At 70.3% G+C, this 461373-nt stretch carries 391 protein-coding genes and 11 pseudogenes (2 of these 402 running past the window's edge); 205 read left to right on the forward strand and 197 right to left on the reverse strand.

Translation table 11 applies throughout. From position 1 onward, the window contains the following. The 5 genes from ACZ60E_RS03215 to ACZ60E_RS03235 form a co-directional block, all read right to left on the reverse strand. Positions 1-3439 carry the beginning of an amino acid adenylation domain-containing protein gene (locus ACZ60E_RS03215; RefSeq protein ID WP_469437500.1) on the reverse strand. 5969 nt of this gene lie to the left of the window's left edge, so only the first 3439 of its 9408 coding nucleotides appear in the window; the start codon lies at positions 3437-3439; its stop codon lies beyond the left edge, outside the window. Beyond that, positions 3439-7512, reverse strand: a complete 4074-nt coding sequence (locus ACZ60E_RS03220) for a non-ribosomal peptide synthetase (protein WP_469437502.1) — start codon at positions 7510-7512, stop codon at positions 3439-3441. The genes ACZ60E_RS03215 and ACZ60E_RS03220 overlap by 1 nt, the downstream gene beginning before the upstream one ends. Before the next feature lie 738 nt (positions 7513-8250). Next, the gene (locus tag ACZ60E_RS03225) at positions 8251-11811 is read right to left on the reverse strand and encodes a substrate-binding domain-containing protein (protein ID WP_469437504.1); all 3561 of its coding nucleotides are present in this window, start codon (positions 11809-11811) and stop codon (positions 8251-8253) included. 168 nt (positions 11812-11979) lie between these two features. After that, entirely contained in the window at positions 11980-12951 is a 972-nt protein-coding gene (locus ACZ60E_RS03230; RefSeq protein ID WP_384797337.1) for a pectate lyase family protein, read from the reverse strand. Positions 12952-13156: 205 nt separating this feature from the next. Next, the gene (locus ACZ60E_RS03235; protein ID WP_469437506.1) at positions 13157-13681 is read right to left on the reverse strand and encodes an NUDIX domain-containing protein; all 525 of its coding nucleotides are present in this window, start codon (positions 13679-13681) and stop codon (positions 13157-13159) included. 271 nt (positions 13682-13952) lie between these two features. On the opposite strand from ACZ60E_RS03235, the gene ACZ60E_RS03240 reads away from it, so the two are divergent. Both ACZ60E_RS03240 and ACZ60E_RS03245 read left to right on the forward strand, forming a co-directional pair. Beyond that, positions 13953-14315, forward strand: coding sequence for a PRC-barrel domain-containing protein (locus ACZ60E_RS03240; protein WP_384797346.1), 363 nt, complete (start codon positions 13953-13955; stop codon positions 14313-14315). A gap of 27 nt (positions 14316-14342) precedes the next feature. Then, entirely contained in the window at positions 14343-14513 is a 171-nt protein-coding gene (locus ACZ60E_RS03245; protein WP_384797349.1) for a hypothetical protein, read from the forward strand. Between the two features lie 43 nt (positions 14514-14556). Here ACZ60E_RS03245 and ACZ60E_RS03250 read toward each other — a convergent pair whose 3' ends face one another. The 4 genes from ACZ60E_RS03250 to ACZ60E_RS03265 form a co-directional block, all read right to left on the reverse strand. Beyond that, complete coding sequence (locus ACZ60E_RS03250; protein ID WP_469437509.1) at positions 14557-15354, reverse strand: bestrophin-like domain; 798 nt, start codon at positions 15352-15354, stop codon at positions 14557-14559. Between the two features lie 257 nt (positions 15355-15611). Continuing rightward, entirely contained in the window at positions 15612-16061 is a 450-nt protein-coding gene (locus tag ACZ60E_RS03255) for a spore-associated protein (protein WP_384797355.1), read from the reverse strand. Positions 16062-16414: 353 nt separating this feature from the next. Further along, positions 16415-17101, reverse strand: a complete 687-nt coding sequence (locus ACZ60E_RS03260; protein WP_469437511.1) for an SDR family NAD(P)-dependent oxidoreductase — start codon at positions 17099-17101, stop codon at positions 16415-16417. 84 nt (positions 17102-17185) lie between these two features. Continuing rightward, on the reverse strand, positions 17186-17578 hold the full coding sequence (locus ACZ60E_RS03265) for an ester cyclase (protein WP_469437513.1): 393 nt from the start codon (positions 17576-17578) through the stop codon (positions 17186-17188). 426 nt (positions 17579-18004) lie between these two features. Between ACZ60E_RS03265 and ACZ60E_RS03270 the strand changes: the two genes are divergently transcribed. Then, positions 18005-18613, forward strand: coding sequence for a TetR/AcrR family transcriptional regulator (locus tag ACZ60E_RS03270; protein ID WP_469438323.1), 609 nt, complete (start codon positions 18005-18007; stop codon positions 18611-18613). A gap of 24 nt (positions 18614-18637) precedes the next feature. Here the strand turns inward: ACZ60E_RS03270 and ACZ60E_RS03275 are convergent, their stop codons facing one another. Continuing rightward, positions 18638-19867, reverse strand: coding sequence for a cytochrome P450 (locus tag ACZ60E_RS03275; protein ID WP_469437516.1), 1230 nt, complete (start codon positions 19865-19867; stop codon positions 18638-18640). Between the two features lie 185 nt (positions 19868-20052). On the opposite strand from ACZ60E_RS03275, the gene ACZ60E_RS03280 reads away from it, so the two are divergent. From ACZ60E_RS03280 to ACZ60E_RS03290, 3 genes are all read left to right on the forward strand, one after another. Then, positions 20053-20379: a helix-turn-helix domain-containing protein gene (locus ACZ60E_RS03280; protein WP_469437519.1), complete on the forward strand. Its 327-nt coding sequence runs from the start codon at positions 20053-20055 to the stop codon at positions 20377-20379. A 31-nt stretch (positions 20380-20410) separates the two neighbouring features. After that, entirely contained in the window at positions 20411-21172 is a 762-nt protein-coding gene (locus ACZ60E_RS03285) for an SDR family NAD(P)-dependent oxidoreductase (RefSeq protein ID WP_469437523.1), read from the forward strand. Positions 21173-21234: 62 nt separating this feature from the next. Next, positions 21235-21510: a hypothetical protein gene (locus ACZ60E_RS03290; RefSeq protein WP_384797370.1), complete on the forward strand. Its 276-nt coding sequence runs from the start codon at positions 21235-21237 to the stop codon at positions 21508-21510. A gap of 51 nt (positions 21511-21561) precedes the next feature. Here the strand turns inward: ACZ60E_RS03290 and ACZ60E_RS03295 are convergent, their stop codons facing one another. Further along, a complete protein-coding gene (locus ACZ60E_RS03295; RefSeq protein ID WP_384797373.1) occupies positions 21562-21771 on the reverse strand; it encodes a 4-oxalocrotonate tautomerase family protein in 210 nt (69 codons plus the stop codon). A 149-nt stretch (positions 21772-21920) separates the two neighbouring features. Here ACZ60E_RS03295 and ACZ60E_RS03300 point away from each other — a divergent pair, with 149 nt between their 5' ends. After that, complete coding sequence (locus ACZ60E_RS03300; RefSeq protein ID WP_469437528.1) at positions 21921-22784, forward strand: helix-turn-helix transcriptional regulator; 864 nt, start codon at positions 21921-21923, stop codon at positions 22782-22784. On the opposite strand, the gene ACZ60E_RS03305 is transcribed toward ACZ60E_RS03300, so the two are convergent. After that, positions 22754-23803: a lysostaphin resistance A-like protein gene (locus ACZ60E_RS03305; RefSeq protein ID WP_469437531.1), complete on the reverse strand. Its 1050-nt coding sequence runs from the start codon at positions 23801-23803 to the stop codon at positions 22754-22756. The genes ACZ60E_RS03300 and ACZ60E_RS03305 overlap by 31 nt on opposite strands. A 211-nt stretch (positions 23804-24014) precedes the next feature. Here ACZ60E_RS03305 and ACZ60E_RS03310 point away from each other — a divergent pair, with 211 nt between their 5' ends. After that, the gene (locus ACZ60E_RS03310; protein ID WP_469437534.1) at positions 24015-25238 is read left to right on the forward strand and encodes a sensor histidine kinase; all 1224 of its coding nucleotides are present in this window, start codon (positions 24015-24017) and stop codon (positions 25236-25238) included. Between the two features lie 142 nt (positions 25239-25380). Here ACZ60E_RS03310 and ACZ60E_RS03315 read toward each other — a convergent pair whose 3' ends face one another. The 10 genes from ACZ60E_RS03315 to ACZ60E_RS03360 all read right to left on the reverse strand — a co-directional run bounded on the left by ACZ60E_RS03315 (position 25381) and on the right by ACZ60E_RS03360 (position 32456). After that, complete coding sequence (locus tag ACZ60E_RS03315) at positions 25381-25509, reverse strand: LPFR motif small protein (RefSeq protein WP_384797388.1); 129 nt, start codon at positions 25507-25509, stop codon at positions 25381-25383. 510 nt (positions 25510-26019) lie between these two features. Next, entirely contained in the window at positions 26020-26328 is a 309-nt protein-coding gene (locus tag ACZ60E_RS03320; protein WP_384797391.1) for a hypothetical protein, read from the reverse strand. Between the two features lie 137 nt (positions 26329-26465). Continuing rightward, positions 26466-27245 carry a DUF1963 domain-containing protein gene (locus tag ACZ60E_RS03325; RefSeq protein WP_469437537.1) on the reverse strand — a complete coding sequence of 260 codons (780 nt, stop codon included), beginning with the start codon at positions 27243-27245 and terminating at the stop codon, positions 26466-26468. A gap of 122 nt (positions 27246-27367) precedes the next feature. After that, positions 27368-28333, reverse strand: coding sequence for a bile acid:sodium symporter family protein (locus tag ACZ60E_RS03330; RefSeq protein WP_384797397.1), 966 nt, complete (start codon positions 28331-28333; stop codon positions 27368-27370). A gap of 112 nt (positions 28334-28445) precedes the next feature. Next, a complete protein-coding gene (locus ACZ60E_RS03335) occupies positions 28446-28940 on the reverse strand; it encodes a lamin tail domain-containing protein (protein WP_384797400.1) in 495 nt (164 codons plus the stop codon). Positions 28941-29048: 108 nt separating this feature from the next. Continuing rightward, positions 29049-29402 (reverse strand): hypothetical protein, encoded by a 354-nt coding sequence (locus ACZ60E_RS03340; protein ID WP_469437541.1) that lies wholly within the window; start codon positions 29400-29402, stop codon positions 29049-29051. A 36-nt stretch (positions 29403-29438) separates the two neighbouring features. Beyond that, a complete protein-coding gene (locus ACZ60E_RS03345; RefSeq protein WP_469437543.1) occupies positions 29439-29900 on the reverse strand; it encodes a DUF4184 family protein in 462 nt (153 codons plus the stop codon). A gap of 141 nt (positions 29901-30041) precedes the next feature. Beyond that, positions 30042-30932 carry a hypothetical protein gene (locus tag ACZ60E_RS03350; RefSeq protein ID WP_469437547.1) on the reverse strand — a complete coding sequence of 297 codons (891 nt, stop codon included), beginning with the start codon at positions 30930-30932 and terminating at the stop codon, positions 30042-30044. 8 nt (positions 30933-30940) lie between these two features. Then, positions 30941-31282, reverse strand: coding sequence for a PadR family transcriptional regulator (locus tag ACZ60E_RS03355; protein ID WP_469437551.1), 342 nt, complete (start codon positions 31280-31282; stop codon positions 30941-30943). 313 nt (positions 31283-31595) lie between these two features. After that, positions 31596-32456, reverse strand: a complete 861-nt coding sequence (locus ACZ60E_RS03360) for a helix-turn-helix transcriptional regulator (protein WP_469437553.1) — start codon at positions 32454-32456, stop codon at positions 31596-31598. 179 nt (positions 32457-32635) lie between these two features. Here ACZ60E_RS03360 and ACZ60E_RS03365 point away from each other — a divergent pair, with 179 nt between their 5' ends. Further along, a complete protein-coding gene (locus tag ACZ60E_RS03365; RefSeq protein ID WP_469438325.1) occupies positions 32636-33631 on the forward strand; it encodes an aldo/keto reductase in 996 nt (331 codons plus the stop codon). 257 nt (positions 33632-33888) lie between these two features. Next, a complete protein-coding gene (locus ACZ60E_RS03370) occupies positions 33889-34092 on the forward strand; it encodes a cold-shock protein (RefSeq protein ID WP_107014587.1) in 204 nt (67 codons plus the stop codon). A gap of 101 nt (positions 34093-34193) precedes the next feature. Here the strand turns inward: ACZ60E_RS03370 and ACZ60E_RS03375 are convergent, their stop codons facing one another. Both ACZ60E_RS03375 and ACZ60E_RS03380 read right to left on the reverse strand, forming a co-directional pair. Continuing rightward, a complete protein-coding gene (locus tag ACZ60E_RS03375) occupies positions 34194-35168 on the reverse strand; it encodes an aldo/keto reductase (RefSeq protein ID WP_469437556.1) in 975 nt (324 codons plus the stop codon). A gap of 100 nt (positions 35169-35268) precedes the next feature. After that, positions 35269-36210, reverse strand: a complete 942-nt coding sequence (locus ACZ60E_RS03380; protein WP_469437560.1) for an aldo/keto reductase — start codon at positions 36208-36210, stop codon at positions 35269-35271. A 46-nt stretch (positions 36211-36256) separates the two neighbouring features. Here ACZ60E_RS03380 and pdxR point away from each other — a divergent pair, with 46 nt between their 5' ends. After that, positions 36257-37708 (forward strand): MocR-like pyridoxine biosynthesis transcription factor PdxR, encoded by a 1452-nt coding sequence (gene pdxR, locus ACZ60E_RS03385; protein ID WP_469437562.1) that lies wholly within the window; start codon positions 36257-36259, stop codon positions 37706-37708. On the opposite strand, the gene ACZ60E_RS03390 is transcribed toward pdxR, so the two are convergent. The 3 genes from ACZ60E_RS03390 to ACZ60E_RS03400 all read right to left on the reverse strand — a co-directional run bounded on the left by ACZ60E_RS03390 (position 37677) and on the right by ACZ60E_RS03400 (position 40466). Continuing rightward, positions 37677-38354, reverse strand: a complete 678-nt coding sequence (locus ACZ60E_RS03390; RefSeq protein WP_469437564.1) for a 2-phosphosulfolactate phosphatase — start codon at positions 38352-38354, stop codon at positions 37677-37679. The genes pdxR and ACZ60E_RS03390 overlap by 32 nt on opposite strands. A gap of 166 nt (positions 38355-38520) precedes the next feature. Beyond that, a complete protein-coding gene (locus ACZ60E_RS03395) occupies positions 38521-39750 on the reverse strand; it encodes an MFS transporter (protein ID WP_384797429.1) in 1230 nt (409 codons plus the stop codon). A 281-nt stretch (positions 39751-40031) separates the two neighbouring features. After that, a complete protein-coding gene (locus ACZ60E_RS03400; RefSeq protein WP_469437567.1) occupies positions 40032-40466 on the reverse strand; it encodes a hypothetical protein in 435 nt (144 codons plus the stop codon). 331 nt (positions 40467-40797) lie between these two features. Here ACZ60E_RS03400 and ACZ60E_RS03405 point away from each other — a divergent pair, with 331 nt between their 5' ends. Together ACZ60E_RS03405 and ACZ60E_RS03410 are read left to right on the forward strand one after the other, a co-directional pair. After that, positions 40798-42792: a serine/threonine-protein kinase gene (locus tag ACZ60E_RS03405; protein WP_469437571.1), complete on the forward strand. Its 1995-nt coding sequence runs from the start codon at positions 40798-40800 to the stop codon at positions 42790-42792. Positions 42793-42963: 171 nt separating this feature from the next. Then, a complete protein-coding gene (locus tag ACZ60E_RS03410) occupies positions 42964-44949 on the forward strand; it encodes an FHA domain-containing protein (protein ID WP_469437573.1) in 1986 nt (661 codons plus the stop codon). A gap of 76 nt (positions 44950-45025) precedes the next feature. Here ACZ60E_RS03410 and ACZ60E_RS03415 read toward each other — a convergent pair whose 3' ends face one another. Continuing rightward, on the reverse strand, positions 45026-46150 hold the full coding sequence (locus ACZ60E_RS03415; protein ID WP_469437575.1) for a P1 family peptidase: 1125 nt from the start codon (positions 46148-46150) through the stop codon (positions 45026-45028). A 323-nt stretch (positions 46151-46473) separates the two neighbouring features. Between ACZ60E_RS03415 and ACZ60E_RS03420 the strand changes: the two genes are divergently transcribed. Both ACZ60E_RS03420 and ACZ60E_RS03425 read left to right on the forward strand, forming a co-directional pair. Further along, positions 46474-47388 carry an oxygenase MpaB family protein gene (locus ACZ60E_RS03420; RefSeq protein ID WP_469437577.1) on the forward strand — a complete coding sequence of 305 codons (915 nt, stop codon included), beginning with the start codon at positions 46474-46476 and terminating at the stop codon, positions 47386-47388. Between the two features lie 258 nt (positions 47389-47646). Beyond that, positions 47647-49674 (forward strand): ATP-binding protein, encoded by a 2028-nt coding sequence (locus ACZ60E_RS03425; protein ID WP_469437579.1) that lies wholly within the window; start codon positions 47647-47649, stop codon positions 49672-49674. Positions 49675-49784: 110 nt separating this feature from the next. Here ACZ60E_RS03425 and ACZ60E_RS03430 read toward each other — a convergent pair whose 3' ends face one another. Next, on the reverse strand, positions 49785-51059 hold the full coding sequence (locus ACZ60E_RS03430) for an NAD(P)/FAD-dependent oxidoreductase (RefSeq protein ID WP_469437581.1): 1275 nt from the start codon (positions 51057-51059) through the stop codon (positions 49785-49787). 380 nt (positions 51060-51439) lie between these two features. Between ACZ60E_RS03430 and ACZ60E_RS03435 the strand changes: the two genes are divergently transcribed. Beyond that, entirely contained in the window at positions 51440-51910 is a 471-nt protein-coding gene (locus ACZ60E_RS03435) for an MSMEG_6728 family protein (protein WP_469437583.1), read from the forward strand. Positions 51911-51926: 16 nt separating this feature from the next. Here ACZ60E_RS03435 and ACZ60E_RS03440 read toward each other — a convergent pair whose 3' ends face one another. Then, positions 51927-52487, reverse strand: coding sequence for a TetR/AcrR family transcriptional regulator (locus ACZ60E_RS03440; RefSeq protein ID WP_469437586.1), 561 nt, complete (start codon positions 52485-52487; stop codon positions 51927-51929). Positions 52488-52596: 109 nt separating this feature from the next. Here ACZ60E_RS03440 and ACZ60E_RS03445 point away from each other — a divergent pair, with 109 nt between their 5' ends. After that, positions 52597-53205, forward strand: a complete 609-nt coding sequence (locus ACZ60E_RS03445; RefSeq protein ID WP_469437587.1) for a TetR/AcrR family transcriptional regulator — start codon at positions 52597-52599, stop codon at positions 53203-53205. Between the two features lie 4 nt (positions 53206-53209). Here the strand turns inward: ACZ60E_RS03445 and ACZ60E_RS03450 are convergent, their stop codons facing one another. After that, entirely contained in the window at positions 53210-53956 is a 747-nt protein-coding gene (locus ACZ60E_RS03450; RefSeq protein WP_469437589.1) for a VOC family protein, read from the reverse strand. Positions 53957-54063: 107 nt separating this feature from the next. Here ACZ60E_RS03450 and ACZ60E_RS03455 point away from each other — a divergent pair, with 107 nt between their 5' ends. Next, positions 54064-56526 carry an NACHT domain-containing protein gene (locus ACZ60E_RS03455; protein WP_469437591.1) on the forward strand — a complete coding sequence of 821 codons (2463 nt, stop codon included), beginning with the start codon at positions 54064-54066 and terminating at the stop codon, positions 56524-56526. A 71-nt stretch (positions 56527-56597) separates the two neighbouring features. Here ACZ60E_RS03455 and ACZ60E_RS03460 read toward each other — a convergent pair whose 3' ends face one another. Beyond that, positions 56598-57107 carry a beta-class carbonic anhydrase gene (locus ACZ60E_RS03460; RefSeq protein WP_384797467.1) on the reverse strand — a complete coding sequence of 170 codons (510 nt, stop codon included), beginning with the start codon at positions 57105-57107 and terminating at the stop codon, positions 56598-56600. 198 nt (positions 57108-57305) lie between these two features. Between ACZ60E_RS03460 and ACZ60E_RS03465 the strand changes: the two genes are divergently transcribed. Both ACZ60E_RS03465 and ACZ60E_RS03470 read left to right on the forward strand, forming a co-directional pair. Next, positions 57306-58013 (forward strand): alpha/beta fold hydrolase, encoded by a 708-nt coding sequence (locus ACZ60E_RS03465; protein WP_469437594.1) that lies wholly within the window; start codon positions 57306-57308, stop codon positions 58011-58013. A gap of 179 nt (positions 58014-58192) precedes the next feature. Then, positions 58193-58585 (forward strand): hypothetical protein, encoded by a 393-nt coding sequence (locus tag ACZ60E_RS03470; protein WP_469437596.1) that lies wholly within the window; start codon positions 58193-58195, stop codon positions 58583-58585. A 35-nt stretch (positions 58586-58620) separates the two neighbouring features. Here ACZ60E_RS03470 and ACZ60E_RS03475 read toward each other — a convergent pair whose 3' ends face one another. Continuing rightward, complete coding sequence (locus tag ACZ60E_RS03475) at positions 58621-58776, reverse strand: hypothetical protein (protein WP_469437598.1); 156 nt, start codon at positions 58774-58776, stop codon at positions 58621-58623. On the opposite strand from ACZ60E_RS03475, the gene ACZ60E_RS03480 reads away from it, so the two are divergent. The 7 genes from ACZ60E_RS03480 (at position 58775) to ACZ60E_RS03510 (ending at position 104099) form a co-directional block, all read left to right on the forward strand. Further along, complete coding sequence (locus ACZ60E_RS03480; RefSeq protein ID WP_469437601.1) at positions 58775-59839, forward strand: aldo/keto reductase; 1065 nt, start codon at positions 58775-58777, stop codon at positions 59837-59839. The genes ACZ60E_RS03475 and ACZ60E_RS03480 overlap by 2 nt on opposite strands. A 965-nt stretch (positions 59840-60804) precedes the next feature. Beyond that, entirely contained in the window at positions 60805-62013 is a 1209-nt protein-coding gene (locus tag ACZ60E_RS03485; protein WP_469437604.1) for a cytochrome P450, read from the forward strand. Positions 62014-62321: 308 nt separating this feature from the next. Then, on the forward strand, positions 62322-63668 hold the full coding sequence (locus tag ACZ60E_RS03490; RefSeq protein WP_469437606.1) for a serine hydrolase domain-containing protein: 1347 nt from the start codon (positions 62322-62324) through the stop codon (positions 63666-63668). Positions 63669-63833: 165 nt separating this feature from the next. Continuing rightward, positions 63834-82775 (forward strand): non-ribosomal peptide synthetase, encoded by an 18942-nt coding sequence (locus ACZ60E_RS03495; RefSeq protein WP_469437608.1) that lies wholly within the window; start codon positions 63834-63836, stop codon positions 82773-82775. 13 nt (positions 82776-82788) lie between these two features. Next, positions 82789-103233, forward strand: a complete 20445-nt coding sequence (locus tag ACZ60E_RS03500) for a non-ribosomal peptide synthase/polyketide synthase (RefSeq protein WP_469437611.1) — start codon at positions 82789-82791, stop codon at positions 103231-103233. 72 nt (positions 103234-103305) lie between these two features. Continuing rightward, the gene (locus ACZ60E_RS03505; RefSeq protein WP_384797493.1) at positions 103306-103509 is read left to right on the forward strand and encodes an MbtH family protein; all 204 of its coding nucleotides are present in this window, start codon (positions 103306-103308) and stop codon (positions 103507-103509) included. An 80-nt stretch (positions 103510-103589) separates the two neighbouring features. Then, entirely contained in the window at positions 103590-104099 is a 510-nt protein-coding gene (locus ACZ60E_RS03510) for a GNAT family N-acetyltransferase (RefSeq protein ID WP_384797496.1), read from the forward strand. Positions 104100-104165: 66 nt separating this feature from the next. On the opposite strand, the gene ACZ60E_RS03515 is transcribed toward ACZ60E_RS03510, so the two are convergent. The 5 genes from ACZ60E_RS03515 to ACZ60E_RS03535 all read right to left on the reverse strand — a co-directional run bounded on the left by ACZ60E_RS03515 (position 104166) and on the right by ACZ60E_RS03535 (position 113214). Further along, positions 104166-106481, reverse strand: coding sequence for an FdhF/YdeP family oxidoreductase (locus tag ACZ60E_RS03515; RefSeq protein ID WP_469437614.1), 2316 nt, complete (start codon positions 106479-106481; stop codon positions 104166-104168). A 39-nt stretch (positions 106482-106520) separates the two neighbouring features. Further along, the gene (locus ACZ60E_RS03520; protein WP_469437615.1) at positions 106521-107111 is read right to left on the reverse strand and encodes an SRPBCC family protein; all 591 of its coding nucleotides are present in this window, start codon (positions 107109-107111) and stop codon (positions 106521-106523) included. 286 nt (positions 107112-107397) lie between these two features. After that, on the reverse strand, positions 107398-108018 hold the full coding sequence (locus ACZ60E_RS03525) for a hypothetical protein (RefSeq protein ID WP_469437618.1): 621 nt from the start codon (positions 108016-108018) through the stop codon (positions 107398-107400). A gap of 172 nt (positions 108019-108190) precedes the next feature. Then, entirely contained in the window at positions 108191-111475 is a 3285-nt protein-coding gene (locus ACZ60E_RS03530) for a GH92 family glycosyl hydrolase (RefSeq protein WP_469437620.1), read from the reverse strand. A gap of 452 nt (positions 111476-111927) precedes the next feature. After that, a complete protein-coding gene (locus ACZ60E_RS03535) occupies positions 111928-113214 on the reverse strand; it encodes an MFS transporter (protein WP_469437624.1) in 1287 nt (428 codons plus the stop codon). Between the two features lie 75 nt (positions 113215-113289). On the opposite strand from ACZ60E_RS03535, the gene ACZ60E_RS03540 reads away from it, so the two are divergent. From ACZ60E_RS03540 to ACZ60E_RS03550, 3 genes are all read left to right on the forward strand, one after another. Continuing rightward, a complete protein-coding gene (locus ACZ60E_RS03540; protein ID WP_469437628.1) occupies positions 113290-113859 on the forward strand; it encodes a TetR/AcrR family transcriptional regulator in 570 nt (189 codons plus the stop codon). A 400-nt stretch (positions 113860-114259) separates the two neighbouring features. Then, entirely contained in the window at positions 114260-114631 is a 372-nt protein-coding gene (locus ACZ60E_RS03545) for a DUF2255 family protein (RefSeq protein ID WP_469437630.1), read from the forward strand. Positions 114632-114783: 152 nt separating this feature from the next. Further along, positions 114784-115761, forward strand: a complete 978-nt coding sequence (locus ACZ60E_RS03550; protein WP_469437632.1) for an aldo/keto reductase — start codon at positions 114784-114786, stop codon at positions 115759-115761. A gap of 72 nt (positions 115762-115833) precedes the next feature. Here the strand turns inward: ACZ60E_RS03550 and ACZ60E_RS03555 are convergent. After that, a pseudogene (locus ACZ60E_RS03555) lies at positions 115834-116684 on the reverse strand (aldo/keto reductase). A 318-nt stretch (positions 116685-117002) separates the two neighbouring features. Here ACZ60E_RS03555 and ACZ60E_RS03560 point away from each other — a divergent pair. Then, complete coding sequence (locus tag ACZ60E_RS03560; protein ID WP_384797522.1) at positions 117003-117932, forward strand: helix-turn-helix transcriptional regulator; 930 nt, start codon at positions 117003-117005, stop codon at positions 117930-117932. 61 nt (positions 117933-117993) lie between these two features. Here the strand turns inward: ACZ60E_RS03560 and ACZ60E_RS03565 are convergent, their stop codons facing one another. Next, positions 117994-118908 carry a helix-turn-helix transcriptional regulator gene (locus tag ACZ60E_RS03565; protein ID WP_469438327.1) on the reverse strand — a complete coding sequence of 305 codons (915 nt, stop codon included), beginning with the start codon at positions 118906-118908 and terminating at the stop codon, positions 117994-117996. 246 nt (positions 118909-119154) lie between these two features. Continuing rightward, complete coding sequence (locus ACZ60E_RS03570) at positions 119155-120192, reverse strand: LacI family DNA-binding transcriptional regulator (protein ID WP_469437634.1); 1038 nt, start codon at positions 120190-120192, stop codon at positions 119155-119157. A gap of 331 nt (positions 120193-120523) precedes the next feature. Between ACZ60E_RS03570 and ACZ60E_RS03575 the strand changes: the two genes are divergently transcribed. The 7 genes from ACZ60E_RS03575 to ACZ60E_RS03605 all read left to right on the forward strand — a co-directional run bounded on the left by ACZ60E_RS03575 (position 120524) and on the right by ACZ60E_RS03605 (position 129653). Beyond that, a complete protein-coding gene (locus ACZ60E_RS03575; protein WP_469437636.1) occupies positions 120524-121474 on the forward strand; it encodes a carbohydrate ABC transporter permease in 951 nt (316 codons plus the stop codon). Then, complete coding sequence (locus ACZ60E_RS03580) at positions 121471-122292, forward strand: carbohydrate ABC transporter permease (protein WP_469437638.1); 822 nt, start codon at positions 121471-121473, stop codon at positions 122290-122292. Before ACZ60E_RS03575 ends, ACZ60E_RS03580 begins: the two co-directional genes overlap by 4 nt. A gap of 98 nt (positions 122293-122390) precedes the next feature. Continuing rightward, entirely contained in the window at positions 122391-123647 is a 1257-nt protein-coding gene (locus ACZ60E_RS03585) for an ABC transporter substrate-binding protein (protein WP_469437640.1), read from the forward strand. Positions 123648-123755: 108 nt separating this feature from the next. Beyond that, a complete protein-coding gene (locus tag ACZ60E_RS03590) occupies positions 123756-126962 on the forward strand; it encodes a family 78 glycoside hydrolase catalytic domain (protein ID WP_469437642.1) in 3207 nt (1068 codons plus the stop codon). Positions 126963-127361: 399 nt separating this feature from the next. After that, positions 127362-127991 carry a DoxX family protein gene (locus tag ACZ60E_RS03595; protein ID WP_469438329.1) on the forward strand — a complete coding sequence of 210 codons (630 nt, stop codon included), beginning with the start codon at positions 127362-127364 and terminating at the stop codon, positions 127989-127991. A gap of 147 nt (positions 127992-128138) precedes the next feature. Further along, the gene (locus tag ACZ60E_RS03600; RefSeq protein WP_469437644.1) at positions 128139-129044 is read left to right on the forward strand and encodes a universal stress protein; all 906 of its coding nucleotides are present in this window, start codon (positions 128139-128141) and stop codon (positions 129042-129044) included. 132 nt (positions 129045-129176) lie between these two features. Further along, entirely contained in the window at positions 129177-129653 is a 477-nt protein-coding gene (locus tag ACZ60E_RS03605) for an ATP-binding protein (RefSeq protein ID WP_453793344.1), read from the forward strand. Between the two features lie 43 nt (positions 129654-129696). Here the strand turns inward: ACZ60E_RS03605 and ppk2 are convergent. Continuing rightward, positions 129697-130500 (reverse strand): annotated as a pseudogene (ppk2, locus tag ACZ60E_RS03610) (polyphosphate kinase 2). Positions 130501-130751: 251 nt separating this feature from the next. Between ppk2 and ACZ60E_RS03615 the strand changes: the two are divergent. The 4 genes from ACZ60E_RS03615 (at position 130752) to ACZ60E_RS03630 (ending at position 136100) form a co-directional block, all read left to right on the forward strand. Further along, a complete protein-coding gene (locus ACZ60E_RS03615) occupies positions 130752-133484 on the forward strand; it encodes a bifunctional acetate--CoA ligase family protein/GNAT family N-acetyltransferase (protein WP_469437646.1) in 2733 nt (910 codons plus the stop codon). 13 nt (positions 133485-133497) lie between these two features. Beyond that, positions 133498-134229 carry a CBS domain-containing protein gene (locus tag ACZ60E_RS03620; protein ID WP_469437648.1) on the forward strand — a complete coding sequence of 244 codons (732 nt, stop codon included), beginning with the start codon at positions 133498-133500 and terminating at the stop codon, positions 134227-134229. 49 nt (positions 134230-134278) lie between these two features. Further along, positions 134279-134803: a flavodoxin domain-containing protein gene (locus ACZ60E_RS03625; RefSeq protein WP_469437650.1), complete on the forward strand. Its 525-nt coding sequence runs from the start codon at positions 134279-134281 to the stop codon at positions 134801-134803. Positions 134804-135137: 334 nt separating this feature from the next. Then, positions 135138-136100, forward strand: a complete 963-nt coding sequence (locus ACZ60E_RS03630; protein ID WP_469437653.1) for a universal stress protein — start codon at positions 135138-135140, stop codon at positions 136098-136100. On the opposite strand, the gene ACZ60E_RS03635 is transcribed toward ACZ60E_RS03630, so the two are convergent. Next, complete coding sequence (locus tag ACZ60E_RS03635; RefSeq protein ID WP_469437655.1) at positions 136054-137112, reverse strand: Acg family FMN-binding oxidoreductase; 1059 nt, start codon at positions 137110-137112, stop codon at positions 136054-136056. The two genes, ACZ60E_RS03630 and ACZ60E_RS03635, sit on opposite strands and share 47 nt — an antisense overlap. Before the next feature lie 235 nt (positions 137113-137347). On the opposite strand from ACZ60E_RS03635, the gene ACZ60E_RS03640 reads away from it, so the two are divergent. Beyond that, positions 137348-137947 carry an Rv1733c family protein gene (locus ACZ60E_RS03640; RefSeq protein ID WP_469437657.1) on the forward strand — a complete coding sequence of 200 codons (600 nt, stop codon included), beginning with the start codon at positions 137348-137350 and terminating at the stop codon, positions 137945-137947. A 45-nt stretch (positions 137948-137992) separates the two neighbouring features. Here ACZ60E_RS03640 and ACZ60E_RS03645 read toward each other — a convergent pair whose 3' ends face one another. Genes ACZ60E_RS03645 through ACZ60E_RS03655 form a run of 3 tightly spaced genes read right to left on the reverse strand, consistent with a single transcriptional unit; the run spans position 137993 to position 139591 of the window. After that, positions 137993-138421, reverse strand: a complete 429-nt coding sequence (locus ACZ60E_RS03645; protein ID WP_469437659.1) for an arsenate reductase ArsC — start codon at positions 138419-138421, stop codon at positions 137993-137995. Positions 138422-138446: 25 nt separating this feature from the next. Continuing rightward, the gene (locus ACZ60E_RS03650; protein ID WP_469437661.1) at positions 138447-139184 is read right to left on the reverse strand and encodes an aquaporin; all 738 of its coding nucleotides are present in this window, start codon (positions 139182-139184) and stop codon (positions 138447-138449) included. Beyond that, positions 139181-139591 (reverse strand): ArsR/SmtB family transcription factor, encoded by a 411-nt coding sequence (locus ACZ60E_RS03655; RefSeq protein ID WP_469437663.1) that lies wholly within the window; start codon positions 139589-139591, stop codon positions 139181-139183. The genes ACZ60E_RS03650 and ACZ60E_RS03655 overlap by 4 nt, the downstream gene beginning before the upstream one ends. A gap of 81 nt (positions 139592-139672) precedes the next feature. Between ACZ60E_RS03655 and arsM the strand changes: the two genes are divergently transcribed. Beyond that, a complete protein-coding gene (arsM, locus tag ACZ60E_RS03660; protein ID WP_469437665.1) occupies positions 139673-140548 on the forward strand; it encodes an arsenite methyltransferase in 876 nt (291 codons plus the stop codon). Here arsM and ACZ60E_RS03665 read toward each other — a convergent pair. Both ACZ60E_RS03665 and ACZ60E_RS03670 read right to left on the reverse strand, forming a co-directional pair. Then, on the reverse strand, positions 140543-141199 hold the full coding sequence (locus ACZ60E_RS03665; RefSeq protein WP_469437667.1) for a CBS domain-containing protein: 657 nt from the start codon (positions 141197-141199) through the stop codon (positions 140543-140545). The two genes, arsM and ACZ60E_RS03665, sit on opposite strands and share 6 nt — an antisense overlap. A gap of 34 nt (positions 141200-141233) precedes the next feature. Continuing rightward, a complete protein-coding gene (locus ACZ60E_RS03670) occupies positions 141234-141698 on the reverse strand; it encodes a cyclic nucleotide-binding domain-containing protein (protein ID WP_469437670.1) in 465 nt (154 codons plus the stop codon). A gap of 198 nt (positions 141699-141896) precedes the next feature. Between ACZ60E_RS03670 and ACZ60E_RS03675 the strand changes: the two genes are divergently transcribed. The 3 genes and pseudogenes from ACZ60E_RS03675 to ACZ60E_RS03685 all read left to right on the forward strand — a co-directional run bounded on the left by ACZ60E_RS03675 (position 141897) and on the right by ACZ60E_RS03685 (position 143948). After that, positions 141897-142820, forward strand: coding sequence for a universal stress protein (locus ACZ60E_RS03675; RefSeq protein ID WP_469437672.1), 924 nt, complete (start codon positions 141897-141899; stop codon positions 142818-142820). Between the two features lie 260 nt (positions 142821-143080). Beyond that, positions 143081-143233, forward strand: a pseudogene (locus tag ACZ60E_RS03680) (pyruvate formate-lyase-activating protein); the annotation flags it as partial. A 52-nt stretch (positions 143234-143285) separates the two neighbouring features. Further along, entirely contained in the window at positions 143286-143948 is a 663-nt protein-coding gene (locus tag ACZ60E_RS03685) for a universal stress protein (protein WP_469437675.1), read from the forward strand. Between the two features lie 51 nt (positions 143949-143999). On the opposite strand, the gene ACZ60E_RS03690 is transcribed toward ACZ60E_RS03685, so the two are convergent. The 3 genes and pseudogenes from ACZ60E_RS03690 to ppdK all read right to left on the reverse strand — a co-directional run bounded on the left by ACZ60E_RS03690 (position 144000) and on the right by ppdK (position 147742). Then, positions 144000-144464, reverse strand: coding sequence for a pyridoxamine 5'-phosphate oxidase family protein (locus ACZ60E_RS03690; RefSeq protein WP_469437677.1), 465 nt, complete (start codon positions 144462-144464; stop codon positions 144000-144002). Positions 144465-144536: 72 nt separating this feature from the next. Next, positions 144537-144811: pseudogene (locus ACZ60E_RS03695) on the reverse strand (bifunctional acetaldehyde-CoA/alcohol dehydrogenase); the annotation flags it as partial. 234 nt (positions 144812-145045) lie between these two features. After that, positions 145046-147742 carry a pyruvate, phosphate dikinase gene (gene ppdK, locus ACZ60E_RS03700; protein ID WP_469437678.1) on the reverse strand — a complete coding sequence of 899 codons (2697 nt, stop codon included), beginning with the start codon at positions 147740-147742 and terminating at the stop codon, positions 145046-145048. Positions 147743-148009: 267 nt separating this feature from the next. On the opposite strand from ppdK, the gene ACZ60E_RS03705 reads away from it, so the two are divergent. From ACZ60E_RS03705 to ACZ60E_RS03720, 4 genes are all read left to right on the forward strand, one after another. Beyond that, positions 148010-148714: a response regulator gene (locus ACZ60E_RS03705; protein ID WP_384797597.1), complete on the forward strand. Its 705-nt coding sequence runs from the start codon at positions 148010-148012 to the stop codon at positions 148712-148714. 189 nt (positions 148715-148903) lie between these two features. Next, positions 148904-149932 (forward strand): type I glyceraldehyde-3-phosphate dehydrogenase, encoded by a 1029-nt coding sequence (gene gap, locus ACZ60E_RS03710; RefSeq protein WP_469437682.1) that lies wholly within the window; start codon positions 148904-148906, stop codon positions 149930-149932. Between the two features lie 148 nt (positions 149933-150080). Beyond that, positions 150081-151805 (forward strand): sensor histidine kinase, encoded by a 1725-nt coding sequence (locus ACZ60E_RS03715; protein WP_469437683.1) that lies wholly within the window; start codon positions 150081-150083, stop codon positions 151803-151805. Positions 151806-152031: 226 nt separating this feature from the next. Then, complete coding sequence (locus ACZ60E_RS03720; protein WP_469438331.1) at positions 152032-152907, forward strand: universal stress protein; 876 nt, start codon at positions 152032-152034, stop codon at positions 152905-152907. Between the two features lie 21 nt (positions 152908-152928). Here ACZ60E_RS03720 and ACZ60E_RS03725 read toward each other — a convergent pair whose 3' ends face one another. Then, positions 152929-154572, reverse strand: a complete 1644-nt coding sequence (locus tag ACZ60E_RS03725; RefSeq protein WP_469437684.1) for a peptidoglycan-binding protein — start codon at positions 154570-154572, stop codon at positions 152929-152931. A gap of 224 nt (positions 154573-154796) precedes the next feature. Further along, a complete protein-coding gene (locus tag ACZ60E_RS03730) occupies positions 154797-155243 on the reverse strand; it encodes a peptidoglycan-binding domain-containing protein (RefSeq protein ID WP_384797608.1) in 447 nt (148 codons plus the stop codon). Between the two features lie 266 nt (positions 155244-155509). Between ACZ60E_RS03730 and ACZ60E_RS03735 the strand changes: the two genes are divergently transcribed. Beyond that, positions 155510-156400, forward strand: a complete 891-nt coding sequence (locus ACZ60E_RS03735) for a peptidoglycan-binding protein (RefSeq protein ID WP_469437685.1) — start codon at positions 155510-155512, stop codon at positions 156398-156400. Continuing rightward, a complete protein-coding gene (locus ACZ60E_RS03740; protein ID WP_469437686.1) occupies positions 156397-157374 on the forward strand; it encodes a helix-turn-helix domain-containing protein in 978 nt (325 codons plus the stop codon). Before ACZ60E_RS03735 ends, ACZ60E_RS03740 begins: the two co-directional genes overlap by 4 nt. 48 nt (positions 157375-157422) lie before the next feature. Here the strand turns inward: ACZ60E_RS03740 and ACZ60E_RS03745 are convergent, their stop codons facing one another. Then, on the reverse strand, positions 157423-158028 hold the full coding sequence (locus ACZ60E_RS03745; protein WP_469437687.1) for a TetR/AcrR family transcriptional regulator: 606 nt from the start codon (positions 158026-158028) through the stop codon (positions 157423-157425). Between the two features lie 133 nt (positions 158029-158161). Here ACZ60E_RS03745 and ACZ60E_RS03750 point away from each other — a divergent pair, with 133 nt between their 5' ends. The 5 genes from ACZ60E_RS03750 (at position 158162) to ACZ60E_RS03770 (ending at position 162892) form a co-directional block, all read left to right on the forward strand. Then, positions 158162-158896 (forward strand): SDR family NAD(P)-dependent oxidoreductase, encoded by a 735-nt coding sequence (locus tag ACZ60E_RS03750; protein WP_469437688.1) that lies wholly within the window; start codon positions 158162-158164, stop codon positions 158894-158896. 170 nt (positions 158897-159066) lie between these two features. Next, complete coding sequence (locus ACZ60E_RS03755) at positions 159067-159684, forward strand: NADPH-dependent F420 reductase (protein WP_469437690.1); 618 nt, start codon at positions 159067-159069, stop codon at positions 159682-159684. A 117-nt stretch (positions 159685-159801) separates the two neighbouring features. Continuing rightward, complete coding sequence (locus ACZ60E_RS03760; RefSeq protein WP_469437691.1) at positions 159802-160287, forward strand: MarR family winged helix-turn-helix transcriptional regulator; 486 nt, start codon at positions 159802-159804, stop codon at positions 160285-160287. 25 nt (positions 160288-160312) lie between these two features. After that, the gene (locus tag ACZ60E_RS03765; RefSeq protein ID WP_469437693.1) at positions 160313-160786 is read left to right on the forward strand and encodes a MarR family transcriptional regulator; all 474 of its coding nucleotides are present in this window, start codon (positions 160313-160315) and stop codon (positions 160784-160786) included. Positions 160787-161389: 603 nt separating this feature from the next. Beyond that, positions 161390-162892, forward strand: a complete 1503-nt coding sequence (locus ACZ60E_RS03770; protein WP_469437695.1) for a glycoside hydrolase family 43 protein — start codon at positions 161390-161392, stop codon at positions 162890-162892. An 87-nt stretch (positions 162893-162979) separates the two neighbouring features. On the opposite strand, the gene ACZ60E_RS03775 is transcribed toward ACZ60E_RS03770, so the two are convergent. The 5 genes from ACZ60E_RS03775 to ACZ60E_RS03795 form a co-directional block, all read right to left on the reverse strand. Beyond that, complete coding sequence (locus tag ACZ60E_RS03775) at positions 162980-165253, reverse strand: 2-dehydropantoate 2-reductase (protein WP_469437697.1); 2274 nt, start codon at positions 165251-165253, stop codon at positions 162980-162982. Continuing rightward, positions 165250-166080 carry an SDR family NAD(P)-dependent oxidoreductase gene (locus ACZ60E_RS03780; RefSeq protein ID WP_469437699.1) on the reverse strand — a complete coding sequence of 277 codons (831 nt, stop codon included), beginning with the start codon at positions 166078-166080 and terminating at the stop codon, positions 165250-165252. Before ACZ60E_RS03780 ends, ACZ60E_RS03775 begins: the two co-directional genes overlap by 4 nt. Beyond that, positions 166080-167411 (reverse strand): MFS transporter, encoded by a 1332-nt coding sequence (locus ACZ60E_RS03785; RefSeq protein ID WP_453793313.1) that lies wholly within the window; start codon positions 167409-167411, stop codon positions 166080-166082. The genes ACZ60E_RS03780 and ACZ60E_RS03785 overlap by 1 nt, the downstream gene beginning before the upstream one ends. Further along, positions 167408-168385, reverse strand: a complete 978-nt coding sequence (locus ACZ60E_RS03790; RefSeq protein ID WP_469437701.1) for a polysaccharide deacetylase family protein — start codon at positions 168383-168385, stop codon at positions 167408-167410. The genes ACZ60E_RS03785 and ACZ60E_RS03790 overlap by 4 nt, the downstream gene beginning before the upstream one ends. 89 nt (positions 168386-168474) lie before the next feature. Continuing rightward, positions 168475-169485 (reverse strand): Lrp/AsnC family transcriptional regulator, encoded by a 1011-nt coding sequence (locus ACZ60E_RS03795; RefSeq protein ID WP_469437704.1) that lies wholly within the window; start codon positions 169483-169485, stop codon positions 168475-168477. Positions 169486-169864: 379 nt separating this feature from the next. Between ACZ60E_RS03795 and ACZ60E_RS03800 the strand changes: the two are divergent. Further along, positions 169865-170774, forward strand: a pseudogene (locus tag ACZ60E_RS03800) (NAD-dependent protein deacetylase). 109 nt (positions 170775-170883) lie between these two features. Here the strand turns inward: ACZ60E_RS03800 and ACZ60E_RS03805 are convergent. After that, positions 170884-171786, reverse strand: coding sequence for a TIGR03619 family F420-dependent LLM class oxidoreductase (locus ACZ60E_RS03805; RefSeq protein WP_469437706.1), 903 nt, complete (start codon positions 171784-171786; stop codon positions 170884-170886). 252 nt (positions 171787-172038) lie between these two features. Between ACZ60E_RS03805 and ACZ60E_RS03810 the strand changes: the two genes are divergently transcribed. From ACZ60E_RS03810 to ACZ60E_RS03820, 3 genes are all read left to right on the forward strand, one after another. Then, positions 172039-172587 (forward strand): DUF4262 domain-containing protein, encoded by a 549-nt coding sequence (locus tag ACZ60E_RS03810; RefSeq protein ID WP_469437709.1) that lies wholly within the window; start codon positions 172039-172041, stop codon positions 172585-172587. 262 nt (positions 172588-172849) lie between these two features. Continuing rightward, positions 172850-173284, forward strand: a complete 435-nt coding sequence (locus ACZ60E_RS03815) for a peptidoglycan-binding domain-containing protein (protein ID WP_469437712.1) — start codon at positions 172850-172852, stop codon at positions 173282-173284. Between the two features lie 145 nt (positions 173285-173429). After that, positions 173430-173861 carry a peptidoglycan-binding domain-containing protein gene (locus ACZ60E_RS03820; RefSeq protein ID WP_469437714.1) on the forward strand — a complete coding sequence of 144 codons (432 nt, stop codon included), beginning with the start codon at positions 173430-173432 and terminating at the stop codon, positions 173859-173861. 937 nt (positions 173862-174798) lie between these two features. Here the strand turns inward: ACZ60E_RS03820 and ACZ60E_RS03825 are convergent. Continuing rightward, positions 174799-175722, reverse strand: a complete 924-nt coding sequence (locus ACZ60E_RS03825) for an alpha/beta hydrolase (RefSeq protein ID WP_469437717.1) — start codon at positions 175720-175722, stop codon at positions 174799-174801. Positions 175723-175915: 193 nt separating this feature from the next. Between ACZ60E_RS03825 and ACZ60E_RS03830 the strand changes: the two genes are divergently transcribed. Continuing rightward, positions 175916-176794, forward strand: a complete 879-nt coding sequence (locus tag ACZ60E_RS03830) for a helix-turn-helix domain-containing protein (protein ID WP_469437720.1) — start codon at positions 175916-175918, stop codon at positions 176792-176794. A 173-nt stretch (positions 176795-176967) separates the two neighbouring features. Here ACZ60E_RS03830 and ACZ60E_RS03835 read toward each other — a convergent pair whose 3' ends face one another. The 5 genes from ACZ60E_RS03835 to ACZ60E_RS03855 form a co-directional block, all read right to left on the reverse strand. Then, entirely contained in the window at positions 176968-177189 is a 222-nt protein-coding gene (locus ACZ60E_RS03835; protein ID WP_469437722.1) for a hypothetical protein, read from the reverse strand. A 107-nt stretch (positions 177190-177296) separates the two neighbouring features. Further along, the gene (locus ACZ60E_RS03840) at positions 177297-177728 is read right to left on the reverse strand and encodes a hypothetical protein (RefSeq protein ID WP_469437724.1); all 432 of its coding nucleotides are present in this window, start codon (positions 177726-177728) and stop codon (positions 177297-177299) included. 82 nt (positions 177729-177810) lie between these two features. After that, positions 177811-179727, reverse strand: coding sequence for a hypothetical protein (locus ACZ60E_RS03845; protein WP_469437726.1), 1917 nt, complete (start codon positions 179725-179727; stop codon positions 177811-177813). Positions 179728-180054: 327 nt separating this feature from the next. Continuing rightward, positions 180055-180729 carry a DUF305 domain-containing protein gene (locus ACZ60E_RS03850; RefSeq protein WP_469437730.1) on the reverse strand — a complete coding sequence of 225 codons (675 nt, stop codon included), beginning with the start codon at positions 180727-180729 and terminating at the stop codon, positions 180055-180057. 143 nt (positions 180730-180872) lie between these two features. Beyond that, positions 180873-181268, reverse strand: a complete 396-nt coding sequence (locus ACZ60E_RS03855; RefSeq protein ID WP_469437733.1) for a DUF6153 family protein — start codon at positions 181266-181268, stop codon at positions 180873-180875. Positions 181269-181559: 291 nt separating this feature from the next. Between ACZ60E_RS03855 and ACZ60E_RS03860 the strand changes: the two genes are divergently transcribed. After that, entirely contained in the window at positions 181560-182219 is a 660-nt protein-coding gene (locus tag ACZ60E_RS03860) for a HEAT repeat domain-containing protein (protein WP_469437735.1), read from the forward strand. A 52-nt stretch (positions 182220-182271) separates the two neighbouring features. Here the strand turns inward: ACZ60E_RS03860 and ACZ60E_RS03865 are convergent, their stop codons facing one another. From ACZ60E_RS03865 to ACZ60E_RS03875, 3 genes are read right to left on the reverse strand one after another with little or no spacing between them, the layout of a single operon-like run. Then, a complete protein-coding gene (locus ACZ60E_RS03865; protein ID WP_469437738.1) occupies positions 182272-183069 on the reverse strand; it encodes a thioesterase family protein in 798 nt (265 codons plus the stop codon). Positions 183070-183127: 58 nt separating this feature from the next. Continuing rightward, entirely contained in the window at positions 183128-183454 is a 327-nt protein-coding gene (locus tag ACZ60E_RS03870) for a branched-chain amino acid transporter permease (protein ID WP_469437740.1), read from the reverse strand. Beyond that, on the reverse strand, positions 183447-184196 hold the full coding sequence (locus ACZ60E_RS03875; RefSeq protein WP_469437742.1) for an AzlC family ABC transporter permease: 750 nt from the start codon (positions 184194-184196) through the stop codon (positions 183447-183449). The genes ACZ60E_RS03870 and ACZ60E_RS03875 overlap by 8 nt, the downstream gene beginning before the upstream one ends. 62 nt (positions 184197-184258) lie before the next feature. Between ACZ60E_RS03875 and ACZ60E_RS03880 the strand changes: the two genes are divergently transcribed. From ACZ60E_RS03880 to ACZ60E_RS03910, 7 genes are all read left to right on the forward strand, one after another. Beyond that, positions 184259-184717, forward strand: coding sequence for an Lrp/AsnC family transcriptional regulator (locus tag ACZ60E_RS03880; protein ID WP_469437744.1), 459 nt, complete (start codon positions 184259-184261; stop codon positions 184715-184717). Positions 184718-184755: 38 nt separating this feature from the next. Next, positions 184756-185070 (forward strand): response regulator transcription factor, encoded by a 315-nt coding sequence (locus ACZ60E_RS03885; RefSeq protein WP_469437746.1) that lies wholly within the window; start codon positions 184756-184758, stop codon positions 185068-185070. A gap of 220 nt (positions 185071-185290) precedes the next feature. Further along, complete coding sequence (locus tag ACZ60E_RS03890; protein ID WP_469437749.1) at positions 185291-185497, forward strand: hypothetical protein; 207 nt, start codon at positions 185291-185293, stop codon at positions 185495-185497. Continuing rightward, positions 185494-186000 (forward strand): SDR family NAD(P)-dependent oxidoreductase, encoded by a 507-nt coding sequence (locus ACZ60E_RS03895; protein ID WP_469437751.1) that lies wholly within the window; start codon positions 185494-185496, stop codon positions 185998-186000. The genes ACZ60E_RS03890 and ACZ60E_RS03895 overlap by 4 nt, the downstream gene beginning before the upstream one ends. After that, positions 185997-187223: a lycopene cyclase family protein gene (locus ACZ60E_RS03900; protein WP_469437753.1), complete on the forward strand. Its 1227-nt coding sequence runs from the start codon at positions 185997-185999 to the stop codon at positions 187221-187223. Before ACZ60E_RS03895 ends, ACZ60E_RS03900 begins: the two co-directional genes overlap by 4 nt. Beyond that, positions 187220-187951, forward strand: a complete 732-nt coding sequence (locus tag ACZ60E_RS03905) for a class I SAM-dependent methyltransferase (protein WP_469437756.1) — start codon at positions 187220-187222, stop codon at positions 187949-187951. The genes ACZ60E_RS03900 and ACZ60E_RS03905 overlap by 4 nt, the downstream gene beginning before the upstream one ends. Positions 187952-188004: 53 nt before the next feature. Further along, a complete protein-coding gene (locus tag ACZ60E_RS03910; RefSeq protein ID WP_469438333.1) occupies positions 188005-189507 on the forward strand; it encodes an FAD-dependent oxidoreductase in 1503 nt (500 codons plus the stop codon). Between the two features lie 146 nt (positions 189508-189653). Here the strand turns inward: ACZ60E_RS03910 and ACZ60E_RS03915 are convergent, their stop codons facing one another. From ACZ60E_RS03915 to ACZ60E_RS03930, 4 genes are read right to left on the reverse strand one after another with little or no spacing between them, the layout of a single operon-like run. Continuing rightward, positions 189654-190661, reverse strand: a complete 1008-nt coding sequence (locus tag ACZ60E_RS03915) for a DUF5914 domain-containing protein (RefSeq protein WP_469437758.1) — start codon at positions 190659-190661, stop codon at positions 189654-189656. Next, the gene (locus tag ACZ60E_RS03920; protein ID WP_469437761.1) at positions 190658-191761 is read right to left on the reverse strand and encodes a phytoene/squalene synthase family protein; all 1104 of its coding nucleotides are present in this window, start codon (positions 191759-191761) and stop codon (positions 190658-190660) included. Before ACZ60E_RS03920 ends, ACZ60E_RS03915 begins: the two co-directional genes overlap by 4 nt. After that, the gene (crtI, locus tag ACZ60E_RS03925) at positions 191748-193331 is read right to left on the reverse strand and encodes a phytoene desaturase family protein (protein ID WP_469437764.1); all 1584 of its coding nucleotides are present in this window, start codon (positions 193329-193331) and stop codon (positions 191748-191750) included. The genes ACZ60E_RS03920 and crtI overlap by 14 nt, the downstream gene beginning before the upstream one ends. Further along, positions 193328-194479, reverse strand: coding sequence for a polyprenyl synthetase family protein (locus tag ACZ60E_RS03930; RefSeq protein WP_453790700.1), 1152 nt, complete (start codon positions 194477-194479; stop codon positions 193328-193330). Before ACZ60E_RS03930 ends, crtI begins: the two co-directional genes overlap by 4 nt. A 682-nt stretch (positions 194480-195161) precedes the next feature. On the opposite strand from ACZ60E_RS03930, the pseudogene ACZ60E_RS03935 reads away from it, so the two are divergent. Beyond that, a pseudogene (locus ACZ60E_RS03935) lies at positions 195162-195515 on the forward strand (aminoglycoside phosphotransferase family protein); the annotation flags it as partial. 71 nt (positions 195516-195586) lie between these two features. Here ACZ60E_RS03935 and ACZ60E_RS03940 read toward each other — a convergent pair. Continuing rightward, on the reverse strand, positions 195587-195955 hold the full coding sequence (locus ACZ60E_RS03940; protein WP_385831323.1) for a VOC family protein: 369 nt from the start codon (positions 195953-195955) through the stop codon (positions 195587-195589). Positions 195956-196017: 62 nt separating this feature from the next. Here ACZ60E_RS03940 and ACZ60E_RS03945 point away from each other — a divergent pair, with 62 nt between their 5' ends. After that, the gene (locus ACZ60E_RS03945; protein ID WP_469437768.1) at positions 196018-196494 is read left to right on the forward strand and encodes a MarR family winged helix-turn-helix transcriptional regulator; all 477 of its coding nucleotides are present in this window, start codon (positions 196018-196020) and stop codon (positions 196492-196494) included. 191 nt (positions 196495-196685) lie between these two features. Here ACZ60E_RS03945 and ACZ60E_RS03950 read toward each other — a convergent pair whose 3' ends face one another. From ACZ60E_RS03950 to ACZ60E_RS03960, 3 genes are all read right to left on the reverse strand, one after another. Continuing rightward, positions 196686-197357: an NADPH-dependent F420 reductase gene (locus ACZ60E_RS03950; protein ID WP_469437770.1), complete on the reverse strand. Its 672-nt coding sequence runs from the start codon at positions 197355-197357 to the stop codon at positions 196686-196688. Positions 197358-197443: 86 nt separating this feature from the next. Continuing rightward, positions 197444-198379, reverse strand: coding sequence for an SDR family oxidoreductase (locus ACZ60E_RS03955; RefSeq protein WP_469437772.1), 936 nt, complete (start codon positions 198377-198379; stop codon positions 197444-197446). Between the two features lie 55 nt (positions 198380-198434). Then, a complete protein-coding gene (locus ACZ60E_RS03960; RefSeq protein ID WP_469437774.1) occupies positions 198435-199067 on the reverse strand; it encodes an NADPH-dependent F420 reductase in 633 nt (210 codons plus the stop codon). A 242-nt stretch (positions 199068-199309) separates the two neighbouring features. Here ACZ60E_RS03960 and ACZ60E_RS03965 point away from each other — a divergent pair, with 242 nt between their 5' ends. Together ACZ60E_RS03965 and ACZ60E_RS03970 are read left to right on the forward strand one after the other, a co-directional pair. Next, on the forward strand, positions 199310-200221 hold the full coding sequence (locus ACZ60E_RS03965) for a LysR family transcriptional regulator (protein ID WP_469437776.1): 912 nt from the start codon (positions 199310-199312) through the stop codon (positions 200219-200221). A gap of 159 nt (positions 200222-200380) precedes the next feature. Next, positions 200381-200929 (forward strand): YrhB domain-containing protein, encoded by a 549-nt coding sequence (locus ACZ60E_RS03970; RefSeq protein ID WP_469437779.1) that lies wholly within the window; start codon positions 200381-200383, stop codon positions 200927-200929. Positions 200930-201073: 144 nt separating this feature from the next. Here ACZ60E_RS03970 and ACZ60E_RS03975 read toward each other — a convergent pair whose 3' ends face one another. Continuing rightward, positions 201074-201394: a hypothetical protein gene (locus ACZ60E_RS03975; protein WP_469437781.1), complete on the reverse strand. Its 321-nt coding sequence runs from the start codon at positions 201392-201394 to the stop codon at positions 201074-201076. A 209-nt stretch (positions 201395-201603) separates the two neighbouring features. On the opposite strand from ACZ60E_RS03975, the gene ACZ60E_RS03980 reads away from it, so the two are divergent. The 3 genes from ACZ60E_RS03980 to ACZ60E_RS03990 all read left to right on the forward strand — a co-directional run bounded on the left by ACZ60E_RS03980 (position 201604) and on the right by ACZ60E_RS03990 (position 202811). Next, complete coding sequence (locus ACZ60E_RS03980) at positions 201604-201927, forward strand: hypothetical protein (protein WP_469437783.1); 324 nt, start codon at positions 201604-201606, stop codon at positions 201925-201927. A 193-nt stretch (positions 201928-202120) separates the two neighbouring features. Further along, on the forward strand, positions 202121-202345 hold the full coding sequence (locus tag ACZ60E_RS03985) for a hypothetical protein (protein WP_469437785.1): 225 nt from the start codon (positions 202121-202123) through the stop codon (positions 202343-202345). A gap of 304 nt (positions 202346-202649) precedes the next feature. Next, a complete protein-coding gene (locus ACZ60E_RS03990; RefSeq protein WP_469437787.1) occupies positions 202650-202811 on the forward strand; it encodes a hypothetical protein in 162 nt (53 codons plus the stop codon). 82 nt (positions 202812-202893) lie between these two features. Here ACZ60E_RS03990 and ACZ60E_RS03995 read toward each other — a convergent pair whose 3' ends face one another. From ACZ60E_RS03995 to ACZ60E_RS04005, 3 genes are all read right to left on the reverse strand, one after another. Beyond that, positions 202894-203889, reverse strand: a complete 996-nt coding sequence (locus ACZ60E_RS03995) for a patatin-like phospholipase family protein (protein ID WP_469437790.1) — start codon at positions 203887-203889, stop codon at positions 202894-202896. A gap of 49 nt (positions 203890-203938) precedes the next feature. Further along, complete coding sequence (locus tag ACZ60E_RS04000) at positions 203939-205648, reverse strand: thiamine pyrophosphate-binding protein (RefSeq protein WP_469437793.1); 1710 nt, start codon at positions 205646-205648, stop codon at positions 203939-203941. Positions 205649-205917: 269 nt separating this feature from the next. Beyond that, the gene (locus tag ACZ60E_RS04005) at positions 205918-206340 is read right to left on the reverse strand and encodes a hypothetical protein (RefSeq protein WP_469437795.1); all 423 of its coding nucleotides are present in this window, start codon (positions 206338-206340) and stop codon (positions 205918-205920) included. 321 nt (positions 206341-206661) lie between these two features. Between ACZ60E_RS04005 and ACZ60E_RS04010 the strand changes: the two genes are divergently transcribed. The 5 genes from ACZ60E_RS04010 to ACZ60E_RS04030 all read left to right on the forward strand — a co-directional run bounded on the left by ACZ60E_RS04010 (position 206662) and on the right by ACZ60E_RS04030 (position 213239). Next, positions 206662-209520: a helix-turn-helix transcriptional regulator gene (locus tag ACZ60E_RS04010; protein WP_469437797.1), complete on the forward strand. Its 2859-nt coding sequence runs from the start codon at positions 206662-206664 to the stop codon at positions 209518-209520. A 31-nt stretch (positions 209521-209551) separates the two neighbouring features. Further along, positions 209552-210529 (forward strand): alpha/beta hydrolase, encoded by a 978-nt coding sequence (locus ACZ60E_RS04015; RefSeq protein ID WP_469437799.1) that lies wholly within the window; start codon positions 209552-209554, stop codon positions 210527-210529. Positions 210530-210605: 76 nt separating this feature from the next. After that, positions 210606-211640, forward strand: coding sequence for an AraC-like ligand-binding domain-containing protein (locus ACZ60E_RS04020; protein WP_469437800.1), 1035 nt, complete (start codon positions 210606-210608; stop codon positions 211638-211640). Beyond that, a complete protein-coding gene (locus tag ACZ60E_RS04025; RefSeq protein WP_469437803.1) occupies positions 211616-212608 on the forward strand; it encodes a helix-turn-helix domain-containing protein in 993 nt (330 codons plus the stop codon). Before ACZ60E_RS04020 ends, ACZ60E_RS04025 begins: the two co-directional genes overlap by 25 nt. Positions 212609-212774: 166 nt before the next feature. After that, positions 212775-213239, forward strand: a complete 465-nt coding sequence (locus ACZ60E_RS04030) for a DUF5709 domain-containing protein (protein WP_384797774.1) — start codon at positions 212775-212777, stop codon at positions 213237-213239. On the opposite strand, the gene ACZ60E_RS04035 is transcribed toward ACZ60E_RS04030, so the two are convergent. Then, positions 213214-214887 (reverse strand): MFS transporter, encoded by a 1674-nt coding sequence (locus ACZ60E_RS04035; RefSeq protein WP_469437805.1) that lies wholly within the window; start codon positions 214885-214887, stop codon positions 213214-213216. The genes ACZ60E_RS04030 and ACZ60E_RS04035 overlap by 26 nt on opposite strands. Before the next feature lie 285 nt (positions 214888-215172). Here ACZ60E_RS04035 and ACZ60E_RS04040 point away from each other — a divergent pair, with 285 nt between their 5' ends. Next, positions 215173-216144, forward strand: a complete 972-nt coding sequence (locus ACZ60E_RS04040; protein ID WP_469437807.1) for an alpha/beta hydrolase — start codon at positions 215173-215175, stop codon at positions 216142-216144. A gap of 153 nt (positions 216145-216297) precedes the next feature. Beyond that, positions 216298-217020 (forward strand): alpha/beta fold hydrolase, encoded by a 723-nt coding sequence (locus ACZ60E_RS04045; RefSeq protein WP_385831350.1) that lies wholly within the window; start codon positions 216298-216300, stop codon positions 217018-217020. Positions 217021-217208: 188 nt separating this feature from the next. Here the strand turns inward: ACZ60E_RS04045 and ACZ60E_RS04050 are convergent, their stop codons facing one another. The 7 genes from ACZ60E_RS04050 to ACZ60E_RS04080 form a co-directional block, all read right to left on the reverse strand. Next, positions 217209-218060, reverse strand: coding sequence for an SCO6745 family protein (locus ACZ60E_RS04050; RefSeq protein ID WP_469437811.1), 852 nt, complete (start codon positions 218058-218060; stop codon positions 217209-217211). Between the two features lie 216 nt (positions 218061-218276). Beyond that, positions 218277-219494, reverse strand: coding sequence for an ATP-binding protein (locus ACZ60E_RS04055; RefSeq protein WP_469438335.1), 1218 nt, complete (start codon positions 219492-219494; stop codon positions 218277-218279). Further along, positions 219491-219904, reverse strand: a complete 414-nt coding sequence (locus ACZ60E_RS04060) for an ATP-binding protein (RefSeq protein WP_469437813.1) — start codon at positions 219902-219904, stop codon at positions 219491-219493. The genes ACZ60E_RS04055 and ACZ60E_RS04060 overlap by 4 nt, the downstream gene beginning before the upstream one ends. Further along, positions 219901-220317 carry an STAS domain-containing protein gene (locus ACZ60E_RS04065; RefSeq protein ID WP_384797791.1) on the reverse strand — a complete coding sequence of 139 codons (417 nt, stop codon included), beginning with the start codon at positions 220315-220317 and terminating at the stop codon, positions 219901-219903. The genes ACZ60E_RS04060 and ACZ60E_RS04065 overlap by 4 nt, the downstream gene beginning before the upstream one ends. Further along, on the reverse strand, positions 220314-221165 hold the full coding sequence (locus ACZ60E_RS04070; RefSeq protein ID WP_384797794.1) for an STAS domain-containing protein: 852 nt from the start codon (positions 221163-221165) through the stop codon (positions 220314-220316). Before ACZ60E_RS04070 ends, ACZ60E_RS04065 begins: the two co-directional genes overlap by 4 nt. A gap of 133 nt (positions 221166-221298) precedes the next feature. Next, positions 221299-221499, reverse strand: a complete 201-nt coding sequence (locus ACZ60E_RS04075; RefSeq protein ID WP_469437817.1) for a hypothetical protein — start codon at positions 221497-221499, stop codon at positions 221299-221301. 212 nt (positions 221500-221711) lie between these two features. Beyond that, the gene (locus ACZ60E_RS04080; protein WP_469437819.1) at positions 221712-222122 is read right to left on the reverse strand and encodes a DUF4190 domain-containing protein; all 411 of its coding nucleotides are present in this window, start codon (positions 222120-222122) and stop codon (positions 221712-221714) included. 189 nt (positions 222123-222311) lie between these two features. Here ACZ60E_RS04080 and ACZ60E_RS04085 point away from each other — a divergent pair, with 189 nt between their 5' ends. Then, positions 222312-222857 carry a 2'-5' RNA ligase family protein gene (locus ACZ60E_RS04085; RefSeq protein ID WP_469437822.1) on the forward strand — a complete coding sequence of 182 codons (546 nt, stop codon included), beginning with the start codon at positions 222312-222314 and terminating at the stop codon, positions 222855-222857. Positions 222858-222962: 105 nt separating this feature from the next. Here the strand turns inward: ACZ60E_RS04085 and ACZ60E_RS04090 are convergent, their stop codons facing one another. Both ACZ60E_RS04090 and ACZ60E_RS04095 read right to left on the reverse strand, forming a co-directional pair. Beyond that, positions 222963-223349 (reverse strand): peptidase inhibitor family I36 protein, encoded by a 387-nt coding sequence (locus ACZ60E_RS04090; RefSeq protein ID WP_469437824.1) that lies wholly within the window; start codon positions 223347-223349, stop codon positions 222963-222965. Between the two features lie 32 nt (positions 223350-223381). Beyond that, positions 223382-223732 (reverse strand): helix-turn-helix domain-containing protein, encoded by a 351-nt coding sequence (locus tag ACZ60E_RS04095; protein WP_469438337.1) that lies wholly within the window; start codon positions 223730-223732, stop codon positions 223382-223384. A 222-nt stretch (positions 223733-223954) separates the two neighbouring features. On the opposite strand from ACZ60E_RS04095, the gene ACZ60E_RS04100 reads away from it, so the two are divergent. Continuing rightward, positions 223955-224578, forward strand: coding sequence for an SMI1/KNR4 family protein (locus tag ACZ60E_RS04100; protein ID WP_469437826.1), 624 nt, complete (start codon positions 223955-223957; stop codon positions 224576-224578). A gap of 139 nt (positions 224579-224717) precedes the next feature. Further along, complete coding sequence (locus ACZ60E_RS04105) at positions 224718-225533, forward strand: phosphotransferase (RefSeq protein ID WP_469437828.1); 816 nt, start codon at positions 224718-224720, stop codon at positions 225531-225533. 43 nt (positions 225534-225576) lie between these two features. On the opposite strand, the gene ACZ60E_RS04110 is transcribed toward ACZ60E_RS04105, so the two are convergent. Next, the gene (locus ACZ60E_RS04110) at positions 225577-225756 is read right to left on the reverse strand and encodes a DUF6480 family protein (RefSeq protein WP_384797804.1); all 180 of its coding nucleotides are present in this window, start codon (positions 225754-225756) and stop codon (positions 225577-225579) included. A 101-nt stretch (positions 225757-225857) separates the two neighbouring features. Then, positions 225858-226310, reverse strand: coding sequence for an NUDIX hydrolase (locus ACZ60E_RS04115; protein ID WP_469437830.1), 453 nt, complete (start codon positions 226308-226310; stop codon positions 225858-225860). Positions 226311-226561: 251 nt separating this feature from the next. On the opposite strand from ACZ60E_RS04115, the gene ACZ60E_RS04120 reads away from it, so the two are divergent. The 6 genes from ACZ60E_RS04120 to ACZ60E_RS04145 all read left to right on the forward strand — a co-directional run bounded on the left by ACZ60E_RS04120 (position 226562) and on the right by ACZ60E_RS04145 (position 232061). Next, entirely contained in the window at positions 226562-226864 is a 303-nt protein-coding gene (locus tag ACZ60E_RS04120; RefSeq protein ID WP_469438340.1) for a helix-turn-helix domain-containing protein, read from the forward strand. Continuing rightward, the gene (locus tag ACZ60E_RS04125) at positions 226864-228438 is read left to right on the forward strand and encodes a helix-turn-helix domain-containing protein (protein WP_469437832.1); all 1575 of its coding nucleotides are present in this window, start codon (positions 226864-226866) and stop codon (positions 228436-228438) included. Before ACZ60E_RS04120 ends, ACZ60E_RS04125 begins: the two co-directional genes overlap by 1 nt. A gap of 98 nt (positions 228439-228536) precedes the next feature. Then, a complete protein-coding gene (locus ACZ60E_RS04130; RefSeq protein WP_469437835.1) occupies positions 228537-229109 on the forward strand; it encodes a transcriptional regulator in 573 nt (190 codons plus the stop codon). Positions 229110-229640: 531 nt separating this feature from the next. Further along, positions 229641-230489 (forward strand): hypothetical protein, encoded by an 849-nt coding sequence (locus tag ACZ60E_RS04135; protein WP_469437838.1) that lies wholly within the window; start codon positions 229641-229643, stop codon positions 230487-230489. A gap of 159 nt (positions 230490-230648) precedes the next feature. Beyond that, entirely contained in the window at positions 230649-231038 is a 390-nt protein-coding gene (locus tag ACZ60E_RS04140) for a hypothetical protein (RefSeq protein WP_469437840.1), read from the forward strand. A 366-nt stretch (positions 231039-231404) separates the two neighbouring features. Continuing rightward, positions 231405-232061: a S1 family peptidase gene (locus ACZ60E_RS04145; protein ID WP_469437842.1), complete on the forward strand. Its 657-nt coding sequence runs from the start codon at positions 231405-231407 to the stop codon at positions 232059-232061. Between the two features lie 371 nt (positions 232062-232432). Here ACZ60E_RS04145 and ACZ60E_RS04150 read toward each other — a convergent pair whose 3' ends face one another. The 3 genes from ACZ60E_RS04150 to ACZ60E_RS04160 form a co-directional block, all read right to left on the reverse strand. Continuing rightward, on the reverse strand, positions 232433-233878 hold the full coding sequence (locus tag ACZ60E_RS04150; RefSeq protein WP_469437844.1) for an FG-GAP and VCBS repeat-containing protein: 1446 nt from the start codon (positions 233876-233878) through the stop codon (positions 232433-232435). Between the two features lie 317 nt (positions 233879-234195). Next, complete coding sequence (locus tag ACZ60E_RS04155) at positions 234196-235452, reverse strand: cytochrome P450 family protein (protein WP_469437846.1); 1257 nt, start codon at positions 235450-235452, stop codon at positions 234196-234198. Between the two features lie 259 nt (positions 235453-235711). Further along, on the reverse strand, positions 235712-237055 hold the full coding sequence (locus tag ACZ60E_RS04160) for an aspartate aminotransferase family protein (RefSeq protein WP_469437848.1): 1344 nt from the start codon (positions 237053-237055) through the stop codon (positions 235712-235714). 91 nt (positions 237056-237146) lie between these two features. Here ACZ60E_RS04160 and ACZ60E_RS04165 point away from each other — a divergent pair, with 91 nt between their 5' ends. Next, complete coding sequence (locus tag ACZ60E_RS04165; RefSeq protein ID WP_469437850.1) at positions 237147-238091, forward strand: LysR family transcriptional regulator; 945 nt, start codon at positions 237147-237149, stop codon at positions 238089-238091. Positions 238092-238152: 61 nt separating this feature from the next. On the opposite strand, the gene ACZ60E_RS04170 is transcribed toward ACZ60E_RS04165, so the two are convergent. Then, positions 238153-238893 (reverse strand): vWA domain-containing protein, encoded by a 741-nt coding sequence (locus tag ACZ60E_RS04170; protein WP_469437852.1) that lies wholly within the window; start codon positions 238891-238893, stop codon positions 238153-238155. Between the two features lie 214 nt (positions 238894-239107). Between ACZ60E_RS04170 and ACZ60E_RS04175 the strand changes: the two genes are divergently transcribed. From ACZ60E_RS04175 to ACZ60E_RS04205, 7 genes are all read left to right on the forward strand, one after another. Further along, on the forward strand, positions 239108-239668 hold the full coding sequence (locus tag ACZ60E_RS04175) for an RNA polymerase sigma factor (protein WP_469437856.1): 561 nt from the start codon (positions 239108-239110) through the stop codon (positions 239666-239668). Beyond that, positions 239665-240492 carry a zf-HC2 domain-containing protein gene (locus ACZ60E_RS04180; protein ID WP_469437858.1) on the forward strand — a complete coding sequence of 276 codons (828 nt, stop codon included), beginning with the start codon at positions 239665-239667 and terminating at the stop codon, positions 240490-240492. The genes ACZ60E_RS04175 and ACZ60E_RS04180 overlap by 4 nt, the downstream gene beginning before the upstream one ends. 109 nt (positions 240493-240601) lie before the next feature. Beyond that, complete coding sequence (locus ACZ60E_RS04185; protein WP_384797845.1) at positions 240602-241411, forward strand: ABC transporter ATP-binding protein; 810 nt, start codon at positions 240602-240604, stop codon at positions 241409-241411. Continuing rightward, complete coding sequence (locus ACZ60E_RS04190; protein ID WP_469437861.1) at positions 241408-242799, forward strand: hypothetical protein; 1392 nt, start codon at positions 241408-241410, stop codon at positions 242797-242799. The genes ACZ60E_RS04185 and ACZ60E_RS04190 overlap by 4 nt, the downstream gene beginning before the upstream one ends. Before the next feature lie 14 nt (positions 242800-242813). Continuing rightward, a complete protein-coding gene (locus ACZ60E_RS04195) occupies positions 242814-243395 on the forward strand; it encodes a hypothetical protein (RefSeq protein WP_469438342.1) in 582 nt (193 codons plus the stop codon). A 178-nt stretch (positions 243396-243573) separates the two neighbouring features. Further along, on the forward strand, positions 243574-244215 hold the full coding sequence (locus tag ACZ60E_RS04200) for a hypothetical protein (RefSeq protein ID WP_469437865.1): 642 nt from the start codon (positions 243574-243576) through the stop codon (positions 244213-244215). 21 nt (positions 244216-244236) lie between these two features. Beyond that, on the forward strand, positions 244237-245526 hold the full coding sequence (locus ACZ60E_RS04205) for an alpha/beta hydrolase family protein (RefSeq protein ID WP_469437870.1): 1290 nt from the start codon (positions 244237-244239) through the stop codon (positions 245524-245526). 11 nt (positions 245527-245537) lie between these two features. Here ACZ60E_RS04205 and ACZ60E_RS04210 read toward each other — a convergent pair whose 3' ends face one another. Continuing rightward, entirely contained in the window at positions 245538-245948 is a 411-nt protein-coding gene (locus tag ACZ60E_RS04210; RefSeq protein WP_469437872.1) for a MerR family transcriptional regulator, read from the reverse strand. A 409-nt stretch (positions 245949-246357) separates the two neighbouring features. On the opposite strand from ACZ60E_RS04210, the gene ACZ60E_RS04215 reads away from it, so the two are divergent. Then, positions 246358-247863, forward strand: coding sequence for a SulP family inorganic anion transporter (locus ACZ60E_RS04215; protein ID WP_469437874.1), 1506 nt, complete (start codon positions 246358-246360; stop codon positions 247861-247863). A 116-nt stretch (positions 247864-247979) separates the two neighbouring features. Beyond that, complete coding sequence (locus ACZ60E_RS04220) at positions 247980-248204, forward strand: hypothetical protein (RefSeq protein WP_469437876.1); 225 nt, start codon at positions 247980-247982, stop codon at positions 248202-248204. A 266-nt stretch (positions 248205-248470) separates the two neighbouring features. Here ACZ60E_RS04220 and ACZ60E_RS04225 read toward each other — a convergent pair whose 3' ends face one another. Continuing rightward, positions 248471-249517 (reverse strand): aldo/keto reductase, encoded by a 1047-nt coding sequence (locus ACZ60E_RS04225; RefSeq protein WP_469437879.1) that lies wholly within the window; start codon positions 249515-249517, stop codon positions 248471-248473. A 74-nt stretch (positions 249518-249591) separates the two neighbouring features. On the opposite strand from ACZ60E_RS04225, the gene ACZ60E_RS04230 reads away from it, so the two are divergent. Continuing rightward, entirely contained in the window at positions 249592-250128 is a 537-nt protein-coding gene (locus tag ACZ60E_RS04230; protein WP_469437881.1) for a TetR/AcrR family transcriptional regulator, read from the forward strand. A 242-nt stretch (positions 250129-250370) separates the two neighbouring features. Here ACZ60E_RS04230 and ACZ60E_RS04235 read toward each other — a convergent pair whose 3' ends face one another. From ACZ60E_RS04235 to ACZ60E_RS04245, 3 genes are all read right to left on the reverse strand, one after another. Next, on the reverse strand, positions 250371-250637 hold the full coding sequence (locus ACZ60E_RS04235) for a hypothetical protein (protein ID WP_469437884.1): 267 nt from the start codon (positions 250635-250637) through the stop codon (positions 250371-250373). 247 nt (positions 250638-250884) lie between these two features. Then, a complete protein-coding gene (locus tag ACZ60E_RS04240) occupies positions 250885-251316 on the reverse strand; it encodes a cupin domain-containing protein (protein ID WP_384797873.1) in 432 nt (143 codons plus the stop codon). 73 nt (positions 251317-251389) lie between these two features. Next, positions 251390-252331: a hypothetical protein gene (locus ACZ60E_RS04245; protein WP_469437886.1), complete on the reverse strand. Its 942-nt coding sequence runs from the start codon at positions 252329-252331 to the stop codon at positions 251390-251392. Positions 252332-252620: 289 nt separating this feature from the next. On the opposite strand from ACZ60E_RS04245, the gene ACZ60E_RS04250 reads away from it, so the two are divergent. Then, positions 252621-252896 (forward strand): hypothetical protein, encoded by a 276-nt coding sequence (locus tag ACZ60E_RS04250; RefSeq protein ID WP_469437888.1) that lies wholly within the window; start codon positions 252621-252623, stop codon positions 252894-252896. A gap of 221 nt (positions 252897-253117) precedes the next feature. Here ACZ60E_RS04250 and ACZ60E_RS04255 read toward each other — a convergent pair whose 3' ends face one another. Both ACZ60E_RS04255 and ACZ60E_RS04260 read right to left on the reverse strand, forming a co-directional pair. Further along, on the reverse strand, positions 253118-253765 hold the full coding sequence (locus ACZ60E_RS04255; RefSeq protein WP_469437891.1) for a dihydrofolate reductase family protein: 648 nt from the start codon (positions 253763-253765) through the stop codon (positions 253118-253120). A 205-nt stretch (positions 253766-253970) separates the two neighbouring features. Further along, on the reverse strand, positions 253971-255353 hold the full coding sequence (locus ACZ60E_RS04260) for an FG-GAP repeat domain-containing protein (RefSeq protein ID WP_469437893.1): 1383 nt from the start codon (positions 255351-255353) through the stop codon (positions 253971-253973). Positions 255354-255734: 381 nt separating this feature from the next. On the opposite strand from ACZ60E_RS04260, the gene ACZ60E_RS04265 reads away from it, so the two are divergent. Further along, the gene (locus ACZ60E_RS04265) at positions 255735-256943 is read left to right on the forward strand and encodes an oxygenase MpaB family protein (RefSeq protein WP_384797888.1); all 1209 of its coding nucleotides are present in this window, start codon (positions 255735-255737) and stop codon (positions 256941-256943) included. Between the two features lie 22 nt (positions 256944-256965). On the opposite strand, the gene ACZ60E_RS04270 is transcribed toward ACZ60E_RS04265, so the two are convergent. From ACZ60E_RS04270 to ACZ60E_RS04280, 3 genes are all read right to left on the reverse strand, one after another. After that, positions 256966-258162: a TetR/AcrR family transcriptional regulator gene (locus ACZ60E_RS04270; RefSeq protein WP_469437896.1), complete on the reverse strand. Its 1197-nt coding sequence runs from the start codon at positions 258160-258162 to the stop codon at positions 256966-256968. 164 nt (positions 258163-258326) lie between these two features. Beyond that, positions 258327-259418 (reverse strand): NAD(P)-dependent alcohol dehydrogenase, encoded by a 1092-nt coding sequence (locus tag ACZ60E_RS04275; protein ID WP_469437898.1) that lies wholly within the window; start codon positions 259416-259418, stop codon positions 258327-258329. Then, a complete protein-coding gene (locus ACZ60E_RS04280; protein WP_469437901.1) occupies positions 259415-259924 on the reverse strand; it encodes a DUF4334 domain-containing protein in 510 nt (169 codons plus the stop codon). The genes ACZ60E_RS04275 and ACZ60E_RS04280 overlap by 4 nt, the downstream gene beginning before the upstream one ends. A gap of 409 nt (positions 259925-260333) precedes the next feature. Between ACZ60E_RS04280 and ACZ60E_RS04285 the strand changes: the two genes are divergently transcribed. After that, a complete protein-coding gene (locus ACZ60E_RS04285) occupies positions 260334-260798 on the forward strand; it encodes a hypothetical protein (RefSeq protein WP_469437903.1) in 465 nt (154 codons plus the stop codon). Here ACZ60E_RS04285 and ACZ60E_RS04290 read toward each other — a convergent pair. From ACZ60E_RS04290 to aztB, 5 genes are all read right to left on the reverse strand, one after another. Further along, positions 260795-261613 carry a transglutaminase-like domain-containing protein gene (locus tag ACZ60E_RS04290; protein WP_469437905.1) on the reverse strand — a complete coding sequence of 273 codons (819 nt, stop codon included), beginning with the start codon at positions 261611-261613 and terminating at the stop codon, positions 260795-260797. The two genes, ACZ60E_RS04285 and ACZ60E_RS04290, sit on opposite strands and share 4 nt — an antisense overlap. Before the next feature lie 133 nt (positions 261614-261746). After that, positions 261747-262949, reverse strand: coding sequence for a zinc metallochaperone AztD (aztD, locus tag ACZ60E_RS04295; RefSeq protein WP_469437908.1), 1203 nt, complete (start codon positions 262947-262949; stop codon positions 261747-261749). Between the two features lie 238 nt (positions 262950-263187). After that, positions 263188-264174: a zinc ABC transporter substrate-binding protein AztC gene (gene aztC / locus ACZ60E_RS04300; protein WP_469437910.1), complete on the reverse strand. Its 987-nt coding sequence runs from the start codon at positions 264172-264174 to the stop codon at positions 263188-263190. Next, positions 264171-265406 (reverse strand): hypothetical protein, encoded by a 1236-nt coding sequence (locus ACZ60E_RS04305; protein ID WP_469437913.1) that lies wholly within the window; start codon positions 265404-265406, stop codon positions 264171-264173. Before ACZ60E_RS04305 ends, aztC begins: the two co-directional genes overlap by 4 nt. A 20-nt stretch (positions 265407-265426) precedes the next feature. Then, positions 265427-266281 carry a zinc ABC transporter permease AztB gene (gene aztB / locus ACZ60E_RS04310; RefSeq protein ID WP_469437915.1) on the reverse strand — a complete coding sequence of 285 codons (855 nt, stop codon included), beginning with the start codon at positions 266279-266281 and terminating at the stop codon, positions 265427-265429. A gap of 14 nt (positions 266282-266295) precedes the next feature. Between aztB and aztA the strand changes: the two genes are divergently transcribed. Together aztA and ACZ60E_RS04320 are read left to right on the forward strand one after the other, a co-directional pair. Further along, the gene (gene aztA, locus ACZ60E_RS04315) at positions 266296-267039 is read left to right on the forward strand and encodes a zinc ABC transporter ATP-binding protein AztA (protein ID WP_469437917.1); all 744 of its coding nucleotides are present in this window, start codon (positions 266296-266298) and stop codon (positions 267037-267039) included. A gap of 210 nt (positions 267040-267249) precedes the next feature. Further along, complete coding sequence (locus tag ACZ60E_RS04320) at positions 267250-268044, forward strand: leucine-rich repeat domain-containing protein (RefSeq protein ID WP_469437919.1); 795 nt, start codon at positions 267250-267252, stop codon at positions 268042-268044. Between the two features lie 45 nt (positions 268045-268089). On the opposite strand, the gene ACZ60E_RS04325 is transcribed toward ACZ60E_RS04320, so the two are convergent. Further along, positions 268090-268719, reverse strand: coding sequence for a TetR/AcrR family transcriptional regulator (locus ACZ60E_RS04325; protein WP_469437922.1), 630 nt, complete (start codon positions 268717-268719; stop codon positions 268090-268092). A gap of 70 nt (positions 268720-268789) precedes the next feature. Here ACZ60E_RS04325 and ACZ60E_RS04330 point away from each other — a divergent pair, with 70 nt between their 5' ends. From ACZ60E_RS04330 to ACZ60E_RS04345, 4 genes are all read left to right on the forward strand, one after another. Further along, a complete protein-coding gene (locus ACZ60E_RS04330; RefSeq protein ID WP_469437924.1) occupies positions 268790-269662 on the forward strand; it encodes a ketopantoate reductase family protein in 873 nt (290 codons plus the stop codon). A gap of 116 nt (positions 269663-269778) precedes the next feature. Next, entirely contained in the window at positions 269779-270105 is a 327-nt protein-coding gene (locus ACZ60E_RS04335) for a hypothetical protein (RefSeq protein ID WP_469437926.1), read from the forward strand. Positions 270106-270315: 210 nt separating this feature from the next. Then, positions 270316-270891 carry a hypothetical protein gene (locus ACZ60E_RS04340; RefSeq protein ID WP_469437928.1) on the forward strand — a complete coding sequence of 192 codons (576 nt, stop codon included), beginning with the start codon at positions 270316-270318 and terminating at the stop codon, positions 270889-270891. Between the two features lie 65 nt (positions 270892-270956). Then, on the forward strand, positions 270957-271763 hold the full coding sequence (locus ACZ60E_RS04345; protein ID WP_469437932.1) for a HEAT repeat domain-containing protein: 807 nt from the start codon (positions 270957-270959) through the stop codon (positions 271761-271763). Positions 271764-272051: 288 nt separating this feature from the next. On the opposite strand, the gene ACZ60E_RS04350 is transcribed toward ACZ60E_RS04345, so the two are convergent. Further along, positions 272052-272957, reverse strand: a complete 906-nt coding sequence (locus ACZ60E_RS04350; RefSeq protein ID WP_469437935.1) for an NADP-dependent oxidoreductase — start codon at positions 272955-272957, stop codon at positions 272052-272054. A 308-nt stretch (positions 272958-273265) separates the two neighbouring features. Here ACZ60E_RS04350 and ACZ60E_RS04355 point away from each other — a divergent pair, with 308 nt between their 5' ends. Both ACZ60E_RS04355 and ACZ60E_RS04360 read left to right on the forward strand, forming a co-directional pair. Continuing rightward, positions 273266-273643, forward strand: a complete 378-nt coding sequence (locus ACZ60E_RS04355; protein WP_384797942.1) for a winged helix-turn-helix transcriptional regulator — start codon at positions 273266-273268, stop codon at positions 273641-273643. Between the two features lie 386 nt (positions 273644-274029). Next, positions 274030-274899 carry a hypothetical protein gene (locus tag ACZ60E_RS04360; protein ID WP_469437938.1) on the forward strand — a complete coding sequence of 290 codons (870 nt, stop codon included), beginning with the start codon at positions 274030-274032 and terminating at the stop codon, positions 274897-274899. Between the two features lie 429 nt (positions 274900-275328). Here the strand turns inward: ACZ60E_RS04360 and ACZ60E_RS04365 are convergent, their stop codons facing one another. From ACZ60E_RS04365 to ACZ60E_RS04385, 5 genes are all read right to left on the reverse strand, one after another. Next, complete coding sequence (locus ACZ60E_RS04365; RefSeq protein ID WP_469437940.1) at positions 275329-276324, reverse strand: ornithine cyclodeaminase family protein; 996 nt, start codon at positions 276322-276324, stop codon at positions 275329-275331. A 72-nt stretch (positions 276325-276396) separates the two neighbouring features. Next, the gene (locus ACZ60E_RS04370; protein WP_384797951.1) at positions 276397-277320 is read right to left on the reverse strand and encodes an ABC transporter permease; all 924 of its coding nucleotides are present in this window, start codon (positions 277318-277320) and stop codon (positions 276397-276399) included. Then, positions 277317-278396: an ABC transporter permease gene (locus ACZ60E_RS04375; protein ID WP_469437944.1), complete on the reverse strand. Its 1080-nt coding sequence runs from the start codon at positions 278394-278396 to the stop codon at positions 277317-277319. Before ACZ60E_RS04375 ends, ACZ60E_RS04370 begins: the two co-directional genes overlap by 4 nt. 51 nt (positions 278397-278447) lie before the next feature. Then, positions 278448-280277, reverse strand: a complete 1830-nt coding sequence (locus ACZ60E_RS04380) for an ABC transporter ATP-binding protein (protein WP_469437946.1) — start codon at positions 280275-280277, stop codon at positions 278448-278450. Further along, complete coding sequence (locus ACZ60E_RS04385) at positions 280274-281326, reverse strand: BMP family protein (RefSeq protein WP_469437949.1); 1053 nt, start codon at positions 281324-281326, stop codon at positions 280274-280276. Before ACZ60E_RS04385 ends, ACZ60E_RS04380 begins: the two co-directional genes overlap by 4 nt. Positions 281327-281491: 165 nt before the next feature. Here ACZ60E_RS04385 and ACZ60E_RS04390 point away from each other — a divergent pair, with 165 nt between their 5' ends. After that, positions 281492-282211 (forward strand): GntR family transcriptional regulator, encoded by a 720-nt coding sequence (locus ACZ60E_RS04390; RefSeq protein ID WP_469437951.1) that lies wholly within the window; start codon positions 281492-281494, stop codon positions 282209-282211. A gap of 75 nt (positions 282212-282286) precedes the next feature. On the opposite strand, the gene ACZ60E_RS04395 is transcribed toward ACZ60E_RS04390, so the two are convergent. After that, positions 282287-282754: a MarR family winged helix-turn-helix transcriptional regulator gene (locus ACZ60E_RS04395; protein WP_385831420.1), complete on the reverse strand. Its 468-nt coding sequence runs from the start codon at positions 282752-282754 to the stop codon at positions 282287-282289. A 102-nt stretch (positions 282755-282856) separates the two neighbouring features. Between ACZ60E_RS04395 and ACZ60E_RS04400 the strand changes: the two genes are divergently transcribed. Then, entirely contained in the window at positions 282857-284071 is a 1215-nt protein-coding gene (locus ACZ60E_RS04400; RefSeq protein ID WP_469438344.1) for an amidohydrolase family protein, read from the forward strand. 162 nt (positions 284072-284233) lie between these two features. Here ACZ60E_RS04400 and ACZ60E_RS04405 read toward each other — a convergent pair whose 3' ends face one another. After that, positions 284234-284704, reverse strand: a complete 471-nt coding sequence (locus ACZ60E_RS04405; RefSeq protein WP_469437955.1) for a GNAT family N-acetyltransferase — start codon at positions 284702-284704, stop codon at positions 284234-284236. A 231-nt stretch (positions 284705-284935) separates the two neighbouring features. Between ACZ60E_RS04405 and ACZ60E_RS04410 the strand changes: the two are divergent. Further along, positions 284936-285181, forward strand: a pseudogene (locus tag ACZ60E_RS04410) (hypothetical protein); the annotation flags it as partial. Positions 285182-285570: 389 nt separating this feature from the next. Here the strand turns inward: ACZ60E_RS04410 and ACZ60E_RS04415 are convergent. Further along, positions 285571-286752: a serine hydrolase domain-containing protein gene (locus ACZ60E_RS04415; RefSeq protein WP_469437957.1), complete on the reverse strand. Its 1182-nt coding sequence runs from the start codon at positions 286750-286752 to the stop codon at positions 285571-285573. Between the two features lie 130 nt (positions 286753-286882). On the opposite strand from ACZ60E_RS04415, the gene ACZ60E_RS04420 reads away from it, so the two are divergent. Next, positions 286883-287389, forward strand: a complete 507-nt coding sequence (locus ACZ60E_RS04420) for a hypothetical protein (protein WP_469437959.1) — start codon at positions 286883-286885, stop codon at positions 287387-287389. 127 nt (positions 287390-287516) lie between these two features. On the opposite strand, the gene ACZ60E_RS04425 is transcribed toward ACZ60E_RS04420, so the two are convergent. Next, positions 287517-287888: a winged helix-turn-helix transcriptional regulator gene (locus tag ACZ60E_RS04425; RefSeq protein WP_385831428.1), complete on the reverse strand. Its 372-nt coding sequence runs from the start codon at positions 287886-287888 to the stop codon at positions 287517-287519. 77 nt (positions 287889-287965) lie between these two features. On the opposite strand from ACZ60E_RS04425, the gene ACZ60E_RS04430 reads away from it, so the two are divergent. The 3 genes from ACZ60E_RS04430 to ACZ60E_RS04440 all read left to right on the forward strand — a co-directional run bounded on the left by ACZ60E_RS04430 (position 287966) and on the right by ACZ60E_RS04440 (position 290363). Continuing rightward, complete coding sequence (locus tag ACZ60E_RS04430) at positions 287966-288376, forward strand: RidA family protein (RefSeq protein WP_453790620.1); 411 nt, start codon at positions 287966-287968, stop codon at positions 288374-288376. A 139-nt stretch (positions 288377-288515) separates the two neighbouring features. Beyond that, entirely contained in the window at positions 288516-289337 is an 822-nt protein-coding gene (locus ACZ60E_RS04435; protein WP_469437962.1) for an APH(3'') family aminoglycoside O-phosphotransferase, read from the forward strand. Positions 289338-289670: 333 nt separating this feature from the next. Then, positions 289671-290363, forward strand: coding sequence for a hypothetical protein (locus ACZ60E_RS04440; protein WP_469438346.1), 693 nt, complete (start codon positions 289671-289673; stop codon positions 290361-290363). A gap of 95 nt (positions 290364-290458) precedes the next feature. Here ACZ60E_RS04440 and ACZ60E_RS04445 read toward each other — a convergent pair whose 3' ends face one another. The 13 genes from ACZ60E_RS04445 to ACZ60E_RS04505 form a co-directional block, all read right to left on the reverse strand. Then, complete coding sequence (locus tag ACZ60E_RS04445) at positions 290459-292069, reverse strand: nucleoside hydrolase-like domain-containing protein (protein WP_469437964.1); 1611 nt, start codon at positions 292067-292069, stop codon at positions 290459-290461. Positions 292070-292322: 253 nt separating this feature from the next. Continuing rightward, positions 292323-293291 carry a sugar-binding transcriptional regulator gene (locus tag ACZ60E_RS04450; RefSeq protein ID WP_384797995.1) on the reverse strand — a complete coding sequence of 323 codons (969 nt, stop codon included), beginning with the start codon at positions 293289-293291 and terminating at the stop codon, positions 292323-292325. 115 nt (positions 293292-293406) lie between these two features. Beyond that, positions 293407-294399 (reverse strand): D-ribose ABC transporter substrate-binding protein, encoded by a 993-nt coding sequence (locus ACZ60E_RS04455; protein WP_453790617.1) that lies wholly within the window; start codon positions 294397-294399, stop codon positions 293407-293409. A gap of 98 nt (positions 294400-294497) precedes the next feature. Then, complete coding sequence (locus ACZ60E_RS04460; protein WP_469437968.1) at positions 294498-295724, reverse strand: ABC transporter permease; 1227 nt, start codon at positions 295722-295724, stop codon at positions 294498-294500. Continuing rightward, complete coding sequence (locus tag ACZ60E_RS04465) at positions 295717-297276, reverse strand: sugar ABC transporter ATP-binding protein (protein WP_469437970.1); 1560 nt, start codon at positions 297274-297276, stop codon at positions 295717-295719. Before ACZ60E_RS04465 ends, ACZ60E_RS04460 begins: the two co-directional genes overlap by 8 nt. Then, a complete protein-coding gene (locus ACZ60E_RS04470; RefSeq protein WP_469437972.1) occupies positions 297273-297947 on the reverse strand; it encodes a DUF2291 family protein in 675 nt (224 codons plus the stop codon). The genes ACZ60E_RS04465 and ACZ60E_RS04470 overlap by 4 nt, the downstream gene beginning before the upstream one ends. Beyond that, positions 297944-299413 carry an FGGY family carbohydrate kinase gene (locus ACZ60E_RS04475; protein ID WP_469437975.1) on the reverse strand — a complete coding sequence of 490 codons (1470 nt, stop codon included), beginning with the start codon at positions 299411-299413 and terminating at the stop codon, positions 297944-297946. Before ACZ60E_RS04475 ends, ACZ60E_RS04470 begins: the two co-directional genes overlap by 4 nt. Continuing rightward, positions 299413-300366: a transketolase family protein gene (locus tag ACZ60E_RS04480; protein ID WP_385831444.1), complete on the reverse strand. Its 954-nt coding sequence runs from the start codon at positions 300364-300366 to the stop codon at positions 299413-299415. Before ACZ60E_RS04480 ends, ACZ60E_RS04475 begins: the two co-directional genes overlap by 1 nt. Beyond that, the gene (locus ACZ60E_RS04485) at positions 300363-301271 is read right to left on the reverse strand and encodes a transketolase (protein ID WP_469437978.1); all 909 of its coding nucleotides are present in this window, start codon (positions 301269-301271) and stop codon (positions 300363-300365) included. The genes ACZ60E_RS04480 and ACZ60E_RS04485 overlap by 4 nt, the downstream gene beginning before the upstream one ends. Next, the gene (locus ACZ60E_RS04490) at positions 301268-302305 is read right to left on the reverse strand and encodes a sugar phosphate isomerase/epimerase family protein (protein ID WP_469437980.1); all 1038 of its coding nucleotides are present in this window, start codon (positions 302303-302305) and stop codon (positions 301268-301270) included. The genes ACZ60E_RS04485 and ACZ60E_RS04490 overlap by 4 nt, the downstream gene beginning before the upstream one ends. A gap of 162 nt (positions 302306-302467) precedes the next feature. After that, positions 302468-302662 carry a hypothetical protein gene (locus tag ACZ60E_RS04495; protein WP_469437982.1) on the reverse strand — a complete coding sequence of 65 codons (195 nt, stop codon included), beginning with the start codon at positions 302660-302662 and terminating at the stop codon, positions 302468-302470. A 9-nt stretch (positions 302663-302671) separates the two neighbouring features. Then, positions 302672-303331 carry a hypothetical protein gene (locus ACZ60E_RS04500; RefSeq protein WP_469437984.1) on the reverse strand — a complete coding sequence of 220 codons (660 nt, stop codon included), beginning with the start codon at positions 303329-303331 and terminating at the stop codon, positions 302672-302674. A 14-nt stretch (positions 303332-303345) separates the two neighbouring features. Continuing rightward, complete coding sequence (locus ACZ60E_RS04505; RefSeq protein WP_469437986.1) at positions 303346-304887, reverse strand: alpha/beta hydrolase; 1542 nt, start codon at positions 304885-304887, stop codon at positions 303346-303348. A gap of 221 nt (positions 304888-305108) precedes the next feature. Here ACZ60E_RS04505 and ACZ60E_RS04510 point away from each other — a divergent pair, with 221 nt between their 5' ends. The 9 genes from ACZ60E_RS04510 (at position 305109) to ACZ60E_RS04550 (ending at position 316168) form a co-directional block, all read left to right on the forward strand. After that, positions 305109-306287: a sensor histidine kinase gene (locus ACZ60E_RS04510; protein WP_469438348.1), complete on the forward strand. Its 1179-nt coding sequence runs from the start codon at positions 305109-305111 to the stop codon at positions 306285-306287. Next, positions 306284-306985 carry a response regulator transcription factor gene (locus ACZ60E_RS04515; protein WP_469437988.1) on the forward strand — a complete coding sequence of 234 codons (702 nt, stop codon included), beginning with the start codon at positions 306284-306286 and terminating at the stop codon, positions 306983-306985. Before ACZ60E_RS04510 ends, ACZ60E_RS04515 begins: the two co-directional genes overlap by 4 nt. A 920-nt stretch (positions 306986-307905) precedes the next feature. After that, on the forward strand, positions 307906-309174 hold the full coding sequence (locus ACZ60E_RS04520; protein ID WP_469437990.1) for an aminotransferase class I/II-fold pyridoxal phosphate-dependent enzyme: 1269 nt from the start codon (positions 307906-307908) through the stop codon (positions 309172-309174). Then, positions 309171-310595 (forward strand): FAD-dependent oxidoreductase, encoded by a 1425-nt coding sequence (locus tag ACZ60E_RS04525; protein ID WP_469437992.1) that lies wholly within the window; start codon positions 309171-309173, stop codon positions 310593-310595. Before ACZ60E_RS04520 ends, ACZ60E_RS04525 begins: the two co-directional genes overlap by 4 nt. A 96-nt stretch (positions 310596-310691) precedes the next feature. Then, positions 310692-311429: an SDR family NAD(P)-dependent oxidoreductase gene (locus ACZ60E_RS04530; protein WP_469437994.1), complete on the forward strand. Its 738-nt coding sequence runs from the start codon at positions 310692-310694 to the stop codon at positions 311427-311429. Positions 311430-311481: 52 nt separating this feature from the next. Continuing rightward, on the forward strand, positions 311482-312480 hold the full coding sequence (locus ACZ60E_RS04535; protein ID WP_469437997.1) for a UDP-glucuronic acid decarboxylase family protein: 999 nt from the start codon (positions 311482-311484) through the stop codon (positions 312478-312480). Continuing rightward, positions 312477-313721: a pyridoxal phosphate-dependent aminotransferase gene (locus tag ACZ60E_RS04540; protein ID WP_469437999.1), complete on the forward strand. Its 1245-nt coding sequence runs from the start codon at positions 312477-312479 to the stop codon at positions 313719-313721. Before ACZ60E_RS04535 ends, ACZ60E_RS04540 begins: the two co-directional genes overlap by 4 nt. 20 nt (positions 313722-313741) lie before the next feature. After that, the gene (gene rarD / locus ACZ60E_RS04545) at positions 313742-314671 is read left to right on the forward strand and encodes an EamA family transporter RarD (protein ID WP_469438001.1); all 930 of its coding nucleotides are present in this window, start codon (positions 313742-313744) and stop codon (positions 314669-314671) included. Positions 314672-314851: 180 nt separating this feature from the next. After that, positions 314852-316168, forward strand: coding sequence for a UDP-glucose dehydrogenase family protein (locus ACZ60E_RS04550; RefSeq protein WP_469438003.1), 1317 nt, complete (start codon positions 314852-314854; stop codon positions 316166-316168). Positions 316169-316388: 220 nt separating this feature from the next. Here the strand turns inward: ACZ60E_RS04550 and ACZ60E_RS04555 are convergent, their stop codons facing one another. Then, on the reverse strand, positions 316389-317543 hold the full coding sequence (locus tag ACZ60E_RS04555) for a Gfo/Idh/MocA family oxidoreductase (protein ID WP_469438004.1): 1155 nt from the start codon (positions 317541-317543) through the stop codon (positions 316389-316391). A 107-nt stretch (positions 317544-317650) separates the two neighbouring features. Here ACZ60E_RS04555 and ACZ60E_RS04560 point away from each other — a divergent pair, with 107 nt between their 5' ends. Continuing rightward, entirely contained in the window at positions 317651-317989 is a 339-nt protein-coding gene (locus ACZ60E_RS04560) for an ArsR/SmtB family transcription factor (RefSeq protein WP_469438006.1), read from the forward strand. Between the two features lie 95 nt (positions 317990-318084). On the opposite strand, the gene ACZ60E_RS04565 is transcribed toward ACZ60E_RS04560, so the two are convergent. The 4 genes from ACZ60E_RS04565 to ACZ60E_RS04580 all read right to left on the reverse strand — a co-directional run bounded on the left by ACZ60E_RS04565 (position 318085) and on the right by ACZ60E_RS04580 (position 320837). Further along, positions 318085-319035 carry an RNA-binding protein gene (locus tag ACZ60E_RS04565; protein WP_469438008.1) on the reverse strand — a complete coding sequence of 317 codons (951 nt, stop codon included), beginning with the start codon at positions 319033-319035 and terminating at the stop codon, positions 318085-318087. A 71-nt stretch (positions 319036-319106) separates the two neighbouring features. Next, positions 319107-319454, reverse strand: a complete 348-nt coding sequence (locus ACZ60E_RS04570; protein WP_469438350.1) for a cupin domain-containing protein — start codon at positions 319452-319454, stop codon at positions 319107-319109. A 127-nt stretch (positions 319455-319581) separates the two neighbouring features. After that, complete coding sequence (gene ku / locus ACZ60E_RS04575; RefSeq protein ID WP_469438012.1) at positions 319582-320508, reverse strand: non-homologous end joining protein Ku; 927 nt, start codon at positions 320506-320508, stop codon at positions 319582-319584. Positions 320509-320624: 116 nt separating this feature from the next. Next, the gene (locus ACZ60E_RS04580) at positions 320625-320837 is read right to left on the reverse strand and encodes a hypothetical protein (protein ID WP_453790597.1); all 213 of its coding nucleotides are present in this window, start codon (positions 320835-320837) and stop codon (positions 320625-320627) included. A 205-nt stretch (positions 320838-321042) separates the two neighbouring features. Between ACZ60E_RS04580 and ACZ60E_RS04585 the strand changes: the two genes are divergently transcribed. The 6 genes from ACZ60E_RS04585 (at position 321043) to ACZ60E_RS04610 (ending at position 326068) form a co-directional block, all read left to right on the forward strand. Beyond that, entirely contained in the window at positions 321043-322050 is a 1008-nt protein-coding gene (locus ACZ60E_RS04585; protein WP_469438016.1) for a DNA polymerase Y family protein, read from the forward strand. A 192-nt stretch (positions 322051-322242) separates the two neighbouring features. Beyond that, the gene (locus ACZ60E_RS04590) at positions 322243-323256 is read left to right on the forward strand and encodes an STM4015 family protein (protein WP_469438017.1); all 1014 of its coding nucleotides are present in this window, start codon (positions 322243-322245) and stop codon (positions 323254-323256) included. 152 nt (positions 323257-323408) lie between these two features. Continuing rightward, complete coding sequence (locus tag ACZ60E_RS04595) at positions 323409-323804, forward strand: GNAT family N-acetyltransferase (RefSeq protein WP_469438019.1); 396 nt, start codon at positions 323409-323411, stop codon at positions 323802-323804. Positions 323805-323909: 105 nt separating this feature from the next. Further along, positions 323910-324575: a nitroreductase gene (locus tag ACZ60E_RS04600; RefSeq protein ID WP_469438021.1), complete on the forward strand. Its 666-nt coding sequence runs from the start codon at positions 323910-323912 to the stop codon at positions 324573-324575. 331 nt (positions 324576-324906) lie between these two features. Beyond that, positions 324907-325590, forward strand: a complete 684-nt coding sequence (locus ACZ60E_RS04605; RefSeq protein ID WP_469438023.1) for a hypothetical protein — start codon at positions 324907-324909, stop codon at positions 325588-325590. A gap of 244 nt (positions 325591-325834) precedes the next feature. Beyond that, on the forward strand, positions 325835-326068 hold the full coding sequence (locus ACZ60E_RS04610; RefSeq protein WP_469438025.1) for a hypothetical protein: 234 nt from the start codon (positions 325835-325837) through the stop codon (positions 326066-326068). Positions 326069-326547: 479 nt separating this feature from the next. Here ACZ60E_RS04610 and ACZ60E_RS04615 read toward each other — a convergent pair whose 3' ends face one another. Both ACZ60E_RS04615 and ACZ60E_RS04620 read right to left on the reverse strand, forming a co-directional pair. Further along, the gene (locus ACZ60E_RS04615; protein WP_453790591.1) at positions 326548-326913 is read right to left on the reverse strand and encodes a hypothetical protein; all 366 of its coding nucleotides are present in this window, start codon (positions 326911-326913) and stop codon (positions 326548-326550) included. Continuing rightward, a complete protein-coding gene (locus ACZ60E_RS04620; protein ID WP_469438027.1) occupies positions 326910-327173 on the reverse strand; it encodes a hypothetical protein in 264 nt (87 codons plus the stop codon). Before ACZ60E_RS04620 ends, ACZ60E_RS04615 begins: the two co-directional genes overlap by 4 nt. Before the next feature lie 193 nt (positions 327174-327366). On the opposite strand from ACZ60E_RS04620, the gene ACZ60E_RS04625 reads away from it, so the two are divergent. After that, the gene (locus ACZ60E_RS04625) at positions 327367-327978 is read left to right on the forward strand and encodes a class I SAM-dependent methyltransferase (RefSeq protein WP_469438029.1); all 612 of its coding nucleotides are present in this window, start codon (positions 327367-327369) and stop codon (positions 327976-327978) included. A gap of 607 nt (positions 327979-328585) precedes the next feature. On the opposite strand, the gene ACZ60E_RS04630 is transcribed toward ACZ60E_RS04625, so the two are convergent. The 3 genes from ACZ60E_RS04630 to ACZ60E_RS04640 form a co-directional block, all read right to left on the reverse strand. Next, on the reverse strand, positions 328586-330043 hold the full coding sequence (locus ACZ60E_RS04630) for an MFS transporter (protein WP_469438031.1): 1458 nt from the start codon (positions 330041-330043) through the stop codon (positions 328586-328588). Positions 330044-330366: 323 nt separating this feature from the next. Then, positions 330367-331137 (reverse strand): SDR family NAD(P)-dependent oxidoreductase, encoded by a 771-nt coding sequence (locus tag ACZ60E_RS04635; RefSeq protein WP_469438033.1) that lies wholly within the window; start codon positions 331135-331137, stop codon positions 330367-330369. Next, the gene (locus tag ACZ60E_RS04640; protein WP_469438036.1) at positions 331134-332672 is read right to left on the reverse strand and encodes an acyl-CoA synthetase; all 1539 of its coding nucleotides are present in this window, start codon (positions 332670-332672) and stop codon (positions 331134-331136) included. The genes ACZ60E_RS04635 and ACZ60E_RS04640 overlap by 4 nt, the downstream gene beginning before the upstream one ends. 230 nt (positions 332673-332902) lie before the next feature. Here ACZ60E_RS04640 and ACZ60E_RS04645 point away from each other — a divergent pair. The 3 genes and pseudogenes from ACZ60E_RS04645 to ACZ60E_RS04655 all read left to right on the forward strand — a co-directional run. After that, positions 332903-333604 (forward strand): annotated as a pseudogene (locus tag ACZ60E_RS04645) (enoyl-CoA hydratase/isomerase family protein); the annotation flags it as partial. 134 nt (positions 333605-333738) lie between these two features. Continuing rightward, positions 333739-334797 (forward strand): alcohol dehydrogenase catalytic domain-containing protein, encoded by a 1059-nt coding sequence (locus ACZ60E_RS04650; protein WP_469438038.1) that lies wholly within the window; start codon positions 333739-333741, stop codon positions 334795-334797. Position 334798: 1 nt separating this feature from the next. After that, positions 334799-335953 (forward strand): acyl-CoA dehydrogenase family protein, encoded by a 1155-nt coding sequence (locus ACZ60E_RS04655; RefSeq protein WP_469438040.1) that lies wholly within the window; start codon positions 334799-334801, stop codon positions 335951-335953. A gap of 46 nt (positions 335954-335999) precedes the next feature. Here the strand turns inward: ACZ60E_RS04655 and ACZ60E_RS04660 are convergent, their stop codons facing one another. After that, the gene (locus ACZ60E_RS04660) at positions 336000-336707 is read right to left on the reverse strand and encodes a TetR/AcrR family transcriptional regulator (RefSeq protein WP_469438043.1); all 708 of its coding nucleotides are present in this window, start codon (positions 336705-336707) and stop codon (positions 336000-336002) included. 165 nt (positions 336708-336872) lie between these two features. On the opposite strand from ACZ60E_RS04660, the gene ACZ60E_RS04665 reads away from it, so the two are divergent. Together ACZ60E_RS04665 and ACZ60E_RS04670 are read left to right on the forward strand one after the other, a co-directional pair. Continuing rightward, a complete protein-coding gene (locus ACZ60E_RS04665; protein WP_469438045.1) occupies positions 336873-338798 on the forward strand; it encodes an alpha-ketoacid dehydrogenase subunit alpha/beta in 1926 nt (641 codons plus the stop codon). 90 nt (positions 338799-338888) lie between these two features. Continuing rightward, complete coding sequence (locus ACZ60E_RS04670) at positions 338889-339587, forward strand: TetR/AcrR family transcriptional regulator (protein WP_469438047.1); 699 nt, start codon at positions 338889-338891, stop codon at positions 339585-339587. A 94-nt stretch (positions 339588-339681) separates the two neighbouring features. Here ACZ60E_RS04670 and ACZ60E_RS04675 read toward each other — a convergent pair whose 3' ends face one another. Further along, complete coding sequence (locus ACZ60E_RS04675; RefSeq protein ID WP_469438049.1) at positions 339682-340728, reverse strand: cyclase family protein; 1047 nt, start codon at positions 340726-340728, stop codon at positions 339682-339684. A 192-nt stretch (positions 340729-340920) separates the two neighbouring features. Between ACZ60E_RS04675 and ACZ60E_RS04680 the strand changes: the two genes are divergently transcribed. Then, positions 340921-341319: a nuclear transport factor 2 family protein gene (locus ACZ60E_RS04680; RefSeq protein ID WP_469438051.1), complete on the forward strand. Its 399-nt coding sequence runs from the start codon at positions 340921-340923 to the stop codon at positions 341317-341319. A gap of 67 nt (positions 341320-341386) precedes the next feature. Continuing rightward, positions 341387-341785 (forward strand): nuclear transport factor 2 family protein, encoded by a 399-nt coding sequence (locus tag ACZ60E_RS04685; protein ID WP_453790576.1) that lies wholly within the window; start codon positions 341387-341389, stop codon positions 341783-341785. Positions 341786-341867: 82 nt separating this feature from the next. On the opposite strand, the gene ACZ60E_RS04690 is transcribed toward ACZ60E_RS04685, so the two are convergent. After that, positions 341868-343526, reverse strand: coding sequence for a flavin-containing monooxygenase (locus ACZ60E_RS04690; protein WP_469438053.1), 1659 nt, complete (start codon positions 343524-343526; stop codon positions 341868-341870). Positions 343527-343815: 289 nt separating this feature from the next. Between ACZ60E_RS04690 and ACZ60E_RS04695 the strand changes: the two genes are divergently transcribed. From ACZ60E_RS04695 to ACZ60E_RS04720, 6 genes are all read left to right on the forward strand, one after another. After that, positions 343816-344208, forward strand: a complete 393-nt coding sequence (locus ACZ60E_RS04695) for a carboxymuconolactone decarboxylase family protein (protein WP_384798138.1) — start codon at positions 343816-343818, stop codon at positions 344206-344208. A gap of 131 nt (positions 344209-344339) precedes the next feature. Beyond that, a complete protein-coding gene (locus ACZ60E_RS04700) occupies positions 344340-345080 on the forward strand; it encodes an SDR family NAD(P)-dependent oxidoreductase (RefSeq protein ID WP_384798141.1) in 741 nt (246 codons plus the stop codon). Between the two features lie 145 nt (positions 345081-345225). Further along, positions 345226-346413, forward strand: a complete 1188-nt coding sequence (locus tag ACZ60E_RS04705; RefSeq protein WP_469438057.1) for an NAD(P)/FAD-dependent oxidoreductase — start codon at positions 345226-345228, stop codon at positions 346411-346413. Positions 346414-346448: 35 nt separating this feature from the next. After that, positions 346449-346643: a ferredoxin gene (locus ACZ60E_RS04710; RefSeq protein WP_384798146.1), complete on the forward strand. Its 195-nt coding sequence runs from the start codon at positions 346449-346451 to the stop codon at positions 346641-346643. Between the two features lie 132 nt (positions 346644-346775). After that, positions 346776-347717 carry an SDR family NAD(P)-dependent oxidoreductase gene (locus ACZ60E_RS04715; RefSeq protein ID WP_469438059.1) on the forward strand — a complete coding sequence of 314 codons (942 nt, stop codon included), beginning with the start codon at positions 346776-346778 and terminating at the stop codon, positions 347715-347717. A 312-nt stretch (positions 347718-348029) separates the two neighbouring features. Continuing rightward, the gene (locus ACZ60E_RS04720) at positions 348030-349271 is read left to right on the forward strand and encodes a cytochrome P450 (protein WP_469438061.1); all 1242 of its coding nucleotides are present in this window, start codon (positions 348030-348032) and stop codon (positions 349269-349271) included. A 141-nt stretch (positions 349272-349412) separates the two neighbouring features. Here the strand turns inward: ACZ60E_RS04720 and ACZ60E_RS04725 are convergent, their stop codons facing one another. Continuing rightward, positions 349413-350264: a class I SAM-dependent methyltransferase gene (locus tag ACZ60E_RS04725; RefSeq protein WP_469438063.1), complete on the reverse strand. Its 852-nt coding sequence runs from the start codon at positions 350262-350264 to the stop codon at positions 349413-349415. A 355-nt stretch (positions 350265-350619) separates the two neighbouring features. Here ACZ60E_RS04725 and ACZ60E_RS04730 point away from each other — a divergent pair, with 355 nt between their 5' ends. Further along, on the forward strand, positions 350620-352845 hold the full coding sequence (locus tag ACZ60E_RS04730) for an MMPL family transporter (RefSeq protein ID WP_469438065.1): 2226 nt from the start codon (positions 350620-350622) through the stop codon (positions 352843-352845). Between the two features lie 163 nt (positions 352846-353008). Beyond that, on the forward strand, positions 353009-353548 hold the full coding sequence (locus ACZ60E_RS04735; RefSeq protein WP_469438067.1) for a hypothetical protein: 540 nt from the start codon (positions 353009-353011) through the stop codon (positions 353546-353548). A gap of 92 nt (positions 353549-353640) precedes the next feature. Here ACZ60E_RS04735 and ACZ60E_RS04740 read toward each other — a convergent pair whose 3' ends face one another. Further along, positions 353641-354519, reverse strand: a complete 879-nt coding sequence (locus tag ACZ60E_RS04740) for an IS5 family transposase (RefSeq protein ID WP_469438071.1) — start codon at positions 354517-354519, stop codon at positions 353641-353643. 124 nt (positions 354520-354643) lie between these two features. On the opposite strand from ACZ60E_RS04740, the gene ACZ60E_RS04745 reads away from it, so the two are divergent. Then, positions 354644-355612 (forward strand): tetratricopeptide repeat protein, encoded by a 969-nt coding sequence (locus ACZ60E_RS04745; protein WP_469438353.1) that lies wholly within the window; start codon positions 354644-354646, stop codon positions 355610-355612. Positions 355613-355686: 74 nt separating this feature from the next. On the opposite strand, the gene ACZ60E_RS04750 is transcribed toward ACZ60E_RS04745, so the two are convergent. Together ACZ60E_RS04750 and ACZ60E_RS04755 are read right to left on the reverse strand one after the other, a co-directional pair. Beyond that, positions 355687-356337: a response regulator transcription factor gene (locus tag ACZ60E_RS04750; protein ID WP_469438074.1), complete on the reverse strand. Its 651-nt coding sequence runs from the start codon at positions 356335-356337 to the stop codon at positions 355687-355689. Then, the gene (locus ACZ60E_RS04755) at positions 356325-357479 is read right to left on the reverse strand and encodes a sensor histidine kinase (RefSeq protein ID WP_469438076.1); all 1155 of its coding nucleotides are present in this window, start codon (positions 357477-357479) and stop codon (positions 356325-356327) included. Before ACZ60E_RS04755 ends, ACZ60E_RS04750 begins: the two co-directional genes overlap by 13 nt. Before the next feature lie 365 nt (positions 357480-357844). Here ACZ60E_RS04755 and ACZ60E_RS04760 point away from each other — a divergent pair, with 365 nt between their 5' ends. From ACZ60E_RS04760 to ACZ60E_RS04770, 3 genes are all read left to right on the forward strand, one after another. Then, positions 357845-358402, forward strand: a complete 558-nt coding sequence (locus ACZ60E_RS04760; RefSeq protein WP_469438078.1) for a TetR/AcrR family transcriptional regulator — start codon at positions 357845-357847, stop codon at positions 358400-358402. Between the two features lie 15 nt (positions 358403-358417). Then, entirely contained in the window at positions 358418-359323 is a 906-nt protein-coding gene (locus ACZ60E_RS04765; protein WP_469438081.1) for a pyridoxamine 5'-phosphate oxidase family protein, read from the forward strand. 321 nt (positions 359324-359644) lie between these two features. Beyond that, positions 359645-360781, forward strand: a complete 1137-nt coding sequence (locus tag ACZ60E_RS04770) for a PQQ-dependent sugar dehydrogenase (protein ID WP_469438083.1) — start codon at positions 359645-359647, stop codon at positions 360779-360781. A gap of 103 nt (positions 360782-360884) precedes the next feature. Here ACZ60E_RS04770 and ACZ60E_RS04775 read toward each other — a convergent pair whose 3' ends face one another. After that, complete coding sequence (locus ACZ60E_RS04775; protein WP_469438085.1) at positions 360885-361460, reverse strand: TetR/AcrR family transcriptional regulator; 576 nt, start codon at positions 361458-361460, stop codon at positions 360885-360887. A gap of 183 nt (positions 361461-361643) precedes the next feature. On the opposite strand from ACZ60E_RS04775, the gene ACZ60E_RS04780 reads away from it, so the two are divergent. Further along, positions 361644-362687, forward strand: coding sequence for a saccharopine dehydrogenase family protein (locus ACZ60E_RS04780; RefSeq protein ID WP_469438087.1), 1044 nt, complete (start codon positions 361644-361646; stop codon positions 362685-362687). Between the two features lie 128 nt (positions 362688-362815). Here ACZ60E_RS04780 and ACZ60E_RS04785 read toward each other — a convergent pair whose 3' ends face one another. Then, complete coding sequence (locus ACZ60E_RS04785; RefSeq protein WP_469438089.1) at positions 362816-363058, reverse strand: hypothetical protein; 243 nt, start codon at positions 363056-363058, stop codon at positions 362816-362818. An 87-nt stretch (positions 363059-363145) separates the two neighbouring features. Here ACZ60E_RS04785 and ACZ60E_RS04790 point away from each other — a divergent pair, with 87 nt between their 5' ends. From ACZ60E_RS04790 to ACZ60E_RS04820, 7 genes are all read left to right on the forward strand, one after another. Beyond that, positions 363146-364009 (forward strand): helix-turn-helix domain-containing protein, encoded by an 864-nt coding sequence (locus ACZ60E_RS04790; RefSeq protein ID WP_469438091.1) that lies wholly within the window; start codon positions 363146-363148, stop codon positions 364007-364009. 155 nt (positions 364010-364164) lie between these two features. After that, the gene (locus ACZ60E_RS04795) at positions 364165-365238 is read left to right on the forward strand and encodes an ABC transporter substrate-binding protein (protein ID WP_469438093.1); all 1074 of its coding nucleotides are present in this window, start codon (positions 364165-364167) and stop codon (positions 365236-365238) included. 42 nt (positions 365239-365280) lie between these two features. After that, a complete protein-coding gene (locus tag ACZ60E_RS04800) occupies positions 365281-366369 on the forward strand; it encodes a FecCD family ABC transporter permease (RefSeq protein ID WP_469438095.1) in 1089 nt (362 codons plus the stop codon). Between the two features lie 71 nt (positions 366370-366440). Continuing rightward, entirely contained in the window at positions 366441-367433 is a 993-nt protein-coding gene (locus ACZ60E_RS04805; RefSeq protein ID WP_469438355.1) for a FecCD family ABC transporter permease, read from the forward strand. A gap of 2 nt (positions 367434-367435) precedes the next feature. Continuing rightward, entirely contained in the window at positions 367436-369220 is a 1785-nt protein-coding gene (locus ACZ60E_RS04810; RefSeq protein WP_469438097.1) for an ABC transporter transmembrane domain-containing protein, read from the forward strand. Then, on the forward strand, positions 369217-371052 hold the full coding sequence (locus tag ACZ60E_RS04815; protein WP_469438099.1) for an ABC transporter ATP-binding protein: 1836 nt from the start codon (positions 369217-369219) through the stop codon (positions 371050-371052). Before ACZ60E_RS04810 ends, ACZ60E_RS04815 begins: the two co-directional genes overlap by 4 nt. Next, positions 371049-371942, forward strand: a complete 894-nt coding sequence (locus ACZ60E_RS04820; RefSeq protein WP_469438102.1) for a siderophore-interacting protein — start codon at positions 371049-371051, stop codon at positions 371940-371942. The genes ACZ60E_RS04815 and ACZ60E_RS04820 overlap by 4 nt, the downstream gene beginning before the upstream one ends. Positions 371943-372064: 122 nt before the next feature. Here ACZ60E_RS04820 and ACZ60E_RS04825 read toward each other — a convergent pair whose 3' ends face one another. From ACZ60E_RS04825 to ACZ60E_RS04845, 5 genes are all read right to left on the reverse strand, one after another. After that, positions 372065-373513 (reverse strand): lamin tail domain-containing protein, encoded by a 1449-nt coding sequence (locus tag ACZ60E_RS04825; RefSeq protein WP_469438104.1) that lies wholly within the window; start codon positions 373511-373513, stop codon positions 372065-372067. A gap of 236 nt (positions 373514-373749) precedes the next feature. Next, the gene (locus tag ACZ60E_RS04830) at positions 373750-373941 is read right to left on the reverse strand and encodes a ferredoxin (RefSeq protein ID WP_453790554.1); all 192 of its coding nucleotides are present in this window, start codon (positions 373939-373941) and stop codon (positions 373750-373752) included. Further along, entirely contained in the window at positions 373938-375155 is a 1218-nt protein-coding gene (locus tag ACZ60E_RS04835) for a cytochrome P450 (RefSeq protein WP_469438106.1), read from the reverse strand. The genes ACZ60E_RS04830 and ACZ60E_RS04835 overlap by 4 nt, the downstream gene beginning before the upstream one ends. Before the next feature lie 4 nt (positions 375156-375159). After that, positions 375160-376413 carry a cytochrome P450 gene (locus ACZ60E_RS04840; RefSeq protein ID WP_469438108.1) on the reverse strand — a complete coding sequence of 418 codons (1254 nt, stop codon included), beginning with the start codon at positions 376411-376413 and terminating at the stop codon, positions 375160-375162. Positions 376414-376447: 34 nt separating this feature from the next. Next, positions 376448-377647 (reverse strand): epoxide hydrolase family protein, encoded by a 1200-nt coding sequence (locus ACZ60E_RS04845; protein ID WP_469438110.1) that lies wholly within the window; start codon positions 377645-377647, stop codon positions 376448-376450. A gap of 181 nt (positions 377648-377828) precedes the next feature. Here ACZ60E_RS04845 and ACZ60E_RS04850 point away from each other — a divergent pair, with 181 nt between their 5' ends. Further along, complete coding sequence (locus ACZ60E_RS04850) at positions 377829-378698, forward strand: enoyl-CoA hydratase (protein WP_469438112.1); 870 nt, start codon at positions 377829-377831, stop codon at positions 378696-378698. A 127-nt stretch (positions 378699-378825) separates the two neighbouring features. Here the strand turns inward: ACZ60E_RS04850 and ACZ60E_RS04855 are convergent, their stop codons facing one another. Continuing rightward, positions 378826-380469, reverse strand: a complete 1644-nt coding sequence (locus tag ACZ60E_RS04855; protein ID WP_469438114.1) for a hypothetical protein — start codon at positions 380467-380469, stop codon at positions 378826-378828. A 229-nt stretch (positions 380470-380698) separates the two neighbouring features. Between ACZ60E_RS04855 and ACZ60E_RS04860 the strand changes: the two genes are divergently transcribed. After that, entirely contained in the window at positions 380699-381307 is a 609-nt protein-coding gene (locus ACZ60E_RS04860; protein ID WP_469438116.1) for a hypothetical protein, read from the forward strand. Between the two features lie 72 nt (positions 381308-381379). Here the strand turns inward: ACZ60E_RS04860 and ACZ60E_RS04865 are convergent, their stop codons facing one another. After that, complete coding sequence (locus ACZ60E_RS04865) at positions 381380-383845, reverse strand: CaiB/BaiF CoA transferase family protein (protein WP_469438118.1); 2466 nt, start codon at positions 383843-383845, stop codon at positions 381380-381382. 183 nt (positions 383846-384028) lie between these two features. Here ACZ60E_RS04865 and ACZ60E_RS04870 point away from each other — a divergent pair, with 183 nt between their 5' ends. From ACZ60E_RS04870 to ACZ60E_RS04885, 4 genes are read left to right on the forward strand one after another with little or no spacing between them, the layout of a single operon-like run. After that, on the forward strand, positions 384029-386587 hold the full coding sequence (locus tag ACZ60E_RS04870) for a CaiB/BaiF CoA-transferase family protein (protein WP_469438120.1): 2559 nt from the start codon (positions 384029-384031) through the stop codon (positions 386585-386587). 12 nt (positions 386588-386599) lie between these two features. Next, positions 386600-387748 (forward strand): thiolase family protein, encoded by a 1149-nt coding sequence (locus tag ACZ60E_RS04875; RefSeq protein ID WP_384812680.1) that lies wholly within the window; start codon positions 386600-386602, stop codon positions 387746-387748. Between the two features lies 1 nt (position 387749). After that, positions 387750-388169 (forward strand): Zn-ribbon domain-containing OB-fold protein, encoded by a 420-nt coding sequence (locus tag ACZ60E_RS04880; protein ID WP_469438123.1) that lies wholly within the window; start codon positions 387750-387752, stop codon positions 388167-388169. Beyond that, the gene (locus ACZ60E_RS04885; RefSeq protein WP_384812675.1) at positions 388166-388681 is read left to right on the forward strand and encodes a nuclear transport factor 2 family protein; all 516 of its coding nucleotides are present in this window, start codon (positions 388166-388168) and stop codon (positions 388679-388681) included. The genes ACZ60E_RS04880 and ACZ60E_RS04885 overlap by 4 nt, the downstream gene beginning before the upstream one ends. 125 nt (positions 388682-388806) lie before the next feature. Here ACZ60E_RS04885 and ACZ60E_RS04890 read toward each other — a convergent pair whose 3' ends face one another. Continuing rightward, positions 388807-390198, reverse strand: coding sequence for an NAD-dependent succinate-semialdehyde dehydrogenase (locus ACZ60E_RS04890; RefSeq protein WP_469438125.1), 1392 nt, complete (start codon positions 390196-390198; stop codon positions 388807-388809). Positions 390199-390251: 53 nt separating this feature from the next. After that, entirely contained in the window at positions 390252-390536 is a 285-nt protein-coding gene (locus ACZ60E_RS04895; protein WP_384812669.1) for a hypothetical protein, read from the reverse strand. A 253-nt stretch (positions 390537-390789) separates the two neighbouring features. Between ACZ60E_RS04895 and ACZ60E_RS04900 the strand changes: the two genes are divergently transcribed. From ACZ60E_RS04900 to ACZ60E_RS04910, 3 genes are all read left to right on the forward strand, one after another. After that, positions 390790-391338: a hypothetical protein gene (locus ACZ60E_RS04900; RefSeq protein ID WP_469438128.1), complete on the forward strand. Its 549-nt coding sequence runs from the start codon at positions 390790-390792 to the stop codon at positions 391336-391338. Positions 391339-391507: 169 nt separating this feature from the next. Next, the gene (locus ACZ60E_RS04905) at positions 391508-393001 is read left to right on the forward strand and encodes a flavin-containing monooxygenase (protein WP_469438130.1); all 1494 of its coding nucleotides are present in this window, start codon (positions 391508-391510) and stop codon (positions 392999-393001) included. After that, complete coding sequence (locus ACZ60E_RS04910; RefSeq protein WP_453790542.1) at positions 392998-393819, forward strand: amidohydrolase family protein; 822 nt, start codon at positions 392998-393000, stop codon at positions 393817-393819. The genes ACZ60E_RS04905 and ACZ60E_RS04910 overlap by 4 nt, the downstream gene beginning before the upstream one ends. A gap of 91 nt (positions 393820-393910) precedes the next feature. On the opposite strand, the gene ACZ60E_RS04915 is transcribed toward ACZ60E_RS04910, so the two are convergent. Genes ACZ60E_RS04915 through ACZ60E_RS04930 form a run of 4 tightly spaced genes read right to left on the reverse strand, consistent with a single transcriptional unit; the run spans position 393911 to position 397384 of the window. Further along, the gene (locus ACZ60E_RS04915) at positions 393911-394366 is read right to left on the reverse strand and encodes a nuclear transport factor 2 family protein (RefSeq protein WP_469438133.1); all 456 of its coding nucleotides are present in this window, start codon (positions 394364-394366) and stop codon (positions 393911-393913) included. After that, entirely contained in the window at positions 394359-394934 is a 576-nt protein-coding gene (locus ACZ60E_RS04920) for an HtaA domain-containing protein (protein ID WP_469438136.1), read from the reverse strand. The genes ACZ60E_RS04915 and ACZ60E_RS04920 overlap by 8 nt, the downstream gene beginning before the upstream one ends. Before the next feature lie 14 nt (positions 394935-394948). Continuing rightward, positions 394949-396088, reverse strand: coding sequence for an acyl-CoA dehydrogenase family protein (locus ACZ60E_RS04925; RefSeq protein ID WP_469438139.1), 1140 nt, complete (start codon positions 396086-396088; stop codon positions 394949-394951). Between the two features lie 36 nt (positions 396089-396124). Beyond that, positions 396125-397384: an acyl-CoA dehydrogenase family protein gene (locus ACZ60E_RS04930; RefSeq protein ID WP_469438143.1), complete on the reverse strand. Its 1260-nt coding sequence runs from the start codon at positions 397382-397384 to the stop codon at positions 396125-396127. A 12-nt stretch (positions 397385-397396) separates the two neighbouring features. Here ACZ60E_RS04930 and ACZ60E_RS04935 point away from each other — a divergent pair, with 12 nt between their 5' ends. The 4 genes from ACZ60E_RS04935 (at position 397397) to ACZ60E_RS04950 (ending at position 402645) form a co-directional block, all read left to right on the forward strand. Further along, complete coding sequence (locus ACZ60E_RS04935; protein WP_469438145.1) at positions 397397-398407, forward strand: cyclase family protein; 1011 nt, start codon at positions 397397-397399, stop codon at positions 398405-398407. Positions 398408-398418: 11 nt separating this feature from the next. Then, positions 398419-399231, forward strand: coding sequence for an SDR family NAD(P)-dependent oxidoreductase (locus ACZ60E_RS04940; protein ID WP_453790536.1), 813 nt, complete (start codon positions 398419-398421; stop codon positions 399229-399231). A gap of 118 nt (positions 399232-399349) precedes the next feature. Next, positions 399350-400996 carry a GMC family oxidoreductase gene (locus ACZ60E_RS04945; protein ID WP_469438147.1) on the forward strand — a complete coding sequence of 549 codons (1647 nt, stop codon included), beginning with the start codon at positions 399350-399352 and terminating at the stop codon, positions 400994-400996. Positions 400997-401031: 35 nt separating this feature from the next. Next, the gene (locus ACZ60E_RS04950) at positions 401032-402645 is read left to right on the forward strand and encodes a flavin-containing monooxygenase (RefSeq protein WP_469438149.1); all 1614 of its coding nucleotides are present in this window, start codon (positions 401032-401034) and stop codon (positions 402643-402645) included. A gap of 91 nt (positions 402646-402736) precedes the next feature. Here the strand turns inward: ACZ60E_RS04950 and ACZ60E_RS04955 are convergent, their stop codons facing one another. Both ACZ60E_RS04955 and ACZ60E_RS04960 read right to left on the reverse strand, forming a co-directional pair. Then, positions 402737-404368 carry a flavin-containing monooxygenase gene (locus ACZ60E_RS04955; RefSeq protein WP_469438151.1) on the reverse strand — a complete coding sequence of 544 codons (1632 nt, stop codon included), beginning with the start codon at positions 404366-404368 and terminating at the stop codon, positions 402737-402739. A 42-nt stretch (positions 404369-404410) separates the two neighbouring features. Further along, positions 404411-406159 carry a class I adenylate-forming enzyme family protein gene (locus tag ACZ60E_RS04960; RefSeq protein ID WP_469438153.1) on the reverse strand — a complete coding sequence of 583 codons (1749 nt, stop codon included), beginning with the start codon at positions 406157-406159 and terminating at the stop codon, positions 404411-404413. Between the two features lie 79 nt (positions 406160-406238). Here ACZ60E_RS04960 and ACZ60E_RS04965 point away from each other — a divergent pair, with 79 nt between their 5' ends. Beyond that, positions 406239-407708 carry a carboxylesterase/lipase family protein gene (locus tag ACZ60E_RS04965; RefSeq protein ID WP_469438155.1) on the forward strand — a complete coding sequence of 490 codons (1470 nt, stop codon included), beginning with the start codon at positions 406239-406241 and terminating at the stop codon, positions 407706-407708. An 89-nt stretch (positions 407709-407797) separates the two neighbouring features. Here ACZ60E_RS04965 and ACZ60E_RS04970 read toward each other — a convergent pair whose 3' ends face one another. Both ACZ60E_RS04970 and ACZ60E_RS04975 read right to left on the reverse strand, forming a co-directional pair. Continuing rightward, positions 407798-408034, reverse strand: coding sequence for a ferredoxin (locus tag ACZ60E_RS04970; protein ID WP_453790530.1), 237 nt, complete (start codon positions 408032-408034; stop codon positions 407798-407800). 52 nt (positions 408035-408086) lie between these two features. Beyond that, a complete protein-coding gene (locus tag ACZ60E_RS04975; RefSeq protein ID WP_469438158.1) occupies positions 408087-409283 on the reverse strand; it encodes a cytochrome P450 family protein in 1197 nt (398 codons plus the stop codon). A 193-nt stretch (positions 409284-409476) separates the two neighbouring features. Between ACZ60E_RS04975 and ACZ60E_RS04980 the strand changes: the two genes are divergently transcribed. Then, positions 409477-410577 carry a Zn-dependent alcohol dehydrogenase gene (locus tag ACZ60E_RS04980; RefSeq protein WP_469438161.1) on the forward strand — a complete coding sequence of 367 codons (1101 nt, stop codon included), beginning with the start codon at positions 409477-409479 and terminating at the stop codon, positions 410575-410577. 8 nt (positions 410578-410585) lie between these two features. Here the strand turns inward: ACZ60E_RS04980 and ACZ60E_RS04985 are convergent, their stop codons facing one another. From ACZ60E_RS04985 to ACZ60E_RS04995, 3 genes are all read right to left on the reverse strand, one after another. Further along, positions 410586-411779 (reverse strand): NAD(P)/FAD-dependent oxidoreductase, encoded by a 1194-nt coding sequence (locus tag ACZ60E_RS04985; RefSeq protein WP_469438163.1) that lies wholly within the window; start codon positions 411777-411779, stop codon positions 410586-410588. Further along, positions 411776-413389, reverse strand: a complete 1614-nt coding sequence (locus ACZ60E_RS04990; RefSeq protein WP_469438165.1) for an FAD-dependent oxidoreductase — start codon at positions 413387-413389, stop codon at positions 411776-411778. Before ACZ60E_RS04990 ends, ACZ60E_RS04985 begins: the two co-directional genes overlap by 4 nt. A 109-nt stretch (positions 413390-413498) precedes the next feature. Further along, complete coding sequence (locus tag ACZ60E_RS04995; RefSeq protein WP_469438168.1) at positions 413499-414107, reverse strand: acyl-CoA-like ligand-binding transcription factor; 609 nt, start codon at positions 414105-414107, stop codon at positions 413499-413501. Between the two features lie 105 nt (positions 414108-414212). On the opposite strand from ACZ60E_RS04995, the gene ACZ60E_RS05000 reads away from it, so the two are divergent. The 5 genes from ACZ60E_RS05000 to ACZ60E_RS05020 all read left to right on the forward strand — a co-directional run bounded on the left by ACZ60E_RS05000 (position 414213) and on the right by ACZ60E_RS05020 (position 421241). Further along, a complete protein-coding gene (locus ACZ60E_RS05000) occupies positions 414213-415037 on the forward strand; it encodes an SDR family oxidoreductase (protein ID WP_469438170.1) in 825 nt (274 codons plus the stop codon). Between the two features lie 290 nt (positions 415038-415327). Next, complete coding sequence (locus ACZ60E_RS05005; RefSeq protein ID WP_469438172.1) at positions 415328-418060, forward strand: ABC transporter permease subunit; 2733 nt, start codon at positions 415328-415330, stop codon at positions 418058-418060. Next, positions 418057-418806 (forward strand): ABC transporter ATP-binding protein, encoded by a 750-nt coding sequence (locus ACZ60E_RS05010; RefSeq protein WP_384800519.1) that lies wholly within the window; start codon positions 418057-418059, stop codon positions 418804-418806. Before ACZ60E_RS05005 ends, ACZ60E_RS05010 begins: the two co-directional genes overlap by 4 nt. A gap of 46 nt (positions 418807-418852) precedes the next feature. Continuing rightward, positions 418853-419755: an alpha/beta fold hydrolase gene (locus tag ACZ60E_RS05015; protein WP_469438175.1), complete on the forward strand. Its 903-nt coding sequence runs from the start codon at positions 418853-418855 to the stop codon at positions 419753-419755. Between the two features lie 229 nt (positions 419756-419984). Further along, on the forward strand, positions 419985-421241 hold the full coding sequence (locus tag ACZ60E_RS05020; protein ID WP_469438177.1) for an ABC transporter substrate-binding protein: 1257 nt from the start codon (positions 419985-419987) through the stop codon (positions 421239-421241). An 87-nt stretch (positions 421242-421328) separates the two neighbouring features. Here ACZ60E_RS05020 and ACZ60E_RS05025 read toward each other — a convergent pair whose 3' ends face one another. From ACZ60E_RS05025 to ACZ60E_RS05035, 3 genes are all read right to left on the reverse strand, one after another. Then, a complete protein-coding gene (locus ACZ60E_RS05025) occupies positions 421329-422156 on the reverse strand; it encodes an HpcH/HpaI aldolase/citrate lyase family protein (RefSeq protein WP_469438179.1) in 828 nt (275 codons plus the stop codon). Next, a complete protein-coding gene (locus tag ACZ60E_RS05030) occupies positions 422153-423076 on the reverse strand; it encodes an HTD2 family dehydratase (RefSeq protein ID WP_469438181.1) in 924 nt (307 codons plus the stop codon). The genes ACZ60E_RS05025 and ACZ60E_RS05030 overlap by 4 nt, the downstream gene beginning before the upstream one ends. A 194-nt stretch (positions 423077-423270) precedes the next feature. Beyond that, on the reverse strand, positions 423271-424242 hold the full coding sequence (locus ACZ60E_RS05035) for a LysR family transcriptional regulator (RefSeq protein WP_469438183.1): 972 nt from the start codon (positions 424240-424242) through the stop codon (positions 423271-423273). A gap of 119 nt (positions 424243-424361) precedes the next feature. On the opposite strand from ACZ60E_RS05035, the gene ACZ60E_RS05040 reads away from it, so the two are divergent. After that, positions 424362-425561: a CaiB/BaiF CoA transferase family protein gene (locus ACZ60E_RS05040; protein ID WP_469438185.1), complete on the forward strand. Its 1200-nt coding sequence runs from the start codon at positions 424362-424364 to the stop codon at positions 425559-425561. A 58-nt stretch (positions 425562-425619) separates the two neighbouring features. Beyond that, on the forward strand, positions 425620-426792 hold the full coding sequence (locus tag ACZ60E_RS05045; protein WP_469438187.1) for an acyl-CoA dehydrogenase family protein: 1173 nt from the start codon (positions 425620-425622) through the stop codon (positions 426790-426792). A gap of 109 nt (positions 426793-426901) precedes the next feature. Here the strand turns inward: ACZ60E_RS05045 and ACZ60E_RS05050 are convergent, their stop codons facing one another. Beyond that, positions 426902-429235: an MMPL family transporter gene (locus tag ACZ60E_RS05050; RefSeq protein ID WP_469438189.1), complete on the reverse strand. Its 2334-nt coding sequence runs from the start codon at positions 429233-429235 to the stop codon at positions 426902-426904. Between the two features lie 155 nt (positions 429236-429390). On the opposite strand from ACZ60E_RS05050, the gene ACZ60E_RS05055 reads away from it, so the two are divergent. Further along, positions 429391-430029, forward strand: a complete 639-nt coding sequence (locus ACZ60E_RS05055) for a TetR/AcrR family transcriptional regulator (RefSeq protein WP_469438192.1) — start codon at positions 429391-429393, stop codon at positions 430027-430029. A 242-nt stretch (positions 430030-430271) separates the two neighbouring features. On the opposite strand, the gene ACZ60E_RS05060 is transcribed toward ACZ60E_RS05055, so the two are convergent. After that, positions 430272-431264 carry a LacI family DNA-binding transcriptional regulator gene (locus tag ACZ60E_RS05060; protein WP_469438194.1) on the reverse strand — a complete coding sequence of 331 codons (993 nt, stop codon included), beginning with the start codon at positions 431262-431264 and terminating at the stop codon, positions 430272-430274. A gap of 328 nt (positions 431265-431592) precedes the next feature. On the opposite strand from ACZ60E_RS05060, the gene ACZ60E_RS05065 reads away from it, so the two are divergent. The 3 genes from ACZ60E_RS05065 to ACZ60E_RS05075 all read left to right on the forward strand — a co-directional run bounded on the left by ACZ60E_RS05065 (position 431593) and on the right by ACZ60E_RS05075 (position 435438). Beyond that, positions 431593-433311 (forward strand): discoidin domain-containing protein, encoded by a 1719-nt coding sequence (locus ACZ60E_RS05065; protein WP_469438196.1) that lies wholly within the window; start codon positions 431593-431595, stop codon positions 433309-433311. A gap of 166 nt (positions 433312-433477) precedes the next feature. Continuing rightward, the gene (locus ACZ60E_RS05070) at positions 433478-434812 is read left to right on the forward strand and encodes a DUF1996 domain-containing protein (protein ID WP_469438198.1); all 1335 of its coding nucleotides are present in this window, start codon (positions 433478-433480) and stop codon (positions 434810-434812) included. Further along, positions 434788-435438: a DUF305 domain-containing protein gene (locus tag ACZ60E_RS05075; RefSeq protein ID WP_469438201.1), complete on the forward strand. Its 651-nt coding sequence runs from the start codon at positions 434788-434790 to the stop codon at positions 435436-435438. The genes ACZ60E_RS05070 and ACZ60E_RS05075 overlap by 25 nt, the downstream gene beginning before the upstream one ends. A gap of 102 nt (positions 435439-435540) precedes the next feature. Here the strand turns inward: ACZ60E_RS05075 and ACZ60E_RS05080 are convergent, their stop codons facing one another. Then, positions 435541-436659 carry a fatty acid desaturase family protein gene (locus ACZ60E_RS05080; protein ID WP_453790512.1) on the reverse strand — a complete coding sequence of 373 codons (1119 nt, stop codon included), beginning with the start codon at positions 436657-436659 and terminating at the stop codon, positions 435541-435543. Between the two features lie 7 nt (positions 436660-436666). Beyond that, complete coding sequence (locus ACZ60E_RS05085; protein WP_453790511.1) at positions 436667-437722, reverse strand: ferredoxin reductase; 1056 nt, start codon at positions 437720-437722, stop codon at positions 436667-436669. An 86-nt stretch (positions 437723-437808) separates the two neighbouring features. Between ACZ60E_RS05085 and ACZ60E_RS05090 the strand changes: the two genes are divergently transcribed. Both ACZ60E_RS05090 and ACZ60E_RS05095 read left to right on the forward strand, forming a co-directional pair. Beyond that, positions 437809-438948 carry a PucR-like N-terminal domain-containing protein gene (locus ACZ60E_RS05090; RefSeq protein WP_384800575.1) on the forward strand — a complete coding sequence of 380 codons (1140 nt, stop codon included), beginning with the start codon at positions 437809-437811 and terminating at the stop codon, positions 438946-438948. 212 nt (positions 438949-439160) lie between these two features. Then, on the forward strand, positions 439161-439499 hold the full coding sequence (locus tag ACZ60E_RS05095) for a thioredoxin family protein (RefSeq protein ID WP_469438204.1): 339 nt from the start codon (positions 439161-439163) through the stop codon (positions 439497-439499). Between the two features lie 55 nt (positions 439500-439554). On the opposite strand, the gene ACZ60E_RS05100 is transcribed toward ACZ60E_RS05095, so the two are convergent. Beyond that, entirely contained in the window at positions 439555-440436 is an 882-nt protein-coding gene (locus ACZ60E_RS05100) for a LysR family transcriptional regulator (protein WP_469438207.1), read from the reverse strand. Positions 440437-440519: 83 nt separating this feature from the next. Here ACZ60E_RS05100 and ACZ60E_RS05105 point away from each other — a divergent pair, with 83 nt between their 5' ends. After that, positions 440520-441482 (forward strand): PhzF family phenazine biosynthesis isomerase, encoded by a 963-nt coding sequence (locus ACZ60E_RS05105; RefSeq protein WP_469438209.1) that lies wholly within the window; start codon positions 440520-440522, stop codon positions 441480-441482. 237 nt (positions 441483-441719) lie between these two features. Here the strand turns inward: ACZ60E_RS05105 and ACZ60E_RS05110 are convergent, their stop codons facing one another. Next, entirely contained in the window at positions 441720-441896 is a 177-nt protein-coding gene (locus tag ACZ60E_RS05110; RefSeq protein WP_384800590.1) for a hypothetical protein, read from the reverse strand. 227 nt (positions 441897-442123) lie between these two features. Between ACZ60E_RS05110 and ACZ60E_RS05115 the strand changes: the two genes are divergently transcribed. Then, complete coding sequence (locus ACZ60E_RS05115) at positions 442124-442483, forward strand: VOC family protein (RefSeq protein ID WP_469438212.1); 360 nt, start codon at positions 442124-442126, stop codon at positions 442481-442483. Positions 442484-442553: 70 nt separating this feature from the next. On the opposite strand, the gene ACZ60E_RS05120 is transcribed toward ACZ60E_RS05115, so the two are convergent. Beyond that, positions 442554-443189, reverse strand: coding sequence for a TetR/AcrR family transcriptional regulator (locus tag ACZ60E_RS05120; protein ID WP_384800598.1), 636 nt, complete (start codon positions 443187-443189; stop codon positions 442554-442556). A gap of 153 nt (positions 443190-443342) precedes the next feature. Here ACZ60E_RS05120 and ACZ60E_RS05125 point away from each other — a divergent pair, with 153 nt between their 5' ends. The 4 genes from ACZ60E_RS05125 to ACZ60E_RS05140 are packed head-to-tail and all read left to right on the forward strand — an operon-like array spanning position 443343 to position 447434. Next, complete coding sequence (locus tag ACZ60E_RS05125; protein ID WP_469438215.1) at positions 443343-444149, forward strand: sugar phosphate isomerase/epimerase family protein; 807 nt, start codon at positions 443343-443345, stop codon at positions 444147-444149. After that, the gene (locus ACZ60E_RS05130; RefSeq protein ID WP_469438217.1) at positions 444149-445267 is read left to right on the forward strand and encodes a Gfo/Idh/MocA family protein; all 1119 of its coding nucleotides are present in this window, start codon (positions 444149-444151) and stop codon (positions 445265-445267) included. Before ACZ60E_RS05125 ends, ACZ60E_RS05130 begins: the two co-directional genes overlap by 1 nt. Next, positions 445264-446424, forward strand: a complete 1161-nt coding sequence (locus ACZ60E_RS05135; RefSeq protein WP_469438218.1) for a Gfo/Idh/MocA family protein — start codon at positions 445264-445266, stop codon at positions 446422-446424. The genes ACZ60E_RS05130 and ACZ60E_RS05135 overlap by 4 nt, the downstream gene beginning before the upstream one ends. Then, entirely contained in the window at positions 446421-447434 is a 1014-nt protein-coding gene (locus ACZ60E_RS05140) for a sugar phosphate isomerase/epimerase family protein (protein WP_469438220.1), read from the forward strand. Before ACZ60E_RS05135 ends, ACZ60E_RS05140 begins: the two co-directional genes overlap by 4 nt. A 119-nt stretch (positions 447435-447553) precedes the next feature. On the opposite strand, the gene ACZ60E_RS05145 is transcribed toward ACZ60E_RS05140, so the two are convergent. Continuing rightward, positions 447554-447973 carry a winged helix-turn-helix transcriptional regulator gene (locus ACZ60E_RS05145; RefSeq protein WP_384800614.1) on the reverse strand — a complete coding sequence of 140 codons (420 nt, stop codon included), beginning with the start codon at positions 447971-447973 and terminating at the stop codon, positions 447554-447556. An 87-nt stretch (positions 447974-448060) separates the two neighbouring features. Between ACZ60E_RS05145 and ACZ60E_RS05150 the strand changes: the two genes are divergently transcribed. Continuing rightward, a complete protein-coding gene (locus tag ACZ60E_RS05150) occupies positions 448061-448882 on the forward strand; it encodes an NAD(P)H-binding protein (protein ID WP_469438222.1) in 822 nt (273 codons plus the stop codon). A gap of 30 nt (positions 448883-448912) precedes the next feature. Here ACZ60E_RS05150 and ACZ60E_RS05155 read toward each other — a convergent pair. Further along, positions 448913-449029, reverse strand: a pseudogene (locus tag ACZ60E_RS05155) (glycoside hydrolase family 6 protein); the annotation flags it as partial. Positions 449030-449118: 89 nt separating this feature from the next. Between ACZ60E_RS05155 and ACZ60E_RS05160 the strand changes: the two are divergent. Next, positions 449119-449697, forward strand: coding sequence for a helix-turn-helix domain-containing protein (locus tag ACZ60E_RS05160; RefSeq protein ID WP_469438225.1), 579 nt, complete (start codon positions 449119-449121; stop codon positions 449695-449697). A 385-nt stretch (positions 449698-450082) separates the two neighbouring features. Here the strand turns inward: ACZ60E_RS05160 and ACZ60E_RS05165 are convergent, their stop codons facing one another. The 5 genes from ACZ60E_RS05165 to ACZ60E_RS05185 form a co-directional block, all read right to left on the reverse strand. Beyond that, entirely contained in the window at positions 450083-450295 is a 213-nt protein-coding gene (locus ACZ60E_RS05165) for a hypothetical protein (RefSeq protein WP_469438227.1), read from the reverse strand. A gap of 170 nt (positions 450296-450465) precedes the next feature. Continuing rightward, positions 450466-450711, reverse strand: coding sequence for a hypothetical protein (locus tag ACZ60E_RS05170; RefSeq protein WP_469438229.1), 246 nt, complete (start codon positions 450709-450711; stop codon positions 450466-450468). A 391-nt stretch (positions 450712-451102) separates the two neighbouring features. Next, complete coding sequence (locus tag ACZ60E_RS05175; RefSeq protein ID WP_469438232.1) at positions 451103-452479, reverse strand: MFS transporter; 1377 nt, start codon at positions 452477-452479, stop codon at positions 451103-451105. Positions 452480-452750: 271 nt separating this feature from the next. Beyond that, positions 452751-453206, reverse strand: a complete 456-nt coding sequence (locus tag ACZ60E_RS05180; protein WP_469438234.1) for an RpiB/LacA/LacB family sugar-phosphate isomerase — start codon at positions 453204-453206, stop codon at positions 452751-452753. 278 nt (positions 453207-453484) lie between these two features. Further along, a complete protein-coding gene (locus ACZ60E_RS05185) occupies positions 453485-454480 on the reverse strand; it encodes a LacI family DNA-binding transcriptional regulator (RefSeq protein ID WP_469438236.1) in 996 nt (331 codons plus the stop codon). Positions 454481-454860: 380 nt separating this feature from the next. On the opposite strand from ACZ60E_RS05185, the gene ACZ60E_RS05190 reads away from it, so the two are divergent. Beyond that, positions 454861-455295 (forward strand): VOC family protein, encoded by a 435-nt coding sequence (locus tag ACZ60E_RS05190; RefSeq protein WP_469438239.1) that lies wholly within the window; start codon positions 454861-454863, stop codon positions 455293-455295. Positions 455296-455410: 115 nt separating this feature from the next. On the opposite strand, the pseudogene ACZ60E_RS05195 reads toward ACZ60E_RS05190, so the two are convergent. Together ACZ60E_RS05195 and ACZ60E_RS05200 are read right to left on the reverse strand one after the other, a co-directional pair. Further along, positions 455411-455500: pseudogene (locus tag ACZ60E_RS05195) on the reverse strand (IS5/IS1182 family transposase); the annotation flags it as partial. A gap of 28 nt (positions 455501-455528) precedes the next feature. Next, a pseudogene (locus ACZ60E_RS05200) lies at positions 455529-455933 on the reverse strand (SDR family NAD(P)-dependent oxidoreductase); the annotation flags it as partial. An 84-nt stretch (positions 455934-456017) separates the two neighbouring features. On the opposite strand from ACZ60E_RS05200, the gene ACZ60E_RS05205 reads away from it, so the two are divergent. After that, complete coding sequence (locus tag ACZ60E_RS05205) at positions 456018-456941, forward strand: AraC family transcriptional regulator (RefSeq protein WP_469438241.1); 924 nt, start codon at positions 456018-456020, stop codon at positions 456939-456941. A 238-nt stretch (positions 456942-457179) separates the two neighbouring features. Here the strand turns inward: ACZ60E_RS05205 and ACZ60E_RS05210 are convergent, their stop codons facing one another. From ACZ60E_RS05210 to ACZ60E_RS05220, 3 genes are all read right to left on the reverse strand, one after another. Next, complete coding sequence (locus ACZ60E_RS05210; protein WP_469438244.1) at positions 457180-459720, reverse strand: ABC transporter permease; 2541 nt, start codon at positions 459718-459720, stop codon at positions 457180-457182. A gap of 134 nt (positions 459721-459854) precedes the next feature. Continuing rightward, the gene (locus ACZ60E_RS05215; RefSeq protein WP_384800650.1) at positions 459855-460637 is read right to left on the reverse strand and encodes an ABC transporter ATP-binding protein; all 783 of its coding nucleotides are present in this window, start codon (positions 460635-460637) and stop codon (positions 459855-459857) included. Positions 460638-461188: 551 nt separating this feature from the next. Continuing rightward, positions 461189-461373, reverse strand: the end of a protein-coding gene (locus ACZ60E_RS05220; RefSeq protein WP_469438246.1) for an IlvD/Edd family dehydratase. The gene runs 1552 nt beyond the window's last position; 185 of the gene's 1737 nt are visible here — the last part of the coding sequence; the start codon falls outside the window, past its right edge; its stop codon occupies positions 461189-461191.

The following is a 461373-nucleotide window of genomic DNA, read 5'->3' on the forward strand; positions in this document are numbered from 1 at the left end:
CGGGCGCCCCGGGATCGGACGGCAGCGGAAGCAGCGCCGTCAACTCGGCTGCCAACGCCCTTGCGTGCGCGTCCAGTTGCGCGTACGTGAGCGTACGGTCGCCCGTCGTCAGGGCCGGTGCGTGCGGAGTCCGTCGTACCTGCGCGGCGAAGCCCTCCGCCACGGTGGTGAAGGCGGGTGTGCTCCGTGCCCCTTGGCCGGGATCGGGGAGCGTACGCCGGTAGGGCGCGACGAGGGCCGCCAATGTGGGCTCGCCCTGACCCTGGCTCCAGTCCTCGTCCTCGTCCGCGGCGGTGAGCAGGTCGATCGCCCGTACGAACAGTCGATGGGCCGACGCCACCACCTCGGCGTCGAAGCGCCCGGCCGCGTACTCCCACAGGCAGTCGAACCCGAAGTCCTGCTCGACGACGGACAGCGTGAGCGCGCACTTGGTGTCGACGGGTTGCGGCCAGGCGGGGCGTACCCGGCAGTCCGGCAGCGACAGCGCGCCGAAGTCGGTGTTCTCCAGGACGAACATGAAGTCGAAGAGCGGGCCGCCGCCGAAGTCGTGGTCGGTCAGTACGTCGGCGAGCGTCACGTCCTGCCGGTCCAGGATCTGCTGGACCTCGGTGGCCTGCCGGCCGAGCTGCCGGCGCAAGCCGTCGCCCGGCTGGAGCTTCAGCGGCAGCAGCACGGTGTTGGCGAACATGCCGACGGTGGAGGCGAATTCGCCGACCGGCCGGCCCGAGGCAGGGCTCGCCACCAGTGGACGGGCCTGGCCCGTCACGCCGTACAGGCTCCAGGAGAAGGCGGCCAGCAGGAGCTGGAAACGGGTGAGCCCGAGTTCCGCCCCGAGCCGGTCGAGCCGGGAGCGCTGGACGAGGTCGAGGGACGCGGTGAACAGCCGGGCACCGGAGTCGGCGGTGGTCGTGACGGCGGGCGGGGGCGGGGAAGGTTCCAGGGCCGCGTAGTGGCGGCGCAGGCCCGACCGCTGCTCTTCGTAGGAGGACTCCAGATGCCAACGCGCCTGCCACAGCGCGAAATCGAGCGGCGTGTGCCGGGACCCCTCCTCCTCTGCTTCGAGACCGACTGCTTCGAGTCCGGCGCCTACGAGTCCGGCTGCTTCGAGGCCGGCCGCTTGGGCGGTGAAGGCGGTGAGGTCACGGAAGAGGACGTTGAGGGACCAGCCGTCGACGGCGATGTGGTGCAGATGAAGCAGGAGGACCGGGCCGTCGAACGTGCGCAGCAGGCCCGCCCGCAGCATCCGCGCCTCGGCGAGATCGAAGGGTGTGGCGAAGAACCGCCGCGCCGCCGGCTCCCAGCCCTCACCGTCGAGGACGTCGGCCGGCTCCCAGGGGTCGAACGGGTCGCCGATCTCCTGGAGCAGCCCTTCCGGGGTGGCCCGGAAAGCCGTACGCAGAGCGGGGTGTTCGGCGACGAGACGGGTGAGTGCGGCGCGCAGGGCGTCCTCGTCGACGGTGCCCTGCAGGTGGAAGGCGAGCGGAACGTCGTAGGCGCGGTTGTGCGGGTCGCTCCGGTCGAGGAGCCACAGGCGCTGCTGCTCGGAGGTGGCCGGCGCGGAACGGCGTCCGCCCGGCTCCGGCACCGCCGGGTGCGGTGGCGCCGACTGCCCTGGGGCGGAGGAGCCGGAGGAGCCAGGAGTCCCGGAGGCGGCTCCGGACGTGATGGCCTCTGTCAGCGCGGCGAAGTCCTCCCGCAGGACGACCGACTGCGGCACCTCGACGTTCCAGCGGCGCCGGATCCGGAACCGCAGACGCAAGGCCTTGAGCGAGTCACCGCCGTTGGCGATCCAGCCGTCGTCCGGCCGAAGCCCCGGTACCCCCAGCACGCTCCCGGCCATCTCCAGCACCTCGCGCTGCGCGTCCGTCACCTCGACGGCCGCGCCGGAGGTACGACGCCACGCCGGCGTGGTGGAGTCCAGCAGGGCGGCGTCGTCGACCTTGCCGTTGGCGTTGCGCGGCAGGGCGTCCACGAGATGGGTGCGGTGCGGGCGCATGTACGGAGGCAGGGTGGCCGCCAGATGGCGTTCGTACTCCTCGTACGTCAGCTCGGCACCCAGTACCAGGTACGCCAGCAGCTCATGGGCGCCGTCCACGTCGTGCCGGGTGCAGACCCGGGCCTGCCGGACGGCGGGGTGTGCGCCGAGCTGTTGCTCGATCTCTCCGGGCTCGATGCGGAAGCCGCGTACCTTCACCTGGCGGTCCGCCCGCCCGACGAAGGTGAGCAGCCCTGTGGCGTCACGGCGCGCGAGGTCGCCGGTGCGGTACCAGACGGCGCGGCCCATGTCGTGCCACGGCAGTGGGGCGAAGCGGTGGGCCGTCTCCTCGGGCAGGTTGCGGTAGCCGGTCGCCAACCCGGCGCCGGACAGCCACAGTTCACCGACCTCGTCGGTCCCGGCGGCCCGTGAGCCGTCGGCAACCAGCAGTGCTTCCGTGGCGGGCACGGGCCGGCCCACGGGAACGGTGTCGCCGGCGAAGTCACGGGGCACCGGGTGGTGCAGGGCGAAGGTCGAGGACTCGGTGGGCCCGTAGGCGTTGACCAGGCACGTCCTGGTGCCGGGGTTGTCCTGGTACCAGCGCTTCACGCGGGTGGCGTTGAGCTGTTCGCCGCCGATCAGGACCTGGCCGACGGAGTCGAAGCAGTGGGGCACGCTGTCGGTGACGGCGTTGAACAGGGCAGCGGTGACGAAGAGGGCGTCGATCCGCTCGTGCCGCAGGGTCTCGGCGAGCAGACGCGGGTTCTGCACCTGTTCGTCGCTCAGGACGACACAGGTCCCGCCCGTCAGCAGCGGTACCCAGACCTCGTAACTCAGGGCGTCGAAGGCCGGGTTGGAGATGCTCGCGTACCGCGCGCCCGCGGTCGGGGAGAGGAAGCCGGGGTCGGCCAGACGCATGATTCCGGCGTCCTTGACCTCGACCCCCTTGGGGCGGCCCGTGGTGCCCGAGGTGTAGAAGAGGAACGAGGTGGCCGCGTCCGTGACAGGGGTGACCTCGTCGAGGGGCCCCGCGTCCTCTCCGGGGAGATCGCCGAGGAGGTCGTCGACGGCCAACAGGACATCGGGGCCTTCCCCGAACGCCCCGCTCGTCGCCCCGCCCGTGCCGTCGTGCACCAGGGCCACGGCGGCCGAGTCGTCGAGGATGTGCCGACGGCGTTCGGCGGGGCTCTGCCCGTCGAGCGGGACCACGGTGGCTCCGGCGCGGCGGATGCCGAGCATCACGCACACCAGCTGCCAGGACCGCGGCAGGCGGACCGCGACGGCCTGCCCCGCACGGACTCCACGGGCGCGCAGGCCGCGCGCCACACGCAGGGAGGCCTGGTCGAGGCCCGCGTAGTCGAGGCGGTGGTCCCCGTCGGCCACGGCGAGGGCGTCGGGGGTCAGACGGGCCTGATCGAGTACGGCGTCGGCCAGCAGCGGACCGGACGCGGCGGAACCGGACATCAGGCCTCCTCGATGACGGCGGGCCCGGCGGCGGACGCGGCGGTGGGCGGGACCGAGAGCGCGGCCAGTTCGGCGCCGAGCACGGCCGCCACCTGCGGCGAGGTACCGCTCTCCAGCACCTCCCAGTGGCTGCAGTCCAGTGGTTCGACGCGGAAGCCGTTCTCCGCGCGACGCCGCCAGAAGTCGCGCACCTCGGGCAGGGGCGCCGGGCCGGGGGTCGTGCCGCCGACGGCCTGCATCAGGACGAGACGGGCCGCCGAGGACGCCGGGAGGTGGTCGCGGGCCGTCTCGCGATTGTGGTTGTAGATCCGGTAGTACCGGTCGATCTGCTCGTCGTCGATCCCCGGATACATGCCGTTGAACTTCACGAGCTTGTCCCGGAACTCGGCCAGGTCCACGGGCGCGGCCACGGTGGCGCGTACCTCGGGGTCCTCGGTGGCCTGGGTGTCCAGCAGCACCACGCTCACGTCGGTGCGGCCGGCGTCCGCCAGCCGCCGACCCATCTCGTGCGCGATCACGCCGCCGTAGGAGAGCCCGGTGAGGACGAGAGGGCCGTCGTCGAAGGGTTCGACGAGTCGCAGATACGCCTCCGCCATGGCCTCGACGTCGGGGAGGAAGGCCTCGCCGGGATTCACTCCGGGGGACTGGATCCCGTACAGGCCGACGTCCGTGGGCAGTGTCCTGGCCAGGGGGAGGTAGCAGAACGCGGTGCCGCCTGCGGGGTGGACGCACACGACGTTGCCGCCGGTGCTGCCTTTCCGGAACTCGATGAGGTTGCTCGGTGGTGTCCCCGAACGGCCCCTGCGGATGAGACCGCCGAGGCCTTCGATCGTCGGATGGAGCATGAGGTCGCGGACGGGAATCGTGGTGCCGAGCGTCTCGCGGATGCCGTGGGCCATCTTGATGGCCGACAGACTTGTGCCTCCGATGTCGAAGAAGCTGTCGCGTATGCCGAAGTCCGGGCCGAGAAGAATGCCCCGCCATATATGAAGGAGCGTCAGTTCGATCTGATCGCGCGGGCTTTGGGTGTTGACCTGGCCGGTGCGCGATCCGGCCGCCTCGCGCAGCAGGGCCGTGCGGTCCAGTTTCCCGTTGCGGCTCAGCGGCAGGACGGGCAGTTCCAGGACCACCGCGGGGATCATGTAGTCGGGCAGCCGGTCCGCCAGGGCCGCGCGCCACGCGTGCGAAGGCCGGGCGGGCACCTCGCCGACAGCCACCGCCGCCACCAGCCGGGGTTCGGCACCGGTGTCCCGGTCGACCACCACGGCCGCCTCGCGCACCTCCGGCAGGGCGAGCAGCGCGGCCTCGATCTCGGCCGGTTCGATACGGAAGCCGCGCAGTTTCACCTGGTCGTCGACGCGCCCCACGTAGACGGCGTTGCCGTCGGGCAGATACCTGGCGAGGTCCCCCGTACGGTAGACGCGTTCGCCGGGGACGAACGGGTCCGGCAGGAAACGCTCGTCGGTCAGGTCGGGGCGGTGCAGATAGCCGGCCGCGAGACTCGCGCCGCCGAGGTGCACCTCCCCGGCGACACCGACCGGGACCGGCTCCATGTGCTCGTCGAGGAGGTACATCCGCGTTCCCGCGAGGGGCCGTCCGATGGGGCACTGCCGGTCGAGGGGCTGCGGGTCGTAGTACGCCGTGCTGTACAGCGTGGTCTCGGTCGGCCCGTAGCCGAAGCACACCTTGAGGCCCGCGAGGTGCTCCCGCATGCGGTACAGCGCGGACTCCGGCAAGGACTCCACACCGGTGAGCAAGTGGCGCAGCGCGAGCCCGTCGAGCCGTGTGCCGGGATCCTCGTCGATCCACCGGATGTAGGAGGGCGGCAGGAACGCCTGCACGATGCGGTGCTGCCGCATCCACTCCATCAGTTCATCGGGGTCACCACGCAACTCCTCGGGTACGAGGTGCAGTTCGGCGCCGGTCGTCAGCGGCAGCAGCAACTCGTGGACGGAGGCGTCGAAGCCGATGCTCGACCAGGCGGAGGTGGCCTCTCCCGGTGTCGTGCCCATGCGGGTGGCCCAGTTGTCGAACAGGTTCAGGACGCTGCGCCGGGTGACGGCCACCCCCTTGGGGCGGCCGGTCGAACCGGACGTGTAGAGGACGTAGGCCACCTGCTCGTCGTCCGGGACCGGCGCGGGCGGGACATCGCTGTCCGCCGACGCCTCGACCGTCGGCAGGTAGCGCCACGCGGTCGGCCGCCGCGCGCCGGGGAGGTCGCTCAGCACCAGGACGGGGGCCGCGTCCTCGACCATCGCGGCGAGCCGGGCGGGCGGCTGGGCCGGGTCGAGCGGCAGATGGGCGGCACCTGACTTCAGGATGCCCAGGACGCCGACGACCAGTTCGACGGAGCGTCCGGTGTGCAGCCCGACGATGTCGCCGGGGCCCACACCTTGATCGGCGAGGGCACGGGCGAGGCGATCGGCCCGCCCGGCGAGAGTGGCGTAGTCGAGCCGTTCGCCGCCGCACACGAGCGCGGTCTGCGTGGGGCGGGCCGCGACCTGCTCGTCGAACCGCTCCACCAGCCCGCCGGCGCGGGAGCCGGGACGAGCCTCCGAGCGGGACTCCGTTCCGCTCGCCGTGCCGGACGAGGGCTCGGCCGTGAGCGGCCGGCCGTTCGCGAACTCCGTGAGCAGCAGCCGCCGTTCCTGCTCGTCCATCAGCTTGAGCGTGCCGACGGGCGCCTCGGGCCGGGCCGCCATGTCGGTGAGCAGATGCTCCAGCTGGCGTACGTACCGCCGCGCGGTGTCCTCGTCGAACAGCGCCGACGCGTAGTCCAGGTGGCCGACGACACGGCCCTGGGACTCGGTCAGCGACAGCGCCAGCTCGAACTTCGCGGGAGCGTCCGGGATGTCGAGCGGAGTGACGTCCAGGCCCGACAGTTCGAGCAGTCCGTCCCGCTCGGGAACCCAGGCGACCATCGTCTGGAACAGCGGTGTGTAAGCGGCGCTGCGGACCGGGTTGACGAGCTCCACGATGTGCTCGAAGGGCAGGTTCTGGTGGCCGAGCGCGTCACGCAGCACACCTCCCACGTGCGCGAGGGCGTCGCCGGCCGTCGCCGTACGGGAGAAGTCGGCGCGCAGGGGCAGCGTGTTCACGAAGAAGCCCATGACGTCCGACAGGTCCTCGTTGTGCCGCCGCCCCGCCGTGGGAGTGCCCACGACCACGTCGGTACGGCCGCTGAGCCGGGACATCAGCAGCGACCAGCCGGTCAGGACGGAGCCGAACAGCGTGCGTCCGCGCTCTCGTGCCAAGGCCCGCAGGGCAGAGGTGAGTTCGGCGTCCAGGGCGAACTCCACCCGGCCGCCCCGCAGATCCTGCTGGGCGGGACGCGGGCGGTCGGTGGGCGGCCCGGACAGCGGCGGGGCGTCGGCCAGTTGCCGCTGCCAGAAGTCGGCGTGCTCGGCGAGCCCGCCCGCGAGGACCAGCTCCCGCTGGGCGCGGGCATGGTCGGTGTACTGCAGCGGGAGCGGCGCCAGCGGCGAAGGCCGTCCGTCCAGCAAGGACGCGTACAGGGTGCCCAGTTCACTCATCATCACGGTCATGGAACGCCCGTCGAAGACACTGTGATGGACCGTCAGCAGCAGGACGTGGTGGTCCTCCGCCAGCGTGAGGAGACGGCCGCGGCAGAGGGGACCGCGTGCCAGGTCGAACGGGGCCGAGGCTTCCTGGAGACGCAGTTCGTCGAGGCGCGCCGCGGAGTCGGGCAGCCCGGCGAGATCGTCCGCCGCGAGGGCGAATCCGGTCTCCGGCGGATCGATGTGCTGGTACACCTCGCCGTCGACGGCCACGAGCCTGGTGCGCAGTGCCTGCTGCCGGACGACGAGCGCGTCGAGCGCGCGGCGCAGGACGGCCGTGTCGAGAGGGCCCCGGAGGGTGAAGGTGACGGGTTCGTTGTACGCCTCGTTCCCGCCCGGGAGCTGGGCGAGGAACCACAGCCGCTGCTGGGCGAAGGAGGCCGGAGCGAGGGTGGTGGGGGCCGAGGGCTCACGCCGTGGGGAGTCGGCGGGGTGCTGTCGGGGAGACGGAACCTGGGGGGCGTACGGAGCCTGGGGGGTGTCATGCACGGACAAGGCTGGGTCTTCCCGTCGTCAGGGTTACTGGTTCCGAGAGTCACGCTGGGGGTACGGCCGCCCGTGCGGCGGGCCGCCGAGGCTGCTCTACGCCCGGTTGCCGGGCGGAGCTGCGGAGTCGGGGCGGGCGGCGGATCGGTGTCTCATGGAGGTGGGGGGGGGCGGTACGACGGCGGGGAGCGCGGAGCACGAGAACAATGGGGGGACTCCGTGAGATCCGGCGAATCGGCAATTCAGTGCGACAACGTTGCCAGCCGATAACGACGGCGAGTTCATGCCTTCGTCGTACGGCATTCTGCCCACCAGCTTTCTTGCTCACGGCGCCCCACGGGTGCGGAGACGTCGTCCGACTGGTGTACCGATTGGGAACACCTGGACGCACGGCGATAATTGATCAGCGGACCAGAGCCTGTCAACGGTCTCCGGGCGGGTGGAGCCGAACGCCCGGAAACATACCCATGCGACCGGTTTTTCGGGAAGTGGGGGCGTTCTGAGATGCAAAGATCGCCCGGTTTCGGCAGGTGTTCAGGGTGCGCACCCCGAGGTCGGCGAGAAGTCGACAACTGTCCCGACGGACTGGAAACGTCCGCCGCCGCATAAACAAGCAAGCCTCATTCTTTAATGAGACTTGACGGACTGTGAGCGCTTGCTTCCGCAATATCCGCTGCGGATTCGACGGCGTTCCAGTGCCGTTTCAGCACCGGTCGGGCGCGAGCCGAGAGGGTGGTGAACGCCGGTTCAGCGGCGGGCCGGGCCGGCGGACACGTCCCGTACTCCCTCTCCGGAGGCGGTCTTTTCCCGGTAGTGGTGCGGGGCCGCCCCCGTGACCCTGCGGAACACCCGGCTGAAATACGCGCGATCACGGAAACCCACGGCCCGGGCGACGCTCTGCACGCTGTCGTTGCTCGACCGCAGACGCTCCGCCGCCCGCCGGATCCGCAGCCGGGTCAGGTACTCCCACACCGTCAGGCCGTACCGCTGCTGGAAGAGCTTGCCGAGGTGGTCGGGGCTGACACCGGCGGCCTGCGCGACCTGCCAGCGGGAGATCGGCCGTCGCCAGTGCTCGTAGAGGAACACCAGGGCCTCGTCGAGGACGTCCCTGGTGCGCGGCGGCAACCGGGAGCCGTGGGCGGCCAGTTCGCGGACGAGCGCGGCGGCCTCCTGCGGCGCGAACACGTCCATGTCCAGCATGAGCAGCGCCGGGTGCTGACGGCCGCGCCGGGCGTCCGCCGCCGTCATGCCCTCGTGGTCGGCGATCACGACAGGACACAGGGCCCGGCCCGAGCCGTCGTGCAGCCGGTCCACCACGTCCAGCGCCTGCAGATCGGGCAGCGCCCGCTCCAGCACCACCAGCCGTGGCGTCTCCTCCGCGACCAGCGCCAGCAGCGTCGTCGCGTCGGTGGAGACCCGCGCCGGATGGTCCGGCAGCGCCGACTCCGCCAGCCGCCGCAACGCCTCCCGGGACTCCTGCGAGCCGCCCGCGACGATCACCGGCTCGGCGAACCCGTTGGGCCGCAGCGCACGCAGCGCCTGCGGCAGATCGGTCCCGTCGGCCCCGAACAGCACGAACGGCGTGTGCCGCAGCGCCGGATGGTCGTGCAGCCGCTGCACCGCCCGCCACTCCTGGGGCCGGTCCGGCTGCGCGTCCCACACGACGGCGCCGGGCGTGCGCCGCGCCACCGACGGCATGGGGTCGTGCGCGGTGTCGGGCCGGAACACCTCCAGACCGTGGCGGGCGGCGTGCGCGCTGATGTCCGCGCCGAGTTCGCCGGGAGTGACGACCAGCAGCGGGGCGTCGCCCGCGGCGGCCAGATGCGCCTGCCCGTCGGGAGAGGGCAGGGCCAGCTCCAGTACGTACTGGGCCCGGTCCGTCGCGTCGGAGACGGTCAGCGCCCCGCCGTGCATCATGGCCAGCCGCCGGGCCGTGGTCACCCCCACGTCCAGGAGCTGGCCGGGCTGCGCGATCGGCGTACGGGCGTCCGGGACGTCGACTGTGATCCGCACGCCCGCCGGGCCGAGGGCCGCCGCCACCCGGGGCGGTGCGTCCTTCGCGCGGGCCGCCGCAGAGATCAGCACGTTGTGCAGGATCTGCTGGAACCGCGTCTCGTCCACCCACACCGAGGGCAGCCGCTCGGGCAGGTCGAGCCGCCACCCGGGGCCCGCGGGCAGCGCGGAGGCCGCCGCCGCGCACGCCCGCGCGAGGACGGGCAGCGGATCCATGAGCCGCCGGGTCAGCAGGAGGTCACCGGCCTCCGACCGCGCCAGGTCCAGGAGGTTCTCCATGAGGTGCAGCACGCGCGCGGCGTCCCGCCGGACCTCCAGGAGGGCCGCCGCGGGGTCACCGGACCGGTGCAGCATCGCCTCCACCGGAGTACGCAACTCGTCGCCGACATGGGTCAGCAGCCGCGTCTGGAACCTGCTCGCCTGCTCCGCGGCGTCCCGAGCGCGCCGCACCTCGTCGAAGAGCCCGATGCCCTTCAGCGCGGCACTGATCTGATCGCCCAGTTCCCGGTACAGGGCTCCGTCGGCCCCGTCGTGGTACGCCGCTCGCGCGGACGTGGCTTCGAACACGGCCACGCCCAGATGCTCCTCGCCGATGTGCAGCGGTTCGAGCACCAGCGTGAAGCGGTCCTCGCCGGGCAGCAGGGAGTCGGGAAGCAGCAGGGCGGGGGAGAAGGCGGGGCTGCCGAGCGGGCCGGTGGGACCGGACTCCCGGCCTGTCTCCCGGGCCGCCTCCGCACGGGCGAGCAGGGGACGGGCCATGCCCAGCGCCGCCGGACCGGAGGCGTCGGCGTCGCGCTCGTACAGGACGATCCGGCAGTGCGGGACGCCCGACTGGCCCAGATGGCGTTCCAGTACGTCGGAGAGCCCCTCCAGGTCCACGACCGTGGTGAGCGCGGTCCCGAACTCCCGCAGTCTGCGCGCGCGTTGGGTCCCCGACCAGCGCTCGTACTCAAGGAGGGCACGAGACCGTTCCGCCACGACGAGTCTGGCCTGGCCGAACAGGACCTCGCCGGCCCGGCGCAGCGGGTCCGGCAGCGTGTCGACGACACCGCGGCGGGCGCTCTCCAACGCCTGGTGCCAGCGGTCGACTTCGGCCTGCGTACGCGCGTTGCTGTGCAACAGCCGCTCGACGAGAGAGAGGAAACTCCCGGGCCGGGCACCGCCGTTCACCGTGTCCTGGCTGCCGCCACCGGTGCTCACCGGCGGGTACGGATCGCTGTCGGCGCGGGCGAGTTCGGCGCGGAAGGCCGCGGCCAGGCGGGCACCACCGGACGGCAGTACGCCGTCCACCGCGTCCCAGCCCGCCGGGTGCCGCGCGGCGGCCGGTGCCGGGGCGACGAGCGGGGGCTGGTACGACGTCGGATAGGGGCAGCCGCAGGAGCGGCGCGGCACCAGCGTGGCCGGGATGGTGGTGCGATCGGGCGGGCGGGTGCCGCGCAGGCGGGCGACGAGGGTGTCCACGGCGAGCGCGCCCAACTCCTCGAAGGGCAGGGCCACGGAGGTCAGCGGCGGGTCGCCGAGACGGGCTTCGGGGGAGTCGTTGAAGCCGACCACGGCCACGTCCTCCGGTACCCGGATGCCGCGTTCGGTGAGATGGCGCAGCGCCCCGGCGGCGAGGACGTCGCTGCACGCGAGCACCACGTCGAAGTCGACGCCGGGTGTCAGTCCGCGGGCCTCCAGCAGTACCTGCATCGCCGAGGCGCCGGCCGACGCGGCGAAGTCGACGGCCGCGCCCACGTGTTCGTTGCGGATACCGTGGTGGCGCAGCGCGTCGACACACGCGCGGTAACGCTCCTCGGAGACCGGGTTGGCGAGCGGCCCGTGGATGCAGGCCGGCCGTCTGCGGCCGTGCTGGACGAGATGCCCGACCAGTTTGCGCATGCCCGCGTGGGAGTCGATCGACAGCACGTCGGTCTGGTCGCTGAGCGGCTGATTGAGACTGATGAGCGGCAGATGGGCGAGCCGGCGCAGCAGCCGGCGGGCCCGGGGTCCGGCCGAGGGCAGCCCCAGGGTCGAACTCCAGCAGACGACGCCGTCGAGCCGGGCCGGGCCGACCAGTTCGTACAACTCGCTGCGGGCCACGTCACCGTGACGCAGGTTCCCGCCCGGGAAGCAGATCAGATTGACGTCGTTGCGCTCGGCGGCGGCGCGGGCCCCGGACCAGAGCGTCGCCCCCACCCCCAGATGGATGTTGGCGGTGAGCAGCCCGACGGTCAGCGGCCGGTTCGCCCCGGGCGACGTACCGCCCACGGCGTACGGACCGGCGTACGGCCCGGTGTACGGCCCCGGGTCCATCGGCGCCCCCTCGCTCGGCCTCCGTCAGAAGCCCTGTAGGCCCGCTGGGTCCTGGGCAACGTAGGGGAGGCGGCAGCGCGGGGCAAGACCGGTGACGCGTCGGTCACCGGTCCTGCCCCGCGCCGTGTGGTGCTGTGCGGAGGTAGTGATGCGGTGCGGAAGCCGGGATCAGATCTTGCCGACACCCGCACCGGCGGTCACGGTCGCCTTGACGCCGGAGGCCGACTGGGCGGTGTAGCTGTACGGGATCGAGGCCACGGAGCCGCCGGTCTGACCGGAGCCCGAGTTCACGAAGTAGTTGTTCTTGGCCACGAGCGAGCCCGCGTCGGAGGAACCCTCACCGAGGTGGTAGGGGTCGTCGGTGTTCTCGAAGTAGTTGCCCTCCACGAGGACGCCCGCGTTCTCGGTGGACGCCACACCGTACGAGCCGACGTTGCTGAAGTAGTTGTTCAGCACGTGGACCGGGTTGCCGAACCGGACGCGCGGGTTGCGCTGGTTGGTGCCGTCGAACCAGTTGTGGTCGTACGTCACCTTCAGCTTGCCGGTGTCCTCACTGGAGTTGTCGTCCGAGTGACCGAGCAGCATGTTCTTGTCCTGGCTGTGGGTGCGGTTCCAGGACACCGAGATGTTCGTCGAGGAGCGCTTGATGTCGACGGCCCCGTCGTACGCGCCGGAGATGTCGTTGTGGTCGATGTGGACCTTCGTCGAGTACTGGACGTTGATGGCGTCGTCGTTGGACCCGGTGAACGTGAGGTTCTGGATGATCACGTTGCTCACGCTCGCGATGTTCAGCCCGCTGCCGGTGATCTTCCCTGCCGTGCCGACGCCGACGACGGTCTTGTTCGATGCGACCTTCGTCATCTCCGTCAGCGCGATGGTGCCGTTGACGCGGACGATCTGGGTCGCGCTGCTCTGCACAGCAGTCTTGAAGGCGGAGGCGGTGGTGACGGTCACCGTGCTGCCGCCGGCACCACCGGTGGTGCCGGCTCCGAAGCCGATGGGCGCGGCGGCAGCGGCGACCGCCGGCTCCAGCTGGGATGCGGTGGAACTGCTCGCCGTATTGGCTCCGATGACAGCCAGTGCGACGGCACTCGCGGCCGCGGCTCCGGTCAGGGTGAACCGTGCGCTCGTCCTGCGCATGTGGATCTCCGTCCGTGGGGTTTTGGAGAAGTGACGTGCCAGTGCGGGTGCTGTGCCGGGGCCGCGCGGTCGGCTCGCTGTGAGACTAGAGCGACGCATGTGGACAATGACGTGCCGTGTGTGGACTATTGCGTGCCGCGCCGTGGAGCGGCGGGGCGGGCCAGGAGCCAGACCCGAGCACGAGCTGTCGCCCGCTTTCCGGTCGTCAGGGACCGGGCCGGAGAGCGCTCAGCCGGAGGGCACACTGCTGCATGCGCGGACGATCGTCGGCGAACCACCCCTGCCACGGCTCGTCGAGCCGGTGCCAGCCGACCGGCTGATCCCCTTCGGCCGCCAACGGCGTCCGCCGATCGACGACCGCCACGTAGGAGATGCCCACGGTGGCCGGCCAGTCGTGACGATACGACCGGACCTCGGCGGCCCCGGGCACGGCCTGCAGTTCCGCCTGTACGCCGGTCTCCTCGAACAGTTCCCGACGAGCGGCTTCCCGTGGTGTCTCCCCGGGATCCACCCTGCCGCCCGGCGGCACCCACCCGCGCCAACGGTGCCGTACCAGCAGCACCTGGCTCAGAGCGCGGTCGAACACCCACACGTCGGCCCCGAGCGGACTTCCCAGGGCCGCCTCGGGCCGGACCAGCCACTCCAACGCACCCTCGCACCCGTCCGGAACCAGCCGCGCATCGCACACGGCAGCCGCGAGAACGCGCGCCTCGATAGGTTGTCCTGTCACCCAGCGGAGAATATGGCGAGCCACTGACAGCCGTGGTGCGGCAGGAGATCGAAGTGGACGGATGGGTTTACTTCGACGCGGCCGTAGAACCGGCACCAGCACCGGCGCCCGCGCCAGCCCCGTCACTCTCCGTGTAAGCGCCGCACGCCCTCCGAGACCGTTGCAGAGCCGCCAACGGCCGCCGAAGCCCTCGTATCCCGGCCGTGCGGCTGTGGTGTCAGGGGCGGCAGCGGGGGAACTCGTCGCAGATGAGTGGCTCAGGAGGCGCAACATGAGCAAGATCCAAGCGGCCGATGTGCGTGAGTGGCGCAATCGCGATGTCGTCGACCTCAAGGGGCACAAGATCGGCGTGCTCGAATCGATCTATGTGAACACCGCTACCGACGAGTCGGCCATGGCGACGGTCCGTATCGGCTTGCCCACTCGGCAGCGACTGGCTTTCGTCCCGCTCGACGATGCGGTCCTCGGACCCGACTACGTGAGGGTTGCCTACGCCAAGGCTCTGGTGAAGAAAGCACCCTCCGTGGGCATGGACGACATCCTCCCCGCCGAGGAAGAGGAAGCGATCTTCCAGCACTACGACCTGGCTTATCAGACGGGCGCGAACGGAGAGAGGCAACTCGCGCGTCGCTGATCCCCTACTCGGTCTGAAGGTACTGCCATGGCTCTCTTCCTGTTTCTCGTCCTTGTCGCCGTCGTGCTCGGAATCATCGGGGTGGCCGCGAAGGGGCTGGGCTATCTGCTGGTGATCGGCATCGTGGTCTTCGTGGCGGCCCTTGCCCTCACGGCTGTGCGCTGGTCCAGGCGCTCCAGCCGCCGCCCCATCCGCTGACGGCTCGGTCCGTCCCGCCGTCCCTCCCGCCCTTGGTGGTGCCTCACGCGGCGCGTCGGTCGCCCTTCTTGTCGCAGGGCAGATCGGCGGCCTCATGGTTGGCGAGGAAGTCGCGGGTGGCCTGCCGTTCGATCTCCGTGATGGCGGTGGGGTCGACGTCGATGATGCCGCCGAAGGGCCGGTCGACGTCGCGGATGATGCACAGTGTCGTCGTCAGGAGCGCGGTGATGACCGTGAGGACGACGAGCTGACCGCGGTTGTTCCTGCGGGGTACGCACACGGCGAGGGTCACGATGGTGAGCGTCAGGGTGGCCAGCAGGAACCAGAAGATGGCGCTGGGGATGCTGGGAGTGGCCTGGGTGAGGCGCTCCGCACGTTCGTCGGAGCGCTTGTTGTCGGCGCCGATCAGCATGCCGAAGACCGGCTTGCCCTCCAGGTCACGAAACGAACGGCGCAGGTCGGTCGACCACAGGCTGGGCTCGGCGGCCCCTTTGCCGTCGGCCATGGCGGGCCATTCGTACACGCGGACGGCACGGGCGTAGCAGACGGTGTCCGCCTGGATCCGTTCCCGCTCCGCCCTCGGCGTGTAATCGGCGATCTCGGTGAGCTGGTCCAGTGCGCGGGCCTCGCCCCGGGCGGCGACTTCGGCCTTGCCGTGCGATCCGGAGGCGGTGACCAGCACGAAGGCCAGCAGCAGGACGGTCAGCGTCAGGAGCGGGCCGACGAGGTCCTTGACGGCCATGCCGGCGTCGTCATCGCTCATCAGGCGGGGCCGTAGGTAGCGGTTCGCCGCGAGCCCCGCGATGAGGGCCACTGCGGCGACGACGATGACGAGAATCATGGCAACTCCTGAGCAGGCCGAAGACTCTCACCGTCGCGAGAACCGCGGTGATCATGACCTGGCCAGGTATCGCCCAAAAGCGCGGAAACGTGCGTCCTCCTCGAACGAGCGAACCACTTGCACCACAAAGCCCCGCCACCGCCCCGGCAGAACTCGGTGAGTCTGCCGGGGCGGTGGCGGGGCGGGGTGTGGCGGGCCGGACCGGTGCGGGTCCCCGCGGATTCCCACGGAGCACGCGGTGGTCGGGGAGCGGTGGGTCAGCGGACCGAGGTGACCCGGTGCTCCTTGAGCGCGGCACAGTTGGAGCCCGTCACCTGCACGTACACGTTGCTGATGTGGCCGCCCCAGTCCACACAATGGCCCTTGCCGTACACGTACGCCGGTCCCGCGTACGACGTGTACAGGCCGTAGTCCTCGGCGCCCTCGTCGGTGTCGGGGATGTACGCCCAGGTGGACATCTCCACGGCCGTGCCCGGGTTCTTGCGGATGGTCGCGACGCAGTTCTTGCCGTTCGACGCGTTGTACGTCAGATACACGGTGCCCAGCGAACCGACAGGAGCCGAGTTCACGGTCTTGTAGGCGCTCCCGCAGACCTTCTGCGGCGTGGTGTTGGGTGCGGCGGAGGCGGGCGCCGCCAGGGCGGCCGTGGCCCCCACGGACAGGGCGCCGATTGCGAAGACAGACAGGACGGAACGGTGGAATCCCATATTTCCCCCTTGTGGATCTTTGCGGTCTGTTGCTCCTGCCTGATGTGACACGCGAGGTATAGGAAGGGTTGTGCGTCACTTGCAAAAGATGTGCGGCGCGAGCGGCGCCGGTGGTCGGCGGAGCGGTGGGGCGCCCGCTCGGTCCGGTACGCGAGAACGACCGGAGCGGACGGCGCTGGAGGCGCAAGGTTCCCTGCGAAACGCCGACCGCTCCGGCCGCACCGGTACTCCTTCCCCGCAAAAACGCCCTTATTGGTCCACTGTGGATTCCTCTGCACACGCATCGCGCGGATATGCGGGTATACGGATATGTCGAAGGGCCCCGCCGACTAAACGGCTACGCCGCGACGCGGTCACCAAGGCAGCTCCCCGTTCTCGTCCTGGAAGGTTCCGGTCGGGCCGTCGGCGCCGAGAGTCGCCAGCCGTACGACGACGCCGGCGCTCTCCTCCGGCGACCTTCCGATTCCGAACGCCGCCGTCATGTCGGTCGCGGTCGTGCCGGGCTCGACCGCGTTGAACTTGATGTCCGGCTGAGACTTGGCGTACTGGACGGTGAGCATCGTGGCCGCGGACTTCGAGGCGGAGTAGAGCGCCAACGGCAGGCCGAATTCCGGTCGGTCCGGATTGGTCACCGCCCGGAACGATCCTGCGCTGCTCGAAACGTTGACCACGGTCGGGTTCGAGGAATGACGCAGGAGAGGCAGCGCGGCCTCCGTGACGCGCACGATCCCGACCGCATTGGTGTCGAAGGCGCGCAGGGCCGTGGGCCCGTCGACGATTCCGTCCCCGAGGATGCCCGCATTGTTCACCAGGACGTCGAGTCGGCCCTCGGCGGAGTCGATCGTCGCCAGCGCGCGGCTCACCGACGCGTCGTCGGTCACGTCGAGCTGCACGAATCGTGCGCCGATTTCAGCGGCGGCCTTCTCGCCCCGCTCGATGTCACGCGCACCGATATAGACGACGTGACCCAACGCGATGAGCTGTCGGGCTGTTTCGAAACCGATGCCCTTGTTGGCCCCGGTGATCAGTGTGACGGTCATTGCGTATCCTCGCGATTCATAAGGCCCAGGTGGGGCATTGGTGAAGTGGTGAAATTTTCTGCGATCGGCCAGTCAGTCGGCCAGTCAGCCGGTCAGCTGCCGGAGAAGTTCACCGGCGTCGTGCAGGGCGGTCATGTGCACGAACCGTCCGTCGCGCACCTGGTAGGTGGCGTACTCGACGATCTCGAAAGAGGCGCCTGTGGGGGCAACGCCCAGCCATTCCTTCACTGGAGTGCCGGTGTTGACCAGACGGGCGGCCAGTCGGTCACCGTCGAAGAGCAGTTCCTTGAGTTCCCAGTGAAGGTCAGGAACGGCATCCACGTCATGCTTCTGAACGGCGAGAAGATCGTCCCGGGTGGCCGGCTCCCCGTTCAAGGTGGTGCGGTCATCGATGAACTCATCCATACCGTCGAACTCGTGGGCGTTGAGCGCCGCGATATAGCGCAGATAGAAAGCACGCAAATAACTCTCGGACATCAGCTGACCTTTCCTACGCGAAGCGAAAATCCGTAAAAGTGGACTCACACCAGACCCCATCCCCCAGCCCCACTTCCAGCCCAGCGCCCCGCTTTCAAAGGGCGCGGGGAACGGCGCGGCGCACCCCCACGCGGCCGCACAGGACACCGACCTCGCTTTTAAGGGGCGCGAGGAACTGCGCGGCCCACCCCCACAAGGCCGCACAGGCGTCCGAACCCGCGGCCCCGCTTGCCAGGGGCGCGGGGAACTGCGCGGCCAGCCCCCACGCAGCCGCACAGAACACCCAACCCGCACCAAGCCCCCGCTCTGGACGGTGAGCGCCCCCACGCGACCCCCCTCTCCGCCTTCCGCAACGATCGCTGCAGAACTCCGACGGTAGCACTTCCGTAGCGATCGCTACAGAAGCAGTACAGTGGGGGAGTGGACGTGGAGAGAAAACAGACCGGCCCGATCGGCCGACCGCGAGGATTCGACACAGACGAGGCTCTGGAGCGCGCCATGCTGGTCTTCTGGAGGCACGGTTACGAGGGAGCCAGCACCGCCAACCTGACGACCGCGATGGGCATCTCCACCACCAGCATGTACGCGGCCTTCGGTAACAAGGAGAAGCTGTTCCGCAAGGTGCTGGAGCGTTACACCGAGGGCCCGAGCGCATACATGGCCCGAGCCCTGAAGGAGCCGACAGCCCTGGGCACGGCCACCGCGATCCTGGCCGGCACCGTGCGCACCACCACCCGCCCGGCCAACCCCCACGGTTGCCTGGGCGTCCAGAGCGCCCTGACCGTCAGCGACGCCGGGGAGGAGGTCCGCGAGCTCCTCGTCGCCTGGCGCAACGACGGCCACTCCTGCCTCCGGGAGCGGTTCCAGCGGGCCGTGGACGAGGGCGACCTGCCCGCGGACGCCGATCCGGGGCTGCTGGCCCGCTACATCACCACCTTCGGCTACGGCATCGCCGTACAGGCCGCGAGCGGTGTCGGCCGGGACGAACTGCAGGAGATGGCCGACGCGGCCCTGCGCAACTGGCCACCCCTTTGAGCCCGCCCGCGTTCGGCACGGCGTCTACCAGCTGACGGGAAGGCGCGAAACGCAGCAGACCCGGCTTCCGCTGATCCACGTGAGTTCCTGCGCGCCGCCGACGAGCCCGAGGTCGGGGAACTCGCGGATCACCGACCCGATGGCGACCTGCAGCTCGACGCGCGCGAGATTGGCGCCCAGGCAGAAATGGGGGCCGTGCCCGAAGGTGATGTGCTTGTTGTCGGCACGCCGCACATCGAACGTCTCCGGGTCCGGAAAGTGCTCGGGATCGTAGTTCGCGGCCACGACAGGAGCGAGCACCCCCTGCCCCCGGCCGACTGCGCCTCCCGACGGAAGCGAGAGCGGGTCGGTGGCCACGCGCAGCAGCCCTCCGTGCCCGGGAACCTCCGTACGGAGGATCTCCTCGACGGCGCTGGGCACGAGCGCCGGATCCTCACGCAGCGCGGCGAACTGGTCCGGGTGCCGCAGGAGGGCGAGGACGCCACGGCCGATGACGTTGCCGGTGGTCTCGTGTCCCGCGATGATCAGTCCCCGGACGATACGGGCCAACTCGACCTCGCTGAGCCGGTCGGCCTCGTCATGAGCGCTGATCAATTCGTCGAGCAGGTCCTCGCCGGGCGCGCTCCGACGGGCGGCGACGAGGTCGTCGACGTACGCGGCGAACTCCGCGCCGGCCTTGGCGCGTTCCGGTGCCGCGGCGGTACTCGTGGACAGGAACATGTCCGACCACCCTCGGAACAGAGGACTGTCCCGAGTCGGCACACCGAGCAGGTCGCAGATGATGTCGATCGGTAACGGGAAGGCGAAGGCGGTCATCAGATCTGCCGGAGGCCCGCCCGCCCGCATCTCCGCGAGCAGCTCGTCCGCGACGGCCTGGATACGAGTCCGCCGGCTCTCGGCCCGCCGGGGCGTGAAGGCCGCCTGGACGATCCGCCGCAGCCGCGTGTGTTCGGGCGGGTCCATGTTGACCAGCGCGTGCGGATCGTCGGAGAAGTCGGCGGCGGGCAGCATGCGCGGGGCGCCCGCGTAGCGAAGGTTGCGACTGAAGCGCTGATCCCCGAGGACCGCGCGCACGTCGTCGTAGGCGGTGGCCAGCAGCACTTCGTCACCGCTGGGCAGGACCACCGGGGCCAGAGGGCAGGCACTTCGCCGGTCGGCGTACGCGTCGGGCGGCCCGCCGTGAGGCCCCGGCGGAAAGGGGAACGTCATCGCATCGCCGACCGTCTCGTCATGGGACATCGCATCCTCCGACACTCTCGGACTCCTCCCTTACGGGCAGCGAGCAGCGAGCACGACCCGCGCCGCGGCCTCGCACTCACCTGATGGACCATCACCTCCCTTCGAGGCTCCTCAGACGCACGACGCCCGTCAAGACCGCGGCTTCCCAGCACGCGGCGACCCACCCTCGGCCCCGGTGGGACCCGCCGGGAGCAGGGACGATGGAGAACATGCCCTGCAACGTCGACCTCAGCCAGTTCCTCCACCGCTGCCGTACCCGGATCGGCCCGCAGCCCACGGGGCTGCCCGAGCCCGGCGCGTACCGGCGTGTGCCGGTCCCGCGCAGGGAGGAGGCCGCGCAGCCGGCCGGGGTGAGCACGAGCTACTGCACCCGGTTGGAGCAGGGACACGACATCACTCCGTCGGACGGCGTCCTGCCGACGAGCGACGAGCCGCTGCGCCTGGACGACGTGGCACACGGACCGGACCACCGCCACCCCACCTTCGAGGCCACCCCTTCCCCCTCCACGAAACGGAGCACCCCGTGAACAGCCCCGCCGCCCCCGACCCCTCGCCCTGGTGACCGGAGCCTCCTCCGGCATCGGGTACGAACTGGCCTTCCTGTTCGCCCTCAACGGCTACGACCTGGTGGCCACCGGACGCAGTGAGAAGACCGAAACGGCAGCCACCGAGCTGGCCCGGCACGGCACGGACGTCATTCCCGTACGCGCCGACCTCGCCCGGGCCGACGGCGTCGAGGCCGTCTGGCGTGCGGTGGAGCAGACCGGCCGGCCGCTGGACGCCGCGGTTCTGAACGCCGGGCGCAGCATCGGCGGAGCCTTCCTCGACACCGACCTCGACGACGAACTCAGCCTGATCGAGCTCAACGTCACCTCCGTCGTGCACCTGGCCAAGCACGTCGCCCGGCACATGGCCGCCAACGGCAAGGGCCGCATCCTGATCACCTCGTCGCTGTCCGCCACGCTGCCCACGCCCTACGAGACGGTCTACGGGCCCTCCCGCGCCTTCACCCGCATGTTCGCGCTCGGCCTGCGCGAAGAACTCAAGGAGCACGGCGTCAGCGTCACCACCCTCATGCCCGGCGCCACCGACAGCGACTTCCACGCGCGTGCCGGTATGAACAACACGGACTTCGGCCCCGGCATGAAGAAGAACAGCCGCATGAACGTCGCCCGCCAGGGCTTCCTCGCCATGATGGGCGGAAAGGCCGAGGTCGTCGGAGGCGACGCCGCCACCCGCCGTACCGCCCTCAGCCACCGCTTCCTGCCCGAGTCGTTCAAGGCCGCCCGCCACGCCCGTGCGGCCAAACCGCGTCCCTGACAGACGCACCCTGCGCCGCAGGTGGGACCCCATTGTCAGTGGCGGGTGGAAAGCTGAATGTCGTGAATGGCGACGAGCAACTGCTGCGCGGCCGGATATACGGCCACGACCACGACGACCCCGATCCGGGCCCCCGCCCGGGCCGCTCCTACGTCGCCCTGGTCGGCGGCCCCCTGGACGGCCTGCTCCTGGACGTCACCGACTGGACGCCGGACCAGATCGCCGAGGGCGCCGCCCTGTCCACCGAACTCGGCCACTTCGGCCCCGGCGGCCGAGCCCTGTACGACCCCCGCCCGACCGCGCCGAACCACTTCGACTGGTCGGGCGACAGCCCCTGACAGGGTCGTCCTGTAACGCCGGAGGGGCCGATAGACCCAGGGGTACGGGAGTCAGGCGTCGCCGTTCACCATCGCGGCGGTCAGGACGTTGCCGCCGACGCCCCAGCCGCCGTCGGCGACCTCGTCGATGAGTACGACCGTGGTGGCGCGGGCCCGCTCACCGTAGATCTCCGCGTACAGGTCGGTGGTGCGTTCCACGATCTTCTTCTTGTCCTCGGCGCTGATGGTCCCGGCGAGGAGCTTGAAGTTGGCGAAAGGCATGGTGTGTCTCCTCGGATGTTTCGTGTTGCGGTGTCCTGAAGTCTTGGCCGGTTCGTGGCCACGTCCTCAACCATGGGCGACTCCGGCCGGCGCAACCAGGGGATGTCATCCCCTGGGTCCATGACCCGGCCGGGCACACACTGGATGACATGGGTTCTGCGAAGTACACCGAGCTAGGGGCCTTCCTGCGGTCGCGGCGCGACCGCATCCGGCCGACCGACGTCGGGTTCCCCTCCGGACCCCGGCGCCGGGTGCCGGGGCTTCGCCGCGACGAGGTCGCCCAGCTCGCGGGAGCATCCGTGGACTACTACAACGAGCTCGAACGGGGAGCGGGATCCCAGCCGTCCGAGCAGATGCTCGCCGCACTGGCCAGGGCTCTGCGCCTGACCGCCGACGAGCGCGACTACCTCTACCGGCTGGCGGGCCGGCCGGTGCCCGTGTCCGGGGGACCCGCCTCGCACGTCCATCCCGGCATGCTCGACCTGCTGAACCGTCTGACATCGACCCCCGCCCAGGTCATCACCGACCTGCATGTCACCCTCGTACAGAATCCGCTCGCCGTGGCTCTGCTCGGTGACCACTCAGGTTTTCGCGGTGCCCGGGCCAGCCTCGTCCGCCGGTGGTTCTCCGAGCCCGACACCCGGCGGCTGTACCCCGAAGCCGACCACGAGGCCCAGTCCCGTGCCTTCGTCGCCGATCTGCGGGCAGCTGCCGCCCGGCGGGAGAAGAAGGACCTCGAAGCCCGTTCGCTGATCAGCTTCCTGCTCGACACCTCCGCCGAATTCGCCGCGCTGTGGGCCGTTCACGACGTGGCGTTCCGGCGGGACGACCGCAAACGGCTCAACCACCGCACGCTGGGCCTCATCGAGGTCAACTGCCTCAACCTGTTCAGCGAGGACGGCCGGCAGCGGCTGCTCTGGTTCACCCCCGCGGTCGGCACCGACAGCGCCGACCTGCTCGACCTGCTCGCGGTCATCGGCACTCAGGAAGTCGTCGAACCCACGACACGCTGAGCGCGCTGCGACGCACCGGCACCTTCACGGACGTCTTCAGGGACGTCTTCAGGGTCGCCTTCAGGGACGGAGTACGCGTCCGGGGCGCCGAGGGAACGGGCACGGCGACGGTCGAGCCACAGCACCACCGCCGTGAAGACGACGATCACCGTGATGTCGATGGCCGCCAGTTCCCACGGCAGGTCGGCCGCGGTCTCGTCGGAGTCGAGTCCGCCGACGAAGGCCGCGGACAGCGCGAACGACATCAGGTTGTTCACGGCGTGCAGCGCGATGGCCGCTTCGAGGCCGCCGGTACGCACCGTCAGCCAACCGGCCAGGACGCCGAAGACGACCAGGTCGGCGAACCCCTCCGGAGTGCCCCACCCGTGGGCCGCCGCGAAGAGCACCGCCTGCGGCAGCACCGCGATCCACGGCGACCGGAAGAAGCCGCCCACCGCCTGCAGCAGCCAGCCCCGAAAGGCGTACTCCTCTGCGGCTGCCTGGAGCGGCACCAGAACGATGAGCATGGCGAGCGCGGGCAGATACCGGTCCAGGCCGACCCAGACCTCACTGCTCGTGCCCGTCACCTCACCATCGACCGGTACGAGCAACATGGCGCCCATGCCCGCCGCCACGAGGGGCAGCACGAGCAGTACGTACTGGCCCAGTCGGCGCTTGCGCAGCCGACCCTGGACGGAGGAGACCGTCCCTGCCGGGCGGCGCCCCACCCATCGCACCACCAGCAGCACCACGGGAATGAGCAGAGCCAGGTAGGTGAGGTCCAGGGCGGTGTTCAGCGTGGGGCCGAAGTCGATGGCTTCATCGGAGTCCTCGGGGTATCCCTTGGCGGTGCCCACCCCGTAGGACACGAAATACACCACCATGAACAGCAGAAGCCACATGCCGATAACCGTCAGCGTCCCGATCAGCGGGCGCCACCAGCGGTGTCTTCCGGTCACATGGGCCAGGCGGTGGTAGGGCAGGGGGTGGCCGGTGCTGAGAACTCCGGTGGGGACGGGAGGGGTTGTCGAGAAGCTCATGGCACAAGTCTCCCTTCGGCCCACCGCCCGGGCGTCGGCCTGAGGCAGGAACGGGGACTCTGTCTCGGGATAGAGACGGCCCGCGCACGGCGTAAAACGGGGCCCGTATCGGGCGGGACAGTGGCTTCACGGGCCGGCACCGGACTGTCACCCGAGGATGTAAGCCCGCAGGCCGATGCTCCGGCACCACGAGCGCCCCTATGCTCGCGCCATGTCAGCGCATCCAGGTCGACCGCCGCTGCTCAAGCGCCTGTCGCCCGGTCACTGGACGGCGGTCGTCTGGGGCGGGGCCATGGGTTTCGCGTGCGTCGACGAGTTCTTCGTCCTGCCGGGCGACTACGTCCGCGACGGCCAGATCGTCCCCGGCTTCGACCTGACGTATGTGAGCGCCCCGATCCTGCTGGGCGCCGCCGCCCTCGTGCTGACCGCCTGCCGGCTCCTGCGCGGTCGCCCGCTCGTGGCCTACGGCCTCCTGCTGCTGGGCTCGGCCCTCGGAGCGGCGCTGCTCGGCCAGGCCGACGAGTTTCCGCTGGTGCAGTTCCTTGCGCCGGACGTCGCCCTGTACTTCGTCGCGGCCTCCACCGCGCGACGCACCTCGGCCTGCGCGGCAGGGATGGCACTCACGGTACTGATGATCCCGCTGGCGGTACGGCTGTCCGGGGGCGGCAGCATCAACACCTCGGCGCAACTGGCCGTGGCCCTCACGGTGTTCGTGGCCTGGCTCCTCGGCAACTCCGCCCGGCAGTCCCGGCTCCATGCCGAGCAGTCCAGGGCCCAGGCCGCCGTCCAGGCCACCACCGCCGAACGTCTGCGCATAGCGCGGGAGTTGCACGACGTCGTCGCGCACACCATCGGCATCGTCGCCCTCCAGGCGGGTGCCGCCCGCCGCGTCATCGACACGCAACCGGCCCGGGCCAGGGAAGCACTCGGCGAGGTCGAGAACGCGAGCCGGGAGACGCTGTCCGGACTGCGCAGGATGCTCGGCGCGCTGCGTCAGGCGGACACCGCGGGCGCTTCACCGAGCCTGTCGGACATCGACGGGCTGGCCGCGGCCACCACGGCGGCGGGGGTGCGCGTCGTCGTGCAGTGGCACGGTCGGCGACGGCCTCTGCCTCCGGACATCGACCTGTCCGCGTACCGCATCGTCCAGGAGTCGGTCACCAACGTGGTCCGACACGCGGGCGCCCACTCGTGCCTGGTCCGTGTCGACCACCGGGACACGGAGTTGACCCTGGAGATCACCGACACCGGCCGCGGACCGGGCAACGACGCAGCCCACGCCGGCTACGGCCTCGCCGGCATGCGCGAGCGAGTCGCCCTGCTACAGGGCCAGTTCACCGCGGGCACGCGCCCGGAAGGCGGCTTCAGGGTGATGGCCCGACTACCACTGCCACGGCCCACACCCCACGAGAGACCTACACCGATCGCGTCGTGACCAGCTGGCTGCTGGACATGGTTTCCGGGCCGAACGGCGCCCGCTGCCGCAACCCTCGCATGCCCGGCTGGACGGGGGTTCCAGCCGGGCATGCGTGATGGGGGAGGGGCGGCGCGTCACTGCGCGCTCGGGGCCTCGTTCATCAGTGGTGTCCGTGGGCGGAGCTCGATGCGCCGCCGAACAGGCGTGCCACGGCACGGAAAGGCAGGGTGACGACGGTGGCGATGGCTCCGCCGATGGAGCGAATGACATCTGCGATGGCCTTCAACACGGTGGTCCTCCGTACTTCTGGGCGCAGTGCGCCGGGTCTGGCTTGCCGCTGTACGGCCGATCATCCGACGGGTGCCCGGTGATCGGTTGAGGAAACCGGCCCAGCTTGCGGGCACATAGCCATGCGTAGGCGTCGGCGTTGGTGTCTGACGAGGCGTGGGGCCGTGGTCCATGCCACGGGCTTTTGGGCCCCGGGCAGTAGTCGGCCGTCGAGGCCGGCCGGAGCCGCATCGCCGACTACGCGGCTCCGGCCTTCGTCCTCCAGGCGCGCCCAGAGAGGCAACTCCCGCCATCTCGCACCGCCGGGAGGGCGCCTCGCGCGAGGTCCGAGCCGGGGGAGATCTTCGGTCCCTCGCGCCTTCCGGCCGTTGCCGCGCACCCGCGCGTCAGCGGCCGGCCACGACCAGCGTCCCACCCTGGGCGCGACATGTCCGCACACCGAACCGGCGCATTCGTCCGCCGAGCGCTCACCACGGCTTTCCCGTGAAAATAGCTGCCCGTGGACACCCGCCTATCGGTCGCTGCCGTCCGGCGCGGAGATCGCGTCGGCGAGCACGAGCAGGTCGCCGTCGGCCGCTGGTTCGGCGACGCTGTGTCCGAGCCGTAGGAGCAGCCCTGACACGGCGACCTTCACGATCACCCTTATGCTGTCGTCGCTCGAAGCGCAGCCGCTCCGTTCACGGGCCAGCGAGGCGAATTCGTCCGAGGCCGTCCAGCTGACCAGGGCGCCGGCCGACACCTCGGTCACCCGCAATCCGGGAACACCGAGCTCCGTGTCGCTCAGTACCTGGAAGCCGGCCTGAACCAGAGCAAACCTCACCTGTGCAACGAGCTCCGTAGATACATAGGGCACCGGACTCGGGTGCCCCCGAGCACGGAGATCATGCCTACGCATACGCCACTAAATCTGCATGCGCCCACACCGAACAGGTCAGAGCGGGCGCTGTCTGTTCGAGGTCAGCACTGTTGCTCGTACTGGAGGTTGGCGTACCGCCGGGCGGCGATGTCCTCGCGGGTGCCCACGATCAGGTTCATCGTGTAGACGTTGTAGTCGATCGCCTGCCCTGCCATCTGTGCGAAGAGTACGAGGTCGCCCTCGTCCGGTGCGACGTCCCACGAGTTGGAGAAGCCGCCGATCTGTACGCAGACGCCTGGGCGGTTTCCGCCGGAGGCCGCGTCGAGGACGGCCTCCTCGAAACTGTCCAGCGCGTCACCCTTTCCGCCGTCCTCCAGGAAGGCGCGGGTGGCCGGAGAGTCCCGCCAGTCCTCGTCGAGGGTGAGTCCGGCCAGGGGGTAGAGGGTTTGTGGTTCGTAGACCGTCACCTGCATGGGCTCACCGTCGAACTCGTACGTCGCGGCGCGCTCGGTGGTGGGCGTTCCGGCCGGAACGTGCACCACCACGGACGACTCCGGCGGGTACTCGATCTCGGTGAAGAGCAACAGGTGTCCGTCGGCGGGCAGTTCGATGTCCAGAGCGCCGTGGGGCAGGGCCTCGCAGTCGATGCTGAGCACCAACGGCCCTTTCCCGTCGGGCCAGTCCACCCCGTCCGGCAGGGAGGGGAGCCCGCCCGTTCGCGCGGCCGGGCGGGCGTTCTCCTGCTGGGACGTGGGAAGTTCCTCGTACGGCACCAGATAGAGGCACGGCCGGGATCGGGCCCTCAACTCCTGTGCCACGGGGCCGGGAACGCCGTACTCGGCGGCTGTCTCGCGAACGAACTGCTCGTCGATCGATGTCATGCCCGCGATCGTGCCACCAGCCACTGACAAGCCGCGGACCACCGGCCCCTTCGGCCTCGGGCCGCAGAGCCCGCCGCCGCGCCATCCCGTCGCCGGATCCGAATCCGAATCCGGTGGGACGGTCAGGGTCGGCGGCGTGACAGCCAGGCGGCGGCCAGGGCGCCGGAGATGTTGTGCCAGACGGAGAAGACGGCGGCGGGCAGCGCGGCCAGCGGGCTGAAGTGGGCGGTGGCCAGCGAAGCCGCCAGCCCCGAGTTCTGCATGCCGACCTCGAAGGCCATGGCGCGGCTCGCCGGCTCGCCCATCCTGGTGAGCCGTCCCGCGCCGTAGCCGAGTGCCAGCCCGAGACCGTTGTGGAGCACGACGGCGACGAACACCAGCAGGGCCGCCGACTTGATGGCGTCGGCGCTGCCCGCCACCACCACGGTCACGATCACCCCGATGGTCACGGCGGACAGCCAGGGCAGCACCGGCAGGGCGCGTTGCACATAGCGGCTCGCCAGCAGCCGGACGGCGAGCCCCGCGAGGACCGGCAGCAGCACGGTCTTGAGGATGTCGACGACCATCGAGCCGGCGTCGACGGGCAGATACTCGCCTGCCAGCAGCAGCGTCAGCGGCGGAGTGACGAGCGGGGCGACGAGGGTGGAGACGGTGGCCACGGAGACCGACAGCGCCACGTCACCGCGTGCCAGATACGTCACCACGTTGGAAGCGGTGCCGCTGGGGGCGCAGCCGACGAGGATGACGCCTGCCGCGAGCTGCGGCGGGAGCTGCAGCAGGTGGGCGATGAGCCAGCCGAGTCCCGGCATGATGACGTAGTGCGCGACCAGTCCGAGGGCCACCGCCCAGGGCCGTCTGGCGACACCGCGGAAGTCCTGCGGGGTCATCGTGACGCCCATGCAGAACATCACCACACCCAGCAGGTACGGCACCGACTCGCCCCAGCCGGCGAAGCTGCCCGGGAGCAGCAGCCCCGTGGCGCCCGCGGCGAGAACGAGGACGGGGAAGAGGGTGACGGCGCGGCGCGCGGAACGGTCGCCTGCGGTGTCGTTGTCGGTCGCGTGCTGTTCGGGTCGTTCGGTACTCACCGTGAGAGACAACGCCTGGTCAGGGCCTTGATGCAAGCCTGTCTCGCGATGTGATCACGGGCCCGGGCGCCCTCCCGCGGGAAGTCCGGCAGGAGGGCGTCCGGGCTGTGCGTCAGCCGTGGTACGTGATGTAACCGTTGCCGTCGCGGTCGTTCGCGCGCTTGGTGTACGAGTGGACGTCCGCCCTGGCGCCGCTGGGCTTGTACAGGTAGATGGTGTCCTTGTCGTTGTTCCAGATGAAATTGCAGTTCTGGCGGTACACGACATTGCCGGCGTCGGAGTCGGTGCCGCGCCCGCCGCGCAGCTTCACGTAGTCGCCGGGCTCCAGCTTGTGGCTGGCCGTGAAAGTGAACTTGTTCCCGGTGGCGTCCTTGACGACGTAACCCTTGAGGTTGACCGTCGCGGTGCGGGAGTAGTTCTTGATGGTCAGGTACTCGTCCTTCGTGTTCCCCCCGGAACAGCGGTTCGAGTCGGTGCCGGGTGCGTCGTACTGGACGCCCTTGACCTTCAGCGCGGACGAGTACTCGGCCGCCTGGGCGGTACCGGTGGAGAGCGCGGCAAAGGTGCCGATGGTGACAACTGCGGTCAGCGCAGAGCGTATGCGCATGAGAAGACCCCCCTCAGTGGTGCGGATGAAGCTGTTGGAGCATACCTAATGTGAACTTAAAGCGTTCATTGTGTGTGAAATGTGGAGACGGATGCTTCAACTTGCGCTTCACTGAGGGATTCTCCTTGTGGGGCGGGTGGCATCCACTGCCCGTCGGGGCGATGTGACGGTGTGCCAGATCCACCATCCGGCCATGTAGAGGACCCCGAAGCCGATGAGGGCGACGCCCGAGCCCTTCGCCGCGTCGGACAGCACTCCTTCGATCACGTCGCCGAGCGGCAGTCCGGTCGGCGTCGCCTGCGTGGCGGCGCGCCACCAGGCGTGGGCGACCGCTCCGACGAGCGTGAGCGCGGCGACGGCGAGGACGGTGAGACCCCGCGTCGAGTTGCTGGGGCCGGTGCGGACCTTGTCGGTGAGGAGGTGGGCGCGCCTGCGCCACACGTACACCGTGGTGGCGGCCAAGCCCCCGACCGTGCTGGCATGTTGCAGCGCTCGCGCTCAGGTGAGGCTGCCCGCCAGTGGGGAGCTGAGCCAGGGCGCATGGGTGACGAAGAAGCCGTCGTGATGGGTGAAGGCGTCCCAAGCCAGGTGCGTGGCGATGCCGACCAGGGCGGACACGACGATCCACCCGGCCCGACGGCTCAGCGCGCCGGCCGTCCGGGGTGGTGGCCCGGGGGCGGGTATCGGCAGCAGGGATGCCAACGGGCGATGGCCGGCGCGGAGCAGGATCCAGAGTGCGAGGGCGTACGGCAGGGAGACGGTGACGGCGCCGAGAGCGGTGTGCGAGGTGGTGGCGTTGGCGAAGGGTTCGTACCAGGACTGCGCGCTGACGGGCAGGCCCGTGGTGACCACGAAGTAGGGCATGTCCGGTGCGAGGGTGCCGGCGATCAGCGCGGTCCGGCCGAAGGGTCGTCGCAGCAGCGGCAGTACGGCCGCGGGGTGGGACAGGGTGAACGGCATGAGCGTCCTCTCGCGCGGACCCGACAGATAGTCCGTCGAACGGAATGCTACGTCAAACGGAGTATCCGGCATCGCTCGGTCGCGACAGGACGTTCGGATCGGCAAGAAGGCCTGGGTGAGTAGGCCGTACAGAGCCTTCGTTCAGGGGGCGGTGCGTCCGGTTCGTGCCGAGCGGCCGACCAGCGGGGCGATCACCGCTGCTGCCGCGAGTACGGCCGCAAGCCCCAGGACGGCAGTCGTCTCGCCCCACGCCGTGGTGTAGACGTGGGCGAGCAGGGCCGGGGACACCAGAGCCATCACTCCCAGCTCAAGGCCGCCTCGCGTTCCGCTGCGCCAGGTCAGTGCGACACCGGTCGCGGCGAGCACGAGCAGCGGCCAGCACCCGTAGTCGGTACTGACCCACGGCACCGCGTGAGCGTCGACGGCCGCGCACGGCACGACGACGAGCGCGATCACGGCGCCGGCCGAACCCGCCCGGCCCTCCTCGGTCACCTCCGGGCGTCGGTCCGGCGGGCATGCGAGCACCACGGCCGCCGTCAGGGCGAACGCGGTCGGGGTGACGACCGGGTCACCGTACGCCGGTCCGCTGACCACCACGGCCGCCGCGAAGGAGAGCAGCCCGGCCACCGTGAGGGGCACCCCCGTGCGCCACCGGCCGGTCAGCGCCGCCGCCGCTCCCACGCATCCGATCAGCGACGAGACGAGCAGCGCACCCCACGCCCCGGACAGGTCCCCTCGAAGCTGCACCCAGAACGGGGTGGGGGAGGAGACCAGAGCGGCGTACCAGCGCAGAAGGTGCAGGCCGCACGCGGTGGCGGAGACGGCCAGGGCGAAGGGGTACGCCAGAGCGAGCACCCGCGCGGCAGGAGCGGTCGGCCCCAGACCCAGTCGCATCCTCATCGCGTGCGCCGCCAGGCCCGCGCCCTCGCGCAGCCGCGAGCCCAGCGGCTCGCCCTCCGTCAACTCGCGGTAGGTCGCGGCGATCTCCCCGCCATGGGCGCGCCGGTAGGCGGCGGGATACAGCCGCAGCACGTGCTCGATCAACTGGTGGCGGCCGACGGCCGGGTCACGGACAGCCGGCGCGTGGCTTCCTTCGCGGTCGCGGCCAGGCGCTCGGCCTCGGCCGTCAGCCGATCCCGTCCCGACACGGACAAGGTGAAGATCCGCCGGGCCCGGCCGTCGGCGACCTCCTCGCGTTCGATGTCGATCAGGCCGTCGGCCAGCAGGCGGTCCAGGGCCCCGTACAGGGCACCCGTACGCAGCACGACACGACCGCCGGTCATCGCCTTGACCTCCTGCGCGATCGCGTATCCATGTCGCGGTGCGTCCGCGAGGGCGGTCAGCACCATCAAGGTCGGCTCTTGCATCACACGCTCACTCACCCCTCGACGATAGTCACTCCGCCGGACTGTCTCAATGCGGTACGGCATCCGAAGCGGAGGGGTGCCTTGGGGGAGGGGTGCCTTGCGCGCTTGTTTCCACGGGTGCGGCCGACGAAGACGGTGGCGGCGAGCCGGCGGTGGGCGGGAGCGTCGGTGCGGACGTGGACGTCACCGAATCCAGGTAGCCAGGTAGCCAGGTAGTCGGGCAGGTGTCAGCTGAGCTGCTGGGCCGGTGTATGCCCGGCCTGCTGTGATGCGATGCGGGAAGGGATGGGACGGGGCGACTCGAATCGGCGGCCCGTGGGCGGCCGATTTACCGTACGGGCGGGCCGGTGGCTCCCGTGGGGAACTCCTGGACGCCGAGCACCCGCAGCAGGTCCAGCCGTTCGCGGGCCTCGGCGTCCGCCGGAGTGAGCACCAGCAGCTGCTGGCCCTGATCCGGGGTGACCAGGGTCTCGCAGTCCATCGTCAGCCGGCCGACCTTCGGGTGCAGGAAGGTCTTGCGGTCGGTGCGCCGGACCGCCACCTCGTGCTCGGTCCAGAGCAGGCGGAAGTCGGCGCTCGCGGCCTGCAACCGTTCGACGAGACCGGCGACCGCGGCGTCGCCCGATCGGCGGCCGACCGCCGCGCGCAGGTCCGCCACGAGCCGGCGGCCGTGATTCTCCTGCTCCTCGGGCGGGCAGACGGCACGGGCGGCGGGATCGGTGAACCAGCGGTACACGACATAGCGCCGGTCGCCGGAGATGTCGGTGAGGTCGCCCGTGAGCAGCAGGGCGGTCCGGTTCTGGGCGAGGATCTCGCCCAGGTCGGACAGCACCAGGGCCGGGGTGTCACCGAGCAGATCGAGCATACGGATCAGGCCCGCACGGGCCAGCCGGGCCACCCCCTCGGCGGGCGGGGGCCGATGCCCTGCCAGGTGGAAGAGGTGGTCGCGCTCGTCGTCGGAGAGACGCAATGCCCGGGCCAACGCGCCCAGGAGCTGCGTCGACGGCTGACTGCTGCGGCCCTGTTCGAGGCGTACGACGTAGTCCACCGACATACCGGCGAGCATGGCCACCTCTTCCCGGCGCAGACCGGCGGTGCGGCGGCGCGGACCGTCGGTGATGCCGACCTCGGCGGGGCGGATCGACTCCCGTCGGCGGCGCAGGAAGTCCGCGAGCTGATCACGTTCCATGCAGCCATGGTCCCTCGCGCGGGCGGACGGAGCCAGGGAGCGGCGCTCCCATGATGAACGCTCCGCTCCCGTACGCGGCTGCGCGGACCCACAGTGGGTGGCGACCGACGACGAAGGAGAACGTGATGACGACAGAAGATGTGACGACGACAGAAGACGTGACGACGACGGAGAACATGATGACGACACGGACCCTGGGCAGCACCGGCCCGGCCGTCTCCGCGCTGGGCCTGGGCGCGATGGGGATGTCGGGGGCCTACGGTGCCGCCGACCGCGCCGAGAGCATCGCCACCGTGCATGCCGCGCTGGAGGCCGGAGTCACGCTGTTCGACACCGCCGACTTCTACGCGATGGGCCACAACGAGCTGCTGCTCGCCGAGGCGCTGCGCGGGCGGGACCGGGACAGTTACCAGCTGAGCGTCAAGTTCGGCATGTTGCGGGGACCCGGCCCCGGGTTCGGCGGGCACGACGGCCGCCCGGAGGCGGTGAAGAACTTCCTGGCCTACTCACTGACTCGGCTGGGCACCGACCACATCGACATCTACCGGCCGGCCCGGCTGGACCCTGACGTGCCGATCGAGGAGACGGTCGGCGCGATCAAGGACATGATCGATGCCGGATACGTACGGCACCTCGGTCTCTCGGAGGTCGACGCCGCGACGGTCCGCCGGGCGCACGCCGTGCATCCGGTCGCGGACCTGCAGATCGAGTACTCGCTGATCTCCCGCGCGGTGGAGGCGGACGTCCTGCCCACGCTGCGGGAACTCGGTATCGGCCTGACCGCGTACGGCGTGCTCAGCCGCGGTCTCATCTCCGGGCACTGGTCCGCGGAGCGTGCCGCGGGCCCCGGTGACGGCCGCAGCTTCAGTCCGCGGTTCTCCGACGGCAATGTGGAGCACAACCTCACCCTCGTGGAGGCCCTGCGCCGGGTCGCCGAGGCGAAGGGGTGCACCGTCGCCCAGCTGGCCATCGCCTGGGTGGCCGCACAGGGCGAGGACATCGTGCCGCTGGTCGGCGCCCGCACCCGGGAACGGCTGGCCGAGGCACTGCCCGCGCTGGCCGTGGACCTCACCGCGGACGACCTGGCCGAAATCGAGAAGGCGGTGCCGCCGGGCTCGGCACGAGGCGACCGATACCCGTCGGCATTCATGTCCGGCCTCGGCGTGGGGAACTGACTCCGCGCAACTGCCTGCCGGGCGGCTGACATGGTGTCACCTACAGGGGCGTCGGGCAGGTCGTGCGACGCGGTTCGGATCTTGGGTCTTGGTCCCTGGTGGTGGGCGGTTCTGCCGTGTAGCGTCATCGTCAGATGTCGTGGTTCGCAGTACCTGCCCGCGCTCCGGTGCGGGCATTTTGCTGTGCAGTGCAGGACCAGGGCGATCACCTCCGGGCTCACGTGGTGTGGGTCCGATATCGACTGGAAGGCACCAGCATGGCCAAGGGAACTGTCAAGTGGTTCAACGCCGAGAAGGGCTTCGGCTTCATCGAGCAGGAGGGTGGCGGCCCCGACGTCTTCGCCCACTACTCGAACATCAACGCCTCCGGCTTCCGTGAGCTCCAGGAAGGCCAGGTCGTGAACTTCGACGTCACGCAGGGCCAGAAGGGCCCGCAGGCGGAGAACATCACCCCCGCCTGATCTCACAGCCAGACGTCGGTGGCCCCCGGAACACATGTTCCGGGGGCCACCGTGTTTGCCTGACACCTCATGACGCTGCCTGCTACCTATGACTGCAGGTGTCAGCGTTCCATGATGCGCATCTGGGCCTCGGTGTGGGTGTCACCGGCGGCCGGCGGAAGGCTGCTGAGCAGGGCCAGTTGCTCGTCCGTGAGGCTGACGGCGTCGGCGGCGGTGTTCTCCTCGACGCGGGCCACCCGCCGGGTGCCGGGGATGGGCGCGATGTCGTCGCCCTGGGCCAGCAGCCAGGCGAGGGCGACCTGGGCCGGGGTGACCCCGATCTGGACGGCGACGGCGGCGACCTGGTCGGCCAGACGCAGGTTGTGCTGGAAGTTCTCGTCGGTGAACCGGGGGTTGTCCGCACGGAAGTCGGTGGAGTCGAACTGCTCGGTGGAGCGGATCGCACCGGTCAGGAATCCGCGCCCCAGCGGGGAGAAGGGGACGAAGCCGATGTTCAGTTCGCGCAGTACGGGCAGCACGCGGGCCTCGGGGTCGCGGGTGAACAGTGAGTACTCGGACTGGACAGCGGTGACCGGGTGCACGGCGTGGGCGCGGCGGATGGTGTCGGGGCCGGCCTCGGAGAGACCGATGTGCCCGATCTTGCCCTCGGTGACGAGTTCGGCCAGGCACCCCACGGTGTCCTCGATCGGGGTGCCGGCGTCGACGCGGTGCTGGTAGTACAGGTCGATGTGATCGGTGCCCAGGCGCTTGAGCGAGCCCTCGACGGCGGCGCGGACGTTCTCCGGGCTGCTGTCCGTGGGGCCTGAGCGGCCGGTGTGGGAGATCAGGCCGAACTTGGTCGCCAGCACGACCTGGTCCCGGCGTCCTTTCAGGGCGCGGCCGACCAGTTCCTCGTTGATGTAGGGCCCGTAGACCTCGGCGGTGTCGATGAAGGTGACGCCCAGTTCCACCGCGCGGTGGATGGTACGGACGGACTCCGCGTCGTCGGCTCCGGCGCCGGTGTAGCCGTGGGACATGCCCATCGCACCCAGACCGATACGGGCAACGTCCAGGTCCCGCAGTTTGATGTGCTGCATTGCTGTTCCTCTTTTCGTGGTCCGCCGACGCGCCGACGTCCATTCTCCGGCAGGCAGCCACGACGTGCCCCCGCGGCCTGCGCCGGCCGGCCGTCCCGGGTCACACCGCGGCGTCCAGCCGTTCGCGCTGGTCGGCGGTCAGGTCCAGTGACACCCCCGCGAACGCCTCGTCCAGTTGCTCGACCGTGCTGACACCGGCGATCGGTGTGACAGCCGGGTTCCCTCCGGTCAGCCATGCCAGCACGACCCGGTTGCGGTCCGTGCCGGTCTCGGCGGCGATCTCGTCCAGCACCGTGAGCCGTGTGGTGGTGCCCGGGTGGTCGTACTCCGCGGGCAGGGGCTTGTCCGTGCGGGTGTAGCCGCCGCCCAGCAGCGGCGTGTACGCCCACAGGGCCATGTCCGGGTGCTGCTCCAGGTAGTGGAGCACCTCATCGGTGACCGCGCCGAACCGGTGCACCACGGAGGGCCGGGTCGCGGGGCGCGGTTGCAGATACGTGTGCTGCAGCTGCACCGCGGTGAAGCCGGAACCGCCGTTCGCCCGTGCGAGCTGACGGGCCCGTTCGACCTGCCAGACAGGGTAGTTGGAGCAGCCGAGCCGACCGACCGTACCCGCGGACACGAGCTCGTCGAAGGCGGCCACCGTCTCGTCCAGCGGGGTGGCCGGGTCGGGCTTGTGGGCCCAGTACAGCTCCACGTGATCCGTGCCCAGGCGTCGGAGACTGCCCTCGATCCCGCTCTTGACGGCCCCGGCCGACAGGCCTTCGGCCGTCTCCGGGAACCGTCCGGCCACGGTCGGCTCGCAGCCCACCTTGGTGCTGATCCGGACGCGGTCACGAACACCCGGGCGGCGGGCCAGCCAGCGGCCGAGCAGCGACTCGCTCTGGCCGCCGAATCCGCTCGGATCCGCCCAGAACGAATAGCAGTTGGCGGTGTCGATCCAGACGCCTCCGGCGTCCACGAAACGGTCGAGGAGAGCGAACGACCGCCGCTCGTCCGTGGTGGTGCCGAACAGCATGGCCCCGAGGACCAGGTTCTTCATCATGTCCCCGACGCTAGGCGGATTCGGATCGGCGGTACGCTCCAATCCCGTGACCATTTCCCAGACCAATCTCGCGTGGGCGACCCTGCTGGACATCGGATCTGAGGGCGTGGGACCTGCGGGCGGCGGGCGCCGCCGGCTGCACGATCGCCTGGCCCGCGCGCTGCGCACCGCGATCCGGGACGGCCGACTGGCGGAGGGCGCCGCCGTGCCCCCGAGCCGCGCCCTCGCGGAGGAACTGGGCTGCTCGCGCTGGGTCGTGACGGAGGCGTACGGGCAACTCGTCGCGGAGGGATACCTCTGCGCCCGGGTGGGCTCCGCCACGCGTGTCTCGTGGTCGCCCGACACCGCGCCGCCGCGTTCCCGCCCGCCGCGCGCACCGGCACGGCCACCGATCCGGTACGACCTCGCGCCCGGCCTGCCCGACCTGCGGGCGTTTCCCCGCCGCCGCTGGGCGGACGCCGTCCGGGGGGTCACCGGCTCGGCCGTCCACTACGACCTGGGCCTGCCCGACCCCGCCGGGCACGCGGAGCTGCGTACCACCCTCGCGCAGTACCTGCGGCGCTCGCGCGGCGCGGACGCACACGACGGGTCCGTGTCGGTGTGCGCGAGCGTCACCGACGGTCTGGTACGCACCTGCCGGGCCCTGCGCGCCGAGGGGATCGCCGATCTGGCCGTGGAGGACCCGGGCTGGGGGCGGCTGCGGGACGCCGCCACCGGCGCCGGTCTGCGCGTACACCCCGTGCCCGTGGACGACGACGGCCTGCGTGTCGACGACCTCGCGCGTACGCCGGCCCGGGCCGTCGTCGTCGGCGCGGCGCACCAGTTCCCCACGGGAACGGTGCTGTCCCCGGCGCGCCGGGGACGTCTGGTGCGCTGGGCCCGCGAGATGAACGGGTTCGTCATCGAGGACGACTACGACGCCGAGTTCCGCTACGACCGCCATCCGGTCGCCGTCATGCAGGGGATGGATCCGAGCCGGGTCTTCCTCCTCGGCTCGGTCAGCAAGACGCTGTCGCCGGCGCTCGGCCTGGGCTGGATGGTGGCGCCCGCCGCGATGGCGCCTGTACTCCGGGCGGCGAACCTCGTCGCCGCCGCGCCACCCGTGCTCGACCAGCTCGCGCTCGCCACCTTCATCGACCGCGGGTGGTACGACGCCCATCTGCGCGCGGGGCGGCGGCGGTTCCGGACCCGACGCGATCTGCTGGTACGGACGCTCGGTGAGCAGGTGCCGCAGGGGCGGGTCGCCGGCACCGCTGCCGGGCTGCACATCCTGCTGCACCTGCCGGACGACACCGACACGCGCGGGGCGGTCCGGGCGGCCGCCGCCGTGGGCCTGCGTCTCGCGGATCTCGACGACTACCGCACGAACCCGCCCGCGGAACGGGCGCTCGTCCTCGGCTACGGCAACATCGGCGACACGGAGATCCCGGCGGCCGTCACGCTCCTGCGCGAAGCGCTGCGTAGTCCTACGGCATCGGGTGGGGGCGCAGGACCATGAGTGAGTCCTCCGCGGTGGCCACCATGGCGAAGGGGAACCGGTCGAGTTCGAGGCAGAGCGCGACGTCATCGGGATGGGCTCCCTGACGTCTGCCCTCCGCCAGTTCTACGGCGGCGCGTGAGGCGGCGGCACGGCGGAGGAACTCCGTGGCGTCCGTCCCGGCCCCGGTGGCCCGCCGGGCGATGTACTGCGCACACGCCAGGTCCTCCTCGGCCCGCCCGTCCTCGCCGGTGACCACGAACGTGACACTGGCGGTGTCGTGCGTCCGCAGGAACTGAGCGGTTGCCTCCGCCACCACGAAGCCGGCGCACAGCACCAGCTGCGCTCCCTTGACCGCCAAGGCGCCGACCGTCCCTGCCGTGGTCTTCTGCACGACCGTCCGGCCGGTGAGGTCGACGGACCGCAACAGCCCCGGCGAGTTGACGGCGTCGAACCCGGGCGCGGGCTGGCCGTCCTTGAGCGCCACCCAGTCCGGGTGACGGGCCTTGAGCGCCAGGGCCTCGTCCAGCGACTCAGCGAGAACGATCTTTTCCGCCCCCTGGGCGAAGGCCCAGGCGGCCACGGTGTAGGCACGCATGACGTCGATGACGACCGCGACGGACGGGGTCTCGACCAGGTCCGCGATGCCGGAGAAACGAGTGTCCATGCGGAGCATGATGGTGCACGCCCGCCCCGGGGCCCCGGGGCCCTTGAGTCGGGGAGCCCCGGAGCCCCAGAGCCCCGGAGCCCTTGAGTTGGGGAGCCCGGCGCGTGAGAGGCGTCACATCGGCAGTCCGGGGCGGGAATTGATGTTGCCGGGTACGCGGTTCGCGCTAGGTGCGCTGGTGCTCCGTACCCTCTCCCGCTGTCGAGGTCCCGGCCGCCGGTCCCGCGGACTTCGTGATCGTCTCGGAGCGGGGGCCGCCCCGGTCCATGCGACCTCCGGCGAAGGCGAGGCCCAGGCCCGCCACGGCGAGGGCCGCGCCGACGAGGTTGGGCGCGGCCCAGCCCCAGCCCGCCGAGATGACCAGGCCGCCGAGCCAGGCGCCGCCCGCGTTGGCCAGGTTGAAAGCGGAGTGGTTGGAGGCCGCCGCCATGGTCGGAGCGTTCTTCGCCTTGGCCATGAGGAGCATCTGGACGGGTGTGGTGATGAGGGAGCCCATCGCACCGATGAAGGTGATCGTGATCAGGGCGGGCACGGTGCTGTGGACGGTGAAGTAGAACGTCACCAGCCCCGCGGCGAGGAGAGCGAGTCCCCCGTACAGCGTCGGCCGTAGTGCGCGGTCGGTGAGCGGGCCCGCGAGCAGGGTGCCGCCGGTCATGCCGACGCCGTAGAGCGCGAGGACGAGCGTGGTCGACGTGTCCGAGATGCCCGTCAGGTGCGTGAGCATCGGCACCAGATAGCTGTAGACGGCGAAGAACCCGCCGAATCCGACGACCGCCGTGGCCAGGCCGATCACGACCTGCCGGTTGCCCATGGCCCGCAGCTCGTGCCGGATGCCGGACAGCTGCCCGCGTGGCTGGTGGGGGACGAAGAGTGCCAGCGCGACCAGGGCTATGAGGCCGATGACGGCGACCGTCCAGTAGGCGGAGCGCCAGCCCAGCTGCTGCCCGAGCGCCGTGCTGGCCGGTACGCCGACGATGTTCGCGACGGTCAGCCCGAGGAACATCTTCGAGACGGCGCGGGCCGCCCGGTCGGGAGCGACGAGCCGTGAGGCGACGACTGCTCCCACGCCGAACAGCGCACCGTGCGGCAGCCCCGACAGGAAGCGTGCGGCGAAGAGCAGGCCGAAGTTGGGGGCGAGCGCGGACGCGGCGTTGCCGATCACGAACAGCCCGGTGAGGAGCAGCAGCAGGCGTTTGTGGGGGACGCGCGCACCGATGCCCGTGAGGACGGGGGCGCCTACGACGACTCCGAGCGCGTAGGCGGAGACGAGATTGCCCGCCTGCGGCACGGACACGCCGACCCCGTCGGCGATCTGGGGCAGCAACCCCATGGTGGCGAACTCGGTGGTGCCGATGCCGAACGCGACGACGGCAAGGGCCAGCAGGGCCAGGGGCATGGTGCGGGAGACCTTTCACAGACAGGGTCCGGTGATGGGAGGCGAGGTAGGGCCCGGAAACGTTCCCGGTTCCCGTGGCCCGTCGCGCTGAGCACCATTGCCCGGCAGCCCCAGAACGGGGCAAGCCTATAAGAAGGTAATAGGGCACCTGATCTAGGCGTTCGGTGCGCTGGGCCGCGCCCGCGACCCCGCCGTGACGCACTGTTTCCAGCTGTCACGCGCTGTGTCCCGCCGTGGCTGCTCGCGACCGGACGTCACCGGCTGTGATCTACGAGCGACCGTCAACGCCCCTGCCGCATCATGCGGCGAGCCGCACCGAGAACCCGCTTGCCGGCGCTGGGCGCGGCCCTGAAGCGGGCCAGGAGGGCTTGGGCCTGCGGTGTGTCCGGGTCGAAGAACTGCGTGCGCAGCGCGGTCGGCACGGCCGGCCCGTGCATGCGGACCTCGTGGCAGCTGAAGCAGAAGGCCGCCTCGAACAGTGCCGGACCGAGGGAGTCCGCGTACGCCCGGATGCTCCAGCCCGGCGAGAAGCCGCAGCGGTGCTGTGCGCTGTCCGGCAGCTCGCCGATCAGGGCCAGGGTGTCGATGGCATCGCCGTCGATCCAATGGGCGACCGTCGTGCCGGGGTACGGCGCGTCGCGCTCCGTCGGCAGGGTGGAGATCCTGACGACCTCGATCAGCGCGGTGGCGGTAACGGCTTCGGCGGGGAGTCGCATGTGCGTAGTCTGCCTGCCGTGTCTTCGGCGGGTTGCGGCGCCGCTGACATGGTGATTCGTCGCGTGGGCGCCCGGTGGGGGAGTCCATCGGGCGGCTTCCCGTCTCAAAGCGCAATCCGAAGCGTCAACTGGTGCGCACAGAACAGATACGGACAAGATACGACTGGCGTTGTCCGAACGCGACCGGCGTCAGGGCTAGACTGCAGCAACCGAACGGCCCCTGTCCTGCGTGTAGTTGATAGCTGAGAGCACCTGGGTGGTGCGAGGTGCCGATCGGACAGAACATGTCCGGGCGCTCATTCATGCCTAAAGACAAGGGAGATTGGCCCCGATGCACCACGAGGACGCAGTGTCTCCGGACGCGAGTCCGGAGCGGCTGATCGCTGACCGCTACCGCCTGTTGTCCACCCTCGGCGAGGGCGGCATGGGAACCGTGTGGCGCGCTCGCGACGAGGTGCTGCGCCGCGAGGTCGCGATCAAGGAGGTGCGCGCCCCCTCCGGGCAGTCCGCCGAGAAGATCCAGCGCATGTACACCCGGCTGGAGCGGGAGGCGTGGGCCGCGGCGCGTATCACCGCCCCCAACGTGATCACCGTCCACGACGTGGTCACCGACGGTGACCGCCCGTGGATCGTGATGGAGTTGGTCCGTGGCCGCTCGCTCGCGGAACTGATCGGAACGCAGGGCGCGTTGACCCCGCAGGAGACCGCGCGGATCGGCGTCCAGGTACTGAGCGCGCTGCGTGCCGCACACGCCGCCGATGTGCTGCACCGCGACGTGAAACCGGCCAATGTCCTGCTGGCCGAGGACGACCGGGTGGTCCTCACAGACTTCGGTATCGCCATGGTGGTCGGCGACACCGCGCTCACCATGACCGGCGAGGTCGTCGGTTCACCCGAGTACCTCGCACCGGAACAGGCCCTGGGCCGCGCCCTCGGCCCCGCCACGGACCTGTGGTCCCTCGGTGTCCTGCTCCACACCGCCGTGCAGGGCCGTTCGCCCTTCCGGCAGGACAGCGCCCTGGGCACCCTGCGCGCCGTCGTCGACGACGAGCCGCCGTCCCCGCACCGGGCCGGCCCCCTGGCCCCGGTCATCGAGGGTCTTCTGCGCAAGGACCCCGCCGAGCGGGCCTCCGCCGAACAGACGGCGCGGGACCTGCGGCTCATAGCGGCCGGCGGCACGCCCGGGGCGGACGTCACGTCGACGGAATCCACGCCCACGGTGACCGCCGCCGCGCAGTCCTCCTCGTCCGACATGACCTCGGACGTGACCCTCGACGCGCCCACCGAGGATCCGCGCATCGCGACGCGGGTGACGTCCTCGGACGTCACGGCGACGCAGACCGCCGCCACGGAAGCCGCAGCGACGCAAACCCCCGCCACGGCAGCACAGACCGCCGCCACGGAAGCCGCGGCGGCACGGACCGCCGTGACGCACGCCGCGGCGGCGCAGACCGCGGCGACCGAAGCCACGTCGGCGGCGACCGCCGACGCGCAGACCGGGGGCGTACGCCCCGAGGCGCAGCCCGCCTCCGCGGGCAACACGTCGGAGACCGTCGTCGACGCACCCGCCGGGCAGGCGCACAACGCGCCGCAGGTCTCACCCTTCGGTGCGACGGCGACGAGCACCACCAGCAACAGCACCGGCCCCACCAGCCCGACCGGCACCTTCGGACCCGCTCAGCCTGCGGCGTCGCTCACCCCGCCGCAGACCCAGCCGGCGTACTCGCTGCCGACGGCGAGCAGCCCGGTCACCGCGGAGACGCCCGCCCCGGCCCAGCCGCGGAGCAAGCGCAAGGGCTACCTGGTGGTGGCGCTGGCGACCGTGTCCGCCCTGCTCCTGGGCGGGCTGGGCTACGCCCTGACGCGTGACGACGATGACCGGGCGGACGGCAAGAGCCCCGGCGCGGAGACGAGTTCCTCCGCACAGCAGGCACAGAACGGCTCCCCCTCCGAGGGCGCCGACGGCAACGGCTCGGGCGCCGCGGGGCAGCCCCCGGTGACGGTGGCGGTCACGGGGACGAACACCACGTACAAGGGAGCCTGCCCGCCGCCGCAGGGGGAGGCTCCCGCGTTCACGGCGACCTTCGAAGTGACGGAACTGCCCGTGCGGTTCACCTACCGATGGGTCTCGGCGGAAGGGTCGGTGGTCGACAAGACGTGGCGGGCGCTGACCTTCTCGGAAGGCGGGCCCCGCACCCACCAGGAGACGATACGTGTGACGACGTACGCGCAGGAGGGGACGTTGGCGAGTGCGATGGGCGTGGAGATCAAGTCGTCGCAGCAGAACATCTCCGACACGGTGCCGTTCACGCTGACATGCGAGTGACGGTCCGGGCGGCGGCCGTGCACCCTCTGCGTACCGCCGCCCGCTGACCGGCCCGGTGCGGCCCGACCGCACCCGGGTTCCCTGCTTGTGATGGTCCAGTTGGCCCTCGTGCCGGATCGGCCGCCCGGTGCGGTCCCGCCCGGCACCGGGGCATGTCTGACAGGAGTTTGAGTGTCGTCGGTCATCGTGGGACGCACGGGTCCCTTCAGCGGTCAGAGCGTGGTGCTGGGCACCGCTGCCCTGCGGTTCGGTCGCAAGAGCGACAACGATGTGATCATTGTCAGCACCAGCGCTTCCCGGCTGCACGCCGAGATCGTCGTGGAGGACGACGCGTTCGTCCTCCACGACCGCAACAGCAGGAACGGCACCTACGTCAACGAACGGCGCATCACCCGGCACCCATTGGCCCCGGGTGACGTCATCCGGATCGGCGACGAGACCTTCCTGTTCGAGACGCAGGAGGCGCTGGAGACGGTCATGGACCTCTCCCAGCTCGACGTGCCGCGCCCCACGGCCCTGGCGAACCCCAGCGCGCTCCGCGTCACGATCGCCGGCGGGGGCCCGGTCGGCCTCGCGTTCGCCCTCATGCTCGAAAACGCCCTGCAGGGACGGGTGTTCATCACCGTCTACGAGGGACGCTGGGTCAAGAACGGTACGACGGTGACCTGGAAGGACGAGACGCTGGGCAACGTCCGCCGCCAGCAGGTCGTCACCATCCAGAGCCGCCAGTACCTCGCGCTGACCGAGGAGATGCAGTCCGCGCTGTTCGACGAGGGGCGGCACTTCTCCGAGATGTGGCCCGTGGGTCCCGACTCCATCGAGGGCCGGCCGCCCCGCAACATCCGGATCGCGTACGTCGAGGACCAGTTGCTGGCGCTGGCCAACAGCAAGTCGGCGATCCGTCTCGTGCCCAAGCGCTTCGACCCCTCGGAGCACGAGCACCGCGTCGCCAACGACCATGTCCTGGCGATCTGCGACGGCGGACGGTCCCGCACCCGCGAGCACTACGCCGACCGCTTCGGCGCGGCCGACGCGTCGATCTACTCCCTCGACGGCGAACACCTCCAGGACGTGGTGCTGGGGCTGCGCGTCAAGTCGCCGCTCACGGACCAGATGAGCGTCCTGCTGACCGTGTCGCAGAACCGGTTCCTGCTCAACTCGCTGCGCGGCGAGGGCTTCTTGAACATGAGGCTCACCCGCGAGGAGACCAAGGCCGTGATCGGCATCGATCCCGTCCGGCAGGTCTTCGAGGAGTGCATCGCCGCCCGCCCCTGCGTCATGAGCCGCCACGAGGACAACGAGTTCGTCTGTCCCACCCACGGCACCCTCTTCCTGCCCGCCCTGCTGCGCGGCTCGCACCTGTGGAAGCGGATCCGGGAGGGCCTCAAGCTGTTCGGTGTGGCCGAGGACGACCTCAGCGCCATCACCTCGTTCCGGCTGGACATGGTGCAGCGCCCCAGGTTCACCGCGCAGCTGACCCGCTCCACCGCGACGACCCCGGGAACGTACGGATTCCTGCTGGGCGACGCCGCCAACGCCATCCACTTCTGGCCGGGGCGCGGTCTCAACAGCGGTCTCGCCTCAGCCGTTTCGCTGGCCCGCTCGCTCAGCCGCACCTGGCAGGGCAGGCCGCTGCGCGACGCCGACTTCATCCGGCACGAGGCCGCGATGTCCATGCTGCAGTACCGGCACAAGAGCCGCGCGTGGAACGCCATGGTCACCACGGACGAGCAGGGCGCCACCCGCGCGATCAAGGACATCATCGCCCGCAGCATGGAGCAGGCCGATTCCCCGGTCGCCGCCATGGTGCAGGCCGGTGGGCCCGCGGACGCCGGGTCCGAGGCCAAGGTGGAGCAGCCCGACCTGGACGCGCTGCTTGAGCGCATGCGGGCGATACGTGACCGGTTGGAGACCCGCCTTCCCGGCATGCCCTCCGACGAGGAACTGCGCGAACACCTCGCCTCGCTCGCGCCGTCGACCCTGCGGACGCTCCAGGAGAGCGGTGCGTGGGACACCCTGATCGTCGGCGGTGAGGAGGCCGACATCGACCTCTTCTACCAGGCCGACGCTCCGATCTACGCCCCCCGCCCCGCGGACCCACGCGTGACGGGACCCGACGCGGGACCTCCGGGGCCCGTAGCCCTCGACCGAGCATGAGAAAGGGCCTGCCAGGGCCTGAGGAAGGGCCTGGCAGGGCTGCCCGGACGGCCGGCAGGAAGGCCCGCGCCCGAGTTCAGGGAGAACGCGTACCGCTGCGACCTCCCGCGGCGCGCGGGTCCTCTCGGCCCAGCAGGGCGAGGAGCGGTGCCGCGGGCAGGGGGTGGCGGGTGTGGCCGTACGGCCCCGTGGTCGTCGTGGCGGAGAGCAGGGAGTTGAGGACGGCCTCCTCGACGGCGTCGAGAACGGCGACGAAGAGGGGGTCCAGCCGGTCGTCGGGCACCACGGCGGGCCCGGCGGGCGTGCCCAGGGGACGCGTGCCGAAGGCGAGGCCGTAGTCGCCGCTGCCGTGTCCGTACGCGGCGCCGACCCTGGCGAGTCCGTAGACGGCGCGCCGGGCGAGGCGGGTCAACTGCCGGGCGTCCAGCGGCGCGTCGGTGGCGACCACGACCATGCAGGAACCGGCCTCGGGCGCGGCGCTCGTGGGGGAGCCCGGGTCCGTGGTCGGTACGCCGACGTCGGCGGGCGTGACCGCACGGCCCGACACCCGTAGCGTGCCGCCGAAGTTGGCCTGGACGAGCACGCCGAGTGTGACGTCCCGGCCGGCCAGCGGTACGCGTCGCGACGAGGTGCCGATACCGGCCTTGAACCCCAGCGCGGTCATCCCGGTGCCCGCGCCGACGCTGCCCTCGGCCACCGGCCCGTCGCACGCGGTGTCGAGCGCGGCCCGGACGTGTTCCTCACGGACCGGACGCGAGCGGATGTCCGACAGCAGCCCGTCGTTGCATTCGCCCACGACCGGGTTCAGGCTCCGCGCGGCGGCCCCCTCGGGCCGCTCCAGGACCCAGCCGACCAGGGCGTCCGCGACCCTGAACGCGGACAGCGTCGAGGTGAGCAGGACCGGTGTCTCCAGCGCGCCGAGTTCGGCGAGCTGCGTGGTCCCGAGGAGCTTGCCGTAGCCGTTGCCCGCGAACACCCCGGCGGGCAGCGGGCTGCCGGGGCCCACCCCGTCCGGCACGATCGCGGTGACACCGCTGTGCACCCGCGGCGGCCGGACGAGCGTGGTGTGCCCGACGCGGACCCCGGGCACATCGGTCAGGGCGTTGTGCGGCCCCGTGGGCAGGTCACCGACGGAGATCCCCAGCTCACGGGCTCGACGGGCAGTGACGGACGGGGCCGGATCGGACAGTGACTCGCTCATGTCGGCACGCTACCGGGACGGCGTACGACCCGGACCACTCGGCCTCCCGGATCACCGGGCGTCCCGGACCACGCGTCCCCGCCGGGCGCCGCGTCTCCCCGGGCGGGCCGGCGCCCGGTCCACGCCCCGGCGCGCCGCCCGCGCGGATTTCGCGGACCGGTGGTGCGTCCGAACGCCTCCGGAGTCCGGAATCAAGGGTGGGGAGTGCGCCCGACAGCCGCCGGACCGGACCGGCGGGGTGCGGGTGCCGACCCGCACCGGGCGCGGGTGGCGTGTGCGACGCGCGCCCGTGAGCAACCGCCCCACAGGAGAGCACGGCACCGATGAAACCGAACAGAGCCTCCCGCGTCGACGGACTGCGCCAACGCCTGGGCAGCGGGCTCTTCGCCCGGGTGGCAGGACCCGAGGGCCCCCGCAACCGCGCCCGCATCCACGACACGCCGGGCCCGCGCTGGTTCGGCCCGGAGCGCCCCGTCCGCCGGGTGCACGGGGACGCGTCGATGTTCATCGGTGGGCTCTCGGCCCTGCTCCTGCAGTCGCTCCACCCGCTCGCCATGGCCGCGGTGGCCGCCCACTCCGGCTTCCGCGGCGACCCGTGGGGCAGGCTCCAGCGCACCAGTACGTTCCTGGCGACGACGACGTACGGCACCGCCGAGAGCGCCGAGCAGGCCTGTGCGCTGGTGCGCTCGGTCCACGAACGGGTGACCGGGACGACCCCCGAGGGCATGCCCTACCGTGCGAGCGACCCGCATCTGCTGGGCTGGGTCCACGTCGCCGAGGCCGACAGCTTTCTGCGCGCCCACCAGCGCTACGGCCGCCGCCCGCTGACGGCCGCGGAGTGCGACGGGTACGTCGCGGACATGGCGCGCGTCGCCGCCGCGCTGGGCGTCGTCGATCCGCCGCGCGACCGGGCGGAACTGGCCGAACGGCTCGACGCGTACCGCCCGGAACTGCGGGCGACCGCACAGGCCCGCGACGCCGCGCGCTTCCTGCTGCTGAATCCGCCGCTGCCGCTGCCCGCCCGGCTCCCCTACGGGGTGCTGGCCGCGAACGCGGTGTCCCTGCTGCCCGCCTGGGCCACCACGGAACTCGGGCTGCCGCGGCTGGCGGTGGCCGAGAACCTGTGCGTACGGCCGCTCGGCTCGGCCATGACATCGGCCGTGCGGTGGGCCATGACACCGCCGCCGGCCGCGGCCGCGGCCACGGCTCCGGCCGCGACCGTGACCGCGACGGACTGAGGGGACCGATCCGAGATGCCGTGCCGACGCCGGCCCAGACGCATCCCGCGAACCAGGCGCGTGGGACGTATCGCCGACCCCACGCGCACCGCGCACCCCATGCACACCGCACGCACCGCGCACACCGCGCACTCCACGCGCACTGCACGGCACCACGCGCACTGCACGCACCACGCGCACCGCACGCACCACGTGCATCACCTACGACGACCACCGCTTCGGACACTGTCCGAGCGACGCACACGAAAGACGGTCACCGTGCTGAGGAACCTGCCTGAGCCCCCTGACGAACTCGTCGGACGACGCCAGGAACTGGCGCGCGTCGCCGACGCACTGGACCGGCACCGACTGGTCGTCCTCACCGGCGTGGGCGGCGTGGGCAAGAGCCGGCTCGCGCTGCACGCGGCGGAACAGGTGATGCGTACCGGTGCGAGAGGCGTCGCCTGGGCCGACCTGTGGCCGCTGACGAACCCCCGCCTCCTGCTCGCCACGGTCGCCGACGCCCTCGACTTCGCCGACCATGCGACGGCCGAACCGCTGGACGCGCTGTGCGCCTGGCTGGCGGGCAAGGACGTCCTGCTGGTGCTGGACTCGTGCGAGCACCTCTCGGCGGCCTGCCGCGACCTGCTCACCCGTCTCCTCGACGACTGCCCGGGAGTCACCGTGCTGGTGACCAGCCGGGAGCCGCTGGGGATGGACGGCGAGCACCGCGTCGTCGTGGAGCCGCTGCCACCGGCCTCCGACGCCGTGGAACTCTTCTGCCGGCGGGCGGCCGCGACGGGAACCGGCCCGATGGGTCCGGAGGACGTCCTGGTCGCCGCCCGTCTGTGCCGGCGCCTGGAAGGGATTCCGCTCGCCCTGGAGCTGGCGGCGGGCCAGCTGGCCCACCACACGCTCGACGAGGTCGAAGAACTCCTGCGGGCACGCCTGGACCTCTCCGCGCAGAACTCCGTCCGCGCGGGCCGCGTCCACTTCCGGCAGCGCACGCTGCGCACCGCGATCGGCTGGAGCCACGAGCTGTGCGAGCCCGCGGAGCGTCTGCTGTGGGCCCGGTTCTCGGTGTTCCGGGACGCCGTGGACGCCGACGCGGTGCGCGCGGTGTGCGCCGACGAGACCCTGCGCGCCTCGGACGTCGAGCGGGCGCTCGCCGGCCTGGAGCGCAAGTCCGTCGTGGCCCGCGTGGACGGCCGCTTCCGGATGCTCGACACACTGCGTGAATACGGCCGTATGTGGCTCGGGGAACTCGACGAGACCGAGGTGCTGTCCCGGCGCCACGCCGCGTACTTCCTGCGCCGTGCCCGGCGGGCCCACGCCGACTGGCTGGGCCCGACGCAGATCGACGCGTACCGCTGGATCTCCGCGGCCCACGCCGACCTGTGCGCCGCGCTCGACCACTTCCTCACCGGCCGGCCGCAGCACGCGCTCGAACTGGCCGGGCTGCTGGGCTTCTTCTGGAGCTGCTGCGGTCACCTGCGGGAGGCCACGGGCTATCTGGAGGAGGCCCTGGCACTGACGGAGCAACCGGGAGCGGTACGGACCCGGGCCCTGTGGTCCCTGGGCGTCGCCCGGGTGCTGTGCGGCGAGCACGACGCGGCGCAGCGGCTCGCCCTGGCGTGCCAGCGCCAGGCCGCGGCCCAGGAGGAGTCCGAGGGCGCGCTGCACGCCGCCTATCTGCAGGGGCTGGTCCATCTGCTGCGGGGCAGGCCGATGGCCGCGCGGTTCGTCGTCGACACGGCCCTGAGGAGCGCGGAAGGCGGGCCCTTCGCCTCCGTGGGCATCGTGCTGTGCCGTCTGGTCCGCGTCTTCGCCATGACGGGAGAAGGACTGCATGAGGAGGCCCGCCGCGAGGCAGGTGACCTGCGGCGGGACTGTCTCGTACGCGGCGAGTGGTGGACCCGGTCGTACGCCGAGTACCAGTTGGCGCTGCTCGCGCTGTTCGAGGACCGCGCCGAGGAGGCCGCGGAACACGCGGCCGCCATGCTCGACGGCAAACGCCGCATCGGTGACAGCTTCGGCATCGCGCTGGGCCTGGACCTGCTCGCCTCGGCGCTCGCCGCGCAGGGCGCCGGCGGGCCCGCGGTCGCCGCGTACGGAGCAGGCGAGAACTACTGGGCCGCCGTCGGCCATCCGCAGCGGGGCACTCCGGAACTCGGACCGGTACGGGACCAGTACGAGTCGACGGCCCGCTCCCTGCTCGGCGACTCCGGGTACGACAAGGCTTTGCTCGTCTCGGTCCTCCGCGATCCCGAGTCGGTGCTCCAGGAACTTCTGGACAGAACCGGCTGAAGCCGGCTGAACGACTACAGGGGCGGGGAGGGCGACGGGACGGGGCGGGGACAGCGACGGGACGGGGACGGCTGGGCGAGGGGCGCCCGCGCCACGGCTGCCCGCCGCGGCTAGCGGCCGAGGTCCCGGGCCACCTCACGGGCCGCCCGGGCGCCCGACGCCAGCGCGCCCTGTACCGATCCGGTGGCCCGGTGGTCGCCGCACACGTACCGGCCGGGCGCGATGCGGGCGGTCCGGCTGAGGGGCTGCGGGGGAGCCATGACGGGCAGCGCGTCGGGGACGGTACGGACGGTCAGCAGGTCCCAGCCACCGGTGTCGGCGCCGTACGCGTCGGCCAGTGCCGTCCGGACCTCCCGCTCACGGCCCTCCGTGTCCTCGCCGAGCACCGAGGTCGCGATCAGGGACATGCCCGCGGGCGCGTAGGAAGGGACGACCTCGCTGAGGACACAGGAGTTCAGGAAGCGTCTGCGGGTGTCGGTGACAAGGGTGGGCTCGGGGAGCGGGGAACGGGTCGCGGCGTGGTAGTACGTCGTCACCACGCGGTACGCGGGCACGTCGAGGTCCGGCAGCAGAGCGGCGGCCGGGCCGGGGCCGGTGGCCACCACCACGGCGCGGGCCGGGAGTTCGGTGCCCGTGGCCAGTTCGACCCCGTCGTCCGTGAGCCGGGTGACCGGGGTGCCGAGCCGTACGGTCGCCCGGGGGAGCGCGGCGGCGAGCGCGCGCGGGACCGCTCCGATGCCCTCGCCCGGCAGACACAGCGTGCCGCGCAGCATGGTGCGCCAGACGAGGTGGAAGACGCGTTCCGAGGTCTCCAGCTCGTCCTCCAGGAAGACGCCGGAGAGGAAGGGCCGGAAGAAGCGCTCGACGAACTCCTCGGAGAACCCCGCCGCCGCCAGCGCGGTCCGCGTGGTGCGGTCGTCGCCGCGCTCACGCTTCAGGAGCCGTACGGGCGCGAGCATGTCCCGGGCCGACAGGGTGCCCAGCGCGATGAGGTCGCGGGTGCCCGCCAGACGCCCGGGACGCAGGTCGCGCAGACCGCGTGTCACGGAAGGCATCTGGGGCGTGCGCGGCCTGCGCGTCGGGTCGCTGAAGCGCAGCGGTCCGTCCTCGGTGTGGACGAGGACGCCGGGGGTGAAGGGCCTCAGCCGCAGTTCGCGCAGCGGCAGCCGGCGGCGGACCTGCGGGTAGGCGGTGTTGAAGACCTGGAAGCCGCGATCGACGACGAAGCCCTCGTGACGGTCCGAGCGCATGCGCCCGCCGACCTCGTCGGACGCCTCCAGGACCTTGACGTCGAGACCGACATCCACCAGGTCACGGGCGCAGGCCAGCCCGGCGAGCCCTCCGCCGACCACCAGGACATCCGGTTCTCCGCGAGTAGCGGCCATGGGCACTCTCCTTGCTCGACATGCGACGTGGAACCGGCGGCGTGCGACGTCCGGTGTACGGCTGACGACGTCCGGCTGACGACGTCCGGCTTATGACGTCCGGCGTGTCGCGTGGAATCCGCCGACGTGGCCGTCGTCGGCACCCCGACTCCGCGTACCCGCGTACGCACGTTCCACAACCGATCTTCCAGCCGCACCACGCGGACGGATGCGGGACGCGCTGACATGTATGTCCACCCAGCTGAGCGGCTGCGCCTGAATCGGCCGTACCGGGCAGGGTGCGTACGGGGCCGGTACGCGTGCGGGGCCAGTAGGCGTACGGGGCCGGTGGGCGTGCGGGGCCGGTATTGGGAAAGGGCCCGCCGCGGTAGGCATGGTGCGTGCAGACCTTTCTCCCGTATTCCGGCTTCGCGCGGTCCGCCGCCGTCCTGGACCAGGCGCGGCTGGGCAAGCAGCGCGTCGAGGCCGTTCAGGTGCTGCGCGGTCTGACCGTGCCCGGCTACGGATGGCGGCACCATCCTGCGGTACGTATGTGGATCGGCTACGAGGAGGCCCTGGTCCGGTACGGCCTGGACGTGTGTGCCCGGTGGGTGGCGGAAGGACGTGCCGACACCTGTGCCAACACGCTCGTCACCGACTTCGGCCTGGCCCGCCCGGGGGCCGCCGTCCGTGTCCAGGAGGACCTGGCCGACGAGGGGGAACTGCCGCCCTGGCTGGGAGACCCCGACTTCCACCGCAGCCACCGGTCGGCGCTGGTGCGCAAGGCGCCCGAGTTCTACACCCCGCTGTTCCCGGACGTTCCCGACGACCTGCCCTACGTCTGGCCCGCCTCGGACCGCGCCACACCGTAGAGCGAGCCGCGCACGTTCATCGGCGTGCGCCGGTGCGCAGGCCGTCGATGATGACGGTGAGCATCCTTGTACTGCGTTCCGGACACGGGGTCCCGCCGTCCGTCCTCCAGAGGCAGGATCCCAGCGAGAGGACTTCCTCCGCCTCGGCGTCCGGTCGTACCTGCCCCGCCTCTTTGCCCGCACGGAGCAGCAGGTCCAGGGCGGCGACGACCGGAGGGTGATGCCGGCCGGCACGCGTGGCGGCCTCCACGGCCAGGGACGCCCCGCCGGTGGCACGACCGTCGGCGGCGAGGCGTTCGAACCAGCGGCGCAGGGCTTCCAGCGGCCCGTACTCGTGCAGCAGGAGCGGAGCGGCGGCGATCAGCGCTTCGAGCTCGTCGCGGTAGACGGCCAGCAGCAGGGCCTCGCGGTCGGGGAAGTGCCGGTACATCGTTCCCTGGCCGACGCAGGCCGCTCTCGCGATCGCCTGGAGGCTCGCCGAGGGGTCCCCGGCGAAGGCGGACTGCGCGGCCTCGATGATGCGGGCGCGATTCTCCAGGGCGTCCGATCGCGGCGCACGACGAGGAGTTCGCATCATCCGACGCCTCCCGTTCCGGTCTTCGGCCTGCCTTCGCGGCAAGCGCCGCCGACAGCGCATTCTTATGTACTTGTTGGTCGTCTGACAAGTTTCTTGTAGGGTCCGTCTCATGACCGCCGCCCGCCGCACCCAGAAGCAGCGCCGTGAAGAAGCCGAAACCGCTCTGCTCACGGCCGCCGCCGAACTGGTCGACGAACAGGGTGTACGCGCGCTGACGCTGGCGGGCGTGGGGGAGCGCGCCGGGTACAGCCGCGGCCTCGTGACCCATTACTTCGGGTCGAAGCAGGCACTCGTCGAACGCCTGGCACGCTCGGCCCAGGCCGGATTCGTACCAGGACTGGACGGCCTGCCACCCGGTCTGGACCGGCTCCTGCGACTGATCGACGGATACATCGGCGGCCTCGGGTGCATGGGCGCGCTGAACAGGGTCTTCCTCAAACTCTGGACCGAGGCCGCGACGGCGACGGAACTGACTCCGCTCTTCCGCGAGCGGAACGAGGCGTTCCATGCGGACCTGTACGAGGACCTCGCCGCCGGGATCGCCGACGGCGCGATCCGCCCCGACGTGGCACCGGACGAGACCGCCACCGCGATCATCGCGCAGCTCCGGGGGATCGGCATGCAACGGCTGGTCGACCCCGAACGCGTCGACACGGAACGGCTGCGGACTCAGGTCACGGGGCTGTGGCGTACGGCGCTGGAACAGCCGACCGCTTGACGCTTCACGTGCGTGAGAGCACGCAGAATTCATGGCCCTCCGGGTCGGTCAGGCACGTCCACGGGACGTCTCCCTGGCCGACGTCGAGGTCGGTGGCGCCGAGGGCCCGCAGCCGCGCCACCTCCGCCGCCTTGTCGTCGCCGGGGCCCGGCACGAGGTCGAGATGGACGCGGTCCGGCACCGACTTCACGTCGGGCGAGCGCAGGAACTCAAGATACGGACCGACACCTGCGGGGGAGCGCCACACCGCCTGGTCGTCGGTCACCGTGTGCAGGGTCCAGTCCATCGCCTCGCCCCAGAACCGGGCCATGGCCCGCGGATCCGCGCAGTCGACGACCACCGCGGCGATCGGCCCGGTGTCCCGGTAGATCTCCCGAGGCTCCAGCACACAGAACTCGTTGCCCTCCGGGTCGGCGAGGACCGTCCACGGCACGTCGTCGCCCTGGCCCACGTCGGCGGGCGTCGCACCGAGAGCCCTGAGACGCGCCACCAGCTCCGCCCGATGGGCCTCGGAGGTGGTGGCGAGATCGAGGTGCACACGGTTCTTCGTCGTCGACTTGGGTTCCGGGACGGCGATGACGTCGATGCAGACACCGCTGCCCGGGTCCAGCCAGTCGAAGCCGACGGGCTGAGCGGCGGTCGCACCGGATCCCGCGCTCTTGACGCGCCAGCCGAGCGCCTCCGCCCAGAACCGGCCGACCGCCGAGTCGTCAACGGCCTTGATGTTCACCAGAACAGGTCGCAGAGTCATGCGGCCGATCCTATGCACCCGCCCTGCGACGACCCGGTTCACCCGCTCGGATGGAAGAAGTACGGAACCGCACCTGTACGGGGTCGTGCTGCGCAAGTCTTCGTCGGGTGAGCGGAGTTGTCCCCAGGTCGCGCGTACGGCGGGCCGGGATCGTGTACCTGGTCCTGTTCGTCGGCGGCGTCCTCGGGACGCTCGTCATCGCCCCGCGCCTCGACGACCCCGCCACCGTGGTCGCGGCCCTGCTGCCGACCGCCGCCGGTGCCTACCTCGCCTGGTGCGCCTACCGGGCGGACCGCGCCGAAGCCGTGGTGGACGACCCCGGCGCCGTCGCCGACCGACTCGCCGTCGCCGTCACCCGACAGTGGGAGAACGAGGCACGGATGCGGCGGCTGTCGGAGCCGTATCCACTCCCTGTTTCCTGGCGCGGCGCGGACCCGGAGTTCGCGACCACCGAGGAGTCCGGACGGCTCGCCGGACGCGACGGGGAACTCGGCGCACTCTTCGCCGAACACCTTCCCCACCGGCGGCTGCTCGTGCTCGGTGGCCCCGGGTCGGGCAAGACGATCCTGCTCGTCCGGCTCCTCCTCGCCCTGACCGGGCGGCGCGCCCCGGGCGAGCCGGTTCCCGTGCTCTTTCCGCTCGCCTCCTGGGACCCGGCCGCCGAGGAACTGCGCGTGTGGATGGAGCGCAGACTCGTCCAGGACCACGCGGACCTGGCCGAGGCGGCGCCCGGCGCCTACGGGGACAGCACCCTGGCCGGGATGCTCCTGGAGCGGCGGCTCGTCCTGCCGGTACTGGACGGCTTCGACGAACTCCCCTCCGTGGCCGGCGCGTTGGCGCTGCACCGCATCGCCGCGGCACTGCCGTACGGCTGCGGTCTGGTGCTGTCCAGCCGCCCGCGGGAATACCTGGCCGCGCTACGGCCGCGTACCGGCGTTCCGGCACGGCCGGCCGGGCTGGCCGGCATCCGACTCGACCCGCTCGACGGGCGGAGCGTCGCGGCCTACCTCCTGCACGACGCGGGCGGCGCCGGTACTCCCGCGGCGGAGCGCTGGGCACCGGTGGTGGCCGCCCTCGGCACCGACGTGCCGGTGGCCCAGGCGCTCACCAGCCCGCTGATGGTGTCCCTGGCCCGGTCCGTGTACAACCCGCGCCCCGACGAGGAGGACGGACAACTGCCGGACCCGGCGGAGCTGTTGCGGCGCCCCACGCGGACCGCTGTCGAGCATCACCTCCTTGACGCGTTCGTCCCCGCCGCCTACCGGCCGCATCCGCGCCGCCCGTGCCGATGGACCGCGGACCAGGCACGCGACACGCTCGGCTTCCTGGCCCGGCGCATGGAGCAGGGGCGCGACGGCGCGGCCGAACTGGCCTGGTGGCGGCTGCATCACGCGATCCCGACCGTGCTGCCGCGGGTACTCGCCGGCGTTCTGCTGGGCACGCTCGGCTGGCTGGTCGAGGGCTCGATGATGGAACTGATCCACCACTTCGCCCCGCAACTGCCCGCCACACCGCACTGGGAGGAACGGGGCGGGCTCGGCGTCGTGGCGGCGGGAATGTGCGGCGGACTGGCGGGCGGCCTGGTCGCGGGCGCCACGGTCACCCTGCTGTGCGCGGCGGCAGCCGCTCCGGACCTGACCGCCGAACTCGTGCTGCGCCGGCTGGCCGACGGCGGTGCGCTGGCGCTCGTCGGCGTGATCATCTCCGGGTTCGCCTTCGGCCACCGGCTCGCGGTCCGCCGCCCCTCCGCGTGGAACCGGCGCGCCCTGGCGACCGGGATCGGAGCCGCGATCTGTTACGGGCTGGCGTTCGGCAACGGCTGCGGCACCGTCAGCGCCCTCCTGTACGGGCTCCTCGCAGCAGCCGTGGTCGGGGACGCACCGCGTACGGAGGCCGCTCCTCCGGCGGCCCGGGTGCGCTGGCACTGGAGTGCCGGGAGTGTGTGCCGGGGACTGCTCGGCGGACTGCTGCTGGGCGGCGGAGTCCTGCTGGAGGGCCTGTTCGCGGACGTGCTGTCGGACGGGGCGGACCGGGTGTACATCGCACCCGCCGATCCGGTCGCGGCGGCCTGGGGCGCCGGACAGGTCAGCGCGGTCTTCGCGGTGGCCTGTCTGCTCATGCACGCACTGCGTACCGTGCCCGTCGAACTCGGTGCCGCGGTCGACGGACGGACCCTGCTGGCCAACGACCGCCGCATGCTGAGCACCTGCGTGGCGACGGCGGTGGTCGTCGGCGTCGTGGTGATCGGCACCCAGGGCTGGTGCGCCGCGCTGTGGGGCTCGACGGGCGTATGGGGCGCGAACCCCAGCGACGGGCGACTGTGGGTGTACGCGGTCGGGCTGGTCCCGGCCCTGCTGGCGGGACTGGCGATCGGGATGCGGCAGGCGGCCTGGAGCCGGTACGCGGTCGCCCGCCTGTATCTGGCGGTCCAGGTCCGTCTGCCCCTGGATCTGCTGGCGTTCCTCGCCGACGCGCACGAGCAGCGCGGTGTGCTGCGCCGGGTCGGAGCGGTCTACCAGTTCCGGCACATCGAGCTGCAGCACCGGCTGGCCGAGGCGGACACCCCGTAATTCGTACAGGGGTGTGGTGACCTCGGCCCGCGGCCGCCAGCCCGCAGCCCGCGGCCTGTGCAGAGGACTCCTCAGGCGGCTTCGCCCGGGTGGGCGGGGACCTCGTGGAGCCGGCCGGTGGCGACGTCGAAGACGAATCCCCGTACGGCGTCGGTGTAGGGCACGAAGGGGTTCACCGTGATGCGGCGGATCGACTGCCGCACATCGTCCTCCAGATCGGAGAAGGCTTCCGCCGCCCAGGCCGGTCGAATTTCTGTTTCCTTTTCGATCTGCTGCTTGAATTCGTCGTCGGTGAACGTCAGCATGCCGCAGTCGGTGTGGTGGATGAGGATGATCTCGCGCGTCCCCAGAAGGCGCTGGCTGATCGTCAGGGACCGGATGGCGTCATCGGTCACGGCGCCTCCGGCGTTACGGATCACATGGGCCTCGCCATTGGTGAGACCGAGAATTTCGTAGATGTTCAGGCGCGCGTCCATGCAGGCCACCACCGCCAGGTGACGGGACGGCGGCAGGGGGAGCGCTCCTCCGAAGGAAACCGCCTGGGCGGCGTTGTTGCTCAGGTACTCATCCGTCACGGACATGATGGTGCTCGCTTTCGATGGGGACCGACGTCGGAAAGATAACGGCAGCAAATTCGAACATTGAAGGCCGACGGGCCACATGCCATACGACTGCAACAGACGGGTGATCGGCCGGGTGATTGACGCGGGAACGGCTATTCGGTGGCGCGGCACCGATGGCGGCGAATGCGAGGTCCCGATCCGAGCCTCGGATGTCGGATGTCGGTTGGCGGCTGTCCCGGTCGGCGGTCGGCACCCCGCACCATCGTTCTCGTCCACGGCGGGTTCGTGGACGGCTCCGGCTGGCAGGCGGTGTACGACCGGCTGGTCGGCGACGGCCACCACGTGAGCGTGGTGCAGAACCCGACGCTGTCGCTGGACGACGACGCGACCGTCACCCGGCGGGTGATCGCGGCGCAGGACGGGCCGGTCGTCCTGGTGGGCCACTCCTACGGCGGCGCGGTCATCACCGAGGCCGGGCAGGACGAGAAGGTCGCGGCGCTCGTCTACATCGCCGCCTTCGCGCCGGACAAGGGAGAGTCGGTCGGTACGCTGATCGCCGACCCGCCGCCCGGCGCGTCCGTCCCGCCGATCCTTCCGCCCCAGGACGGCTTCCTCCTCCTGGACCGTGAGAAGTTTCCCGACGCGTTCGCGGGAGACCTGCCGCGGGAGCAGGCCCGGTTCATGGCCGACTCGCAGGTCCCCTGGGGAGTGGACGCCCTCAACGGCGCGGTCTCCCAGGCCGCCTGGCAGACCAAACCCAGCTGGTACCTGGTCGCCGGCGAGGACCGGATGATCCCCCCGCCCGCCCAGCGTGCCATGGCCGAGCGGACCGGCGCGACCACCGTGGAGATAGCGGCCAGCCACTCCGTCTACCTCTCCCGGCCGGACGCGGTGGCCGACTTCATCAAACGGGCGGCCGTCTGAACGGGCGGCGGTCCTGACTGCTCGCACACGAGCCCTCCTGATCACCCGGGCCCGCCGACGGGCCCGGGTGACGACGGTCGGCACATGCGGGGCCACCTACAGGCCAGGCCAACCGGCTATCCTGCTGCGGAAGTTGCTGGTGACAGGGGCGAGCGGACGCAGGTTCAGTCGGAGGCATCGTGGTGCGGGCGCACAGGGCAGCCGTCACGGTCCCTGTCCTGGCGGCGCTGATGGCGCTCATGGCGGGATGTTCCTCGTCCGACGGCGAGGACGAGAAGCGGCTGACCGCGCAGCGGGAGAACTACTGCACGCAGTTGGGCGCGTGGCAGTCGGCGCGGAACGCGGCGCGCACGGACGCCTCGGACTCGGCGGACCCGTCGGGAGACGATGAGGTCGGGACCGTCGCCCGGGACGCCTTTCTCGCTATGCGACCGCTCAAGGAGGAGAGCCTCGGGCAGGGCCGCACCCTGGCGGAGGCGACGGTGGCAGCGATGAGCAACAGTGACTCCGAGGCGGAGCAGCGCCTCGTCGAGTACTGCGGAGACGCCGGCTTCGAGACGCTCACCCGGTAGCGATCTGAAGCCGGGCACCGGCGGACGGGCGGGTTTCAGGTACATCTGAAGGTGTCCACGGGTGGGTGGCGCGCACCCAGGATGAGCGCGGCCTGGTTGGCGTGGGCGGGGTGCAGGACCTTGGTGGTGCGGGGCGGCCGGTCCGTTCCGCAGTGATGGACATGCGTCTTGTCGAACCGAGGAAATTTCATGCGCTACACACTTCTGGGCCGTTCCGGCATTCGCGTCTCCGAGTTCGCGCTCGGCACCATGACCTTCGGCGAGGACTGGGGCTGGGGTGCCGCGCCGGAGACCAGCGCGAGGCTGCTGGACCTCTACGCCGACGCGGGCGGCAACTTCATCGACACCGCGAACGTGTATACGGGCGGCTCCTCCGAGACGATCGTCGGCCGTGCGCTCAAGGGGCGGCGCGACCGGTTCGTGCTGAGCACCAAGTACACGGCCCAGACCGTCCCCGGCGATCTGAACACGGCAGGCAACCACCGCAAGAACCTGGTCACCTCCCTGGAAGCGAGCCTGCGGCGTCTGGACACCGACCACGTCGACGTGCTCTGGGTGCACGCCCGCGACACCCTCACCCCGCTGCCCGAGCTGATGCGCGCCCTGGACGACCAGGTCCGCGCCGGCAAGGTCCTGCACGTCGGTGTCTCGGACTGGTCCGCGTGGGAGATCGCCCAGGCGAACACCCTCGCCGAGCTGCGCGGCTGGTCGCCCTTCGTCGGCGTGCAGTTGCGCTACAACCTGCTGGCCCGTTCGGTCGAGTCCGAGCTGACGCCGATGGCCCAGGCGCACGACCTGGCCGTCGTGGCGTGGGGCCCACTGGCCGAGGGACGCCTCACCGGCAAGTACCTGGGCGGCTCCGAAGGCCGACTCACCCGCGGGGGATGGGACTTCAGCGGCGAGCGGGGCGACCACATCGTCCGCGAGGTCGTCGCCTGCGCCGACGCGGGCGGCTGGACCCCCGCGCAGGTCGCGTTCGCCTGGCTCCGCTCACGACCGGGCACCGTCGTCCCGCTGCTCGGGGCGACCAGTGAAGAACAGCTGACGGCCAACCTCGCCGCCGCCGACGTCGTCCTCGACGGCGACGCGCTGAGCCGGCTCGACGAGATCAGTGCTCCGGAACTGGGCTTCCCCCACGACGTGATGGCGGGCGAGGACATGATCGGCCTCGTCTACGGAGACACCTGGCGGCAGGTCGTCGACCGCCGACGCGCCTCGCGCCGCCCCGTCAACGACAACGAACAGCTCGCCTGAGCGAGTGACCCGCGTACGCGCCAGCACAGTGCGCCCCGCGCGCTCCGGGCGGGATTCGGCCGAAGTTGGCGCCGGACCGGCGGGGTGACCGACGGTACGGGGTGTTCGGTCACCCGGTCCGGCGCCGAACGAATCAAGCGTCCGGGCCGTCTTCGAATGAAATGTTCCGCTTTTTTATTGCCGTGCTCGTGATGCGGCCGTGGGCAATCTCTGTGCAGGTGAGAGGAGTTGCGGCCGGTGAGTGCTCAAGGGGAGTTCCAGGTTCTGCGCAATCGGCTGTTTAGCCCTCGGCCTCCGGGGCACGCGTGGTGGCGGTGAAGTATGACGGACCATCACCGAAACGTTTGGTTCGGGCTGCTCGCAGACAATGCGCAATGGCTTGCCGATATGCCCTCCACCCGAGTTCGGGGGGTTGCTCTCGGTTGACCCACCATGAAGACTGTCGCCGGGTTCGACGGGGTCGATGATATTCGCCCCGGTTATGTCCGCTCCGCCCGGCGGCCATGCACAGTCTCACGTGTGTGGACAGAACGCGTGGCCTCACCCAAAGGCCCGGCATACGTGGGGTAAAGGCAAGGGGAAGTCGCCGCGCGGCCGCTGCGCGGTACGTTCACTCACTGGAGATGTGTCATGTCAGCGATTCGCGCACGACGAGTGCCACCGATTGTTCAGCGGTGGGCGTGGAGCCGATTCGGTCCGCGCCGCATATGTTTGACGCGTATTGACGCGTGCTACTGAAGCCGATGCTGCGAGGCACACGGCTGTACGGGCCGGCACGAGCGACGCCGGTGTCCGAGTCCGGTGGTCGGGGGCATGGGCCGGGCTGCCCGGCCACCCCTCCCCAGGGCCGCCGTCGGTCGGGATCGCACCAGGTCGCGACCGGAATCCCCCGCCGGCCTCGGGCTCGAAGTCAACCATCCCGCTTGTGGTTTCGCAGTCCCCGCGTACCGCACGAAGGAGAACAGGTGACCGGCAACACATCGCAACAGGAGCACTTACCCTTCGACACGCTGAGCGATCGATGGCAGTCCTTACGCGCACTGAGACCGGTGCATTACGACGAACAGCAGAGTGCCTGGCAGGTGGTGGACCACGAGTCGGTGTCCGCGGTTCTGGCGGACCCGGCGACGTTTTCCTCCGACTTCTCGTCCATCGCGCCCACGCAGGAGGACTTCGAGGTCTTCCGGCAGGGCAATTTCGTCGGTATGGATCCGCCGGAGCACCGAAAACTACGAACTCTCGTGAGTCAGGCATTCACCCCCCGCGTGGTGAGCGGATTGCAGCCACGCATCGAGGGTGTGTGCGGCCGGTTGCTGGACGACGTCGCCGACCGCGACCGGTTCGATCTGGTCGACACGCTCGCCTACCCGCTGCCCATCATCGTCATCGCCGAACTGCTCGGCATACCGGCGGCCGACCACAGGCTATTCCAGGAATGGGCGGCCACCCTCTTCGGCGGCGACGAACTCGGCGAAGCGCCCACCATGGACGACCTGGCCCGTGCTCTCAAAGCCATCGCCCCGACCGTGCGGGAGATGAACGGTTACGTCCTGGACCATATCCGCCGCTGCCGAGCGAATCCGGGAAACGATCTCACCAGCAAACTGGTGGCCGCCGAGGTGGACGGGGTCGGGCTGGAGGACCAGGAGATCGTCGGATTCGTCGCCCTGCTGCTCGTCGCCGGGCACGTCACCACCACGGCGCTGCTGGGCAACGCGGTCGTCACGTTCGACCGGCACCCCGGCACGCTCCCGGCGCTGCGGGCCGACCCCGGACGGCTCCCGGACGCCATCGAGGAGGTACTGCGCTGGCTGCCTCCCTTCGCCGAACTCGGCCGACTCGTCACCCGCCCCGTGCAGATCGGCGAGCACGACCTTCCCGCGGGCGCGATGGTGGTGGCCCATCTGGGCGCCGCCAACCGTGATCCCTCCCGCTTCGAGTCGCCGGACGTCTTCGAGCCGACCCGCAGTCCGAATCCCCATCTGACCTTCGGTCACGGCATCCATTTCTGTTTCGGCGCACCGCTGGCCCGGCTGGAGGCGCGTATCGCGCTCCGGATGCTGCTTGAACGTTTCTCCGATCTGCGTGTCCCCACCTACGGAGAAGTCACCTTCCAGAACCCGGGCGTCATCGTCGGCGTACGCCACCTGCCGGTCGAAGTCGCCAGGAGCTAGGCCCTGTCGTCAAATTCCCGCCTGCCGGGCGACGCCTGGCACGCTCCCCCAGCCTCCGGCCGGGGGGACCCCCACTCGCTGCACCGGGCGAAAGTCCAAGTACGTCCAGTACGAGGGCTTCCGCCCGGCACACCGAGAGCACGCACCAGACGCCGCCCGGCCCGCCCTCCGGGCGGACGTCGGGAATTTGACGACAGGACCTAGCACGCAAGAGCGCATCACCCGCACCGACGCGGGGGCCGTTCCGCTCATCCCCATCGGCCTCTGGCGTCACATTCACACCAAGCATCAGTGGGAGTCCCCTTCACATGCCTTACCCCACCACCGCTCCAGTCGCCCCCCGATCGTCCCTCTTACGCCGAACACTGCAGCACCGTCTCGACAGCCTCGCGCGGACCCACCGTGTGCCCGGCGCGCAACTGGCCGTGGACACCGGGACGGAGATCGTCAGTGTGCACACCGGCACGGCCGACGCCGTCCGGGGCACCCCGTTCACCGCCGACACGGCCGTGCCGCTCGGCAGTGTCACCAAGACCTACACGGCCGCTACTGTCATGCTCCTGATCGACGATGAGGATCTCGATCTCGACGAGTCCGTCGCCGATGTCCTGCCGGAGTTCCAGGACTTACCCAAGGTGACCGTGCGTCACCTGCTCTCCCACACGGCCGGTCTCCCCACCGGTCCCGACTCGGACACCGCGGCAGCCATGACGGCCTCCCGCTACCTCTCGGCGGTCTGCACCGCGGAGGACGCGCTGTTCGCCCCCGGCACGGACTTCTCCTACTCCAACGCCGGTTACGTGGCGGCCGGGCGGCTGATCGAAACCGTGACGGGCATGACCTGGCAAGAAGCCGTACGCGTGCTGGTGCTTGAGCCGCTGGGCATCACGCCCGCCTTCCTCGGTGACAGCCTCCCCGGCCGGACCGTCGCGAGCGGACACGGCCTGAACACGGTGACGGGAGCCGTGCGGCCGGTCCGGCAGAGCCTGGCACCCGTCGAGGCCCCGGCCGGCGCCCTGCTGGCGAGCGCCCTCGATCTGCTGATCCTCGGCAGGACTCTGGCAGGCCGGTCCGCCGTCGTCCCCTCCGCCACCGCCGCGCTCATGCGGCGCCCCGAGGAGGGCACCGAAGCCGACCCCCTGGCAGACGCCTGGGGACTGGGCACGGCCCTCTACCAGCAGGACGACCGCTGGTGGTGCGGTCACGACGGCAATGCCCAGGGCACCTCCTGCCATCTGCGCGCGGAGCCCCGCAGCGGCGTCGTGGTCGCCTTCACCGGCAACTCCGGCGGCGCCACCGCCCTGTGGCGGGACCTGGCCGACCAGCTCACCCGGCTCACCGGCCTGCGCGTACCGGTCACTCCCGCGCGCCCGGACCGGGGCGGCCCCATCGCCTTCCCGCAGTGTGCGGGGATCTACCGCAACGGGTCGAGCGAGTACCGGATCGGCCTCGGCGTCGACGGTCTGCCCGCCCTGTCCATCGACGGTGACCTGTCGCTGCCGCTGATCTGCTACCCGGACCTGAGCTGCGACCTGGTCGACCCGGCCACCGGTCTGCGGGAACCCGGCGGACGCTTCCACCGAGATCCCGTCGACGGAAGCGTCGACCGCGTACAGATCTCCGGTCGTACGGCCCGCCGCGTCGGCACCACCTGACGCCTGAGGCCTGACGCCAGACGCCAGACGCCTGACTCCTGAGGCCGTGTCGGCCCCGCCGTACCCCTCCCGCGCCGAAGAGCCGCCGCCGCGCGGCCCGGCGCGCCCGGGCGCCTCCCCACGCCCGCGCGCACCCGTATCACCACCGCTTTCGAAGGACCCCCCATGACGGACCTGCACAACGACCCCGTGCCGATGTCCCCTTCCGCCCCGGCGGAGCCGCTGCCGCTCGGTGAACTCTTCGAGTCGTGGGTGCGCCGCACGCCGGACGCGCCGGCGCTGACCGACGGCCGGCGGACCTGGTCCTACCGGGAACTGGCGGAGCGGACCGGGCGCCTGGCCGCCGATCTCGTACGGCGCGGGGCCGGGCCGGAGCGGACGGTGGCGCTGGTCCTGCCGCGCTCGCTGGAGCTGATCGCCGCCGAACTGGCCACGGCCCGTGCGGGCGCCGCCTTCCTGCCGGTGGATCCCCAATACCCGTACGAGAGGCGCACGTTGATGCTGGAGGACGCGGCACCGGCCGTCGTCCTCGACGACCCGGTCGCCCTGCGCGCCGTCATGGAGGCCGCAGGACCCGCCCCGGACCGCGCGGGTCCGCGGGTGGACGCCGACCAGGCCGCGTACGTCATCTACACCTCGGGCTCGACGGGAACGCCCAAGGGGGTGACCGTCACCCACCGGGGCATCGCCGCCTTCACCGCGGGCGCCGCCGCACAGTACGCCGTGGGTCCGGGCGGCCGGGTCCTGCAGTTCTCCTCGCCCAGCTTCGACGCCTCCGTGCTGGAGCTGTTCATCTCCGTCCTGTCCGGCGCCACGCTCGTCGTACCGCCCGACGGCCCCTGGCTGGGCGACGAACTCGCCGCAGTGGTGAACGAGCACCGCATCACCCACGCGCTGATCCCGCCGGCCGCCCTCGCCACGGTGTCCGACCCCGCGCGGATCGGCCCGGGACGGCTGAGCACGCTGATCGTGGGAGCCGAGGCATGCCCCGCGGCACTCGTCGACCAGTGGGCGCCCGGCCGCCGGATGATCAACTCCTACGGCCCCACCGAGACCACCATCGTGGCGTCCTGGACCGGACCGCTGTCCGCCAAGAGCGGCACACCGAGCATCGGCCGACCCCTCGCCGGAACGGAGACGCACGTCCTCGACGCGGCCATGCGGCCCGTACCGCAGGGAACCGACGGCGAACTGTACGTCGGCGGCGTCGGAGTGGCCCGCGGATACCTCGACCGGCCCGGCCTCACCGCCGGCCGCTTCGTCGCCAGCCCCCTCGGCCCGCCCGGAGCCCGGCTCTACCGCACGGGCGACCGCGCACGCCGGAACGCGGACGGCGAACTGGAGTACCTGGGCCGGGTCGACCGCCAGGTGAAGGTGCGCGGCTTCCGTATCGAGCCCGGGGAGATAGAGACGGCACTGCGCCGCCACGGCGGAGTGCGCGACGCCGTGGTCGTGGTCCGCGAGGACGAACCCGGCCGACGCCGACTCGTCGGTTACGTCACCGCCGCCGACCCGGAACACGCCCTGGACGCGGCCGACGTGAAGGCCGCCACCGCCGCCGTACTCCCGCCGCACATGGTGCCCTCCGCCGTGGTCGTCCTGGACGCCCTGCCGCTCACCCCGCAGAACAAGATCGACCGGCGTGCGCTGCCCGTCCCCGTCCGCGCGGTCGTCGCGGGTCATGTGGCGCCGCGCACCTCGCAGGAGCGGATCCTCGCCGATGTCTGGGCGGACATCCTCGGGGTCGAAGCCGTCGGCGTCGAGGACGACTTCTTCGACCTGGGCGGTGACTCGATCCTCGCCGCCCGCGCCCTGGCCCGGATCCGTGAGGAACTCGGTGCCCGGCTGTCGATCCGGGACGTGTTCACCGCGCGGACCGTCGCCGCGCTGGCCCTGCTGGTGAGCCCGTCGACCCTCGCAGCACCCCTGGACCCGATCCCGGCCGTCCCTCGCGACCGGCCGCTTCCGCTCTCCGGCGCCCAGCGGCGCCTGTGGTTCCTGGACGACCTCACGCCGGGCGGCACCGAGTACAACACCGGCCTGGCGCTGCGGCTGCGCGGCGAGTTGGACGCCGGGGCACTGCGCCGGGCCCTGGACCGGCTGTCCGCCCGCCACGACTCGCTGCGTACGACGTTCGCCACGGAGGACGGCCAGGGCGTGCAGCACGTACACGCCCACGTGGAACTGCCGTTGCGCACCGCCGACGTGACCCACCTGTCCGCCGCCGGGCTCGACGAGGCCGTCGAACACCTCCTCACCGAGGAACTCGGCCGCCCCTTCGACCTGGCCACCGGTCCGCTCACCCGGGCCCTGCTCGTCCACCGCGGAAGCGACGACCATGTGCTGCTGCTGGCCCAGCACCACATCGTCACCGACGGCTGGTCCGTGGGCATCCTGACCCGTGACCTGGCGGCCCTGTACCGGTCCGAGGTGTCCGGCCTGCCGTCAGGGCTGCCCGAACCCCGCGTGCAGTACCCGGACTTCGCCGTGTGGGAGCGGCAGCAGCGCTCCGGGGACGGCGACGCGTCGGACCTCGCGTACTGGAAGCGGCATCTCACCGGGATGCCGCAGCTGGAACTGCCGACCGACCGGCCCCGGCCGGTGGTGCGCACCACCGACGGGGAGGCCCACCGGCAGCACCTCCCGGCCGAACTGGTCGCACGGCTGCGGAACCTGGCCGGAGGCCGCGGCACGACTGTCTTCACCTTGTTCGCCGGGGCCGCGGCGGTGCTGTTCTCCCGGTACTCCGGGCAGCGCGACATCGCTTTCGGGACCGTCACCACCGGGCGGGGACGCCGCGAACTGGAGGACGTGACCGGCTTCTTCGCCAACACCGTCGTACTGCGCGGCGAGGTGGACGACGCCATGACCGTCGACCGGTTCGTGGAGAGCATGCGGGCGACGGTCCTGGACGCCTTCGCCCACGAGTCGGTGCCGTTCGACCGGGTGGTGGAGGAGCTGGCCCCCACCCGGGACCCGAGCCGCACCCCGCTGGTGCAGGTGCTCGTGGTGCAGCAGACGGCCCTGAACGACCCGCCGGGGGCCGACGGGGTACGGATCGAGCAGCAGCCGCTGCCCCGTCCGGCCGCGCGGTTCGACCTGGTCCTGGAGTTCGTGCCGCGTACCGACGGCGGCTGCGAGCTGACGGTCGAGTACAACACCGGCCTGTTCGAAGCGCGGACGGTGGCGCGGATGGCCCGCCAGCTGGGCCGGCTGCTGGAGGGCATGGCCGACGGGCCGCATCGCACGGTGGGCGAACTGGCCCTGCTGTCGGAGGACGAACGGCACACGGTGCTGGAGGAGTGGAACCCGCCGGTCGAAGACACCGGCCGCGCACCGGCCCGTACGCTGCCCGCGCTGTTCGAGGCACAGGTGGCACGCACGCCCGACCTGACCGCCGTGACCTGCGGACCCGCACGCCTGGACTACGCCGAGGTCAACCGGCGTGCCAACCGGCTCGCCCGGCTGCTGGCCGCCCGCGGCGTCGGACCCGAGACGCTGGTGGCCCTGTGCCTGCCGCGGACGGCGGACCTGCTGCCGGTACTGTGGGCCGTACTGAAGGCGGGCGCGGGTTACCTTCCGGTGGACCCCGCCTATCCGGTCGAACGCATCCGCTTCATGCTCGCCGACGCGGCCCCCGCGCTGGTCCTGGCCACCCGCGAGACCGCCGGAGCACTGCCGGAGGACTGCGTTCCGCTCCTTCTGGAGGGCAGCCTTCCGGAGGAGGACACCGCTGTCACCGCCACCGCTGTCACCGCCACGGATGGCGTCGACGGCGCAGGCGCAGGCGTACGCACCGGCAGCGACCTCACCGACGCCGACCGGGTGCGGCCCCTCGACCCGGAGCATCCCGCCTACGTCATCTACACCTCGGGCTCGACCGGACGCCCCAAGGGCGTTGTGATCACCCATCGCAGTGTCGGGGCGCTCGCTGCGTGGGCCGAGGAGCGTTTCGGTCCACGGCGACTGGCCCACGTCGTGGCCTCCACCTCCCTCAACTTCGACGTGTCGGTCTTCGAGATGCTCTGCCCCCTGCTCGTGGGCGGCGGCATCGAGGTGGTCGCCGACCTCACCGAACTCGTCGACACCACGGAGACCCGACGGGCCGGGCTCATCAGCGGGGTGCCGTCCGTGATCTCCCGGATGCTCGCCGAGGACGGCGCGCCCGTGACCGCGGACACCGTCGTCCTGGCCGGCGAGGCGCTTCCCGCGCAGACCGTGCAGGACCTGCGGCGGGCCATGCCCGGCTGCGACATCGCCAACATCTACGGCCCGACCGAGGCCACCGTCTACGCCACCGCGTGGTTCGCCGGAGACGAGGCCTCGGACGACGCACCGGGCCAGGCGCCGCCGATCGGCAGGCCCGTGGCCCGCACCCGGGCCTATGTCCTGGACCCCTTGCTGTGCCTCCAGCCGCCGGGCGTGACAGGAGAGCTGTACCTGGGCGGCGGGGGACTGGCGCGCGGCTATCTGGGCCGGCCGGGGCTGACCGCGACCCGGTTCGTCGCCGACCCCTTCGGCGCGCCGGGGGACCGTATGTACCGCACCGGGGACCTGGTGCGGTGGAGCGCCGACGGCGAACTGGAGTACGTGGGCCGCACCGACCAGCAGGTCAAGGTACGCGGCTTCCGCATCGAACTCGGCGAGGTCGAGGAGGCACTGCGCGGCCTCGACGGTGTGGCGGAGGCGGCGGCCACCGTGTGGGAGAGCGGGGGCCACCGCCGGCTGGTCGGCTATGTCGTTCCCGCTCCGGACGCGCGCGTCGAGCCGGAGGAGGTGCGGCGGACCCTCGGCCACACCCTGCCCGACTACATGGTGCCGACGGCCGTCATGGTCCTGGCGGACCTGCCCCTCAACCCCAACGGCAAGCTGGACCGGGGCCGCCTCCCGGACCCGGGACCCGCCCGCGGCCGTGCGCACCGCGTGGCCCCGCGTACGCCCACCGAGCGCATCCTCGCCGCCGTCTGGGCGGACATCCTGCGCGTGGACCGCATCGGGGTGGACGACAACTTCTTCATGCTGGGCGGCGACTCCATCCTCAGCATCCAGGTGGTGGCCCAGGCCCGGCAGGCGGGCCTCACCCTGACCTCACGGGACGTCTACCGCCACCAGACGATCGCCGCGCTCGCCCGCTGCGCCGACGCGGCCGGTGGTCGCAGGCCCGCGACTCCGGCCCTCGTCGACGCCACCGGCGCCGCGCCCCTGACCCCCATCCAGCGCTGGCTGTTCGAGAACGACGCCCGCCACACCGCCCGTCACGCGGGCCGGTTCGCCCAGACCCTGTCGTTCCAGGTCCCCGACGACCTGGACCCGGCGGCGCTGGAGGAAGCCCTCAACGACCTCGTCGTCCACCACGACGCACTGCGCTCGCGTTTCCTCACAGCGGAGACAGAGGAGACAGGGGGCGCTGGGGCCGGAGGCACGGCCGCCGAACCGCCCACCGTCTGGCGCATCGAGGACGAGGCGCCCCGCGTCCACCTGGCCCGCCACACGGGCCCGGACACCGACTCACCGCACCACGGTGCCTTCGACCTGCGCCGGGGCCCGGTGCTGCGCGCGGTCCTGCACGACCGCGGCCCCGGCCGGTCCCGCGTACTGCACCTGTCCGTCCATCACCTGGTCGTCGACGGCGTGTCGTGGCGCGTACTCATGGAGGACCTGGACCGTGCCTACCGCGCCCGCCGGGAGGGCCGGGACGGGCAGGCGGCGCTGCCCCCGAAGTCCTCACCGCTGCGGCACTGGGCCCGACGGCTGTCCGCCCACGCGGCCGAAGGCGGCTTCGACGACGAGGCCGCGTACTGGACCGATGCCGTCACCGGCGCCACCGCGGCCCTGCCCACCGACGGCGACGGCGTCAACACGTACGCCTCCGCGCGCTCGGTGACCGTCCGCCTCACGCCCGAGGACACCTCCGCCCTGCTGCGCACCCTGCCGGAGACCTACCGCACCAGGGTCAACGACGTGCTGCTGAGCGCCCTCGGCCGGGTGCTGTGCGCGTGGACCGGGCACCAGCGGGTGCTGGTGGACGTCGAGGGACACGGCCGCGAGGAACTGTTCGCCGACGTGGACACCAGCCGCACCCTCGGCTGGTTCACCACCCGCCACCCCGTCGCCCTCGCCGTCCCGCCCGACGCCGACTGGGACGTCGTACTCAAGCAGGTGAAGGAGCAGCTACGGGCAGTGCCCCGGCACGGCGTGGGGCATGACGTCCTGCGCTACCTCGCCCGCCCGGGAGCACTGCCCGAGGCGCCGGAGGCACAGGTCAGCTTCAACTACCTGGGCAGGTTCGGACTCCCGGACACCGCCGGAGGCCTCTACGAGGGCCCGTTCCGTACGCTGGAACTGGACGCCGACCCCGCCGCCCTGCGCCCGCACCCGCTGGAGGTCGTGGGCCGACTGGACGGCGACGCACTGGAGTTCAGCTGGTTCTACTCCGACGAACTGCACGCGCGGACGACCGTCACGGACCTGGCCGCACACTTCGCCGACGCGCTGGCCGGCATCGCACGGCACGCCCGGCAGCCCGGCAGCGGCGGACGCACCCCCTCGGACTTCCCCCTGACCCGCCTCGACCAGGCGGCTGTGGACCGGATCGTCGGCGACGACCCGCACGCGGTGGAGGACATCCATCCGCTCACCCCCACCCAGACCGGCATGCTCTTCCACCGGCTCTCCCAGGACGATCTGGGCGTCTACTTCCAGCAGTTGACCTTCGACCTGGACGGCGTACCCGACCCGGCGGCGCTCGCGGCGGCCTGGCAGCGCGTCACCGACCACACACCCGTACTGCGCGGCCGGGTCGTCTGGCAGGACGTTCCCGAACCCCTTCTGGTGGTGCAGCGGCACGCGACCGTGCCCGTAATCCACTTGGACTGGCGCGACCTCGGCGAGGAGGAACGCGAGCACCGGCTGCGGGACCTCCTCGACCGGGACCGTGAGCAGGGCATCGACCTCGACCGGGCTCCGCTCCAGCGGCTGGTGCTCGCCAGGATCTCCGACGGCGGCGTACGGGTGGTGTGGTCGTTCCACCATCTGGTGCTGGACGGCTGGAGCCTCTTCCAGGTGCTGTCCGACGTGTTCACCGGACACGCCACGGGCGGGCGGGAGTCGCTGCCCGACCGGCGTCCCTTCCGCGACTACGTGGCCTGGCTGGGCGAGCGTGACGGGGCGGAGGCCGAACGGCACTGGCGGCGCCGCCTGGCGGACCTGGCCGACGCCACCGCGCTGCCGTACGACCGTGAGCCGCGCGAGAGCCACCGGGCCGAGTCCACCGCGGCGGTCCGCGCCACCGTGGACACGGTCACCACCCGGGCCCTGGAGGAACTGGCCAGGACGGCCGGGCTGACCGTCAACACCCTCGTCCAGGGTGCCTGGGCGCTGCTGCTGAGCCGTCAGGCCCGCAGCAGCGAGGTCGTCTTCGGCACGACCGTCTCCGGGCGGCCCCCCGAGCTGCCGGGCGCCGACACCATGACCGGCCTGTTCATCACGACCCTGCCCACGCGGGTGACCGTGCCGCACGACAGGTCCCTGCTCGACTGGCTGCGCGACCTCCAGCAGGAGCAGAGCGAGGACCGCCGCCACGACCACGTACCGCTCACCCGGATGAAGGGGCTCACCGAACTCCCCGAGCGCGTGGCCCTGTTCGACAGCATCGTCGTCTTCGAGAACTATCCGGTCGACGACGAACTGGCCGCCGCGCACGGACTGCGGCTGAGCGCCCTGGACGGCATCGAGACCACCAACTACCCGCTCAGCCTGGTGGCTTATCCGGGTACCGAACTCGGACTGCGGCTCGGCTACGACCCGCGGCTGTTCGACGCGGACACCGTCGCGCGCATGGTCGAGTACCTCACCGTCCTGCTGACGAACATGGGGGCCACACCCCAACTGCCGCCCGCCCGACTGCCGTTGCTCACAGCCGCCCGCCGCGGTCAGGTGGTCGAGGAGTGGAACGACACGGCCACCGGTATCCCCGGGGCCGAGACCACCGTGGCGGAGCTGTTCGCCGCGCAGGTCCGGCGCACGCCGGACGCCACGGCCCTGGAGACGGACGCGGAGCGGCTCACCTACCGGGAACTCGACGCCCGGGCCGCCCTGCTGGCCGGTCGGCTCGCCGCGCTCGGCGTGGCCGCCGAGGTCCCGGTCGGCGTGCTGATGGACCGCTCGACGGACCTCGTGATCGTCCAGCTCGCCCTGGTCCGCACCGGCGGCGTGTTCGTACCGCTGGACAGCCGGGCACCGCGCGAGCGGCTGCGCCGCATGCTCGCCGAGGCGGGCGCACGGCTGCTGCTCACCGATGCCGATGTCCCATCGAAAGCCCAAGCCCAAGCCCAAGCCGAGGCCGATGACTTGGTCGATGTCTTGGCCGATGGCGACCGGCGGGCCACTGGGGCGGAGCTGCTGCCCGGCGGGACCGTACTGCGCGTGGCCGACCTGCTCGCCGCAGACGTACAGGATGTGGACGCCGAGGTCAGGCCCCTCGGGGAGATCCACCCGGACAACGTCCAGTACCTGATGTTCACCTCCGGGTCCACCGGCATCCCCAAGGGCGTCGCCGTACGCCAGCGGGACGTCGCCGCGCTCGCCCTCGACAGCGCGTTCGCCGGACACGACCGGGTCCTCGTGCACTCCCCGCACGCCTTCGACGCCGCCACCTACGAGCTGTGGGTGCCGCTGCTGCGCGGCGGAACGGCCGTGCTGGCCCCGCCGGCCGACGTGGACGCCGCCGTCGTCCGCCGCGCGATCACCGAGCAGGGAGTGCGCTGCCTGTGGCTGACCGCAGGCCTTTTCCGGCTGCTCGCCCAGGAGGACCCCACCTGTCTGCGCGGCGCCGATGAGGTGTGGACCGGCGGCGAGGCCGTACCGGGCGCAGTGGTGGGCCGTGTGCTCGACGCCTGTCCCGGCCTCACCGTCGTCGACGGCTACGGACCCACCGAGACCACCACCTTCGCGACCCGGCGGGTCTTCCGCGCGGGTGACCCGCTGCCACCGGTACTGCCCATCGGACGGCCGCTCGACAACACGCGCGTGTACGTGCTGGACGACATCTTCCAGCCGCAACCGCCCGGTGTGCCGGGGGAGTTGTACATCGCGGGTGCCGGACTGGCCCGCGGCTACGCCGGGCGGCCCGGTGCGACCGCCGCACGCTACCTCGCCGATCCGTTCGGTCCGTCCGGCGGGCGGATGTACCGCACCGGAGACATCGTGCGGTGGAGCGCCGACGGCGAACTGCACTTCGTGGGACGGGCGGACGACCAGGTCAAGATCCGGGGGTTCCGTGTCGAACCCACCGAGATCGAGGCCCGGCTCACCGCCCATCCGGCCGTGGCCGAGGCGGTCGTCTCGGTGTACGAGCACGCCGGACGCAAGCGGCTGGCCGCACACCTCGTGCCCGTGCCCTCGGCCGCCGTGCCGTCCGCGGACGAGCTGCGCGCGCACGTCGTCGCCGAACTGCCCGACTACATGGCACCCGCCGCCTTCGTCACGCTGGCCGAACTGCCCCTGACGGCCAACGGAAAGGTGGACCGGCGCCGACTGCCCGCACCCGACTGGACGGCGGGCGGCGAGACCGAGTACCGCGCGCCGCGCACCGAGGCCGAGCGGACCCTCGCCGGGATCTGGGCGGAGCTGCTCGGCGTGGAACGGGTCGGCGCCGACACCAACTTCTTCACGCTGGGTGGCGACTCGATCCTCAGCATCCAGGTCGTCTCCCGTGCCCGCGCGGCCGGACTCGCGCTCACACCGAGGAATCTGTTCCGGCACCCGACGGTCGCCGCTCTGGCCGCCGCGGCGACCACCGGAACGGCGGTACCCGTCGCGGGGACCTCTCCGGTGAGCGGTGAGGTCCCGCTCACCCCGATCCAGCACTGGTTCCTCGAACCCGGGCCGCGGCGACCGGAGTTCTTCAACCAGTCCGTCGTCGTGGAGACACCCGACGACGTCGATCCGGCGGTTCTGCGCCGCGCCCTGACCGCCGTGTACGCGCACCACGACGCCCTGCGCTGCCGTTTCGTCCGGTCCGCCGACGGTTCCTGGCGCCAGGAGTGCCCGGGAGCCGACGAGGAGAGCCCGGAACTGCTGGCGGTCCACGACCTGCGCGGGCTCGGCGGGACGGCGGGCGAGGAGACCCAAGCTCGGGTGACGGCCGAGGCGCACGACTCCTTCCGCCTCGCGACCGGACCGCTGCTGACGGCCCACCTGTTCACCGACACCGCCGGTGTCAGGGGCGGAACCGGCGCGCGCCTGCTCCTCGTCGTGCACCACCTCGTCGTCGACGGTGTCTCCTGGCGTGTCCTGCTGGAGGACCTGGAGACCGCGTACGGACAGGCCCGAGCCGGTGAGCCCGTACGGCTGCCGGAGCGGACGACCTCCGTCCAGGAGTGGACGCGGCGGCTGCACGCGCACACCGCGTCGGGCGGTTTCGCCGCGCAGCGCGAGCACTGGGACGCGGTGGCCCGGCACTGCGCCGCACCCCTGCCGATGGACGGCGACGGCGATCCCACCAGGTCGGACATGGACAGCGGCAACACCATGGCCGACGTGGACGCCGTGACCGTACGCCTCGACCGGCGGCGTACGGACGCCCTGTTGCGGGAGGTGCCGGGGGTGTACCGCACCCGTGTCGACGACGTCCTGCTGACCGCCCTCGGCAGGGTGCTCGCCGACTGGACTGGGCGGCGGACCGTCGCCGTCGGCCTGGAGGGACACGGCCGAGAGGACCAGCTCTTCGACGACATCGACCTGTCCCGCACGGTCGGCTGGTTCACCAGCCTGTTCCCCGTCGTTCTTGAACTCCCGGACGCCCCGGACGGAGATTGGGGTGCCGCTCTGAAGTCCGTCAAGGAGCAGGTGCGGGCGGTGCCCGCACGAGGCCTCGGCCACGGCGCCCTGCGCTACTTGGCGCGCGCCGAGCGGCCGACCGACGAGCGGCCGACCGACGCGCCGATGCCCGGCGTCAGCTTCAACTACCTGGGCCGTTTCGACTGGTCGGCGCAGGGCGGCGCGCTGGTCCACTCCGTGCCGGGCGGCCTGGACGGCGCCGAGGCACCCGAGTCCGTACGCCCGCATCTCCTCGACGTGGTCGCCCGCGTCGAGGACGGCGAGCTGGAGATCACCTGGCACTACAGCCGGCGGCTGCACCGCGAGGAGACCGTCAACGGCCTCGCGGCGGGCATGCTGCGGGCGTTGGAGGACGTCGTCGCCCACTGCGCCGAGCCGGACGCGGGAGGCCGTACGCCTTCGGACTTCCCGCTGGTCCGGATCGACCAGGCCGCCGTGGACCGGGTCGTGGGCGACGGCCGTACGGTCGCCGACCTGTACCCGCTGACGCCGATGCAGGGCGGCATGCTGTTCCACAGCCTGCTGGACCCCGACAGCCGCACCTACGTCAACCAGGTGCAGTTGGTGCTGTCGGGCGTCACCGATCCGCGGGCCCTGGCCGAGGCGTGGCAGCGGACGGTGGACGCCAACGCGATGCTGCGCACCCACCCGGTGTGGCAGGAGACCGCCGAGCCCATGCAGGCCGTACGTCGGCGGGCGCCCGTGCCCGTCGTGCACCACGACTGGTCCGGACGGTCCGCCGAGCGCTGCGGGACGGAACTCGCGCGGCTGGTCGACGAGGACCGGCAGGCGGGCCTCGATCTGGAGACGGCCCCGCTGATGCGCCTGGCCCTGATCCGGCTCTCGCCCGACCGGGTACGGATGCTGTGGACCTTCCACCACCTGCTGCTCGACGGGTGGAGCGCGGCCCAGGTCTTCGACGAGGTGTGCGAGCGGTACGCGGCGCTCACCGCCGGGCGCCGCCCGGACGTGCCCGACCGCGCGCCCTTCGGCGACTACCTCGGCTGGCTGGCCCGGCAGGACACCGGGCGGGCGGAGGCGTACTGGCGCGAGGCACTGGCCGGATTCCCCGTCGCCACCGGACTGCCGCGCGACCGGCGGCCCGCCGAGGCGCACCGCACCTCGTCCTCCGGTTCGGTACGGGTGACGCTCGACGCCGACGTGTCGGCGCGACTGCGGGAGACGGCACAGGCGGCCGGGCTGACCGTCAACACCGTCCTCCAGGGCGCCTGGGCGCTGCTGCTGTCCCGCTACGGTGGCGGGGACGACGTGGTGTTCGGCACCACCGTCTCCGGTCGGCCCGCCGACCTGCTGGGCGTGACCTCCATGGTCGGCCTGTTCATCAACACCCTGCCCACCCGGGCACGCATCGACGAAGAGCGCCGGCTGCTGGACTGGCTGGGTGAGCTCCAGGCCGCCCAGTCGGAGTCACGGCGCCACGACTTCGTCTCCCTCGCCCAGCTCCAGACGTGGAGCGAAGTACCGGGCGGCACCTCCCTGTTCGACAGCATCGTGGTCTTCGAGAACTATCCGTTCGACGCGGACGCCCTGGCCCGGCACGGCCTCGCCATGGAGCAGGAACGCGATGTGGAACCGACCAACTACCCGCTCAGCGTGGTGGTCGCGCCCGGCGACACCCTCACCGTCACCCTGGACTACGACCCGGCCGCCTTCGAAGCGGCCACCGTCGAAGGCATCGGCGCGAGCCTGCGCACACTGCTGACGGAGATGGCCATCGGGCCGGATCGCTCCCTGGCCGACCTGCCGTTGGTGTCCGCCGAGGAGGGTCGCCGCCTGCTGGACCGCTTCGGCGGCCCGGCAGCCAAGCCCTTCCACCGGACTCTGTCCCAGGCTCGGTACCGCACCCTGCCCGAGGCCTTCCGCGCCCAGGTCGCGCGCACCCCCGACGCCCCGGCCGTGCTCGGCGGCGGACGGGAACAGCTCACCTACCGGCAGCTCGACGAGCGTGCCAACCGGATGGCCCGCCTGCTCATCGAGGCCGGGGCCGGGCCCGAACGGTTCGTCGCGCTCGCCCTGCCACGCACCCCGGACCTGATCGTGGCGCTCCTGGCGGTCCTCAAGAGCGGCGCCGCCTATCTGCCCGTCGACCCGGGTTACCCGGCCGAGCGCATCGCCTTCCTCTTCGACGACGTGCGGCCCGAAGCGGTCGTCACCTGCGCGCAGACGGGCGGGCGGCTGCCGGACGGGCCGTTCACCCGGATCGCCCTCGACGACCCCGACTGCGCCGCGCGCCTGGTCGCCCTGTCCGGTGACGGCATCACCGACGACGAGCGGCACGGACGGCTGCTGCCGGACCATCCCGCCTACGTCATCCACACCTCCGGCTCGACCGGCCGGCCCAAGGGTGTCGTCGTCGCCCAGGCGTCGGTGCTGGCCCTGACCGACTGGGCCGCCGCGGAGTTCGGCGGCGGACACGGCCTGGAGCATGTGGTGGCCTCCACCTCGCTCAACTTCGACGTGTCCGTGTTCGAGATCTTCTCGCCCCTGCTGGCGGGGGGCCGCGTCGAGATCGTCCACGACCTGCTGGCCCTCGCCGAACGCGAGGAACCCTGGCAGGCGGGACTGCTCAGCGCGGTGCCCTCCGCGCTGGGACGGCTGCTGGCGGAGGACACCGTCCGCGTCGGCGCCGACACCGTCGTCCTCGCCGGCGAGGCACTGCCCGTGCAGACCGTGGCCCAGGTCCGCTCGGCGGTCCCCGGCTGCCGGGTGATGAACATCTACGGCCCCACCGAGGCCACCGTCTACGCCACCGCCTTCACCTGCGACCCGGGCGAACCCGACCGCGTACCGCTCATCGGCAGGCCCGTCGGCGGAGCCCGCGCCTATGCCCTGGACGCCCGGCTGCGGCCGGTGCGCGCCGGAGTGCCGGGTGAACTGTATCTGGCCGGGACCGGGGTGGCCCGCGGCTACCTCAACCGGCCGGGCCTCACCGCCTCGCGCTTCCCCGCCGACCCGTTCGGCCCGCCCGGCGGCCGGATGTACCGCACGGGAGACCTCGTACGGTGGACGGCCGACGGCGAGCTGGTGTACCTCGGCCGCTCCGACGACCAGGTGAAGGTCCGCGGCTTCCGCATCGAACTCGGCGAGGTCGAGGCCGCGTTGACCCGGCACCCGGAGGTGTCCGCGGCGGCGGCCCGCGTGGTCGAGCACGACGGTCACAAGCGTCTGGTGGCGTACGCGGTCCCCGAGGGCCCCGGGCTTCCCGGCTCCGCCGATCTGCGGGCCTTCCTCGCGCGTACGCTCCCCGACCACCTGGTCCCCGCCCTCGTCGTACCGCTGGAACGGCTGCCCCTCGGGGCCACCGGCAAGCTGGACCGGCGCGCGCTGCCCGACCCCGTGTGGTCGGCGGCGGGCGGCAGCGGCGACCGACCGCCGCGCACGGACGCCGAGCGGGTGCTCGCCGCGATCTGGTCCGAGGTACTGGGCGTGCCCGAAGTGGGCGCGCAGGACAACTACTTCGCGCTCGGCGGCGACTCCGTCCTCGGCATCCAGATCGTCTCCGCCGCCCGCAGGGCCGGTCTCGCACTGACACCCCGGCACCTGTTCCGCCACCAGACCGTGGCCGAACTGGCCGCCGCGGCGCAGGCCCCGGAAGCCCCGCGGACCACGGCGGAACAGGGTCCGGTCGTCGGGGACGTACCGCTGACCCCCGTCCAGCACTGGCTGTTCGACGACCTCACCGGCGACCCCGCACAGCTGACCCAGACGGTCTCCTACCAGCTGGCCGCCGACACCGACGAGACGCTGCTGCGGGCCGCCCTGGCCGTCGTTCTGGAACACCACGACGCCCTGCGCCTGCGCTTCGAGCCGTCCGACGACGGACGGTGGCGGCAGTACGGTACGGCGCCGGGGGAGGCCCCGCGCCTGGACGTGCATGACCTCGCCGGCGTTGACCCATCGCCCTCCGGCGAGGCGATCGACGCGGCCGTACGTGCCCTCGCCGACCGTCTGTGCGGCGGGTTCGACCTCGCCGAAGGGCCCCTGCTGCGGGCCGCCCTGTGCCGGCGCGGCGACGACCGGCGGCCGGTGCTGCTCCTGGCCGCCCACCACCTGGTCGTGGACGCGGTGTCCTGGCGTCTGATCCTGGAGGACCTGGAGACCGCCTACCGTGCGCTGCGCGCCGGCGAACGGCCCGACCTCGGCGCGAAGAGCACCTCCTTCCGCACGTGGGCCCAGCGACTGGCCGCCCACACCGCCTCCGGCGGCTTCGACGACGAACTCGCCCACTGGCAACGCCTGTCCGCCGACGCGACCTTGCTGCCGACCGACCTCACCGGCGCCAACACGGCCGACTGCGAGGAGACGGTGACGGTGAGCCTGGACGCCGACGACACCCGGCGGCTGCTCCAGGACGTACCGGATGTCTACCGCACCCGCGTCAACGACGTCCTGCTGTGCGCCCTGGGACGGGTCCTTGGCCGCTGGACCGGACAGGACCGGGTCATGGTGGCGCTGGAGGGCCACGGCCGCGAGGAACTGTTCGACGACGTCGACCTGGCCCGTACCGTCGGCTGGTTCACCACCATGTTCCCCCTCGCACTGGACGTGCCCGGGGACGCGGGCACCGGGGCGGCGCTGAAGTCCGTCAAGGAGAGCCTGCGGGCCGTTCCGACGAACGGACTCGGCTACGGCGCCCTGCGCCATCTGCACCCCGACCACGACCGGCTCGGACTGCCGGGACTGCCGCAGATCGGCTTCAACTACCTGGGGCAGCAGGACCGCAGCACCACCGCGGACGGCCTGCTGCACACCCCGTACGCCGGACTGGCCGGCGGTCTCGACCGTGCGGCGGACCGCCCGCACCTCCTCGACGTACTCGGCCAAGTCACCGCAAAGCGGCTGGAGTTCACCTGGTCGTACTCGCGCGAAATGCACGAGCGGGACACGGTCGCCCGGCTGGCGACCGAACTCGCCGACGAACTACGGCACATCGTGCGGCACTGCGCCGAACCCGGCGCCGGAGGCCGCACCCCGTCGGACTTCCCGCTCGTGTCGCTGGACCAGCCGACGGTGGACCGGCTGGTGGGCACCGGCCACGACGTCGTGGACCTCTATCCGCTCACCCCCACCCAGACCGGCATGGTCGTGCACGGCCTGGACGAGCCGGGCCGGGGCATGTACGTCGAGCAGATCACGTTCGTCGCCGACGGGGTGCGCGACCCTGGCCTGCTCGCCGCCGCCTGGCAGCACGTGGTCGACCGCACGCCCGTCCTGCGCACCACCGTGGTGCTGAACGGTGTCCCCGTCCCTCTCCAGGCCGTGCACCGCACCGCCGCGCTGCCGGTCACCGAGCACGACTGGTCCGCCCTGACCTCGGACGCTCGCGGCACGGCACTGGAACGGTTGCTCGCCGAGGACAAGACCCGCGGACTGGCCCTGGACCGCGCCCCGCTGCTGCGCCTGGCCCTGATCCGGCTCGGCCCGGACCAGGTGCGGGTCGTGTGGACCTTCCACCACGTCCTGCTGGACGGCTGGAGCGTCTTCCACGTCCTGGCGGACGTCATGGCCGCGCACGCGGCGCTCGTCGGCGGCGAGGAGCCCCGGCTGCCGGACCGCCGCCCGTTCGGCGACTACGCGACCTGGCTCGCGGCCCGGGAGACCGCACCCGCCGAGGAACACTGGAGGAGCGTGCTCGCCGACCTCACCGCTCCCACGCCGCTGCCCTACGACCGCAGGCCCGCCCAGAGCTCCGCGGCCCGTTCCGACACCTGGCTGTCCCAGTGGCTGGACACGGAGGAGACCAAACGGCTGGAGGACTTCGCCCGCCGCAACCGGCTGACCCTCAACACCGTCGCGCAGGGCGCCTGGGCGCTGCTGCTGTCGCGGTGGAGCGGAGAACGGGAGGTGTGCTTCGGCACCACCGTCTCCGGGCGGCCCGCCGACCTGCCCGGCGCCGACACCATCACCGGCCTGTTCATCACCACTCTGCCCGCCCGGGTCACCGTGGACGGCAGCGCGGCCTGCGACACCTGGCTTCGGGACACCCAGGCCGTACGGGCCGAGGACCGCCGCTTCGACCACGTACCCCTGACCGACCTCCAGGCGTGGAGCGGGCTGCCCGCCGGGACGCCGATGTTCGACAGCCTGCTGGTCTTCGAGAACTACCCCGTCGGCGACGCCACGGCCGGCGTCCACGGCGTCCACGTCCACGACCTCGACGCCCGGGAGGCCACCAACTACCCGCTCACCGTGGTGATCTCGCCCGGCGAGCGGCTCGGCGTCGAACTCGGCTACGACCCGCGCCACTTCGACGCGGCCACGGCCGGCTCCCTCGCCGCCCAACTCCTGCACACGCTCGCCGAACTGGCCGCCGCCCAGGACACCGACCGCCTGGACGCGATCGACATCCTGCCGCCCGGGGAACGGGCCCGGCTGCTCCGCGGACCCGCCCGGCCGCAGCTCGCACCGGTGGCTCCGGCGACCCTGCCCGACCTGATCGAGGCGGGGGTGGACCGCAGTCCCACGGCCACGGCACTGAGCGCGCCCGGCCTGACCCTGACCTTCGCCGAGGCGGACGAGCGGGCCAACCGCCTGGCACACCGGCTCATCGCACGCGGCGCGGGCCCCGGCACACTCGTCGCCCTGGTCCTGCCGCGCTCGGCGGACATGGTCCTGGCCCAGCTCGCGGTCACCAAGGCGGGCGCCGCCTTCCTCCCGGTGGATCCCGACTACCCGCCGGAGCGGGTGGCGTTCATGCTGCGGGACGCGGCGCCCGCCGTCACTCTCGACGCCGGGGAGGTGTCCGCGCTGCTCGCGGACAGGCACGGGGAGGCCGAGGGGCCTGAGGGGCATGGAGGGCGTGGCGGGCGTGCTGGGCTTGGCGGGTTCGGCGGTGCTTCCGGCCATCGGCCCACCGACGCCGACCGTCACCGTCCGCTGGACCTGGACGATCCTGCCTACGTCATCTACACCTCCGGCTCGACCGGCACTCCCAAGGGCGTGGTGGTCACCCACCGGGGTCTGGCCGCCTTCGCCGCCGCCGAGGCCGCGCACTACCAGGTGGCGCCGGACGACCGGGTGCTGGCGTTCGCCACGCCCAGCTTCGACGCCTCGGTACTGGAGTTGTGCATGTCGCTGCCGCAGGGCGCCCGCCTGGTCGTCCCACGGCCCGGTCCGCTGCTCGGGGCCGAACTGGCCGACGTGCTGCGCACCGAGCGCATCACCCACACCCTGCTGCCCCCGGCCGCCCTCGGCACCCTGCCGCCGGACACCCCCGGCACCCTGCCCGACCTCAAGACCCTGACCGTGGGCGCCGACGCGTGCGGCGCCGACCTGGTCGCCCGCTGGGCCCCGCACCACCGCCTGGTCAACTCCTACGGGCCGACCGAGGCCACCGTCGTTGCCACCTGGTCGGACGCGCTGGAGGTGAACGGCAGCGCCCCGCCCATCGGCCGCCCGCTGCCCGCCACCGGGGCGTACGTCCTGGACGCCGGGCACCGGCCGGTCTCGGACGGAGTGGCGGGCGAACTGTGGCTGAGCGGACCGGCGTTGGCCCGCGGCTATCTCGGCCGTCCCGGCCTGACCGCGACCCGCTTCACCGCCGATCCGTTCGGGCCGCCCGGCACCCGTATGTACCGCACGGGCGACCTCGTACGACGCGACGCCCGCGGCGAGCTGCACTACCTGGGCCGCACCGACCACCAGCTCAAGCTGCGCGGCCACCGCATCGAGGCGGGCGAGGTCGAGGCCACCCTCGTACGCCATCCGGCCGTGCTGGACGCCGTGGTGAGCGTACGGGAGGACGAACCGGGCCTGCCGCGACTGGTCGCGCACCTGTTGCGCGCGCCCGACGCCGAGAGCCCGTCCGCCCCCGAGCTGCGGGCGCTGGCCGCGGCGACCCTGCCGGGTCCGATGGTGCCTTCCGCGTACGTCGTCCTTGAGCACTTCCCGCTCACCGAGAACGGCAAGACCGACCGGGCCGCCCTGCCCGCACCCGCACCGGACGCGCCGCGGACCGCGGAACACGTCGCTCCCCGCACCCCGACCGAGGAGATCCTCGCCGGTCTGTGGGAGGAGGCGCTGGACACGCGCGTCGGCGCCGAGGACGACTACTTCGATCTGGGCGGCGACTCCCTGCGCGCCCTCCACATCTCCTCACGGGCCAACGACGCCTTCGGCGTGCACCTCACACCCCGTGACGTCCTGGTCCACCGCACGGTCGCCGCCCTGGCCGACCTGGTGGAGGAACAGGTGCTCAGCGAACTCGAAGACGCCGTACGCGGCGACAGCGACCACGACGAACGGTGAGGACCGCCAGACCATGACGTCTTCGAAGCGAGACCGCAGCACGGCACTGCCCCAGGATCTCCAGGAGGTGATGCGCCGCCGCCTCGCGGGCCGGGCCGCCAGCGCCCGCCAGGGCATCCCGCACGCCGACCGCACCCGGCCGCTGCCGCTGTCCTTCGCCCAGCAGCGGCTGTGGTTCCTGGACCGGCTGCGCCCCGGCGACGCCCGCTACAACAGTGCCGTCGCCCTGCGGCTGAGCGGCCCGCTGGACCACACGACCCTCTCCCGCGCACTGGACACCGTCGTCGAGCGGCACGAGGCGCTGCGCACCACGTTCGAGGAGAGCGACGGACGGCCCGCGCAGTCGGTACGACCGGCGGCCCCGGTGCCGCTCCCGGTGGCCGACACGCCGTCGTACGCGCTGGAGGCGGCGCTGCTCGCCGAGTACGAGCGTCCCTTCGACCTGGGCGCCGGCCCGCTGCTGCGGGCCCTGCTCCTGCGCGAGTCGGACACCGCGCACACCCTGCTGCTGACAGCCCATCACATCATTACCGACGGCTGGTCGATGGGGATCGTGCTGGAGGAACTGTGCGGCGCGTACGACGCCTTGGCCCGGGGTGCGGTACCGGAGTTGGCCTCAGTGGTGACGCAGTACCCGGACTTCGCCGCATGGCAGCGCGAACAGCTCTCCGGCCCACGCCTGGACCGCCAACTCGACTACTGGGGGCAGCAGTTGTCAGGGGCCGTCGCTCCCCGGCTGCCGCTGGACCACCCCCGTGACGGGGAGGAGTCCGGCGCGGGCGCCGTACGCACCTTCACCGTGCCCGCGGGGATCACCTCGCGGCTGCGGGAGTTGGCGGCGGAGCAGCACACCACGCTGTTCACCTCCCTGGTCGCCGCCTGCCAGGCCCTGCTGGCCCGCTGGTCCGGGCAGGACGACATCACCGTCGGATCCCTCACCCCGGGGCGTTCGCGCACCGACCTGGAACGAACCGTCGGCTTCTTCGCCAACACGGTGGTCCTGCGCACTCCCGTGCACACGGGCGACTCCTTCCGCGACCTCCTCGGGGCCGCCGCGACCACCGTCAACGACGCCTTCGCGCACGGCGACACGCCGTTCGAGCGGCTGGTGGAGGCGGTGGGGGTGACTCGCGAGGCGGGCCGCAACCCCTTGTTCGACGTGATGGTCCTGCTCCACCCGGCGCCGCCCGCGGCTCCCGCCCTGCGCGACCTGACCGCCTCACCGGTCGAGGTGCCCCGGCAGGCGGCCACCTTCGACCTCAGCGTCGAGTTCGTCCCTGATGGGGAGGGGCTGACCGGCCTGCTGGAGTACCGCACCGACCTGTTCGACCCGGCCACGGCGGAACGGATGACCGACCAGCTGTCACGCACGCTGGAGGGTGCCGCGACCGCGCCGGACCGGCCGTTGGGGTCGCTGCCCCTGCTCGGTCCGGACGAGGCCCGGCGGATCACGGAGGAGTGGAACGGCACCGCGCTGGCCGTCCCCGCCGCCACCTGCCCGGAGCTCTTCGCCCGGCAGGCGGAGCGCACCCCGCACGCCACGGCGCTGGTCGCGGGGGAAGCCCGCCTCGACTACGCGACGCTCAACACCCGCGCCGACCGGCTCGCCCGCCACCTCATCGCCCGGGGCGCCGGCCCCGAACGCCTGGTCGCACTCCGACTGCCACGCACCGCCGACATGATCGTGGCCATCCTCGCCGTCTGGAAATCCGGCGCCGGGTATCTGCCTCTGGACCTCGCCCTGCCGGAGGAACGGGTCCGCTTCCTCCTCGACGACGCGCGCCCCGCGCTGGTGCTGGACGAGGCGGCATTGCGGGCGGTGTGCGGGGCTGAGCCCGGCGCGCTCCCGGACCCGGGCTCCAGCCGAGCCACCGCACCCCCCGACCCGGACACCACCGCGTACGTGATCTACACCTCCGGTTCCACCGGGCGGCCCAAAGGGGTCGCCGTGACGCACCGGTCGCTCGCGCATCTGCTGGCCACGCACCGCGAGGGCTTCGTCGCGGATGCGGGAGGCGGGCCGTTGCGGGTGGCGCTGACCGCGTCGTTCTCCTTCGACACCTCGCTGGAGGGCGTGCTGCTGATGGCCGACGGCCACCCGCTGCACCTGGTCGACGAGACGACCCGGCTCGACGCCGCCGCGCTGGTCGAGTACGTCGTCGAGCACCGCGTCGACTTCCTCGACCTCACCCCGTCCTACCTGCGCCAACTGCTGCCCGCCGGACTGCTCACCGACCCGCGCCACCATCCGCGCGTCCTGATGCTCGGCGGCGAGCCGCTCGGCCCCGCCCTGTGGCGCGAGCTGGCCGGACACCGGGACGTGGCCGCGTACAACTTCTACGGGCCCACCGAGTGCACGGTCGACGCCCTGGCCTGCCGTATCGAGGGCGATGGGCGCCCCCTGGTGGGCAGGCCACTGCCCAACCTCCGCGCGTACGTCCTCGACGACCGCCTCCAGCCGGTGCCGCCCGGCGTCGGCGGCGAGCTGTACCTGGCGGGCGAGCAGGTGGCCCGCGGATACGCGGGTCGGCCGGGGCTGACCGCCACCCGCTTCCTCGCCGACCCCTTCGGCCCGCCCTCGACGCGGATGTACCGCACGGGCGACCTGGCCCGCTGGACCGCCGACGGACGTCTCGACCACCTCGGGCGGGCCGACGACCAGGTGAAGGTACGCGGCCACCGCATCGAGCCGGGCGAGATCGAGGCGGCGCTGCTCGACCTGCCGGACCTCATTGGCGCCGCGGTCGTCGCGCTTCCCGACACGCACGGCCATCTGCGGCTCGCCGCCTACGTCGTCCCGGCCGCGGACGCCGAACCGCCCACCGCCGCGCACCTGCGGGCCGCCTGCGGGCGCGTCCTGCCCGACCACATGGTGCCGTCGTCTTTCACCGTGCTCGACGCGCTGCCGCTGACCACCAGCGGCAAGCTGGACCGCCGTGCCCTGCCCGCCCCCGACCTCGAAACGGCCTCGCGCGAGAAGGAGTTCGTCGCACCGCGCACCCCGGAGGAGGAGACGCTGGCCGGCATCTGGGCCGAGGTGCTGGGCCTTACACGCGTGGGCGTCACCGACAACTTCTTCGAACTCGGCGGCGACTCCATCCTGAGCATCCAGGCCGTCTCCCGCGCCCGCGCGGCCGGCCTGCACCTGACCTCGCGGGACGTCTTCCGCCATCAGACTGTCGCCGACCTGGCCGCCGCCGCGTCCCGCCGCACCGCCGAGGCACCCGCACCCGTACGGACACGCGAAAACGGGCCTGCCCCGCTGACCCCGGTCCAGGAGTGGTACGCCGCCACACACGGCGACCGGGACGGCAACCTGCGGCCCTTCAGCATGTCGATGCTGCTCGACCTGCCGTACGACGTCGACGAACCCGCACTGGAACGCGCCGTGGAAGCGCTGGTCACCCACCACCCGGCACTGCGCACCCGCTTCGCCCGCATCAGCGAGACCGGCGAAAGCAGCACGATCGCAGCGGCCGGCGACACCTGGCGGCAGCACCCCGGGGAGGGACCGGCCTCCGGCCTGCTGACCCGTCACGACCTCTCCGCCGCCGCGGACCCCGCAGACCTTGCAGAGGCCCGCCTCGCCGCCGCCCACACCGCCCGCGCCGCCCTCGACCCGGCGACCGGCGCCCTGCTGCGCGCCGCCCTCCTCCAGTCCGCGCCCGGCGACCGCCCCCAACTCTTCGTAACCGCACACCACTTGGCCGTCGACAGCGTGTCCTGGCGCATCCTGCTCGGTGACCTCCAGCAGGCCTACCGGCAGGCGGCAGTGGGCGAGGCGATCCAACTGGAGCCCGTCGCCACGTCGTTCACCGACTGGGCCGCCCACCTCTCAGGCCTCGCGCGAGCAGGAGGCCTGGACGGCGACCTGCCGTACTGGACCACGGAGGCCGCCCGGCCCCGTACCCCGTTGCCGGTCGACCGCCAAGGAACCCCGCTCGCCGGAACCGTACGCACCGTCCGTACCCGAGTGGACCGCGCCACCACCGAGGCCCTGCTGCGCCGGGTCCCCGCCGCCTACCGCACGCAGGTCAACGACGTCCTGCTCGGCGCGTTGAGCAGGGTCCTCGCCGACTGGACAGGCGCCGACCACGTGACCGTCGCCCTGGAGGGCCACGGGCGCGAGGACCTGATCCCGGGGGACGTGGACCTGTCCCGCACGGTGGGCTGGTTCACCTCCCAGTACCCCGTCACCCTCACCCCGGCCGGAACGCCCGCCGCACCCGACTGGGGCGGCACCCTGAAGGCCGTCAAGGAACGTCTGCGGGCCGTGCCCCGGCGCGGACTCAGCTATGAGGCGCTCGCGCGCCTGGGTTCACCCGACCCGGCCGCCCGCGCCCTGCGCGAACTGCCCCTGCCTCAGGTGTGCTTCAACTATCACGGGCAGTGGGACACCACCGCCGGGGCGGACTTCGTACCGGCCGCCGAGGTGCCCGGTCGGGACATGGCGGCCGACGAACCCCTCGACCACCTGCTCGACATCTCCGCCGCGGTCACCGACGGCGAGCTGGAGATCACCTGGCACTACAGCGACCAGGCCCACACCCCGGACACAGTAAGGGAGTTGGCGAACGGCATGGTGGCGGCGCTGGCCGCGATCGCCGAGCACTGCGCCCGGCCCGGCGCGGGCGGCCGTACCCCCTCCGACTTCCCCCTCGCCCGTCTGGACCAGGCCGCCGTGGACCGTCTCGTCGGCGACGGCCGCGCGGTGGAGGACCTGCTCCCGCTCACCCCGCTCCAGGAAGGCATGCTCTTCCACCGCCTGGTCGGCGGCGCCGACGACGTGTACGTGGACCAGGCCGCCCTGCTCCTCGACGGCGTGGCCGACCCGCAGACGTTCGGCCTGGCCTGGCAGCGGGTCACCGACCGCACACCCGCGCTGCGGACCTCGGTCGTCTGGCAGGACGTGCCCGTGCCCCTCCAGGTCGTGCACCGGGACGTACAGGTGCCCCTCACGCACCTCGACTGGCGGGACGTGGACCCGGGGGAGCGCGCCGACCGCCTCGACCGGCTCCGCGCCGACGACCTGGCGCACGGCATCGACCTCGCCTCGGCGCCCCTGATGCGGCTCACCCTGGTCCGGCTGCCCGACGCCCGGCTGCACCTGCTGTGGACCTCCCACCACCTCATCCTCGACGGCTGGAGTCTGGCCCAAGTACTGACCGAGGTGTGCGAGGAGTACGCGGCGCTCACCGCCGGCGGTGAGCCGAGCCCGCCCGTGCGCCGGTCCTTCGCCGACTACGTGCGCTGGCTGGCCGACCAGGACGCCGAGGGCGCGCGTGCGCACTGGCGCGAGACGCTGGGCGGCTTCGCCTCTCCCACGCCGCTGCCCGTCGACCGGCCCCTGACCGGCACGCACGAGAGCCGGTCGGCGGACGTCCACACGGCCGAACTGTCCGACGCGGTGTCCGCGACGCTGGCCCGCACCGCGCGCGACGCGGGACTGACCGTGAACACCGTGGTGCAGGGCGCCTGGGCGCTGCTGCTGGCCCGCCACAGCGCCGAGCCGGACGTGGTGTTCGGCACGACCGTCTCCGGCCGCCCCGACGAACTGCCGGGCGTGGAGTCGATGGTGGGCATGTTCATCAACACCGTGCCCACCCGCGTCCATGTCGACGGCCACCGCCCGGCCGCCGACTGGCTGCGCGAACTCCAGGACGTACAGGCCGAGTCGCGCCGTTTCGCCGCCGCCTCCCTGGCCGAGCTGACCGCCCTGAGCGATGTGCCGTCCGGTACCCCGCTCTTCCACAGCATGGTCGCCTTCGAGAACTACCCCTTCGACGCGGCCCGCACCTCCGGCTCCGGAGTGCGGCTGGTGGACGTGGCCTCCCGGGACGCCACCAACTACCCGCTGGTGCTCCGCGCCTACCAGGGCGAACGGCTCGGCTTCGACCTGGCCTACGACCCGGAACTCTTCGACGCCGCAACGGTTCGTGCGCTCGCCGACCGCCTGCGCCTGCTCCTCGCGGAGATCGCCGAGCATCCCGAACGGCCGCTGCGCGCCCTGGCCCGGACGACCGCCGAGGAACGGCGGCGCGTGCTGGTCGACTTCAACGGCACCGAGCACGGCCGGCCGACGGACACCCTGGTGGACCTGTTCGAGGCCCGGGCCGCACGCACCCCCGACGCCCTCGCCGTCACCTGCGGCACCGACCGCCTCGACTACGCCACACTCGACGCGGCGGCCGGCCGCCTCGCCCACCGGCTGGCCGAGGCCGGCGCCGGACCCGAGCGGTTCGTGGCCCTCGCCCTGCCCCGCTCCACCGACCTCGTCGTGGCGGTCCTGGCCGTCCTCAAGACGGGCGCCGCCTATCTGCCCGTCGACCCGAAACTGCCCGCCGAACGCGTCGCCCAACTGCTGGACGACGCCACCCCGGTGACCCTCGTGACGACCACCCTGATGACGACCACGGAGGCCGCTGGACGCGTACGGGACACCGGCGTCCCGCTCCTCGTACTGGACGCCCCCGATGTACGGGCCGACCTCGCCCGCCGCCCCGCCACCGGACCCGCTTCGGCCCGCCGCCCCCTGCCGGAGAGCCCCGCCTACGCCATCTACACCTCCGGCTCCACCGGCCGCCCCAAGGGCGTGGTCGTTCCGCACGCCAACGTCGTGCGCCTGTTCAACCGCACGCACCACTGGTTCGGCTTCGACGAGTCGGACGTGTGGACCCTGTTCCACTCCTACGCCTTCGACTTCTCCGTCTGGGAACTGTGGGGCGCCCTGCTGCACGGCGGCCGGCTCGTCGTCGTCCCCGACGACACCGCCCGCTCCCCGGAGGACTTCCTGCGGCTGCTCGCCGACGAGCGGGTCACCGTCCTCAACCAGACCCCGTCCGCCTTCTACCCGCTGGCCCGCGCCGACGCCGAACACCCCGAACTCAGTGCCCAACTCGCCCTGCGCACCGTGGTCTTCGGCGGCGAGGCCCTGGACGTCGACCGCCTCACCGAGTGGTACGCGCACCACCCCGACACCGCGCCACGCCTGGTCAACATGTACGGCATCACCGAGACCACCGTGCACGTCACCTACGAACCACTGGACCGCACCACGGCCCGCACGGGCACCGCGAGCCCCATCGGCACCGGCATACCCGACCTGCGGATCTACGTCCTCGACGGCGACCTGGCCCCCGTACCGCCCGGAGCCGTGGGCGAGATGTACGTGGCGGGGGAGGGCCTGGCACGCGGCTACCTGAGAAGGCCGGGGCTGACCGCCACCCGCTTCCTCGCCGACCCGTTCGCGGCGTCCGATCCGTCCACGGCGTCCGACCCGATCGCGGCGCCGGGGCGGCGGATGTACCGCACCGGAGACCGGGCCCGCCGACGGGCCGACGGCACGCTGGAGTACCTGGGCCGCGCCGACCAGCAGGTGAAGATCCGCGGCTACCGCATCGAACCCGGCGAGATCGAGGCCGCCCTGCACACCCACGCGGGCGTCGGCGCGGCTGCGGTGGGCGTCTACGAGGACGGCTCCGGGACGCGCCGACTGGTGGCCCACGTCGTCGGCCGGGGCGGCGCCGAACCGCCGGACGCCACCGAACCGCCGACGGCCACCGCACCGCCACCCGCCGCCGAACTCCGCGCCCACCTGGAGCGGCTGCTCCCCGCGCACATGGTGCCCGCCGCCTACGTGCCGCTGGCGGCCCTGCCGCTGACCGTCAACGGCAAACTCGACCGGCGCGCGCTCCCCGCTCCCGGACCGGACGGCTTCGCCACGGACACCGAGCGCGTCGCGCCGCGCACGCCCGCCGAGCGTGCGGTCGCCGCCGCCTGGGCGGACGTCCTCGACACTGACGAGGTGGGAGCCGACGACGACTTCTTCGCCCTCGGCGGCGACTCCATCCTCGCCGTCCGGGTCGTCTCACGGCTGCGCGCCGCCTTCGGTACCGAGGTCTCGCCCAGGCTGCTGTTCACCCACTCGACGCTGTCCGCCCTGGCCGCCGAACTCGGCGACCCTGCGCCGAACGGCACCGCACCGGCCGACGTCATCCCGGCCGTGGACCTGGACACCCCGGTACCGCTGTCGTACGCGCAGCAGCGGCTGTGGTTCCTCGACCGGTTCGAGCCGGGCAGCACCGAGTACACGACCCTGTCCGTACTGCGCCTGCGCGGCCCGCTCGACGCCGACGCTTTGCGGGCCGCCCTCGACGGACTGGTCGCCCGGCACGAGGCGTTGCGCACCACGTTCGCCGAAGCCGGACAGGACGGTCGGGAGCACGGCCGGCTGGACGGCCACGCCCGGCAGCTCGTCCACCAGCCGTACCCGGTGGATCTGCGGCTGGACGACCTGACCGGCGCCCGCGACCGCCTGGACGCCCTCATCGAGAGCGAGGCGTCCGTCCCCTTCGACCTGGGCGCCGGACCTCTTCTGCGGGCCCGCCTCGTGCGCCTGGCCGAGGACGAGCACGTCCTGGTCCTGGCAGTCCACCACATCGTCACCGACGGCTGGTCGGCCGGTGTGCTGGGCCGGGACCTGGGCGAGCTGTACACGGCCGCCCACGAGAGCCGCGCACCCCGGCTGCCCCACCTGCCCGTGCGGTACGCGGACTTCGCGGCCTGGCAACGCGCCCGCACCGACGAGGTCGACGGACAACTCGCCTACTGGCAAGACACGTTGGACGGGGTCACCCCCCTGGAACCGCCCACCGACCGGCCGCGTCCCGCCGTACGCAACCGGGAAGGCGCCCTGGTGACCTTCACCCTCCCCGCCGCGCTCACCGAGCGGCTGCGGGAGACGGGCCGCGACGTCGACGCCACCCTCTACATGACACTGCTGACGGCCTGCACGGTCCTGCTCTCGCGCTGGGCCGACCAGGAGGACATCACCGTCGGCACGGTCACGGCGGGCCGCGAAAGGCCCGAACTCCACGACGTGGTCGGCATGTTCGTCAACACCCTCGTGCTCCGCAATCGGGTCGAGCCCGGACTGTCGTTCCGTGCGCTGCTGGAACGGGTGCGCACGAACGTCCTGGACGCGTTCGCCCACCAGGACGTGCCGTTCGAGAAACTGGTGGACGCCCTCCAGCCCGAGCGCGACACCAGCCGCACCCCGCTGTTCCAGGTGATGGTGGCGCTGCACAACCTGGGCGCCGAGAACCTCGACCTGCCGGACCTGGACGTCGAACCGCTCACACCCCCGATCCGGTACGCCGCCTACGACCTCGCCTTCGACTTCGTCGAGAACGACGCGAGTGACGGTGGCGTGACCGGCTATCTGGAGTACGACACCGGCCTGTTCGACGCCGACACCGCCGAACGACTGGCCGTACGCCTGCGGTTGCTGCTGGAGGCTGCGGTGGCGGAACCGCACCGGGACACCCGCGGGCTGCCCCTGCTGACGGCCGCCGAACAGCGGCAGGTCCTCGACGAGTGGCAGGGCGGCCAACTTCCCTTGCCGGACAGTGACTTCCCCGCGCTGTTCGAGGCGCAGGCGGCCCGCACCCCGTACGCCACCGCCCTGGTGGCCCGGGACGGCACGCTCACCTTCGCGGCCCTGAACGAGCGGGCCAACCGGCTGGCCCATCACCTGATCGCGCTGGGTGTCGGCCCGGAGCGCGTGGTCGCCGTGCGGCTGCCGCGCACCTCGGAGCTGCCGGTGGCCGTGTTCGCCGTGCTCAAGGCGGGCGGCACCCTGCTCTGCCTCGACCCGGACCTGCCCGAGGAGCGTGTCGCGTTCCTCGTCGAGGACGCCACGCCGCACACGGTCCTGACGGCCGACACCCTGCGCGGGACGCCCTGGGACGCGCTGCCCTCCCACGACCCCACCGACGCCGACCGGCTCGCCCCGCTGCACCCGGACAACGCCGCCTACATCATCTACACCTCCGGCTCCACCGGCCGCCCCAAGGGCGTCACGGTGGAACACCGCCACCTGGTCAACCTCTGCCACGACCATCGGGAAGGACTCGTCGCCCCCCACACAGCCGACGGACGACGGCTCAAGGCCGCACTCAGCGCCTCCTTCTCCTTCGACACCTCCTGGGAGGGGCCGCTGCTGCTCGCCCTCGGCCAAGAGGTCCACCTCGTCGACGAGGACGTACGCCTGGACCCGGATGCGTTCTGCGCCCAGGTCGATCAGCGGGAACTGGACCTGGTGAACGTCACCCCGTCCTTCCTCCGTGAACTCACCGCCGCCGGACTCCTCGCCCCCGGCCGCCACCACCCGCGGCTGCTGCTGGTGGGCGGCGAGGCGGTCGGCTCCGACACCTGGGCGGAACTGTGCGCCGCCCAGGACGACTTCGGCGTCACCGCGTACAACATGTACGGCCCCACGGAGACGACCGTCGACGCCGTCTACGGTCGCTGCGCCGACCACCGCGAACGTCCCGTCATCGGCCGGCCGGGCCGCAACCTGCGCGCCTACGTCCTCGACCGAACCCTGCGCCCGGTGCCGCCCGGCGTACCGGGCGAGCTGTACCTCGCCGGCGCGCAGGTCGCGCGCGGCTACCTGAACCGGCCGGGCCTCACCGCCGCCCGCTTCCTCGCCGATCCGTTCGCGGCGCCCGATCGGCTCGGGGCGTCCGATCGGTTCAGGGCGTCCGGTCCGGCCGGGGCATCCGGTACGGTCCCGGCGCCGGGGGAGCGGATGTACCGCACCGGCGACCGGGCCCGGTGGACCGCGGCAGGGGCGCTGGAGTTCCTGGGGCGGGTCGACGAGCAGGTCAAGATCCGCGGGTTCCGTATCGAGCCCGGCGAGGTCGAGGCCGCGCTGCTCGCGCTGCCGGACGTCACCGACGCCGCCGTGACCGCCCGCGAGCACGCCGGACGCACCATGCTCGTGGCGTACGTCGTGCCTGCCGGAGAGCAGACCCCCTCCGCCGACGAGCTGCGGGTGCGGCTGCGCCGGACCCTGCCGGACCACATGGTGCCCACCGCGTTCGTGCCGCTGACCCGCATACCGCGTACCAGCGGAGGCAAGACCGACCGCCGCGCGCTGCCCGCACCGCCGGCCCAGCCCGACAGCGGCACACCGTACATGGCACCCCGCCCGGGCGCCGAGGAACGGCTGGCCGCCATCTGGGCCGAGGTGCTCGGCATGGACCGGGTCGGCGCGCGGGACAATTTCTTCGCGCTCGGCGGCGACTCCATCCTCAGCATCCAGATCGTCTCCCGCGCCCGCCGTACGGGCCTCGCCCTGACCACCAAGGACGTCTTCCGCCACCAGACCGTCGCCGAACTCGCCCTGCGGGTCGCCGAGTCGGCGCCCCGGCCGACATCCGGTACGGACGACACCGTGCCCGCCGAAGCCCCGCTGACACCGATCCAGCGCTGGTACCTCGACCACCGGCGGCCCGGTGACGCGCTGCGGTTCACCATGACCCAGCGTCTGGAACTGGCCGTCGGCACCGACCTGTCGGCCCTTGAACGGGCGGTCGACGCCCTCGTGAGCCGTCATCCGGCCCTGCGGACCCGCTTCCGGCACACCGAGGACGGCTGGCGCCAGCAGGTGCTGCCACAAGCACCGCACGCCGTGTTCACGCGCTACGACACATCCCACCTGGACGCCCCGGAACTGGAGGCACAGGTACAGCGCGCGGCGGACGCCGCACAGCGGGCACTCGATCCCACCGAAGGCCGGGTCCTACGCGTCCTGCTCTTCGACCGGGGTCCGGAGCGCCCCGCCCAACTGCTCTTCACCGTGCACCACTTGGTGGTCGACGGCGTCTCCTGGCGCATCCTGCTCGGCGACCTGGAGGCCGCTCACCGCGCCGCCGAGGCCGGGCATCCCGTCGAGCTTGCTCCAGCAGGCACCTCGTACGGCCGCTGGGCGCGGCGACTGGAAGAGCACACACGATCCGGCGCCCTGGACGCCGACCTGCCGCACTGGACCCGTACCGCCGCCGCACCCGCCGACCTGCCCGCCGGGCGGCAGGGCCCCAACACCCACGGCACCGCCGCCACCGTCACCGTGGCGCTCGCGGCGGAGGAGACCGAGGCGCTGCTGCGCCGGGTCCCCGAGGTCTACCGCACCCAGGTCAACGACGTGCTGCTCAGCGCGCTCGGCCGCACGCTGGCCCGCTGGTGCGGCCGTGACACGGTCCTCGTCGGGGTGGAGGGGCACGGCCGGGAGGACCTGTTCGACGACGTGGACCTGTCCCGGGCCGTCGGCTGGTTCACCGCCGAGTTCCCCCTCGCCCTGACCGTCGCACCTGACGCCGGCTGGCGAGCCACCCTGCGCTCGGTCAAGGAGCAGTTGCGCGCGGTGCCGCTGCACGGTCTCAGCCACGGCGCCCTGCGCCACCTCCTGCCGGACAGCCCGCTCGCCGACGCCCCCCATCCGCGGGTCGGCTTCAACTACCACGGGCGCTGGGACGCGGGCAGCGGCACCGAGGACGGTCTGTACCGGACGGTGGCGCTCCCGCCGGCCGGCCGCGACACCGACCCGGACGAGCCCCGCCCCTACCTGCTGGACATCACAGGCGTGGTCCAGGACGGGCGGCTCGAACTGGGCTGGACCTACCCGGCGGCCGTCTACGACGAGTCCACCGTGCGGCACCTGGCCGAGCAGATGTGCGCGGCGCTCCGCGACATCGTGGCCCACTGCGCGGAGCCGGACGCGGGCGGCCGTACCCCCTCCGACTTCCCCCTCGCCGCGCTCTCCCAGCAGCAGCTCGACCGGCTGGTCGGCGACGGACGGCACGTCGCCGACGTCCTGCCGCTGACACCCCTGCAGTCCGGCATGCTCTTCCACGGACTGGTCGACACCGCCGGGGCCTACTTCGACCGTACGGCCGTACGGCTGACGGGAGTCGGCGACCCGAGGGCGTTCGCGGCGGCCTGGCAGCAGGTCGTCGACCGCACCCCGGTCCTGCGTACCGACGTCCACTGGCAGGGCCTGCCGCACCCCGTCCAGGTCGTCCACCACCGCGTGGACCTGCCCGTCACCCACCTGGACTGGCGGACCCTGACCGGTGAGGAGCGCGCCGCCGCGACGGAGCGGCTGCTCGCCGAGGACCGCGCGGCGGGCATGGACCTGACGGCCGCGCCGCTCACCCGGATCACCCTGGCCGCACTGCCCGGTGACGAGGTCCTGCTGCTGTGGTCCTCCCACCACCTCATCCTCGACGGCTGGAGCACCGGGCAGCTCCTCACCGAGGTGTGCGAGCGGTACGCCGCGCTCACCGGCGGCCGGGACAGCGCACCGCCCGTACGGCGGCCGTTCGCGGACTTCGTGCGCTGGCTGCGGGAACAGGACGAGGAGGCGGCCGAACGCCACTGGACCGACACCCTGACCGGTGTCACCGAGCGCACCCCGCTGCCGTACGACCGCACCCCCGCCGAGGCGCACCGGGCGCGTTCCGCCCAGTCCGTCCACCACGAGCTGGACGGGGACGTGTCGCGGCGGCTGCGGGAGACGGCGGCCCGCGCCGGGCTGACCGTCAACACCGTGGTGCAGGCCGCCTGGGCGCTGCTGCTGGCCCGCTACAGCGGGCGCGACGACGTCGTGTTCGGTACGACCGTCTCCGGCCGGCCCGCCGAACTCCCCGGCGTCGACACGATGATCGGCATGTTCATCAACACCGTGCCCACCCGGGTACGGGTCCGGGGCGACGGTGTCCTGTCCTGGCTGCGAGGCCTTCAGGAGGCGCAGAGCGAGGACCGGCGCTTCGACTTCCTCTCCCTCGCCCGTATCCAGTCGTTGACCGAAGTCCCCACCGGGCAGGCCCTGTTCGACAGCATGGTGGTGTTCGAGAACTATCCGGTCGACGAGTCGGCCGCCGCCCGGACGGGTGTGGGAGTTGCCGAGGTACGCGCCGACGACGCGACGACCTTCCCGCTGTGTCTGCGCGCCCATCTGAGCGACCGGCTCGGCTTCGACCTGGCCTACGACCCCGCCTTCTTCGACCGCGCGACGGTGGAGCGGGCGACGGCTCGCCTGGCCACCCTGCTCACCCGGTTCGCCGACGGCATCGACGACATCGACGGCGGGGTCGGCGCACTCGACCCGCTCACTGCCGCGGACCGGCGCCTGCTGGAGGAGTGGAACACCACCGCCCGCACGGTGGAGCCGCGCAGCCCGGTGGACCTGTTCGCCGAGCAGGCGCGCCGTACGCCGGACGCGCTCGCCCTGGACGACGGCGACCGGCGGCTGACCTACCGCGAACTCGCCGACTGGTCCGACCGGTTGGCCTCCCGGCTGCTCGCCGACGGCCTCGCGCCCGAGGCCGGGGTCGCCCTGCTCATGGACCGCTGCGCCGAACTCGTCGTCGCCCAGCTCGCGGTCCTCAAGGCGGGCGGCGCGTACGTGCCCGTCGACGGCCGCGCCCCCGAGGAGCGGCGCCGGACCATGCTCGCGCAGGCGAACGTCGGGGCCCGGCTCACCGCCGAGGACGTCGCCGAGGCCCGCAAGGCACCCCTGACGGACCCCGCCGCGGTGCCCGTGGATCCCGACCGGCTGGCCTACGTCATGTTCACCTCGGGATCCACCGGCCTGCCCAAGGCCGTGGCGGTACGCCACCGGGACGTGGCGTCGCTGGCCACGGACAGCCGTTTCACCGACGGCGTGTGCGCCCGCGTGCTGCTGCACTCCCCGGTCGCGTTCGACGCCGCCACCTTCGAGGTGTGGGCACCCCTGCTGACCGGCGGCTGCGTCGTCGTGGCCCCCGGGGAGACGGTCGACGCGGCGCTGCTGCGGCGGCTGATCGGTGCGGGTGCGCGCGCCGCGGCCGACGAACCGGTCGGACCCGTCGGTGACGGCGGGCGCACGGGGACCGCCGGGCGTTCCAGTGACCCCGGTCTGACCTCCATATGGCTGACCGCCGGACTCTTCCGGTTGCTGGCGCAGGACTCGCCCGACTCCTTCGCGGGGCTGCGCCAGGTGTGGACCGGCGGCGACGTGGTCCCCGCGGCGGCCGTACGCCGCGTCCTGGCCGCCTGCCCCGGTCTGACCGTGGTGGACGGCTACGGGCCGACCGAGACCACCACCTTCGCCACCTCCCACGCCCTCGCCGACGCGGCGGCCGTCCCCGACACCGTCCCCGTCGGCCGGCCGCTCGACGACAAACGGGTCCACGTCCTGGACGCGCGGATGCGCCCCGTCCCGCCGGGCTGCGCGGGCGAGCTGTACATCGCCGGCGAGGGCGTCGCACGCGGCTACCTGGGCCGCCCGGGCGAGAGCGCACGCCGCTTCCTCGCCGACCCCCTGGGACCGCCCGGCGCCCGGATGTACCGCACCGGCGACCTGGCCCGGCGCCGCCCGGACGGCACGGTCGAGTTCCTGGGCCGCGCCGACGACCAGGTCAAGATCCGCGGCTTCCGGGTGGAACCCGGCGAGGTGGCCGCCGCGCTGGTGCCCCATCCCGGCGTCGCGGACGTGGCGGTGGTGGCCCGCGAGGACCGCCCCGGCGCCCGCCGTCTGGTCGCCTACGTCGTCGGCCCGGCAGGGGACGACCCGGACGAGCTGCGCGCGTACGCCCGCCGCACGCTGCCCGACTACTTGGTGCCCGCCGCGTTCGTCCCGCTGACGGTCCTCCCACTGAGCGGCAACGGGAAGGTGGACCACACCGCGCTCCCTGCTCCGGAAGGGGACACCGGCCCGGGACAGGGCACGCGGACCGCACCGCGCACGGAGGCCGAACGCCGTACCGCCGACGTCTTCGCCGATGTCCTGGGCGGACAACCGCCCGGCGTGGAGGACGACTTCTTCGCGCTGGGCGGCGACTCCATCCTCAGCATCCGCCTGGCCTCCCGCCTGGCCGAGGAGTTCGGCACCACCCTCTCGCCGCGGGTCGTGTTCACCCACCCGACGCCCGCCGCGCTCGCCGAACTGCTCACCGGGGACCGGACCGCGGACGAAAAGGGTCCCGTCATCGCACCGGTGGCCCGGGACGCGACGGCACCGATGTCGTACGCGCAGCAACGCCTCTGGTTCCTGGAGGAGTTCGCACCCGGCGGCACCGAATACGTCACCGCCCTGGCGCTGCGTCTGCGCGGCCGGCTCGACATCCCGGCCCTCGCGGCGGCCCTGCGGAAGCTGGTGACACGGCACGAGTCGCTGCGTACCACCTTCGACACGGTGGACGGCAGGGGCGTACAGATCGTGCAGCCGCCGCAGGAGGTACCGCTGCCGCTCCACGACCTGTCCGAGCTGCCGGAGGGCGAGCGCATGGCCCGGCTGGAGAAGCGGCTCGCGGCCGACCGCGCCCTGCCCTTCGACCTGCGCGAGGGCCCCCTGTTGCGGACCGGCCTGATCCGGCTGGCCGACGACGAGCACGTACTGACGCTCACGCTGCACCACATCGTCACCGACGGCTGGTCGACCGCCGTCCTCACCGGCGACCTCGCCCACCTCTACCGGGCCGAACTGGACGCGGCCACCGAGCCTTTGCCACCACTGCCGGTGCAGTACGCCGACTACGCCCACTGGCAGCGCACGACCAGCGGACACGAGCAGCAACTGGACTACTGGAAGGAGCAGTTGGCGGACATCGAGCCGCTGGACCTGCCCACCGACCGGCCCCGTCCGCCCCTCCGCACCCGGTCCGGCGCGACCGCCGAGCTGTCCCTGCCACCCGGTGTCGCACGCCGACTGGGGCAGGTGGGCCGGGACCGGGGAGTGACCCTCTTCACCACGCTGGTCGCCGCCGCCCAGACCTTCCTGGCCCGGCTGTGCGGCAGCCAGGACGTCACCGTAGGCACGGTCACCTCGGGCCGGGACCAGGCAGAGATCCAGCACCTGATCGGCTTCTTCGTCAACACCCTGGTGCTGCGCTCGCGGGTCGACGCCGAGCGTCCCTTCGCCGAGTTCCTGGACGACGTCCGGCGGACCGTGCTGGACGCCTTCGCCCACCAGGAGGTGCCGTTCGAGCAGGTGGTGGACGAGGTGCGTCCGGTACGCGACACCAGCCGGACCCCGCTGTTCCAGGTGATGGTCGTCCTGCAGAACACCCCGGCCGCCGGCCTCGACGTACCGGACCTGGAGGTGTCCGCCGTCGAGACGGAGCTCCAGCACGCCGCGTTCGATCTCACCCTGGAGTTCGCCGAGGCGGACTCCGGCGCGCTGGACGGCTTGCTCACCTACAACACCGACCTGTTCGACGCGGCCACGGCCGAGCACCTCGCCGATCAGCTGGCCACGCTGCTGACCGCCGTGGCGGACGACCCGCACCGCGCTCTCGGCGCCCTGCCTCTCGCCTCCGAAGAGGAGCTGAAGGCCCTGCTGGAGCAGGGGCGCGGTACGGCCCGGCCGGTACCGGCGGCGACGCTGCCGGAGCTGTTCGGGCGGCAGGTGGCCGCCACCCCCGACGCCGTGGCGCTGGAGGACACCGGACGGCAGCTGTCGTACGCCCAACTCGACCGCGCCGCCGACCGGCTCGCCCACCGGCTGATCGCCCGAGGGGTCGGCCCCGAGGACGTCGTGGCCCTCGCCCTGCCCCGTACCGCCGAGACGGTGGTGGCGCAGCTCGCCGTCGCCAAGGCGGGCGCCGCCTTCCTGCCCGTCGACCCGAACTACCCCGAGCAGCGACGGGAGTTCATGGTCCGTGACGCGGGCGCCCGGGTGGTCCTCGACGATCCGGCCGAGATAGCGGAGATCTCCGAAATAGGGGAGACATGGCGGGCGGGCGGCCTGGACACCGTGCCCGTCGACGCGGTCCGCGTCACCGCTCTCACCCCCGACCATCCGGCGTACGTCATCTACACGTCCGGGTCCACCGGGACCCCGAAGGGCGTCACGGTGACGCACCGGGGCCTGGCGGGCTTCGCCGCGGCCTCCGCCGAGCGGTACGCGGCCGGGCCCGGCGACCGGGTCCTGCAGTTCGCCTCACCCAGTTTCGACGCCTCCGTCCTCGAACTGTGCGTCTCCCTCCTCAGCGGCGCCACCCTCGTCACGGGAGAGGAAGGGCCGCTGATCGGCGAGCGGCTGGCCCAGGTGCTCGCGGAGCGCCGCATCAGCCACACCCTCATTCCGCCGGCCGCGCTGGCCACCGTGGCACCCGAGACCGCCGGGCACCTGCCGCACCTGCGCACCCTGATCGTCGGCGCCGAGGCCTGCCCCGCGGACCTGGTGGAGCGGTGGGCGCCCGGCCGCCGGATGATCAACTCCTACGGGCCCACCGAGGCCACCGTCGTCGCCACCTGGACCGGCCCGCTGAGCCCGGCGGGAGGCGCGGGGGCCCCGCCGATCGGCCGCCCGGCCGGCGCCACCCGCGTGTACGTCCTCGACGCCGCCCTGCGGCCCGTCCCGCCCTGTGTGACCGGGGAACTGTACGTGGCGGGGCCGGGACTGGCCCGCGGCTACCTCCACCGGCCGGGCCTGACCGCCCGGCGGTTCGTCGCCGACCCGTTCGGCGCGGCGGGGGAGCGCATGTACCGCACCGGCGACCTGGTGCGCTGGGGCGCCGACGGCGAACTGCGCTTCGTCGGCCGCGCGGACGACCAGATCAAGCTGCGCGGCTTCCGTATCGAGCCGGGGGAGACGGAGAGCGCGCTGCGCCGCAGCCCGTACGTGCGCGACGCGGTGGTCGTGGTCCGCACCGACGGCCCGGACGGCCCGGAGGGTCCAGACGGTCAACAGGTCGATGGCCACGCGCGGTTGGTGGCGTACGTCGTCCCCGCCGACGAGGGCGAGAGCAGTGGCGATGGCAGTGACGGTGACGGTGGTCTGCCGGTCGCCGCGCTGCGCGAAGGTCTCGCCGGGCTGCTGCCCCCGCACATGGTGCCGTCCGTGTTCGTGCCCCTGGAGCGGCTGCCCCTGACCCCCAACGGCAAGACGGACCGGCGGGCCCTGCCCGCACCCGACCCCGCGCACACCGCCGCCGCGGCCGGCCCGCGCACCGCGCCCCGTACCGATACCGAACGCCGTATCGCGCACGTCTGGACCGACGTCCTCGGCGTGGCGGACATCGGCGTGGACGACAACTTCTTCGTCCTCGGTGGTGACTCGATCCTGAGCATGCAGGTGGTCTCCCGGCTGCGGCGCGAGGGCCTGCATCTGGCCACCCGGGACCTGTTCACCCACCAGACCGTCGCCGAGCTGGCCACCGTGGTCGGCACGGCTCCCCAGCACACCGGCGAGGGTCCGGCGACCGGCGCGGTGCCCCTCACCCCGATCCAGGAGTGGTTCCTGAGCACACCGCGCGCCGACCACACCCACTTCAACCAGTCGGCGCTGCTGGAGCTGGACGGTACGCCCGACCCCGCCGCCCTGGAGATCGCTCTGGACGCGCTGCTGGAACACCACGACGCGCTGCGCATGCGCTTCACCGAGGACGCCGACGGATGGCACCAGTTCAATCCGCCGCCGGGAGAGCCGGGAGAGCCGGCACAGCCGGGAGTGAGCGAGGGACTCATCGTCCGGTACGACCTGTCGGGCCTGCCGACGGGGGAGCGTGACGCGGCCATGAAGGACGCCGCCGACGCTCTGCACACCGGCTTCGACCTGAGCCGGGGCCCGCTGCTGCGGGCGGCCCTGTTCACCGGCGCGTACGTGGACGACGCCTCGGCGTACCAAGCTGACCGAGCGAATCAGGCGGGCCAAGGGGCAGGGACGGCCTTCCTCCTCCTGGTCGCCCATCACCTCGTCGTGGACGCCGTGTCCTGGCGCATCCTCGCCGACGACCTGGAAGCCGCCTACCGGCAGGCAGCACGCGGTGAGCCCGTCCGGCTGGGGGAGCGCACCACCTCGTTCCGCGACTGGGCCCACCGACTCGCCGGGCACGTCGCCGACGGCGGCCTGGACCACGAACTGGCCTACTGGGAGGACGCCGTGACCGCCGGACAGCTCCCGGTCGCCGCCGCGCCCGGCCCGGCCGCCCAGGAGGCCGGCCCGTTCACCGTCGAACTGGGCGAGGAGGACACGGAGTCACTGCTGCGCGCCGCACCGGCCGCCTACCGCACCCGCGTCAACGACGTCCTGCTGGCCGCGCTGGCCCTCGCGCTGGCCCGCTGGACGGGAGGCGAACGCGTCCGCCTGGATCTCGAAGGGCACGGCCGCGAGGACCTGCTCGACGACGTGGATCTCTCCCGCACGGTCGGCTGGTTCACCACCATCCACCCGGTCGTCCTCCAGGTCTCCGAACCGGACCGCCCCGGGCCCGACCGGAACTGGCGTTCCCTGGTGAAGTCGGTACGCCGCCAACTGCGTTCCGTACCCGGCAACGGGCTGGGCTTCGGCGCCCTGCGCACCTTCGGGCCGCCCGAGGTACGCGAACGGCTCGGCGCCGCCGCACACGGGCAGGTGGTCTTCAACTACCTCGGCCAGTGGGACGCCCGCCCCGCAGCCCCGGACGGCGGCCTCGTACGGACCGAGCACGGCTCCTTCGGCCAGGACCACGACCCCCGGGACGGCGGATCGCACCCGCTGGAGGTGGTCGGCGCCGTGCGGGACGGCCGCTTCGCGTTCACCTGGCACCACCACTCCGGGACGTACGACCCGGCGACCGTGCGCCGCGTCGCCGAGGACTTCGCCGAGGCACTGAGCCACATCGCCCGGCATGCCAGGGAAAGCCTCTGACCCCACACCGCCCCGACGACCCGATGACCCGACGACCCGACACTGCCCCCACCCACGACAGGAGACAACGACATGGACGAGAACACCCGCTACCAGGTGCTGCGCAACGACGAGGAGCAGTACTCCCTCTGGCCGGTCGACATCGAGGTGCCCGCGGGCTGGCAGCCCGTCGGGAAGGAGGGCACCGAGGAGGAGTGCTCCGCGTACGTCGACGAGGTGTGGACCGACATGCGTCCGCGCAGCCTGCGTGAGCGGATGGAGAACACGGAGGCCTGACCCGTCCGCGGCGCGGAAAGACGGGGACGGAGAGCCCTGTCCCGTCCCCGTCCCTCCGCCCTCACCCCAGGAGCCCACCGATGACACCCGTCCTGAAGACCGAACGACTGGAGTTCACGCCCTACCGCCCCGAGGACGAGACCCACTTCGTCGCCCTGCTGCGCAACGAGGAGGTGTGCCACTGGATGGGCCAGGACATGGTCCCCGAGGCCGACCTGCGCACGGCGTTCCGTGCCATCCTCACCGACGTCTACCCCACCCAGCGGTTCGACGTGTGGGGGGTGTGGCGGCAGGGGACGTACATCGGCCACGCGGAGGTGAAGAAGACCGGCAACGTCGACGGTCATGAACTCATCGTCGCCCTCGCCCCCGACCACTGGGGGCAGGGCATCGGCACCGAGGCCGTGCACGGTCTGCTGCGGCATGCCTCCGACAACCTCGGGCTGACGGAGGCCTACGGCATGGTGGGCGCCGGGAACACGGCGAGCCTCGCCCTCTGCCGCCGCCTGGGCTTCCGGCACGTACGCGATGTGGTCGGCGAGGACGGCACCGTGAACCGGATGGTCGTCATCTCCGTGCCCGATTCCTGACGTCCACCGGCCGGTACCTGACGCTCACCACCCGGTACCTGACGTCCACCGGCCGGTGGACGGGATTCACCCCGCCGACACGGTCACCGGCGACGCGACAGGCTCCAGGCGGACCACGATCGCCTTCGACGTCGGCTGGTTGCTCTTGTCGGCCACGCTGTCCAGCGGCACCAGGACGTTGGTCTCGGGGTAGTAGGCGGCGGCGCAGCCCCGGGTGGTGGGGTAGGGGACCACGCGGAAGTCCTCGGCGCGCCGATCGGGGTCGTCGCCCCACACACTGACCAGGTCGACGTGCTGTCCCGCGGTGAGGCCCAGTGCGGCCACGTCGTCCGGGTTGACGAGCACCACCCGACGGCTTCCGTGGATGCCCCGGTAGCGGTCGTTGGACGTGTACGGGACGGTGTTCCACTGGTCGTGGGAGCGCAGGGTCTGCAGCAGCAGGTGCCCCTCGGGGGCCTGGAGCATCGCGAATTCGTTGGCGGTGAACAGCGCCTTGCCGACGTCGTTGTGGTAGACGCCCTCGTTGACCGCGTTGGGCAGTTGGATGCCGCCAGGACGTGTCACGCGCCGGTTGAAGTCGTGCAGTCCCGGGACGATCCGTGAGACGTGGTCGCGGATCGCGCCGTAGTCGGCCTCGAACTGCTCCCACGGGATGTCGGCGGCCCGGCCGTCGAGGGTGCGGCGGGCGAGCCGGCACAGAATGGAGATCTCGCTGAGCAGCAGCGGCGAGGCCGGCTGCAGCCGCCCCTGCGTGGTGTGCACCTCGCTCATCGAGTTCTCGACGGTGACGAACTGCTCGCCGTCGGCCTGGATGTCCACTTCCGTGCGGCCGAGGGTCGGCAGGATGAGCGCGGTCTCGCCGCACACGGTGTGGGACCGGTTGAGCTTGGTGGAGATGTGGGCCGTCAGACGGCAGGTGCGCATGGCCTCTTCGGTGACCTCGCTGTCCGGAGCGGCCCGGACGAAGTTGCCGGCCAGGGCGAGGAAGAACTTGATACGGCCTTCGCGCATCGCCCGGATCGTGTTCACGGAGTCCAGCCCGTGGGCACGCGGCGGGTCGAAGCCGAACTCCTCCTGGAGCGAGTCGAGGAAATCGTCCGGCATCTGCTCCCAGATGCCCATCGTGCGGTCGCCCTGCACGTTGCTGTGCCCGCGCACCGGACAGGCGCCGGTGCCGGCCCTGCCGACGTTCCCGCGCAGCAGCAGGAAGTTCACGATCTCCCGGATGGTCGGGACGGCGTGCTTGTGCTGGGTGATGCCCATCGCCCAGCACACGATGACGCGCTGACTTCCCATCACCTCGTCCCGGACCTGCTCGATCTCCTCGCGGGCCAGACCGGTCGCGGCGAGGATGTCGTTCCACTCGATGGTGCGGGCGTGCTCGGCGAACTCGTCGAAGCCCTTGGTGTCGCTCTCGATGAAGTCGCGGGCGAGGACCTCGCCCGGCCGGGCGTCCTCGGCCTCCAGCAGCAACCGGTTGATCCCCTGGAACAGGGCCAGGTCACCACCGTTGCGGATGTGCAGGAACCGGTCCGCGATCTGGGTGCCCTTGCCGATCACCCCGCTGGGCTTCTGCGGGTTCTTGAACCTCAACAACCCCGCTTCCGGCAGGGGGTTCACCGCGATGATGCGGGCGCCGTTGCGCTTCGCCTCTTCCAGCGCGGACAACTGACGCGGATGATTGGTCCCGGGATTCTGTCCCACCACGAAGATCAGGTCGGCGTGGTGCAGGTCGTCGAGGCTGACCGTCCCCTTGCCCGTACCCAGCGTCTCGTGCAGCGCGAAGCCGCTGGACTCGTGGCACATGTTGCTGCAGTCGGGCAGGTTGTTGGTGCCCAGCGCCCTGGCGAACAGCTGCAGCACGAACGCGGCCTCGTTGCTGGCCCTGCCGGAGGTGTAGAACACCGCCTCGTCGGGAGAGCCGAGCGAGGTCAGCTCCGAGGCCAGCAGATCGAAGGCGTCGTGCCAGCTGATCGGCTCGTACGCGTCGGAGCCCGGCCGCTTGACCATCGGCTCGGTGAGCCTGCCCTGCTGGTTCAGCCATGTGTCGGAGCGCCGGCCCAGCTCGGAGACCGTGTGCTCGCGGAAGAAGTCGGCGCCGATGCGCCGTGACGTCGCCTCGTCGTTGATGTGCTTGGCGCCGTTCTCGCAGTACTCGTTGCGATGCCGGTCGCCGGGCGAGGGGTCCGCCCACGCGCACCCGGGACAGTCGATGCCGCCCACCTGGTTCATGGTCAGCAGGGTCTCCCCGGTACGCCGTACGGAGGTCTCCTCCAGGGAGTACTGCAACGCGTGCGCCACCGCGGGGACGCCCGCGGCCCACTTCTTCGGCGGAGTCACGGTCAGAGCGTCGTTCGGCTCGTCACCGGGGGCCTTCTTCATCGGCATTGCCTTTCAGTCACGCTGTTGTCGCTCACGGCGTCAGCCGACGGGCCAGTGGGGCACACGGCTCCGGTGCGGCCTGGGTTCCTCGGGCCGTACGCGTCCGCCGCGGATGGTGCCCCGCCAGGCCCCGCTCTCCGCGCCGAGCCCCTCGATGTACGCCTTGAAGTGCCGCAGCTCCCGCTGGACGACCCGGCCGACCAGTTCGGGGAGCCCGCCGAGGAGGGCGGTGGCGCCGGGTGAGTCGACCTCGATCCGAACGGTGACGGTCGTGCGGTCCGCCGCGCCGCCCGTAGTGCCGTCCGCCGCGTCGACCGTCGTGTCGTCCGTCCTGCCGGTCGCCGTGCCGTCCGCCGCGGTGGGCCGGAACAGCACCTCGCCCTGGTGGACGAAGTGCCGTTCGAGGCTCTGCCACGTCAGATGGGAGTCGGGTTCCTGCTCGACGATCTCGGCCTGGAACTCACGGCGCACGGGACCGACCGCGAGCGTCCAGGAGAGGAGCGCCGGCCGGACCTGCTCGACCTTCTTCACCACGGTCATGAACCGGGGGAAGCTCTTGAACTGCGTCCACTGGTTGTACGCGGCACTCACCGGGACCGCGACCTCGATCGATTCCTCAACGCTGAACATGCTCCACCCATCGTCAGGCGCCGCTCGCCCCAGTCTCACCGCAGGTCCAGCGGGTCGCCACACGTCACGCCTGCTGCCGGGCGGCCGGGTACCCGTCATCAGGGACGCCTAACGCCCGCCGGAGGGCCTGCCGCATACGACTGGCGGCGTCACGGAATCGCGAGAGTGGGTGAGCGGCAAGAAATCCCCCGTCGCACACCCGACTGGGGTGCGACGGCGGGGCGCGGCCGGTGGACGCCGCCGAACATCTGCCGCAGGCGTCCGCTGCAGCGTGACGAAGGGGCGGTCAGTGGCCCCCTCGGTTCTCCACGCAGGGGCCTGTTCCCGGCTGGGGTTCGGCGTAGGCGCCGTGCACCTCGCTGGTCAACTCGTCCTTCGTCACGTACCCGGACACGCACACGACGCCCGTGTGGACGCTGTAGAAACCGTTCCCTATGTAGACGCCATGCTCCTTGCCGCAGCCGAGACGCTTCAGCGCAGCGGCGATCCGCTGTTCGGCGAAGACGCCGTACGCGCCGGAACCGCCCTCCTCCCGGACCTTCTCCAGTTCCCTCCGGATGAGGACGGCCGAGGCCTCTCCTTGGGCGCGCTTGGCTTCGGACAGGGACCCTTGCATGCGGTAGGCGTGATTCTCGGCGTAGTGGGGAGGGCGGTCCGCGTTCGCTCCCGAACCCTCTCCCGAACGTTCGCCGTCCCCGCTCGGGCGGGGCGAGGACAGCAGCGCGGCCGGTGGATCCGTGGGCTTCTCCGCAGGCTGTGCGCACTTCGGCCGGGGAGGGTACGAGGCCGGGGCGCTGGCCGACGGCGACCGACCGCCCTGCTGGGTGCCGCACGCGGTCATGGTGGTCGCGACGAGGGCGGCGGCGATGACCGACCGTCCGAGGAGTCTGGGCATGGGCATGGACATGGTGGAAGTTTGAGGCCTTGGGCAGGGGGTGTCATGAGTGGAGGTACTCATGCGACGGCGGGCTTCGTGACGGGGCAGTGAAACCGCCGGCCCACGCCTCCCGATCGAGAAGCGTGGGCCGGTGAACGTACGGAGTCCTCTCCGTCCTACCTGAGACGGAGAAGCACTCGCCCTACTTGAGAGTGATCGCGTACACCTGCACCCGAGGATCGTTCTGCAGGCCGATGGAACGCACCGTCTTCGACGCGTCCAGGTCCGCCGAGGCGCCGAACAGACGCACCGGAGGACCGTCCACGCCCTGCCCGCGCTTGATCCGGTGCGGCATCTCCAGCACCACCGAGCTGCCCTGTGGTGTGGATCCCGCCCAGTCGCCGACGGGGACGGGTACTTCGGCGGTGGTTCCGTCGGTGTAGCGGACGGTCAGCGCGGTCGTCACCGGGCCGTGGTGGGCCACGGCGACCACGCGCAGCGCGCCGTACGAACCGGCCGGAAGGAGCATGGACTGGCCGCGGGCCTCGACGAAGTTCTCGGCCGTGCCGGACGGATCGGGGGCGTCGTAGGTCACGCCGCCCCAGACGACCGGGCCCGCCGCGGGCAGCAGGTCACCGTCGAAGCTCCAACCGCCGCCGTCGAAGTCGCCCTGGTCGGAGGCCGCGACGGTCGCGGTTCCGTCGTGGTTCACCTCCTTGCCGAGGTCCACGGCGCACTGGCCGTCGATGTCAGGCGCGCAGCGGGCCGCGGCGCGCACCTCGATGGTCGCGACCCGTTCGACGCTCTTCACTCCCTTCGCGCCCGCCGTGATCCGCACGCTGTACGAACCCGGAGCGGTCCCGGCCGGCACGTTCACGTCCACGGTCGCGGTCCGCTGGACCGGAAGACGGTGGGACTTGAGGGAGAAGGAGTCTGAGGCCTTCGCGGTCCAGCCGCTGGGAGCCTTCACGTCGACGCCCACCCGCAGTGTGCCGGGGGACTGGCCCAGCACGTCCAGCTTCAGGCGGACGTTCTGCGCGCTGTCGGACGTCGGCAGGACGTCGGACGTGGTACGCAGCGAGGCGTCGAGGTTGCGGCGGGAATCGGCTGCCGCGCGGTTCACGGACGGCGGCTCGTCGCCCTTGCCCGTGCCCCAGGCCGACGGCTTGCCGGCCATCTCGAAGGCGAGGTTTCCGCCCTTGGCGACCGCGTCCCAGTCCAGCCAGGTGGCGCGCAGGTTCTTCCCGCCGAACTTCGCCTGCTTCACATAGCGTTGGGTGTCGCTCGTACCCGGTGCCTTGACGGTCAGGGTGCCGCCCTGCTCCTTCCCGTAGGCGCCGATGCGGATGACCGCCGAGGGGAACTGCGGGCTGGAGACGGCGAGGAAGTCGCCGCCGTTCGTCGTCGGGTACAGGCCCAGCGACGAGAAGACGTACCAGGCCGACATGGTGCCCAGGTCGTCATTGCCCGTCATGCCGTCGGGCCCGTCCGTGAAGAGCGTCATCGCGGCGCGGACCACGGTGGCGGTCTTGGCGGGTGCGCCGGCCCACAGATACATGTACGGGGCGTGCAGGTCCGGCTCGTTGTTCGGGTTGTAGGTCGACTTCCCGTAGTAGTCGTACGGCGCCGAGATCCAGTCCTCACGGGCGGTCTTGGCCGGGTCGGCGAGGAGCTTGTCGTAGGCGAAGAAGGAGTCGAGCCGCTTCTCCGTCGCGCGCTTGCCGCCCATCAGGGAGACGAGCCCGGCCGGGTCCTGGGGCGCCAGCCACTGGTACTGGTAGGCGCCGCCCTCATGGAACTGGTGGCCCGCTTCGACGGGGTCGTACGGCGTCAGCCAGGTACCGTCGGTCGTACGCGGCCGGAACTGCTGGATGGAGGAGTCCCACAGGTTCCGGTACCACTGGCCGCGCGCCGCGAACATCCGGGCGTCCGCGCTGTGTCCCAGCCCCTTGGCCATGAGCGCCAGCGACGCGTCCGCAGCCGCGTACTCCATGGTCGCCGAGGCGGGATGACGGCAGTCGTTGTCACCGCCCTTGTCCGCGCAGTCCTTCCCCGGCTCCAGCCCGCTGGGCAGATAGCCGCGCTTCTGGTACGCGTCCACCCCCGCACGGCCGTTGTAGGGGGAGTCGGCCGGTGGCGTACTCGTCGCGTTCTTCCTCAGCAGCGCGTACGCCTCCTTCTCGTGGCCCGCGAGCAGACCCTTGGACCACGCCTCGACGAGGAAGGGGGTCACCGGGTCGCCGGTCATGATGTTGGTCTCGCTGTTGGCGAGCGACCAGCGCGGCAGCCAGCCGCCGTCCCGTCCGATCGCGACGACCGACAGCGCGACATCACGGGCGACCTTCGGCTGCAGCATCTGGAGCAGTTGGTTCTGCGGCCGGTGGGTGTCCCACAACGACAGGTTCTGGTACGGCGTGAACCCCGACGCCAGATGGTTCTTCCCGTCGAAGCCCGCGTACCGGCCGTCGACGTCTCCGGCGAGGTTCGGGTGCAACTGCGCGTGGTACAGCGCCGTGTAGAACGCGCGCTGCCGCTCGGCCGACCCGCCGCCGATCTTGACGGCGTCGAGCTGCCGCTCCCAGGTCGCGTGCAGCGCCGCCCGCGTGGCGTCGAAGTCGTACGAGTCCTGCGTCTCCGCCTTCAGATTCGCGCGGGCGCCGTCGAGGCCCGTGTAGGAGAGCCCCACCTTGACGACGACATCACGGTCGGCGGCGGCGTCGAAGGTCACCCAGGCGCCGTTGTCGCCCTCGCCGGCCGCGTCCCGTTCGCCGGGGGTGGGGGTGGTTCCGCGCCAGGCGCCGTGCGAGGTGAACGGCCGGTCGAAGGTCGCGGTGAAGTAGACGGTGTGCTTGTCCTTGCCCGCGCAGAAGTTGCCCGCTTCGACACGGCCCTCGACGGTCCGGTCGCCGACGACATGCACTTCCGAGCCGTAGACCTTCTGGTTGGCCCGGCCCGTGTTGAACAGGACGTTGGCGCGGTCGGTCGACGGGAAGGTGTAGCGCTGCCACCCCGTGCGGGTGGTCGCCGTCAGCTCCGCGTCGATGTCGTACGTCTTCAACCCGACGCGGTAGTAGCCGGGTTCGGCGTCCTCGTCGTCGTGAGAGAACGTCGACCGGTAGGAGTTCGGATCGACGTTGTCGACCGCTCCGGTCGTCGGCATGATCGGCAGCTCACCCATGACGGAACAGCCGACACCGGAGAGATGGGTCTGGCTGAACCCGTGGATCTTGTCCTGCTGGTAGTCGTAGCCGCCCTGGCCGCCGGTGTCCGGGCTGACCTGGACCATGCCGAAGGGAGCGCTCGCGCCGGGGAAGGTGTTGCCGAAGTTCTGGGTGCCGATGAACGGGTTGACCAGGGAGGTCGGTTGAGCGGCTGCCGCGGGTGCCTGGGCGGCGGCCGGCACCGGAGCCAGCGCGCCCCCGGCAACGAGCAGCGCGGCAAGGGCCGTTGATGCGCGGTGACGCCATCGGTGGAGGGGTCTGTGCATGGAAGCGGGCTCCTGTTCCTCACTCTTCATGTGCTGCGCACGGAAAAAAGCGCCGACCCGAAAGGGCCGGCGCTCGTGTATGTGTGTGCCTCGGGCGCGGGAATTCAGCACGGGAAGGAAGCGGTGTGCAGGTCATCGCGTCGAGCCCCCCTCGCAGCGCAATCGACGGCATCCGGCTGGCTGGAAGCGGACTAGATCACGCCTCTGACATCGTTGTCAAGAGTTCTGACGCGGACTGGTGGGCGACTCGTGGGCGATCGATGAGTGGTCGGCCGCGGCCTGCCCGTCGAGCGCCTGGGGGGGCGATGGACGGGCGGCGTGTGGCGGGCGATGGTTGGCGGCTGCGGGCTGCGGGCTGCGGGCTGCGGGTGTCGGAGTCGAGTGCCGATGCGGGGTGGGGGTGAGGGTGGTGTTCCGCTCGTGCCTCTGGTGCCTCCTCTCTCCCCGCAGGGTCACGTCTGGGGGAAGGCGACGGGCTGTTCGGGGGTGCGGCGCGCGCGGAGCCACTGGGCGAGCAGGGCGAGGGCGGCGAGGAAGGCGACCGTGGCGGCGTAGGCGACGGACGTCTCGTGAAGTCCCGTATGCGTGGCGGCGATTCCGGCGACGACCGCGGGAACGCTGAAGGACAGGTAGGAGATCACGAAGGCCACGGAGAAGAGTTCGCCGCGTTCGGAGGGTGCGGCCATACGGGCCAGCGTGCCGAAACTGGCGAGGGAGGAGGCGCCGAACCCGACCCCGGCGACGACCGTGCCGAGTGCCGCGGTGAGCAGCGAGTCCTCTTCGACCCCGGTCAGGGCGATGACCGTGCCGGTGAGCAGGAGACCGGCGCCGAGGGCGAGGGTGCGGGCCACGGGCCAGCCGCGCAGCGCGATCGCGGTCAGGCAGGCCGGTACGGTCAGCAGGGTGACCACCAGACCGCCGACCACGTGACTGGAGAGGCCGAACAGGCCCACGGCGACCGACGGTCCGAGCGAGAGGTACAGGCCGCCCAGCGCCCAGCTCGCGACGAGGATCGGCACCAGGCGCAGCAGGTCCGCCCGCAGATGGGGTGCCACCTTGAGGCGGGGCTGGAGCGAGCGGGCGGCTCCGGGGCGCCGCAGCGACGTCTCGGGCAGCGCCGCGACCACGGCCGCGGCCAGGACGAGGCCCGCCAGCAGCAGTACGTATACGAGGCGGGTCGGGTGGGGCCCGTACTCGACGAGGAAGCCGCAGCCCAGGGCGCCGAGCCCCAGCCCGAAGGTGGGTGCGGCGCCGGTGACGACGCCGGCGCGGTGGGGTGCGTGGGTGGGGTTCAGGTCGGCCAGGGCCGCGCCGAGTGCCGTCATGGCGGCCCCGGTGGCGATGCCCTGGACCACTCGTGCGGTGAGCAGCAGGGAGACGCTGTCCGCGACGAGGAAGAGTGCCATCGACGCGGCTTCCAGCGTGATCGCGGAGAGCAGTACCGGGCGGCGGCCGAGGTGGTCGGACAGGGAGCCGAGCACCAGTAGCGCCGCGATCATCCCGAGGACGTAGACGGCGAACACCGTGGTGAGGGTGGTCGCGGAGAAGTCCCAGCGCTGCTGGTAGACGACGTAGAGGGGGGACGGCGCGCTGGACGCGGCCATGAAGAGCACGAAGACGACGGCGATGGCGGTGAAGGCGGTCGGCCGGTTGAGCTCGCGGCGCCTACGGCGGGGCGGGGCGGTATCGGGCGGGGGCGGTATCTGGTTGTCGCTGTCGGGCAGGGCGGAGACGGACACGACTCTCTCCAAACGCAGTGATCGATGCGTTAAGGACGCTACCACTAACGCAACGATCAGTGCGATAATTTCCTCATGGTTGACGCTCAAGCTCAGGTACGCCCCGGCGGTCGCTCCGCGAAGGTCCGCGCGGCCGTGCATCACGCCGTCGCACAGCTCCTCGCGGAGGAACCCGCGGAGGCCCTGACGATTCCCGCCGTCGCCGCCCGCGCGGGCGTGCACCCGACCACGGTGTACCGGCGCTGGGGCTCACCCGCCCAGCTCCTGGGCGATGTGGCCACCAGCCGGTTCAGCGGTGACGTCGTCGTGCCCGACACCGGGACGCTCGCCGGTGACCTGGAACGCTGGCTGGGGGACGTGGCCACCGACCTCAGGGACCCCGACACCCTCGCGCTCATGCGCGCCACCATCGGCTCGGGGCCGGACGGCGGCTGCGCCTGCATCGGGGACCGTCACGAGCAGCTGAGCGCCATCATCGAGCGCGAACGCTCCCGCGGCGGCCGTGCCCCCGTGGTGGAGAACGCCGTCGACTTCCTGCTCGGACCGCTGTACTACCGCGCCATCTTCAGCGCCCAGCCGGCCTCCAGCGACTGGGCGCGGGAACTGGTGGCCACGTTCCTCGCGGCGTCCGAGGCGCTGGCCTGAACGAGGAGTGAGGGCCGCGCGGCACGGCACCCTCGGCCCGGTCTCCCTTCGCTCCGGCTCCGCCGCCGGTGCGACCTGCCTGAGCGCTTGGCTGCCCGCCGGGGGAGGCCCTGTCGTACCCCCCGCTCGTCATCCCCTGGCACACCTCGGCCTGCCTCCGGCGGGCGCCGAGGTGCAGGGTTGATCGTGTCCCACCGAGTCCCGGCGCCTGCCGGCCAGTCCAGGCCGGTCCCGGCCAGTCCAGGCCGGTCCCGGCCCGGCCCGGCCGGTCCCGTCGCGGCTCCGCTCCGATGGCGGACCCTTCGCCGGCGGGAAACGGTGGACGTGATGAGCGGCGACACGCCTGGTCGGAGCCGTCGGCTCCGGGCCTCGCACGCGTCGCACGTGGGAAGGAACGACGATGACGGACTGGAACAGCTCGGATCTGGAGAAGATCGCCACAGCTGAGGAGCTGGACCTGGCATCCGAACGGTCCAACGGCACCCTGCGCGACCCGGTGACGATGTGGGTCGTCCGCTCCGGCGACCGGCTGTACGTCCGCTCGGTCAAGGGCACGGGCGGCCCCTGGTACGAGGGAACGCAGGCCCGCCGTCAGGGGCGTATCGAAGCGGGCGGCGTCCGGCGGGACGTCACCTTCCAGGAGGCCGATCCCGAGGAGTACCCGGGCGTGGACGCCGCCTACCGGGAGAAGTACGGGCGCTACACGACCATCGTCGAGCACGTCCTGACCGAGCGGGCCCGCGCCGCCACCCTGCGCCTCGAACCCCGCTGACCGGACCGCACCGGAACGGACCGCACCGCACCGGACCGCCCCCGGCGGCATCGGGACGGACGGCATCCACCGGCCCCGGCGATCCACCGGCCCGGCCGCCACCAGCCCTGGCGATCCTCCGGATCGCAACCCGACAGGAGAAGCACGCAATCATGAAGTACATCAAGCTCGGTGACCTGCAGGTCTCACGTATCGGTCTGGGCGCGATGGGCATGTCCCACGGTCTGACCGGTGCCGGAAGCGATGACGCGGAATCCGTCCGCACCATCCACCGCGCCATCGATCTCGGCGTCACGCTGATCGACACCGCGGAGATCTACGGCCCCTACATCAACGAAGACCTGGTCGGCCAGGCCTTGAAGGGCCGACGTGATCAGGTCGTGCTCGCCACCAAGTTCGGCATGATCGACCACGGTGGCGCCGGCGCCTGGAACCTCAACTCCGGCCCCGCCAACATCCGTACGTCCGTCGAAGGCTCCCTCAAACGGCTCGGCACCGACCACATCGACCTCTACTACCAGCACCGCGTCGACCCGAACACGCCCGTGGAGGAGACCGCGGGCGCTGTCGCCGAGCTGATCGCCGAGGGCAAGGTCCGCCACTTCGGGCTCTCCGAGGCCGGACCGGACACCATCCGTCGTGCCCACGCCGTCCACCCCGTCACCGCTGTGCAGTCCGAGTACTCGCTGTGGACGCGCGGTATCGAGGACCGAGTCCTGCCCGTCCTGCGGGAACTGGGGATCGGCCTGGTGCCGTTCGCGCCGCTCGGGCACGGTTTCCTCACCGGTACCGTGCGCAACGAGAGCGACTTCGAAGAAGGAGACTTCCGGCGCGGTAACCCGCGCTTCACCGGCGAGAACTTCCTGCGAAATCTGGCGCTCGCGGACGAGGTCCAGGCCATCGCCGCGGCGGTGGGTGCCACCCCCGCGCAGGTCGCCATCGCCTGGCTCCTCGCACAGGGCGACGACATCGCCCCCATCCCCGGCACCAAGCGCGTGACCCGTGTGGAGGAGAACACCGCCGCCGACAGCCTCCGGCTCGGCGCCGAGGTCCTGGCGAAGCTCTCCAGTCTCCCGCCGGCAGCCGGAGACACCCACACGGAGGCGGGCCTCAGCATGCTGGAACGCTGACCCGCTTCCAGCCCCTCATAGGGACCGGAACCACCTGGCGCCGAACCTCGCACCGAACCTGGCACCGCACGATCAGGCGTCCAGGCGCCGCGCGCTGAGCCAGCTGACCATCTTCGGGTCGTGGTGGTCGAAGAACAGCGAACTGCCGGTGTCCAGAGTGGCGATGGAGGCCATCTGTTCGTCGGTGAGCTCGAAGTCGAAGACGTCGAGGTTCTCGGCCATCCGGTCGGCGCGGACCGACTTGGGGATGGCGACGACTCCGCGCTGGGTCAGCCAGCGGAGCACGACCTGCGCCACCGACTTGCCGTGCTGCTCGCCGATACCGCGCAGGACCGGATTGCCGAAGAGGTTGTTCTTGCCCTCGGCGAAGCCGCCCCACGACTCGATCTGGACGCCGTGCTCGCGCATCAGCTCCTGGTAGTCGGCGCGCTGGAAGAACGGATGGGTCTCGATCTGGTTGACCGCCGGGGTGACCTCGTTGTTGATGATGAGTTCGAGGAGCCGGTCCGGGTAGAAGTTGGAGACACCGATCGCCTTGCTCCGGCCCTCCCGGTGCAGGCTCTCCATGGCTCGCCACTGGCCGTACACGTCACCGAAGGGCTGGTGCATCAGGTACAGGTCGACGTGGCTCAGGCCGAGCTTGTTCAGCGACGTCTCGAAGGCGCGCTTGGTGTTCCCTCCGCGGGAGCGTCCTGGACGTACAGCTTGGTCGTGACGAACAGGTCCGCGCGCGGAATGCCGCTGCTCCTGATCGCGCGGCCGACGGCCTCCTCGTTCTGGTACGAGGAGGCTGTGTCGAGCATCCGGTACCCGGCGGCCAGGGCGTCGGATACGGCTCGCTCGGTCTCCTCCGCGGGGATCTGGAACACGCCGAAGCCGAGGATCGGCATCTCGATGCCGTTGTTGAGGGTGACGGTCTGCATGGGGTCTTCCTTACTGTCTATACGGGTGCGGGTGCGGGTGCGGGTGCGGGTGCGGGTGCGGGTACGGCTCCCGGCGCGGCTACGGCCTGGGCGCCCCCAGTCGGCGGGACGCGTTCAGCACACCACTGGCGACGCCGGCCCGCTCGGCGGGTACCTCAACCATCAGGCCGGCCGGTGACCACCGGAACCCGACTGCCGAGCCTCGCGCCTTTTCCTCCCAGGTGGCAGGCCGAGTCGTGCCAGGGAGCGGCGTTCAGGGGTGTGACAGGGCCCCCCTTCCACCTGCCACGCAGGTCAGAGCGGTGTGAGACTGGCGGTATGGCATCCGAGCAGAGCACCAGCAGGAGCGCCGACCTGGAACTGGGCCGGTTCCTGCACGCGCGACGCAACCAGACCCGCCCCGAACAGGTGGGTCTCACCAAGGGCACCGGTCTGCGCCGTACCCCCGGGCTGCGCCGCGAGGAACTGGCCACGCTCGCCGGCATCAGCATCGACTACTACGTCCGTCTGGAGCGCGGCAAGGAGACCCGCCCCAGCCCCGCCGTGCTGGACGCCCTCGCCCGCGCCCTGCGGCTCGACGCCGCCGAGCACCAGCACCTGCGCGAGCTGGCCGCTCTGGCCGCGCGGTACGCCGCCGAGCCGGCGCCGGCCACCAGTCCCACCGTGCGCCCGCACCTGGAACTGCTCCTGGAGACCATGCGGCCCAATCCGGCCTACATCATCAGCCGCAGCATGGACCTGCTCGCCTGGAACCCCGGCGGACTCGCCCTGTACGCGGGCCTCGCCGACTGGCCGGCCACCCAGCGCAACCTCGCCCGCTACCTCTTCCTCCACCCCACCGCGCGCACGCTCTTCCCCGACTGGGACCACCAGGTCCGCGGTTGCGTCGCCCGGCTGCGCGCCCTGGCCGGTACCGACCCGGACGCCTCCGACCTCACCGGCCTGGTGGGCGAACTCCTGCTCAAGAGCCCGGACTTCGCCACGTTGTGGGAGCGCTACGAGGTGGCCGGACGCAAGAAGGTCCACAAGACCTTCCATCACCCCCAGGTCGGTGACCTCACCCTCAGCGCCCAGAGCATGCACCTTGAGGGCACGCCTGGCCTGCGCCTGAGCGCCTACGCGGCCGATCCCGGCACTCCCGACCACGACGCCATGCTCCTGCTCGACATGGCAACGGAACGCTCCGCGGAGCAGCCCGATCCGCAGCCTGATCCGCAGACCGAACAGCAGCCACGCCGGCAGTCCTGACGAACCCTCCGAGTGCCGCGTCCGGCACCCTTGTCGTCGACGCGGGTGCTGTCGCGTGGGCTCAAGGGCCGGACGACGTGGGTTCGTTCTGCGAGCGCGGGTTCGACGCATGCGGGGTCGGCTGCGAGCCGAGCAGGTCGAGGAGGACGAGGGCGTCATGGTCAGGAGTGCCCGGCTCGGCGTAGTAGGTGATGAGCCGATGGCCCGGCGTGCCCTCCACCTCCATGGACTGGTGCCCGAGAGTCAGGTCCCCGACCTCGGAATGGCGCAAGGTCATACGGCCGTGCGGAGGAGCCTTGATGTCGTAGCGCTCCCACAAGAGGGCGAAATCCGGGCTCTTGAGCAGGAGTTCACCCGCCAGCCGGGCCAGGTCGGGGGCATCGGGGTCCGTACTCGCCAGGGCACGCAGCCGGGCGACGCAATCGCGGACCTGAGCGGTCCAGTCGGGGAAGAGGGTGCGTGCGGCAGGGTGGAGGAAGAGGTAACGGGCCAGGTTGCGTTGCCGGGCCGGCCACTCCTCGATCCCGGTCAGCAGCCGCAGCCCGCCGGGGTTCCAGGCGAGCAGGTCGCCGGTACGGCCGACGATGTGCGCGGGATGCGGCCGCAGGCTCTCCAGCAGCAGCCTCACACCCGGACGTACGGTCCTGCTGGGCGCCGCCGGAGGCTCCGGCGCGGCGCGCGAGGCGAGAACGGCCAGACCGCGCAGGTGCTCGTGTTCGTCCTCCTCCAGACGCAAGGCCCGGGCCAGCGCATCGACGGCGGACGCACTGGGCCTGGTCTCCTTGCCGCGCTCCAGACGCGTGCAGTAGTCGACGCTGATACCGGCGAGGCCGGCCAGTTCCTCACGGCGCAGCCCGGGCGTGCGGCGTGGGCCCGGGCCGACGGTGAGACCGGCCTCGACCGGGCTGATCCGAGCCCGACGGGCGCGCAGGAAGCGCCCCAACTCGGTTCCCCCACGGGGCTGCTCAGGCGTCATGCTCGTCATGCTCTTGAGTGTGCGGGCGCGGACGACCTGCCGGTAGGCGCGTGAGGGGCCCTGACATACCCCGGAACGCGGTTCCCCCGCACAGCGCGGTCTGGCACATTCCGCAACCCGCAACCCGCAACCCGCAACCCGCAACCCGCAACCCGCAACCCGCAACCCGCAACCCGCAACCCGCAACCCGCGACAGGCGACACGCGGGCGAGGGACCGTGGCCCGGATGGTCACCGACGCGTGGGGCTACGAACTCACCCCGGCCGTGGAGTTACGCACGATCAGCGTGGGGGAGAGCTTCACCTGCGCCGTCGGTCGACCCCGGTCGGTGATCCGGTCCAGCAGCAGGCGGGCGGCGTTGCCGCCGATGGCGTGGCCCGCCTGGTCGACGCTGGTGAGGGAGATCGAACGCAGCGCGGCGAACGAGGTGTTGTCGTAGCCGGTGAGGGAGATGTCCTCCGGGACGGAGAGCTTGGCCTCGGCCAGTGCCTCCAGCACACCCATGGCCACGAAGTCGGCGCCGGCGAAGATAGCCGTGGGGCGGTGCTCGCGGGCGAGCAGCTGCTGTGCTCCGAGATAGCCGCCCTCCTGGGTGTAGCTGGTGGAGACGACGTCGATCTCGTCCGCGAGGCCGCGCGCGCTCATGGCACGCCGATAACCCTCCGTACGCAGCGTGTTGGGCATCTCCGCGAGCCGGGTCGGATCCGTTTCCAGGTGCTCGATGTGGGCGATGCGCCGGTGTCCCAGATCCGCGAGGTGGCCGACGATCAGTGACGCACCCGCGAGGTCGTCGTCCACGACGGTGTCGTACCGGGGGGAGTGTCCGTGCCGGCCGACGACCACGGTCGGCACGAGGTTCGCGAGGTGTTCGAGGTGGGAGCGCGGTGACACGGGCGCGACCAGGATCAGGCCGTCCATGCCGCGGTCGATCATCGCCTCCGTGACCCGTGCCTCCGCCTCCTCGCCGTTGCAACCGGGCCCCAGCAGGACCTGGTAGTCGGTGTCCTTGAACCAGTCGGTCACGCCGTCGACGATGTCCGGGAAGAAGGGGTTGCGGATGTCCGGCAGCATGATGCCGATCGTGTACGTCTGACCCCGCAGCCCCCGGGCAGCCGCATAAGGGCGGTACCCCAGCTCGGCGATCGACCGCTGCACCTTCTCCCGCATGGCGGGGCTCGCGCCGTAGGCGTTGCGCAGCACCTTCGACACGGCGGTCGTCGAGACCTGCGCATGACGCGCCACGTCGACGATCGTCACGCGCCGGGACTGTGCGGGCGGCTCCATCCGGCTGCCTCCATCATGGGGAACGTTGCCGCAGAGTGTAGGGCCCATCGGCCCGAAAGCGTGATCCCCCGGATCATTCCGGGTCCGCTGTCCGGACGTCGTGTGCCGTGAAGACACAGCCTGCAGAACATCTTGACGTAACAAGAGGCGGATCCTAGGGTCGGCGCAACTCGTGGGAAACGTTACCCATTCCCCGCCCGGCCGACCCGGTGCACGACCGTTCCAGTACGTCGATCCAACGATGACGCGGCAGGGATTCCTGCGGCGCAGCTTTCCGGTGTATCGCCGGGCATCCGATTGAAACGTTTCACTCGAAGTGGGTTCGTCAGTGATGATTGCTCCGACCGATCAGCCCGGGAAGCCGGTCGTTCCCGCCCCCGCACCGCCCCCCGCACCCGCCCCGGCGCGCCGGTCGCAGACGGCTTCGACCTGGTGGTTCCTGCTCCCGGCGATGCTGCTGTTCGTCTTCGTGGTCCTGGTGCCCAGTGCCCGCGGGGTCTACTACGCCTTCACCGATTGGGACGGCCTCGACCCGGACCTCTCCTTCGTCGGCCTGGACAACTTCACCGACCTCACCCGCGACGAGGACGCGGTCCAGGCCATCTGGCACACGCTGCTCATCGCCCTGGCCATCACCGTCGTCCAGAACCTCATCGGACTCCTGCTCGCGCTCGGGGTGAACAGCGCGATCAAGTCCCGCAATCTCCTTCGGGTGTTCCTGTTCGCGCCCGCTGTGATCACGCAGATCGTGACCGCCTACCTGTGGCGCAACCTCCTGGGACCCGACGGCGCGGTCAACAGCCTGCTGGGAGGCGTCGGGCTGGATTCATGGCAGCAGAACTGGCTGGGCGACCCGGACACCGCGCTGTGGTCGGTGGTGGGGGTGACCGTCTGGCAGTACTCCGGCTACTCGATGGTGATCTTCCTGGCCGGCCTGCAGTCGGTCCCCGCCGAGATCCACGAGGCCGCGGCGATCGACGGCGCCGGCCCCGTCCGCCGCTTCTGGTCCGTCACCCGGCCCCTGCTCACCCCGGCACTCACCATCAACCTCATGCTGTCGAGCATCGGCGGCCTCAAACTCTTCGACCAGGTGTACGCCCTGACCGGCGGCGGCCCCGGACACGCCACCGACACCCTCTCCACGCTGATCTACAAGGACGCCTTCACCCTCGGGGAGTTCGGCTACAGCATCGCGCTCGCCGTCGTCCTGACCCTCATCGTCGCCGTCGTCTCCACCGGCCAGTACTTCATGCTGGCCCGCAACGAAAAGGCCGCGTCGTGAACCGCTACCGCCCCCGCACCCTCGTCCTGGAACTCGTCATGGCCGCCGCGGCCCTGGTGGTGGCGTTCCCGGTGTACATCCTGGTCAACCTGGCCGTGCGGTCGCCTTCGGACACCTCCTCGCCGATCCGGCCGACCACCTCGCCCACCCTCGACAACTTCTCGCAGGCGTGGAAGCAGGGTGCGCTCGGCGGCGCGCTGGCCAACAGCCTCCTCGTCACCTCGGTCAGTGTCGTGGTCGTCCTGGCCGTCTCGTCCCTCGCCGCCTACCCCCTCGCCCGGATCACCGCCCGCTGGTCGCGCGCCACCTACCTGCTGATCATGCTCGGCCTCGTCCTGCCCTTCCAACTGGCGTCACTGCCGCTCTACCACACCATGCGCGACCTGCAACTGCTTGGCAGCCCCTGGGCGTTGATCCTGTTCCACTGCGGTCTGCAGGTGCCGTTCACGGTGTTCCTCTACACCGGTTTCCTGCGCGCGATGCCCCGCGACTTCGAGGACGCCGCCCGGATCGACGGCTGCACACCCCTGCAGGGCTTCCGCCATGTCGTCCTGCCCATGCTGAAGCCGATCACCGTGACCGCGCTCGTGCTCAACACCGTCGCCGTCTGGAACGACTTCTTCACCCCGCTGCTGTACCTCAGCGGCAGCGCCCAGCAGACCATGCCGGTCGCCATCGCCGGCTTCGTCGGTCAGTACGTCACCGACTGGAACCTCATCTTCGCCGCGCTGGTGATCAGCATCGTGCCGGTCCTGGCCGTCTACCTCGCGCTCCAACGCAGCATCATCAATGGCTTCGCCGGCGGACTGCGGGGGTGACACACCCCCGCTGACCTGCCCGCACGCCCCGCAGCCCCTGCCGTTTTTGGGGCGCTGTCCCGCTCAACCCACCGCAGTTCCTCCTCGCGGGAGACATCATGAAGACCCTACGAGCCGCCCTCGCCACGACCGCCTCCGTCGCACTGCTGGCCGCCTGCAGCGGCGGCACCGAAGCGGGCGACGGCAAGGACTCCCGGACCCTCACTCTCGCCTCCGTCGACCAGGGCTCGGTCGAGGCCGTCGTCAAGGCCTTCGAGAAGGCCAACCCGGGCGTCAAGGTCCGCTACACCACCAGCGGCGCCGACCAGTACCAGCAGCAGATCCGCACCCAGCTGTCCTCGGGCACCGCCCCCGATGTGATGTCGGTGTGGCCCGGCAACGGCAATCCGGCCGCCACCCATGTGCTGGCAGAGCCCGGCTACCTGCGGGACCTCTCGGACCGCCCCTGGGCGGCGAAGCTCCCGGACGCCACCAGGAGCGTCGCCCAGTACGACGGCAAGACCTACAACGCGCTCTTCGGACAGAACGGCATCGGCGCCGTCTACAACCAGCAGGCACTGAAGGAATCGGGCCTCACGGCTCCGACGACCTGGACCGGACTCCTGACGTTCTGCAAGGACGCCGCAGCCAGGAAGACCCCCGCCTTCGCGCTCGGCCTCCAGGACAACTGGGTCACACAGATCGTGCAGTACGCCCTGGTCGCCACCACCGTGTACGGACCCGAGCGGGACTTCGACCAGAAGATGCAGGCCGGGCAGGTGACCTTCGCCGACTCCGCGTGGAAGACCGCCATGGACAAATACCGGACCATGGAGAGGGAGGGCTGCTTCCAGAAGAACCCGCTCGGCACGAACTACGAGGCCAGTCAGCAACTCGCGGCCACCGGTAGGACGCTGGGCATCGTGCAGGGCAACTGGGTGATCGCCCTGCTCAAGGAGAAGAACCCGAAGGGGACCTTCACCCTCAAGCCGCTGCCGGCCGACGACAAGCCGGCCGACGCCCTGATGCCTGCCGCGGCGGGAGCGGGCTACGGCGTCAACGCGAAGGCGAAGAACGAGGAACTGGCCCTGAAGTGGGTCGACTTCGTGATGTCGCCGAAGGGCATGAACCTGTACGCCGAGAAGCAGGGCGGCCTGCCCACCCTGCCCGACACGGGCTACACCGTCGACCCGTCGCTGACCGAGCTGTCGCGCTTCATCACCGACGACCGGACCGTGCCGTTCATGGACCAGCTCTGGCCCAACGCCAAGGTGCAGCAGACCATGCTCAGCGGCCTGCAGGAGATCTTCAGCGGCCAGGCCGAGCCGAAGGACGTCCTCAAGTCGATGGACACCGACTACAAAGCCGGCTCCTGAGCGGCCGACCGGCGGCTGCTCACCCGTCCGCGCAACCACGCCGGCGGGCGGCTGCTCACCTGTCCCGGCAACCACCTCACCCCCTTTTCGCATCCAAGGAGCTTCAGCATGTCCGCAGAGCCGCGAAACTCCCTCAGCCGCAGACACGTCGTGGGAGTCATGGCCGCCGGAACGGCCGGTATGACGATCCCTCTCGTGGCCGCCGGCCCGGCCACCGCCGCACAAGCCAGTGGAGCGTCCGTGACCGCAGTCGTCGTCGACCTCGCCGTCAACGGGCGCCTGGACGAACCCCTCGGCGTCGACGACACCACCCCGAGACTCAGCTGGCGGGTGACCACCGGCCGGCAGGGATGGAAGCAGGCCGCCTACCAGGTCCGTGCCGCCCGTACACCGCGTGCACTCGTCCACGGGCCCTACCTGTGGGATTCCGGCAAGGTCCGCTCCGACACCCAGCACGACATACCGTGGCACGGCCGCGACCTCCGCTCCCGGCAGGAGGTGCTGTGGCAGGTCAGGGCCTGGGACAGCCAGGGGCATGCCACCGCGTGGAGCCGTCCCGCCGCCTGGGAGACGGGTCTGCTCAAGCGCGGCGACTGGGGTGACGCCGAGTGGATCGAGCACCCCGCCCGCGGCGTCGGCGACCCGCTGCCGCTCTTCGCCCGGTCGTTCACCGTCGGCCGCCACGGTACGAAGATCGCCAAAGCGCGCCTGTACCTGTCGGGCGTCGGCCTGCACATCGCCCGGGTCAACGGCAGCCGGGTGACCGACGAGGTCCTCGCCCCGGGCAACTCCAACTACCAGCTGTCCACCGAGTACCGCGCCTACGACGTGACCGAGCTGGTGCGTCCCGGTGCCAACGTGATCGGTGTCGAGCTGGGACACGGCACCGCACTGGTCACCCGGTCCGTCACCAACCCCGCCACGGGCCGTACGGCTCCCTACAGTTGGTGGCAGAGCCAGACCAAGGGCAGTGGCGTCCTCGCGGCCCCGGCCGCCGCCGGAGACCGTACCGTCAAGGTGAGCGCGGTGACCGGCTACCACGTCGGCGGCACGGTCAACGTCGACACGGGGGACGGCGGCGAACGGCTGGAGTCACGCACCATCACCGCCGTCGGCACCGCCGGGGCCGACGGAACCGGCATCACCTTCCAGCCCGCCCTGAAGAAGGCGCACGCCGCCGACGCCGCTGTCACCGGTTCGGGCAACTCCCTTGCGAGCACCGACCCCAGCGCGGGTGCGGCCGTCACACCCCGCATGATCGCCCGACTTGAGATCACCAAGGGTGACGGCTCGGTGGAGACGGTCGTCAGTGACCGCGCGTGGCGGACGGCCCTGGGACCGACCACGACGAACAACTGGTACTCGGGCACCGACCACGACGCCCGGCGCGAGCAGACCGGATGGACCGAAGCAGGCGCCGACTTGGGCGGCACCGCCCGTCGCCGGGACGGCTCACCCGTCGGCTGGGTCGCCGCCGGAATCGCCCCGCCGCCCAACCTGACCACCGAACTCGTCTGGCGCGCGGGCGAACCGGTGAAGATCGCCGAGCGCCTCCGTCCCGTCTCGGTCACCCAGCCGCAGCCCGGCGTGTGGGTCTTCGACTTCGGCCAGAACTTCGCAGGCTGGCCCCGACTGAGCCTGGACGGCAGGGTTCCCGCCGGTACGACCGTCAAGCTGCGGCCCGCGGAGTCCCTCAACGCGGACGGCACCGTCGACCAGGCCTCCATCATGGGCGGCGGCGCGGGCCGCGGCACCGACGTCTTCGCCACCTACACCGCACACGGCGCCGCCGAGGACGAGACCTGGCACCCCGAACTCAACTACTTCGGCATGCAATGGGTGCAGGTCACCGGCCTTCCGGCGGGATACACGCCCACCACCAGCACCCTCACGGGACTTCAGCTGCACGCCGACACCCCCGTCGCGGGCAGCCTGCGCACCTCCGACGACCGGATCAACCGCATCCACCGGATGTCCCGGTACTCGATCATGAGCAACCTGATGTCCACGTTCACGGACTGCCCCGGCCGCGAGAAACTCGCCTACCCCGCGGACTACCTGCAGCCCTTCCACTCCCTGCACCGCCACTTCGGGTACGCGGCCTACCTGCGGACCATGGAACGCCACCTCGCGGAGGGCCAGTCCAAGGCCGGCGACAACATCGGCAACGTCGCACTCAAGGCCCCCGTGTACGACTGGGGGTACACCGGCCGCTTCGGCGACGAGATCAACTGGGGCAACGGCATCGTCCTCACCCCCTGGTTCCTCTACGAGACCTACGGCGACACCCGGACCATGGCCCGCCACTACCCCCAGATGCAGGCGTTCCTGACCTACATCAGGACCCGGAAGGCGGGCACCGGCGCCGACGCCCATATCGTCGACGCGGCCCTTGCCGACTGGATCGCCGCCGAGACCACCTCCGGCCGCATCACCGGTACCTGGGGCTACCACCAGGTCGCCGACCGCATGGCGAAGATGGCCGCGCTGCTGGGACGCCGCGCGGACGCCGCCGAGTACCGTGCGCTGGCCGACAACATCAGAACCGCGTTCAACGACGCGTTCTACAACAGGACACTTGGCCGGTACACCAGCCGGGGGGAGTCGGGTACGGAAGGGGCCACCCAGGCCGCCCAGGCGCTGGCGCTCGACGAAGGCCTCGTCCCGGCCGACCAGCGTGCCCGGGTCCTCGACGCCCTGGTCGAGCTGGTCGACGGTTTCCAACCCTTCGGCGGCGGACCGCACTTCAGCGGTGGCACCATCGGTCTCGCACCGATCGTCCGGGCGCTGATGGACGGCCGGCGGGACGACGTGCTCTGGCGGGTCCTCCAGGAGGACACCCAGCCCAGTTACGGGTTCTTCATGGCGCCCACGACCGCCAACCCCCAGGGCCTGACCACCATCCCGGAGGAGTGGGGCATCCGGAACTCGAAGAACCACATGATCCTCCTCCAGATCGAGGAGTGGTTCCACGGCGGCCTGGCAGGCATCCGGCAGGCTCCCGGCTCCGTCGGCTACCGCGAGCTGGTCATCGACCCGAGGACCGTCGGAGACCTCACCCACGTCGACGGCACCTACCGGACCCCGTACGGCGAGGCCACGTCGGAGTGGACGCTGAAGAACGGCACCTTCCGCCTGACCGTCCATATCCCACCGAACACCACGGCCGAGGTACGGGTCCCCAGGGGCACCCACGCCTCCCCGGACGCACCCCACGACGCGAACTTCCACCACACGGAGGGAGACCGCGCGGTCTACAAGGTCCAGTCAGGCACGTACACATTCACAACCAAGGGCGTACGACCAACCGCCTAGCCACCCGGCCCCTTGAGGGGCGCGAGGAACGGCGCGAGCAACCCAGGACAACCCGCACGCTTCAAACGAACGCGCGGCCCCACCCCTTGAGGGGCGCGGGGAACGGCGCGAGCAACCGACGAGGACCCGCACGCTACAAACAAGGGCCCGGCCCCGCCCCCCCAGGGGCGCGGGGAACGGCGCGAACAACCCCCACCGGCCGACGGTTCGCGACGAGCCCGAGCCGGCCGGAGGCACATGGCGGACGACAGCGGCGCGATCGGCAGCCCAACAGGCCCTGCCGAACGGGACGTTCAGCCGCGCAGTCGCGGACCTTCGGCATCCGGTGCGAAGCGCCCCACGGGCCGAGAGTGAGAGGTGTCAGAAACCGACGGGACCAACCTCGAAGGGATCACCACCATGGCCGTGCACGAGCACCCTCACCGGAGTCCGGGCTTCCCTCTGCGGTCGTCGCGGAAGAACCGGACCCCATCCGCAGCCGGGGACGCGGTGTCGACGCTCACCGACACACGCACCGCACGCGCCTACGCCTTCGCGTCACTGCGTCTGCTGACCGGGTTCGTCTTCCTGTGGGCGTTCCTGGACAAGACGTTCGGCTTCGGTTACGCGACGCCGAACGGCAAGGGCTGGATCGACGGCGGCTCACCGACCAAGGGATTCCTCGGGAGCGTGGCCGTCGGGCCGATGGAGTCCACGTTCCACGAGTGGGCCGGGGCCACGTGGGCCGACTGGCTGTTCATGCTCGGCCTGCTGGGCGTGGGGATCGCCGTCACCGCCGGTGTCGCGCTGCGGGCGGCGGCGCTGGCCGGGAGCGCGATGATGGCGCTGATGTGGATCGCGGAGTGGCCGCCGGCGAAGCATCTGTCCGACGGTACGGCGAGCATGTCGACGAATCCGTTCGTCGACTACCACGTGATCTACGCCGTGGTCCTGATCGCCCTCGCGGTGGCCGGTGCCGGTGCCACCTGGGGTCTGGGCAGGATCTGGGCGCGGATCCCGGTGGTCCGCGACCACCGCTGGCTGCGGTGACCGCGAGGGACGCGGCGGACCCGCACGGGCCCGCCGCGTCCGCCGGTCGCGGGGCCGTTCGGCCCGAGCCGGGCACCAGCGGCCCCCGCGCCACGACATCTCCCGTCCCCGAAGCCGGAACCACCTCACCCCTCAGGAGGCAGCATCATGGTCCGCACAGTTGTCGCAGGTCTCGACGGATCGGCCGAGAGCCTGGCCGCCGTCGAGTGGGCCGCCCGTGAGGCGAAGCTGCGGGGCCTGCCGCTCAAGCTCGTCCACGTCTGGGAGCCGGTCCCCGAACCCATCGCCCAGGCGCCGCTCGTCGGCGCCGAGACACAGCAGCACTGGACCGAGCGCATTCCCCGCGAGGCCACCGAAGGCGTCCGGCTGCGTCACCCCGGCGTGGACGTCAGCGCGGAACAGCTGGCCGGCCGTCCCAGTGACGTGCTGGCGCGGGCGGCGGAGGACGCCGAACTGCTGGTCCTCGGCTCCCGGGGGATGAGCGGCATCGGAGGCTTCCTGCTGGGTTCCGTAGGCCTGGCCGTCGTCGCCCGGACGGAGCGGCCCGTGGTCCTGGTCCGCGCGGGGGAGCAGGCGGCCGACGAGCACACGATGGACCCGTCCGGCATCCCCTCCGCCGCGAGCCCCTTCCGGCCGGTGCTCCTCGGGCTCGACACCGACAGCCCGCACGACACGGTGATCGAGTTCGCGTTCGACATCGCGCTACGGCGGCAGTCGGGCCTGCGGGTCGTCCATGGCTGGAACCCGCCGCCCTACTACGCGTACGGACTCCCGACGGACCTCGGGCTCCATGAGGAGCTGGCCAAGCAGCGGGCCGCGGCCCTCACCGAGGTGCTGCGCCCGTGGCGGCTGAAGTTCCCCACCGTCGAGGTCGTCGAACGCTCCCGCTACGGCAGCGCGGCCCAGCACCTGGTCGACGCGTCCCGCGAAGCCTCCCTGCTCGTCGTCGGCCGGCGGATCCGCCGCAGCTCCTTCGGCGCGCACACGGGCCCCGTCACGCACGCCGTCCTGCACCACGCCACGGCCCCCGTCGCCGTCGTGGCGCACGGCTGACGCGTACGCCGGAGCAGGAAACGATCATGGGCGTCGGGGGCCCGGCCGGAAATGTTCGCCGGAGACAGGTGAGGTGATGTTTCCGGGGTAAGCGAGATTCGGTAAGAGCGCTTCGGCAGTGAGGCGGAATGTATGAATCTGGCTGAGCAGGAAAAAGGCCGGCAGCGACTGATGGACACTTCCACAGCGGTCACCGCTGTGGTCGAGGGCACTGCGGGGATCGGTGATTCCCGTGACGTGGCCCGTAGATTCTTGGAATCTTTGCAGGTCGAGCAGGGGATTCCGGTGTCCTCGCGGGCGACCGGAATGGTTCAGCTGGTGGTGTCCGAGCTGGTGACCAACGCCCGTAAACACGCTCCGGGTCCCTGCGTGATGACCCTGGAAGCCGGCGAAGGAGCCGTCGCCGTGACGGTGTGGGACAGCGGCGCCACCTTGCCGCAGATCCTGCCACCGAACCCCGCCCGGATCGGACAGCACGGTCTGGAGATCGTCATGGCGGTGAGCCGGAGCTTCGAGATCCACCGTGAGCCGGTCGGCAAGCGCATCCGGGCCTCGATCGTCCTCGCCGACGACCCGGGCGGTGACGCGGCCGGCCATCAGCCGATGTGAGCACGGCCGCGTGCCGGTACCGGTGCCGGTACCGGCCGCTCGGTCAGAGGCCCGCCGCGTGGTCGGGGACGTACGTCTGCAGATCGCGCGGCGGTCGCTCGTAGCCCATCGACGGCGGTCGCTTCGGCAGCTCCAGTACCGGCGGCGGGACGTCGTGGTAGGGCAGCGACCCCAGTAGATGGGCGATCATGTTGAGGCGGGCCCGCCGCTTGTCGTCGCTCTCGACGACGAACCAGGGCGCCTCGGCGATGTCCGTGTGGACCAGCATCTCGTCCTTGGCCCGTGAGTACGCCTCCCAGTGGGTGATCGACTCCAGGTCCATCGGCGAGAGCTTTCAGCGCCGCACCGGATCGTCGAGCCGGCGCCGGAACCGGTCCTCCTGCACGGCGTCGCTCACCGAGAACCAGTACTTGCGCAGCACGATTCCCTCCTCCACCAGCATCCGCTCGAAGATCGGACACTGGCGCAGGAACAGCTGGTACTCCTGCTTCGTACAGAAGCCCATGACGTGCTCGACCCCGGCCCGGTTGTACCAGCTGCGGTCGAACAGGACGATCTCCCCGGCCGCGGGAAGGTGCTCGGCGTAGCGCTGGAAGTACCACTGGGTGCGCTGCCGCTCGGTCGGCTTGGGCAGGGCCACGATCCGGGCGACCCGCGGATTCAGATGCTCGGCGACCCGTTTGATCGTGCCGCCCTTGCCGGCTGCGTCGCGTCCCTCGAAGACGACCACGAGCCGGGCGCCCTCCGCCCGGACCCACTCCTGGAGCTTCACCAACTCGGTCTGTAGACGCAGCAGTTCACGCTCGTACGGTTTACGCGGCAGAGTCGCCGCCTTCTTGTCGGCCATGCCGCCTCCCCTGCTCGCGGACCTGACGGAACCACTCTGCCCGAGGTCGGACACCAGGACAGCACGCCACTGACCGACGACCGGCCGCGCACCCCGGCCACCGGCCGTCGTGCGTGGCCGGGCCCTCCGGGCCGGCCGCACGGCCGGGGCCCCGGGGCCGACCGGCCCTCATCCCACCCCGTACAGCCCATGGGGGCGCGGCCCGGACCGCTGGATGCTCGAAGTGCCCAGAGGCTTTGAGGAGACCCGCGATGACGGACGAAGCACGCAGTCGACCCATGGTCCACGCCCTGCTCGCGGACGGCACCACCGTGTGCATCCGTCCCGTGACCCGGGGAGACCACGACCAGCTGCAGGGACTGTACGAGGAGATGTCCCCGGACAACCTGCGGCTGAGGTTCTTCGCGGCGAGCCGGCGCTCCGCCGAACTGGCCGCCGACCCTGCCTGCGCCCCGCCGCGACCCGGCTACCGGGCCCTGCTGGCCGAGACACGGGGCCAGGTGATCGGCCTGGCCGAATACGACACGCAGGGCGGCGGTGACGAGGCCGAGATCTCCATCGCCGTCGCCGACGGACTCCACCACCGGGGCATCGGCACCCTGCTCGTGGAGCATCTGGTCTCGGCCGCCCGCGCGGAGGGCATCGGCACCTTCACGGCCGACGCGCTCAGCGAGAACCACGAGGTCCTCCAGCTCTTCGCCGATCTCGGCCTGCGCACCGCCCGCCGCTTCGAGGGGCCGGAGGTGCGCTGCACCGTCGACCTCACCGAGGACGACACCTACCTGACCGCCGTGGAGGCCCGCGGGCGCGCCGCCGACATCGCGAGCCTGGAGCCCCTCCTGAGGCCCGCCGTCGTCGCCGTCGCGGGTGCCGGGCGCAAGGCCGGATCGGTCGGGCGCGCCGTCCTGCGCCAGCTGCACGCGGGCGGCTTCACCCGACGGCTCTTCGCGGTGAACCCGTCGGCCACGTCCATACTCGGCGTGCCGTCCTACCCGTCGGTCAGCGCCCTGCCCAGGACTCCCGACCTCGTCGTCGTCGCGGTACCGGCCGCCGCGGTCCAGGCCACCGCCGAGGAGTGCGGCAAAGCCGGCGTACGGGCCCTGCTCGTCGTCTCCGCCGGCCTCGACAGCGTGCAGGCCCAGGCGCTCATGACGGCATGCCGTACGTTCGGAATGCGGCTCGTCGGCCCCAACTGCCTGGGTCTGTCCAACACCGACCCCGACCTGCGTCTCGATGCCACCTTCGCCGCCGACCGTCCGCGCCCCGGCACCGCCGGTGTGGCCGTGCAGTCGGGCGGGGTGGGCATCGCGCTTCTCGCCGGACTGTCGCGCCTGGGCATCGGGGTGTCCTCCTTCGCCTCCCTCGGCGACAAGTACGACGTCAGCGGCAACGACATGCTCCAGTGGTGGGAGTGCGACGGCCGAACGGACCTCGCCCTGCTGCATCTGGAGTCCTTCGGTAACCCGCGGTCCTTCTCGCGCGCCGCACGTCGGGTGACCCGGCGCATGCCCGTCCTCACCGTCGACGCCGGCCGCACCGACGCGGGCCGCCGCGCCGCCGCCTCGCACACGGCTGCCGCCGCCACCCGGACGATGACGCGGCAGGCCCTGTTCACCCAGGCGGGGGTCACCGCCACACCCTCGGTCGCCGAACTCCTCGAAGCCGCCGCCCTGATGCACTCCCAGCCGCTGCCCGCGGGCACCCGCGTCGCGATCGTCACCAACGCGGGCGGCGCCGGAGTCCTGGCGGCCGACGCTTGCGCGGAAGCGGGGCTCGCCCTGCCACCGTTCACCCCGGAGGCGGTCGACGACCTGCTCGCCGCACTGCCCGAGGGCGCGGCGGCCGGCAACCCCGTCGACGCGACCGCCGCCGTCACCGAGGAGCAGCTGCGGGCATCCGTCGAGCGGATCACCCGTGCCCCGGGTGTCGACGCCGTCCTGCTCGTCCTCGTTCCCACGGCGGTGGCCGCGGCGACCGGCGACGATCTGATCAGGGCCCTCACCCGGCCATGGACCCCGGACGCCCAGCAGGCGGGCCGGACCCTCGTTCCCGGGCACCGGGCGGTGCCGGTCCTCGCGGTGCGGCTCGAACAGGACCTTCCGGTCAGGCTGCTGCCCGCCACGGACGGCAGCACCGTCCCCTCCTACGCCGAACCCCAGGCGGCGGCACGGGCCCTGGCCCACGCCGCACGCCGAGCGGCCTGGCTCAGCCGCCCCGCGGGGACGGTCCCCGACCTCGACGGAGTCGACACACGCCGCGCGCACGAGGTCGCCGACACCTTCCTGGCCGCGCACCCCGACGGCGGCTGGCTGGACCCGCGCACCTGCGCCGAACTCCTCGCCTGCTACGGCATTCCGCAGCTTCGGTGGGCCTGGGCCGAGACCGAGAACGACGCCGTGACCGCCGCCGAGCGGCTGCGCGGTCCCGACGGCCTGGTGGTCATGAAGGCCCACTGGCCGGGCCTGCTGCACAAGAGCGAACAGCACGCCGTCCACCTCGACCTCCAGGGCGACTCCCAGGTGCGGGCCGCCTTCCGGGACTTCGAGACACGGTTCGCGGGCCTGCTCACAGGCGTGGTCGTGCAGCCGCTCGCCTCGCGCGGCACCGAACTGCTCGCGGGCGTCGTCCAGGACGAGGTCTTCGGACCGCTGGTCCTGTTCGGCCTCGGGGGAACGGCGACGGAAGTGCTCGCCGACCACGCCGCCCGGCTCGCCCCGCTCACCGACCGCGACGTGCACGATCTGATCACGACCCCGCGCTGCGCTCCCCTTCTCTTCGGAGCCAAGGGCGGCGGGCCCGTCGATCTCGAAGCCCTCGAACAGGTGCTGCTGCGCCTGTCCCGCATGGCGAGCGACCTGCCGCAGCTCGCCGAAGCCGACTTCAACCCCGTTCTCGCGGCACCGGACACGGTCTCCGTGCTCGATGCGCGTGTGCGCCTGCTGCCGCGCAGGCCCCAGGACCCGTACCTGCGCCGACTCCGCTGAGGAGGGAACCACCATGAAGCACGACAAGGTCGGCTCCGTGATGACCACGGAGGTCGTCCGGGCCCAGTACGGAACCCCGTTCAAGGAGGTGGCACGGCTGCTCGCCGGCCACCGGATCAGCGGTCTGCCCGTGGTCGACGAGGACGAGAAGGTCATCGGAGTCATCTCCGAGACGGACCTGATGGCCCGGCAGGCGCAGACCCCCGATCCGTACGCGCGCAAGCGTCGCCTGCGGCTCTCACGGCTGAGGCGCGGCGCCAGGAAGCAGGCCGCGAAGGCACGGGCCCGTACCGCGGGGCAGCTGATGACCGACCCGCCCGTGACGGTGCACGCCGACGACAGCATCGTCGAGGCCGCTCGCACGATGGCCGGGCGGCGGGTGGAACGACTGCCCGTCCTGGACGAGGAGGACCGGCTCGTCGGCATCGTCACCCGCCGCGACCTGCTCCAGGTCTTCCTGCGGCCCGACCGGGAGATCCGCCAGGTGGTGATCGACGAGGTGGTGGTACGGGCGCTGTGGCTGGCGCCCCGGACGGTCGAGGTGTCGGTGGCCGAAGGAGTGGTCACGCTCGCCGGGCACCTGGAACGCAAGAGCGAGGCGAAGATAGCCGTCTCCATGACGCGCCAGATCGACGGTGTGGTCGCGGTCGTCGACAAGCTCACCTTCCGACTGGACGACGACCGGTTCCAGCCCGACGAACAGGGCCTGCACGGTGTCACCGACACCTGGATGCGCAGGATCTGACACGAGACCGACGTGAGACCGACGCGGGACGGAGAGGAGGCGGACCGCCATGCCCAAGCGTGTGCTGGTCGCCTACGGAACGAAGAACGGATCGACCGCACGGATCGCCGACGCCGTCGCCGCGGTCCTGCGCAAGGACGGACTCGCCGCCGACCCACTGCCGGCCCGGTCCGTGACGGGGACCCTCGTGGCGTACGACGCCGTGGTGGTCGGAGGCGGCCTCTACGCCGGGCGCTGGCACCGTGACGCCCGGCGGTTCCTCCGTCGCCACCGTGCGGAGCTGGCCGGACGGCCGGTGTGGCTGTTCAGCAGCGGCCCGCTCGACGCCTCGGCCGCGGAGCGGGACATCCCGCCCGTGTCCGACGTGCGGCGGGCCATGGACCGACTGGACGTCAGGGAGCACATCACCTTCGGGGGCTGCCTCGAAGAGGGCGCGAAGGGGTTCGTCGCCGGGATGATCGTCCGGTCCGGAAAGGGCGGGGACTTCCGGGACTTCACCGCCATAGAGGCGTGGGCGTCGCGGATCGGGGCCCAGCTCGTGGACGGCCACGACCAGGACCGGACGAGCGGCTGACCCACCCGTGGCCGGTCCCCGCGGCCCCCGTCGGGCCGGTGCTCTCCCGCTCCCGCCGGCACCGGACGCCGCGAGGACGCCCGCGCGAGAACCACGCGGCGGGGGAGACGCGAGGTCTCGCGCACCGGCCGCCGCCCCGACCGGCGAAAGGGGCGGCGGCCGAGTCTTCGTGTACTCCGCCTCTCAGGACCACCCTGGGCCCGGACGGCATGGCTGAGCAGGGGCCGAACGGTCCTCGACGGAGACCTGGCGGCCCTGTCGGCCGGGCGGAGACCGGACGACGCTGGTCGTGAGAAGCAGATCGAGACACAGCGAGACACAGGAGGTGTGCGGAATGCCCACGCCCGTGATGGCCGGAGTCGACGGCTCCGCGGAGAGTTTCGCGGCAGCAGAGTGGGCGGCCCGGGAGGCCGTACGCCGCGAACGTCCCCTGCTGCTCCTGCACGCGAGGAACTGGCATCCCCGCCGGGCGGACGGCGAGCCGGCGGACGCCGCGCAGCGGCAACTGGCCCGGCGTGCCCTGCGCCGGGCGGAGGAACGCGTCCGCCGGGCTTGTCCAGCGGTCCAACTGTCGGACGAACAGGTCGAAGGGCCCGCGAGCGCCGCCCTGTTGAGCGCGGTGGACCGGGCCGACCTGCTGGTACTCGGCTCGCGCGGGCTCAGCGGCTTCACCGGATTCCTGGTGGGCTCCGTGGCCCTCGCGGTGGTGGCGAAGGCGACGTGCCCCGTGGTCCTCGTACGCGCGGGGGAGGAGGCGGCGGACGAGAACCTTCCCGCGGAGGAAGGCAGCGCGGCGGAAGGGAGCGGGGAGGAAGGTGGTGCGGAGGACGGGAGCGCGGTGGGCGAGGGTGCCTCCGACCGTATCGGCCACCGGGACGTGGTGCTCGGTCTCGACGCCGGTGACCCGAGCGACGAGGTGATCGAGTTCGCCTTCGAGGCGGCCCGGCTGCGCGGCGCCCGGTTGCGTGTCCTCCACGCCTGGCAGCCGCCCTCCGCGTTCGAACTGGGCCCGGGAGACGTGGCTCTGGCGGACAAGCCGCAGCAGGGGCGGGAGTGGCGCGGATTCCTGTCCGCGGTGCTTCAGGTGTGGCGGGACAAGTACCCCGGAGTCGAGGTCGTGGAGTGCGTGCCGCAGGGCAAGGCGTCGACCGCGCTGATCCGGGCGGCCTCCGCCGCCGGGCTTCTGGTGGTCGGTCATCGCCTGGCGGAGCGGCCGGTGGGTCCGCGTACCGGGCCCGTCACCCACGCCGTCATCCACCATGTCGGCTGTCCCGTGGCCGTGGTGCCCCATCCCTGACGGGCCGGCCCGCACCGGGGACGGGGATCGGCAGCGGCTCGTCGGCCAGTACCTGGTCCGCCGTGCGACGAGGGGAGGGCGGGCCCTGCGGGCCGTATCCGAGGCGCAGCACCATCTGGGCGTGCGCGCCCCGGCCGCCGGGAGCTTCCATGAGCTGTTCCCGCAGGTCCGGCCACTCCAGGGCCTGGTGCAGCAGGGACGACCGTACGCCGTATGTGGTGGCCACCAGCAGGACGCGTTCGAGCGCCTGTCCGGCGCGCAGCCAGTCGGCCCGCCGGTCGTGTGCCGTGGACAGCACGGCGATCGACGGCCGTTCCTCGAAGGGGCGGGCGGTGAGCGCGTCGGGGTGCCGGTGCGCGCCGAAGTCCCGCATGGGAAGGCGCTCCCGGAAGTCCTGCGGTCCCAGCGCGGCGGGCGGTATGCCGAGGGCGTCGTCGGCCGGCCCGTGCACCCAGCGGCGGCTCTCGGCGGCCCGGTCGGGGTCGGCCGTGTTGCGGTGCTCCGCCTCGCGGGTGAGACGCAGGAGCCGGTCGCTCTCAACGGGACCGGGAACGCTCAGGCGAGCTCCTTCGACGTGCGCGGCCTCGGCGAGCTCGGTGAGGACGGCTGTCGGCAACTGCCGTCCGGAGAACGGGAAACGGCTGCTGTGCCGACGCCACAGCGTCCCGTAGAGGCGTGGGGTGGAGGACGCGGCGGCGGTGCCGCTGGGCCGTACGGTCGCCAGCAGGTCCGGCTCGTCGGGCCGGGGCAGCAGCCGGGAGACCGGCTCCCAGCCGTGGTGCGCCACCGCGATCCGGAGGTTGAGGAGGGCGCACCCGACGGACAGGTACAGGCCCCGCCCGGTCGGATCGGTGTGGCGCAGACCGCGTGCCGCCGCTGCCCGGATCTCCAGCGTCAGGGTGTCGGGGTCCAGCCGGAAGCGCCACGGCTGGGTGTTGTGGATCGAAGGGGCGGCCACGGCCGCCGAGACGAGGTTCTCCAGGGTGGTGACGTCGAGAACGGCGGATCGCATCGCGAACTCCTCCCCGCCCCGCGCCGACGGGCCGGCGGGGCTCGGCCGGCGAGCGGATCCAGCGTGCCGCCCGGCGTGCCGCGTCCAGGAGGGGCCGGACGGCCTCGCCGGGCCCCGAACGGCCCGGATTCCGCGGACCTGAGGCACCTGCCACCGCGGCCTCGGAGGTGAGACGTTCGGAGCGGTTCCGCACGGCAGTTCCTCGAACTCATCCGTCCACGAGAGGGGACGAGCGATGCGGAGGACCCGGCTGACGAGGATCCTGGTACGGCGGTGGCGCTGGCGATGGCGGCGGAATCCGCTGCGGCGGCACACCGACGGGGTGGAGGCGTGGATCGTCCTGGTCGCCTGGGCGCTGGCGACGATCGGCGGCGCCGTCGCGGGAGCCGTCTCCGCGCAGGCCACCGAGACCGCGCTGATGCGGAGCCGGGCGGAGCGCCGGGAGGTGTCCGCCGTGCTTCTGGAGACGGCGCCGGCCGACCTGGTCGACATGACCACCGGAGACATCTGCTCCCGGGTACGGGCACAGGTGCGCTGGACCGACAGTGACGGAGTCGTCCGTACCGACGGCGCGAGCGTGCGGGCCGGTACGAAGTCCGGGGCCACGGTGCCGGTGTGGACGGACGGGCACGGCCGCCTGGTGCCCGAGCCCATGGGCCCGGGGGAGGCGCGGGCGCGCGCGATTCTGACCGGCGCGGGAGCCACGGTCTTCGGCGGTCTGGTGATCCTCGCCGCCGGACGCGTCGTCCGGCTGGGGATCGAGCACCGGGCGACCGAGCGGTGGGGCGAGGAGTGGGCGCGGGTCGGGCCGCGGTGGGGGCGCAGAACCGGCTGAGGGGCACTGCGCGACGCCGGAGGGAAGGCGGGTGACGGCCGGTCCTCAGCCGGGTGTCACGTCGCCGGGTGCCAGTTCGGAGATCAGTGCGCGCACGCGCGTCTCGATCGCGTTGCGGATGGGACGGACGGCCTCGACGCCCTGACCGGCCGGGTCGTCGAGCTGCCAGTCGAGGTACCGCTTGCCGGGGAAGACAGGGCAGGCGTCGCCGCACCCCATGGTGATCACGACGTCGGACGCCCGGACGGCCTCCACCGTGAGGACCTTGGGCCGCTCGGCGGAGATGTCGATGCCGGCCTCGGCCATCGCGTCGACCACGGCCTGGTTGACGGTGTCGGCGGGAGCGGAGCCGGCCGAGCGGACCTCGATACGGTCACCCGCGAGATGAGTGAGGAAAGCGGCGGCCATCTGGGAGCGGCCGGCGTTGTGGACGCAGACGAACAGCACCGACGGGCGTGCGGTGGAAGTGTCCATGGAGGGTGGCTTTCTCGGGATGGGGTCAGGAGGGGACGGGTTCGGGTTCACTGTCCGGGACGTCGAGTTCACGGTCGGCGGGGACGGTTCGCGGGCCGTGGACGGTGGCCACGATGCCCGACCCCACTACGGCGCCGACCAGTTGTGCGGCGATGAACGGGGCGACGGACGTGGGCGCGATCCCGGCGAAGGTGTCGGTGAAGGCCCGGCCGACGGTCACCGCCGGGTTCGCGAACGAGGTCGAGGAGGTGAACCAGTAGGCGGCCCCGATGTACGAGGCCACCGCGGCCGGCGCGAGTGCGGCGCGGCCGGTCCGGCCGAGGCCGAGGACCAGCAGGATCAGCCCGGCCGTGGCGACGACCTCACCGAGCCACAGAGGTCCGGCGAAACGGTCGTGGGTCGAGAGCTTCGCCAGGGGCTCGCCGAACATGGCGGCGGCCAGGACCGCGCCGCCGATCGCCCCCACGATCTGTGCGGGGACGTACGCGGCGGCATCCCGCGCGGTGAGCCCGTCCGGGGTGCGGCGCCCGGTGAACCAGGCGGCGAGGGTGACGGCCGGGTTGAAGTGCGCGCCGGAGACCGGCCCGAAGACGGTGATCAGCGCGTACAGGGCGAAGACGGTGGCCAGGGAGTTGGCGAGCAGCTGTACGCCGATGTCGCGCGAGAGGTCGGTGGCCTGGATGCCGGAGCCGACCACCGCCGTCACCAGCAGCCCGGTCCCGATCGCCTCGGCGGCGACCCGGCGGCCGAGCGGGGCCTTCACGCGCGGACTTCGGCGGGCCGCGGGGTGGCCAGGAACGCGGCGAGCCGGTCCAGTACGCCGGGCAGGACCCAGTAGTACACCCAGGTCCCGCGACGCTCGCAGTCGATGAGGCCGGCCTGTCGCAACAGCTTGAGGTGGTGGGAGATCGTCGGCTGGGACAGGTCGAAGGCCGGGGTCAGCTCGCACACGCAGACCTCGCCGCGCTCGCCACCTTCACCGCCCTCACTGCTTTCACCGCCCTCACCGCGCGAGGCGATCATCGACATCAGGCGCAGGCGGACCGGGTCGCCCAGAGCCTTGAAGAACCTCGCCAGGTCGGCCGCGCGGTCCTCGTCCAGCGGCGCGGTGGCCAGGCCGGGGCAGCAGGCGCTGTCCTTGCCGATCACCTCAAGCTCTTGTTTCGACATCCTTCTATGTTGACGTCTTTCGATCCAAGGCGCAAGCTTGCATCAACGAACGTCAATACAGCGAGTTCCAGGGAGTGAGACATGAACGAGCAGTCCACCGACCTGCGCGACATCGTCCGTCAGCGGTATGCCGCGACGGCTCTCAAGGTCACGACGGCAGGGAGTGCCACCGAGGGCGGCACCGGCTGTTGTGGACCACAGCCGGTCGAGGTCGACGACACCTTCGGCTCGGCCCTGTACGCAGCCGACGAGCGCGACACCCTGCCCGCCGACGCGGTCGCGGCCTCGCTCGGCTGTGGCAACCCGACCGCCGTCGCCGACCTGCGCGCGGGTGAACGCGTGCTCGACCTCGGCTCGGGCGGCGGAATCGACGTCCTGCTGTCCGCCCGCCGGGTGGGCCCGACCGGCAAGGCGTACGGACTGGACATGACGGAGGAGATGCTGGCCCTGGCCCTGGCCAACGCCGAGAAGGCGGGCGCGACGAACGTCGAGTTCCTCAAGGGCACCATCGAGGCGATCCCGCTGCCCGCGGACACGATCGACGTCGTCATCTCCAACTGCGTGATCAACCTGTCCACGGACAAGTCCGCCGTCTTCGCCGAGACCTTCCGGGTACTCAGGCCCGGCGGCCGCATGGGTGTCTCGGACGTCGTCGCCGACGACACCCTCACCCCCGGGCAGCGGGCCGAGCGCGGGGACTACGTCGGCTGCATCGCCGGAGCGCTGTCCTTCGCCGAGTACCGCCGGGGGCTTGAGGCGGCCGGCTTCACGGACATCGAGATCACCCCGACCCACCCGGTCGCCGACGGCATGCACTCCGCCGTCGTCCGCGCCGGCAAGCCCGCGACCGCCGGCAAGTCCGCGACCGCCGGCAAGTCCGCGACCGCCGCTTCCGCCGGGACCGTCGGCGCCCCGGACACCGTCACACCGTCGCCGGGGCAGGCCCGGCCGCTATGAGGAAGGCTCGTGCGCGGAGAGGTCGAACTCGACGTCCACGACACCCTCGACGGCCCGTGCCAGCCGTGCGGCCACCGGCACCAGGGACGTGTCCCGGACGTGCCCGCTGAGCTTCACCACACCGCCCCGCACCTCGGTCCACACGGAGGACGAGGGCGGCGGGAACAGGTACGAGACGACTTCCCGCCGTACCTCCTCCGCCATCTCCTCGTCGTCCCGGAGGAAGACCTTCAGCAGATCGGCGCGGCTGACGACGCCCCGCAGCGTGCCCGACTCGTCCACGACGGGAAGCCTCTTGACCCGGGCGCGTGCCATCGTCCGCGCGGCCTGGGCGAGCGTCGCGTCGGGGGAAGCGGTGAGGGCCGGGGAGGTCATCAGTTCCCCGGCGGTCAGCGCACCGGCCTTGGCGAGGTCGGAGAGCCTGCGCAACTGGGTATGGCGATCCGGGTCGCTGTCGCGGAACTCCTCCTTGGGCAGCAGATCGGCCTCGGAGACGACGCCGACCACCTGTCCCTCGCCCTCGACGACGGGCAGGGCGCTGACCTTCCGTTCCTGCATCGTCCGCACGATCTCCTTGAACGAGGTCTCGCGGTCCACCGTGGCGACGGTGCGGGTCATCACATCGCTCACGACGTGCGGCGTGCCGTGCATGATGTATCCTTGAACGCTTCGGTCGGGGGAGCCGTCACACGCGACTGCCGCTGCCGTAGGGGGCGTACAGGTCCAGCAGCCGGGTGCGGGCCGAGCGCAGCCGGTGGGCCAGTACGTCACCGACCCACTGGGTGACCGCGCTGCCGAACTCCGGATCGCTGCGGCACAGGGCGCGTACGGCCGCGGCGTCGAACTCGTAGGCCCGCAGGGGAGTGGTGGCCTCGGCGCCCAGGTGCCAGGTGTGCGGCGCGAACAGCCAGGACCAGCCCGCGAGTTGGTTGTGACCGAGCGTCTCGATGACCGCTGCCCGCCGGCCGGGCACCCGCATGTCGAGCGTGACGGTGCCGGTGCGCACGATCCAGAAGCGGTCGGCCCGTCCGCCCTCCTCGAAGAGGCGGGTCCCCGCCTCGAACGACACCTCGCGGGCGAGGTCCATCAATCGCTGCCGGTGTTCGGCGGGGAGGGCCCGCAGCATGCTCGACGTGACGGAATCGTTCATGACGTGCCTCCATGGGTGCATGCGGTCCTTGCGCTCACAGCGTCCTGCCACGCCCCGGCCGGGGACCATGGGCCACCCGGCCCCATGACCGGGCCGCCCGGTACTCGGCCGAGGTCCTTCGGCACCCTCCGCACGGGTCCGTTCCGGCACGAAGCTCGACGGGAAGAGCATCAGGCGCGGACCAAGGAGGTAGGCAGCATGCTTCGCCATGTCACCGCGGGCGTCGACGGTTCCGTCGACAGCCTCGCGACCGCACACTGGGCGGCCAGGGAAGCCGTGCGCCGCGGAGCCCCGCTGAGGGTGGTGCACGCCTGGCAGTGGCACCCTCGCCCGCCCGCCTCCGTCCCCATGGGCAACAGCGAGCACGAATGGGCCCAGCAGACCCTGGACCAGGTGGTCGCCGGTGTGCGGGCCGCGCACCCCGACCTTTCCATCGACGCCCAGCTGGTGTCCGACTCCCCGGTCAGGGCCCTGCTCGCGTGGAGCGACGACACCGAGGTGCTGGTGCTCGGCTCCCGCGGACTCGGCGGTCTCGCGGGGTTCATGGTCGGTTCGGTGTCCCAGCGGGTCGTCGCCAGGTCCGTACGCCCCGTCGTGCTCGTCCGTGCGGGCAGGGCGACGGCCGACGAGGAACCCACGACGCCCGGCAAGGAGGGCACTTCGCGGGAGAACTCCTCGAAGAAGTCCGGGACTCCGTACCGTGACGTCGTCCTCGGTCTGGACGTCCGGCATCCCTGTGACGAACTGATCGAGTTCGCCTTCGAGGCCGCCCGGCTGCACGGCACCGCACTGCGGGTGATCCACGCCTTCAGTGTCCCCTCGGCCGACGGCGGCGACCTGCGCGCGGTCACGGGCGCCGAGGCGGAAGTCCTGGCCGGCCAGGAACGCGCCGTCGTCGCGACGCTGCGTCCGTGGTGCGCGAAGTATCCGGAGGTCTCCGTGACCGAGACCGTCTCCGAAGGCAGGCCGGCCGGCGCCCTGATCCACGCCTCGTCCGAGGCCTGCCTCGTCGTCGTGGGCCGAAAGATCCGGGAGAGCCACCTCGGGACGCACATCGGCTCCGTGGCCCACGCGGTGCTGCACCACGTCGGCTGCCCCGTCGCCGTGGTCCCGCACGGCTGAGTCCACCCGGCCCCGTCGTCCGGGGCCGTACGGGCCACCTGTCGGCGCTGTCCGGCACTGCCCGTGACGACCGCGGCGGACGAGCATGTGAAGAGGGAGACCCGCACAGGTGGACCAGGGAAGGGACGACCGACGATGACCGCAACCGCGAAGGCCGACAGCCGACGGACCGATGCGTGGCATGGTTTCGCCGGGACGCAGTGGCGGAACCGCATCGACGTACGCGACTTCATCCAGGCCAACTACACGCCGTACGAGGGCGGTCCGGCGTTCTGCCGTTCCACCGACTCGGCGCCGCGAAGTACGAGGCACTCGGCCTGCCCTTCCCGCTGCGGGACACTCCGCGCCCCGACCCCGAGCTGATCGGGCGCGTCCAGGAACAGTTCCGCAAGAACGGGGTGGCGGCCTGCTGAAGGGCGGGACACGACACCTTCCGGAGCACGGAACGACATGAGAGGGGGCGGCATGAGAGGGGGCAGGACTGTGAGGATCCATCAGGTGGTCGCCGGAGTGGACGGTTCGCTCGTCTCCGTACGGGCTCTGGACCGGGCGGCGGCCGAGGCGGCACGCCGCGCCGCCGCACTGCGCATCGTGTACGCCGTGCCCGACCTGGACGAGGCCGGCCCGATACTCGCGGCGGCCCGGGCCCGGGTCGTCGCACGGCACCCCGACCTGCCGGTGACCACCGAGGCCGTGCGGGGCAGCGCCGTACGGGCGTTGACGCGCGAGAGCGAGGACGCCGCGCTCACCGTCGTCGGGACCCGCGGACTCGGAGGACTCAGCGGCATGCTGCTCGGGTCCGTGAGCCTGCGTCTGGCGGCACAGGTGCGCGGCCCGCTGCTGGTGGTACGCGGCGACCGCCGGTGCGGGGACGGCGGTGAGGTGCTGCTCGGCCTCGCCGGTGACGCGGACCCCGACGTGGCCGCCTACGCCTTCGAGGAGGCGGAGCGCCGCGGCGCCAGGCTGCGTGTCCTGCGCCGCGCCCTGCTGGAGGCCACCCGGGCGGCCGACGTCGTCGTCATCGGTGCCCACCAGCGCGCCCACCGTGTCGGACCGCACCTGAATCCGACGGCGCACACGCTGCTGCACCGTTCCCACTGCCCCGTGCTCGTCGTGCCGACCGGATGAACGACGCCCCGGCCACGGCCCCGGGACGGCCCGGCACTATGGGTTGACCACTCACCTGCCTGCCCCGCTTCTTACGGGCGTGAGGCGGATGCCGGTGATCAGGTCGGGGTGTATACGGACCGCGTAGTCCATCGTCCGGTCCACCCAGGGGCGCAACAGCTCGCGGTAGCGGGCGAGTTCGTGCGACTCGGTCACCAGGTGGGCGAAACCGGTGACCACGACGCTCCAGCCGAGATGCGTGTCCGGGTCGATGGCGTCGGCCTCGTAGGCGACGACCACTCCCGGGCCGCCGGTGTGCCGGGTGCGTGAGGTCAGGGCCGCCCCCTCGTGGGTGCGGATGACGATGTTCCCGCCGTCCAGCACATGGTTGACCGGGCGGATGGTGGGCAGCGCGTCCCGGGTGAAGACGATCCTTCCCAGGGACACGGTGCCCAGCAGTCGCAGAGCCTCGTCGCCGTCGAGCTCGATGCTCTGGCGGGGCCCGGAGCCGACCGGCTCGGCGTTGTCGAAGGCCATGGCGGATGTCCGTAGGGGGTCGTTGCACACCGCGTGTGCGTGATCAGGTCATTTCAACGATGTCGGGGTGCCTCACGCCAGGGCCGTTCGGCCCTCGTCCGCGTCCGCCCGGCCGTAGTGGGCCGCGCGCATGATCTCCCGCATGTCGTCGAGCATCGGCATCCGCGGGTTGGCGGGCGCGCGCACTGGTCCTCGTAGGCGTTGAGGGCCTGTTGCGGCAGGGCGTCGACGCCGACGTGACCGTAGTGCTCGTACGTGGGCCAGCCCGTGAGTTCGGCGGGAACCGTGCCGTTGAGGCGGATGACGTGCGGCAGCAGGACCGCGTCGGTGCGGCCGTGCGCGACGTGGAGGTTCCGGCGCCGTGTCGGGTCATGGCGTGCACCTCCGGTGTCGTGTGCCGTCGCGGGGGCCGACGGGGCCGGGTGGAGCGGCACCGCGGGGGTCGGTGCCGCTCACGTCTCCACTCTCGTCCGGAGCGGACCCCCGTCGCTGGTGCCGATGGTCCCCGGCCGGGCCCGGCCGGCCCCGGGGGAGCGGGCCGACCGGACCGGCCGATGGAGGAGCCGGGCGGTACGGGCCCGTCATCGGCTGTCGCTCACCTCGGTCTCCGGCAGGGCCGCCCGCCCGGCCTCCAGACGGGCCACCGGGACCCGGAACGGCGAGCAGGAGACGTAGTCCAGGCCCGCCGCGTGGAAGAAGTGGACGGACTCGGGATCGCCACCGTGCTCACCGCAGACGCCGATCGTCAGGTCGGGCCGGGCCGCCCGGCCCTCGGCGACGGCGATCCCGACCAGCCGCCCCACGCCCTCGCGGTCGATCGTCTCGAACGGAGAGGCGGCGAAGACGCCCTTGTCGAGGTAGGCCGAGAAGAACGCCGCCTCGACGTCGTCGCGGGAGAAACCCCAGGTGGTCTGGGTGAGGTCGTTCGTGCCGAAGGAGAAGAACTCCGCCTGTTCGGCGATCCGGCCCGCGGTGAGCGCAGCGCGGGGCAGCTCGATCATGGTGCCGACCGGGCAGGTCACCGGGACGCCGGACTCGGCCGAGACCTCGGCCAGTACGCCTTCCACCTCCGCGCGCTCGATGCGCAGTTCCTCGACGGCGCCCACCAGCGGCACCATGATCTCCGGTTTCGGCGAGCCTCCGGCCCGCCTGCGCTCGACGACCGCCTCGGCGACGGCCCGTACCTGCATGGCGACCAGGCCCGGCACCACCAGACCCAGGCGCACACCGCGCAGGCCGAGCATCGGGTTCCCCTCGTGCATGCGGTTCACGGCGTCGAGCAGTTCGGTGTCGTGCGGATCCGGCGGGTCTCCGTGTGCCTCGGCGGTCGCGATGCGCACGGCGAGTTCGGTGCGGTCGGGCAGGAACTCGTGCAGTGGCGGATCGAGGAGGCGGATGGTGACCGGCAGGCCGTCCATCGCTTCGAGGATGCCGGCGAAGTCCTGCCGCTGGAGGGGAAGCAGCGAGGCCAGAGCACGTTCGCGAGCGGCGCTGCCGGTGGCCAGGATCATCTGTTCGACCAGCTTGCGGCGCTCCCCGAGGAACATGTGCTCGGAGCGGCACAGGCCGACACCCTGGGCGCCGAACCGGCGTGCCCGGGCGGCGTCCTCCGGGGTGTCGGCGTTGGCCCGTACCTCCAAACGCCGTGTCCCGTCCGCCTGTTGCAGGGCTCGTGCGACCGCGTCGACGACCTGGGCCGACCGTTCATCACGTACGCCCGTCTCCAGGTACCGCATGACCGCGGAGTCGACCAGGGGGACCGTGCCCGGGTACACGGCACCCGTGGAGCCGTCCACCGAGAGGACCGTCCCCTCCTCGACGACGGTGCCGGCGCGTGTGGTGAAGCGTCGTGCCGCGGCGTCCACGGTGAGTTCCTCGGCACCGCAGACGCACACCTTGCCCATGCCGCGGGCGACGACCGCCGCGTGACTCGTCCTGCCGCCGCGGCTGGTGAGCACGGCCCGGGCGGCCACCATGCCGGGCAGATCGTCGGGGGTCGTCTCCTGGCGGACCAGGACGACCTCCTCCCCGGCCGCGGCACGCCGTACGGCCTCGGCGGAGTCGAAGACCGCGGCGCCCACCGCCGCACCCGGCGAGGCGGGCAGGCCGCGGGCCAGCGGCTCCCCGGTCGCGGAGGTGTCGAAGCGCGGGAACATCAGCCGGGCGAGCCCGTCCCCGCCGACCCGCGACAGCGCCTCGGCCGGGGTGATGAGCCCTTCGTCGACCAGCGCGGCGGCGATGCGGAAGGCGGCCTCGGCGGTCCTCTTGCCCACCCGGGTCTGCAGCATCCACAGCGTGCCGCGCTCGATGGTGAACTCGATGTCGCACAGGTCCCGGTAGTGGTACTCCAGCGTCCGCAGGTGCTCGCGCAGCTGCTGGTACGAGGTCGGGTCGAGCCGTTCCAGCTCGGCCAGGGGCACGGTGTTGCGGATGCCGGCGACGACGTCCTCGCCCTGGGCGTCGGCCAGGTAGTCGCCGTACGGGCCGCTGCGGCCGGTCGCCGGATCACGGGTGAAGGCGACACCGCTGCCGGAGTCGGGCCCGAGATTGCCGAACACCATGCGCTGTACGGAGACCGCGGTGCCCAGATCGTCGGGGATGCGCTCGCGCCGCCGGTACAGCCGGGCGCGTTCCCCGTTCCACGAACGGAAGACCGCGAGCACCGCCCGGCGCAGCTGCTCGGCGGGCGACTGCGGGAAGTGGTCGCCCGTCACGACATGGATCAGGTTCTTGTACGTCTCGACGAGTTCGGCGAGGTCGCTCGCGTCCAGCCGCAGATCGTCCGGGGCACCGCGCCTCTCCTTGAGCCGCGTCATGGCCTGCTCGAACAGTTCGGCGTCGACGCCCATGACCGTACTGCCGAACATCTGCACCAGCCTGCGGTACGAGTCCCAGGCGAACCGCTCGTTCCCGGAGACCTTGGCCAGCCCCAGTACGGAGGCGTCGGTGAGTCCGATGTCGAGGACCGTCTCCATCATGCCCGGCATCGAGAAACGGGCCCCGGAGCGGACGGACAGCAGCAGCGGGTCGTCCGGCTGCCCCAGGCGCCGCCCGGCGGCGGTCTCCAGGACCGACAGGTGACGGGAGATCTCCCGGGACATCCCCTCGGGTTCCGCGCCGGTGGCCAGGAAGGCCCGGCAGGCCTCGGTGGTGACGACGAACCCCGGCGGCACCGGAAGGCCAAGACCGGTCATCTCGGCCAGATTCGCTCCCTTGCCACCGAGCAGGTCGGCCATGTCACGACTGCCTTCGGTGAAGTCGTACACGTAACGGACCATCACATGTGCTCCTCGGCTCGGTACCGCGGCCCTGTGGGCGTGCCGTCCTCCAGCGTCGGACCGCCGGGCGCGGCGGAGGAGGTACTGGACGTCCCTTCAGGTGGGCCGGTCGGCCCGTGACCCTCGTGGAGAATCGGTTCGCCTGGGGAATCGGGGCCGACCGGCCCTGGTCGTTCGTCCCGGGAACCGGAAGGATCCAGCAGAAGAAGAAGCCGGTACGCGCGCGGGTGCGGACATCGGCGTCCGGCGTACGAGAGGGAGCATCCGATGGCCGACAGCGAACGGACAGACCCCGACAGCCCCATCCGGGTCTTCCTGCTGGACGACCACGAGGTGGTACGGCGTGGGGTGCACGACCTGCTGAACGACGAGCCGGACATCACCGTGGTCGGCGAGGCAGGGACCGTCGAACAGGCCCTCGTGCGCGTTCCCGCGCTGCGGCCCCAGGTGGCGGTCCTCGATGTCCGGCTGCCCGACGGGGACGGGGTGACCGTGTGCCGGGAGCTGCGCTCACGCATGCCGGATCTGGCCTGTCTGATGCTGACCTCCTTCGACGACGAGGAGGCGCTGCTCGACTCGATCATGGCCGGGGCGTCCGGGTACGTCCTGAAGCAGATCAAGGGAGCGGACCTGGTGTCGGCCGTCCGCACGGTGGCCGCCGGCCAGTCCCTGCTCGATCCGAGCGCCACCGCCAGACTGATGGCCCGTCTGCGCGCGGGGGACCAGCCGAAGGAGGAGCCGGACGCGCTGCCCGGCCTCACCGAGCGGGAGCGGGAGATCCTGGCCCTGATCGGCGAGGGCCTGACCAACCGTCAGATCGGCCAGCGGCTCTTCCTCGCGGAGAAGACGGTCAAGAACCACATCTCACGGCTGCTCGCCAAGCTGGGCGTGGAGCGGCGCATACAGGCCGCCGTCATCGCCACCCAGGCGCAGGCCCAGACCCGGGACAGGCCGAAGAACGAAGGCCGCTGAGGCCCGAGAGCCCGAGCCCGAGAGCCCGAGCCCGAGTCCGAATCCGAGTCCCCGTACGGGTGTTGAGCGGCGGGCCGCAGGGCCGAACGTCCCCCGGGCTCGCCCCCGTACGGCCCAAGTCCCGCCCGGTCCGCCTCCCGCACGCTGGCACCGGAGACAGACACGGGACGGACCGGAAGGACGAGGGACATGGGCGTGCGGGTGGGCATCAACGGCTTCGGCCGCATCGGACGCAACTATCTGCGCTGCGTGCTTGAGCGTGCGGAGACGGGTGCGGGCACACCGGTGGAGGTCGTGGCGGTCAACGACATCACCTCGCCGGCGGTTCTGGCGCACCTGCTGGAGTTCGACTCGACGTACGGACGGCTGCACCGCGCCATCGAGCACGACGACACCTCACTCACCGTCGACGGGCACCGCATCGCCGTGACCGCCGAGCGGGATCCCGCCGCGCTGGCCTGGGGCGACCTCCGCGTGGACGTGGTCATCGAGTCGACCGGCCGCTTCCGCACCCAGGAGGACGCGGGCCTCCACCTGAAGGCGGGGGCGCGCAAGGTGCTGCTGTCCGTGCCGGGCAAGGGAGTTGACGGCACGATCGTGATGGGCGTCAACGAGAACACGTACGACGCGGGGCGGGACCACGTCGTCTCCAACGCCTCGTGCACCACCAACTGCGTGGCTCCCATGGTGAAGGTGCTGAACGATCACTTCGGCATCGTCAAGGGACTGATGACCACCATCCACGGCTACACCAACGACCAGGTCGTCCTGGACGGCCCGCACAAGGACCTCCGCCGGGGCCGCAGCGCCGCCGTGAACATCATCCCCACCAGTACCGGGGCCGCCCGCGCCGTGGGCCTCGTCCTGCCGGAACTGGTGGGCACACTCGACGGTATCGCCGTACGCGTCCCCGTCGAGGACGGTTCGCTGACCGACCTGAGCGTGGTCCTGGAGCGGCCCGCGTCGGCGGACGAGATCAACACGGCGTTCCGCGAGGCCGCCGATGGTCCGCTGCGGGGCATCCTGCGGGTGTCCGACGCCCCGATCGTCTCCCGCGACGTCGTCGGCGACCCCGCCTCGTGCGTCCTGGACGCCCCGCTGACCCAGGCCCACGGCGAGCTGGTCAAGGTCTTCGGCTGGTACGACAACGAATGGGGCTACAGCAACCGGCTGCTCGACCTCACCGAGTACGTCGCGGCCCGACTGCCCCTGAACTGACGGCAGTTGCCGCCCCGGACCCGGCTGCGGGGCCCGATCCGTACGCTCTCCCGACCCGGACCGCGCGGGCCCGCACCGGACCGATACCGTGACACCCGACCGGAACGGTCGGCTGTCCGTGCGTCGAGGGGACCTGGAGGATCGACCGGTGGGAAGCGCCGAGGAGTCCCGTCGGGCCCGCGTACGGCTGCCGCAGCTGAAGCTGGACGAGCTGCTGGAAGAACTGCAGGCCAGACTGGACGCCGCCCGCGGTACGCGCGACCGCGTGCACAGCTTGCTGGAGGCCGTGCTCTCCGTCGGCCGGGAACTGGACCTGGAGCAGGCGCTGCGCAGCATCGTGGAGGCCGCGGCCGTGCTCGTGGACGCGCGATACGCGGCCCTCGGGGTGATCGGGGCCGACGGCAAGCGGCTGTCGGCCTTCCACACGATCGGGATCAGCGAGGAACAGATCGCCGAGATCGGCCACTACCCGGAGGGGCACGGCATTCTGGGTGAACTCATCCGGCACCCCGAACCCCTGCGGCTGGTCAAGCTGTCGGGGCACCCTTCCTCGTACGGGTTCCCGCCCCATCACCCGCCGATGAACACCTTCGTCGGTGTCCCGATCCGGGTGCGGGAGCAGGTCTTCGGCAATCTCTATCTGACGGAGAAGCAGGGCGGCGCACAGTTCGACGAGGAGGACGAGTCGGTCCTGTCGACCCTGGCGGTGGCCGCAGGCGTGGCGATCGACAACGCCCGCCTCTACGAGGAGTCGCGGCTGCGCGAACGCTGGCTGCAGGCGAGCGCGGAGATCACCCACTGCCTGATGTCCGGCAGCGACCGCGCCGAGGTCCTCGGCCTGATCGCGGAGCGGGCGAGGGACATCACCTCGGCGGCGCTGACGGTGGTCGCCCTGCCCATGGAGAACACGGACTCGCTCACCGCCGAACTGGCCTTCGGCGAGGCTGCGGAGGCACATCGAGGGCTCGTGCTGCCGGTGGACGAGGGCCTGATCGGCCGGGCGTTCTCCGCGGCCGCCTCGGTCGCCAGTCCCGACATCTCCGCGGAGGAACGGGACGCGTCCGGGCCCCCGCGGTTCACCGGTCTTGGCCCGGCCGTGGCCGTCCCCATCGGAACGGGCGAGCGGGTGCGCGGGATCGTCCTGCTGGTGCGTGAGTCCGGCGGGCCGGCGTTCACCGAGAAGGAGACCCGGGCGCTGCAGGGGTTCGCCGCGCAGGCCGCGGTCGCGATGGAACTGGCGGAACGGCGTGAGGACGCCGAGGAGATCGCGGTGCTCAAGGACCGCGACCGGATCGCCCGCGACCTCCACGACCTGGCGATCCAGCGGCTGTTCGCCACCGGCATGACCCTGCAGAGCGCCAGCCGCTTCATCGAGCACGACGAGGCCTCGGAACGTGTGTCGCGGGCGGTGGACGACCTGGACGAGACCATCAAGATCATCAGGTCGACCATCTTCGGCCTGCGTGCGCGGGAGGGTGCCGCCGCCCCGGGCCTGCGGGCCCGCGTGGTCCGTGTGGTCGGCGAGGCGGCTCCGGTGCTCGGTTTCACCCCCAGCCTCCAGATGGAGGGGCTGGTGGACACCCAGGTCGCCAAGGAGACGGCCGACCACGTGGTGGCCGTGCTCTCCGAGGCCCTGACCAACATCGCCCGGCATGCCCGGGCCACGTGTGCCGCGGTGGTTCTGGAGACCGACGGCCGCGAGGTGCGCCTGACGGTCTCCGACGACGGCGTCGGCATCGCGCCCGGGGGCCGCCGGAGCGGCCTGCGCAACATGGCGGAACGGGCGGGGCAGTTGGGCGGAGAGCTGCGGCTGGACAGCCCTGAGGGCGGCGGTACGACCTTGGTGTGGTGGGCACCGGTGGGGGAGCGGTAGGACCACGCGGCGGCGGAAACCAGCGGGTTCCGGCGGACTCCGACGGGCGGCGGCGGGCGGGGCGCTGCGCGGAACGGCCGAGAACCGGTCGGCCCGTCCGCCAGGGCCGTCCGGCCCGGGAGAAGCACACCGATCGGCTCAAGTGCGCATCCCGGCCTGGAAGTTGAATGAAGGTGACCTGACCGCGGGTGGAACGTCCTGAATCATATGGAAGGTGGTGGCCATGATGGAGCTGCCCCTGGTAGTGGGCGTGGACGGATCGGAGTCCAGCCTTCAGGCAATGGACTGGGCGGTGGACGAGGCGGCCCGCCACGGCCTGCCGATCCGCCTGGTGCACGCCTGCCTGTGGGAACGCTACGAAGGTGACGAACAGACCGATGGAGCCGGACGCCCGTCGGACCAGGCACTCGCCGAGAACATCCTCGGCTCAGCCGCCGAGCGCGCCCGACAGCGTGATCCCTCCGTGCGGGTCGTCGCGGAGGTCGTGCCGGAGGACGCGGCGACCGCCCTGCTGCAGGCGGCCCGCGACGCCTCGGCCCTCGTCACGGGCTCACGTGGCCGGGGCGAGCTGAGGGGGCTGCTGCTGGGCTCGGTCGGTCTGGCGGTGGCGGCGCGTGCCCACTGTCCGGTGATCGTGGTCCGCGGGGACAAGGCCGCCCTGGAGGCGACGCACGAGCGCATCCTGCTCGGCGCGGGCGATCCGGCGACGAGCGGTGAGGCGGCCCGGTTCGCGTTCCGCGAGGCGCAGGCACGCGGGTGCACGCTGGATGTCGTACGTGCCTGGCGCTGCCCCTCCTACGAGGGCGCCGACCATCCGAGCATGGCCGGCGTACCGGAGCGGTACCACGAGGAACGGGCCTCGGCGCTGCTCGACGCGGTCGTCCGTGAAGGCGTCGCGGACCATTCGGGGGTGCGGGTGCGGAAGACCACCGCCGAGGGGCCGGCCCGCAAGGTGCTCCTGCGGCGCTCGTCGGCGGCGGACCTGGTCGTCGTCGGCGCCCGGCGCAGGCACGGCCACTTCGGCCTGCAACTCGGCCGGGTGGGACACACACTGCTGCACCACGCGGACTGCCCGGTGGCGATAGTGCCCCAGCGGACCTGACCGCGGAGGGGCCGACCACGCTCAGCGGACGCGGATGAAGACCACGTCGTATCCGCTGTTCGTGGCACGGGACCTGACGTAGACGCCGTCGTTGTCGCCGTTGGGGTTGCCCGTGTTGCCCTCGACGGTGGTGAACGACGATCCGGACACCGTACGCACGATGCCTATGTGCTCGTTGCCGCCGGTGAAGTCGCTTCCGCCGTCCCAGTCGAACGCCACGATGTCACCCGGCTGCGGGCTGGTCGTCACCGACAGGTGGTAGTTGCCGGCCCGCGCCTGCTTGACCCAGCCCGAGACGTAGGAGTTGCGGTAGGAGCTGGCCCCGGTCTGCTTGGCCACCCAGCTCACGAAGGTCGCGCACCAGGCGTAGTTGCTGGTGGAGAGCGAAAGGCCCACGGACGAGCCGTAGCTGTTCGCGCGGGCGCTGCCCTCGACCGTGCCGGCCTCGGCCTCGGCCACTTCGAGGATCTTGCCGTAACCGCCGCCGGGCGGGGGCGACGACGGCGGGGTGACCGCACCGTACAAAGCGGCCTTGGTGTTCGGTCCCGCGTGGCCGTCGACCGACAGCCCCTTCTCGGCCTGGAAGTCCCTGACGGCGCTGTCGGTGAGCGCACCGAAGTCGCCGTCCACGGCGAGATCGGCACCGTGGTGGTTGAGCAGGCTCTGCAACTCGGTTACACAGCCGCTGCGTTGCCCCTGCACGATCTCGTTCGGGCAGGAGGCGGAGTTCAGGTTGATCGGCGCGGGCGCGCCGTTGCCGCCGCCACCGCCGATGTTCGCGTACAGGGCGGCCTTGGTGTTCGGGCCGACCTGGCCGTCGGCGGTGAGGCCGTTCGCGGACTGGAACGCCTTCACGGCCGCCAGGGTCTGGGGACCGAAGCTGGCGTCGACGTCGAGGCTCTGGCCCTTGCCGTTCAGCAGGGACTGCAGCGTGGCGACACAACCGCCGCTCTGCCCTTCCACGATGTTCTCAGGGCACGACGACGACCGCAGGTCCAGGCTCGTCGACGGTGACTCGTCGGTGTCGTACAGCGCCCGCTTGGTGTTCGTACCGACCTGTCCGTCGGCCGTGAGCCCGCGGGAGGTCTGGAAGGCGCGGACGGCGCTGGCCGTCCCGGCGCCGAAGTCGCCGTCCACGTCGACGGCGTAGCCCTGGTGGCGCAGCAGTCGCTGGAGCTCGGTGACGCAACCGCCCTGGGCGCCCTGGACGATGTTCGCGGGGCAGGAGGCGGAGTTCAGGTTGACGGGGGCGGGCGCCGAGCCTCCGGTCGCGTACAGCTTGCTCTTGGTCGCCGGGCCCACCCGGCCGTCCACGGCGATGGCGGTGGCGGCCTGGTACTCACGGACCGCGTAGAGCGTGCCCGCCCCGAACTGACCGTCCACCACGAGACCGGCGCCGTGCGCGTTGAGCAGGTTCTGCAGCTCCGTGACGCAACCGCTCGTCTGGCCCTGCACGATCTCGGCGGGACAGGACGCGGAGGTCAGCTTGATCGGGGCCGGTGCCGCCGCGGCGGGCTGGGCACCGATCACGAGGCCGGCCGAGACCATGGCCGCGGTGGCGGCGAAGGTCCCGACGCGCGTCCGCCACCCCGCCCCGGTGCGGCGCGTGTCCCGGCGTGGGGGACTGTGGTCTTCGGCGCGAACGAGGAATGCGAGTCTTCCCATGGCGGGGAGGTTCTCCTTCGGTTGCTGGAGCGGCTTCTGACGTACCGTCGGCTTGCGGCTTGCGGCTTGCGGCTTGCGGCTTGCGGCTTACGACTTACGACTTACGGGTTACGCGCCACCGGTCACGGGCTGGGCGCCCGGCGCGGTTGTGGGGGAGGCGGGAACGCGCAACCCCGGCCCGTCCTTGTCGTTGCAGGACGGGCCGGGGTGGGTCACTCGGACTCTCAGGCGGCGAAGCGCTTGAACGCCGCCCGGGTGCCCGCACCGGCGATGCCGTCGATGTCACCCGTGTAGCCGTAGTCGTCCTTCAGCAGGCGCTGCAGCGCCTTGATGGTGTTGGTGCCGGGGTCCCCGTCGATCTCGCCCGTGTAGCCCCAGTACTTCGCGAGGCAGCGCTGGAAGGCCTTCCAGCTGTTGGTGCCCAGCTGGCCGTCGATGGTGTCCGTGTAGCCCCAGTAGTCCGCGAGGAAGTTCTGGACGTTCTTGGCCTCGGCCGTGGTCAGACCGAAGTTCTGCGTCGCGGCCACGGCGGCGGGCTGTGAGACGGCCGCCGTGTGCGCGGTGGTCCCGGTGGCCGCGAAGCTGGTGCCCGCGGTCGCCACACTGCCGGCGGCGAGGCCGACAACGGTGACGAGTCCGGCGATGGTCGTGCCCAGAGCGTTCGGTCGCATGCTTTCCTCTTTCGGTCGTGGAATCCGCACCTGACCCAACTGACGGGGACCAGGTGGCGAGGACAAAGGTGCAGGGCGCCGGGGCGTCGTGGCCACGGCTCAGGCGCAGTTGGCGGTTGCTGGGGACGACCACCCCGCTGACCTGCGACGAAAGGGTCCGGTGGGACGGTTGTGTGGGACACCTGTGACAGATGTGACGGGCTCATGCAGAATGCGAAGCGGCGAAGGGGGTCGCTGCTCACGCTCATGAACGTATTTGGGGAAACATGTCGCGCTACAAGCCGCTGTCCGACGAACTCGATCCCTGCGCACGGCAGTTGGTGGAGGAGTTACGTCGGCTGAAGGATCACGGCGAGCTGACGATGCGGCACCTCGCGGCAAAGACCGGCTACAGCTCCAGGTCGTGGGAGCGGTACCTGGGAGGCACCTCGCTGCCGCCCCGGGAGGCGCTGGAGGCACTGGCCCGGACCACGGGTGCCGACCCCGTCCCGCTGCTCGCGCTGCACGAGGTCGCCGCCGACACCTGGGACAGCCGCCGCGCCAAGACCGCCGTAGAGCCGCGGCCCACGACGCAGGAACAGGACGAGGACCAGGACCGGGGACACGGGCAGGATCAGGGACACGGACAGGGCCAGGACGAGGAACACGGGCAGGACCAGGGACACGGACAGGACCAGGGGCAGGATTCGGTCACACTGATCGGGCCCACGACGCCCCCGGCCACCGCACCCGCTCACGGCCGCTTCCCGCACATCGCCCTCACGGCAGGCGTCGTAGCCCTGGCCGTGGCACTCTCGGCAGCGCTGCTGCTCATGCTGCGCCTCGACGACGACGTCACCCAGGCGACCGTCGCAGCCCCGCCCTCCACCGCCGCGGCCTCGCCGTCACCCTCCTACACCTGCCGCATCACCCGCGTGGACGGCCGCTGGTCGGCAGGCATCAACGAAGGCCGGAACGACGAGATCGTCTACGGGGCCACGGGCGCCGACGTGGCCGAGGCGCAGTGTCTGCTGCGCCGGGCCGGCATCTCACCCGGCGGGATCGACGGCATGTTCGGCCCGCTGACACTGCGGGCCGTCAAATCGTTCCAGCAGCGCTCGGGCCTGGTCGTCGACGGGATGCTGGGGCCGCGCTCCTGGAAGGCGCTGCGCGGATGACAGGGGCTGTACCTTCGCCGCCGGGCGCCCGACTGGCCTTCGTACTGCAGCAGTTGAAGCAGCGCACCGGCCTGAGCCTGGCGCAGCTCGCGAACGTGACCACCTTCAGCAAGTCGTCCTGGGAGCGCTACCTCAACGGCAAGAGTCTGCCGCCGCGCAGCGCGGTCATGGAGTTGTGCCGTCTGGTCGGCGAACCAGCCGACCACCCGCTGGCGCTCTTGGACATCGCCCGGACACACCGGACGCATCGGACACATGGAACGCCCGGAACGCCTGGAACGCCTGGAACGAAGGCGGCGCCGCAGAACGAGACGGCACCGGACGCCAACGCCCCCTCCGGGACAACCCCACCCGACACCGGCCCGACCGAGACACCCCCGGACGGCGTCGACCTCACAGGCACCCGGACCCGCACTCGCACCCGCACCCGCCCGACCAGCCACCGGCCCGTAGCCGTCCTCACCGCCCTGGTGTCGGTCTGCGCGGTGGTCGTAGGAACGCTCGTGCTCATCAACCTGCCCCCCTCGCACGGCATGGAGGCGCCTCCGTCCCCCGCGCCGCCCTCCACCACCGGGGCGCTGTGCCGTCACAATGCCTGCCAGGACAAGGACCCGATCGCGATGAAATGCGGCGCTCAGCCGACGACACTCGCCGAGCACGAGACCGCCACGGGGGCCTGGATCCAGATCCGCTACAGCGAGGAATGCGGGGCGAGTTGGGCCCGTATGTGGGGCGCGGCGGTGAACGACCGGATCGAGCTGCGGACGGGCGGCCGGAACGGCTCCCGCCATGGCGCGAGGGTCACGAGCCGCAACGAGGTGGACACCTACGTCCACACCCTGATGAGCGTGGCCGGCCCCGGGACGGCGATGCAGGTCTGCTTCAGCCCCGCGACGGGCGGCGCGAAAGAATGCTTCAGGACACGCCGGGACGAGTCCGTCGCACCCTCCGCAACGGCCGCTTCCACAAGCTGAGGTGACCGGAGCGGCAGCCCTGCGTCGCGCGTCGTCATCCTGGCGGCGCTACTCGGCAGCGCCGGCGCCGGCCGGTACTGCCACCGCTGCCGTCGGGATGGCGTTGTCGACGAGGACGGCAGCGATGGCGGCTGCGGTGGCGAACGCGTCCGTGTTGAGGACTCGGCTGCGGGCCGAGGCGCCGTCCAGGAGCAGCGCCAGTTGCTCACCGAGCTGCTCGGGATCGGTGACGCCGGCCTCGCGGGCGGTCTCCGCGAGCCGGGCGGCGAAGCCCTTCTTGTAGTCGCGGGCGTACACGCGGGCCGGGTGGTCCGGGTCGGGGATCTCGACGGCCGCCGCGATGTACGGGCACAGGGGAGCGTGGGCGTCGAACGCGGCGAGGAGCCGCTCGCGAGGCGTGAGATCGGTGCGGTCGAACACTTCCGGCAGGATGTCGGGATCGAACCGGCGCAGGCACTCGGCGATCAGGTCGTCCTTGCCGGTGAAGTGCTGGTAGAGCGTGCGCTTGGACACCTCGGCGACCGCGCAGAGCTGGTCCATGCCGGTGCCGCCGATGCCTTGATCACGGAACAGTTGTTGTGACGCGCCGAGGATGCGCTCACGTGCGCCCCTGCCGCGGCGCAGGCCTCGCGGCCCCTTCTCCAGCTCTGCCATACGCCCAGCCTAACCCATGTGGGTACCGATCGGTGTGCATAGCTTGCACCGCTCGCCGCGGTTCGCTACGGTCATCGTTAAGTACTCAGAATGGTGTACTTAATTTCGGCACGGCAGATGAATGGAGTGCATCGTGGGAAAGCTCGATGGCAAGGTCGCGGTGATCACGGGCGCGACGAGCGGGATGGCACTGGCCGGTGCGAAGTTGTTCGCCGACGAAGGAGCTCACGTCTTCATTTCGGGCCGGCGGAAGGACGCGCTGGACGAGGCCGTCAAGCTCATCGGCCGGAACGTGACCGGCGTGCAGGGTGATGCGGCCGACCTCGACGATCTGGACCGCCTGTTCGAGACGGTCAAGCAGGAAAAGGGCGCGATCGACGTGCTGTGGGCGAGTGCCGGGACAGGCGGGCAGGGCAGGCTCGGCGCGATCACCGAGGAGCAGTTCGATGCCGCCTTCTCGCTGAACGCGCGCGGCACGCTGTTCACGGTCCAGAAGGCGCTGCCGTTGTTCAACGACGGAGGCTCGATCCTCATGACCGGGTCGAACGCATCACTCCGGGGCTATCCCGACTGGGGTGTGTACGCGGCGAGCAAGGCCGTGCTGCCCGCCTACGCACGGGTGTGGGTGGCCGAGCTGAGGGACAGGAGGATCCGGGTGAACGTGCTGACTCCCGGCCAGGTCGCCACGCCGATCCTGGAAGAGGTGATGGACGAACGGATGAAGGCGCAGTTCGAATCCGTCATCCCGCGGCGGGAGATGGGCCGCCCTGAGGAGATCGCGTCGGCCGCGCTGTTCCTGGCCTCGGACGACTCCAGTTACGTCAATGGCATGGAACTGGTCGCCGACGGCGGCACCACGGTCATCTGAGCACGTCCCTGCTGGTCGACGGCGCCGCACCGACGGGCATCCGCGGCGGCGCCCGGCTCTCCCCCTGGGGGAGGCCCGTCGGCAAGCGTCGGCGCACACCTCACTGATCCCTACACAACAACTGATCCCTACACAACAACTGATCCATACACAGCAAGGGGACACGCATCATGTCCACCATCAGCATCATCGGCTCGGGCAACATGGCCGCCACCATCGGTACCCGGGCGGCGAAGCGCGGCCACACCGTCGAGTTCATGAGCCGCGACGCCGCCAAGGCTCAGGCGCTCGCCGACCAGGTCGGCAACGGAGCCACCGTCGGCACGTACGGCGCAAGGCCCGCGGGTGACATCGTCATCGTGGCCGTCCTGTACACCGGCGCGGTCGAAGTGGTCGCGCACTACGGCGACGCGCTGGCCGGCAAGATCCTCGTCGACATCACCAACCCGTTCAACGCCGACGTGAGTGGGCTGGTGACCACCCCGGGCACCTCGGTGTCCCAGCAGATCGCCGCCACCGCCCCCGACGACGCACACGTCGTGAAGGCGTTCAACTCGATCCTCCAAGGTGTCCTCGCGGAGGGCAAGCCGGTGGACGTGTTCTTCGCCGGTGACGACGCCGAGGCGAAGGCGTGTGTCGCGGCGTTTCTGGAGAGCCTGGACATGCGGGCCCTCGACGCAGGAGGGCTCGACATGGCCCACGCCCTCGAATGGGCCGGCATCCTCCTGGTGGGCCTGGCACGCAACGGCGGCGGCTTCGACATCGCCTTGGGTGCCAAGGCCCTCTGAAGGCTCACTCCTGGTCACACCCTTGCGAGCGTCCGGCTCGACCAGCCCCAGTCCTTCGTGGTGAGGACCCTCCAAAAATAGTAGCCATGGACATTATGTCTATGTACTCTATTTGGCATGAGCAAGGGTTCACCGGGCCCCACACCCGGTTTCTTGGTGTGGCGACTCGCCAACAAGTGGCGCGTCGCGGTCGATCGCGCGGTGGCTCCGCTGGGTCTCACCCACGCGCAGTACTCGCTGGTCGCGTCGCTGTACGGCATGCGGCGCACCGGCGAGCGGCCCAGCCAGCGCCGCCTCGCCGACCACACCGGCCTGGAGGCGTTGTACGTCTCGAAGCTGGCGCGCGCACTGGAGTCGGCCGGCCTGGTCGAGCGCACCCGTGATCCCCGCGACCCGCGCGCCGTACAGCTGGCGCTCACCGAGCAGGGGGCGGCCGTCACACGGCGGGCCATCGGGGTGGTCCAGCAACTGCTCCAGCAACTGCTGGACCCGCTCGGCGGCCTCGACGCCCCGCGAACGCGTGCGTTCACCGAGGAGTTGACAGCCCTGCTCGACGTACCGCTCGATCCATCCGTACCGAACGCGAACGATGAGAGCGCTTGACGAGAGAAATCAGGGGGACAACAACATGACCACCAGCGCGTCCACTGCTACCGCATCCACCACCACCGCACCCGCCGCCAACGCCCGCGACCTCGCCCTGGCCCACTACGCCGCGCGCGGAGTCCTGGAGCACGTACTGGCCCGGCACGGCGCCACGTTCCAGCAGCAGGTCGCTCTGCGTGCGGCCCTCACCTCCGACACCCCGCAGACGCCGGACGATCTCCTCGCCCAGGTCCAGGGGTCCCTCAAGGCGGATCCGGCCGATATCCGTGCCACGCTCGACGAGTTGCTGGCGAAGCAACTGCTCGCCGCCGAGGGTGCGTACCTTCGCCCCACCGACGCGGGGCGCGAACTGCTCGCCGCCGTCGGCGCGGAGACCGCCCCCATCTCCGCCCGCATCTGGGGCGGGATACCCGCCGAGGACCTGGCCGCCGCAGGCCGCGTCCTGACCCTCGTCACCGAACGTGCCAACGCGGAACTGTCAACGCTGACGGCCTGACATCACAGGCGAGATCAAACGGCGCATCCGTGACACGAGTTGGGCTACTCGCAGATGCAGATGCAGATGCAGATGCAGATGCAGGTGTTGCGGTTGGTGCCCCGCGTCCTCGGCAAGGTCCGTGCTGGTCTGCTGGCCGCCAACTGGCAGCCGCCGGGCTGGTCGGCCACCCAAGGAAAGAGTCGGCGCCGGGTCGAGCAGGCCGGCGCCGACCAGGACGTGCATGGTTCCGGCGTTCCCGCCCAACGGGCCGCGGTCAAGGCCGAATTCATGTCAGCGGCGGCGCAGCATCATGACGACGGCGATGATGATGATAATGACGACGATGGTGCCCAGACCGATGTACACGGGTTTCTCTCTCTGTCGGAAGCGCGGCACCCGTTGGTGTCGCAGAGCCCGAGTGCCCCCGCTGGGGCGGTTCATCCCGGTCATATGACCGAGGCCGACCACGACCCGTCAGTTGACCATCCGTGCGCAAAGGGTTTACAGCCCACTTGCAACGATGTAAACAGCTGCTTGCAGCCACCCCATGAACACCTTCTCGGTACAGAGCTCCCGACAACGTTGTCTGTCATCGCCGGCCTCACCCCCACGGAGGTTCTCGTGACTGTCCGATCGACCGGGTTTCTCGCCAAGTCCTGTGCCACGCTGCTGGTCGGCGGCCTCGTGGCGATGTTCTCGCCCACCACGGCCGTCGCTGCGCCCGAGTACTCGACCGCCGAGGCGGGCAACCCCTTCGTCGACGGCTGGTACGCGGACCCCGATATCGCGGTCTACGACGGCAAGTTCTGGGTCTACCCCACGGCGTCCAAGCCCTACGCCGAGCAGACCCACCTCGACGCGTTCTCCTCCACCGACCTGGTCCACTGGACCAAGCACAGCAACGTCCTGAAGACGGCGGACGTCTCCTGGGCCAAGTACGCGGTCTGGGCACCCGCGCCGGTCGAACGGAACGGCAAGTACTACCTGTACTTCGGCGCGAACGACATCCAGAGCGACTCCGAGCTGGGCGGCATCGGCGTGGCCGTCGCCGACCGTCCCGAGGGCCCGTACAAGGATGCTCTCGGCAAGCCGCTGATCTCGCAGTTCCACAACGGGGCCCAGCCCATCGACCAGGACGTGTTCATCGACGACGACGGCCAGGCGTACATGTACTACGGAGGCTGGCACCACTCCAACGTCGTCAAGCTCAACCCGGACATGACCAGCCTGGGCACGTTCGACGACGGGTCCACCTACAAGGAGATCACCCCCGAGAACTTCACCGAGGGCTCCTACATGTTCAAGCGCAACGGCAAGTACTACTTCATGTGGTCGGAGGGCGGCTGGACCGGCCCCGACTACTCGGTGTCGTACGCGATGTCCGACTCACCGACCGGCCCGTTCCGGAAGATCGACAAAGTGCTCGCCCAGGACCCGGCGGTCGCCAAGGGCTCCGGCCACAACTCCGTGGTGAACGTGCCGGGCACCGACATCTGGTACATCGTCTACCACCGCCGTCCGCTCAGCGAGACCGACGGCAATCACCGTCAACTGGCTTACGACCGGCTGTACTTCAACGCCGACGGCACCATCCGGCGGGTCGCGATGCAGGTGAAGGACAACTTCGCCGACGGCAACGCGCTGGGCTGGAAGACGTACGGCGGGACATGGTCCGTCAGCGGCGGACAGTACCGGGTGGGGCGGAACCTGGGCGGCAAGGCGCTGCTGGACACGAACTTCGCCGACTTCACCTACGACGCCGACGTCAGCGTCACCTCGGGCGGCGGGGACGCGGGCCTGACGTTCAGGGTGAGCGGGCCGTCGGTCGGCTGGGACAGCTACACGGGCTACTACGCGGGCATCAGCCCGAGCGGCAAGGTGGTCCTCGGCCGGGCGAACGGTTCCTGGACCGAGTTGGCGACCGCCCGCACGACCGTCGGCTCCGGCTCGGCCCACCGGCTGCGCGTGACCGCCGTCGGTTCCTCGATCAAGGTGTTCGTCGACGACATGACGACACCCAAGATCTCCGTCAGCGACAGCACCTACCGCAGCGGCGCGAACGGCGTCCGGGTCTTCGACACCGAGGCTGCCTTCGACAACGTGGCCGTCGCGCCCGCGGGATGACGACCCGGCGGTGCGGACACTGACGGTCCTGCCCCAGCGCGAAGCCGAGTGGGCTTCGCGCCGGGGCAGGACAGGTGTCAGTAAGAGTTATCCGGCGGCCAGCGCCCCCAACACCGTGGCGGCCAGCGCGGAGCGTGCGACCATGCCGGACACCGAGGTGTTCTCCGAGCGGGCGTGGGCGCCCGAGCCGACCGCCCCGATGCCGTCCAGGACGGGCGTCCCCGCGGCCACGACGAAGTTGCCGTCGCTCGCTCCGCCGACGGACGCCTCCCGCAGGTCCTCCCCGAGCAGCGCCGCGCACCGGCGGGCCAACTCCGCGAGCGCCGCGACCTGTTCGGTCCGCTCGAAGACGGGCCGGTTCCAGTCCCCGCTGATCTCCACGCTGGTGCGCGGATCGACCGGGCGCAGGGCGGCGAGAGCGTCGCCGATCCGCTGCTGTTCGGCCGCGGAGGCGACACGGATGTCGATACGGCCGACGGCGCGTCCCGCGGTGACGTTGCTGCGGGTGCCGCCCTCCACCACGCCCACGTTGAGTGAGGTCCCCGCGTCCGGCGCGCGCAGTTCGGCCAGGCGCAGGATCTGGTGGGCGAGTTCGTCCACCGCGCTCGCCCCGGCGGTCGGGTCGAGCCCGGCGTGGGCCTCACTGCCGGTGACCGTCAGGGTGAACAGTCCCACTCCCTTGCGGGCCGTCTTGATCGCGCCGTCCGCCGCCGCCTCGAAGACCATGGCGAGCCTGCTGCCGTGCGACTCGGCGACGATGGCCTCGTGGGAGGCGAGGCTGCCCGTCTCCTCGTCGCCGTTCAGCATCAGCGTGCAGGCCGGCCTGGGCAGGCCCAGGGCGTCGAGGGCGCGCAGGGCCCACACCGCCTGTACGAGACCGGCCTTCATGTCGAACACACCGGGCCCGCTGATGTGGTCGCCGTCCCGCCGGAAGGGCCAGTCGTCGAGGGTGCCGGTCGACCAGACGGTGTCGTAGTGCCCGAGGAGCAGGACCGGCCGACCGTCCTCGGCGACGGCGTCCCGCGCCGGATAGCGGCGTACAAGGATGTCCCCCGCTCCGGCCTTCGCGCGGGGAAGGATCTCCTCGGTGTCCGGTGCGCCCAGGCGCCGGTCGAGCCAGTCCCGCAGCCAGCCGAGACAGGCGTCGAGGTCGTCCGGGTCGTCGCTGGCACTGCCCTGCGAGGTGTACGCGTCGAGGTCGGCGACCATGTCCTCGCGGTGCTCGTCGAGCCAGCGCCGGACCGCCGCGGCCTGTTCCACCTCCGGCAGCCGGCCGGGCATCGCGGCCGGGGCAGGGCGGTTCGGGTCGTCCGGCCGCCCGGGTGCCGCCTGCCCGGCGAGGCGGTCCAGCTCCTCCAGCCGTGCTTCCGACATCCCGTCCGGGGCGCCCTCCAGTGAGCGCAGGCCGTCCATGACGGTGCGCAGCAGCGGCGTGGGGAGTCCTGCGCGGGCCGCGTGGTCGAAGACGTCGGCGTAGTGGGTGGTCACCTCGACGGGCCGGTGCCGTACGGCGAGGTCGCGCCAGATGCCGCTGCGGTCCTTCGCCTGCGTACGCAGCCACGCACTCAGGCGGTCGAAGGCGGCGTCGCGTGCCGCCGGATCCGTACCCTGCCGGAGCGGCAGGGGTTCGAAGGCGTCGAAGGCCTCCAGGGTGACGCCGAGCCGGTCGGAGACGGCGAAGATCTCACCGGTCAGGCCGGCCATCGCGGGCCGGTGCCGGTCGATCAGGTCGGCCATGGGGGCGTCGGCGAGGGCGGTGGCGGCGAGCATCGCGCCGAAGCCGGCCTTGGCCCACAGGTACCCCTCGACGTTGTCGCTGGCCACGGCCGGGCCCCAGCTCTGCAGGTCGGCGACGACCGCGCGGACGCGCGGGCTGACCGGGGCGCCGCCGGGCTCGCCGATGACGAGGGCTCCGGCGCCGCCGTCGAGGACGACACCCGGTTCGACCACGTCGGCGAAGATGTTCACGAACGCGGCGACGGTGCGAGGGGCACCGACATGCTGCGCGATCAGGCCCTCGTTGAAGCCGTTCTGGAGCGAGACGACATAGCCGTCCGGTTCCAGACGGGGCGCGATCCACGCCGCCGCCGTACCCGTGGCCTGTGCCTTCACGGCCAGCAGGACCCGTCCGAGGGTGCCGGTGAACTCGTCCGGAGTGGCGGCGGCGACCGGCACGCTCGTACGGGACTCGCCGTGGGCGACGACGAGTCCGCGGGCGCGGATCGCGGCCACGTGGGCGGGGTCGGTGTCGACGACGGTGACCGGATGGCCGGCCCGCGCGAGGGCGAAGGCGAGCGTGCCGCCGATCGCGCCCCCGCCGACGACGGTGTAGGCGGCCCGCTGCGGGGAGGGGGCGGTCATGTCAGGAGTCCTTCCGTGGAGGCGGTGGCGCCGGCGACCGGGATCGCCGCGTGCGGAGTGGCGCGGGTGTCGCCGGGCTGCCAGATGCGGGGCAGGTGCAGGGCGCCCGTGCTGGATCCGCCGTCCACGCGCAGGACCTCCCCGGTGATCCAGGAGGCGTCCGGGCCCGCGATCCAGCACACCGCGCGGGCGATGTCCTGGGGGCTTCCCGGGCGGCCGAGCGGATTGCCGCCGATGGCCGCGGCGTACTCGGCCGAGACGGGATTGCAGTCGCTGGACACCTGGACGAACCCGGGGCTGACCGCGTTGACGCGGATGCCGTGCTCGCCCAGTTCCAGGGCGGCGGCCCGGGTGGCCATCTCCAGCGCGGCCTTGGAACTCGCGTACGGGCCTCCGCCGGGGCGGGCCCGCAGTGCGGAACCGGAGGAGATGTTGACGACCGCGCCGGGCCGTCCGGCCGCCATGGCGAGCCGGGCGAACGCGGCGGTGGCGAGCACGGGAGCACGCAGGTTCACCGCGAACAGCCGGTCCCAGGCACCGGCCTCGACCTGGGCCATGTCCAGGGACGGATAGACCCCCGCCGCGTTGACCAGGACGTCCACGGGCCCGTGTGCCGCCCAGGCCGCCTCGACCAGGGCTGCGGGCGCGTCCGCGTCGGTGAGGTCCGCGGTGTGCGTCGCCGCGCCGCCGCCCAGCCGTGCCGCGGTCCGCTCCAGCGCCTCGGGATCGCGGTCGGCGAGCGTGAGCAGGTCGCCCCGTGCGGCGAACTCCTCGGCGATCGCGCCGCCGATACCGCCCGAGGCACCGGTGACGAGCACGTGCGCCATCAGTCGAACTCCTTGTCCTTGGTCTCCGGCATCGTGAGGTAGACGACGAGGGAGATGAGTGCGGCGCCGGAGACGTAGATCCACAGCAGGTCGCTGTGGCCGTTCTCGTGCATCCAGGTGGTCAGGTAGGGGGCCGTGCCGCCGAAGACCGCGACGGCGAGGGCGTAGGGCAGGGCGATGCCGGTGGCGCGTACCTCCGCCGGGAACTGCTCGGCCATGATGACGGCGCAGTTGGCGGAGTAGCCGAGGATCAGCAGCATGCCGACGAGCTGGACCAGGAACAGGCTCAGGAAGCTGCCGCTGAGCAGGTGCAGCAGCGGCCAGGCCAGGACGACGAAGCCGCCGGCGAAGGCCGCCATGGTCGGCTTGCGGCCGATCTTGTCCGAGAGCAGCCCGACGAACGGCAGCGCGACGACGAACACGACCAGACAGAGCGTCTGCGACAGCAGGGCCGTCTTCAGCGGGATGCCGGTGGTCAGATTCGCGTACGTGGGAAGGTAGTTGACCCAGATGTAGTAGGTCAGCGTGCCCGCGATCGTGATGCCGGCGACGCGCAGGGTCGCGGCCGGGTGCTCGACGAACATCGTCTTGACGGGGTTGGTACGGGTGCGGCCGGTGTCCTGCGCCTGGGTGAAGGACTCGGTGTCCTCGACCGTCACGCGCAGCCACAGTCCGACCAGGCCCAGAAGCCCGCCGAAGATGAACGCGGCGCGCCAGCCCCAGGAGTGCACGGCGTCGTCGCTCAGCACCGAGGTGGTGAGGGTGCCGAGGAGCGAGGCGATGAGGACACCGCCCGCGACCGACACCTGCTGCCACGACCCGGCGAACGCGCGCCTGCCGCGGGCGGCCGACTCCACCAGGAAGGCGGACGACGAACCGAACTCGCCACCCGCGGAGAAGCCCTGTACGAGCCGGGCCAGGAGCAGGATCAGCGGCGAGAGGACACCGATGGTGTCGTAGTTCGGGGTGATCGCGATCAGGAAGCCGGCGCCCGCCATCAGCGCGACCGTGAGGGTCATGCCCTTCTTACGGCCGTACCGGTCGGCGTAGGCCCCGAGAACGGCGGCACCGACCGGACGCATCACGAAGCCGACGGCGAACACGGCGAGCGTGGACAGCAGGGCCACCGCTCCGTCGCCCTTGGGGAAGAACTCGTCAGCGATGATCTTCGCGAAGATCGAGTACAGGGCCCAGTCGACCCATTCGACGGTGTTGCCGATGGTGCCGGCCACGATGGCCTTGCGCTGGGCGCGGCTCAGTCTGCCCGGGGCGGGGGAGTCGCCGCCCTTGGACAGGGGGCCGGCGGGTGGTGTGGCGGATCCGGTGGTCATGGCGTCTGCTCCGGGGCGTCGGGGACGGAACGGGCGGTCGTCTGGTCGTTTCCGGCTGTCACCCCGCTGTCCAGCACGGCACGGGCCGTGTCGGCGAGCTGGGCGTGCGTGGCGTACCAGACGTCGGAATGGGCGGCGATGTGGTCGAGGAGTTCACGCAGGGCCACCAGGCGCGAGCGGTGCCCGATGACGTGCGGGTGCAGGGTGAGCTGGAAGACACCGCCGTCGCGGTACGCGGCGTCGAATTCGTCGGTCCAGATCTCCAGCACGTCGCGCGGACGGCTGTGCGGACGGACCGAGCCGTAGCGGTCCATCGTGAAGTACGGGGCGTCGTCCCGGATCCAGTCCACGGGGATCTCGACCAGACCGGTGGGCCTGCCCCCGGCGACGATCTCGTAGGGCTCGTCGTCGGCCATCAGCGAGGAGTCGTACGCGAATCCGAGTTCGAGCATGATGTCGAGCGTCGAGTCGGAGAAGTCCCAGGACGGCGTGCGGATACCGACGGGCCGCTGCCCGGTCAGCGTGGTGAGGGTGTCCAGCGCGCGTGCGGTCAGCTCCCGCTCGTCGTCGCGGCCCAGCAGCATGTTGCGCTCGTGGATCCAGCCGTGGACGGCCAGCTCGTGCCCGTCCCGGGTGTAGGCGCGCGCCTCCTCGGGGTGGACCAGGGCGGAGACCGCCGGCATGAAGAACGTGGCGGGCACGCCGTACCGGGCGAGGAGATCGAGGATCCGGGGCGCGCCGACGCGGGCGCCGTACTCGCCCTGGGCGAGGCGGCCGGGGCTGGTCTCGCCGTCGCGCAACGGGATCGTCTCGTGGTCGGAGTCGAAGGAGATCGCGACCGCGACGCGGGCGCCGCCGGGCCAGCGGTCGGGGACCAGCCGGCGTCCGGCGCGCACGGCGTCGAGGTGGCCGCGCCAGGTCGGTTCGGTCCAGCGCCAGCTCTCCGCGGGCAGGCCGGAGTCGTCTGTGGGCATGGTGACTCCACGGGTCGGGGACAGGACGGGAAAAGTGGGGGAGCGGGGCGTGGGAGAGGTCGCGGATACGCGGCCGGGCGGGTGCCCGCTCAGGCGGTGGCGCGGACCATGCGGTGCCAGGAGTACTTCATGGTGACGAGGTGCAGGGTCACGTCGGAGGCCAGCAGGCCGGGCAGTGCCCCGATGACGTCGCTGGTGTAGCGGAAGAGGTCGGCGCGGCGGGGGAGCACCATGTGCCCGACGAGGTTGAAGCGTCCGGTCGCCGCGCCCAGGAACTTGGTTCCCGGATGCCCGGCGAGCTGCCGTCCCGCCGCGTCGAGCCGGTCGGGCTCGATCGACAGCCAGACCATGAACTCCGCGTCGTACCCGATCAGAGCCGGTTCGACCAGGGTGCGGAACTGGAGGATGCCGCGGGAGATGAGCCGGTCCATGGCCCGCGCGACGCTGGATTCGGTGTGATCCAGGTTCCTGGCCAGCGTGCTGACCGGGGTGCGGCCGTCCTCCTTGAGGGCTGCCACGACCGCCTGCTCCAGGGTGGTGAGCGCCTGTGGTGTGACGTCCCAGTCGGCGCGGTCGCAGGACGACGCCAGGGTGTCGGGCCGCAGGTCGGCGGCAGCCTCGGCGGGCAGCAGTCCGGTGTCCCACATGGACGCCGAGGTGAACGCGCGGATGACCGGTACGGCCTCGGTGCTGGTGATGAGGTCGGCCGCGGGCAGATCGGTGAAGAGCATCCGCATCATCTCCTCGTTGTCGCGGGCGACGAAGTCGACGATCAGGTCGGCGGCGCCGGTCACGACAGCGACGAAACGTACATCCGGACTGGCGGTGAGCCGGTCCGCGACGTCGAGACCGCGGCCGGGCCTGGCCTGCACCCGGACGAGCATGGAGGATCCCTCCCGCGTCCGGTCCAGCTCCAGGGTGCCGACGACCCGCAGCAGTCCGCGCTCGCGCAGGGCCCGGTAGCGCCGCTGGGCGGTCGTCTCGCTGGCGTCCACCCACCGCGCCACCGCGCTCCACGGGGCACGACCGTTGAGCTGGAGCGCGGCGATGATGCGCCGGTCCAGTTCGTCGATGGTGTCCACGGGGGCTCGGTGGTTCATGGCGCCGACGCTAATGAGCACCGGGGCCGCCGTCAATGAAGGAATCCTGCATCACCCCTGGTCAAAGCCGTGTCATCCGGCAGCCGGGGGATTACGGAGACGTAAAGGACGCAGTTGGGGCCTGTGCAGTCACATGGCTGGAAGGCGACGGATTACGCCACCGCGTGTCTGAAAAAGTTCATCAGGAGTGTGCTTGCGGGGAGAGTCCGGTGATGATCCGTGGTGACCGGAGGCGACCGTGGAGCGGTGAGTTCCGTCGACGTGGAGCGGAGAGCCCTGCCGGCGCGGGGGCGGGCGCAGGGGCGGGAGAGGTCCGGAGGGGCGGCGGGCAAGGCGTTCCGCCGATCCGGCAGAGGCCGGGGTTGCCTACTCTGGTGGCATGCGCATGCGCCCCACCTTGAGCTGGACCCCGACCGAAGACCTGCCGCCCGGCACCACCGATCCGCAGCCGGTCACCGACGCGCTGCGCCTCGGCGGGGTGCTGGTGCTCAGCGGCGCGGGCATCTCCACGGAATCGGGCATCCCCGACTACCGGGGCGAGGGCGGGAGCCTGAGCCGGCACACCCCGATGACCTACCAGGACTTCGTCGGCGGTGCGCCGGCGCGGCGCAGATACTGGGCGCGCAGCCACCTCGGCTGGCGTACCTTCGGCCGGGCCCGCCCCAACGCGGGGCACCGGGCCGTCGCCGCTTTCGCGCGGAAAGGCCTGCTCACCGGCGTGATCACCCAGAACGTCGACGGCCTGCACCAGGCCGCGGGCACCGAGGGTGTCGTGGAGCTGCACGGAAGTCTGGACCGGGTCGTCTGCCTGTCCTGCGGCACCTTCAGCCCGCGCCGCGAACTCGCCCGCCGACTGGAGGAAGTGAACGCTGGCTTCGCACCGGTGGCCGCGGCGATCAACCCCGACGGCGACGCCGACCTCACCGACGAGCAGGTCGGGGACTTCCAGGTGGTGCCCTGCACGCGCTGCGGCGGCATCCTCAAACCGGACGTGGTGTTCTTCGGCGAATCCGTGCCTGTCGCCCCGGGTCGAGCAGTGCCGCGAACTGGTCCGTGCGGCGACCTCTCTGCTGATCCTCGGCTCCTCGTTGACGGTGATGTCCGGGCTCCGCTTCGTCCGCCAGGCGGCGCAGGACGGGAAGCCGGTACTGATCGTCAACCGGGACGCGACCCGCGGTGACGTCCACGCGGTCACCCGGATCGCACTCCCGCTGGGGACGACGCTGACCACCGTGGCCGACGGCCTGGGCATCCCGTTCGAGGGCGAGGCGGCGGCCGGGATCGGGTAGCGACCACATGGTGACGCCACACTCTTCGGTCGGTCGGGCGTCGTGCGAGGTCGTGGCCCACGGAGGGGCCATGCCGTGCCCCCGTGGGTACGGGGACACGGGGCCGGGCTCAGCCTTCGTTGGCCAGGGCGAGGATCTCGGCGGCCAGCTCGATCGAGTCCTCGACCGTGTCGGCGGTGTAGAGGGAGTCGATCATGAAGTGGTCGATGCCGGTGCGCTCGTGCACGGACTTGACGGTGTCGACGACGGTGGACGTCGGGGTACCGGAGTCGATGTTGACGCGGAGGACCGTGCCGATGTCCGCCGGGTCGCGGCCGGCCTCCTGGGCCTGGCTGTCGATGAGGGCGCGCTGCGCTACGAGTCCGTCGATGTCGACATAGCTCGGCACCACGCACAGCGGCAGCCAGCCGTCACCACGAAGGGCGACCCTGCGCAGGGCGCGCTCGGACATCGCTCCCAGGTAGATGGGCGGACGCGGGCTCTGGTGGGGCTTGAGCGGGGAGTGGTGCAGGGGCACGGTGAGGTGGGTGCCCTTGTACTCGGCCGGGTCGGTGGTCCATATGGTGTCGAGGACGTCGAGCAGTTCCTCCATCCGCGCGCCACGCCGGTGGAAGTCCAGGCCGGCCGCCTGGTACTCCTCGGGGGACCAGCCGATACCGAACCCGGGCAGCAGACGTCCTTCGCTCACCAGGTCGAGGGTGGTCAGGGAGCGGGCGAGCTGGACCGGCGGGTAGAGCGGCGCGATCAGTACGTGCATACCGAGCTGAACGTGCTCGGTGACGCTCGCCGCCGCCCCCAGCAGGACGAACGGGTCGGCGGCCGGGTTGAGTTCGGCCGGAATGGTGTCGCCCTGACCGCCGTAGCCGATCTTCGGGGACACCGCGGCGAGGTTGCGGTCGCCGACCCACAGGCTCGCGGCACCGGCCTGCTCGACCTCACGGGCGAACGTGGCGATGCGGGAGATACCGAAAGCCTGCTTGTGGAACTGCGGGAGCGCGAAGCCGATCTTCATGTTCTGTCTTTCCTTGCTGAGACACGGCCGGGCAGGCCATCGGCCGCCCGATACGGTCGGGAGTCCGGCTCATGCCCGCCGAACACCCTTCGCCAAGTCGGCGCATCCACACGGTAGTTGTGCGGACAACCATCGGTTGGGGAGGCGCGCCGTGGGGAAGCCACCGAGGAGCGCGATGGCTCGTTCGGTCAAACGGGTTGATCACGAACCCCCAACTGCCCAACTCGAACCCTCACCTCGTAGCCTCCGCGCATGACCGATGATCCTTTCCTCTGCCGTTGCGTCCTCTGTCATGACTACGGTGACCGGGACGAAGCGGACCGCGCGGACCTCACGATCATTGAGAATGTGCAGCAGCACGGATGGCACGTCGTGATGGTCCCCGAGGATGAGATCGGTCCTGGATTCGCCTACACGATCGGTCTCTCGCACACGCACGGCGGACCTGAACTCGCCATGTTCGGGCTGGATGTCCACGACATGCACCGCATGCTCAACAGACTCGGAGCGAAGTCCGCGGCGGGCTCCGTGCCGGCCGACGGGCAGAGGCATTCCGACGTTGTCGATGGTCACCAAGTAGCGCTCAGGCAGGTCGATCTCCGCTGGTACCGGATCTACTTCGGGCGGGCTGTCGGGTTCTATCGGCGGCCACCTTTCCCCGTGCTGCAAGTTGCGTGGCCTGCCGTGGATGACCGCTTTCATTGGGAAGAGCAGGCTGAGGAGAGGCATCGGGAGTCACAGCCTCAGTTGTGGCTGCCACCGGCGGAACACCCCGTCGGGGTCTGGACGAGCGAACTCTGAACGTGAATGCCCTGGCCGGCGCCTTCCCGACTTCCCGCGTTCCACCGAGCGCACAGTCACCCACAAATCCTTGTGATCACCGCCCTCTTCCGACACCTCACCTGAGACGGTGCACGACGGACAAAGAAGCCTGCACGCATGACAAAGGCCGGTTCCCACGCCGCCGCTAGTGTCCATGGCCGAGCCCCGGGACAGCACCGCGAGTGGTCCCCGGGCAGCCACGGAAACGACAGCGCTTCTCAGACGGAGAGGAACGACAGGCATGCGCAGGACAGGCAGGAGCAGGGCACTTCTGGCGACTGGGACCCTATTGGGGGCCCTGATAGGAGTGGCGTCCGCCGCCGTCCCGGCCCACGCGGCGGACGGGGTGTGCACGGGAGCGGCCTCGTCGCAGAACGGATCGACAGGCCGGTACTTTCTGTACCCGATCAACGTCGCCAACAACACCATCTACTGCTACCTGCAGTCGGGACACACCGGCCTGGGAGTCAGGGCCCTGCAGAGGAACATGAACAGCTGTTACGGCAAGAAGCTCACACTCGATGGCATCTTCGGGCCGGACACCAGGAGCGCTCTGCGTGACGTCCAGAGCAGGATCGGTGCGGTGGTCGACGGCGTTTATGGCCGCGAGACCATGGCCAAGATGCAGTGGGCCCGCTACAGCAACGAAACCGGCGCCAAGTACGACTGCGTCTGAGTTCGACGTTTGACCCCACAGGTCACCGCACTTGCCGATCTCTCAGCGCGATCTCTCAGTGCGATCTCACAGCGTGATCTCTCAGCGTGATCAAGATCCTCACGCCTGCCCAATGCCTTCCGTTAGGAGCACGATGTCTTTCCGTATGTCCCGCAACAAGCCGCGCGCCCTTGCTGCTCTGGGTGCCCTGGCGACCGTACTCACCTGCGGTGTGGCTGTCTCTCCCGCTGCGAGCGCGGCCGCGATATACCCGACGTGCGACAGGACCAAGTCTGTCTCCATCACCTCGGGTCACTACGTCACGGTTCCCGCCTACGGCTCCGCCAAGAACCTGACCTGCAAGCTGGTTCTCGACCAGGACAAGTCGAACTCGGCCGTGAAGGCTCTGCAGCGGAGCCTGAAGAGTTGCGAGGGCTACGTCTGGCTCGACGTCGATGGGTTCTACGGCCCGCAGACGTTCCTCGCCGTTGACGCCCTCCAGGGGAGCTATGGGCTCTCCCGGGACGGCATCTACGGCCCGAACACCCGGGACAGCATGAAGCACTACAGCCCTACGCTCGGCTGCGCCCGCCTCTGACACCGCGATGCAGCGCCTGACGGTACGGGCCGTCCCACACCGCTCCGGCTGGCCCCGGCCGGAGCAGGGGCGGACGTTGCCGAGGACGTGACCGAGCTTGCCCTCGGTCACGGTCAGGGTCACGGTCACGTCGGGCTCGGTGAGTTGCTTCACCAGGGCTTGCAAGGGTTAGTCGTCCACGCCCAGCACCCGCGGAGGGTTGAACGCTGGCTCGGGCAATGCCATGGGCCTTGGGCCTGTGGAACAGAGTCGTCCGTCCCTCGCCGAAACCCCATTGGATCGCCAACTGAGTGCCTACCCGCCCGGACAGGTGGCAGGATGACGGCATGTTGATCAGAAAGGGCGATGCCGCGTAGGCGCCCGAAGGCTGTCCGTGCTGAGCTGTGGCGGCCTCGCAGACACGTTGTAGTTCGGCGGATCGGGGGCGTTTCCGCGAAGACTCGTGCGGCTGTCCGCCGCGTCGAGGATGAGCGGATGTGGCCTGACGCAGTCGCTGACGCGCTCGCCCGTTTTGAGTGGTCGTTCAGACAACCCGGCCGCTATCTGAGCGCATCCCAAGTCTGGCAGCCCGGACTGGAGGTTGAGTATGCCCGCGATGACCTGGAAGAGGTCATGCTTCACCTCCCTCACGGTGCCCGGCGCGATCTCGGTCGGCTGATTGCTCGTATCGACGATGGGTTCGAGCGTCGCACTCTGCCGAATCCTGGGCCGGTCAACGCTTGCACAGTGGGCGGCTGGTGGTGGTCAAGGATCCGTGAGCACTGAGGACGTTCACGAAGACTCGGCCGCCCCAGCCGGCTGCTGGCTTCGTACCGTCACCCATCTGAACGCCTGTGGATCTGCGATGGGTGGATCTACTCGACCCCTGCGCTTGGCCGGACCGGGCGCCAGTGACCCCGTACTGTCCAGGCGCCGCCGGCCACGGCTTCGCCGCGAGTCAGTTGGTGGTGAGGTGGGTGGTGTAGAAGGTGGTCAGTTCGTCGATGGCGGGGTCTATGTACTCCTTCTTGTCGTAGAGGTCGACGTGGCTCGCGCCCTTGATCCAGTGGATTTCTGCGGGGCCCGTTGCGCGCTGGTGGGCCTCGACGGCCATCCACGCGGTGACGGCGCGTTCGCCGATGATCTGGAGGATGGGGCGGGGGCCGATCAGGGGGATGGGGAAGAACGCGTCGTGGAGGGCCATCCTGTCGATGCTCTCCCAGGCGAGGGTCTTCGCGGAGCGCTCGTGCATGCCGCGCGGGGTGCAGTAGTACTCGAAGCCTTCGACACCGTGCTCGCCGCCGAGCGCGCGGGCCTGCTCGGCAGTCCCCGGGAACATGGTCATCGCGCCGGGGTCCTCGCCGCGTGCGGCAGCGCTGCGAGCCGCCGCCGCGGCGTCCAGCAGGGACTGGAAGACGGCCGCGTCCTGGGTGCCGTCGGCGCCGAGACGGAACTGGCGGGCAGGTTCCGCCGTGGAGACGGTGGCCACGGCCTTGACGCGGTGGTCACTGCCGGTGGCGGCCAGCGAGTAGCTGCCGGAGGCGCAGATGCCCAGCAGCCCGATGCGATCGGCGTCGACCTCGGCGCGGGTGGTGAGGTAGGAGACGGCGGCCTTGAAGTCCTCCACCCGCTGGGCGGGGTCCTCAAGACCACGCGGCAGCCCGCCGGACTCGCCCTGGTGGGCGGCGTCGAAGGCCAGGGTGACGAACCCGCGCTCGGCCATCCGTTGGGCGTACGTGCCGGAGGTCTGTTCCTTCACGCCGGTACCGGGGTGACCCACCACGAGCGCCGGCCACGGACCCGATGCGGTCGTGTCGGGGGTGTAGAGGTGGCCGGCGAGCGGGATGCCGGCGCTGTCGAAGCTGACGATGGTCCTGGCCATGAGTAACTCCCTGAGACGGTGATTACGTGTCGCGACGCACCGGCGCGACGGACTCGGGGTCCGCTTCCTGCCGGGCACACGTCCACGTTCCATCGTTCGCCGCACGAACGGGAGAGCCAGGTTTCTGCCTGGGAAAGAACGTGCCCCCTCACCCAGGTGCCATGGTCGGCGCGGCACGGCGACACTTGGGAGCATGACTTCAGACTCCGACTCCCGGGCGCTGGGCGCCTTCCTCAAAGCCCGCCGGGCCCAGCTGACACCGCGGGAGTGCGGACTTCCCGAGACGGACTCCGCCCGCAGGGTCGCCGGACTGCGCCGCGAGGAGGCCGCCCAGCTCGCCGCCATCAGCGTGGATTACTACACACGGCTGGAGCAGGGCCGAGTCCGGGCCTCCGTACCCGTGCTGACGACCCTGGCCCGCGCCCTGCGCCTCGACGAAGACCAGCAGAAGTACCTGTACGACCTCGCAGGCCGCGCCGACGCCCACCCGCCCCGCTGCCGACCCGCCCAACGCCTGCGTCCGGCCACGCGTCGTCTGCTCGACCAGCTCACCGAAACCCCCGCGCTCGTCCTCGGTGAACGCCTGGACATCCTGGCCTGGAACCCCGCCGCCACCGCCCTCTACACGGACTTCGCAGCCTTCCCCGCGAACCGGCGCAACTACCTGCGGTTGCTGTTCACCCACCCGGTGGTCCGGCAACTGCACCAGGACTGGGCCCATGACGCCCGGGACGCCGTCGCCGCACTGCGAATGGAGGCCGCGAGTAATCCCGACGATCCCGACCTCGCCCAACTCGTCGGTGAACTGTCCCTTCAGGACTCCGACTTCCGTACATGGTGGGCCGAACACCGTGTCAACAGCGCCAGTTACGGCACGAAGCGCTACCGCCACCACCTGGTGGGCGACCTCACCCTCGACTGCGACACCTGGACCAGCCCTGACGGCTCGGGACAGCCCCTGATGATCCTGACCGCGGAACCCGCCAGCCCTTCCCACGACGCCCTGCGCATCCTCACGTCATGGACCACCCGGCAACCGAGCACCGACCGGACACAGGACCCGACGCGATGACCACCACCTGGACACCCGACCCTCGACACCTGCCTGACACCTGACACCTGGCACCTGACGTCTGATGCCTGATCCCTGACATGGCCGAGTCGGGCCGGAGCTCCCCGTCAGGGGCCCCGGCCCGACTCGGCCATGTCAGGTGTCGCCGGCTTCCCGCGCATCCCCAGCAGAGGTCAGTCGTCCTGGGACGTGGGCTTCTTCTGCTCTTCGCGGGCGGCGGGCTTCTTCGGCTCGGCATCTTCGTCGGCCAGGTCAGCCGGGTCCGCGGGGCCGCTGTCCCGCGCGACGGGTGGTGTCGGCACCGGGATCGTCTGCGGCTCATCGGAACCGGGACGGGCGCTCGGCTGGGATCCGGGCGCGTGGTGCGTGTGCGAGTCGTCATCATGCTTTGTCATACGTCCCATGTTCCCGCTGTTCCGGATCGAATGCCTGCGGGCCGGGTGAGCGAGGACCGTGCAGTCCGGCGGGAGCCACCCGGCGCCAGGACGCGATCGCGAGCGTCTCAGCCGTCCGATGTCGCTGGTCGCGGGCGGTGGATCGTCAGGTCGCCGTTGAGGACCGCGTTCACGGTGCCGTTGTCGTGTGCACGGTTCTCTTGGCGGTTCGTGGCGGCGGATACGGGCCTGGGCGGGGGCAGCTCGGCGATCGCGGACCGCAGTTCGCCGACGGCGTCCGGGTGGTCCTCCAGCAGGTCCTGGAGGCGCAGGCGCCAGGCGTGGCGGGCGTCGGCCAGCTCACGCTCGTTGCCGGGCAGGTCGGCGATGCGCCGCAGCTCGTCCAGACGTCGGGCCGCCGCCTCGGAACGGTCGGGATCACCCCGGCCCAGCAACCTGGCGAAGCGCTCGCGGGCGGCGTCCCAGGCATCGGTGGAAGCGGCGTTGACCAGGGCGGCGGAACCGGCCGCGGTGAGCGTGGACAGCCATTCGGGGATCATGTGGGTGGGTGCCTTTCCTCGGCCAGGAGCCCGTTGGGGAGCCCGTTGGGGAGCGCGGTGGGGAGTTCGGTCAGGAGCTCTGTCAGGAGCCGGAGCGCCGCGCGGTCCACGGACCGGAGGCGTCGTAACAGTCGGTCTTGAAGGTGCCGCGCATGGTGTCGCCGTCCACGTTTCCGGTGAACGTGATCCTCTTCTCGCTGCTCACGCTGCCGAAGGTGATGCGGTCGCCGTCGAGCGTGCCGTCGAGGGACCCGTCCAGGGAGCAGGGCACTCCGGTGACCTTCAGGTCCCCGGTGAGTCGGTCCCCGTCCTGGGACAGGGTGGCCGTGAATCCTCCTGTGCCGAACCCTGTGGACCAGTCTCCGGTCCATGCACCCGTCAGAGTGGCGGTCTCGGTCTCGGTCTCGGTCTCGATCTCGGACTCAGACTCGGGCTGCTTCGGCCCGCCGCTGGACGGTGGCGGCGCGGACGCGGTCACGGTCAGCCCGAAGTCCCAGTAGCAGGCGGAGGTGGGCAACCGGTCGCCGGACGCCTCGGTGGTGAGGCGCACGAGCCGACCAAGGGCGTCGATACGTGCGCGGAAGTCCACGGCGGGGTTGCTCTCCGCGTTCGGCGCGGAGGTGGCCGCCGCGGGTTCGGCAGCTCCACCGGTTCCACGGCTCCCACCGGGCTCACCGGTCCTACTTGCCCCAGTAGTCCCTGCGGATTCGGCGCTTCCGGCGGGCTCGGCTCCGGGAGCCAGCGCCCCGGTAAAGGTGCAGCCCTCTCGCCGCGCCCGGATCACCGATCGGAGTTCCCGCGCAGGCGCAGCGGGGTCGACGGCGTCCATGAAAACGCCGTCCGCCTTCACCCACCGGGCATCGGCGCCGGCGCCGATGCTAGTGCTAGCACCGGAGGGAGTGGCCGTACCGGTGGGCAGCACGACCCTGCCCCGGTCGATCGTGCCGCTGGTGACCGGGCCGCCGGTCAGGCCCTGCCGGAACCAGGCCGTCCGCGCGTGCGGGTCCGCCGCACCGGTGACGTGGCGCCGGCCGCGCGTGACGTCGTAGCGGAAGCTCGTCAGTTCCACGCGCCGGGCGGCCTCCGCCAGGACCGCGGTGGCCTTGCGGCCCTCGGCGGCCTTGTCGCAGGACGCCCGGTTCATGACGGGTGGCAGGACGACGATCACGGTGGTGGTCACGACCACCACGACCGTGACCACGCTCACCACCACGGGCGTGCTGACGCCGACGGCCCCGGCACCCCCGAAGGCCAGAGCCTTCCCGACGACCGCGCCGGCCTTGCCGAGGACGGCGGTGGCTTTGGCGGCGAGTGTCGCGCCCGGCGCCGAGGCTCCGGCACCGGACGCAGCTGTGGATCCGGTGGTTTGCGTCGCCGCGGTGGATGCCTGCACCGGGTCGGCGATCGGCGCTCCCGGTGTTGTTCCGGCGCCCGCAGCCCGTACAGCTTCGGTGGCGAGATGGTCGGCGACGACGTGGGCGCCGCCGGCCACCACCGTCGTCGAGGCGACCGCGATGCTGGCCGTCTTGCCGAGGCTCGTCTTCCGGGGAGGCCGTGGGGCCAGGCCGAGTACGACCTCGTAGTAGATGTTGCCGTTCTGTACGGAGTTGACGGTGCCGTGCCCGGTGGCCACGGCGACCTGGGTCGTCGTGCCGTCCGGCGAGGGGAGGAGCGACTGTACGGAATCGGCGAACCGGCGGGCCTCTTCCGCACGTTCGGGATCGTCCGCGACGGCCCTTTCGATCATCTCCCGCCACTCCGGCAGCGACTCCGTCAGGAAGTGGGTCAGTCCCTCGCCCTCGCGGTGTGCCGCGACGGCTGCCCAGGCCTCGATCCGCTCGCCCACCTCCGGCTCGTCGTTCGGTATGAGCCCGAGGACCCTGTCCCGCGCCTCCGCCCAGGCAGCTGTCCCGATCGCCGCGGCGAGATGCTCGGCCGCGTCCTCGGCCGGATCCGCGGACCTTCCGTAGGCCCCGTCGCCCTGCGTCCCTTCGGCCATGAAGCCGCCTCCCCCGGGTCGTGCACGCTGCGTTGGCGCGAAGTTAGCAGCGACGAAAGGGGGTGAGAGCGACTTCGTGGGACGCCTGTCCGACGGGTCGTGGTGCGGGAGCGCGCAGGGGGCGCTCCGCTTGGCAACCGCCCTGCCGGGGCGGCCGGTTGCGACCGGATCACACCGCCTTGACGACACCGCGGGAGCCGACGCGCCGCTTCACCACAGACCCTGCCCCGCAGACGAAGATGCCCGTGGGCGAGGGCTCGGGGCAGGGCAGGCCGGGACAGCGGCTGCCCCGCCTCGCCCGCCCTGCCCCGCCCCCGGCCCGGTGGGTCAGCTCTTTCCGAGGAGCCTGTTCATCTGATCGATCTCAGTGCTCTGCGCGGTGACGATCTGACCGGCAAGCTTCACGGCAGCAGCGGACGCGCCGTCGGCCTGCTCGGTCTTCGCCATGGTCACCGCACCCTCGTGATGCTTGATCATCATCTTCAGGAAGGCGGTGTCGAAGGCGGTACCCGAAGCGTTTTCGAGCTCGGTCATCTCCTCGGCCGTCATCATCGCGCCCGTGTCGTGCATGGAGTGGTCCATGCCGCCCTTGGCCGGTACGTCCTCACCCCAGGAAGTGAGCCAGCCGGACAGTGTCTTGATCTCCGGGTCCTGTGCCTTCTTGATGTCGGCGGCGAGCTTCTTCACCTCGGCCGACCGGGCCCGTCCCTCGGCGAGGTCGGCCATCTCCACGGCCTGACGGTGATGGGGAATCATCCCCTGGGCGAAGGCCACGTCGGCCGAGTTGTGCTTCCCCTGCGCAGTGTTCGACGATGCGGATGCGGATGCGGATGCGGATGCGGATGCGGATGCGGAACGGGAGCCGGCGCCGGCGCCGTGACCGTTGTGCCCGGAAGAGCCGGCGTTGTCGCCGTCCCCACCACAGGCGGCCAGTACGAGCGCCGCAGTACTCGCAATGGCAACGGCGGCCGTACGACGGACAGTTGAACGCTTACAGATCATGATGGTGCAACTCCTCGACGCGCGCCGGTAAGAGAGCGCGCGATGTCACGGACAGTGAGAGCGAGCGCGAGGACGGCATCGGCCACCAGCCACAGCCCATCGGCCCGAAACCGGGCCGGGCGTGCCGATGCCGTGCGGGGGCTCTATATCCGGAGAAGTTGCAGTTCGGACAGGTCGGGCGGAGCCCGGCCCTCATGGGACCAACCGGTGGCCGCCGCCACGAGGGAAGGGGAGGCGGGTACGCCAAGGACTGCGTCGGCGAGTGCAGGCGGGGTGTACGCAGCACTCGTACCGGAGGCAGCACACGTACCGTCCGCATGATCGATGTGCCCCGACCCGCCGTCGGTGTGCGAGCAACCGGCGTCCGCGTGCGGCACGTTGTCGGCCGCAGCCATCACCATCCCGTGCCCGGCACCCGCTGCCGGAACCCCACCGGGTGCCAGCGCATGCATGCCCAGCACACCGGCCAGCACCACCAGAACGAGCAGCACGAACAACCGCCCGGCTTGGCGGCGGCCTGCTCGGACGGATGCAGTCACGAGCCCATCGTAGGGGGCACCGCCCGCTGGGGCGGGCACCTGGCCGGGTGATGGGGAGCGGACATGGGTGACGCTCGACGCGGCTGCACTTCCGGCGGGTGCGGATCCTTGAGCAGCTTTCGTATCGCATCCTGCATCGGCTGCCTGGCCAGGCGCTGTCATACTCCGGGCGTGACGAACGATGGCGCCCTCGGAGACGTTGCTGGTCTGCCTGGTCCCTCGGGGGTGTTGGCAGGGAGAGACTGGGGCTCTTTGGAACATGCGTATGGGGCTGCGGAGGACACTCCGAAGATGCTTGTCGCGCTGCTGGATGGTGATCAGCAGGCGCGAGGCCGGGCCCTGGATCACCTCCATTACGTGGTACACCACCAGAACACCCTGTACCCGGCGACGGTGCCCGCTGCGCTCTACGTGGCCTCGGTCCTTGCAGACCAACGCACCACCGGCGCCGTCGACAAGAAGCGCCACGACTTCCCAGGGCCTCTGCGCTCCGAGTTGTTGGGCTGGCTCGACTCGGTATGCAGCGCCGCCGTCGACGAGGCAGAAGCGACGAGCCGGCGCTTTGGCTTTGCGCCTGAGGACTACCCGCCGCTCGTGGACATCAGGCAGATCCGCCCGCTGCTTTTTCCTGCAGTCTCAGAGTGCTTGGACGATCCGAACCCGGACGTGCGTGAGGCGGCGATCGCCGCGTGTATCCCGCTGCTGGATGACCCCGGGTTGCGCTGTCACCGGGCAACTCTGGTGCCGCTGTTGAGGGAGGTTCTGGGGGTGAGCGCACAGTGGCAGTACCGAGAGCGAGCTGTCGATGCCCTGCTCGCGTGGGGTGAGGACGCCACCGGGCTGACTGGCCAACTGGAGGCGTTCGCGGTCTGCGATCCCCAGGACGGCGCCGAATCCTGGGAAACGGGACCAACCGTCGAGCCGGCCGACGCATCAGCTCTCCCGTTCTGAGCAGTGTCGAGTCCGCAGCTCGCGGCGGCGACGCCCTCACCCCGGTGCCGCATCAGGACGGCTGAGGTCGGATCGTAAGGATCTGCTGGGCGTGGCCGACAGGTCCCGCGGTGTCGTGGAGGACGGTGCTCGTCACGCCCTGTCCTGTGGGGCCGAAGACGACGGTGGTGTCCAGGCCGGTCCAGCGGCCGTCGGGGTGGCGGTGGAGGTGGATGGTCAGGTCCACGTTGGGGAACATCCAGGCGGTGATCGGCTGGCGTACGGCGATGCCGTTGGCGGTGTCGACGAGGGCGACGTACGAGGCGAGCGAGCTGACCGGCTCACCGGCGACCAGGTCCAGGTCGGTGGTGAGCCACGCGGTCGCACGGCCCGGCTGCGGGGCCGTGACCGGCCGGACGTCGACGGACGCGATGTAGCCGCCCGGCCACACCGAGGTCAGCGGCCAGGAGCCGAGTGCATCGGGCGGCGTGAGCCCGTCGCCCGCGCCGCCCGCGACGCCGGTGGTGTCACCGGATACAAGGAGCCAGGCGCGGGCCTGTACGACGGGACGGCCGGCGATGTGAACGACGGCCTCGATCAGTTCGATTGTGCGGCCCGGCCGAAGGGTCTCGATCCGGATCTCGCACTCGTCGAGAGCGAGGCGCCCGAGGATGTCGAAGCTGATCCGCGACAGGACGAGGCCGTTGTACCGGTCCCGGTCGCGGGCGAGGTGGCGGTCGAGTGCGTGGACGATGAGGCCGGCAAGCGGGCTGACGTGCATCTCGTCGGCATCCCACGCCCCGCCCGCGTGCGGGGTGGGCTTGTAGCGGTGGTCGTCGATGCGTTCGAAGTAGCTGCTGCCGGTGTTCAACGGGAGTGTTCCTTACGGAGGTGGAGGACGGGGGAGAGGAGTACAGGCGGGCGGCGCCTCAGGCGAGCACGACGCTCGTCAGCAGGACGCGCACGGCGGTGCCGCCCAGGATGCTGAGCAGGGCGTTGCGGCGCCACAGGTGCAGACCGACGGTGACGGCCAGCGCCGCGAGCGGTGCCACCGTGCGGGCCTCGGCCACCGAAAGGTCCGGCAGACAGTAGACGACCAGGATGATCATGACTCCGGCCGGCATGCGCGAACTCAGGTACTGCACCGTACCGCTGGCCCGTAGCGGGGCGAGAGCGGCGAACGGCAGGGCCCGCAGCGCCCAGGTGACGGCGGCGGCAACCAGGACGGCGGCGACGGCGTATTCGGTGTCAGGCACGGTTCGGCCTCCCGGTGGTCATCAGGTGTCGGGCCAGGAGGACGGCGGTGAACAGGCCGAACGCGGCCAGCAGCATCTGCCCCGGGAAGAGGACGCGCGCCACGAGGGCGCTCAGGGCGGCGAGCAGCGGGGTGGGCAGGTCGCCGCGCAGGTCCCGCAGGGCGTCCAGTGCCAGCACGGTGAACAGGGCGGTCAGAGCGAAGTCCAGACCGGTGACGCCCTCGGGGATGAGAGAGCCGAGCAGGGCTCCGGTCACCGCGCTCGCGGCCCAGTACACATGCAGGTAGCACTGCATCCACAGAATGCGGCGACCGGGCCAGGAGCGTGCTCGCTCGGTGGAGGCCAGCGCGTACGCCTCGTCGCACAGCGCGAACGTGCTGTACGCCTTGCCGAGCCGGCCCTGCACCCGGTACAGGGGGAACGACAGGGCGTAGAAGACGTGCCGGACGTTCACCATGAACGCCGCGACGGCGATCGACGCCAGCGGAGCCACCGCGACGACCAAGCCGATCAGCAGGAACTCGAACGAGCCACCGAAGGCGACCACGGCGGACAGGCCGGCCCACCACCAGTCCAGTCCTGACTGGACGGCCAGCGCCCCGAAGGCGAGACCGAGCGGTACGAACCCCATGCCCACGGAGAGCGAGGCATGGAAGGCGGCTCGCGCTTCGGACGGTGCCCGGCCTGCGAGGTCGGGGGCAGGCCGGGCCACGGGGGCGGCGTCGGGAGGACGTATTCGCATGAAGACATTTTAGAGAAGTTGGTGCCGCATTTGGTTGCGCATCATGGCTGTAGAGTCGTCACGTGAGCAATGAAGTGGTACTCGATTCCACAGATCGTGAAATTCTGTTTCACCTGAGCGAAGACGGTCGCCTGACCAATGTCGAGCTTGCCAAACGGGTCGGTCTCACCCCGCCGCCGTGCCTGCGCCGCGTCAGGCGGCTGGAGGAGGCCGGTGTCATCAGCGGATACCGCGCACTGATCGATCCCGCCACCCTCGGCCGCGGTCTGGAGGTCCTGATCGACGTCGAGATCTACGCCAACGACCGCAAGAGCTTCGAGGACTTCGAAACCACCGTCGCGTCGTACGAGGAGGTCATCGAGTTCCGCCGTACGTACGGTCGGCCCGACTACTTCATCCGCGCCGCCGTCGCCGACCACGCCGCATGCGAGGCCTTCCTCACCGGCAAGCTCAGCGGCCTTCCCGGCGTCCTGCGCTTCACCTCCCACCTCACGATGAAAACGATCAAGTCCGTCGGCTGACGGACGATCAAGCCCGCCAGCCGACGTTCGCCGCGGTTATGGCATCGGCACCGCCCCCTCGTCACCGCTTCGCGCGTTGCCGCAGCGCGCCGCAGTCACCGGCGGGTTCCCCCGTAGCAGCGGTCGAGGGTCCACCGTGGCGCCGGAGCTGTTGCGCCCTTTGGGTACCGCAGGCCCGAGGGCACAACAACCAACGGATCGCGCGGAGCCTGTTCCTCGCGGAGAAGACGGTCCGCAACCACATCTCGCACATCTTCACCAAGCTCAGCGTCCGCGACCGGGCCGATGCGGTTGCCCGTGCGCGGAACGCCGGGCTGGGCGAGGAGCCGGGACGAAGACGGGCACAGGAGTGAGGCCGCCCCTCAATCAGACCGACCTTCAATCAGGCCGACCCTCGTACAGGCCGACCTTCAAGCAAGCCGCCCCTCGTAATGGCGTTCTGGGCGACGCGCCGAGCGACAGCGTTTGCGGTTGACTTCGATAGATCCCCGTCCGGCGCATCCATGGACCGCCGGCTCACGGAACCACACGTGTGAGAGGGGGCGCAGCCTGCCTCGTGATCGGGAGTGAGACGTGGAAATCAACGGCGCGCGGGTGCTGGTGGCCGGAGCCACCGGTGTCCTCGGCGGCGCGCTCACGGCGGAGCTCGTCCGCCGCGGTGCGCGCCCGGTGCTCGCAGGGCGGGACCGAGCCCGTCTCGCCCGCGCTGCCGAGGTCTGCCAGGGCGCTCCACCGTCCTGTTCGACGCGTACGCGCCCGATTCCTGCGCCCGCGCCGTGACCTGTGCCGCGGACGCCCTGGTCGGGCTGGACGCCGTGGTGACGGTCTTCGGGACGGTTGCCTTCGGCGGGGCGGCGGCGGTCGGTGACGAGGTCGCCGAGCATGTGATGGCGGTCAACGTCCTCGCGCCCGCGGCCTTCTTCCGTGCCGCGCTCGCCACCATGGAACCCGGCTCCATGATCGTCGCGTTCACGGGTGTGGTCGCGGAACGCCCGCAGGCGGGAATGGCCGACTACAGCGCTTCGAAGGCCGCGCTGAGTGCCTGGCTCGGTGCCGTGCGCCGCGAGGCACGTACCGCGGGCATCCGGGTCCTGGAGGTCAGGCCCGGACACCTGGACACCGGCTTCGCCGACCGTGCCGTCGTGGGCACGGCCCCGCCGCTGCCTGCGGGAGGCGATCCGCGTGACGTCGTCGGAGCTGTCGTGGAAGCGATGGCGGCGGACGCCGAGTTGCTGCGCACGGCACCCGACGGAACACCGGTCGTCGAACGGCGCGCCCGGTGAGCCGGCGCTCCAACGCTCCGGACGAGGTGTCCGACGTGATCATCGTGGGCGGCGGCGCGTCCGGACTCAGCCTCGCGCAGCGCCTGGTGGCCACCGAGTCCATGACCGTGACCCTGGTGGAAGCACCGGACGGACCACTGCGAGCGCCTGAACGGACCTGGTGCTACTGGGACGCGGGCAGCGGCGAACTCGACGAAGCGGTCGACGCGTCCTGGTCGCGGCTTCGCATCCATGACACCGACGGCGGCGTCATCACCGTGGATCCCGCCCCGCTGCGCTACCGCATGCTCCGTTCCACGGCCTTCGAGCAATGGGCGTACTCCAGGATCGCCCAGTCGCCCGGCGCACGCATCGTGCGCGCGACGGCGGACACGGTGCGCGACACACCTGGGGGAGCGGCCGTCGAGTGCACGGCGTCCGACGGCCGCACACTGACACTCCAGGCCCGCCATGTGTTCGACTCCCGCCCCCTTGCGGCCCTGCCACCGGCCCGGACACAGCTGCTTCAGCACTTCCGCGGCTGGTTCGTGCGCACGGACACGGACCGGTTCGATCCGGCGGTCGCGGACCTGATGGACTTCCGGGTGCCACAGCCGCGCCACGGCCTCGCCTTCGGATACGTACTGCCGCTCGCACCGGATCGTGCGCTCGTCGAGTACACCGAGTTCTCCCGGACCCCGCTGACCCGTGCGGCGTACGAGTCGGCGTTGGGGCACTACAGCCGGGAGATTCTCAAGCTCGGTGGGTTCTCCGTCGAGAGGGCGGAGCAGGGTGTGATCCCCATGACCGACGCGCGCTTCCCCCGGCGGATCGGCGCAGCCGTCTCCCGGATCGGGACAGCCGGCGGCGCCACCCGCCCGGCGACCGGCTACACCTTCGCCGCGGTGCAGCGGCAGAGCCGGGCCATCGCCACCGCCCTGCGGGGGGACGGCCGTGCGGTCGCGCCCCGACCCCACGCGCGGCGCGTGCTGGCCATGGACGCGATCCTGCTGAGGGCCCTGGACACCGGGCGGATCGACGGACCCGGCTTCTTCACCGGCCTGTTCCGCGACGTTCCGCCGGAGCGGCTGCTGCGTTTTCTGGACGGGCGCACCTCACCCTGGGAGGAGTGGGGCATCGGCCTGCGTACCCCCGTGGGTCCCATGCTGCGGACCGCCGTCGAACTCCCTTTCCTGCGGCGCCGCACCCACCCAGCCCCACGAATCGGAGAGAGCCACCGATGACCCTGCTGCGCGACCACGACCTGGCACTCGCCTTCGACCACGCCTCGCACCGCTACGACCGCCTCACGGGCCTCAACCCGGGATACCGCACCGACCTCCTGCGTTCGGCGCGACGGCTTCGGCTGCCCCGGGACGGCGCCGGTCTGCACGTGCTCGACCTGGGATGCGGAACGGGTGCCTCCACCCGGGCCCTGCTGCGGGCCGCGCCCCGCGCCCGGATCACGGCCGTCGACGCGTCGTCCGGCATGCTGGCTCGCGCACGGTCCAAACCCTGGCCCGACCGCGTGCGCTTCCAGCACATGACGGCCGAAGCACTGGCCGCAGCCGACGAGGGGCCGTACGACGCGGTGTTCGCCGCCTACCTGGTCCGCAACGTCACGGACGCGGACGACGTACTCAAGACCGTTCGGGGTCTGCTGCGCCCGGGCGGACGGCTCGCCGTCCACGAGTACAGCCTCAGCGGTGCCGCGGTCCACCGGGCCGTGTGGACGGCCGTCTGCCGAGGCGTGATCATTCCGGCGGGGACGGTCAGCGGTGACCGCGTCCTGTACCGCCATCTGTGGCGGAGCGTCCTGGACTTCGACACGGTTCCCGACTTCACCGACCGTCTGCGGAGCGCCGGATTCTCGGCCGTGCGCGCCCTGCCCGTCGCCGGGTGGCAGACCGGGATCGTGCACACCTTCCTTGCCCGCGAGGGCTCGGCGACCACGGCGGAGTACGCACGGTGAACGATGCACGACATGCCGCCCGGCGCGGCCGGGACCGCAAGGCCGAGGTCGTGATGCCCGCGCCCGGCCTGAAACGCTTCGCCTCCGCCGACAGCCCGAGTGTCGCCGTGATCGGCGGGGGCATCGCGGGCCTCGCCGCGGCCACCCTCCTGGCCGAACGAGGGGCCCGCGTGACCCTCTACGAACGGGAGGAGTCGCTCGGCGGCCGGCTCGCGGGCTGGCGCACCCGTCTGGCCGACGGCGGGGAGGCCACCATGAGCCGGGGCTTCCACGCCTTCTTCCGCCAGTACTACAACCTCCGTGGCCTGTTGCGGCGTACCGATCCGGCCCTCGACCGCCTCCGGCCGCTGCCCGACTATCCGCTGCAGCACAGCGGCGGGCTGACCGACAGCTTCGCCCGCGTACCGCGCACACCACCGTTCAGCGCCCTCGGGTTCGTCGCCCAGAGCCCCACGTTCGGCTGGCGCGACCTCACCGCGATGGACGCCAGGGCCGCACTGCCACTCCTCGACGTCCGCGTACCCGAGGTCTACGAACGCTTCGACTCCGTCAGCGCGACCCACTTCCTCGAAAGCGTCCGCTTCCCCGAAGCCGCACACCATCTCGCGTTCGAGGTGTTCTCCCGCAGCTTCTTCGCCGACCCCCGCGAACTGTCCGCCGCGGAACTCCTGCTGATGTTCCACATCTACTTCCTCGGTTCGTCCGAGGGCCTGCTCTTCGACGTACCGACCGACCCCTTTCCCCAGGCGCTGTGGGACCCGCTCAGCGCCTACCTCCAGCGCCTCGGGACGCACATCCGCACCGGCACACCGGTGCGCGCCGTCCAGCCGCGCGACGGAGACGGCGGGGGAGTGGACGTGCGGACGGACAACGCCGTGGACCGTCATGAGGCGGTGGTTCTCGCCCTCGACTCCGGCGCACTGCGGGGTCTTGCCGCGGCGTCCCCCGGTCTGGGCACCGCCGCCTGGCGCGATGACGTCGCCGGCCTGCGCACCGCTCCGCGGTTTCTCGTCTCGCGGCTCTGGCTCGACCGCCCGGTCCGCGCCGACCGCGCCGCGTTCCTCGGCACCAGCGGCTACGACGGCCTCGACAACATCAGTGTCCTGGACCGCTACGAGGACGAGGCGGCCCGGTGGGCGTCGCGTTCGGCCGGCGCGGTGGTGGAACTGCACGCGTACGCCGTTCCGGAGGACGCGCAGCCCGACGCCGTTCAGGCCCGCCTCGTCGACCGTCTGCACCAGATCTATCCGGAGACGCGCGAGGCGCGGATCGTGGACGCCCGGCACGAGTGGCGCTCCGACTGCCCGCTCTTCCCGGTCGGTTCCTACGCCAGGCGGCCCACCGTGACCACCCCGCACCCGCAGGTCGTGCTCGCCGGTGACGCGATCCGCTGCGACCTGCCCGTGGCCCTCATGGAACGCGCCGCCACGACCGGCTTCCTGGCGGCCAACGCCCTGCTGGCCGGGTGGGGAGTCCAGGGCCAGGTGCTGTGGACGGTGCCTCGGGCAGGCCGTTCGCCCGTGCTGCGGGCACTCGGCACGGTCGGGAGCCGCTGAGCCGAACTCCTCGAAAAGACGCCGGAGGCGCCGGAGGCGCCGGAGACGTCCGAGATGTCGAAGACGCCGGTGCCGGAAGGCGGTGTCGGCGCAGGACCAGCCCTTGCCCGTCGAGCCCCCGTCCCTCGCGCCGACACCCCCTCCGCTCAGCCCGGAAACCGGCCCGTGCTGCGCAACGCCCAGCGCCGCTCGGCGTAGGCCAGGTCGTCGCGCCACAACCGGCCGGCCGTCCGGCGCATCAACGGGCGGAGCGCCGGCGCGGCAGCCCGTGCCAGGGCGAAACCCCGCCGGTCCGAGGCCGCCACGACCGCTTCGATCACGGCGGTCCGCGGCTGATCCTCGGCCTCGCCGGTCAGCGGCGTGGCATGGGTCTCGACAACGGACGTGGCCCCCTCGCCCTCGGTGATGCGCATCACCACGGTACGAGGTCCGGGCGCCGTGAACTCCGCCCGCACCGGCACCACCAGACGGTCCGTCAGACGGAAGGAGACGTCGACGACGAACGCGTCGTCCGTCTCGTCGAGCGGCGGGCGGGTCACCGTCAGGTCGACGAACGAGTAGGGGTGGAACCACGAACCGTGCCACGGGTCCAGCCTGTTGGCGACGACGTCCTGTGGCTCGCACCGGCCGACGGCCATGAAGACGGCGTCCACGCCACTGCCCGTCGTCGGCCGCTCCGGTACCACGGGCCGCTCGGACGGCTCCTCGCCGCCGACCGAGTCCAGCCGGACCCATACGAGGACACCGTCGTCGTGTGCGGGGAACGGATCCCAGCCGGCGAACGACCCTCCGTCCAGGGCCAGTCCGTGCCAATGACACACCAGCGTGCCGCACACCACCCGGCTGTCGCGCAGCGGGGCGCCGAGGTGCGGGCAGGCGCCCGGGCCGGCCCGGAGTTCGCCCGTGTCCGTTCGCCACAGCACGACTTCGACGCCGCCGACCGTTCTGCCGTAGGGGCGCCCACCGACGCGTACGTCCCGCGAGGCACCCACGACGAACCAGTTCCCGGACGGACGCGCGGACGCCCGTTTGAGCGCGTCGGAGATGACCGCCGGACGTGCCTCCTGCCAAGTCGGCGGCTGTGCGGCCCAGTTCGACCGGCGGCGGCGCCGCAGCGGAGGCGTCCAACTGCTTCGGTTCGTCCGTTCACTCACCGCACGGGTCCCTTCCGCTGCAGAGCCGTGACGCCCGCCGTCGATCTTCGACGCGAGGCACGAGCGCCCCAACGCGCCCTCGCGATGCCGGCGATCCCCGCGGCGGCCGTCGCCGCACGGCGCCCGCGTGACACGACCGCGCGGCGGTGCAGCACGGTGTAGTCCTGGTCCGCGATCGCGTCGAGAATGCCACCGTAGAGAGTGAACGCGGTGCGGATGCAGGGCCGCGTCCGCGGATCCAGCATGGCGATGCCCGGTTCCGCCGCCCGGTAGACCTTCCTGGTCATGTCCTCCGCGGCGACGAGGGCCCCGCGAATCCTCGCGTCGGCACGCCCCGTGCGGCGGCTCCACTCCAGCAGCGGACGGTCCACGCCGTGGGCCGCGAGCAGGTCCGCGGGCAGATAGACGCGGCCCCGGTCCAGGTCCTCGCCGACATCGCGCAGGAAGTTGGTGAGCTGGAAGGCCACGCCCAGGTCGGCGGCGTGCGGTGCCGCTTCCTCGCGCGAGGTGACCGTGCCCAGCACAGGCAGCATCTGCAGTCCGATCACCGCGGCCGAGCCGTGCATGTAGGCGCGCAGGTCGGCGTAGGTCGGATAGTCGGTGATGTGCAGGTCGCTGCGCATCGAGGCCAGGAAGTCGGCGAACAGCGTGTGCTCGATGTCGTACCGGCTGGCGGTGTCGGCCACGGCCCGGACGACCGGCTCGTCCCCGGCTCCGGCACGCGCCCCGCCTCCCGTACGTGACCCGCCTCCCGTACGTGCCCCGGCCCCCGTACGCGCCTCGGCTCCCGTACGCGCCTCGGCTCCCGAACGTGTCCCGGCTCCGGTACGCAGCCCGTGCGCGAGGTCGCTCTCCAGGCGCCGCAGCTTCCGGTCGCGCTCGTCGGGAGTCAGGTGCCGGTCGAGGTCGTCCACGATGTCGTCCGCCCAGCGGGCGAAACCGTACAGCGCGTGGACCGCGGAGCGGCGTTCCACCGGAAGCAGACGGGTGGCCAGGAAGTAGGTCCGGCCGTGACGGGCGTTGAGTTGCCTGCAGTGGGTGTAGGCCATGCGCAGGGCGGGATCGGTGATGTCTGCGGCGTCCAGCTCACGACGGGTCATGAGCGCCTTCCTCGGTGGGGACCGCGGCGGAACGTGCCGCGCGCGGTACGGGACGGATGCGCGGGCCACTGCCTCGTACGCCTCCTGAGAGGCCGCCCGTGACGCGGGCGGCGGCGAGCTTTCCGCTGATGAGCACCGTCGGCACACCGACGCCGGGCGTGGTGCCGCAGCCGGCCAGCACGACGTTCTCCAGGCCGCGCACCAGGTTGCGCGGGCGGAACGGTCCTGTCTGGGCGAACGTGTGGGACACCGAGAACGGGCTGCCCGCCGCGTGCCCCTGCGCCGTCCAGTCCAGCGGCGTCACCAGCAGTTCCTCCTGCACGCTGTCCGCGAACCCGTGCAGCCCCCGGCGTTCCAGTTCGGCGACCAGGCTGTCGCGGTAGCGCGGGCCGAGATCCCGCCAGGCCTCGGCCGAGGGGCCGAGGTCGGTGTTCGGGCACGGGGCCAGCACGTAGTGCAGGTGCTGGCCCGGAGGAGCAAGGGAGGAGTCGTGTGCCGTCGGGCGGGTGATCAGCAGGGACGGGTCGCTCATCAGCTTCCCCGACCGGGTCAACTCCTCGAAGGTGCCCTCCCAGGCCGCGCCGAACGAGAGAGTGTGATGGGCGAGACCGGGCCACGTACGGTCGGTCCCCGCGTGCAGCACCACGGCCGACGGCGAGTGCCGCAACCTCACCGGGCGGCGGGGCGTCCGTCCGACGAGCCGGTGCGCCGTGGACAGTTCGCAGGTCAGCACCACCGCGTCGCAGGGGATCCGATCGCCCGAGGCGACATGGACGGCACGCACCCGGCCGCCGCTCCGTTCGAGCGAGGTCACGTCGGTCGACCAGCGGAAGTCGGCGCCCGCGCCGGCCGCCGCGTTCGCCATGCCCCGGGGCAGCGCGTGCATGCCGTTCTTCGGGAACCAGACACCGGCCACCGTGTCCATGTAGGCGATCACCGCGTACGCCGCGAGGGCCCTGGCCGGGGCCACTCCGGCGTACAGGGCCTGGAAGGAGAAGATGCGGCGCAGCCGTGGGTCGGAGAGGAAGCGGCCGATACGGCGGTCCAGCCGTCCGAAGCCGCCCAGCGCCGCCAGCCGGGCCAGGTCCGGGTGGAGGAGCTGGAAGGGCGAGTCGAAGTTGGTGTCGATGAAACGCCGCATCTGCGCCCGGTACAGCCGCTCCAGCCAGTCCCGCAGTTCGCGGTAGCCCGCCGCCTCGGCCGGTCCGGCGAACCGCCGCACCTCCGCCTCCATGGCCTCGCCGTCCGTGTGCACGTCGAGTGAGGTCCCGTCCGCGAAGGCCGCCCGGTAGGCCGGGTGCAGGGCTGTCAGCTCGACGTGCCGGGCGAGGCTGTCACCGACGGCGGCGAACGCCTCGTCGGCCAGGTGCGGCATGGTCAGCACCGTGGGACCGGTGTCCACCTCGAAGCCGCCCATCCGTACGTGACCTGCTCGGCCGCCCGGCCCTGCGTTCCGTTCGACGACGGTCACCCGGCGGCCGGAACCCAGCAGGTGCAGCGCACACGCGAGGCCGGCCAGTCCGGCACCCACCACGACGACATGGTCCGTGCGCCCCGGTACGGTTTTCACGCCGCCTCCCCGGTGTGTCCCAGTGCGACGCCCGAAGCGCGCTCGACCAACATGGTGAACTCCCGCCGTACGACGGGGTCGGGAGTCGCCCCCGCGAAGTGCCGCACACTCGTCGCCGCCAACTCCGAGATCTTGGACTCCACGACGTCCCTGGCACCGGTCCGCTCCAGCGCCGCTCGCATCCGGTTCACCGCGTCGCCCGACCGGATGCCGACGCCGTCGGTTACGGGGCCGAGGGCGTCGCCCGCCTCCTCGTCACCGGCGGCGTCGGCGAGCCACAGGCCGACCGCGAGGAGGTAGGTGAGTTTGCGGGTCCGCAGATCGTCGTCGGCCGGTTTGCCGGTCATGTTCGGGTCGCCGTAGGTGCCGAGGAGGTCGTCCCGCAGCTGGAAAGCCAGCCCGGCACAGCGCCCGGCCGAGCGGAGAGCGCTCAGGGTGGGTTCGTCGCCACCGGTCAGGGACGCGCCAAGCGCCAGGGGCCGCTCGACCGTGTAGAGGGCGCTCTTGAGCGTGGCGATGCCCACGGCCTCGTCGAGCCCGGACGATCCGGCGGCCTGCGCGTGGATGTCGCGGTACTGACCGGCCACCATCTCCGTGCGCATCGCCTGCCACTCCTGGAACAGGCGCGGCCCGTGCGGCGAACCGAGCGCCGTCTCGGTCAGCACGTCGTCCGCCCACACCAGAGCGAGGTCGCCTGCGAGCACCGCGACGGAGGTAGAGAACGCCTCCGCAGACCCGGTCATCCGCTCGGCCCGATGCATGTGGGCCAGTTCCACATGAACAGCCGGTGCGCCCCGGCGGAACTCTGATCCGTCCATGACGTCGTCGTGTATCAGAGCGCACGCCTGTACGAGTTCGAGCGCGGACGCGGTCCGCAGCAGCGCGGTGGGGTCCCCCGAGCCGCCCGCGGCCCGCCAGCCGCACCACGCGAACGCCGAGCGCAGCCGCTTGCCGCCCCGGCGGACGAACGCGGTGACCCGGCCGGCGACATCCTGGGCGAACACCTCGTCCACGTCGAAGGCCCTGCGCAATGTGGTGTCGAGTACACGCCCGAGCTCCGCCTCGACGGCGCTGACGGCGTCCAGGGCCGTGAGCGGACAGTCGACGGGCACGACCGCTTCGGCCGCGGTGGGCCGGAGTCCCAGCATGCACAACTTCCCTTCACTCTCGGTCACCTGCACACCAGTGCTTCTCTCGCGGACCTGTTAACGGATGCGCTGATTCCTGCCCGTTAAGGGCCCTGTCACCGGTCGCAGTCACTCCACTGGCGCATCACGCTGCGTCCTCATGGCGGTGTGTGGCTCGGAGCGCGGCTCGCATCGCGTTTGTGGCAGGCGGGGGAGGCGGGGGGAATGTGGTGCGGGCTGAGCGGCAACGGGGTTGCCGGCGGACTGGTTCTGGCCGGTCCGCCTGACCAACCGCGAGGGGGTGGGCGCGGCTAGCCCATCCGCTTCAGATGGACGTTGATGGAGGGGGACGGCAGGGTGGGCGCCTGCGGGCCCTCGCCGTACCAGGACATGCGGAGAACTCTGTCGGGCATCACGCCGTCCCTGTACGCATCGACCGACCCGCACGGGGCTCTGACGGCCGCTGCTGGCTGACGCGGCGAGACACTGGCGCTTCGATATCCACGAGTGTGTCGCCGCTGGCAGAGACACGGCGGCCTTCGGTATCTTGGGCGGCGATCTCCCCGGCGGGGTGCACACGGCGGAGATGCACCTCGCGGGTGCCGTACCCGGGCCGAGTGAACTCGCCCTTGAACACCCGCCTGCGGAGGGCTCTCGCGAGGTATGCCAGCGGCTGACCGCCCGGCACCCGGCCGAACTGCTGCCAGGTGCCGTGCTTTTGCTGGCGGGTGCGGGGATGGTGTGCACTGACTTGGACTGGATGGAGACGTCCTGGGGGCCGGCCGACTTGGATGTGGCCCACTGCTCCACCGCACTTGCTCTGTTGCACGGTGTGTCCGCCGGCATGCGGCTCGCGGATGACTACACCGCAGTCGGTGGAAGGCTCAGCGACAACCCGGGCCATCTGTACTGGCGCGTACTGGATGCGCTGGCCTTCGCGCCGGACGCGGAGAAGGTCGCCGGGCCGTGGCGCGCGCTCGGGAGGGAGGACCTGACGTCAGCCGTGCTGGCAGGGCGCTTGGAGGACTACCTTGCAGCACTCCTCAACGCGTACGGCCGAGTGGCTGTTGCCGCCCGCCGAGATGGGCGCTGGTGGCCCAGCCGTCCGCAGCCGCGGCGTCGAGGGTGTCAGGCGCGGTCGTGGAGAGTGACCTGGTAGCCGTCGGGGTCCGCGAAGGTGAAGGTCCGGCCGAAGGGGCCGTCGATCGGTGCGGAGACGATGGTGTGACCGTCGGCGACGAGAGCATCGTGGATGGCCTGCACGTCGGTGGCGTGGAGCCAGATCGCGGCACCGATGCCGGGCTGGGCAACGGATGTGAGATCCGTGCCGGGAACGATGTCACGGAGTGCGAACGCGATCGGCTTCGTCTCGAAGACGACGGCGTGAGGGGGCCCGGCCTGCGAGCGGACGAGGCCGAGGTACTGCTCGTAGAACGCCTGCGAAGCGTCGAGGTCGCGCGCCTGGAGCGAGATGAAGTCGGGGCCGGTGACGGGCATGGTGATACTCCTTCATTCGTGTCAGCTTTCTGACACAGGCCACTGTATGTCAGAATCCTGACATGAATCAAGACGGTGTCGACCTGGAGACGTCTCTGGGCTACCTGCTGAAAGAGGCGTCGAGCGTCCTGCGCGTAGCCATGGAGGAGGTGTTGCGACCACTCGGGATGAGCGTGACGCACTACTCCTGCCTTGAACTGCTGGCGCAACGACCCGGCCTGTCGAACTCCGAACTCGCGCGGGGCGCGTTCGTCACACGGCAGTCGATGAACGTGCTGCTCCAGACCCTGGAGCGAGAGGGTTACGTGACCAGGCCCGCGGAGGCACCCGTCGGAAAGGTGCTTCCCACGCGGCTCACGCCTCGCGGCCGACGGAGCTTGGAGGAGGCCACCGTGGCGGTCCGGTCCGTCGAGGTGAGAATGCTGTCCGGCATGACCGAGGCCGAGCAGTCGGGCGCGTTCCGGATCCTGCAGAGCATGATTCATTCCCTGCGCGACGGCGGCAACGGCGGCGGCGACCGCAGTGGTGGTGGTGCGTAGCTCTCACCCGCCTCCGCGGCGGACCGTTGAGGAGGAGTGGGGCCAGGAGTGCCGCGTGCACCACTCGCGCAAGCCGCGTGCACCACTCGCGCAAAGGGTGCCCAGGCATCAGCGGCCCCGCCCGGCAACTCCACCGGGTGGGGCCCTGACGCGGCCGGACCGTACGTACCGCCGTCCGCGCCGACCTGTGGTTACCGCGTGGCGGAAGCCAGTGCCGCGCGGATGACGTCCTCGCCCACCGGCTGGCCCTTCTCGTCCGAGAACGGACCGTACGGGGTCCCCCACACGGGCGTGCCCGTCTCCTGCCGCCAACTGTCGGCCAGTGATCCCGCGTCCACCACGCCGTACCCGATGGACTCGATGAACGCGGTCACCGCAGCCTTCCCCGGCGCGGAATCCCCGGCGATCGGCAGGTGCGAACGGTCGGCCGCCCCAGCCGGGCGGGCGAGGGACAGCAGGTGCTTGAAGAAGATGTTGTGGAACGCTTTTACGAGCACGGCGTCCGGGATGTGCCGCAGCAGCAGCTCGCTGGAAGTGAGCGACTTGCTGTCGAGCTCGGGGATGTGCCCGTCACGCTCGGGGCCGTAGTTGCATGTGTCGATGACCGTCTTTCCGGCCAGCGCTGCGGCGGGCAAGTGGGGGAAGGCCTTGACCGGCACCGTGACCACCACGATGTCTCCGGCCGCCGCGGCCTCCCCGCTCGTCGCCGCGGACGCCCTCGGTCCCAACTCCGCGACTGCATCAGCGAGCGTTTCCGGACCGCGCGAGTTGCTGAGCACGACCTTGTGCCCGGCCTCGATGGCGAGCCGCGCGACGGTACTGCCGATGTTGCCGCTTCCGATGATTCCCACGGTCGTCGTCATATTCGCAGCGTCCTTTCAGTCAGATTTCAGTCAGAAGAGTCGAACACTCGCCATTTGCCGGACCGTTGTGATGCGGGTCCCTGCCGTCAACTGGCGGAGAAGTAATGGCCGTTGTCCAAATCGGCGAGCAGGCCGGGCTGAGTGGGTTCCCAGCCGAGGGTCCGGCGAGTGATGTGGTGGGACGCCGGGTAGTTCTGCGTGACTATGTTCGCGAGAAAGCCGAAATGGCCAGGAATCATGAGCACGTCCGCGGGAACGCTCGCGACGGGAAGGCCGAGACGGCTGCCAATGGCTTCGGCGATCTCGCGGAGTGGGATGGCCCCGTCACCGACCGCGTGCCAGTACGAGCCGGCCGGCCCCTTCTCCAACGCCAGGCGGAACAATGAGGCGACGTCGCGGATATGCACGGCGTTCCACAAGTTCGCGCCGTCTCCCGGGTAGCCGACGAAACCCTTTTCCTTCGCGAGCGCGATCAACTGCACGAGGAAACCGGCACGATCGGTCGTGCTGTGCGCGATGTTGGCAATCCGTACGACCGAAGACCGTACGCCCTGCTCGGCGAGGCCGATCGCGGTGGTTTCCACGACGTTGCGTACCCGCAGGGTGCCCTCGTGCTCGTCGCCGCCGGGAAGAGCCGGGTCCTCCTCGGTGACCGGCCGGCCCAGGTTCCCCGGCGAGCCTATGCTCCCCGCCGCGACCAGCGGCTTTCCGGTTCCCTCCAGTGCCTCGCCGTACGCCAGCATGATTCGGAGCTCCGCGGCGGCTACGGCGTCGAGCCCGCCGGAGGGAAGCAGGTCCTGCCTGTGCGCGACGTGGATGACCCCGTCGGCGTCAGCTGCCGCCTCCTTGAGCCCGTCGAGATCCTCAAGGTCACCGCGACGCACCTTCGCGCCGAGCGCGGACAGCGCCGCCGCGGCCGTGTCCGAACGAGCCAGGCCGGTGACCTCGTGTCCGGCGGTGATGAGCTCGGGGATGATGTACGAACCGGAATGGCCGGTCCCGCCAGTGACGAAAACGCGCACGCTACTGCTCCTTGTCATGTGAATGGTGTGGCGCGAGAACTGGTGGTGCGGGTGTTCAGCTGAGAATGCTGACGCCGAGGGAGAAATTGGTGTGCTTGACGGAGTGGGTGACGAGGCCCAGCTGCATCAGGGCGACGTTCTCCAGGGCCCGCGCCATGGCCAACTGCCCGGTGTCCCTCGGGCGCAATCCCAGGCTTTCGATGAACGCCGACACGCGTGCTTTCGCCTTCGCGTCATCACCGGCGATGAACACGTCCAATGGGCGACCTTCGGCTGAACCGGCCGCCAGCACATTGGAGAACAGGGTGTTGAACGCCTTGACGACATGTGCGTCGGCAGGAGCGGCCTTGGCGATTTCCTGTGCGCCGGAACTCCCGTCGGGGGTGTCAAAACTTTGCACATCAGGGGAGACGGGGTTGGTGAGGTCGATGATGACCTTGCCCTTCAGTGCGTCCCCGTACTCACTCACCACCGCCTCCGCGCCGGTGTACGGCACGGCGAGGACGACGATGTCCCCGGCCGGGATGGCGCCGACCGTCCCGACGGTGGCGCCGCCGAGTGAGGCGGCCAATTCCTTGGCCTTGGCCGGGTCACGGCCGATGATCTCGACCGCGTTCCCACCGGCGAGCGCCCGCTCGGCCAGGGCGCCGGCCATGTTCCCCACGCCGACAATGCTGATGCTGCTCATTGGTCTGCCTGCTTTCTTGTGAATGATGAAGTGACGGGCGGCGATAAATTCTCGACGGGGCCGTTCAGAGACCTGAGACCGTCTTCCAAATTCCGATACCGAACTCATACGCGGAATTCGCTTCGACTGTGTTTAGGTGCCGCATTAGGCACTCATTTAGGCTGCCATTCTCCTGAGCGGGTGTCCAAGACCTCTTTTGACCGCGGTGATACCCTGAAGGCATCACTGGGCCGGGAGGCGCCATGGATCTGGACCTGCGCAAACTGCGCTACTTCGTCGCGGTGGCCGACCGGTTGCACTTCGGCCGCGCCGCCGATGAGCTGCACATCGCTCAGCCGGTGCTCAGTCGGCAGATCCGCGCGCTTGAGCAGGACCTCGACGCCGCGCTGTTCACCAGGGATCGCCACGGCGTAGCGCTCACCGACGCAGGCCGACAACTGCTGGCCGACGCCGGTCCGTTGCTCGCGTCCGCGCACGCGGTCCGCCGCAGGGTGTCCGCGGCTGCACGTGGCAGTCGGCGGCTGATGATCGGTTTCCGGGCCGGCATTCCGGTCATTCCGGCGGCGCACGCGTTCGAGGCCCGGCACCCGGACGTGGTCGTGGATGTGCAGCGGATCGAATGGGACGACCAGGCCCCGATGCTGCTCGACGGCCGCATCGACGTCGGCTATGTGCGGCTGCCCATCGACGAGACCGGCCTGCGTGTCATCCCGCTGTACGCCGAGCCGCGGGTGGCGGTACTGCCCGTCGGCCACCGGTTGGCCGGCAAGGAGGAGGTCACCGAGGCCGACCTGGCCGGCGAGCCGCTGCTCTGGCACGCCGACCCGGGCACGCAGCCCACCAGGCGCCCGCACCCTAACGCCGGGTATCTGGTGCGCGGAGTGGACGAGACGCTCGAACATGTCGCGGCGGGCCGGGGCATCTCGTTCCTGGCGCGCTCGGCGACCGTGTTCTATTCACATCCAGAAGTCGTCTACGTGCCCATTCCGGATCTCGCTCCCGAGCAGGTATGCCTCGCGGTGGCGGCATCGCGCACCTCGCCCCTGGTCGAGGACTTCTTCACCGCGGCCCAGGCGACGGCCGAGATCACGGCGGAATGCGGAAACGATGAAATGTGGCAGCTCATGAGCGGTGCTGTTTCCAAGCGCGGTTGAACAGCCCGACTGGCAAGAGCAGTGCCAACAGGAGTACGAGTACCTGCACGTCAGTTGCGACCGTGCCACGGTCTACCTGCGGATCGACGGCACGACGACAACTGGGCGTATATGCCTCCCGTACGGGATGCTGCACGCATGATCAGTTGAGAGGCCGCGGTGCAGGCTGTCGAGGAACAGTTGGAGCGCGACTATCAGGCATGGCGGACTGCAGGTGTGGCCGCGATGCGCATGGCAGTGGTCGATGTTGAGGAGCACGAGCTGGTGTGGATCGTTGTCTGGGATTCCGAAGAGTTCGTGCGTACCCAGGATTCGAGACACAGGCTGGCCGGCAACGGGCCGTACCTGGTTGACCGCGTCGACGGGGGACTTCACGGGATCGGGCCCGTATCCGCCCTGACGGAAGCGTGGGAGGACGACTATCGGGGCCGGATACGTGGGTTGCCCGTACGAACCGCAGTAGACGATCTCCACGATGCGATACGAGAGGTCGCCGCTGCCCGTGGACGCATACACGCGATTCGGGCCCTGCGCCAGAAGCTGCCGGTAGTGTCGCCGGCGCAAGCCATCGAGTACGTGGATGCTTTGCTGGATGAAGCTGTACCGGACCGCCTTCTCGCCGTGGCCGCCCGTGAACTCGTGCAGCCTCTGGATCCGGTACTCGCGGTCACAACCATTCGCCGTGGGACCCGGGACCAGACCGGTTGAGCGCGGGTCGGCGGCTCAAGCCGAGCATCCGGGCACCTCAACGCCCTTGGTGCACAAGGAGCTCCGCTGTTTCAGCAGCCGCATTCGCTGGCCTGTCCCCAGTAGCACCGTCACCCGTTCATCAACCACCCCTGAAAAGGCTCGTTAAAGGACAACCATGAGGACGAGCGTGGGCAGAGTGGTGGCCGCCGCGCTCACTAGCCAGTACGCCCCCGGCGTCAGGAGAGTGCGGCGTCGGAGTGGTCGGTTGATCAGCCACCACAGGAGGAAGAACAGTGTGAGGATCGGCCCTCCGACCAGCAGCCAGGGCAGGACGCCGTCGTTCTCCGTGGGGTTGGTCTCGGTGAGGCCGAGTCCGGCCAGGGGCCAGTTCACGGCGAAGTAGAAGACCAACCAGTAAGGCACGACGCCAGGGATTCCGAGCAGGACGTTGGCCGCGAATGGCGCGGGCCAGCTCTTGCCCATGTGTCCAGCCTCGTTTCTCACCGACCGTCACGAGTGGCGCGAGGACTGGTGGTAGTTCTTCGGGACGACGTACAGGCCCATCAGTTCACGCCCGTACTGATCGGCGTCTGCGCCGGTGTCGTCGATGATGCACGGTCGTGGCCCCGTGTGTGGCGCTGGGGGGTGCACACCGATGGTGTGCACCTGCCACCCGCGCCTATCTGGCCCTGGTGCGCTCCCTGGCGCTCGCCGAACGGGAGGTCCATGTGAAGCAGGGAGCAGCAAGGGTCTTCATCGCCGGGCTCGGCGTCATCTCACCGCCTGGTGCGGGCGTCGAGCTCCTCTGGGACGACCTGTGCGGGGGCCGCAGCCGCTTCGAGGAACTTCCTCTGCTCTACGTCGGCACGAAGACCGGGATCCTCGGTGGCCGCGTACCCGAGGAGGCCCGCGAGACTGCCCTCGCCCGCGTGGACGCGGTCGCCCGGGACCGCCCCCGGGTCCCTCCGCTCTTCGCCGAATACGTGGCGCTGGAGGCACTGGGGACGCAGGGCTGACTCCCGGGAACGACGCGCTGCGCGACGCCGTCGTCTGTGTCGGCAGCAGCGACGGACAGGCCGAGGTGCTGGAGGACGTGGTCGCCGGGCGCCGGGACATCGCCGGGACCGGCGGGTTCTCCAGCTACTCCATCGCCCAGGGCGTGGCGCGCAGGGTGGGTGCGTCGGGTCCGGCCCTCCTGCTGCAGAGCACGTGTTGCAGAGCACGTGCGCCTCCGCGAACGTCGCGCTGTCCTGTGCGCTGAAGATGCTGCGCGCGGGCATCGCCGACACCGCCGTCGATCCCGAGGGCATCGAGCTGGACATCAACCCTGTGACCGGGAAACCGCTGCCCTTGCCGGAACTGCGCCACGTCCAGAACAACGCCTTCGGCTTCGGCGGCAACAACGCCATCAGTACCTTCCGGAGCGTGTCATGACGCGCCCTCCGAACCTCTAGACCTCTTCGAACCCCTCGACTCTCATGGGCGAGACGTCGGTGCTGCGGTTGACCTATGACGGACCGCTTGCCGTCCTCACCATGGACAGCGCGCCGATGAACCTGTTCAACGAAGCGGTGTGGGGTGCGTGGTCCAACGCGGGCGAGTGGCTGACCGCGCACCCGCCGCGTGCCCTTCTCGTCATGACCGGCGACCTCTACCGCGGGGCGGTGCTGGCAGACCGGGTGTCGTCAACGCTCTCTTCTGGGCGGCGTCCTTCGACAGCGACTCCCACGCCTACGCCATGCGCCTCGCCATAGGTCCCACTCGCGCCCACGCGGCGACCAAGGACGTCGTGCGCCGCTACCTCGAAGGCGGCATCGCGGCGGCGGATGCGGCCCCCCATCCACCGCCGCCGAAGTCGCCCACACCGCCGACCATCGCCACGCCACCGCGGCGTTCCTGACGGACGGCCCGGATCACGACACGGCGTACGAAGGCCGCTGATCACAGCCAAGAAGTCACGAACCATAACCCCGGATCGGAAGTCACGAGCCGTCATCCGGGTCAGTGGGACACCGCTTCACGTACTCGTCTGCCGCGTGCCAGCCGCGTTGGACGGCCTCCTGTCGCTGCTCCGGGTTCAGGCCGAAGTCGGTGACGCCGAGGGCCGGGAGGTCGACGGCGATGGTCCGGTCTCGTACCCCGGGGCGGTCCAGATGGCTCTGGTCGTTGCCCACGACGGCGGTCGTCACGACCTCCTGGAGCAAGTGCAGCAACGGGAACAGCCTGAGGGCCGGGAGCGAGAACAACTGGGCGATGCCCGCGGGCAGGTCGGGCAGGATGCGTACCCCGATCGTCCGCCAGCGGCTCTTCTCCCCGTCGGTGCGGTCGAACACCTCGACGGGGAAGTTGGACAGCACCCCGCCGTCGACGATCACCGAATCCTGGCCGGACTCGCCGTGGGGGAGTGTGCGCGGCTGGAAGTAGAAGGGAATCGACAGGGACGTCCGTACGGCGTCGGCCACCGACTGCTCCTCCGGCTTGAGGCCGTAGAGGTGGTAGTCCCAGGGAAGCCGCAGCAGCCGGCCGCGTGTGACGTCGGTGGCCGTCACCACCAGCTTGTACTTCTGGTCCTCGGTCAGTTCCGCGGAGTCACCGCTGTCCTCGCGGCGCAGGTCGGCGAAGGTGGTGACCTTCTTCCTGGCGAGTACGGTCTCTATCCAGTTGTGGATCCACGCCCCCTGGTAGGCCCCGTGTCGGCGGAGCAGTGAAACGCCTTCGCTCAGCATCGGAACCCTCGGCATCGGCCACCTGCCGAGCCGGTCCCGGTCGGGTATCAGGTGCAGTTCCAGGTCCTCCATGACCTCGCGCAGTTCTTCCGCCTCCATGCCGGCCGCCACGAAGGCCGCGGCGACGGCGCCCACCGAAGTGCCCGCCACGCGCTGGAAGCTGTACCCCTCCTCCAGTAGCCGGATCACCGCACCCGCGGTGCCCAGACCGCGTACCCCGCCGCCTTCCAGAACCAGATCCGCTTTGGACATGGCTCCCCCTTCTGGTTCCTTTTCTAGTTCCTCGTGGTGTCGGTTCTTCTCAGTTCTCCCGGAGGCGTTCCTCGACGCCCTCCACGAGACCGGCGATCACACCGTCGGGTGAGGGGCTGTAGTGCGGAACGGCCCACCGGGTGATGTGGGCGTCGATCAGCGTGGGCCGGCCGGAGCCCAGCGCCCGGCGGAACGCGTCCTCGAACTCGTCGAGCGTCTCCACCCGGTAGCCGTCCGCACCGCAGGCGCGCGCGTACGCCGAGTAGTCCGGGTTCCGGAAGTCGGTCAGTCCGGACTCGCCGTGCTGGGACAGCTGGTAGAGCTTGATCAGCTTGAATTCCTCGTCGTTGAAGATGACCCAGATGACGGGGATCTCGTGCTCGACCGCGGTCATCAGCTCGAACCCGCTCATCGCGTAGCACCCGTCACCACAGCCGACGACGACGGTCCGTCCCGGGTGTGCGAGCTGTACGCCGATGGCGCTGTTGACTGCTCCGGCCATCGGCCCGTAGGAACCGGCTTTGCGGAAGTGCTGCCCGTCCTCCAGTTCCACGTAGTAGCCGAGCCAGGCCGTGTGGGCGCCCGCGTCGCCCAGCAGGATTCCCTGCGGCGGCAGCATCCGGCCGATCGCCTGGGCGAGTTGGCCGGGGTGGAGCTTGCCGGGCAGGCGGACGATGCGCCGGGCCTCGTAGTCCTGGCCGTCGACCTCGGCCTGCGGCACCTCACCGACCCGCCGCTCCAGTGCGTCGACGAGTGCCGCCACCGCCTCGCGGGCGTCGGACACCAGGGTGTGGTCGGCCCGGTACCTCTTCTCGAACTCGTTCGCGTCGATGTTCACATGGATGAGCTGCTTGTCCTCGAACAGGTCGCCGCGGAAGTCGAAGGTGGCGTGCTGGTTGAAGGAGTTCCCGACGGCCAGGACGACATCGGCCTCACGGAAGGCCTTCCAGGCGCTGGAGTGACCGCTGTCGGCGAAGACCCCCACGGCGAGCGGATGCCCTTCCGACACGATGCCCTTGCCGTCCAGCGTGGTGACCAACGGGATCTGGAACCGCTCGATCAGCCGCCTGATCTCCGGGCCGGCCCCGCTGCGTACCGCGCCGAAGCCCGCGAGCAGCACGATCTTCTTCCGCCGGCCGAGTGCGTCCGCCAGCACCGACGCGATCTCCTCCACCCGTGCGGGGTCGGGCCGTACCGGCGCCACGTCGAGCCGCAGCGGCCGGTAGTTCTTCACCTCGGTGCCGCGCTCGTTCAGGTCACTGGCCACATGGATGTGCACCGGTCCTGGCCGTCCGCCCAGAGCGATGTTGACAGCCTCCTCCAGGAGATCACAGGTGTCGGACGGGTCGGAGATCAGGAACGACTTCTTGGTCGTGGCCGCGAACATGGTCCGGGAGTCGGCCGTACGGTGCACTCCCGAGGTCTCGTTGAGCGCCCCCCACCCCTCCCACTCCATCCGCGCGTAACCCGAGACGGCCAGCACCGGATAGGAGTCGGTCATCGCCACGCCCAGCCCGGATATCAGGTTGAACGCGCCCGGGCCCGCCGTCGCGAAGCAGAAGCCCAGCCGGTCCGTGTACATGGCCTCACCGCAGGCCATGAAGGACGCGGCCTGCTCGTTACGGGTGATGACCGTCCGGATCCGCCGCGACTCCTCCAGAGCCAGCATCAGGTCGGTGACACTCTCCCCGGCACCGCCGAAGGCGCTCTTCACCCCGATCCCTTCCAGCCCTTTGACGATGGCCTCGTAGACCCTCATGGCCCCTCCCCGACTCGCCCCACCGCATGTCCGTCTTGCGATCTTCCTTACGTTCTGTCCGGTCTTGAAACCCGCAGCGTAGTTGAGGACCGAGAGGCTCCACGCGCGAGAACCGGCCACTCCTTGCGGGGGCTTGACCGGGGACGGCCGTACGGAGAATTGGGCGGACATCCGCAGCACCGAGGCCACCTTTTCGGGGCAGCGAAAGCCCGGGAGCAACTGGCCAACGGTCGCGCGGCGTCCCGGGATTGGTGTCCGAGAGGACGCTGCTACGGTCCGGTCTCCGCGCCACGCGCTGGCAGTAGCTTCACCAGTGCGTCCACGGCTTCGACAGCGTTCGGAGTGGCGAGTACGAGTACGGGGTCGGGCTTCTGGAGGAGGAGGCCGCTCCAGATGCGGAAGACGGGACGGCCCTGCGGTACGTCGGAGTCGAAGGAGATGGACCCCGCAAGCTCCTTCACGTCTTGTGCGTCTGGCATCCAGAACGCGGGGCCGTTCTCGAACCGAAGGCTGTTGTGGCTGCTGAACGGATACCACTGATTCAACGCGCTCGCCCTGGCGGCCAGCACCAGCTCCTCCGCGACAGGAGGAACCCACGAGTCGGTCCCTCGCACCGCGGCGTCGGCGGAGCGCGCGCATTCCTCCATCCAGTCCCAGGCGGCTGCCAGCGACCACGGGGTATTCGTCTCCACCCACCAAGTCTGGCTCGATGCGCCGTCGGTCACGTTGGATACCAGAGGATGATCTTGGTGCGGCTTGTGTGATCACGGCGCCGTGACGTTGCGAACCGCAGGACCTCGGTCTCCAGGAGTGGGGCGAGCACCGTCCTGCCATTGCAGAGCAGCGGGGCCGCGTGCTTGGAGAGGAGCGCATTGGGGAGCGCCTGGACGTGGTCGGTGCTGTCTAGGCCGGTCACCTGGGCCGGTGACCAGTCACGTGACAGAAGCGGTCTCGCCCCCGTCTCGGCGACAATCCCCAGGTAAGGGAAAACGCACCGCCCCAGGAGTACGTGCATGACGCTCCCCCCGGCCCAGCAGCCCATGACCGGCCACGAGGCCGTCGTCCTGGGCCGGGGCGGTGAGGTCGAGCGGATTCTGCGGTGCGTGACGCTCGAGCCCGGTGCCTCTCAGACCCTGCTGCTCCTCGGCGAGGAGGGGATCGGGCGGTCGACCGTGCTCCGGTACGTCCGGGAGCGGGCCGCCGCCGACGGCGTACTGGTGCTGTCCGCGCAGGGCTGGGCCGAGGATCCGGGGCACGCGCAAGCCTGTATGCAGCAGTTGCTGGCAGCGCCGGTGCGAGGCGAGCTCGCTGCCCTGCCCGTCGCGCAACAGCGGGTGCTGACGGCCCTGCCGGGAGCGGACTACGGCGACCGGGCGGAGCTGCACTCGGCGGTGACGGCCTTGCTGGACCGGCTCGCCGCGGACCGGCCGGTGCTGGTGTGCGTGGACGACGCCGACCTGTGCGACCGCCCCTTCCTGGACGCACTGTTCACCGCGGCCCGGCTGCTCCCCGGTCGTGCGCTGACCGTGTTGCTCGCCGCCCGGCACGAGACGGACCTTCCCGGCCCGCCGCCCGGCTCCGAGACCCTGCGACTGAGCCCGCTGAGCGACGCCCCGGCCGCCGCGCTCCTCGACCGGCAGCCGTCGGCGCCCACGGGCAGGCACCGGCTGGAGATCCTGGCGGAGGCCGAGGGAAATCCGCTGGCCCTCGTGGAACTGAGCCGCGGTGTGCCCGCGCTCACCGGAGTGACGCGGCACCCGCCTGCGGAGCACGTCTTCGGCGTACGACTGGACGCGCTTCCCGCGCCGACATGCCGGGCCCTGCTGTACGCGGCGGCGGCCGGGCCCGGCGAGACCGTCGGCGCCGTCATGGCGGCCCTGGGCACCGACGACCTCGCGGTGTGGGCACCGGCGGAGGCCGCGGCTCTGGTCGTACTGGTCGAGGACCGGCTCGATTTCCGGCATCCGCTGGCGCGATCGGCCGCGTATCTGAGGCGCCCGGCCGGCGAACGCCAGCGGGCACACCGTGACCTCGCGAAAATCGCCGTGCTGCCCGAGGCCAGGGCCCGCCATCTGGCCGCCACCACCGTGGGACCCAATGCGTTCGTCGCCGCCCTGCTGGCGGAGTCCGCCTGGCGGCGCGGGGACGCGGTGGCGGCAGCGCACGCCCTGGAGCAGGCGGCCCGGCTCAGCCCGCACCGGTCGAAACGGGCGCGTCGGCTGGCCGAAGCCCTGACGGCGGCGCACATGGTGGGCGATCCCGGCTGGGTACGGAAGCTGTACGGACGGCTCATCCGGGAGGCCGCCGACCCGGAAACCCATCCGAAGGCCGACCCGAAGGCCGTCCCGGCACCCGCCCCGGCACCCGCCCCGGAACTCCTCTGTGCCGCCGCAGGCGCCCTCGCCTCCGTCCTCTCCCAGGAGTCCGCCCAGCGCGAGGCCTTCGAAGTGCTGGCCGATGTCGCCGAACACTTTCCGGCGATCGACCGGACCCATGCGCTCGCGCTCGCGGGCCTCGCGGCGGCTATCGCCGACCAGTCCGGTCTGCCGGAACACACGGCCGCCCTGTCCACACTGCTCGGCCGCGCCCGGCAGGCCGAGGCGTCCGCGCGTTGGCACCCCGCCGCGGCCGGCCCACTGCTCCGCCTGGACACCCCGCATGCACGGCGGGCACTGGAAGCACTGGTCACGGTGGTGGCCCGGCCGGAGTCCGCCACCGGCTCGCACTCCGGCCTCGGCCGCCCGCACGGCGCCTCGCCCGCGGGACCGGACGCCCAGCCCGCCGGACCGGACGCACCGGCCGCCCGTGCGGTCCTCGCCACAGTGGCCCGCCACGCGGACGAGGCGGACGTGGACCTGGGGCAGTCGCGTACGGCCGACGACCGGCTGCGGGCCGCCCGAGCCTTCGGACTGCGCGGCTGGTCGGTCCTCCCTCTCATCGACACCCTCCTGGCCATCGGACGGTTCCCGGAGGCCGAGACCGTCATCCAGGACGCCCTGACCGAGGCCGAGGTACTGCGCCTGCCCCGCCTCCAGGCCGACCTGGAGGCACAGGCCCTCACCGTCAAGGCACTGCGCGGAACCCTCACGGAGACGCCCCGGCTCACCCCCGCCGTGTGGCGTGCCGTCGGCCTGGACGAGAACCGCGCCACGCACGCAAGGCTGCTGCGCGCCCGCGGACTCGCCGCCCTCACGCAAGGGGACATGGAAGGAGCCTGGCGGCACCTGCGCGAACTGTTCACCGCCGACGGAGCGCCGCTGCACCCCCACCTGTCCGCGCGGAGCATCGCCGAACTCGCGGTCGCCGCCCAGCGCACCGGGCACTCCGCCGAGGCACTGCCGATCCTGGAGCGGGTCCGAGCGGAGCAGGGGGAGCGCCCGAGCACCAGGATGACGCTGCTCATGCACCACGCCGCCGCCATGGTCGGCCCGGACGGCGAGGCCGAGGAGCACTTCCAGCTCGCGCTCGTCAATCACGGGGCAGGCCGATGGCCGTGGGAGCGCGGTCACGTCCGCCTCGACTACGCCATCCGGCTGCGCCGCCGGCGCCGTACCCTGGAGGCACGCCGACAGCTGACCACGGTCCTGGAGACCGCGGAACGCCTCGGCGCCGGCGCCCTCGCGGCCGCCGCCCGGATCGAGCTGCGTGCCAGCGGCGCCGCACCGGCCCCCACGAGCGCGGGTCCGCTGGAGGAACTGACGGCACAGCAGCGGCAGATCGTCCAGTTCGCCGCGAGCGGTCTGTCGAACCGCGAGATAGGGGAGCGGCTCTTCCTCTCACCGCGCACCGTAGGCTCGCATCTGTACAACGTGTATCCCAAGCTCGGCATCAGCAGCCGTCATCAGCTCCGTGACCTGGTACAGGACCGGTGAGAGCGGCGAGAGAACGGTCGGAGGAGAGCCCATGAGACCCGGAGAGCCGGGTGCGGCCGTGACCCTCGACCACGTCGTGCAGCGCCTGATCACCGCCTCCGCCACCCCGCCCTCCCTCGACGACCTCGGCCCGGACACGGCGCGGCGCGCCCTGCGGGAGACCCAGCCCGAGCGGTTCGAGGACTTCGACGTGGACGCGGTCTTCCGCGTGGCACCGGTCGGCCCGTCCGGGCTGCTCGGCTTCTGGACCGTCCGCCCGGCCGGAGTGTCCGGCCCGCTGCCGGCCCTGCTGTACCTGCACGGCGGCCGATGGGCGCTCGGCGACGCACAGACCCACGCCCGGCTCATCAGCGAACTCGTCACCGGTGCGGGGATGTGCGCCCTGGTCCCGGAGTACAGCCGCGCCCCCGAGGCCCGCTACCCGGTGGCCCTGGAGGAGTGCTACGCCCTGTTGACCTGGGCCGTCTCCCACGCCGACGACCTCGCGCTGGACCCCGACCGGCTCGCGGTGGCGGGGGACTGCGGCGGGGCCACGCTCGCAGCCGCCGTGACCATGCTGGCGAAGCACCGCAACGGTCCGCGGATCGGGGCGCAGCTGCTCTACTACCCGCTCACCGACGCCCGCTGCGACAGCGCCTCACAACGGCAGTTCGCCACCGGCTACCTCCTCACACGCCAGGCGCTGCGCGCCTACTGGACGCGGTACGTTGCCGACCCCGCGCGGCGGAGCGAACCCACCGCGGCACCTCTGCGGGCGGACACGGAGGAGCTGGCGGGGCTGCCGCCCGCGCTGGTCGTCACCGCCGAGGCCGACGTGGCCCGCGACGAGGGCGAGCAGTACGCGCGCCGGATGTCCGAGGCCGGGGTCGAGGCGGCGTCCGTACGATTCCTCGGGACGATCCACGACTTCGTGGCCCTGCACGCCCTCGCCGACAGCGAGCCCACCCGGGCGGCGATCCTGACCGGATCCGCCTTCTTGCGTACGCGTTCGAAACGATCACCATCGTGACGATCACCATCGTGGCGGACCGAGAGCAGTCGGCCGACTGATGCGCGGCCCGGCACCGCCGCGCCATGCTGGTGGTATGCCAACCGCGATCGACTCCCACTCCCACGAGGAGAGGCGTCTGCGCCCGGCCGCACCGGCGAGCGGGCGAAGCACCGTGCTGACCACCCGCTCGGTCGCGCCGAGCGAGAGCCTGGACTACTGGCACGACGCCGTGCTCGACACCCTGGTGGGGATGGACATCACCACCGAAGGCCGTGCCTATGACGCCGCCCTGCGGACGGACCACCTGGGAAACATGCAGATCACCACGGTGGAGTGCGACCCCGGCCAGGTCCACCGGACGCCGCGTTCCATCGCCCGCGGCGACGGACGCCAGGTCTTCGTGGCCGTTCAGAGCGCCGGCCGGGCCCAGGTCGAACAGGACGGCCGCACCACCGAACTGCGGACCGGGGACATCGGGTTCTTCGAGACCGTCCGCCCCTTCCGCACCGTCTTCCCGGAACGCTTCCGGATGAAGATCTTCGCGGTCCCGCGCGCGCTGCTGCAGCTCCCCGACGGCGGCCTGCGGCAGCTCACCGGCCGCTCGGTACGCCCGAGCGGCGGCCTCCCCGCCCTGCTCGCCCCGATGCTGGACCGGCTGGCGGACACCTCCGCGTCGTACGCGACGCCGACGGCCGACCGGCTGGCCGAGAGCGTCATCGACCTCATGGCGGCGACCGCGGCGGACCAGCTGGGGGCGGACCCCGCCGAACTGCCGGGCGCCGACGGCGTGCTCCTGCTGCGCGTCCGGACGTACATCCGCTGGCACCTTTCGGACCCCGGGCTGACGCCGTCCGTCATCGCCGGTGCGCACGGCATCTCGGTCCGCCGTCTGCACCGGCTGTTCGAGGCCGAGGACAGCACTGTGTGCCAGTGGATCCGCGAACAGCGACTGCAGGAATGCCGCAAGGAGCTCGCGGCCCGGCCGCCGGGTTCCGTCAGCCTGGGCCAGGTCGCCAAGCGCTGGGGGTTCACCGGCCCGGCCGGGCTCGGCAAGGCCTTCCGCAACGCCTTCGGGCTGTCACCGACGGACTGGCGGGACCGGGTATGGGCAGGCACGGCGTCATGCTGACCGGCCACGCCCCCTGGGCGTCCTGCTCCACCCGGGACCTGGTGCCCGGCGACCGTCTGTCCTCCTGGCAGCGCGCCCTCTCGCGGACCTTCGTGGACGTCGAGGTCACCGTCGAGCAGGACCGTCCGTGGGACGGCGAACTGACCGCCGACCGGCTCGGCGCGCTCCAGATCGCCACCCAGGAGTTCGGCCCCGGAACCGTGCTGCGCGGGGCCGGCTCGGTGGCCGCCGACCCGCGGACCCACCTCCTGGTCCGCCGCCAGCTGGAGGGCACCGCCCGACTGCTCCAGGACGGCCGCACCGCCGAACTCCGCCCCGGCGACCTGGCCTTCCTCGACGCCCGGCGCCCCTTCCGGATCGTGCTCCCCGAGCGGCAGCGGGCGCGCATCCTCATGGTGCCCCGGGCCCTGCTGCGCCTGGAGGAACGGCAACTGCACGCCCTTACGGCCACGGTGGTGGACGAGACCGCGGAGGGCGCGGCCGGTCTGCTGCTGCCCCTGCTCGACGGACTCGTCGACGAGGTCGCACGGGCCGGACCGGATCGGCGTGAGCAACTCGCCCGTACCGTCGTCGACATCCTGGCTACCGTGGCCCTCGAACAGGCCGGACGGCCGACCGAACCGGCGGACCTGTGGGACCGGATCACCGAGTCCGTCCGCACCCGCCTGGGCGAACCCGGCCTCGGCCCCCAGAGCATCGCCGACCGGCACGGCATCTCGCTGCGCTATCTGCACCAGCTCTTCCAGCGGCACGACACCACCGTGGGCGCCTGGGTGCGTACCCGGCGACTCGAAGCGGCCCACGCGGAACTCGTCCACCCCGCGACGGCCCACCGTCCCGTGGCCGCGGTGGCCGTCCGCTGGGGCTTCACCAGCCCCTCCCACTTCAGCCGGGCATTCCGCGACGTGTACGGGATGTCGCCGGCGCAGTGGCGCAGGGCGGCGGGCGCGGTCCGGGCGGAGGACTGACACGCCGGGGCCCCCGGAACCCTGCCGAGTCTCTGGCTGCCCCTCCCTGACCGCGACCCGACCACGACTATGCGTACGACTGCACGTATGACGAGCCGCGGGCCCTCTACCCTTTCCGGGCGACGGTCGGATCGATCTGCACGACCCCGACAACGATGGAGCGCACATGACTGACGAGACGATGGGTGACGACGTCTACCAGCCTGACGGTTCGGAGGTTCAGGACGACGCGGGCGTGCTGGACGCGTCGGACACCCTGGACTACCGGGCCGGCACGGAAGCCCTGGACGAGGGTTATTCGCCGCCGGAGCGGCCCTGGGCCGTGGAGCACACGGGCGTGACGGCGGCGGAGGCGCAGCGTGGGGAGACCCTCGACGAGCGTCTGGCCGAGGAGGTGCCGGACATCGGCGTCCCGGAGGGCGACGACCTCGGCGACAGCGAGGACACGGACGGCGAACTCGTCGACGACGAGGTCGGCGACATCCGGGCCGGCCGGCTCCTCGCGCCGGACGAGGGCACGCACGAGGTGACCGAGTCCGACCTGTTCGCCTCCGACCGCGGCCTGGACGGCGCCGGGGCCTCGGCGGAGGAGGCCGCGATGCACGTCATCCCCGAATCCGAGGACTTCTGACCTGCCCGTCCTCGATTCCCGTCGCTGGGGACGAGGGCCGTACCGGCGGTCCCGCCGAAGTGTCGAAGGCGTGTGTCACCTCGGGCGCGCTGTCCGGGGTGAGCAGCGCCCGCGCCTCCTCCTCGAACCGGCGGTCGGTGGCCGTCAGCCGGACGTGGTGCTGGTCCAGGTGCTCGGCCCAGGAGGAGACCAGGTAGTTCTCGACGAACCGCTCCGGGACGTGACCGTCCTGGTAGAGACCCCAGGACAGGGCTCCGGTACGGCGCCGGGAACGGGCCACGCGGTACATCCGGTCCGTGAACTCGGCCCAGTGCTCCGCCTCGACCCGGTAGACGACGGAGACCAGGACCGGTCCTGTCGGGCCGTCCGCCTCCCCGGGCGCGAACACCAGGGGAGGGGCCGGCCAGTGGTCGGACGGCGAGGGGTTGATGCCTTCGGCGTCCCGCAGCGGCCACCGCCGTACGCTCGCCGCGCTCAGCAGCATCGTGGCGGCGGCGATCAGCAGACAGGCGCTCAGCCCGAGCCAGTCGGCGACCGTGCCCCACAGGGGTGCGGCCAGCGCCTGTCCGCCCTGGAAGACCAGGAGATAGACCGAGAGGCCGCGGGCCCTGACCCAACCGGGGAGCCGGGTCTGCACGGCCGCGTTGAGCGTGGACAGGACGGCGATCCAGGCGAGGCCCGCGGGCAGCAGGGCGAGCGCGACCAGCCAAGGGGTGTGGACGGTGGCCAGCACCGCGAGGACCCCGGCGAACATCAGGGCTCCGACCGCGAGGGTGCCGTTGGCGCCCAGCAGGCGATGGGCGCGGGGCAGCAGGAAGGCTCCTGCCACCGCGCCGACGCCCACCGCCGCGAGGAGCAGCCCGTACCCGCCGGAGCCGAGGCCGAGCGAGCGGCTCGCGGTCAGTGGCAGCAGGGCCCACAGGGCGGCGCCGCCGGGGATGAACAGGAGTGTGCGCAGCAGGACCCGGCGGATGCCGGGTGCGTTCCAGACGTAGCGGCGGCCGGCGTACAGGGCGGCCAGCAGTCCTTCGTTCGTGGCGGGCGACGCGGTCGCCGCGGCGGGGCGCCGCCACAGCAGCAGGACGGCGGCGATGCCCAGATAGGACGCGGCGTTGAAGGCGAAGACCCAGCCCGCGCCCGCCGCCGCGATCACCGCCCCGCCGAGCGCGGGGCCGACGGCGCGGGCGAGGTTCATGTTCACCGCGCCGAGTGCCGCCGCCTGACCGAGGCGCTCCCGCTCCACCAGCTCGGGCTGGATCGCCTGCCAGGCCGGGCCCATCAGCGCGGTGCCGCAGCCGAGCAGGAACGTCAGGAGCAGCAGGACCGTCGGCGACAGGGCGTCCAGGAACGCGAGTACGGCCAGCACCCCGGACACCGCCAGCATCGCGAACTGCGCGGTCACCAGCACCGTACGCCGGTCGAAGCGGTCGGCGATCACCCCGGAGGGCAGCGCCAGCAGCACGACGGGCAGGCTGGCGGCCGTCTGCACCAGCGTCATCAGCGCGGCACTGTCCCCGACGAGGAGCCACTGGGCGCCCACCGTCTGCATCCAGGTGCCGATGTTGGAGACCAGCTGGGCGATCCACAGCGCCCGGAAGACACGTGCCGCGAGCGGCGCCCAGGGGGAGTCGGTGGTGGTGGCGTTCATGGTGCTCCCGAGTGGGTCCGGTCCGGGCGGGGATGTCACCCGCCGAGCCGCCACGTTAGGAGCGGTCCGAGCGGCGGGGTGTCCCGTGCGCGTACTGGCACCGGCCCCACAGCGCACCGACCTCACAGCGGACCCCGTCCGCGACCTCACCCGCACCCGCCGCGCACCCGCACTCCGGGGGCGACAGGAGTGCGCTCGGGGACAACTGCCGGGCGCACAGCATTTCTACGGTGGCCTCAAGGGCGCCGGACCGACCGGGGGCCCACGCAGTCCCAGGAGACGCACATGTCCGAAGCCTTCACACCCGTCGAGCCCGTGCTCGAACCCGCCGCCGCGGCCTTCGCCGAGGCGACCGCCAACCCGCCCTACCTCTTCGACCTCGCCCCCGCGGACGGCCGCAAGGCCGTCGACGAGGTGCAGTCCGGCGAGATCGCCAAGCCGGCGATCGACGAAGAGTGGATCACGGTGTCCGGCGGCCCCACGGGCACCGTCCGGGCCCGCATCGTGAAGCCCGCCGGCGCCACGGGCACCCTGCCGGTCATCGTCTACATCCACGGTGCCGGCTGGGTCTTCGGCAACGCCCACACCCATGACCGCCTGGTGCGCGAACTGGCCGTCGGCGCCAACGCCGCGGTCGTCTTCCCCGAGTACGACCTCTCGCCCGAGGCCCGCTACCCGGTCGCCATCGAGCAGAACTGGACCGTGGCGCGCTGGGTCGTGGAGCAGGGCGCGACCAAGGACCTGGACCCCACCCGCATCGCGGTGGCCGGTGACTCGGTCGGCGGCAACATGGCCGCCGCCCTCACCCTGATGGCGAAGGAGCGCGGCGGAGTCCCGCTGCTCCAGCAGGTGCTGTTCTACCCGGTGACCGACGCGAACTTCGACACCAACTCCTACCACCAGTTCGCCACGGGCTACTTCCTGCGCCGCGACGGCATGCAGTGGTTCTGGGACCAGTACACGACCGACGAGGCCGAGCGCGCCCAGATCACCGCCTCCCCGCTGCGCGCCACCACCGAGCAGCTCACGGGTCTGCCCACGGCCCTGGTCATCACGGGTGAGGCCGACGTCCTGCGCGACGAGGGCGAGGCCTACGCCAACAAGCTGCGCGAGGCCGGAGTGCCCGTCACCGCCGTCCGCTTCCAGGGCGTCATCCACGACTTCGTGATGCTCAACGCCCTGCGCGAGACCCACGCCGCCGACACGGCCATCTCCCTGGCCGTACGCACGCTGCACGAGGCCCTGTACGCGGGCTGAGCCGGGCGAGGCCGTCACCACGGACGAACGCCCACCACGGACGAACGTCCACCGGGGATGAACGTCCACAACGGACCAACATCCATCCGCGCGCGACGGCCGCCCGCGCCTGCGACATCTCGGACCGCACACAACCGACGACAAGGAACTCCCATGACCGACTCCACACCCACCGTCGTCCTGGTGCACGGCGCCTTCGCCGACGCGTCCAGCTTCGCCCGGGTCGTCCCCGAGCTGCTGGCCGACGGCCTGAAGGTGCTCGTCCCGGCCGTACCCAACCGCAGCCTGACCGGCGACGCCGCCTACATCGCCTCGGTCGTACGCGCCGTACCCGGCCCCGTCGTCCTGGTGGGGCACTCCTACGGCGGTGCCGTCATCACCGTCGCGGGCGTCGAGGACAACGTGAAGGGCCTGGTCTTCCTGGCCGGTTACGCCCTTGAGGAGGGCGAGAGCCTCGGCGAACTGCAGGGTCGCTTCCCCGACTCCGACCTCGCCTCGGCCCTGGTGTACACGCCGTTCCCGGTCGAGGGATCGGACGAGCCCGGCACGGATGTCACCGTCGAGATCGACAAGTTCCCCGCCATCTTCGCCGCCGACGTGGACCCGGAGCTGGCCAAGGTGCTCGCCGTCTCCCAGCGTCCGCTGGCCGGCGCGGCCTTCGGCGAGGCGGCCCCGGCCGCGGCCTGGAAGACCAAGCCGTCCTGGGGCCTGGTGTCCTCCTCGGACCACACCATCAACCCCGACGTCGAGCGCTTCGGCTACGAGCGCGCCGGTATGACCACGACCGAGGTCGACTCGTCCCACCTGGTCATGCTCGCGCACCCCAAGAAGGTCGCGGACCTCATCCGCGAAGCAGTCCGGAGCGTATCCGCCTGACCTGGCTGCTTCCTGTCCGGCGGGTTCGCCGGGTTCGCCGGGCCCGTCGGGACCACGTCCGGTCCGGTACGTGGCCGGCCACGTCGGGAGACACACGGGCGGGCCCTGACCTTGGTGAAGACGGGGACCTTGGTGAAGTCGGGTTCGACGGCCGGGGCCCCTTTTTGCGGGCCTCGGCCGCAGGGTGGTCACTGTGAGCCTGTGGCCACCAAGGCCGCGGTGATGGGTTCGAGCTCGGTGATCAGTTCGTCGAGTTCGGCGGGGGACAGGGCGTCGTAGGGCGGGGCGGCGAGGTCGTCGGTGAGGGTCTCGATGCGTTGTTTGGTCGCGCGGCCGGCGTCGGTGAAGTGGCCGTCGGCGTCGACGAGTCCACGTGCGCGCATGCCGTCCATGACCGCGGACAGGCGCTCTTTCGGCAGGTGATGGATGCGTCCGAACGACTCCGGGGGGTGGATGCCCTGTTCCAGGGCGGAGAGCACATGGGCCTCCGTGCCGCCGATGCGCGCGCCGACGAGAGCGGCGATGTGCCCGTCGCCGCGGTGCTCGCGCAACATGGTCGCGGAGTGCCACAGCCGGGCGACGGGCTCGCCGGGCACCTCAAGGGTGCGCATGCCGGCGTACATCACCCGGCCTTCGGTGGGGGCGCTCGTCGCGGCCTTGGTGGTCAGTTCCGCGGCGCGCGCCAGGCCCGGGGAGCCGGCCAGCTCGTCGCCGAGGATGCGCCGCAGGGAGGCCGCGCTGCCCCGCAACCGTGCGGCGACGGAGGCCGCGGGCGGGATCGTCTCCCAGGCACTGGGGATGTGCCGTGCGGCCTCCCCGTCGGCGAAGTTGTAGAAGGCCGCGTGCACGACGTGGGCCGGTACCCGTCCCAGTGGTGCGGCACGGCTGGCGAAGTAGCCGTCCCAGTAGGTGCGGTGGCCGAGCGCGGCCAGTTCCTCGTTGCACTCGTCAGCGAAGAAGGTGACCAGGCAGATCGGCTCCAAGAGCTCGAACATGCGGCGGGCGATGTGAGTCCTCGGATACGAGCGCGTCGTGCCCATCGGGTTCTCCCTTTGTCAGGCCCTTCGGCAGGCCCCTTGTCAGGCCCTTTGTCAGGTGTACCGACTTGGACCGCCGGGCTCACCGAAACTCATCGGTGACCGAAGGAGAGCAGAGCAGACGTGGAGTCCGCCGAAATCGTCCGACCGGGGTCCTCATCGGCGTCCGCCTGAGCCATCAGGACGGTGAACACCCGCTCCCAGACGCCCCCTGCGCCTTCACCGGGGCGTCTTGGCGATCACCGCACTGGCGTCGTCGCGACGGGTTCCGGACTGGCGCATCAGTGCGGTGGCGATCACGGCGGGCGGGTGGTGCAGCAGTCCTGCCAGATCCGTGTGGCTCCAGCGGTCGCTGAGGCCGTCGGAGTGCATCACCAGGGCGGCGTCGGCGGGCAAGTGGTGCTCGTAGGTACGCAGTTGGCGCATCTGAATGCCCGTTATGCCCGGCTGGGACAGCAACGTGGTGCGGGAGGTGCGGGTGACCAGCGCGGCGGTGATGTTCCCGACACCGCAGAACAACAGGCGGCCGTCGGGCTCCAGGCGGGCGATGGCCACCGCCGCGCCGCGGGTGCCGCGCAGCGCCCGGTGCACCTGCTCCATCACCTGTTCCGGGGTGCGGGCCGCCGTCTCCGCTCTGAAGGCGCGGACAGCGGCTTGCGCTGCCGCGGCGGCCATCGGACCATGGCCCAGCCCGTCACAGGACATCACCAGCACGCCAGCGGCGACAGAGGCACGCACGGGCGCGGAACGCCCCGTTGCTTCCGCAGGCAGGGAAGACTTCTGCCGCAAGGCCGTCTGCGTCCGTGCCGCAGGCGGCCGAAACCCGGTCAGATCAGCCCAGTTGGGCACGGCAGAGGTCGACGGATACGGGTCGCTGACCTTCTCGGTCGGGACCGGTGGCACTGCTACGCCGGCGTCTGTCCGCGCGGCCCAGGCATCGCCGCAGGCCTCCTCGCCGCTGATCGGCCGGGTGACGCCTCCCACGGAGGGTTCTCCGGCCACGCGGGGAGGCACAGGACGGGGCCAGAACCGGGCGAGCTGCACCGTACCCAGACCGGGTCGGGAGTGGATGTGCAGGGAATCGGCCAGCCGATGGATGGCCCCCAGGCCGATGCCCAGGGTGCCGAGCGTCGACATGCCGTCGCGCAGGGCTGCCGGTACGTCCGCCATCCCGGGGCCCGCGTCCACGGTCACCACTTCCACCCCGGCCGTGCTGTCGCCGCGCAGGACGCGCAGCAGCAGGGAGCCGTCGACGGCGTGCTTGGTGAGGTTGGTGACCAGTTCCGTCACGGCCAGTACCAGCTCGGCCGTGCGCTGCTCACCCAGACCGATGCGCCGCCCCAGAGCGGCGGCGGCACCACGGGCGCCTTCGGACCCGTCACGGAACCAGGCCACGTCCTCGCAGTCCACCAGTTGTATGACGCCCGGGCCGGTCATCGCACCCACTTGGTGATGGTCACTGTGGTTCCCTGCCCCGCGGTGGTGTCCAGAACGAAATCATCGACCAGCCGCCTGGAGCCGGACAGCCCCAGGCCCATACCGCCGCCGGAGGTCCAGCCGTCGGTCAGGGCCAGTTCCACATCAACAATGCCCGGACCGCTGTCGCTGAAAACGAGGCGTACTCCGCGCCGGCCGCGTTCGTCCACCAGCTGGGCCGCCATGCTGCCACCACCGCCGTGTATCAGCGTGTTGCGGGCCAGCTCGCTGGCGGCGGTGATCAGCTTCGTCTGCTCCACCAGGGAGAAGTGACACTCCTGGGCCAGGGCGCGCGCCAGCTGACGCGCCTGTACGACGCCCGCACTGGCCGTGATCTCCAACAGCTGAGGAGCGTCGGCAGTGCCGTTCACCGTCCTGCCGCAGTGTCCGGCACCACACCTACGGGGCCGGCGGCTCCCAGCGACGAGACATGCGCCCGCTCCAGCACCTGCAGGCCCTTTTCCAGGGTCAGCGCGGTCCGCACGCCGCCCAGCGAAAGCCCCAGCTCGACCAGGGTGATGGCCACCGCGGGGCGCATGCCCACCACGACGGTCTGCGCGTCCAGCAGACGCGAGAGCGAGGCGACCGTGGCCAGCATCCGGCCGACGAAGGAATCCACGATGTCCAGGGCGGTGATGTCGATGACCACCCCGTGCGCACCGGATTCGACGACCTTGGCCGCCAGGTCGTCCTGGAGCGCCAGCACCGACTGATCGTCCAGATCGATCTGGATGGAGACCAGCAGTACCTGGCCGATCTGCAGGACCGGGACGCGCTCACTCACCGGGCACGCGCCTGCGGCGTGGTCGAGAGGGTGACGCCCGAGCGGCGCAGCGCGTGCCGCAGCGCGTCGGCCAGCGTGGCCTTGGTGACGATGTCACCGAAGTCGATTCCCAGGGCGACGACGGTCTGCGCGATCTGCGGGCGGATTCCGGAGATCGTGCATTCGGCGCCCATCAGCCGGGCCGCCACCACGGTCTTCAGCAGGTGCTGGGCGACCTCGGTGTCCACCGCCGGGACACCCGTGATGTCGATGATGGCGTGCTCGGAACCCGTGTCGATCAGTGCCTGGAGCATCTTCTCCATCACGACCATCGTGCGCGCCGAGTCCAGGGTCCCGACCAGCGGGACACCGATCACCCCGTCCCACAGCTTCACCACCGGCGTCGACAGCTCCAGAAGCTGCTCGGCCTGCGCCGCCACCAGCTCCTCACGCGTGGCCGCGTAGACCTCGATGGTGAACAGGCCGAGCGTGTCCAGCAGCCCGGCGAACTTCAGATACGCCTGCAGGTCAGTGCCCTTGCCCGACAAGGCCGGCTCCAAGACCTCCTTGAGGGCGAACACACTCACCGCGGTCTCGGTCGGCGTGAAACCCTGCCGGGCCCGGTTGCGCGACAGCTCGGTGAGCAGAGCACGGACTTCGCCGTACGCGTCGCCGTGCCCGTCCAGGCTCCCGCTCCCGAGCGCGGCCACCAGCGCCGTATAGATCTCCTGGAGCTCATGGTGAACCTCCGCGCGGCTCACACGCCCACCCAGCCGGCCGGTCACCTTGTCCGCCCAGCTCGCGCCGAGGTCCTCCCCCTGCACGGACAGCAACTCGACCAAACGGTCCGAAACGCCCCCACCAGCCACGAGCACATCCTTCGTCAGCAGACCAGACGGCCCTCCGGGAACCATAGGCCATCCAGGGGAGTCCCAATGACGCCACTTTGCCGCAATATCCGGGCTGTTGGTCCCTCGTGGCTGAGAGGCAGCACTCAGCGACTCAGGCGGCGTGCGGTGGTGAACCGCCGCTGTGGGCGGCAGGGCTGATGGACATCTCCCGCGCGAAGCCCCGGCGAAGACTGTCGTAGCCCGGGACGCGGCCTGACGACGCCGCGTGCGTAGCGGTGTGCCCGTGGCCGAGCAGGGACTTGGCGATGCCGAACCGTTCGCGCGCGAGGCGAGAGCCCGTGGCGGTCGGCACGGGTCGCGCCGCCGACCGGGTCACCGTGCTCGACGTGGGCGCGCATGAATTCCTCGACCTCGCCCGGCGAGTGGGTGAAGGTCGGCTCCGGGTGCGGATCCAGCTGTCATCCGTGAGTGATGCCACCGACGGCAACCACCGTCGGTGGCATCGGATGGCGCCCCGCTGATTGCTGAACGCTGATCGCTGACCGATGAGGTGTGCCAGGACAGTCAGTTGCCGTTGACATCGCGTTCGAAGTCATCGGAACACTGCTCACGTTCGGACTTGTTGTCCGCGTGCTGAACGCAGTCGTTGTAGTCCTTGAACGAGTCCGAGGTGAGGAAGGAGACGCCGATCGCGACGATGACGGAGGACGCGATGACCGCGAGGGCGCTCAGGACCGCGCCCAGGATGGCCATGACCCGGTGCGGAGCGCGACCGCCGCGGGCGCGCCGGGCGGCGATGATTCCGAGGACCAGCCCCACCAGGCCCAGGATAACGCCCCCGAAGACCGTCCAGAAGAACACGCAGGCCGTAATGCCGAGCACCAACGCCGCGATCGCCAGACCGTTGCTGGTCCTCGCCTCGGGATTCTCGTGATGTCCGGGATAGGGGTAGGCGGGTTGACCGTAGTGAGCCATCCTCGGGCCTCGCTTTCCGTTGACCGTGAGCAGCACATGTCGTAGGTGTGCTCAGGCGTCTTCCCCGTGGCCTGCATCACATGCCGTCACACGGGCCGCACGACGGCGGCTGTCCCGACGGCGTGTGTGGAGGGTGTTCGCGGCCCGGCGCGGGACGCGCCCCCACCTGCGGCGACGTACGCTGACAGCGTGGAGACTGTCGAGCTGCTGCCCGACGTGACGACCGAGCGGACCGTACGCGATGTGTGGCGCCGCCTGTCGGATGCCGGTCTGCCCAGTCAGGCCGCTCACCGGCACCCGACCAACCGCCCCCATCTCACCCTCGCCACGGCCGACACACTCGATCCCGAGGTGCGCGTCCGGCTCAAGCACATCCTCGCCGTCCTGCCCGTCCCCCTGCACCTCGACGGAACGGTGCGGTTCGCCGGCCGGACGCCTGTCCTGGCCTGGGCCGTCCGGCCCGACGAAGCGTTGCTGCACCTGCACGAGGCGGTCTGGCGCACCCTGCGCGACACCCCGGCCTGCGGACGGCTGAATCCGCTCCATGACCCCGAGCGCTGGAAGCCGCACATCACCCTCGCCCGTGGCCGCGACGCCGCTTACCCCGAAACTCCGCTGTTCTCCGCGGCGCCCGGCGGACCGGACGACGTCCTGACGGGCGAGTGGGTCGGCGCCCGTACGTACGACTCTGTTGTCCGCTCCACCACCTCGCTGGGCAGTGTTCCCAGATCCTGACCGACGCTCCAGGGTTACGGGAAACGGGGCGGCCTCCGCCTGATCAGGTGCTCCGACCAAGGTGCACGTGACCAGGACGAAGGCCAGCCGCCCCTGACATCGGAGTCAGCAGTTGTACGCGTACCAGACCGGCGAGAAGTTGTAACTGCTGTAGCCGTGGTACGTCCCGTTCGCCTCACGGCCCGGGATGCTGCCGATGACGGTGAACTGCCGGTTCTTGAACGCGGCGACCGTGCCCACCGTCTGGTTGTTCCAGGCCGACCCCGCACCGTTCCACTGGACCAGCCGGTAGTCGCCGCAGACGTAGAGATCGAAGCGGGTGCCCTGGAAGTTCGGCTGGGTGTAGAGGCAGAGCCGTCCGTAGGCGCAGTCGCCGCCGTCACCCCGCGCCGGTACGCCGTCCACACCGTCCACGCTCGCTTGCGAGTTGTCGCTGGTGCCCGCCGGTGCGGACCAGGCGGGGCCGGCGAGAGTGCCGGTGGTGAGTGCCAAGGATGCTACGGCGAGAGCCGCGACCACATGCCTCACATGACTCGTACAGCCTGCCCCGCGATTGATATTGGGCCGTGCTGAACTTGCCGTTGCTCGGCGTGGGCGTGCTCGACGCACAGCGTGACGTTCTCGGCCGCGGCATAGGCGAACACGTTCTGCAGCGTCCGTAGCCGAAGGCCGGGCCGGTCCGGCACCGCGAAACCGCGCGCGGCCAGCAGCGGACGGATCTCGCTGATCGCCCGCTCGATAGTGGAAGAACCCACCTCGTAGATCGCTCCGAGTGCCTCGTAGATCAGTCCCGTCCGCAGGTGGACGAGCGCCACCAGGGCCCGGTCGGTGAAGACCAGTTCGTACTTCGGCCCGGCGCCGGCCTTCCCCTTCAGGGCTCCGTGCCGCCGCCCGTGCCGGACTGATTCGTACCGTGCGTCTTAGCGTGTCGCGAGCTTGGCGATCAACTCTCCCAAGTGCCGAGCCGGAATACCGCAGAACGCACGGTGCGACATGGCGGCACGAGCCTGCTTGATCTCCACACCCCAAGAACCTGGCGGGGCGCAGCCATGTCACGACAGAGTCCTGACGGATCGCTCGCGGCTACCCTCACCTGCATGACGACCGATTGGATAGCGGAAGAGCAACGCATCGCTCAGGGGCGGCGCTTTGACGAGCCCATCAGTCCACCCGCAATCCCGGTCGCCTCCCCGCCGCCGTTGTCCGAAGCGGAGATCCTCGAAGCGGAGGCAGAGTTGGGCATCGAGTTTCCGGACCAGTACCGAGAGTATTTGCTCCGGCAGAGTGCCGGCGGCGCGGTGAACCGCCTATACCGATCCGCGGCGGGCTGGGGCTGGCACGGAGACTCAAGTACCAACTACGACTTGCTCACTGCCGACTTCCTGCATCCCGACTCCTACCGTGCTTACGAGGATGAGCTGGACGCGCGCGAGCCGCTGACGCAGGACTTCCCGGACCCCAACGCGTACCGAGCGGCATGGGAACAGTGGGACGCTGAGTACGGGGTGTTCCAGGAGCGCAAGACGTCCGGCGCTGTGTTCATCCAGGACAACGGCTGCGGCTTCTCGACCCTGCTCGTTGTCACCGGCCCGCACCGGGGCTCACTTTGGTTCGACGGCAGAGCCACCTGCGACCAGATCCTTCCTCTGAACCTGTGCGGTCAGCCCGTGTCGTTCATGGACTGGCTCGCTCACAGGTCCATGGATCTGGTCGGCGGGTGAGCGTGGCCGGGCTGACACCGGGCGAAGTCGGTCCGCCAGCGCGGTCGCAAAGGCCTTGACCCAATCACCGATGAGAACTTTCGGTCAGGCTAGTCGCGGGTCAGGTCGTTAGGGCCGACCTGCCGGTAGCGTGATCGGCATGGCGGCTGAGAGGGAGACGGCAGAGGGCGAAGCCCTGGTCGGCGGGATGGCGAACGTGGGCGCGGTCTTCCGCCACGGTGCCCTGGTGGAACGCCCGGCACCGCACACAGCGCACGCCCTCCACGCCCACCTCCTTGCGCTCGACGAGCACGGTTTCGACGCGGCTCCGAAGCCGGTCGAGCTCACCGCGAACGGCCGCGAGCGACTGACCTTCATCCCCGGCGATGTCGCTCTGCCGCCGTTTCCGAGCTGGGTGATGACCGAGACCGCGCTGAGATCGGTAGGAAACCTGCTGCGGCGCCTGCACGACGCCAGCGCGGCCATCGCGGTCGACGCATGTGTCGAGTGGCCCCGATCCCTGGCGGACCCGGCCGGAGGAACGCTGCTGTGCCACAACGATGTGTGCCCGGAGAACGTCGTCTTCCGCGACGGCCGGGCCGCAGCCCTGATCGATTTCGACATGGCAGCCCCGGGTCGAGCCGTGTGGGACGTTGCCATGACCGCGCGCTACTGGGTTCCCATGCTCGATCCCGCGTCCGCGGCGGCTTTCTATCCCACGGGGCTGGACGCCCCGACACGTCTGCGGATCCTCGCCGACGGCTACGGCCTCTCCGCGCAGGAGCGCGCTGAACTGCCCGGCGTGATCGAACAGGCCACCGCGACCTGCCGGGCCTTCGTCGCCGACAGAGTGGCCGACGGCGACCCGGTCTTCACCCAGGCGCTCTCCGAACGCGGTGGCTGGCGGCGTTGGGACCGCCTCCAGGAGTGGCTGGCGACCCACCACGAGGTGTTCAAGGCTGCCCTGCGGGCCTGACGGCCTCAGCGATTCCGGAGGTTTAGGGGCTTACGGAAGAAGCTCAGAGAGCGAAGATGCGGGCGATGAAGAAGCCCGCGAAGATCACGGCGCCGAGGGCGATCAGCCAGACCCAGACGCCGGGGTGTTCCCACATTCCTCCGTCCGCGCGTTCCTCATGTGCCTCGGCGATCGAGCCTTCGGCCGGGGGCGTTTCCTGTGGTGGCACGCGAGGATCTGTCATGACTTCAGGCTCACGCAGGTCGCACGTGCGCGCATCCGCAGATTACCGCTATGCAGGAGCAGATGATCAAGAACTCACTCGCAAAGCAGCGGGCGATGCTCTCAGGGTGTGGTGTCGCCGCGTACCAGGGGTAGACACACGGGCTGGATGCCTTGGGGAAGATCATCGGGGCGGCACCAGCGGGCTTCCAGGATCTCGAAGGGATCGAGGACCAGTTCACCGCCGAGGAGACGCGCCTCGTAGGCCACTTCCATGCGGGTGCGGAAGCCGCTGTTCAGCATGACCAGGCGGCCCACTTCCACATCGAGACCGGTCTCCTCTTTGACCTCGCGAACCACGGTGTGCCGGAAGTCCTCACCCTTGTGCGCGAAACCGCTCGGCAGCCCCCACTGACGGTTCGGCGGCCACATGCGGTGGCGGAGCAGCAGAACCCGCCCCTCGTCATCGCGCACGACACCGATCACGCCAACCACGAATTTGGCGTTCAGGGTCCACACAATGCGGTTCTGAACGGGGCGCAGGAGCCGCCAGAGGCGGGCAATGAGTTGTCGCACGGGGCCTCGGACGGTCGGAATCAAACGGGACGTCACCATTGGGAACGCTACAGCCCCGACTCCATGCCCGAGACGGCGCGTTGCTTGTTGCTCTCCGCTTCGGCATGCCTGTAGGTACAAGACGGGAAATCCGGGAGGGCGGGCCATGCTTTCTGGTCTCGAGCCCGGACCCGATCGGCCTACCTCCATGCATGGTTCATGCAGTTTACGAATATCTAGTGGGTATTACGTGGTAGTGTGTCGGCGTGAGTATGAGCCTTGAAGAGCGGATGCGATCGGCTGTTGCCGCGCTTCTTCATGCGGCCGGTGAGTCGCAGACCGAGCTCGCCGCTGCGCTGGGGGTGAGTCAGGCGCAGGTGAGCCGTCGTCAGTCGGGGACCGCTGCGTGGAGTCTGGCCGACTGCGAGGCGGTGGCCGCGCACTACGGGATCACGGCGTACGACCTTCTGGCCGGCCCGACCCGGGCTGTCGAGGCCCTCCCCGCGGGGCGTCGCCGCTTGCCCGGCCGCCCGGCTTCCGCTGTTCGCTCTGCTGCCGTGGACGGGACGATCTGATGGCGGACTTCGAGGCGATCGACGCCCTGCTCGCAACCGCGTCGTCGGAGCGGACTCCGCTGCCGTCTGCCGAGGAACGGCGTCGGCTGCGCGAGGGCCTGTACCTCTCGCGCACACAGCTCGCGCAGGCTCTGGGAGTCGGCCCGTCCACGGTCGGCGGCTGGGAGTCCGGACGGGACCCGAGCTGGGAGGTGCGGGAGAAATACGCGTACTTCCTTGAGGGCGCCCGTACCAAGCTGGCCACCGCCACCACTGCCACCGACACCGAGCCTGGCGACGACGAGCCGACGGAATCCGAATCGGCGGAAGCCGACCAGACCGCGGAACCGCATGAGGATGGCGGCGACGTACTGGCCGTCCCGCAGCCGTGTGTGCTCTGCGGGCAGCCGGCCCGCCATCAGGTCGAAGGGTTCCCCCAGCACCTGGACCCCGCCGAGTGCGCCCCGGCTGCGCCCACCCCCGTACCGCCGGAAAAGCCTGCACCGGAGGAAAAGCCCGTACCGCCGGAGAAGCCCGCGGCCCGTACGGCGCCGCGGCAGCCGTCGCCCACCGGAAAGCCGGGCCGGGCGACGGGCGGTGTGAAGGTGGTCCCCGTCGGCCGTCGACTGCAGGCTGCCGACGCTCCGGACCGGGTCGGCGCCGCGGTGGCGGCTGCGCTCGCGGACCACACCGGTGACGTCGAGGCGGCGACGGCGGCGTTGGTGAAGCGGGCGATCCCGGATGCGATGGCGCTCCTGGATGACACCCGCAAAGGCGGGCGCTACGACGTGGTCGCGCACCCGTGGCTGCCGGACATCCTGCGCAAGCAGAGTGCGCGCGGCGCCGACCAGGTGTGGGAGGCCCGCCCCAAATGGAGCCGCCCGGAGTTGCCCGCGGGCGTGCACGAGATCACGGCGCTGGACATCAACGGCGCCTACCTCTCCGCGCTCAAAACCCACCTGCCGCTCGGCCAGTTGGAACACTCCACCGGAAATCACCACGACCGCCGCCGCGCAGGACTGCACCTGATCACCCCACCCGCGTGGGACCACGAGACGGTCCTGCCCCACCCGATCGGCAACCGGGACGAGCCGGGCCCGCTGTGGGTGACCGAGCCGACGCTGCGCCTGCTGCTGCGCCTGACGGGCCCGAAGTACGGGATGTGCGACCCGCCCGAGATCCACGAGTCGTGGACGTCCGGGGCGACCGAGGGCCTGCTGGAGAAGTTCCGCATCGCATTGAAGGACGCCAGGGACCGGGCGATCGCCGATGACGACCAGGTGACACTGGAGTACGTGAAGGCGATGTACTCGAAGTTCGTCTCCACGCTGGGGGAGTCGAACTACAACCGCGAGTTGTACCGCACCGACTGGATGCACCTCATCCGCGCCCAGGCGTTCGCGAACCTGTGGTGGAAGGCCCACCGCGCGTATGACGAAGGCCTGATGGTCGTCCGCGCGATGGGCACCGACGAACTCCACGTCGCAGGCGACTGGCGAGCGGTCTTCCCCGAGGGCCGCGGCGTGGCCGAGGTGAAGGTCAAGGACATCTACACCGTCGGCACCGCCAACGAGCCCCCACCGGACGCTTCCTGACGCCGTACCTCTGACCCGGTGTCAGTTCCCCCGCCGGAACAGGAGACGGGGCCCTGGGCCCCGTACAGTGATCCACCCCCGAGACCCCGGAAGAGACGATGCCTGAGCGGAACATCGAATTCGGTAAGTACGGTGCTCGCGGCCTCAAGGGCCACGAGGCCGTCGCCCGCCAGTTGGACGACCTGGCCGGCTACATCGCCACCCCCGTCTCCGCCCGCCGCGGCCTGCAGGCCCGCCTGCACTACCTCACCCGCACGACCCACGCCCGCCAGGCGGCCCGCGCTGCGGGTCTTACGGTCACCGACCGCACCCTGCGCGCCTGGCAGGCCGGTACCCGCAGCCCGACACGCAAGAATCTGGAGCGCATCGAGCAGGCCTACCGCACGGTGCGGCGCGAGAACGTCGCCCGTTACCTCACAACCCGCCTCAACCGCGACGGCCGCGGCACCCGCGTGGAAATCCACCCGCTCAACCAGTCGCAGGTCGACCGTCCGCGTCAGCGCGCGGTGGAGCTCCGGCATCTCAACGTGCGCAACTGGGACCGGATCGTCAGCGCGTGGACGGCGGGCGACGACCAGCAACTGGACGAGGCATGGGTCGACCAGGTCGTCGACCTAGGCTCCCAGTGGGGCCTGTACGAGTACGTCACCAACATCGGTTTCGCCGCCTGAACCGCGGACCGGGTCGGTCGCGGCCACGACAGCACTCTTGAGCGGCAGATGTCGGGTGACCTCCAGGCAGTCGCGAGTCGATGTCGTGCCGGTCCGGGAGAGCTCTCAAGAGCTTCAAAGAGGCGTGTAGGGGCCCTGTGGTCCGCCACTGGGCCCCTACAAGTGTTCGCCAGCGATCTCCCACGCCTCCGCGGAGCCGTCGGCGAGATCGCCGCCAGCGGCCCGATGTCAGAAGGGCCGTTTAGGGTGACGCACAAGATCACCGGCTAGTGGGTCGGCGTGTGCGAGTTGACGGTGGGGGTTGTCGTGGCCTGGTGGAGGAGAAAGCCGGGAGCGCGGGCGCAGTGGGTGCTGGATCCTCTGGTTGGGGTGGGGCCGTTGCGGTTCGGCATGTATCCGGATGAGGTCAAGGCAGCCTTGGGAGGAGTGACGGACAGTCGCTCGCAGGTTGCCCGGGGTGGATCGTCTTGGGAGACGTACGGCGACGTGGGTGTGACCGCGGTCCACGGGCCGGGAATGCTCCTGGTCGCTGTGGCGATCGATGCGATGAGCGGACCGTTGGTGCGGTTCGGTGACATCGAACTGATTGCCCGGGTGCCGTCCGAGGTGCGCGCGGACATCGATGCTCTCGCACGCCAGGATGGGGTGGAGGTCCGGGTGAACGCGAGCGGCGACCCGGAAGTGACGGCATGGGGCCTGTCTATGGGAGCCACGGTGGCATGGGAGCTTTCGGCTGAGGGGTATGTGCGGCGTACGGACAGGGTGATCTCCGAAGCGCTTCTGGTTGCACCCGAGTTGGCCGAGGATCCGTACGGCACGGAAGCGATCGTCCACTGGTGGGACATCAGCGAGCAGTCGGCGAATCCTGACGGATGGCCGGTGACCGCCGACCAGGACCGGCAGCACTGGCAGTGGACGCCGCTGGAGAGCGTCGGTCCGCTCTGCTTCGGGATGACTCCGCAACAGGTGGCTGCGGCGCTGGGCGGCGAAGCGCCGGCTGCCCGGCGGGGGCAGTTTCCCTACTACTGGTATCGCGAGTCCGCACAGTGGTGTCTGGACGAGGACCGGTTCGGTGAGGCCGGGGTCACTGCCCACTACTGGTTCCGGGAAGGCACCCCCACCTTGGGAGCGGTGACCGTGCATGGGCGCAGCGGTCCCCAAGTCTCCTTCGACGGTGTCGATCTCATTGGCAGGACGGTGTCCACCATCGACGCGGCCTTGGAGCAGCGCGCGGAGAACGAGGAGCTGGACCTGGTCATCGGATGCTCGGGCGACCTCGGACCGGATGGGCTCAACATGTACGTGCGGGCCACCAGGGCCGGTGACGTCGTGGTCAGCGAGGCCAGGTTCTGTGCTGCCGACTGGGAAGACCATGGCTGAGGCCAGAAGATGGTTCGCGGGCCCGGTGGGCACAAACATGGCGGAAGTATTTGGCCTCGGAGGTGTAGCCGAGTATGGCCTGCATCGTGGCAAAGGTGACCAGTTCGACTGTTCTCGTCTCCGCAGGCACCCCTTGGACCGCATCGCCAGGAGGAACAAGTGTCATACCCGGAACTGCTCACTGCCGGGGAGAAGCTCGCCGAGGCGAAGAAGCTGTTGAGCCTCCCGCGTATCGTCGTGATCTGCGGCTCCACCCGCTTCATGACCGAGATGAACGAGGCCGATCTGCGGGAGACCAAAACCGGGAGGATTGTTGTCAAGCCAGCCTGTGATATGAAGTCGCCGCACGAACTTAGTTCCGATCTTGTCGAGGCTGAGGCGCTGAAAGTTCGGCTCGGCGATCTGCACCGGGCGAAGATCCGGCTCGCTGATGAGGCGCTCGTGGTCGGTGACTACGTTGGAGACAGCACCCGGGCCGAAATCGCCTACGCCCGGTCGTTGGGCAAGCCGGTGCGGTTCACGCACCCCGAAGTCGACCCTGACGCCTGACCGTCCGCCGCCACCACGACAACCAGGGCCTGCAGCCCGCCGCCGGTCTGTCGGGGGACTCGGACCCGACCGCGGGGTCACGGAAGGTCTGGCCGTTCTCCTTCGCATGCCGGAACAGCGACCGCAAGGCGACGACGCTCCGGCTTCAAGGCTGCCTGCCGGTGGCAGCCGCAGCGTCGGTGAACCCACTGTCGTGTTGTTGGCGTTTTTCGGCCTGGTCGTCGAGGTCCGAGGGACCACATGCTGGCACGTACATGCCGTAGGGGGGTCGTCGTGATTGCTATGCGTTCTGCCACGCGTACTGCCAAGCGTTCTGCCTTGCGCTCTGTGAGGCGTCTGCGAGTTACCGTTCGTGCCGTTGTCGCAGTGGCTCTGGCCTTCGGCTGGTCCGTTGCTGTCGGATCAGCCGCTCATGCCGTTGAGCGGGCGGAGGGGCAGGCGGCTGTCGTGGTGCGTGGCGGTGACACGCTCTACAGCACGGTCAGCCGTTGCACGGTGGGCTTCAACGCCCGTTCCGGTTCCACGATGTACGCGTTCGTTTCGGGTCGGTGTGCTCAGGGCGCCACCACCTGGTACGCCGATGCCGCTCTGACGGTCAGTGTCGGTGTCACCGTGGGAGTGAGTTTCCCGGGCAACGACTATGCGACTGTCCGGTACACGAACACGGCCGTTTCCTACCCGGGTGAGGTGTCGCTGGGCGCCGGTGCCGGTACTCGCGACATCACGGGCGCGGCGAATCCCACGATCGGGCAGTCGCTCTGCCATGTCGGGCGAGTCGGCGGATACCGCTGCGGCAGCATCCAAGCGGTCAATATCACCGTCAACTACGGCGGGGGAGTGGTGTCCGGGCTGTTCAGGTCCAGCATCTGCTCCGAGCCGGGAGACACCGGAGGCCCCGCCTTCTCGGGCGGCACGGCGCTCGGCGTCATCGTAGGCAGCAGCGGGAACTGCAGCGTAGGCGGCGTCACTTACTACCAGCCCGTGGTCGAGTGGTTGTCGACGTATGGCCTGAGCATCTACTGAGGCGGCCGGGTGACCGAAGCAGGCAAGTGACACAACCGCCCGTACTCCGGGCTGTACGCTCCAACATATGGCTGGAATATGCCATAGGCATGCGGGTCGATGAGATAGTCGCCGTAAGAGGGCGTCGCCGGACCTCAGGCGGTCGCATCGAGCGCCGCACGGCCGGAGAGCTCACGGCGCTCTCGCAGGCGGCCCCGTTCCACCTCCCCGCCGGGCGGGGCCGCCTCAGTTCCCTCCGACAGGCCGCTACTGGATCCCGTCGGAGTGCGACGATCGGGCTCCTGCATCTCCGAAGGCGCACCGGTTGCCCGGAGCGCACGACGGGGAGGCGAGGAGCAGGCCCCGGAGGGCACGCGGATGCCTGCGGAGGTCTAAAGCCCCAGTACTTCGCCGTACTTGATGGCTCCGTAGGGCAGCGCGAAGCCGTACGGGGTCAGCGCCTTGCCCAGCGGGTACGTCTCCTGCGTGCTGCTCGGCGCGAACCAGACGCCACCCGACCTGAGTTCACCGGCGTTCTCCCCGGGTGCGCTCACCGCCGTGTCCCACAGCCCGTCGCGGTTGTAGTCGCCGACGGCCAGTTGGGCGCCGAAGCGGTCGCCGGCCTCGGCCGTGCCGGGCATGTTCGGGGTGCTCTGGCTACGGGCCAGTCCTCCGTACAGGCCGTGCTCCGTGCCGTTCATCGTTACGTATCCGCCCGCGTCCTTCACGGTGCCCACGTCCTCGCCGGGCACGCCGACCACCAGTTCCGGACGGCTGTCGCCGTTGAGGTCGCCCGCGGACAGCGCGGCGCCGAAGTCGTCGCCCTCCTCGGCGGCACCACCGACCTCCGGGCTCGACTGGGTGATGCACTCGTACTCGGCGCCGAAGTCAGCGCTCTTCGAGCCCTTCGAGCCCTTGAGTACGAGCACCGCACCGCCGAGCCGGTTCTCGCAATGGGTGCTCTCCGACTCGGGGTTGGGCTGTACGAGGCCGACCGCGAGGTCGTCCGTACCGTCCCGGTCGAAGTCGGCGGCGGCGAGCGCACTGCCGCGGTCGGCGTCGGCGTACCACTGGGCGGGCCCGGACTGGTCGTCCCAGCGCGTGATGAAGGTGCTGGAGTCCTCGGTGCCCCGCCAGGTCGCGGCGAGGTCGTCGCGGCCGTCGCCGTCGAAGTCGCCGGTGGCCAGGGCGCGGGTGGCGCCGCCCATGCTGTAGCGGCGCAGGGTGGTGGGTGTCACCGGGTCGGCGGTGAGAGGGCCCGGGCGGAACCGCAGCGCACCGTGCTCCTCCCCGTTCTCGCCGAACGCCAGGTCCGTGTCGCCGTCGCCGTCGTAGTCACCCGTGGCGATGGTGCGCCCGATGCTGCTGTACTCGGACGTGCCCCTGGCCACGGTGGTGCCCTTGGGGTGCCACTGCAAGCTCTCCAGGACGGTGATGGTGCCCTCGTCCTTGAGCTGGTCGGAGGTGAGTGACTCCCCGCTCGCGCCGACGACGAGCTCGAAGACACCGTCGCCGTTCACGTCGACGGGCGCCAGGGAGGAGCCGAAACGGTCGCCCGCCTCGGGCGTGCCGGGGATGCCGGCCTCGGCCTGGCTGATGACGCCGGTGGACTGGTACGGGCTCTCCGCGCCGCCGTAGATCACGCTGATGTAGCCGGCCTTGGCCTTGCCGTCCACCGTCGCGTCGGGCATGCCGACCGCGATGTCCGCGTATCCGTCGCCGTTGAAGTCGAACCGCGGGGTTGTCGCGTCTGCGGCGCTTGCGGTGAGCGGCAGAGTGAGACCGGTGGCGGACAGTGCCACAACAGCGGCGGTGGCGACCAGGATACGTACGCGCACAGGGCAACTCCCTTAGTCAGAAAGGGAAACAAGGGTTACTGGCTTCCGGGGCTGTGACTCGTGAGGCGTACGAAGGGTTGTGCGAAGGTGGCCGTCCGGTGAACGCGGCTGACCGCGATCCTGGCCCACTCCTGCTGACCTGACCCACCCCTACTGACTTGTTCCTCCTGTCCACCCTGTCCACCCTGTCCACGGACCACGTGGCCCTGCCCAGGGCCAGGGCCAGGGACCCAGCGGACCTCAGACGGCCTGAGCAGCGGCGCCCCTCGCCTCAGCGAAGGGGCACAGCCACACGGCGGGATCGGATCGCCGCAGCGTCAGGCGGACGCCGGCCGCAGGACGACCGGAAGCGCGGCGAGGCCGTTGATCGCCGTGGAGATCACGGGCACCAGCTCCGACTCGGGCACGGCCAGCCGCATGGCGGGGAATTGGGCGAAGAGCTGGGAGAGCCCGATCGCGCTCTCCAGGCGGGCCAGAGGTGCGCCGAGGCAGAAGTGCGGGCCCGCGCCGAAGGCGAGCTGGCGGTCGTAGAGGCGAGAGTCGCGGATGTCGAAGCGCGCCGGGACCGTTCCGCGCTGTTCACGGTTGGCGGCGGCCAGGCCGACGACGATCGGCTCGCCGCGGCGCACGGTCACTCCGTGCAGGACGGTGTCCCGCAGTGCGTACCGCATGAACAGGTTGCGCAGCGGTGAGTTCCAGTGCAGGCCCGCTTCCACGGCGGCCGGCCAGTCCAGCTCTCCGTCGAGAAGAGCCGTGAGCTGGTCGGGATGGGTGAGCAGGGCGTGGACGGTGCTGGTCAGCGAGTTGACCGTGGTCTCGTGGCCTGCCAGCAGGATGATCTCCAGGGTGTCGATCAGTTCCTTTTCCGTCAGCCGGTCGTCCTCGTCGTCCAACGCCTCGATCAGCGCGCTGGTGAGATCGCCGAGCGGGGCCGCGCGCCGGTCGGCGACCAGCTGTGCCAGCACCTCGCGCTGCCCGACGGCGGCCCCCTGCCGCTCGGCGCCGCTGACCTCGACACTCAGCATGGTCGTGAAGTGGCCACGTAATCGACGCTGCTGATCGGGGTCGGTGAGGCCGAACAGCTCGCAGATGATCAACAGCGGGAGCGGATAGGCGAAACCCTCCTTGAGGTCTGTCACCGCCCCTGGCTTCACGGATTCCAGACCGTCCAGCAACTCCCGGGTGATCTCACGGATCCGGGGTGCGAACGCGTCGATACGCCGGGGAGTGAAGGCGTGACTCACCAGTCGGCGAAGCCTGCGGTGGTCCACCCCGTCGGCATTGAGCATCGACTCCCCGACGATCAGGTTGAGCAGCGGCCATCCGGCGGGTATCTCCCCGCGCGTGTAAGCGCCCCAGTGCCGCGGATCGCTGGAGAGGTCGGGGTGCGCGTCCAGCACCGTCTGGGCCGCCTCGGCCGACATGGCCGCCCAGGCGCGGACGTCCTCCGGCAACGCCACCGGCACCACGGGGCCGTGCCGCAGCCACTCGGCTGCCTCCTCGTGGGTTCCGCGGTTCGGATCGAGCGAGGACACGGGCTGGTCGAGCGACAGTTCCGAACGGTCGATCCGCATGGACAGCTCCAAGTGCACGTGGGATACGTTGCCTTGCGTCCGCCTACCGTGTGCGGCCGTATCGCGAAAGGAAGCTGTACCGGGTGCGGGCCGACCGCCCGACAGGGCCGGGATCGTCGCCGGACACGAACCCCGGATCCGACCCCGCCACCGTCATCGTAACGACCCGGACCCGCGCATATGGACGAAGCGGACGAAGCCCTGCCCGAAGAACTCAAGTCGTCTCATTCTTCAAGTAAGTTGACCGGATAGTCTGGCATCAAGCCATGAAACGGGCCGTCTCCGTGAGGGACTGGTCCAGGATCTCCAGGCCCAAGGTCAGTTCCTCCTCCGTAGCCGTCAGGGGTGGGGCGATGCGCAACGTGCCTCCCATGCCCGGGAGCTGCACGATGTTCATGTGCAGGCCCAGTTCGAGGCAGCGGGCGGTGACGCGGGCGCCCAGGGCGTCCCCGGCCGAGGTGTCGGTGTCGCCCGTGGTGAACTCGACGCCGAGGAGCAGGCCCCTGCCGCGTACGTCGCCGATCACCGGGTGGCGGGCGGCGAGTTCGTCGAGTCCCTTGCGCAGGAACTCGCCTCGGCTGCGGGCCTGTTCGTCGAGGTGGTCGGTTTCGAGGACATCGAGGACTGTGTTGCCGACCGCCGCGACGAGCGGGTCGGAGACATGGGTGGTGAAGAACAGGAAGCCGCGCTCGTGGGCCCGTTCCTCGATCTCCGCGCTGGTGACGACAGCGGCGAGCGGAAGTCCCGCGCCGAGTGTCTTGGACAGGGTGAGGATGTCGGGGACGATCCCGTCGCGTTCGAAGGCGTACCAGGTGCCCGTGCGGCACAGGCCGGTCTGCGCCTCGTCGAGGATGAGGAGCATCCCGCGCTCCCGGCACTTGCGGAGCAGGGCGGCGAAGTAGCCTGCGGGCGGCTCGATCACCCCGCCGGAGCTGAGGATCGGCTCGACCAGGCACGCGGCCAGGCTGCCGGTGGACTGGGCGTCGACGAGGTCGAAGGCGAGGTCCAGTTGGCGCTGCCAGTCGAGAGTCCCGTCGGGGTGCGTGATGTCGGGGTGGTGGGAGTGGGGGACGGGGATGGCGAAGTTGCCCGGCGCACCCGGTCCGTAGCCCTTGCGGCCCGCGCTGTACGTCGCCGACGCGGCGGCCTGGGTCATGCCGTGCCAGGACCGGGCGAACGACACGATCTCGTGGCGGCCGGTGACGAGTTTCGCCATCCGTACCGCGGCTTCGTTCGACTCCGCGCCCGTGGTGAGCAGCAGTACCTTGTCGAGCGGGTCGGGCAGCGTACCGGCCAGCCGCCTGGCCAGGTCCACGACCGGGCGGCTGAGCATGCCGCTGAAGAGGTGGTCGAGGCCGGCGATCTGCCGCTGGACGCACTCCACGATGCGTGGGTGACTGTGCCCCAGGATCGCGCTCATCTGGCCGGAGGTGAAGTCGAGGATCCGGCGGCCGTCGGCGGTGTACACGAAGCTGCCGCTCGCGCGCTCGATGATCTCGGGGGTGAAGGCCACGCCGTAGCGCAGCAGATGGCGCCGTGCGTCGTGCCAGAACTGTGCGTCGCGGTCCGTGCCGGTCATGTCGCCTGCCCTGTCGTCTGCCATGACGTCGACGGTAGGGACGGGTCGAGGTTCGCGTCCATCACACGATGTCGGCTTTCCTGTGCGGCAGAACCGTACAAGAATCGCCGGGGTGATGAACCCGTGGAGGCTGAGGCTGCTCAGCCAGCTGGACACGCTCGGTACGGTGCGCGCGGTGGCGCAGGCCGGCCATCTCAGCCCGTCGAGCGTCTCCCAGCAACTTGCCGTCCTGGAGGCCGAGACCGGCACCAAACTGCTGGAACGCACGGGGCGGCGGGTACGGCTGACGTCCGCCGGGCTGATCCTCGCCCAGCGGGCCCGCGCGATCCTCGATCACATGGACGGCGTCGAGAGCGAGTTGCGCGGCTTCGGTGAGGAGCCGTCGGGGCTGGTGAGGCTGGGTGCGTTCCAGAGCGCCATCCACACGCTGGCCGTCCCGGCGGTGACCCGGCTCGCGGCCGCCCACCCTCACCTGGACGTCGAGATCCTCGAACTGGAACCGCACGCGAGCATGCCCGCCCTGCGTATGGCCGACGCGGACATCATCATCACCACGACCGACTTCGACGAACTTCCCCTGGGCCCGGACCTCGACCTGGTGCCGCTGGCCGAGGACCCGGTCCTGCTGGTCCTGCCTCCCGACCATCCCGCCGGACGCGGCCCCGCGGACCTGGCCGCCTTCGCGCACGAGGCCTGGGCCTTCGACATGCCCCAGTCCTACATGGCCAACCTCGCCCGGCGGCTGTGCCGCCAGGCCCGCTTCGAACCGCGGGTCGTGTGCCGTTTCAGCAACTACATGATGGCGCTGCAGCACGTCGAGGCGGGACTCTCGATCACCCTCCTCCCGGCCCTCGCCGTCGCCCACAACCGCTACGACGTGACCACGCGCGAACTCGCCACCCCCGTCACCCGCACCATCACCGCCGCCGTCCGTCGCGGCACCCCCACCCGCGCCGCCGTCCGCGTCGTCCTGGACGCCCTGCGCCACGACCCGACGCTTCCGCCGCTCACTCCGCCCACCGAGCGCGGCGCCGGGGTACCGCCGAGCGGCACGCCGTGACGGTTCACCACGAGCCGTCGGTCAACTGCCCGCGGACACCTCCCACGACGAGTTGCGGCGTCTACTCGATCACTTGGGCGGTGCGTGCTGCTGTCAGCCACTGCGGGAACTCCCGCAGAAGCCGGTCGTACAGCAGCGAGTCGTCCAGACTGTGGGGGTCGCGACCGGCGTGGAAGAAGCCCGCGTTGTCGACGATGCGGCAGGCCGGTACGGCCAGGGAGTCGAGGCGGTGCAGGAAGGCGAACTCGTTGTCGTCGGGGTCGCCGAACCCGACGAACTGCCAGAACAGCGGCAGGCGGGCGGCCTTGCACAGGTAGCGCTCGGCGGCGGCCTTGCTGGTGGGCCCGCCGTCCGTCTGGAAGATGACCAGGGCGGGGTCGGTGCTGCCGGATGCGAGGTAGTGGTCGATGACCTCGTCGATGGCCCAGTGGTAGTTCGTGCGCCCCATGTGGCCGAGGTTCTCGTGCAGCTTGTCGATGCGGCCCGGGTAGTTGCCGAGTCGGAGGTCGGTGGATCCGTCGACCTCGGTGGAGAAGAACACCACGGGTACGGTGCCGTCGTCGTCGAGGTGGGCGGACAGGGACAGGACCTGTTCACCGAAGTGCTGCATGGTGCCGTCCTTGTAGTAGGACCGCATGGACCCTGACCGGTCCAGGACCAGGTACACCGCGGCGCGCACCCCCTCAAGGCCGTGTGTGCGCAGGCTGGTGCCGGCGGCCTTGTAGAGACTGACGAGGCCCGGGGCCTCGGCCTGCACTTTGGTCAGACTGACCGCCGCGGGGGCGTTGTGCACTTCGGTCATGGTTGCCGTTCCTGTAGCGGGTGCGATCGCCATAATGCGTGCCCTGGTGCGGATTTGGCGCGCTTTTCGCGGAAGTGGGCGCAGTCGTGGGCCGGCGGTCCTTCTGCGCGGTACGGGTTCGCCGCTTTGCCACTGCGCTGCGAGACCCCGATCGGATGTGACGTGGATCACGGCGAAGTGAAAACCTGACGCGAGGGCCGCGCGTCTAGCAGGTGTGAGATCAGCCAGGGCACCGCTGCACGAGCTGGACGAGGAGCGTCTCGTCCGGCTGGTGGCGAAGGGCGACCGTGCCGCATTCGAGGAGTTGTACCGGCGTACGTCGCCGTGGCTGGCGGTGCGCCTGCGTCGCCGCTGCGTGGACGAGCAGATCGTCGCGGAGGTCATGCAGGAGACCTACCTGGCGGTGTGGCGGGCGGCGGGCGCGTTCGCCGGGGCCGCGGTCGGCGGGACGGCCACCGGCTGGCTGTGGACGATCGCGGCGCGCCGCCTGGTCGACGCGTTCCGGCGCAGGGCCCACCACGCGGAGCCCCCACCGGCCGCCGCCGTGCCGGATGTCGCGCCCGCCGCCGAGGAGGAGGCGCTCGCGGAGACCGTCGGCGGTGAGGTCGGGGACGCGCTGCGCTACCTCGCGCCGGAATTGAGACAGGTACTGCAGGCCATGGTGCTCGACGGGCTGTCCGTCAGGGAGACCGCGGTCCTGCTCAGGCTGCCCGAGGGCACGGTCAAGACCCGGGCCAGGCGGGCCCGGACGGCGATGCGGAGGGCGCTGGCATGAGTGGGGAACACGCGTCGGGGCGGATCATCGAGGGGTACGCGCGTGGCGGCGCGGACCTCGCCGCCGACGAGGTGTGGGCCGTGGAGGCCCACCTGGAGGCATGCCGGGTGTGCCGCGACCGGCTGTCCGCCGTGGTCACCGCCGAGGTGCCCGCGGTGGCGTCACTCGTCGGCACCGTGTGGTCCGGCCTGGAACCCAGGCTGGCGGTCACCGCCACGATGCGGCGCGGACGGTTCCGGCAGGCGTGGCTGTCGCGGCTCTCACGCTGGATGACACCAGCGATGGTGCCGTGGCTGGCCATGGTCGTCGGCGTGACACTGCTGGCCCTGCTGCTCGACGTGGTCGGCGCGGGCACGGGCGAGGTGTCGATGGTGCTGCTGTTCTCGCCGGTCCTGCCCGTACTCGGCGTCGCGGCGTCCTGGGCCCGCGGACTGGACCCGGCGTACGAGCTGACGGCCTCGGCGCCCAGGGCCGGGCTGCAACTCGTCCTGCGGCGCACCGCGTCCGTGCTCGGCGTGGTCGTCCCCGTGCTGCTGGTGTGCGGGTGGCTGACCGGGGTGATGGTGGCCCAGTGGCTGCTGCCCTGCCTGGCCTTCACCGCGGCGACGCTGGCGCTCGGCGGTGCCGTCGGGATGACCCGTGCCGCCGTCGCACTGGGCGTCGTATGGGCCGCGGTGGTCATGGCGCCGACCGTGGCCACCAGCCGGACGGCCGTCGTGCTGCGGCCGGACGGCCTGCCGGTGTGGGCGCTGCTCGTGGCACTGGGCGTCGCGGTCGTGATCGCCCGCAGGAGCGCGTACACCGTGCTGGACCCCCATCGATGAGCAACGCAACAACCAACCGACAAGAACCAACCGACAGAACCAACCGACCAGCCGACAAGAACCAACCGACAAGAACCAGCCGATAACAACCAACCGAAAGGAACAGCACATGACGTCCGCGGTCAACGCGGCCGACCTCGCGCCGACGGCCTACGCCTGGGAGATCCAGGCCACCGGGCTGAAGGTCAGGGTCGGCAGGAAACGGATGGCCGTCGACGGCCTCGACCTGCGGCTCGGCACCGGTGTACACGGCCTGCTCGGCCCCAACGGGGCGGGCAAGACCACCCTCATCCGCACGCTGGCCACCGTGCTGCGCCCCACCGAGGGCACTCTGGAGATGTTCGGCGAGTCCGTTGGCGGCCGGGGCGAGCACCGTGCGCTGCGGCGCCGGATCGGCTACCTGCCCCAGGAGTTCGGCTACTACAAGCGCTTCACCGTGCGCGAGTTCGTCGAGTACATGGCGTGGCTGAAGGAGGTGCCGAAGGCGGACATCCCCGCCGCGGTGCAGCGCGCCGTGGAGCGGGTGGGCCTGGCGGACCGCGCCGACGACAGGATGAAGGCCCTGTCGGGCGGCATGGTGCGGCGCGTCGGTATCGCCCAGGCCATCGTCAACGACCCGACTGTCCTGCTGCTCGACGAGCCGACGGTCGGCCTCGACCCGGCACAGCGGCTGCGCTTCCGCGAACTGCTGCAGGAACTGGGCACCGACACCTGTGTGCTCGTCTCGACCCACCTGGTGGAGGACGTCGCCGCCGCCTGCACCGACGTGGTGCTCTTCGCCGAGGGGCGGTTGGTCTTCCAGGGCACCCCGGACGAACTGGCGGCGGCGGGTGGCCCTGAGCACGTGGGCGACAGCCCTCTGGAGCGCGGTTACTCGGCGCTGCTGCAGAACCCCGCCCAGGAAAGGGGCAGTTGGTGAACCTCCGTGTTCTGCGAACCGAGTTGAGGCGCTCCGTCGCCCCGTGGGCCGGCGCGGTGGTCCTGGTTCCGGCGCTGGCGTTCCTGTACCTGGTGGACGCCGCATGGTGGAGGGGCACCACGGCGTGGACGGCCCAGTGGACGTCCATGGCCATGTGGACCCGCTCCCTGCTGTTCTACCTGTGGCCGCTGGCCGTCGGACTCGGGGCGCTGCAAGGGCTGCGCGACCACCGCTCGAAGATGTACGAGCTGCTGACGAGCACGCCGCGCCCCGCCCGGCATCGCGCTGCCGCACTTGCGGGCACGACGACACTCACGCTGACCTCGGCCTTCGCGCTCCTGGTCCTCGTGGGCGGGGTCCAGGTGTGGGGCAACACCGGTTACACGCACGCCGGTTGGCTGCCGATCTCACTGGTCGGGGCGTTCTTCCTCGTCGCGGGGGCCGTGCTGGGCATGGGGGCCGGAAGGGCCCTGCCGTCCGCGCTCACCCCGCCCGCGGTGGCCATGGGCGCCTTCGTGTTCACGGTCCTGATGCACATGTCCCTGGGCCGGACGGAGACGGTCATGGAGGGCGGGCTCCCGGGCACCGAGCCGAACCGGGTCTCGCTGCTGTCACCGACGGTGGAAGAGGTGCGCGACGCACTCGTCACGCTCTCCGCGTCCGTGCACCTCGGGCAGACGGTCTGGCTGCTCGGCATGGCCGCGACCGGCTTCGCCCTGCTGATCGCCGCGACCCCGCGAGCCAGGCTCATCGCACTGACACCCCTCCTGGCGGGCGCGGTGATCGCCCTGCTGGTGCTGCCCTCCGACCCGAACCGGATGTACGTCGTCGACAAGGCAGCCGCAGAACCGGTCTGCGACGGCCCGGTGTGCGTGACGACGACACAACGGGCACGGCTCGACGACGTCGCGGGCCCCGGCAAGAAGGCGCTGCGTCTGCTGCACGCCGCCCTGGGTGGGCAGGCGCCGGTTACGGTCCGGGAGAACGCCTCCGTACTGCCGCAGGGCTCCACGCCCCGATGGTCCCGCGAGAGCGTGCTGTTCGACTTCGACGACGACATGATCACCGGTGTGCGGGGCGAGGAACTGACCCGGGCCCTGATCGCGCAGGCCATGGTGCCGATGTGCGTCCCCGTCGGCTGGAGCGGCACGGCGGCCGACCCCGCCGCGCAGAGCGTCGCGGTCGCCTGGGTCACCGGCGACCTCGAACCCCTCGCGGGCAACGGGTTCCCCGCGGCCGAGCAGACCGCCGCGGCCCGCCCGGTGTGGAAGAAGCTCAAGGCACTGCCGCGGGACGAACAGCTGTCCCGGATCAGTGCGATGCGTACCACCGCGCTGTCCTGCGAGGGCGAACCCCTCGCCGCGCTCAAGGGGGGTGCTTCCCGGTGATCCCGCCGATCCCGGTGAGGTGGCTGACGCTGTACGCCCGCTCGCGCCAGGTCCCCGCGTCGCTCGCCGCGGTGGTCGTCAGCGCGGTCACGGTGGCGGTCCTCGCCCGGGACGGAGGTGGGGGCGAGGGGCCCACCGAGCCGGGGATGCCCGTGCTCGTGCTCGCCGCCGGGGCGATGGCGTTCTCGGTCGGGCTCGGTGGACAGGACCTCGCGCTGGACCGGACGGCCGCGATCCGCTGGGTGCCCCGCAGAGCGGCGCACGTGCTGTTCGCGGGAGCGGTCGTCGCCGCGGCCCTGCTGACCGTACAGAGCATGGGCGAGGACATGGCCACCCCCGCGTTCGTCGTCCGCGACAGCGCGGGCCTGATGGGGCTGGTCGCCCTGGGTGCGGCAGTCGCGGGCGGCCAGTACGCCTGGACGCTGCCGTTCGCCTGGGTCTCGTACGCCTTCTTCGCCCCGCCCCCGACGAATACGCCGACGCAGGTGGCGACCTGGATGCTGCTGCCACCCGGCACGGGCGCGGGTACCTGGACGGCGCTGGTTCTCACCGTCGTCGGCACAGTGGCCTACGCCTTCGCGGGGCCGAGACGGTAGCCGGACCGGACCGGACCGGACCGGACCGGGCAGGGCAGGGCGAGGCGCCGCGAAGGGAGGGGCGGCACCTGCGCGAACAAGCCGGATCCGGAGGGCTCAAGGCGGCGAGTCGACAGGCGTCCACCACAGGCGCGAGCCTCGCGGACGACCGCGTTTCCGCCTGTGCCATCCTGAAATGATGATCAGGCAAGAAGCGGGTGGCAGGTCGGACGGGCTGGTTCGTGAACGGGTCACGGCCTGGCTGCAGAGCGCCGAGGAACCCGGCTTCGGCCGGGTCACCCGCTTCGGACAGTGGGACGTGACGCCTGACGGAGACTGCGTGGCCGCGGTGGGCACCGTTCTTGACGGTCTCGACCGGCCGGGACGCGACATCCTGTGCGTGATATCGACGGACAGCGGCGACCTCCAGCAGTACGACCTGGCGGCCGACCTGGTCTCCAGCGGCGCCGGGACCGTGGCGGTCGCCTCCCGCGACAGCGTCCACTGGTTCGACCTCACCACGCGTACGCCGGATACGGGACCTGTCCTGCCCGGACGCATCGAGCACCTGCGTGTCTCGGCCGACGGCCTGCGCGCACTCGTGGTCCTGGCCGCCGACCAGCCCTCCCGCTACGACCTGGCGGAGCGCGTGAGCGCCGAGCCGTCGCAACGTGAACCGCTCGTCTTCACCTCCGAGCCGGAACGATTCCGCCAGATTTACGTGGTGGACCGGCGGAGCGGTTCCGTACGGAACGTCACACCCGCCGGTGCCAACGTCTGGGAGGTGTGCTGGGCAGGTCCGGACGCCGCTCTGGCCGTCTGCGCGGACCAGCCCGGCTAATCCGGCTGGTACAGCCCCTACTTGGCCCGCCTGGACCTGGAGTCGTCGACTGCCGACGTCCTCTACACGCCGCGGACCGGCCGTCAGCTCGCCGAACCGGCCTGGACCGCGGACCGGTGGGCGGTCGTCGAGGCGACCTGCAGCGACCGCGGAGTCGTAGCCGGCGAGGTCGTCCTCGGTGGCCCGGAAGGAACTCCGGTACACCTCGACACCCAGGGAGTGGCCGTGTCGTCCCTGCGCGACGCGGCACAGGGACAGTTCGCCTACGCGGGACTGCGCGGGCTGATGACCGCGATCGGGCGCGTGGACGCCGGAAAGGACTCCACCACCGAGGTCTGGTCGTCCGCGGAGACCTTCGACGGACAGACAGCGCAGATCCGTATCGACGCCACAGGGCGGTTCCACGGCTTCCTTGAGTCCTACGGAACCTTTCCGCGCCTCGTCACCATCGACACCGACGGCACGCAGGTCCGTACCGTCTTCGACCCGGCACACGGCGGGACGGCGTTCGTACGGGAGCGGGCCGGAACGATGCAGGAGGTCTCCTGGACGTCCCCGGACGGGCAGGAGATCGAGGGACTGCTGGTGGTTCCCGACGGCCCGCCGCCCCACCCCCTGGTCGTCAACGTCCACGGAGGCCCCGTATCCGCGTGGCGCAACCGCTGGGGCATCGCCTCGGGGGAGCGCTACCCACTGGCACCGGTCCTGGCGTCGGAGGGGTATGCCGTCCTGCATCCCAATCCGCGCGGGAGCCACGGCCGCGGCGAGGCGTTCGCGCGTGCCGTGCTCGGTGACATGTTCGGCGCGCCGGTGGGGGACCTGCTGAGCGGAGTCGACCACCTCGTGGCCCAAGGCGTGGCCGATCCGGAGCGCATCGCGGTGACCGGTACCAGCTACGGAGCTGTGATGAGCCTGGTGCTGCCCGCCGTCGACCGGCGCTTCGCAGCGGCGATCGCGGTGTCCCCGGTGAGTGACTGGGTCAGCCAGCACTACACGTCCGACATCCCACGGTTCGACGAACTCTTCCTGCAGGACAGCCCGTCGGCCCGGGACAGCAAGTACTTCCACCAGAGCCCGCTGTTCATGATGGGGCAGGCCCGCACCCCCACCCTGGTGACCGCGGGCCTGCGCGACAAATGCACGCCCCCTCAGCAGGCCGTCGAAGCCCATCAGTCCCTGCTGCGCAACGGCGTCGACACCGAGCTGGTCCTCTACCCCGCCCAGGGGCACGGAGTGAAGGGCTTCCCCGAGACCACGGACTACCTGGGCCGGCTCCTGGTGTGGCTCCAGCGCCACCTGCCGACGACGTGAGCCGCGGGACGTCAGGCTTGTGTGCCGGGCTTCTGCCGCAGGCGGGTGGCCAAGGTGGTGGCGAACTCCTCGGCGCGGGCGAGCTGGACGCGGAGTTTGTCGACCTGCTCGGAGGCGGCCCGCTCGTAGACGCGGATGCGGTCGATGAGCGCTTCGCGCTCGTCGTCGGTGAGGCCGGCTTCGTTGTCGAGGCGGTCGGTGGCGTCCAGGAGGTCGCGCATCTGGTCGAGGGTGAAGCCGAGAGGTTTCATACGGCGGATGACCATGAGTCGCGTGACGTCGGTTTCGGTGTAGAGACGGAATCCGCCCTGGGAGCGGGCGGAGGGGATGACCAGGCCGGTTTCCTCGTAGTGGCGGATGGTGCGGAGGGACAGTTCGGTCCGCGCGGCGACTTCGCCGATCTGCATGTGCTGGTCGTCCACGCCCGTGGTCCCGGCCCTTCTCGTCGTGGCGGTATGCGTCCTGTGCCACCCCACCAATCTCTACTCTAACGTTAGGGTAGAGTTGTTGATGAGGGTGGCCCGGCCACCCCGCTGCTGCCGTTCCGGGGCCGATGGCGCCCCCGGCGAAGTCCCGATTCTTGCAGGAGAGAGCGTGCGCGAGCCCACGACGCCCGTCGCCGCCGCTGCCTGCCCACCGTGACCCTGCGCCCCTGACGGTGAGCCGCCGGCGCCGAACACGCGCGCCGGGCTCCGGCTCCGTCCCCCCACCCCTCGACCTCCGACCCGTCCTGCGGGTCGTCCGCGTGGCGCCGGCCCGGCAGCCCGCGGTCCTTCCCGCACGCCCCGGTCCGCTGTGGGACGTGCCTGAGCACGACAGGTACGCATCTCCTTGTCCACCACCGCACCAACTCCTGCCACACGGCTGCGCGGCCTCAAGCCCGAGTGGCTGAACGACCCGAAGGTCTGGCGCACCGAAGTGCTGGGCGGCCTTGTCGTCGCGCTCGCGCTGATCCCCGAGGCGATCTCGTTCTCGATCATCGCCGGGGTAGACCCGGCGATCGGTCTGTTCGCGTCCTTCACCATGGCCGTGACCATCTCGATCGTCGGCGGCCGGCGCGCGATGATCTCCGCCGCCACCGGCGCAGTCGCCCTGGTCATCGCCCCGCTCAACCGCGAACACGGCCTGGGATACCTGGTCGCCGCCGTCATCCTGGCCGGCGTCATCCAGATCGTTCTCGGCACGCTGGGAGTGGCGAAACTGATGCGCTTCGTCCCTCGGTCGGTGATGGTCGGCTTCGTCAACGCGCTCGCCATCCTGATCTTCATGGCCCAGGTCCCGGAGATGCACGACGTGCCCTGGCCCGTCTATCCGCTGATTGCCGGCGGGCTGGCGCTGATGGTGTTCTTCCCGAGGATCACCACCGTGGTCCCGGCCCCGCTGGTGTCCATCGTCATCCTGACCGTCATCACCGTCGCGGCCGGGATCGCGGTGCCGACCGTGGGTGACAAGGGCGACCTGCCGTCCTCCCTGCCGGTGCCGGGGCTGCCGGATGTGCCGTTCACCCTCGACACACTGACGACGATCGCCCCGTACGCCTTCGCGATGGCGCTCGTGGGTCTGATGGAGTCGCTGATGACGGCCAAGCTGGTCGACGAGATCACCGATACGCACTCCTCGAAGACCCGTGAGTCGATCGGGCAGGGCGTCGCCAACATCGTCACCGGCTTCTTCGGCGGCATGGGCGGCTGCGCGATGATCGGCCAGACGATGATCAACGTGAAGGTGTCCGGCGCCCGCACCCGCCTGTCGACCTTCCTCGCGGGCGTGTTCCTGATGGTGCTGTGCATCGTCTTCGGGCCGGTCGTCTCCGACATCCCCATGGCCGCCCTGGTCGCCGTCATGGTCATGGTGTCGTTCGCGACCTTCGACTGGCACTCCATCGCACCCAAGACCCTCAAGCGCATGCCGGTCGGTGAGAGCGCCGTCATGGCTGTCACTGTGGTCTGCGTGGTCGCCACGGACAACCTCGCCATCGGTGTTGTCGTCGGCTCGATCACCGCCATGGTCATCTTCGCCAAGAGGGTCGCCCATCTCGCCCGTGTCACCGCGGTCACCGGCCTCGACGGCAGCACCGTCGTGTACTCCGTGACCGGCGAGCTGTTCTTCGCCTCCTCCAACGACCTCGTCGGCCAGTTCGACTACGCGGGCGACCCCGACAAGGTCGTCATCGACCTGACAGCGGCCCATATCTGGGACGCCTCCTCCGTCGCCGCCTTGGACGCCATCGAGACCAAGTACAGGCAGCGCGGAAAGACGGTGGAGATCATCGGCCTGAACGACCCCAGCGCCGACCTCCACGGCAAACTCACCGGCGAATTCGCAGGCAGCCACTGACCGGCCGGAGGGACCGCCCGAGACCCCAGCCGTCGAAACTGCGTACGACACCACAACAGGTGCCGTACGCACGGCAGTTGTCGTGGGAGGGGTGGCCGAGGTCGTAGCGTGTGCTCATGCCTGAACGCACGTACACACTCCACCCACTTCCCTCGGCTGCGGCCTTTCCGTACGGCTTCCACGAGGGCCCCGACACACAGTTGTCGGCGCTCGACGTGGACCCCACGAGGCAGGATGCGCCGACGCAGCACGAAGGGCTGGAACCCGCGGCCGAGAAGTGCTGGCACATGTGTGGCCCGATACCGGTGGACGCGGTGGTTGCGATGGGGCCGTGGCGGTGACGGGTCGCCGCGCGGCATGGCGGTGGGCCGTGACGGTGTGGCTGATCCTCGTGGCAACCACAGGCGGGCTGACGCTGTGGTTGCAGGACTCGGGGGAGTCGCAGCGACACGGTGGGAAGGGGCCCGGCCCGACACCGTCACTCCCCGACGCATGGCAGTCGGCGTGCGCCGACGTCACGCCGGACGAGAACGGCCAGATGCTCTGCTTCTACAGGACTCGCTAGAGCTGCGATACGCGGCCGGTACCACGGCGGCCAGGACGGCTCTCACGCGACGGGAACGGCCAGAGGTTCAAGCAGTGTGCGATCGCCGTCGAAGCCGTGCTTCAGTGCGGCCGCCGTGTCCTCGTGCGGGGTTCCCATGCGGACTGCGCTGACCTGGTCCAGATGCTGAAAGTGCTGGTCATCGAGTACGAGTTGGAGCGAGCGCAGGTACTCCTCCAGCTGAGTCAGGGTCCGAGGGCCGACGATCGGGATCAGAGCGGTGTGGGCTTGTCCGGCGCGGTGGCGGAGCCAGGCCAGGGCGACCTGGATGGGGCTCGTACCGTTCTCTTCGGCGATCGCGAGCACGGCGTCCACGACGGCGGTGCGCTGCGCGGTGCCCTCGATCGTGTCGCCGCGAGCGCTCAACCGGCCCTGTTCGCCCTGCCGGTACTTGCCGGTGAGCAGCCCTCCGGCCAGCGGGGAGTAGAGGAACGCGCCCAGGCCGTGTGCCTGCGCCATCGGCAGCAGTTCCCGATCGGCGGAGCGTTCGGCCAGGCTGTACTCGGTCTGGATGCCGACCACTGGGGCCAGGCCGTGCAGGTCCGCCCGCACCGCGGCGCCGGCGACGCGCCAGGCGGGGAAGTTGGACAGGGCACCGTGGAGGATCTTGCCGGAGCGGATCAGGTCGTCGAACCCGGCCAGGATCTCCTCGATCGGGGTGGTCCCGTCGGGGAAGTGCGGCATGAAGACGTCCACGTAGTCGGTGTCGAGCCGACGCAGGCTTGCCTCCAGGGCGCGGACCATGGTCTTGCGGCTGTTGCCGGTGGTGCCGGGGCGGGGGTGCTGCTGCCGCGTTCCGCTGTACTTGGTGATGACGACGAAGTCGTCCCGCCGGCCGCCGAGCAGCCCGCCGAGCACGGTTTCGGCTTGGCCGTCCTGGTAGAGGTTGGAGGTGTCGAACGTGGTGCCGCCGGCGGCGACGAAGGCCTCGAAAATCTGCCGCGAGCCCTCGGGGCCCGCGCCGGTGTCCGACAGGCCGAAGTTCGCCGTCCCGAGCGCGTACTCCGAAACGCGCAGTCCGGTCAGCCGGCCGAAGGTCCGGTAACGCATGGCAGCTCCTGGTGTGTGGTGGTGCGGTAGGCTCGCCCACCGTAACAAAGAAAAACGAGGGGTCACTCTTTTTTATGCCGAAGGTCAGCCAGGAACACATGGACGCCCGCCGTCGACAGATCGTGGACGCCGCCCGGGCCCGTTTCGCGAGCCACGGTTTCGCCCGCACGTCCATGGCCGACATCGTCGCCGAGTCGGGGCTCTCGAACGGGGCCATCTACCGCCACTTCACCAGCAAGGACGAGATCGTCGTCGCCGTGTGCGAACAGGGCAGCGAGGCGTTGCCGAAGGCGCTCACCGCCGAGGCTGTCGAGGGCTTCCTCGAACACGTACGTGTCCGTGCGCGTGAGACGGGCCATGCCCGGCTGGTGGCCCAGATCTATGCCGAAGCGGCGGTGTCACCGCAGCTGGCGGCCGTCGTGCGACAGCAACTCGCTGCCATGAGGGCGGCAGTGGCCGAGTTGGTACCGGATCGGCGGAAGCAGCACGCCGAGGAGATCGCCGAAGGGTTCGCGGCCGTGTGCATCAGCTACAGCCAGCAGCTCGCCATCCGCGGCGACTTGGACCCGGCGCCCTTCACGGTGGCGCTGATGGCAATCGTCAAGGGGTAGCCGAGAACCGATTCATCGGCTGGTTTCGGGCGGCCTCGTCGAGGCCTCCGGGCGCCCTGGCCGGCGGCCGGGTGATGGCACCGCCGCACGGTCCGAGGCGCCCGGCAAGGCGTCCGGCAAAGCGCCTCGTGGCGTTGCGTACGACCCCGAGCACAACCATGCGCGGGTCGTACTCCGACTTGCGATGCGTCTCGCCGGACACCGCGGTCCGATCCTCCACGATCCAGAGGGAACGCAACTTCCTAGGCCAGCAGGGCGCCGAGGAGCAGGCCGCCGATCAGGCCGACAGCGCTGACCACGAGGGCGGGCACGGCGAGTCGCTCGTGTCGGACGGTCTTGGCGATGATGGCCAATATCACGCCGATCACACCGAAGACGATCGGGAAGAAGAGCAGTGAGATCACACCCAGGACCATCGCGATGATGCTCAGCATGTTGCCGGTCGCCGTGCCCTGCGGTGCACCGTGGGGCTGCTGCCCGGTCGGTCGGTCGCCATACTGCGTGGTCATCTGTCTCTCCTTCGCATGATCGCGCTCGAACCCGATCTCGACACGGATCGGCCTCCGTACGGTTGCCCTCGATTTCCGTATGAACACGGCGACTTGAGTCGCGGTCACCGTGAGCGCGGCGGTCCAAGGGTTCAAGATGGTGTTGCGTTCGATGGTCACGCGAGGGCTGGTTTGCCTGGCTGCAAGCCCTGCCGGCCCGGCCTGGTCGTCAGTCGGTGTTGGGCCTCCTCTGGTTCGGGTTCATTTTCTAGCCGTTGCCGACGGTCAGGAGGCCGAGGCGGGTGGCGAGCCGGGTGGGGAGGTCCAAGAGGCGGACGCCCTCCTGTTCCTGGGGGTCGGTCCTGGCGACCAGGCAGACCATGTCCTGGTCGCCGGTGTTCACCGGCATGTGCGGGGTGTCGGCCGGGATGTGGATGTAGTCGCCGGCGTGCAGGGTGACGTGTTCGGTGAGGTCCGGGCCGTGCCAGACCTCGACCTGCCCGGACTGGATGAAGATGGCCGACTCGTGTCCCTCGTGCAGGTGAGGGCGGCCCCTGCTGCCGGGGGCCATCACCAACTGGTGGAGGCAGAGAGCCAGGGCGCCGGCTGACTGGGCGCTGATGCCGGTGGCAAAGGTGCCGCCCTGTACACCCTGGTAGCTTCCGCTTCGTACTACTGTGCACTGCTTTGGGTTTGTCACCTCCGCAGTACAGCAGCGGGCCCGGAGCGTTCGAGCAGTTCACGCCAGCGTGGAGAGCGGCGTTACGGCGGGCCTATGCGCAGACGTTCTGCTTGTGAGTGGGCTTCGGCTTTGGGGTGAGGGTCACGCTGGGACTCGGATCCGGGCTGGGACTCAGGTCGGGGCTGGGGCTGGGGTACGGGTTCGGGTAGAGATCCGGACTGGGTGGGGGAGCGGTGGTGGGCGTGGGTTGGGGGAAGTCCGCGGGGCAGCCGGTCCGGCCTACGTAGTAGACGCACATGCCCGGCCGTATGCCCGGCCGCAAGGCCGGTCGTTGCCGCATTCCTGCTGTGAGAGCCGGGTGCTGGGCCTGTCGGTCGTACTCGGTCGCGAGCGAGTACTGCGTGGCGGTGGCGGCGGTGTACGCGGCTGTGCACACGTGAGGGCTGCTGGCGTCCAGAGCGAGGATCAGCACGCCCGCCAGGCTCATGGCCGCCAGTGTCCGGCCTGCTTTGGCGAGGACCCGCGCTGTGACGTGGCCGGGTCCTGCCGGTGGTGGCGCCGGTACAGCTGCGGCCACGGGGTCGGGCTCGGATGCAGGTTCGGGTTCGGGTTCGCGGGGACGGTCCTGCGAGCCGTCCGCTTCGGCTGATTGCAGATCAACTGGTGCCGGTGCCGGTGACGGTTCGTCGGCCGACGTACGGGCGGGGGCGGGCCGGTGTCGGCGCGACCGCAGTTCGGCGATGGCACGCCACTGCTCGTGCCAGGGGGCGAGGTCGGGATGGGTGCGGTCCGGGGCGGGGCAGGGCTGGCCGTACGGGTCCCAGGACATGAGGGTGCGCACAAGGGCGATCAGCTTGTCGAGGCTGACGTAGCGGCCGTTGAACGCGGCGTGCTGGGTCGCCGGCGGCAGCGGCACCGCATCGCCGAACAGCTCTCTGGCCCGCGCCTGGATCCTGCGCAACGGGGGATCACCCCGCTGCACCTTCAACCGCCGTAGCGCCTGCGCCTGACGTTCCAGCTGCTGTTCATACAAGCTCGCGCCCTCAGCGCCCGCTACGCCCTGAACGCTCTCAGCGCCCTCGGCCTTCGTGTCGTGCTCGCCCACCGTCGCCCGTTCCCCCTCCAGCTGTGCTGAGCAGGCTAGAAGGGCGGCGGTGGGACAGCACCGAACTTGGCCGAACAGGCCGCCGATATGACACAGGGGCAACGCTGCGTTCGACCAGGTAGGAAGAGTGTTCACCTGCACCGGCGAGTTGATCGGGTGTCATCGGATCTGTTCGGCCCGCGCCCGGCGTCGCCCAGCCGGGCGGGACGGTTGCGCCATGAGCAATCCTGAGCCCGTCCACCCCGTCCCGGCCGCCCGCCCCGATGCCGCCGTCCCGTCCGAGCCCACAGGCCGGTCCGGCCCCGTACCCACCCCCGGTACCGAGCCGTTCGTGTCCCTGCACACCGCCGTCGTCCTGCTCGCGGCCGTGGTCATCGGCTTGGTGATCGCCACTCTCACCGTTCTGTCCGGCGTGCACCCGGCCGCCGCGGCCGTCGCCGGACTGACCGCCGCCGGCGCCGGCACCACCGTCCTTCGCACCCTCATCCGATGACAGAGCCCGCCGGGCCACGAGCCGCTGACGCTGCCGAACTGGCCATGGGCCGACCGGGTACGCCGCAGGGGTCACCCGCGACATGGTGGCCGCCGATGCCGATGCCGACGCCTGCAGTAGGCGTGGCACCGGCGAGCAGGTCCGGAAAGAGCGCTACGACGTCGGCCGGTCGAGGGAACGCCCGCGTCAACCGTGCCGACGTACCCCTGCCGTCTTCCTGGTCACTTGCGCCAGAAGAGGTGGTGGGTCATGCCGCTCGGGCTGGGCACGATGTCCAGGTGGAAGCGGTCCAGCAGTTGGTCGGGGGAGTCCCACAGGCGTAGCCCGGATCCGAGTTTCACCGGCGCGACGGCCACGTGCAGGGTGTCGACGAGGTCGGCGTCGAGGAACTCCCGGACCGTGCTCACGCCGCCGCCGAGTCGTACGTCCTTGCCCTGCGCGGCCTCCCGCGCCTGTGCCAGCACCGTGGCGGGGTCGCTGTCCACGAAATGGAACGTGGTGTCGGAGAGCGTGAAGGACGGACGCGTGTGGTGGGTCAGGACGAACACCGGCGTGTGGAAGGGCGGCTCGTCACCCCACCAGCCGCGCCACTCCTCGTTCTGCCAGGGACCGCGCTGGGGTCCGAACTTGTTTCGGCCCATGATCTCGGCGCCGATGTTGTGGGTGAAGTCCCGGGTGAAGTAGTCGTCGAGGCCGCGGCTCCCGCCGGGGTCGGTGCGGTTGGGCCAGTGTGCCGTGGCGCCGGCCCACGCGAAGAGCTCGCCCGGATCGATGTCGTGGCCGAAGGGCCGCTCCAGGCTCTGGTCCTCGCCTGCGGCGATGCCGTCGCTCGAGATGGTGAAGTTCTGCACGCGCAGTAGTTGATCCATGTCTTCCCTCATCAGGTCCCGTCGTCTCCTCGTACGGTGATGTGTCCTACACCAGAGCGTCGAACGGGACGCGGACGGATCGACAGTGGCCTCGAAATTCTTCCAAAGAGTGCCCCACGCGACCGTTCTCGGGGCCGACGGCTCGCCGGTGCCACCGCTTGCGGTGGCACCGCAAGCGGTGGGCAGGCCAGGGGCTCGGCCACCGTCACCGGACACCGAGCGGGTGACTACGAGCGCTGGTCCTTGTCGGGCTGATAGGGAACGTTGCCTCGTCGCGGTTCGTGCCGTCGGTGATCCACCATCGGTCTTCGCCGAGAAGGGCCAGTTCCGCGCGGCCGTCCCCGTCCCAGTCGTGGACGGCGAAGAGCGTGCCGTCGCGCGGGCCGTCGTCACCCGGCGAGGAACGCTTGGTGGCGCGCCAGGGCTTCGACCCGAGCCCGTGCTCGGAGCCGCCCCGCAGCACCTCGATCCGCGCGTCCCCGGTCTCCTTCTTCTTGGTGAGCTGTACGGCCAGGTCGTCGCAGCCGTCGCCGTTGAAGTCCGCGGCGGCGAGCACGGCGCCGAAGCCCTCCTTGTAGTCGCCGCCGTCAATGGTGATCCACGTCCCCGGCTGCTTCCCGTAGCGGACGCTGACCTGCCCCCGCCGGTGGGGTGTGTCGATCTCGTCGTCGCCGTCGACGAAGCTCCGCCCGATGGCGATGTCCTGCCGCCCGTCGCCGTCGAAGTCGCCGAAGACGACGTTCTCGCCCTCCGGCAGCCGCTCGGGCTCTTTGCTCAGACCGGAGGCGGTACGTGCGCCGCCGGTGAACAGCAGGGGCGGATCCCACGGGGAGTCGTAGAGCGCGAGATCGGTGGCGCGGTCGTCGTTCGCGTCCCCGGCGACCAGTACGGGTGACGCGCCCTCATTGACCGGGCTGGGGATCTCCACGGTCCGGGCGGGGGCGCCGGAGCGCTTGAACGGCCCCTTGAGGACGACCAGTTCCTGATCCTCGTTCGAGAATCTGAAGACCGCCAGGTCCAGGTGGCCGTCCGCGTCGAAGTCGCCGGCGATCGGCGCGGTGCTGTATCCGCTGCCCGGCAGGGGGACGCGCCCGTGCGGTCCGTCGGCCTGCGGGCCCTCGGTGCCGCCCCACACGATCTGGGCTGCGCCGCTGACGACGAGGTCGGCGTGGCCGTCCTCGTCCAGGTCGGCGACCGTGGGCTGCCACGACTCGTCGCCGTTGTAGATCTCGTCCGGCACGCCGAGGTCTTCCTGGGTGAGGACGGTCGTCCGGTCGTGGTCCGGACCGTGCTCGGAACCGGGCACGACGACCACGTCGACCTTCATGTCCCGAGGAGAGATCTCGTGCACCAGATCGACGAAGCCGTCCCCGTCGAGATCGGGGCCCGCGGGCGTGGCCGCAGCGGTCGCAGCGTCCTCACGCGCCGAATCGGCTGCTCTGCAGGGGCTGTTGGGCACCGAGCGCGGGCCGTCGGACGGGCGAAGGACAAGGAACGCCACCACCGCCACCACCACAAGGGAGACGGGTACGGCGTGCCATAGGCGCAGGTGGCGGAAGAACGGACCGCCTGCTGTCGGAAAGCGCATCAGCCCACTTCACGGGCGTGAACACGGCCCGCACAAGGAAGTGGATCATTTTGTTACGGGGGTGATGCACGTCGGCCTGCCCCCCCGGTCCCGGCCTCACGGGGACGTACGGTCGCGAGGCCGCCGGCCCGGGAGGGGTGTCGAGCAGGTCGTCCGGCGCGCCGTACGTCGACGTGCACAGCGCCTCTCCCGCCCTTCGTACTCGCGTCGGCGGCAGCCCCTCGGTCATCAGGTCATCACCATTGCCGCCGGCAATGCACCTCGCTATGTTAATTGGGAATCACATTCCTGCTACACGACACAGCACGCTCGGAGCATGCAACCGGCGGACGCTGGGGCCCGACCCGGTTCCGTCCCCCTCGACGGGAAGCAGGTAAGTCAATGGAGAATCTCAGCAGGAGAAGGGCGCTGTCCCTCGGTGTCGCACTCGGCCTGGTGGGTGTGGCGAACCCTGCCGGGGCGTTGACCCCGTCGGGTTCGACGGGCTCGGCGGCGGGCGCCGCCGCGGGGACCGATCCGGCGTGGATCTGGGACGACGCGACGGACCCTCTGATGGTCTCGATGCTGGAGAACGGCCACGTGCCGACGATCAACACCGCGTGGGCGTCATGGGTGAACAACAACGACCCGCTGCCCAGCGGCCTCCCGGACGTGTTCGCCGCGCACCTGCGGCAGTTCAACCGGCTGCCTTCCTGGGCGGACCGCACCAAGCTGGCCCGCGCCGCCGACTTCAACCGGCGCAGGGACACGTACCTCTTTATGCTGTACGGCCTCGGCAGCGGAATCATGAGCACCGTGATCCCGCGCGAGGCCAAGAGTGTCTACTGGTCCGCGGGCGGCGCCGACATGCAGGACCGCGCCGCCAAGACGTTCACCTTTGGCTACGACCTGTCCCAGCTGAAGGCCTTCGAGCCGACGGGGCAGTTCGTCGTCACCGCCAACAAGACGCGCGTCGTGCACGCCGCGGTACGCCATCTGCTGCCGCAGTCCCCGCACTGGAAGGCTGTCGCCGACGAGACCGTTCCGATCAGTGCCGCCGACATCCTGGTCACCTTCCACAGCCTGGGCACCTTCGTGTACAGGAAGTTGCTCGACTGGAAGATCCCGTTCCCGGCCGCGGACCAGGAGGCGTTCCTGCACTCGTGGCAGGTCGCCATCCACCTGCTCGGTGTGCCGGACGAGCACATTCCCCAGACGTGGGCGGCCGCCGAGAAGCAGGCGGCGCAGGTGCTCACCCCGATCCTCACTCCCTCCACCGAGGGCATCGCGCTGGCCGAGGACCTGCTGGGCCTGACCGCGCAGATCGACCTCGGCGTCACCCGCGGCTTCCTGAATGAGTTCGTGCGCTACGTCCTCAACGACCAGGTGGGCGACTGGCTGGGCCTGAAGCGCGACTACGCGTCGGCCGCCCTGGTCCGTACTGCCTGGCCGGCGTTCATCCTGTTCCGCGAGGGCCTCTCGCCCGTCATGCCCGGCACCTTCTACGTGTTCGACCAGTTCGTGCGCGCCCTGGCCATGCTGTTCCTCAACAAGGGCTCCTCCGGGACCACCACCCCCATCACGATCCCCACCGGCAACCGAGCGGGCTGAGCCGTCGATTTCCGGCGGCTGTTCAGAGCCCCAGTGCGCCCAGCATCAGGGCGGTCACGGCCGCACGGTGGTCGGGGCTGTCCCGCCACCGCAGTCCGCGTCCCGCCTCGACGACCACTCCGAACCCGGCGTGCACCAGCACCCGGGCCTGGCGCGGGTCCAACTCGGGACGGACCAGCCGCAGTTCCTGTTCCCAGACGGCGATGTGGTCCCGCTGGGCGAGGGCCACGGGTTGGCGCAGTCCGGCCGGCAGGCCGGCGAGTTCGGCCTCGGCGACGCTGTTCAGTTCGGTGTACTCGAAGCTGTAGGCCACATAGGTCGCCGCCAGTGCGACGACGGACTCGTACGGCCCCGTGACCTCGTGCAGGTTGCGCTCCACACCTTGGGCCAGCAGCCCGGCGGCCTGGAGGCATGCGGCTGCCAGGATGTCGATCTTGCCGGGGTAGTGGCGGTAGAGCGCGGACGGGGTCAGCCCCACGGCCTCGGTGATCTGTCCGTTCGTGACGCTGGCGAATCCGTGCCGGGCGAACAGCGGGATGGCGGCCGCGAGGATCTCCGCGCGTCGCGTGCGCGGCACCGGCCGGGCGGGCAGATCGATGTGGTGCGCGCCGGGCCGGGCCGAGGCCGGATCGCTCGCCGCCACGCCCGACGCGGACGCCAACAGCAGCTCCTCGGCCCGGCGTTGGGCGATGGAGGTGTGGTGCATCGTGATGGATCCGATCGCGCCGAGGGCTGCCGTGGCCCGCAGTCGGTCGTCGGCCAGCGGGTGTTCGCGTTGTACGGCGTCATCGACCCGCTCGACGAGGTGACCGAACTTCGCGGCGAGACGGTGTCGGTCCTCGCGGCTGAGGTACCGGGCCTCCCAGCGGTACACGCCGCCCGACGCGCGATGAGCGACGGTGATCCGGGTGATGGCTGTGAGCACGTCCGCCAGGGCCGCCCCGGGCGGCACTTCGTCGAGTGCGGCGACCAGCCCGTCCACCATGACGTCGGCGCACTCGGCGAACAGCGCGTATTTGTTCGGGAAGTGCCGGTACAGGGCGGCTGCGGAGATGCCCACACCGGCAGCGACCTGTTCCATGGACGCCGAGTGGTAGCCGCGCTCGCTGAAGACCCGCCCGGCCGCCTCGACGATGAGCTGTCTGCGGTTACGGGGCCGAGCGGCCGAGGTGCGGTCGGCGGTCTCGGCCGAACGGGCGGACGGGGAGGCGGAGGCCATGCGAATCAGTCAATCACACGACGTCAGAAGCCGGGCTCCCTCGACGCCGCCTGCGCTGCCCCAACCGTCCGAGCCGCCCGACCCGCCCGCACAGCCCCACCGTCACCGCGGCAGACGGGCGGGCAGGAGGGGGCAGAGGGGCGGGCAGGCCGGAGCGGTTCGTGTCAGGCGAAGGTGAGGACCGGCTTGACCGCACCGCCGTCGCCCATGGCGGCCACGGCCGCGCCGATGTCCTCGAAGGGGAACGTGGTGACCAGCCGGTCGAGCGGGAAGAGGCCACGTTCGTAGAGACCCACGAGTGCGGGTATGAAGCGCGCGGGGTCGGAGTCCCCCTCGATCACTCCGTGCACCCGGACCCCCTTGGCGAGCAGGCCCATCACGTCGAACGTCACCTCCCCGCCGAGACCGAGCAGGACGACGTCGCCGCGCGGGCGCAGCGCGCCGACGGCCCGGCGGGCCATCTGCGGACGGCCGGTGGTCTCGACGACGTGGTGCGCGCCACCGCCGGTGAGATCGCGGAGCGCCGCCAGGAGACCGTCCCCGGGTGCCAGGGCTGCCTTGGCGCCGAGCGCGGTGGCCAGGTCGCGGCGGGAGGCGACCGGATCGACGGCCACTACCGGGTCGCAGCCCACGGCCACCGCGGCCATCAGCGCGCTCAGGCCGACCGCGCCCGCGCCCAGGACGACCAGCGACGAGCCCGGTTCGGGCCGCAACCGGTTGAGGACGGTGCCCGCACCGGTCTGACCGCTGCAGCCGAGCGGCGCGGCGACCGCGTCCGGCAGGCCGGCCGGCACCCTGATCACACCGCGCTCGTGGACGACGGCGTACGTGGCGAAGCTGGACTGGCCGAAGAAGCCGGCGTGCAGGGGTGTGCCGTCGAGGGACAGCGGGGTTGTGCCGTCCGCGCGTCCGCCGGAGAGGTTACGGGCCCGCGCGGCCCGGCAGTAGGCAGGGTGACCCGCCGTGCACTGGTCGCAGGTGCCGCAGCTGGCGAAGGTGAGACAGACACGGTCCCCGGGTGCGAGGCCGGTCACCTCCGGGCCCACCATCTCGATCCAACCGGTGCCCTCATGGCCGAAGACCATCGGGGTGAGGTGATGCGGCCAACTGTCCCGCATCCCGAGGTCGGTGTGACAGACGCCGACCGCGGTCATCCTGACCAGCACCTCGTGTGCCCGCGGGTCCTCAAGGTCCGCGGTACGGACGGTGAACGGGGCGCCCGGCGCCCCGGTGACCGCGGCGCGGACGCGTCTCACGCATGCTCTCCGGCATGCGCGCCTGTGCCCGCGGCCTCCGGGACCCGCTCCAGGAAGAAGTAGTAGAAGGGGCCCTCCTCGGGGACCCCCTTGGCATGCATGATCCCCATCAACGTGGTGTCGTCCACCTGCTTGAAGTGGTCGAAGACCGGCTGCCCGTCGTAGACCATGGTGGCCGTCGTCTCGCCGCGGAACTCGACGGTCCACAGGCTGGCCTCGCCTTTGCCGAGTTCGCGGTTGGAGTACAACCGACCCGCCGCGTCACGGCATATCAGCGGCTTGACGTCGTGCACGGAGGTGAACGTCTTGCCGTACCAACCGGCCTTCTCCAACTCACCGTTGAGAGGGTGACCTGTGTTGAACTCGCCGCCCTTCCACTCCCCGAGTATGTCCTCGGGACGGACGGCGGCCAACGCCGCCCAGATCGTGTCGAGTTCGCGGGCGTCGACAGGGCCGTCCTTCTCCCGAAGCTCCTGGAACCTGGCGCGGACCTCAAGACTGTCCATGCGACATGCCCTCCTTGGTCTGCTTAGCGATCGATCAGTAAAACTCGAAATCTGGTGCGCTTCTTGATGCTCATTGCCTGCCGCGGTCGCTCTAAGGCCAGTATTGCAGCGGGAGTTGATCGACGGCACCCCTGGGTCGAAGTTCTTAGCGAACGCTCAGTAGGTATCGGATTGCGCTGATACCCCGGCGTCGGGATGGCAAGGACGAGAGGGCGTGACTCTGAGTGTCGTCAAAGAGCCCTGCTCACGTCCGAGGGGATGCGGCGGTGGCGGCTTCTGGTAGAACCGACCGGGCCGAGCCCTTTCGGAGCCAGCCCCATGACTGCTTGATCGGATAGTGGTCCGTCCACTGCCCCGGACTATCCCCCTGGAGCCCGCTTTGTTTCCACGTGCAGCTTGTGCTCGACGCGTGTCCCTTCTCCTGGCGACCGTGTTTGTGGCCTCGGCGCTCACCGGCTGCACGTTGATGGATCTCGCCCGGGACTGTGAGGGGACCGACGCTCAGGTCGAGGAGATGGCGGCGCTCGACATCCTTGGTTCCCGGCCCGGCGAGGCCCGCGTCGCCCGTGGGTTCGAAGAGGTCGACGCTGGCTGCTGGTCGGACAGCGGCGACGTCGTGGTGTCCGCCGAGCGGACGTACGCCTATCCCGGCACACGGGCCGAAGTAGCGGCGCATTACCGGGCAGCAGCGCAACAGGACGGATGGAGCCTGGACCTCGACGCTCTCCTCGACGACCTGAGCTTCGTCAAGAAGACCATGAACCTGCAGATCGTCTTCTTCACCGCCGAACTTCTCGCGGAAGAGGGCCACGGAAACCACCCCGACCTCAGCACCGGTGCCGGTTACTCGATCAGCGCCGAGTCGTACGCCTAGCAGCGCCGAGCCGGTCTGTGAGAGGTCGACGTCGAAGAGCCAAGCCCAGATCGGAGGGTGACTTCGCGCGGGCCATTGAAGGGAGCCAAGGACAGCACGGTCCTTGATGTCCGCAGCCCGTCGTTCTGCGTGAAGAGCGTCCGCGCCGCGTCGAAGGGGACGTAATCGGAGGTCACCAGCGAGACCTGGTCGCAGAGTGCACGGATCGTGTCCGTCATCTTCTCGTCGCTGTCCGGTTCCGTGCCCCAGGTGTCCCACAGCAGCGTCTCGACCTTGTTCAGCGCCGCGAGGTCGATCCGGATGTCGTGCGCGACGAACCACTCCCCGCACATCGGCCCCTCCTGCGGTGGGTGCAGTCCGAAGGCCTTCGGGTCCGCGTACTCGGTGACCACGTGGTCGGAGTGGAATCCGTTCGAGCCGAAGTAGTCGGCGAAGCCGGTTCGCAGGCGCGCTGGTGTGCCCGCGTGCCGCAGGAACGAGCAGTACAGCAGCGCGAAGTCGCGGCAGACGCCGACGAAGCGGTCACGGACGTCACGCCGTTGCGTCAGCGGGGCGGCGTCCCGCTCGATAATGATCCGCAAGATGTCGTCGAGGTAGCGCGTCTCGGCATCGTTGTGCAGGCGGTCCTGCGGGATGGCACAGCCGAACGGTTCGCCTTCCAACTGATGAAACATCAGGTTCCGTGCCATACAGGCGAGTTGAGCCGGATCATTCGGTAGGTCGGCGTAGAGCGGGGCGAGGTCGTTGGGGTCGGAGAAGGCGCTCTGCGCGGTATAGAAGGCGGCAGTGTCCGGTGCGAGGTGGGCAGATGGCATGGCTGGACCCCCAGAAGGCATCGGCTACGCGTTCGCTTGCCGGGCCGGCGGCCTCACCGTGTCAAAATCTCCGCGTAATTGTCCAGGCGACAGAATCCCCACGGCCCGCCGACCGTGGGGACAGTGTGCGTCGTCAGTGTCCGGCGACGACGCCCGAGAGCTCGTTGGTGCTCTGGGGCAGGGTGACGGAGGTGATCTCCTTGCCCGTCTCCAGGTCGATGGCGTGCAGCTCCTTCTTGTTCGGGTCGGAGACGTAGGCCGTGCCGCCGCGGACGAACAGGGTGGGCCGGGGCTGCTGCCAGTCCAGCGGTTCCTGCCACGTGCCGACGACCGGGATCTTCTTCTTGGTCTTCCCGCTCGCCGGGTCGATCACATGGACCGCACCGTCCGTGCCGAGGACGAGTGCCTCACCCTCCGGACCGCGGGCCAGGGAGCGGAAGGAGTAGCTGGTGCCCAGGTCGACCAGGCGCAGCTTCTTCTTCTCGGTGTCGATGAGGGAGATACGCGTGGGCCGCTCCAACTCGGCCTCCGCGTCGGTCTTGTAGTCACCCAGGAGGACCGGCGAAGCGTCGCTGCCGGCCTGGTTGCCGATACGGCCGTAGTCGTCAGGGGCGTCGACCTTGCTGAACTTGCCGTCCTTGTAGATGAGTATCCCGTCCTCGCACCCGACGCCGATGGCCTCGTTCTGTGCAGCGGCCTCACCGTGCACTCCAGGGCACTTCTCGTAGCGCGCGAGTTCCTTGTTGTCCTTGTCCAGGACCAGTGCACCGGTCCGCTTCTCCTCGGTGCCCAGGGTGCTGAGGAGTTCGCCGTTGGCCAGCTCGATGGCGACACCGTGGTGCGCCTCGGCGGAGGCGTAGGTGCGTCCCTGCGGCTTCTTCCCGCTGCTCAGATCGGCGGGGTCGAAGACGTTGACCTCTCCGGTGCCGTCGGTGAAGAGCACCGTCTTGCCCGCGTGACGCACGACGTGGCCGGGCTTGGAGCCCTTGTACTCGATGTCGGTCAGGGCCTGTCCGGCCGCGTCGAGCACGCGGAAGCCGGCGTCGGTGGAAACGACCACGTGGTCCTCGTCACCGGCGGGGTTGACCCGGTTGAAGCCGGGGAGGTCGATGGTCTTGCGCAGTTCGAGGCTCTCGCCGTCCAGGATGTACAGCCCGCCGTCGAAGCTGGCCACCAGCGGTTGCTTCACCGCGGTCGCGGGCTTCGTGCTCGGGGTCCCCTCGGCCTTGGCGTCGGAGGAGGCCTTCTCTTCTCCTCCGCAGGCACTCAGAACCGTGGACACCGCCAGGGCGAGTGCTGTGCCTGTGAGGGCTCTGGTGCGTATCGATTTGTTCATTGTTGTTTCCCTTTCTCGCCGCGCGGTGGCGGCAGTGGCCGCGGTGGCGGCAGTGATGCAGGACGGTTTCGGCCGCGTCGGCCGGTGGACGACGTGGCGCGGTGGTCGACGTGGTGTGGTGATGCGGACGGTGCGGTGGTGGGGACGGTGACGTGGGGGAGTCAGCCGACCGTCAAGCCCTCTTTCAGGCGTCGGTCAGGCCTTCGGCCAGGTCCGAGGTCAGGTCATCAGCCAGGCTCTAGGTCAGGCCGTCGGTCATGGCGGTGGTGTTGGCGCGCATCATCCGCAGATAGGTGTCGGCGCCCTCGCCCTTCGCGGTCAGCGACTCCGAGTACAGCTCGACGACTTGGACTCGGCCGCCCAGTTCCGTACGCAGGACCTCGGCGAGCCGAGTTGGCTGTGAGGAGTCGGCGAACACGGTACGTACGCCCGCCTGTTGCATCGCCACAGTGAGCGAGCGCAGGTCGGAGGAGCTGGGTGAGGCCAGCGTCGTGCCGCTGGGGATCACCGCACCGATCACCTGGAAGTCGAAGCGGTCGGCGAGGTAGCCGAAGACGTGGTGGTTGGTCACCAGGGCGCGCCCGTCCTCGGGGATGCGGTCGAAGGACTTCTCCATCCAGGTGGTCAGGTCCGTGAGTTCGTCGCCGTAGCGGTCGGCCCGGGCGCGTATCACGGACTCGTCCACGCCATCGACGTGCTCGATCACCTGGTCGGCCATCAGGCGCACGGCCTTGCGTACCCGGTCCGGGTCGGTCCAGAAGTGTGGGTCGGGTTGTCCTTCCTCGTCGGTGGGACCACCGTCGTCGGCTGTGTGGAAGGTGAGCGGGTCGACCGCCTCCCCGGCCGCGAAGGTGGCGACGCCTGACTCGCGGGCGGCGTCCACATGGCGCAGGACGTTCGCCTCAAGTCCCAAGCCGTTGTAGACGACGAGGTCGGCCCGTTCCAGCTCGGCGGCCTGCACCGCCGACAGGCCGAAGGAGTGCGGGTCGGCGTTGGGCTTCATCAGAACGGTCACGTCGGCCTCGTCACCCACGATCTCCCGCGTGATGTCGCCGAGGATGTTGGTGGTGACCACGATGCCGGGCTGATCCGATTCGGCCGTACAGCCGGAGACGGCGGCGACCGTCATCAGGGCGAGCAGGCCGACGCTGAGACTGCGCAGTCGTGCCACGTACACCCGCACGCGCTGCTTCCGCCCGCGCTGCTTCCTCCCGGTCCATTTCATCGGCCGGTCTCCGCCATGAGGACCGGCTCGATGTCCAGGTCGAAGGAGCGTGCCAGGCGCAGGCTGTCGTTGTAGTCGATCTCGTACACCTTCTTGCCCTGGGCATCGTTGACGTAGGCGCGGCTGCGGTCGACCTCGATCACGGGCGCGCTGTCGTCGGTGCCGGCCGGCTTCTTGCCGGTCAGGAGCTGCTCGGTCCGTGCGATGTGCTTTCCGGTGGCGATGTCGTAGCCGTGCAGCGAACCGTCGCTCTCCAGGACGAGCAGGGGAGATCCCTCTCCGGCGGTGGAGGCGGCGACGACGGGCCCGGTGTCGACGCGGGCCCAGGTCTGTTCCGTGACGTCGAGAACCCAAACGGCGTCGTCCCCGGCCGCTGCGGTGAGGGTGTCGCTGCCGGGCCGCTGGCGGAAGGAGGTGGCCCGTTCCTTCGTAGGCACGTCTCCGCTGTAGGGGATCTTCTCGGCGGTGAAGTCACCGTCCTCGGCACGGACGAGCAGAGCGCCGTCGGCGCAGCCCAGGACGACGCCGCGTCGGGTGACGGCGTCACCCCTGGGGGTTTCGCATTCCGCGTCCGGGGAGGCCACGCGCTTGCCCTTGCGATCGAGTACGACGAGCTGTGCGGCGTCGCCTTCGTCGGCGAAGGCGAGAAGGTGTTCCTCGAAGGGCACGACGGCGCCGGTGTAGGTGCCCGGCAGTGTCCGGGAGGAGGCGATCTCGCCCTTCTCCAGCTTGCTCCGGTCGTACAGGATGCTCTTCCCGGCCGTGTCGGTCACCGCGGTCACGACGACGTCGCTGCGCACCTGCGCCCGGCGGCTCACGGGGAACTCGCCGACGTTCCGAGTGGCCGCGCTGTAGTAGTGGACATGGTCCCCGTGGTCCACCGTCCAGGCGCCGCTGTCGAGCACGTGCGTACCGTCGGAGGTCTGGAGGTAGCCGAACCTTCCGTCCGTGCCGAGCCGGTTCGCACCTTCGATCCCGGCCGTCTTGTGCACCTTGCCGGTGATGAGATCGAGGACCCGGCTGTCACCGCTGGCGGGGTCGTTGAGGATCAGGCGGGACTGCTGTTCGGCGGCCTCCTTCGCCCCCTCCACATACCCGTGCGCTGTGGGGGACGAGGAACTCGCCGCGGGTCGTGCGTCGTTGTCCTTCTCCCGCGCGCAGCTCGTGGCGAGCAACGCGGTGAGTACCAGTGCGGCCGAAGCCCACGGAGTGACGTTTCTGCGGACGGTCATGACGATCGCTCAGGCTTCTTTCAGTTGGCTTCGAGGGCGGGAACGGGGGCGGGGCGGGCAGCGCGGTGGCGCAGGCCGGACGCCATGTGCGAGAGGAAGAACAGGCTCACCGCGAGGGCCGAGACGGTCGCGCCGGCCGCGGTGCCCAGATGCCAGGACAGCAGCAGGCCTCCGAACGTGGCGGCGGCGCCGAGGAGCGCCGCCCGGACCATGACTCCGTGGACGCTGCGCGCCCAGGGCAGGGCCGCGGCCGGCGGGGCGATGAGCAGGCCGAGGACCAGCAGCGTTCCCACGATGTGGAAAGAGGCGACGATCGCGAGACCGAGCAGACCCAGCAGTACGGCGTGGGCCAGGCGTGGCCGCAGCCCGAGGGTCTGGGCCTTGCGTGGGTCGAACGCCAGGGCCAGGAAGGCGCGGTGGCCGAGGACCGACACCACCAGTGCCGCGCACAGTGCCGCCGCGAGCAGGAAGAGGTCCTGCTGTCTGACGGCGAGGACGTCACCGAAGAGGAAGCCGGTCAGGTCCACCGCGAAGGACTGCGACCGCGACACGATGATCACGCCGAGCGAGAGCATGCCGACGAACAGCAGGCCGATCCCGGTGTCCTGGGACAACCTCCGCGTACGTCCCAGTGCGGTGACCCCCGCTGTCATGACGGCGGCGCTGGCCATTGCGCCGACCAGCAGATTTCCGCCGAACAGTGCGGCCAGCGCGACCCCCGGCAGCAGGCCGTGGGACATGGCGTCCCCGAGGAAGGCCATCCCCCTCAGCACCACCCAGGTGCCCGCCAGCGCGCAGATCGCGGACACCAGGATTCCGCCCCACAGGGCTCGCTGCACGAAGGTCACCTCGAACGGGGCCGTCAACCATTCCATGCGGGGACACTACAATGAAAATCATGTTCAAAACACCTCGCCAGTCACCCACCGCACCCCCGACGCAGACCCCGCACGTCCGCTTCACCAACCTGCACGCCGGCTATCCGGGACGCCCCGTCCTCCGGCAACTCAGCGCGGAGATAACGAGGTTGACCATGACAGCACTCGTCGGACCGAACGGCAGCGGCAAGTCGACCCTGCTCGGCGTGCTCGCCGGTGTGATCCATCCGACATCCGGCGAACTTCATCACGCAGGGGAACGGCAACCCGCGTTCGTGCCTCAGCGCGGAGCCGTCGGCGACAGCCTGCCGCTCACCGTCCGGCAGACCGTGGAGATGGGGTGCTGGGGCAGACGCGGGCCATGGCGCCGACTGAACCGCCGGGACCGTACGGTCGTGGACGCCGCGCTCGACCGGCTCGGCGTCGGCGACCTCGCCTCACGCCAGCTGGGCGAACTGTCGGGCGGACAACGTCAACGCACCCTCATAGCCCAGGGGTTGGCGCAAGAGTCGGACCTCCTGCTCCTCGACGAACCGACCTCGGGCCTGGACCCGGAGGCCAGGGAACGCATCGAGACGCTGCTGACGGCGCTCGTCGCCGACGGGGTGACAGTCGTCCAGGCCACACATGACCTGGAGGTCGCACGCAGGGCAGGCGCCTGCCTCCTGCTCCAGGACGGCCGCCTCGCCGGACAAGGCCACCCCGAAGACGTACTCACCGAGTCGGCGCTTGCCCGTATCTGGCAGACGCTCTGAGGGAGCGAGTCGAGGGCCATGCGGGAGCGGGTCCGGCTGCGGGCCGTGGACGGCCTCAGCTGAGCGCTGGTCAAAAGGCTTGGCGCCGGTCAAGAGGCTTGGTGTGAAGCCGAGTTGGGGTGGTGAGCGCTGCTGCACGGCCAGGCTGCGTTTTCGTTCGCCGGTGTTCGGATGGTGCCGTGCCGGACGCCGCGTCCCTATCGTTGCGCCATGACGGATGAACAACGACCCGCGCAGGTGTTCCCGAACCGTTTTCCCGAGGCAGTGGACTCCCGCTCCGGGGTGTCGCAGGACTACTGCCACTGCTTCAGCCCGGTCCGGGTGAGTTCCCCCGGCGCGAGGACGTCCTTCCATGCCGAGATCCAGGACATCAGTGCGCCGGGCTGGCTCCGGTTGCTGGAACTGATCGAAGAGGCGGCGGCCGACGGGCGGGAGGAATTCCGTCCACTGCCGGAGCTGAGTCCTGAGGAGCGGCGGCAGATCGTGACGCTGCCGGCGTCGATCGCTCGGCTGACGGCAGTGCGGACCCTTGTACTGTACGGAAGCAACCTGGTCCGGATACCTCCGGAAATCGGCAACATGACAAGCCTGGAGGAGTTCAGCCCCTACACCTCGCGACGGCTGCACTGGTTCCCGTACGAGATCACGCGGTGTACTCGGCTGGCGAGCAGCACGGTGAGTACGCGCTCGATCTACGGCAACTACAAGTACCGGTCGCCGTTCCCGCGGCTCCTCCCGCCCGGCGACACGGTCCTGGACCTAGAGACCCTGGCTCCCACCCGCTGGGGCACCACCGCGGCCCCCACCTGCAGTGTCTGCACCGGGCCTGTCCCAGCGACAGGCCCGCACCAGGCATGGCTCTCCCGGGCGGTGGCGACCGACGTTCTGCCGATGCTGGTCAACGCCTGTTCCCAGGAGTGCCTCGACACTCTGCCCCCTGGGGCGAAGGGCTACATCCCCACACCTCACCGGGGCGGCGCGATCGAACAGCCTGCGCCGCGTTGACCGTCGTTACCCGGGCCCTGAGTTCTGACGGCAAAGCAGGCAGGTCTAGGTCCGGGTCGGTGGTGCACTCATCGCCGCCGTCAGGAACGTGATCGCCCACTGCCGGGCCGCCTCGCCCGCCACCGGGGACGCGCAGCCGGGGGAGGGCTGCTGGTGGGCGTCGAGGCGGTCGACGGCCGTCACGGCAAGGATCCCCCGCATCCGGAACCACAGCTCCTCCGGGGGAAGGTCGGGCAGTACGCCCGCGAAGGCCGCGAGGTAACGCTCGCGGACCGCGGCCTCGGTTGCGCCGGTCCAACTGCGTACCTCCTCGGCCGGGTCGCTGAGGATCGTCACGATCAGCCGGGAGGTGCGGGCGCCGCCCTCGTCACCGGCGGGCATCTCGTCGAACAGCGGCCCCACGAATGCCTCCACCAGTTCGCTGACCGGTGCGTCGGGGGTCCGGGCGAGCAGTTTGTCGAGCCCGGTGCACTGGGCGGCGTTGATGGGCTCGATCACGCGGCGGGCGACCGCGGCCATCAGCTCCGCCTTCGAGCCGAAGTGGTAGCCGACGGCGGCCAGGTTCGCGCCGGCGAGTTTGGTGATCGCGCGCACCGAGGTGCCGCGGTAGCCGTGCTCGGCGAAGAGGTGCTCGGCCGCGTCGAGGATCTGGGTGCGGGTGTCTGGGGTCGCCACACGAGAGACTCTACATATGTTTGAATGAAACGAACGTATGATTCAAACGATCGTGTGAAAGAGAGCTGTCATGAAGCTGCTCGTGTACGGCGCCGGGGTCGTCGGCACCTTGTTCGCCGCCCACATGCACAAGGCCGGCCATGACGTCTCGCTCCTTGCCCGGGGTGAGCGCCTGACCGCGCTGCGCCAACACGGAGTGCGGCTCGCGGAGGAAGACGGTTCAGCTGTCGAGCTAGTACCGGTACCGGTGGTCGCGCACCCGGACAGCGGGTACGACCTGATCGCCGTCCTCGTCCGAACCTACCAGGCGGATGCAGTGCTGGAATCGCTCGCCGGTGTTCAGGGCGACGTGCTGTTCCTGCTCAACTGGGCGGGCGGACCGGAGGCACTGGGCGCGGTGATCGGCCACGAGCGGGTACTGCTCGGCTTCCCCGCGACCGGCGGCACGATGGACGGCGACGTGGTCCGCTACCGCAGGACCAACTTCGTCACCCGCCGGGTCGCGATGCCGATCGGCGAGCCCGACGGCCGTACCACCCCGCGACTGGAACGAATAGTGGAGACGTTCCGTACTGCCGGGATCAACGCCAAGGCCGAGCCGCAGATGGGAGCCTGGCTCAGGACACACGCCGCGTTCGAGGTCCCGCTCGGGCAGGCGGTGCACGCTGCGGGCGGCCCGACAGCGCTGGCCGACGACCCGGACGCGGTCCGCGGCATGCTCCACCTCATGCGGCAGAACCTCGCCGCGATGGAGACGCCGCCGGTACCTCGCGCGTTCGCCGCGTTGCGGACTCTGCCGCAGGGGTTCCTCGTCGCCGTGCTCCGACGTTTCCTGAAGAGCCCGACGGCCGTGCACAGCGGCCTGAGCGACTCCTCACCTGCCGCAACGGCCGAACTCAAGCGGCTGGCGCAACAGCTTGGTGCTGCTGCGGGGGCTCGCTGACTTGCCCAGGCAGGCGAACGAGCGTTCAGCTTAAGAGCTCGAAACACGATCCTGTGCCCTCCCCAGATTCTGTATCGCTGACATACGACTGCCGGCGCGCTCGCGATACTCAAGGCATGGACAGCTACGAGGGCACCGTGACGCTTGAGTGGTGGGCCAACCGATGGACGTGTCTGGGCAGGCTCCGTGTGCAGGTCGCGGTCCGTGCCGCCGGAGACAACTGGATGTTTGAGGCGACCCTCGAATCTCCCCTTGCCGCGGAGGAAAGGGAAAGCTTCGACTTCCTGATGCAGCTCGATCCGCACTTCACCCTGCGCTTCGACGACGCGAGCACGCTGCTGGTCGAGGTCGTCGAAACAGGAGTCGAGGGACGGCTCATTCTCACCGCAGCCGAGGCGGACGTCGCGAAGCCGACTGGAACCACGCACGCACCGCACCAGTAGCCCCAGGTTCTCTCAAGTGGTGCTGCGTCGCCCGTGGTTGCTTGGGGCGCGATGCACTGCGCGGACCGGAATCTTGCCCAACGTGACTGCGTCAAGTCCTGTTCCTGAAGAGGCTGTTCGGCGCGGCTCCGGTGAGAGGTCCTGCGATCCGCGGTTTGCCGGTGGTATTTGGCGTCGCTGGCGCGGGGTGGTCATGTCTAGTCTGGCGGCATGGCGTTGGTGTGGGTGACGGGCAATTCAGACGCTGGTAAGTCGACGGTCGGTGGGGTGTTGCGGGCGCGTGGCTATGTTGCGCTCGACGCCGATGATGATGGTTTGAGTCGCTGGATCGACCGGGCTTCGGGGGAGGTCGTGGTGGATCCTCCGGATCCGGTGCCCGAGGGGTGGCTCGATCGATACGGATGGGCGATTGTCCGCGAGCGGGTCGAGGTGCTCGTCGAGGAGTCTCGTTCCCGGGTCGCGTTCTTGTGCGGGTCGGCGGAGAACGAGGCAGATGTCCGCGATCTTTTCGACCTCACAGTTTGCCTGGTCATCGACGAGGACACGCTCCGTCACCGGCTCGCGACCCGCACCACGAACACCTTCGGCCGACATCCCGAAGAACTCGCAGCGGCCCTGAAGTGGAACCCTTTGCTGCAGTCGATCTACGAGAGCAGTGGAGCGACGGTCATCGATGCGTCCAGGCCGCTGGCCGAGGTGGTGGGCAGGGTGCTCGACGCGGTTCAGGAACTGACGGGGGCTGCCCGAGACTGCTCATCGGACCGTGACGGTCAAGGTTCCGCGTAGACCGGACCGTTCCGCGAGTGTCCAATGGCGATTGTCCGCCGCAGACCTCCTGACATGCTGCCGTCATGATCATTCAGAACGGGACGTTGCTGGCCGGCCTGGACGACGTGGATTGGGCGGGCCTGTCGCATGCTTACGGGTCGGCCGAGGACGTTCCCGGCCAGATACGTGCGCTGTGCGGGAACGACGAGGCCGCACGAGAGAGGGCTTTCGGCAGCCTGTTCAACAACATTTTCCACCAGGGCAGCCGTTACCAGGCATCGCCCGTCGCGGTTCCGTTCCTTGCCCGGATTGCGGTGGCCGGCCCGCCGGCCGCCCGTGAGGACACGATGTGGCTGCTGACCCGCTTGGCGGTCGACTGGTACGACGAGTACCGGCTCACCACCGGCATCGATACGGTGGCCTGGCGCGCGGCTGCGTCCGAGTGCTCCCCGGAAAAGATGCTGTCGTGGTACGACGAGCAGCTGGCGGGCGAAACGGACGAGCAGCAACGCGAGCAACTGCGCGACATCAAGGGCTGGGTGGCAGCCGGGAACTCGCCTGACGCGCGATGGACGGCCCTGTGCTCGTACGACGCGGTCCTCGCCGAACTGCCCGGTCTCCTGGCCCTGCTCGATGACAGCGACCCCCGCCTGCGTACCCGGATCGCCTATCTGACTGCCTGGTTCCCCGAGTCCGCCCCCACTACGCTGCCGCGCCTGCTCGCTCTCGCTGAGCGTGAGCACGATCCTGTCGTTGTGGCCACCGCACTGGTCGCCGTCGGCCTCGTCGGTACCCCGGCATACGCTGCCGACCTCACCCCGTACCTGGACAGCAAGAACAGACTGGTGCGGGTGGGCGGCAGCCACTGCGCTCGCCCGCATTGCCAGTGACAGTCAGGCAGGCATCGAGTCCGCACTGGTCGACCGTGTCATCGCTGAACTCACTGCCTCAGCCGCCGACACCGCTCCCGCCTCCGTCACTGACTACAACGACGGGGACTTGCGCGGTCACGTCGAACGCACGTTGCGCGCTCTTGACCGCTGATCCGTGGCGTCCCGTATCGCGATTCCGTCAGGCCCGCACGTCCGGAAGCAGCAGACGTCCAGCGCCGTCCAGCCAGCGTCGGCCCGCCGAGAGCGTCGCTCGGCGGGCCGGCACAGCTGCGCCGTGCTCCCGCTTCAGATGTTGATCACGATCTTTCCGCGTGTGCGTCCGCGCTCGGCGTGCGCGTGGGCGTCGGCGATCCGCTCCAGGGGGTAGGTCTGTTCGATACGGGGTGTGTAGCGGCCTTGTCGGCCCAGTTCCGCAGCTGCCGACAGGAGGGTGGAGTCGTTCTCCGCGTTGACCACATGCGTGCCCAGGCGCTGCCCGCCTGCGTGGTCGGCGACCGTCGCGACGTGTTTCGGGTCGCCTGTGATCGCGACGAGGTCCTCCATTGATCCGGAGGCCGCGGTGTCGAGCGCGATGTCGACGCCGTGCGGAGCGAGAGCGGCGAGGCGCTGCGCGAGGCCGGGGCCGTAGGTGGTGGGCACGGCGCCGAGAGAGGTGAGGAACTCGTGGTTGCGTTCGCTGGCTGTCCCGATCACGGTGGCGCCATGTGCCACAGCGATCTCGACTGCCGCGCTGCCCACGCCTCCGGAGGCGCCCTCGACGAGAAGAGTGCGCCCCGCCAGGGAGCCGAGCGCGTTCAAGCCGCGCATCGCGGTCACGGACGCGAGGCCGGCGCCCGCGGCCTGCTCGTCGTTCCACGTGTCCGGGGTGTGGGCCCAGGCGGAGAGGATGACCAGCTCTGCGGTTGCGCCGCTGACGCCGCCCAGCCCGAAGACGCGGTCGCCGATGCTCACCCCCTGCACTCCGTCACCGATTTCGTCGACCACGCCGGCGGCGTCGCGCCCGGGGATGGCGGGCAACTCCAGGGGAATCAGCTGGTGCAGGGCGCCCGCGCGCAGCTTCCAGTCGATGGGATTGACGCTGGCCGCCGCGACGCGGACACGGATCTCACCAGGTCCGGGGTGGGGGTCGGGAGCCTGCTCGATCACCAGGCTCTCCGCTCCGCCGTATTCATGGAAGCGGGCTGCACGCATAATGTTCTGCCTTACCTTTTTTGGGGCGAAGTGGTGGATTTCATTCAACGCCTGTGACTGCACATCCGACGTTGACTTGAGGCGTGGCGAGCCGACTGTCTTCAGGTCGCCGGCTACCGGCCATCGGTCACTGGTCAGCGGAGGGCGGGTGCGGACCGGTGAGGTTGTCGAGCAGTCGGGCAGGCACTCGCCCTGACGGCCTCGAGCCTGCACATCGTCGGAATACCTCCCGTTGCGTCGATGCTCCGGAACGTATCCAGAAGGTCGGTCACCAACTGGATACCAAGACCCGAGACAGGAGCCCCTCGATGACGCAACGCGCACCGCTGCCGGCCGATTTGTTCGATGAGCTGTGTCCGTCCCCGCTGCTGCCTTTCCGCTTCGGTGACAAATGGGCAGGCATGGTCCTCCGCTGCCTGGACGACGGCCCGCGCAGGTTCTCCGAACTCCGTGTGCCACTGAGTCGCGTCACCCCGAAGGTGCTCACCCAGTCGCTCCGTGGCTTGGAGCAGAACGGGTTCGTGACACGCACCGTGCACGCCGACCCGAAACTGCGGGTGGAGTACGCGCTGACACCGCTGGGCCGCAGCGTGCTGGAGCCACTGGCCGCCGAGTGCCGATGGGTGGCCGAGCACTGGGACGAGCTGCTCGACGCTCACGACGGCGGCACCTCCTCAACGGGCTGACTCGAACCAGCGACGACGCGTGCCGCAATGGGTAGGCGCTGGCCTTGTCGATGAGGCAGTCGTTTGAAGAAGCTCCCCAACTCCGCTTACCAATGGGTACCGATACCGATCCGTCCTGCCGCGCCCGAGGGAGATGATCCGCGGCAGTTGGTGAATGGTTTCTCCCGACGGAGAAAGTCATTCCACATATCGCCCTCGTTGCATATATCTATCGGCTGCCGGTGCATGGTTGCGAATGGGGCGCGCATGGCATGGGGGCGCACATCGCGGGGTGTTTGTGCTCCACCGTCACCCATGTGCGTGAATTTTACCCTGCTGGGAACCTTGCTGAGCCCTGTGGTGTGTTTATGTGTGGAACTCGCGTACGCCACACAGGAAGAATTCGGATGCACCATACCTTTAGATTCAGGGCGACGATCACTGCCCTCGTGGGGCTGTTGAGTGGGGCATCGGCAATGTTCGGCGTCATTTCGAATGATCGCCAAGACCTTGATCCGGTCTACCTCGTTCTTGGCGGGGCCGCGGCTGCCGCCGCCGCAGGATTGACGTTCCTGGTACAGGCTTCGCCCCTCACTCCGTCGGCACAACCTCCGTCGGAGCTGCCTTCGGTGGAAGACCGCGGAACGGTGCGGGACGTCGTCTTCCAGGCAGGCCTGCTCCCTGTCGCCGAGAACCTGGCTTCGCTGGTGTCCATGTCGACAACAGCCACTGACCTGCACGGGAAGATCCGTCGAGGTCTGGTTCAGACGGCAGCGTTTCTGGCCGGCGATACTCCATGCCTCGCGGCCTTCTACGTCCTGGAGCGGGACCCGCAAGACCCGAAAGGGCGCGACAGGTTGACCAAAACCCACGCTTCGATGGAAACCGAGGAACTTCCCGATTTCTATTGCGAAGACGAGGGTGCGGGGTCATTCTTGATCGATCTTGCATTGGGTGCGAACGACCGATGCGTAAAAGACATCTCCGACGATCCGGAGAACCGTCGAATCAAGCTCGTCGACGGTTATCAGTCCGCCCTCTTTGTGCCGACTCGGGCCGGCGTGAAGCCGAAGGGGCTCCTCATCTTTCAAGCGGCTGAAAAGGGCGTGATCCCGGAAGGTCCAGAACGCGGAAAGTTCATTACGATCGCTCACCTGATCGGGGCGTGCGAGGCCGCATCCGATCTTGTGGAATATGCCACAGGCCTGCCATCTCAGGCCAAAGGTGAGAAGAATAGCTCACCCTCCGTGAACAAGCGTGGTGGGGACGCCAGGTGAGCCTCCCAACGGCGCGGAACAACAATATTAGAACCGCCGTTGGAGGGGAAAGAAGATAGCTACAGTGAAAACCATCGGCACGAGGCAGGCGAAGATCGTAGGGGGCACCGTGAGTAACCGCGAGAAAGTAATCGTAGGCAGCGGACAGCGCTGGATGGACGGCAAGGAATCCAGCCACAAATACTTCTCCCGAGCCCGACAAGCCGCACCCCCCACTCCGGCCACGCTCAGTACGCGGCTGCTGTCCTTGCTGCGCCGTCTCATTGATGGGGACAAACGGCGTTAAACACACCATCCCGGAGGGGGCGGGCGGCTAGAGGGTCGCCAGGCTGGGGCGATCAGCGTGCGGCTGCGACTGTGGCCGCATCCGCATCCGCATCCGCATCCGCATCCGTGCCCGAACCCGTACCCGGGATGACGACGACCACGTCACGCTGCCAGGTCGGTCCAGGTCCCCGTCCCGGACTCCGTGGCCAGGTCGATCAGCAGGCGGGCCACGGCCAGATCCTGGAGTCCCACGCCCACCGAGTCGAAGAGAGTGATCTCGTCGTCCGTCGTGCGCGCCGGTACGAGTCCTTCGAGTACATCCCCCAGTTCCCGGTCGAAGTCGGCTTCCGTGAGCGCGCCTTCGGCCAGGGGGATCAGTACCTCGCCCGACTTGCGGCGGGCCGTGGCGAAGGAGTCGACGATCAGCCGGGAGCGTACGATCCCCTCGGTGTCGATCTCCCGGTGGTCGGGGCGGGGCGGTGCGCCCACCGCGTTGACATGGGTTCCCGGGCGGAGCCACGCCCCCTCGATCACGGGTTCCCGGGACGGCGTGAGGGTGCACAGTACGTCCGCCGCCTCCGTCACCTCGCGAGGGTCGGCCAACAGCTGTGCGTGCAGGCCCAGTTCGGACGAGATCCGGTCCACGAGGGCGGCGCCGTTGGCAGGGGTACGGCCCCACACCACGACCGACTTCCAGTCCCGTACGGTCGACAGTGCCCGCGCATGGGCCAGGGCCAGTGGTCCCGTTCCGACCAGGCCGAGGACCTGGGCGTTCTGCCGGGCCAGCAGCCGGGTGGCGACGGCGGTCGCGGCTGCCGTACGGAACTGGGTGATCAGCGCCCCGTCGAGGACGGCCTCGGCCTCCCCTGTCCTGGCCGACAGGACCAGGACCGTCGAGCGCTGCACGGGCAGCCCCCGCTCCCGGTTGGCGGGCAGGTCCGCGAGGAACTTGACCGATGCCAGACCGGCGGGCGCGGACACGGCGGCCATGGGGAGGAAGGCACCGTCCGAGCCCGGCAGGTCCAGAGCGGGCGGTGCGGGCAGCGACACCCGCCCGCGGGTGAGGTCGCGGTGGGCCTGTTCCACCGCCGCCTCCACCTCTGCGGTGGCGTGTTCGAGCAGGCCGCGGATGTCGGAGCGGTTCAGGATCAGTGTCATCGTTGACTGTCTCCGGTGCGTCTGGTGAGGTGGGGGGATTGTTGAAGGGGGATCGCTAGAGGTGGAGCGGTGTCATGTGCCGCGTACGAAGGGCACGGTGAGCGCCGACGGGGCCCTGCTGCGGCCGACCAGACCGCTGACCGCCAGTAGGGCGAACACATAGGGCAGCGTGGTGAGCAGGGGCGCGGACACATGCAGTCCCAGCGCGGGCGCGGCGAACTGGAGGGCCTGTGCGGTGCCGAAGAACAGACAGGCCAGCATCGTGGGCCAGGCCCGCCAGCGCCCGGCGATCACCGCGACGACCGCCAGATAACCCACACCAGCCGTGAGGTTGTCGCTGAAGGAGTGCACCTCGGAGAGCGCGAGCTGCGCGCCGGCCAGCGCCGAGGTGGCGCCGGTCAGCAGGACGACGGCGTACCGCACGGCCCGTACGGGCAGCCCGCACCGGTCCGCGGTGGTCGCGTCCTCGCCGACCGCGTCGACCGCCAGCCCCCATGCCGTACGCCGTGCCCCGGCGACGGCGAGGACGGCGGTCACGGCGAACGCCGTGTAGCCGAGGGCGCTCTGCTGGAAGAGGGCGGGCCCCAGGACCGGGATGTCCCTGAGGACCGGTACCGGCAGCGGGTCGAAGCCGGGCACCGAGTCGGCGCCGCCGTCGCCGAACCACAGCCGTGCCGCGTAGGTCGTGCCGCCGAGAGCCAGGGCGTTGATCGTGATGCCCGTGACGATCTGGTCGGCGCGCAGGGTGACACTCAGCACCGCCTGGAGCAGCGCGACGACCAGACCCGCGACGAGGGCGGTGCCCACCCCCACGACCGCGCTCCCGGAGGCGAGGGCGCCGGCCGCGCCCGCGAACGCGCCCGTGAGCATCATCCCTTCGACCGAAAGATTGAGAACTCCCGCGCGTTCGCTGAGCAGTTCACCGGCCGAGGCGAGCAGCAGCGGCACGGCGAGGCGGACCCCGCCCGCGGCGAGTTCGTCGAGCACGGCGCTCATACGGTGCCTCCCGCGCGGCGGTTGCTCCACAGCATCGCCGCCGCGATCAGCAGCACCAGGACGCTCTGCACGATCTGCACCGACGAGGCGGGTACCCCTGCCGCGAGTTGCAGATTGATGCCGCCGCTGGTGAGAAAGCCCAGCAGCAGGGAGACGGCGGCCACCGCGATCAGCGAGCCGCGGGCCAGCAGGCCCACCACCAGTCCCGTAAAGCCGTACCCGGAGGAGAAGTGCTCCGCCAGCACGTACGGCGCGCTCGCCACGAGACAGGCACCGGCGAGCCCCGCGAGGCCGCCTGCGACCGCGAGCCCGCCCTCCTGGAGACGGGACACGGGCAGTCCGAGCCGCGCCGACGCGGCGGGGGAGTGGCCCACCGACGTCAGCTTCAGGCCGGTCCCGCTGTACCGCAGGACGACGGCGGTCACCACGACGGAGACCGCCGCGACAACCACGATCGCCGTCGCGGGCGACTGCGCTCCGGCGATCAGGGGAAGCCGGGCGCCCTCCGCCAGTGCCTGCGACTGGGGCAGTGTCTCCGAGGAGGTGACCGGCTGCCGGAGCAGTCCCTCCTCGTGCACGGACACCGACACGGCGCCCGCGCCGACGAAGTTCAGCAGGAGCGTCGTGATGACCTCGCTGGTCTCGCGCCGGGTCTTCAGCAGCGCGGCGATCCACGCCCATCCGGCGCCGCCGAGGAACCCGGCGAGCAGGGTCAGCGGTACGCCGACCGCGGGCGGAACCTGGCCGGGCAGAGCCAGTCCAGTGGCCGCCGCGGCGAGGCCGCCCGCGCACAACTGCCCCTCGCCGCCCACGTTCACCAGTCCCGCCCGGTGCGCCACGCTGAAGCCGGTGGCGATCAGGGCGAGCACGGCCGCCGAGTTCAGGGAGGTGCCGACGGAGTACGCGGAGCCGAACATGCCCTCGTCGAGGGCCGCCCAGGCGGTCGAGGGGTCGGTGCCCGCTGCGACGACGAGCAACGCGCCGACCCCGACGGTCAGAATCGCGGCACCCGTGGCCAGGGACAGGGGATGGCGCAGCCGGGAGAGGAGGCGGGGTGGGGCGAGGGAGAGGGTCATGACGGTCCTTGCGCGAAAAGGGGTGCGAGGGGTGGCGGCGGGGCGCCGGAGTCAGGACAGGGGCGGGGTGTTGGGCGAGGCGGGGGTGGCGGGGGTCTCGTGCGGCGCCGGATGGGGATCCGGGCCTACTGACGCCGGGCCTGCTGCCGCTGGTCCTACTGGCACCGGTCCTATCGGATCCGGGTTCGCGGGACCTGGCGGTACGGGATCGGGTCCCACGAGTTCCGGCGGTACGGAGTCGGTCGCGGCCTCTGCGCCGAGCATCAGGTGTCCGATGTGCTCTCGGGCCCTCGGAGTGTTGGTGGCGACAGGTGCGGACAGCCGCCCCCGGTAGGCGACGACCACGGTGTCGCACAGGGCCAGGAGTTCGTCGAGTTCCGAGGAGACGACGAGGACCCCGGCGCCCCGGCCCGCGGCTTCGCGTATCCGCGTGTGTACGGCGTCCACGGCGCCGACGTCGAGACCGCGGGTGGGTTGTGCGGCGGCGAGACAGACCAGGGGGTTCAGGGCGAGTTCCCGTGCCAGCACCACCTTCTGCTGGTTGCCGCCGGACAGGGTGGACATCGGGGTGTCCGGGCTGTCCGCCCTGATGTCGTGGGCGGACAGCACGTCCTGGGCCGCGCGGCGCATCGCGGGCCGGTCCAGGAACAGCCCGCCGCGGCGGAACGGGCCGAGCCTTCCGAGGAAGAGGTTGTCCGTCACGGACAGGGCCGGGACACAGCCGTCGTGGTGGCGGTCCTCGGGAACGACGCCCAGCCCGGCCGCGGTCCTGCGCCGGGGCGCGGCCCGGGTGATGTCGGCGGCGCCGAGCGTCAAGGAGCCCGAGTCGGGGGTGCGGGAACCGCCGAGCACGGCCATGAGTTCGCTCTGCCCGTTGCCCTCGACTCCGGCGATCCCGACGATCTGTCCGGGCTCGACCTCCAGACGGACGTCGTCGAGGGCGGGCGTGCCGTCTGCGCCGCGCACGGTGAGGCCGCGGATCCGGAGTGCGGGCGGTGCCTGGCGGGTGGCCGGAGCGAGCGGGATGGTGCCTGCCGGGGTGGTTCGGGCCGCCGTGCCGCTGTTGGGGTCGGTGGCGGCGTCGGTTACCGGGGAGTTGATTGCCGTGGCGGGCGCGGTCAACCCGATCGTGCCGGACAGCGCCGGGTCCAGGGAATCGGCGGGGCGCCCGATCATCAGCGGGACGAGCCGTTCGGCGGGGAGGTCCGCGAGCGGGCCGCCCCCGACGACCCGCCCACCGCGAAGCACTGTCGCCGTGTCACCGGCCCGCGCGACCTCGCCGAGCTTGTGGGTGATGAGGACCACCGCGCCGCCCCGGTCCGCGATCAGTCGGCAGGTAGCCAGCAGCGCCTCCGTACCGGCCGGGTCGAGGACGCCCGTCGGCTCGTCGAGCAGCAGCAGCCGCGGCTCTCGCAGCAGGGCCTTGACGATCTCGACCCGCTGGCGCAGCCCCACGGGCAATTCGGCGACCCGGGCGCCGAGATCGAGCACCAGCCCGTACTCGTCGGCGACCCGGTCCACGCGCCGGGCGAGATCGGGCAGTCGCAGCAGCCGCAGGTTCTCGCCCACGGTGAGCGTCGGTACGAGGCTGAAGTGCTGGTGGACCATGGCGATCCCGGCGCCGAGCGCATCGGCCGGACGGCGCGGCGCATACGGCTGCCCGTACAGGCGCAGCGTGCCGGTGTCCGGGGCGAGCGAACCGCCCACGAGATGGCACAGGGTCGACTTGCCGGCGCCGTTCTCGCCCAGCACGCAGTGCACGGTGCCGGACTCGACGACCATCCTGATGTCCTGCAGCGCGCGCACGGAGCCGAAGGACTTGGTGAGATCCCGGATCTCCAGGGCGGGGACTCGGGGCTCGCCGCCTGGTGACGTGCTCATCGGGTCCTGATCTCTCCGGCCGCGATCTTCGCCTTCAGCTCGTCGAGGTTCTTCGTCGTCGCCGCGGGCGGCTTCCCGCACAGCACGATGTCGTTGTGCGGTTCTTCGAAGGTCAGCCCGAAGTGGACCGACTCCGCCTTCCAGGTGTCGGCGGCGAGGTGGTCCGCGGCGTACTCGATCTCCGCGCCGATGTCCGTCTCGACGTACCCGGCGTAGGCCGCGTCGGAGGAACACGGGTGGGCGATCGGACCGCCGATGAGCGAACCGTCGCTCTGTGCGGCAGCCTGGGCGAGGCCCTTGTGGCCGAGGTTGAGGATCTGGCCGAGTACGTCGGCACCGGCTCCGAAGTCGGCGAGGGCGGACTGCTTGGCCTTGGCGGCGTCGTTGAAGTCGCCGACGTACTGGGGTGCGAGGACCTTCACCCCGGGGTCGGCGGTCCTGGCGCCGTCGGCGAAGTTCTTGGCCGCGTTGACGATGGCGGGCAGTTCCGCGCCGCCGACGAAGGCCACCGTGCCCTTCTTGGACAGCAGGGCGGAGGCGGCCCCCGACAGGTAGGCGGCCTCGGCCTGCTGGGGGTCGTAGAGCGCGAGGTTGTCGAGCGGCTCGGCGTCGGCGGGGCCGCCGATCTCGGCGAACTTCACGTCGGGGAACCGCGCGGCGACCTTCCGTACGGCGGCGTCCGTCTGCCCGCCCAGGGAGATGACGAGGTCCGAGCCGGTGGCGAAGCGGACGAGGGCCTGCTCGTAGTCGGCGGTGGTGACCTGTTCGACCTTGCTGAACGCGATCGTGCCGTCGTGCTTCTTCGCGGCCCGCTGGTAGCCGCGGTACGCCGACTCCATGAAGCCGTCGTCGGAGAGCGAGCCGGGGAAGAGCACGCCCACCTTGAACGTGCTGTCGGCGGTGCTCGCCGACGGGGATCCGCCGCATCCGGTGAGAGCGACGAGCCCGCCGAACGCGGCGGCACAGGCGAGCGCCCGGTCGAGGCCGCGGGAACGAGAGCGAGTACGCGTACGAGAACGGGGGTGGATGAGGGGACGGGACTGCGGCATCGAGTGCCTCCGGGGTACAGGGCCGAGAGCCGGTTACTGGTATACCGTTAAGTGGCAATCAGTGTGGAAGCCCTGTGTTTCAGCGGTGTTAGGGCGCGGTTAGCACTCGCTGCGCCTGCCGGGCGGCGGCCTAGAGTGAGCAGCCCCGGAAACTGGAGGAAACCCGTGGTCAAGAGCGCCGGACCGGCCGCCGAGCCGCGCGGATACCTGCGCCAGCGTGCCTACGACTCGCTGCGCCAAAGGATCGTCGAGGCTGAACTGCGGCCCGGACAGCGCCTGGTGGAACGGGACCTCGCCGCCGAACTGGAGGTGTCCCGGATTCCGCTGCGGGAGGCGCTGCGGCTGCTGGAGGCCGACGGCCTGGTACTCCTCGTGCCGCACCGGGGTGCGCTGGTCGCCCCGTTCACTCCCGCCGACGTACGGAACCTGTTCGACGTGCGGGAATCGCTGGAGTCACTTGCCGCCCGTCTGGCGGCCGAACGTACCGATCGCGCAGGCCTCAAGCGGCTCGCCGACCGTCTCGGCAGTGCCCGCACCGCGACCCGCGCCGGTGACCGCGACGCCATCGCCGCCGCCAACGCGGGCTTTCACATCGACATCGTCGACCTCGCCGACAATCCGCTCCTGACCGGCATCATGCGCCCCCTGGAGGCGCGTACGCACTGGTTGTTCCGCCTCACCGCCCAGCGGGACCCGGCCCAACAGTGCAGCGAGCACGAGGAGTTGTACGACGCGATCCAGGCGCGGGACGGCGACCGGGCCGCGGCCCTTGCGCACGACCACATCGCGGCCGGCCGACAGGCGAGCCTGGACCTGGCCGCCGAGTGGACAGACCCGCAACTCGACCCTGAGGCGGTCGCGGCCCGCCGCCGACGCCGACGCTGAGCTGAGGCGGATCGTCCGTCGGCGCGATCACGGCCCGGGTTCCCGGCTGTGACTCGGTCTCGGGGTGCTGCTCTTTCACTCGCGGGTTGCGGCCTGCGCTCTGGACCAGGCGGTGGCATCGGCCCCGTAACGCGTCAGGAGTTGTGCGAACTGCGTCCGCTCCTGCGGTGACCAGGCGACGGTGATCTCCAGGAACGCTTTTCGCTGTTCGGCGGCGAAGCGATTGCGTTCGGCCTCGCCGTGTTCGGTGAGTTCGAGCACGGTGCGGCGTCCGTCGGCCTGGGACGCCGCCCGGCGCAGCAGCCCGTCCTCTATACAGGCGGCGACGGTCCGGCTGGCCACCGGCTGTGCGACGCCCATCTCGGTGGCGAGCCCGCCGACGGTCGTCTCGCCCGGTGCGTCGGCGATGACGTTGAGCACGAGGTTGCGGGAGAGGTCCTTGCTCGATGCCGGTGTGCGTCGCCGCAGACGGGACAGCGCCGGGCCGATCTGATCGAGTGTCGGGTCGTCGGGGGGCTGCTCGGAGGAGGACGTGCTGCTCATGTACCGAGTCTAGGCCCGGCCGGCCCATTTGCATACCGTTCCATAAGTGCATAGCATTAGGTATGTAAATACCGAACGAGCTAGGAAATGAGGCGGACCGCCATGGCGCTCACCGCGATCACAGGCGCGCAGATCTTCGACGGGGAGAAGACGGTCGGCGTGCAGACCGTGGTCATTGACGACGGGAGGATCGCCCGCATCGGTGGCGACGCTCCGCAGGGCAGCGAGATCGTCGACGGCAGCGGTGCCACACTGCTGCCGGGACTCATCGACGCCCACGTCCACTCCGCTCCGGGTTCCCTGGCGCTCGCCCTGCGGTTCGGGGTGACGACCGAGGTGGAGATGCAGGGGATGAACACCCGGGAGAACCGGGGGTCCATCACGGATGACGACACGCAGGCCGACGTGCGCTCCTCCGGCTTCGCCATCACACCGCCCGGCGGACACCCGAGCGAGCTGATGCCCGAAGGGTTCCGGCCCAAGTGGGAGCTTCCCCCGGTGATGCCGCTGATGCCGTTCTCCACCACGCCCGAGGAGGCAGCCGCCTTCGTGCCGCAGCTCCTCGCCCGGGGATCCGACTTCATCAAGTTCATGATCGACGACGGCAGTGTGGAGGGACACCCCGGGCTGCCCTCGCTGGACCAGGCCACCGTGAACGCCGGTGTCGCCGAAGCCAAGAAGTACGGCGCCCTGACCGTGGCCCACGCGCTGACGGTGGAGGCCACCAGGATGGCCGCCGAAGCCGGCATCGACGGCGTCACCCATGTGTTCATGGACGAGCCGCACACCGCCGAGATCGTCGATCTGATCAAGGACGCGGGCATGTTCGTCATCCCGTGCATCACCCTCAACGCCTCGATGATGGGGATCACCGGCAGCGAACTCGCCGACGACCCCCGGGTCGCCGCACGCCTCGACAGCAAGTGGGACGAGACCCTGCGTTCCAGCTACAACCGCTTCCCGCAGGGCAAGCTCGACGACGTGTACGACACCGTGCGCGCGCTGGATGCCGCCGGTATCGACGTGCTGGCCGGTACCGACGTGTCCATGCCCGAGACGTTCTTCGGGGGCCTGGCGCACGGAGCGAGCCTGCACCACGAACTGCAGTACCTGGTGGCGGCCGGCCTCACGCCCGTACGGGCTCTGCGTGCGGCGACGGCGACCACGGCCCGCCGCTTCCGCCTCGGCGACCGGGGCCGTATCGCCGAGGGGCTTCGGGCCGACCTCCTACTGGTCGACGGCGACCCGACCAGCAACATCAGCGACACCCTCAACACCCGTGCCGTCTGGCGCCGCGGCACCCGACTGGCGGCATGACCGAGGTCTCTCCCGCTGGGGCCGACCTGGCACTGGGCTCATCGCGCCCGACTGCGGTAACCCGTAGGGGAGTTGCCGTGTCGGAAGAGCCGGAAGAGCCGGAAGAGCCGGAAGAGCCCGAAGAGTCGGAAGAGAGCGCAGCGCCTGCGCGAAGCGACGTGCTCAGCTCAGTGTCAGGTGTACGAGATCGATTTCCTGGCCCCGGGCCCGCGCGAAACACCGGCTTCGGCCTGTCGCGACGAACCCGGACTTCTCCAGTACACGGAGGGAACCGGCATTGTCAGCGGCTGCGTCGGCATACAGCGGCCGGGTGTCCTCAAGCTTGAGCAACTCGGCGAGCGCTCGGGAGGCGACGCCCCGGCCCCAGTGAGATCGCCCGACGACGTAGGTGACCTCCCGCTCGGAGGGAGAACCGAACACGGCGGCATGCCCTGCTATGTCGCCGTCGGCGAGAATGGTCCGCAGGAGCACCGAGGGATCGGCCCGCACCTTGGCCCAGTGCTGGTCGAAGTGGCCGCGGTCGTAGTGGTACTTCCTGGTCACAGCCGCCATGTGCTGCAGTTCGGGGTCCGTCAACTGCGCCCAGAAGACGGGCAGATCACTGTCTTGAAGTTCGCGCAGGGATATCTCCATGGCCGCGGTGTCATCCTTCGCAAGATCGCCGCCGAAGTGGTCGGCTCAGCCTACGGCCGACTGCGTATCCCGGGACCGCCTTTACGACTTCGTGCACGGCGGGCCGTGGCTCGGTTCCAGAGTGGCTTGTCGAACTGGGCATGAGGGGGCTGGAGTGGGTGGGGTGATCCTGGCGGAGCATTGCGGCGCTGGGCCGCCGGCGGCTGTGATCGATGAACTCGTAGTTGGGGTTTTGCTGATGTCCTGCTCCAAGAACGCCCTGATGGAGGCCACTGGAAGATCGGGCCGCTGGTGGACTACGCCAGAGGCCGTCCTTTCGCCTGGGTGGACGACGAGCAGGGCGAACTGGACCGGACGTACGTGACCGCCCACCATCCCGGGCCCGGGCTCCTGCACCACGTCAACCCGCGGATCGGCCTACGGGAGAACGACTTCCACACGCTCGCCGACTTCGCCGGGTCCTTGGAGATCTCGTGAACCAGCGGCTGAGCACCACGCCAGCGCTTTGGCCCTGCGGCTGGGTAGGGGGGAGATCCCCGGCCCGGTAGTGAGGGCGTTTGGCTCACCCCGTCCCGCCCTTGCGATCTGGACTCGCCGCCAGCTCGGATCATCGTCCCGAATGAGGAGAAGAGCCCGCCAGCGTGGGAGCTGACGGGTCCTCATCCAGGATCGAATCAGCGGTGAGTGTTGTTTACGGTTGGCCGGGTGGTTGGCCGCAGCAGGCGATGGTCTCGGTTTGGCCGGTGTTGACGAGTGGTGCTACGGCGAGCACGGCCGTCAGTACCACGAGCAAGCTGATCACGGCTTTGCGCATTGTTTCCCCCTGCAGTTGACGGGGTCGGGCGGCGCTTGAAGCGGTTACTGGTTCAGTGGTCCTCGGCTCGGACGCGGTCGGCGATTCCCTGTGTTAGTTCCTCCGCCTGGTCCTCCAGGTTCCATTTGCCGTCCTGGTAGGCGTGGTTGCTGACCCAGAAGATCAGGACTCCGTCGCGCAGCGACCTTGTGAGGTAGGCCAGCGACCAGTCGTTGCCGCCGTTGTGCCAGACGGTCCGTCCGGTGGGGGTTTCGCGGACGGCCCAGCCGTATCCGTACGAGCCGTCCAGGCCGGGCACCCGTACGCGTGGCGCGAACAGCTTCCGCCTGGCCTGCTCCGGCAGCACCTCGTTGCCCGAGAGGGCCCGGTGCCACCGGAACATGTCCTCGGCGGTGGAGAGCATGCCGCCGTTGCCCCGCAGATGCCAGTACGGCCCGTCGGCGGCCCAGGGATGGTCGATGGGCCTGCCCTGGCTGCGCCCCTCGCTGTCGTACTCCACCGCGACCAGGTGCCGCGGCCACCGGGGCAGGACGTATCCGGTGCGTTCCATACCGGCCGGGGCGAACAGGTGCCGGGCCAGGAACGGCTCGTATCCCTCCCCGGACGCCTTCTCGACGATCGCGGCGAGCAGGCTGTATCCGGTGTTCGAGTAGTGGAACTCCTTCCCTGGGGCCGATTGCGGTTTCGAAGCCAGTGCCTGTCGCACCAGTTCGTCGCGTGCGACGGGGTGGTAGTCGTCGCCGAGCGCCTCCACGAGACCCGAAGTGTGTGTGAGTAGCTGGTCGATCGTGATGTCCCGCTTGCCCTCGGGTACCGGGCCCAAGAAGCGGCTGAGCCGGTCGCTCACCCGCAGCCGCCCCATTACCTCCAACTTCAGGATCGCGGCGGCGGTGAACTGCTTCGTGATCGACATGACGTCGTACACGGTGCGGCAGCTCGCGGGAGTGCCGGAGGCGCGGTCCGCTGCGCCGAACCCTCCGCAGTACGCGAGTTCGTCGCCGCGCGCGGCGATCACTGTGCCGCCCGTCCCGGCAGGCAGGGCACGGTGGAGGAAGTCGGCGACTGACTCTCCGCCGCGCACCTTCAGGCCGGCCGCGGCGGACCCGACGGCCGGGCGCCGGGCATCACCTCCTTCGGAGCACGCACCCAGAGTCAGCAGGACCGCCAGGGCGGTGATGACGGCAGAGGCGGTGGTGGCGGTGGCACGGGTGCGACAGCAGCGGAGCAGACCCATAGGACGTATGACCTCCAACATCGGGAATCCGCACCGAGGTTGACGGTCGTTACTGACGTTCTTCAAGCTGTGAGGGTGTTCGAGCTTGTGCGAGCCCGTGTACGTCCAGCTCATCAGGGGGACCAGCGTCATGACCACCGCACCGCCCACACCGCCGGACACCGACGCGGCCGCCTTCGTGGCGGCGCTGCGACGGCTGAAAGTCTGGTCAGGTCTGAGTTACCGCCGACTGGAACGCCACGCGGCTGACGCGGGCCACTCTCTGCCGTACTCCACGGCGGCGACCATGCTCGGCAGGGAACGGCTGCCCCGCGAAGAACTCGTTGCGGCGTTCGTGGCGGCCTGCGGAATCCGGGGCGAGGAGGCGGAGGCATGGCTGGACGCCCGCACCGACATCGCGTGCGGCCCCGCACCCGCACCCGTACTCGCACCCGCAGGCGCCACGCTGGTGGACGCCGTGCCCATGAACATCGCACCCCCGGCCACCGCGCCGGCGCGTACCAGACCCTGGCGGACGCGGTGGGCTCTCGTCGGCGCGGCGGCACTCGTCACCGCTCTTCTCGGCGGGGCGACGGCGTCCGGCGCCTTCACGGTCGACGAAGAGGTGGTGCAGACGCCGACGTCAGTACGCCTGTGAAGTACGCCTGTGACGCGGCACAGGCGAACCGGCCTCTCGGCTTCTTCGAGGGCGTACGGAACCATCCGGCCGAGTTCCCGTCCGCTTTCGGATTCGACGCCGCGGACACCGTCCGCGCACGGTCCTCTCAGAGGCCGGATTCCTCCCGTGTGTCGAAGTCTCCGCGGGCTCGTTCGATGGCGGGCATGTTCTGTGAGGCCCATGCCAGCAGTACGTCGATGGGGGGCCGAAGTGTCTTGCCGAGGGGCGTGATCCGGTACATGACCGCCACGGGGCGGGTGGAGACGACCTCGCGCTCGATGACGCCGTTGCGTTCCAGCCGCCGGAGCGTCGCGGTGAGCGACTTCTGCGTGACCTGGGGGATGGCCCGGCGTAGTTCGTTGAAGCGGCACGGGCGTTCGCAGAGTTCGTTGAGGACGCTCAGCGACCACTTGTCGAGGATCTGATCGAGCAGTTCGCGGTGCGGGGCCTCGATACGGAGTTCGTCGTCGGTATCCATGGCGAAACCTGGTCTCGTTGAAGTGTCCTTCTCCTACTAGGTAGCTTACAGATACTTACTCTGGAGGAGAGAAGATCATGACTGTTCAGTACTTCACGCCGGAAGGCATGCTGCAGCCGACCCCGTATCACCACGTCGCCGTGGGTACCGGCACGAGGCACATCCACGTCAGCGGGCAGATCGCCCGCCAGGCCGACGGCACTCCGGTCGCACCTGGCGATCTCGCCGGGCAGGTCGCGCAGGCGCTGCGCAACACCTCCGTCGGGCTGACAGGCGCGGGCGCGTCGTTCACGGACGTGCTTCGCCTGACGTTCTACGTGACTCAGTGGAGCCCGGACAGGATCGGCGATTTCATGGCCGGTGTGGAGGCTGTCGCCGAGGAGATCGGGCTCCGGGTTCCCCTGCCCCCGGCCTCCCTCATCGGTGTCGACTACCTCTTCGAGCCGGATGTCCTCGTCGAGGTCGAGGCAACCGCAATCCTTGAGTGATCGTCGAGGTGGTGCTGTTCAACGGCTCCGTTCAGTGGTGCCTTGACGAGGCCGCGTGATGGGGGCGGACGCGGCTCCTGCAGCCGCACGCTGTCCACAGGCGCGGAGTCTCTGTGGCGGGCTAACTAGAGTGGCAGCCATGCGTGATCGCCGTGGAACTCAGACCATGTCGCCGGTGACGTTCGGGGTGGATGACGGCGGCTGGTTGCCTGTCACCGCGGGCGAGTCGGGAGCAACTGTCTTTCGTAGCGCGGATGCCACCCGGTATGCCAAGTGCGTGCCTGCTGCGGATGCGGCCGACCTGGAAGCCGAGCGCGACCGGAGCACATGGCTGAGCGATCAGGGTGTGCCTGGTCCCCGCGTGCTCGACTGGCGGTCTGGTGACGGTGGTGTCTGTCTCGTGACGAGTGCTGTCTCGGGCGTACCCGCTGATCAGGTGCCCGCTGAGGACCTGCGGGTCGCCTGGGAACGTATCGCGGACGCGGTCCGCCGACTGCACGAGACACCTGTGTCCCAGTGTCCCTTTCGCTGGGGCCTGGATGTCATGGTCGACGTGGCGCGCGATGTCGTGGCGCGTGACGCGGTCAACCCCGAGTTCCTCCCCGTCGACCAGCAACAGACGTCCACCGCCGAGCTGTTGGACCGCGTCACCCGGCAGGTCGCACGGCGACGGGAGCAGGAAGCTGCCGACATGGTCGTCTGCCACGGGGACTTGTGTCTGCCCAACATCATCCTCGATCCGCAGACCCTGGACGTGGCAGGCTTCATCGACCTGGGTCGCCTCGGACTGGCCGACCGCTACGTCGACTTGGCGCTGCTCCTCGCCAACGCGCGAGAAACGTGGACGGACGAGGAGCAGGCCCGGGGCGCGGATACGGCCTTCGCCGAGAGGTACGGCATCGCCCTCGACCACGACCGCCTGCGGTTCTACCTCCATCTCGACCCGCTCACCTGGGGCTGATCGACTTCCTGGGGATCATCGGACGGACCGGAGCAAGGCGTCTCCGATGTGGAGTCCAGCCAGGCAGATCGTCTTGGTCTTCTCGTGGCCGATGGCTGATCCCTGCCCGGTCGATGACCCCAGCCTCGTCGATGAACCCTGCCCGGTCGGCGAACGCGGCGGCAGGTTTCTTGTGTCTCCTCCTGCCGTCGTGAGGCAACTCGACGCCGTTTTATGGAACCGATTCGTTGATACGGGACCTGGACATTCTCGGGATCAACTGAAGATCGGCCCGGCCCTAGTGTCGGCGGTGTCAGCAGGAAGCACCGCAACCGACAGCCGTTGGAGATCATGATGCGCTCGCGTCTCGCCGCCCGTTCCACCCGTCTCGTCCTGGCCGCCGCGGCCGTGACGGCCCTCGCCGCCACGACTGCGTGTGAGCCGGAGGACTCTGCGGACGCCGGCAGCTCCGCGGCCCCTTCCTCCGCCTCCTCCGGCGGCGGGGGGAGTGAGACGCCCTCCGGCGACAGCCCGTCGACCGGCGCCAGCACTCCTGCCGGAGGCTCCAGCGGCGGCGGCTCCGACGACAAGGGCGACAAGGGTGACTCGGGCAGCGGCGACAAGTCCGGTTACGGGCAGTCCTGCGGTACCAACGACCTGGACTTCACGGTCGCCTGGAAGTCCGATCCCGACGTGGACGGCTACTACCAGATCACGGCCAAGGCCAAGTCCGGCATCACCTGCTACCTGGACGTCAACACCCCCAGCGTGTCCTTCGGTTCCGGCCGCGACGGCGTCGCCTCCCCGGTCGGGCAGGGTGGCGAGGACCCGATCAAGCTCACCGGCTCCGCCGTCGCGTACACCGGCGTCGATGCCAAGACCACCGACGGCGACGCCGGCACACAGTTCGAGAACATCATCATCGCGGTCACCGAGGACGACCCCGACCCCGCCGAACTCGAACTCCCCGACACGGCCACCGTGGACAAGCCCATCGTCACCAACTGGTCCACCCAGCGCAACGAGACCGTCCCCCGCATCATCTGAGTGCGACCGGGGCGCCACGGCTGCTGAACCGCCGGCGCCCCTGGCATCAAGTACGCGCTGTATGGACCGGCTTGGAACTTTGTACGGCGGCCGGATCAGGTGACGGTGATGACGACTCTCTGGTAGCTGGTCAGGGCCGGCGTGCCGTTGTCCTTGGCCTCGACGATGAGATGAATGGTCTGCCCGGGCCGGGCGTCCGCGGGAATGTCCACTCGCACCGCACCGGTCTTCGTGTGCCTGATGCCGACGGTGCCCGGGTAGGTTCCGGCTTCCCGGTACTGCCACCATGTGCGGGTGACGGTGTCGCCGTCGGGGTCCGCCGTCCGGGACGTGAGCTCGACCGTCCGGCCGGCGCGGCGGCTGATGTCCAAGCCCTGAGGCACGCGGACGCGGGGTGCGTGGTTCGCGTCGGCGAACTTGCTGACACTCCAGTCGAGCCGGGCGGCGAAGTCGTTCTGGATGGCGGAGAACCAGCGTGCGGCCGCGTAGTCGCGGGGAGTGGCGCCCGTCGCGTCGGCGTCCCGTGCGTTCTGGTTGGACCACCTGTGGTGGTCGTCGGGGTCGACGACCTGTCGGCCGCCCCAGCCGCCCCAGCCGGGGTGCTGATAACTGCGCAGCCCGTTGTCGACGAGGAGCGCGAAGTTGGAGGAGTCACCTTCGGAGATCCACGATCCCTTCGGTTGTGGCGGCGTCCAGACCATATACCCCATCGCTCTCAGTTCCTCGGCCGTGTAGCCGGACAGGCCGAAGTAGTCCTCGTCGTCGAAGCCGGCTGCCATCTGTTTGCCGTCGCCCCAGACGCGGTAGGAGGCGCCGATCGGCCCCGTGCCGGAGACGTTGGCCCGGGTCCAGTCGGCGGAGTGGTAGACCGTGTCCTCGGGGCGGACGACGCCGCGGGAACCGTAACCCCAGACGGATGTGGCCACCTCGCGGTTCTGGATGTCCGGCCAGTTGGGTTTGATGTAGTCCTCGAACGTGGAGTCCTGCTGACCGAAGCTGGTGATGACCGCCTTGTTCACGATCTTCTTGTAGATCGCGCGCCACCGTGGTGTGCCCTGGTACTGGTCCTGGATCGACTTGAGGGCCCGGGCGATGGTGTTGGGTCCGCCCCAGGCCTGGAGGAACACCTGCCCTGGCTTGTCGTCGAGCAGGACCTTCCTGATGAGGTCCGAGCCTTTGGTGTCCGCGGCCATGTCGCCCTCGTCGATGATGTTGCCCGTCGCGATGAGCGACCGCAGCCGGGAGGGCGAGGGGTAACGCGGGTTGTGGCGGACCAGGTTCCTGTACACCTTGGCGTAGGCGTCGACGGCCTCGTCGATGTGCAGCCGGGCACCGGGTGCGGGCCAGCGGTGCGGCTCCAGGCCGCGGCTCGCGTCGCCCTGGTAGTGGTGCTGGCTGGACGAGTAGACCAGGCCGGCGATGTCGATCTCGTTGCTGTAGAGCAGCATGCGCAGCATCGAGTTCAGGTCGTCCAGTTCCGGGTCGGTCGTCACGATCGTGCGGGGTGCGGCCGACGGCGTCGTGGTGTGGTTGCTGGTGTGTGTCTGCCGGTTCTTGTCCGTCGAGGGCGTGCCGCCGCCCGCCGCCGAGCCGGGTGTCGTCATCGGCACGGTGAGGCCGAGAACGGCCGTGCTCACGACGAGCATGCGGGCGAGGCGGGTGGATCTGGGGGAGTGTGTGGTGCTGATCGGGACGTGGAGTGTCATCGGATGCCTCCATGTGTCGGTCGCTGGATCGGTCGCTGTGTGCGAGCGGGGCAACGCGCTGCCGGCGGATCGGCTGCTTGCGCTCGGTTCGCCGTCGCCGACCGTCGAGGCCGTTGCCTGTTAGTGAAATCGCCTTGTGACGTGTGGAGTTGACGACGCGTCCGGCCCGTTTGTACCCAGGTCGGGTGCATGCGTCTACGCGTCTACGCGCCTAGGTATCTACGCGTTCATGCGTTCATGCGTTGCGTGGTGATCAGTCGTTCAGCAGCTCTCGGGCGACGTCGATGTCGGTGACCAGGATGTTGATCCACCTGCCGCGCACCGCACCGCGGATCGCCGCCACCTTGTCCATTCCGCCCGCCACCGCGATGCGGCGTTCCACGGCGCGGAGCTGGTCCGGTTCGATGCCGATGAGGCGGTCGTTGAAGGGGGCGTCGACGGAGTTCCCGTCGGCGTCGAAGTACCGGGCGCAGACGTCGCCCACCGCTCCGAGTTTCTTGAGTGCCCGCTGGTCCTGGGCGGTGATGGCGTTGCCCGAGCGTCGCAGCAACGGTGAGGGATCGAGACTGCCGATGCCCAGCAGGGCCAGGGTGAGACGCGACCACGCCTGCATCACGTCCACCATCGCCGGTTCCTGCGCCAGCAGGACCCTCAGTTCCCTGCTGCCGACCAGGGCGGCGGACGGGGCGAACACCGGTCGTGCGCCGGTCAGTTCGGCCAGTCGGCTCGTCAACCGCGTTGCGTGCAGCTGTACTTCGGGGCTGCCCGAACCACCGACGATCTGTACGACTTCCTGCGCGCCGGAGGAGGTCCTGGCCCGCATCACCTTCACGGACTCAAGCAGCGTGGCGCTCCAGGAGGAGACGCCGATCACGTCTCCGCCCTTGAGAGTGGCGTCGAGGTAGGTGGCGGTGGCCGCGGCGAGCGCGGGGATGACATCGGCTCCCGACCCCTCGACCTCGACCACCACGGCGTCGCGCAGGCCGTACCGTGCCACGAGGGCTTCTTCGAGCTCCGCGTGCACCCCTTCCGGTGACACGACCACGGTGCGGACCACTCCCCGGTCGACCGCCTCTTTCAGCAGGCGGGAGACGCGGGGCTGCGACATGTTGAGGTGTGCCGCGATCTCGGGCTGGCGTACTCCGCGCTCGTGATACATGCGGGCCACCTTGACCAGCAGCCGCATATGGTCAGGGGTGGGAGTGGACGCTGCCGCCACCATGTCTCCATCCTTGTCGTCCCTGGCGGTCGGGCGCCAGAGCCTGTCACCGCTGCGGAACACCACACCCTATCGTCGGGGTTCCGCCACGGCCGCCCGCGGTGTCGGGTCGCCGGCATCAGAGTTTGGCGAAGACCCCGTACTCGTCGGCGTTCTTCACGGTGATCAGTTCGCAGTCGATGGACTGCTTCTCGGGCTGTCCGGTCTTGCCCGTCTTCACGTACTTGTCGGCCTGCTCGACCGCCCGTTCGGCTCCCAGAGCGGCGGGCTGGAGTGCTGTCGCCCGCATGGTGCCGGCCTTGATCTGGGCGATGGCGTCCGGACTGCCGTCGAAGCCGACGACGACGATGTTCTTGCGCTTGGCCGATTTGATCGCGGCGACCGCGCCGAGGGCCATGGTGTCGTTGCCCGCGATGACACCGCTGATCTTCGGGTTGCGCTGGAGGATGGTCTCCATCTTGCTGAAGGCCTCCTGCTGGTCCCAGTTCGCCGTCTGCTTGGCGACCTGCTTCAGGTCCGGGTACTGAGAGATGACATCGGCGAAGCCCTTGGAGCGGACACTGGCGTTGGTGTCGGACTCCTTGCCGGTCAGCTCGACGTACTCGCCCTTGCCCTTCGTCGCTGTGACGAACTCCTGCGCCGCGAGCTGTGCGCCCTGGGCGTTGTTGGACACGATCTGGGCCTTGGCGATACCGGTCTCGTTGATCTCGCGGTCGATGAGGAAGACGGGGATGCCGGCCTTGGTGGCCTTGCGGACGGGGCCGATCGAGGCGTCGGCGCCCGCGTTGTCCAGGATGATCGCCGCGGCCTTGCGGGAGATGGCGGCGTCTATGAGTTCGCTCTGCTTGTTCGGGTCGTCGTCGTGCGAGGCGACGGAGGTCTTGTAGCCGAGGCTCACGGCCTTCTTCTTCGCCGCGTCCGCCTCCGCCTTGAAGAAGGGGTTGTCCGCGGAGGGGGTGATGATGGCGACCAGGTTGCTCTTCGAGCCGCTCTTGGACGAGCTCGCCCCGGACGACGAGTCGTCGGAGCTCCCGCACGCGGTCAGGAGCAGGGCACCTGCGGCGAGGGCTGCGGTGGTCGTGACGGCGCGATGGGGCTTGCGGTGGAACATTCTGGTCTCCTCACAACGATGTGCGGACTTGCGTCAGTAGAGGTTCGGTACTGCGAGGGGCGGATGAGTAGTGGTGGATGAGGGGGGCCGTGCGGACGTCAGTCGTCCGCGAGCCTGCCGGAGTCGCCTCGTGCGGCGCTGCCCGCACCAGCCGGGCCCGCGCTGGCCGGACCCGCACCGGCCGGGCCTGGATCGACCGGATCGGGATCGGGATCGGCCGGGCCGGGATCGGTCTTCACGGCGACCGCGGATGCTGCCGCGCGGCGGCGCTGGAAGCGCTGCTGGCTCTGGTCGAGGATGACGGCGATGATGATGACGGCGCCCTTGATGAGCATCTGCCAGAACGTCGAGACGCCGAGGATGACGAGACCGTCGGCGAGGAAGCCGATGACGAAGGCGCCGACGAGAGTGCCGCGTACGTTGCCCCGGCCGCCGGAGAGCGCGGCGCCGCCGATGACGACGGCCGCGATGGCGTTGAGTTCGAAGGTCTCGCCGGCCTGTGGTGCGGCAGAGGTGAGTTCCGAGGCGATGATCAGGCCGGACATCGCGGCGCAGGCGCCGGAGATCACGTAGACGAGGAGTTTGACGCGCTTGACGGGGACTCCGCTGAGCTCGGTGGCGCGCTCGTTGCCGCCGGTGGCGTAGAGCCAGCGGCCGAAGGGGGTCGAGCGGAGCAGGACGGCGACGAGTCCCGCCACCACGATCATGATCCAGACCGCTACGGGCAGACCCAGGGGCCGGCCCCCGCCGAGCCAGTCGAAGCCGGTGTTGTGGGTGCCCGGGTCGCCGGCCAGGTCGGGGTAGGTGGTGCCGTCGGAGATGAGGAGGGCGGTGGCGCGGGCCACGTACAGCATGCCGAGAGTGGCGATGAACGGGGCCACGTTCAGGCGGGTGATGAGGATGCCGTTGACGGTGCCGACCAGGGCGCCGACTCCGATGCACAGGACGATGACGGCCCAGACCTGCGGATAGGCGACGACGTCGAGGATGCTCAGGTGCAGGCCCTGGAGCAGTTCGCCGGCGATCACTCCGGACAGGCCGACGGTCGAGCCGACGGAGAGGTCGATCCCGCCCTTCAGGATGACCAGCAGCATGCCCAGCGCGAGGATCGCGTTGATGGCGACGTGCTTGGTCATCGTGATCACGTTGTCGACGGTGAGGAAGGAGTCCGACAGCAGGCTGAAGACGACGATCAGGACTCCGAGTGCGATGAAGGCACGCAGTTCGAAGATGGAGTCGACCGTCTTGAGGCGTCGTGCCTGGGCAGCCGCGGTGCGACGCTGCTGGAGCACTACCTCGTGGTCCTTGGTCAGGGTGTCACTCATGGTGTGCCTTCTCGGTGGTGTCGGCTCCGTCGGCCAGGCTCATCAGCCGGTCCCGGGTGATCTCTCCGGCTTTCAGGTCGGCGACGAGACGGCCGCGCGCCAGGACCAGGAGCCGGTCGGGCATGTGCAGCGCCTCCTCGGCCTCGGAGGTGGTGAAGAGCACGGCGAGGCCGCGTTCGGCCTGCTGGGCCATCAGTTCGAAGACGTCGGCCTTGGCTCCCACGTCCACGCCGCGGGACGGTTCGTCCAGCAGCAGGACGCGCGGGCCGGTCATCAGCGCCTTTCCGATGACGACCTTCTGCTGGTTCCCGCCGCTGAGCGAGCCGATGGGCGCCCGCGATCCGGGGGTCTTCACCGTCACGTCGGAGATCATCGAGGTCACTGCCTCGTCCTCGGCACGCCGGTTGAGCAGCAGACGGCGTACGAACCTGGTCACGGAGGCCAGTGACAGGTTCTGGCCCACCGTCATGGAATGGACGAGACCGTCTCGCTGGCGGTCCTCGGGGACGAGGGCCAGCCCGTTGCGGATGCGGTCGCGGACGCTGCCGGTGAGCGGTTCGCCGTGGAGGCGCAGTTCGCCCGAGGCGGCGGGCATCCGGCCGGCCAGACACTCCAGCAGTTCGGTACGGCCGCTGCCCATCAGGCCGTAGATGCCGACCATCTCGCCGGCCCGGACGGACGTGGACAGGCTGTTCACCGCGAGCCGCCCGGGAACGGACGGGTCGGCGACGGACAGTTCGGTGATCTCCAGCGCGACGGGACCCAGGGTGGGGTTCCGGTCGGGGAAGAGATCGTCCTGGCTGCGGCCCACCATCTTGCGGACGATCCAGGCGAGGTCGATGTCGTCCGCCCGGGCGGTCGCGACCATGGCGCCGTCCCGCAGGACCGCCACCTCGTCGGCGACGGAGAGGGCTTCTTCCAGGTGGTGCGAGATGTACACGATCGCGACGCCCGCGGCCTTGAGCTCGCGGATGACCTGGAAGAGGATCTCCACCTCCGGTGCGCTGAGCGCGGAGGTCGGTTCGTCCATGATCAGCACCCGGGCGTTCTGCAGCAACGCGCGGGCGATCTCGACGAGTTGCTGCTGGCCGAGCCGCAGCTCGCCGACGGAGGTGTCGGGGTCGAGTCCCTCGTCGAGCCGGCCCAGCACCTGTCGTGCCATGGCCCGCTGGGTGGTGCGGTCGAGCAGCGTACCGGCCTGCCGGGTGCGCTCACGGCCGAGGAAGAGGTTGTCCTGGATGCTCAGGTTGGGGCAGAGACTCAGTTCCTGGTGGATGATCGAGACGCCGTGGTCGGACGCCTCCCTCGCACTGCCGAACTCCACTGCGCGGCCGTCGAGTTCGATGTGCCCGGTGCTGGGGGACTCGACGGCGCTGAGGATCTTCATCAGGGTCGACTTGCCGGCCCCGTTCTCGCCGAAGAGCACGGTGGTGCGGCCCGCCGGGATGTCCAGCGAAACGCCCTTGAGTGCCTGCGTTCCGCCGTACACCTTGGTGACCTCGGCGGCGCGCAGCACGGGCGCGGCCGGCGCTTCCTTGGCCGTGGAGGTCATGACGCGGCCTCGATCGAGACGGGGGTGAGGGTCAGTACGTCGGCGGTCAGCGGTGTCATGGCGCCGACGACGGTGACCTTCTTGCCGCGGACCGCCGCGGGATCGAAGGCCTTGAGCACCTTGTCCTTCATTGCGGTGTTCAGTGCCGTGGCGGCGTCGGCGTACTCGACCTGGTTGGTGAACTGGCCGAAGGTGATGAAGCCGGCCGCGTCGCGAAGTGCCGTGCCGTTGATGGCAGGGCCGACCTGCACGGAGACGCGGGTCTTGGCCAGACCGGGCACGGTGACCTGCAGGAGGCCGTTCTCGGCGGCGCCCGCGGTCCCGGTCAGCGTCACGGCGTAGCTGTACGGGCCGGTGCCCGGCCGGTGCCCGTACTGCTTGCCGGCCGCCTCGGGGTCGGCGGCGATGGCCTTGTACAGGGTGGCGATGTCCACGGCGTTCTTCTCCATCGCGGGGACGACCTTGGGTTCGTACGTGCCGGCGGCGTACTTGGCGGCGTCGAACGCGGGCTTGCCGCTCGCTTTGTCCTCGCTGTCCGAGCGGTAGGTGGTGGTGGCCGCGATGGCGGCGAGCAGGAGCACGAGGGCGATGAGGGAACCGCTGCCCAGGGTGATGCGGCCCCGGAGGTGTGCCGTCTTCCTGCCTGTCTGGGGCAAGTCTGCTGTGGTCATGACGTCCTTTGCTGTCCGCGTGTCCCGAGGTCGCGAGCGGCCGCGACCCGATGACGCCAGCGCGCGACGGTGTCGCTGCGCCGGGCGTCGTCCCAGTCGGCTGTGAAGGTCCGCAGGCCGGAGTCCGCGCGCTGTTCCAGGTCGGCGGTCGTCCACAGGCCGAGTCCCAGGCCCGCCAGGTGCGCGGCGCCCGCGGCGGACAGTTCGTGGTGCCGGGTACGGGCCACCGTGACGTCGGAGACGTCGGCCTGCAGTTGCATGAGAGCGTCGCTGCGGCTGAGGCCGCCGTCGGCCACGACTTGGCGCAGACCGGGCAGGGCGGCGAGGACGTCGGCCACCTGAAGGGCGACCGATTCCAGTGCGGCGCGCGCCAGTTGGGCGCGGCCGGTGCCCAGCCCGAAACCGGCGAGGAGGGGCACGGCGCGGGTGTCCCACCAGGGTGCCCCGATGCCGCCGAAGGCCGGCACGAGGGTCGCGTCGCCCGCGTCCGCGTCGGCGGCGAGCCGGATGAGTTCCTCCGCCCCGGTGCCGAGCAGGTCGGCCAGCCAGGTGAGGGTGCGCCCGGTGGAGCGGATGTTGGCCTCGTGCGCGTGGACGGGACGGCCGGTGGACCAGGCGATGGTGCTGCACACATGTTCCGCCGGTTCGGGGGAGTCCGTCACCGTCATGACGGAGGAACCAGTGCCGTAGGTGACCTTCACGGTGCCGGGGCGCCAGCCGGCGTGGGCGAACAGGGCGGCGTGCGAGTCACCCATGACGGCCAGGAGCGGGGTGCCGTCGGTCAGTGGGTCGAGGCCGTGCAGCGTTCCGAACGGCCCGGTGGAGGGCACGACACGGCTCAGTGCGGCACGCGGGATGTCGAAGAGGCCGAGGAGTTCGTCGTCCCAGTCACCGGTGGCGAGGTTGAGCAGCTGGGTCCGGGAGGCGTTGCCGATCTCGGTGACCGCCTGCCCGGTGAGCCGGTGGACGAGGTAGGCGTCGACGGTGCCCAGGCGCAGGGTGCCGTCCTTGGTGCGGGCCCGTGAGGGGTCGTGCACGTCGAGCAGGGCGGCCATTTTGAGAGCGGAGAACATGGGATCGAGTGGGAGACCCGTGCGGCGGCGGATCTCGTCGGCCGCTCCGGCGTCGGTGAGGCGGGCCGCACGTTCTCCTCCGCGCTGGTCCTGCCAGCTGACCAGCGGTGCGACCGGCTCGCCGGTCGCCGCCTCCCACAGGACGACCGACTCGCGCTGGGTGCTCAGGGCCACGCCGGTCACCGTGCGCGGGTCGATGCCCGTCAGGCAGTCGGCGACGGCGCCGCGCACGCTGCCGAGGAGGGCGGTCGCGTCCTGTTCCACCAGGCCGGGGCCGGGGTGGGACTGGGACAGGGGCGCTTCGGCCCGGCGGACGATGTCGCCCGCGGCGTCGAGGAGCAGTGCCTTGGTGGAACTGGTCCCCTGGTCGACGGCGAGAACGTGCGGTCTCATCACACCCGTCCCAGTGCCTCGCGCGCGGCGCCGGCGACTCCGTCGGCTGTCAGCCCGAAGTGTTCGAGCAGGAAGGCCGCACTGCCGGTCGGAGCGAAACTGGGCACACCCAGCATGCGTACGGGGACCGGGTTGCTCTCTGCCACGACCTTGGCCACGGCGGCTCCCAGGCCGCCGGAGAGCAGTCCTTCCTCGGCGGTGACGACGGCTCGGGTCTCCCGCGCGGCGGCGACGACGGCGGCTGTGTCGAGGGGTTCGACGAAGGTCATGTTGAGGACGCGGGCGGAGATGTCCTGCTGCGCGAGCAGGTGGGCGGCGTCCAGGGCGCGGGAGACCATGGTGCCCACGGCTATCAGGGTGACGTCGGAGCCCTCGCGGAGCTGTACGGCACGGCCGGCTTCGAAGGGCGCGTCGTCGGGGGTGACGGCGGGCACCTTGAAGCGCGGTACGCGGATGTAGGTGGGTCTGCCCGACGCCGCGGCCCAGCGCACCGCGCTGCGTGTCTGCGCCGGATCGGCCGGCACGATGATGTCCAGACCCGGGATCGCGCGCATCCAGGACAGGTCCTCGATGGAGTGGTGGGTGGGCCCCAGCTCTCCGTAGGCCATGCCCGGGCTCTGGCCGCAGAGCACGACGTGGCGGTGGGTGTAGGCGATGTCGGCCTTGATCTGTTCCAGGGCGCGGCCGGTGAGGAAGGGCGCCGCCGCGGACGCGAAGGGGATGAACCCGGCGTTGGCGAGACCGGCCGACACACCGACCAGGTCCTGTTCGGCGATGCCGACGTTGATGAGACGGGTGGGGAACTCCTCGCGGAACTTGACGAGGTTGCTGGAGCCAACAGAGTCGTTGCAGACCGCCACGATCCGTTCGTCGGCGCGGGCCAGCACGGCGAGTTCGTCGGCGAAGTCGGCGCGGCAGTCGAAGGTGGGTGCCTGTTCGGCCACGGAGGTCATCGGTTCAGCTCCTCCAGCGCGAGACGCACCTGGTCGTCGGTGGGCACCTTGTGGTGCCATTCGACGCGGTCCTCCATGAACGACACGCCCTTGCCCTTGGTGGTGTTGGCGATCACCGCGACGGGTCGCCCGGTGGTCGACGGCTCGTACGCCTCCTTGATCGCCCGGTGGTCGTGCCCGTCGATGACGCGGACCTCCCAGCCGAAGCTGGCCCATTTGGCGTCCAGCGGCTCCAGCGACTTGGTGTCCTCGGTGCGCGCGCCCTGCTGCAGCCGGTTGCGGTCGACGACGGCCGTCAGGTTCGCCAGTTCGTAGTGGGCGGCCGTCATGGCGGCTTCCCAGTTGCTGCCTTCCTGCATCTCGCCGTCGCCGAGCACCACGATGGTGCGCCAGGTCTCGCCGCGCAGCTTCGCTCCCAGTGCGCATCCGGTGGCCACGGGGAAGCCGTGTCCGAGCGGTCCGCTGTTGGTCTCCACTCCGGGGACCTTGAGCCGGGCCGGGTGGCCGTTGAGCGGCGACAGCGGAGCCATGAACTCGCTCAGCCTGCTCCGCGGGAAGAACCCGCAGGACGCCAGAGTCGAGTACAGGGCCGCGGCGCAGTGGCCCTTGCTGAGGACGAACCGGTCGCGCTGAGGGTGGTCGGCCTGCGTGGGATGCATGCGCAGCGTGCCCCACAGGGCGGTGACCATCAGGTCGGTGACGGACAGGTCACCTCCCACATGGCCCATGCCGGCCGACTGGATGGTGGTGATGATGTCGCGGCGGATCGAGGCCGAGATGTCGGCGAGTTCCGCGGCTGCCTCGGCGGGGGAAGCCGCACGCAGTCGTGCGCCGCGCGGTTCGTAGGCGCGGGCGGCCACCTCGTCGGTCCGCAGGGGGGCGGCGGTCTCCAGGACGGCGCTCATTCGGATTCACTCTCGGCGAGGGCGCGGAACAGCGCCCGCTTGGCGATGCGCTGCGCGCCGAGGGCGTCCTGTGCGGCCTGCGCGGCGGCCAGTTCCTCGCGGTCGAGGTAGCCCAGTGCCTGGTGGAAGGCGCGCATGGTGCGGATGCCGGTACGGGCCGCCTCGACGGGGTCCTCCCGGAACGGGAACTGGTCGAGCTGCCAGACTCCCTCCCAGCCGGCGTCCTGGAGGGCGAAGAAGAACTCGAAGGTCTCCAGCAGGTGTACGGAGCCGACGACCATGTCGTCGTCCCAGCCGCGGAAGTTGTCGTTGACGTCGATCGCGAAGAGCCGGTCCCGGGCGATGGCCAGCCGGGCGGCCTCGGCGGGAGTCTCTCCGCCGTACAGGGAGTGGCCGAAGTCGAGCAGGACGCCGACGTTGTCCACGCCCATGTCCTGGATGGCGAGCAGGGTTCGTGCGACGGACGAGAAGACCATCCGGTTGCGGGGCTCGCGCGGCTTGTACTCGATGGCGAACTTCAGGTCGGGGAAGGACTGGGCGAGTTCGCGCAGTGCGTCGACCGACTTGGTCCACAGGTCGGTGTAGTCGGCCTGGAAGGGATAGTCGTAGCCGTCCTGCCCGGGCCAGATCTTGATGTAGTCCACGCCCAGTTCGCGTCCGACCTCGGCCGACGCGGCGACCAGGTCGATGGCCTGGCGGCGGACGGCGGGGTCGGGGTTGGTGAAGCCTCCCTTGGCGAACTTGCCGGTGTAGAACTCCGGCGTCACGGCGATGGCCCGCAGGTTCTGCTCGGCCAGGGCCTCCCGCACCTCGGCGGTGCTGATGTCGCCCGGTGGGAAGGGCCAGTTCAGGTCGAGGACGGACAGATCGCCGACCGCTCCGGCGAGCTTGATGGCGTCGAGGATGGTGCGTGGTTCGCCGTAGCCGTCCGTGGCGTATCGGTCGACGTAGGTCGCGAAGTGCCAGACACCGGCGCCGTAGATCGGTTCGTTCTGACCAGGCTGCTGAATGTCTATGCGTGGTTGAGTCGACATGCAGGTCAAGTTACGAACCCGAGTCAGGCGCGTCAAGACCTGTGCATCGGGTGTTTTCCCGCCGGCCCGGCCGGGGCTTCGGCTGCGGTCCGAGCCCCGGCCGGCGGTCGAGGTGAGCTTCTGTCCTGCCTGTTGACATGCCTTCGAAGTGCTCGCAGAATCTCACTGCTTGCCGAATCGCAGGTGAATGGACATGCGCTGAGCTGTGCTCGTACTCATGGTCGTGTTCGTGTCCACGGTCATGCTCGTGTCCACGGTCATGCTCGTGTCCACGGTCATGCTCGTGTCCACGGTCATGCTCGTGTTCATGTTCATGTTCGTGCTCGTGTACGTGTCCAGTTGTGTCGCGGTGGCCACCCCGCGGAGTCAGCCCGCCGCGCCGTCCAGCAACCGGCTGTACCGCAGCCGCAGTGCCCGCTCGGTGCTGGCCACCAGAGTGACCAGGGTCAGCGCGACGTTGCCCCAGGCCGGGAGGCGGACCGGCGCGGTGAAGGCCCCGACGCGCTCGGCCACCGGGGGCACTTCGGTGAGTTGCTGGGCGAGTTGCGTGCCCAGCATGACCAGGGCGATGACGAGAACGGTCAGCGAGAAGAAGCCGATCCAGCGGCTCAGCGCCGGATGCGCGCGGTCGAGGTGGGCGCGGCGTCCTTCGGCGGAGTCGCGGTCCGGGACGAGCAGACGCTCGGTTCCCTCGCCGGTGACGTAATGGCAGCGCCGCAGCCCGAAGTTGCTCAGCCGCACCTCGACCGTGCCGCCGGGGACCGGGAAGGCGGCTGGGAGCCTCGACCGGGCGTGATGCCTGCCGTCGAGATACAGGTCGGCCTTCGCCTTCGCGGACGTCTGGTCCTGGCCGCGCTTGACGTCCACGGCGTAGACCACTTTCCCTCCGCCCCCGTCACCGTCGGGCAGCGGCAGGTAGAACAGGGAGCGGTAGGGCAGCTGCCACCAGCGGAACCGCTTGAGCGGCCGTCCGTCCCCGGGGGTGATCCGCCGGGCGGCCCGGCGGCTTCGCATCTCCTCGAACATCTCCGGCGCCTGCCTCACTTGCTCGGTTCGCCGGGTCGCGCCGCTTGGCCGGGCCGTGCCGCTTCACCGGGTTCCGTCGCGCAGGCGAGGTCCCGCGCGGGGCGTTCCCCGGTGGTCAGGAACGTCGTCGCGGCATCGTTGGCGCACGTGTTTCCGCCGTACGGGTAGACACCGTGGCCGCCCTGGTCGGCCGTCACCATCGTGGCCCGCCCGCCGAAGGCCCGCCGCAGTTCGCGGGCGCCGACCAGCGGTGTGCCCGGGTCGCGCTCGTTCTGCATCATCAGCACGTTCGAGGGGCCCCGGCCGGTGATGCGTACCGGGGGCTCGGTCCGCTCCTGCGGCCAGTACGCGCAGGGGGTGATGCCGGCCGTGGAGCCGCCCAGCATCGGGTACTTCAGCCGGTCCACGGCCACATTGCGCTGGTACTCCCGGACCGTTCCGGGCCAGCGCGAGTCCCCGCAGACCACGGCGAAACGTGAGGCCAGGAGATTCTCCAGGTCCGCGGGTGGTTCGGGGAGCGGCAGTTCCTTGCCCGTGTCGACCGCCTTCCAGAACTCGGCGAGCTGGGGCATGGAGCCGTCGGCGTACAGCTGCTCGAAGGTGAACGCGCGGAACCCGGTCCCGTTGACGCCCTGGACCGGCTTCTCGTCCAGCCGCGCCACGAGCTCGTAGAACTTGCTGGTGACCTGCTTCGGCGTGGAGCCCAGACCGTACTCGGGATGCGCCACGGCGAACGCGGCGAAGTCGGGGAAGCGGTCCTCCAGCCCCCGGGCGAACAACCGCATGGCCGTGACGTCGTAGCCGCGGGGACCCAGGTTGCTGTCGAGCACGATCCGGTCGCCCCGCCGCGGGAACAGCGTCGTGTAGACCGCGCCGAGGTAACTGCCGTAGGAGGCGCCGAGGTACGACAGTTTCGGCTCGCCCAGTGCGCTCCGGAGGCGGTCCATGTCGCGTGCGGTGTTGGCGGTGGTGGTGTGCGGCAGCGTCCAGGCCGTCTTCGAGTTCGCGCACTGCCCGGCGATCTTTCGCGCGTATCCCGCTTCCCGTGTCACGTCGGCCGCGGTGTGCGCGTACGGCGGGAAGTTGCCGCGCCACTGCTGTTCCTTCGTCAGGTCGCAGGTCACCGGAGTGCTGCGGCCGACACCGCGCGGGTCGAAGCCGATGATGTCGTAGGAGTCGAGCACCTTCTGCGGCAGTCCCGACGCGGCGAGGACGGCCGGATAGATCAGGCCGGAACCGCCCGGGCCGCCCGGGTTGGTCAGCAGGACGCCGCGTCGCTGCGACGGCTTCTGGCTCGCCAGCCGGGACACGGCGACATCGATCTGCCGGCCGTCCGGATCGCGGTAGTCCAGCGGGACTTCGAGGGTCGAGCACTCCAGGCGGGGCGCGGAGGCTCCCTCGGGGCACGGGCCCCACCGCAGGGGGCCGGGCGCCGGTGCCGTCGTGGCCGCCTCCGCTGTCAGGGCCTCCGCCGTCGCGGACGCGGACGACGACGCCGGAAGCGCGGTCAGTGTCAATGCCGCGGCGGTGAGGGCGAGGGGCAGACTTCTGCGCATGAGGTGTCCTCCTGTGTGGGGCCTTAACCGGCTGTGGGGGGCTCTACCGGCACGCGAACGAGTCTGTTGATCAGGAACGGCCGGCACATCGGCCCGACGGACCGACCCGGCCTGGACCGCGGGAGAGGCGCCGGTTAGACCTGGGTCGTAGACGCATCGGTCCTGGGTGTGATCCACCGGTCGCACGATGTGGCGACAATGGCCTGGTGAACACGGACGTGATGCCGCGGCTCGGAGTGTGGCAGCAGACCTGGCGGCTGATGGTGGCCGCGGTCGTGAGCCTGCCGATCTGGCTGACGACCCTCGCACTGGCGCGCAAGCAACCCGGCGGCCCGGATGCCTGGATCCTCGTCGCCGATCCGCTGATCGCCCTGGGCTGCCTGACGGTGCTGCTGTGGCGGCGCCGGTGGCCCCTCACGGTGGCCCTGGCGGTCGCGGTCGCCTCGACCGCTTCGGCGTTCGCCACCGGCGCCGCACTGCTGGCACTGTGCTCGGTCTCCACCCGCCGCCGCCCGGTGGAAATCGGGGCCGTCGCCCTGGCTTACGTGATCGCGTCGCAGGTCGCCGTCGGGATGTTCCCGGTGCAGGGCTCTGCGGACGTGCAGTGGTGGGTCCAGGTCGTCGTGCCGGCGCTGACCGCGGGGATCGCGGCAGCCGCGGGCATGGCCGTCGGGGCGCGGCGGGTCGAGGTGCGGTCCCTGCGGGAGCGGGCGGAGAGCGCGGAGCGGGAGCAGAGCGCGCGGGCGGCGCAGGCACGTGCCCTGGAGCGCAACCGGATCGCCCGCGAGATGCACGACGTCCTCGCGCACCGCATCTCCCTTGTCGCCATGCAGGCCGGGGTGCTCGACCACCGCCGCGACCTGCCGGCCAAGGAGAACCGTGTCCTGGTACGCGGTATCGCCGAGGGCTCCCACCAGGCACTGGAAGAGCTGCGGGAGGTTCTCGGCGTGCTCCGCGCCGACCCCGGCCGCCCGGAACCTCCGCAGCCCTCCCTCGATCGGATCCCCGACCTGGTGGCCGACGCCCGCACCTCGGGACTCGACGTCCGGCTGACCGACACCGTGACCGCGACCCCGCCCGGCGGCGTCGGACGGACCTGCTACCGGATCGTCCAGGAAGCGCTGACCAACGCCGCCAAGCACGCCCCCGGCGCGGTCGTACACGTCACCCTCGACGGCACCGAGGGCGGCACCCTCGACATCGGCGTGCGCAACGGACCGGCCCCCCTGCGCACCCCACGGCCACCCGCCTCCGGGTTCGGCCTGCTGGGCCTCGGCGAACGCATCACCCTCGCAGGCGGCGAACTCGACCACGGTCCCACGTCCGAGGGCGGGTACGTTCTCACGGCACGACTGCCCTGGCCGGACGGCCCCGCCCACAGCCACGAAACGAGCGCATGAGCCACGACAAGAGCACGTCGACGGAGAGCCGGCACGATCCCGTACGGGTCGTCATCGTCGACGACGAAGAACTGGTCCGCATGGCCCTGCGGCTCGTCATCGACGGCGAACCGGACCTGACCGTCGTGGGGGAGGCGGCCGACGGGAACGCCGCGCTCACCGTGGTGGACGAACAGCGGCCCGACGTCGTACTGATGGACGTACGGATGCCGGGCCGGGACGGCCTGGACACGACCCGGGAACTGCTCACCCGGCAGGCGCCGCCCCGGGTGCTGATGCTGACCACCTTCGACTCCGACGACCTGGTGCTCGGGGCGCTGCGCGCCGGAGCGCTCGGCTTCGTCCTCAAGGACACCCCGCCCGCCCGCATTCTCGACGCGGTGCGGACCGTCGCGGAAGGCAACCCGGTGCTGTCCCCGGCGGCCACCGCACGGGTGATCGCCGCGGCCACCGGCCCGGATTCCGTGCACACCCGAGACCGCCATCGCGCCGCCGCGCGCGCACAGTTGTCGACGCTGACCGAACGGGAACGGGAGACCGCCCGGGCCATCGCGGACGGACTGGGCAATGCGCAGATCGCCGAGCGGCTGAGCATCACGGTCGCGACGGTCAAGGCCCACACCGGCAATCTCTTCGCGAAGCTCGCGGTCGAGAACCGGGTACAGATCGCGCTGCTGATCCGCGACGCGGAGGACTGAGCGGAGGATCGAGCGGGCGGGTGAGGGGGCTTCGCGCTGCGGTCCCGCGAACGGTCCGCAACACCCGGCCCGCAGGAAACCCTCAGGAACCAGAAGCCACTCCGACCACGCAACGCGCCTTGAGCAGGGGCCCGTCCGCAGGTGTGGTGCAGATCTCAATTCGCGGGCCGGAGTCCGCCTCGCCGTGCCTGGCACCCCGTTTTCCATTTTGTTTACCCTGCGCGGGATCACTGCCAGTTCGATTCCGTCGTCGGTGATGTCCGCACATCATCGCGGTGTCCTGAGTATTCCGTTTCGCCTTCCGGCTGACGGGAGAATCCAAACGATACCGTCAGGTGTTGACACGGGCCGGTAGTGGACTGTTGTATTAATTCCATCCACGGGGGATGGATGGCAAACAGTGACCGGTCGTAATGACGGACACTGGGAGGGCTTCATATTGGCCCGTTGTCATCCGCAGTTGGGGGTGATAGTGAGTAGGGTCAAGCACGCGCTCTGTCTTCTTCGGGACCGAATCGGCCGCGGAAGGGCTGTCAGCCACTCGCGCTTCAGGAGCCCGAGGCTGCGATCTTCGCGGGCGGTGGACCTGTCGTTCGAGGCCGCGCGGCGGACAAGACACACGAGTTCTTCTCTGCGCTTCGTCGCGGCACCGTGCGGGAGCGGTGCCTGACGGTCCACCGGTGGTGTCGGCCGGTCATCGCTTTCCACTGCTCAGGCGGTGCTCTCCCTGTGCTCGTGCGGCCGACCGGCCGGATTCGATGATTGCCCGGTCCTGCCGATCCGGCATGCCGAAAAGAATGCCGGAGAACAAGAAATAGTTTCCCTTTTCCGGCCCGCCGTGGGTCGGCAGTTTCCGAACAGGTAAGTGTGATGAGCGTGCGCGAAATTCTGTCAATAGCCCCTACTTTATCGAGGTAGACATGGCGTCGTCTTCGCAATCCGTCCGGCTCAGGAACACCCCCTTCGTCATCAAGGAGTCGTCCGCTCAGTACGAGCGCGCTGTCGAGAGCAGCCTGATGCAGGTAAGCATCACCGGCCGCAAAGGGAAGCAGGTGTTCCTGCCGGACGGCCGCGGGGTGGTCGAGTTCGTCAACTGCTCCTACCTCGGGCTCGACCTGCATCCCCGCGTGATCGCGGCGTCGAAGGCCGTGGACGAGGAGTGGGGGATGAACTTCTGCTGCGCCCGCTCGCGTTTCTCCTTCGAGCCGCAGCGACTTCTCGAAGAGGAGCTGTCGGCGCTGTACCGGGGACGGGCCATCACCTTCCCCTCGACGACCACCGCGCACATCTCGCTCATGCCGCTCCTCGCCAGCGGGGTCCTCTTCGAGGAGGGCACGGCGCACAGGACGTGCCTGATCTTCGACCAGTTCGCCCACTCGTCCATGGCCTATCTCAAGCCGGTGCTCGCCGCCGAGGCGACGGTCGAGACGGTTCCCCACAACTCCTTCGAGGACCTGCGGAAGCAAGCCTCGGCCGCACGGGCGCGCGGCGAGGTGCCGGTCTACGTGGCCGACGGCATCTACTCGATGGGCGGGCTGTGCCCGGCCCGCGAACTGCTCGACCTCGCCGAGGAACTGGACCTGTGGCTCTACGTGGACGACGCTCACGGCCTGGGCATCTTCGGCGAGCGCGGTGAGGGCCAGCTCCTCAGCCAGATCGAGGGCGACATCCCCGAGCGCGTCATCCTCACCTACTCGCTGTCCAAGGGCTTCGGCGCCTACGGCGGCGGCCTGCTCGTCCAGGGCGAGTGGCGCGAACAGCTGATCCGTTCCTACGGACAGGTCTACGCGTTCTCCGCGGCGCAGACCTTCCAGGCGGTCTACGCCTGCCGCGCCGTCGTCGAGCTGCACGAGGAGGGCGCGATCGCCCCCCTGCAGCGGACCCTGCGTGAGCGGGTGGCGCTGTTCGACGAACTGATGGGACTGTCACTGCCGTTCAGCCCGATCCGGATGGTTCCGATCGGGGACGAGGCGAACGCCCTGAAGGCCGGCGAGGAACTCCTGGCCGAGGGCTACTACGCGTCGGTGGTCTTCTTCCCGATCGTCCGCCGCAAGTCCGCGCAGCTGCGGCTGTGCATCGCGGCCAATCACACCGAGGACGACATCCGGGGTGTCGCCGCCGTGCTCAAGCGTGTCCAGGCGACCTACGCGACGTACGCGACCGACGGGAACGGGGAGGCCGGGAAATGAAGCACAAGGAACTGCACGTGGTGATCGGAGGGGGAATCGCCGGCTGCGTCGCCGCGATCACGCGCAGCCGCGCGGGGTACGACGTCGTCGTCCTGGAGGGGCAGCAGGCGCGCTCCGAAGGCACCTACCCGGTGTGCACGCAGACCAGCAACATCGTCAGCGAGAACCACAGCGGCGCCGAGTACCCCTTCGACCCGCAGAGCGCGCGTGACTGCCTCGACGGCCGTATCGAGAACGAGCGCTTCTTCCCCGAGGCGATCTACGGCGGGAAGACGAACAGCCGCATCATCGCCTCCCAGAGCATGATGGACGACGGCCACGACATCGTCGGCCAGTGCCGCACGAACATGGACGTCATCCGATCGCACTACGCCCGGCGGTGCGAGGAGGACCCGGCCAACGCCGTCTTCGGCGACCCGTCGCAGGTCTGCCGCGAGGTGCCCACCGTGGACGGCGTCCACGACGTGGCTGCCGCGTTCCTGACTCCGCAGCGCGGGATGAACCCCGTGCTCGTGTCCACGGTGCTCGACTGGGAGCTGCGCCGGTGCGGCGTCGACTTCCGCGAGGGCAGCAGCGTACAGACGGTGGAGCGCCGCGCCGACGGCCGGTACGACGTCGTCCACACGAACGCGGGCGGTGCCACGCGCACCGTGGTCGCGGACCAGGTGAGTCTGTGCGCGGCGACGGCGGCGTTCGGCTTGGCCAAGTCGCTCAATCCGGGGATCGAGTTCCCGCGGCTGTTCATGGCGCTGCGGGAGATCCTTTACGTCGACCTCCCCGACGGTACGGAGAAGAACTTCACCTGCCTGAAGCTGGAGGACTCCTACGGGGGCATGCTCAGTCCGCTCAACGAGCACGTCGCGATGATCTACCACCCGCCGGCCGGGCACGTGATGAACCTGGTGATGGACCCGGTCACCGGCGCCGCCCCGTACGCGCGCCACCTCGCCGAGGGCCACCCGGAGATGGAGGAACGCGCCGAGCGGACGCTGAGCCGGCTGCGTGACTTCTATCCGGAGCTGCGCCGGTCCAAGATCCTCGGGACGTACCTCAAGGTCGCGATCAACACGGTCTCGGACTCGCGGATGCGGCGGAACATCGGCGTCTTCGGCGTCGACTCGGGTGCCACCATGACCGTACTGCCCAAGTGGACGATGTGTGCCGTGAACGGCCGCAAGGAGCTGGCTCTGGCTCTGGAGCACTCCAAGGCCGCGGGCAACGTGGACGCGGACGAAGCCGAGGAGATCCTCGCCGGATCGACCCGCACCTGCTGGGAGACGCCACCCGACTGGGCGGGCAAACCGGAGCTGCTGACCGCCCGTGCGAAGAAGCACGCGGTCAACATGAACGTGCCCGAGGCCCTCGCCCTGCGGTTCAGCGACGCAGTCGCCCCGTCGGGTGAGCGGCAGGTCTCGTATTGAGCACGGCCGGGCTCCTGTCGAGCACAGCAGATGCGGGTACAGCGAGTTCCCGCGCAGAGCTTGGGCCGTGACATCCGGCCCGGAGGGGATGCATGCATGTCTGGGAAGAACATCGTGATCACGGGTGCCGGCAGCGGCATCGGGGCCGAGACCGCGCGGCGGCTGGCCCCGGGAAACCGGCTCGTCCTGCACTACCACACGGCGAAGGAGGGCGCGCTGGCCCTGCGCGAGGAGCTGGCGCCGGTCTGTGCCGGCGTCGACGTGGTCGAGGCCGACCTGACCACGGACGCGGGCTGCGAGGCACTGTCCGAGGAGATCGGCAGGCGCACGGACGCACTGGACGTCCTGGTCAACAACGCGGGCGGCATGATCGAGCGCCAGTCCGTCGGGGACCTGACATGGGATCACCTGGTCGCGACGTTCGCGCTGAACACCTACTCCGCGATGCGGCTCACCAGCCTGTGCACCGGGCTCCTGCGCCGGGGCGGCAACGACCCCTGCGTGGTGAACGTGACCTCGATCGCGATGCGCCACGGAGCGCCGACCGCGACGGCGTACGGCGCGTCCAAGGCCGCCATGGACTCCTTCACCCGCGGCGCCGCGGCCGAACTCGCGCCGCACATCCGGGTCAACGCGGTGGCGCCCGGCATCATCGACACCCGCTTCCACGAGCGCGTGACGTCCGAGGACAAGATGCGGCAGTTCATCGAGAACACCCCGCTGAAGCGCGCGGGAGGGGTGGCGGACGTCGCCCGCACCATCGAATACCTGGTCGGCGCCACCTTTGTCACGGGGGAGACGATCGACTGCAACGGCGGCCTCGCCATGCGGTAGGCATCGTGGCCGCCCCCTGCCTCCGCACGATTCCAGGGAAGGTTTTACCCATATGAGTACACGTGTTCTTGTCACGGGTGGTGCCGGGTTCATCGGATCACACCTGTGCGAGCGGCTGATCGACGACGGCCACGAGGTCATCTGCCTGGACAACCTGTTCACCGGGCGGCGCGGCAACATGGCGAAGCTGCTCGGCAATCCCCACTTCGAGTTCGAGCGGCACGACGTGGCCGAGCCCTTCCACGCCGAGGTCGACCAGATCTACCACTTAGCCTGCCCGGCCTCGCCGGTCCACTATCAGCGCAACCCGGTGCGCACCGTCCGCACCTGTGTGCAGGGCACGTTGAACGCCCTCGAACTGGCCCGTGAGACCGGAGCCCGGCTGTTCATCGCCTCCACCTCCGAGGTGTACGGCGACCCCGAGGTCCATCCGCAGCAGGAGGACTACTGGGGGCACGTCAACCCCATCGGGATCAGGGCCTGTTACGACGAGGGCAAGCGCTGCGCGGAGGCCCTCGCCGTGAGCTTCGCGCGGCAGTACGGAGTGGAGGTCAGGCTCGGCCGGATCTTCAACACCTATGGGCCGCGGATGCACGAGAACGACGGCAGGGTGGTGTCGAACTTCGCGGTGCAGGCACTGCGCGAGGAACCCCTGACCATCTACGGCGACGGCAGCCAGACCCGGTCCTTCTGCTACGTCGACGACCTCGTCGAGGCGATCGTCCGCCTGATGGCGGCCGAGACCGATGCCCGGCCGGTGAACCTCGGCAACCCGCAGGAGACGACCGTCGAGCAGATCGCTCGGCAGATCAAGCGGCTTGCCGGCTCGCGGTCCGAGCTGGCCTTCCGGCCGCTGCCCGAGGACGACCCCACTCGCCGCCGCCCCGACATCTCCCGGGCCGACACCTTGTTGGGCTGGGAGCCGAAGGTCGACCTGGAGGACGGGCTGCGCCGGACGATCGCCGACTTCTCCGCCAGGACGACCGTGACGACCCTGACGGGCGGGCAGCGGCCCGGGCTCGTCCCGGTGCGGCAGGGGGCCGGCCGATGAGAGGGAGGACGGACGCCGGGCCCGCCACTTTCCCGGCCGCGAACCGCCTGCGCGGCCTGGCCCAGTCCGACATACGGCGGATGAGCCGGGAGAGCGACCGGCTCGGTGCCATCAACCTCGGACAGGGGATCTGCGACCTGCCCACTCCCACGGTCGTGGCCGAGGCGGCCAAGGCGGCGATAGACGCCGACGAGAGCATCTACACCTACCCCGAGGGGCACCTGGCGCTGCGCCGGGCGATCGCCGAGAAGGCGGCACGGGACAACGGTCTGACGGCCGCACCCGAGGGGGAGGTCGTCGTCACCGTCGGCGCCACCGGCGCGTACACCGCGGCCGTCAACGCGTTGCTCGACCCCGGCGACGGCATCCTGATCATGGAGCCGTACTACGGCTACCACGTCAACGCCGCGATCGTCGCCGGGCTCGAACCGCACTTCCTCACTCTCGCGCCGCCGGAGTTCACCCTCACCGAGGAGGCGCTGCGGGCGGCGGTGCGACCCACCACCCGGGCCATCGTGGTGTGCACGCCGTCGAACCCCAGCGGCAAGATGTTCAGCCGGACCGAGCTGGAGGCGGTCGCGCGTGTCGCGCACGACCGGGACCTGCTCGTCATCAGCGACGAGATCTACGAGTACATCCGCTACGACGACTGCCCCCACCTGTCGCCGGCCACGGTGGGCGGCCTGTGGCCCCGCTCGGTCACCATCACGGGCCTGTCGAAGACGTTCAGCATCACCGGCTGGCGCCTCGGTTACGCCCTCGCGCCCGAGCCGCTGGCCAGGGCGATCGCCCTAGTCAACGACCTGTACTACGTCTGCGCGCCCAATCCGCTTCAGCACGGCGTCCTCGCCGGCTTCGCCCTGCCGCCCTCCTACTTCGCCGAAATGCGAGCGGACTACCAGCGCAAGCGCGACCGGCTGTGTGACGCGCTTGCCGAGGCCGGTATGTCGCCCATCGTCCCGAAGGGGGCGTACTACGTCCTGGCCGATGTCGCGGACTGGGGCTTCGGCACCGCCCGGGCCGCGGCGATGGCGCTGCTGGAACAGGGAGGTGTGGCCTCGGTCCCGGGCAGCGCCTTCTACCAGGGGGCGACCGGCGAGAACCTGCTGCGGTTCTGCTTCGCCAAGGAGGACGCGGTGGTGGAGGAGGCCTGCCGGCGGATACGGCGCTTCCGGCCCCGCGGCGGCCTCGTGGAGGACGACCTCGTGGAGGCGGACAGAAGAGGGCTGGGGGCACGGTGAACGACGCACGCCGAGGAGGCTTGTACGGGGTCGCCGCCTATGTGCTGTGGGGCCTGTTCCCGCTGTACTTCCGGCTCCTGGACAGCTCCAGCACCTTGGAGATCCTGCTGCAGCGGCTCCTGTGGACGCTGCCGGTCTGCCTGATGGTGGTCGCGGCCACCGGCACCGCGGGCCGGCTGCGCGCACTGCTGCGCCGGGGGCGGCGCGTGTCCGCGCTCGCGGGGGCTGCCGCCGTACTCGCGGTGAACTCGGGCTGCTACGTGTACGCCGTCAACGCCGACCGCGTCATCGAGGCGTCGCTGGGCTATTTCATCAACCCGCTGGTCACCGTGGCACTGGCCGTGCTCGTACGGCGAGAAAGGCTGCGTCCTCTGCAATGGGCGGCGGTCTCCACAGGCGCCCTGTCCGTGCTCGTCGTCACCGTCGACTACGGCCGGCCGCCCTGGATCGCGCTGATCCTCGCGACCTCGTTCGGCCTCTACGGACTCATCAAGAAGCAGGTCGGCGAGGATGTCGAAGCGCTCGCCGGGCTCACCACCGAGGCCCTCACCCTCGCCCCGCTTGCCGCGGCCGGACTGGCTGTCTACACGGCCACCGGGCACGGCACCTTCACCCAGGACGCCCCCTGGCACGCCGTGCTCCTCGCCGCGGGCGGAGTGACGGTCGTCGCCCCGCTCCTGCTGTTCGCGGCGGCTGCCCGGCGGATGCCGCTGGCCACGATCGGGCTTCTCCAGTACCTGACACCGGTGCTGCAACTCCTCATCGGAGTCGTGCTGTTCCACGAGGAGATGCCGGCCTCGCGATGGAGCGGTTTCGTCCTGATCTGGATCGCGCTGGCCCTGCTGAGCACCGACGCGCTGCGCGAGCAGGACCGCCAGAGCGCGAGGCGCAGAAAGAGCGCGCCTGCCGCGCAGCCCGTCCGGGCGGAACTGCGCACCCCTGAAGAGTGAATGACACGTCGGCGAACCGACGACAAGACCATGGAGCCCCCTGTGCAGAGCAAGACCGTGGAGAGTAAGTCCGTGCGGAGCAAGACTCTTCCGAGCGAGACTGCGCCGAGCAAGTCCGTCCCGAGCAGGACTGAAACAGTCACTGCAGTGCCCCCCTTACCCCCTGCCCGCCGTCTCTCCGTGATCGGCACCGGATACCTGGGAGCCACCCACGCGGTCTGCATGGCCGCGCTCGGCTTCGAGACGATGGGCCTGGACACGGACGCCGAGAAGATCGCGGCCCTCTCGGCCGGCCGACTCCCGTTCTACGAACCCGGACTCGAAGACCTCCTGCGTGACCAACTCGCCACCGGACGACTGCGGTTCACTACGTCGTACGAGGAGGCCGCGGCCTTCGCCGACGTCCACTTCCTGTGTGTCGGCACTCCGCAACGCACCGACGGGCCCGGCGCCGACCTGCGGTACGTGGACGGCGCGGTGGAAGCGCTCGGCCCGCACCTGACACGCCCCTGCCTACTGGTGGGCAAGTCCACCGTCCCGGTCGGCACGGCCGCCCGCCTGGGGGCGCGGCTCGCACAACTGGCACCGGCGGGACAGGGCGCGGAAGTGGCGTGGAACCCGGAGTTCCTGCGCGAGGGATTCGCGGTGCAGGACACCCTGCGACCCGACCGCCTGGTCTTCGGAGTCACCTCGGACCGGGCGGAGCGGCTGCTGCGCGAGGTCTACGCACCACTGCTCGCGCCGGCCGAAGGGGATGAGCCCGTGCCGTTGGTGGTCGCCGACCTGGCGACCGCGGAACTGGTGAAGGTCGCCGCGAACTCCTTCCTGGCCATGAAGATCTCCTTCATCAACGCCATGGCCGAGGTCTGCGAGGCGGCGGGAGCCGACGTCCTGCCGCTGGCGCAGGCGCTCTCCCACGACCCCAGGATCGGCGGACGCTTCCTGCGCCCAGGGGTCGGCTTCGGCGGCGGCTGCCTACCCAAGGACATCCGCGCCTTCACGGCCAGGGCCGAGGAGCTCGGCGTCGGCCGGGCCGTGGAGTTTCTGCACCAGGCCGACGAGGTCAACCTGCGGCGGCGTACCGCGGTGGTCGACCTGGCGAGGGAACTGAGCGGCGGCGACCTGTGCGGACGGCGGATCGCGGTCCTGGGCGCGGCCTTCAAGCCAGGCTCCGACGACGTACGGGACTCACCGGCGCTCGCGGTGGCCGACCTCATTGAGCAGGAGGGTGCGGAGGTGGTCGTCTACGACCCCATGGCGATGGACAACGCGCGCAAGGTGTTCCCCTCGCTGGCCTTCGCCGACTCCGTCACCAAGGCGGCCACCGGAACCGACGTCCTGCTGCACCTCACCGAATGGCCGGAGTTCGAGGACATCGATCCCCGCGCCCTGGGTGGGGCGGTGGCCGGGCAGCGCATCATCGACGGCCGGAACACACTGGACGCGTCGCGCTGGCGGGCGGCCGGGTGGGAGTACCGGGCGCTTGGGCGGCCGTGATTGCGGGGTGCGGGGTGGGGGCGCGGGGATCGGCGGAGGCCGCGAGACATGGAGACCGTGAGACCGCTCGACCGCGAGACAGGGATATGGGGATACGGGGTCGGGCGGTCGGCCGGTTGTGCCGGACAGGTCGGTCAGCAGCCCGATGCCGTAGGCCGGCGCGGACGGTGCCCAGCTCATCGACGCCGACCTGGCCCGTATCGCCGAGATCCCTGCCCCCTCAGCTCGTGAGCCGCTGCCGCTCCCCGGTGGCAGCCGCCTTCTGGATCTGATCCAGGAGACGGTGCTGGCGCGTGGCGTGGGCGAAGTCGGGAACGGTGTGGGTGCCTTCGACCAGGTCGTCGTGCAGCTGGCCGTACGCGTGCGCGACGCTGTGGGCCATGGTGCCGCGAAGCTCGGCCAGGGCAGGGAAGCGCGCCTCGTAGTGGTCTGGGACGGGCAGCTCGACCAGTTCGTTGCTCGCGCCGCGGGCACCGTGAATGGTGACCAGACCGTACTGGAGATGGCCGAAGTCGCTGGTGACCAGCAGGTCTCCCTCGGTGCCGTTGATCTCCCACAGGAAGTTGGTGGAGCGCGCCTTCCCGCCGCGGTAGTGGACGGAGGCGACGGCGCCGGATTCGAGGGTGCCCGTGACGGCGATCTGGTCCTCCGCGGTCATCGGCGCGAGTTTCCCGGTCTGGTGGTGGCGGACCGGGCTGCGCCGGGTGGCCGTCGTGGCACTGAGTTCGGTGAACGAGCCCAGGACCGAGGCGAGTCCGTCGAGGGTGTGGCCGAGCGGGATGGTCAGCATCGTGGCGCCGTTGTCCCGGTCGATGAGGTAGGCGCTGCTGTCGTCGAACGTCGGCCCCCACGCACCTCCTGAGGCGACCACGCTGGTCGAGAGCACCTCGCCGACGTAGCCGTCCGCGACCAGGTCGCGCAGATAGCGGACCGGCGGAGCGGAACGCGCCTGAAGTCCGACGAAGCCGCGCAGCTCCCGGGCATGTGCGAACGCAGCCATCTCCTCGGCTTCGGCGGTTCCGTTGCCCAGCGGCCACTCGCTCAGCACGGTCTTCCCGGCGGCCAGTGCGGACGTGACCAGCTTCTGGTGGTGCGGCACCTTTACGGTCACGACCACCAGGTCGACCTCGTCCCGCTCCACCAGCTCCTCGACGCTGCCGAAGGCCAACGGAACACCGAACTTCTCCCCGGCGGCCTTCGCCGTCGCGGCGCTGCTGGCACTGAGCGCGCGCAGTTCGTAGGCGGCGGGCAGCGCGGCAAGAGCCGGGACGTGGGCCCGACTTGCCCAGCCGCCGCGGGCACTGAGTCCAACGATGCCAACACCGATGGGCGCGGCCGGCCCAGAGGCGTGAGTGGAGGAAAGGGAGGAGGCCATGGGTGTTCCTTCGCGTCGGCTGAATGCGCGGAGCAGAAAGCCACCCTAGGCACATGTTCGCACCAAAGCGAACATGGCTGATCGGGGGCACCGGGGATACTGGGAGCATGGCCAGCCGAACTTCTTCGCCACTGCTCCACCCCGACGAGCAGAGCATGAACCTCTTCACCGTGATGACGGCTCTCAGCGACCCGGTCCGTCTGAACATCGTGACGACCCTGAGCGCCCAGTCCGAGGTGGCCTGCAACTGCTTCGATCTCCCGGTCGGCAAGTCGACCGCAAGTCGCCACTTCCGCGTCCTGCGCGAGGCCGGGCTGATCCACCAGCGAGACGTGGGCACGCGCCGCATCAACTCCCTCCGCCGCCTGGAGATCAACCGGCGCTTCCCCGGCCTCCTCGACCTCGTCCTGCGCGAGGCAGCCACCGACGCATCGGCCGACCGGTAGTCCCGGCCACGCAATCAGAGTCCACGCCTGGCGTCAGCCGAGCTACGTTGGGTCAACTCCTGTCCCCTGGGCACGACATGGAGAGCCAGTTCAGGTCACCACCGGGCGCGCAGCACGCCGTCACTGTCAGGCAGAGCGGCTTGGAACAGCGGGTGACGTTCGTCGAGGGCAAGGGGCAGAGAGCAGGCTGTCCTCGCGCCTGCCACCACAGTGGCGAGCTGTTGGTGGTGGGTCTCGTCGACGGTCACGTGACGGATTGTGCCGTCCGCCGACTCCCAGACGAAGTCCACGTATTCGTCCTCGGGCAGCGCGGCCAGGACCGCATCGACATCAGGTGTGAGGTCGGGCCAGCCGGTCAGGAGCGCGCGCGGGCCGAGTGCGGCGCGGACGGTATCGAAGTTGTGCGCGGTGAGGCGGTGCCAGCGGGTGGCGTTGCGGAGGTAAGTCTCCTCGATGAGCAGCGTCTGCGGTGCGGCCAGCTCTGCGCGTACTCGTTCCCAGAACTCCCCGTCCGCAGCCTGTGTCACCTCTGGTTCCTCAAGGTCCGCAGCGTAGGGCGAGACCGTGATCGGTTCCGCGAACAGGCCGAGTTCGCGGGTCCGGGCGACAGCCGCGTCGCAGGGCTGGTCGCTGCCGACGTACACGTATTGATCCCACCCGACGTGCACGGTGAACGTGTCCTGCCGCTCCAGCCGGCACCAGGCGCCCTGGTCGCGGAGCATGGCCCGGACCAGCTCCAGCGCGACCGAAACCGAGACCTCGGCACCGTCGTAGTAGCCGCTGAGGTCGGGCGGGAACAGCCCGGCGAGGCCGTGTCCTTCAACCGGTGCCTCCAGGCCGAAACTGACGAAGCCGGTGACCTCTGGTTCGCGGATCTCAAGCCGGTCGATGCCCGATTCCCGCGCGAACGCAGTGATCGCCTCCAAGTAGACAGCCTCAACCGGCCCGTGGTCGCTCACCGTGTCCTCAGCACCGTTGTAGTGCCCGCGCTCGTCGCGATCGGCGGGGTCGTACTTGGTTATCCGGTGGACGAAGGCCGGCGGCACGCTGCTCCTTGGGCTGGTGGAGGGGGATGTCAGCGTAGTTCGCGACCAGACCAGACCGTTAAGGACAATCCTTAGTCCAGGGTGGTGTGGAAAGCCTTGCGCAACGTCTCATGGACCGTCCACGTCGTCCGGTCGCCGGCGCGCAGGACACAGGCGTCTCCAGGGCCGACGTCGAAAGTGGAGCCGCCCTCCACCGCGATCGTGGCCCTGCCGCTGACGACCACGAAGAGCTCGTCCGACTCCGTATCGGTGACGACGCCAGGCGTGATCTGCCAGATGCCACGAACCTGCGTACCGTCCTTCGACTCCCAGAACACCTTGGCAGACACCTCGGGTGAACCCTGCAAGATCTGTGCGGGGTCGAGAGCTTCGGGGATCAGATCGGCATCGGGGACGTGCACTGCAAAGCTGCTGTTCATCATCATGTGGCGACGCTACGACACCGTAAGAGCGAACCCCCATGGTCACCGTGTCGTACCAGGTGCACGCATGAGTGACGATGTGTCCAGTGCAGTCGTCGAGCGGTATATCCCTGGGCCGGGCACGTCATGCACTGCGTTTCGGCTTCGCCGCCGTCTTCTTGGCCGCCTTCTTCGCGGTGGTCTTTTTGGCAGCCGTCTTCTTCGCCGTCTTCTTGGCCGTGGTCTTCTTCTTCGGGTGCAGCTCGTGGACGTCGGCGTCGCCCTCGCCGCGTGAGGTCCGGGCCTTTTTCACGGATGCTTCCAGGGCGGCCATCAGGTCCACGACCTCCCCGGTCGGTGCTTCGGGTGCCGGTGTTTCGGGAGCGGCATGGCCTTCCCGTTTGGCTTTGATGACTTCGGCGAGGGCGTCGGTGTAGTGGTCCTCGAACTCACTGCCTTCGAGGTCGTCGCGGGTCATGTGGTCGATGAGGGCCTGTGCGCCCTCGATCTCATCGTCCGACACCTCCACCGCGCCGGGTGCCAGTTCCTTGGGGGAGCGGATCTCGTCCGGCCAGCGCATGGCGTGCAGGACGATCGCGTCGTCACGCACACGTAGCAGCCCCAGGCGTTCGCGGCCGCTCCATGCGTATTTAGCGATGGCGACCTTGGCACTGCGTTCCAGTGCCATCCGCAGCAACTTGTACGGCTTGGCGGCGACCGGGCCGTCGGCCTGGAGGTAGTAGCCGTCGCCGACCTGGAGGGGGTCGATCGAGGCGGCGGGGATGAACGCGGCTATCTCGATGGCCTTCGCGGTGGGCAGCGGGATATCCCGCAGTTCCTCGTCGGATATCGCGATGAGGGTGTCCTTGTTGATCTCGTACGCCTTGCCGATCTCGTCCTGAGGGACCTCGCGGTCCTCGATCTCACAGATCTTGCGGACGCGTACGCGGCTCATGTCTTCGAGGTGGTACTGGTGGAAGCGGATCGCGTGGTTCTCGGTCGCGGACACCACGTGGATGGGCACGGTCACCAGGCCGAACGAGATGGCACCTGACCAGACAGTTCGGGGCACGACGAACCTCCTGTACGGCCCCGAGGGTTTCAGCCTACGAGGAGCTTCCCGGACCGGCACGCGGACCGCGCACCGCGCTTTCAGCCTCGGGCCGGTCACCGAACGGGTCCCGTCGATCAGCTCGCCTTGGTACGAGTGCTGGTGAAACGGACGGCGGTACCCCAGTTCTCCCGTACGGGCGACAGGCACCACTGGCACAGGGGCAGTCCGCCGCTTCCGTACTTGTGGGTGCTGCGCTGGCAGCCGGAGCAGGGGCCGACGTAGCTGCTGGAGATGGTGAAGGTGGAGGGGTCCGGTTCGCTGACCGGGGGCGGGGGAGTGGCGGTCATCGGGGTTGTCCTCTTCCGGGTGAGGGGTGGGTGGATCACCGCGGACGCAGCGTATGTGGCCGAAAGGGACGGGGCCGGTCAGCGCGCCGCGGCGGTGTGGGCCGGGCGGGCGTCATTGGCCGATGGCGAGCTCGACGAGCCAGGCTCACCATTCGCGTGTTCGAATACTAGTTCGATACTCTACGTCTGGAGGAGGCGAGGTGCCATGGCGGCAGCAGATGACCAGGTGCGGGTGTCGAGTGTGATGCATGTGCGCTGTCCGGACCGGCTGCCGGAGGAGGTCTTCCGGCAGGTCCTGGAGCAGTGCGCGGAGCTCTCCCCGACCGTTCAGGCCCTGCCACCGTCCGCGGCCCTGGTGGAGCTGAAGGGGGCTCTGAGGTATCACGGCGCGGACGCTCGGCGACTGGGGGAAGTACTGCGGGTGCGCACGCTGTCCCGGCTGGGTGTCGACGTGCGGGTGGGGATCGGGCCCACCGTTACGGTCGCGGCCACTGCCTCCGCGCAGGTCGATGCACCTGGGGGAGTCCTCGCCGTGGAGCAGGACCAGGTCCTCGACTGGCTCGGGCCGCTGCCGGTGGAAGCCCTGCACGGCATTGGTCCGAAGCAGGCGGCGGCGCTGAGAGAGTACGGCGTGCACTGTGTGGGCCTGCTTGCCACCATTCCGCCGGTCACCGTGCAGCGCCTGCTGGGCGGCAAGGCCGGACGGCTGGCCGTGGACCGAGCGCGGGGTATTGACCCTCGCCCTGTCGCCCCGCGCGCGTTGCCGGCGTCCATGAGCGTGCGCCACACCTTCGTCCAGCACACCCTGGACGGTGCTGCGGTCCGCGGTGCCCTGCTCGAACTGGTCGTCCGGCTCGGACTCCAACTGCGCGACCACGGCCAGGTGGCTCGTGGCCTGACGCTCGCGTTGCGGTTCGCCGGTGGCACCGCGTGGGAGAAGACGCGCCGCCTGCCGGAAGCCTCCGCGCACGAGGACGACCTGCGCACGATGGCGTACCGGCTCATCGATGCCGCGGGCCTGCAGCGCGGCCGGCTGACCGGGCTCGTGCTGAAGGGCGAGGATCTGGTCGACGCCGACCAGGTGGCCGAGCAGATCAGCCTGGACCAGGCACGCGAGGACCGGCTGGTCGCGGAGGCGGTCAGCGACCGTATCCGAGGGAAGTTCGGGCCCGGCGCGATTGGCCCCGCCGCCACTTTCCGCTGCGCTTCCTGACCGCCCTCCGGCCCATCGATCACGTCGGCCCGCGAGTCCGCTGGGGCAGGTACGGCGTCGTCGGTGCGGGGACGGCCCCATGAACCGAGGGCCCGTCAATACGTGGACGGGCACTCCTGTCAGAGTAGGCGCCGGCAGATTTTCCCTCTGCCGCTTCGCTTCGTATCGCACCGTAGGACAGGAGCAGCCCGGATGAGTTTCTATGACCGGATGGAGGAGCTGTACGGGCTCCCCGCCTTCACGTTTCCCGCGCTGGAAGCGCCAACGGTCCTGCCCGAACCCGACGCCGTGGCCTGGTTGATCAACGGGCAGCCTGACGCCGTGGCCTGGCGGAGCACCGTGGGGGAGCCGTTAGTCGAGGAGGAGTGCTGGGACGAGGCCTTCGACCGCTTCTGCGCCGAGGTCGACACGACGCGGGTCCGTGCACTGATCGTCGGCAGCTGGGACGACCCCCTCGACACGGACCCTTCCCGGGTCATCGAGGCGCTGTTGGCCGCGCGTGACCGGCTGCCGGCCCTGCGCTCCCTGTTCCTGGGGGACATGGTGGCCGAGGAGGCCGAGATCTCCATGATCAGCCAGACCGACGTCACACCGCTGCTGGCCGGCTTTCCCGCACTGGAGGATTTCGGCGTGCGCGCGGGAGAGAGCCAATCCATGGGCAGGGTGCAGCGGTTGGAGTTTCCTGCCCTGCGTCACGACGCGCTGCGCAGGCTGACCGTGCAGAGCGGTGGCCTGCCGGTGGACGTCGTCCGCGGGGTGGGAGCCAGCGAACTGCCCGCGCTGGAGCACCTCGACCTGTGGCTGGGCGTCTCTGAGTACGGGGGCGACTGTACGGTCGCCGATGTGGAGCCGATCCTGTACGGCGACCGGTTCCCCCGGCTGCGTTACCTGGCCCTGCGCAACAGCGAGATCCAGGACGAGATCGCCGTCGCCCTTGCCTCCGCTCCGGTGGTCGCCCGGCTCGAAGTGCTCGACCTGTCCATGGGCACGCTGAGCGATGAAGGCGCCGCCGCCCTTCTGGGAGGCCAGCCACTCGCCCACCTCAAGAAGCTGGACCTGCACCACAACTTCCTGAGCGAGTCATTCCGGCAACGGATATGCGAGACGCTCGAACCCGCGGGCGTGGAGGTGGACGTCGACCGGGGTGACGCCAAGTTGGACGATGACGGCGGCGCCGCTGACCGGTACGTCTCCGTGGCGGAGTGAACCCCGTACGAGCATCCCGACGCCCTGCCTGAGGCCGACCGCCTCCGGCTCAAAGCCGTCCGTCCTGGCCAACTGCCAGGAACTGACGGCACTCTCCGAGCATGTGCGTTCTTTCGGTCGGGTGGACCCAACCCGCACCCTACGATCGAGGAGTGACGATCGAGTACGAGTGGCGGGGCGACTTCGGCAACCCCGCCCTCAACGCGCTGCATGCTGACGGCTTCGGCCACCCGGTCACGCAGACCGACTGGCGAGAACGGCTTGAGCGCCACAGCCTCGGCTGGGTCTGCGCTTGGGAGGACGGCTCACTGATCGGCTTCGTCAACGTGGCCTGGGACGGCGGAGTTCACGCCTTCATCCTGGACACGGTGGTGGCCAGTCATCGCACGCGGAGTGGTGTCGGAGGTGCGCTGGTAGCAGCTGCTGCTCACGAAGCTCGGGCCGCGAAGTGCGAGTGGCTTCACGTCGACTTCGAGGAGCACCTTCGTTCGTTCTACTTCGATGTCTGCGGCTTCAGGGAGACGACAGCTGGGCTGATCGCCCTGTAGCAGGGGGCCAGGATCTGGGTGAACGTCCCGCTCGAGCCGGTCGCCTGCTGCGACGATCATCCTCGTGTCTTCGCTGCCCGCCATGGAGTGAGAGGACGAAAGAACGTGGATGTGTACGAAGCCGTGGACAGCCGCAGGGCTGTGCGGGCGTTCAGCCAAATGCCCGTATCCAAGGAGGTACTTGAGCGAGTGCTGGCTGCGGCGACGCGGGCTCCCTCAAGCGGAAACCTTCAGCCTTGGCATGTGTATGTCGTGACCGGCGAGCCCCTGACCGAATTGAAAAGACGCGCGACGGCCAGGGCGTTGGCGGGGGACCCGGGTGACGAGCGGGAGTACCCGATGTACCCGCCGGACCTGGCCTCACCGTATCTGGACCGTTTCTCCGCCGCGGCTGCCCTGCGGTACGAGGCGCTGGGCATCGAGCGCGACGACCCTGCCAGGCCCATGAAGATCGCCGAGTTGAACACAGGGGCGTTCGGTGCGCCCGTCGTGCTGTTCTGCTATCTCGACCGGACGATGGGACCCGGGCAGTGGGCGGACGCGGGGATGTACTTGCAGACGGTCATGCTGTTGCTGAGGGCGGAAGGGCTGCACAGTTGCCCCCAGGTGATGTGGACGATGTATCGCAAGACCGTCAGTGAGATGGTCGGAGCCGATGACGGGCGCGTGTTGCTCTGCGGTGTCTCGGTGGGATTCGAGAAGGAAGACGCGCCACGGCTGCGCACCGGGCGGGCGGACGTGACGGAAACAGTGAGCTTCCTCGGAGCGTGACGCCCGGCGGACATGCAGCCAGGCTGACGCCGGTGCACTACTGACCAATTTCCCTGCACGGATGACAAAGTCCGCAGCTCACGATGACCCTAAGGTCCATGGTCGAGGCCGTCACTTGAAGCAGCCTTGGATGACGCTGCGTCGGCGGCGGATCCGCCGGTCCGAGGGCGGTGGCCGGCCGCCGCGGTGGGGTGGGAGCGTGCACGCTGGTGTACGAGGACGCCGCGGACCACCGGAACTGCCCCGGCCGTAGGGCGCGTCGACCCGTTGGGTATCGAGTGGCACGGTCTGGGGCGGTCCAGGTACACGACTATCGCTTGGAGCACGTCGGATGAGTAGCAACGTACTGACCATGTACGGCGGGCCGAGACGAGTTGACGGCCTGGGTTCGCCGAAAGTGGTGAACATGGTCAGTTTCTCCGACGGGTCGGGGCCGGCGCCGTCGGTCGTGTACGTCGAGCGCGAACTGCCGCCGGGCGGCACGTCCGCGTACCGTGCGGCCCGGGGAGGCGGGGCCCGTTCCTTCGCCCTGTGGGCCGACGATCAACGCCGGGAGCGGGTGGCCACCGTCGTCACACTGTCGGCTGGCGGCGGCGTGGCGAGATTCCAGGTGCTCGGCGCGCACGGTGAGGTCATCGGCACGCTCATACGCGAGAAGGCGCTTCGCGCCAGGGGCCTGCGCACCCGCTGGACCGTGCACCAGCCCGACGGCTCCGAAGCGGTCGGCTTCAAAGGGAGGATCGTATGGTGGTGGATGTGGTGGTTCCTGCTGCCCCTGATGACGGTGGTCCTCGTGATGACCGTCTTCGACAGTGTCCCTGGCAACGAGGGCGGCTTCGCCCGCGCACCCCGGCGCATCCGGTGGCGCGCGAACGGGCAGGTTCCGCTGGAGTTCAGGTCCAAGGGCGACAAACTGCACGTACACGCACCCGGTGTGGACTGGCGGTTGGGGGCAGCTCTGATCGCCCTCCTGCGCAGTTTCAACGCCGACGCGTGGGACTCGGTGAAGCGGTGACCTGGGCGACGCTCCTCCGGCGCGAAGTGCGCTGTGGTGGCGGGAGTTGCTCTTCCGGGGCCGTGCATCGTAGGACTGGGCTGTGGGCTGCATGGCTGATCGGTGGTCGGCGCAGCGTCCTGCGTCAGGCTCTTCTCCCGGTCCGCCCGGCGGGTACGGGCCCCCGTGGGGGCGTGAGGTGAGTGCCGGGTACCGGCGTTGGGCGGGGGTTCTGCGCCGCCTCGCGATCGCGGTCGCTGGTCTCATGGTGGTCGCTTTCGTGGCCGGCATCGTCCTCCTGGTGAAGGCGGACGCGGACGTGGACAACGCGGCTTACGGCTATCTCGCGCTCTTCCTCTGGTTCGGGACCGTCGCGGCGATCCCGGTGCTCCTGGCGCTGGGCATCCCCGCGATCGTCATGACGCAGCGGGTACGGCAGCAGGAGCGGTTGGGTCACCATGCTGCGGTGTTCCGGGGGCCCGAAGCGGGTGGCCAGTAGTCGAGCGGACACGGCGCGCACGCTCTTCCCGGGTGGTTCATGCCATCACCTATCGGGGACAGTGACTGGCCGTACCCCCCGGACGAGTGAGGTCGGCACGCCGAGCGGGCCCTCGCTCGCGAACGGCACCAGCAGCGATTTTCACGGTACCGAGGTGACCACTCCGGCGCCGGTCACGGGTCACAGGGCATGAGGCGTACGGCGGTTGGGAGCACGAAGCCTGCCCAGAGACTGCGCACAGGGCACGCGGGCCGGGAGTAGACGGGACCCGCCGAATGTGGCTGTCGCCGCGGAGGCATCTGCCGTCCGAGAGGGGGCCAGCGAGGTCGCTTCCTCCGCGATCGAGACTGCGACTGGACCATTGGCAGGCTCACCGCTCGCCCTCGAACAAACGGCGGGCGCAGCGGAAAACCGTGTGCCACCTGATCGAGTATGACCTCCTGCACGCCTGAAACAGCCTGGTGGACGAGCCCGGTGGATCAGCTGGTCCAGGTCTTGATCTGAGCGGCGACCTCCCGCACGGGGAGCCCGTCTCGGGCTGCGCGTGCCAGGGGAAGCACGGTGTCCAGCCCGGGGCTGACCGGAAGGCCGCACGCGGCCAGGTAGGCCGCAGTCACCGTGGCCGCGAACAGCAGGTTTCTCACCTCCAGGCTGGGATTCCTCGCCAGCTCGCACAGCAGTGCCGCGGCCTTGTGATGGGGCTCGGGGTAGACCTCGTGTTCCAGGACCTCCGACCGGTGGCGGGCTTCCGCAGCCACCGGCACGCCGTAGTCGACCACCTGAGGGTCGCCCGGGATCTGCTGTGCCACTGCCAGGATCCACGCGAGGTCGATGTGAAGGCTCACGCGGCGTCCTTCGGCGCGGTCTGCGCCAGCCCCTCCGGCAGATTCGGATAGCGGTCCTCACCGACCTCCGCCTCGAACGCCTCCGTGTACGCGGCCAGGAACGAAGCGGCTCCGGCCATGAAAGCGGCGCGTGACTGGTTCACGTCGGCCTCGATCAAGTCGGCCACGTAGCCTTGCAGGCTCAGGCCGCGCCGTTTGGCCCGGTCTTCGGCCGCCGCCCTGACGGCGTCGTCCAGTCGGATGTTCGTCTGTTTCGCCATACCGGCCATCATAGCTAGGTTCTGATACCAGCACCTAGCGGATGTCATTGCCCGGTCCTGGCCGGGACACCATGCGTCGGTTGACCACGCCGCCCAGCCGGTTACGTGGTCTGGGTACTTGCCGTCGCCCGCGTGCCATGCAGGCTCACGACGTCGCAGGGGAGGGTCGGCTCAGCGGCATATAGTCGATCTCATGAGTAGGTGGAGGGACCTGACCGGTGGAGTGTCCGGGGGCGAGTACGCCGCGCGTTTCGAGGCGCTGGCCCGGGGCGGGAAGGACATGCACGGGGAGGCGGCGTTCTGCGCTGCTCTGGTGCCCGCGCCGGCCCGTGTGCTCGACGCGGGCTGCGGCACCGGGAGGGTCATGATCCGGTTGTCGGAGCTCGGGTACGACTGCGTCGGCGTCGACCTGGATGACTCGATGCTGGAAGTTGCGCGGACGCAGGCGCCTGAACTGCCCTGGTTTCAGGCCGATCTCGCGGAGTTCGATCCGGCACGGTTCGGCATTGTTGCGGACTTCGACCTCGTGGTGGCCGCCGGTAACGTCCTACCGCTGCTGGCTCCCGGGACGGAGGCCGCGGTGGTCGACCGCTTGGCCGCGACCCTGCGTCCGGGCGGGCTGCTGGTCGCGGGCTTCGGCCTGGACGCAGCCCACCTGCCCGTGCCGCCCACCACTACGCTGCCGGAGTACGACGCCTGCTGTGCCGCGGCCGGCCTTGCTCTCGTCGACCGCTTCGCCACTTGGGACGGCGCTCCCTATGACGACGGCGGGTACGCGGTCAGTGTCCATCGCCTCGATGTATGACCTCTGCGCGCTCAGCCATCCGCGGGGAGCCTTCGGCCCTTCGTGAGCGCAATGACCTGCCCCGACTGGCCGTCAGCGAGCTAGTCACCAACGCGCACAAGCAGGAGCGCCCAACTGCTGCCGCATCTCTTGCTCTCGCTACTGCTCCTCCGCGACCTGAGCACGACTCATGTGACAGGTTGACGGCCCTGCGGCCTGCGGAAAGTCGCTCCCGCCTTCCGCGGACGGGCACCTGGTTGCCCACTGGCACCCTGGTAGTCGTTTGCCCCACCGTAGGCCAGGATTGCGTCGGGCAGCGCGTCGATGGGCGACGTCGCCGTGTACGGCTATCGCCGCCCCGCCACCCTTGTCGATCTTGTCGGCGACCGTGCGCGGCCCTCGCCTTGCCGATGTCCGCGACGACGATGTGTGCGCAGCGACGAACGAGTGAGAGGGCGGTCGAATCCGGCGTACCCGGTGCCGTAGCAGACGCCCCCTTCGAGGTTCCCCCCGCGTCAGGCCGTCGCCCAGCCCGATCGGTATATGGAACCTCAGCTCGTCCTCGACTACGGCTCCGACTCCGCTCTGCGGGCGACGGAATCAGGGCGACGGAATCCGGGTGATGAGATCAGGCGCCCTGGCCAACCTTCGCGTCCTCAAGGCGTTCGGCCTTCGGGATGAGGGTGACGAACAGGCCGCCGAGTACGACGCACCCGATCACCAGCCACATACCGTTGGTGAAGCCCCGGTCGAGGTAGAACTGGGTGCCCTTCATCACCGCTCCGTGCTGCGACATGATCACGTACGTCAGCTGCGAGACGATGATCTGTGCCACGCCCTGTGCCAGGGCCTGCGCGCCGTTCGCCATGGCCTGTTCCTCGGGGCTGACGACCTCGATGACCATGATGGGCACGACCGCGACGACCACGCCCGTGCCCAGGCCCGCGATGACGCCCCACGAGATGATCTGGCCGGCGGACTGGTGGTACTGGGTGCCGATGCCGTACCCCACGACGGCGAGCACGGTCCCGACGGCCAGCAGTACCCGGCTGTCGGCGCGGCGCGCGATCGTGCCGGTTCCGATGGCGCCCACCAGGATCATGAAGCTGATCGGGCTGGTGACGATGGCGTTGTGGGTGCCCGACCAGCCCAGGCCGTCGGAGACGTCCGGGATCTTCGGCATCAGGACCAGGAGCTGGATGACCACACCGACGGCGCTGAGGGAACCGGCCGCGATGGAGGTGGCCAGCAGGGCGGACCACACGGGGCGCCGTCTGGTCATGCTGAGGGGGAACAGCGGGTCTGCGACGCGGCGTTCGACGAGCAGGAAGGCGATGAGGGCGGCCACCGCGGCGACGATGAACGCGATGAACTTCCCGCTGTTCCAGCCCCAGTGCGACCCCTGGCCCACGGCGTAGATGATGAGGGTGACTCCGCCGCCGAGGAGAAGCCCGCCGGCCCAGTCCATGCGGCCGCCCCGCTCGCGGACCGGGCTCTCCGGCACGAGGAACAGGACGAGGAAGAAGCTCACGGCCGTGCTGATGGCCACGAACCACAGGACGCCCCGGAAGCCGTGGTGGTCGAGCAGGTATCCGGAGAGGAACGGGCCGCCGAAGGCGACGAAGCCCACGCCGCCGGCCATGACGCCGTTGGCGACTCCGACCCAGCGGCGCGGGAAGACATCGCGGGTGAGGGCGTAGGCGAGCGGGGTTGCGGCCGTGTAGACGCCCGCGATGCCCCGCCCGATGAGGAGGGTGCGGTAGTCGGTGGCCAGCGCGGCGACGAGGTCACCGGCGAGACCGAGGCCGGTGGCGACGAGCAGGGCGCGCCGTTTTCCGAACAGGGCCGCTCCCTTGACCATGAAGGGCAGGAAGAAGGTGCCCGTCAGCAAGGTCATGAGGGTGAACCAGGCGATCTCGGTGGTCTGGAAATGGATCGCTATGGCCGCCTGTGTGGTGCCCGACAGGGCGGCGACGAGCGAGACCAGTTGGACCGACCACATGAGGGCGGCGACGATGACCGCGTTGCGCCCTGTGGAACGTGAACCCTCCGCGGCCGGTGACGGCGGGGTCTGGGTTTGAGTCATGGAAGCCCTCCGTGGGTGAGCGGGGTGAAACGAGGTGAGGGGAACGGCTCCGGTCCTCGCAGCTCGGGACAGGGCGTTGACGTGCTCGAAAGCGGAAGCCGCGCGGCGGTGACGCAGTCCTGACGCGGCTCGAAGAGTGCGGCTGCCGGTAAAGCAGACCCATCGGTCGGTACAATCAATGGATCGCTCAGGAAAAGTTGATCCCGCGAAAAGGGCCAAGGAATCGGCCCGGAAGTGGAACGACATGCCTGAGAGAGGGGCGGTCCGTGGACCGTCCCTCTCCGCTCCCTCCGTCCTCCTCCGCCTCGAAGCGGCTGAGTCGGCTACCGGGCCGTCCAGCCTCCGTCCACCGTGATCGTGGAGCCGGTCATGTAGCGGGAGGCGTCGGAGGCGAGGAAGACCGCCGCGCCGCCCAGTTCGTGTGTCTCCCCGACCCGGCCCAGGGGAGTGCTGCCCACTATGCGCTCACCCCAACTGCTGTCCAGCAGGCCCGAGCTGAGGTCGGTGCGGAAGTAGCCGGGTGCGAGCGTGTTCACCCGCACCCCGCGGTCGGCCCACTCGACGGCGAGTGACTTGGTGAGCGCTTCGACGCCGCCCTTGCTGGCCGCGTAGGCCGCGATGCGCTCGAAGCCGACGCTCGCGTGCACCGAGGAGACGTTCACGATCGAACCCGCCCGCTGGTCGAGCATCACCTTCCCGGCCTCGCGGCAGCAGTAGAAGGTGCCGGCCAGGTTGACGTCGAGGACCTGCTGCCAGGCCTCGTCCGACACCCTTTCGCTGCGGGTGAAGTGGGGGCTGACGCCCGCGCAGTTGACCACCGCGTCCAGCCGGCCCGCCCAGTCGGTGATGCGGCCGACAGTGTCCCTGACGGTGTCCGGGTCGGACACCGAACCGGGCACGACGAGTGTCTTGCCGCCGTGGCCGGAGACTTCGGCGGCCAGCTGCTCCAGGTCGTCGGCCGTGCGCGCGGTGACGGCCAGCGCCGCCCCGGCCCGGGACAGGGCCACGGCCATGGCACGGCCGAGCCCCTTTCCGGCGCCGGTCACCCAGACCGTCTTGCCGTCGAGGCGCAGGTCGCTCGTCATGTCGGTCATGCCTGCGGCTCCGTCGGAAGGTCGCGCAGGGTCCGCTTGAGGACTTTCCCTGACGGTGTACGGGGGAGTGCGTCGACCACGTCGATACGGGCGGGCACCTTGAACTTGGCCAGCCGTTCCTGGCAGAACCGGCGCAGCTCCTCGGACCCGGTCCGCATTCCCGGGCGGAAGACGACGAAGGCCCGTGGCACCTCGCCCCAGCGGGGGTGGGGGAGTCCGACCACGGCCGCCTCCAGGATGGCGGGATGGTCGTACAGGACCCGTTCGACCTCCGGGGTGGCGATGTTCTCGCCGCCAGAGACGATCATGTCCTTCTTTCGGTCGTCGATGTAGAGGAAGCCCTCCTCGTCGACATGGCCGATGTCCCCGGTGTGGAACCAGCCGTCCTTGACGGCCGCCGCCGTCGCCCTCTCGTCCCGCCAGTAGCCCGCGAAGACCTTCGGACCGCGCAGGGTGATCTCGCCCAGCTCGCCGGTCGGCGCCTGCCTCCCGCTGTCGTCGACGATCCTGATGCGGGTGTGCGGAACGGGCCGCCCGACCGAGCCGAGCTTGGACAGGCTGTGCGCGCGGTCGAGAAAGGTGTCGCCGGAGACGGTCTCGGTGAGCCCGTAGGCGTCGGCGAACCAGGCGTTGGGGAAGGCGGAGCCGATACGCCGCAGCACGGGCTCGGGGGTCTTCTCCCCGCCGCCCAGCACGAAGCGGACCGAGGTGGTGTCGTACGCCTCGCGGCCCGGCACCTCAAGGACGGCGTTGACCATCGCCGGGGCGAGCCACAGATTCGTCACGCGCTGCGCCTGGATCGCCTTCAGTACGCCCTCGGCGTCGAACTTGCGCTGCAGGACCACCTTTCCTCCCGCGTACAGCACGCCGAGCGCCGGCATGTCCAGGCCACCCACGTGATATAGCGGGCCGCACACCAGCGTGGTGTCCTGCGCGGTCAGCCCGAAGTGGACGATGTGGGCGAGGTTCTTCGCCTGGAGGTTGCCGTAGGTGATGCAGACGCCCTTGGGCCGTGACGTGGTGCCCGAGGTGTACATCAGCCGCTGGAGGTCGCCCGCCTCGACGTCCACCGTCTCCACCGCGGCGCCCACATGCCGGGAGAGCAGGTCGTCATAGCCCGTCCACCCCTCGGCTATGGTGCCGTCGCCCACCTGGATCCGGTGTTCCAGTCGGTCCAATACGCGCCCGAGCTGATCGACCGCCGGAACGAATTCCGGCTCGGTCACGATCACCTTCGCGTGCGCGTGGTCGAGGATGAACTGCCATTCGTCCTCCGACAAGCGGTAGTTCAACGGCAGGAGGACGGCGCCGATCCGGTTGACGGCGTACAGCAGCTCGATGAATTCCGGCCGGTTGTACAGCAGCAGCCCGACGATGTCTCCCCGGCGCACGCCCAGTTCGTACAGGCCGGCGGCCAGTTCATTGACCCTGGTGTGCAGATCTCGCACGGTCAGTCGCCGGTCGTCCTGTACGACGGCGACGGCGTCGGGGCGCTGGGCCAAGTGGTAGTCGAGGATGCTCGCGAAATTGTGCACGGCGACTCTCTTGTTCGTTGACCGGCATTGTCCCGACCGGTCGGTTGCCCGCTACAAACTTTTCGTGTACCCATTGGTCTATAAAACCTGCAGCGCACTCTACGACGCTCCGCAGCCACCGACAACCGTCATGAGGGGGAGGATCCCCCGGAAAGGGGAGCCGACCTGTGCCCCGCATCCGCATCGATGCCGATGGACCGGTGGTCGTACTTCGCCTGGTCAATCCGCCGATGAACGCCTTCGACTCCGCCCAGCGGCGGGAGCTGGCAGCCGCGGCGCGCGAGCTGGCGGACGCCCGCGACGTACGGGCCGTCGTGCTCTACGGCGGTGAACGGCTCTTCGCCGCCGGCGCGGACATCAACGCGCTGGCGGCGATGGGGCCGGAGGAGGTCCGCGGCTGGAACCGGGCACTGCAGCGGACCTTCGAGGACGTCGCCCGCCTGCCGATGCCGGTGGTGGCGGCGCTGACCGGCCATGCGCTGGGCGGCGGTCTGGAACTGGCGCTCTGTGCCGACTACCGGGTGGCGGCCGACAACGCGGTACTGGGCCAGCCGGAGGTCCGGCTCGGCATCATGCCCGGCTCCGGCGGAACCCAGCGGCTCACCCGCCTGCTCGGCCCCGCGAAGGCCAAGAACCTGCTGATGACCGGCCGCCAGGTGAAGGCTGCCGAGGCGCTGCGGATCGGGCTCGTGGACGAGGTCGTACCGGCCGATTCGGTCTACGCCACCGCCCTCGCCTATGCCCACCGTCTTGCGGAGGGACCGGCTGCCGCTCTGGAAGCCATCAAGGAAGCGGTCGACCAGGGAGCCGACGCCGGAATCGGCACCGGCCTCGCCCTGGAACGGGCCCTGTTCACAGGCGTCTTCGGCACGCGCGACGCGGCCACCGGACTCCGCTCGTTCCTCGACCACGGCCCGGGAAAGGCGAGCTTCGGCGGCCCAGTGCACGAAAAGAGCCCAGCGCACGAACAGGGCCCAGCGCATGAACAGGGTCCGGCGCACGAACAGGGCCCCGTACGCGAGGAGAACCCGGTGCACGACAGCGACGACGAGAAGGGTGGTTCGGCATGAAGGCGCTGCGCTGGCACGGCGCACGGGACCTGAGACTCGAAGAGGTGCCCGAGCCCTTGGAACCGCGGCCCCACGAGGCCGTCGTGGAGGTGTCCTGGTGCGGCGTGTGCGGCACGGACCTGCACGAGTTCCTTGAGGGCCCGCACATGATCCGTACCGCGCCGCACCCGCTCACCGGAGCGGAGCCGCCCCTGGCGCTGGGACACGAACTCAGCGGCACCGTAATGGCGTTGGGGACCGACACACCGGGCATCGCCGTCGGCGACCGGGTGGCAGTGGACCCGGTGTGGCGATGCGGCGTCTGCTACTGGTGTGCACGTGGCGAGTACCACATCTGCCCCAGAAGTGGATCGGTGGGACTGGCCTCGCCGGGAGGGTTCGCCGAGCGCGTCACCGTACCGCTGGCCGGACTGACCCGCCTGCCCGACAACGTCAGCGACGAAATGGCGGCCCTGGCCGAGCCGTTGGCCGTCGGCCTGCACGCGGTGGCCCGCGCAGGGATACGACCGGGCGACACCGTCCTCGTCGTCGGCGGCGGCCCGATCGGCTTCGCCGTGGTGCTCGCGGCCCGCCTCGCGGGAGCGGCCGGGCTCTATGTGAGCGAGCCGCTGAAGGAGCGCCGGGAGAAGCTGCTGGAGATCGGCGTCACCGAGGCCTTCGACCCCCGGGAGACCGACGTACGCCGTGAGGTGTTCCGGCGAACCGGACGCATCGGCCCGGACGCGGTGATCGACGCGACCGGCGTGGCGGCGCTCGCGGCCCAGGCGGTCGCCACCGTGCGGCGCGGCGGCCGGGTCGTCCTGGCCGGGGTCGGCCACGGCAGCGTCGAGATCGAGATGGGGCAGCTCGTCTTCTACGAGCGAACCCTGCTCGGCACCCTCGGCTACACCTTCGACATCCCGCGCGTCATCGATCTGATGAGCACCGGGCGCCTGGACGCCTCCCCCCTGCTGACCGGGCGGCGTTCGCTGGAGGACGGTGTCGGCGCCTTCGCGGACCTGGCCGCCGACCGGGCCTCCCACCTCAAGGTTCTGCTGACCCCGAAGGGACTGTGACATGGATTTCGACCTGCCCGAGGAGACGCGGGCACTGCAGGACATGGTCCGCGAGTTCGCGACACGTGAGATCGCCCCGCACGCGGCCGAGTGGTCCGAGAACGAGCAGTTCCCCACCCACATCTTCACCAAGCTCGGCGAACTGGGCCTGATGGGCATGCTGGTGCCCGAGGAGTACGGCGGCGCCGGATCCGACATGGTGTCCTACGTGGCGGTGATGGAGGAACTGGGCGCCGCCGACCAGTCGGTGGCCTCCTCCTGGAACGCCCACTCCACGATTGCCACCCTGCCCCTGCTCGCCTACGGCACCCAGGAGCAGAAGCACCGGTGGCTGGCACCCCTGGCACGCGGAGAAGCCATCGGCGCGTTCGGGCTCACCGAGCCCGGTGCCGGCTCCGACGCGGCGGGCATCACCACAACGGCCCACCGCACGGACGGCGGCTGGGTGATCAACGGCACCAAGATGTTCATCACCAACGCCGGCACGGACATCAGCCAGGGCGTGACCCTGCTCGCGCGGACCGGCCACGACGCCGAGGGCCGCAAGCAGTTCGCGACCTTCTACGTGCCGACGGACACACCCGGCTACACCGTCGGACGCAAGCTCAGGAAGCTCGGCTGGCACGCCATGGACACCCGGGAACTCGTCTTCACCGACTGCCTCATTCCCCAGGACCATCTGATCGGCGAAGAGGGCGGCGGACTGCGCCAGTTCCTGTCCGTGCTCGACAAGGGCCGTATCAGCGTCGCCGCACTGAGCATGTCACTGGCGAGGGCCGCACTCACCCTGGGCGTCCAGCACGCCAGGGAACGCGAGCAGTTCGGACGTCCGCTCTCCGCCTTCCAGGCCGTCGCCCACAAGATCGCGGACATCGGTACGGAGTTCGAGGCCGCGCGGTGGATGGTCTACCGCGCCGCATGGCTCGCCGACCAGGGCCGTCCGCACGCGACGGAGGCCGCGATGGCGAAGCTGTACGCCTCCGAGGTCGCCAACCGCGCTGCCTCCCAGGCACTGCAGATCCACGGCGGCTACGGCTACATGCGTGAATCCGAGATCTCCCGCTTCTACGCGGACGCAAAGATCCTGGAGATCGGCGAGGGCACCAACGAGATCCAGCGCAATGTCATCGCCAAGGCGCTGGTCAAGCGCGGGTGAGGGCCGGGCCGATGCACTGCCGGAGGCTGCCCCGCCGCGGAGCGGATCAGCCTCCCACGGTGACGGGCGCCCACTCGGCCTCGGGGTCGAGCGGGAGGTCCGGCCGCTCACGCTTGAACGTCTCGGCCCTCTCCTCGGCGGCGTCCAAAGCGCTGTCGGTCGCACCGAAACCGCGGAACAGGGTGTCGCAGTACTCGCGCGAGAGGAGGGCCGGACCCCATGGCCCATCGGTCCGCACCCATTGGTAGGTGTGATTGTGCAGGTTGAGGAACTGCAGGGTGGCGAGGCGGGTGTGGCTCGTCCGTACGGCGGTCTCGTCCGCGGCTTCCGCGAGCAGCCCCGAGACGAGCCCCTCGAACTCGGCGCGCTGGCCGAGGAGTCGGCCCAGTTCGTCCCCGCTGAGGTTGCGGTAGTCGTGCTCGTAGACCCAGATGTGGTCGAGCCGGTGGAAGATGATCGTCAGCAGCGACTCGGACAGCAGGCGCAGCCGCACCAACGGCGTCTCGTCGAGTTCCGTGATCTGCCGCGCCCGCTTGAGCAGCGGCACCATCACCCGCGACTGGATCTCGATCAGCAGGTTCTCCTTGGAGACGATGTAGTAGTACAGCGCCCCCTTGGCAAGCCCGACCTCCCGGCCCAGATCGTTGACGGACGTCGCCGCATAGCCCTGGCGGGCGAACAGCTCGGCAGCCGTGTCGATGATCTTCTGGCGCCTGACCTCGAAGCCGGGACCGTGCCCCGGCGGCCTTGCCATCCGATTCTCTCCCTTGAGTGATCAGTACATTAAAAAAGGCAGCACAGGCCGTGCCTCAGATGCATTGCCTGCGTGAGTGTAGCGAGGACTGACATGACCTTGGCACCGCAGATAATCGGCGAGCAATCCACCCACTCGGAACAACTTCTCGAAATGTACCGTCGCATGCGCCGAATCCGCCGCTTCGAGCAGCGGGCGTCGGAACTGTACAAGGCGACCGAGATTCCGGGCTTCCTTCATCTGTCGATCGGTCAGGAGGCCAGCGCGGTCGGCGCGTGCTGGCCCCTGCGCGAGAGCGACGGCATCACCTCCACCCACCGCGGCCACGGCCACGTCCTGGCCAAGGGCCTCGACACGGCCTCGATGATGGCCGAACTCATGGGCAAGGACGCCGGAACCTGTCACGGCCGCGGCGGCTCCATGCACATCGCCGATCCGGGTCTGGGCATCTACGGCGCCAACGGCATCGTGGGCGCGGGCCTGCCCATCGCGGCAGGAGTGGCCACCGCCGCCAAACTGCGGGCCGCAGGCGATGTGGTGGTGGCGTTCTTCGGCGACGGCGCGGTGGCCCAGGGGATGTTCCACGAGGCGGTCAACCTGGCCGCCGTATGGGACCTGCCCGTCGTCTTCCTCTGCGAGAACAACCACTACTCCGAGTTCTCGCCCGCCTCGGAGCAGCACCGCGCGCCGCTCTCGGCCCGCGCCGCCGGATACGGCATCGGATACGCCCACGTCGACGGCAACGACGTCCTGGCCGTGGCCGGGATGATGAACGACGTGGTGGAGCGCATACGGCAGGGCGGCGGCCCGGTCCTCGTGGAGGCGGAGACCTACCGCTGGCACGGGCACTACGAGGGCGACCCCGAGCGCTACCGCAGCCCGGAGGAGGTCGCCGCCGCCAAGGAACGCGACCCCCTGCTGGTGGCCCGGCGGCGCCTCGCCGACGCGGGAGTCGAGGAGCCGCTCGTCGACGCGGTCGACGAGGAGATCGACAAGGAGATCGAGTCGGCCGTGGAATGGGCGAGGAGCCTGCCCGAACCCGACCCCGGGACCCTCCACGACTTCGTGTCCGCCCCGCGCCCGGCCGTGCCGGAACCGGCACCCCTGCCCCCCGACGCGGAGGTCTTCCGCTCGATGGACGCCGTACGTCTCGCCCTGGAGCACGAACTGACCGCGGATCCGGCGGTGTTCATCGCCGGCATCGACGTCGGCGCGGGCGGCAACGTCTTCGGCCTCACCCGGGGACTCGCGCAGACCTTCCCCGGACGGGTCCGCGACACCCCGATCAGCGAGAGCGCGATCCTCGGTGCGGCGGTGGGGGCGGCGATGGCGGGCATGAAGCCCGTCGTGGAGATCATGTACATGGACTTCATCGGCGTCTGCCTCGACATGCTGCTCAACCAGGCCGCCAAACTCCGCTTCATGACCGGCGGACGCGCCTCCATGCCGCTGGTCGTGCGCACCCAGTTCGGCGCCGGCCGCTCCTCCGGCAGCCAGCACTCGCAGAGCCTGGAGGCCCTCCTCGCGCACATCCCAGGGCTGACCGTGGTCATGCCGTCCAACCCGGCCGACACGTACGGTCTCCTGCGGGCTGCCATCCAGGACCCGAACCCGGTCGTCTTCGTCGAGAACCGTCTCCAGTACGGACTCAAGGGCCCCCGCCCCGCGGCCGACCACCTGATCCCGCTCGGCAAAGCCAAAATCGCCCGCGAGGGGACCGACGTCACCCTCGTCTCCTGGTCCCGCATGGTGCAGGACTGCCTCGCCGCCGCCGAACAGCTCGCCGCCGAAGGCATCGACGTCGAGGTGATCGACCTGCGCACGATCGCCCCGCTGGACCGCGAGACCGTCCTCGCCTCCCTCGCCAAGACCAACCGCCTGGTCATCGCCCACGAGGCGGTACGGGACTTCGGCGTCGGCGCCGAACTGGCCGCCCTCGCCGTCGACGAGGGGTTCTGGCACCTGGACGCCCCCGTCACACGGGTGGCCCCGCCCCCGGTTCCGGCCCCGTACGCGCCCTCCCTGGAACGCGTCTGGCTGCCCTCACGCGACACGATCGCGGACACCGTCCGTCGTATCGCCGCCGTCTGAGCCGAAACGCCGCGACAGCGCGCCGGGCGACCGCCCGGCGCGTGATGCCGCTGGTGGCGGCCGTGGTCCCAGGCCGTAACATGCTGACCCATGCCTAGACCACCGGGACATGGGCCGGGTTACGAGATCCGCCGCCAGGAGATCATCGACCGGGCGGCCGCCCTGTTCGCCAAGAAGGGGTACGCGGCCACCGGCATCGCAGAGGTGGGCGAGGCCGCCGGGCTGGCCAGAGGCGCGCTCTACTACTACATCGGCTCGAAGGAACAGCTCCTCGTCGAGATTCAGGACCGCGTGATGGGTCCGATGCTGGCCAGCGCGCACCGCATCGCCTCCCTGGAGGAGGGCGCGCTCATCCGGCTCAGGATGCTGTCGCAGACGCTGCTGGAGAACATTCTGGCCCGGCTGGACCATGTCTGGGTGTACGAGCACGACTACCGCAATCTGCACGGCGTCAACCGGACGCGTCTGATGACGCAGCGCCGCGAGTTCGAGGACCTGGTCCAGCAGTTGCTCGTCGCGGCGATGGACGAAGGGGCCTTCCGGCAACTTGATCCGCGACTGGCCACCCTGCAGTTCCTGAACCTGCACAACCACACGTACCAGTGGATCAAGCCCGACGGTGAGTGGGACGCCGAGTACCTCTCCCGCGAGTACTGCGCCACCCTCTTCCTGGGCTTCGCGAAGCCGGGCCACCGGTTCGACGACCTCGAAGACCGCATGCGTGAGTTTCTTGCGGTCAGGAGGAACGCCAGTCCGGAACCGCTGCGGCCGGCCTCTCGGGAGAGCTGACACGCCGACACGCGTAGACGTCCACACGCCGATGCCCCGGAACCCGGGTTCCGGGGCATCGGCGTGTGTGCGGGGACAGTCCGCCCGTGGTGCGTCAGACCGTCGCCACCGGCGTCAGGGGGCTGCCCTGCGTTCCGGGGAGGTTCAGCGGGGGAGCGGTCAGCAGGAAGCGGCTGCGGTGGTGCTCACGCAGCCAGGCGGCGAGTTCCTTGAGGTACCACAGTTCGCCCAGGGGGACGCCCAGCTTGAACAGGCACAGGTGATGGATGGGGAGCAGGGTGTGCGGCCCCTGCGCCTGGGTGACGCCCACGCCCTCGACGGCGTAGTTGTCCGCGATCAGCGCCGAGATCTGTGAATCCGCGATCCACCGCAGCAGTTCGGGGTCGTCCGCGTCCAGATAGGGCGCGGTCTGGTGGATCGCGACCGGGTCGGGATTCTTCCCCCAGGCGAGGATCTGCGTGGCGAACCCGGTGTGCAGCAGGAGCATGTCCCCGGGCTCCACGACGACGTTGTCCGCCGTCATGATCTCCTGCAACTGCTTGAAGGAGACCGGCTGGTACCCGGTGCCCAGGTGGTGCGCGATGTCGATCAGCACGCCCCGGCCCTGCACCCCGTGCTCGGCCATGTGCTCAAGCCCGAGACGGCGGGCGAAGGCCTTGCTGCCGCTGCCGTCGCCCTTGGCGTCCTCCTCGGGGCCGACCAGGTCGGTGCCGGGCCGGTAGCCGTTGTAGTAGACCGGCTCCGCGACGCCGTCGCCGTCCGCGTCGAACTCGGCCCCCTGATGGGCCAGGGAGTCCCACTGGGTCGAGTACTGCAGCCACAGGGTGACCACGTCGTCGGACCACACGTCGATCAGGTCCGGGCTGATCTGCTCGCTGGCCACGACGTTGTAGAAGACGTCCTGCTTGTGCTGCAGGTCCTCGGTGGGCCTGAGGATCGGCGGGTAGCGGCGCTGGTTCATCGCCGAGCCGCCGGGATAGTCGAGAGGCAGGCTCAGGCTGAAGGCGATGCCGTGCTCGACCTCGCGCACACCCTCCAGCACCTTCTCCGGCGTGAGGAGGTTGATCCGCCCCAGCTCGTCGTCGTCACCCCAGTCGCCCCACGTCGAACCGGGCGGCCGCTGCTTCCAACGCTTCGTCACGATAAAACGCCTCCTCTGCCGACGTCCCTGTCGACTGTCTTCGCCATGCTAAGGACTATGTACCGGTCGGTCAATGAATCCCTGAATATGGCACGGTGATGCCGGTCGGCTTTCCCGCCGGAGCAATAGACTGAGTGGTCGAAATACGGTAGACCTGGGCCTGCAGCTATCTGTCAGCACTTGGAGCCGTCCATGAGTGAAACCCCTTACGCCGAGGTCGTCGCAGGCGTACGAGCGACCATCGGCGCACACACCCAGGCACAGGACGCCGGGCGTACCGACGAAATCGCCGGACTGTACGCACCCGACGCGGTCCTGGAGGTCCCGGGCATCGAACCCGTCCGGGGCAGGGACGCGATCCGTCAGGCCTTCAAGGGCTGGGAGCCGACGAAGCCCCAGCTCCATCTGGTGAGCAACACCGTGGTCACCGTCTCCGCGGAACAGGAGGCGACGGCGACGAGCGATGTCGTGTTCCTGCAGCGCGGAGAGGCGGCCTGGACCGTGCAGATCGCCGGCCGGTACGTGGACACGCTGCGCCAGATGGACGGGGTGTGGCTGTTCCACCGCCGGTCCACCACCTACCAGGCCTGATCCCCCACCCGCCGGGCCCGGTCCACTCGACCGACGGGCCCGGCCCCTCACTTTTCGGGAGTCCGAGATGACCACAGCAACCGAGGCCTCGACCACCGCCCATGTGCAGAGCGCCATCGGCGCCTACGCGCAGGCGCTGGACGCCGACCGGGTCGACGACCTCGTCGAGCTGTTCTGGCCCGACGGCGTCGCCGAGATCACCGGTGTCGGAACCTTCGAGGGGCACGAGGCGATACGCGCCGGATACGCCGGCTTCTCGCCCACCCAGCCGCAGTTGCACCTCGTCGCCAACACCGTCGTCACGTCGGTCACCGGAGACGAGGCGTCGGCCGTCAGCAACCTGGCCTTCTTCCAGCGCGATGAATCCGGCTGGGCGGTCCGGCTGGTCGGCCGCTACGACGACGTGCTCCGCCGCCGTGACGGCGAGTGGCGTTTCCAGCGCAGGGTGACCACGTTCCTGCCGTGACCAACTCCCTTACGGAGAAGGGCACGCCCCCCTCGACGACGGTCGGCCGACTCGCATCGGCCGACCGTCGTTTCGTACGCGCTCAAGCACCGGGAGGCTGGTCCGACCTCGACAGGTCGAAGGTGTTGAAGTCGTTCCCCTCGACCTCGCGGATCAGCTCCTGGAGCTTCCACCGCCCGGTGGGGTTCAGCAGTTGGCTGACCGCCTTGCCGGGGATGTTGGAGCCGTAGAAATAGCTGGCCTTCTGGAAGATGGACAGGTTGTCGCTGCTGTTCATGAGGTCCGTCCACTCCTTCTCCGCGGACGCCTTCACCTCGATCACGTCATGTCCGTGGTCCCGTGCGTGCATCAGGACGTCGTGCGTGAACTCCACCTGGTCGCCGGCGTACCGGGGGTTGTTGCCGAGAGCGCCGTGCGGGCCGCCGGGGAAGAAGAAGTTGGGGAAACCGGCGGTGGCGACACCGAGATAGGTGCGCGGACCGTCCGCCCAGTACTCCTCCAGCGGCAGACCCTGCCGCCCGCGTACCCCCAGCCGGTTGAGCGCGCCGGTGCCGAAGTCGTAACCGGTGCCCCAGATGACGATGTCGAACTCGCGCAGCCCCCGCGAGGTCTCGACGCCGGTCTCGGTGAACCGGATGATGGGCTCTTCGGGGAGGGAGACGAGCGAGACGGCCGGCTTGTTGTACGCCTCGTAGTAGCCGGTGCCGAACGGAGGGCGCCGGGCGCCGTAGCCACCGTCCTCGGGGATCAGCTTCTTCGCGGTCTCCGGGTCCTCGACGATGCCGCGGATCTTCCCGGCCATGAAGGCGCACCACTCGGAGTTGATCTCCGGGTTGTACGTCATGTCCCGGTAGTGCTCGGTCAGTTTGGTGAAGCCGGGGCTGTTCCACATCTTCTCGTAGAACGCCTGGCGTTCCTCGGGGCCGACGTCCGCTCCGCTGGCCGGGTTGATGGCGTGCAGGAATCCGCTGGGCGAGCTGGTCAGGGTGGCGCGGATCTGTTCGAAGTCGGCCTTGAGCCGTGCCTGCTCGTCGGGGGTGATGGGCCGGTTGTTGAGCGGTGTGACCCAGTCCGCCTTCATCTGGTAGACGGTCAGGGAGGCGACGTCGTCGGCGATGGCCGGTACGACCTGGACACCGCTGGAGCCGGTTCCGATGAGGGCCACGCGCTTGCCCGTGAAGTCGATGGGCTGCTTGGGCCAGCGGCTGGTGTGGTGCTGTTCGCCGCGGAAGACCTCGCGGCCCTCGATGGCGGGAATGAAGGGAACGGACAGGTTCCCGGTGGCCGCGACGAGGAAGTGTGTCCTGAGTGTCGTGCCGTTCTCGGCCGTCACGGTCCAGGTGCCGGTCGGCTCGTCGTAGACGGCCGAGTCCGCCTTCGCGTTGAAGACGATGTCCTTCCGCAGGTCGAAGCGGTCGACCACGTAGTTGAAGTAGCGCTCGATCTCCGGCTGCCCCGCGTACTGCTCCGACCACTCCCACTCCTCCCACAGCTCCTTGGAGAAGAGGTAGCCGTAGCTGTAGCTCTCGGAGTCGAAGCGGGCCTCGGGGTAGCGGTTCCAGTACCAGACACCACCGACGCCGCTGCCGGCCTCCAGCACCTTGGCGGTGAGACCGGCCTCCCGCGCCAGATGCAGCTGAAGGATGCCTGTGACACCTGAACCGATCACCACGACATCCAGGACCTCGTCCGCGTCACCCCGGCTCTCGGGTGCTGAGGATGTCGTCTTCGTGTTGGTCATCTGCCCTCCACTGTGAACAGGGGGCTGCTCCGCCCGCGTGAGCCCGAGTTTGTTATTTCGACCGATCGATCGAATCTTCAGGGCGAGAGTAGAGCAGGCCCTTGGATCGATCAATGCTCGTGCCACGGAGAGGCGGTTTCGAGGGCGGAGCGCGGCCCGTGTGGTGTCCGGTGCGGCCCGTCCCACAAGGGGTGGCGGGTATCCGCTGTCCTGGCCGTTGATTATACCGACCGATTGGTCTAACTTTCCATCGGGGGAGACACAGAGCCGTGCGAACCAGGAGTCACACATGACGGCCAAGGACGCCGAAGAGCCGGCCGCGCTGCGCAGCGCCGGGTGGAAAGCCATGCGGGACGCGCTGCCGGGGGTGTTCCCCGAAGGGGACATCGACCTGCGGGACGGACGTCTCGGTGAAGAACTCGTCGACATCGGCCTGACCAGCGTCTGGGGCTCCCTGTGGGCCCGGGAGGGTCTTGCGCCGAGGGACCGCAGTCTGGTCACGCTCGGCATCCTCATCGCGCTGGGCGCCGAGAGTGAGCTCAGGACCCACTTCAGAATCGGCGTGACCAACGGCCTGACCAGGGACGAGATCGCCGAAGTCATCTACCACGCCGCGGGCTACGCCGGTTTCCCGGCGGCGACGGCGGCACGTAACGCCGCCCGAGAGGCGCTTCCCGACTGACGCGGCACCCGACGCTCCACCGGGCGTCGGGTCCGCCGCTCAGGGATGAACGCCCGGGGACGAACCATCTGCCACGTGAGCGGGACCGTCGGAGGTCCGGCCGCGGGGCGCCACGCACATGAGGAGCACGCATGTCATTGCAGGGAAAGGTCGCCGTCGTCACGGGCGGGGCCCGCGGCATCGGGGAAGCGGTCGCGAAAGTCCTGGCCGCCAGGGGTGCGGCCGTCGCGGTATGGGACCTGAATGACGAAGGGGCCGAGAAGACCGCCGCCGCCATCCAGGAAGCGGGCGGCACCGCGATCGCGATCGGGGGAGACGCCGCCGACGCCGGCGCGGTCGCCGAGGCCGCCGCGCGCACCCGCGAGGAACTGGGGCCCGTCACCGTCCTGGTCAACAACGCGGGGGTGACTGCCTATCAGCCCTTCACCGACATCACCGAAGCCGCCTGGGACCGCATGGTCGGCATCAACCTCAAGGGGCCGTTCCTGGTGACCCGGGAACTGGTGCCCGACATGCTCGACGCGGGCTGGGGCCGGATCGTCAACATCTCGTCCTCGTCCGCGCAGACCGGGGCACCGGCCATGGCGCACTACGCGGCATCCAAAGGCGGGGTCATCGGCCTGACCAGGGCACTCGCGATCGAGTACGCCAGTACGGGCATCACGGTCAACCACGTGCCGCCCGGCTTCATCGACACCCCGCTGGTGCGTCAGGGGCCCGTCGACGTCGAAGCAGTTGCGGAGACCATGCCGATGAAGCGCGCCGGCCGCCCCGAGGACGTGGCCTACGCCGTGGCCTACCTGGCGTCGGAGGAGGCCGGTTACGTCACCGGACAGACCCTGAGCACCAACGGCGGCAGGTACCTCACGTAAGGGGTCCCGACTGTTCGCAACAACTGAAGCGACCGGATCGAACTGCATCGGAGACAGCTATGAGGGTGGAGCACGGCGGCCGGGGTGACCGCCAGGGTGACGGTCACCGGCCGTCCACCGGCCCGGCGACCGCACGGGGGAGCGCATGACCGGCCCCGGACGCATCCTGGTGGTCGGAGCCTCGGCGGCCGGCCTCACCACGGTGGAAGCGCTGCGGCGCAAGGGATACACCGGAGCCATCGACGTGCTCGGCGACGAGGTGCACGCGCCGTACGACCGGCCCCCCTTGTCGAAACAGGTCCTCGCCGGAGCCTGGGAACCGCAGCGCGCGGCACTGCGCACCGCCGAGGTCATCGCGAACCTCGACGCCGATTTCGTGCTGGGGGACGCCGCGACCACCCTCGACGTGGCCGCGCGGACCGTGCGTACGACCTCCGGACGCGAACTGTCCGCGGACGTCGTCGTGCTCGCGACCGGGGTCCGGGCGCGCGCCCTTCCCGGCCAGGAAGGCATCGCCGGTGTGTACACGCTGCGCGGACTCGACGACGCCGTGGCACTGAAGGCTGACCTGCGGCCCGGATCCCGGCTCGTCGTGGTCGGCGAGGGTGTACTCGGCTCGGAGATCGCGGCAACCGCGCGCACGTTGGGGCTGGACGTCACCCTCGTGGGTCCCTTGGCCGCGCCGATGGCCCTGCAAGTGGGCCCCATGGTGTCCGAGTTGCTGGCCGGCCTCCATCACGAGCACGGTGTGCGCCTGCGTCTGGGCTCAGGGGTCGCGGGCCTGCTCAGCGAGGACGGCCGGGTCACCGGTGTGCGACTGAGCAGCGGCGAGGTCCTTCCGTCCGATGTCGTGGTCGTCGCCATCGGAGCGACTCCGGCGACACAGTGGCTCGACGACAGCGGCCTGACGCTGGACAACGGCATCGTCTGCGATGCGAGGTGCCGCGCGGCGGACGGCATCTACGCGGTCGGTGACGTGGCCCGGTTCCACCACGAGAGCTACAACCGGCTGATGCGGCTGGAGAACCGCACGAACGCCACCGAACAGGCCGCGGCCGTCGCCGCCGTGATCCTCGGCGAGGACCGGGCGTACGCCCCGGTGCCCTACTTCTGGACCGACCAGTTCGAAGCGAAGCTGCAGGTCCACGGCCTGCTCCCGGCGGACGCCGAGGCGGAGGTCGTCGAAGGCGATGTGACGGGCCGCCGTTTCGTCGTCCGTTACACCAGCGGCGGAGCCGTGACCGGAGTACTGGGCTGGAACATGCCCAAGCAGACACGCATGCGCCGCCAAGAGGTCGTCGACAGCATCACCGCATCCGTTTCCGTCCCCTGAATCCAATGGTTCCCCGAGTCGCCCGGAGAGGTGTCATGAAGGTACTCATCGACGAGGAGAAGTGCTGCGCGGCCGGACAGTGCGTGGCCGCGTCCCCCGAGGTCTTCGATCAGCGAGAGGAGGACGGCATCGTCATCCTGCTCGACGGGAATCCCTCTGCCGACCTCGCGGACGACGTCCGCAACGCGGCGGCCGTATGCCCCGCGCTCGCCATTCACATCGAGGAGTGACACGGGCCCGGCCGGGCGGGCAGGGACACCGCATTCATCGTTCGTCAGAACGTTCTTCAGTTCGGCGGCGCGGCACACAGGACTTGTCGTCCGGGGCGGCGCCGCACTACAGCAGCACAACAGGAGTCACCCATGAGCGAGTTGAACTTCGAAGGACGCGTGGTCGTGGTCACCGGCGCGGGGCGCGGCATCGGTCGCGCCTATGCCGGACTGCTGGCCGAGCGAGGAGCGAAAGTCGTCGTCAACGATCTCGGCGGAGCGATGGACGGCGACGGCACGGACGCCGCCCCCGCACAGAAGGTCGCCGAGGCCATCGTGGCGGCGGGCGGCCAGGCCGTCGCCGACACCAACGACGTCTCCACGGAGGCGGGCGGCAAGGCCATCATCGACACCGCGTTGAACGCTTTCGGACGCATCGACGTCGTCATCAACAACGCCGGCATCATCAGATGGGCCGGGCTGCCGGAGGTCGACGCCGACAACCTCGAACGCCACCTCGACGTCCACCTCATCGGTTCCTTCAACACGATGAAGGCCGCCTGGCCGCACTTCGTCGAACAGGGCTACGGCCGTGTCGTGCTGACGTCGTCGGCCGGTCTCTTCGGCCTCGACAACAACCTCTCGTACGCGGCTGCCAAGGGCGGAGTCATCGGACTGGCCCGCAGCGCGCGGCTGGCCGGCGAACCTCACGGGATCAAAGTGAACGTGATCGCCCCGGCGGCCCTGACCAGGATGGGCGGTATCGAGGACGAGGCCGCGGCGGAGGCGGCGGCTCAGCAGGCCGGGATGCCGTCGCAGGCCGTGGCGCCCCTGGTCGCGTACCTCGCGCACGAGGAATGCCCGGTCAACGGGGAGATCTACGCTGCCGGAGCGGGCCGGTTCGCACGCTTCTTCATCGCCTCCACGCCGGGTTACGTGCATGACGGCGGACTTGCCACGGTCGAGGATGTCGTCAAGAACTGGGACGCGATCAACGACGAGGACGGCTACTACGTTCCCTCGGACCTCATGGCGTGGACGGGGGCTTTTCTCGGGCACCAGTTCAAGGAGAAGCCGGGAGCTGCCAGTTCCTGAGCTGCGAAGGGTTTGAGCTGAGTTGGGCCTGAGCTGCGTAGGGGGTCGTGCGTAGGGGCAGGGCGGAGGTCATGGTCTCCGCGCTGCCCCTACGCGCTTTCTGCCGACCGCTTTCCGTCGGTATTCGGAGTCCGTTTGTGGGGTCGTATTCCACCCCTTCACTTGCATTGATTGTACCGATCGGTCGACGTAAGGTTCGTGGTACGCGCGATGCGGTGACGCCGGTTCAGGGCCGGCGGAGATCCCGGCGGGTCGTCCCGATGCGTGGCTCATCGTCGTCCGACAGGGCAGTCAGAGAAGAGGAGTGCGGACATGGCCGACAACGTGGCGAGTGCCGGAGTGACCGGGGCGCATCCCACATACCCGTCACCCCGGGCGTCCGAGTGCCCCTTCGCGCCGCCGCCCGGGCTGCTGGAGCTGCAGGACGCCGACAAGTCGGTGCGCAGGGTCGAGACCTGGGACGGCAGTACCCCCTGGGTGGCCACGACCTACGCCGCGCAGCGCCAACTGCTGGCCGACCCGCGGCTCAGCGCCAATATCGGAGCGCCCGGGTATCCGCACACGACGGAGGCGATGAAGGCTCACGCAGCCGAGATGCAGCCGTCGATCAACAACACCGATGGGCCCGAACACCAGCGCTGGCGCCGTATGTTGACGAGTTCCTTCACCCGGCACCGGATGGAGAAGCTGCGTCCCGAGATCCAGGACATCACCGACGGCCTCATCGACGAGATGCTCGCGGGACCCAACCCGACCGAGCTCAACGAGGCGTTGTCGTTGCCGCTTCCGTCACTCATGATCTGCGCTCTGCTCGGTGTGCCCTACGAGGACCACCACTTCTTCCAGGAGCACGCAGGGGTCACCAATGCCCGGTTCAAGACCGCCGAGGAGGCCGCCGAGACGACGAGGGTGTTGCGCCAGTACATCTCCGGACTCATCGAGGCCAAGATGGACGACCCCGGTGAGGACGTGCTCTCCGACCTCGCCGAACGCGTCAGGGCGGGGGACCTGACCATGGGGGAGGCCGCTCCGCTGGGCCACATCCTGCTCGTCGCCGGCCATGACACCAGTGCCAACATGATCACCCTGGGCACCGCGCTGCTGCTGCAGAACCCGGATCAGCTGGCGGCTCTCCGGGAGCGCTCCGACGACCCCAAGTTCGTGGCGAACGCGGTCGAGGAACTACTGAGGTACCTGACCATCCCGCACCTCCTCGCCCGACGGGCGGTCGTCGAGGACATTGAGATCGACGGCGAGACCATCCGGGCGGGGGAGGGTGTCATCGCCGCTCTGCCGGCGGCCAACTGGGACCCGGAGGCTTTCCTCGAGCCGGAGAAGCTCGACCTCGCGCGCAAGGCCGCACACCACATGGCGTTCAGCTGGGGACCGCACCAGTGCATCGGCCAGCAGCTGGCCCGTATCGAACTGCACGTCGTGTTCAGCACCCTGTTCCGCCGTATCCCGACGCTGCGGCTGGCGGCCGACCTGTCCGAGCTGAAGTTCAAGGAGGACTCGCAGGCGTACGGCATCTATGAGCTGCCTGTCGCCTGGTAAGTCAGGGGCGTTGGGTCGTCGGTCTGTTCTGTCGGCGACGGCCGACCGCGGTGATGGCGTGCTTCCGCAGCGTCTGTAGGGCACCGAATCGGTGCCCTACAGACGCACGTCCACCATCAAGTGAAGGCAGCTGCCTCGTGTTCACCGGCGGACCGCCGAGATCAGTCCGCCAGGCCGCTCCTCCTGCCGCGGTGGGGTGTTGAGCGGACGGCCGTAGGCGGCAGCGCGCTCGCGCAGGGTGTGGCTGTCTGCCTCCCAGCCATGTCCGGCCAGCCAGCCCACCGGGTCGTCGGGCATCTCCGAGACCCACATGGACGCCGCCGATCCCGGCACGGCGTCCGCACCGAAGCGCTCGATCACGCCGCGCGAGCCCAAGGTCAGTCCCATCCGACTGCCTGCCGCCGAACGCGCGCTGATCCGGGACAGCAGCAACTCCACCGCGTCCTGGGGCAGATAGATCAGTAGCCCTTCGGCGACCCACGCGGTCGGCGCCGACGGGTCGTGCCCTGCGGCGGCCAGCGCGGCGGGCCAGTCCTCGCGCAGATCCACCGCGACGGTGATCCGCTCGCAGCGCGCGACGGCCCGCTCCTGGCGCAGTACCGCAGCCTTGAAGTCCATCGGCACGGCGGTGTCGACCTCGAACAGCCGGGTGCCCTGGGGCCAGTCCATCCGGAAGGCCCGGCTGTCCATGCCGGCGCCGAGCAGCACGACCTGCCGCACCCCGGACGCGGCGGCCTGCCGCAAGAGGTCGTCGAGGAACCTCGTCCTGATGACGATGGAGAACGACACGGCCAGTCGGCGGCGGCGCGCGGCCTCGTCATCGGGCAGTGACGGCGAGGAGGGCCATAGGCCGCCGGCGGTGGCGAAGGCCCGTGCCAGTGGGTCGCGGAACAGTGCGTCCTCCCGCTCGCTCTCCAGCGCACGCACCCTGGCCACCCCCACCGCCGTGGCCCACACTCCCGACGGCTGCACCCGCTCCGGCTCATCAGTCACTTCGCCAGCCTAGGTGACCCGTTTCCGAGGGTGGGTGATGAGCGGAGTCAGGTTCCTGCGCGGCCAACTCCGCGCTGTTGGCAGTGGTGCGGGCCGGCTGTGGTGTCGGCGATGTCACCCGTGGGTGGCCGTTGTGGTGTAGCCCGCTCCACCACGCACTCGGGAGCACGCTCCCTCGTGTCCGCGGGCGGACGACGAGATCGTTTGAGGCAGAGACCCACACAGAGACCCAGGCAGAGACAGAGAGCCAGATGCCACGGAGCCCGTGAAGCTCCGAGAAGGCGAAGCGTCTGAAGTCCCGGTCTCGTCTGACCTGACATTCCCTGATCCGCATCCTCTGGAGGCTTCTTCCGCCATGGCAACTGTCCTGTATCACCTGGGTCGAGCGGCTTTCCGATGGCGCTGGTTCTTCGCTCTGTTGTGGGTGGCCGTACTCGGCGTCACCGGCTTTGCCGCGACCAAGGCCCCCGCCGCGGCGGACGACGGCTTCACGATGCCGGGCATCGAGTCGCAGAAGGCCTTCGACCTGATGGAGCAGCGCTTCCCCGGCACCGCGGCGGACGGCGCCACGGCCCGTATCGTCTTCGTGGCACCCTCCGGTGAGAAGATCACCGCCACGCACAACAAGGCGGCCGTCGAATCGCTGGTCGACGAGGCGGCGGACGGGCCACAGGTCAGCAGTGTGGTCGACCCGTTCCGGGCGAAGGCCGTCAGTGAGGACGCGACCACCGCGTACGCCACGGTCGGTTTCGAAGTCAAGGCGGACGATCTCACCGACGCCGGCAAGGACCACCTGGAAGACGCCATCAAGAAGGCGCAGCAGGCAGGGCTGACCGTCGAGGTCGGCGGGGACGCACTGGCCACCCCCACCGAAGCCGGCGGACCGGCGGAAGCCATCGGGATCGCGATAGCGGCTGTCGTGCTGCTGATCACCTTCGGCTCGATGGCCGCGGCCGGACTGCCGCTGCTCACCGCGATCCTCGGGGTCGGCATCAGCATGACGGCGATCACCGCCCTGTCGAGTGCTTTCGGGCTCACGAGCACGACCGGCACCCTGGCCACCATGCTCGGCCTGGCCTGTGGCATCGACTACGCGCTCTTCGTCGTCTCGCGGTACCGGGAAGAACGCGCGAAGGGCCATGTGCCCCGCGACGCAGCGGGGTTGGCGGTCGGGACAGCCGGATCGTCCGTGGTTTTCGCCGGCTTGACGGTCGTCATCGCACTGGCCGGTCTGTCGGTCGTGGGCATTCCCACGCTCACCAAGATGGGGCTCGCCGCGGCCGGAGGTGTTCTGATCGCCGTGCTGATATGCCTGACCGCGGTGCCCGCGCTGCTCGGATTCTGGCCCGACGCCGTACTGTCACGGGGCGTACGCAAGGGCTCGAAGCGCAGCAAGCGCAAGCAGCAGAAGCGGCACAACGGCGGCAGCCGCTGGGCGAGCGTCGTCGTACGCCACCCCGTTCCCTTCCTGCTGCTCGGCGTCGTCGGCCTGGGCGCCATCGCCGTCCCGGCACTCGACCTGCAACTCGGCATGCCCGGTGACGAGGCCAAGTCGACCTCCACGACCGAGCGCAGGGCCTACGACGCCCTGGCCGACGGTTTCGGGCCCGGGTTCAACGGTCCGCTGACCGTGGTGGTGGACGCGAAGACGGCGGACGATCCGAACGCGGCGGTGGCCACCGTCCTGCGGGACGTCAAGGACACCGCAGGTGTGGTTTCCGTGTCGGCGCCTCGCTACAACGAGTCGGGGGACACCGCCGTCTTCACGGCCACCCCCTCAACCAGTCCTACCGATGCGAGGACCAAGGACCTCGTCAAGACGATCCGCGGAGAACGCGCCGACATCGAAGCCAAGGCCGACGGGGCGAGCTTCGAGGTCACCGGCACCACGGCGCTCAACATCGACATCGCCGAGAAAGTCCAGGCAGCGCTGGTCCCGTACCTCATCGTCGTGGTCGGCCTGGCGTTCGTCCTTCTGCTGCTGGTCTTCCGATCCCTGCTCGTCCCGGTCAAGGCGGCGGCCGGCTTCCTGCTCTCGGTGCTCGCTGCCCTCGGCTCCGTCGTTCTCGTCTTCCAGCAAGGACATGCCGCCGACGTCCTCGGTGTCGAACAGACCGGGCCGATCATGAGCATGATGCCGATCTTCCTGGTGGGCATCGTCTTCGGACTGGCCATGGACTACGAGGTGTTCCTCGTCAGCAGGATCCGCGAGGCGTACGTGCACGGGGACGGTCCGCGCGAGGCCGTGGTGTCCGGCTTCCGGCACAGCGCCCGGGTCGTCGTGGCCGCGGCAGCCATCATGATGGCCGTCTTCTCGGGCTTCATCGGCGCAGGCGAGTCCATGGTCAAGATGATCGGCTTCGGACTGGCCATCGCTGTCTTCTTCGACGCGTTCATCGTCCGCATGATGCTGGTGCCCGCCGCGCTCTCCCTGCTCGGAGACAGGGGATGGCGACTGCCCCGCTGGCTGGACCGCATCCTCCCCGACATCGACGTGGAGGGAGAGAAGCTCAACCGCAAGGTACCCACTCCCGAACCGCCCCTCGTAGAACCCGCTCATCAGGCCGTCTCACTTCACTGAGGCAGCTGACTCAAGACAGCGGGTTGCCCGACCTCATGGGCAGCCCGCTGGTCGGAACCGCGCTGAGCGGATGCTGTTCCAACCGCGCCACATCCCGTGGGGACGGGGGAGTGGTGCGGAAACTTTGGTTTACATTGAGCGTCTTGGTAACTATGGTTGTCACATGATGGTCTCTGAGATCACCGAAGAAGAGCAGGTAGAGCTGGCCAAGGCCCTGTACGGCGCCTTGCATCCCCTGGCCTCGGCCATCCGGTCCCGTGAGACGGGGCTGCCCGCGGACCGTATGTGGGAAGCGGCTCCTGTCGAAGTGGCGCTGTCGGTCCTGGCTGCCTGGAAGGTGATGGATGCCGAGGTCAGGCGGCTGGCTGGGCAGGCGGCGACCACCGCCGGCTCCTACGGCGCCAGCTACGAGCAGTTGGGAGCTGTCTGGGGCATCACCCGGCAGGGTGCTCGCAAGAAGTGGCCCGACGCCGTCAGCCGCCCGGCCCACGCGGCAGCGGGCAGACGCAGCCTCGCGCTCTTCGGAGGGACCGCCGAGCTGGTGCAGGCGGCTGCCGGTGACTGGAGCTGGACAGGTGAGGGTGCTGACGGGGTATCCGGCACGGTCGTCGACGGGACGGCCTACACGACCGCGGAGGAGGCGGCGGCCCATGCGGGAGCATTCCTCAAAGAACATGCTCTCGGCCGGGGCCACCAGCCCTAGACCTTCTAATGGGGCCCCGCATGGCGTCAGGGATCACTGATCGGACGGCCGCGTCCGCTCCACGCTCCACGCTCTAGGCGCTGTCCGGCGGATCACCGGCGGAGCCATAAGCGGACCGCCGCAACTGTGACGGTGCCATGGAAGACGTAGGCCCTCTTGTCATAGCGGGTGGCGACGGCCCGGGAGTTCTTGAGCCGGTTGATCGTCCGCTCGACCTCGTTGCGGCGTTTGTAGATTTCGGTGTCGAAACCGGCGGGCCTGCCGCCCTTGCTGCCGCGCCGCTTGCGGTTGGCCCGCTGGTCCCTCGGCTCTGGGATGGTGTGCTTGATCTGACGTCTTCGCAGGTAACGGCGATTGCGGCGTGAGCTGTATGCCTTGTCGCCGCCGAGGTGGTCCGGCCGGGTGCGCGGCCGTCCGCCCTCCGGACGGGTAACGCGGATGCGTTCGAGGACCTGGATCATCTGCGGGGCGTCGCCCCACTGTCCGGGGGTGACCCAAAAGGCCAACGGTCGACATCCACCCTCACCGGCAAGGTGGATTTTGCAGGTCAGACCGCCCCGGGACCGTCCGAGTCCTTCGTCGGAGCGGTGGTTCCGGGGCGTTGTCCTTTTCGGGACGCGCGGCTTCTTCTTTCGAGCCCCGGCCGCGTGCTGATGGGCCCGGCATGATGTCGAGTCGACACTGACTATGCTCCAGTCGATCCGGCCCGCGAGATCGGCCTCCGCTTGGACAGCTCCTAGGATCCGGTCCCACGTGCCGTCCGCGGACCAGCGCCGATGCCGTTCATAGACGGTCTTCCATCTGCCGAAACGCTCGGGCAAATCCCGCCACGGTATGCCCGTCCGGACCCGGAACAGAATCCCGTCGATCACCTTGCGGTGGTCGTTCCACCGCCCACCGTGCCGTCCCGATACCGGCAGGTGCGGCTCCAGCCGCTCCCATTCAGCATTCGTCAGGTCACCCCGCCCCATGCTGGACTAACGAGCCAGCAACTGGCAGGACCTGGGGTGCCGTTGAGAGAGGGCTTCCCCCTGATCTGATCGTCGCTGTTGTGTGCCTGGTCACGGGTATTATCTGGCGATGTCGAATCAGTCAGTGGCGGCGGGAGTCAGTCTCGCTGGTGTGATGGCGCACTGCGGCGGAAGCCCGGTGGGCGCCGTGGAGCTTCTGGTGGGAGCAATAGCCTCGGCACCGGCAGCTCCCGAGCCCTATGCAGCCCTCGCCGAGTTGTGGCAAGACCGACGCTCGGAGCTGAAGGAGAGCCTTGGGGAGGACGGCTCCTTGAGCGCTGTGCTGGCGCAGGCGTACTTCTTGTTCCTCGACGGGGACATGGACGACGCGGTGATGGCCCTTGGTTCGGTCACGGGTGTGCGGCCCGACGTGGCATGGGGCGCTGCTCCCTGGTTCGGTGATGCGCGCTTTCTCGGCGCGGTGAGTGCTGCGGCACTGGCCGAGGCGTGTCTGCGGACGTTGGACCACGGTCACGACCTGGACTCCGACGAGATGTGGGAACGGTTCGCGCCCTGGTTCCATGCCCTCGACATGGTGTCCGAGCGGGATCCCGAGCCGGAGTCGCTGGCCGCCATGGCCCGGCTGCCCCGGGCCTGCGGCCGGTACGAACTGTCCTTTGCGCTGTGCGACCGTGCCGATGCCGTCGTTCGGGTCATGTGGACAGCAGTCGCACGGGCAGCAACATGGCGTGTGATCGGCGACCTGGATCAGACTGCTGCTGCCTTCGAAAGCGCCCTGGTCCTAGAGTCCGCCAACTGGTCCCTCTACCTGGACCTAGCCGATGTGCGCGCCGAGCAGGGCGACTTCGCCGCAGCCGCAAGCCTCGCCGATCAGGGCCTGGAATACGAGCCTCACGAAGTCACCCTGCGCGCGGCGAGTGCCGCCTACCGCGCACGCCTTTCCGGCTCGCCCGACGATCTGACTGCCCTGATCACCCTGGCGCCGGATCTCGCGAACACCGCCTACCGGGACCTGCTGATCGACTATGCATGTGCGGGTCCGAGGCTGCCTCGCAGACTCGTTGCCAAGGCTCGCCGCATCCGTAGGAACTGAAGGGGCTGCCGTACCAGCCGGCGCCGGCACGACGGCCCTTGCGGTTCATATTTACGTGATCCGCCGGACAGTGCCTAGGCGCGTGGAGCGTTCAGATGGGCGAGGACAGCCAGAACCCTGCGGTGCCCGCTGTCGCTCGGAGGCAGGCCGAGCTTCAGGAAGACGTTGCCGATGTGCTTGCTCACCGCGCGCTCGGTGACGACCAGCAACTTGGCGATGGTGCCGTTGTCATGGCCCTCGGCCATCAACTTGAGCACCTCGCGCTCGCGGGGCGTGAGGGAGTCCAGCGGCGTGTCACGCCGGTGGGTCAGCAGCTCCGAGACCACCTCGGGGTCGAGAGCGGTACCACCGGCGGCGACGCGTTCCAGCGCGTCGAGGAACTCGTCGACCCGACCGACGCGATCCTTGAGCAGATACCCCACACCACTGGCACCGCCCTGAAGCAGCTCACTGGCGTACGACTCCTCGACATACTGCGACAGCACCAGCACGGGCAGACCCGGAATCTTCTCCCGCGCCTCGCGTGCGGCACGCAGCCCCTCGTCACGGAAGTCCGGAGGCATCCGCACGTCGAGGACAGCGGCGTCCGGGCGGTGTTCGAGCAACGCCGGAAGGATCTCGGGTCCACTGCCCACGACAGCCACCACCTCGTGGCCGGCGGACCTCAGCAGCAGGACGATCCCCTCCCTGAGAAGGGCGTTGTCCTCGGCGATCACCACACGCACGGCAGCTCCACGGCAATGAGGGTCGGGCCCCCGACGGGGCTGGTCACGGTCACTGTGCCGTCCAAGGCGGCAACACGACGTCGTATACCCGTAAGGCCGGTGCCGCCGCTTTCGTCGGCGCCGCCACTGCCCTCGTCCCGGATCACGACGTCGAGACCCCGGCTGAGGCGCGTCAGGTGGACCGAAGCCCGCGGCGACCCACTGTGCTTGGCCGCGTTCGTCAGAGCCTCAGCCACTACGAAGTATGCGGCAGCCTCGACGGCGGCGGGGGCCCGCAGAGCGGGATCGTCCAGCCGGTCGACCCGCACGGTCACCTGAAGCCCGCTGGCGGCCGCAAGGGCGCGGACGGCGCCGACCAGCCCCCGGTCCGTGAGGATCGGCGGGTGGATGCCACGTACGACGTGCCGCAGCTCCGTCAGTGCCTCCTCGGTCAGGTCCTGTGCGTCGTCGAGCATCTGACGGGCCGTCTCGGGGTCGTGTTCGTAGGCCCGCTTCGCCAGACCGATCCGCATGGACAGAGCGACCAGCCGGGCCTGGGTGCCGTCGTGGAGGTCGCGTTCGATCCGGCGCAATTCGGCGCCGTGAGCGGCGATCGCTCCGGCCCGCGTCTGCGTCAGCTCCGCCACACGGGCGGCGAGCCGGGTCTCGGGAGAGGGTGAGAGAAGGGCCTCCGACCAGCGGGCCTCCGTGTCCGCGAGACGAGTGATGAGCGGCAGGACGAAAGCCTTCCGGCGCAATGCCCCGCACCAGATCCCGTCGATCACGAGTCCGAGCGGCCACAGCGGGACCGCCAGCAGAACAAGAGGGCTGTAGAGGTACTGAGCACCGAGCCAGCGGAGATCTGTGTACGTGTTCGGATCCCTTGTCACGGTCCGCAGGCGCCGGCGGAGTGGCCCGGTCACCGGTGAATAGGCTTCCGGGATCTCGCGGCCTGTCCACGATGCCACCTGCCGACGCCGCACCCCGGCGATCCGACGGATCAACAGGACTGTCTCCGGCAGCATCCAGGCACCGACAACGGCCAGGGTGCCGACGGCAGCGATGATCAACACTGTGATGAAGAGATACAGACCGAAGGCCATGGCCGCCGTGAGGGCAAGGTGCGCGGTGGCACGCGAGGCCTGCCGTGTGGTTTTCCACATGACGTGAACGCTATGCCGGCGGACGGTACATCCGAAGGTGAGCACGCACCACTGCACGGGTGTAGCCAGGTACACCTGACGTCGAACGGGGCGTGGCCGGTGGGGCGGCGGCGCCTGAGTCGTACGAAAGTGTGTCCCGCGCTGGCGTCGCCGCGGTCCGTCTCCTCCCCGTTTCGATGTGGACGAGGGTGCCCGGCGGCAGCATCGGCTTCGAGGTGATGGGCGCCGCCGGGCTCTTTCAGCCTGACACGGCGCACTGACATCGCCAGGAAGCGGGACACTCCCGGCTCGGTCATGACGCGTGCGTTCCCGGGGCGGGGAACCTCGAACTTTCCTTTTTACCGAACGTTCGGTAAAGTAAGAGCATGGGACGGACGCCGCATGTCGACGATGAGCTGATGCACGCCCGGCTTGCCGAGGTCTTCCGGGCCAACGGGTATGCCGGAGCGTCGCTCTCCGACCTGTCTCGGGCGACAGGGCTGCAGCGCGCGAGCCTCTATCACCGCTTCCCGGACGGCAAGCCCGCCATGGCGGCTGCCGTCCTCACGAGCATGGAGGCCCATTTCGGCGAGATCTTCGAGCTGCTCGCTTCGGCGCCGGACGCCGCCGAAGGTGTTGCCGAGATGGCACGGCGTATGGCGCTCGTCTACAAGGACGGTCGCATGGCCTGTGTCCTCGACACGATGACGCTGATCGGGGCGCCGCAGGAGATCAGGGCCCACGCCGCCCGGCTCGCCCGGGCGTGGCTCCAGGCCATGGCCGGTGCTGCCATCAGGGCCGGTGCGGCCGAACAGGACGCCGAGCTTCGGGCGCGTGCCGCCCTCGTCCGTATCGAGGGCGCCCTGGTGGTGGCGCGCGTCCTGGACGACCCTTCCGTTTTCGAGCAGGTCCTCGGCGAGTTGCCCGACCTGCTCGCACGCTGATCAAGGAGGCATCTCGTGACACTGCGCGCAGAACACCGCGGTGAGCAGGCGGTCCAGCGAAAGGCTCAGGAGGGCGGCCCCGGCTGGGGATCGCCCATGTTCGGCCCGGACATCCCGCACGGGTTCCACCCCTTCATCCGGGCCCAGCAGATGCTGGTCCTCGGAGCCGCCGACGACACCGGCGCCGTCTGGTCGACGATCGTGACGGGACCTCCCGGTTTCGCCCGGCCCGTGGACGGCCGAACCCTCGACATCCATGCACTGCCCGCTCCCGGCGATCCGCTCCACCACGCCTTCGATGAGGAACGCGCCATCGGCGTGCTCGCCCTGCATCCGCAGACCCAGCGCCGTATCCGCGCCAACGGCGTGGCCGTACGCGACGGCGACGGCCTGCGGATGACCACCGGGCAGGTGTTCGGCAACTGCCCGAAGTACCTGCAGAACCGCGTCATCACCGAGTCCGCCGATGCCACGCCGGCCGGGGAAGCCCGTACCGGCAAGGAACTCAGCGACGTCCAGCAGCGGTGGATCGAGCAGGCCGACACCTTCTTCATCGCCAGCCAGACCGCCGAGCACGGCGCCGACGCGTCACACCGCGGCGGCATGCCGGGCTTCGTCACCGTCGCGGGGCCCCGCACACTGCGCTGGCCCGACTACACCGGCAACCAGTTCTACATGACCCTGGGCAATCTGCACCTCGCCCCCGCGTCCGGCCTGCTGTTCCTCGACTGGGAGCGGGGCCACACCCTGCAACTCACCGGCACCGGCCGGATCGACTGGGATCCCCGCAGCGCCGCGGCGTACGAAGGGGCTCTGCGCGTCGTGGAGTTCGAGATCGACACCGTGGTGCAGATCAACAACGCAAGCCCGCTGCAGTGGGAACTCCAGAACTACTCCCGGTTCAACCCGCCCGTCGCGTGACCGGTAGAAGCCGAGACCGTCGATGAGTTGAGGCTGCTCACTGGAGCGGCCGACGCCTTGGAGGCAGTGCCTGCGGGGTCCACCGCGTGTGCGGAGGCCGGCGACACGGGTTCTGTCGGTCGGTGCCCGTCGCGGGCCCGCCGATTTAATGCGGGCAGTTTTCGCCTCCGCAAACCACAGTTACCCCAGTATCCTCATACGTGGACAGCAGACAGCAGTGCACCATCCCCCCACGCAGGTCGCGCGCCGTCACGGGCTGATCCCCACCGCACTCTGCCCAGTGGCCGCGTGACCTACCGCGCCGCCTCCAGGAGGATCACGGTGAAAGTCCGCACCAGAAGCTCGGCGATCGTCGGCACCCTCTGCCTCGTCGCCTCCCTGGCCCTGACCACAGCGTCCGCCGATGAATCCGTATCACCGGCGCGGGCCGGGACGGTCGCGCTCACGACACTGACCATGGCCCAGAGTCCGACAGCCGGCGCGGCCGGCCCCGACGGCACGGTCTGGATAGCCGAACGCGCCGGAACCGTAAGGGCCTTGGATGATCAGGGCCTCGGCCAACCCGTCCTCGACGTGTCCGCCGAGACCACGACGGATGGCGAACGAGGCTTGCTGGGCATCGCTTTCGACAATGAGTTCACGCACTTCTACATCTCGTTCACGAACCTCGAAGGCACCAGCACGGTGGACGAGTTCGCCGTTCAGGACGGCAGGATCCAGCCGGACACCCGGCGTACGGTCCTCACCCAGACGCAGCCCTACTCGAACCACAACGGCGGCGACATCAAGTTCGGCCCCGACGGATACCTCTACATCGCCCTCGGTGACGGCGGCTCAGGTGGCGACCCTCAGAAGAACGGGCAGAACCTCGGCACGCTGCTCGGCAAGCTGCTGCGGATCGATCCGCAGGGCGGCGAGCCGTACGCGATTCCGCCGGACAACCCGTTCGTGAACGATCCGAACGCGAAGGACGAGATCTGGGCGTACGGGCTGCGCAACCCGTGGCGGTTCTCCTTCGACGAGGGCACGGGTGATCTGCTGATCGGTGACGTCGGGCAGAGCGACTGGGAAGAGATCGACTGGGCCCCGGCCGACAGCGACGGCGGCGAGAACTACGGATGGTCCCAGATGGAGGGCAACCACGCCTTCCGGGGCGGCACGGAGCCCGCGAACCACGTGCCGCCGGTCCACGAGTACGACCGCAGCGGCCTGGGGTGCTCGGTGACCGGCGGATACGTCTATCGCGGCGACGAGATCCCGGACCTCAAGGGGCACTACGTCTTCAGTGACTACTGCGACGGAACCGTTCGTACGCTGCAGATGGAGAACGGCAAGGTCACCGGTGTGAGCGACCTCGGGGTCAGCGCCGGCGAAGTGGTGTCGTTCGTCCAGGGCTGCGACAAGGAATTGTATGTGCTCGCCAGCAACGGCAACATCTCCCGCCTCGACCCCGCGTAACGACCGCCGGTATCGGTGACCGCGCGGCCACCTCGCACAACGTCCGGCGCAGGCCGAGTGAACGTACTCGACCTGCGCCGGTGGTGTGAGACAACGCGGCACGTCAGGGCAGCAGTTGGCGCACCAGGCAGTCGGCGGACCAGTGCTGCCAGCGTTCCGGTGTCCAGCCGCGGCCCGCGGTGAGCGGGGTGTAGGTCTCCGGGCCGAGCACGGTCAGCGCGATGTCGGCGGCCGACGCGGCGTCGTGGCCGTCGCGCAGCCCGGCCGCGGTCTTGAGCACGAGGGCCTCGGCGAAATTGAGCTGCACCGTGTGCCGCTGTTCGAGGTTGGTCTGCCAGAGCTGGGCGAGTTCCGGCTCGGAGGGTGCCGCGCTGCGCACCACCTCCAGCAGCGGCGCGGCGCGACGCAGGATGGCACAGGCGCCCGCGGCCTGGAGGCGGAGCTGGGCGGCCGGGTCGGGCTCGTCCAGGACGGCGCGGGCCCACGGACGCTGAAGAGTGGTCAGCGGGTCAGGGTCGCCGGCGATGGCGATGTCCAGGACCTCGGTGAGCAGGGCGCGTTTGGTGCCGAAGGTGAAGTAGACGGTCTGGACGCCGACTTCGGCGGTGCGGGCGATGTCCTCGACGGTGGTGGCCGTCCAGCCGCGTTCGGTGAACAGCCGGGCGGCTGTCTCGGTCATGCGCGACCGGGTACGGCGGGCCTTCTCGGCCCGCGTCAGGGACGCTGCCACCTTGCTTCCTGCCTTTCTGGTTCCGGGAGGACGGGTGCGACCTCTGGGAGGGGACGGGTGCCGAGGAAACGGCTTCCGAATGGTCGGAGGAGATTTTGACTGTAGTGACACTACAGTGTTATTCACTGGAGTATGACTACAGTGAATCGAGACGCACCGGCCGGCCGGATCCTCGTCGTCGGCGGGTACGGAGCCGTCGGCGCGACCGTGACCGGCACGCTGGAGGAGTGGTTCCCGGGGTGGGTCGTGCCCGCGGGACGCGACGAGGCCCGCGCTCGCCGGCTCGGCGGTGTGGGCGTCGACATCGGCGATGTGCCCGGCCTGGGGAGGGTCCTGGACGAGCTGGCCGACGTACGCGTGGTGGTGCTCTGCGTCGAGCCCCGGGACGCCGGTCCGGCCCGGCTCTGCCTGGAGCGCGGTATCCACCTCGTGGACGTCGGGGCGAGCTACCGTCTGCTCTCCCAGGTCGCCGCACTCGACGAGCAGGCCGCCGGTGACGGGGCGGCGGCCGTGCTGAGCGTCGGCGTGGCTCCGGGCCTCACCAGCCTGCTCGCCCGCCGCGCCCACGAGGCGGTAGGTGGGGCCCGGAGTCTGGATCTGACGGTGTTGCTGGGGACCGGGGAACGGCACGGGGCCGACGCGGTGCGCTGGACCGTCGCCGGGCTGAGCGAGCCGGTCACCGCCCGCCCGGAACGGGTGGCCCTGCCCGGATACGGCACACGCACCGTCCACCCGTTCGCCTTCTCCGACCAGCACACTGTGCGGCAGACCCTGGGCATACCGCAGGCGACGACTCGGCTGTGCCTGGACTCCCGGCCGCTGACGGCTGCGCTCTTCGGCCTGCGCCGGCTGGGAGTGCTGCGCGGCACCCACCGGCCCGCCCAACAGCGGCTGTTCACCCGGGTCTTCGGCATGGTCCACCTGGGCGGCGACGGCTTCGCGCTGCGCGCCGACGCCCACAACGGCGATCGGCACGCGGTACGGGCGCTCACCGGGCAGGGGCAGAGCCGAGTGTCCGGACTGGTGGCGGCGCACGTCGCCCGCACGGTGTACACCGGCGAGGTGGGCGCAGGGGTGCACCACATCGAGCAGGTGGACGCCCTGGCGGACCTGCCCGAACAGCTGGCGGCCCACGGCGTGACGCTGTGGGAGGACGAGGACTGGGAGCGGCAGTGAGCCGGTGCGGAGCACGGGGGAGAGGCGACGCGTGGCGAAGGTCGGCATGGTCCGATATCGCGGCTGCCTCCAGCCGGCTCAGCGGCTGCGCCCGCTGACGGCACGGGAACTTCTCAGCTCAGCCGGGCTCACGCCGGTGCGGTCGTGTCCCCCGTGGCACCGGCGCGCGCGTCCACGGCATCCCGCGCGGCGTCACCGATCTCGGGGCGGCCACCGGCAGGGGCTTTCGGGGCGCCGGGGGCGATCAGGGCCGCGACGACCGCGACGACGGCGCAGAACCCGGCGGTGACGAAGAACGCGTGGCTGTAGCCGCTCACCAGTCGCCCGACGGAGTCACCGGCCCCGGACGCGGAGTCCTCGGACGCCGCCACCGTCGTGAGGACGGCCAGGCGGGGGTGTAAGGCCCCTCTGGCTGGACCCGGAAGCAGGTAGAAATTAGGTGAGGCTAACCTAAGGAAATGTCGTCGACACTCCTTCTCCCCGCCCGGCGGGACGCGCAGGCACCGGCCGACCTTGACTGGGACGAGCCGGTCGACGGAGGTCCCGTCGTCGGCGCGCCCTATCTCCTGACCACCGCCGTCCTCGACGGATCGGCGCCGTACGGGCCCTCCCTGCGGAACGTGCACACCCACGCCGACCCGATGGTGGCCTGGTCGCACTCGGGGACCGTCCTGGTCCACACCCGCGACGCGATGCGGCGACTCGTCCCCGGCCAGGGCCTCTGGCTGCCGCCCGGCACCGCGCACGCGTCCTCCGTCGAGCCGGGCGGCATCGGCTGCTACACCTACGTCACCGTCACGGCCGCCCCCTCGCGCTGGCGGTCCGTCACACCGCTGCGGATCGGCCGGGCGCTGCGCGAGATGCTGATCCACCTCGATGTCACCTCGATGCCCGACGACCTGCGACTGCGCACCCAGCGCGTCCTGATCGACATGCTGGAGACGGACCCGTCCCCGGCGATCGGCGTGCCCGTGCCCCGGGACTGGCGCATCCGGGCGCTCGCCGAGGATGTGATGCGCGCTCCCGAGAGCGACACGTCCCTGGAGGAATGGGCGGCCCGGCACGCGCTGAGCGTACGGACCGTGGCTCGCGCCTTCGGGGACGACATCGGCATGCCCTTCACCCGCTGGCGCTCCCTGGTACGGATGTCCGCCGCGACCGGACTGCTGGCCGGCGGCCACTCCGTCAACCTCGTCGCCCACCGCTGCGGGTACTCCACCACCAGCGCGTTCTCCGCCGCCTTCCGCCGGGTGTGCGGCATGAGCCCGACGGTGTACGTACGCGGCGGCACGCGGGGGAGTGGCGAGAACGCCGACGCGTGATGGCCGATCCGCGACGCGGGACGGCCGGAACGCGCACCACGGCAGCCCTCGCGGCCCTTAGCGTTCACAACAAGTAAGGGTTACCTCACTTTGCCTGGTCGGAGCCGTATCGGCCGCCGGGCGAGGTACCCGGCACAACAGATCCGAGGAGAGACATGTCCCTGCCGATCCGGCACACGAGCGGTCCGGGCGCCCTGGTGCGCGCCCTCGCCCTCGCCGTCTGCGCGGTCTTCGTCCTGGCCGGCTGCGGCGGCACGGCGTCGAGCGGGACCACCGAGAAGACGGCCGCCTCGGCGAACTTCCCGGTGACGCTCAAGCACGGCCACGGCAGCACGAAAATCCCGGCCAAGCCGAAGCGGGTCGTCGCGGTCAGCTGGATGTCGCTCGACGTCGCCGCGGCCCTCGGCACCACGCCGGTCGGCGTGGACGAGCAGTGGGGCGGCGACAAGGACGGCTACACGCCCTGGTTCCGCGCCCAGGCGAAGAAGAACGGCGACGACCTGCCCACGGTCCTGAAGTACGCCGACTCCGGCGAGTACGACTACGAACAGATCCTCTCCCTGAAGCCCGACCTCATCCTGGGCCTCTACTCCGGCATCACCGAGACCCAGTACAAGCGCCTGTCCGAGATCGCCCCGACCGTTCCCTACCTCAAGAAGGCGTGGGACGGCGGTACGTGGCAGGAGATGACCACCACCATCGGCACCGCCCTCGGTGAGAAGGACAAGGCCAAGGCACTCGTCACCGACGTGAAGGGACAGCTCGCCCAGGTCGCCGAGGAACACCCCGAGTTCAAGGGCAAGAGCTTCACCTACGGAACCGCCTTGTCCTCCGGCGCGACCGAGGTCGGCCTCTACACCGACTACGACGCCCGGGTACGGCTGCTGACCGAGATCGGCTTCGAGAACACCCCGTCCATGTCCAACATCCTGTCCACCGTCGAAGGCACCAACTGGTACGGCGGGGTGAGCCTGGAGAAGCTCGACACCATCGAAGCCGACATCTTCGTGGCCTGGGCCAACGGCCCCAAGGACGTCAAGTACACCCTCGACGACAAGGTGTTCGGCCGCTGGGCGCCGATGGCCGGCAAGCAGTACGCCTTCATCCAGGACCCGACGCTCGGCATGGCCACCAGCGGTCCGTCCGTGCTGTCCATCCCCTGGGCCCTGAAGCGGTACGTCCCGATGCTCGCGGACGCCGTCGCGGGCAAGGGCAACGACGGTTCCTGACCGCCGTACGCCGATCCCCGTGCCGTGCTCTCCAGGAAGACCATGAAGACCGCACCCGCCCCGCCGCCGAGCGGCATCTCCCCGACGCCGGCACCCGGCGGGCCGCGACCGCGCACCGACGCGGTCGCGGCCCGGGCCGGGCGCCACCGCCCGCTGCTCCTGCTGGTCTGCGTGGCGCTGCTGCTCGCGACCGCCGTCCTCAGCGTCATGGTCGGGGCGCGCACCATCGCGCCCGGCACGGTCTGGGACGCGCTGTTCCACTTCGACAACTCCGACGAGCATCTGATGGTGCGGGAACTGCGCGTCCCCCGCACGCTGATCGGGCTGCTGGCCGGGGTCTGCCTCGGACTGAGCGGAGCCCTCATCCAGGCGTTCACCCGCAACCCGCTGGCCGACCCGGGCATCCTCGGGGTCAACTCCGGTGCCAGTCTGGCCGTCACCTTCGCCGTGGCCGTCCTCGGCATCGGCGGTGCCTCCCAGTTCCTCTGGTTCGCGCTGGGCGGCGCGTTCGTCCTGACCGTCCTCGTGTACGCCCTCGGCGCGATCGGGCCCGACCGCGCCAGCCCCGTGAAACTGACCCTGGCGGGCGTCGCGTTCAGCGCGGTGTGCAGCGGCATCACCTCCGCCCTCGTGCTGAAGAGCACCGCCACGCTCGACGTGATGCGGTTCTGGGGCGTCGGTTCCATCGGCGGACGCAGCCTCGACATCCTGCCCCTCGCCCTGCCCCTCATCGGCACCGGCGTGCTGCTGGGCCTCGCCTCCGCGCGGTCGCTCAACGCGCTCGCCCTGGGCGACGATTCGGCCCGCGCGCTGGGCACCCGCCTGACGCTGACCCGGGTGAGCGTCGTCCTCGCGATCACCCTGCTGGCCGGAACGGCCGTAGCGGTCGCCGGGCCGATCTCCTTCGTCGGACTGATGGTCCCGCACACCGTCCGCTGGTTCGTCGGGCCCGACCAGCGGTGGATCCTGCCGCTGACCGTGCTCGTCGCCCCCTCGTTCCTGCTGGTCGCCGACATCGTCGGACGGATCGTCCTGCCCAACGGTGAACTGCGGGTCGGACTGGTCACCGCGCTGGTCGGCGCGCCCCTGCTGGTGGTGCTGGTGCGCCGCCGGAAGGTGAGTTCTCTGTGACCTCCTTCCTGCGTGCCGCCGGGACCGGCCGTCGCCGCTCGGCCTGGGCCTCGCCCGGGGGCCGCTTCTCGGTGCGGATCGACCACCGCTCCGTCGTCGTCTGCGTCCTGCTCGTCGTGGTGACCTCCGTGGTGGGCGTGCTCGCGCTGGGCACCGGCTCGATCCCGCTCACCCCGGCCCAGGTCGTCACCGCCCTGCTCGATCCGGCCGCCGCACCGGCCGACCGGCTCGTCGTGGTCGACTGGCGGCTGCCCCGGCTGCTGTTCGGCATCCTGTGCGGGGCGGCACTGGGGGTGAGCGGGGCGATCTTCCAGTCCCTCACCAGGAACCCCCTCGGTTCCCCCGACGTGATCGGCTTCTCCGCCGGCTCGTACACGGGTGCCAGTGTCGTCATGCTCGTACTGGGCAGCACCGGCTATCTCGCCATCGCGTCCGGCGCGCTGATCGGCGGGGCGCTCAGCGCGCTCCTCGTCTACCTGCTGGCGTACCGCAAGGGCCTGCACCCCTTCCGGCTGATCATCGTCGGCATCGCCGTCGGGGCGTTCCTCAGCTCCCTCACCTCGACGATGATGCTGTCGGTCAGCCCCCAGCAGGCCATGCTCGCCGCGACCTGGGGCGCCGGCACGCTGAGTGATCTCGGGTTCTCCCAACTGAAGCCCGCCTTCGTCGTGTTCGTCCCCCTGATGCTCTGCGCGGTTCTTGTCGCGCGCCCCCTGGGACAGCTGGAAATGGGTGACGACATCGCGGTGGCCCTCGGAGTCGACGCACGCCGCACCCGGCTCACCGCGACCGTGGTGGGGGTGGCGCTGACCGCCCTGGTCACGGCCTGCGCCGGACCGATCGCGTTCGTCGCGCTCGCCGCCCCGCAGATCGCCCAGCGGCTGACCCGCACCGCGGGCTCCCTCCGGGTCATCCCCACCGCCCTCACCGGCGCGGCCGTCCTGGTCGCCTCGGACCATGTCGCCCAGCGCGTGACCCTGCCCGTCGGCGTGGTCACGGTCAGCGTGGGCGGCGTCTACCTCGCCTGGCTGCTGGCCCGGCAGTACGCGAGTCGCAGATCGTGAACATGAAGAAGAAGCCCACCACCGCCTCCACGTCCGCCCCCACCTCCACCACTGCCACTCCCGACGGCACCTCCTCCACCACTGCCACCTCCTCCGGCAGCACCGTCTCCGCGCTCTACCGCCTCGCGCTGCTGCACCAGGGGCGGGCCCGGCTGCTGGTCCTGACCACCTTCGCGTTCATGGCCCACGAGGCCTGCGAGGCACTGATCCCGGTGCTCGTCGGCGTGGTGGTGGACCGTGCCCTGGCCCCCGGCGACCCGACCGCGCTGGCCGGCTGGCTCGCCGTACTGGCGGCCACGTTCGTCCTGCTGTCCTGGTCGTGGCAGCGGGCCTCGGCCGCCATGGTGAGCGTCTACGGACACGGCGAACACGCCCTGAGGCAGCGGGCCCTGCGCCGGGTCCTCGACCCGCACGGCCTGCGCGAGCGCCCCGGTCCCGGCGAGACGCTGTCCCTCGTCTCCTCCGACACCTACCGGGTCGCCGGGGTCTCCTGGAGCGTCGTGCAGCAGGCCTCGACCGTCACCGCCGTACTCACCGCCTCCGTCGCCCTCCTTCTGATCTCCGCACCGCTGGCCGCCGCCGTGGTCGTCGGAGCGGTCGCCGTCCTGCTGCTGATGCGGCGGGTGTCGATGCCGCTGGAGGCGCGCGGGCTGGCCGAACAGCGGGCGGCGGCGGAGGCCGGAGAGGTCGCCACCGACATGATCACCGGACTGCGGGTCCTCACCGGGATGCACGCCCGCGACGAGGCGGACCGCCGCTACCGCGTGGCCAGCGAGGCCTCCCGCGCGGGGGCGGTGGCGGCGGCGGGCGCCGTGGTCACGTACAGCGCTGTCAGCAGGTTGTTGTCCGGGCTGTTCCTGGCCCTGCTGGCGACCGCCTCCGGCTGGCTGGCCCTGCGCGGACACCTCACGGTGGGGCAGTTGGTCACCGTGCTGGGGCTGGCCCAGTACCTCCAGGGCGCCCTCGCGCACGTCGGTACGTTCTCGGCGAACTGGGCGCACAAGCGGGCTTCCGCGCGTCGGCTGGCCGACCTCCTGGACCGGCCCGCGCTCATTCCCGCGCAAGCCCTCGCGCCGGACCGTGCCGCGGACGACCCCGACGACCCCAACCATCTCGGCGCCCTGGACGAGCGTGCCGCCGCCGCTCTGTGCTGGACCCCGTCAGGCCCCAGCGGCCCTGTCGTGCGGCTGCGCGTCGGCGAGATGGTCGGCATCGTCCCCGAACGGCCGTCCCACGCAAGGGAGGTGAGCGACCGGCTGGGATACCGGCTGCCGCTGCCGCGCGGGGAGGTCGTCGTCGCGGGCACCGACGCCGTCGACCTCGGCCCCGATGCCGTACGCGCCCACGTCGTCTCCCCGCCGCACCACGCCACGGTGTTCTCCGGCAGCCTGCGTGCCAACGTACGCCCGGACGGCGGCGAACCCGACGCCGACGTCCTGCGGGCCGCGCTGCTCGACGACCTGTTCGAGCAGCGCGACGCGGGCCATGGCGGGGTCGGCGAGCGCGGCCGGCACCTGTCGGGCGGCCAGCGCCAACGGCTCCTGCTGGCCCGCGCCCTGCACAGCGGCGCGCCCGTCGTCGTCCTCGACGATCCCACCAGCGCTCTCGACCCCGTCACCGAACAGCGGGTGGCGCACCGGCTGCGGCGGACCGACAGCGCCGTCCTGCTCCTCACCACCAGCCCGCTGCTGCTGGCCGCATGCGACCGGGTCGTCGACCTGAGCGCCCCCGCCGAGGCCACATCCGTGCCCACACCCGTACCCGGTGCTCCGGAGGTCCGCCGATGACACCCCCCTCTCCCGCCGTGCTTCCGGTGGCCGAGGCCCGGCTCACCCGCCGGGAGACACTGCGGCGGCTGCGCTCGCACTGGGCGCGTGCCGGGTCGGCCGCGGTCGCACTCACCGCCGCCGCGGCGGCAGCGGTGACGGCGCCGCCCCTGCTCGGCGCGATCGTGGACGCCGTCCTCGACGACGCCGGAGTCATCCACGTCGTCGCCCTCGGAGCCGCGTTGGGGCTGGCCACCGCCGTGGCGGCGCTGCTCGGCCTGCTCGGCGGACGACTGCTCACCACCGTCACCCAGGCCACGCTGGCCGGGCTGCGCGAGGACGCCTTCGCGGCGGCGCTGCGGCTGCCGCCCTCGCGAATCGAGGCTTCGGGCACCTCCGACGTGGTCTCCCGGGTCACCCGGGACGTCGAATCGGTCTCCGAGGCCGCCTCCGATCTCCTGCCGGACCTCCTCGACAGCGCGCTGGCCATCGCCTTGACGGTCGTCGCGCTCGCCGTCCTGGACCCACGGCTGGCGCTGGCCGGGCTGATCGGCCTGCCCGTGCACCTCTACGTCACACGCAGGTTCCTGACGCGTTCCCGGCCCGTCTACCGCGACATCCGGCTGCTGGAGTCGGAACGCGGCCAGTCCGTACTGGAAGCGGTGCACGGCGCGGACACCGTACGCGCCTACCGCGACCAGGAGCGGGTCCTCGCCACGGTCGCCGAGCGCAGTGAACGGGCCATCGGGCGCCAGCGCGACGGCGTGCGGCTGCGCAACGCCTTCGTCGGCGGCCTCAACGCGGCGGAGTTCCTCGGCCTGTCCGCCGTCCTGGCGACCGGGTTCGCCCTCCTCTCGGCGGGGGAGATCACCGTGGGGACGGCCACCGCGGCAGCTCTGGCCTTCCACCGGCTGTTCGGGCCGATCGGCGCAGTCCTGGGCAGTCTCGACGACGTCCAGCGGGCAACGGTCGGTCTGTCGCGCCTGGTCGGCCTCACCACCCAGGCTCCGGCGGCTCCCGGATCGCACCCCGCCGATTCCGCGTCCGGCGCCGGAGTGGAGGTGCGCGAGGTGTCGTACGCCTACGACGGGCGGCCCGCGCTGGACAAGGTGTCGCTGCGTATCGCGCCGGGCACGACCATGGCGCTGGTCGGCGCGAGCGGCTCGGGCAAGAGCACGCTGGCGCACCTGGTCGCGGGCCTCACGACGCCGGACGGCGGAGAGGTCCTGCTCGGCGGGGCGCCGGCCGACCCTGCCCGCGGCGCCTATCTGGTCACCCAGGAGACACACCTGTTCCGGGGGACCCTGGCCGACAACCTCAGGCTCGCCCGCCCGGACGCCTCGCGTCAGGCGCTGGCCGCGGCCCTGCGTGACTGCGGCGCGCACTGGGCGTTCGAACTGCCCGACGGTCTCGACACCCGGGTCGGCGCCGACGGCGTCCCGCTCGACGAGGCCGCGGTGCAGCACCTGGCCCTGGCCCGGGTGCTGCTGGCGGATCCGCCGGTGGTGGTCCTCGACGAGGCGACCGCCGAGTCCGGCGCGGGACCGCGCGCGGCACTGCACGAGGCGCTGGCGTCCGTCACCCGTGACCGCACCGCGCTGGTCGTCGCGCACCATCTGCACCAGGCCCGCCGCGCCGACCTCGTCGCCGTGCTGGCCGACGGTCGTACGGCGGAACTCGGTACCCATGAGGAACTGTCGGCGGCGGGCGGCACGTACGCGGACCTCTGGTCGGCCGCCGCCGGACATGTACCGCCCCCGTCGTCGCCCACCGCCCCCGTCGCTGCCCCCGACCCCGTCGCCTCCCCAGCCTCCGTCCGCGCCTCCGCCGTCCCTCACGAAGGAACCCCATGACCATCCACCACGCCGAAGTCGCCCGGGTCGTCACGCTCTCCGAGAGCATGGTGCGTGTCACCCTGAGCGGCGGCGACCTCGCCGACTTCGTCTCGACCGGCGTCGGTGACGAATACGTACGGCTCTTCCTCCCGCACGGCACGGACCGCCACGACCTCTCGCTGCCGCAGGCCTTGGCGGACGGCGGCTGGCGGACGCCCGAGGACCGTCCCACCGCGCCGATGCGGACGTACACGATCCGGGCGGTCCGCCCTGACGTGGGGGAGATCGACATCGATTTCGTGCGCCACGACCACGGGGTGGCGTCGGAGTGGGCGCTCGGGGCGCGCCCCGGCGACCCGGTCGGCCTCACGTCGCCGACCGGCCTCTACCGGCCGCCCGCCGACCTCGAACGACAGGTACTCGTCTCCGACCTGACCGGACTGCCCGCGCTGGCACGCCTGTTGGAGCAGACGCCGGACGGGGTGCGCAGCCGGATCGCGGTGGAGGTGCCGGGCGCCGGCTCACGTCAGGATCTGTCACTGCGCCCCGGGGACCATCTGACCTGGAAGTACGGCGGAAACGGGCACGGCCCCTGCCGGCTGGCGGAGCTCGTCGCCTCGCAGGTGCCGCCGGGCACGGACCTCACCGGCGGGTACGTGTGGGTCGCCGGGCAGACCAACGCGCTGCGTGACGTACGTCGTTACCTGCGCAAGGAACTCGGCCTGCCCGCCGACCGGTTCAAGGTGGTCGGCTACTGGATGCCGGGCTCCGAGACCTGGGGCGACCGCTACGAAGCTCTCCCCGCCACGGTGAAGTCGGAACTCACCCGGATGTGGGACCAGCCCGCGCGCGAGGAGGAGGACACCGCCCTCGACTACGAGGAGCGGCTGAGCGAACTCGGCCTCTGAGCGGTGGCGCCCGGCGTGCGTGGTGGGCCCTCTGCGGCGACGCCGCAGGGAACACGTGAGCCCCGGACCGTACGGTCCGGGGCTCACGGTTCGCGCCCACCCACATGCGGCAGACGATCAGGTCAGCAGGTGATGGTGCCCTTGCGCAGGGCGTGGCCGCCGTCGTTGGTGTCGTCGGACCAGTAGACGGGCTTGGCGCCCGCCACGCATTCGCCGGAGTCGGCGACGGAGAAGCCCTCGTTGTTGTAGTTGGGCATGCCGGTGGGGCGGTTGAAGACGGCGGTGGCGGTGAAGCCGCCGGTGGCGTCGACCTTCAGAGTGCGGTGCTGGCCGCCGTCGCAGGTGTCGTCGCAGACCGCCCACAGGCGCGTGGCCTGGGGCTCCCACTGCAGTTCCATCACCCCGGCCATGCCGCTGGCGAAGGAGGCGACCCGGGTGTAGCTGCCCGAGTCGGTGAGGACATAGCCGTAGATCATCCCGGTGCCCTCGACGCCGACGAAGAACACGCCGGCGCTGTGGGCGCTGTAGCGGGCCGGGTCATAGGCCGCCCCGGTGGAGGCGTCCTTGAAGGCGGCCCCGACGAGGTAGGTGTCGGGGACCCAGGTGATGCCCTCAAGGCCCAGGTTGGAGCCCGTCGAGGGGAGATCGGAGGTGAGGTTCCACTCCTTGGAAGCGGTCAGTGACGAACCGGACGTGGTGACGTCGTACTTCAACACCGACAGGCGGCTGGTGCCGGAGGCGTCACCGTTGCGCTCACTGGCGACGAAGGCCCCGCCGGCCGAGCCGGAGCCGGTCAGGGTGACGCCCTCGCTGTCGGCACTGCCGGAACCGCCGGTGAAGCGCAGGGACTTGCCGGAGGACCAACCGCCGCTGGTGTCCGGCTTCCAGCCGGTGGAGCCGTCGCGCACCAGGCGCCACAGCTTTCCGCTGTTCTGCGCGCCCCAGAGCACGTCGCCCTCCTGGTAGAGGCCGCTGAGGTCCTGCCCGAACACGTTGGAGGCGTCCGCGGTCGCCACGCTGCTGCCGCCCGGCCACACCACCGGGCTGGTCGAACCTCCGCCGCCCCCGGAGGTGCGGCAACTGTTCGGGGCGCTCAAGGTCACGGCCAACGCCTGCTGGAAGTCGCCGGTGCCGTCCGGGCAGCGCGACCAGGACGGGCCGGAGTGACTGCTCCAGGAGAAGCTGTCGACCAGGGTCTTGCCGTCGGCGAGGTAGAGGCGAGCGTCGTCGTCGGAGCCCAGGCCGAACTTGTCGTGGACGTCGAACGCCCGGTATCCGCCCGCTGCCAGAGTGGTCCCCGAGGCGATCTTGTAAGCGTGACTCGTGTCGTCGTCCTTGAGGATCCAGCCCGAGACGTCGATCGTGGCGGTGCCCTTGTTGAACAGCTCGATGGAGTCGTTGACGTCGCCGGTGGTCACTACCTCGTTGATGCGGATGTCGTCGGCGACGGCGGCGTGCGCCGCCGGCACACCGCTCAGCGCGCCTGCGGCCACCAGCGGGCCGACGACGAGGAACCGGGCAAGAACACGGGCAAGAACACGACGCCCACCGCGGGCGATCGATCTGTTCACGGATTCCGTCCTGACATGGTCATGGGAAGGGCGGCCCGATCGTCCCGGCCCAGCCCCAACAGCTCACCCGCACCAGGAGGACAACGGGTGAACGGCAGACACACCGTGATCACCAAGAGGTGTCGGCAGTACGTGAAAGTCGGCAGCGCGCAAAAGTCGACAGCGCGGAAAAAGCGGAGAAGCGGCCCCCGTACGAAAGGCTCGGGGACCGCTCCCTCACATGTGCACGCACTCCGTCAGCCGTCGAGGGCGATCGCCTCACGTGGGCAGCCGTTGGCCGCGCGTTCCGCCTCCGCCATGGCTTCGGCGGCCGGGTTCTCGACCAGGGGTACGGCCATGTTGTCGTCGTCGAGGTCGAACAGCGCGGGGGCGAGCGCCACGCACACGGAGTTGCCCTCGCAGAGCTCGCGGTCCACGCGGATCTTCACGCTGCCCTCCCGCCCAGCCGGGCTGGCACCGACTCGTGCAGATAGCCGATGCCCATCGTGTGCGACAGCCGTACCCGCTCCAGGTCGATCTCGTAGTCCGGCAGCAACTCGAAGATCAGCTCCATCTCGATCCGCAGCACCGTCCGGGCGAGGTGCAGACCGAGACACCGGTGCACACCCCAGCCGAAGGCGACGCTCTTGCTGTTCGAGCGGTCCAGGTCGAGTTCGTCGGGGTTCTCGAACTGCCGGGGATCGCGGCTCGCGGCCATGATGAGCATGAAGGCCATGTCGCCCTCGCGCAGCTGCACACCACCGAACTCCCGGTCGTGCGTGACCTGCCGGGCCATGCCGGTGGCCGGGGCGTACAGCCGTACGATCTCCTCGATGGCGTCGGGGATCCGTTCGGGTTCGGCACGCAGCCGCTCGCGCAGTTCCGGATGCCGCTCCAGGTGTACGAGCATCGCGGTCAGCGCGCCACTGGTGGTGTGGAAGCCGGCGAGCAGCAGCACCATGACGATGTCGACGATCTGCGCGTCGGTGACCTTGCCGCCGCCCGGCAACTCCTCGTTCGCCAGCACGGACATCAGGTCGTCCCGCGGAGCGGCACGGCGGTCGGCCGCCTCGCCCAGGATCTGCGCGACGAGCCACTCCTTGTCCCGCGCCATCTCCGCCAGGAGTTCTTCGTCGGTGGTGCCCTGGTTCTCCATGCCACGGGCCATCGCCGCGAGGAACTCGCCCTGCCGGTCGGGAGCCATGCCGAGGATGGTCAGGGTGACGGTGCCCGGGGTGATGTCCGCGAGGTCGGGCACGAAGTCCCATGTGCCCCGCTCGGCGAGCTTCGCCACGAGCGCGGCCACCGTCTCGCGGATCCACGGTTCCAGCTTCCTGATGGAGGACTGGCTGAACCAGGGTGTCAGCACGCGCCGGTAGATCTGGTGGTCCGGCGGGTCCATCGAGGTGGGGATGTGCGTACTGCCGAAGGACAGCGCGGGAATCGACGCGCCGTTCTTCGAGGAGAACGACTCGAAGTCGCGGAAGGCCTCCGCGACCAGGTCGTGGCGTGTCACGACCCAGAAGCCGTCATAGGCGTCGGACCGTGCGACGGGGGCCTGTTCGCGCAACTCGTTCACCGTGGTGATCGCGGTCCGTGCGAACTGCTTGGAATGGTGGTCGAAATGAGTGGTGAGGACGTCGTCCGAGTTCGTCTTCGTCATGGCGTCAGAACTCACGCTCACCCGGGGTGAACCGGAGGTGGACGTCGTCGATGCCCCAGGCCAGCCCGAGGTGCTCGTGCGGCGCGGGCCTGGCGGGGTCGAGGTCGAACCGCGGCATCCTGCGGCGCAGTTCGGTGAAGGCGATCTTCAGCTCCACCCGGGCCAGGTGCAGGCCGACGCAGCGGTGCGGGCCGACGCCGAACGCCAGGTGCGGCTTGGGCGCCCGGTCGAACTTGATCTCGTCGGGGTCGGGGTAGTACTTCGGGTCGCGGTTGCCCGCGGACAGCGGCGCGTGGATCCGTTCGCCGCGCGGAATGCGTACGCCGTGGATCTCCAGTGACTCGTCGGTGACCGTGCGGGTCGGCACCGGCGGAGTGGTCCACCGCAGCAGTTCCTCGATCGCGGGCGCGAGCGTCTCCGGCTTCTCGAACATCCGGTCCCACTGCTCGGGGTTGCGGGCGAAGTAGGCCATGCTCTGGGCCAGCACGCTCTGCACGGTGTCGAGGCCCGCGATCATCATCAGGACGAAGAAGTCGAACAACTGGTCGTCGGTCAGCTTCTTGCCCTCGATCTCCGCGTCGAGGATGACGGAGGTGACGTCCTCGCGGCGGGGCGCGGCACGCCACTGCGGGATCTTCTCCGCCATGTAGGCGGTGAACTCGCCGTGCGCGACGCCACGCGCCTGGGCGTTCTCCTCCAGCGTGCCACCGGGGACACCGTGGGCCAGGACGTCGACCCAGCCGTTCATACGGTGGAGGTCCTCCATGGGCCAGCCCATGATCGCCATCACCGTGGCGCCGGGGAACGGCAGCGCGAAGCCGTCCACGAAGTCGCAGGTGCCCGCCTCGATGAACTCGTCGATCAGTTTGTTCGCCTGCACCGTGAGTTCGTCGGCGAGCTGCGCGACCCGTTTGGGAGCGAAGATCGGGTCCAGCACCTGCCGGTACTGGCGGTGCGCGAGGCCGTCGACCTCGATCGGGATCTGCGCGTCGCGGGTACCGACCGCGTTGACGCCGTCCGGCTCGTTCGGGAAGCTGACGACTCCGCGGTTGTTGCGGCGCAGCAGGGCGGAGATGTCGTCGTAGTCGGTGAGCACCCAGCAGCCGTTGCCGCGCGCGGAGTAGCTCACGGGGAGCTTCTCCCGGCGGTCGGCCAGTTCGCCGAGGTGCTCCGAGATGGTGGACGCGGCGTACGGGTCGTAGTCCTGGCGGTACGCGGCGCGCAGCTCTTCCAGCGACAACTGGTCGGTGTCGGTCATTTCTCTGTACTCCCTACCCTGACGGGGATTGGTCTCAGCGCAAAGAACGGAACGTGGCCCGGATGTCCGCCACGACCTCGTCCGGCCGTTCCATCGGGCCGAAGTGGCCGCCGGATGCGTGCCGGCCGACGTGGACGAGCTGGTAGAGCTCGTCCAGGTGGTCGTAGGTCGCGCCGGGCGGATTGTCGTCCGGGAAGATCGACAGCCCGGTCGGCACCTCGATCAGCGGGGTCCGGTCGTGCGACGGCTGCCAGGGCCGCGCGGCTGCCTCGTGGTAGAAGCGGGCGGCGTTGACGTAGGACCCGGTCAGCCAATAGAGCATCGTGCTGGTGATCAGGAAGTCGTCGTCGAAGACGTCGGCCGGCTCCAGCGCGGGATCGGCCCAGCTCATCCGGCGTTCGGTGAGCCAGGCCAGGAGGCCGGCGGGCGAGTCGTGCAGGGCGTGCGCCAGGGTCTGCGGGTGCGCCACCTGCGGGGCGATGTGCCCGATGCGGCGCCGTTCCCATGCCACCACCGCGTCCCGGTGTTCCGGAGCCGCCGCGTCGACCGCGCGCTGCAGCAGGTTCCACGGCCGCGGCCGGGACCACGCCCCGGGCAGCGAGCCCACGCTGGTGAAGTGCACGCCGGTGAGGTGGTCCGCGTACTTGTGGCCGAGCTGGGCGGTCACCAGCGCGCCCCAGTCGCCGCCCTGGGCGCCGAACCGGTCGTACCCCAGCACGTCCCGCATGAGCCGCACCCACAGGTCGGCGGTGTCCAGGAAGGACACTCCGGCGCGGGGCATCGGCGTGGACAGGGCGAACCCCGGAAGCGAAGGAATGACGACGTCGAACGCGTCGGCCGGATCGCCGCCGTGCGCGGCCGGGTCCGTCAGCGGGCCGAGCACGCGCTGGAAGTCCCAGAACGTCCACGGGAAGCCGTGACTCATCAACAGTGGCTGCGGAGCGGGTCCACGGCCCCGGACATGGACGAAGTGCACCGGGATCCCGTCGAGCTCCACCCGGGCGTGCGGCAGGGCGTTGAGCAGCTTCTCCTGCGCGCGCCAGTCGTAGCCGTCACGCCAGTACGACACCAGCCGTCGAAGGTGGGCGGTGCTCAGGCCGTACCTGCCCGACTCGTTGTCCAGGTCCGGTGCGAAGCGGGTCAGTTCCAGCCGTCGTGCCAGGTCCTCCAGGTCGCTGTCCGGGAACCCGATGGCGAAGGACTCGGGCCGCCCGCCGGCCGTGCCTGCTCCCATGCGATTCCTCTCAATAATGATTGAACACAGGTGTAGGAGCATAGGAGGGTGAGATGCAAGCCACAAGCTCCAGGTGGATAACTGTTGGAGCACTACTGTCTTATAGTTGTGTTGAGTCGCGATGCAATGTTCTGCCGATGCAGATCACGGGGCAGATCCCAGGGTGAGTCGGAGAGGAACCATGTCCGAGTACCGCTACATCACGTATGAGACGTTCGACGAGGGCACGATCGCCCGGATCACGCTCAACCGTCCGCGTTACCGCAATGCCCAGAACCGTGGCCTGCTGGTCGAGCTCGACGAGGCGTTCGTGCGCGCCGAACGGGACGACACCGTGCGGGTGGTGATCCTCGCCGGCGAGGGCCGCACCTTCTCCTCGGGCCACGACATGGGGACACCCGACAGGGCGGCCGAACGCGATCCGGAGAGCCCCGACCACCATCCGACCTTCACCGTCAACGGCGGAACCCGCAGCAGTGTCGAGAAGCGCATGCTGGGGGAGTACCACTACTACTACCAAAATGCTGTGCGCTGGCGGAACCTGCGCAAGATCGTGGTCGCGCAGGCCCAGGGGCCGATCTTCGCCGCCGGGCTGACGCTGATCTGGGCGTGCGACCTGATCGTCGCGGCGGACGACGCCACGTTCACCGACCCGGTCGGTGTCCGGCTCGGCATGTGCGGCATGGAGTACTTCGGCCACCCCTGGGAGTTCGGCCCACGGCGCGCCAAGGAGATGCTGCTGCTCGGTGACAGCATCGACGCCGAGGAGGCCAAGCAGCTCGGCATGGTCAACAGGATCTACCCGGTGGCCGAGCTGGCCGAGCGGACACTGGAGTACGCGCGGCGGATCGCGGCCCGCCCGACGATGACGGCGCTGATGATCAAGGAGTCGGTCAACCAGACGCAGGACATCCAGGGCCATCACAACGCACTGCAGTCGGCGTTCTCGCTGCACCAGCTCAACCACGCGCACTGGGCCGAGATCTACGGCGGCCGGGTCGCCCACGCGGAGGCCGACGAGGGTGCCGTCGACTGGAAACGGAGCACGTGACGCTTACGCCCCACGGTGTGCCAGCCCGCTTCCGTGCCGCCGGACGACGGCGCGGAAGCGGCCTGGCGGAGGCGGCAGGGCGGAAGCGGTGGCGCGCATGGGATGGGGCGACAGGGTGAGACCGGCGTCAGTCCAGCAGTGACCGGATCTCCGTCTCGGCCAGGGTGCGGGCCTCGTCCTCGCCGAGCCTGCGACCGCCGGCCTTCACGATGCGGCCGACCCCGCGCCGGAGGTCGTCGTGATAGCGCACGTCGACCACGTCGAACTCAAGGTTCTTGACGTAGATCCGCAGCCGTTCACGGAGCTGTCCGTCCGAGTCCGCCGCTTCCACGACCTTGGGCAGCAGACTGGTCTGCACCAGCAGGCCGTGCGCGGTGCTGCGGGCGCGCTCGTCGCGCAGCCCGATCAGGATCTCGCGCTCGGACGCCCGGATGATGTGGTCCTTCCACCAGTCGAAGTCCTCCCGGTGCGCGATCGAGACGAGTTCGACGTAGGGCTGGCGGAGCGTCCGTGCCAGGGTGTCGGTGGAGAGTTCGAGATAGGCGGGCCGTTGCTCCTCGGGCAGCCGGGCCAGCTGGGTCTGCAGATCGTCGCGCGCGTCGGCCGCGGAGAAGCAGTACCGGCGGATGCCGTAGATGCTCGCGTCCAGCAGTCCGTACTCGTAGTGGAAGCCGCGGAACGGGTTGTCGGTACTGGGCAGTTGTGCCGGCCGGGTCCGTGGCCCGCGGTCCGCCGACCACTTCCACACCGCACTCTCGTCGCGGACACCGGCCAGGAGGTCGGCCAGGATGTGGGCGCCGTAGAAGCGTTCCGGCAGGATCGGGCCCGGTCCGCGTACGTAGGTGATGCTGACGCCCGACGCCTGGGCCTGGCGGAGGAAACGGTTGTTGTCCAGGTAGGTCAGGGACGCCGTGTACCGCGTCAGCGGGGTGGGCCTCAGCTCGCCGATGTGGAACGCGGCGTCGTAGAGGCGCGCGGTCCACTCGGCCCCCCAGACCTTCTCGGCCGCGGCGGCGACGGCGCGGCCCGCGTCGGCGTCCCCCTCCGGGTACTGCGCGCCGATGGTGGCCGCGCCCAGCAGTCCGAGGATCGCTGTCGCGGGGGAGTCGAAACCGTCGGTCCCGTCCGCCGAGTGCACGAGAAGTCCGAGCGAGTCGAGCAGCCGGCCCAGGGGCTGCTGCCGGTCCACCTCGAAACGCGGCGACATCTCGGCCAGCATCTTGACGCCGGCCGCGGTGAACTCGTGCTGGTTCTCGCCGTCGCCCATGGACGCGAGCACGAACTCCCGCAGCACCCGGATCTGTTCCCCTGCCTCACCGGGGAAGTTGTCGTCCTCGATGCACTCCCGCAGCGCACGGACCAGCGGCCCGGTGGAGCCGCGCCCGAGCAGCAGCAGGAACTCGATGAGTTCCTTGCGCATCGGGGTGGAGAAGGGGACCTCGCGGGTGTGGCGGTTCGCGGCGATGGCGACCTCGGACATCGACACCTCGGGTGCGTGCCGGCCGCTGCCGCCACGCACGAAGGAGCGGACGACGCCGTTGCGCACCCACTGGTTGACGGCCTGACGGCTGACGCCGACCGCGCGGGAGGCCTCCGCCTGGGTGATGAGGTCGTGCGGAAGCTCGGTGGACACCGAGCGGGTCCGCAGCCGTTCGGCGGCGCGTTCCAGTGCCCGGACCAGCTCGGCGACGGGCACGGCTCCGTTCTCGCCGAGGGCGAGCGCGAGCCGTTCCAACGCCTCGGAGATCGACTCTTTCGCGTTACCGTCCATCCGCGGCACGCTACACGAGTATGTCAACAGTGTCACTTGACAAACAGGTCACTGCGAGACTGCCGTCAGATCCCCGAATGGGCCTCGTACCTGGCAGTTCGTCGTGTGGACTATATTGTCTCAACCCTGTTGCGTTACTATGCCCGGGTAATACTGACAGGTTTCCGAGCGGCTTTGACCATAATTGGCCCTTGGGGCCGGACTACGACGCCGAGGGTGGTTGGACATCGTGACTCGCGATCGCACGGCCCGGACCCGCATCCGGAACTATCTGGTCGCGCACGGACCGGTGGACGACCCGTCCGGGCGTGCGACGGGCGTGCTCAAGGACCTCGTCTCCTACGACGGTTCACCGGTGGCGTTCATTCAGCTGATCGCGGCGATGGACCGGGACGGAGAGATCGTCCGGAAGATCCGGGGCAAGCGCACGTACCGCATCTCCGCCACGAGGGCCGCGGAGCGTGCCCTCGGTCCGGTGGCGGCACCGAACGCCCCCGAGACGCTGACCGTCCCGCTGGACCAGGCTGCCGTCGAGTCGGACGGTGTCATCCGGATCGACTACGACAAGCTGGCGCGTGCCCTGGTCCGGCAGCTGTGGGACTTCACCGTGACCGCCGCGGCGGAGTCGGCCAAGGCGGCGGAGGAGTCACGCACGGAGCCGGTCGCAGCACAGGGTGCGGGCGCGGGCGACGCCGAAGCGCTGCGTGCGGAGCGGGACCGGATGATCGAGGAGCGCGACGAGTACGCGCAGCGCCTGCGGATGGCCCGCGTCAAGCTCGATGAGCTGCTGGGAGTGCCGCAGCAGGAACAGCAGCAGGAGAAGCAGGTCAGCGCCTGACGGAACGAGCACAGTGACTGGGGGGCCGGGATGAAATCCCGGCCCCCCAGTCACTGTGCTCACTCGGTCACGTCAACTGGCTGCCTTCGCAGCGAAGTTGACCTCCGGGGACAGCCGTTCGGTGTCCGCACCGTGCTGCGGCGCGGGGGCGGCGGGGACCGGCGCCGCCGCGGAGAACCTGATGGGGAACCCGGCGACCTGGACGCCCTGGGGGTGCCCCACGTCGGGCAGTGTCACGCGCATCCCGCGGTGCCGGGTCTGCTCGTGCCGGAACGCGGTGTTCAGGTCGACGACCACGGCGCCGGGGAGTTTGTGCTCGAAGAACAGCCGCTCCCAGTGCCCGGACTCCTTGGTGAGCATCTGCTGCTCCAGCAGGGCGTTGAGGGCCGTCTCGTTCTCCCGCCGCAACGGCTCCGTCACGAACCGCGGATCGTCACGCCACCGGGGTACGTCGGCGATCTCGCAGAAGCGGCCCCAGAACTGCGGCGTGATGCACAGGGTGAACCACCGGTCGTCCGCGCACCGGAAGACGCCGAAGGGCAGGGAGCCGCTTCCGCCTCGCCGGGGCTCCGGCAGGAAGGGCTTGCCGAGGGTGACGGCCTGCGGCACCCGGTAGGACAACAGGGCCACCTGGGCGTCGAGCAGACTGACGTCGAGGCGCCTCGCCTCACCGGTCAGGTTCCGCAGCCGCAGGGAGGCGAGCATGCCCAGCGTCGCGTACAGCGAGCCGGTGAGACCGCCGATGGGGTTGCCCCAGCGCACCGGGACGTCGGGTCGTGTGTGGTCGACGGTCACACTCATGCCGCCGCCGAGCGCCTGGATGGCGTTGTCGAAGGCCGGATAGCTGCTCCATGGGCCGCTGTGCCCGAACCCGGTGATGGAGCACGAGATGGTCCGCGGATTGAGTGCGCGCAGGGCTTCCGGGCCGATGCCGAGCCGTTGGAGCACTCCCGGGCGGTAATTGTCGAGCACCAGGTCCGCCTCGCCCACCAGCCGGCCGAAGAAGTCGAGGCCTTCCTCGGTCTTGAGGTCGGCGAACACACTCGCCTTGCCGCGGTTGAGACCGCAGCGGAACGCGGCCTCCCTGGTGGAGTCGGGATAGGGCTCAAGGTGCTGGCCCGCCGGGCGGTCGACCCGGATCACGTCGGCACCGAGGTCGGCGAGCAACTGCGCCGCGAACGCCTTGCTCGGTTCGTCGCCGTTGAGCTCCAGCACGACGGTGCCGTCGAGCGCCCGGCCGTGGTCTTCGCCGGGGTGCGCGGGCTGTTGGACGGCGGTGCGGGGCTGCGGTGTGTACGCCGACTCCGTGAAGCGGCCGTCCGGCGTCCGGGCCGCGTACACGGCCCCCGCGTCGCACAGCTCCGCCAGCTCCGCGTCGGTCGTACCCAGGAGCGACGCCAGTACGGCCCTGGTGTCGGCGCCCTCCCGGCTCGGTGACCGCCAGCCGCTGGAATCGCTGAACTTCAGCGGATCGCCGGCCACGACGGCGGTACGGCCGTGACCGTCGCCGATCTCGACCGCCATGCCGCGGGCGAGCACCTGGGGATGGTCGAAGACCTCCGCGACGCGCAGCACCTTCCCGCCGACCACGCCCGCCGCCATGAACCGGGCCTGGAGGTCGTCGGCGCTGTGTTCGAGGAACACCTTCTGCAGGATCTCCACCAACTCGTCGCGGTGGGCGTGCCGGGCGGCCTGCGTACTGAACCGTTCGTCGGTCGCGAGGTCGGGCCTGCCGAGGATGTCGCAGGCCGCACCCCAGGCGCGCTGACTGATGCAGATCGCGAGCCAGCCGTCCCGGCAGGCGAAGTTGCCGAACGGCACGGTGCCCTGGCCGCCCTCGAAGGGGGCGGGGTCGGGCTCCTCGCCGAAGCTCAGCGCCTGCGGCACCCGGTAGGTGTTGAGCGCGAGCATCACGTCGAGCATCGACACGTCGACGTGCTGTCCGACGCCGCACCGGTCGCGGTGCAGGACGGCCGCGACGATGCCGATGCCGCAGAACAGGCCGGCGAACAGGTCGCCGATGGGGATGCCCCACCGGACCGGAGCGCCGTCGGCGTCGAGCCGTGTGTAGTTCATGGCGCCCGACATCGCCTGCACGATCGGGTCGTAGGCGGGCATCGTCGCCCAGGGGCCGTTCTCGCCGAATCCGGTGAGCGAGCAGGTGATGATCGAAGGGTTGTGCCGGACCAGGGACTCGCGGTCCAGGCCGAGCCTGCGCATGACGCCGGGGCGGAAGTTGTCGAAGACGATGTCGGACACCGCGACCAGGCGCTCGACCAGCTCCCGTCCGCGCGGGTTCTTCAGGTCGACGCACACCGAGTGTTTGTTGCGGCCGATACCCCAGGTGAAGAGTTCCGCCTCGGTCAGCGGTCCGGGATCTGCGTCGGCTGCGGCGGTGTCGGCCGGGAGTGCCTGCACGCGGACGACCTCGGCACCGAGATCCGCGAGCAGCTGGGAGGAGAAGGGTCCCGACACCACCCGGGAGAAATCGAGAACGCGTAGTCCGGCGAGCGGCCGGGCGGATGATGTATGAGCCATAGTAGCCCCAACCATAGGTAGTAGCCGGACCATATACAACTAGCAGCATAATAAGAAGCGCTGCACCAGTCACGTACGAGCCGTCGCTGACGTGGTGGAAGCCTGATTGAGTCAGTCTCGCCCTCACTGCCAATCATGGTCTAATGTTGTTCAAATTAAGTGACCGTGATGGAAGGCCCTCCCGTGACCGACAGTGCGAACCCGGGAAGTCTCGCCGGGATCCGAGTCCTCGAGTTCGGCGACCAGAAGGGCGAGTACTGCGGGCTCGCGCTCGCCGGGCTCGGCGCCGAAGTGATCAGAATCGAGCCACCGGCGGGCGCCGCGAGCCGCCGCATGGGACCGTTCGTCGACGATGTGCCGGGCCCGGACCGCTCGCTGCACTTCTGGGCCCACAACCGTGGGAAGAAGTCGGTCGTCCTCGACCTGGACGACCCCGCCGACGTGGCCCGGTTCGCGGAACTCGCCGGCGACGCCGACGTCGTGCTCGACGCAGGCGACATCGATTACCTCGAAGAGCGCGGACTGGGCAGTGACGCGCTGCGCTCCCGGTACCCGAAGCTGGTCTACGCGCGCATCACCCCGTTCGGCGACACCGGCCCCTGGCGGCACTGGAAGGCCTCCGACCTGGTGCATCTGGCGCTCGGCGGCCCGGTGATGAACTGCGGCTACGACCCCGACCCCGCCGGACGCTACGACCTGCCCCCGATCGCCCCGCAGCTCGGGCACACCTACGCCATCGGCGGCGAGCAGATGGCGTTCACCATCGTCGCCGCGCTGATGCGCCGGGCCACCACGGGTGAGGGCCAGTACCTGTCGTGCGCGCTGCACGAGGCGGTCGCGAAGAACACCGAGGGCGACCTCATGTCGTGGGCCTGCCTGCGCACACCGTTCAACCGCCAGACGTGCCGTCACTCGGCGCCCGCCGTCTCCGTCCACCGGTCCGTCTTCGCCAGCAAGGACGGCCGCTACACCCTCGCCAGCACCCGCAACGCCAAGCTCCTCAAGCCCTTCATCGAGGAGCACGGCATCGGCGCCCACGATGTCAGTGACGGCAGCGACGAGAAGGAACAGGACTCCCGCGTGCTGCCCGGCATGGAGGGCGGCGCCGCACGCAACATGGACGCGGTCGAGCACTCCGTGCGCCGCTATCTGCACGAGGACGTGCCCTGGCGGCAGGCGCAGGAGGCGGGCCTGATGTGGGTGCCGGTGCGCAAGCCGCACGAGAACGCCTACGACGAGCACTGGCTGCAACGCGGCACCTACGCCGAGGTCGAGCACCCGGAACTCGGCCGCAGCCTGCGCTACCCGGTGAGCAAGTGGGTCAGCACCGGGACCGGTTGGGCGGCCGGCCGCCGCGCGCCGCGCCTGGACGAGGACCGCGAACCGGTCCTCACCACGAGACCGCGCACCCGGATCAGGGAGGTGCCCCGCCCCGGCCCCGACCAACTGTCCGTGCACGGAAGCCCGTTCCCGCTGCAGGGCGTACGGATCCTCGACTTCACCTGGATGCTGGCCTCCGCAGGCGCGACCCGGTTCCTCGCGTCCCTCGGCGCGGAGGTGATCAAGGTCGAGTGGCACAAGAACCTCGACCCCCGCCGGGGCGGCGCGCCGGTCGGTGGCCGCGAGGCGCGCGAGCGGGCCGTCGAACCCGTGCCCTCCCGCTGGCCCGCCGACCTCGGCGGCCCCGTCGGCGCCCAGTACAACAACAAGAACCCCGGCAAGCGCGGTATCTCGCTCAATGTCAAGCACCCCGAAGGGCTCGCCCTCGCCAAGCGGCTCGTCGCGCAGAGCACCGTCGTCTCCGAGGGCTTCTCACCCGGGGTGATGGAGAGCTGGGGGCTCGGCTACGACGTACTGCGTGACATCAAACCGGACATCATCTACGCCAAGCAGTCCGGCATGGGCACCAAGGGGATCTACGGACGCTTCCGCACCATCGGCCCCATCGCGCAGGCGTTCGCGGGCACCTCGGAGATGAGCGGCCTGCCCGACCCCTTCCCGCCCGCCGGCTGGGGCTACTCCTACCTCGACTGGTTCGGCGCCTACAGCTTCGCCCTGGCGATCCTGAGCGCGCTCTACCACCACCAGCAGACCGGACAGGGACAGGCGATCGACGCCTCGCAGTGCGAGGTCGGCCTGTTCATGACCGCGGTACCCACCCTGGACTTCCAGGTCAACGGCCGCCAGTGGCAGCGCGCGGGCAACCGTTCGCCGTACGGGACCGCCGCTCCCGAAGGCATCTACCGGTGCGCCGGAACCGACCGGTGGGTAGCGATCACCTGTGAGACCGAGGACGAGTGGGTCGCGCTCGCCAAGGAGGCCGGGCACCCGGAATGGCTGGAGCAGCCGGAGTTCGCGACCCTGGAGGCCCGCGGCAGGCACCGGGCTGAGCTGGACAGACTCATCGGCGCGTGGACGAGCGAGCGGGACGCCTTCGCGCTCATGGAGCAACTGCAGACGGCCGGCGTCCCGGCAGGCACCGCGCAGACCGCCGAGGACCGTATCGAGCACGACCCCCAACTCGCCGCGCTGAACTGGCTGACCGAGCTGGACGCCACCGACTTCGGCCGGTGGCCGGTGGCCGCGCCGTCGGTGAAGCTCAGCGACACCCCGCAGCACGCCGGCGGACCGGTCGACGCGGGCGCGCCCACCTACGGCGAGCACAACCACGACGTCTACGGACGACTGCTCGGCCTGTCCGCCGACGAGGTCGACGAACTCGCCGCCGACGGCATCATCTGAGGGAGTACGCACATGACGAGCCAACCCCGCGGAGCGATCCGCGGCCGATCGGCGATCGTCGCGGCCGGGAACACCGAACAGGGCACCGTCCCCGGCATCTCCGCCGACGAGATCGCCGTCGAGGCCCTGCGCCGCACCCTCGCCGAACACGGCATCGCCAAGTCCGAGATCGACGGACTGATCACCTGCAAGTCCTACGGCGGCTTCGGCATCGACACCGAGATCGGCCGCCTGGCCGGCCTCAACCCCGACTACAGCGCCACCCTCGACTACGGCACGTGCAACTTCTCCCTCCACCTGGCGTGCGCCGTGATCGACGCGGGACTCGCGACCACCGTCGCGATCGTCTACGGAACCAACCAGCGCAGCGCCGGCAACCGGTTCGGCCACCCGCTGGGCCGCCAGGACGAGGCATCCGTGTACGGGTTCCTGAACGTCGCGGGCCCGGCGGGCATGGCCTTCCGCAGACATCAGCACCTCTACGGCACCACGGAGGAGGACCTCGGCCGGATCGCCGTGTCACAGCGCCGGTACGCGCAGGACAACCCGCTCGCCGTCTTCCGCGAACCACTCACCCTGGACGACTACCTCGCCCAGCCCTACCTGGTGGAACCACTGCGCCGCGCGGACCTCTGCATGATCTCCGACGGAGGCGCCTGTCTGATCGTCACCCGCGCCGACCGCGCGGACGACTTCACCGACAAGCCGGTGCACGTGCTGGGCATCGCCCAGCAGAGCGGACTGCGCGACCGGCAGAACGCCGATCAATGGATGCGCCCGTGGATCGAGCGGGTCGCCGAACGGATCTATCCCGCCGCCGGGATCGGCCGCGAGGACGTCGACGCGCTCTACATCCAGGACCCCACCAGCGTCTGGGTGCTGCAGATGCTGGAGATGTACGGCTTCGTGCCACCCGGCGGTGTGGGCGAGGCGTTCAGGGACGGTGCCGTCGGGCACGGCGGGAAGCTGCCGCTCAACACCAACGGCGGACAGCTGTCAGAGGCCTACATGTGGGGCTTCCTGCACCTGTGCGAGGCGGTGCGGCAACTGCGCGGCGAAGCGGGCGGGCGTCAGCTGGACGGGCCGCGCACCGCGCAGTACTGCTCGACGTTCGGCTTCATGAAAGCCGCCAGCACGATCCTCAGTGTGGACAGGAGCTGATATGGACACCACCACGGCGGACGCCTCGCCGTTCTGGGACCGGGCGGCGCAGGGCGAACTCGTCTTCCAGCACTGCGACGACTGCGCGTTCGTCCGCTGGCCCGCGGCGGGCGTGTGCCCCGAGTGCCTGGGCCGCGGGTTCACCTGGAAGCCGGTGGAACCCACCGGAACCGTATGGAGCCAAGTGGTCTACCACCGCGCGTACGACACCGCACTGCGCGAGCGGATCCCGTACAACGTGGCGCTGGTGGAGCTGACCTGCGGGGTGCGCCTGCTGACCCGGCTGACCGGGTTCGGTACGGCCGACCCGGTCGGCGCGGCCGTCACGGCACGCTTCGAGGACCCGGACGGCGGCCCGGTCCCGGTCTTCGCCCCGGCAACAGGAACAGGAACAGGAACAGCGGAAGGAAACGCGTGGTGAGCGACATCGAGAGCCGCCTGGCGGCACTGGAGGAGCAGGTCCGCGAGCTCCGGGACGAGCGCGAGATCCGCGAACTGCTCTCCCGCTACGGCTACTACGCCGACGCCTGCCTCGACGACGAGTACCTGGCGCTGTTCACCGAGGACGGTGCGATGGACGTGTCCCAGGGCGGGAGCGAGGACCCGTACGCGGTCCTGCGGTGGGAGGGCCAGGAGGCGATGCGGACGTTCCTCACCGACCGGACCGCGGCGCACGGCAACGGGTTCGCCGGCCGGAGCCTGCACCTCCAGGGCAACAACCTGACCGTCACGGTGCGCGGTGACACCGCGGTGGCCGCCGGGTACTCCTTCATCTTCCATCAGGACGGCCCGCACCTGAAGCTGCTCAGCGCGTCGACGAACGAGTGGCACCTGGTCAGGGCCGCGGACGGCTGGCGGATCGCGCTGCGCAGGCGCCGCGCGGTGGGCAGCCCCGACACGGCCGAGGTACTGACCTCGACCGACCGCGCCTGACCGGCTGCTCGGCACCCGGACCGCGTACGACGAGAACTCCCTCCTCCCCCGGATCACCCGGGGGAGGAGGGAGTTCTCTTTGCGCCCTGCGACCGCGCACTACGAGCGTGCGTTACGACTGGTCGTTACGGCAGCGCGTACGTCTTCAGGTTGGCGAACTGGTCCATGCCGGTACGGCCGAGTTCGCGGCCCACGCCGGAGAACTTGGTGCCGCCGAAGGGGAGTTCGACGCGCGCCGGCAGGAACTGGTTGATGCCCACGGCGCCGGTGTCGAGTCCGGCGGCGACGCGCTGCGCCTCGTCGAGGTCCTCCGCGAACACCGAACCGCCGAGGCCGTACTTGGTGTCGTTGCCCAGGGCGATCGCCGCGTCGGCGTCGGGCACCCGGAACACCAGCCCCATCGGCCCGAACGCCTCCTCGTGGTACAGGCGCATGTCGGGAGTCACGTCGGTCAGCACCGCCGGGCGGAAGTACGTACCCGGGCCGTCGATGATGCCGCCCGGGGCCAGCACGGTGGCGCCCTTGTCGACCGCGTCCTGGTACTGCTCCTGCAACAGCTCGGCGGCCGACCTGCTGGACATCGGGCCGAGCGTCGTCTTCGGGTCGAACGGATCCCCGATCTGCTGATCGGTGAAGAGCGGCACGAACTTGGCGATGAACTCGTCCGCGACGCTCTCCGTCACGATCACCCGCTTGGGCAGGGCGCAGGCCTGCCCGCCGATGATCAGCCGGCAGGTGGCGGCGGTCGCCGCGGCCTTGTCCAGATCGGCCGAGTCCAGCACCACGAACGCGTCCGAGCCGCCCAGCTCCAGGACGACCGGTTTGATGTGGCGGCTCGCCTGCGCGCCCACGATCGCCCCGGCCTGGTCGGAGCCGGTCAGCGTCACCCCGCGGACCCGGGGGTCGGCGATGAAGGTCGAGACCTGGTCCCGGGAGAGAAGCCCGGTCTGGTAGACGCCGTCCGGGAACCCGGCCTCGCGGAAGATCTCGTCGAACAGCAGCGTGGACCCGGCGCAGATCGCGGCGGGCTTGACCACGACCGTGTTGCCGAGCATCAGGTTGGGCGCCGTGGCACGCATTGCCTGGTACATCGGGGCGTTCCACGGCTCGATGCCGAGGACGACACCGACCGGTTCGCGGCGTACGACAGCACGGGAGATGCCCGGCACCGGGACCACCTCGTCGGCCAGCAGCTCGGGGCCCCGGTCCGCGTAGTAGGTGAACATCTCGGCCGCGCCGTGCGCCTCGGGTATCGCCTGGCTGAAGGGCTTGCCCATTTCGAGCGAGGTCAGGCGGCTGAGCTCCTCGGCGTGCGAGCCGATCAGTTCGGCCACCCGCCGGAACAGCCGCACCCGCTCCTCGATCGGCACCTGCCGCCAGGCCAGGTATGCCTCGTGGCCGCGCGACAGCAGCTCCTCGGCGCTCTTGTCGTCGAGCGCGTTCCACGAGCGCACCAGTTCGCCTGTCGCGGGATTCAGCGTGTGGTACTGGCCGGCGTCGACGGTAGTGCTGGTCACGATGGGCCCTCCTTGAGGACGTGCGAGCAGGGGTGGTGGAGGACGCGCGCGGGTCAGGGCGTCGGGAGACCGGACGCGTACACCTCGCCCGAGTTCGTGTGGACCAGGACCGCGAGGCGCAGTAGTTGTGTTGCCGAGACCGAAGTCGTGTTCGCGTCGTCCATGCCGGTGAGGCCGAGTTCGGTGAGTACGGGAGTGGCGATCTCGCCGATCCGGTGCGCGGTGTCCCAGACGAGCTCGCGCCAGCTGAGCCAGCCGAGAACATCATCGGGAGAGGGGGCGCCCGGCAGCAGATCCGCGGCCCGCTCTGCCAGCTCCCAGATGCCCTTGATGTCCACGGCCGTCCTCCTTTGGATGCTGCGGCGAACTTCTCAGGACAGTAAGGAGCACAACACTCGGGCGTCAAGGGATGCCATTGACATCTTTTGGTTACGTTGCCTTAATCCGCGTATCCGCCCGGATCCGGCGCGATCCGGCCTGATCCGCGGGAAGCTGGGCGGGGTGTCGGCGGCCCGGATGCGTCGGAGGCATGCTTTATGCTTGTCGTTACCCTTGTTCAGCAGGTTTGGCGACCATGTGGAGGCACGCCTGATGGCACGCGACGGAAGCGCCCGAGCCCGGGTCCGACAGTTGCTGGTGACCTCAGGGCCTGTCCGGGACCCGTCCGGATACACATCGGCCGTACTCAAGGAGGCGATCGGCTACCGGGGTTCGGCCGTCGCCTTCATCCAGCTGATCGCGGCCATGGAGCGGGACGGGGAGATCGTCCGGGAGATCCGCGGGAAGCGGACCTACGGGATCGCCGCGTCCGAGGAGACCACCGAGAGCTTCCTGGCGCAGCCCCAGGGCCCTGTCGCCGTCGCGGACGACGGTCGTGCGACGGCGGACATCGAGATCGACTACGACCAGCTGGCCGCGGCGATTCTGCGGCAACTGTGGTCGGCCGCCAAGTCGCCCGTAGCGCAGCAGGGCGTGCAGGGCGTGCAGGACGTGAAGGCCGTTTCGGAGCAGGTCGGTTCGGAGCAGGCCGGTCCGCGACCCGACGCGTACACCCGGCGCCTCGAAGCGGCCCGGTCCCAACTGGACGAGCTGCTCGGCCCCGCCCTGCGTGACCTGCCGGCGTCCGCCTCGAAGAGCTGAAGGGATCCGAGCGGCCCCGAGCGGCTCCGGGTCGCTCCGGGGGTGCCGGTGCGCCGGTCACCGACCATGCTTGACATGTCCACCTCAATCCCTGATCCGACCCCATGCTAATCTTGTTGGAACATTATTAAGAGACAACTTGATGTGGCGAACAGGATGGGGGAGCTGGATGAAGCAGCCGCTGCAGGTTGCCGTGGTCGGCGCCGGCATGTCCGGACTTTTCATGGGGCACCACCTCAAGAACGCCGGAATGCGCTTCACGATCTACGAGAAGCGCTCCGCCGCTGGTGGGACGTGGGACACCAACACGTACCCGGGCCTGCACGTCGACGTACTGACGCGCAACTACGAGTTCCCGTTCGCGCGCGGACACCACTGGACCAAACGGTATGCGCCCGGCGAGGAGGTCAGGCGCTACCTCGCGGACTTCGCCGAGGCCCAGAACCTGCTGCCGCACATCGAGTTCGACACCGAGGTGACGTCTGCGGTGTGGGAGAACGGCGCCTGGACGCTCACCCTGGCCGACGGCTCGACGAGCACGGTCGACATCGTCGTCACCGCCACCGGATTCCTGCGTACGCCCGCGATACCGAAGGTCCCGGGGGCGGACACATTCCTCGGCAAGCAGTTCCATTCCTCCCGGTGGGACCACTCCCTCGACCTCAAGGACAAGAGCGTCCGGTTCGGCGTGGTGGGCACGGGCTCCAGCGGCGTGCAGATCGTCAGCGCGCTCGGCAAGACGGGCGCCGACGTCACCCACTTCATCCGCACACCGCAGTGGATGCAGGTCAAGGACAACCCCAGGTACACGCTCGCCGAGAAGCTCGTCCTGCGCATCCCGCCCCTGGCCAGACGCTACGACCGGAAGATGGCCGAGCTGCGGGTGAAGACCGACGGCAACGAGACCTGGCGCCTCGTACCGGGACCCGACCGCGAGGAGATGAAGCGGCGCTTCCTGAAGATGCTGCAGGACGAGATCCCGGATCCGGAGCTGCGCGCCAAGTTCACCCCGACCGAGCCGCTCGGCGTCAAACGCATCGCGAAGACGCCCGACTACTACCGCGTGGCGCAACAGGACAACGTCCACCCGGTGTTCGGCGGGATCCAGCGGGTGGAGCCGCACGGGATCGTGGACGAGCAGGGCACACTCCACCGCCACGACGTCATCGTCTGGGCGACCGGCTTCGACGCGCACGCCTACATGCGGCCGATGCACGTAACAGGCCCCGAAGGGCTGACGATGGACGCGGCGTGGCGCGACGGTGTCACCGCGTTCCGCGGCATCGGCGTACCGCGCTTTCCCAACTTCTTCCTGCTGTGCGGCCCGTTCGCCCCGGTCAACTCGCTGACCATTCCCACCACGCTGGCCCACGAGGTCGGTTACCTGATGCGCCTGTTCGACGTCATAGCGCAGACCGGGCAGGGGTACGCGCCCTCGGAAGCGGCGACCAAGGCCTTCGTCGACGAGGTGCGCGAGGCGCTGCCCGGCACGACGTACTCCGAGGGCGACAACTGGTACAGCCAGGAAGTCGGTGTCCCGATCATCTGGCCGTTCACACGGGCCAGACACGAGGAGCAGTACGCCGAGCTGCTGATGAGCGACTTCGACGCGTACCCCACGGCGGACTCGTCGCCGGCGGCGACGGAGAACCGGCACCGATGATCATCGACGCGCAGATCCATGTGTGGAAGGCCTCGACCGCAGAGCGGCCGTGGCCGCCGGACGCCATAGAACCGCACCGCGCGGTCCCGCTGGACGTGCCGGAGGTCAGCGCCCTCATGGCCGAGGCCGGGGTGTCCGGAGCACTGCTGCTCGGGCCGACATGGGAGGGCTCGCGCAACGACTGCGCCCTCGCCGCCGCCGCGGCGCACCCGCGGCGGTTCGGTGCCATCTGCCGGTACGCGACCGGCGATCCGGCGGAGGTCGAGAAACTGGCGCACTGGCGCGAGACCGCCGGCATGTACGGCATCCGCATGTCCCTCAACCGGGGCGATGTCGACGGGATGGTCGAGGCGGCCACGGCCAGCGGATTCTGGTCCGCCGCCCAGCGGTTCGGTGTGCCGCTGAACATCTACGCCCCCGGCCGCCACGCGCTCTACGAACGGCTCGCCCAGCGGTACCCGGGTCTCAGGATCACCGTCGACCACGCGGCCGTCGAGTCCGCCGCGATACCACTGGTCGAGGCCGTCCAGCCGCTGCTCGCCCTCGCGAAGTACCCCGGCATCGCGGTGAAGGCCTCCGCGCTGCCGTGCTTCGTACGGGAGGAACACCCCTTCCCGTCCGTCACCGAGACGGTCCACCGGCTCGTCGACGCCTTCGGCGCGCACCGGGTCTTCTTCGGCTCGGACCTCTCCCGACTGCCCGTCCCGTACCCGCAGTTGGTCGACGCCTTCGTGCATCACACACCCCGGCTCAGTGACAGTGAGCGAACGGCGGTGCTCGGCGGGGCGCTGGCCGACTGGATCGGCTGGGACCGGTAGACGAGCGGCGGTCGAGCTGCGGAACGGGTGAGTGCCGGGTGCTTCGACTTCCCGAAGCACCCGGCACTCACCCGTCGGCGTTCACCGTCGCTCAGCGCGTGATCTCGTCCCGTACGGTGCGGGTCTCGCGCCACTTCATCGAGACCCGGCGTTCGGTGATCCGCCAGCCGTCCTCCGTGCGGATCAGGAGGTCCACGTACGAGCCACCGCCGGAGACACGGACGATCTCGCCCTCCCCGGCGCCGCGGCGCCCGGTCTCCACCTGATAGTCCGAGTACGCCGTCGCCCGGTCCCCGTCCAGCTCGACGACCGTGTTCACCAGCGGATGCTGCGCGAACAGCCAGGCGGGGTCAGGCTTGCTCAGCCGGGCACGCATCCCGGCGGGGGTCTCGCGCTTGCCGCCCATCGGCGTGAAGTCGATGACCGCGTCGGCGGTGAACGCCAGGTCCCAGGCCTCCCAGCGGCGTTCGTCGAGCCCGTAGGCGTAGTGGCGAAGCGCCGCTTCGATGCCGATGTGGTCGCGCAGCGCCTCGATGTCCTCAGCCATGGCTTCCTTCTGGTCGTTCGGGTGTGCCGGGTCGTTCCGGTCGGGGAACCGTGATGGTCAGTGGGGCGAACGGCTCGCCCGCCTCGTAGACGTCACCGAAGAGCTCCACGCCTTCGGGCGCCAGGCGGACGTCGGTGGCATGCCACTGCTCGATCCCGCCCTCCGTCCGTCGGCCGGTGAGGTCGAACGTCACCAGCCTCAGTCGTCCGCCGTCCCTCGACGCCGGATCCAGGACGGTCAACTCGCCCCGGCCGCCCGCGCGTACGACGATGCGCGGCAGGGCGATGTGCACGGACAGCATTCCGAAGTGGCCGACGAACCGGACGTCACCGCCGAAGGCGAACGTCTCGGTGCCGGAAGCGGCGTCCTCGTCCAGCGGAAAGATCATCTCGTTGAACTCGTTCACCGCGACGCCGTTGCCGAGATGGGCCCGTCCGTCCTGCATCCGGGCGACGTACGCCACGAAGCTGGACTTGATCGCCCAGCGTAGGCCGTGGGCGGGCAGGGCGGTGGTCTGCGGAGTGTCGTCGACCACGGATGCGACCGACTCCTTCTGCTGCTGCACCATGAGGGGCACTCCCGTCAGTCCGTGGCCGCGGCGAGATCCACCGTGCGCGCCGCCACGTGCTCGATGTGTTCCCCGGCCGTGCCGAGGAGCAGGGCGTCGGTGGTCGCCCGCTTGAAGTACAGATGGGGAGAGCCCTCCCAGGTGAACCCCAGTCCGCCGTGCAACTGGATGGCACCCGTACTGATCCACAGGTACGACTCCGAGGCCACGGCCCTGGCGAGGCTCACCGCCAGCCGGGCGTCGTCCGTGCCGTCCTCCAGGGCCCACACCGCGTGATAGGCCACGGACCGGGCCTGCTCCAGCGAGACGAGCATGTCGGCGCACCGGTGTTTCACCGCCTGGAAGGAGCCGATGGGCCGGCCGAACTGCAGGCGGTCACGTACATGGGCGACGGTCGCGTCGAGCATCCGCTGAGCGCCGCCGACCTGCTCGACCGCCAGCAGGGCGGACGCCACGAGCAGCGCCCGTTCGCAGACGGACGGGCACTCGCTCTCGTCCGCGACGCGGCGCGCCGCCACGTCGTGGAGCACGATGTCGGCCTGACGCCGGGTGAGGTCGAGGGTGGACAGCGCGGTCCGGGTGATGCCTTCCGCGTCGCCCTCCACCGCGAACAGCGCGACCCCGGACCCGGTGGTGGCCGCGACGAGCAGGAGGTCCGCCGTCGTCCCGTCGGGCACCTGGGCCAGAGCACCCGACAGGGTCCAGCCGGTTTCTGTGGGGGTCGCCGTGACCGTCACCCGGTCCGGCGAGAAGGTGCCGCCGTGCGTCGGGACCGCGAGCGTCGCGACGCGCTCGCCCTTGGCCAGGGCGGGAAGGTAGTCGGCCCGCACCGCGGCGTCGGACAGCGCGGCCAGGGCGGGCATGGCCAGGCAGACCGTCCCGAGGACCGGCCCGCACACCAGCGCGGCGCCGAGTTCCTCGACGACGACGGCCTGGTAGACGAGCCCGGCCCCCTCACCACCGTGGGCCTCCGGTACGGCCAGTCCCAGCACGCCCAGTTCGGTCGCGAGGCGGCGCCAGAGCGCGCTGTCGCTTCCGGTGTCCGTGATCATCGTTTCGCGGACCGTGGGTTCCGGGGAGACCTCGGCGCAGAAGTCGCGCACCATGGTGCGCAGCTCGGCCAGTTCGTCCGTGAACTCGAATTCCTGTGTCATGGCAACCAATGGGTGTCTCGCGGGTGGGCGTCGGTGTCAGCGCGGGACGTCGCGCCACGGGATCTTCTTGTCGGCACGGGGTTCCTGCGGGAGCTTGAGCACACGTTCCCCGATGACGTTGCGCTGGATCTCGGACGTGCCGCCTTCGAGCGTGGTGGCCCGTGACCGGAGGTACTTCCGCTGGATCGCGGTGGACCCGGACTCGTCGTCGGGGGCGTCGGGGGAGTAGGTGTCGATCAGCGTGCCCGCCGGGCCCAGCAGCTCCATGCAGAACTCGTAGACGTGCTGGGTCAGTTCGGAGCCGACCAGTTTGGTGACGGCGCTGCCCGGCCCGGCCGTGGCCTGCGTGGCCGCCGCCACCCGGGTGCGGTCGGAGGTCAGCCGGTGCGTCTCGGCGCGGATCCACAGCCGGGTGAGCCGCTCCCGCAGGACCGGGGTGTGACGTTCGGGATGGGCCTGCCACAGTTCGAGCGCGTCGGCGATCACGCCGCTGCCGCGCGCCGGCACCCGGTCGCCCAGGGAGGTGCGCTCGTCGCCCAGGGTGCTGTTGGCGACGATCCAGCCCTCGCCGACCGCGCCGAAGCGCTGGGAGTCGGGGATGCGGACGTTGTCGAGGAAGACCTCGTTGAACTGGGCCCGGCCGGTGAGCTGCCGCAGGGGGCGGACCTCGACGCCGGGGGTGGTCATGTCGAGGATGAAGTAGGTCAGGCCCTTGTGCTTGGGGACGTCCGGGTCGGTCCGCGCGAGCAGCACGGCCCAGCGGGAGGTGTGCGCCAGACTGGTCCACACCTTCTGGCCGTTGACGATCCAGTCGCCCCCGGCCTCGCCCTGCCCTGAGGCGCTGTCGGTGTCCCGGACCGCCCGGGTGGCGAGCCCCGCGAGGTCGGAGCCGGCGCTGGGCTCACTGAAGAGCTGGCACCACTTCTCCTCGCCCGTGGCGAGTGGCCGCAGCAGTCGGGATGCCTGCTCCGGGCTCGCGTAGCGGCGGATCGTGCCGGCGACGATGCCGTACCCAATGGTGTTGACGGTACGTGGCTCGGGTCCGCCCGCCTCCCGCATGACCCGGTTGGCCACGGGCTGCAGACTGCGCGGCGCCCGAAGTCCGCCGAGGCCTTCCGGGAAGTGCACCCAGGTGAGTCCGGCGTCGTACCAGGCACCCATGAGCTCGGTGAGCGGGACGTCGCGCGGCGGATGCGCGGTGACGACGTCGCGGGCCACCTTCTCGATCTCGGCGGCGTTCGGGGCGGCGGAGGGGGCTGTCGTGGTCACAAAGCTGATGATAACATGTTGGAACATTATTAGGTACTCGTGAACAGTATTGAGGAGACCGCCATCGCCGCCCGCAGAGCCGTCTCACCCCGCCGCGCGTATACGAGAGCCGATGTCCTCGCGATGGCGGAGCGTCACCGCACCTGGGGCAGGTGGGGGCCGGACGACGAGCGGGGTTCGACGAACTACATCGGCGCGGACAAGGTGCGCGAGGCCGCGGGCCTGGTGCGTACCGGGCAGGTGTTCTCGCTCGCCACACCCTTCGACCGAACCGGGCCCAACCCCGGGCGTCCGGGCAGTCCCCGGGTCAACCCGCAGCACATCATGTTCCGGCACGGCGGTGACATGCTCGCGGACTGGGAGAACGCACGGCACGGGATGCGCTCGACCGACGACGGCGTCTACATGCCATTGCAGGCGGCCACGCAGTGGGACGCCTTCTGCCACATCTTCTTCGACGGCGTCACCTACAACGGGCACGGTCCCGAGTCGGTGACCGGCGCGGGAGCCGTACACAACAGCATCACCGAGGTCCGGGAGACGACCACCGGCCGCGGCGTCCTCCTCGACTTCCCACGCTTCTACGGTGTGGACTGGCTCGAACCGGAACAGGCCGTCCAGGACGACGACCTCGCCGCCTGCGCCGACCATCAGGGAGTGGTGATCGGCGAGGGCGACATCGTCCTGGTGCGGACCGGGCACATGGCACGCCGGCGCCGGGAGGAGTTCTGGGGCGACTACGCGGCCGGACCGGCGCCCGGCCTCGGACTGAGCGCCTGCGACTACCTGCTGCCGCGCAAGGTGGCGGCCGTCGCCTCGGACACCTGGGGACTCGAAGTCGTCCCGTGCGAGTCACTGCCCGAGGTGCCCTTCGGCATGCATGTCGTGATGCTCGTCAACGCCGGCGTGCTCATCGGTGAGATCTGGGATCTCGACGCGCTCGCGCGGGCCTGCGCGGCCGACGGCGTGTACGAGTTCTTCCTGTCCGCGCCCCCGCTGCGGATCACCGGCGCCGTCGGTTCCCCCCTCAACCCGATCGCTGTCAAATAGGAAGGCGTCACATGCCTGTCGAGCCCGACGCGAACATCGTCCCCGACTATGCGTCCCTGATGCGGCTGGACGGCCAGGTCCATGTCGTACTGGGCGCCGGTCAGGGGATCGGCCATCAGACCGCGCACGCACTCGCCGCGTACGGCGCGAAAGTCGTGTGCGTCGACCGTGAACAGGACCGCGCGGACGAGGTGGCCAAGGAAGTCGGTGGGGTGCCCTGGGTCGGTGAACTGACCGAACGGGACTCGATGGCCGAGCTGTTCGACCACGTCGGCCGGGAACTGGGCAGACTCGACGGCGTCGTGGACATCGTCGGCCTGGCACGCTACAAGCCGCTCACCGAACTGACCGACGACGACTGGCAGTGGCATCTCGACGTGGTGCTCAAGCACGCGTACCTGGCCCTGGAGTACGCCACGCGGTACTGGCGGCGCACCGGGACGGGCGGCTCGGTGGCCTTCGTGGCCTCGGTCGCGGGCAAGCAGAGTTCACCGAAACTGGCGGCCTACGGAGCGATGAAGGCCGCACTGATGTCACTGGTGCGCACCGCCGCCGTCGAACTGGGCCCGCATGGCATCCGCGTCAACGCCGTCGCGCCCGGAGTGGTACGCACCCCGCGCGCGCAGGCCAACCCCAAGTGGACGCGGGAACTGCTGGACGCGAACATCGCGAAGACGCCCACCGGGCGGCTGACCTACCCGGCCGATGTCGCGGCCGCGCTGCTGTTCTTCCTCTCACCGCTCTCGCGCCAGATCACGGGCGAGTCCCTGGCCGTCGACGGCGGCAACATGGCCCTCTTCAACGTGGACTCCCCGACGCCGTAGCCGTGTCCGCGAAGTCCCTCGCCTACCGCCTCTGTCGCCAGGGATCGAATGAGTCATGTAGTTTTCTAATTATGCTCCACGATTATTGGGAGTCGGGCGCGGAAAGAAGCGAGATGCCATGGCAGACGTGAGCAGCGGTACCTACGACTACGTCATCGTCGGATCGGGCGCAGCAGGGTCCGTACTCGCCGCGAGACTCAGCGCCGACCGGAACGTGTCGGTGCTGCTGATCGAGGCGGGCGGGCCGGACCGTGCGCCGATCCACCTGGTGCCCAAGGGTTTCTACTACACGGTCGCCGACGCCAGGTACGCCAAGGACTTCGTGACCGAGCCCTACCCGGACGGTTCCCACGAGGTCTGGCACCGCGGACGGGTCGTCGGCGGCTCGACGACGATCAACGGGATGGTGTGGAACCGCGGTTGGGCCCCCGACTACGACCAGTGGGAGGAGGCCGGCAACAAGGGATGGAACTGGCAGCGGTTCCTTGAGGCCTACCGCGGCATGGAAGCGCACTCGCTGGGGGGCACCTACTTCCGCGGTGACAAGGGTCCGGTGCCGATCGAGATAGCCGGCCCCTCCGAGCCGGTGTGCGAGCAGCTGATCCAGGCGATGGACCGGCACGGCATCGCGTTCGAGGACGACATGAACGGTAGCGACAACAACCGGGTGTCCTACGTCGCGTCGAACACCAGGCACGGGCTGCGCGTGAGCGCCTCACGGGCGTTCCTGCGGCGGGCCCGGCGCCGCCGCAATCTCACGGTGATGCCGCACACCGAGGTCGAGCGGGTCCTGTTCGAGGGAACCCGTGCCATCGGGGTGCGGGCGCGCCGCGGCGGCGAGGCGGTCACCTTCCGTGCCCGTCTCGAAGTGCTGCTGTGCGGTGGGGCCTTCGAGTCACCGCTGCTCCTGGAGCGTTCGGGAGTCGGCGATCCGGACGTCCTGGCGGCGGCGGGCGTGCCGCTGCTCGTCGCCAGTCCGGGAGTGGGGGAGAACCTCAGGGAACACCGCGGCGTCCTGTTCCAGCTGCGGCTGGACGGGGTCCGCGGCTACAACCACCTGGCCTCCAGCTTCGCGCGGCAGATGTGGACCGGGTTCAAGTACCTGTTCACCCGTGACGGCCTGATCGCCCACGGCGGTTTCGCCGTCTCCGGGATCTACGCCTCCGACCCGGCGTCCTGGCGCCCGGACACCCAGAGCTTCTTCACCCCGATCTCCACGTCCACGGCCAACCCGATGACCGGCCGCCTGGTGGTGGACAAGCACCCGGGCGCGCGGTTCGTGACCTTCCCCCTGCACCCGACGAGCCGGGGACACATCCACATCACCGGCCCCTCGGTGACGGACACGCCGAAACTCGTACCGAACTTCCTGAGCACCGAGCACGACCGCAGACTCCTGCTCAAGGTCGTCCGCAAGGCCCGCGAGATCCTCGCGACACCGCCGTTCGCCGACCACGTCGTGGCGGAACTCGAACCAGGTCCCGGCATCACGACCGACGAGCAGATCCTCGACCACGCGCTGAACAAGGGCAACGCCGGCTACCACACCCTCGGCACCTGCGCGATGGGCCCCGACGAGCACGACGTGGTCGACGACCGGCTCCGCCTGCGCGGCACCACCGGCCTGCGCGTGGTGGACGCGTCGGTCTTCCCCCAACAGCCCTCGGGCAACAACAACGCGCCCACGATGGCGCTGGCCTGGATCGCCGCGGACCTCATCCGTGCCGACCGCGTGCGCGGCGCCGCCTCGGACGCCCGACCGTGACCCGGCCCGACCCCGCGACGCAGAAAGACAGGGAAATGACACAGAACGACGCCAAGACCGGCATCGACCACGACGCCGTCATTGTCGGCGCCGGGATCTCCGGGATCTACCAGCTTCACCGGCTGCGCCAACTCGGGCTGCGGGTGAAGCTCCTGGAGGCGGGCGGGGGAGTCGGCGGCACCTGGTACTGGAACGCCTACCCCGGCTGCCGGTTCGACCTGGAGAGCTACAGCTACGGCTACTTCTTCTCGCAGGACCTGCTCGACGAATGGACGTGGTCCGAGGAGTACGCGGCACAGCCGGAGACCGAGCGCTATCTGAACTTCGTCGTCGACCGGCTCGGCCTGCGCGAGGACATCCGCCTGGACACCCGGGTGCAGTCGATGGTCTTCGACGACGTCACCGGCACCTGGACGACGACCACCGAGGACGGCACGGAGCTTCGTTCCACCTATGTCGTCACCGCGGTCGGCATCCTGTCGGCACCGATCCACCCGCCCTTCCCCGGCCGTGAGGACTTCCGCGGCGAGATGTACCACACGGCGCTGTGGCCCCACTCCGAGGTGGACTTCACGGACAAGCGGGTCGCTGTCGTCGGCACCGGTTCCAGCGGTGTGCAGATCGTGCAGACGGTCGCCCCCGCGGTGCGGTCCATGGCCGTGTTCCAGCGCACGCCGAACTGGTGCACCCCGCTGAACAACACGAAGATCTCACCCGAGAAGGCGGAACAACTGCGGCTGCGCGCGGCCGAACTGCACGAGCGGCTCCTCGCGTCACCCGGTGGCACCCAGTACCAGGCCCGCACCGAGCGCGCGGTGGACGCGAGCCAGGAGGAGCGCCTCGCGGTGTTCGAGGAGCTCTACGAGGCACCGGGGATGTCGATGGTGCATGCCAACTTCCAGGACATCACGCGGAACGCGGAGGCCAACGCTCTCCTCAACCAGTTCCTGGCCGACAAGATCCGCCAGCGGGTGAAGGACCCGGAGACCGCGGAGCGGCTCATCCCCAAGGACCACGGGTTCGGGCAGCGGCGGCCACCTCTGGAGATCAACTACTACGAGGCCTTCAACCAAGACAACGTCCAGCTCGTGGCGACCGCCGAGGAGCCCGTCGAGCGGATCACCGAGACCGGGATCAGGACCTCGCGGGGCCACTACGAGGTCGACATGATCGTGTTCGCCACCGGCTTCGAGGCCGTCACCGGCTCCTTCGCCCGGATCGACATCCGCGGCGCCGGCGGCCTCCCGCTGCGCGAGCACTGGGCGGGCGGGCCCCGGACGTACCTGGGCATCCAGACGGCCGGATTCCCCAACCTGTTCATGGTGGGCGGCCCGCAGAGCACCACGGGCAACATCCCCCGGTACGCGGAGGTCCAGGCGGACTGGGTGACGGACTGCCTCGACCACCAGCGGCGGCAGGGGATCACCCGCGCGGAGGCGACCCCGGAGGCCGAGGACGCGTGGTCGGACCTGGCGTACTCGACCATCAAGGGCACCCTGCAGGAGTCGGCGAGCGGGTGGGCCTGGGGCACGAACGTGCCGGGCCGCAAGAGGACGTTCCTGCTGTACGCGGGTGGGCTGCCGCGGTACCGGTCGGAGCTGGACCGGGTCCGTGACGCGGCGTACGAAGGGATCGTGTTCACCCACTGACGGCGTTCACCCGCTGACAGGTGGGACGTGACACGTGACGTGTGAAGGGCGGCGGTGGATGAATCCACCGCCGCCCTTCACACGTCCGCTGTTACTTGGAGATACGGAACCCCGGGTAACCCGTCCTCGCCAGCGTCCGCAGCCGCTCGACGTACTCGGAGAGCGCTCCGATGTACGCGAGGTACACGCGCTTGCGCGGCTTGCCCCCGTCGCCGTCCTCGTCCTCCAGGTTGTCCCCGAAGTAGATGGACTTCGTCTGTGCCAGCAGCCCGCCCGCCGCGCGCCGCTGGACCTCCTCGGACCACTCGCGCTCCGCCTCGGGGGACGCCTCGACGCGGCGGATGTCCTCGGTGACGATGTGCTCGGCGAACTCGGCCATCCACTCCAGCACCCGCTCGGCGCACCGGGGGCCGTTGCCGTGACCGCCCTTGCCGTGCGGGCCGCCCATGATGAACAGGTTGGGGAATCCCGAGACCTGGACGCCGAGGTAGGTCACCGGCCCGTCCTCCCACGCCTTCCTGAGTGTCCTGCCGCCCACGCCCGTGATGTCGATGCGCTTGAGAGCACCGGTGAAGGCCTCGAAGCCGGTGGCGAAGACGATCATGTCGAACGGGATCTCGCCCTGGGACGTGCGGATGCCCGTCTCCGTGATCTCCTCGATCGGGTTCTCCCTGACCGGGACCAGATCGACGTTCTCGCGGTTGTAGGACTCGTAGTAGCCGCTCTCGCACGGCACGCGCTTGGTGCCGAAGTAGTGGTCGTCGGGGATCAGCAGTTCGGCGGTCCGGGGGTCGTCGACACGATCCCGGATCTTGTCGGCGAGGAAGCCGGACCACTTCTCGTTGGCCGTGATGTCGGTGGCGATGTCGGCCGGCAGCCCGATCCACTTGGAGAAGCCATGACCGCGGTAGGCCGCCTCGAACCGGTCGCGCAGGCCGGCCTCGTCGTAGTCGGTGGTGGGCCGGGGATCCCAGTCGTGCAGGAAGCCGCTGAAGGTCTTCTGCAGCCGGTCGAACATGTCGGGGTAGCCGGCGCGGATCTCGGCCATCTCCTCGGCCGGGAGCGGCGCGTTGTTCAGCGGCACGGCCCAGTTCGCCGTGCGCTGGAACACCGTCAGATGGCCGGCCGTCTTAGCGATCTCCGTGATGACCTGGACCCCCGTCGAGCCGGTCCCGATCACCGCGACCCGTTTGCCCTCGAAGGTGACGTCCTCGCGCGGCCACTGCGCGGTGTGGCGGACCTCGCCGCCGAAGCGCTCGATCCCCGGTATACGGGGGTAGATGGGGGCCGAGAGCACACCGGTCGCGGTGATGACGACATGCGCGGTGAGCCGCTCGCCCGCCTCGGTCGTGACCGTCCAGTCGTCGGTGTCCTCGTCGAAGTCCATCGCCGTGACGCGCGTGTCGAACCGGATGTCCTTGCGCAGGTCGTAACGGTCGGCGACGGTCCGGTAGTACTTCTCCAGCTCGGGCTGGGCCGCGAAGTGCTCCGACCAGTCCCACTCGCCGAGCAGGTCCTTCGTGAACGCGTACTGGTAGCTGTAGCTCTCGGAGTCCAGGCGCGCGCCCGGATAGCGGTTCCAGTACCAGGTCCCGCCGACGTCGCCGCCCGCTTCGAGGACACGCACCTTCAGGCCGGCCTCGCGCAGCAGATGGAGCTGGTACATGCCGGAGATCCCGGCGCCGATGACGATGACGTCGAAGTCGGGGGTGCGGACGGCCATGCTTGTCCTCCGGAGAATCTCGAATGCGTACGTGCAGGGGTGTCAGGAGGCGGGGGTGGGGTCGAGCAGCCGGCCGAGGTTGAGCGCACCGGCCAGCTCACGCTTGACGATCTTTCCGCTGGCGGTGCGGGGGAGTGGCCGGTGGACGATCGCGACGCGGGCGGGCACCTTGAACGCCGCGAGGCGCTCGGCGAGGTGGGCGCGCAGATCCTCCGGGGTCACCGTGCTGTTCTCGGGCGTGTGGACGATCGCCACGAGCTCTTCGCCCAGCAACGGGTGCGGTGCGCCGAGTGCGGCCGCCTCGCGCACCTCGGGGTGGCTTTCGAGCGCGACCTCGACCTCGGAGCAGTTGATGTTCTCCCCGCCGCGGATGACGATGTCCTTGATCCGGCCGACCAGGTACACGAAGCCTTCGGCGTCGACCCTGCCGAGGTCGCCGGTACGGAACCAGCCGTCGCGGAAGCTGTCGCTCAGCGGGCTGCCGCCGGACCCGTCGCCCTCGTAGCTCCGGATCACCTGTGGGCCGCGGACCACGACCTCGCCCTCGGTGTCCGAGCCGAGCAGCCGGCCGTCCGGGCCCATGATCGCGACCTCCGCGGTGGGCAGCGGCCTGCCGACGCTCGTGGGTCGGCGGGCGAAGTCGGCGGCGGAGATCGCGACGACGCCGGAGGTCGTCTCCGTCATGCCGTAGCCGGTCTTGGGGACGACCGTGTCGCCGAGCACGGCGCGTACCTCCTCGACCACGTGCGCGGGCGCCGCGGCGCTGCCCATGCCGAGCGAGCGGAGCGAGGAGAGATCCCGGTCGGTGGTACGTGCGGCGGCGAGGAAGGTCTGGACGACGAAGGGCGGTCCGGAGACCTCGTTGACCTTCTCGGCCTCGACGAGCCGGACCGCCTCGGCGGCGTCCCACTTGTACATGAGGACCAGGGACTGACCGGCGTACAGGGTGTTGTAGAGGGTGTTGAGGCCGGCGATGTGGAAGAACGGGAACGTGACGAGCTTGCACGACCGGGGAGGGGACGACACCTCGACCGGCCCGCTGCCTTCCGGCCCGCCGCCCTCCGGCTCGGTGACCGGCACCGCGCGGATCAGCTTGTTGAGCAGGGAGGCCGAGTGGTTGAGATGGGTGTGGACCGCTGCTTTCGGCCTGCCCGTGGTGCCCGACGTGAAGAGGATGGTGGCCACGTCGTCCGGGAACACCTCGGCGTCCGGTGCGTCGAGGTCGGATGCGTCGAGGTCCGCGGACAGGTCCGTGAGCAGACTCGCGCAGTCGGTGACTCCGGGCACCGGCGCGGCGCAGCGTACGCCGATCAGTTCCGGCGCGGTGATCCCGAACTCGCGGGCGAGTGCGATCCGTTCCTGGTCGGCGAAGAGCACCTTGGGCCGGGCCTCGCCGACGAGGTCGGCCAGTTCCTGTCCCTTGAGCCAGGAGTTGAACGGCACGGCGACCGCGCCGAGCAGCTGGGTCGCGCCGAAGGCGAACACGAACTCCGGGTAGTTGCGCATCGCGATGCCGACCCGGTCGCCCTTGGCGATGCCGAACTCGCCGCGCAGGGCGTGGGCCAGGCGTACCGTCCGCGCCCACAGGCCGGCGTAGTCGTAGTGCTCGTCCCGGTATCCGATGGCGAGGGCGGAGCCGTGCCGCCTCGTCGCCAGGAACGCCTCCCGCAGGGTGCGCGGTTCGCGGTCGAAGACCTTGACCGTCCGGCCGCCGACCGCCCGCTCGGTTAGGGGGAAGGCACCTCCGGGCGCGGTCAGCAGTTCGAGCCGTCGCTTGTCGTCCAGTGTCATCGACGCGGAAGCCCCTTCTGTGATCCCATAGTAATGCCATAGTAGCGCACTTCAATTATTAGGAGCATAATTAAAGCTCATGGAAGCAAGACTTGACCAGGGCACCTTCCGCGGCACGCACGACCGCGGGGTGCTGTCCTTCAAAGGGATCCCCTACGCGGCACCGCCGACCGGTGAGCACCGGTTCGCCGCGCCGTGCCCGCCGGTCGCACACGAGGGCGTCGCGGACGCGACCGCGTACGGCCCCACGGTGTCGGCTCCGCCGCAGCGCTCGGCCGTGATCGACGCGCTGCTCCCCGACCCCGTGCGGCCGGGTGTGAACGGCCTCAACCTCAATGTCTGGACCCCGGACACCTCGGCGAGTCTGCCGGTGTTCGTCTGGATCCACGGTGGCGGCTTCGTCACCGGCGCCGGGTCGACCACGGTCTTCGACGGGTCGGCGTTCGCGCGCGACGGCGTCGTGGCCGTGACGATCAACTACCGGCTCGCGGCCGAGGGCTTCCTGTATCTGCCGGACGCCGTGCCCAACCGCGGGCTGCTGGACCAGATCGCGGCGCTGGAATGGGTGCGGGACAACATCGCCGCTCTCGGCGGGGACCCCACGCGGGTCACCGTCGCGGGTGAGTCCGCGGGCGCGATGTCACTGCTCACCCTGCTGACCGTGCCGCGGGCCGAAGGCCTGGTCCGGCGCGCCATCGCGCAGAGCGGCGACGGCCACCACGTCCATACGCCGGAGGAGGCACGGCTCTTCACCTCCGAACTCTGCGCCGAGCTGGGCGTACCGCACAGCGTGCGGGGCGTCTCCGCGGTTCCGGCCGACAGACTCCACGCCGCCACCAACGAGGTGATCGGCCGGATCGGCGCGGGCAAGGACCCGCGGTTCGCACCGTTCCGCCGGCTGGCGATGCAGCCCGTCGTGGACGGCGAGATCGTGCCCCGGCACCCACTCGACGCGGTCCGCGACGGCGCCACGAACGCCGTCGAGCTGCTGATCGGCACGAACACCGACGAGTACGGACTGTTCTGCGCGCCGACCGGGCTGGCGGACACCCTGGACGAGCGGACGCTCGCGGCGATGGTCGCGCGCCTGGGCGTCGACTCCGCGGCGATGATCGAGCGGTACCGCGCCGGCCTGCCCGGCGCGACCGTGGCGGAGCTGTACGTCGCCATCCAGTCGGACTGGTTCTGCCGCGTGCCCGCCGTGCGGTACGTGGAGGCGCGGCGCGCTGCGGGCGCGCAGAGCCATGTGTACGAGTTCGCGTGGCGGCCGGACACGTACGGCGGGCGGCTGGGGGCGTGCCACACGCTGGAGATCCCCTTCGTGTTCGACACGCTGGACGATCCGTGGGGCATCGCGCTGCGCGGCCCCGACGCGCCCCGCGAGCTCGCCACCCGTACGCATGGGGCGTGGGTCGACTTCGTGGCCACCGGTGATCCCGGCTGGGAGGTCTACGGGGAGAAGCGCAAGGTGCGCAGGCTCGGGCCGCGCGGCGCGACGGTGGAGAATCCCGGCGCGTTCCGGCTGGAGGCCTGGCAAGGCGTGATCTGAACGGACGCGAACGGGGCGGGGCCCGCCGGGGGTGTCCCTCCCCGGCGGGCCCCGCCCCCGTCCGTCGGGCAGGGGCCTGCACACGGCCCTCAGCTCCCCGAGGTCTCCTCGATCAGGATGGCGCCCTCCGGACACGCCATCGCGATGTCCTCCATGCTGTCGCGCCGGTCCGCCGGTTCGACCCGGTCGAGCACCTTGGCGTAACCGATGTCGTCGGACTCGAAGTACTCCGGGCCCAGTGCGTAGCACCGGCCGTGTCCCGCGCAGAGGTCGGTGTCGATCCGGAACCTCAGACCGGTGGCTTCCTTCCCGGAAAGAGAGGTCATGGTTGCGTGCTCCTCGCGTCGTGGTGGTTTCGCCGGGTGGGCCGTGCGCCCGTCAGGCGGGGTTCAGGTCGAGCGGCAGCCTGGTCAGCTGCTGCATGAAGCTGCCGTAGCGGTGCCGGGCGACGAAGCCGGGCGGCAGCTCGTACCGCGGGAAGCGCTCGTGCCACACCTCGAGCCCGACGCGCATCTCCATACGGGCCACATGGGAGCCGAGGCAGCGGTGCACGCCCAGCCCGAACGCGCTGTGCCGGTTGGGCGTGCGCAGCAGTTGCACCTCGCGGTCCAGCTCGCGGTCCGCGCCGGAACGGGCGATGAAGATCCGGTCGCCCTTCTTGACCGGGCAGCCCGCGAGTTCGCCGTCCTGCGCCGCGACCCGGCCGGCGGGGCCACCGGTGTTGTACACGCGCATCAGCTCCTCGATGGCGTCCGGGATGACATCGGGGTCGTCCACCAGCAGCTGCCGGTCGGTGGGGTGCCGCGCCAAGTGCCAGGCGATGTAGGACAGTTGGGTCGACGTGGTCTCCTGGCCGGCGATGAACGCCAGGGTCGCCATACCGACCAGAAGCTTCTCCTCGACCGGCTCGCCGTCGATACGGATCTGGGTGAACGCGGTGGCCAGGTCGTCCCGCGGCTCGCGCCTGCGCGCCTTCATGACGTCACCGACGATCGCGTTGATCTCCTCCTCGATCGCGTTGCGCTCCTCCTGCGTCGGGAAGTCGAAGGCCGCGGCCTGGGCCAGCTTGAACATCCGGTCCGCGTCGCCCTCGGTCACCCCGAGCCATTCCAGGAAGAACCTCGCCGGCAGCTTGCTCGCGAAGTCCTTCGCGAAGTCGCAGGAACCCGCGGCCTCGATGCTGTCGCACAGCTCATGGCTCAGCTCCCGCACCCGCGGCTCCAGCGTGTCCACCACGTTCGGGCTGAACAGCGGAATCAGGGCCCGCCGGTAGGTGGTGTGCTGCGGCGGATCCATCGTGATCGGCGGAACGTCGATCACGACCTCTTCCTTGGTGTACGTGATCGGGCTCGGCAGGTTGGACCACATCCGGGGGTTCTGCAGCACGGTCTTGACCGTGTCGTAGTCGGCGGCGACGAAGAAGCCGCGGCCCGCCGGGCTGTAGAACAGCGGCGCCGTGTCGGTGGCCTCGTCCCACACCGCGAACGGATCCTCGGCGAGCCGCTCGTCGTTCTCCAGGTCCAGACGGTGGACCGGGAGGCCGGCTTCCTCGGCACGCTCGGCCATGGACGTCATGGGCTACCCCTTTCTTCAGCGCTGCTCGGGCGGGGACACACGCCCCGTGCTTCACACACCACATGCGTTCCGGAGTGGGCCGGTCGTCGCGCTCTCATGTTGCTACTTATGTTTACATTCGACTTCCAGCATAATAGACAGCATGAGTAGCGGGGGCAATGGCCGACCGCACCTCACTCACGAGAGGCACACCATGAGCAACCGAGCCGCCATCCTGTGGGAGACCCGAGGCGATTGGACCGTCGAGCCGGTCGAGCTCGCGGACCCGGGCCCGGGCCAGATCCTGGTGAAGGTGAAGGCCACCGGGCTCTGCCATTCCGACGACCACGCGGTGACCGGCGACATGCCGGTGCCGCTGCCCCTCGTGGGCGGCCACGAGGGGGCAGGGATCGTCGAGGCCGTCGGCCCCGGCGTGACCAGGGTCGCGCCCGGCGATCACGTCGTGCTGATCTTCAACCCGCCGTGCGGGCACTGCCGCAACTGCGGGCAGGGCCGCTCCAACCTGTGCCTCAACGCGGCCCAGCAGGGCTACGGGCAGCAGACGCCGTTCTCGGCGCGCGGACAGTCGGTCGCGGCGACCGGTGACCTCGGCACCTTCGCGGACCGCACCGTCGTCTCGGAACGCTGCGCCATCAAGATAGACAAGGACGTCCCCTTCGCCGCGGCGTCGCTGCTGGGCTGCGCCGTCACCACAGGATGGGGCGCGGCGGTCTACCTCGGCGAGGTCGGTCCCGGGGACAACGTGGTGGTCGTCGGCAGCGGCGGCGTCGGCGTCAACTCGGTCCAGGGCGCCAAGAACGCGGGCGCGAACCTGATCGTCGTCGTGGACCCGGTCGAGTTCAAGCGCGAGCAGGCGAAGACCTTCGGAGCCACCCATGCCGTCGCCTCCATCGCCGAGGCCGTCGAACTGCTCACGGAGCTGACCCCCGGTCGCCTCGCCGACGTGGCGATCCTGTCGGTCGGTGTGAGCAGCGGCGGACTGCTCGCCGAGACCGTCGACCTGGTGGGCCCCGGCGGCATCGTGGTGATCACCTCGGTGACGCCGGCGGCCTCGACCTCGCTGGAGCTGTCCCTGTTCCAGTTCACGCTCACGCAGAAGACCCTGCGCGGAAACGTCTACGGCGGGGTGAACGTGTACCGGGACGTTCCGCTGCTGGTCGACCTCTACCGCAACAAGCATCTGAAGCTGGACGAGCTGATCACGTCGACGTACACCCTGGACGACATCAACCAGGGGTACGCCGACCTGCATTCAGGCAAGAACCTGCGCGGAGTGGTCCTGCTGGAGGACTGACCGGCACGTCAGACGGGGGAGCCCGCCCCCGCCGTCTCCAGCTCTGCGGTGAGACGGCGGAGGTAGGCCCCGGTCTGCTTGGCGAGCCCGAGCAGCACCACTCCGACGAGAGCGCCGTCACGGGTGTACCCGATCGCGGCCTCTCCCGTCAGATCGCCCTCCAGCACGGCACTCGCGTCGGCCAGCCCCGGCATTCCGAAGGACCGGATACTGACGACGCCCTGGTCCGACCAGAACGCGGGCACCGTGCCGAACGCGGCGGGCTGCTCGCCCGCGTCGAGGTCGGCGACCAGTGTCCTGGCCGCGTGCAGGGCCGTGTCCGCCGCGATCTGCCAGTGCTCGACACGTCGGGGTACGTCGTCGAAGTGGGCGTTCGGGAACCGGGCGACGTCACCGACGGCCACCGCGGCGGGCGTGCCTCCCATGCGCAGCCGGGCGTCGCAGGCGACCCCGTCCGCGAGATCGAGGTCGTTGCCCGCCAGCCACTCCGTGTTCGGCCGGGAGCCGATGGCCTCCACGACCAGGTCGGCCCTGAGCCGCGTTCCGTCGGTGAGGACGACAAGGTCCTCACCCACGCTGGTGACTCCCTGCCCCAGATGAAACCGCACGCCCGCCCCGGCGTGCCTGCGGCCCAGCTCGGCGCCGACCATCGGTCCCAGCGGCACGGTCATCGGAGCCGCGTCGAGCGCGACGACCGACACCTCGCAGCCGCGCGCGACGGCGGCCGACGCGACCTCGCAGCCGATGAACCCGGCTCCGATCACGACCACTCGCGCACCCGCTGTCAGAGCCGTCGTGAGGGCGACCGCGTCGTCCACCGTGCGCAGCACGCGCCGCACACCGCCGACGGACTCGGGCAGCCTCCTCGAGGTGACCCCGGACGCGGCCACCAGACCGTCGTATACCAGTGACGACCCGTCCGCCAGCCGCAGGGTCCGGGCATCGAGGTCACTGCGCACGACGCGGCTTCCCAGCCGCCATTCGGTCTCGTGCTCCGACGGCCGCAGCCGCAGAGCGACCTGCTCGTGCGAGCCGGCCCCGTCGAGGAGGATCTTCTTCGACAGCGGCGGACGGTTGTAGGGCATGTGCGGCTCGTCGCCGACCACGACGACCCGCTCGGTCCAGCCGGCCCGGCGCACCGACTCGGCCGTACGCAGCCCGGCGAGGCCGGCGCCGACGACCGCGATCACGCGCGCCGTCATGACGTCACCCGCGAGGCGGCGAGGAGTTCTGCCACGCTGACCAGCTTGACGCGGGCGCGTCCGGCCTCCCGGCCGAGGCGTCGCTCCGCCTGGTCGATGCGTGTCCAGGCGTGTTTGTCGACCAGGTCCGGATTCCGTTCGGCCACCAGCTCCGCGAGGTGCTCGACGTCATGGACCGGATCGGTCAGCCGGCCACCGGCCAGGTCGTTCAGAAGAGCCTCCACGGACTCCGCGGAGTCCGTCCGGTTGCTCCCGATCATGCCGTTGGCCCCGCGCTTGATCCAGCCCGCGCAGTAGACGCCGACCACCGGCATACCGCTTTCGGGGTCGTACACGGCGCCGTTGCGATGCGGCAGCGTACCGGTCACGTCGTCGAACGGCAGCCCGGCCACGGAGCGTCCGCGGTATCCCACGGCGCGCAGCACGAACGACGTCTCGATCGTCTCCGTGCTTCCGTCGGCGCGGCGGAACGTCACCGACTCGACCGCGCCGTCACCGTTCACCGACACCGGCGTGAGCCCGTACCGCAAGGTGATCGTGCGTTCGCCGTCGTCCTCTGCTCCGGGTTCGCGGCCGGCGGCGGCCCGGACGACCGCGGCCTGGCGGTCGGTCCGCCCGGCGAGGCTGTCGGCCTCCCCGGCGACCGCGCGCAGCGCGACCCCTTCCGTGCTGTCGAGCGCCAGCAACTCACCTGTGGTGTAGGCGGCGTGCTCGGGGCCGCGCCGTGCGGCGACGACGACGTCCTCGACACGGCTGGCGCCGAGCAGTTCGACGGCGTGCGGGGCGATGTCGGTCGGCTCCAGCGCGCCGACCGGCCGGGCGAGCACCCGGGCGGCGTCGAGCGCGACATTGCCGTTGCCCAGCACCACCGCACGCCGCCCGGTCAGGTCGAACCGGTGGCCGGTGAAATCGGGGTGGCCGTTGTACCAGGCGACGAACTCCCGCGCGGAGAAGCAGCCGGGCAGTTCCTCACCGGGAATGCCCAGCCGGCGGTCGTCATCGGCGCCGCCCGCCCACAGCACCGCGTGGTGATGCTCCAGCAACTCGTCGATCGTGATGTCGCGGCCCACCTCGGTGTTGAAGAAGCAGTGCACACCCGGCCGGGCCAGCACCGAACCGAACCGGTTCGCGATCTGCTTGGTCCTGGGATGGTCCGGAGCCACACCGGCCCGTACGAGACCGAACGGGGTCGGCAGACGTTCGAACATGCTGACCGTCACGCCCTTGATGTCGCTCAGCTCACCGGCCGCGTAACAGGCGGCCGGGCCCGAACCGACGATCGCGACCGACAACTCGGTACGCCCCGCGGGCAGTTTGCGGTAGACCAGGTCGGGCGGGAGCGACTCGGCGATCGGATTCGCCTCGAAGTACTCCGCGTTGATGTCCAGATAGTCGGCCGACTGCTCGGACAGGTCGAACTCGGAGTCGATCGCGTTCACCGGGCACTCGTCCATGCAGGCGCCGCAGTCGATGCAGGTCGCCGGATCGATGTAGAGCTGCTCCGCCGTCGTGAAGTCGGGGTCGCCCGGGCGGGGCCGGATGCACTGGACCGGGCAGACCGGGATGCATGAGCTGTCCTTGCAGCATCCCTGGTTGATTACGAAGGTCATGACGCCGGGACCCTCTCTCGCGGCTCTGTCAATAATGTTCCAAACACAATATAAACAGGTTTCCGCCGTACGAGGGCTCCGAGCGCGCATCCGAGCTCACAATGGTGTTCTACATGTTGTCGAACCGGGGCAGCATGAGTTGGAGCATCCGCGTCATCACCGTGGGCAGATCCTCGGTCGGATGGGCCGTCCAGTACTCGTGGGCGATCAGGTTCCCGCTCAGCGCGGCCGAGCCGACGGCCATCGGCAGCATGTCCGTGGCCTCGGCGCCCACCCTGCGCGCCACGAAGGCCGTGACCATGGCACGCCAGTCGGCCTGGTGCCGGGCCAGTGACCCCTGGACGGCGGGCTCGTGCAGGACCAGCTCGGCACGCTGGAGTGCCCAGGTCCGCTGCGACTGCGACGGACGGTACGCGGCCGGGATCACCCGGCACAGGGCGTCACGGCAGCTCTCCTGCGCCGGTGCCGCGTCCAGCCCCTCCCGCACCCGGTTCAGTTCCTTCTGGGTCTCGACCCACAGGACGTCGGCCTTCGTCGAGAAGTACCGGAAGAACGTGCGGCGGCTGATTCCGGCCATGGCCGCGATGTCGTCGACCGAGGTCTCGGAGAACCCCTGGCGGATGAAGAGCTCCTGGGCGATCTCGGCGAGCCGGTGCGCGCTGGTCGAGGCGGGCCGGCCGCCGAGGTTCACCGCTGTCCGCGCCAATGGCTCCGTCATGCCGCCCATCGTCGCACGCCTCGCGGTTTACTTTTGTCCCACTGCGCCATAACCTTTCTGATCAGCGGAATCCGGCGTCATCGGCGATGTCAGGAGGGTGGTCCCGTGGGACGACTCGCAGGGAAGGTCGCGTTCATCACCGGGGCGGGGCGAGAGCAGGGACGCCGTCATGCCGCCCGGCTCGCCGAAGAAGGGGCCGACATCATCGCCGTGGACGCGGGGGTGCGGGACGGCACCGGTCCGGAACCTTCGGCCGTCGATGGCCTGGCTGAAACTGCCCGCCTCGTCGAGCGCGCGGGGAGACGGATCGTCGCCGTACGCGCCGATGTGCGCGATGCGGCCGCGCTGACAGCCGCCGTCGACAAGGGGGTGGCCGGGCTGGGCCGGCTGGACATCGTGCTGGCGGACGCCGAGACCTCCGGACCCCTTACCGCGCTCGAAGAGGCCGAGCAGATCTGGCAGGACGCGATCGACGTCAGGCTCATCGGCGTCTGGAGGATCATCAAGGCGTCGGTTCCCCATCTGATGAGCGGAGGCAGGGGTGGCTCGGTCGTCATCACGACCCCGCTCACGACTCTGCTCGCGACCGCGCACTCGGACGCGCGCGTCTCGCGCGGCGGTACCGCGCAGGCCTGGCTCATCCCCCTGATCCAGGTGCTGGCGGAGGAACTGGATCCGTACGGGGTGCGGGTGAACGCCGTGCACCACGAGACCGCCGACGACGGCGGGGTCCTCGGCGGGCCGGTGAGCCCGGCACTCACGCGCATGCCGGTCGAGACCCCCGACCCGGACGACATCACGAACGCCATGATGTACCTCGTCTCCGACGACGGCAGTTACGTCAGCGGCACCATGCATGTGGTGGGCGCCCGCGACGACCGTTGGGCCGCGGGGCCCCGTCTCGCCGATGCGCAGGCCGCGGGCTGCTGAGGCTCTGGCGCGAGACCTCCTGTCGTGCTCCACTCGCACTCCGCGAACCGTGGGAACGAATAGTAAGTGATGGAGTAAGTGGTGTTCTAAGCCTGGACAAGTAATTGTTCGGCCGTTTAGCGTGGCTGCGCATCGGCCGTCGGCGCGTTCTCGCCCTGCCCGGCCGCCACCCAGCAAGGAGAACCGATGCCGACTCCGTCGCGCGCAGTCCGAGCGGTGTGTCCGGTGGGGGAGTCACCCTCGATCCCGCCCCGTTCCGACCCGCCCCGTTCCGACGGGAGACCGCAGTCATGCTGAACGACCTGCTCCCCTTCATCGTGGCCGGTATCGCCACCGGCGCCATCCTCGGCCTCGCCGGCACCGGCCTCGTCCTCACCTACAAGACCTCCGGCATCTTCAACATCGGCCACGGCGCCGTGGCCGCCGCTGCCGCGTACGTCTTCTACTACCTCCGCGTCGACCAGGAGTGGCCCTGGTGGGCCGCACTCGTCCTGGCGGTGGGCGTCCTCGGACCGGTGTTCGGGCTGCTCCTCGCGGCGATGAGCCGCGCCCTGGCCGACCAGCGCGCCTCGATGAAGATCGTCGCGACCATCGGGCTGATCCTGATCGTGCAGGGCCTCGCGACCGTGGCGTACGGCTTCAACACGCTGCGGCTGCCCCAGTACCTGCCGAAGGGCTCCGAGTTCTTCGAGGTGGGCGGGGTCAACATCACCTATGCCCAGGTCACGGTCACCGCCGTGTCGCTGCTGGTGGTGGGCGGACTGTATGTCTTCTTCCGGACCTCCCGCTCGGGTCTCGCCATGCGCGCGGTCGTCAACGACCCCGAACTGGTCGGCCTGCACGGCACCGACCCGCAGCGCGTACAGCGACTCGCGTGGGGCGTCGGCTCCATGTTCGCCGCGCTCTCCGGCGTACTCATCGCCCCGATCGCCGGACTGGAGTCGGTCGCGCTGACGTTCCTGGTGGTGCAGGCGTTCGGTGCCGCCGCCGTCGGCGCCTTCTCCAGCATCCCGCTCACCTACGTCGGCGCCCTCGTCGTCGGCGTGGCCGCCAGCGTCTCCACCAAGTACACCCTGGAGAACAGCTCCCTGTCGGGGCTCTCCTCCAGCCTCCCGTTCTTCCTGCTGCTGGTCGCCCTGCTCGTCGTACCCCGGCGCAAGCTCGACGCCCCCGCACGGGCCGAACGGCCGCCCACGACTCCCTGGCACGGCCCCGCCCGCACCCGGCTCGTGGCCGGCGTGGTGGTCACCGCGCTGCTCGCCGTGGTGCCGTTCGCCGTCGGCACCGACCTGTCCTACTACACCGTCGGCCTCACCCAGGCGATCATGCTGCTGTCGCTCGGGCTCCTGGTGCGTACCGCGGGTCTGGTCTCGCTCTGCCAGGCGGCCTTCGCCGCCATCGGAGCCGTGGCGTTCGCCCAGTTCGTCGCGAACTTCGACCTTCCCTGGCTGCTCGCCCTGCTGCTCGGCGCGCTCGTCGTGGTGCCGGTCGCCGCACTGCTGGCACTGCCCGCGATCCGGCTGTCCGGCCTGTTCCTGGCGCTCGCCACCCTGGGCTTCGGCCTCACCGTGGAACAACTCCTCTACTCACGCTCGTTCTTCTTCACCCAGACCGGCATCGGCCGCGCCATGCCCCGCCCCGGCGGATTCGAGAGCGACCGCGCCTACTACTACGTCGTACTCGCCTTCTTCGTCGTGACCGCCGTCGTGATGGTCGTCATCCACCGCGGCCGACTCGGACGCGTCCTCAAGGGCCTCGCCGAATCCCCGCTCGCGGTCAGGACGCTCGGCCTCGACGTCAACCTCACCCGGCTGCTGGTGTTCTGCATCGCCGGCTTCTTCGCGGGCGTCGCGGGCATCCTGTACGGGGCATCGGTGAACTACGCCGTCCTCGGCGACCAGAACTACACCGCCTACTCCTCGCTCGTCCTGGTCGCGATGCTCGCCCTCATGCCGTTCCGTGAACCCTGGTACGCGGTCGTCGCCCTCGTCGGCTCGGTGCTGCCCGCCTACTGGCACAGCGAACACGCGGCGAGCTGGCTCAACGTCCTCTTCGGTGTCGCCGCCGTCGTCACCGCCATGCGCGGCGGCACGCCGCCCGCACCGGCCGCCCTCCGCACCTTCGTCGAGACCCGCTGGGGCGGGCCGGCCAAGAAGCCGGAACCCACCTCCGCCCAGGACCCCTGGACCCTCCGCGAGCAGGCGACGGGCCTGGAGATCAAGGACCTCACCATCCGCTACGGCGGCCGGGTCGCCGTGGAGAACATCGGCTTCACCGCGCCCGTCGGCTCCATCACCGGACTCATCGGACCCAACGGCGCGGGCAAGACCACCACGTTCAACGCCGCGAGCGGCCTGCTGACCCCGACCTCGGGCAGCGTCCGGCTCCACGACACGGACGTCACCGACAAGGGCGCGGCAGCGCGCGGACGCATGGGCCTGGGACGCACCTTCCAGCTCATGGAACTGTGCGACTCCCTGACGGTCGCCCAGAACGTCGCCCTCGGCATCGAGTCGTCCCTCGCGGGCACGAACGTACGAGGTCAGCTCTTCGCCACCCGCGCCGAGGCCCGGCTCACCCGGGAGGCAGCCGAGTACGCGATGGAACTGTGCGGCATCGCCGATCTCCGCGACCGGCCCGCGGGCTCCCTCTCGACCGGCCAGCGGCGCCTGGTCGAACTCGCCCGCTGCCTGGGCGGCCCCTTCGACCTGCTGCTCCTCGACGAGCCCTCCTCGGGCCTCGACACCGCCGAGACCGAACGCTTCGGTGAGATCCTCCTCGACGTCGTACGCCGGCGCGGCTGCGGCATCCTGCTCGTCGAACACGACATGGCCCTGGTGCTGCGGATCTGCGAGCGCATCCACGTCCTCGACTTCGGCCGGATGCTGTTCCAGGGCACCCCCGACGAGGTCCGCAGCAGCCCCGTCGTCCAGGCCGCCTACCTCGGCACCTTCGACGACACCGAGGCGGAGACCGCGATGGCGCCCACTCCCTCCACCGTCACGGAAGGCCAGGCCCGATGACCGCCACCGACCTCCAGGCCGACACCGGGCCGCACACCACGGCGCCCGCGCTCGAACTGCGCGACGTCAGTGCCCGATACGGCGAGACCACCGTCCTGCGGGACGTGTCGCTCACCGTGCGGCCCGGCCGGGTCACCGCGCTGATCGGCCCGAACGGCGCGGGCAAGACCACCTCCCTGCGCGTCGCCTCGGGCCTGCTCGCACCGGCCGCCGGGCAGGTCCTCGTCGACGGCGCGGATGTCACCCGCACCGCCCCGCACCGCCGCGCCGGGCTCGGCCTGTGCCACATCCCCGAGGGCCGGGGCATCTACCGCAACCTCACCGTGCGCGAGAACCTCGCCATGATGGCGGCGCGCGGCGCGGTGGAGGAAGGCATCGAGAAGGCCGCCGCGGCCTTCCCGGTCCTCGGCAACCGGCTCGGCCAGAAGGCGGGCACGCTCAGCGGCGGAGAGCAGCAGATGCTGGCCCTCTCCGCCGCCCATCTGCGCAGCCCCCATCTCGTCCTGGTCGACGAACCCTCGCTCGGACTGGCGCCCATCGTCGTCGACCTCGTCTTCGAGTTCCTGGAGACCCTCAAGTCCGAGGGCATCGCGCTGCTGCTCGTGGACCAGTACGCGCTGCGGTCTCTCAAGGTCGCGGACACTGCCTACGTCCTGCGGCGCGGCCGGATCGCGTACTCCGGCGACGCGGCGACCCTCCTCGACGGGAACATGTTCGAGCAGTACATCGGCGAGGGCGCCGCCTGAACCGAACCGCGCGGCAGCGCGCCCACCGGAAGGTACGGTCGGCCCTGTGAGTACGGGATCGTCGCCCGACGAGCGGCAGCGACCGCCGGCCTGGTTCCGGGGCGCGCTGGCCGCCGTGCCCCGCCACGGGGCGACCGTCGTCGACGGTGCCCGGATCACCTATCGCGCCTGGGGTCCGACGGGCCGCCCCGGAGTGGTTCTCGTACATGGCGCGGGTGCCCACGCCGGCTGGTGGGACCACCTCGGACCGTTGCTGGCCGACACCCACCGCGTGGTCGCCCTCGACCTGTCCGGGCACGGCGACAGCGACCGCAGGCCGGCCTACTCCCTCGATTGCTGGGCGGCCGAAGTCGCCTGTGTGGCGGGGGAGTCGGGCATCGTCGGACCCGCGGTGCTGGTCGGACACAGCCTCGGCGGTTTCGTGACCCTGCGCACGGCCGAGCTGTCCGCGCCGGCCGTGGCCGGGGTCGTCGCGGTGGACCCGCCGGTGCGGCGCGTCCGTCCGGAGGACCTGGTCCGCCGTGCCCGGCGGGCGGCAGCGGTACTCCGCCGGTACGCGGATCACGGGGAGGCCGCCGCACGGTGGCGGCCCTCACCCGCCCAGGCCGTCCTGCCGTATGTCGCGGCACATGTGGCGCACACGTCGGTACGGCGTTTCGACGACGGCTGGAGCTGGAAGTTCGACCCCCGTACGCACCGCCGGCCCGAGGTCGAACTCGACACCTGGTCCACGGCGACCCGTCCCGTCGTGCTGGTCCGGGCCGAACACGGGCTGCTGAGCGCGGAGATGGCGGACCTGCTGAGGCGGCGGCTGGGACCCCTCGCGGTCACCACCGACATCGCGGGCGCGGGGCACCACATCATGCTCGACCGGCCCCTCGCACTGGTCGAGACCGTCCGGCGTGCGAGGGACGCCTGGCACCGTCCCGGAGCCGTTCCGTACCCCTAATTATGCTCCAAGTGTTGTTATCGTCCCGATACTAGACTTGCAGCAGTATTAGAACCTAGTGTGTGCCGCGTCGGCCCCCGGTCATGTTCCCGGCCTCGGGAAACCGGGCGCCCTCCGCGCGCCGGCAGTGACGCTCAGGCCCCTACACCCCCCATGCCTGCCACACCCCTCATCCCCCACGCCCTCCGGGCCCTCTCGGGCCGCTCGACCACCATGTATGGAGAGCCCCATGAACCATCACAGGAGAGCATCCCGCGGAGCGCGGAACATCACCGCTCTCGCGGCGAGTTGCTGTCTCGCACTCACCGCGTGCGGGAGCGGCGGCGACAGTGCTTCGGATCCGGCGGACAAGCTGAAGGGCGAACCGGTGAAGATCGGATTCGCCATCTCCGAGACCGGACCCCTCTCGTCCAGCACGACCGCCGCCACCGCGGCGGCGCGGGCCTGGGAGAAGAAGGTCAACAGCGACGGCGGCCTGGGCGGGCGGCCGGTGGAGATCGTCATCGCCGACACCAAGAACAACGCGAGCGCGGCCCAGTCCGTCGCCAAGTCCCTGGCCCAGGACAAGAAAGTGGTGGCCACGCTGCTGGTCGACGCCGTCGCCGAGGGCTCGGTCGGCAAGTACCTGGAGTCCGCCGACATCCCGGTGATCGGCTCCGGTGGCTACAACGCGGCCGTGTGGAACGGCCTGCCGAACTTCTTCACCCAGTCCCCGAACTCCGCCACGGTCATCAAGTCCCTGGTCACGGCGGCCGGAGCGTTCGGCGCCAAGCAGCTCGTGTCGGCCGTGTGCGCGGAATCCGCCACCTGCGCCGACGACACCAAGGTCTACAAGCCGGCCACCGCGGCCGTCGGAGTCGGGTACGGCGGATACACCACCGTCGCCTCGAACGCCGCGAGCTACACCGCCGAGTGCCTCAACTTCAAGAACAAGAAGGCCGACTACGTCCCCCTGCTCGTCTCGGTCGACACCGCCGTACGGGTCATGGGCGACTGCGTCCAGCAGGGTTACAAGGGGGTGTTCGCCACCTCCTCGACCAGCTTCAACCCGACCAAGTACAGCGCCATCCAGGGCATGCACATGGTGGGCACGCTCAACGGCTTCCCGTGGTGGGCCGACAGCCCGCCGGTGGCCGAGTTCCGTGACGCGATGAAGAAGTACGAGCCCAAGACCGACATCTCCAGCTCCAGCGCCACCACGGTCTGGGCGTCCCTGGAACTCTTCCTCAAGGCGGTCGGACCTGACACCGACACCGTCACCCGCGACAGTGTCTTCAAGGCCTACCGCGATATCAAGGACGAGACCCTCGACGGTCTGCTGCCCGAACCGGTCACCTACACCGCCGGAAAGCCCTCCGCCGAGGTCAACTGCTTCTGGCAGTACGACTACAAGGCGGGGGACGACCACCCGAAGCTGCTGCCGCCGTCGGGGAAGTCCGGCAACGGCGCCAGCGGTGACCTCGCCTCGGCCTGCGCCGAAGGCTGAGGGAACGAAAGCTGGGAGAACGAAGGCTGAGGGAAGGGGCGGCGCGGCCCGGGGACTCCCGGGACCGGCCGGCACCCGCCGGCGGTCTCAAGGTGCGGTGTGCGGTTCCCGGGCCGCCGCCAGGATGCGACGGGCACGTTCCAGCACCGGCTTGTCGACCATCTGCCCGTCGACCGTGGTGACGGACTCCCCGGCGCCGAGGACGGTACGCGCCCACTCCAGTTCCCGCGCCGAGGGCGCGAACCCGTCGGCGGTGAGGGGGAGTTGGTAGGGATGGACGCAGAGCTTGCCCGTGAAGCCCAGGTGCCGGGCGTCCACGATGTCGGTGCGCAGTACGTCGAGGTCCCGGATGGCGGTGGTGACACCGTCGACGGGCGGGGCGATGCCCGCGGCGGCCGAGGCGACGACGAGCCGGGAGCGGGCGTAGGCCAGGGCCGTGCGGCTGTCATGGGCGACACCGAGCTGCGCTGCCAGATCCACGTTGCCGAAAGCGGCCCGTACGACGCCGGGTGCGGCGCACACCTCGTGGGCGCGCTCGACACCGAGAGCCGTCTCGACGAGTGCCACGAGAGCGCAGCGGCCGGCCGTACGGGCGGCCAGTTCCCCGATCACGGCGGAGCTTTCGGCCTTCGGCACCATGACTGGGCAGCCGTGTTCGGCCGCAGTGCCGAGGTCCGCCTCCGACCAGGGGGTGCCGGGTGCGTTGATCCGTACGATCGCCCGGTTGCCGAGCGCGAGCCAGGCGGCGGCGTTCTCGCGGGCGCGCTCCTTGTGCTCGGCCGCGACGGCGTCTTCGAGGTCGATGATGACGAAGTCGGCCCCGGAGGCAGCCGCCTTGTGGAAGCGGTCGGGCCGGTCGCCCGGCACGAACAGCAGGCTTCTGGCGCTGACGATGCGATCACGCGGGGAGCTCATCCGAAGACCACTTCCGCTGTGGCGTGCCGCGTCTCCCGGTGGGTGGCGACGCTCAGTTCGGCACTCGGTCCGGCGCTCAGCCCGGCACTCGCTTCGGCGCCTGTGCCGCCCGGGGTGCCGTAGGCCGAGACGCGTTCGCCGGCGAACACCGGTCGCCGGAGCCGGTAGGACAGGGAACGTACAGGTCGTTCGGGTGCCTGGCGGCGGGGCAGTTCAAGCATGAGCAGGGCGAGCAGAGGCCCGTGCACGACGAGGCCCGGATAGCCTTCCTCGTCGCGGCAGTACGGGGCGTCGTAGTGGATGCGGTGCGCGTTCGCGGTCAGGGCGCTGAAGCCGAACAGCAGCGCGGGGGTGACGCGGAACGGAAGCTGCCAGGGGGCGTCGGGTTCGGGAGCGGCCGACTCGTCGATCGCGTCGGGGTGTTGTGCCGCGTTGCGGCCCGACCGGTAGACGATGTCCTGTTCCTCGACGAGACGGACGCGCCCGCCCTGCCGGAACTCACGGCGCTCGGTGACGAAGAGCAGTTCTCCGGTACGGCCGTGCTTGGTGGTCACCGCGCTCAGGCTGCTGACGCGTTCCGCGGGTTCGCCCAGGCGGAGCGGCTCGACGATCTCGCAACGGCCGCCGGCCCACATGCGCTGCCGGTCGGGAACGGGCGGCAGGAAGTGCCCGTGCAGCGGATGACCGTCGGGACCGAGATCGCGCTGTGCCGTCCAGTTCAGGAAGTACAGCCAGTGCCACAACGGCGGGATCGCGTCACCGGCCCGCACGGCGGGCGCCGGCAGGTCCAGTACGGCCGAGAGTGCCACCACCGGGTCGGCGTGCAGCGGGTCCTCGTCCGTGACGGGTGCGGGGCTCCACGACTTCACGTACGAGTCGAGCGGCGCCGTCTCGGACCGGGCATGGGAAGAGGGGGGCATCGGCGACCTCCAGGAGGGCGGTGCGGAACGGTTCGGCGTGCGACAGGGCGACGTATGCCGTGCCGCCCGGCACCATCCATCATGGGCAGTGATAGGTGGTCATGGGTAATAGAAAACGGTGATGACCGCATGTTCTCTGCGCATGGCGCGTACCGGGCAATGGAGCGTCGACGCATCGGGAACACGCAACGGCCTCACACCTGAGCCATGGGCTCGTCGGTCCCGTCGCTCCCGTCGACCCGGGCGGAGGGCCATCTCCCCTGCGAAACAGCCGAGTTGATCTGGTGCACGAGTTCCCGCGCGACGACCTCGACAGCGGGTGGCGTACGCCCGGACCTCGGCGTGCCGAGCACGATCGAGCGCCACACGTCGGGTTCGCTCAGCGGCGCCGCACTGACCTCGCCCCGCGCGACGTCCTCGGCGATGCCCAGGCCGGGCAGCACCGTCCAGCCGTGCCCCGCGCGCACGAGCTGCTTCTGTACGCGCATGGAGTTGGTCTGCGCGACGACGTTCAGGCCGGCTCCCGCCCGCGCCGCCGCCGCGTCGATCAGGCTGCGCAGCGCATGCCCCGACGTGGGCATCACGAGCGGGTGCTCGGCCGCTTCCGCGAACGGCACGGGCCGGTCGGCGCGCAGAGCGGCGGATGCCGGAGCGACGGCCCACAGACGCTCGCGCACCAGCGGGCGGGCGTTGAGCGAGGGGGTGCTGTCCAGGTTGTACAGCAGTGTCAGGTCGAGATCGCCGTCGTCGAGCCACTGCTGCAGATGTCCCGAGTAGGCGGTCATCAACCGCAGCTGGACGCCTGGGTGGTGCTGGGCGAGTGCCGACACCAGCGACCCGGCGAGCAGGTCGCTGGTGCTCTCCAGCAGGCCGACGGTGACGATGCCCTTCACCGCGCCGGGCGTCGGCTGCACCTCGGCGCGGGCCCGCTCCAGCTCGCCCAGCGCACGCCGTGCGCGGTCCACCATGATCGTGCCGGCCTCGGTGGGCCGCATCCCCTGCCCTGTCCTTTCGAAGAGGGGCGTGCCGAGTTCCTGCTCCAGGGTGCGGATCTGCCGGGTCACCGCGGGCTGCACCAGGTGCAGCAGCTCCGCGGCCCGGGTCACGCTGCCGACCTCGGCCACGGTGACGATCGCCTTGAGCTGCTTGAGGTCCACGGCGCCCATCCCTCCGCCCTATCCGAAGCACGCATAGGGGCATCAGTAATTGCTATTTCACTTAGCACGCCATCAATACTCATGATGGTAGCTCCGGTACAGGCCGCCCACCCCTTCCTGGAGCACCCATGACCGCGCACCCCGAAGACCTGCCGCTCGCCGGCATCACCGTCGTCAGCGTCGAGCAGGCGGTGGCCGCTCCCTTCGCCACCCGCCAGCTGGCCGACCTCGGCGCACGGGTGATCAAAGTGGAGCGGCCGGGCGGCGGTGACTTCGCCCGTCGCTACGACACCACCGTGCACGGCGAGTCCAGCTACTTCGTGTGGCTCAACCGGTCCAAGGAGTCGGTGACGCTCGACCTGAAGTCGGACGCCGGCCGCACGATCCTGGAGCAACTGCTCGCGGAGGCCGATGTGTTCGTCCAGAATCTCGTGCCGGGCGCGGCCGACCGGATGGGCCTGGGTGCGCAGGCCCTCGCGGAGCGCCTGCCCTCCCTGATCCCGTGCACGATCTCGGGCTACGGGACCAGCGGCCCGTGGGCCGACCGCAAGGCGTACGACCTGATGGTGCAGTGCCAGACCGGGCTGGTGTCCCTGACGGGCAACGAACACGGCGCCGCGCGCGTCGGGGTGTCGGTCGCCGATGTCGCCGCAGGCATGTACGCCTACTCGGGCATCCTCACGGCCCTGTTCAAGCGGGCGGCCACGGGCATCGCGCGGGCGGTGGAGGTGTCGTTGTTCGAGGCGCTGGCGGAGTGGGTGAGCCAGCCCGCGTACTACACGCGGTTCGGCGGCACCCAGCCCCCGCGCATCGGCACCCAGCACGCGACCATCGCCCCGTACGGCGCCTACACCGCCGCCGACGGCAAGGACGTGCTGTTCACCGTGCAGAACGAGCGCGAATGGGCCGCTCTGTGCACCCAGTTCCTCCAGCGTTCCGACCTCGTGGAGGACAAGCGCTTCGCCACCACCTCCGACCGGGTGGCCCACCGCGCGGAGCTGAACGTGGTCGTCGCAGCCCGCTTCGCCGAACTCGGCAGTGCGGAGGCGATGGAGCTGCTGGAACGGGCGGGCATCGCCAACGCCGGCGTCAACGACATCCAGGACTTCCTGGCCCACCCCGTCCTTGAGGCCCGCGGGCGCTGGCAGGACGTACGGATTCCTGGCGGATCGACGGTGCCCGCACTCGTACCGCCCGTGGACCTGGCGGGCACCGTCCCGCGTATGGGCGCCGTGCCCGCGGCGGGCGAACACACCGACAGGATCCTGGGCGGGCTCGGGTACGGCGCGGCCGAGATCGATCGGCTGCGCGCGGAACGCATCGTATGAGCCACCGAGGAAGCGCCGACGCACGACATCATCACGGCTCTGGAAGGAGCGTCACCGCATGAGCACTCTGGACATCCTGTCCGAGGACGAGCAGTTCATCGTCAGGACGGTGCAGGACTTCGTGGACAAGGAGGTGAAGCCCGTGGTCCGTGAACTGGAGCACGGCAACATCTACCCCGAAGCCCTGATCGAGCAGATGAAGCGGCTCGGTATCTACGGACTCGCCGTCCCCGAGGAGTACGGCGGCACGCCCGTCTCCGTCCCCTGCTATGTGCTGATCACCGAGGAGCTGGCCCGCGGCTGGATGAGCCTGGCCGGGGCGATGGGCGGCCACACGGTCGTCGCCAAGCTCATCCTGACCTTCGGTACCGAGGAGCAGAAGCGGCACTGGCTGCCGAGGCTGGCCACCGGCGAGGTCCGCGCGACCATGGCCCTGACCGAGCCGGGCGGCGGTTCCGACCTCCAGGCCATGAGCACGGTCGCCCGCAAGGCCACCGACGGCGACGGCTATGTCGTCAACGGCTCGAAGACCTGGATCACCAACTCCCGCCGCTCCGGACTGATCGCCCTCCTGTGCAAGACCGACCCCCTGGCGAGCCCGGCCCACCGGGGCATCTCGATCCTCCTCGTCGAACACGGCCCCGGCCTGACGGTCTCGCGCGATCTGCCCAAGCTCGGCTACAAGGGCGTGGAGAGCTGCGAGTTGGCCTTCGACGACTACCGGGCACCCGCCGACGCCGTACTCGGCGGAGTCGAGGGCAAGGGTTTCGCCCAGATGATGAAGGGCCTGGAGACCGGCCGCCTCCAGGTCGCCGCCCGCGCCCTCGGTGTCGGCCGCGCCGCCCTGGAGGACTCCCTCGCCTACGCCCAGGAGCGCGAGTCGTTCGGCAAGCCGATCTGGAAGCACCAGTCGATCGGCAACTACCTGGCGGACATGGCGACCTCCCTCACCGCCGCCCGCCAGCTCACCCTGTACGCCGCCCGGGAGGCGCAGGAGGGCCGCCGCGTGGACATGGAGGCCGGCATGGCGAAACTCTTCGCCTCCGAGACTGCCATGGAGATCGCGCTCAACGCCGTCCGGATCCACGGCGGTTACGGCTACTCGACCGAGTTCGACGTCGAACGCTACTTCCGCGACGCCCCGCTGATGATCGTCGGCGAGGGCACCAACGAGATCCAGCGCAACGTCATCGCGAGCCAGCTGGTCAAGCGCGGAGGGCTCGACGCATGAGAGCGCGGAGGCGTGCAACGGCTGCCCACCGCCGGCGCGGCGGACGGTGAGGGCGTAGGCGCTCCGCCCGGTGGCTCAACCGCTCCGCCCGGTGGCTCAACTGTGCCGGTTACCCGACGCCTTGTGGCTGCACGGTGTGGGGGCGGGACAGCGGGATCTTCTGTGCGAGCTTGTCGCCCTCGACATCGAGGTCGGGAAGCAGCCGGTCCAGCCGGGCGGGGATCCACCAGGCCTTCTCCCGCGCGAGCGCCATGGTGGCCGGGATGAGGGTCATCCGGATGACGAAGGCGTCGATGAGGATGCCCGCGGCCAGGGCGAAACCGGCCTGCTTGATCATGGGCTGGGGGTTGAAGACGAACCCGGCGAAGACGGAGACCATGATGGTGGCCGCCGCCACGACGACGGAACCGGCGCGTGCGAAGCCGGTGACGGTGGCGTCGAGGGCGGTGGCGCCGTGGATGTGTGCCTCGCGCATGGAGGTCACCAGGAACATCTGGTAGTCCATGGCGAGTCCGTAGAGGACGCCGGTGACGATGATGGGCAGCAGGCTCACCACCGGCGCGGTGGCGTCCAGTCCGATCAGACTCTGCAGATGGCCCCACTGGAAGACGGCCGTGGTGAGGCCGAAGGTGGCGCCGATGCTCAGCAGGAAGCCGAGAGTGGCGGTCACCGGCACGAGAACGGAGCGGAACACCAGGAGCAGGACGATCAGGGACAGTCCCAGGACGGTGACCACGTACAGGGGGAGTGCGTCGGCGAGGCGGTCGGAGACGTCGATCGCGAGGGCGGTGAAGCCGGTGATGCCGATGGTGGTGCCGCGGGTCTCGGAAATGTGGGCGCTCTTGTCCCGTACGGCGGTGACGAGGTCCTTGGTGGCGTCGTCGTTCGGACCGCCGGAGGGCACGAGACCGAGGACGGCCGTGGTGCCGTCCTTGTTGATCCCGGCCAGCGAGAGCGAGGTGACGCCCTTGATGCCCCGCAGGTCGGAGGTGACGGCGGCCAGAACCTTCGGGGTGAGTTGCTGTCCGTCGGCGCCGGAGCCGACGGCGACCAGGAGGGGGCCGTTGTACCCGGGGCCGTACGCGTCGCTGACCAGCTCGTAACTCTGCCGCTGCCCGGTGTCGGGGTTGTAGCTGGCGCCCGAGGGCAGGCCCATCTTCATGTCGGCGGCGGGCACGGCCAGGATCGCGGGAATCAGGATCGCGGCCGCGAGGGCCGCGTACTTGTGACGGGCCAGACGTGCTCCCCAGCGCAGGGCACGTTCATGGCCGACCGTCTCTTGGTGACTGCGCGTCCTGTCCCGGGTCCGGGCGGGGCAGATGCCCTCCTTGACCAGCCCCAGCAGCGCAGGCAGCAGGGTCAGGGCGAGCAGAACGACGACCGCGACCGTGGCGGCTGCGACGACGGCCATCGTGCTGAGCAGGGTGATGCCGATGACCAGCAGCCCGGCGAGGGCGATGATCACCGTGCTGCCGGCGAAGAACACTGCGCTCCCGGCGGTGCCGAGGGCGCGGCCGGTCGCCTCATGGGCGTCCAGACCGTCGTCGAGGATCAGCCGGCGTTCCCGGCCGACGATGAAGAGCGCGTAGTCGATGCCGACGGCAAGCCCCAGCATCAGCGCCAGTACCGCGGCGAGCGAGTGGATCTCGAACACGGTGGAGAGGGTGAAGGCGCCGCCCACACCCACGGTGACGCCGATCAGCGCGATGGCCAGCGGCAGTCCCGCCGCCACGGTCGAGCCCAGGGTGATCAGCAGGACGACGGCCGCCACGGCGACCCCGACGACTTCCCCTATCCCGACGATCTCGGGTATCTCCATCATGGCCGCGGAGGGCAGCACTCCCAGGCCCAGGGGTTCGGCCTTCTCTTCGGCGGCCTCGATGGTGCTGTCGATCGTTCCTGAGGGGAGTTCGAAGGTCTGCCGGTCGAACTGGAACTGCATCAGGGCGGCCGAGCCGTCGGCGGAGACGATCACTCCCGGCACCGGCCGACCGTCCGCCTGCAACGGAACGGGCACCTTGTCGGACGAGGGCCGCCCGGCCGCCTGAGCCACTGCCGCCTGGGCCCGCAGCAGCGGACCGTTCTCGCCCCCGGCGACTTCCCGGGCGAGCGTCTTCCGGGCGTCAACGACGTGATCATGGCGGTAGACGGCGTCCACCGCGGCCAGAAGCGCGGCCCTGACCTTCTTGTCGTCGATCCGGGTGCCCGGCGGGGCCTCGAAGGCCAGCATGCCCTGGCCGCCGGACGCCTCCGGCAGCGAGACGGCCAACTCGTCGATGACCTCCTGCGCAGGCGTCCCGTCGATACGTACCTCGTTGCTGAGCTTGACCGGCTGAGTCGCCAGCAGCACCACGACGGCCGCCATGACGGCGAGCCAGCCGCCGATGACGTACCAGGGTTTGCCGTAGGCGAACCTTCCCAGCCGATACAGCAGAACGGACACAGAGCTCTCCCCTCTCAGGGCGGCCCGACAGCGCAGGCCGCATCACGAAGTGAGAGACTACTATCAAACCGATAGTCGACTATCGAAGCGATAGGATGCAGGTCGGCGGACGGACGGTCTCGTCGGCCTTGACGCAGACCAGGGAAGAGTCACGGATGGCAACCAGGAACGATCGCGCTCCCCGGCGCCGGGTCGACGCCCGCTCCAGCGTGGAGCGCATCACCGCCGCCGGGCGCACGGTGCTCGGCAGAGGAGATGCCTCACTGGACCAGATCGCGGCGGAGGCGGGCGTGGGCATCGCCACCCTCTACCGCCACTTCCCCAACCGGGAGGCCGTCGTCCGGGCCGTCCTGGAGGACATCCTCGACACCGACCTGCTTCCGATCATCGAGAACGCCGCCGACGTCCCGCACGCCCGTCAGGCACTTCAGGACATCGCCACGCGGCTGCTCGACCTGATCACCGAGGAGCGGGGTCTGGTCACCTTCGCCGGCAACTTCGCCGATGTCGCGGTCGACGTCCTCCAGCGCTTCAGCGCCTCGCTCCACCCGCTCCTCGTGCGCGCGCAGCAGGCAGGCGAGGTGCGCGACGACCTCACCGCGGAGGACATCCCGCACATCCTCGTGATGGCCGTCGCCGGTCTCGCCCTCCCCGGCACCACACCCTCGTTGCGTGCGCGCTTCACCGCGTTGCTCTTCGACTCGCTGAACCCGGCAGGCGCGACTCCACTGCCTCCGCTGCTCAGCGGCGAGGACGACCTGCGCGCAGCGGTCGGCAACGTCACGCGCACCTGACGCCAGGACTCGGGGGCCGGCCGTGCCTGTCGGGGCGCCCCCGCCGTTCGCGGACCTCCAGGGCCGGATGAAACGTCGACGACCTGGTTTCCAAGGAGATCGTCCTCGCCGGCCTCGCGGCACGCTACGAGGCGCTCAAGGACGGCAGCACCGCGAGGGTCGTCATCACCGACTTCTCCTGAACCCGGCGGGCGCCCTCCCGCGCCGTGGGGGAGTACCCGCCCGTCCGGGCTGTCGCGCGATCAGCTCGATTCCCGCACCACGAGTTCGTTCGGCATGATCACCGGATCCGTGGGGCCGCCGTCTATCAGGTTGAGGAGCAGGTGGACGGCCGCGGTCGCCTGGTCCGCCATCGGGCTGCGGACCGAGGTGAGTGCGGGGCTCGTGTAGGACGCGGCCTCGATGTCGTCGAATCCGATCACCGCCACGTCCTCCGGCACGCGTCGGCCCGCCTTCTGGAGGGTGCGCAGGGCTCCGATCGCCATCAGGTCGTTGGACGCGAACACCGCGTCGAGATCGGGATCGTCCTCCAGAAGTTGGCGCATGGCTTCGGCGCCGGAGACTCTCGTGAAGTCGCCCAGTGCCACGATCGACCGACGGCCGGTGTCCCGGAGCGTCTGCCGGTAGCCGGCGAGGCGTTCACGCGCCTCGTAGAGTTCGAGCGGCCCCGTGATGGTGGCGATCCGGCGCCGGCCGCGCTCCAGAAGGTGACGTACGGCCAGTTCCGCCCCGCCGGCGTTGTCCAGCGCCACGTACGGGACGTCCTGTGCGGAGGTGCGGTTGAAGGACACGACGGGCAGACCCTGCCGGGCGAGCGCGGCCGGCAGGGAATCCGTACCGTGCAGGGCGACCAGGAGCACGCCGTCCACGTGTCCGCCGGCGATGTACTGCACCACCCGGGTCCGGCTCTCGTCCGATTCCGCGAGCATGAGCACGAGCCGTTTGCCCGCCTTCTCCAGCTCTCTGCTGACGGCACGGACCACGGCGGAGAACAGCGGGTCGTCGGAGACGACTCCCTGCGGCGGGTCGGAGACCACCACGGCGAGGGTGTCGGTGCGGCGGGTGACGAGGTTGCGGGCCGCCCCGTTGGGCACGTAACCCAGTTCGCGCACCGCGCGCATGACGACGTCGCGGATCTCCGGGGCGACCGTCGTCTCGCCGTTGACGACGCGGGAGACGCTCGATTTGGACACGCCCGCGCGGGCGGCGACCACTTCCAGAGTGGGGCGTTTCATACCTGTCCGTCCCCTGTGCCGCCGCCCGGGTTCGTGCGCGGGGCGGGTTTTCTCATCAGGGCGACCTCCGGCTCAGCGTCATGACGTTGTGAGCAGCGTATCCGCAGGCCGGGGCGTCATGAGCATGCCCAAGAGCCCTTCGCCCGCTGCGCCGCCCTCGGTCCGACGGCGCGTCGCAGGCATCTTCGGGGACCGCTCCCCGAAGAAGTCGTACGCGTAACACCGCTGTTTTTACAAGGTGAAACAGCTCTTGACAGCTTTCACGCGCCCCTCCATTCTCCCCTTCAGGGAGCGCTCCCTCGCCTCGCCCCCACTTGAGGAGTCGCCCATGCGAGCACTGCTGCGTCGCTTTGCCTTATTCCTGACCCTCGCCGCCTCACTACTCACTTTCATCGCTCTCCCCGCCCCTACCGCACAGGCTGCGGAGGTCCTGCTCTCGCAGGGAAAGACCGCCACCTCCTCAAGCACCGAGGGGGACTTCACCGCTCGGAGCGCCGTCGACGGAGACCCCGGGACCCGGTGGTCCAGCGCCTTCGCCGATCCGCAGTGGATCCAGATCGACCTCGGGGCAAGCGCCGAGATCAGCCGTGTCGTCCTCAACTGGGAGGCCGCGTACGGCACCGCGTTCAGAATCGAGGTGTCGGGCGACGCGCAGAGTTGGACCACCGTCCATCAGACGGCCTCGGGCACGGGCGGCACCCAGAACCTGACGGTCACCGGCACCGGCCGCTATGTGCGCATGTACGGAACCCAACGGGCCACCGCCTACGGCTACTCGCTGTGGGAGTTCCAGGTGTACGGCACCGCCGGCGGTTCCGGCGGCGACCCGGGCAGGCTGCTGTCCTACGGCAGGCCGGGCGCGGCCTCCTCCTCCCAGAGCGACGGAAACTGCTGGGAGTGCACACCGGCCAGGGCGTTCGACCGCGACCCCGCCTCCCGCTGGGCCACCAGCTCCACCACCGGCTGGACCGACCCGGGCTGGATCTCCGTCGACCTCGGCGCCACAGCACAGATCGACAAGGTCGTCCTGCAGTGGGATCCCGCCTACGCCAAGTCCTTCCAGATCCAGGTCTCACCGAACGGCACCGACTGGACACCGATCTACTCGACGACGTCCGGCACGGGCTTCAAACAGACACTGACCGTCTCCGGTTCCGGCCGCCATGTGCGCATGTACGGCACGGAACGCGCCACCCCGTACGGCTACTCGCTGTGGGAGTTCCAGGTGTACGGCACCGGCGGGGCCCCGATCACGCCCCCGCCCCCGCCGAGCGACCCCGCGAACCCGCCGCGGCTGGTGTGGAGCGACGAGTTCGACGGCGCCGCGGGCGGTAAGCCCGACGCCTCGAAGTGGCGGGCCGACCCGGGCACCGGGCCGAACAACGAGCTGGAGTACTACACCGACCATCGCAACGCCTCGCTGGACGGGTCGGGACACCTGGTGATGGAGGCCCGCAAGGAGGTCACCGCCGGATCGGCCTGCCCGCGTGACCCGTTGAGCGGCAGCACCACCTGCCAGTACACCTCGGCGCGGATGAACACCGGCGCGACGTTCCAATTCACCTACGGGCGCGTCGAAGCACGCATCAAGGTGCCCAAGGGCAACGGCCTGTGGCCCGCGTTCTGGATGATGGGCGCCGACTTCCTGACGGGCCGGCCGTGGCCGTACAACGGCGAGATCGACATCGTGGAGGTCCTCGGCAAGGACGTGAGGACCGCGTACTCGACCGTCCACGCGCCCGCCTACAACGGCGGAGGCGGCATCGGTTCGCCGTACACCCTGCCCGGGAACACCGACTTCTCCGACGACTTCCACACCTGGGCCGCCGACTGGAACAGCAAGGGCATCACCTTCAGCCTGGACGGCCGGACCGTCTTCGCCCTCGACAAGGACCAGGTGGAGCAGACACGCGGCCCGTGGATCTTCGACCACCCCCACTACATGATCCTCAACCTCGCGGTCGGCGGTGACTGGCCGGGCCCGACGGACGCGAGCACTCCGTTCCCGTCCAAGATGCTCGTCGACTTCGTACGGGTCTATCAGTAGCCCTCGGTTCCCACGCCCTCGGTTCCCACGCCTGGGCCCGAGCCGACGGCCGGGCCCAGGCCACCCCGGCGCTCGTGCACACAGTTCCTTCGCCCACCCCCTTCACCCCCGATGTTCGTGAGGAAGTGAGATGCACAGATATCGCGTCCCTCTGTACACACTCTTGGTGAACGCCCTGGTGGTCGTACTGGCCGCCGCTTTGAGCCTGACCGTCTCGACCCAGCGGGCGCAGGCCGCGACGGTCACCGTCCAGGCCGAGTCCTACGCGGCCCAGTCGGGCGTCGCGCTGGAGGCGACCGCGGACATGGGCGGCGGGCAGAACGCCGCGTTCCTCGCCGACGGCGACTGGATGCGGTTCGACAACGTCGACCTCGGTACGGCCGGCCGGCTGACGGTGTCGGCCCGGATCGCCTCCGCCGTCGGCTCGGGCACGGTCGAGCTGCGTACCGGCAGCCTCACCGGACCGCTGCTCGCGGTCATCTCGGTCTCCCCGAGCGGCGGTTGGCAGACCTGGACGACCCGGGAGACCGAGGTCTCCAGCCACCCGACCGGCTCGCAGACGGTGTTCGCGGCACTGCGCAGCCCGGGGGCCGGTGACTTCGTGAACATCAACTGGTTCTCCTTCGTCGGAGAGGGCGGCGGCGCGGCGCCCGGCTGGGTCCCCGTCGACCAGGCCAAGTGGAACGCCCAGCTGAGCCAGTTCCGTGCGATGACGCCGGCCGCGGTGCCCGGCGGAGTGGTCCGGGTTCCGGAGTTCAACGCCACCTGCACCTACAGTCACTCCAGGCCGGACGACCCGATCGTCCTGCCGGGCCTTCCCGGCGCGTCCCACATGCACAGCTTCTTCGGCAACAAGAGCACGGACGCGTTCACCACGACCCAGTCATTGCTCGCCAACAGGCCGACCAGTTGCACCCCTGCCGACGACCTCTCGGCGTACTGGATCCCCAGCCTCTACGAGGGCGACAGGGCCGTCGAAGCCGAGGGCATGATCGTCTACTACGGTTCCCGGCTCACCGACCCCTCGGCGACCGTGCCCTTCCCGGAGGGATTCCGCATGATCGCGGGTGACGCCAAGGCGCAGACGCCCACCCCGGCGGGATCGACCGGACAGTACTGGTGCTCGGGCGAGGGCGGCGAGACCGGCCGCAGCGCCGACGGCAACTGGCCGGTCTGCGCCCCGAAGGCCCACCTCACCCACCAACTCGTCTTCCCCGACTGCTGGGACGGCAAGAACCTCGACAGCCCCGACCACAAGTCGCACGTGGCGTTCACCTACGACGGCAAGTGCAGCGGCGCCTACCCCGTCGCCATTCCCAACCTCTCCTTCGTCGTCAGCTACCCGACCAGCGGCAGCAGCGCGGGCTTCCGGCTGGCCTCGGGCATGGCGTCGTCCATCCACGGCGACTTCTTCAACGCCTGGGACAACGCCGCTCTCGGACACCGTGTGAAGGACTGCATCACCCAGAAGGCCAAGTGCAACTCCGCCGGCACGTTCTGACCCTGTGGTCGGTGTGCGCCGCGGCTGTGGCGCTGCTGGTGGTCGGCTGCACCGCGCAGCCGACCACCAGCGGTACGCCGCCGCAAGCTGCCGCGTCGCGGCCATCGGCCTTCAACGCGACCGACACAGCCTGGATCCTGCTGATGATCCCCATGACCGAACGTGCCCAGCAGCTCACCGACCTGGCGCCCTCCCGCTCGACAGACCCGGCCGTGGTCACGCTGGCGGCGAGGACCGGCACGACACTGCGCACGGACCTACGCCATCTGCGCGCCGCGCTGAAACGGTCAGGTGTACGGGACACGCACCCTCACGAGGGGCACACCATGCCGGGCATGGTCACCCTGGACACCCTCGAAAAGGCGTCCGCCACGAAGGGCCAACCGTTCGACCGCATCCTCACCGACGCACTACGCGCCCATGTCACCCAGTCCCGCGTGCTCTGCGCCGGCGAGCAGAACCAAGGCCGCGCGGACGAGGCGACGGGACTGGCGGCGGCGATCGCGAGGAACACGACGCAACAGATCACCGAACTGGACAAGCTGCGAACAGCAGGTCCGGGGCCGCCCGGCAGCCAGACCACGGCGAAGCCTGCCGGCTCAGGCAGAACCGCGGCCACCAGGTGAGTCGGCCGCACTCCTCGCGCTCTGTCGAATCCCATCCATGCCATGCCAGAGGGGCCTTAGCGACCCCGCCACAGCCAGAGACGTTAGAACCCTTACCAGGAGTCAGGCCGCGACGAGTTCCTTTTCTCGGTCCGGTGTCTTCGTCTTGGGCTTCTTGTTCGGGAGTGAGAGGCGGAAGACCTTGTGCCAGGCGGAGAAGACCTGCTTGGGCAGCGGCCCGGTGACGTACTCCAGCTCGTACTTCTCGAACAGCGCGCGCACCTTCACCGAGACCTCGGCGTACCGGTTGCTCGGCAGGTCCGGGAACAAGTGGTGCTCGATCTGGTGCGACAGGTTGCCGGTCATGAAATGCATGGCCTTGCTGCCGCTGATGTTTGCCGAGCCCAGCATCTGGCGCAGGTACCACTGGCCGCGCGTCTCGCCCTTGATCGAACGGCGCTCGAAGACCTGCACGCCCTCCGGGAAGTGCCCGCACATGATCACCGAGTGGGTCCAGACGTTGCGGACCAGGTTCGCGGTGAACGTGGCGGCGAGCGTGGTGAGGAACGACGGGCCCGACAGCAGCGGGTGGATCACGTAGTCCTTGAGCACCTGCTTGCGGATCTTGCGGCCCACGGCCCTGGCCCGCGCGCGGAACTCCGGGTTGTTGCGGCGGCGCTTGTGCAGGTTCTTGCCGAGCTCCAGGTCGTACGCCGCGATGCCGTACTCGAAGAAGCAGGCGTTGAGGAAGTTCCACAGCGGCTGGCCCAGGTGGAACGGGTGCCACCTCTGGTCCTCGTCGACGCGCATGATGCCGTAGCCGAGGTCGTTGTCCTTGCCGATCACGTTGGTGTACGTGTGGTGCAGCTCGTTGTGCGAGTGCTTCCACTGCTCGGAGGGCGAGACGTGATCCCACTCCCAGGTGGTGGAGTGGATCTTCGGGTCGCGCATCCAGTCCCACTGGCCGTGCAGGATGTTGTGGCCGATCTCCATGTTGTCCATGATCTTCGCCACGGACAGACCGGCCGTGCCGATCAGCCACGCGGGCGGGAAGAACGAGAACAGCAGCACACCCCTGCTGGCCAGCTCAAGCTTGCGCTGCACCGAGATGACCTTGCGGATGTAGGCAGCGTCCTTCTCGCCGCGGGAGGCGATCACCTCGTCGCGGATCGCGTCCAGCTCGCGGCCGAGCTCCTCGATCTGCTCCGCGGTCAGGTGTGCGGTGGGGTCGATGGCGGTCAAGGTGCTCCTACCGTTCGATGTCGCACGGGCCCGCCGCGGCGGACACGCAGGTCTGGATGAGGACGCCCGGCTCGGCCTCGGTGATCTCGCCGGTGCGCAGGTCGCGGACGGCGCCCGCCTTGAGCGGCGTGACGCAGCCGAAACAGATGCCCATGCGGCACCCGGAGGGCATGAGCACGCCGGCCTCCTCGCCGACGTCCAGCAACGGCGTGCCGCCGTCCGCGTCGACGGTCTTGCCGGTGGTACTGAACGTGACCTCACCGCCGTCGCCGGCGACGACGATGCTGGGGCGGAAGCGTTCGGTGTGCAGGCGCTCGTGGACGCCGTGCTCGGTCCAGTGCGCTTCGGCGGCGTCGAGCAGGCCCGCGGGTCCGCAGGCCCAGGTCTCGCGCTCGGCCCAGTCGGGTACGAGTTCGTCGAGACGGGCGATGTCGAGCTGGCCGTCCGTGTCGGTGTGCACCTCGGTGAGCCGCAGCTTCTTGTCCGCGGCCAGGTCGTGCAGTTCCTCGCGGAAGATCACGTCCTGCGGCTGCGGCGCGCAGTGGACCATGACGACGTCGTCGAACTCGGTGTCGCGCAGCATGCCCATGACGGGCGTGATGCCGCTGCCGGCCGTCAGGTAGAGCACCTTGGCGGGCTTGACCTGCGGCAGCACGAATTCACCGGTCGGGTGGTCGAGCTGGATCAGCGTGCCCGGTTTCGCCCTGCGGACCAGGTGGTTGCTGACCTTTCCGTCCGGGATCGCCTTCACGGTGATCGTGACGCGGCCGTCCCGGCGGTCCGTCGGCGAGGTGACCGAGTAGGCACGCCACAGGCGCACCCCGTCGACGTCGACCCCGATCCGCACGTACTGACCGGCCGTGTGGCCGCGCCAGCCCCGTCCCGGCCTGATCACGATGGTCGCGGCGTCACCCGTCTCGGGGAGCACGGCCTCGATACGCCCACGCAGGTCGGCGCCCGCACGCAGCGGGCTGACCAGGTCGAGGTAGTCCGACGGCAGTAGCGGCGTCGTGACCGTCTCCAGCAGTTTCCACGCCCTGCTGCGAAGGGCTGTACTCGTCATGGCTTCAGCTTGATGCGCCTCAGGGCGTAAAGTCCTGACCGCAGGACGTGAATCTGGTCGGCTGAATTGTTCGTAGGGAACAAAACGTGAGTCATGCGATCCGGAGGGCCAGTGAACTGGCCCTTGATGAGACGACGGTCACCGCGCTTCGGGCCGCGCTGAAGAGCACCGCCGACGAGGTCGTCCAGGCGATCATCGACGAGGTCCCTCCCTACGCCAACGCCCTCTCGGGCCGCATGGGCGCCACCATACGGCGAGCCGTCCGCACCGCCCTGGGGCACTACCTGGATCTGGCGAGCGGGCACGCCACGGGCGGTGACGGCGGTGACGCCGCCTACGATCTGGGCCGCGGCGAGGTGCGCGACGGCCGTTCGATGGACGCCCTGCTCAGCGCCTACCGCGTCGGCGCCCGCGTGGCCTGGCGCTGTCTGGCGGCGGGTGCCGTACCCGCAGGTCTGCCCGCCGCCGAGGTCGCCAAGTTCGCCGAGCTGACTTTCGCCTACATCGACGAACTCTCCGCCGCGAGCGCCGCGGGCCACGCCGACGAACTGGCCGCCCGGGGCAGGGCCCAGGAGCGCCATCTGGAACACCTGGCCCGCGACCTCCTCGCGGACGCGAGCCCGGACGTGCTGCGGGCCTCCTGTCAACGGGCCGGGTGGCAGCCTCCGGTTTCGCTGACCGCGGTCCTGCTGCCCGCCGCCCAGGCCCGGCCCGCCTACCGCGCGCTCGACCCGAACACCCTCGTCCTCGACGATCTGCCGGACGCCACCGGTGTGCTGCTCGTCCCCGACGCCGACCGCTCCCATCTCTTGCGGCAGCTGACCGACCGCTCCGCCGTGGTCGGCCCGGCCCGGCCATGGGCTCGTGCGTCCGCCTCGTACGCACGAGCCGTACGGGCGCGCTCCCTCTCCTCCGACATTCGTGACACCGACGACCACCTGCCCGAGCTGGTGCTGAGCGCGGACGCGGACGCGTTCGCGGACCTGCGTGCCCGAGCCCTCGCGCCGTTGCGGACCTTGCCCGTCGCGACCGCGCGGCGGCTGGAGGAGACGTTGCGGGCGTGGCTGCTGCACCAGGGCAGACGGGACGAGGTGGCGTCGGAGCTGTTCGTCCACCCCCAGACCGTCCGCTACCGGATGGCGCAGCTGCGGGAGCTGTTCCCGGATCTCGCCTCGCCACACCGGGTCCTTGAACTGACGCTGGCGGTCGGGCTTCGGGCCGGCTGACGCGTACTCCGCCCCGTCCACCCGTCGACCCGTCCGCGTCCGTGACCGCGACCGGGCCGCGGTCCGGGAACCAACCGTGGTTCTGCGACGGTCCCGTGCCTCCCGTCCGACAGGTCGGCCGGGCGACCGACCGGGCCGGTCTGGCACACCGCGCGAGGGATGATGGGGATGCAATAGGAGATGCAATGACGGACGTGAGGTCAGGAGCGTGCATGGCGCAGCGGGTTCACCGACCCCGTGAGGACGCGGAGTTCAATTTCATCCTCAAGATGAGCGGAGTTCCGGTCCTCGCGTACTTCACCGGGACATGGCCCAAGGCGATCGAGCCCTGCCGGGTGATGGACCTCGTCGTGGGTGGCATCGCCGACGAGTACGCGGGCCGTCTGACGGCCGTGCGCACCGACATCACGCGTTGTCCGGCTGCGACCGAGCGATTCGGGATCACCGCGGCCCCGTCCTACGTCCTGCTGAAAGAGGGGGAGATGGTGGCGCACGGCACAGGGTCCATGAGCACCACCGAGGTACGGAAGTTCCTGGACGCCCACCTCTGAGCGGCCGCTGCGGCACCTGGCCGCTGCGCCCGGAGCTTTCACCGGGGACGGTCGCTCAGCCGGTCGACTGTCGTACCAACTCCTGGGTGAACGCCTGGGCGCCGGGTCCCGTCCATCGCCTGCGGTGGCGGGCCAGTCGCACCGGAACATCGGCGAACCGCGGTCCAGAGACCTGTACCAACCGGCCCTGGTGCACGTGCTCCTCCACAGTCGTGAGCGGCAGGAGGGTCAGTCCCAGACCGGCGGCGACGCAGGACCGGGCCGCGTCCACGCTCGCGAACCGGGTCGGCCGCGGCCGGGAGCCGGGCACGGCGAGCAGCCGTCGTTCCAGCTCATCGCTGTAGGAACAGCCCTGTTCCAGCAGGAAGAAGTTCTCGGCTGCTAGTTCCGCCCAGGTCACCGCGCCGGCCCGTGCGGCGAGCGGGTGGCCGGGGGAGCAGACCAGGGCGAGGGGTTCCCGGGTGATCGGCTCGGTCGTCACGTCGCGGAAGTCGGCGTCCTCCTCCAGCAACAGCGCCAGGTCGAGGCGCCCCGACCGCAGCCCCTCGACGCACTCCGCGGTGCCGGCCGCGTACAGGCGGACGTCCATCTCCGGGTGGCTGGTGCGCAGGGCGGCGATCACCCCGGGCACGCGGGTCGAGCACAGCGACTCCGGTGCCCCCACGGCCACCGGCCCCCGCACTTCCCCGTCGCCGTCGGCCTTCAGCCGTGCCACGGCGTCGAGTACGTCCTCGGCCCGCTCCAGCATCACTCGGCCGTACTCGGTGAGCAGGGTGCCCGCGGGCAGGCGGTCGAAGAGCCGGGCGCCCAGCTCCCGCTCCAGGGTGCGGATGTGCACGGTGACCGTGGACTGGGCCAGGTGCAGCTCGGCGGCAGCGGCGGTGAAACTGCCCGTGCGGGCGAGCGCGGTGAAGGTGTGCAGCAAGCGGGTGTCCACGGGAGCAGGCTATGTGATCCGTCGATGGATCTGATTCATATCCATCATTGGACTCGATCGGCACGGAGTGGCAGCGTGGAGCCATGACCAGCGACCTGAGCGGGACCACTCTCGTGAGCCACCCGGAGACCGAGATCCTGCGCTACTCCGCCTTCACCGACGATCCGGCCGGAGGCAATCCGGCCGGGGTCGTGCTCGATGCCTCAGGGCTCGACGACGCGGCGATGCTCACGATCGCCGCCGAGGTCGGCTACTCCGAGACGGCCTTCGTCACCGCCCGGGTCGACACCGGCACTGTCGAAACCGCCCGGATTGAAACTGACAGTGTCGAAACCGCCAGTGTTGAAACTGACAGTGTTGAAGCATCGCGCCGCTTCCGGGTCCGCTACTTCAGCCCGCTCGCCGAGGTCGCCTTCTGCGGGCATGCGACCATCGCCCTGGCCGTGGCCCTCGCCGAACGCCTGGGCCCCGGCGAGATCGTCCTCGACACTCCGGCGGGCGAGATTCCCGTAGCCACCAAGCTGGACGGCGACGGCGCGGTGTCGGCCACGCTCACCAGCGTTCCGACCCGTTCACGCCCCGCCGTGAGCACCGAGCTGGATGCGGCTCTGAAGGCCCTCGGCTGGGCTCCCGAGGACCTCGACCCCGCCCTGCCGGCGCACGTGGCGTTCGGCGGAAATGAGCACCTGGTACTGGCCGCGGGCACCAGGGAACGCCTGGCGGACCTGGACTACGACTTCGACGGCCTCACCGAGGTGATGCGGCGTCACGCCTGGACGACTCTCCAGCTGGTGTGGCGGGAGTCGCCGGAGCACTTTCACGCCCGCGACCCGTTCCCGATCGGCGGGGTGGTGGAGGATCCGGCAACCGGGGCGGCGGCTGCGGCGTTCGGCGGATACCTCCGCGGCCTGGGGCTCGTCACCCGCCCGGCCAGGATCGCGATCCGGCAGGGGGAGGACATGGGCCGTCCCAGTGATCTGCTGATCGAGGTGGACCCCGAGGACGCCCGGGTACGCGTCACGGGACGGGCCGTGCCGATCGGCTGAGGGTGCGCAGGTCGGCCCTGTTCGTCCGTCACGTCGGATGTACCGCGCCATCGGGCATGCCGGTTAGCCACTGACCTCACCCACTGGCCGATGTGGGGTGTCCGGCAAGGTCCGGCCGGCCGACGTCGTACGGCCATGGTCAGAAGCCCGTACGACGTCTCCGGCGCCGGACCACTGAGACCGGCGCCGGTTCAGCAGCTGCGCAGCGGAACGGGCACCGGTCCGTGTGATGCGTCGTCAGCCGACGGACCAGCAGGTGGCGTCGAAGTCCGCGACCTTGACGTCGTCGACCTTCACATGGCCGCCGGACACCCAACAGCCCTCGACGTCCGAGGGGTGGGCGGCGGCAGGGGCCGCAGCCATGAAGCCGACCGCGAGCACACCGGCTACAGCGAGTGAGATACGCCGAAGCATGCAAATCTCCTTCTGGTGGGGGACTTGGTACGACTGTTCATCAGCTGCCGCTCCACCGCACGTCGAGTCGCGCGGGCGGGTGGCGGGCACGACCCGGCGAGCCGGTGTTCGTGAGGCAGCCCGATCCGCAGTACTGACGTCGGCCCTGGTCGCGGTGCGTCAGGTATGGGGCGCTCGTTCGGATCATCCGGCTACCCGGATGTACAGGTGACGCTAGCCTCGGGCCCATGGGACTTGAATGGGAGCAGCTCGTCGTCGACGCCGCGGACCCGGTGGCCCTGGGGCGCTGGTGGTGCGAGGCGCTCGGCTGGACCGTGGTGAACGACTCGCCCGAGGAGTACGAGATCAGGCCGCAGCCCGACCGGCTGCCAGGTCTGCTCTTCGGGGTCGCGCCGGAGGGAAAGACCGTCAAGAACCGCCTCCACCTGGACTTCCGGCCCGACGACCGGGTCGCGGAGGTCGAGCGCCTCCTGGCTCTCGGCGCCCGCCACGCGGACGTCGGGCAGCGGGGGGACGAGCCGTGGGTGGTGCTTGCGGACCCTGAGGGCAATGAGTTCTGTGTGCTGGGGGAGCGTTCGGGGAGTTAGGCAGCTTCCCCCGGTGATCCGACCGTTGGAGCGGGCCGCGTCCTCGGCCGACGGGCGGTGGGGCGGCAGCTCAGACGGGCAGTTCGACCCTGATCACGTTGCGCAGCATGCTCCGGAGGTGCTCGGGCATGTCGATGGTGTCCGGGCTGAGGAGCCATTGGACCTGGAGACCGTCGATCAGGGCGATGAGGTTCACCGCCAGTCCGGACGGGGCCACATGGGAGTGGAGCAGATCGCGGTCGGCGAGATCCTCGATGGCCTGGGTCATCTGGCTGCGGGCCCGCTCGTAGCGGGCGGTGAAGTACGGACGCGCCGGGTGGTCCGTGGTGGTCGCTTCGCTGGACAGGACCGCGAAGAGGCTTACGACGAGGGGGTTCGCCTGGTTGTGGGCGACCAGGCGGATCATGCTGGCGAAATACTCCAGTCCGTCGGTGGGGTCGCCGTCCGTGCGGAAGAAGTGCTGGTCGTCCTGGAGTTCACGCTCTTCGAGGACGGCTTCGAGCAAGGACTCCTTCGTCGGGAAGTGGTGCAGGAGGCCGGCCCGGGAGACACCGCATGCCGCGGCGAGCTGGACCGTGCTCGCGTGGCGGTAGCCGACCTGTCCGAACGCGGTGAGCGCTGCCTTGATGATCTGCGCCCGCCGCCGCTCGCCCTTGGGGTAGTTGCGTGAGGTCGCCGGCCGCGTTGCCGCTTCAGCCTTAGTCATACGGGAATGCTAACCACCGTAGAAAACCAGCAGCACTGTAGGTATCGTCCCTCTCGTCACAGATACCGACATGGGTGTAGGTATTTATGCTGTGCCTCGCTCCTGTCCGGATGTATCCGTGGCCCGGCCGTCGAACCCGAGAGGAAACCGCACATGACCACGCCACAGCTGTCGCTCCAGCTCTACTCCGTCCGCCATGCCCTGGAAGCCGACCAGGACGCCGCCCTTGCCAGAATCGCCGGGCTCGGACTGAGCCAGGTGGAGGTGTTCGGCTTCGTGCGCCGCGCCGAGGAACTGTCCGGGGCGCTGGACCGCCACGGGCTGACGGCCCGCACCGGACACGCCGAACTGCTGTCCACGCAGCGCCCCGACGGCGCCGATGTCCCGTCGCTCGACGACACCTTCGCCGCCGCCGAACGGCTCGGCCTCGAACTGGTCATCGACCCGTTCGTACCCCCGGCCCGGTGGGCCGACGCGAAGGAGATCGCCCGCACAGCCGCGCTCCTGAACGAGGCGGCGGACCGCGCGGCGGAGCACGGGCTGCGCGTGGGCTACCACAACCACTCCCAGGAGTTCGTCCACACCGTCGACGGCTCCAGCGCCTTCGAGTACTTCGTGAGTCTCCTCGACCCCGGCGTGGACCTGGAGATAGACCTGTACTGGGCCTCCGCGGGCGGCAAGGACGTGGTCGGACTGCTGCAACGCCTGGGCACACGGGTGAAGGCCCTGCACGTGAAGGACGGCGCGATCATCGACGACCCGTTCTTCTCCGGGGTGCCGCTGGATCCCGCCGACACCCGGCAGGTCGCCCCCGGCCAGGGGCAGGTGCCGCTCGACGAGGCGCTGGCCGCCGCCGCGCACGCCGAGTTCGCCATCATCGAATTCGACCACTACGACGGTGACATCTTCGAGGGCATCGAGGCCGCCGTCCGCTACCTGGCCGCGAGGGGGATCGCCTGATGACGACACGTACTCCGGTCGGCGTCGGTCTCATCGGCGCCGGCAACATCAGCGACCAGTACCTGACCAACCTCACGGCGTTTCCCGATGTACGTGTGCTGTCCGTCGGCGACCTCGACACCGCGCGGGCCCGGGGCCAGGCGCAGAAGTACGGGGTGGAGCAGTGGGGAGGGCCGGAACTCGTCCTGGCGCATCCCGACGTCGACATCGTCGTCAACCTGACCATCCCGGCCGTCCACGCGGAGGTCAGTTCGGCGATCATCGCCGCGGGCAGGCACGTCTGGTCCGAGAAGCCCATCGCGATCGACCGGCCCAGCGCCCGGGCCCTCCTCGACGCGGCCTCCGCCGCCGGTCTTCGCGTGGGCATCGCACCCGACACCGTCCTCGGCCCCGGTCTGCAGACCGCCCGCAGGGCCATCGCCCGCGGCGACATAGGCACACCGCTGTCCGCGTACACCGTCATGCAGTACGCGGGCCCCGACCTGTGGCACCCGGACCCCGAGTTCCTCTTCGCCAAGGGAGCGGGCCCCCTCTTCGACATGGGCCCCTACTACCTCACGGCCCTGGTCAGCCTGTTCGGCTCCATCAGCCGGGTCTCCGCCGTCGGCTCGACCGGCCGTCCCACCCGTACCATCCGTGCCGGCGCCAGAGCCGGCACGGAGTTCCCCGTCAGCGTCCCCACCCACATCGCCGCCATCGCCCAGTTCGACTCCGGCGCGGTCAGCCAGAGCACGTTCAGCTTCGACTCGCCCCTCACCCGCACCGGCGTCGTCGAGATCACCGGAACCGAGGGCACCCTCGTCGTGCCCGACCCCAACACGTTCGCCGGCGACGTGAGGATCACCCGCGTCCCCCAGCCGGGCAGCGAGCCGGTGTGGGAGACCGTCCCGCCCGTCGGCGTCGTTTCGGGCCGCGGCCTCGGCGTACTGGACATGGCACGCGCCATCCGCGCCGGGCAGCCGCACATCGCCACAGGAGAGCTCGGCTACCACGTGCTCGACGCCCTCATGGCCATCGGCGAAGCAGCCGCCTCCGGCGAGACCGCCCATGTCACCAGCAGGGTCGACGCCCTCCCGCTCGTACCCGAGGACCGAGACCCCTACGGAGCCACGCTGTGACCCCACCCATCCGTGCCGGATTCATCGGCGGCGGCTTCATGGCCACGGTCCACACCCGAGCCAGCCGGGCCGCACGCGGCCGTCCCACCGCCCTGGCCAGCTCCACCCCCGAGCGGGCCAAGCAGGCCGCACACGACCTCGACGTCGAACGACACGAGCCGGACGCCCACGCCCTGGCGTCCGCACGCGACCTGGACGTCGTCCACGTCTGCAGTCCCAACCACCTGCACGCCGAACACGCCCTGGCCGCGCTCGCCGCGGGCACGCATGTCATCTGCGAGAAGCCCCTGGCCACCACGGCCGCGCAGGCGGCACGCCTCGTGCACGCGGCACACGCGGCCGACCGTGTCGCCGCCGTGCCCTTCGTGTACCGCTACCACCCGATGGCCCGCCAGGCCCGGGCACTGGTGGCCGACGGCGAACTGGGGACCGTCCTCACCCTCGACGCCTCCTACCTCCAGGACTGGATGCTGGAGGCGAGCGACGACAACTGGCGGGCGCGGGCGGAAGCGGGAGGGCCCTCCCGGGCCTTTGCCGACATCGGCTCCCACCTGTGCGACCTGATCGAGTTCGTCACCGGACAGCGCATCCACCGCCTCACCGCCCGCACCCGGACCGTCTTCACGAGCCGGGGCGATCATCCGGTGACCAACGAGGACATCGCCGCGCTGATCGTGGAACTCGGCGACGGCGCACTGGGCACCCTGCTCATCAGCCAGCTCGCGCCCGGCCGCAAGAACAGCCTCACGCTGGAGCTGCACGGCACCCGGCAGAGCGTGCGCTTCGAGCAGGAGCGCCCCGAAGAACTGTGGATCGGCAGGCCGAACGGATCGCAGATCGTGCTGCGCGATCCGCAGGCCGCCGCCCCCGACTCCGCCCGCATGTCCCTGCTGCCGGCCGGCCACCCCCTGGGCTACCAGGACGCGTTCACCGCATTCGTCACCGACGTCTACAGCGCCATCCGCGGTCACGTACCCGCGGGGATGCCCACGTTCGCCGACGGACTGCGCGCGGCCCGCCTGACCGAAGCGGTCCTGGCATCGGCCCGGGACAACGGGGCCTGGATCGACACCGCACCCGACACCATCGACACCGCGCCCGACTGCGCACCCGACAACGCGCCCGACAACGCGCCCGACAACAAGGAAGAAGCATGACCGCGCCCACGCACCCCGTCACCCTGTTCACCGGCCAGTGGGCCGACCTTCCCTTCGAAGAGGTCGCCGAACTGGCCGCCTCCTGGGGCTACGACGGCCTGGAGATCGCCGCGTCCGGAGACCACCTGGACCTCCAGCGCGCCGACGGGGACGACGCATACCTTGCCTCGCGCCTGAAGACCCTCGACCGTCACGGCCTGAAGGCGTACGCGATCTCCAACCATCTGGCGGGGCAGGCGGTGTGCGACGCCCCCATCGACTTCCGCCACCAGGCGATCCTGCGCCCGTACGTATGGGGCGACGGCGACGCCGAAGGAGTGCGCCAACGCGCTGCCGAGGACATGAAGCGCTCCGCCCGCGTGGCCCGCAAGATGGGCATCGACACCGTCGTCGGCTTCACCGGCTCGTCGATCTGGCCGTACGTCGCCATGTTCCCGCCGGTCCCCGCCTCCGTCATCGACGCCGGCTACGAGGATTTCGCGGCCCGCTGGAACCCCGTCCTCGACGTTTTCGACACCGAGGGCGTCCGGTTCGCGCACGAGGTCCACCCCGGTGAGATCGCCTACGACTACTGGACCAGCGTGCGCACCCTCGAAGCCATCGGGCACCGCCCGGCGTTCGGCTTCAACTGGGACCCCAGCCACATGATGTGGCAGAACATCGACCCCGTCGGATTCATCACCGACTTCAAGGACCGCATCTACCACGTCGACTGCAAGGACACCCGGCTGCGCCCGCGCAACGGCCGGGCGGGTGTGCTCGGGTCGCACCAGCCGTGGGGCGACCCGCGCCGGGGCTGGGACTTCGTGTCCACCGGGCACGGAGACGTCCCGTGGGAAGACGCGTTCCGGGCGCTGGAGGCCATCGGCTACGACGGTCCCATCTCCATCGAGTGGGAGGACGCGGGCATGGACCGACTGCACGGAGCCGCTGAAGCTGTCGGGTTCGTACGCTCCCTGCTGTGGCCGAAGCCGCAGGCGTCGTTCGACGCCGCTTTCAGTAACCAGTAGGTGTCGCGTGTCAGTACCCCTGGGGCTGACGCGGCGCACCGAGCGCTCAAGTTCTCGTGCACTGCGCGCTGAAAGCTGCGTTCCGCTGACCCGGCGCGTCCCGATGTCGGCGCCCCGTGTCAGCGGATGTCGTGGTCGGGGTGGGTCCGGTCGTACGACTGCCGTGCTTCGGCGATATCGGCACGGTGGGCGAGGGACCAGTCGGCGAGCGCCTTGACCAGGTGTGTCAGGTCGGCTCCGGTCCCGGTCAGGCGGTAGTCGACCTGGGCCGGGACCGTCGGATAGACGGTGCGCAGCACGAGGCCGTCCCGTTCGAGCCTGCGGACGGTGAGGGTGAGCATGCGCTGGGAGATGCCCTCGACGGCGCGCTGCAGTTCCCGGAAGCGGCGCGGCCCGCCCGCGAGTTCGACGATCACGAGCACCGACCACTTGTCGCCGATGCGGTCCAGCACGTCGCGTATGCCGCAGTCGGGGTGCTCTTCGAGACCGCAGGGGTCGAGAGCGGCGGGGGTGGTTACCCCGGTGTGCGTGAGTGACATCGAACTGCCTTCTTGTGGCCGGTGGGCGTGCGATCAAGGATCAAGCGTAGTGACCGACGAGAGCCACGTGGGAAGAGTGTGATGGGCATGATCTTGGTGACGGGAGCCGGCGGGAACCTCGGCTCGGCCACCCTGGCGGCGTTGCGTGCCGACGGCGCCGCGGCGACGGGCGGCAGCCGCACGCCGGGGCCGGGGGAGAGGCACCTCGACTTCGACGACCGTGCGAGCCTCGACCTTGCCGGAGTGGCGACCTTGGTGCTGATCTCCGCCGGCTACGCGGAGGACGATCAGGTTGTCGGGCGGCACGCGGCGGTCCTGGACGCCGCCGTGCGCGACGGTGTCGACCACGTCGTCTACACGAGCCTGACCGCGGCCGGCGACCATCTCGGGTTCGCACTGGCACACCGGGCCACCGAGCGCCTGCTCCGGGCGAGCGGACTCCACTGGACGATCCTGCGCAACGGTCTGTACGCCGAACTCTTCGGCAGCCTGCTGACATGGGTCGGCGAGGGGGTGGAGTCCGCCTTCGGGGACGGCGCCCTGGCAGCGGTCGCGCGGGAGGATCTGGCCGACGCCGCAGCCGCCGTCGCGGCGAACCCGGTCCGACACCGCTGCCGGGTGCACGAGTTGGTCGGCACACCGATCACGGCAGGCCAACTGGCCGACAGGCTGGGGGTTCCGCACCGCACCATCGGCCTGGGGGAGTACCGGCGCAGGCTCCTGGACGCGACCCCGCGGCTGCTGCCGTTCCAGCCGCCCATGCTCGCGTCGATCGCCTCGGCCGTCCGGCACGGCTTCCTGGACGGCACCGCTCCCGATCTCACGGACCTCATCGGCCGCCCGGTCCGCGACCCACTGGCTGCGGCCGTCAAGGCTGCGGTAGCTGTACGGCCGGAAGCGAGCCGCTAGCGGCACTACCGTGCCCGAACTCCTTTACCGGGCGTCCCGGTCGGCCTTCGCCGCGGCCTCGGTGAAGCCGCGCGCCTCCTGTTCCGCGCTCTCCGGAGTCAGCCACTGCCCGGTGGGCTGCTCGGCGAGCTTACGGATCAGTTCGGCTGAGGTGCAAGGCGACGCCGCCTTGCGCCGAACGGGTGTATTCGAGGATCCGGTCATCACATGACATGACACCCGGTTGTCGTACGGTCATGACGATCAGCATGCTTGCCGCACAGCACCCGATGCCGTCCCACCCACGTCGCCGGGACGGGAAGACACCTCTGCCTGCTCCCGAGGAGCGTGCCCGGTTGCGCCGGGCGTGGCAGCTTACCGACGCGCAGGTCGCCGCGGCCTTCGGAGTGACCGCGACGACGGTGCGGTCCTGGGAGAGCGGCCGCACCGCCCCGACCGGACTGCGGCGGGCTGCCTACGCGGCCTTCCTCAGCGGGCTGGCCCAGGGCCTGGCTCCCGCCGCCGCGAGCGTTCCGGCGCCACCACCGGCACGGCGGGCGGCGCCCAGCCCCGAGGTTCGGCAGCGCGTCGAGCGGCCGGTCCGCTCCTTGCCGGTATGCCCCACGGCCGTGGTCCCGCACGCGGTTCCGCGGGTGCAGATGGCACGCGCCGTCGAGCCTGGACGGGGCCCGGCACGGGTTGGCCTCACCGTGGGAGACAGACCCGACCCGGTGGCGCCGACGCGCCGACGCAGACTCCGGGTCATGACCGCCGCGACGGGCCTCTGGGCGATCTTCGTGCACCTCATGATCACCTCTCCGCCCCCGCACCTGTAGAGCTGGCCGACCGGGCGGCCCGCGACGGCCAGCTGTGGTCCGCGGTGGTCCGCGGGGGTTGCCTTCCGCCGGTGAGGCGGCGTCGGTACGGGACCGGCGCCGCCCAGTACCGGGCGGGCGAGCACGCCGATCCCGTACCGCCCTCCGCGTCGCCGGGCGCTGGCGTCCGCGCCGCGAGGCCCTCTGAGTACCCCATACGCCGTTTCGCATGGCCGGGCTTTCGACGATGGGCGGTACGACGGCGGGACGCGGCGAGGCGGTGATGGTCCGACCGCGGCCACCGGTTCCTCATTGGCTTGAGCATGCCGGGGGCCGCCTGGCCACGTCCCGCACTGGGAGGTCGGAGCGGCCGTCAGGAGGGGGCCGAGCAACGACCTCCGCTGGATCAGCGCGTTCCGGTGCGGTGGCCGGGACGCGCCAGGCCCACGACGGCCACGGCCACGAGCGCCAGGGCGGCGAGGCCGGAGACCAGGGGCAGCACGGCCACGTCGTCCCTCAGCTGAATGACGGCGCTGACCAGCAGAAGGACACCGGCCAGCAGGTACAAAGCACTCAGGGGCCGACTCGTAGGGATGATTTGCCACGTGCGCTCACTCATGTCTGCCTCCAACTGGGCTCGTCTGCAACGCAGTTCACGTGCCCGAAGATCGAGAGGCCATTCCCCCGCCGTATCGGTGCCCGCATCCTTCGCCGTACGGATCCGTGCGGGAGGCGCCACTGACGACGTCAGGGAGGCAAGGCAGTGGACACCATCTCCTCCGTGGTCGCCTACGCCTCCAACTCCTGCAGGCAGAACAGCTTGGGCTGATCGAAGGGCGGGGTCACGCCTTTTCGTGTCCGGGGGCGCGCAGCGGGTGCCTCGTCCTCGAACAGCGACGGTGTGCCGTACTCGTCGGGTACGGCTGGGACGGTGGCCGCGGCCGGCCCGTCGGGCACGACCGGACGTAGTGGCGCGTCCTGGTCGAAGTCGTCCGGAGTCATGCGCGTCCAGTCACGTCCACGCTGCTCGCTCACTCGTCGTCTCCCGCCGCCGCTGCCATCCGTGCCGTGTCTACTGCTCACCTTCCCGCAATCCATGACCAGCGATCACAGTCTTCGCCTGAGAGGTCCTACTTCAGCCCGACCGATGTTGCTGTCCGCATGGTCCATGCGATGCGCCAGGCGTGTAGTCGTCGACTTCGGCTTCCAGCACGGTGTTGAGGACGGTGTCGAGCATCCGCCGTTCACGCTCATCGACGATGTCGACTCCCTCCCGTGCTGTCGGCCTCTCGCGAGCCCAGCGTCGTGCCGCGCCCAAGCGCGCAGGTCGTACGCGAGGGATCCAAGCCGAGGCGGGCCGAACGACGGGGATCCTCTGCGGCAAGCGAGCGCGACGGTATGCCGATGCGCGGGGAGGGAACGGAGTTCACCGGGACGTGGACGGCAGGACTTCGCCCGTCGGTGTTGAAGCGGTCTGGGTGCGGTGTTCCTCTGCGACGAGGGCGAGGACGCGCTCCCGCTCATGGCGGCCCCAGGTCTCCTTGGTGACGAGGATGCCGACGAGGCCGATCACGGCCGCGCCGAGGTAGAGCAGCGCGGCGCCGGGCCAGCCGAAGACTCCCACCAGAGCGGCGGCGAGCAAGGGGGCGAAGCCGCCGATGGCCGCGGCGAGCTGATAGCCGAGCGAGGCTCCCGACGTACGGGTCGCGGTGCGGAACTGCTCGGTGAGCAGGGAGCCCTGGGTTCCGGTGAGGCATGCGTGGATGAGGCCGATGCCGATGATGAACACGGTGACGACCAGGGCCGGTTGGGCGGTGTTGGTCAGCAGGTACATCGGGAAGGCGAAGAGGATCGCCGCCGTGCAGCCAGCGATGTAGAGAGGGCGGCGTCCGATGCGGTCGGTGAGCGCGCCGGCGAGGAAGGTGACCGCGATGGCGAGGATGCTGGCGGCGGTGATCGCGCCGAGAGCGACGGACCTGAGGTCGGGGTGACGGTCGGTGATGTAGCTGAGCAGATAGGTCGCGGTCGAGTAGTAGGCGAAGGACTCGACGACGCGCAGGGCGATCACCCGCAGGATGCCGCGCCAGTCCTCGGAGAGCGTGGCGAGGAACGGGTTCTTCTCGGTGCTGCCCGTGGCTTGGGCTTCCTGGAATTCGGGGGATTCGGTGAGCCGGGAGCGCACGATCAGCGCGACGATCACCATGACGGCGCTGAGCAGGAAGGGGGTCCGCCACTGCCAGCTTCCGTCGAGGGTGGAGCTCCACGCGAACACACCGCTGGCCAGGGCGATGCCCAGAGGGTTGCCGGCCTGGGGGATCGCGGCGAACATACCGCGGCGGTGCCACGGTGCGTGCTCGTAGGCCATGGTGATCGCCCCGCCCCACTCGGCGCCGAACGCGAGGCCCTGGATCATGCGGAGGGCCACGAGCAGGATCGGCGCGAGCACACCCACCTGGCCGTAGGTCGGCAGTACACCTATGAGGAAGGTGGCGGCGCCCATGACCGTCATGGCCGCGACGAGGACGGGTTTGCGGCCGTGCTTGTCGGCGAAGTAGCCGCCGACGGCGCCCCCGAGCGGGCGCATGACGAAGCCGACCGCGAGGGTGGCGAAGGAGAGCAGGGTGCCGACGAGCCGGTCGCTCTCGGGGAAGAAGACCGCTCCGAAGTAGAGCGCGGAGGCCGTGCCGTACGCGATGAAGTCGTAGTTCTCGACACTCGTGCCGAAGGCGGCGGCGACCGCGGTCTTGACCCGGTCCTTGGAGCCGAGCACGCTCCGCTGTCGGGTGGGGGCGCTGGTGGACATGGGAGTTCTCCTTGAGGGGGCACCGGGTCGGTTCCGGCGTCTGCGCGTGAGGAGGATCGGGGTGCGTGAGGGGGATTCGGGGCGCGCGAGGGGGAGGCGGCGGACTCCCGCGGCCGGGTGTTCGGGGCATGCCGAAGAGGCGCCTGGCGTACGTGGTCGCCCGCGGGCAGGGCGTTCGTGACTTCGTGACTTCGTGACAGGGAAGGGGCGAGGGGAAGGGGAGAGCTGACCCGTGGAGGAGGGGGAGGGCCTGGGCTGGTTGGGCGGCTCGTCAGGGGGCCGGGGTCAGGGCGTCGAGCGCGTTCAGTTTGGCGACCCGGCGGCGGGTTTCCTCGTCGTCGTCGAAGACGGCACCGAGGAACTCGCGGACGATGTCGGGCACGAGCGCGTGGGGGACCAGCCAGGCCCCCATGGCGATGGCGTTGGCGTCGTCGTGTTCGACGGCCTGGTGGGCGGAGTAGGGCTCGTGGGCGAGACCGCAGCGGACGCCGGGCAGCTTGTTGGCGGCCATGACGGCGCCCTGGCCGGTGCCGCAGACGAGCACGGCACGATCGGCGGATCCGGAGAGCACCACCTCGCAGGTGGTGCGGGTGATGTCCGGGAAATCGACCGGGTCACCGCTGTGGGTGCCGCAGTCGATCACTTCGTGCCCGAGGGCCTCGATGGCCTGGCGGACGGTGTCCTTGAACGCGTATCCGGCGTGGTCCGCGCCGAGGGCGACCTTCATGGGTTGTTCCTTTCAGGGCGGGCGCACTGCGGCTCCGCCGGGTGGCGGACGTACGGTGCAGTGCTCGGCCGGGCGGGAGAGGGGTGGGTGCCGCATGCGGCTTGCTGCATGTGGCATAAGGCGTCGGTCGTACGTCGGCGTCGCGCGGTCGACTAAGCGGGGTCGACGGTCCTGACGGGGACTGTGCGCTGTACGCCCGGCACCAGCACGTCGCACGGCTGCAGGCCTGGGGGAGCCGACAGATGTGCTGCCGGTGGCGTCGGCGCTGATCCGGCTGCTCATCGGATGGCCGGCAGGGCGCGGTCGGCGAAGGTGGTGGGGACGCGTTGACCGGGGGCAGGGCGGCCGGCGATGAGGTCGACGAGCCCTCGTACACCGAGCCGGCCGATCGACGACGCGTCGTTGCGGACCGCGCTGATGGGAGGCGAGGCGAACTCGAACCAGTCGAGGTCGTCGAAGGAGACGATCTCGATGCGGGCGGCCTGCTCCGCACCGAGCCGCTCGCGCAGCGCGCGCAGGACTCCCAACGTGGTCAGACCGTTCGCGCCGAACACGGCCGTGAAGGGGACGTCGTGGTCGAGGATGCGGGACATGGCCTCGGCTGCCCCGCCCGCCAGGAAGTCACCGGCGTCCAGCAGTCGTTCATCGGTGCTGATGCCGTGCGCCTGACGCCCGGCGAGGTAGGCGGCGCGGCGCTCGGCGCCGGTGGAGATCGTGTCCGGGCCGCCGACGAAGGCGACGTCGCGGTGGCCACGGCTCCGCAGCCAGGCGAGCACCTGCTCTACGCCCTGCGCGTTGTCCGTGCCGTACAGAGGGGCGTCGACGCCCTCGATCCTGCGGTTGAGGAACACGAGGGGCAGTCCGGACGCGAGCGTGGCCGCGAGCTGTGGTGAGACGGTGCTCTGCGGCGAGAACAGCAGGCCGTCGATGCGTCGGCCGGCGAAGGTCTGAAGGTAGGCGTCGGCCTGTTCGGCGTCTTCGTTCGCATTGGCCAGCAGAACGGTGTAGCCGTGGTGGCGGGCCTCCTGCTCGGCGGCGTGAGCCAGCTCGGAGAAGAACGGGTTGCGGATGTCTGAGACGAGCAGCCCCAGTACGTCGGTTCGGGCGCGCCGCAGGGAACGGGCCGGGCCGTTGGCGATGTAGCCCAGTTCGGCCGCGGCGGCGAGCACGCGGGACCGGGAGTCGGCCGAGGTCTGGCTGCTGCCGCTGAGCACCCGGGACGCGGTACCGAGCGCGACTCCCGCCCGTGCAGCGACATCCTTGATCGTGGCCACTCGCCCCACCTCCTTGTGGAAACGTTTCCATGAGTTCGATGGTTTTAAGATCGCACACCGATCCCGAGATGAGCAAGGTCCCTGGGGGAAATGGCGGGGCCGCACGGCTGGGGCTCTGGCGTCGGGGTGACGTCATGGCGGAGTCGGGGGGAGGCCAGATTCGTCGATGCAGCCGGTGATAGGCCAGACGCGTCGATGCAGCCGTTGATTGGATCGGGTCGGTACTGCAGGTCTCCTTCGGACACGGTCGCGTCGTTCTCGTCGGCTGCCCGGTTTGATCACGCGGGTGTCCAGGGCCGTCCCGGGCGTGACGGGGGGCGGGCGGACTTGCCTGAGGAAATGAGCGGCAGGGTCCCCCTTGCACGCGGTACGGTGCGCCGATGTCAGCGATCAAGAAATTCCAAGTCACCTTTGACTGCGCAGAACCTGAGCGCCTTGCTCGCTTCTGGTGCGAGGCGTTGGGGTACGTCACACCGCCGCCACCGGAGGGATTCACCACCTGGGACGATGCAAACCGGGCCCTGCCTCCTGAGAAGCGGGATTCATGGTTCGCTTGCAGTGACCCTTCAGGTGTGGGCCCGCGTCTGTACTTTCAGCGCATCCCCGAGGGCAAGGTCGTCAAGAACCGGGTGCATCTCGATGTCAGGGTCGGCACCGGGCTCGTGGGGGACGAGCGCCTGGCCACACTCGAAGCCGAGTGCGCACGACTGGTTGCGCTTGGCGCGACCCACGTGCAAACGCTGTATGCCGATGAGGAAAACGAGTCATGCATCCCCATGCTGGACATCGAGGGCAACGAGTTCTGTATCGACTGAGCATAGTTTGAGTCGGTGAGGGAGCCGCCTCACCTGGGCTTCTCTGGTGCCGAGTATGGGGCGGGAGTGGCCTCGTGAGAGTGAGGTGGTGCAGCCGGGGGATGCCGGGCTTGGCCTGACGGGGCTGATGCGCAAGCGACGGTCCGAGGTGGCCGATGGGGCGGTTGGCGGCCGACTTCGACACCTCGAACAGTGGGGCGAGTTCCAAACTGCCGCGGCTGAGCCCTGGTGAACGGGGTGAGGGTCCGCGTGGGAAGGGCCATGATTCCGGCGTTCGCGACGAGGATGTCGAGAGGCCCGGACCATGTGCGTGTGAAGGCGTCGACCGAGGCCACATCGGACAGATCGAGAGCCTCAGCGCGCACCCGGCCTGCTCCGGCGACGGTGGCCAGCTTCTGGACGAGCGGTTCGGCGGACTGCGGGCGGCGCGTGGCGATGGTGACCTCCGCGCCTGCGGTGGCCAGCGCCCGGACGGTTTCGGCGCCGAGACCCGAGGCGCCGCCGGTGACCACGGCACGCCGACCGGTGAGATCGACGCTGTCGATGACCTCCTGCGCGCGGGCGTGCGAGGCGAAGGGAGTCGTAAGGAGGGCGAAGGGGTTTCGCGGGTGCCTGTCGGTCCGGGAGTTCGTTGTCATGCGTCCACGCTACGATCGGTTCGCTGGATGCTCTATGGCTGAGAGTCCTTCCTTCTTTAGCGATCGTCCAGACCGGAGGTGGGTGTGGATCCTCTTGAGGATGTGCTGACCCTGTTGCAGACTCGCAGTCATCTCTCGGCGAGCCTGGCTGCTGGAGGGCGCTGGGCCGTACGGTTCGACGCGCCCCGCGTGGTGAAGTTCAACGCCGTTCGGCGCGGGTCGTGTCAGCTGGAGGTCGATGGGATCGACGAGCCGATCGGCCTGGCCGAGGGTGACTGCTGCCTCCTGACACGTCCCCGCTCCTTCACGCTCCGCAGCGATCCGGAGGTTGAGCCTGTCGACGGCGGCGCCGTGTTCGCACAGGCCGAGCGCGGTATCGCCAGAGCGGGACAGGGCGACGACGTGTTCCTCATCGGCGGCGGTTTCTCCTTCGGAACCCGCGCCCAGGAACTGCTGCTCGACAGGCTGCCCCCGATCGTCCATGTGCCGGCCGGCACCCCGCACGCGGAGGCGGTGCAGTGGGCGCTGACTGCCATCGAGCAGGAGCTGACACTTCGGCCGATGGCCTCCACGCTGATGGCGGAGCATCTGGCCGTCGTCATGTTCGTTCATGTGCTGCGTCTACACCTCGAACGTGCGTCACGTGCGTCACGTGCGGCGTCGGGGTGGTTGGCCGGCCTCGCGGATCCCGTGGTCGCCACAGCGCTGACCTCCCTGCACCGCGATCCGGCGCGTTCGTGGTCCGTGGCCGAACTGGCCGACGCCGCTGCGGTGTCCCGCTCCACCCTGGCCGCCCGCTTCAAATCCACAGTCGGTCAGGGGCCGTTGGAATACCTCACGAGATGGCGGATCGAACTCGCAGCCCAACAGCTCCGGGAAGGCAGTGCAACGCTCGCCTCCATCGCCCACTCCGTGGGATACGGATCCGAGAGCGCCCTCAGTGTCGCCTTCAAGAGGGTCCTGGGAATGCCTCCCGGCGACTACCGCAAGCACCCTTTGATGCCTTGATGCCTTGATGCCTTGATGCCTTGATGCCTTGATGCCGTAGAGCTGACCGCACATGTGTTGGCCCGGCCGGCCCGTCCCAGTGACGTGGGCGCAGTCTTGCAGCGTGTGCGCCATGCGTTGGATGAGGGTGAGGTGGTCGGTCGAGGCGGCGTAGATCACCGTCTTGGAGCCGACGAACGGGCGTCGGCCGGGCTGGAGGACCAGCCCGGCCGACGTGGGTGTTGCGCGTGGCGGGAGGCTACTCGGACTTGATGGCCGCCAGCATGTTGAGTTTGGAGGCGCGGCGGGCGGGCCACACCGCGGCCAGCATGCCCACGCCGGCGGCGAGGGCGAGGAAGAGCGCCAACCGGCCCCAGGGCATGACCAGTTCGTACGTCGGAAGGGACGGAGCGATCAGTTCGCCGGCGGCCCAGCCGAAGAACGCACCGAGGCTCAGGCCCAGGACCGCGCCGAAGAGCGAGATGACCAGCGACTCCAGACGCACCATGCGCTTGATGCCCTTGCGGTCCAGGCCGATGGCGCGCAGCATGCCGATTTCCCGGGAACGCTCGAAGACCGACATGGCCAGGGTGTTGATGACGCCGAGGACGGCGACGATCACGGCCATAGCGAGCAGCCCGTAGAGCATGTTCAGGAGCAGGGTGATCGCCTTGGCGATGTCGTTCGAGATGTCCTTCTTGTCCTGCACGTTGATGGCCGGGTTGTCGCCGAGCGCCTTCTGCAGCGCGTCCTTCGTGGCCTGGTTCGGGCCGTCCTTGGTCTTCACCATCACCTTGTTGTCGGTGATGGTGTCCATGTGCGCGGAGAGCACCGCGCTGTCGATGACGATTCCGTTGAGCAGGGAGTTTCCCTCATAGATGCCTGCGACGGTGAATTGTTTCCTGGCGCCGTCTTCGAAGGTGACCGGGACCTTCGAGCCTGCGTGCCAGTTGTTGTCCTGGGCGGTGTCGTCGTCGACGACGATGGTGTTCCCGGTGATCTCGGAGAGCGAGCCTGAGCTGAAGTCGACCGAGATCATCTGGCTGATGGTGTCGCCGTTGACGCCGGTGAGCGCTGTCGTGTCGCCGTCGACCAGGGCCGGGGCGGTGCGCTGGGTGCTGGTGGCGGTGACGCCGTCGGTGCGCTTGAGGGTCTTCTCCACATCAGGTGACAGGCCCGTACCGCCGATGGCGCCCAGGGAGACGACGTAGTCACTGCGCAATGAGCCCGCGGCCATCTCGTCGATGCTCTTCTGCACGCTTCCCGCGATCACGGTCAGGCCGGTGATGAGGGTGAGGCCGATCATGAGCGCGGAGGCGGTGGCGGCGGTGCGGCGGGGGTTGCGCACCGCGTTCTGGCGGGCGAGCTTGCCCGAGATACCGAAGACGCGCAGCACCGGTGCGGAAGCGGCGATCATCGGCCGGGACAGCAGAGGCGTGAGCACGAACACGCCGATCACCAGCGCGCCCGCGCCCAGGCCCATCGGTGCCTTGCCGTCGCCGCTGCTCATGCCCGTACCGGCGAGGACCAGTGCGACACCGCCGCCGGCGAGGATCGCGCCGATGGTGTTGCGTACGACGAGGCCGCGGCCGCTCGGAGCGGCGTGCACGCTGCTCATCGCGGCGATCGGGGGAATTTTCGCGGCGCGACGGCCGGGCAGCCAGGCGGCGAGGACGGTGACGACCACGCCGACGAGGAGCGCGGCAACGACGGTGGTCGAGGAGACGACCAGCGGCCCGTCGGGGACCGTGGAGCCGGTGGCGCCCAGCAGCGAGCGCAGTGCGGCGCCCAGGCCGATGCCGGCGAGGAGGCCGGTGACGGCGGCGACCGAACCGACGACGGTGGCCTCGATCAGTACCGAGCGGGTCACCTGGCGGCGGCTGGCACCGACCGCGCGCATCAGGGCGAGTTCCCGGGTGCGTTGGGCGACCAGCATGCTGAAGGTGTTGGCGATGATGAAGATGCTGACGAACAGCGCGATCCCGGCGAACACCAGCAGGCCGGTCTGCAGGCCGCTCATGCCGGCCTTGATGTCCTTGGCCTGGTCGTCGGCGAGCTTCTTGCCGGTGACCGCCTCCGACCTGGTGGGCAGCAGCTTGTCCACGCCGGCCTTCAGCGTCGCCTGGGAGGTGCCGGCGGCGGCCTTGACGTCGATCTGGTCGTACTGGCCGGGCTCGGTGAACAGCTTCTGCGCGGTGGCGTTGTCGAAGAGCGTGAGGGTGCCGCCCGCCGCGACATTGCCGTCGTCGGTGGTGAAGATGCCGACGATCTTCTTCTGGCGCACCGGGCCGTCGGTGGACAGCCGCACGGTGTCGCCCACGCGGTAGTCGCCGCGGTCGGCGGTCCTGGAATCCAGTGCCACTTCGGCGTCGGTGTTCGGGGCGCGGCCGGAGCCGAGGTCGTACCGCGGATCCTTGCCGTTCTTCGCGGGGAAGTAGTTGCCGCCGGTGCTGGAGAAGCCGTTGCCGAGGAGATCGCCGTCCTTGTCGGCGACGGCGGTGTAGCCGGCCACCGTGCCGGTGACGGTCCCGGCCCCGGGAACGGCCGAGATCCGGTCCAGCAGGCGCTGGCTCAGCCGCGGTGGGTCGCCGGGAGAGGTGTCGTCGTTCTTGTCGTGCGGGCGGACCGCGACATCGACGGTGTCGAATCCCTTCTCGGAGCTCTTCTGGTAGGCCTTCGTGATCGTGTCGGTGAAAACCAGGGTGCCGGAGACGAAGGCGACGCCGAGGAGCACGGCGAGCACGGTCATCAGCAGCCGGGCCTTGTGGGCCAGCACATTGCGCAGGGCGGTACGGAACATGGGGGAGTCCTGGAGGAGAGGCGGGAGCGTGAGGGCCGGATCGCAGCGGCCGGTTGGCAGCGGCCGGTTCGCGGTGCGGCGGCGCCGGGCCGGGAGGCCGCCACGCGCGGCGTCAGGGCGTGGTCGGCACGTGGTCAGCTCGTGCGGCCCTTGGCGTCGAAGCGCTTCATGCGGTCGAGGACGGAGCCGGCTGTCGGGTTGTACAGCTCGTCGACGATCCGGCCGTCGGCAAGAAAGATCACCCGGCCCGCGTGGGCGGCTGCGACCGGGTCATGGGTGACCATGACGACGGTCTGGCCCAGCTCCTGGACCGAGTTGCGCAGGAAACCGAGGACCTCGGCGCCGGAACGCGAGTCGAGGTTGCCGGTGGGCTCGTCGGCGAACATGATCTCGGGCTTGCCGGCCAGCGCGCGGGCCACGGCCACACGCTGCTGTTGACCACCGGAGAGCTGGTTCGGCCGGTGCTTGAGCCGCCCGGACAGGCCGACGGTCTCCACGACCATGTCCACCCAGTCCTTGTTGGGTTTGCGGCCTGCGATGTCCATGGGGAGCGTGATGTTCTCCAGCGCGGTCAGCGTCGGCAGCAGGTTGAAGGCCTGGAAGATGAAGCCGATCTTGTCGCGGCGCAGTTGGGTGAGTTTCTTGTCCTTGAGCGAGGACACCTCGACGTCGCCGATGCGTGCCGAGCCGCTGGAGATCGCGTCCAGACCTGCCATGCAGTGCATGAGCGTGGACTTGCCGGAGCCCGAGGGGCCCATGATCGCCGTGAACTCGGCCTGCCGGAACTCGACAGAGACGCTGTCCAGGGCGACCACCTGGGTCTCGCCCTGTCCGTAGACCTTGGTCAGGTCCGTCGCGCGGGCCGCGGCCACGGCGGGGCGGGTCGCGGTGGGGGCGCCGGAGGGGAAGGCGGTCACGGTGGAGTGCTCCTGTCGTACGAGGGCCGTCGGACCGGAAGATGCCGAGGGCCCGGGGAGATGAACCAATGGGGTTTCGCTATGACCTCCATCGTCCGTGCCGTCGAGACCTCAGACATCCGACCGCGCGCCCGTTACTGATCCGGACCAAAGTCGAAGGTTGCCGTCGCTGAGTAGTCCTCAAGAAGGAGAGACCTCCGCCCGGAGGTGGCCTGGTCCTGACAACGGGCCCTCTACGAGCCGGTCGACGCCGCGCTCGATGGTCCGGTGTCGGGGGGCGAGCACGAAGCCGCGGCAGCCCGGCGGCCGGGAGACGGCCGGTAGACGGGCTGGATGTCCATGCCGAGCCTGGCGCCGTGCTCGATGGCGGTGGTGCGGCAGCCAACGTCGATGCCTCGGCCACAACGCTGCACGCTGGCGGAGGTTTTCATGCTCTGGGAGTCGCGCACGCAGGCGGAGGGTTCAGCGGTGCGGTCTTCGGCCTGGCGGACCAGGCGGAGTACGCGAAGCAGCAGTTCGCGGTATGCGTGATCGGTGCCGCCGTGGCGGGTTCAGTGGGAGTCGCGGGGAACCTCGTGTCCGCGGCTTCCGCGGAGGAAGCCGAAGTCGGCGCCCTGGTCGGCCTGTTCCACGTTCTGGGTGTAGAGCCAGGCGTAGCCGCTGGTGTGCCGCTCGGGGGGTGCCGTCCAGGCCTGCCGACGTCGTGTGAGCTCCGCGTCGTCCACGTCCAGGCGCA

The organism is Streptomyces sp. NPDC102514, assembly GCF_055584525.1.

Excerpts from the sequence above, each read along its gene's own strand:
- ACZ60E_RS03225 (WP_469437504.1), bottom strand. The coding sequence starts at position 11,811 with ATGGACCCGGGGCCGTACACCGGGCCGTACGCCGGTCCGTACGCCGTG.
- ACZ60E_RS03230 (WP_384797337.1), bottom strand. The coding sequence starts at position 12,951 with ATGCGCAGGACGAGCGCACGGTTCACCCTGACCGGAGCCGCGGCCGCG.
- ACZ60E_RS03240 (WP_384797346.1), top strand. The coding sequence starts at position 13,953 with ATGAGCAAGATCCAAGCGGCCGATGTGCGTGAGTGGCGCAATCGCGAT.
- ACZ60E_RS03245 (WP_384797349.1), top strand. The coding sequence starts at position 14,343 with ATGGCTCTCTTCCTGTTTCTCGTCCTTGTCGCCGTCGTGCTCGGAATC.
- ACZ60E_RS03250 (WP_469437509.1), bottom strand. The coding sequence starts at position 15,354 with ATGATTCTCGTCATCGTCGTCGCCGCAGTGGCCCTCATCGCGGGGCTC.
- ACZ60E_RS03255 (WP_384797355.1), bottom strand. The coding sequence starts at position 16,061 with ATGGGATTCCACCGTTCCGTCCTGTCTGTCTTCGCAATCGGCGCCCTG.
- ACZ60E_RS03260 (WP_469437511.1), bottom strand. The coding sequence starts at position 17,101 with ATGACCGTCACACTGATCACCGGGGCCAACAAGGGCATCGGTTTCGAA.
- ACZ60E_RS03265 (WP_469437513.1), bottom strand. The coding sequence starts at position 17,578 with ATGTCCGAGAGTTATTTGCGTGCTTTCTATCTGCGCTATATCGCGGCG.
- ACZ60E_RS03280 (WP_469437519.1), top strand. The coding sequence starts at position 20,053 with ATGGAGAACATGCCCTGCAACGTCGACCTCAGCCAGTTCCTCCACCGC.
- ACZ60E_RS03295 (WP_384797373.1), bottom strand. The coding sequence starts at position 21,771 with ATGCCTTTCGCCAACTTCAAGCTCCTCGCCGGGACCATCAGCGCCGAG.
- ACZ60E_RS03300 (WP_469437528.1), top strand. The coding sequence starts at position 21,921 with ATGGGTTCTGCGAAGTACACCGAGCTAGGGGCCTTCCTGCGGTCGCGG.
- ACZ60E_RS03305 (WP_469437531.1), bottom strand. The coding sequence starts at position 23,803 with ATGAGCTTCTCGACAACCCCTCCCGTCCCCACCGGAGTTCTCAGCACC.
- ACZ60E_RS03310 (WP_469437534.1), top strand. The coding sequence starts at position 24,015 with ATGTCAGCGCATCCAGGTCGACCGCCGCTGCTCAAGCGCCTGTCGCCC.
- ACZ60E_RS03325 (WP_469437537.1), bottom strand. The coding sequence starts at position 27,245 with ATGACATCGATCGACGAGCAGTTCGTTCGCGAGACAGCCGCCGAGTAC.
- ACZ60E_RS03335 (WP_384797400.1), bottom strand. The coding sequence starts at position 28,940 with ATGCGCATACGCTCTGCGCTGACCGCAGTTGTCACCATCGGCACCTTT.
- ACZ60E_RS03345 (WP_469437543.1), bottom strand. The coding sequence starts at position 29,900 with ATGCCGTTCACCCTGTCCCACCCCGCGGCCGTACTGCCGCTGCTGCGA.
- ACZ60E_RS03360 (WP_469437553.1), bottom strand. The coding sequence starts at position 32,456 with ATGGAACGTGATCAGCTCGCGGACTTCCTGCGCCGCCGACGGGAGTCG.
- ACZ60E_RS03365 (WP_469438325.1), top strand. The coding sequence starts at position 32,636 with ATGACGACACGGACCCTGGGCAGCACCGGCCCGGCCGTCTCCGCGCTG.
- ACZ60E_RS03370 (WP_107014587.1), top strand. The coding sequence starts at position 33,889 with ATGGCCAAGGGAACTGTCAAGTGGTTCAACGCCGAGAAGGGCTTCGGC.
- ACZ60E_RS03375 (WP_469437556.1), bottom strand. The coding sequence starts at position 35,168 with ATGCAGCACATCAAACTGCGGGACCTGGACGTTGCCCGTATCGGTCTG.
- ACZ60E_RS03380 (WP_469437560.1), bottom strand. The coding sequence starts at position 36,210 with ATGATGAAGAACCTGGTCCTCGGGGCCATGCTGTTCGGCACCACCACG.
- ACZ60E_RS03390 (WP_469437564.1), bottom strand. The coding sequence starts at position 38,354 with ATGGACACTCGTTTCTCCGGCATCGCGGACCTGGTCGAGACCCCGTCC.
- ACZ60E_RS03395 (WP_384797429.1), bottom strand. The coding sequence starts at position 39,750 with ATGCCCCTGGCCCTGCTGGCCCTTGCCGTCGTCGCGTTCGGCATCGGC.
- ACZ60E_RS03400 (WP_469437567.1), bottom strand. The coding sequence starts at position 40,466 with ATGCGACTCCCCGCCGAAGCCGTTACCGCCACCGCGCTGATCGAGGTC.
- ACZ60E_RS03405 (WP_469437571.1), top strand. The coding sequence starts at position 40,798 with ATGCACCACGAGGACGCAGTGTCTCCGGACGCGAGTCCGGAGCGGCTG.
- ACZ60E_RS03415 (WP_469437575.1), bottom strand. The coding sequence starts at position 46,150 with ATGAGCGAGTCACTGTCCGATCCGGCCCCGTCCGTCACTGCCCGTCGA.
- ACZ60E_RS03420 (WP_469437577.1), top strand. The coding sequence starts at position 46,474 with ATGAAACCGAACAGAGCCTCCCGCGTCGACGGACTGCGCCAACGCCTG.
- ACZ60E_RS03430 (WP_469437581.1), bottom strand. The coding sequence starts at position 51,059 with ATGGCCGCTACTCGCGGAGAACCGGATGTCCTGGTGGTCGGCGGAGGG.
- ACZ60E_RS03440 (WP_469437586.1), bottom strand. The coding sequence starts at position 52,487 with ATGATGCGAACTCCTCGTCGTGCGCCGCGATCGGACGCCCTGGAGAAT.
- ACZ60E_RS03445 (WP_469437587.1), top strand. The coding sequence starts at position 52,597 with ATGACCGCCGCCCGCCGCACCCAGAAGCAGCGCCGTGAAGAAGCCGAA.
- ACZ60E_RS03450 (WP_469437589.1), bottom strand. The coding sequence starts at position 53,956 with ATGACTCTGCGACCTGTTCTGGTGAACATCAAGGCCGTTGACGACTCG.
- ACZ60E_RS03460 (WP_384797467.1), bottom strand. The coding sequence starts at position 57,107 with ATGTCCGTGACGGATGAGTACCTGAGCAACAACGCCGCCCAGGCGGTT.
- ACZ60E_RS03465 (WP_469437594.1), top strand. The coding sequence starts at position 57,306 with ATGTCGGTTGGCGGCTGTCCCGGTCGGCGGTCGGCACCCCGCACCATC.
- ACZ60E_RS03480 (WP_469437601.1), top strand. The coding sequence starts at position 58,775 with ATGCGCTACACACTTCTGGGCCGTTCCGGCATTCGCGTCTCCGAGTTC.
- ACZ60E_RS03475 (WP_469437598.1), bottom strand. The coding sequence starts at position 58,776 with ATGAAATTTCCTCGGTTCGACAAGACGCATGTCCATCACTGCGGAACG.
- ACZ60E_RS03490 (WP_469437606.1), top strand. The coding sequence starts at position 62,322 with ATGCCTTACCCCACCACCGCTCCAGTCGCCCCCCGATCGTCCCTCTTA.
- ACZ60E_RS03495 (WP_469437608.1), top strand. The coding sequence starts at position 63,834 with ATGACGGACCTGCACAACGACCCCGTGCCGATGTCCCCTTCCGCCCCG.
- ACZ60E_RS03500 (WP_469437611.1), top strand. The coding sequence starts at position 82,789 with ATGACGTCTTCGAAGCGAGACCGCAGCACGGCACTGCCCCAGGATCTC.
- ACZ60E_RS03505 (WP_384797493.1), top strand. The coding sequence starts at position 103,306 with ATGGACGAGAACACCCGCTACCAGGTGCTGCGCAACGACGAGGAGCAG.
- ACZ60E_RS03510 (WP_384797496.1), top strand. The coding sequence starts at position 103,590 with ATGACACCCGTCCTGAAGACCGAACGACTGGAGTTCACGCCCTACCGC.
- ACZ60E_RS03515 (WP_469437614.1), bottom strand. The coding sequence starts at position 106,481 with ATGAAGAAGGCCCCCGGTGACGAGCCGAACGACGCTCTGACCGTGACT.
- ACZ60E_RS03520 (WP_469437615.1), bottom strand. The coding sequence starts at position 107,111 with ATGTTCAGCGTTGAGGAATCGATCGAGGTCGCGGTCCCGGTGAGTGCC.
- ACZ60E_RS03525 (WP_469437618.1), bottom strand. The coding sequence starts at position 108,018 with ATGTCCATGCCCATGCCCAGACTCCTCGGACGGTCGGTCATCGCCGCC.
- ACZ60E_RS03530 (WP_469437620.1), bottom strand. The coding sequence starts at position 111,475 with ATGCACAGACCCCTCCACCGATGGCGTCACCGCGCATCAACGGCCCTT.
- ACZ60E_RS03540 (WP_469437628.1), top strand. The coding sequence starts at position 113,290 with ATGGTTGACGCTCAAGCTCAGGTACGCCCCGGCGGTCGCTCCGCGAAG.
- ACZ60E_RS03545 (WP_469437630.1), top strand. The coding sequence starts at position 114,260 with ATGACGGACTGGAACAGCTCGGATCTGGAGAAGATCGCCACAGCTGAG.
- ACZ60E_RS03550 (WP_469437632.1), top strand. The coding sequence starts at position 114,784 with ATGAAGTACATCAAGCTCGGTGACCTGCAGGTCTCACGTATCGGTCTG.
- ACZ60E_RS03560 (WP_384797522.1), top strand. The coding sequence starts at position 117,003 with ATGGCATCCGAGCAGAGCACCAGCAGGAGCGCCGACCTGGAACTGGGC.
- ACZ60E_RS03565 (WP_469438327.1), bottom strand. The coding sequence starts at position 118,908 with ATGACGCCTGAGCAGCCCCGTGGGGGAACCGAGTTGGGGCGCTTCCTG.
- ACZ60E_RS03570 (WP_469437634.1), bottom strand. The coding sequence starts at position 120,192 with ATGGAGCCGCCCGCACAGTCCCGGCGCGTGACGATCGTCGACGTGGCG.
- ACZ60E_RS03575 (WP_469437636.1), top strand. The coding sequence starts at position 120,524 with ATGATTGCTCCGACCGATCAGCCCGGGAAGCCGGTCGTTCCCGCCCCC.
- ACZ60E_RS03585 (WP_469437640.1), top strand. The coding sequence starts at position 122,391 with ATGAAGACCCTACGAGCCGCCCTCGCCACGACCGCCTCCGTCGCACTG.
- ACZ60E_RS03590 (WP_469437642.1), top strand. The coding sequence starts at position 123,756 with ATGTCCGCAGAGCCGCGAAACTCCCTCAGCCGCAGACACGTCGTGGGA.
- ACZ60E_RS03595 (WP_469438329.1), top strand. The coding sequence starts at position 127,362 with ATGGCCGTGCACGAGCACCCTCACCGGAGTCCGGGCTTCCCTCTGCGG.
- ACZ60E_RS03600 (WP_469437644.1), top strand. The coding sequence starts at position 128,139 with ATGGTCCGCACAGTTGTCGCAGGTCTCGACGGATCGGCCGAGAGCCTG.
- ACZ60E_RS03605 (WP_453793344.1), top strand. The coding sequence starts at position 129,177 with ATGAATCTGGCTGAGCAGGAAAAAGGCCGGCAGCGACTGATGGACACT.
- ACZ60E_RS03615 (WP_469437646.1), top strand. The coding sequence starts at position 130,752 with ATGACGGACGAAGCACGCAGTCGACCCATGGTCCACGCCCTGCTCGCG.
- ACZ60E_RS03620 (WP_469437648.1), top strand. The coding sequence starts at position 133,498 with ATGAAGCACGACAAGGTCGGCTCCGTGATGACCACGGAGGTCGTCCGG.
- ACZ60E_RS03625 (WP_469437650.1), top strand. The coding sequence starts at position 134,279 with ATGCCCAAGCGTGTGCTGGTCGCCTACGGAACGAAGAACGGATCGACC.
- ACZ60E_RS03630 (WP_469437653.1), top strand. The coding sequence starts at position 135,138 with ATGCCCACGCCCGTGATGGCCGGAGTCGACGGCTCCGCGGAGAGTTTC.
- ACZ60E_RS03635 (WP_469437655.1), bottom strand. The coding sequence starts at position 137,112 with ATGCGATCCGCCGTTCTCGACGTCACCACCCTGGAGAACCTCGTCTCG.
- ACZ60E_RS03640 (WP_469437657.1), top strand. The coding sequence starts at position 137,348 with ATGCGGAGGACCCGGCTGACGAGGATCCTGGTACGGCGGTGGCGCTGG.
- ACZ60E_RS03645 (WP_469437659.1), bottom strand. The coding sequence starts at position 138,421 with ATGGACACTTCCACCGCACGCCCGTCGGTGCTGTTCGTCTGCGTCCAC.
- ACZ60E_RS03655 (WP_469437663.1), bottom strand. The coding sequence starts at position 139,591 with ATGTCGAAACAAGAGCTTGAGGTGATCGGCAAGGACAGCGCCTGCTGC.
- arsM (WP_469437665.1), top strand. The coding sequence starts at position 139,673 with ATGAACGAGCAGTCCACCGACCTGCGCGACATCGTCCGTCAGCGGTAT.
- ACZ60E_RS03665 (WP_469437667.1), bottom strand. The coding sequence starts at position 141,199 with ATGCACGGCACGCCGCACGTCGTGAGCGATGTGATGACCCGCACCGTC.
- ACZ60E_RS03670 (WP_469437670.1), bottom strand. The coding sequence starts at position 141,698 with ATGAACGATTCCGTCACGTCGAGCATGCTGCGGGCCCTCCCCGCCGAA.
- ACZ60E_RS03675 (WP_469437672.1), top strand. The coding sequence starts at position 141,897 with ATGCTTCGCCATGTCACCGCGGGCGTCGACGGTTCCGTCGACAGCCTC.
- ACZ60E_RS03685 (WP_469437675.1), top strand. The coding sequence starts at position 143,286 with ATGAGAGGGGGCAGGACTGTGAGGATCCATCAGGTGGTCGCCGGAGTG.
- ACZ60E_RS03690 (WP_469437677.1), bottom strand. The coding sequence starts at position 144,464 with ATGGCCTTCGACAACGCCGAGCCGGTCGGCTCCGGGCCCCGCCAGAGC.
- ppdK (WP_469437678.1), bottom strand. The coding sequence starts at position 147,742 with ATGGTCCGTTACGTGTACGACTTCACCGAAGGCAGTCGTGACATGGCC.
- ACZ60E_RS03705 (WP_384797597.1), top strand. The coding sequence starts at position 148,010 with ATGGCCGACAGCGAACGGACAGACCCCGACAGCCCCATCCGGGTCTTC.
- gap (WP_469437682.1), top strand. The coding sequence starts at position 148,904 with ATGGGCGTGCGGGTGGGCATCAACGGCTTCGGCCGCATCGGACGCAAC.
- ACZ60E_RS03720 (WP_469438331.1), top strand. The coding sequence starts at position 152,032 with ATGGAGCTGCCCCTGGTAGTGGGCGTGGACGGATCGGAGTCCAGCCTT.
- ACZ60E_RS03725 (WP_469437684.1), bottom strand. The coding sequence starts at position 154,572 with ATGGGAAGACTCGCATTCCTCGTTCGCGCCGAAGACCACAGTCCCCCA.
- ACZ60E_RS03730 (WP_384797608.1), bottom strand. The coding sequence starts at position 155,243 with ATGCGACCGAACGCTCTGGGCACGACCATCGCCGGACTCGTCACCGTT.
- ACZ60E_RS03735 (WP_469437685.1), top strand. The coding sequence starts at position 155,510 with ATGTCGCGCTACAAGCCGCTGTCCGACGAACTCGATCCCTGCGCACGG.
- ACZ60E_RS03740 (WP_469437686.1), top strand. The coding sequence starts at position 156,397 with ATGACAGGGGCTGTACCTTCGCCGCCGGGCGCCCGACTGGCCTTCGTA.
- ACZ60E_RS03745 (WP_469437687.1), bottom strand. The coding sequence starts at position 158,028 with ATGGCAGAGCTGGAGAAGGGGCCGCGAGGCCTGCGCCGCGGCAGGGGC.
- ACZ60E_RS03755 (WP_469437690.1), top strand. The coding sequence starts at position 159,067 with ATGTCCACCATCAGCATCATCGGCTCGGGCAACATGGCCGCCACCATC.
- ACZ60E_RS03760 (WP_469437691.1), top strand. The coding sequence starts at position 159,802 with ATGAGCAAGGGTTCACCGGGCCCCACACCCGGTTTCTTGGTGTGGCGA.
- ACZ60E_RS03765 (WP_469437693.1), top strand. The coding sequence starts at position 160,313 with ATGACCACCAGCGCGTCCACTGCTACCGCATCCACCACCACCGCACCC.
- ACZ60E_RS03775 (WP_469437697.1), bottom strand. The coding sequence starts at position 165,253 with ATGACCGCCCCCTCCCCGCAGCGGGCCGCCTACACCGTCGTCGGCGGG.
- ACZ60E_RS03780 (WP_469437699.1), bottom strand. The coding sequence starts at position 166,080 with ATGGCGCACGTGCTCGTCACCGGTGCCTCGGGCGGTATCGGCGGCGCG.
- ACZ60E_RS03785 (WP_453793313.1), bottom strand. The coding sequence starts at position 167,411 with ATGACCACCGGATCCGCCACACCACCCGCCGGCCCCCTGTCCAAGGGC.
- ACZ60E_RS03790 (WP_469437701.1), bottom strand. The coding sequence starts at position 168,385 with ATGCCCACAGACGACTCCGGCCTGCCCGCGGAGAGCTGGCGCTGGACC.
- ACZ60E_RS03795 (WP_469437704.1), bottom strand. The coding sequence starts at position 169,485 with ATGAACCACCGAGCCCCCGTGGACACCATCGACGAACTGGACCGGCGC.
- ACZ60E_RS03805 (WP_469437706.1), bottom strand. The coding sequence starts at position 171,786 with ATGAAGATCGGCTTCGCGCTCCCGCAGTTCCACAAGCAGGCTTTCGGT.
- ACZ60E_RS03810 (WP_469437709.1), top strand. The coding sequence starts at position 172,039 with ATGACCGATGATCCTTTCCTCTGCCGTTGCGTCCTCTGTCATGACTAC.
- ACZ60E_RS03815 (WP_469437712.1), top strand. The coding sequence starts at position 172,850 with ATGCGCAGGACAGGCAGGAGCAGGGCACTTCTGGCGACTGGGACCCTA.
- ACZ60E_RS03820 (WP_469437714.1), top strand. The coding sequence starts at position 173,430 with ATGTCCCGCAACAAGCCGCGCGCCCTTGCTGCTCTGGGTGCCCTGGCG.
- ACZ60E_RS03825 (WP_469437717.1), bottom strand. The coding sequence starts at position 175,722 with ATGGCCAGGACCATCGTCAGCTTCGACAGCGCCGGCATCCCGCTCGCC.
- ACZ60E_RS03830 (WP_469437720.1), top strand. The coding sequence starts at position 175,916 with ATGACTTCAGACTCCGACTCCCGGGCGCTGGGCGCCTTCCTCAAAGCC.
- ACZ60E_RS03835 (WP_469437722.1), bottom strand. The coding sequence starts at position 177,189 with ATGACAAAGCATGATGACGACTCGCACACGCACCACGCGCCCGGATCC.
- ACZ60E_RS03840 (WP_469437724.1), bottom strand. The coding sequence starts at position 177,728 with ATGATCCCCGAATGGCTGTCCACGCTCACCGCGGCCGGTTCCGCCGCC.
- ACZ60E_RS03845 (WP_469437726.1), bottom strand. The coding sequence starts at position 179,727 with ATGGCCGAAGGGACGCAGGGCGACGGGGCCTACGGAAGGTCCGCGGAT.
- ACZ60E_RS03850 (WP_469437730.1), bottom strand. The coding sequence starts at position 180,729 with ATGATCTGTAAGCGTTCAACTGTCCGTCGTACGGCCGCCGTTGCCATT.
- ACZ60E_RS03860 (WP_469437735.1), top strand. The coding sequence starts at position 181,560 with ATGCTTGTCGCGCTGCTGGATGGTGATCAGCAGGCGCGAGGCCGGGCC.
- ACZ60E_RS03875 (WP_469437742.1), bottom strand. The coding sequence starts at position 184,196 with ATGCGAATACGTCCTCCCGACGCCGCCCCCGTGGCCCGGCCTGCCCCC.
- ACZ60E_RS03885 (WP_469437746.1), top strand. The coding sequence starts at position 184,756 with ATGGCATCGGCACCGCCCCCTCGTCACCGCTTCGCGCGTTGCCGCAGC.
- ACZ60E_RS03905 (WP_469437756.1), top strand. The coding sequence starts at position 187,220 with ATGACCCTGCTGCGCGACCACGACCTGGCACTCGCCTTCGACCACGCC.
- ACZ60E_RS03910 (WP_469438333.1), top strand. The coding sequence starts at position 188,005 with ATGCCCGCGCCCGGCCTGAAACGCTTCGCCTCCGCCGACAGCCCGAGT.
- ACZ60E_RS03920 (WP_469437761.1), bottom strand. The coding sequence starts at position 191,761 with ATGACCCGTCGTGAGCTGGACGCCGCAGACATCACCGATCCCGCCCTG.
- ACZ60E_RS03930 (WP_453790700.1), bottom strand. The coding sequence starts at position 194,479 with ATGCTGGGACTCCGGCCCACCGCGGCCGAAGCGGTCGTGCCCGTCGAC.
- ACZ60E_RS03940 (WP_385831323.1), bottom strand. The coding sequence starts at position 195,955 with ATGCCCGTCACCGGCCCCGACTTCATCTCGCTCCAGGCGCGCGACCTC.
- ACZ60E_RS03945 (WP_469437768.1), top strand. The coding sequence starts at position 196,018 with ATGAATCAAGACGGTGTCGACCTGGAGACGTCTCTGGGCTACCTGCTG.
- ACZ60E_RS03950 (WP_469437770.1), bottom strand. The coding sequence starts at position 197,357 with ATGACGACGACCGTGGGAATCATCGGAAGCGGCAACATCGGCAGTACC.
- ACZ60E_RS03960 (WP_469437774.1), bottom strand. The coding sequence starts at position 199,067 with ATGAGCAGCATCAGCATTGTCGGCGTGGGGAACATGGCCGGCGCCCTG.
- ACZ60E_RS03965 (WP_469437776.1), top strand. The coding sequence starts at position 199,310 with ATGGATCTGGACCTGCGCAAACTGCGCTACTTCGTCGCGGTGGCCGAC.
- ACZ60E_RS03975 (WP_469437781.1), bottom strand. The coding sequence starts at position 201,394 with ATGGGCAAGAGCTGGCCCGCGCCATTCGCGGCCAACGTCCTGCTCGGA.
- ACZ60E_RS03990 (WP_469437787.1), top strand. The coding sequence starts at position 202,650 with ATGCGCCTCGCCATAGGTCCCACTCGCGCCCACGCGGCGACCAAGGAC.
- ACZ60E_RS03995 (WP_469437790.1), bottom strand. The coding sequence starts at position 203,889 with ATGTCCAAAGCGGATCTGGTTCTGGAAGGCGGCGGGGTACGCGGTCTG.
- ACZ60E_RS04000 (WP_469437793.1), bottom strand. The coding sequence starts at position 205,648 with ATGAGGGTCTACGAGGCCATCGTCAAAGGGCTGGAAGGGATCGGGGTG.
- ACZ60E_RS04010 (WP_469437797.1), top strand. The coding sequence starts at position 206,662 with ATGACGCTCCCCCCGGCCCAGCAGCCCATGACCGGCCACGAGGCCGTC.
- ACZ60E_RS04015 (WP_469437799.1), top strand. The coding sequence starts at position 209,552 with ATGAGACCCGGAGAGCCGGGTGCGGCCGTGACCCTCGACCACGTCGTG.
- ACZ60E_RS04020 (WP_469437800.1), top strand. The coding sequence starts at position 210,606 with ATGCCAACCGCGATCGACTCCCACTCCCACGAGGAGAGGCGTCTGCGC.
- ACZ60E_RS04025 (WP_469437803.1), top strand. The coding sequence starts at position 211,616 with ATGGGCAGGCACGGCGTCATGCTGACCGGCCACGCCCCCTGGGCGTCC.
- ACZ60E_RS04030 (WP_384797774.1), top strand. The coding sequence starts at position 212,775 with ATGACTGACGAGACGATGGGTGACGACGTCTACCAGCCTGACGGTTCG.
- ACZ60E_RS04035 (WP_469437805.1), bottom strand. The coding sequence starts at position 214,887 with ATGAACGCCACCACCACCGACTCCCCCTGGGCGCCGCTCGCGGCACGT.
- ACZ60E_RS04040 (WP_469437807.1), top strand. The coding sequence starts at position 215,173 with ATGTCCGAAGCCTTCACACCCGTCGAGCCCGTGCTCGAACCCGCCGCC.
- ACZ60E_RS04045 (WP_385831350.1), top strand. The coding sequence starts at position 216,298 with ATGACCGACTCCACACCCACCGTCGTCCTGGTGCACGGCGCCTTCGCC.
- ACZ60E_RS04050 (WP_469437811.1), bottom strand. The coding sequence starts at position 218,060 with ATGGGCACGACGCGCTCGTATCCGAGGACTCACATCGCCCGCCGCATG.
- ACZ60E_RS04055 (WP_469438335.1), bottom strand. The coding sequence starts at position 219,494 with ATGACCGGCCCGGGCGTCATACAACTGGTGGACTGCGAGGACGTGGCC.
- ACZ60E_RS04080 (WP_469437819.1), bottom strand. The coding sequence starts at position 222,122 with ATGGCTCACTACGGTCAACCCGCCTACCCCTATCCCGGACATCACGAG.
- ACZ60E_RS04100 (WP_469437826.1), top strand. The coding sequence starts at position 223,955 with ATGACGACCGATTGGATAGCGGAAGAGCAACGCATCGCTCAGGGGCGG.
- ACZ60E_RS04105 (WP_469437828.1), top strand. The coding sequence starts at position 224,718 with ATGGCGGCTGAGAGGGAGACGGCAGAGGGCGAAGCCCTGGTCGGCGGG.
- ACZ60E_RS04110 (WP_384797804.1), bottom strand. The coding sequence starts at position 225,756 with ATGACAGATCCTCGCGTGCCACCACAGGAAACGCCCCCGGCCGAAGGC.
- ACZ60E_RS04120 (WP_469438340.1), top strand. The coding sequence starts at position 226,562 with ATGAGCCTTGAAGAGCGGATGCGATCGGCTGTTGCCGCGCTTCTTCAT.
- ACZ60E_RS04125 (WP_469437832.1), top strand. The coding sequence starts at position 226,864 with ATGGCGGACTTCGAGGCGATCGACGCCCTGCTCGCAACCGCGTCGTCG.
- ACZ60E_RS04130 (WP_469437835.1), top strand. The coding sequence starts at position 228,537 with ATGCCTGAGCGGAACATCGAATTCGGTAAGTACGGTGCTCGCGGCCTC.
- ACZ60E_RS04155 (WP_469437846.1), bottom strand. The coding sequence starts at position 235,452 with ATGCGGATCGACCGTTCGGAACTGTCGCTCGACCAGCCCGTGTCCTCG.
- ACZ60E_RS04160 (WP_469437848.1), bottom strand. The coding sequence starts at position 237,055 with ATGGCAGACGACAGGGCAGGCGACATGACCGGCACGGACCGCGACGCA.
- ACZ60E_RS04165 (WP_469437850.1), top strand. The coding sequence starts at position 237,147 with ATGAACCCGTGGAGGCTGAGGCTGCTCAGCCAGCTGGACACGCTCGGT.
- ACZ60E_RS04170 (WP_469437852.1), bottom strand. The coding sequence starts at position 238,893 with ATGACCGAAGTGCACAACGCCCCCGCGGCGGTCAGTCTGACCAAAGTG.
- ACZ60E_RS04180 (WP_469437858.1), top strand. The coding sequence starts at position 239,665 with ATGAGTGGGGAACACGCGTCGGGGCGGATCATCGAGGGGTACGCGCGT.
- ACZ60E_RS04185 (WP_384797845.1), top strand. The coding sequence starts at position 240,602 with ATGACGTCCGCGGTCAACGCGGCCGACCTCGCGCCGACGGCCTACGCC.
- ACZ60E_RS04200 (WP_469437865.1), top strand. The coding sequence starts at position 243,574 with ATGATCAGGCAAGAAGCGGGTGGCAGGTCGGACGGGCTGGTTCGTGAA.
- ACZ60E_RS04220 (WP_469437876.1), top strand. The coding sequence starts at position 247,980 with ATGCCTGAACGCACGTACACACTCCACCCACTTCCCTCGGCTGCGGCC.
- ACZ60E_RS04225 (WP_469437879.1), bottom strand. The coding sequence starts at position 249,517 with ATGCGTTACCGGACCTTCGGCCGGCTGACCGGACTGCGCGTTTCGGAG.
- ACZ60E_RS04230 (WP_469437881.1), top strand. The coding sequence starts at position 249,592 with ATGCCGAAGGTCAGCCAGGAACACATGGACGCCCGCCGTCGACAGATC.
- ACZ60E_RS04235 (WP_469437884.1), bottom strand. The coding sequence starts at position 250,637 with ATGACCACGCAGTATGGCGACCGACCGACCGGGCAGCAGCCCCACGGT.
- ACZ60E_RS04250 (WP_469437888.1), top strand. The coding sequence starts at position 252,621 with ATGAGCAATCCTGAGCCCGTCCACCCCGTCCCGGCCGCCCGCCCCGAT.
- ACZ60E_RS04255 (WP_469437891.1), bottom strand. The coding sequence starts at position 253,765 with ATGGATCAACTACTGCGCGTGCAGAACTTCACCATCTCGAGCGACGGC.
- ACZ60E_RS04260 (WP_469437893.1), bottom strand. The coding sequence starts at position 255,353 with ATGCGCTTTCCGACAGCAGGCGGTCCGTTCTTCCGCCACCTGCGCCTA.
- ACZ60E_RS04265 (WP_384797888.1), top strand. The coding sequence starts at position 255,735 with ATGGAGAATCTCAGCAGGAGAAGGGCGCTGTCCCTCGGTGTCGCACTC.
- ACZ60E_RS04270 (WP_469437896.1), bottom strand. The coding sequence starts at position 258,162 with ATGGCCTCCGCCTCCCCGTCCGCCCGTTCGGCCGAGACCGCCGACCGC.
- ACZ60E_RS04280 (WP_469437901.1), bottom strand. The coding sequence starts at position 259,924 with ATGGACAGTCTTGAGGTCCGCGCCAGGTTCCAGGAGCTTCGGGAGAAG.
- ACZ60E_RS04290 (WP_469437905.1), bottom strand. The coding sequence starts at position 261,613 with ATGCCATCTGCCCACCTCGCACCGGACACTGCCGCCTTCTATACCGCG.
- aztD (WP_469437908.1), bottom strand. The coding sequence starts at position 262,949 with ATGAACAAATCGATACGCACCAGAGCCCTCACAGGCACAGCACTCGCC.
- aztC (WP_469437910.1), bottom strand. The coding sequence starts at position 264,174 with ATGAAATGGACCGGGAGGAAGCAGCGCGGGCGGAAGCAGCGCGTGCGG.
- ACZ60E_RS04305 (WP_469437913.1), bottom strand. The coding sequence starts at position 265,406 with ATGACCGTCCGCAGAAACGTCACTCCGTGGGCTTCGGCCGCACTGGTA.
- aztB (WP_469437915.1), bottom strand. The coding sequence starts at position 266,281 with ATGGAATGGTTGACGGCCCCGTTCGAGGTGACCTTCGTGCAGCGAGCC.
- aztA (WP_469437917.1), top strand. The coding sequence starts at position 266,296 with ATGAAAATCATGTTCAAAACACCTCGCCAGTCACCCACCGCACCCCCG.
- ACZ60E_RS04320 (WP_469437919.1), top strand. The coding sequence starts at position 267,250 with ATGACGGATGAACAACGACCCGCGCAGGTGTTCCCGAACCGTTTTCCC.
- ACZ60E_RS04330 (WP_469437924.1), top strand. The coding sequence starts at position 268,790 with ATGAAGCTGCTCGTGTACGGCGCCGGGGTCGTCGGCACCTTGTTCGCC.
- ACZ60E_RS04335 (WP_469437926.1), top strand. The coding sequence starts at position 269,779 with ATGGACAGCTACGAGGGCACCGTGACGCTTGAGTGGTGGGCCAACCGA.
- ACZ60E_RS04340 (WP_469437928.1), top strand. The coding sequence starts at position 270,316 with ATGGCGTTGGTGTGGGTGACGGGCAATTCAGACGCTGGTAAGTCGACG.
- ACZ60E_RS04345 (WP_469437932.1), top strand. The coding sequence starts at position 270,957 with ATGATCATTCAGAACGGGACGTTGCTGGCCGGCCTGGACGACGTGGAT.
- ACZ60E_RS04350 (WP_469437935.1), bottom strand. The coding sequence starts at position 272,957 with ATGCGTGCAGCCCGCTTCCATGAATACGGCGGAGCGGAGAGCCTGGTG.
- ACZ60E_RS04355 (WP_384797942.1), top strand. The coding sequence starts at position 273,266 with ATGACGCAACGCGCACCGCTGCCGGCCGATTTGTTCGATGAGCTGTGT.
- ACZ60E_RS04360 (WP_469437938.1), top strand. The coding sequence starts at position 274,030 with ATGCACCATACCTTTAGATTCAGGGCGACGATCACTGCCCTCGTGGGG.
- ACZ60E_RS04365 (WP_469437940.1), bottom strand. The coding sequence starts at position 276,324 with ATGACACTGATCCTGAACCGCTCCGACATCCGCGGCCTGCTCGAACAC.
- ACZ60E_RS04370 (WP_384797951.1), bottom strand. The coding sequence starts at position 277,320 with ATGAGCGCCGTGCTCGACGAACTCGCCGCGGGCGGGGTCCGCCTCGCC.
- ACZ60E_RS04375 (WP_469437944.1), bottom strand. The coding sequence starts at position 278,396 with ATGACCCTCTCCCTCGCCCCACCCCGCCTCCTCTCCCGGCTGCGCCAT.
- ACZ60E_RS04380 (WP_469437946.1), bottom strand. The coding sequence starts at position 280,277 with ATGAGCACGTCACCAGGCGGCGAGCCCCGAGTCCCCGCCCTGGAGATC.
- ACZ60E_RS04385 (WP_469437949.1), bottom strand. The coding sequence starts at position 281,326 with ATGCCGCAGTCCCGTCCCCTCATCCACCCCCGTTCTCGTACGCGTACT.
- ACZ60E_RS04395 (WP_385831420.1), bottom strand. The coding sequence starts at position 282,754 with ATGAGCAGCACGTCCTCCTCCGAGCAGCCCCCCGACGACCCGACACTC.
- ACZ60E_RS04400 (WP_469438344.1), top strand. The coding sequence starts at position 282,857 with ATGGCGCTCACCGCGATCACAGGCGCGCAGATCTTCGACGGGGAGAAG.
- ACZ60E_RS04405 (WP_469437955.1), bottom strand. The coding sequence starts at position 284,704 with ATGGAGATATCCCTGCGCGAACTTCAAGACAGTGATCTGCCCGTCTTC.
- ACZ60E_RS04415 (WP_469437957.1), bottom strand. The coding sequence starts at position 286,752 with ATGGGTCTGCTCCGCTGCTGTCGCACCCGTGCCACCGCCACCACCGCC.
- ACZ60E_RS04420 (WP_469437959.1), top strand. The coding sequence starts at position 286,883 with ATGACCACCGCACCGCCCACACCGCCGGACACCGACGCGGCCGCCTTC.
- ACZ60E_RS04425 (WP_385831428.1), bottom strand. The coding sequence starts at position 287,888 with ATGGATACCGACGACGAACTCCGTATCGAGGCCCCGCACCGCGAACTG.
- ACZ60E_RS04430 (WP_453790620.1), top strand. The coding sequence starts at position 287,966 with ATGACTGTTCAGTACTTCACGCCGGAAGGCATGCTGCAGCCGACCCCG.
- ACZ60E_RS04435 (WP_469437962.1), top strand. The coding sequence starts at position 288,516 with ATGCGTGATCGCCGTGGAACTCAGACCATGTCGCCGGTGACGTTCGGG.
- ACZ60E_RS04440 (WP_469438346.1), top strand. The coding sequence starts at position 289,671 with ATGCGCTCGCGTCTCGCCGCCCGTTCCACCCGTCTCGTCCTGGCCGCC.
- ACZ60E_RS04445 (WP_469437964.1), bottom strand. The coding sequence starts at position 292,069 with ATGACACTCCACGTCCCGATCAGCACCACACACTCCCCCAGATCCACC.
- ACZ60E_RS04450 (WP_384797995.1), bottom strand. The coding sequence starts at position 293,291 with ATGGTGGCGGCAGCGTCCACTCCCACCCCTGACCATATGCGGCTGCTG.
- ACZ60E_RS04455 (WP_453790617.1), bottom strand. The coding sequence starts at position 294,399 with ATGTTCCACCGCAAGCCCCATCGCGCCGTCACGACCACCGCAGCCCTC.
- ACZ60E_RS04460 (WP_469437968.1), bottom strand. The coding sequence starts at position 295,724 with ATGAGTGACACCCTGACCAAGGACCACGAGGTAGTGCTCCAGCAGCGT.
- ACZ60E_RS04465 (WP_469437970.1), bottom strand. The coding sequence starts at position 297,276 with ATGACCTCCACGGCCAAGGAAGCGCCGGCCGCGCCCGTGCTGCGCGCC.
- ACZ60E_RS04470 (WP_469437972.1), bottom strand. The coding sequence starts at position 297,947 with ATGACCACAGCAGACTTGCCCCAGACAGGCAGGAAGACGGCACACCTC.
- ACZ60E_RS04475 (WP_469437975.1), bottom strand. The coding sequence starts at position 299,413 with ATGAGACCGCACGTTCTCGCCGTCGACCAGGGGACCAGTTCCACCAAG.
- ACZ60E_RS04480 (WP_385831444.1), bottom strand. The coding sequence starts at position 300,366 with ATGACCTCCGTGGCCGAACAGGCACCCACCTTCGACTGCCGCGCCGAC.
- ACZ60E_RS04485 (WP_469437978.1), bottom strand. The coding sequence starts at position 301,271 with ATGAGCGCCGTCCTGGAGACCGCCGCCCCCCTGCGGACCGACGAGGTG.
- ACZ60E_RS04490 (WP_469437980.1), bottom strand. The coding sequence starts at position 302,305 with ATGTCGACTCAACCACGCATAGACATTCAGCAGCCTGGTCAGAACGAA.
- ACZ60E_RS04500 (WP_469437984.1), bottom strand. The coding sequence starts at position 303,331 with ATGTTCGAGGAGATGCGAAGCCGCCGGGCCGCCCGGCGGATCACCCCC.
- ACZ60E_RS04505 (WP_469437986.1), bottom strand. The coding sequence starts at position 304,887 with ATGCGCAGAAGTCTGCCCCTCGCCCTCACCGCCGCGGCATTGACACTG.
- ACZ60E_RS04510 (WP_469438348.1), top strand. The coding sequence starts at position 305,109 with ATGCCGCGGCTCGGAGTGTGGCAGCAGACCTGGCGGCTGATGGTGGCC.
- ACZ60E_RS04515 (WP_469437988.1), top strand. The coding sequence starts at position 306,284 with ATGAGCCACGACAAGAGCACGTCGACGGAGAGCCGGCACGATCCCGTA.
- ACZ60E_RS04520 (WP_469437990.1), top strand. The coding sequence starts at position 307,906 with ATGGCGTCGTCTTCGCAATCCGTCCGGCTCAGGAACACCCCCTTCGTC.
- ACZ60E_RS04525 (WP_469437992.1), top strand. The coding sequence starts at position 309,171 with ATGAAGCACAAGGAACTGCACGTGGTGATCGGAGGGGGAATCGCCGGC.
- ACZ60E_RS04530 (WP_469437994.1), top strand. The coding sequence starts at position 310,692 with ATGTCTGGGAAGAACATCGTGATCACGGGTGCCGGCAGCGGCATCGGG.
- ACZ60E_RS04535 (WP_469437997.1), top strand. The coding sequence starts at position 311,482 with ATGAGTACACGTGTTCTTGTCACGGGTGGTGCCGGGTTCATCGGATCA.
- ACZ60E_RS04540 (WP_469437999.1), top strand. The coding sequence starts at position 312,477 with ATGAGAGGGAGGACGGACGCCGGGCCCGCCACTTTCCCGGCCGCGAAC.
- ACZ60E_RS04555 (WP_469438004.1), bottom strand. The coding sequence starts at position 317,543 with ATGGCCTCCTCCCTTTCCTCCACTCACGCCTCTGGGCCGGCCGCGCCC.
- ACZ60E_RS04560 (WP_469438006.1), top strand. The coding sequence starts at position 317,651 with ATGGCCAGCCGAACTTCTTCGCCACTGCTCCACCCCGACGAGCAGAGC.
- ACZ60E_RS04570 (WP_469438350.1), bottom strand. The coding sequence starts at position 319,454 with ATGAACAGCAGCTTTGCAGTGCACGTCCCCGATGCCGATCTGATCCCC.
- ACZ60E_RS04580 (WP_453790597.1), bottom strand. The coding sequence starts at position 320,837 with ATGACCGCCACTCCCCCGCCCCCGGTCAGCGAACCGGACCCCTCCACC.
- ACZ60E_RS04585 (WP_469438016.1), top strand. The coding sequence starts at position 321,043 with ATGGCGGCAGCAGATGACCAGGTGCGGGTGTCGAGTGTGATGCATGTG.
- ACZ60E_RS04590 (WP_469438017.1), top strand. The coding sequence starts at position 322,243 with ATGAGTTTCTATGACCGGATGGAGGAGCTGTACGGGCTCCCCGCCTTC.
- ACZ60E_RS04605 (WP_469438023.1), top strand. The coding sequence starts at position 324,907 with ATGAGTAGCAACGTACTGACCATGTACGGCGGGCCGAGACGAGTTGAC.
- ACZ60E_RS04610 (WP_469438025.1), top strand. The coding sequence starts at position 325,835 with ATGGTGGTCGCTTTCGTGGCCGGCATCGTCCTCCTGGTGAAGGCGGAC.
- ACZ60E_RS04620 (WP_469438027.1), bottom strand. The coding sequence starts at position 327,173 with ATGGCGAAACAGACGAACATCCGACTGGACGACGCCGTCAGGGCGGCG.
- ACZ60E_RS04625 (WP_469438029.1), top strand. The coding sequence starts at position 327,367 with ATGAGTAGGTGGAGGGACCTGACCGGTGGAGTGTCCGGGGGCGAGTAC.
- ACZ60E_RS04630 (WP_469438031.1), bottom strand. The coding sequence starts at position 330,043 with ATGACTCAAACCCAGACCCCGCCGTCACCGGCCGCGGAGGGTTCACGT.
- ACZ60E_RS04635 (WP_469438033.1), bottom strand. The coding sequence starts at position 331,137 with ATGACCGACATGACGAGCGACCTGCGCCTCGACGGCAAGACGGTCTGG.
- ACZ60E_RS04650 (WP_469438038.1), top strand. The coding sequence starts at position 333,739 with ATGAAGGCGCTGCGCTGGCACGGCGCACGGGACCTGAGACTCGAAGAG.
- ACZ60E_RS04655 (WP_469438040.1), top strand. The coding sequence starts at position 334,799 with ATGGATTTCGACCTGCCCGAGGAGACGCGGGCACTGCAGGACATGGTC.
- ACZ60E_RS04660 (WP_469438043.1), bottom strand. The coding sequence starts at position 336,707 with ATGGCAAGGCCGCCGGGGCACGGTCCCGGCTTCGAGGTCAGGCGCCAG.
- ACZ60E_RS04665 (WP_469438045.1), top strand. The coding sequence starts at position 336,873 with ATGCGCCGAATCCGCCGCTTCGAGCAGCGGGCGTCGGAACTGTACAAG.
- ACZ60E_RS04670 (WP_469438047.1), top strand. The coding sequence starts at position 338,889 with ATGCCTAGACCACCGGGACATGGGCCGGGTTACGAGATCCGCCGCCAG.
- ACZ60E_RS04680 (WP_469438051.1), top strand. The coding sequence starts at position 340,921 with ATGAGTGAAACCCCTTACGCCGAGGTCGTCGCAGGCGTACGAGCGACC.
- ACZ60E_RS04685 (WP_453790576.1), top strand. The coding sequence starts at position 341,387 with ATGACCACAGCAACCGAGGCCTCGACCACCGCCCATGTGCAGAGCGCC.
- ACZ60E_RS04690 (WP_469438053.1), bottom strand. The coding sequence starts at position 343,526 with ATGACCAACACGAAGACGACATCCTCAGCACCCGAGAGCCGGGGTGAC.
- ACZ60E_RS04695 (WP_384798138.1), top strand. The coding sequence starts at position 343,816 with ATGACGGCCAAGGACGCCGAAGAGCCGGCCGCGCTGCGCAGCGCCGGG.
- ACZ60E_RS04700 (WP_384798141.1), top strand. The coding sequence starts at position 344,340 with ATGTCATTGCAGGGAAAGGTCGCCGTCGTCACGGGCGGGGCCCGCGGC.
- ACZ60E_RS04705 (WP_469438057.1), top strand. The coding sequence starts at position 345,226 with ATGACCGGCCCCGGACGCATCCTGGTGGTCGGAGCCTCGGCGGCCGGC.
- ACZ60E_RS04710 (WP_384798146.1), top strand. The coding sequence starts at position 346,449 with ATGAAGGTACTCATCGACGAGGAGAAGTGCTGCGCGGCCGGACAGTGC.
- ACZ60E_RS04715 (WP_469438059.1), top strand. The coding sequence starts at position 346,776 with ATGAGCGAGTTGAACTTCGAAGGACGCGTGGTCGTGGTCACCGGCGCG.
- ACZ60E_RS04720 (WP_469438061.1), top strand. The coding sequence starts at position 348,030 with ATGGCCGACAACGTGGCGAGTGCCGGAGTGACCGGGGCGCATCCCACA.
- ACZ60E_RS04730 (WP_469438065.1), top strand. The coding sequence starts at position 350,620 with ATGGCAACTGTCCTGTATCACCTGGGTCGAGCGGCTTTCCGATGGCGC.
- ACZ60E_RS04735 (WP_469438067.1), top strand. The coding sequence starts at position 353,009 with ATGATGGTCTCTGAGATCACCGAAGAAGAGCAGGTAGAGCTGGCCAAG.
- ACZ60E_RS04740 (WP_469438071.1), bottom strand. The coding sequence starts at position 354,519 with ATGGGGCGGGGTGACCTGACGAATGCTGAATGGGAGCGGCTGGAGCCG.
- ACZ60E_RS04755 (WP_469438076.1), bottom strand. The coding sequence starts at position 357,479 with ATGTGGAAAACCACACGGCAGGCCTCGCGTGCCACCGCGCACCTTGCC.
- ACZ60E_RS04760 (WP_469438078.1), top strand. The coding sequence starts at position 357,845 with ATGGGACGGACGCCGCATGTCGACGATGAGCTGATGCACGCCCGGCTT.
- ACZ60E_RS04775 (WP_469438085.1), bottom strand. The coding sequence starts at position 361,460 with ATGACCGAGACAGCCGCCCGGCTGTTCACCGAACGCGGCTGGACGGCC.
- ACZ60E_RS04780 (WP_469438087.1), top strand. The coding sequence starts at position 361,644 with ATGACTACAGTGAATCGAGACGCACCGGCCGGCCGGATCCTCGTCGTC.
- ACZ60E_RS04790 (WP_469438091.1), top strand. The coding sequence starts at position 363,146 with ATGTCGTCGACACTCCTTCTCCCCGCCCGGCGGGACGCGCAGGCACCG.
- ACZ60E_RS04795 (WP_469438093.1), top strand. The coding sequence starts at position 364,165 with ATGTCCCTGCCGATCCGGCACACGAGCGGTCCGGGCGCCCTGGTGCGC.
- ACZ60E_RS04800 (WP_469438095.1), top strand. The coding sequence starts at position 365,281 with ATGAAGACCGCACCCGCCCCGCCGCCGAGCGGCATCTCCCCGACGCCG.
- ACZ60E_RS04810 (WP_469438097.1), top strand. The coding sequence starts at position 367,436 with ATGAAGAAGAAGCCCACCACCGCCTCCACGTCCGCCCCCACCTCCACC.
- ACZ60E_RS04815 (WP_469438099.1), top strand. The coding sequence starts at position 369,217 with ATGACACCCCCCTCTCCCGCCGTGCTTCCGGTGGCCGAGGCCCGGCTC.
- ACZ60E_RS04820 (WP_469438102.1), top strand. The coding sequence starts at position 371,049 with ATGACCATCCACCACGCCGAAGTCGCCCGGGTCGTCACGCTCTCCGAG.
- ACZ60E_RS04835 (WP_469438106.1), bottom strand. The coding sequence starts at position 375,155 with ATGACGAAGACGAACTCGGACGACGTCCTCACCACTCATTTCGACCAC.
- ACZ60E_RS04840 (WP_469438108.1), bottom strand. The coding sequence starts at position 376,413 with ATGACCGACACCGACCAGTTGTCGCTGGAAGAGCTGCGCGCCGCGTAC.
- ACZ60E_RS04845 (WP_469438110.1), bottom strand. The coding sequence starts at position 377,647 with ATGGGAGCAGGCACGGCCGGCGGGCGGCCCGAGTCCTTCGCCATCGGG.
- ACZ60E_RS04850 (WP_469438112.1), top strand. The coding sequence starts at position 377,829 with ATGTCCGAGTACCGCTACATCACGTATGAGACGTTCGACGAGGGCACG.
- ACZ60E_RS04855 (WP_469438114.1), bottom strand. The coding sequence starts at position 380,469 with ATGGACGGTAACGCGAAAGAGTCGATCTCCGAGGCGTTGGAACGGCTC.
- ACZ60E_RS04865 (WP_469438118.1), bottom strand. The coding sequence starts at position 383,845 with ATGGCTCATACATCATCCGCCCGGCCGCTCGCCGGACTACGCGTTCTC.
- ACZ60E_RS04875 (WP_384812680.1), top strand. The coding sequence starts at position 386,600 with ATGACGAGCCAACCCCGCGGAGCGATCCGCGGCCGATCGGCGATCGTC.
- ACZ60E_RS04880 (WP_469438123.1), top strand. The coding sequence starts at position 387,750 with ATGGACACCACCACGGCGGACGCCTCGCCGTTCTGGGACCGGGCGGCG.
- ACZ60E_RS04900 (WP_469438128.1), top strand. The coding sequence starts at position 390,790 with ATGGCACGCGACGGAAGCGCCCGAGCCCGGGTCCGACAGTTGCTGGTG.
- ACZ60E_RS04905 (WP_469438130.1), top strand. The coding sequence starts at position 391,508 with ATGAAGCAGCCGCTGCAGGTTGCCGTGGTCGGCGCCGGCATGTCCGGA.
- ACZ60E_RS04910 (WP_453790542.1), top strand. The coding sequence starts at position 392,998 with ATGATCATCGACGCGCAGATCCATGTGTGGAAGGCCTCGACCGCAGAG.
- ACZ60E_RS04915 (WP_469438133.1), bottom strand. The coding sequence starts at position 394,366 with ATGGCTGAGGACATCGAGGCGCTGCGCGACCACATCGGCATCGAAGCG.
- ACZ60E_RS04920 (WP_469438136.1), bottom strand. The coding sequence starts at position 394,934 with ATGGTGCAGCAGCAGAAGGAGTCGGTCGCATCCGTGGTCGACGACACT.
- ACZ60E_RS04925 (WP_469438139.1), bottom strand. The coding sequence starts at position 396,088 with ATGACACAGGAATTCGAGTTCACGGACGAACTGGCCGAGCTGCGCACC.
- ACZ60E_RS04930 (WP_469438143.1), bottom strand. The coding sequence starts at position 397,384 with ATGTTCCAACATGTTATCATCAGCTTTGTGACCACGACAGCCCCCTCC.
- ACZ60E_RS04940 (WP_453790536.1), top strand. The coding sequence starts at position 398,419 with ATGCCTGTCGAGCCCGACGCGAACATCGTCCCCGACTATGCGTCCCTG.
- ACZ60E_RS04945 (WP_469438147.1), top strand. The coding sequence starts at position 399,350 with ATGGCAGACGTGAGCAGCGGTACCTACGACTACGTCATCGTCGGATCG.
- ACZ60E_RS04950 (WP_469438149.1), top strand. The coding sequence starts at position 401,032 with ATGACACAGAACGACGCCAAGACCGGCATCGACCACGACGCCGTCATT.
- ACZ60E_RS04955 (WP_469438151.1), bottom strand. The coding sequence starts at position 404,368 with ATGGCCGTCCGCACCCCCGACTTCGACGTCATCGTCATCGGCGCCGGG.
- ACZ60E_RS04960 (WP_469438153.1), bottom strand. The coding sequence starts at position 406,159 with ATGACACTGGACGACAAGCGACGGCTCGAACTGCTGACCGCGCCCGGA.
- ACZ60E_RS04965 (WP_469438155.1), top strand. The coding sequence starts at position 406,239 with ATGGAAGCAAGACTTGACCAGGGCACCTTCCGCGGCACGCACGACCGC.
- ACZ60E_RS04970 (WP_453790530.1), bottom strand. The coding sequence starts at position 408,034 with ATGACCTCTCTTTCCGGGAAGGAAGCCACCGGTCTGAGGTTCCGGATC.
- ACZ60E_RS04975 (WP_469438158.1), bottom strand. The coding sequence starts at position 409,283 with ATGACGTCCATGGCCGAGCGTGCCGAGGAAGCCGGCCTCCCGGTCCAC.
- ACZ60E_RS04980 (WP_469438161.1), top strand. The coding sequence starts at position 409,477 with ATGAGCAACCGAGCCGCCATCCTGTGGGAGACCCGAGGCGATTGGACC.
- ACZ60E_RS04985 (WP_469438163.1), bottom strand. The coding sequence starts at position 411,779 with ATGACGGCGCGCGTGATCGCGGTCGTCGGCGCCGGCCTCGCCGGGCTG.
- ACZ60E_RS04990 (WP_469438165.1), bottom strand. The coding sequence starts at position 413,389 with ATGACCTTCGTAATCAACCAGGGATGCTGCAAGGACAGCTCATGCATC.
- ACZ60E_RS04995 (WP_469438168.1), bottom strand. The coding sequence starts at position 414,107 with ATGACGGAGCCATTGGCGCGGACAGCGGTGAACCTCGGCGGCCGGCCC.
- ACZ60E_RS05005 (WP_469438172.1), top strand. The coding sequence starts at position 415,328 with ATGCTGAACGACCTGCTCCCCTTCATCGTGGCCGGTATCGCCACCGGC.
- ACZ60E_RS05010 (WP_384800519.1), top strand. The coding sequence starts at position 418,057 with ATGACCGCCACCGACCTCCAGGCCGACACCGGGCCGCACACCACGGCG.
- ACZ60E_RS05020 (WP_469438177.1), top strand. The coding sequence starts at position 419,985 with ATGAACCATCACAGGAGAGCATCCCGCGGAGCGCGGAACATCACCGCT.
- ACZ60E_RS05025 (WP_469438179.1), bottom strand. The coding sequence starts at position 422,156 with ATGAGCTCCCCGCGTGATCGCATCGTCAGCGCCAGAAGCCTGCTGTTC.
- ACZ60E_RS05030 (WP_469438181.1), bottom strand. The coding sequence starts at position 423,076 with ATGCCCCCCTCTTCCCATGCCCGGTCCGAGACGGCGCCGCTCGACTCG.
- ACZ60E_RS05035 (WP_469438183.1), bottom strand. The coding sequence starts at position 424,242 with ATGGGCGCCGTGGACCTCAAGCAGCTCAAGGCGATCGTCACCGTGGCC.
- ACZ60E_RS05040 (WP_469438185.1), top strand. The coding sequence starts at position 424,362 with ATGACCGCGCACCCCGAAGACCTGCCGCTCGCCGGCATCACCGTCGTC.
- ACZ60E_RS05045 (WP_469438187.1), top strand. The coding sequence starts at position 425,620 with ATGAGCACTCTGGACATCCTGTCCGAGGACGAGCAGTTCATCGTCAGG.
- ACZ60E_RS05055 (WP_469438192.1), top strand. The coding sequence starts at position 429,391 with ATGGCAACCAGGAACGATCGCGCTCCCCGGCGCCGGGTCGACGCCCGC.
- ACZ60E_RS05060 (WP_469438194.1), bottom strand. The coding sequence starts at position 431,264 with ATGAAACGCCCCACTCTGGAAGTGGTCGCCGCCCGCGCGGGCGTGTCC.
- ACZ60E_RS05065 (WP_469438196.1), top strand. The coding sequence starts at position 431,593 with ATGCGAGCACTGCTGCGTCGCTTTGCCTTATTCCTGACCCTCGCCGCC.
- ACZ60E_RS05085 (WP_453790511.1), bottom strand. The coding sequence starts at position 437,722 with ATGACGAGTACAGCCCTTCGCAGCAGGGCGTGGAAACTGCTGGAGACG.
- ACZ60E_RS05095 (WP_469438204.1), top strand. The coding sequence starts at position 439,161 with ATGGCGCAGCGGGTTCACCGACCCCGTGAGGACGCGGAGTTCAATTTC.
- ACZ60E_RS05105 (WP_469438209.1), top strand. The coding sequence starts at position 440,520 with ATGACCAGCGACCTGAGCGGGACCACTCTCGTGAGCCACCCGGAGACC.
- ACZ60E_RS05110 (WP_384800590.1), bottom strand. The coding sequence starts at position 441,896 with ATGCTTCGGCGTATCTCACTCGCTGTAGCCGGTGTGCTCGCGGTCGGC.
- ACZ60E_RS05115 (WP_469438212.1), top strand. The coding sequence starts at position 442,124 with ATGGGACTTGAATGGGAGCAGCTCGTCGTCGACGCCGCGGACCCGGTG.
- ACZ60E_RS05120 (WP_384800598.1), bottom strand. The coding sequence starts at position 443,189 with ATGACTAAGGCTGAAGCGGCAACGCGGCCGGCGACCTCACGCAACTAC.
- ACZ60E_RS05125 (WP_469438215.1), top strand. The coding sequence starts at position 443,343 with ATGACCACGCCACAGCTGTCGCTCCAGCTCTACTCCGTCCGCCATGCC.
- ACZ60E_RS05130 (WP_469438217.1), top strand. The coding sequence starts at position 444,149 with ATGACGACACGTACTCCGGTCGGCGTCGGTCTCATCGGCGCCGGCAAC.
- ACZ60E_RS05140 (WP_469438220.1), top strand. The coding sequence starts at position 446,421 with ATGACCGCGCCCACGCACCCCGTCACCCTGTTCACCGGCCAGTGGGCC.
- ACZ60E_RS05145 (WP_384800614.1), bottom strand. The coding sequence starts at position 447,973 with ATGTCACTCACGCACACCGGGGTAACCACCCCCGCCGCTCTCGACCCC.
- ACZ60E_RS05150 (WP_469438222.1), top strand. The coding sequence starts at position 448,061 with ATGATCTTGGTGACGGGAGCCGGCGGGAACCTCGGCTCGGCCACCCTG.
- ACZ60E_RS05160 (WP_469438225.1), top strand. The coding sequence starts at position 449,119 with ATGACGATCAGCATGCTTGCCGCACAGCACCCGATGCCGTCCCACCCA.
- ACZ60E_RS05165 (WP_469438227.1), bottom strand. The coding sequence starts at position 450,295 with ATGAGTGAGCGCACGTGGCAAATCATCCCTACGAGTCGGCCCCTGAGT.
- ACZ60E_RS05175 (WP_469438232.1), bottom strand. The coding sequence starts at position 452,479 with ATGTCCACCAGCGCCCCCACCCGACAGCGGAGCGTGCTCGGCTCCAAG.
- ACZ60E_RS05180 (WP_469438234.1), bottom strand. The coding sequence starts at position 453,206 with ATGAAGGTCGCCCTCGGCGCGGACCACGCCGGATACGCGTTCAAGGAC.
- ACZ60E_RS05190 (WP_469438239.1), top strand. The coding sequence starts at position 454,861 with ATGTCAGCGATCAAGAAATTCCAAGTCACCTTTGACTGCGCAGAACCT.
- ACZ60E_RS05210 (WP_469438244.1), bottom strand. The coding sequence starts at position 459,720 with ATGTTCCGTACCGCCCTGCGCAATGTGCTGGCCCACAAGGCCCGGCTG.